The organism is Mesorhizobium australicum, assembly GCF_900177325.1.
Classification (GTDB): Bacteria; Pseudomonadota; Alphaproteobacteria; order Rhizobiales; family Rhizobiaceae; genus Mesorhizobium_A; species Mesorhizobium_A australicum_A.
On the sequence record NZ_FXBL01000004.1, the window covers coordinates 2,337,694 to 2,780,322 of the forward strand.

Below are 442,629 nucleotides of genomic sequence, written 5' to 3' on the forward strand. Positions count from 1 at the left end.
TAATGCCACCGAGCATGCGGGAACGGATCGCCTGCCGACGATGATGCGCGAGGTGCTGAGCCGTAGTCTCAACATTCGTGGCTTCATCCAGCGCGAATTCGTCGACCAGCGGAAGGATTTCTATCGCGACATGGCGGGCTGGATCGCGGACGGAGCTGTGCGCTACCGCGAAGACATCGTCGATGGGCTGGAAAACGCGCCGCAGGCCTTCATGGGACTGCTGGAGGGCAAGAACTTCGGCAAGCTGGTGGTGCGCGTCGCTGCTTAGGCGATGTCGCGTGACGCTCAGTTGCCGCGCGCAGCGGCGAGCGCGCCCGGCAGTTCCTTGGCGAAGATGGCGAGTTCGTCCTCCGGCCCGGTGCTGACCCGGATGCAGCGGTCGAGCCGAGGGGCCATCGGCTTGCGCACGAACACGTCGCGGTCGATCAGCGACTGCATGACCTTCAGGGCGAAGGCGCCGTCGCCGCCGCAGTCGATCGTGACGAAGTTGGTCGCGGAAGGCAGCGCGGCGAGGCCGTTGTCCGCGGCAATGCCCTCGATGCGCCGTCGGCCGTCGGCGATGCGCGCCAGCACGTCCGCGAGCCATGCCTGGTCTGCGATCGCAGCGGCAGCCGCGACCTGCGTCATGCGGCTCATGCCGAAATGGTTGCGCACCTTGTCGAAGGCGCGGATCGTCTCTGCCTCGCCGATCGCATAGCCGCAGCGCATGCCAGCGAGCCCATAGGCCTTGGAGAAGGTGCGCATGCGCAGCACGTTCGGCCGGGCGGGGTCGAGGGGAGGGCGCGAGGAGGCGGGCGCCATTTCTGTATAAGCCTCGTCGAGCACGAGCAGCGTTGTGTCCGGCAGCGCCTCGATGAAGCGCTGGATCTCGCCGCCCTCCCACCAGGTTCCCATCGGATTGTCGGGATTGGCGAGATAGACGAGCGGTGCGGCTTCGCGCTTCACGGCCTCGAGCAACGCCTCGATGTCCTCGCGATCATCGCGATAGGGCGCCGTAACGAGCCGGCCGCCGAAACCCGCGACGTGGTAGTTGAAGGTGGGATAAGCGCCGAGCGAGGTGACGACCGGCTGGCCCGGTTCGACGAAGAGGCGCACGACGAGGCTGAGCAGGCCGTCGATGCCTTCGCCGATCATGATGTTTTCAGGCGCGACGCCATGATGAGCTGCCACGAGCTGCCGCAACTCGAAATTCTCCGGGTCGGAGTATTTCCACATCTCGGGAGCAGACGCTGCGATCGCATCCGCAACGCGCGGCGACGCGCCGAAGCCGTTCTCGTTGGCGCCGATCCGGGCACGGAACGGCCGCCCGCGCTGCCGTTCCTGCGTTTCCGGTCCGACGAAGGGAACCGTGGCCGGCAGCGACTGGGCAAGGGCGGTGAGGCGGGGGCGGGTCATGGAGCGGCTCGACGTTGGGCAGGCTCTCCTTAGTGAATTCGGTGCAGCGCAACAATCGCCCAAAAAGAAACGCCCGGCGCGAGGCCGGGCGTTTCGAAACAGTCCGCAGCGATCAGAAGAAGCGGGTGAACCGCAGGTAGCCGGACACGGTGCCGTCGAGCGTCTCGATCTTGTCGTACTGGACCTCCGAGCGGACCTCGAAGTTGGTGACCGGCACCCACACCAGCGACAGTTCGGCCGACTGGCCGTTCAGGCCCGTCTTCACGTCCCTGCCGCCCTCGTAAAAATCGCTGAAATACTGGTAGCCAACCGAGGCGCCGAACGTCTCGGTGAACTGGTGCCCGTAGGACGCCAGGATCGACCATTCGGAATTGCCGTTGCCGCCGAACGCGTCTGCCGCCGGACCATGCAACGTGCCGTAGGTGTGGTCGCCGTCGGCGTAGTAGCCGATCAGGCGGAAGGACGAACCTTCCATGTTCGGCACGTTGACCTGAAGACCGAGCGAGGCGCCGAAACCGCCGCTATTCACCGTGTACACTCCAGGAGAAACTTGATAGAGAGAACCGTCGAAGCTTTCATCGTACCCGATACGGCCCCACACACCGCCCCAGCCGCCAGCATAGCCGAGCACGGCGACAACATCAGGCATGAAGCCCTCATTGTTGTCGAGCGCACCTGCCCCCGCATAGTTGTCGTCTTCCAGCGAGAGCACGCCGAAGAAGCCGTTGCGCTCGAAATTGTACTGCATGATCGCGCGGCGCTGGTCGCCGAAGGACATTGCATTGTCGGAATGCGATCCGAACGTTCCCACCTCTCCGACGACCGTGTCGGACCAGGCCGATTCGGAATAGCCGGCGCGGAAACCGCCGAGGCTCAGCCATGCCTGGTGAATTCCAACCGGGCCGTCATTCGCTCCGAGCCCAGAATACGATCCAGTGCCACTCCAATCGGCTTGCAGGCGGATATAGGACCGCAGCGTACCCCATTCAGTTTCGGAACGAGCATCGAAGTTCACGCGCGCACGAACGCCCTTGTTCCAGCCGTCCGGCTCAAAACCATTATAGTTAGGCGTTTCGCCGTCGCTCGCCGCGCCGATTTGGTACCAGACATAGCCAGAGATCTGCAGGCAGGTTTCGGTGCCGGGGATGTAGAAGAAGCCAGCGCCATAGGCATCGCAGACGCGGACATACTCGACCGGTTCGGGTTCCGGCGCCAGCACTGCGTCGGCCGCGAATACGGCGCCGGGCGAGACGGACAAGGCGCCGGCGATGGAGAGGAATTTCAAGGACTTCATGGTTTACCCCGGTTTGCAATTCATCAGGCCGGGCATCCTGTGTATGGCTGAAGCCCGGCTTACGCGCGACCATTCACCGAATCAATCCACGCGTAATGTAATAACGTTACAAGCACGCCCACCGACGCGAAAGCGCTTTTATGAGCCTGTTAGACGAATGGAACCTGGAATTGCATCGAAGCAACACCAGTCCCCCACGCTTCACGCACCATAGAATATATATGACAAAGATTATCAAGATAAATTGCTGCGAAACCGATCACGCTTGGTAGCTCGTTGCGATGGCAGGTTGAGCTACGGGCTGTGCGACGCCTCGCTCCGCAATCCGCTATTGTCGGCGAAGCCGCGCTGACGTCAGGCCTCGTCTGCTGAAGTGGAGCCTTGGACTATTCGTGACCGACACGTCCTTCGGTCAGAGGAAGGTCGGTCCGGTGAGCACGTAGCCGCCTGGCTATTGTCCATAAGCGCGGAGTCGGCTCCGTGCACCTAATATGCAACGGAAAGGGCCCGGCGGTTTCCCGCCGAGCCCTGGAATATCACGCCAATCCGTGGATCAGAAGAAGCGCGTGAAGCGGAGATAGCCGGACACCGTGCCGTCATCCACATCGTTGTCATCATAGTTGAGTTCGGTCCGAACCTCAAAGTTCGTAACCGGCACCCACACCAGGCCGAGGTCTGCCGACCAGCCGTCAACGCCCGTCGAGATGTCAGTTCCAGCGACATAAAAGTCGTTGAAATACTGCACACCGACCGATGCGCCGAAGGTCTCGGTGAACTGCTGATAGTAGGATGCCAGGACCGAGAACTCAGAGTTGCCCATCGTGGAAAACGCCGTCCAGCTGCTGCCCGCGCCATACTGATGGTCACCATCGGCATAGTAGCCGATAAGGCGGAACGAAGAACCCGGCATGTTCGGGATGTTGATCTGGGTGCCAATCGATGCGGCAAATCCGCCATCATTGAAACCACCGAAGCCGTCCGACGTGCCATCAAAGCTCTCGTCATAGGCTGCGCGAGCCCACACCGCACCCCAGCCGCCACCATAACCGACAAGGGCCACAACATCCGGCACGTAACCCTCACCATCAAGCGCGTCATCTTCGAGCGAAATGGTGCCGAAGAAGCCGTTCGACGAGAAGTTGTACTGGATCAGAGCACGTTCCTGGTAGCCGTAGTAGAGGCCACCCCAGGTATGCGAGCCGTAGCTCGAGATTCCGTTGACCGTCTCGGCCCAAGCCGACTCGGTGTAGCCCATGCGCAGGCCGCCCAGTTCGATATAGGCCTGATCGATGCCGACCGGTCCGTCGTTAGTGCCGAGGCCGGGGTAAGAGCCCGTGCCGTTCCAATCTGCCTGCAGGCGGATGTAGGAGCGCAGCGTGCCCCATTCGGTCTCAGAACGCGCGTCGATGTTCAGACGGGCACGAACCGACTTCATCCAACCGTCTTGCTGAGAGACGCCATAGTTGTAGGACGGGGTATCGAAAGCATTGTCATAGCTACCAGTCCCAACCTGGTACCACACATAGCCCGAGATCTGCAGGCAGGTCTCGGTGCCGGGGATGTAGAAGAAGCCCGAGCCGTAGGCGTCGCAGACGCGAACGTATTCCACCGGCTCCGGCTCGGGCGCCATGACGGCGTCCGCAGCATTCGCGCCGGTCACCGCCGCGAGGGCAGCCGCCGAGCCGAGAAGAAGGCCCTTGATGTTCATGTTATGCTCTCCGTTTTCGAAGTGTCCCGAAAGCGCCAGCGGTCGGCTGCTGTGCGTCCCTTGCCGAATTTGTGCGGGACTTCCTTTGCCAGTTCAACAGAAACGTCGCCGTTTGGCCGCATTTTCGGCCGGTTGCGGCGGCCCTGTTGCGGAAATGTGACGGCCGCCTGACTGCGAATTGTGCAGATGGCGCGGTTTCGGTCGATCTGCATCCGGCTTCGACCTTCAGCGCGCATTTCCAGGGCATCGGCCGTCCAGTCGAAGCGTCTCGAATCGCTAAAGAATCGGGGAGTTGGCGCCTCGCAGACTTCCCTGCGCCATCCGCTTCGCCGCATTGCCGCATGATTGACCGCGCCCGGGCGGCTTGTTACGAGATTTCTGCCGAAGGTTTCCGCGTCCTCGGGGCGCGGATGAAAAGGGAATACGGAACGGGATCCATCCCCAGGCCGTAGCTGCCCCCGCAACTGTGAACGGTGAGGTGCATTCACGAAGCCACTGGGCAATGCCCGGGAAGGCGAATGCGCCGACGAGCCGTGAGCCAGGAGACCTGCCTTCGACGTCACCTTCCGGATGCGGGGAGCTTCCGGGGCTGTCTTGAACAGCGGTGACGAGAAGTCATCGCTGGGCCGGGACCGCAACACCCCACCAGCGCCAACGCAATCTGATCCGGCACGGACCGGTGGGGGATGATATGAAGGTTTACGGGGCAAAGACACTCGCATTGGCGGCGCAGACGGCGCTTGCCGCAATTCTTCTTGCGGGTCTGGCGCCGGCCGGTGCGCAGGAAATCGACATCGGCGAGATTGTGGTGACGCCCAACCGCGCGCCGGGCGACAAGGCCAAGACCGGCTCCAAGGTGGAGAAGATCACGAAGAAGGAGATCGAGGAGAGGTCGCAACCGACGGTTATCGACTATCTCGACACTGTTCCCGGCGTCGCGATCAGCCAGCCGGGCAGCGTCGGCGGCGAGGGATCCCTTGCCGTGCGCGGCCAGCCGAAGCGCTATGTGAAGACCCTGTTCAACGGCATCGATATCGGCGACCCGACCGCGCCGCAGGTCCAGACATCCTACCAATACCTGCTCACCGGCGGGATCGAGGAGATCGAGGTTCTCAAGGGATCGCAGAGCACGCTCTATGGTTCGGAAGCGATCGCGGGCGTGATCAGCCTTTCGACGCTGACGGACTACAAGATCGGCGTGCAGCACCTTTTCCATATCGAAGGAGGCTCCAACGGCACGGCGCTTGGCCGCTACGGCCTGCGCGCCGCGACGGAGACGTCTCGCGCGGGGATAAACATCACCGGCTTCCGCACCGACGGCATTTCGTCGGCGGCGAACGGCACAGAACGTGACGGCTACGAAAACGTCACTGTCGACGCCGCGGCCGAGCATCGCTTCAACGAGAATTTTTCGGTGTTCGGTTCGCTCCTCTACATCAATGCCTCGGCCGAGTTCGATGATTCCTTCCCGATCGGCGACAATCTCACCGCGACCAACCACAGCCGCCAGTTGGCCGGGCGCATGGGCTTCAATCTCGATCTCATGGACGGCCGGGCGCGCAACACCGTCTCGGTGCAGGGTTTCGACATCGACCGGTCGATCACCGGCACGTTCTTCGACGGGGAATATCTCGGTGATCGCGTGAAGGCCGACTATCAGGGGGCCTTCGACGTGACGGAGCGGATCACGCTCCAATACGGCGCCGACTACGAGCGCCAGTCGATCGAGGTGCCCGGCGCATCCGCCGATTTCACCATCGGCGGCGTATGGGGACAGGTGGTTTTCCAGCCCGTCGACAGCCTGACGCTGACGGCCGGCGGCCGCTACGACGATCACAGCGCGTTTGGAGGATACGGAACCTATCGCGCTTCGGCGTCCTATGCCTTCCCGACCAATACCCGCCTCCACGCTTCGCTCGGCACGGGCTTTCGCGCGCCGAGCCTGAACGAACTCTACGGTCCGTTCGGCGCCAACCCGCTCCTGCAGCCGGAGACGAGCATCAGCTACGACATCGGCGTCGAGCAGAGGCTGGCGGACAATCTGATCGCCGACGTCACGTTCTTCCAGATCGATATCGATAACCTGATCGCCTATTCGGGCCCCGGCTACAATCAGGTTCCCGGCGTGACCACCTCGCGTGGCGTCGAGACGTCTGTCGCCTGGACGGCGAACGAGTGGCTCAGCCTCGCCGGCTCCTACACCTACACGGATTCGCACACGGCAACCGGCGCGCGCAACATTCGCATCCCGCGCCATGCGATCGGCCTGTCGACGGTCGTGCAACCGGCTGAAAAGTGGACCATTTCGGCAAGCGGTAAGGTCGCGCTCGACACGGTCGATTCCGGGGATTTCCAGCTGGACGACTATTTCCTGCTGAACGCGAAGCTTGCCTACAAGCCGACGGAGGCGACCGAGGTGTATGTCCGTGTCGAGAACGCCTTCGACGTCGACTACCAGACAGTGCGGGGCTACGCGACGCCGGGCTTCTCCGCCTTCACGGGCGTGAAGGCGACGTTCTGATGGATGAGCGTCCGGCGGCAAAGGGGAAAGGCAGCGTTCCTTCGCGCCCTCCTCTGTCCTGCCGGACATCTCCCCCACGCGGGGGGAGATTAGCTATCGAGATTGGTTTCGCCAGTCTCCGGCGGAGCAAGGTGGGCGAACGCGCCCACGCTGCCAATCTCCCCCCATGTGGGGGAGATGTCCGGCAGGGCAGAGGGGGGCGCCGTAGAGCGCCGCTCCTGTTGCTTGGTCTGATCCTGAACCTCGCGGGCGCCGCGGTCGCCGCGCCGCCGGCCCGCGTCATGTCGCTCAACGTCTGCACCGACCAGCTGGCCATGCTGCTTGCCGCGCCCGGCCAGCTCGTCTCGGTGTCGGAGCTTGCTTCGGACCCTGGCCTTTCCTTCCATTCCGCGCTGGCTGCCTCCTATCCGCACAATCGCGGCCTGGCGGAGGAGGTGCTGGTGGCGAAGCCGGACGTTGTAATCACCGGCGCCTATTCATTGCACAACACCACGCCACTGCTGCGTCGCCTGGGCTATCGCATTGAGGAATTTCAGTATTCTCAGACGCTGGACACGATCCCGGGCGAGATCCGGCGCATGGGGGCGATCCTCGGCGCGACAGCACGCGCGGAGGAGATGGCCACCTCATTCGAGACCGAGTTGTCGGGCATAGAGGCCGGGCGATGCGGGACGCCGCCGACCGCGATCGCCTATGACCAGAATGGCATCGCCATGGGTGCCGGCTCGCTGGTCGATTCGGCAATGCAGGCCGCCGGCCTGCGCAACATCGCGGCCGAGCTCGGCTATTCCGGTATGGCGCCGTTTCCGCTCGAACTGTTAGTCGAGAAGAAGCCCGACATCGTCGTGCTGCCCGAGCCGCTGGCCGACACGCCGGCGCTGGCCGACCTGATTGCCTCGCATCCGGCGATCCGGGCGCTGGGGCAAGGCACGCTGCGCATCCATCTGCCCCGCGGCTCCGCTTCGTGCGGCGGCCCGTTCGTCATCGAGGCAGTGAAGGCATTGGTCGAGGCGCGGCGGCGCGTCGTCTCCTGCCCGGCCGGCGGGGCCGCGCCATGAGCCGCGGCGTGCTCATCGGGTCACTCGCTGCCGCGACGGTCGTTTTCTTCCTGCTGTCGCTGCTGACCGGGCCCGCGAGCTACGGCCCGCTGGAGAGCATCCGGGCGCTGATCGCCGGCGGTGACGAGGCGGCCGCGATCATCCTGCGCGAGATCAGGCTGCCGCGCGCACTGCTCGGTCTCATGGTGGGCTTCGGCCTCGGCGCATCCGGCGCGGCACTCCAGGGCTTCCTGCGCAATCCGCTGGCCGAGCCCGGGATCATCGGCGTCTCGGCGTCGGCGTCGCTCGGCGCTGTGACGGTGTTCTACAGCGGCCTTGCAGGCGCCTCGATCCTGGCCTTGCCTGCCGGCGCGCTTGTCGGGGCCGCCGTGTCGGTTTTGCTCCTGCTGGGCATTGCTGCCCGCCATGGTTCGACGCTGACGCTCATTCTCTCCGGCGTCGCGCTGTCCAGCCTTGCCGGCGCGCTCACGTCGCTGGCGCTCAATCTCTCGCCGAACCCCTTCGCCAGCTACGAGATCATCTTCTGGCTGCTCGGTTCGCTGAAAGACCGCTCGATGGTTCATGTGCTGATCGCGCTGCCGCTGATGGTCGCGGGGGCCGCGCTGCTGTTCGCGTCGAGCCGGGCGCTCGATGCGCTGACGCTGGGCGAGGAGAGCGCCGCCAGCCTCGGCATCGACATGCGCCGGGCGCGTCTGTTCGTCGTGGGTGGCGTGGCGCTGATGGTGGGAGCGGCCACCGCCGTCGCGGGCGCGATCGGCTTTGTCGGCCTCGTCATGCCGCACCTGATCCGGCCGCTCACCGACCGCATGCCCGGCAGCCTGATCCTGCCGGCGGGACTGGGTGGTGCGGCGTTGCTTCTCGCCGCCGACGTTGCGGTGCGCGTCGCAATCCCCGCGCGGGAACTCAATGTCGGCGTGGTCACCGCGCTCATCGGCGCGCCGTTCTTTCTCTGGCTCGTCGCGCGTACAAAGCGGGAGACGTAGTGATGCGGCTGTCGGCACTTGAACTCTCGGTCAGCCTTTCCGGCCGCAAGGTGCTGGACGGCGTTTCGTTCGACCTCGAACCGGGTCAGGTGGTCGGATTGCTCGGGCCGAACGGCGCTGGCAAGTCGACCCTGATGCGCGCGCTTGCCGGCCTGATCGAGACGCCGCAGGTGCGGCTGGGCGACCGCGCGCTGTCGGCGATGGGCTCGACCGAACGCGCGCGAAAAATCGCCTTCCTGCCGCAACAACGCTCCATCGGCTGGGCGCTGGCGGTCGAGCAGGTGGTCATGCTCGGGCGCATCCCATGGCGCGGCTACGGGCAGATACCGTCCGAGGCAGACGAGGCGATCGCAGCGGATGCGATGCGACTGCTGCGCGTCGACGGGCTGGCCGCGCGGCCCGCGACCGAACTGTCCGGCGGAGAACAGGCGAGGGTGCTCGCTGCCCGTGCGGTCGCTCAGGACACGCCGTTCCTCATCGCCGACGAGCCGGCGTCCGGGCTCGACCCCGCACACCAGATCTCGATGATGCAGGCCTTCCGCGCGGTCGCGGCGAAGGGGCGTTGCGTGCTCGTCTCGCTGCACGACCTGACGCTCGCGGCGCGCTGGTGCGACCGGATCATCGTGCTGGATGGTGGCCGGGTCGCCGCGGATGGCGAGCCTGAAACAGTGCTCAACGCCGCATTGCTCCAGTCCGTTTATGGTGTCACCGCCCATGTCGCGCGCGACGGCGGCAAGCTGGTGCTTGCGCCGCTCGCCCTGTCGCAGGCGAGGCAGCCGTGATCCAGTGGCCGTCGATCCAGCCGGCGAAGACGAACGGGACGGAGCCCGAACCCGTCGCGCTCCCGGTCGAGGCAGCTTCCGACGTTGATGGATTTCGATTCGAATTTCCGCGGCTTGCGCGCGACGGCGAAAGTTCCGGGGAAACCTCGCCCGACATCGCTGCGCCGGGCGTGGAAGTGGCGACGCCGCTCGCCAGGACGCGTTGGAACGTCGCCGCGTTGGCCGTGTCGCTGGTCTTCCATGCGGTCGCCGTCGCCGGGCTCGGCATGCTGGTCTGGCATGAGGGTGTCGAAGCTGAAACGGACGCCATCTCGGTCGAGATCTTCGCGGATCCGGCACCCCACCCCTCGGATGTTGCCTCCATCGCCGGCGACGCCGAGGAGACGCAGGATGCGGCTGCGCCCGCCGACCGGCCGGAGCCGGACGCGCAAGATGCCGAGAGGCAGGCCGAGGTCGTCGAAGCGCCCGTCACGGAGCAGGCAGAGCCGCCTTCCGCCGATCCCGTCGCTCCGGCTCCGCTGCCGCAGTTCGAGCCCCTGCCGCCGCTGACGGAGATGGAGATTGCTCAGACTGCTCCGGCCGCGGCGACCACGCCCGAATCGGCAGCCGATACCGATCTCGCAGCCGCCACGCAGGATGTATCGCCGCCGTCTCAGCCGGCAGCCTCGTCCTCCGAGGGCGCCGCAATGCCTAGGGATGTCGTCAGAGAGCCGGCAGCGGAGGAGCCGCTCGAGGCCGAGAAAACCGACGAGGCGAAAGCGGAGGCTCCCGTTCTCGCCGCGCGCCCCTCGCTCGAATCGATGCTGCCGGCGATAGCCGTGCCCGGACCGCCGCTCTTTCCGCCGGAGCCAGCACCACCGGTTCCGGCAAAAAAGGCCGACGCACCGAAGACCACCAGTCCTGTCCCTGTCGAGATAGATCGCAAGGCACCGGCCAAGGCGGCGCATGTGGAGAGGAAAGCGGAGCCGACCAGATCGGCCAAAGCCCAGGAACAGTCCCGCAAGGCGGACACGAAGCTGTCCCGGCGGGCGGAAAAACCCGAACGGCGCGAGCGCAGTTCAACTGCGCCGACCGGCGGGGCCAAGGCCAAGGACAAGTCCCGGACGGCGAGCCAGGCAGGATCCGTCGCCTCCGCCGCGGCGACGTCGGGTGATCGCGACTCCTACGGCCGCAAGGTCAACGGCCATGTCCAGCGCTACAAGCGTTATCCGGACGCTGCCGCGCGCGGCGGCATGAAGGGTGCGGTGAAGGTGTCTATCAGCATCGGCGGGTCGGGCAATCTCGCCTCCGCGCGGGTCACGTCGAGCTCCGGCTATCCGGTGCTCGACAGCGAGGCGCTCGCCACCGTGCGCCGCGCAGCACCCTATCCGAAGCCGCCGGCGAGCTTCGGCGGCACGGCGCGCTTCTCGCTGACGCTGCGCTACAGCCGGTAGCTTCCGGCCGTTTCGCGATTTCGCGAATGCGTTGTTGATTGTGCCCGGGCTTTTCAGTATCGGGAAGCCACCGGAGAGGTGGCCGAGTGGTCGAAGGCGCTCCCCTGCTAAGGGAGTAGAGGTCAAAAGCTTCTCGTGGGTTCGAATCCCATCCTCTCCGCCAGAATTTCCTTTGCGCAGCTTCCGCCGTTTGCCGCGGCGATGGCGACCGGCCGGCGACCTTCGCCCGTCCGGGACGTCATGCTCAAGATTTGATTAAAAAGCCGCGTCGAGGGTTAGCGGGGAGCAAGCAACAGTTTTGTAGAACTGGCCGTTCGGAGGTGCGTCGTGTCGACGAATGTCTATGTCCTGCTGCTCAATCCGGCGATCGCCTGCATCCTGGCATCGGCGATGTTGATCATCTGGTATCATCGGCCGAGCGCGGGCGCCATGCGGACGGCTGCGATCGGCCTCTTTGCGTTCGCCGTGGCATTCGTCGTTCAGGACATCGTCCCCGCGATGCCGTACGGGCTTTCGAACCTGTTCACGAACCTGGCGTTCCTGGCCGCCGTGACGCTCATCTGTGTCGCGGTCATCGAGATGGCGGGCGGCAAGGTGCCATTGCTCGCCCTCGGCCTGACGGCTCTCGCGACAGTCTGCGCCATCCTGTGGTGGCTTTATGTCGACAACGACCTGACGGCCCGGATCCATGTGATGAACGTGTCGCATTCCGTCATGGCCCTGGTGACGCTGATCGCCACCTTCCGCTCAGGGTCGCCGGGGTGGGGCAGATCCCTCACGATCGCCGTATCGATCCTTGCGCTCATCAACTTTTCCTGGCGTCCTCTGCAGGTGATCTGGGAAGGCAATTTCTACGCGGACCGGAACGCGCTTCACGATTCCATCTACTGGAACACCACTCGCCTCGGCTCTCCGATTTTGGCCGTGTTCGCAGCCCTTTCGCTGCTCGTCGGCCTCGCCGTCGTCCTGATCAAGGAACTCAAGCTGGAGGCCCGCCTCGACAAGCTCTCGGGCTGCCTCAACCGCCGGGGCTTTGAGGAGCGGTCGCTGCATCTCCTCCAGGCGCCCGACCGCCCCATGCTGCGGCTGACGATGATCGTCGCCGACATCGACCGTTTCAAGCAGATCAACGACACGCTCGGCCACGCGACGGGCGACGCCGTGATCCGCACATTCGGCCGGACGCTGAGTGACGCCATGCCTTTCGACGCCGTCGTCGGCCGCATCGGTGGCGAGGAGTTCGCCGTGCTGCTCGCGGGCGAGGGGGCAGACCGGGCATACGACATCACCAGATCGTTCCAGAAAGATCTTTCCACAGCGCTCGAAAGCCAGGGCCTGCCGCCCGCCACGGCAAGTTTCGGCATTTACAATTGCGGCTATCAGGACGACCTCAGCACCATCCTGAGCCGGGCCGACCTGGCGCTGTACGAGGCCAAGAACGACGGCCGGGACGCCATCCGGATGCACCACCCGCGGCTGCGGACCGTTCGAACGAGAGCGAAGAAGGCCTCAGGCTCCTGAGCGCTCGCCGTGCTCGCTGGAGCCGGGCATGTTCCCTTTATCTCGCTTCCAGCTTGCAGCTCTTCGCAGGTCGGACTTCCTGTTGCTTTCGTTCCGATCTCCGTTGGATGCCTTTCGACAACCGATGGATGGCGACGGTGCGGCCACCCTCTTCCACGGCAGCGCGCGTGTGCCCATGGGGCGGGGCGACTGGGTCTTGCCTGCCACGCCGGGCTCGGCCACACCTGCCACGGCATCGTGGCCGCCATCGGGATGCCGCGTCGAACGAGGAGCAGGGGATGAATGAACGGGTCGGCATGATCGGCGTGGGCCTGATGGGCCACGGGATCGCGAAGAACATCGCACTGAAGGGCTGGGGCCTGCGCTACCTGCGCCATCCCGGCAACCAGCCGACGGACGATCTCGACCGCGCGGGCGCAAAAGGATGCGACACGGCGGCGGAGCTCGCCGGCGCGAGCGATATCCTCGTCCTGTGCGTGACCGGCACGCCGCAGGTCGAGGACGTGCTTTTGGGCAGCGGCCGGGTGCTGGAGGCGCTACGCCCCGGCATGGTGGTGGTCGACTGCTCGACGGCCAATCCGACCTCGACCGTGTCGCTCGCCGCGAAAGTGGTCGAGAAGGGCGCCCATTTCGTCGACGCTGCGATGACCCGCACGCCGAAGGAGGCGGAGGAGGGCAGGCTGAACCTTCTCGTCGGCGGCGAGCCGGAGGTCGTCGCACAGGTCAGGCCGCTGCTCTCGGCCTTTTCGGAGAACATCTTCGAGGCCGGCGGCGTCGGAACCGGCCACCAGCTCAAGCTCCTGCACAACTTCGTCTCGCTCGGCTCGGTGACGCTGATCGCCGAGGCCGTCGCTTGCGCCGGCAAGGGTGGCGTGTCGATGGACGCGCTGGTGGAATGCCTCGCCAAAGGCGGCGGCGGCGGGGTCGCGCTGGAGCGACTGCGCCCCTACATCGAGGTCGGCGAGACGGCGCAGCTGCGCTTCTCGATCGCCAATGCGGCCAAGGACCTGTCCTACTATCGCCGGCTCGCGGAAGACCTCGGTGCGGCGGATCTCGTCGCCGAGGGCGTGTCGCGGACGCTGGAAGGACTTGTCGGCCGCGGCGAGGGCCAGGCTTTCGTGCCGGAGGCGGTCAGGCTGCTGCAAGATTGACGCCCGACGATCGCGCACCGGCTCGCGCCGCCTATGCCGGCCGATACACCCGTTCGGCCGTGTTCCAGAAAATGTTCTCCCGATCCTGCGGCGGCAGTTTCGCCGCGGCCGCGACATGGGCGGCGACCAGCGAAGCGTAGTCGGTCCACAGCTTCTCGATCGGGAAGTTTGAGCCGAACATCAGCCGGCGGCTGCCGAGGATGGCGTTGGCACGGTCGACGATGAATGCGATCAGGTCAGGGTCGTTGCGGTGGACGAAGGTGCCCAGGCCGGACAGTTTTGCGGAGAAATTGTCGAAGCCTGCCATGGCGGCGAGGCCGGCTTCCCACGCGTCCGCCGTCTTCGCTTCCCGGTCGACCAGCATGCCCGTATGGGTGAGAATGAAGTCGATCTCCGGATTCTCCCCCACCAGCACCGCGCCGTCGCGCATCTGTCCCGGGAACAGCTGGAGATCGAAGGAAAACCCATAGTCCTTCAGCCGCGCCACGTTGCGCCGCACGGTCGCATCGATCACCTGGTCGGCCGAGGCGGCGAAGCGGAATTGCGGGGTCTCGTGCCAGTGCAACTGCATGCGCACGCCGCGCACGCGCGGATAGGCCTTCAGCCGGTCGAGCTGCGGACGCACGTCGTCCACCGTCATGTCGGCATAGGCGACGATGGCATGCGGCCATCCGGTCGCGTCGGCGGTCTCCTGCAGCCAGGCCGCCTCCTTCTCGAAATCCTCTTTCGCCCAGTTGGTCTGGACATAGACCGCCTTCTCGACGCCGGTGCCCGCGCGGTCCGCGAGATACTCGCTCATCGGATAGTCGCGGCGGATCGGCTCGTAAGGCCCGAAGATGCGCGGCACCATCGGGCCCACCAGCCAGGGCTGATCCGCCTGCCGCCAGATATGGAAATGGGAATCGATGATCTTCTGCGTCATGAGGCCCTCCAGAGTGTCGCCGCGGCGGGAGCGGGGCGGGCGAGCGACAGAAGGAAATCTGACAGCGCCTCGACCGACGATCCGTCCACGAGGTCGTCCAGCCAGGGCAGGATCGCTTTCAGCGCCGCGGTCTCCGGGCGAAAGCGCGGATCGCCTGCCAGTGGCGTCGCCAGCGCCAGCCGGTGCGCGCTCCCCGAAAGCCGCCGGAACGCGGTCTCCATCTCGCCATGGCCGCCGCGCTCCAGTCCGTCGGAGAGGACCACGACGGATGCGCCCCGTACCATGGCCGCATAGCGCGGCACCGAAAGGAAAGCGGCAAGCGACGGCCCTATCCGCGTGCCGCCGTCCCAGTCGTCGACGAGCGCTGCCGCCTTCGCCAGCGCCTGCGCGCGGTCGCGGATGCGCAGCGCCGGCGTGATGCGGGTGAGCCGCGTGCCGAAGGTGAAGACCTCGGCCCGGTCCGCCGCCTGGACGGCCGCGTGCGCCATGCCGAGATGGTCCGCCGTGTGCAATTTCATCGATCCGGAGACGTCGATCAGAAGCACCAGCGGACGCGAGACGCTCTTGCGTCGCCGCAACGGCGGGTCCGGCACGTCGCCGTCGGCGCGCACGATCAACCTGAGCGCACGGCGCAGGTCGGTCGCTCCGCCGGAGTTCACTCTTTCGGACCGGAACGAGCGGCGCTTCGGCAGCGCGGCGGCGAGCTGCCGACGCAGTTCCGCCAGCCTATCCCCGTCACGCCGGAAGCTGCGCGTCCCGGCCTGGTCGATCGCGGAAGCGAGCGCGCCGCCCGCTTCCATTCTGGGCGCCGCCGCTGCCTGTTCGAGGTGGCCGCGATCATCCTTCACCTCCGTCTCCTCGTCGTTGCCGTCGGCCACGAGGCCCTGCTCGCCGTGGAAATAGGCGCGGAACAGCACGTCGAACTCGCCGCGCCGGTCCGGATCGATGGCGAAGGTGGCAAGCGCCGCGAGGCGGATGTCGTCGATCGTGCGCGGCCCGAGCAGCGTGATCGAGCGCATGAAGGCTTCCGCCTGCTCCGGCGCGATCCGGAAACCGAAGCTGCGCAGCAGCCGGGCGAAGCCGGGAAAAGGGCGGGCGGCGCGGGGGAGCGCGTTCATGCCAGCGCCTCCTCCAGGATCGCGTCGAGTTCGGGTGCGAGGCAGGCGAGGTCCTCCTCGTCCTTGACCACCACGCCGATCGCCCGACGGAAGGCTTCCGGCCACGGGCTGCCGGATTTTTCCAGCACCGTCGCCGCATTCGCCCATTCGACCGCCTCGGCGATTCCGGGCGGCTTGGCGAGCGGCCGGCGGCGGATGTCGCGCACCGCGCTCGCCACGGCCCTGGCCGTCTCGCGTGCCACCTCGCCCGCGCGCAGCATGATGATCTCCGCCTCGCGCGCCGCGTCGGGATAGCCGATCCAGTGGTAGACGCAGCGGCGCCGCAGCGCCTCGGCAAGCTCGCGTGTGCGGTTGGAGGTGAGCACCACGACCGGCCGCGTCGCCGCAGCGATCGTGCCGCGCTCGGGGATGGTGATCTGGAAGTCGGACAGGAACTCCAGCAAAAGCGCCTCGAACTCGTGGTCGGACCGGTCGATCTCGTCGACCAGGAGCACGCGGCGCTCCGGCGCGCGCAGCACCTGCATCAGCGGCCGGTCGATCAGGAAACGGTCGTCATAGATGTCGACCTCGCGCTCGCCCGCCTGCCGGATCGCGAGAAGCTGCCGCTGGTAGTTCCATTCGTAGAGCGCATGCGCGGCGTCGATGCCCTCGTAGCACTGCAGCCGCACCACCTCGCGTCCGAGCCCCGAGGCGATCGCCTTCGCGGCCTCCGTCTTGCCGACCCCCGGCGCGCCCTCCAGCAGCAGCGGCTTGCCGAGCCGGATGGCAAGGAAGACGGCTGTGGCGAGCCCGTCATCGGCAACGTAGCGCGCCGTTCGGAGCAGGGAGGAGACGTCGTCCGGTGACGTCATTTCGGGGGCGGGGGGCGTCATGGCCGCTTCTGCCGGAGATGATGCGGCGCCCCCTCCACCGCCTTCGGCGGTCCCCCTCCCCCGTAAACGGGGGAGGATCCAGGTCGAGGCCGGCCGCAGCGCCGGATCCTCCCCTGCGAAGCGGGGGAGGGGGACCACGCGAAGCGTGGTGGAGGGGGCGGACCTATCCGCATCCTTAGGCCGCCGCGCGCTTCGCCTTCAGCGCGCGAAGAATCTTCTCCGGCGTAATCGGCAGCGAATCGATGCGCACGCCGACGGCGTCGAACACGGCGTTGGCCACCGCCGGGATCTGCGGATTGGCGCACATCTCGCCGACGCCTTTCGCCCCATACGGCCCGTCCGCCGCCGGTCGCTCCAGCACGATCGTCTCGGTCTCGGCGAGGTTTCCCGGGCCCGGCATCAGATATTCGTTGAAGTCGCGCCCGCCATGCTCCCGCGCCGGATAGTAGGGCTCCGTCGTCTCGTAGAGCGCGTGGCTGATGCCCATCCACGAGCCGCCGACGAGCTGCTGTTCGACCATGCGCGGATTGAGCGCGCGGCCGACCTCGAAGACGTTCTTGACCGACACGACGTCGACTTCGCCGGTCTCGTCGTCCACCTCGACATCCACCACCGTGCAGGCATGCGCGTAGCAGGTCGCGGGCTTCATCGCGCCGGTCTCGGTCTCGGGGAAGGAGCGCGGCACGAGGAACATGCCGCGCCCGGAGATCGAGCGGCCATACTTGAAATGCGCGGCCAACGCCGTGTCGAACACCGAGATCGCCTTCTGCGGCGCGCCTTTCACGTGGATCATGCCCTTGCCGTCGGTATCGAGGTCGCCGGCGTCCACTTCCAGCGCCTCGGCCGCCACTTCCAGCATCACCTGCCGCGCCTCGCGCGCCGCTTGAGCCACCGCGTTGCCGATGCGGTGCGTGCCGCGGGAGGCGAAGGTGCCCATGCAATGCGGCCCGGTGTCTGTGTCGGCGGTGTCGATGGTCACCTGCTCGGTCGGGATGCCGATCGTCTCGGCGCAGATCTGCGCCATCACCTGCCGCAGCCCCTGGCCGAGGTCGACCGAGGACAGCGTCACCATGAAGGCGCCGGTCGGCGTCGAATGCACCAGCGCCTGGCTGGGGTCGCCGCCGAGGTTCATGCCGGTCGGATAGTTGATCGCGGCGACGCCGCGCCCGCGTCTCAGCGCCATGTCACGCCTCCCTGCGTTTCGACGACATCTTCATGAAGCGCTCCGCCACCGGCCAGCCGGCGGCGATCGAGGCTTCCTGCATGCATTCGACAAGTGCTGCCCCCTCGGTCGGCTGGCGATGCGCCTTCATGTCGCCGTCGCGATAGGCGTTGATGAAGCGGAATTCGAGCGGGTCCATGCCGATCAGCCGCGCCAGCTTGTCCATCTGCACTTCGAGCGCGAAGTCGGCGATAGTGACGCCGAAGCCGCGCATCGCCGAGGACGGCGTGCGGTTGGTGTAGACGCAATAGGTGTCCACCCAGACGTTCGGGATCGTGTAGGGGCCGGGATAGTGCGCCGCGCCCTTCTGCGCGCCATAGGGCGAGTGGCGCGAATAGGCTCCCGCATCGGTGTAGCCGGTGACCTGGCGGGCAATGATCCGCCCGTCCTTCATCACACCGTCCTTGATGATGATCGTCTCGGCTGCGCGCGGCGAGGAGATCTGCATCTCCTCCTCGCGGCTATAAATGAACGACACCGGCCGGCCGGTCAGCCGCGCCGCCAGGATGGCGATCGGCTCGACAGTTACGTCCACCTTGCCGCCGAAGCCGCCGCCCACCGTGCCGCCCACCATGTGCAGCTTGTGGCCGGGCATCTGCAGGATGATCGAGGCGTTGTCGAGCGTGAAGAACATCGCCTGCGTGTTGGTGTAGCAGGTGAAGCGGTCGTTGCCCTCGGGTGCCACGATGCAGCCGGTCGTCTCCGTCGGCGCCTGCTCGATCGGCGAGGAATGGTAGGTCTCCTCCAGCACGAAATCGGCTTCCGCGAACCCTTTCTCGACATCGCCGAAGCGCACTTTCCGCGATGCGCCGCTATCGTAGCGATAATAGTTCTGGCTGTGATGCTCGTTGACCAGCGGCGCGCCTTCCTTCAGTGCCTCCTGCATGTCGAAGACGGCCGGCAGCACCTCGTAGTCGATCTTCACCTTTGCCGCCGCCTCGTTGGCCGCGCGCTCGCTGTCGGCCAATACCGCCACGACCGCCTCGCCCTTCCAGCGCACCTTGCCTTCGGCCAGCACGTGCTCGTCCGGCGGACCGACCTGGATCAGGATCAGGATCGTGTAGAGGTTCTGCGGCACGTCCTTGGCGGTGAGGATGCGCACCACGCCCGGATGCTTCTCCGCCTCCGACAGGTCCATTTCGCGGATGCGCGCATGATGGTGCGGGCTGCGCACCATCTTGAGGTGCAAGAGATTCGGAAAGGTCCGGTCGGCGAAGAACGCGGTCTTGCCGGTCACGTGATTGGGCACGTCGGACCGCTGCAGCGACTGGCCGATCTCGTTCAGGTCGTCCTTGCGCTCGTCGGCGAAATAGCTCTTGCGCAGTTCCATCAGGACCTCCTCAGGCCGCGTTCTGCGAGTTCGACCGCGCGGCCGACAGGATCGCCTGGATGATCGGCTCGTAGCCGGTGCAGCGGCAGATATTGCCCGAGATCGCCTCGATCACGTCCTCGCGGCTGGGGTTCGGCACGCGGGCGAGCAGCGCCTTGGCGGCCATGATCATGCCCGGCGTGCAGAAGCCGCATTGGGCTGCGAAGCCGTCGAGGAAGGCGCGCTGCAGCGGATGCAGGATGCCGTCGCCGGCCAGTCCCGCCGTCGTCTCGACATGCGCGCCATCGCAGGTCTCGGCGAGCGTCAGGCAGGAGAGTTTCAGCTCGCCGTCGACGATGACCGAGCAGGCGCCGCAGGTGCCCTGGTGGCAGCCGCCCTTGGGCGATGTGTCGCCGAACCGGTCGCGCAGCGCGTTGAGCAGCGTCAGCCCGCCGTCGATGAACTCCGCGCGCTCCGTGCCATTGAGCGTGAGCTGGACTGGTACCTTCGCCATGTTTCCTCCCTGCGTGGCTCTGGCTGCGTCGGGTGTTCGGGTCCGCGTTACTCCAGGAGAAGGCGTCCAAGATGCACGGGCAGCACTTCCGCCCGGTACCAGCCGCTGGCGATGGCGTCGGTGATCGGCGAAGCGCCGTCAGTGGCCAGTGCCAGTGCCGCGGCGATGCCCTCGGCGCTCCGCGCCTTGCCCGACAGCGCTGCCTCCGCCGCCCGCGCGCGCATCGGCCTGTCGGCCATGCAGCCGAGCGCGATCCTTACCGACCTGATCGCGGCGTCCTCCTCCTCGATGACCGCCGCGATTGACAGCACGGAAACGCCCTTGGGCTTCACGCGCGAAACCTTCTTGAAGCGGAACGCTGCGGCCGCCGGCAAGGTGAAACTCACCCCGGTCACGATGCGCCCGCGCGGCAGCGTATCTCGACCCGTAAGAAAGGCCTCGATCGGCTGGTCGCCATCGGAAAAATGCACGGTCGCGTCGAGCGCCAGCAGCGCCACTGCAAAGTCGCCATAGGGCGCGGCAGCGAAGAGATTGCCGCCCACCGTCGCCATGTTGCGGACGGCAGGCCCTCCGACCGCGCGTGCCGCCGGTGCGATTGCTGTAAGGCGAGGATCGCGGGCGATCCCCGACATGGTGACCGATGCACCGAGCCGGACCTGTTCTCCGTCGATCGTGATTGCCGTCAGCGCCGGATCGGTCACGCGCACCAGTTTCGAGAACGACACATCGCCCTCGTTGTTCGCCCGCACCGCGAGCGTGCCGCCGCCAAGATAGCGTGCGTCGACTGCGGCGAGTGCCGCGGCAGCGTCGGCGACGGAGGGGAAGCTCTGCAGGGTCAGTCCCATGGCGGCCTCCTATTCCCGGCTCAGCTTTGCCCTGAGAAATGCGCCTTCAGCGCGTTGAAACCGCCCTGGAAGACGTTGTCGCCCATCCCCTTGGCAATCTCGTCACCCTTGTCGGCCGGCGCGTCGAACGTGCTCGTCCAGATCGCGAAGGTGCGGTCCCCGTCCGTCACGCGTTCCAGCTTCAGCGTCGCCGTGTGGTTCGAGATCGGGGCCGGGTGCTCGATGATCGAATAGGTGGTCAGGTGGTCGGCGTCGGAGAAGGCGGTGAGTTTCTCGCGGATGGTCGCCCCCGACGCCACCTTGAATTTGCGGACGCAGCCGATCTCGGTCGCCTTCTTGCCGTCTTCGATCTCACTCTCGACCATGCGTGGATGCCAGGAGGGCAGCCCGTTGAAGTCGCGGATGCGCGCCCAGACCTTTTCGATGGGAGCGTCGATGACGCTGGAGATGGTGACCGATGCCATGTTCGCCTGCCTCGCGGGTTGGATGAGGTCAGGCTAGGGCGGCGCCCGCTACGGCGCTTATCAAGGAGTCTTGCGGACTTATCGATCCGTCTGAAAATCGTTCACAGCCCGGCGCGCGCCGCTTCTCGATAGAGCGTCGGGGGCACGCCGGCATGGTCGCGGAAGAAGCGTGAGAAGTTCCCGGCGGTGGTGAAGCCGAGCTGGCACGCCACCGAGATCAGCGGCTCCTGTGTCGAACGCAGCTGCCGCAGCGCCTCGTCCATCCTCAGCGTGTTCCAGTAGACGTTGGGCGTCAGCGAGGTCTGCTCCTTGAACAGCGCGAAGAAATGCGGCCGCGACAGGCCGACCTCGCGCGCCACATCGTCCAGGCTCATCCGCTCGCAGACATTGCCCTTCATCAGCTCGATCGCCTTGCGGATGCGGTGGTCAAGCATGGCGTTTGCCCCAAGGCCGCGCAGCCGGCGCGGATGCGCCTCGTCCGCGGCGTCGAACAGGCTGTCGATCAGCCGTTCGATCTCGTAGGGAGCCAGATCGTCCAGCCCGCAGTCGTCGCAGAGCTGGTCGAGCAGGGATGCCGCCGCGCGGTGCAGCCAGGGCTCCAGCGGAATGGTCGGCTCGACAAAAAGCGGCGCGCCGGAGGGTAGCCCGCGCCGCAGCCGCGCCCAGGCCGGGTCGATGTAGAAGGCGAGGAACAGGCCGGCGCGGCCTTCGCAGGCGAGGTCGTGGCTGTGCGGCTCGAGCGGGTTGATCGCCGCCGCCGTCGCGGCACCCAGATTTACCGCGCCGTCGCCGATGGTCATGCGACCGGCAGCACCCTCTATCCAGACAATGATATGCGCTTCCGGATGCGCGTGAGTGACGAAATCGCTTTCGACGTTCAGCACAGACACATGCCCGAACGCGCCCTTGAAGAGCCGGATCGAGGTGGCCATCGTTTCCTCCCGGGGCGCTTGTTCTGTCGTTTTGCCCCGTCTTCGGAAATCTTTGTCCTCAACTCGGCGCGCGTCAAGCCGCCGTCGAAGGCTTTTCCGGCGCCGCCGGCCTGTCCCACGACGACACGCTCTTCGGCCGGTCGAGCTGCTGCGTCGTCGCCGGCGGCTTGGCGTCGGGATGGACGAAGCCGAAGCCCAGCCAGTTGTTCGGCCGCGCGCGGATATATTGCGGCGGGTAGCGGATGTCCGCGCCGAGGGCCGCCGCCGCATGCAGGCCCCAGCGCGGATTGTCGAGCATCGGCCGCGCGAGCGCGACGAAGTCAGCCTCGTCGGAAGCGACGACCGCCTCGGCCTGTTCGGGCTTTGCGATCATTCCCACCGCCATCGCCGCCAGTCCGGTTCCCTTCTTGATCGCGGTCGCGAACGGAACCTGATGGCCCGGCGCCGCGGGCGGGATCGCAATGCCCGGCTTGATGTTGCCCGACGACATCACGACGTAGTCGAGACCTTCCGTCTCCAACGCCCTCGCAAGATCGACGGCGTCGTCCAGCGTCGAACCTTCCGGCGTCCAGTCCGTGCTGTTCATCCGGAAGCCCAGCGCCTTGCTGCGTGGCCATACAGCGCGAACGGCGCGCACGATCTCGATCGCGAACCGGTTGCGCCTGTCCGCCGATCCGCCCCAGCCGTCGGTGCGAAGGTTGGTGATCGGCGACAGGAACGAGTGGATCAGATAGCCGTGCGCGCCGTGGATCTCGACCAGGTCGAATCCAGCGCGATCGGCCCGCACGGCAGAGTCCGCGAAAGCCTGGATGATGTTCCGGATGCCGTCCTCGGTCAGTTCCTCCGGCACCTGCCAGCCAGCATCATAGGCGATGGGGGAGGGCGCCACGGGCTTCCACGCGCCTTCCTCCGGCGGCAGCGGCTCGCCGCGCCAGCGCTCGGGGATGGTGCGTGTCGCGGCCTTGCGTCCGGTGTGGGTCAACTGGATGCCGAGCCTGGCAGAAGAGAGTTTGTTCGCCTGCGCGACGAGAGATCCGAGCGCTTTCTCCTGCTCGTCGGTGTAAAGGCCCAGGCAGCCATGGGTGCCGAGGCCGGCTGCCTCGACGGAGGTGGCCTCCATGATCACGAGGCCGGCGCCCGACATCATCAGGTTGCCGATGTGGATCAGGTGCCAGGGCTGCGCCACGCCGCGCTCGCCGCTATACTGGCACATCGGCGAGACGACGATGCGGTTGTCGAGATCAAGGCCGCCCAGCCTGCCTTGGGAAAACAGCGCGCTCATTCCGGTCTCCTCCCGATGCCGCTCCAAACGCCCTTTTCCCCGAGCCTCCGCCTGCATGCAAACGGCCGTCGCATGCATGTCCGACTTTCAAGGATATGAAACTCTCTTACTCATCCGAGTTTGAATTGACTCCACAGCCTTCCGCCGGGATTTTCCGCCGCAAGATGCCGCGACCCTTCCGGGGACAGCGGTCGCCCAGGAGGAAACCCCATGTTTGGCCTGATGCAGGACCAGCCGCTGCTGATCTCGTCGCTCATCGAACATGCAGCGCGTTTCCACCCGCATTCCGAAATCGTCAGCCGCACCTGCGAAGGGCCGACGGTCCGCCTGACTTATTCCGAGCTGCGTGCCCGCGCCGCCAAGCTCGCCAACGCGCTGCTGCGCATGGGCGTCAAGCCGGGCGACCGCGTCGCCTCGCTCGCCTGGAACACGCACCGGCACATGGAGCTCTATTTCGCGGTCTCCGGCATTGGCGCCGTGCTCAACACGGTCAATCCGCGTCTCTTTCCCGAGCAGATCGACTATATCGTCAATCACGCCGAGAACCGCGTCCTCTTCTTCGATATCACCTTCGCGGGCCTGGTCTCGGATCTGAAGCCGAAGTTCTCGACCGTCGAGCGCTTCGTTGCTCTGACCGATGCCGACCATCTGCCGAAGGAGGTCGACGGCGCCGTCGCCTATGAGGACCTGCTGGACGCCGAGAGCGACGCCATCTCCTGGCCGGTCTTCGACGAGCGCCAGGCCTCGTCTCTCTGCTACACGTCGGGCACCACGGGCAATCCGAAGGGCGTGCTCTATTCCCATCGCTCGACCATCCTGCATTCCTTCATGGTCTGCACGACGGACGGCTTCAAGCTCGGCCGGGCCGACAGCGTGCTGCTCGTCGTGCCGCTGTTCCACGTCAACGCCTGGGGCATTCCCTACGCCTCCGCCATGTGCGGCGCGAAGCTTGTGCTGCCGGGGCCGAAGCTCGACGGCAAGAGCCTGTTCGAGCTCGCGGTAGAGGAAGAGTGCACCTTCTCGCTCGGCGTTCCCACCGTCTGGCTCGGCTTCTTCAAGCATATCGACGACACGCCGGGCCTCGACGTGTCGAAGCTCAAGCTCGAGCGCGTGGTGGTGGGCGGCTCGGCCGCGCCGCGCGCCATTATCGAGCGCTTCCGCCGCGACCACGGTGTCTTCGTCTTGCATGCCTGGGGCATGAGCGAGACGAGCCCGGTTGCCACGATCGGCAACCTGCTGCCGGCGCACGAAAGCCTGCCCGTGGACGGCCAGATCGACATCCAGGCCAAGCAGGGCAGGCCGGTCTACGGCATCGACATCAAGATCACCGGCGAGGACGGTTCCGACCTGCCGATGGACGGCTCGGTCTCCGGCGACCTCAAGGTGCGTGGCCCCTGGGTCACGAAGGGCTACTTCAAGGGCGAGGGCGGCGACGTCCTCGACGCCGACGGCTGGTTCGCCACCGGCGACGTCGCCAAGATCGACGCCGAGGGCTACGTCCAGCTCACAGACCGCTCCAAGGACGTGATCAAGTCCGGCGGCGAGTGGATTTCCTCGATCGACCTGGAAAATGCCGCGGTCGGCCATCCGGCCGTGCAGGAGGCGGCGGTGATCGGTCTGCCGCATCCTAAGTGGCAGGAGCGCCCGCTTCTCATCGTCGTCCGCAAGCCGGGCGCCGAGGCTTCCCGCGAAGAGTTGCTCGACTTCCTCTCCACCCGCGTCGCCAAATGGTGGCTGCCCGACGATGTCGCGTTCGTCGACGAGCTGCCGCACACCGCGACCGGCAAGCTCCTCAAGACGAAGCTGCGCGACCAGTTCAGGAATCACGCGCTGCCCGCCTGACTCGATTCACATCCGTGAAAGTATGCTGCACATCGATGCAGTGATTGTGCCACGCCGCCTGATCGCCTAGCCTTTGTGCGACAGGACGGCCCCATCCGGGAGGAATGATGCCGCAGACAGTTTTCGACGATCCCGATGGCACGCTTGCGATGCTGCGCGACAGCGTGGCGACGCTGGCGTCGCGTCAGCCGGGAGCAGCATCGCTGCGCGCCAAACGCGCCCGGTCGGCCGATGTCGACCGCGATCTCTGGAACTCCATGGCCGAAGCCGGCTGGACCGGCCTGCTGCTGCCCGAGGACCTCGGTGGCGCGGGTCTTGGCCTCGCCGAGCAGGCCGTTCTCTCTGAATCCCTGGGTCGGGCGCTGATTTCCGAGCCGATCGGCGCGGGCGCGGTCTTCGCCTCCACCCTTCTGCGCGATGCGCCGGCCTCCGCAGAGCGCGACCGTCTCGCGGCGGGCCTCGCTTCCGGCGAACTGTTTGTCACGCCTGCCTGGCAGGATCCGTCGGAACATGCGCACGGCGCGCCGCTCAAGGCTGCCGTGGACGCGGATGGCGTCGTGCTCACCGGAGATCGCCACTTCGTCGACGGCGCGAGCTCCGCGACCGATTTCCTGGTTGTGGTGGATGCCGGCAGCGAGGCGCTGGTCGTTTCCGTGCCTGCGAATGCGTCGGGTTTCTCTGTGTCGGAGAAGGCGGGCGTCGACGGCGCGGCCATCGGTCGTTTGCATTTCGAGCGCTGCCGTGTCGCGGCCAGCCGCGTGATCGCCCGAGGCCCGAGCGTCGCCGTGCTTGTGCAAGCCGCCGTGACCAATGCGCGGATCGCTATCGCGGCGGAGCTTGCGGGCATTGCCAGCAAGGCCATCGAGATGACGATCGCCTACACCAAGGACCGCGTCCAGTTCGGCAAGCCGATTGCGAGCTTCCAGGCGGTGCAGCACCGCATGGTCGAAATGTGGAGCGACGCGGAGTTCGCCTGCGCTTCCGTCGTCAACGCGGTCATGCGTCAGTCGGAAGGCGATGCGAAGGAAGCGGCCATGGCCGTGCTCGCGGCCAAGGCGCGCTGCGGCGATGCGGCGACCTCGATCTGCCGCCGCGCGGTGCATCTGCACGGCGCCATGGGCTTCACCGATGAGCACGACATCGGCCTCTACCTGAAGCGCGCCATCGCGCTCAGCGCGACCCTCGGCCAGCCCGAGGCGATGCGCCTGGAATTCGTCGAAGTGGAACGCGCGGCCTGACCGCGGGAGGAAATGCAATGCGTAACAATCTGATCAAGGTCGACATCGCCGACCACATCGCGCTCGTGAAGATGGACAGCCCCCCGGTCAACGCCTACTCGCGTGACTTCTCCGAGGAGATGATCGAGACGTTCGACGAGCTGAACGACACGCCCGAAGTGCGCTGCATCGTCATCACCGGCCGCGAGAAGATTTTCTCCGCCGGCGCCGACATCAAGAACCGCCAGGCCATCGGCGACATCAAGGGCGAGACCTACCGCCACATGCGCCGCGCACGCGAGGTTTCCAACTCGATCATGGAGCAGAACCGTCCGGTCATCGCCGCCGTCAACGGTCCCGCTCTCGGCGCCGGCATGGGCCCGGTGATCGCCGCCGACATCATCATTGCCTCCGAGAACGCCGTGTTCGGACTGCCGGAGATCGACATCGGCCTGATGGGCGGCGTCAGCCACATCACCACCATCTTCCCGAAGTCGCTCGCCCGCCGCATGGTCTTGACCGGCTACCGCGTGCCGGCTGCCGAGGCCTACCGCCGCGGCATTATCGAGGCCTGCGTGCCGCTCGAGGACCTGATGGAGGAGGCGATGAAGCTCGCCCGCAACATCGCCGCCAAGAGCCCGAAGGCGCTCTCGCTCGCCAAGCGCGCTATCAACACGGTCGGCTCCATGCCGCTGCGCGAAGGCTACCGCTTCGAGCAGAACCTGACCAACGAGATGACCCGCCACGAGGACTCCAAGGAGGCCATGCGCGCCTTCATCGAGAAGCGCCCGGCGGTGTTCAAGGACTCGATCTGATGGCGACCGACTGGAATGCGATGTCGGATGACGACTTCCGGGCCGCTTTCCGCGACCTGGTCGAGCGTCGTCTCCCTCCCGAGCTGCGCTTCATGCGCAAGCAGCGGCCCCTCTACGAGGAGATAAAGGTCTGGTACGACGGGCTCGCCGAGGAAGGCTGGCTGTCGCCGGTCTGGCCCGTCGAATACGGTGGCATGGGGCTCAACCCCCAGAAGCACATGATCTATGTCGAGGAATGGGGCCGTCTCGGCTGCCCGCGCATTCCCGACCATGGCCTCGGCCTCATCGGTCCGCTGCTGCTGGCCTTCGGCACTGAAGAGCAGAAGGCGCACTACCTGCCGAGAATCCTCTCGGGCAAGGATATCTGGTGCCAGGGCTATTCCGAGCCGAACTCCGGTTCGGACCTCGCCAGCCTGCGCACCGCCGCGGTGCGGGACGGTGATCATTTCGTCGTCAACGGGCAGAAGATCTGGACCACGCTGGCGCACAACGCCAACTGGATCTTCGCTCTTGTTCGCACGTCGCGTGACGAGAAGGTCCGCCAGAAGGGCATCACCGTCCTCCTGATCGACATGAAGTCGCCCGGCGTGAAGGTTCGGCCGATCGCCAACCTGCGCGGCGAGACCGACTTCTGCGAGGTCTTCTTCGACAATGTGCGCGTGCCTGTCGGCAACGTCGTCGGCGAGGTCGATCAGGGCTGGAACGTCGCCAAGGCCGTGCTCGGCCACGAGCGCATCTTCCTCGGCGCGCCGACGCGTCCCGAGATCGCGATGGAGCGGCTGGACAAGCTCGCCCGTGCCCGCGGCGCCTTCGAGGACCCGGCCTTCCGCTCCCGCTATGCGAAGCACCGTCTGGACCTGTATGATCTCGGCTCCGCCTTCGAGCGTTTCGCCAAGGTTTTGCGCGACGGCGGGGAACTTGGCGCGGACGTGTCCCTGCTCAAGATCTTCACGACCGAGCTCTATCAGCGGATCACGGAGGAGATGTTGTTGCTGGCCGGCGAGGATGCCCGTTACTTCGACGACATCGAAGCCGGAAACGACGAGGTCGATGCGATGAACCTGTTCCTGGATTCGCGTGCGCCGGCCATCTTCGGCGGCTCGAACGAGATCCAGAAGAACATCCTTGCCAAGGCGGTGCTCGGCCTGCCGAGCTAAGCCTCGACGTGTGGGCGGTCCGCGCGCCGGGACAGGCGCGGGACCGATAGGGAGGAAACATGGCGAATAGCTCTGCGGTCCTGTCGCGGACCGAGACTGCCCAGGACGCGGACAACGTGCTGGTAGCCGAAGGGCTGACCAAGGTCTTTGCCGGCTTCGCTGCCGTGAAGGACGTGAACCTCGCCGTTCGGCGGGGTTCGATTCATGCGCTGATCGGACCGAACGGCGCCGGCAAGACGACCTGCTTCAACCTCCTGACCAAGACGCTCGCCCCGACCAGCGGCAAGATCGTCTTCGACGGCGAGGACATCTCCTCGCTGCGCACCTCCCAGGTGGCGCGCCGCGGTCTCGTGCGCTCGTTCCAGATCTCGGCGACCTTCCCGAACCTCACCGCCCGCGAGAACGTTCGCGTGGCGCTGCAGTCGTCCTACGGCACCGCCTATCAGTTCTGGCGCTCGCTGCGGGCGGTTGCGCCGCTGAACAGCCGCGCCGACGAACTGCTGGAGCAGGTGGGGCTGGCCAACAGCCGCGACACGCCCGCCGCCGAGCTCTCTTACGGCAAGAAGCGCGCGCTGGAGATCGCCACCACGCTGGCGCTCGAGCCGCGCGTCATGTTGCTGGACGAGCCGACGGCCGGCATGGGTCACGAGGACATCGAACCCATCACCGACCTAATCAGGCGCGCCGCCGTCGGGCGCACCGTACTGCTGGTCGAGCACAATCTCTCGGTCGTCTCGACGCTGTGTGACAAGATCACCGTGCTGCAGCACGGCCAGGTGCTCGCCGAAGGCAACTATGCCGAGGTTTCGAACAATCCCGCGGTCGTCACCGCCTACATGGGAGGCGTCGATGAGTAGCGTTGCCGTCGAGAAGGCGTCGCCCGCGTTGAATGCGGCGCCGATGCTGAAGATCGACAATCTCAGCGCCTGGTATGCGGAATCGAAGGTCCTGCACGGCATGAGCTTCGACGTGCGCGAAGGCGAGCTCCTCACACTCATCGGACGCAACGGCGCGGGCAAGACCACGACGCTGCGCTCGATCATGGGCATCGTCCAGAAACGCACCGGCTCGATCAACTTCAACGGCACCGAGCTGGTCGGCAAGCGCACCTTCCAGATCGCGCGTCTCGGCATCGGCTACTGCCCCGAGGAGCGCGCGATCTTCTCGTCGCTTTCGGTGCAGGAAAACCTGTTCCTGCCACCGGTGCTGCGCGAAGGCGGCATGACCGACGAACAGCTCTACGCCACCTTTCCGAACCTCAAGGCGCGCGCGAACAGCCAGGGCACCAAGCTCTCCGGCGGCGAGCAGCAGATGCTGGCGATCGCCCGCATCCTGCGCACCGGTTCGCGCTTGCTCCTGCTCGACGAACCGAGCGAGGGGCTCGCGCCGGTCGTCGTCAAGGAGATCGGCGAAACCATCCAGCGCCTGAAGGCGCAAGGCTTCACCATCGTGCTTGTCGAGCAGAACCTGCGCTTCGCGCGCCTAGTCGCCGACCGCCACGTGGTGGTGGAGAACGGCAGGGTGGTGGACATCCTGACCAACGCAGAGCTCGAGGCCGACATGGGCCGCGTCAAATCCTATCTGGGGGTGTGAGCGATGTTCGAAGGCATCAGTACCCAACTGCTCTTCGGGCAGGTCCTGCTCGGCCTCATCAACGGCTCGTTCTACGCGATGCTGTCGATGGGCCTCGCCATCATCTTCGGCCTGATGAGCGTCGTGAACTTCACGCACGGCGCCCAGTATATGCTCGGCGCCTTCGTCGCCTGGCTGCTGCTGAGCTTCCTCGGGCTGAACTACTGGTGGGCGCTCATTCTCGCGCCGGTCATCGTCGCCCTCACCGGCATGGTCATGGAACGGCTGCTGCTGCGGCCGCTTCAGGGGCTGGACCATCTCTACGGCCTGCTGGCGACCTACGCCGTCGCGCTGATCGTCGAGGGGCTCGTGCGCTACAAATACGGCTCCACCGGTCTACCGTATGAGAACCCGATCCCCGGCGGCATGAATCTCGGCTTCATGTTCCTGCCCTACTACCGCCTGTGGGTGGTGGTCTTCTCGCTCGTGACCTGCCTGGGCACCTGGTATCTCATCGAATATACCAAGCTCGGCGCCTATCTGCGCGCGGCCAATGAGAAGCCGCAGATCGTCGAGGCGTTCGGCATCAACGTGCCGAAGATGATGACGCTCACCTACGGCTTCGGCGTCGGCCTGGCCGGCCTGTCGGGCGTGCTGGCCGCGCCGATCTACCAGGTCTCGCCGTCGATGGGGTCAAGCCTGATGATCGTCGTCTTCGCCGTGGTCGTCATCGGCGGCACGGGCTCGATCGCGGGCGCGGCCGTCACCGGATACATGCTCGGCGTCGTCGAGGGCCTCACCAAGGTCTTCTACCCCGAGGCCGCCAGCGTCGTGATCTTCCTGTTCATGATCGTCTCGCTCTATCTGCGCCCGGCCGGCTTGTTCGCCAGCAAGGAGTCCGTCTGATGCCTCGCCTGCTCATCCTTGCCGTCGTCGCGGTGCTGGCGATCCTGGCGCCCTTCTATTTCTACTCTGTCACGCTGATGACGGTGATGTGTTTCATCGTCTTCGCGTGTTCGTTCAACCTCCTGCTCGGCTACACCGGCTTGCTCTGCTTCGGCCACGCCATGTTCTTTGGCGGCGCGGCCTACATCACGGGGCAGATCCTCAAGACGACCCCGATCTCGACCGAGCTCGCCATCCTCGGCGGCGGCGTGGCGGCAGGCCTGCTCGGCCTCGTCATCGGCTACCTCACGATGCGCCGCCAGGGCATCCAGTTCGCGATGATCACGCTCGCCTTCTCGCAGTTCGTCTACTTCATCTTCCTCCAGGCGCCGTTCACCGGTGGCGAAGACGGCATGCAGGCGATCCCGCGCAACGCCTTGTTCGGCTTCGTCGACATCACGTCGAACTTCACCTTCTACTACGTCGTACTGGCCATCACAGCGCTCTGCGTCTTCATCTACTACCGCGTCGTCCACTCGCCCTACGGCGAGGTGCTGAAGGCGGTGCGGGACAACCAGCCCCGCGTCGAGTCGCTCGGCTTCGATCCCGAGAAGATCAAGCTGGTGGCGTTCGTCATCTCCGCCGCGATGGCCGGAGTGGCAGGCGGCCTGAAGGCGACCGTCTACCAGTTCGCCACGCTCACCGACGCCTCCTGGCCGGTGTCCGGCGAGGTCATCCTGATGACGCTGCTCGGCGGCCTCGGCACGCTGATCGGCCCGGTCTTCGGCGCTGCCGGCATCATCCTGCTCAACGACTACCTCGCCGGCTTCGGCGAATGGGCGCTCGTTTCGCAAGGCGTGATCCTGCTGGTGGTGATCGTCTTCTTCCGCCGCGGCATCGTTGGCGAACTGGCTGCGCTCGCGAAATATCTGCGCCGTCGCAATGCGACGCCCGAGACCAAGGCCAAGCAGGTCGAGGCCAAGCCCGCGCATTGAGCGCGGGCTTTCGAGCGGCTTCCGTTAGAATTCGATGTCGATCGGTTGCTCGAAGGGATCGTTCGGACGAACCGTCTTCACCGCCCGGCGCAGCGTCGCGAGGTAGCGATCGTGGTTGGCGCGGATGCGCTCCGCCGCGCCGCCGAGGCCGAGCACCACAGGCTGCCCCTGGATGGTGATCGGCAGGAGCACGCAGATCGTGCCGCCGCCGAGAAATGGCACGTTCTCCGCCGAGCAATAACCCTTCTCCCGGATCTCGTGGATCTTCGCCAGCATGTCCGGGATCTTCACCTTCTCGGCGGACTTATCGGTCGCGATATTTGCGCGGCGCACGATGTTGTCGATCTTGTCGTCCGGCAGTGTCGACATCAGCGTCCAGCCGACGGCCGACTGGGTGAGGGGGCGCAAAGTCCCCTCGTCGACGTGGAATCGCAGGGCGTGCACCGACTGGATGATCTGGACGTATTGCAGGTAGACGTCGTTCTTGGTGCCGATCGAAACCGTCTCGCCAGTGGCCGCATGGACGTCCTGCATCGCCTCCAGGACACGACTGTTTCCGAACAGCGCGCGCGGGATCCAGTCACCGAGCGAAGTCACTTTCGGCGTCGGAAAGTAGAGCCTCTCGCGGCGGTCGTAGTTGAGGTAGCCGAGCGTGACGAGCGTTTTGAGGAGCACGGTGCTGCTCGATTGGGGATAGCCGAGCGCTACCGCGATTTCCGACATCGACTTCGGCTGTCTAACCTTCTTGAAATATTCGAGAATTTCGATCGCACGCGTCGCCGACTTGACCTGTGACGTCAGCATTCTCCGCCCCTTCCGGCCAACGCCAATTTCACGATGGTGAAACTGCGCAGCACGTACGAATTGCATATGGCCTCGTCAGACTGCGCATGACATGGTGCCTGCCGTCAAGTCCGGCGCCTGTCGTGCGACGGCTCGACGCAAGAACAAGACGGACGACCGAAGTGGATCGCCCGCGTTCCGGAGGAAATCATGAAGCTCGGAGTGTTCTATGAACATCAGCTTCCGCAGCCCTGGGGAGCGGGCGCGGAGCAGAAGCTGTTCAACGACGCTCTCGACCAGATCGAGCTCGCCGACCGGCTCGGCTTCGATCACATGTGGGAAGTCGAGCATCATTTCCTGGAAGAGTATTCGCACTCCTCCGCGCCCGAGGTCTTCCTCGGCGCGGTCTCCCAGCGCACCAGGAACATCCGCATCGGCCACGGCATCTGCCTGTCCTCGCCGCGCTACAATCATCCGGCCCGCGTCGCCGAGCGCCTCGGCACGCTCGACCTCATCTCCAACGGCCGCGTTGAATGGGGCACCGGTGAATCCGGCTCGCTGATCGAGATGCACGGCTTCGGCATCGAGCCCGAGCAGAAGACCGCGATGTGGCGCGAGGGGGTCGAGCAGACCGCCAACATGATGACCATGCGGCCCTATCCGGGCTACGAGGGTCAGTTCTTCTCGATGCCGGTGCGCAACGTCGTGCCGAAGCCGGTGCAGAAGCCGCATCCGCCGATCTGGATGGCCTGCTCGCGCCGCGAAAGCATTCTGCGCGCCGCCCGCCACGGGGTCGGCGCCCTGGTGTTCGGCTTCGTCGAGGCGAGCCAGGCGAAGCTGTGGCGCGACGAATACTACGCCATCATCAAGTCCGAGGAATGCGTGCCGATCGGCCACGCGGTCAACGCCAACTTCGCCACGCTCAACGGCATGATGGTTCACGAGAACCACGACGAGGCGATCCGGCGCGGCCTCGATGGCTTCCGCTTCTTCGGCTATTCGATCGCCCACTACGCCGTCTATGGCGAGCACCAGCCGGGCGTCACCAATCTCTGGAAGCGCTTCCTCACCATCAAGGACGACATGCGCGAGACGCCGGGCTCCGGCTCGATCGGCACGCCGAAGAGCGTGCGCGAGCACCTGAAGGGCTATGCCGACGTCGGCATCGACCAGATGATCTTCATCCAGCAGTCCGGCATGAACCGCCACGAGCACATCTGCGAGGCGCTCGAACTGTTCGCCAGCGAGGTGATGCCCGAACTCAAGGAGCGCGAGGACGAGCGGGTGAAGAAGAAGGACGAGGAACTCGCCCCCTTCATCGAGAAGGCGCTCGCCCGCAAGCCGCGTATGGCGGAATTGGCCGAGAACGAGGTGCCGAATGTCGAATCCATCGGCATCGTGCTCGAACGCCGCTCCGGCAAGGACTACGCCACCGCGGGCGGCACCTATGCCGACCCGACGCGCGGCGGCGCGATCCCGATGGCATCGCGCGAGACCTTCGCCAAGGCCGCGAAGGCGGGTTGAACGAGAACTATGACGCATCAGGGAAGGGAAGTGCATGGCTGGTAGGCTCGAAGGGCGCGTCGCGCTCGTGACCGGCGGGGGGCGCGGCATAGGACGCGCCATCTCCGAGGCGTACGCCCGCGAGGGCGCCGCCGTCGGCGTGCTGGACCTCAAGCCGGAGATCGCGGGCGAAGCCGCCGATGCCATCAACGCGGCGGGCGGCAAGGCGCTGCCGCTGGTCGCCAATGTCGGCAAGCGCGACGAGGTCTTCGCGGCGGCGGCAAAGCTGAAGGAGGCTTTCGGCCCGACGACCATCCTGGTCAACAACGCGATGTTCAACCGCTACGGCTCGCTCTTGGAACAGGACGAGAAGACGATCGGCCTGATGATCGACGTCGGCTTCAAGGGCGTCATCTGGGGCTACCAGGCCGTGGTGCCGCAGATGCAGGAAGCGGGCGGCGGTGCCATCGTCAACATCGCCTCGCCGGCGGCGCTGATCGCGTTCAAGCACGGCATCATGTACAGCTCGGTCAAGGCCGCGGTGCAGGCCTCGACCCGCTCGGCCGCTGCCGAATTCGGCCCGATGAACATCCGCGTCAACGCCATCGCGCCGGGCTCGACCCGCACCGACGGCGCCAACCTCGTCGTCGACGAGGCGGGCTGGGAGCGCCGGCGCCAGAAGGTGCCGCTCGGCCGTCTCGGCGAGCCGGAAGACATCGCCAATGCGGCGGTGTTCCTCGCAAGCGAGGAGTCAAGCTGGGTCAGCGGCGACATGATGCTCGTCGATGGCGCGATGACGTTCGCATTCTCATGAGATCAGCCGGCGGAGGGCCGCCGGATGTGCAACCAGCTCAGGCGGGGCAATGAAAAACCCTGGGGAGCGCAAGTGGAGGAAATCGCATGTTGAAGACTAACAGGTTCGCGGTCGTTGCGGCGTTGCTCGCCGGATCGACCATTCTGTCGGCGGGCGCTGCGTTCGCGCAGGAGATCTCGGGCGACATCGTCAAGATCGGCATCATGGCCGACCAGTCCGGCCCCTATGCCGACAATGGCGGCCCGGGCGCGGTCGAGGCGGCCAAGATGGCCATCGAGGACTTCGGCGGCGAGGTCAACGGCAAGAAGGTCGAGCTGGTCATCGCCGACGACCAGAACAAGCCCGACATCGGCGCGGCCATCGCGCAGAAGTGGGTGGACCAGGAAGGCGTCGACGCCATCGTCGGCGGCTCCGCCTCCTCGATCGCGCTCGCCATCCAGAAGATCATGGCCGAGAAGAAGAAGCCCTACATGCTGGCCGGCACGGCATCGTCCTCGCTGACCAACGATGCCTGCTCGCCGATGGGTTCGCAGTGGGTGCTCGACACCTACTCGCTGGCCAAGGGCGTCATCAAGTCGATGCTCGCCGCCGGCAATGACAGCTTCTACTTCATCACCGTCGACTACACCTTCGGCAAGACCTGGCAGGCAGACGCCACCAAGTTCATCGAGGACGGCGGCGGCAAGGTCATGGGCTCGGTGCTGCACCCGCTCAACACCAACGACTTCTCGTCCTATCTGCTCCAGGCGCAGGCCAGCGGCGCAAAGGTCATTGTGCTGGCCAATTCCGGCGCCGACTTTGCCAATGCCGTGAAGCAGGCGCAGGAGTTCGGCATCCAGGCTGGCGGCCAGCAGGTCGTGGCGCTCGGCCTGCAGATCAACCAGGTGCACGGCATCGGCCTCGAGGCCGTCAAGGGCATGTCGATGGTGACCCCGGGCTACTGGGACCTGAACGACGAGACCCGCGCCTTCGCCGACAAGTTCAAGAAGCGGTTCCGCGATCGCATCCCCAACGAGACCATGTCGGGCACCTACAGCGCGATCACGCACTACCTGAAGTCGGTCAAGGAAGCTGGCACTGACGACGGCGAGAAGGTCGTCGCCAAGATGCACGAACTGCCGATCAACGACTTCCAGATGAAGGACGTCAAGATCCGCGCCGACGGCCAGGTCATGCGTCCGATGTATGCGGTGACGATCAAGTCGCCGGACGAGGTCAAGCAGCCTTACGACTACTACACCGTCACCGGCACGATCCCGGCGGAAGAAGTCTGGCGGCCGGCTTCCGAGAGCACCTGCCCGCTCCTCAAATAGGCCTCCCAAGCCTGCGGCGGGGAGATACGATCTCCCCGCCGTCTTTTTCAGCATATCGATGGAAAGGACCGGCGGATGTCGTTTCGGATGAGCCGTGTCTCCGACCAGGCGGATTTCCTGGGTGAGAGCCCGGTCTGGGATTCGCAGCGCCGGCATCTCTACTGGGTGGATGGATTCTCGCGGCTGATCCGGTCGCACGATCCGGCCACCGGAACCTTCCGGTCCTGGCAGACGCCTTCCATGGTCGGCTCGATCGCGCTCGGTGCGGGCGGCACGCTGATCGCCGGCCTCGCCGACGGCATGTACAGTCTCGACCTCGCGACCGGCGCGTTCTCGCCGCTGTTCCGCCCGGACCCGGTCGATCCGGCAATCCGCTTCAACGACGGCAAGAACGATCGCCAGGGCCGGTTCCTGTGCGGCACCATGGGGGTCCATGCGGACCCGCTCGGCAAGCTCTATCGCCTCGACGGCTCCGGCCGTGTCGAGGTGTTCGCCACCGGCATCCATATTTCCAATGCGCTCTGCTTCAGCCCCGACGGCGCGACGATGTATTTCGCCGACAGCCTGGAGCGGAAGATCCGCGCCTACGACTATTCGACCGACGACGCCCCGTCGAAGGGCTACCGCATCGCAATCGACACGGAGCCCTATGGTTCGGGCCCCGATGGCGCGACCGTCGACGCCGAGGGCGGCATCTGGGTCTGCCTGATCCAGATCGGCAAGATCGCGCGCTTCTTCCCCGACGGCTCGCTGGACAGGATGATCGACGCCCCCACCGACATGCCGTCCTGCGTGGCCTTCGGCGGGCCGGATCTCGCCACCCTTTTCGTCACGTCCATCAAGGATTCCGGCTCCGGCCGTGCGATCTCGAAGCACCCGGACGGCGGCATTCTCTTCGCGATCGACGGCCTCGGGGTCGGTGGGCTTCCCGAGGCCCGCTTCGGCCAGGGCGCCGTCGCGACAAACATGGAACAGACCTGATGCTCAACCGCTCCCAAAGTCTCTCCGCTCTGCTGGCGCCGAACTCCGTCGCGCTGGTCGGCGCATCGGACGACGTCACCCGCATCGGCGGCCGGCCGCTGCGCTATCTGCGCGAGGCGGGCTTCAAGGGCGCCGTCTATCCGGTCAATCCGAAGCGTGAGACCGTGCAGGGCCTCACCGCCTATGCGTCGGTCGGCGCTTTGCCCGAGGCACCCGACGTCGCGATCCTCGCCGTGCCGGCGGCGGCGACCGTCCAGGCGGTAAGGGAATGCGCCGGGCGCAACGTCAAGGCGGCGATCGTCTTCTCCGCCGGCTTCGCCGAGACGGACGAGGCCGGCCGCGCCCTGCAGAACGAGATGACGGGGATCGCGCGCGAATCCGGCATGCGGCTGCTCGGCCCCAATTGCCTCGGCGTGTTCAACTCCTCGATCGGCTTCTACGGCACCTTCTCTGCCATGCTGGACACCGGCCTCGTCAAGCCCGGCCCGATCGGCATCGTTTCGCAGAGCGGCGCCTACGGCTCGCACCTTATGTATCTCGCGCGCCTGCGCGGGCTCGGCATGAACCATCTCGTCACCACCGGCAACGAGTGCGACATCAACGTCGCGGAGGCGCTGCGCTGGATGGTCGAGCAGCCCGACATCAACGTCGTCATGGCCTATGCCGAAGGCATCAAGGACCGCGACACCTTCATCGAGGCGCTCGAAGTGGCCCGCGAACGGCGCAAGGCGATCGTCTTCATGAAGGTCGGCCGCTCCGAAGTCGGCGCGCATGCGGTCAGCTCCCACACCGCGGCGCTCGCAGGGTCTGACGCCGTGTTCGATTCGGTTTTCCGCCAGTACGGCGTGTGGCGGGCGCAGACCACGGCCGAGCAGATCGACATCGCCGCCGCCTGCTCGCGCGGCGTCTATCCCAAGAGCAATTCGCTCGGCATCTTCACCATGTCCGGCGGCTTTGGCATCCAGATGGCCGACGACGCCGAGACTGCCGGGCTCGACGTCAAGCCGATGCCGGAAAAGGCGCAGGAAGAGCTGAAGGCGATGCTGCCCTATGCGTCTCCGCGCAATCCGGTCGACGCCACGGCGCAGGCCGTCACTGACCTGCCGCTGATGACGAGCTTCATCTCGGCCATGCTCGAAAAGGGCGACTACGGCTTCTTCGCCGGCATCTTCGGCAGCGGCCCCGCGAGCCCCACCTTCTCCGGCAAGCTGCGTCAGGCGCTGGAGACCGCAGCCGCCGCCTCGCGCGACACGATCATGGCGTTGACGATGACCGCGCCCGACGAGATCGTCCGCGCCTACGAGGACAAGGGCTTCATCGTCGCCCAGGACGGTTCGGCGCTGATGAAGACGCTCGGCGCCATGGTTCACTTCCGCAACAGTTTCGAGCGCGCCGCGGGCGGCAAGCGTGAGCTCGCGCCTGGCGAGCACGTCGAGTTCTCAGGCGGAGCCTTGAGTGAGCGTGAGGCGAAGCCCATCCTCGCCCAGGCCGGCGTTACCTTCCCGAAAGAGGCACTCATCAAGGCCGGCGACGATGCCGGCGCGGTCGCCGCCTCGGTCGGCTTTCCGGTCGTGCTGAAAATCTCGTCGCCGGACATCGCACACAAGACCGAGATCGGCGGCGTCATCGTCGGTGTGAAGGACGAGGCCGCCGCGCGCGAGGCCGCCGCGACCATCTTCGCTCGCGCTGCCGAGAAGCGGCCCGATGCCCGTATCGAGGGCATCCTCGTCTCGCCGATGATCTCCGACGGCGTAGAGATCATCGCCGGCGTGGTGAGCGATCCGGCCTTCGGACCGGTGGTCATGTTCGGTCTCGGCGGCGTCTTCGTCGAGGTGCTGAAGGACGTGACCTTCCGCGCCGCGCCCTTCGACGTGGCGGAGGCCCATCGCATGATCCGCGAGATCCGCGGCTTCGCGATGCTCGAAGGCGTGCGCGGTGCTGCCCCCTCCGACGTCGACGCGCTGGCGGAGATGCTGTCGGCGCTGTCGCGCTTCGCCGCCGCCAATGCCGACACGATCGAGAGCATCGATCTCAATCCGGTGCGGGTGATGGAGAAGGGCAAGGGCCTCGTCGCGCTGGACGCGTTGATCGTTCCGGCGTCGGGAAGGTCGTGAGGAGGAGACCATGGACCAGGCGAAGCTTACCGAACTGATCGACCGCGAGGCGATCCGCGACTGTCTTTACCGCTATTGCCGTGGCATCGACCGGGGCGACGAAGCGGCGCTGCGCAGTTCCTATTGGCCAGATGCGACCGACCGGCACGGGGCCTATTCCGGCCCTGTGGAAGGTTTCATCCAGATGGCCCTCGGCGTCTTCAAGACCAATCCGCGCAACATCCATCAGGTCTCCAACATCCTGATCGAGTTTCGCAGCGCCACCGATGCGCGGGTAGAGACCTATTTCAATGCCTTGCAGCGTGGTCCTGGGCAGGACGGCGTGGTGCGCCAGTTTCTGCTCGCTGGCCGGTATTGCGATGCCTTCGAGAAGCGCGGCGAGGAATGGCGGGTCGCGCGGCGGACCGTCGCCTACGACTGGGTCGAGGAGCAGACGCCGCCCGAAGGATCGGATGCGGAGCGCTTCGGCGTCCGCCAGCCCGTCGGCGGGTTCTTCCCGCACGATCCTGTCTACGCACTTCTGAAAGACTGAATTTCTTCAAGAATATGAATGTCGCCTTCAAATGATTGAATTGCTTGAACAGGATAGGCGAGGGCGCACAATGGTTTCCATGCGGAAGGGAAAAGAATTTCCGTCCCCCGCAATGGAGATTCTCAGCAATGGCTACGGTCCAGGGTGCGCATCCGGCTCTTCGCTCTTCGGCGTCGCCCTGCGGACTGGGGCGAGGTGCTGAACGCATGCCGGAGATCGTCGAAATGCCTGCTTCCGACGCTGTAAGCGACGCCGACTTCAAGACGGCGATGCGGCAGGTGACATCGTCGGTCGCGGTGATCACCGCGCGGTCCGGCAAGGCGCGCAACGGCTTGACGGCCACCGCCGTGTGCTCCGTGTCCGCCGAGCCGCCGATGATGCTGGTCTGCATCAACCGCAGCGCCACCGCGGAACGCCTGATCGCCGAGAGCGGCTCCTTCGCCATCAACTTCCTGTCCGAGGAGCAGCACAGGATCGCGCGGCTGTTCTCGACGTCGAAGCTGAGCGCCGAGGAACGGTTCGGCGAAGGCCGTTGGATCTCGATGACGACCGGATCGCCCGTGCTGGAAGGGGCCGTCGCGGCCTTCGACTGCAAGGTCGCGGAGAGGGTGCTCTCGGGGACACATCACATCTATTTCGGACGGGTGGTCGGCGTGACGTCGCTTGACCAGGAGGCCCTGCTTTACCGCGACGGGTCGTTCCGCCGCCTGGCTGCGGTCGGCTGACGCCGCCGCGCATATTTTCGCTGACTTCGGGAGGAAATGCTGATGGACGGATCAGGGCGCATTGTCGTCATCACGGGCGCCGCCGGCGGGATCGGTCGCGAGGCCGTTGCCGCGTTCCTGCGCGACGGCGACACGATCGTGGCGGTCGACCAGGCCGGTTCCGGCGTCCTCGAACTCGCGGCCTCTCTCGGTCCGCAGCATTCGGGCGAGGAATGCGACATCGGCAGCGAAGCCGAGATCGTGGCGATGTTCGACCGCATCTCGGCACGCTACGGCCGTGTCGACGTTCTCATCAACAATGCCGCGCTCGGCCCGACGATGACGCCGACGGTCGACACCGGCATCGACCTGTTCCGCCGCACGCTGTCGGTCAACCTGATCGGGCCGTTCATCATGGCCCGCGAGGCCGCGAAGCGCATGTCGAACGGTGGCGCGATCGTGAACACCGCCTCGCTCGCCGGCGTATTGGGCAATCCCCGCCGCAACGCCTACTCGGCGTCGAAGGCCGGATTGATCTCCTTCACCAAGTCGCTCGCCTGCGAGTGGGCCTCAAAGGGCATTCGGGTCTGCGCCGTTGCGCCCGGCTACGTCCGCACGCCGATGGTCGCCGAGCTGGAGCGGACCGGAAAGGCCGATCTCGCCGCCGTGCGCCGCCGCGTGCCGATGGGCCGCATGGGCAGGCCCGACGAGATGGCCGCCGCGCTGCATTTCCTGGCGTCGAGCCGCGCCCGCTATATCACCGGCTCGGTTCTCGCGGTCGACGGCGGCTGGATGTCGTTCAACCAGCCTGGCGACGCGCATCCGCCGGTCGACGGCACGCCGGACCTCGAACTCAACTGTCCCGCCGCGTCGAAGGCCGCTCGCGTCGTGCTGGTGACGGGCGGGGCCAGGGGCATCGGCGAGGCGGTCGCGCGCAAGTTCGCCGCCAATGGCGACACGGTCATCGTCGCCGACCGGGACGGCGAGGAGGCGGCGTCCGTCGCGAAGTCGCTCGGCCCGGCGCATGTCGCGCTGACCGTCGACGTGTCGTCGGACGCGGATGTCGTCGCGCTCTTCGAGGCGATCCGGCAGCGCTTCGGCGGGCTCGACGTGCTCGTCAACAACGCCGCCATCTCCGACACCTTCCGTCCGGCGCTCGAGCAGACCACGGCCGATCTCGAAAGGGTGCTCGACATCAACCTCACCGGCGCTTTCCTCTGCGCGCGCGAGGCGGTCAGGTCGATGCGCGCGGGCGGCATGATCGTCAACACCGGCTCGATCAACACCTTCCTGCCCTTCGTGCCGCGCCACGCCTATGGCGCCTCGAAGGCCGGCATCGACATCCTGACCCGCTGCATGGCGGCGGAGCTAGGGCCGTCCGGCATTCGCATCGCCACCGTGGCGCCCGGCTATATCCGCACGCCCGGCGTCGCCGCGCTCGAGCAGTCGGGCCGCGTCGACACCGCGTCGATCCGCCGCCGCATCCCGATGGGCGACCTCGGGCGACCGGACGACATCGCCGACGCGGTGCTCTTCCTGGCCTCGGAGGAGGCTTCGTACATCAACGGCTCGATCCTCTACGTGGACGGCGGCTGGACCTCGTTCGGCAATGCCGGCTTCGCCAGCGATTTTTCGGACGAAACGGTATCGGAGGCCGCGGAATGATCGTCGATTACGCACCGTCCAAAGGGCTTTCGCTGCTCGAAGCCGAGGATTTCAAGGGCTTCAAGCTGCGTATCGCCGGATCCGAGACGCGGCCGGCGATCGACGGCGTCACCTTCGTCGATGACGGCAACGTGCTGATCGGCGTCGATAGGGTGCCGTCGCTGCCCGGCGCGCCGGCGACGGCCGAATGGCGGGCCGGATACCAGGCGATGGTCGACTACGCCGCGAAGAAAGGCTGGATCGACGCCGCCACCAATTCAATCCGCGCGCATGTCGAGCGCGTGCCCTGAATCGCCCCAAGCAAAGCATCTGAGGACATTTCAATGGAATTCGGAACATTCATCCTGGCCGCCCAGCGCGGCTATCACCAGTCGTCCGACCAGGTCATCCGCAACTCGATCGAGCAGGCGCAGGCCGCCGAGCGCGCCGGCTGGGACGTCGCCTGGTTCGCCGAACACCACTTCAACAACTACAGCCTCGTGCCGTCGCCGCTGATGATGGTGTCAGCGCTGTCGGGCGTGACCAAGACCATCCGCCTCGGCACCGCTGTCTGCGTGCTGCCGCTCTACCAGCCGCAGCGGCTCCTGTCGGAGATCGGCTTCGCTGACATCGTCTCCAACGGCCGCCTCGAGCTCGGCGTCGGTTCCGGCTACCAGCAGTTCGAGTTCTCGCGCTTCGGCGTCAATGTCGACGAGGCCCCGGCGGTCTTCTCCGAATATCTCGACATCATCATGAAGGGCCTCAATCAGAAGATCTTCGAGCACCAGGGCACGCATATCAGCATCCCGCCGACGGCGATCTCGGTGCGCACGGTGCAGAAGCCGACGCCGCCGATCTGGCTCGCCGCCGGTTCCGCCCGCTCGATGGGCCGCGCCTATCGCGAGGGTCACAATCTCTTCGTCACCGCCTTCCACGGCGGCCTCGACCAGGTGCAGAACCTGCGCGAGATGATCGAGAAGGCGGCCGAGACGGAAGGCAAGAAGGCGGGTGACGCAAAGATCTCGCTGTTGCGCTGCTGCTACGCCAGCGACGACCAGGCCGAGATCGATTCCTATCTCGACAATGCGCGCTTCCAGCGCCGCCTGTCGGAAGCCCTGCACCAGCGCCGCCAGCAGAGCGAGGATGGCTACATGCTGCAGGAGACGCCGACCCAGCAGGACCTTTCCTTCGAGACCATGCAGAAGAACCTGCCCGTCGGCAGCGTCAACCGCGTCATCGACCGGCTGCTGGAGGAGATCGAGATCCTCAAGTGCGACCAGATCGCCGTCCAGACGCAGCTCGGCGACTTCGACCAGAAGACCATGGTGAAGCAGATCGAGCTCTGGGGCGAGAAGATCATCCCGGCCGTGAACAAGGCGCTCGGCGGCTCCGCCACACTCAAGGTCGCGAACGGCTGATCCGTATCGGATAATGAGTGCGGGGCGTCGGGCATCAGCCCCGGCGCCCCTCTTCTTTTGGGAACGTGGTTCGTGACGATCATTTCTCCGGAGCCAGCCCGCGAATCATCCTGGTGATTCTCTGCGCCCACCCGACTCGGACGCATCCAGACCGGCGAACGGAAGCCGGATGATGAGCGACCGTTCCGCTCGCCTTGCCCGCGGGAAGGCGCGTTGCACCCTCGCAGGGCGTCACTGGTGCCGGTTGCCGGCCAGCCCGTCACATTGGGGTGGAATGGCGCAATTCTGCCGTTTTCCGGGCCGTTCGGCGATATCCTTCTGCTTCGTTAAGCGCCCTGGTTAAGGGTTCCTTTCGCTCCCTCGGCAAATCGTGTCATTTGTGCAACAGCAATTGGGCATAGCGGTGTGTGCAAGGCGGCAGGGGCAAGTTGACGGTTGAACTGGCGGGGCCGTTCGGTAATTGTCGGTCGGGAAGAGAAGCGACTTCGGAAGCGACTTTTCGCCTTTAGGGGATGGGGCAGGGAACGCTGTCCTTCAGCAAAAAATACCCAGACCCGTTTATTAACTTTGACTGGAGGTCAGAAAATGAACATCAAGAGCCTTCTCATCGGCTCCGCTGCGGCTCTCGTCGCAGTGACCGGCGCCCGCGCCGCCGACGCCGTCATGGCGCCGGAGCCCGAGCCGGTCGAATACGTCCGCGTCTGCGACGCGTACGGCAACGGCTTCTTCTACATCCCCGGCACCGAGACCTGCCTGCAGATCTCCGGCTATGTCTGGTACCAGGTTGGCACCAACAACTACGACCCGAACGATTTTCAGACGCTTCCGGGGATCGGTGGTACGGCCGGCGAGGGCTGGTACAAGTCGGTTCGTGCTCGTCTGAACGTCGACGCGCGCTCCGAGACCGAGTGGGGCACGCTGCGTTCCTATATCCGTCTGCAGGCTGATTGGAATGGTTCTGGCTCGTATGCCGGTCTCGGCGGTGGCGACGGCCCGGTCGGTATCGATCAGGCTTACATTCAGCTTGGCGGATTCATGGCCGGTTATTCTGAGTCGTTCTACGCCGACTCCAAGAATGGTGGCCCGTCGAACTACGGTTCGCACTCTTGGTCGGGCATGTACTATAACTATCATGAGGTCGCCCTCATTGGTTACCGCTTCGAATCAAACGGCTTCTTCGGCGCCATCTCGCTTGAAGACGACGCTATGTCGGGCGAAGGCTATATGCCCGACGTCGTTGTGAAGCTCGGCTACGGTGGTGGTTGGGGTGCTGTCTGGGCGAAGGTTGCCTACGACGAATCGTTTGACGGCACGTCTTACAGCGTGAATCCGAACCTCGGTGTGGCTGGCATCAGCGACGGTGGCTTTGCGGCTACGCTCGGTGCTCAGTTCAACATCCCGAACATGCCGGGCTCCAACCTGCGCGTGATCGGTTACTATGCCGACGGTGCGCATCGGTTTAACGTTGGCTCGCCGTCGATCTTCGGCCCGGCTGGCACTTCGCTCTATGGTGGTTCCGAGTGGTCGGTCCTGGTGTCGTATAACCACCAGTTCTCCGAGACCTTGGGCGCCTCGGTCGCGTTCCAGTACTTCAACGACCTCTACTATGCCGGCACGGATCTCTCGCGCGGCACCGATGCTTGGGCTGCGGAACTGTCCGTGGTCTGGTTCCCGGTCAGCCAGTTCGAAGTTCGCGGCGAGCTGCGCTACGACGACATTGCGGACAACCCGCAGTTCCCGCATGCGGATCCGGACGGCACCGTCTCCGGCTTCCTGCGCTTCACGCGTTACTTCTAATCGGCTCACGAGCTGATTTGACGAGACCCGGCGGGCAACCGCCGGGTCTTCGCATTTGATAAGTGCCGTCGTCGCAGCCAAGTCCACAAAGGACTTGCTAGCCGTGCCGAAGGACGCATTCCCTTTGGTCACAGGGTGGTCCACAGAAGGGAAGGCGTGTTGACGGACTCAGCGTATTCTATCCATGAGCAGGGCTGGACGACCCGTGAGGATCTCGGCGCGGCTGGACTCTTCTCCGATGGGGGCCACGCCCACAGCGTCGCCGAACTCTACGAACGTCATCATCACGTCCTGTGGGAGGAGAGCTTCCACAAATACTGCGTGGCCGGCTTCCTTCGGGAGTTGGATACAATTCTGCGGTCGGAGCGGTTCAGAGACTTCCCCCAAGAGAGGCTGGACTTTCTGATCGGAGAGCTGCGCCGGAGGGGAAACAGCAACGGCACCATCAACAGGAAGCTGTCCGCCCTTAGCAAGCTGCTCAAGAAGGCCCGCCAGATGGGAGAGGTCCACAGCCTCCCGGAGATTCGGCGCCTCAAGGAGAGGGCAGGGCGCATCCGATTCCTCGACTACGACGAGGAGGCCCGACTCTTCTCGTCCATCAGGGTACGCTCCGAGACCTATGCTAACCTCTCACTATTCTTGGTGGACACCGGCGCGCGACTTGGCGAGGCGATAGGTGCTCGGTGGAACGACATCGAGGAAGGCCGTGTCACTTTCTGGCTCACGAAGTCGGGTCGGAGCAGGACGGTCCCATTGACGCACCGAGCCCAGCGGGCGCTGCAAGCGCAACGAGGCCGAGCGATCGGCCCTTTCATTGACGTGAAACAGTATCAGTTCCGCATCGCATGGCACCAGGCGAAAGCCGAGGTAGGGCTCGGTCGCGACGCCGACGTTGTGCCCCACGTACTTCGGCATACCTGCGCTTCGCGGCTCGTTCGCGGCGGAGTGGACATCCGGCGCGTGCAGACGTGGCTAGGGCATCAAACGCTGCAGATGACGATGCGCTATGCGCACCTTGCAACACATGACCTCGATGCATGCTTGTCGGTGCTGGAGGAGCGGTAAGCTCTCGCCGCGTGACAGATTGAGCTTGCTTCATACTGTTTACCAAGCATTCGTAGGCTCCCTCCTCGGAGCGACGAAGGCGAGCAGACGATGGTCGACAGAACCTGTCAGCAATGTGGGCGATCGTTCGAGGTGAAGCGCCGCTCCGCGCGGTTCTGCTCGGAGCGTTGCCGCAAGGCGGCGCAAAGGGCAGGAGTTATCGGGACATCGCTGTTCGGGACGGGTCCCAGTGCCGTTCCGGATATGCCTGTCCCGATAAAGGTCCGTAACCCACGGGAAACGCTGGACAAGTTGTTGGCGAAACAGGGCCTTTTGGGCGACCGACCTCTTCGGCTCTCGACTGGCGGCAGGTTGACGCCGTAACCTGGGAGCTGCGCCACGGCCGCAAGGTCGTCGCGCATATCATTGATCGAGGCCACTTCGCGGACCAGACCTCCTGGACGGCCGTCTGCGGTGCTACCACCATCGGCCCCTCGCTGATCGAGGACAGCGGATTGTCGAACGGTCGCGCAGGGGTGGCCGACGCGAAGCGCGTGGCGGAGGCGATGGCGACCGGGGATGTGAGGGAATTGGTCCTGTTCGCCCAGCAGCTGGAGGACTGCACCGACGACATGCGGCTGAATCTGTCGGGCCTGTTGGAACTGGTCAGGGGTGCGCGCCGTGCTGCTTAACTGCGGTACCGCAACGGTAGGGTTGCCAGCGTATCATCGGACCCATGGACGCTCTCTCGAACTCTGCCGCTGCTGTCGACGCTCTGCTGGAGCAAGCAAGGCTACACGCCGCCAGGGGCGAGGAGTTTGAACGCCTGGCCAGGCAGAGCTACCTGGCCGCCCGTGACGCCATCATCGAGGCGAAGAAGATAGCCCTCCCGTCCAGGCTCTCGAACCGAACAGTCGCCGAGCGGATAGGCCGCAGCCCGAACTGGGTCGACAAGCTCATGGCCGATGGCTGGGGCGCCAACGGGTGATGAGTCGGGTGTGCGCCGGCAGGTAGTGAGGTCTGTATGGCTGCGCGGGCGCAACACACGTCGGTAACCATCGGTCCTAAGTGATTGCGATTCCAGTGGATTCGGGCCACCGAATAAGCGTTGTGGGGTCACGGCGAACAGCGCCGGAGGAGCCCAACGATGAACATCACCCTGATCGCCCGCACCACCTACAAGCGCACCAGCAAGGTCACCCTGCAGACCATCACCTACACGGCCGACGAATACGGCCAGGTCTTCAACGCCACCCAGCGCGCCGCCCTGGACGCGGGAAAGCCGGTCACCATCGAAGACTCCAGCCACATCAAGGACGAGGTCGTCAACGCCTCGGCCCTCGCCATCGCCGCGCTCGCCTAACCTCACCGCAACACGGAGACACCCCGATGACCAACACCTCGAACCTCTACCGCAAGGTCCGCGCCCTCGTCGCCAAGACTGTCACGAACGGCTGCGAGCCCGCCGAGGCAATCAGCGCCGCGAACCTCGCCTCCAAGCTCATCGCCGAACACCAGCTCGACGCCGCCAAGATCGACTGGCCTGCCGCGCCAGAAGGGTATCGGTGGGAAGGAACGCCGGGCGTGGGAGGCGAGCTGGTCGCAGAAGCGCCGGTCCCCGAAAAGCCGAAGCGGACGAGGACGCCCAAGGCCGAGCCGAAGCCGAAGCGCCCTACTCGGAAGGAGCGGGTCGCCGAGATGCTCCGCTCGCAGGATGGCACGACCATCGAGGCGATAATGTCGGAGTTCGGGGTGCTCGCGCACTCGGCCCGCGCGATGGTGAGTGTCTACGGACGCGAGATCGGTGGGGTCACTTACGACCGGGAGAACAAGGTCTACCGAGCGCGCGCCTGACAGCCCTCGAAGCCGAATGACGATGAGGCCGATAAGGCCTCATCTTCTTTCCGCTTCACCATCGGGCTCGCGGCAAGCTTCAATGCGCCGACCTCCACGGAGTCTCCGATGCTCGACCGTCTCATCGCCCAAGCCGCCGATCCGCTGCAGACCAGCCCCGAGCGCGCAGCCGCGTTGTCCTGCGCTGCTCGCCTCCACGGCCGTCGAGACCCTTCGTGGCCCGACCCTCCACCTGGCTGGACGTGGCTGGACGGGAAACTGGGGCGGTCCACATCATTGAGCTTCCCGCCACCCCGCTGGCGCAAGTCCGACCCGTGGACGGGGGAAGAGGTGCGAGCGCTGACTCCACCATCATCGGTCCCAACGGTAGCAGCGCCCGAGGAGCCGCCAAGGCAGATGAATGGTCTCCGTAGACCGCCCTCCAGGGACTCCGGCGCGGGAATCGTCATCGAGTTGGTGTTGCGGCCTGAAGGCGCGTCGCTATTCGAACTGGTCACCGCGTCGGGTCTCTCGGCCAATAGCGTTCGCGGGACTATCAGCATCTACGCCCGCGACATGGTTCGGTTTGATCGCGGATCCGGCCGATACGTGCGCGTGCAGGCCGAAGCGGCGTAATTCGACCGCCACGTTCGGCTCGTCATCGGCCTTCGGCGATCCCGCTGGCCTGCGACGCCAAGTCGATAGCGATAGCGGCCGTTGGCCGCCTGTGAGGCTTTGTGGGCTTTTAACCGGTTCGGCCTCCCGCCAACGTGTACAATTCGAACTATCGCGTTAGCCTGATGACAGCGCGGACCTGCTAGCCTCCCCGACCTCAAGGTGGAGGACCGGGATGATGCCACAAGCCGTCGAGAACGATAGCGCAGCCCAGGCGGAGGCGCTCCTGACCCGTGCGAAGCGTTACCTGGCCAAGGGTGATCAGGGCTACCGGGATGCCCGCTCCGCCATCCTCGAAGCTCTCAAGCGCGACCCGTCCTTGACCAATCGCAAAGTCGCCAAGACGCTCGGCCGAAGTCATCGCTGGGTCAACGCACTGGTGAAGTGGAGTGGAACGCTCGGTTCCACTCCCTTCGAGCGCGAGGTCGATATGACCGACACCAGCGAGCCCGACGATAGTCCCGATGAGCCGTTCCGTCTGAAGAACGGCGACGTCATCAAGATGGGAGACCACGTCGCATGCATCGGTGACTCGACGGATGACGGGTCGAAGCTAAGTGCCTTCTCGGCTGCGGGCTTGCCCTTCCTTAAAGAGTTCATCGACGCTTACGCGATTGAGGAGGACAGGGACTTCGTGGTCGTTTCTGACCCTCCTTATGGGGTCAACAAGGACGGCATCCTCAACGACCACAATGCAGACTGGCAGGAAGTCTATCGGCTCTTCAAGCCACGCGGGGGATTCGCCTTCGCGGCCTACCACCCGCCCGCCTTCGCGGCGGCCCAGAAGGGCATCGAAGATGCCGGATGGACCGTGCTGCACTATCTGGCAATGCATAATCTAGGCGGCCAGCCGTGGCGGCAGCGGGCACAGAATTCCATCGATACCATCTTCTACTTCGCCCGCGAAGGCGAGGAGCCCTGGCCAGCCGAAAGGATCTCGCCGTCGCTGCTGAGGCCCGACGCGAGCAAGGCTGCAAAGGCCGAGCGCAAGGAGATCGCCGCCGGGCACAAGACGTCGAAGCCGGTGAAGGTGCTGATCGAACTCATCAGGCTTATCAGCGAAGAGGGCCACTCGGTCCTGGACCCCTTCATGGGGACCGGCTCTACGCTGATTGCCTGCCATCGGACGGGCCGCAAGTTCGTCGGAATCGATGCGGTTCCCGAGAACGTTGAGAAGGCCGTTCGCACATGGCAGCGCGAAGCCCGTAAAACCGATCCCACTGCGAAGGCCATCGTGGATCGCGATTTCATCGGCGGGGAAATCCCCTATGATGACCTGCTGCCAGACCATCCCAGCGACATCTACCTCGGCGAGGATGGTGAATTGCACTACCGCTCCGAGGCGGCCGAGTAGTCCTCCCACTTGATACCCCGCCCGGCATAAGCCTTTGTCGGTCTCATGGACGACGAGACCGACCCGCACCCCGACGACGCCGAGACCGAGCGCCTGCTCGCCCTTATGGTGGCAGAGCTTCGTGCGCCGGAAGGCGAGAAGGACATGGATCGTTACCTCGACCTGCAAGAGCAACTCCGCGCGCTCTACCAGCCAGTCACAGGGATCGACTATGACCCGCCATCCACAGCCATCGGGGCTGACCCGCTCGTCACCCCCGGCGACCTTCTCGCTCCCCGTTCTCCCTGGATGCGGCAGAAGGTGTTCAACTTCTCCGGACCCAACGTCCCAGAGGGCTTTAGGCCGATTACGCCGGAGGGCTTCAAGCGGACCATCTATACGATGGTGCCCGACGCCGAGGCCGTCTGCGTCGATGCCCTGAAGGTGACGGACAGATCGTCCGACTCCAAGCTTCTCGCCGGCCGGCTGATCGCCCATCATGTTCTGCATGATCTGCAGCCGCCCGCCGAGGTGAAGCAGGCGCTGGCCACCGCACTGGGCCTGACGGGAAAGCGGGTGAACACCCCCGCTCGCCTTGCGGCCGAGGCGGCCTACGAGTCCATGTCGTTCCACGACATCATCGTCGCCCTCGGGCTCGCCAACGCCGATGGGGCGCTGCGCCAGCAGGTCATCGAGAAGCTTCGGCCCGGCCAGCGGTTCGGAGTGCGCGGGGATACACGGGCCGACTACCTGAGGGCCGTAGACGCCGAGACCGATGAGCGGATCAGGCGTGGCGACTGGAGCAAGCAGGCCATGTCACAACTCGCCATCGCGGCCCACCTGGGCTGGAAGAAGCGCGGCAAGTTCCACATCGGCATCATCCGCCACTGGACCGCATCGGAGCAATGGAAGAACGACTGCGCCAGTGTTGCGTTCTGGAAGGCAAAGCCGTTGCGCGCCGCCATCGACCTGGACGCCCAAGCAGTCGTCAACGATGTGGACCGCCTGACCGACGCAGCGCTGGCCGCCCTCGTCGGCGTCGAGCCGAAGATCGTCCGATGGTGGCGTAACCGTATTGACTGGCCGCAGAGGGTGCGGACGAGGTCCGAGATAATGCTCGCCGCCGCCGAGGCCGCGCGCTCGCACGACGAAGAGATTTACGCGCGCCAGGCCGCACAGGCGTTATCTCGTGAGTCCAACTAACCAGTCCAAGTCGCTGCGCCGGGAACGGTATGGCACCGTGTCTTCACGTCCACGGAGACCCGCAACGTGCCCGACCAAGCCCACCTCCTCCGCCTCCCCGTCGTCCTCGCCAGGACCGGCCTCTCGCGCAGCCAGCTCTACCGGCTCGTCGCGGCGGGCAGGTTCCCGCGCCCGGTCGGCCTGGGAGGCACGGCGGCGAAGGCCTGGTCGAGCGCGGCGGTCTCCGAATGGATTCGTGACCAACTCCAGAGCGCCGAGAGCGCCCGACTATAAGGATACTACCATGAACATGAATCTCGAAGACGACGGGTCACTCGGCCCCGACTACGATGACGTGATGCGCCTGCTTCACGAGCGGGTCGAGTCGTCCCCGGAGACCGAAGAGCTCCGCGAGCGCCTGGCACTGGTGGAGGAAGCGCCTCGCGTCCTCGGCGATGCCCGGCTCGGCGCGCAGACTGCGGCGGCCTCGGCGCGTGAGGACGTCGAGCGCTCCACCGTCCACGAGGCCAACATTCGACGCGCCCTCACGGACAACCGTCTGACCACGGAGCAGCGGGAAGCCCTCCAGGCCCAGCTGTCCGACGCACGAGCGCGCAAGGAGCGCGACCAGAAGCGTGCTGCAGCAGCGGACGCGGCCGACACGAAGGCCTTGTCCGCTGTCGGCGATGCGCGCGTCGTGCGCAAGGCCGTCTTCACCGACCTGCGGCGAAGGCTCACGGCGAATCCCGGCGATGGACTCGGGCAGCTGCAGTTCGTTCTTGACCCGGTCGCCTCGGGGGCTGCGGGTCTTCTCACCCATATCACGACGAGGCCCGTCCCGCGCGGAAAGCGGATGCTTGAACGGGTCCGCTTCGCCGAGCCCAAGAAGGAGTTCGCTGACCCCGACCAGGTCGAGCAAGATTGCCGAGTCGAGCTGAACCGACTCCGGTCGGAGCGCGAAGGCGTCGCGGCCGAACACGCGCCGGTCGAGGAGTTGAAGGCCAAGGCCCTCTTGCGGGCCAGAACGCTCGGCCGCACCTCGGGTATCCGAGTCGTGGTCGGAAAGGACGGCAACGTCACCCTGGCCTTCCCGCAACGCCCACTTGGCCTCACCGCGCCTTCCGGCGCGAAACTCGGGACCACCGATGCTGAGGGACTGATCTGCGCCTTGCTGCCCGACCTTGTCGAGGCGGCGATTGATCGCTCGCTCGCCGAGCAGTTCGATGTCGATGGGGGCATGACGGCGGGCGAAAAGCGAACCCGCCTGCAAGAAATCGACGCTCAGCTCCTCGCCGTCGAGCGTATCGAGGCTGCGGCTGGATGGCAGAAGGCCCACGACACCGGCGAGCCTGTCCGCTTCCGGCCCGATCTCAACCCGCGAGCGATTCTCGGCCTCGCGTAACGGTAGTCTCCGGGCGGGTTGGTCTTGGCCCGCACGGAGAGGTCGCGGAGGTTCTCCTGCCTCGTGGCGACCAGGGCCGGGCGGCTTTCTGGTTGCCCGTCCGGCCCTTCAATACGCGACGCTTCGGCGGCGCGAAGCTGCCCCGCCGATTGTTCACTCCTCCGATCGGCGGGGCGGCACCAACTCGATCAACCCGACGCGCCCGATGCGGCGCGCAACCAAGGAAATGCACATGTCCAACGTAACCTTCATCCTCGCCTACGCGATGTCTGACGGCGTCGCGGTCGCGCACTCCGAATCCGCGTGGGATGCCCTTCTGCGCGGCGAGCTTGATGCTGCCCTCGGGGCAGCGCCTCGATACCTCGACCCGACGACCGGAAAGGAACTCAGCCAGCGTCAAGTCGCCCGTATCTGGGCGACCGCCTCGGCACCGCGACGGCCCGCGCTGGCGGAACAGTTCGAGTCGATGGCTGATCGGATCTACGGCGGCGACGGGCCGTGGGCGCGGAGGCGGCCATGACCGGCAACGTCATCCCAGCCCAGCCCGGCACCCATGCGGTGTTCCACCTGCCTGGCGGTCAGGCAGTCCTGCGGACGGTCCTCGCCTGGGAGCTTCGAACCGGCTTCGAACCGTCCGCAACGCCTATCACCCTCGTAGGCAAGGACTCGCTGCCGGGCTCGGGGGAGCTCGGTCTCGCAGCCCCAAGGGCTGTCGTGTTCGAGGAGGGCCGCGTCGAGTCACTGGACGGGAGCCGGGCGTGGGCATCGGTCGAAGAATATTGCCGGGCGAAGGGTTTGACCCTCGTCAGGCAGTGAGTTGACTACCTGCGAGTGGTTAAGGGAAAATGCTCGCATAGATTGTATTGCCGCAAAGGCTGCGGTGGATGAATCGGAGCGGTTCGGCGCTCCTCCTGGGTCGGGTCGCCGAACGCCCGACAACAGCGGACGTGGAGTCTGCGTGGTCCTCTTCCGCAGCCTCCACGTCCGCACCCATCGAAGAGGATACGGCTATGCCTACGCTCACGATACCCGAGATTGCTCGCGTGCTCCGGCGGTTCGACCAAGCAGGCTACGAGTTGTTCCCCCTCGCCAAGGGCGCGAAGACGCCGCGCGATACGGGCTGGCAGACGAACGAGTATACCCTCCTCGGCGATGTGGCTCCCTGGGTGCAGCGCGGTGGCAACGTAGGTGTGAGGCTGCGCGATAACGACCTGGTTCTCGATCTGGACCCCCGCAACTTCCGCCCCGGCGACGACCCGTTCGACCGCCTCTGCGCCGACGTAGGCGAGAACCTGAGCGTCCACCCGACCGTCCTCACCGGCCGTGGTGACGGCGGGCGACACATCTATCTGTCCAAGCCCTCGGAGACCAGGACGGTTAGCAAGCTGGACGACTACCAGGGTATCGATTTCCGGTCGCGCGGATCCTTCGTTGTCGCGCCGGGGAGCTCTCACCCCGAGACCGGCAGGCCATACCTGCTGGACGACCTGACGCTGGCGATCTCGGATGTGCGCGCCGCACCCGATGCGCTGATGGCGCTGCTCGCCAGACCGGACACCCCCTTCCATGTCGATGCGGCGGGCAAGCTGTCCAACGAGCAGTTGGCCGAGTTCCTCGCCGTGCTCGACCCGCATGACTATGGCCCCGGCCAGCACGACCGGTGGTTCGCCCTCATGGCCGCATCGCACGACGCGACGGCCGGACACGGGTTGCCAGAGTGGCTGGCCTGGTGCGCCCGCGACGAGCGTTACGGGCACGTAGACGACGAGCTGACCGCTCGGCGCTGGGAAAGCCTGCAGGCGGGCAAGCGGGGCGGTGCGAACTTCCGCACCCTTTTCGCCGCCGTGGTCGAGGCGGGCCGACCGGATCTGGTCGCCGCGTTCGATGATGATGACCTGGTCGACCGATACGACTTCGAGGCTGAGCGCGACGCGATGCTCGCGATCCTGGACGAGGAGTCGAGCAATGCTTGAGGGCGACACCGAGACCGAAACCGAGGCCGGGGAAGCCTATGCGCCCCTATTCGCGATCAACGCGAAGCAGCGTGCACGGCTGTTCACCGAAGCGAACCTGAAGCTGATCACGCGGCTGCGGGTCAGCGATCTGGCCGGCTACATGCGTCTGATCGGCCGCCTCGAAGCCAATGGCGTGAAGAGGCTCCGCGACCTCGAAATCGAGATCGACCGGCGTGTGAAGAAGCTGGAGAAGGAAGCTCGTAGCCGCATGGCCGGAGAGGTCGAACAGGCTACCCCCCTGACGATCGCCAGGCGCTTCCGCGAAGAGGTCCACCCGACGTTGCTTTGGTATCAGGCGGATTGGCTGCTGCATCGCGGCTCGCATTATGACGTGGTCGAACCCGATGCGGTGAGGCGCGACGTCTATGCGTTCCTCGAAGACATCGGCGCGATGCCGAACTCGAGAACGGTCGGTGAAACCATCGATGCCCTCAAGGGCATTTCGCTGGTCGAGCGCGGCACCTATGCCCCGCCCTGCTGGTTGAACGGAGATGAGCGGGCAAGGGACTATCCGGCCTCGGAGATCCTGGCCTGTCGCAACGGGCTGCTCCACCTGCCAACGGGGACGCTGCTCGATCCGTCATCGGCGTTCTTCACGCGCTCCGGCTTGCCATATGACTACGATCCTGACGCGCCGCTACCAGCGGTCTGGCTGCAGTTCCTGGCCGATGTCTGGGGCGACGATCCCGACCAGATCGCTCTCCTGCAGGAAATCATGGGGCTTCTGCTGACGCCCGACACCTCCAAGCAGAAGTTCTTCCTTCTGCTTGGCCCGACCCGCTCCGGCAAGGGCACCATCGTCCGCACCATCTCCCGGCTGCTCGGGCCGACCAGTGTCTGCAGCCCGTCGCTCGTCAAGCTCGGCGACCGGTTCGGGCTGGAAGCCACGCTGGGCAAGACGCTCGCCACGGTGTCCGACATGCGCCTCGGCAAGCAGTCCGACCGACAGGAGATCGTGGGCAACATTCTGCGGATCGTCGGCGAGGACGATGTGGACGTCGAGCGCAAGCACGTCGGTGGGGCGATCACCACCAAGCTCAACATCCGCATCCTGATCGCGACCAATCTGCTGCCGCCGCTTCCCGACGTCAGCGGCGCGGTGGCGGCCCGCCTGGTGGCCTTGAAGATGACCAAGTCCTTCCTGGGCGTCGAGGACGAGACCCTCAGCCGCAAGCTCGAAGCCGAGCTGCCTGGCATCCTCAACTGGGCCATCGAGGGCTGGCGGCGCTTGCAGGCGCAGGGACGCTTCACCTCTACGGCCGCGAGCCGGGAGATCTCCGGGCGGATGGCCGAGCTAGCGTCGCCCCTCACGACCTTCGTGGCGGAGTGCTGCGAGTTGGACCCTGAGGCGAAGACCGCGAAGGATGCCGTCTGGCAGCGTTATATCGCCTTTACAATGGATCGCAGCCTGGCCTTCGCGTACTCGGACCCCACCATGTTCGCCCGCGACCTGGAGGTGGCGGCGCAGTATCGCGTCACGCAGGCACGCTCGAAGATCGACGGCAAGCAGGTGCGGTGCTGGATCGGTCTTCGGCTGAAGGAGCTGGAGACTGAGGGCGATGAGGCTGGTGGTCAGGCCCAACCATAGGACCGGTTGGGACGGCACGGGACTGAGTTGCCAGTGTTGCACCCCTATTTGGGTCTCTAAGGAGAATACACAACACGTGTGTGAAATATCCTTGTAGGACGGAAAAGCCCTGGCAACACTGGCAACCCCCCATCGATCATGGGAGGTGGCAGAGATGCTTCGATCTCGCGTGCGGAGTTCGATCTTGATGATGGCTGGGTCCTCCCGGCCGATGGAGATCCAATGCGGGGCGGCAGGCGCGATGAAGCTCCAGCTGCGGAGAATAAGTTCCCAATCCTTCCTGACATCGGGCGGCGGTCAGGCGTAGTGTCTCATAATAGCCACTAGTAGCCTCCCCGGCGAAACGGCCGCAGCCTCGGAATCGCAATCGGATAATCGGCGATCGAGGTTGGAATATGTACGGCCGCCCAGATCACGATCCCACCTGGCCCCCAAGGCCCGAAGCTCGCCGCCACGCAGCCCCAACGGCGGCCGTATCGCTATAAGGGCGGGGTAGGAGGCGAGCCGGAAAGCGATGCGGGTCTGTGGGCCGACCACGGCCGAAGCGACGAAGCGCCGGGTTGCCCCGACGCCTCTCGCGCTTCTCTAGTTGCTAAGCCACGCCTCTACGTCAGCGAGGCTATCGAAACCGGGCCATACCGCGAAGCCGGTGTCCGTATCGATCAGCCGGTAGGGAGGGACGTGGTCGGGATCGGTGGCGCGGGCGATGAGGCTCGAGAATAGGGATTCGGGCGTACGCAGACTGCTGAGCTGGAGGCACAAGAGTTCCTTACGGGGAGCCCAAGGCATGCTTGACGTTGGCGAAACTCGTAGTCGAGCTGGGCTAACTGGGCTGATAGTGCCCAAGTTCTAGCGAGACCTCGCGCCATTAAGGCTGGAGGTCAGAAAATGAACATCAAGAGCCTTCTCATCGGCTCCGCTGCGGCTCTCGTCGCAGTGACCGGCGCCCGCGCCGCCGACGCCGTCATGGCGCCGGAGCCCGAGCCGGTCGAATATGTCCGCGTCTGCGACGCGTACGGCAACGGCTTCTTCTACATCCCCGGCACCGAGACCTGCCTGCAGATTTCGGGTTATGTCTGGTACCAGATGGGCGCTGGCAGCTATGAGGCTGGCGACACCCCTTCTTATCACTACGGCACTGGTCTTCAGGACGGCTGGCGCAAGTCGGTTCGTGCTCGTCTGAACATCGATGCGCGCTCGGAAACCGAGTGGGGCACGCTGCGTTCCTACATCCGTCTTCAGGCTGATTGGAGCGGCACCGGTGCATATTCTGGCCTTGGCACCAACGATGGCCCGGTCGGCATTGACCAGGCTTACATCACGCTCGGCGGCTTCATGGTCGGTTACTCGGAATCCTTCTGGGTTGACTCGAAGAACGGCGGGGCTTCGAACTACGGTTCGCACTCGTGGTCGGGCATGTACTACGGCTATCAGGAGCGCGCCCTCATCGGTTATCGCTTTGACTCGAATGGCTTCTTCGGCGCGATCTCGCTCGAAGACGACAACATGACTGGCGACGGCTTTGTGCCGGACGTTGTTGCAAAGCTGGGTTACACCGGCGGCTGGGGCACCGTTTGGGCGAAGGCTGCGTTTGACGAGGACCGGGTGCCGCATGGCATCACCGGTGCTAGCCTCGGCGACAGCGGCTGGGCTGCGGGCATCGGCGCTCAGTTCAACATCCCGAACATGCCCGGCTCGTCGCTGCGCCTGGCCGGCTATTACAACGATAGCGACAACGACTACGGCGTGAGCAGCCCGCTTGGCGTGGATGCTGAATGGACGATCCTGGCATCGTACAACCAGCAGTTCTCCGAGACCCTGGGCGCATCGGTCGCGTTCGAGTACTTCAACGACCTGTACTCCGGCACCGGCTCGGACATCTCGACGGGTGTCGACGCCTACGCTGCTGAGCTGTCGGTTATCTGGTTCCCGGTCTCGCAGTTCGAGGTCCGCAGCGAACTGGGCTACACCAAGGCTGAGAACCTCGACGGTTCGGTCTCCGGCTGGCTCCGCTTCACGCGCTACTTCTAATCGGCTCACGAGCTGATTTGACGAGACCCGGCGGGCAACCGCCGGGTCTTTCGTTTGAAGAGAGGTCGTTAGCTCTGACTGGTCCGCGTGTTTGCAGTGCCTAGGCTCGGATCGGGGATTCAGATCAGGGATATATAGCCACTGCAGCGCCTGATTTGGCTGAATCAGGAGCGCGGAGGGAAGCAGACCCGACTTCGGAGCCATTCCCGATATCGTAATGTTCGATCTTATTTCGGCTCATGCCCCCGCAGGTCGCGCGAAACCTCAGCCCCGCTCCGCCTTCTCCAAAAACGCCGCGATCCTCTCCGGCAGATCCACTGTCTCCAACAGCGGCGCATGGCCTTGCCCCTCAACCGTGACCGTCTCCATCCCCGGATGCCGACGCGCCATTTCCTCGATCGTCTCTACCGAGAGCAGCTTCGAATTCTCGCCGCGGATCGCGAGCATCAGCACGCCGCGCAGTCCTTCAAACTGCGGCCACATCTGCGGCAGGGGCTTGTTGAGGTCGATCGACGTCATGGTATTAAGCAGTGCCGGATCGAAATCGGCGACGAGCGTTCCGTTCTCCTCGCGGTAGAAGGCGTGCGCCATGCGCTCCCAGTCTGCCTCCTTCAGCGCCGGAAAATTGTCCTTCTGCGCCGCGCGGCTGATCTCGATCGCCTCCGCGAAAGTACGTGGCTTCGGCGCGCGTTCGAGATAGGCGCGGATCTGCGCCAGTCCCGCTCCTTCGATGACCGGCCCGACGTCGTTCAGGACGATCGCTTTCAGCACGGCCGGACGCATGGCGCCCAATATATGGATGATCAGTCCGCCGCGCGAGGTGCCGATGAAGGCGCCATGCTCGATTCCCATGGCCGCGAGGCCGGCGAGGATGTCGCCGCTCTCGATGACGACATTGTAGTTCTTCCAGTCGCGGTCGTAGGTCGAGCGTCCGCGGCCCCGATAATCGAACGCGATCACCTGACGCGGTGTTTTCGGGTGGCGCGCCAGAAAGAGCGCAAGATCGTGGAAATCCGCGGCATTGCGGGTCAGGCCGGCCAGGCAGATCGCGGGAAGGGCGGATGGATTGCGCTCGCCATAGATCCGCGCATGCAGCTTCAACCCGTCCGTCGAATTGTAGTAGAAATCCTCGTACCCGGTCCCCGTCATCCGTTCCTCCCGATGCTTTGTTCAAAGCCATACAGGGGAACGCCCGGATGGCAAAGCCATCCGGGACAGCTCGGCTCAGCGCCCTTCGACCAGATCGGCGGCGATGTCGAATGTGCCGGTCAGTCGCATCTTGTAGACCTGATAGTTCTCCATCACGCGCTGCACATAGTGGCGGGTCTCGGTGAACGGGATCCGCTCGATCCAGTCGACGACCTCCTCGACCGGTTTGCCGCGCGGGTCGCCGTAGCGCTTCATCCAGTCCTGCGCGCGGCGCGGGCCGGCATTGTAGCCGGCGAATGTCAGCACATAGGAGCCGGAAAAGCGGCCGAGCTGCTCGGACAGGAATTCCGAGCCAAGCGTCGCATTGTAGGCCGGATCGGTGGTCAGCAGCACTTTCGAAAACGGCATGCCTGCCTTCTGCGCCATCTCCTTCGCCGTGTCGGGCAGCAGCTGCAGCAATCCTTGTGCGCCCGCCCCCGACACGGCGCCGACCTTGAATTCGCTTTCCTGCCGGGCAATCGCATAGGCTAGCGCCTTGCCGGCGCCCGAAATGTTTGCGGTCTCGGGGATCGCACCCGTCGGATGCGCCAGCGAGCCGATCGCCATGCCGCGCGCGGCGGCGATCTTGCCGACCCGAAGCGCGAGATAATGGTCGCCGCGCGCCTCGGCCATGCCGGCGAGCAAGGAGAGCTCGCCGGGGTTGTCGAGCTCGCCCGCCAGTTCCCGGTAGAGTGTGTCGGCGTCTGCCGTGTAGCCGGCTTCCTCGATCCTGCGGATCGCCGCAACGGCGTCGCGGTTCTCGAACTCCGTGCGCTCTGCGTCCGTCGCAGCAGGCATGTCGATGGGAATGGTCTTTCGGCCGAGCTTCTGCGCCGCGAGCTGGCCGTAGAAGGCGGTGCCGTATTCCGCCGCCTTCTCGTAGTTCGCCCTGGCGTCGCCCGGCGCTCCCGCGTCGATCGCCCGGCCGAGCCAGTAATGGGCGCGGGAGGACGAGATCGGCCCCGCCGCGATTCCGGCGATCTTCTCGAAATGCCCGACTGCCGTCTTCGCGTCCTTCAGCATCCTGAGCGCAATCCAGCCCGCATGGAACTCCGCATCCGCGGCCATTGCCGGAGATTCGGCCGCATGAGCGGCGGCGAGCTTATAGGCGGTGCGAAAATCGCCGAGGTCCATCAACTCCCGCACGAGCACACGCCGCTCCACCCACCAGGCGTCCGGGTCGGCGAGCGCCTCCTTTGCGGTCGGTGCCTTCAGCATCTCGCCGGCGGCGTCCTTATATTTCCCGGCGCGGCGCAATTGCTTGGCGCTGGCGAAGAAATAGCCCGCGCTTCGCTCTTCCTTCGGCACGTCGTCCAGCAGTTTGCGCGCGTTCCGGTCGCCTTTGATCACCGCCGTCCAGGCGGCGGCCAGCTTCTCGGCATCCGCAAGTCCGGCCACGCGCATGGCCGAGGTCGTCCGGTCGTTGTAGAGCATGAACTCCATGCGGGCGCGGTGATCCTCCCTGGACAGGACCTGGGAGAATTCCTTCAGCACGGCGGCTTCCGTCGCCGCTTCCAGCTTCTGCGTGCGCCAGAAGCCGGCGAGCGTCGTGCGGGCCGCCGCCGGGTCGCCCAGTGCGACCTGCGCCCGGGCAAGAATCCGCGCACCTTCCACCGTTTCGGGAGCGGCACCTGCGAATGCCGTGAGGACGGTTCGCGGATCTGCATTCTCCCGCAATAGGGCCCGTTCCGTGTTCCGCTTCAGGTCGTCGATCCCGGGCCAGCTTGAAAGCATGCGGATCGCCGTCTCGATCTCGCCGCTCGGGACCACCGGCTGGTTCGAAATCGCGATCGCCCAGGTCAGGATGTCGTGGTCGAGCGAGCCGAACCGAAGCTGGTTGCGCGCAGCGACCGCGCCGGTCACGTCGCCGGCATCGAGCGCGGCAAGCCCGAGCTTCAGCAGCGCGATGTCGCCTGCCGGCCGCACGGCCTTCGGCGGCTGCACCGACTTGGTGGCCGGCGGAGGGGTGGTCAGCGCAGGAAGCGTCGGCAGTGCCGGAACGATGGGGGTGACGGCGCCGGAGCGCTTGAGACGGCTGCCGTCCGGATCCGTGTTTGGTCTGTCCAGTTCAGCGGTCAGCGGCGGCCGCGCCACCGCCGTGGAGGTCAGGGCGTCCGGATAAAGCGTCCAGCCACCGGCCGCGAGCGCGACCAGCGCGCTGCCGACGGCAAGCCGATAGGGGAAGAGACTGGCGTTCATGCCGGCGATCCCTCTCCAGAACTCGGGACAAAACCTGCAGCGGGCATCGGCAAGGTTAATGTCGGAACGTGAAGACTTGGTGAATGAATGGTTATGGCGTCGGGCCGCGTCATCGAGTAGAGCACGGGACCTGCTTGCCGCATCCGCGTGGCAAGACTATGTTGCCGCGCTTTCGCGCATGTAACCGCGCATCAGGAGAAAAGCTGATCATGTTCCAGGGGTCGTTCACCGCGCTCGTCACGCCGTTCCGCGCCGATGGCGGGGTCGACGAGAAAGCGTTTGCCGACTTCGTGGACTGGCAGATCGCGGAGGGCACCAATGGCCTCGTCCCGGTCGGCACGACCGGCGAGTCGCCGACGCTTTCGCATGAGGAACATCATTCGGTTGTCCGCGCATGCATCAAGGCGGCGAAGGGCAGGGTTCCGGTCATGGCCGGCGCCGGTTCCAACAACACGGCCGAAGCCATCAGCCTTGCCACCGAGGCGGAAAAGTCCGGCGCTGATGCGGTGCTGGTCGTCACGCCCTATTACAACAGGCCGACCCAGCGCGGGCTCTACGAGCATTTCGCCGCTGTCGCGCGGGCGACGAAGCTGCCGATCTTCATCTACAACATCCCGCCGCGTTCCGTCATCGACATGACGCCGGAGACGATGGGCAGGTTGCGCAACGATTTCAAGAACATCGTCGGCGTCAAGGACGCGACCGGCAAGGTCGAGCGCGTCTCCGAGCAGCGCATGACCTGCGGCAAGGACTTCATCCAGCTCTCGGGCGAGGATGCGTCCGCTCTTGGCTTCAACGCCCATGGCGGCGTCGGCTGCATCTCGGTCACGTCCAACGTTGCGCCGCGGCTGTGCGCCGAATTCCAGGCCGCGACGCTCGCCAACGACAAGAAGCGCGCGCTGGAACTGCAGGACCAGTTGATGCCGCTGCACAAGACGATCTTCATCGAGGCCGGCGTGACGGGCTCCAAATACGCGCTGTCGAAGCTCGGCCGCGTTGCCAATGTCGTGCGCTCGCCGCTCGTCACCGTGGAACCTTCGACAGCGGAGAAGATCGACGCGGCGATGCGAAGCGTCGGTCTCCTGAATTAGCAGCATGGCCACAGGACGTGACGACCCCAACAACCGGACCGTGGCAGAGAACCGCAAGGCGCGGTTCTCCTACGAGGTGCTGGACACGCTCGAGACGGGGCTGGTTCTGTCCGGCACCGAGGTGAAATCTCTGCGCCAAGGTCAGGCGAACATCCAGGAATCCTACGCCTCCGTCGAGGGCGGGGAACTGTGGCTGATCAACTCCTACCTGCCGGAATACCTGCAGGCGAACCGCTTCAACCACGAGCCGCGCCGGCGCCGCAAGCTGCTCACCAGCAAGCGCGAACGCGCGCGCCTCGCCCAGGCGGTTGAGCGTGAGGGCATGACGCTTGTGCCGCTAAAGATCTATTTCAACGACCGCGGCCGCGCCAAGCTGCTGCTGGCGGTGGCGCGCGGCAAGAAGCTGCACGACAAGCGGCAGACGGAAAAAGAGCGCGACTGGAACCGCGAGAAGGGTCGCCTGCTCAAGGAGCGAGGGTAGAAGCGGAAGGCCGAGGCGTCTTCGTTATGCTGCGTCGCGATTCTTGTCCGCGCTGACGAAGGTAAGCCGCAATCCGAGCGCGTCGGCCACCTTCATGATCGTCGCAAATTCCGGATTTCCCTCGCCGCTCAGCGCCTTGTAGAGCGCCTGGCGTGACAGGCCCGTCTGCTCGGCCAGCTTCGTCATGTTGCGTGCGCGAGCGATCGTGCCGAGCGCAAGCGCGATCTCATTCGGGTTTCCATCCTCGCAGGTTGCCTTGAGATACTCCGCTGCGGTGAGATCGTCGTCTATATACTCTGCTGCATCAAAAGGCAGGGTTTCGAGCGCCATGTCAGCTTTCCTTCCATTCTCTTGCCAACTGCTTGGCACGTTCAATGTCTCGACGCTGGGTATCCTTGTCGCCCCCGCATAGGAGGACCAGAATCGTATCGCCGATCTGAACGAAGTAGATGCGATATCCTGGACCGTGATCGATCCGAAGCTCGCTTACTCCTTCGCCGACAGGACGCACATCGCCTGGATTTCCATCCCTAAGTCGCTCAATTCGCCGAGAGATTCTCGCCTTGGCCGACCGATCCCGCAATTGCGCCAACCAGTTCGCAAAAATGGTCGTACGGCGAATATTCATATAGAAAGGTGTAAACCATGGTTGACAAAAGTCAATCCGCCGGCTGCGGGATCTGATCTAGGAACTTTGCCACATTCGCGAAGACGTCGGCGAACATCTCTTCGGTCAGCACGCCGGTATTCGTGTTGTAGCGCGAGCAGTGGTAGCTGGAGAACACGCTGAGGCCGCCGATTTCGGTGGCCGCGCCGTGCTTGAACGGATGCGCGGCGACGCGGCCGCCGAGCGCCCGTATCGTCGACTGATGCGCGATCGCTCCCAAGGTCACAACAGCGCGGAGGTTCGGAAAACGCCCGACTGTCGCCGAAAGAAACCCTCGGCAGGTGTTGATCTCGCTGCTCTCCGGCTTGTTGGCCGGCGGCACGCAGCGCACTGCGTTGGTGATTGCCGTGCCGATCAGTTCCAGGCTGTCGTCGGGTCGCGCGAGAAACTCGCCGTGCGCGAAGCCGAAGGTTTTCAGCGTCCTGTAGAGCAGGTCGCCCGCGTAATCCCCGGTGAAAGGCCGCCCGGTGCGGTTTGCGCCGCGCAGACCGGGCGCCAGCCCGACGATGAGCAGCTTCACCGTGGCATCATCGGACGGGGGCAGGAAGGTCGGCACGGGACCGTTGAACCAGCCCGGCTCCTTCATCCGCCATTCGGCGACGAAATCGTGCAGGCGAGGGCACAACGGACAGTCGTAGGGAGGCTCCGCAGCCCCGCGGGGAATCGCATCGATCATCCGGCGATCATGCCCGGATCAGAGATCGTCGTCAGCCGGTTCCTGAGTCTCGAGGCGTCGCGGCGGTCGTTCGGAAAGCTCGCGTCCCACATCGGCGCGCAGCGTCATCAGGTCGACGAAATGGTCGGCCTGCCGGCGCAGGTCGTCGGCGATCATCGGCGGCTGCGAGGACATGGTCGAGACCACCGTCACCTTGCGGCCGCGGCGCTGCAAAGCCTCGACGAGTGAGCGGAAATCGCCGTCACCGGAGAAGATTACATAGTGGTCGACGAATTCCGTGAGCTCCAGCGCGTCGATCGCGAGCTCGATGTCCATGTTGCCCTTGATCTTACGCCGGCCGCTCGCATCGGTGAATTCCTTCGCCGGCTTCGTGACAACCTTGTATCCGTTGTAGTCGAGCCAGTCGATCAGCGGACGAATAGATGAATATTCCTGGTCTTCGATGATCGCCGTATAATAATTCGCCCGAAGAAGGTACCCCTTCTTCTGGAAGAAGACCAGAAGCTTACGGTAGTCTATATCAAATCCGAGGGATCTAGAGGTTGCATATAGATTAGCGCCGTCGATGAAGAGGGCAATCTTTTCCCGGGAATCGAACATCTCAAAACATCCCAAAAAACGAAGTGCAGACAATCAAAATCGGAAACAGTAAATAGTTCCCAATCCCACCTGCAACCCACTTAGCGCTATGATTGGGCTAATCAAGGGCAGGCTGCGGCTCGGCAACAAAATGTGACCGTATGTGATCTTCTGCCGCGGTCGACGTTCCGCTGGTATGCCGCCGGGTTCGCGATGCCTCAAGCTTGTAATTTGGGCTTGAAGGCGATATGCAGCGCGCCAATATTCCCGACATTCAAGCAGGAAAGGGGCATCGATGGCCCGCGTCACAGTTGAAGACTGCATCGACAAGGTCGAGAACCGTTTCGAACTCGTTCTGCTCGCAGGCCACCGGGCCCGCCAGATCAGCCAGGGCGCCCCGATCACGGTCGACCGCGACAACGACAAGAACCCGGTGGTCGCGCTGCGCGAAATCGCCGACGAGACGCTGTCTCCCGACGACCTGAAGGAAGACCTGATCCACTCGCTGCAAAAGCATGTGGAAGTTGACGAGCCGGAGGCGGACGCCGCAGAGCTGGTCGACCGTCAGGGCGCTGCCGGTGAAGTCGCCAGCGTCGAGGAAGACGGCGACGACCAGGTCGCCTTCGACCGGATGAGCGAGGAAGAACTGCTCGCCGGCATCGAGGGGCTGGTTGCGCCGGAGAAAAACGACGACTTCTGAGCCGCTTCCGGCCCGCGGCGCTTCCGTGCCGCCACAATCGCAGCTATTTAATCCATGCGCCGCGCGAACGCGCGGCGCATGTTTCATTTTTTAGGTTTGGTCATATCCGATGATGCGTCAATACGAGCTTGTCGAGCGCGTTCAGCGCTACAAGCCCGACGTGAACGAGGCGCTGCTCAACAAGGCCTATGTCTATGCGATGCAGAAGCATGGCCATCAGCGCCGGGCATCGGGAGATCCCTATTTCTCGCATCCGCTCGAAGTCGCCGCGATCCTGACCGACATGCATCTGGACGAGTCGACCATCGCCGTCGCTCTCCTGCATGACACGATCGAGGACACGACCGCCACGCGCGCGGAGATCGACGAACTGTTCGGACCCGACATCGGCAAGCTGGTTGAGGGCCTGACCAAGCTCAAGCGCCTCGACCTCGTCTCCAAGCGTGCCGAGCAGGCGGAAAACCTGCGCAAGCTCCTGATCGCCATCTCGGAGGACGTGCGCGTCCTGCTCGTCAAGCTGGCGGACCGGCTGCACAACATGCGCACCCTCCATCACGTGCCCGAGGCGAAGCGGCTGCGCATCGCCGAGGAGACGATGGAGATCTATGCTCCGCTCGCCGGCCGCATGGGCATGCAGGACATGCGCGAGGAGCTGGAGGAACTCGCCTTCCGCTATGTTAATCCGGAGGCCTACCGCACCGTGACGGCGCGGCTCGCCGCCTTCATGGACAAGAGCCGTGGCGTGATCCAGGGCATCGAGAAGGCCCTGTCGGACATGTTCGCCACGACCGGCCTCAAGGCCTCGGTCAAGAGCCGTCAGAAGAAGCCGTGGTCGGTCTTCCGCAAGATGGAGGCCAAGGCGCTCTCCTTTGAGCAGCTGTCCGACATCATCGGTTTCCGCGTCATCGTCGAGACGGTAGACGACTGCTACCGTGCGCTCGGCGCCATCCACACGACCTGGCAGATGGTGCCGGGCCGCTTCAAGGACTACATCTCGATCCCGAAGCAGAACGACTACCGCTCGCTGCATACGACGATCGTCGGCCCGTCGCGCCAGCGCGTCGAGCTGCAGATCCGGACACAGGAGATGGACCGCGTCGCCGAATATGGTGTCGCCGCGCACTCCATCTACAAGGACGGCCCGAAAAAGCCGAATGGCGCCACCTACAAGGTGTCGAGCGAGACCAACGCCTATGCGTGGCTGCGCCGCACCATCGAGTCGCTCGCCGACGGCGACAATCCCGAGGACTTCCTGGAGAATACCAAGCTCGAACTGTTCCAGGACCAGGTCTTCTGCTTCACGCCCAAGGGCATGCTGATCGCCCTGCCGCGTGGCGCGACGCCGATCGACTTCGCCTATGCGGTGCACACCGATGTCGGCGACACCTGCGTCGGCGCCAAGGTCAACGGCCGGGTCATGCCGCTGATGACCGAGCTTCAGAACGGCGATGAGGTCGAGATCATTCGCTCGAAGTCGCAAGTCCCGCCCGCCGCCTGGGAGGCCGTCGTCGTCACCGGCAAGGCGCGCTCGGCGATCCGCCGCGCCACCCGCACCGCCATCCGCAAACAGTATTCGGGCCTCGGCACCCGCATCCTCGAACGCGCCTTCGAGCGATCGGGCCGCACCTTCTCCAAGGCCGAGCTGAAGCAGGTTCTGCCGCGCCTTGCGCGCAAAGATGTCGAGGACGTTCTGGCCGCCGTCGGGCGAGGGGAGCTCTCTTCGATCGACGTGATGCGGGCGGTCAATCCCGACATCAAGGAGATCAAGTCGGCGCCGGTGCCGAAGGTGAAGGAAGAGGGCTGGTCCAAGCTGCGCAACGCGGCGGGCATGCTGTTCCAGGTTCCGGGGCTTTCCTCGCGCAAGACGGGCGCCAAGGGCGACAGCCGCGCGGCGCTGCCGATCCGCGGCGTGCGCGGCGACCTGCCGGTGCGCTTCGCGCCGGAAGGGGCGGTGCCCGGCGACCGCATCGTCGGCATCCTCCAGCCCGGCGCTGGGATCACCATCTATCCGATCCAGTCGCCCTCGCTCACCGCCTTCGACGACCAGCCGGAGCGCTGGATCGACGTCCGCTGGGACATTTCCGAGGACAAGAAAGAGCGCTTCCCGGCCCGCATCAGCGTGACGGCGCTGAACGCGCCCGGATCGCTCGCCGAGATCGCGCAGATCATTGCCGCGAACGACGCCAACATCCATACGCTGTCCATGGTGCGGCCGGCGCCCGATTTCACCGAGATGGTCGTCGACCTAGAGGTGTGGGACCTGAAGCACCTGAACCGGCTGCTCTCGCAACTCAAGGCGAACGAGGCGGTCAGGCTGGCCAAGCGCGTGAACGGATAGAGGGGCTCATGACGACGGACGAGGTCATCCAGATTTTCCGCGACACGGGAGCGGTGCTCGAAGGGCACTTCATCCTGACGTCGGGCCTGCGCAGCCCCGTATTCCTGCAGAAGGCGCGCGTCTTCATGCATGCCGACAAGACGGCGATCCTGTGCAAGGCGCTGGCGGAGAAGATCCGCCGGGAAGTGCCCGGCACGATCGACTATGTCGTCGGCCCTGCCGTCGGCGGCATCATCCCCGCCTACGAGACCTCGCGCCATCTCGGCGTGCCTGCGATCTGGGTGGAGCGCGAGGGCGGCGAATTCCGTCTCCGCCGTTTCGAGATCGAGAAGGGGGCCCGCGTCGTGATCGTGGAGGACATCGTCACCACTGGCCTGTCGATCCGCGAGACGATCACCTGCCTGCGCGACATCGGCGTCGAGGTGGCCGCCGCCGCCTGCATCGTCGACCGCTCCGCCGGCAAGACGAATGTCGGCGTCCCGCTGGTCTCGCTGGCGCAGTACGAAGTGCCGGCCTATCCGGCAGACCGCCTGCCGCCCGAGCTTGCCGCGATCCCGCCGGTCAAGCCCGGCAGCCGGAACATCTGACATGATCATCGGCCTCGGCAGCGACCTGATCGACATCCGCCGCGTGCAGAAATCGCTCGACCGCTTCGGCGAGCGCTTCACGCAACGCATCTTCACCGAGATCGAGCAGGCGAAGTCGGACCGCCGCAAGGAGCGCGCGGCCTCCTACGCCAAGCGCTTCGCTGCCAAGGAAGCCTGTTCGAAGGCGCTCGGCACCGGGCTTTCGCGTGGTGTCTTCTGGCGCGACATGGGCGTGGTCAACCTGCCCGGCGGCAAGCCCACCATGCACCTGACCAACGGCGCGGCGAAGCGGCTGGAGGCGATGACGCCGCCCGGACACCGCGCCGTGATCCACCTGACGATCACGGACGACTTCCCGCTCGCTCAGGCATTCGTGATCATCGAAGCCCTGCCGGCGGCCTGAGCGACCGGAGTTTCGCCGCATTTGCGTTGCCCCACGCGAGGCAAGTGGCTAAAGACGTGACCGGAAACCGAGGAAGCGATGAGCGTGGCAGAGAAGACAGGCAAGAAGTCCGGCGGGCTTGGCGAAACCGTCAGCGTCATCGTCCAGGCGCTGATCCTCGCGCTCGTCATCCGCACCTTCCTGTTCCAGCCGTTTTCGATTCCGTCCGGCTCGATGCGTCCGACGCTGCTCGAGGGCGACTACCTGTTCGTGACCAAGTGGGCCTACGGTTATTCGCGCCATTCGCTGCCGTTCTCGCCGAACCTCTTCTCTGGCCGCATCTTCGGCTCCGATCCGGAGCGCGGTGACGTGGCCGTGTTCAAATATCCGCCGAACCCGTCGCTCGACTACATCAAGCGCGTCATCGGCCTGCCTGGCGACCGCATCCAGATGATCGACGGCGTGCTCAACATCAACGGCACGCCGGTACAGCGCGTGAAGACCGGCGAGATCAACAATCCCGACATCACCGAGGAGAACCGCCCGGTCGACGTCTATCGCGAGACGCTGCCGAACGGCGTCTCCTACGACACGCTCGACCTGACGCCGAACGGCATCAGCGACAACACGCGCGAGTTCACGGTGCCGGCGGGCCATTATTTCATGATGGGCGACAACCGCGACAACTCGGCCGACAGCCGCGTCTTCGGTTTCGTGCCGGCGGAAAACCTCGTCGGCCGCGCCAACATCATCTTCTTCTCGATCTCCGACGGCTCGAGCCCGCTCGAGATCTGGAAGTGGCCGACGGACATGCGTCCGGGCCGGCTGTTCAACTTCGTCCACTGATGGCGCTGAAGCGGCCGACGGGAGAAGATCTGGCGCGGATCGTCTGCGAACGAACCGGCCACGCCTTTGGAAATCTCGGCTTGCTCCAGACCGCGCTCACCCATTCGAGCACGGGCGGGGCCACGAACAACGAGCGCCTCGAATTCCTCGGCGACCGCGTCCTCGCGCTCGTCGTCTCCGACATGCTGTTCTCCTCGTTCCCCGACGCCAAAGAGGGGGAACTGGCGGTCCGGCTCAACGCGCTCGTTCGCGCCGAGACCTGCGCCGACGTTGCACTCGAGATTGGGCTTGAGACGATCATCAGGGCCGATTCCGCGGTTCGCGCCGGCGTCGGCGCCAAGGCGAAGAACGTGCTGGCCGACGCCACCGAAGCCCTGATCGCGGCTATCTATCTTGACGGCGGCATCGATGCGGCCCGCGCCTTCGTCCTGCGCTACTGGGAGAAGCGCTCGCGCGCGATCGAGACGCCGCCGCGCGACGCCAAGACGGAGCTGCAGGAGTGGGCCGCCCAGCAGTCCGGCGCCCGCCCAGCCTATTCGGTCGAGAAACGCGAAGGGCCCGACCACGCGCCGGTGTTCACGGTCGTGGTCGAGCTGCCGGGCTATTCCGGAGCGAGGGCGACCGGCCGCTCCAAGCAGGCGGCGGAACGCGCCGCCGCCGAGGCGTTCCTGGCGCGCGAGGGCATCGGCGCGGCGAAGGAGACTGTGTCGTGAGCGACGTGAAGAACAACGCTGTCGAAGGCGCGCCCGCGACCCATTCGGGCTTTGTCGCGCTCATCGGCGCGCCGAATGCCGGCAAGTCGACGCTGGTCAACCAGCTCGTCGGCACCAAGGTGTCGATCGTCACCCACAAGGTGCAGACGACGCGCGCCATCGTGCGCGGCATCGCGGTCCATGGCGCCGCTCAGATCGTCTTCGTCGACACGCCGGGCATCTTCAAGCCTAAGCGCCGGCTGGACACCGCCATGGTCACGACCGCCTGGGGCGGGGCGAAGGACGCGGACATCGTGCTGGTCCTGATCGACGCCGAACGCGGCCTCAAGGGCGACGCGGCTGCGATCCTCGAACGGGTCGCCGATGTGAGGCAGCCGAAAGCGCTGATCCTCAACAAGGTGGACCGCGTCAAGCGCGAGACGCTGCTGGCGCTCACCGCCGAATGCAACGAGCGCGCCACATTCGAGCGCACCTTCATGGTCTCGGCGCTCACCGGCTCGGGCTGCAGCGATCTCCTCGCCTGGCTGGCCGAGGCGCTGCCGGAGGGGCCGTGGTACTATCCCGAGGACCAGATTTCCGACCTGCCGATGCGCCAGCTCGCCGCAGAGATCACGCGCGAGAAGCTCTATCTGCGCCTGCACCAGGAGCTGCCCTATTCCTCCACGGTCGAGACCGAGAAGTGGGAGGAGATGCCCAATGGATCGGTTCGTATCGAGCAGGTGATCTTCGTCGAGCGCGACAGCCAGAAGAAGATCGTGCTCGGCGAGAAGGGCCAGACCATCAAGGCGATCGGCCAGGCCGCACGCAAGGAGATCGCCGAGATCCTCGAACAGAAGGTGCACCTCTTCCTGTTCGTCAAGGTGCGCGAGAACTGGGGCGACGATCCAGAGCGTTATCGCGAGATGGGCCTGGAATTCCCGGGATAAAGCCCGCTCTGGCGGTCACACCGCCTTCGTGACTGGGGGCGCGCAACGCTCGATGAGGTCGCCGATCGGTTCCGGCCTGTGCAGCAGGAAGCCCTGGCCGTAGTCGACGCCCATCTCGGCCAGCATCTCCAGCGTCTCCTGCTTCTCGATCTTCTCGGCCACGACCGAATAGCCGAGGCTGCGCGCGATGCCGATGATCGCCGAGACGATCTCGCGGTCGTAGCGGCTCTCCGTCATGTGCTCCACGAAGGAGCCGTTGATCTTGATCGCATCGATCGGAAAGCGGCGAAGGTATTCGAACGAGCTCATACCGGCCCCGAAATCGTCGAGGCTGACTCGGCATTTGCGTTGCCGCGCGTTGAGGATGAATTGTTCCGCCGCGTCGAAATTGGTAACCGCGGCGGTTTCGGTGATCTCGAACATGATGCTGCACGGCGAGGTTCCGGTCTCGACCATGACGGTGTCGACGAACTCCCACAGCAGCGGATCGCTGAGCGTCTGCGCCGACAGGTTGAAGGCGAGCATGATGCCACCGCGGGCGGCCGCCGCGCCGTAGCGCTTCAGCGTCGTCTGGAAGATCCAGCGGTCGAGCTTCGCTGCGACGCCGAAGCGCTCCGCCGCGGGAATGAACTCGCCGGGCGGGATCAGCCGACCGTCCTTGGCGATGAGGCGGACCAGCACCTCGACATGGCCGCAGGCTTCCCAGGGGTGGCCGATCGGATGGATCTGCTGCCCGAACAGGGCGATGCGATCGCTCTCAAGCGCGTCCATCGTGTCCGATGCCATCCGCGCCGCGTTGAGGCCCACCGTCGCCGCGTTCCCCTGCGCGGAGAACAGCGCGTGGCGGTTCCGACCCGTCGCCTTGGCGGCATAGCAGGCGTCATCGGCTGAGGCGAGCGCGTCTGACACGGTGACCGTGGCGTCCGCCATGAAGGCGATGCCGATGCTGGCTGCCAGCCGCCGCGAGCCGGAGCTCGGGCCGAGGTCCGCGTCGCGGATCGCGGCCAGAATGTCGTCGGCGAGTCTTTCGGCAGGCGCCACATCGCAGGTCGGCACTACCAGCGCGAATTCGTCGCCGCCGAGGCGCGCCGCCTGCGCTCCGGGCGGCAGGACGGCGCGGATGTCGTCCGCTATCCGCCGCAGCGCCACGTCGCCGGCCGCGTGCCCCGCAAAGTCGTTAAGTGCCTTGAAGTAGTCGAGGTCGATGTAGAACACCGCCAGCGGGAAATTTCCGCCCTCGTCGCGGATCTGCGTCAGCGCGTCGTCGAAGGCCGTCCGGTTGAGCAGGCCGGTGAGGGGATCGTGCCTGGCTGCATAGGCCAGCTCCTGCTCGCGCTTCTGCTCGTCGGTCACGTCCCGGACGGTCCCCAGCACGTAGCCCGAGGAATTGGGCTCCGGAATGTATCGGATCAGCGATTCGACATAGCGCACCTCGCCGTCGCCGCGGATGATGCGATAGCGGCTGGTGACCACATGCGTCGAGCCGACGGGAACCTCGTGCGCCTCCGAGGCTGCCTCCTTGTCCTCTGGATGGAGGAAGCCGTACCAGAAGTCCCTCGGCACCTCTTCGCCGTCCAGCGACACGCCGAAAATCCCTTGCGTCCGCTCGTCCCAGTAGCTGCGCTTTCTGTCGATGTCATGGTGCCAGATGCCGGTGCCGCTCGCCTCCAGCGCGAGTCGGAAGCGCACGTTCACCTGCTCCAGCGCCTGTTCGGCCGCCTTCTGTCGGGTGATGTCGGTCTGCACGCCGACCACGCGCGTCGGCTTGCCGTTCTTGTCCCGCTCCACCACGCCGCCGCGGTCGAGCACCCAGATCCATTTGCCGGATTTATGCCGCAGCCTGAGTTCGGTCTCGATGATCTCGGTGAGCCCGGCGAGATGTTTCTCGCCGCTCGCGATCGCGCGCTCCTTGTCGTCGGGATGGGTCAGCCTCAGCCACAGATCGCTGACGGGCGGCAGTTCTCCCGGCTCGTAGCCGAGCATCCTCTCCCAGGTCGGCGAGTAGAAGCACTCGTCGGTCTTGAGGTTCCAGTCCCAGACGCCGAGCTTAGCCCGGTCGAGCGCGAGTTCCCAGAAAGCTTCGTCGCGGCGGTTGCTGGCCTTTTTCGCCATTCGTTCACCCGGTGACTGTCGGCGTCGAAAAGATCACAATCTCAAGAACAATCCCTTAACCGAAGACGTGCGACGCGGCATGCATGCAACGCCCGCGCGTTATCGCCAGCGTATGTCCGCGCCTTGCTTTCGCCCGCCCATCCGGCCAGACTCGGCCGATGGAGTGGCGCGACGAGGGAATCATAATCGGTGTGCGGCGTCATGGCGAGACGAGCGCCATCGTCGAGGCGATGACGCGCGCGCACGGCCGCCATCTCGGCCTCGTGCGCGGTGGCCGCTCGCGCAAGATGCAGCCGATGCTGCAGCCCGGCAACCGGGTCGATCTCACCTGGCGCGCGCGTCTCGACGAGCATCTCGGCACCTTCCAGGCCGAGCCGATCGAGCTCAACGCCGCGCGCCTGTTCGATGCCGCCACCGCCGTGTTCGGCCTGCAGATGCTAGCCGCGCATTTGCGCCTCCTGCCTGAGCGCGATCCGCATCCGGCGCTCTACGAGACGCTTGGGCTGATCCTTTCCCATCTCGACGATGCGGTCTCGGCCGGCGAGCTCGCCATCCGCTTCGAGCTTCTGGTCCTCGACGAACTCGGGTTCGGGCTCGACCTCTCCGAATGCGCCGCGACCGGGACGCGCGACGATCTCGTCTACGTCTCGCCGAAATCCGGCCGTGCGGTGTCGCGCGCGGCGGGTGAACCTTGGCGCGACGCGATGCTGCCTCTGCCGGCCTTCCTCGACCGCCGCTCCGGCATGCGGGCGGACGCCTCGGCCTTCGAGCAGGCCTTCCGCCTGACCGGCTATTTCTTCGAGCGACACGTCTACGAGCCGCGCGGCATCGGCCAGCCCGAGGCGCGGGCAAGTTTCATCGCCGCGGTGCGCCGCGCCTTCCCGAGCAATGCAGGAGCAGCAGCCGAATGACCGCAGTCGAGCTTTTCCCCGGCTATGTCGTGCAGAAGGGGATCGGAACGATCCCTCGCGAGGATGTCGGGCTCTATTCGGGGCTCGAATTGCTGCAGCGGCTCATCGACGGCCATTACCCCGCCCCGCCGATCGGCGAGCGGCTCAATTTCGGCCTGACTGAAGTCTCGGAAGGCAGGGCGGTCTTCCGCGGTCTTCCGGGCGAGCGCCATCTCAATCCGCTCGGTTCCGTCCATGGCGGCTGGACCGGTACGATCATGGATTCCGCGCTCGCCTGTGCCGTCCAGACGCTGCTGGCGAAGGGCGAGGCGTACACGACAGTCGAGTTCAAGGTGAACCTGACGCGCCCGATTACCAGCCGCACGGGCGAGGTCGTGTGCGAGGGCAGGGTGGTGAGCAAGGGACGCACCATCGCCGTCTCGGAGGCGACGCTGAAGGACAAGGACGGCAAGCTGCTCGCCTTCGGAACCGAGACCTGCACGATCTTTCCTGTCGCCAATCTTGCAGGCTGAGCCTCCGGGCAACACAGTCCTGATACTCCGCCTCTGTACTCCGCCGGCCAAACGGGAGGACCGCCCATGTTCGACGGCTTCATAGGCACGATCGCGATTGTCGCGCTGATCTATTTCGTCTTCCGGCTCTATTCGCGCGTCGGTGCGCTGGAAACGGAGGTCGGCAAGCTGCGCGCGGTTGCGCGCCAGCAGGGGCGCGACAGTGCGGCCGATCCGCTGCCGTCCGAGATCGCCGCCTATGCGCCGGAGCTCGCCGATCAGGCCGAGGACGAAGCCGTCGCCGCGCGCGTCGACGACCTGCCGTCCGACGAAGACGCCGAGGAGCCGGCCGGTCCCTGGGCGCGGGCTGCGCGCGAGGCTGCGGAGCCCGAGGCCGAGCCCGCAGCGACTTCGGAGGCGTCCAAGCCGGCCAAGCCCGACATCGAGACCGCGCTCGGCACCCGCTGGGCGGTCTGGGTCGGTGGCCTTGCGCTCGCCTTCGGCGCGGTCTTCCTCATCCGCTACTCGATCGAGGCAGGAATCTTCGGCCCGCGCGTGCGTCTTTCGCTCGCGGCCCTCCTCGGCATCCTGCTCGTCGGCGCCGGCGAATTCGTGCGCCGCACAGGCTTCCGCGTGCCGGTGCAGGGCGCTGCCGGCGCCTATGTCCCCGGCATCCTCACCGCCGCGGGCGCATTCGCCCTGTTCGGCACCGTCTATGCCGCGCATGGCATCTATGGTTTCATCGGCCCGGCAGCCTCCTTCATCCTTCTCGGCGTGATCGGCGTCGGCACGATCGCGGCCGCTCTCGTCCACGGCCAGGCGCTGGCCGGCGTCGGCCTGCTCGGCTCGCTGCTGACGCCCATGCTGGTCGCCTCGCAGGCGCCGAGCCCCTGGTCGCTGTTCGGCTATCTCGCCATAGTACTTGCCGCGAACACCGCCGTTGCGCGCATCCGCTCCTGGTCGCTGTTGGCTTCCGCCGGCATCCTGGGCGCGGGCGTCTGGTCGATGGTCTATCTGGCGGAGGCGTTTCCGGTTGATCCCGCGCCGGTGCTTTTCATCCAGCTCGTCGTGCTCGCAGCACTCGTACTTCTGTGGTTCCGCGGCCGGACAGCCGACGAGCCGACGAACTGGCGCGATACGCCGTCGATCGCGGCTGCGCTCACCACCGGTCTCTCCGCCTGCGCGCTGCTGGTGGTGGACGAACTGGTCTTTACCGGCTCCGCGCCCTGGGGTGCGGCCCTTGTCGCCGCGATGGTCGCGGCGGCATGGCTGCGCAGCCGTGCCGTGACGATCCTGCACGCCGCTGGCCTCGTCGCTGTTGTTGCGTTTGCCCGCGTCGCGCTCGCGGCTGACTTCTCCGTCTACGCCTTCGACGGCATCCTGATCTTCGACGGCGGTATGCCGTCCATGCCGCAGTCGACGGCGATGCTCGTCGGCATCCTGCTGTCCCTTCTGTTCCTCGCCCTCGGTCTCTGGACCGCGTTCCGCGCGGCCTCGGGCGACGCCCTGCGCTCCGCCTCGTGGTCGCTCTGGGCCGCGGCCGTTTCCGTCACCATCGTTGCGGCGCTGTGGTTCGCCTTCGGCTATGTCGATCGCGACTATCGCTACGCCTTCGCCATGCTGGCGCTTGCCGGCGTGCTTATGGCCGGCGCCGAGATGATTTCTCGCCGCGAGACGCCTGCGCTTGCCGGCGGCTGGGCGGTGTCCTTTGCGCTGGCCGGCGCGTTCGCCGCAGCGGTCGTCTTCGTCCACGCCGCCTTCGGCACTCTTCTCACCACCATCCTGTGCGGCCTGCTGGCGCTGGCGCCGGCCTTCGCGACCCGCCTGCGTTCATGGCCGGCGCTCGGCTGGCTTTGCGTCGCGGCCGTGGCGGTGACGATCGCGCGCATCCTGCCCGATCCCACCATCATCGGCGCGTCCCGGCTCGGCACGATGCCGGTCTTCAACGCGCTCCTGCCCGGCTACGGCCTGCCGGCGCTCGCCTTCATCGCCGCCGCATGGCAGCTCGGCCGCACCACCGGCGGCGCGCCGCGCATCGTGATGGAGGCTGCGGCGGCCCTCTTCGCGCTGCTGACGGTCGCCATGCTGGTCCGCCATGCCATGAACGCCGGCATCATCGACGGCGCGGAGCCGCGGCTTGCCGAACAGGCGATCTACACGCTGATCGCGCTCGGCGCCGGCGCCATCCTGATCGCGCTCGACCTGCGTTCGCCGAGCCCGGTCTTCCGCTACGGCTCGATGGCGGCCGGCGTGGTGTCGGTTCTCCTGATCGTCGCGCAGCATTTCGGCTTCCAGAACCCGCTCTTCACCAACGAGTCCGTCGGGCCCATTCCCTTCATCGACCTGATCCTGCTCGGCTACCTGCTGCCGGGTCTGGCGGCGGCTGCCGTCGCAGCTTTCGCGCGGAACCGCAGGCCAGCCTGGTATGTCGCGATGCTTGCGCTGCTCTCGGCGACGCTCATCTTCGCCTGGGCGACGTTGGCGCTGCGCCGCCTGTTCCACGGCGAATATCTCGGCCTCGTCAACGGCATGGGGCAGGTCGAGACCTATGCCTATTCGGCGCTCTGGCTCGCCATCGGCGTGCTGGTGCTGGTGGTGGGCGTGCGCCTGCGCTCGCAGGTGCTGCGCATTGCCTCGGCGGTGGTGATCGCGGTCGCCGTAGGCAAGGTGTTCCTGTTCGACATGTCCGAGCTGGAAGGCGTGCTGCGCGCGCTCTCCTTCATCGGCCTCGGCGCGGTGCTGATCGGCATCGGCCTGTTCTACCAGCGGCTCCTCGTCCGCTCGAGGACAACCGATGCCGCAAGCGCGGAGGTCACTCCGCCGGCGCCAGCACCGGGCGATCGACCGGCCGTTCCTTGATCGGCCAGTGCACCACGGCCGCGAACAGGCCGAGTGCCACGCCGAGCCACCAGACGATGTCGTAGCTGCCGTAGATGTCGTAGAGGTAGCCGCCGAGCCAGACGCCGAGGAACGAGCCCACCTGGTGCGACAGGAAGACGATGCCGCCCAGCAGGCCGAGATGACGCGTGCCGAACATGATTGCGACCAGGCTGTTGGTCGGCGGCACGGTCGACAGCCACAGGAGGCCCATCAGCACCGCGAACACGACCACCACAAACGGCGTCTGCGGCACCAGCAGGAACCAGGTGATCAGGATCGAGCGGCCGAGATAGATCAGCGACAGGAAGATCGGCTTTGAATAGCGCTGGCCGATGAAGCCGGAGGCGAGCGAGCCGATGATGTTGAAGAAGCCGATCAGCGCCAGCGAGATCACCGCATAGCGCGCCTCGATACCGATGTCGGAGATGTAGGCCGGGAAGTGGGCGGTGATGAAGGCGACCTGAAAACCGCAGACGAAGAAGCCGGAGACCAGCAGGAGATAGCTCTGGTGGCCGAACGCTTCCCTGAGCGCTGCTTTCATCGACTGGTCGATCTCGGCCTTGCTTGCAAGCCCGGTCTGCGCATTGCCGCGCAGCGGAATGGCAAGCACCGGGACGATCAGCATCATCGCGCTCATCGCCACCAGCGAGTTGAACCAGCCATAGGCGTCGATCAGTCCTTGTGACAGCGGCGCGAACACGAACATGCCGGCCGAGCCGGCGGCGGTGCCGATGCCGAAGGCAAGGCTGCGCTTCTCCGGCGCGACGTTGCGTGCGAAGGCGGCCAGCACGATACCGAACGAGCCGGACGCGATGCCGAGGCCGACCAGCACGCCGCCGCCGATGTGCAGCAGGGCCGGACTGTCGGCCACCGCCATCAGGATCAGGCCACTGGCGTAGAGGATGCCTGACAGCGCCAGCACCCGCCAGGTGCCGAACTTGTCGGCGATCGCGCCGAAGAACGGCGTGCCCAGCCCCCAGGCGAGGTTCTGGATCGCCATGGCGAGGCCGAACGTGGTTCGGTCCCACCCCTTGTCGGCCAGCATGGGAAGCTGGAAGAACCCCATTGCCGAGCGGGGGCCGAAGGTCAGCGCCGCGATCAGGCAGCCGCAGATGATGACCAGCCACGGCATCGAGGGAGCCGGGCGTGCTTGCGCGATGGAAACGGGCACGTAAATCTCCTGCGGAGGCATCTATTGTGTATATGCACGATAGGAGGAGTTGGCGGTCGCGTCCAATGAGTTGCGGAGACCGGTTGTTCAATTCCGTTGATAGATCGCGGCGTCGGGAATAGCGGCGCGCCCTGCGGCGTTCATGGGACAGGCTGCCCTTACGCGACGCTTGTGCGGCGGGCAGTCCGGCGTATCAATGGCGCCGGCGAGCCGGAATCGGCCGGTCGCCGCGTCGGGCAGGACATGGACGAGAAACGGGGTGCGATCCTTGCCGAGCTGCCGCGCCTGCGCCGCTATGCGCGCGCGCTGGTGCGCGACCGCGACCTCGCGGACGACCTTGTGCAGGACTGCATCGAGAAGGCGCTGGCCCGTATCGACGGCTGGCAGAGCGGCGAAAACCCGCGGCGATGGCTGTTCACGATCATGCACAACCTCTTCGTCGACCAGGTACGCAGACTGAGGCGGCGGGGCGAGACCGTAAACTACGAGGATGCGAGCGGACCGGCTCTGGTCACGGAGCCGGCGCAGCTCGACAACATCGCGGCGCGCGAGGTGCTGCAGGCCCTGCAGGCGATCGCGCCCGACCGCCGTTCGGCGCTGGTGCTCGTGGCCGTCGAGGGGTTGACCTATGCCGAGGCCGCCACCGTCCTCGGCATCCCCGCCGGCACGGTCATGTCGCGTATCGCAAGGGGAAGGGAAGAGCTGCGCAAGGAACTGGAGGACGCCTCGCGCCGACGGACGATGAAGGTAGTCGAACGATGACCTCGGAATTCACCGAACGCGACATCCACCTCGCGCTGGACGGCGAGCTGCCGGCCGAGCGCTTGCGCGACTTCGATGCCTGGCTGGGCGCTAATCCGGACATGAAGACCAAGGCGGCCCGCTTCGACGCCGACCGTCAGCGCCTCCAGACCGCGCTCGGCGCCGTCGCCTACGAGCCCGTGCCCGCCAAGCTGACGCAGGCGATCCTCGGCGACGGCTCGGACCTGTTCGGCATGCGGAACTGGTGGCGCGGTGCGGTCGCGGCTGGCCTCCTCGTCGCGGCCGCGGCCGGCGGATACGCGCTAGGCATCGCTGGCGGCCCGTCGCGGATTGCAGGCTTGCCCGACCCGGTCGCCGAGCGCGCGGTGACGGCGCATCGCATCTATTCGGCCGAGAAGCTGCACGTCGTCGAGGTCGGCGCCGACCAGAAGGACCATCTCGTCGGCTGGCTCTCCAAGCGCGTCGGAACCGCGCTCACCGCGCCGGATCTCGCGCCGGAGGGTTTCAGCCTCGTCGGCGGGCGGCTCCTGCCCTCCGGGGAGAAGGTCGCCGCGCAGTTTATGTACCAGGACTATTCCGGCAACCGCATCTCGCTCTACGTGACGCAGTCCGCCGGAACGAACGAAACCGGCTTCCGCCTGTTCGAGAATGCGGACGCCCGCGCGTTCTACTGGCTGGACGGCGGTTTCGGCTATGCGATCGCCGGCGCGGTTCCCGAAGCGACCATGGAGGCGGTGGCGCGCGCTGCCTACAGGCAGCTCCTTCCCAGCGCCGCGAAAGGCTAGCGGATGGCGACGGAAACTGTCACAATTCGGCCTGAATCGCGGCGCGAAAGCGCGAGCCGTCGACAGGCGTGGAAGCGCCTGATATCGGCGTAACACCTTCTCGCAGACGAGGTCATCCTCTCCGCATGCCCGCCGCGATACGCCCGGCCCGCGCTTCCGACATCGACGCGCTCGTGCGGATCGAGAACGCCGTTTTCCCGACCGATCGCATCTCCCGCCGCTCCTTCCGCCAGCTGATCGAACGCGAGACCGCCGAGACCTTGGTCGCCGAGGTCGAGGGCCAGATCGCCGGCTACTGCATGGTCCTGTTCCGTAGGGGCAGCGGCGTTGCGCGGCTCTATTCCATCGCGGTCGCGGCCGAGCAGGGCGGTTCGGGTGTCGGGCGCCTGCTGCTCGATGCTGCCGAGAAGATCGCCTTCGACCACGACCGGCTCGTTCTGCGCCTAGAAGTGCGCGACGACAATGCCCGTGCCATCCGCATCTACGAGAAGGCGGGATACCGGCGCATCGGCATGGAGCCGGACTACTACGAGGACCATGCGCCGGCGCTGCGCTACGAGAAGGTGCTGCGCGGCGACGCGAGCTTCGTCACCACGGTGCCGTTCTACGAGCAGACCGCCGATTTCACCTGCGGCCCATCCTGCCTGATGATGGCGATGGCGCATTTCCTGCCGGGGTTCACCCCGTCGCCCGTCATGGAGGTGCGCCTGTGGCGCGAGGCAACCACCGTCTTCATGATGTCCGGACCTGGCGGCTGCGAGCCGTTCGGCCTCGCCGTCGCCGCGCATGAGAACGGCCTGTCGGCCGAGATCATCGTCTCCTTCTATGGCGCGCTTTTCCTGCAATCTGTGCGCAGCGACGAGAAGAAGCGCGTCATGGAGCTTGCACAGGTCGATTTCAGGAACCGGGCCGAGGACTACGGCATTCCCGTCGCGACGCGCTCCTTTACGCTGGATGACATCCGCGAAGCGATCGCGCAGGGAAAGCTGGCCGTGGTGCTGATCAGCGGGTTCGTCATGTTCGGCAAGAAGGTGCCGCACTGGGTGCTGGCGATCGGCGACGACGGCGAGCACATCGTCATCCACGACCCATGGATCGAGGGCGCGCATGCCGAGACGACGGCGGACGCAGCCAACATCCCGATCCCCTACGACGTCTTCATGCGGATGGCGCAGTTCGGCAAGAGGCTGCGCGCCGCAGTCATTCTCGGAAAGCGATAGATGACCTGGGTTATCCTGACCGGCCGGCAGAGCGACATCGATCCCTACGCCTCGCCGCACAAGATCATCACCACCCGCGATTACCTCACCCATCCCTCGCTGTTCCGCGGCGTGCGGCCGAAGATCATCAACCTGTCCAACAATGTCGGCTACCAGAGCCGAGGCTACTACGCCTCGCTGCTCGCCGGCTCGCGGGGGCACAAGGTTATTCCGACGGTCGAGACCATGATCGACTTGTCCGAGAAGAAGCTCTACGAGCACGCGCTTCCCGAGCTCGAAGTGGCGCTGAACCGCTGCCGCAAGGACATCGGCGGCGAATTCCCCTCGCGCGTGGCCGTCTTCTTCGGGATCGGCCCCTCCAAGGCATGGAACGGGTTCGCGAGGCTCCTGTTCGACTGGTTCCGCGCCCCCGCGCTCGAAGTGTCGATCAAGGACGGCGGCGAATGGGCCTCGATCCGCAAGATCGGCTTCCTGCCGCTGGCGCGCATGAGCGACGAGGAGGAGAAGGCCTTCCTCGAAAGCCTCGAACGCTACACCAGCCGCGAATGGCGCGATTCGAAGGAGCGGACCCCGGCCCGCTACACCTTCGCGACGCTGATCAACCCGCAGGAAGAGCTGTCCCCGTCCTCGATCTCGTCGCTGAAATACTGGGCGCGCATCGCCGAGAAGATGGGCGTGGAGGTCGAGCCGATCACCCGGAAGGACCTGGCGAAGCTCGCCAACTACGACGCGCTGTTCATCCGCGAGACGACGTCGATCTCGAACCACACCTACCGCTTCGCACGCCGCGCCCAGCAGGAGGGCATGCCGGTCATCGACGACCCGCTGTCGATGATCCGCTGCACGAACAAGGTCTACCTGAACGAGCTGATGACCTTCAACAAGGTGCCGGTGCCGCCGACGGTGACCATCGCCGGCATCGCCGACCTGGAACCGGCGGCCCAGGCGCTCGGCTTTCCGCTGGTCCTGAAGATCCCCGACAGCGCCTTCTCGCGCGGGGTCAAGAAGGCCTCGAACCTGGAGGAGTTGAAGGCGCTGGCGACGGCATGGCTGGAGGATTCCGACCTGATCATCGCGCAGAAATACATCCCCACCCAGTTCGACTGGCGCGTCGGCGTGCTCGGCGGCGAGCCGCTCTTCGCCGTGCAGTATCTGATGGCCAAGAAACACTGGCAGATCGTCAACCACGACCGCGGCGGCAAGCCCGACCAGGGCGGCGTCAAGGCCTTCACGCTCAAGGAGACTCCCAAGATCGTCATCGACACGGCGGTCAAGGCCGCCCGCTGCATCGGCGACGGCCTCTACGGCGTCGACCTCAAGGAAACCGCCGATGGCGTCTATGTCATCGAGGTCAACGACAATCCGGACCTCGACCACGGCTACGAGGATTCGGGCGAGAAGGACGAGGTCTGGGTGAAGCTCACCCAATGGTTCCTCGACCGTCTGGAGCGGACGGGACGGTAGCCGCTACGGCCTGGCCAAGGCCTCGTGCCGCTTCAGGAACTCCCGCTCCACCGTCTTCGCGGGCTTCGGCGCGAGGTCGAGCTTTTCCGGCGAGATCCAGCGCGGCCGCCCGAAATATTGCGCCGCCTCGGAGGTCGTGAAGCCGGCCAGTTCGGTCGCCTCGAAATAGGCGGCCACCTGGTCGGCGCGCTTGATGTCCTTCTTCAGGGCCTCGGACAGCTTCGCCGGCAGGCCGAAGCGCAGGTGGATCGCCGCCTGTAGCCGCGCCTCGACCTCCTTGTAGCCGCCGCCGACCACCGCCTTGAACGGCGAGATCATGTCGCCGATCACATATTCCGGTGCGTCGTGCAGCAGGGCGGCGAGCCGCTGCGCGAGGCTCGCCTCCGGCCGCATCGCATGGAAGATCGCCTCGACGACCAGGGAATGCTGACCGACCGAAAAGGCGTGGTCGCCGCGCGTCTGGCCGTTCCAGCGCGCCACGCGCGCCAGACCGTGTGCGACGTCGCCGATCTCGACGTCGAGCGGCGAGGGGTCGAGCAGGTCGAGCCGGCGGCCCGACAGCATGCGCTGCCAGGCACGCGCGGGAGCGCCGGGACGGTCCGCCATCAGTCTGCTCCGGTGCTCGCATCCTGCGGGAAGGTGAAGCGCGCATGCGGCGGGATCGTCAGCGTCACCTCCGTCTCACCGGCCAGGATCGGCACACCTGCGTCAATGGCATCCTTCACCCGATCGATCCTGACGATCGCCAGTGCCCGCTCACCCGCGACGGTGCCCAGCGAGCCGATCGCCCGTCCGTTGGCGGTGATTTCGGTGCCGGGCGCCGGCAGTGGCTTATCGCCGTGGGTCACCAGCACGCGCCGCCGCGCCGTGCCACGATGCTGCATGCGCGAGACGACCTCCTGGCCGACATAGCAGCCCTTCCTGAAGCCGACGCCGCCGTTCTGGTCGAGCAGCACGTCGTGCGGGAAGGCGTCGGACAGTTGATAGTCGCTCCCGCTCTCCACGACGCCGTTTTCAATCCGCAACAGGTCCCAGTCCTCAGGCGTGTCCGCGCCCGCCGCGCCGCCATGGCGGCGCCAGACCGCCGGCTCCACGAAGCGCAGATCGCGGAAGGCTTGGGTTGAATCACTTTCTGAAGGACTTGAATCTGTTCCTGAGCGGCTTGAATCGCTGTCCCACTCGATCGTGACAGGTGTTTGATCCAGCTTCGAAATCTCCGCTTTCGCCCGCAGCCGGTAGAGCATCAGGCGGCGCGACAGGTCGTCCGCGACGTCCGCCCGGCAGTCGATCAGGAAAGTATCCGCCCCGTCACGGGCGATCAGGAAGTCGAACAGGATCTTGCCCTGCGGGGTCAGCAGCGCGCACGGTTTCGCCGCGCGTTCCGGCAGGTCCGACAGGTCCGCCGTTACGATGTTCTGCAGGAAATGTTCGGCGTCGGGTCCCGACACCCGGATCAGCGCACGGTCGGCGAGGGATACGCTCGGCATCGTGAATCCCGTCTTGCATTGGCAGGGGCCATTACGTAAGCCGCGTCGATCTCTCCGGCAAGGGCGCCGGCCAGGGGCAGCTGCCAGGGAAACGCCATGTCAACGACTTTCGACCTGATCCTCAAGGGCGGCACGGTCGTCAACCATGATGGCGAGGGCGTGCGCGATGTCGGCATCGTCGCCGGCCGCACCCATGCGCTGGGCGATCTTTCCCGCGCCAGCGCCGGCGAAACGATCGACTGCACAGGCCTGCATGTCCTGCCGGGCGTGGTCGACAGCCAGGTGCATTTCCGCGAGCCCGGCCTGGAGCACAAGGAAGACCTGGAGACCGGTTCGCGCGCGGCCGTGCTGGGCGGTGTCACCGCGGTCTTCGAAATGCCCAACACCAAGCCGCTGACGACCAGCGAGGCCGCACTCGCCGACAAGGTCGCCCGCGCCACCGGCCGCATGCACTGCGACTTCGCTTTCTGGGTCGGCGGCACGCGCGACAACGCCAAGGATGTGGCCGAGCTGGAGCGCCTGCCGGGTGCTGCCGGCATCAAGGTCTTCATGGGCTCGTCCACAGGCGATCTCCTGGTCGAGGACGACGATGGCGTCTATTCGATCCTCAAGAACACCCGCCGCCGCGCCGCCTTCCATTCGGAGGACGAGTTCCGCCTGCGCCAGCGCCTCGGCGAGCGCGTGCCCGGCGATCCGGCTTCCCACCCCGTCTGGCGCGACGAGATCGCCGCGCTCCAGTGCACTGAGCGCCTCGTCGCAGTCGCCCGCCGCGCCCGCGCCCGCATCCATGTCCTGCACATTTCGACCGCGGAAGAGATCGAGTTCCTCGAGCACCACAAGGATGTCGCCACCTGCGAGGCGACACCGCACCACCTGACGCTGACCGCCGACGACTACGCCCGCCTCGGCACGCTGCTGCAGATGAATCCGCCGGTGCGAGCCGGCCGCCATCGCGACGGCGTCTGGCGCGGCATCTCGGACGGCATCGTCGACGTGCTCGGCTCCGACCACGCGCCGCACACGCTGGAAGAGAAAGCAAAACCCTATCCGGATTCACCTTCCGGCATGACGGGCGTGCAGACGCTCGTTCCGGTGATGCTCGACCACGTCAATGCCGGCCGCCTGACCTTGCAGCGCTTCGTCGATCTCTCCAGCCACGGCCCGAACCGCATTTTCGGCATGGCCCGCAAAGGCCGCATCGCCGCCGGCTACGACGCCGACTTCACCATCGTCGATCTGAAGCGCCGCGAAACGATCACCAACGAACAGCAGGGCTCGAAAGCCGGCTGGACCCCGCATCACGGCCGCGAGGTTACCGGCTGGCCCGTCGGCACCATCGTGCGCGGCATGCGCGTCATGTGGGACGGCGAGATCGTGACGGCGGGACGGGGCAGGGCGGTGGAGTTTAGTGAGTAGGCAGTAGGCAGTAGGCAGTAGGGATTGCCTTCCTAGCTTGCTTCGATTTTGCGGATCAGGGCTCGCAACATCTTGCCTAGCTGATCGCATTCGAGCAGCCGACGATCTGCTTCGTCTTTCGAGCTGAAACCGAGACGAACCGCGAGAAGAAGATGCGTCTCGAACTCCTTTAGAGAGCCCTGCGCAATGCGCAGAAACTGTTGGTAAGAGCCCTTGCTATCGCGGCCATAGCCTTCCGCAATGTTTGCCGCAATTGAAGTCGCTGCGCGGCGGATTTGATTTGTCAGGCCGTATTGCTCGGATTTCGGCCAGTTTTGAGTAAGGCCATAGGTCTCGACTGACAGGTCCATGGCGCGTTGCCAGACGAGAAGGTCTCTGTACGAATCAATTTTCGCCGAGTCCACTTTCCTACTGCCTACTGCCTACTGCCTACTGCCTACTGCCTACTGCCTACTGCCTACTGCCTACTGCCTACTGCCTACTGCCTACTGCCTACTGCCTACTGCCTACTGCCTACTGCCTACTGCCTACTGCCTACTGCCTACTGCCCCTCAATCCCCCGCCACAAAGAACATCCACCGTCCCTCCGGCGTTATGCCGACGCGGTAGAAGATATAGGCGCCGTAGTTTTTCATGTCCTCGTAGTCGCCCGCCGTGACGATCCGGAACAGTTCAACGCGCTGAGGCGGCGTCAGCTTTTCGATCGGGACGGCGAAGAAATACGGCCAGACATAGAGCTCTTCCGGCTTGCCGGCGTCGACATGTACGAAGCCCGCCTCCAGCACTTCTTCCAGGATGGCCAGGATCTCGTGACCCTCGCCGTCGCCCGACTGCTGCTTGAGGAATTCGATCAGGTCGCCCTCGACGCCGCCGAAGGACAGAGTGGTTGCTCCGTCGCCCATGCCGAGCAGCGGCCGCAGTTTCTCGATGTCGCCGCTCTTGGTCGCCTCGAGGATCAGCTCGCGCATCCGCCGCGTCGGCCCCGGCAGCCGCGACAGGTCGTAGATGATCTCCGGCACGACGGCGTCGGGATCGACATGCGGCCGCGCCGGATCGGCCGTCTCGTCTTCCGACGGCTCGGTTTCCGCCGGCTCGCCGTCGGCGGGCGGCGCGCTCTCAGGCGGCGTGGCATTCTGCGGCGGGGTTGCCGGGTTCGGCATCGGCACCTCGCCGGACCTGTCAGGCGTCAGGTCGGGCAGCGGCGTGGGGTCGGTGACCTCAGGCGGCGCCGTCTCGTCCGGCTTGATCTCGCTCAGCGCGAAGGCCTGCACGGCGCAAAGAAGCGAAGAGGCGAAAAATACCGCCCGCAAAGCGATCGTGGTCGCGCGAAATATCCGCGAAGCGTGAACCATGTCGTCCTGCCTGCCTGCTCGGGTCGATGAAAGCGCCGGAGCGGCGCGACGTCAATGGCGGCAGATGCCCGCGGTGAATTCGCCGGCGATGATTCTCTCCCGCATGCGATCGACAAGCGCCACCGCGGCGTCTTCGCCGCAGGTTCGCAGCAATTCGGTGAAGGCGGTCGAAAGGGCCACTTCGGCGATCAGTTCCGGCTCGATCCCGGCGGACAGGCCATCCGCCCAGGCTTCCGTCTGGCTCTCCAGCGCCGTCAGACGCTTTTCCTCGCGCATCAGCGCGTCGAGCTCGCCTAAACCTTGACCCATCGACTCAATCCACTCGTTGTCGAGGCCAGTGTGCCTGATTCACCGGCCGGCAACCATCCTCAACGCACGATTAAAAGTTTTAGCACATTTGAATCGACACGCACCCCCGCCTTTGAGCGAAAAGTAAGCGCAAGGTTAATTGCCGAACCTGACCGCGATGTCGCGCGACAGTTCCTTGCCTTCCTTCATGTAGCGCGAGATCGCCGTGTAGGCGGATTCGGTGCAGGTGGAATAGCCGGCTGCGAAGGAGCGGTAGCCGTTGTTGAAGCTCGACACGTAGCGGGCGCGCAGCGCCGGCTCGGGGTTCTCCGTCCGCAGCAGGGTTTCCATCTCCTCGCGCCACTGGTTCGAGGTCTCGCCGCACAGGTTGCGCAGATAGTGCAGCGAGCCGAGGATCTCCGAGAGCCGCAGCAGTCGGCTCTCGAACGGCGCCTCGGCCGCGCGCGTCGATGCTGGTGCGGCCAGCATCGCCGACAGGATCGCAACCGAGAGAAGAGCCCCACGCACCATGCGCCACTTCTGGCCAAAGATTTGGGCCGCCGCAAGGCGTCGTATCATGGCGAAAGCAGCCTTCGTGCGACCGCAAGCACGGACGGGATGACCGGCAGGCCAGCCATGTCGGCCAGCGTGAACCAGCCGGCGGTCTCCGCGTCGTCGCCGGCAACCGGTTCGCCGCCCACATGGACGCCCCGGAACACGTTGAGCACGAACGCGGAGCCTTCGCCCTCGCGCTCGATCAACAGGGTCTCGACCGGCTCGACCGCGTCCGCCGAAAGCCCTGTCTCTTCGAACAGCTCGCGTCGCACCGCCGTCTCCAGGCTCTCGCCGTCCTCCACGCGCCCGCCCGGAAATGCATAAAGCCCCTTCGCCGGCGCCCGTCCGCGCCTCACCAGCAGAACGCGGTCGCGGTCGACCAGCGCGATCGAGACGGCGGGGAGGGGAGCGTGGGGCGCAATCATGGCGCGAACCTAGGCGCGTCGGGACGGATGGGCAATGCGCCCGGTCCTTGACGGAGCGCGCCGCCATCGTCACATCTCACCCCATGTGCGGACGTTTCACATTGACCGCGACGCCCGCGGAACTCGAGGCGCTGACGGCGCTCCTCGATCTCGAGGATTTCCCGTCCCGCTACAACATCGCGCCGACCCAGCCGATCCTGATGGTCATCGCCGGCCCGCGCAACGAGCCCGGCTCCAACCTGCCGGACCGCCGCGCGCTCCTGGTGCGCTGGGGCCTGATCCCGGGCTGGGCGAAAGATCCGAAGGACATGCCGCTCTTGATCAACGCCCGGTCCGAGACCGCGGCCGAGAAGGCCTCCTTCCGTGCCGCCATGCGCCATCGCCGCACGCTGGTGCCGGCCACAGGCTTCTATGAGTGGAAGCGCGACGGCTCGAAGAAGAGCCAGCCTTATTTCATCCGCCCGCGCGGCGGCGGCATCGTGATGTTCGGTGGCCTGATGGAGACATGGTCGGAACCCGGCGGTTCGGAGATCGACACCGGTGCGATCCTGACCACCTCGGCCAACGGGGCGATTGCCGCGATCCACGACCGCATGCCGGTCGTCATCCGTCCGGAGGATTTTGCGCGCTGGCTCGACTGCCGTTTCAGTGAGCCGCGCGACGTGGCCGACCTGATCAGGCCTGTCTCGCCCGACTATTTCGAGGCGATCCCGATCTCGGACAAGGTCAACAAGGTCGCCAATACAGGCCCGGACATCCAGGCGCCGGCGACGGTCGGCGCGGAGCCTACGCCCGTAACAAAAGCTCCGCCGAAGGACGACCGTCAGATCGAACTGTTCTGAGGCGCGTCAGCTGGCGCGCTTCAGAGCGAACTGGCTCTTCACGCTCTTCTTGCGGGAGCACAGCAGCGCGGCCATGATCGCAGCCGGACCGATGGCGCGGTAGTGGCTGACGAGCGCCGCATATTGCTGCCGGGCGCGTTCGGTTTCGCTGATCGTACGGGTCATCTTCTTCCCTCTGGTCCCGTTGTTTCGACGTGCAGGCAGCCGGATGACGTTCGAATGGGACCGAATTCTGTTCCGGAATGGGCATTTCCCGGATGGCCGCCTTTTACCGATTCATGGTTGATCGTTTGTCAACGCAGTGATGTCGAAACGACACACCTCATACAGGTGCAATCGCCTCGCCGGTCGCTCCTGTCTGGCTGCGCTCTGTATCGGGACCGTGTCGCGCGGGCTCGACATCGTCTCCTCTTGACGCAACGCCCGCCCGCGCCGCATAAAGCGCGCGATGAAAACGATCTTCGCCATTTGCGGGATTTGCATTATCGGCTAGCGCTTTCGCTGGTCCGGTCGTTTTCGCCTTCTCTCAAAAGACAGCAAACGCCCCGGCCAGCAGGCCCGCGCATTCGCGCGCATGATTGGGTGGACGGATGTCTGAAGGGTTCAAGGGCCTGCGGCTCTACAACACGCTGACGCGGACGAAGGAGGACTTCGTCCCGATCGATGCGGCGCGCGTACGCATGTATGTTTGCGGCCCCACCGTCTACGACTACGCCCATATCGGCAATGCGCGCCCGGCGATCGTCTTCGACGTGCTCTACCGGCTGCTGCGCCATCTCTACGGCGCGGACCACGTCACCTATGTCCGCAACATCACCGACGTGGACGACAAGATCAACGCGCGTGCGCTGCGCGACTACGGCGCCGAGATCGAGACCGGGCGGCTCACCCTGAACGAGACGATCCGCAAGGTCACCGAGCCGACCTATGAGCAGTACCAGAAGGACGTCACCGCGCTCGGCTGCCTGCCGCCGACCTTCCAGCCGCGCGCGACCGAGTTCGTGCTGCCCCGCGCGGACGGCAAGTCCGACATGGCGACGCTGATTCAGTCCCTCATCGATCGCGGCCATGCCTATGTTTCCAATGGCGAAGTCCTGTTCGATGTCGCTTCCATGGCCGATTACGGCCAGCTCTCCAAGCGCCCGCTGGACGAGCAGCAGGCCGGCGCGCGCATCGCCGTCGACGCGCACAAGAAGAACCCGGCCGATTTCGTGCTGTGGAAGGAGAGCTCCGCCGACGAGCCCGGCTGGGAGGCGTCGTTCCGCATCTCGGACGACAACCGCCGCGCCCTGGACCTGCCCTCGAACACCGTCGCCATCCGCGGCCGGCCGGGCTGGCACATCGAATGCTCGGCCATGTCGGCGGCTTATCTCGGCGAGGTGTTCGACATCCACGGCGGCGGCCTCGACCTGATCTTCCCCCACCACGAAAACGAGATCGCCCAGTCCCGCTGCGCCCACGGCACCGAGGTGATGGCCAACTATTGGCTCCACAACGGCTTCCTCCAGGTCGAGGGGAAGAAGATGTCGAAGAGCGATGGGAATTTCGTCACGATCCACGAGCTGCTGGAGACGGAGAAGTTCGGTGGGCGGACATGGCCGGGCGAAGTGCTGCGGTTGGCGATGCTGATGACGCATTATCGGGAGCCGATCGATTTTAGCGTGAGGCGGTTGGAGGAGGCGGAGCATCGCCTGACCGGTTGGCAGCGTGCTGCCGACGCAGGAGTGGACGCAGATTTGCCGGACGCGCTGGTAAACGAAATCTCAGATGACTTAAGTTTTGCCAAGGCTGCGATTGAGCTCGATAATTTGGCTCGTCGTGCAAATCGCGGAGACACCATTGCCGGCCACCAACTTGCGCATGCACTAGTGTGGCTTGGCTTCACACCATATGGTCTCTTGGCGCAGCGGGAAACTGATCTGACTGCTACGAGAGCTGCCGTAGATCGCCGCCTCGCCTTCATTCGCGACAAGAACTGGGCCGAGGCCGACCGCATCCGCGACGAACTCCTGGCGCAGGGCATCCAGCTCAAGGACGGCAAGGACCCCGCCACCGGCGAGCGCGTCACGACATGGGAGGTGAAGCGGTGAGGGCGAGCGAAAGCACCCCCCTCTGGCCTGCCGGCCATCTCCCCCTCAAGGAGAGAGATCGGCTGTCGCGCAGCGTTTCGCAAATCGCCAGCGTTGCAGGAGAAGCCTCGGCGCTGAAGCTGCCAATCTCCCCCCTTGAGGGGGAGATGGCCGGCAGGCCAGAGGGGGGTGTGTCGCGCAGTCGTGCGAGCGATCAGGGATCGCGTCGATGACACATATCCCCGTACCCCACCCCAACCGCCAATTCGCCAGGAAGATGCGCCGTGACATGACGCCGGCGGAACTGAAACTCTGGAATGAAATCCGCGCACATCGGCTGATGGGTTTGTCCTTCAAGCGCCCGATGCCTATTGCCGGCAAGATTGCCGATTTCGCATGTCCGGCGAAACGACTGATCATCGAAATCGACGGCGCCCAGCATGCCGAAGCTGGGCATGTTCAGGCTGACCGCAGAAGCGACACACGTCTTGGCTTGCTCGGCTGGACCGTCCTCCGCTTCTGGAACGACGACGTGCTGCGCGACATCGACGGTGTGTGCCAGCACATTGTCACCGCGGCCGGCCTCGCCGCGGAGGACGCCGCGCGCTACGCTCGCTCGTCCGCAGCCACCCCGGAGGAGCATCGCCCATGATCGACCACACCGGCATTCCCGTCTCCAATCCCGACAAGGCAAAAACCTTCTACGACGCGGCGATGGGCGCCATCGGCGCGAAGCTTTTGATGACCGTGCCGAAGGAGTTCACCGGCGGCAAATGGGTCGCCGGCTACGGCCGCGCGAAGCCTGATTTCTGGCTGACCGAGTCCGATGCGATCGGCCCCGGCCGCCACTACGCCTTCACGGCGTCCTCCCGCGCCGAGGTCGACGCCTTCTACGCGGCGGCGATGAGAGCCGGCGGCCGCGACAACGGCGCGCCGGGCATCCGCGCCCACTATCATCCCGACTATTACGGCGCCTTTGTTCTCGATCCCGACGGCAACAATGTCGAAGCCGTCTGCCACAGGCCGGAGTGAGCCATGAGCCTCGACAACCGTCCCGTCTACTCCGGCGGCTGCCAGTGCGGCGCGGTGCGCTTTCGCGTCGAGGGCGCGCTCGGCGATGCGTCCGTCTGCCATTGCCGCATGTGCCAGAAGGCGTCGGGCAATTTCTACCTGCCGCTGGTCTCGGTGCGGCATGCGAAGCTCGAATGGACTCGCGGCGAGCGCAAGCGCTTCCAGTCCTCAAACTATGCCTGGCGCGGCTTCTGCGGCGACTGCGGCACGCCGCTGACCTATGAGGCGCCGGACGGGGTGGCGCTTGCGATCGCCGCGTTCGACGACCCGTCGACCATTCGCCCCATCATCCAATGGGGCGTCGAGGCCAAGCTGCCCTATGTCGACGAGGTGCCTGATCTGCCCGAGGAGGAGACGATGGCGGACATCGCCGACGCGCCCTTTCTCGCCGATCTCGTCTCCTACCAGCATCCGGACTACGATACGGACCAATGGCCAGCGGAGGACAAGCCATGACGGAGACCATCAGGACGGGCGGCTGCCAGTGCGGCGCGGTCCGCTTCCGCATCCACGGCGCGCTCGGCCGCCCCTCGATCTGCCATTGCCGCATGTGCCAGAAGGCGTTCGGCTCCTTCTTCGGCCCGCTGGTGACGGTGCCGAACGACGGCGTCGAATGGACCCGCAACGAGCCGGCCTATTTCCAGTCGTCGGTCAACATCTCGCGCGGCTTCTGCCAGCGTTGCGGCACGCCGCTCACCTATCGCCACCCGGAAGGCCTGGAGATCGCCATCGGTGCCTTCGACGACCGCTCCGACCTGAAGCCGCTGATCCAGGTCCACACCGGCTCGGCCCTTCCCTGGGTGACGGAGATATTCGACGCGCCGAAGCGCTCGGCCGACGGCGACTCCGCCAACCGCGAGGAAGGAATGATCTCCTTCCAGCACCCCGACCACGACACCGACAACTGGCCGGTCGAAGGACTTCGCCTGTGATTGATCAGCCCTTCGACGCGGTGTTGGTGGGGCGCCGTAGAGCGCGGACCTCCCGGAGTTCCGCATTATGACCCGCGAACGCCTCTACCTCTTCGACACCACCCTTCGCGATGGCCAGCAGACGCCGGGCATCGACTTCTCCGTCGAGGACAAGGTCGCGATCGCTAGGATGCTGGACGAGTTCGGCATGGCCTATGTCGAGGGCGGCTATCCGGGGGCGAACCCGACCGACACTGCCTTCTTCGAGAAAAAGCGCACGCACCGCGCAACCTTCGTCGCCTTCGGCATGACCAAGCGCGCCGGCGTCTCGGCCTCCAACGATCCGGGGCTGGCGGCCCTCTTGCAGGCGAAGTCCGATGCGATCTGCTTCGTCGCCAAGAGCTGGGACTATCACGTCCGCGTCGCGCTCGGCTGCACCAACGAGGAGAATCTCGAATCGATCGCGGACTCGGTCAAGGCCGCGGTCTCCGCCGGTCGCGAGGCGATGGTCGACTGCGAGCATTTCTTCGACGGCTTCAAGGCGAACCCGGACTATGCGCTCGCCTGCGCGAAGACCGCCTTCGAGGCCGGCGCCCGCTGGGTGGTGCTGTGCGACACCAATGGCGGCACGCAGCCGTCGGAGGTGCGCGAGATCGTTAGCAAGGTCATCGCGGCCGGCATCCCGGGCCGCAACCTCGGCATCCACGCGCACGACGACACGGGCCAGGCAGTGGCGAATTCGCTGGCCGCCGTCGAGGCCGGCGCGCGTCAGATCCAGGGCACGCTGAACGGCATCGGCGAGCGCTGCGGCAACGCCAATCTCGTCACCCTGATCCCGACGCTGATGCTCAAGCCCGCTTATGCGCAGCGCTTCGACACCGGCATCCCGGCCGCGTCCCTTGCCGGCATCTCGCGCCTGTCGCGCAATTTCGACGAGTTGCTCAACCGCGCGCCCGAGCCGCAGGCCCCCTATGTCGGCTCCTCTGCCTTCGCCACCAAGGCCGGCATCCACGCCTCGGCGCTGGTGAAGGAGCCGGCGACCTACGAACACGTGCCGCCCGAATCCGTCGGCAACCGCCGCCGCGTCATGGTGTCGGACCAGGGCGGCAAGTCGAACTTCATCGCTGAGCTCAAGCGCCGCGGCATAGAGGTGGGCAAATCCGACCGCCGTCTCGACACGCTGATTTCGCTGGTCAAGGAGCGCGAGGCGATGGGCTATGCCTATGAGGGCGCCGATGCCTCGTTCGAGCTGCTCGCGCGCCGAACGCTCGGCTCCGTGCCGGAGTTCTTCCGCGTCGAGAGCTTCCGCTGCATGGTCGAGCGCCGCTACGACGCCAAGGGCAGCATCAAGACCGTCTCGGAAGCCATTGTGAAGATTCAGATCGACGGCGAGGAGCGTATGTCGGTGGCGGAGGGCCACGGCCCGGTCAACGCGCTCGACATCGCGCTGCGCAAGGATCTCGGCCGCTTCCAGAACGAGATCGCCGACATGACGCTGGTCGACTTCAAGGTGCGTATCCTCAATGGCGGCACCGAGGCCATCACCCGCGTCCTGATCGAAAGCCACGATTCCACCGGCGCCCGCTGGTGGACGGTCGGCGTCTCCGACAACATCATCGACGCTTCGTTCCAGGCGCTGATGGATTCGATCGTCTACAAGCTGATGAAGAACCGCGAGATGGCGGGGCTGGTGGCGGCGGAGTGAGAGAAAGCGGTTCGCCGCAGGCGAATTCGTCATGCCGGTGGCATGACGAAAGGTTTCGAGCGGGCGGGAGCTGCGAAGCAGCGGGACCCGCCCATGGAGCCGGGGTAGCCGGCAAACCGATCCAGTGGATCGATTCGAGCGACGGACGCCCGGAGCCATAGCGAACGGCGGGCTGGTTCGCCGCAGACGACGGATCGCTTCAACTATCGAACATGAGGAGGTCGGCAGGGAAAACGGGCGTTCGACCTCTTGCTTCCATACCATCACGGGTATATACCCGCGTTATGTCCATCGACCCCTGCCACTGCATGGTCCTGCGCAAGGCGGCGCGGCGTGTTTCGGCGCGCTACGATGAGGCGCTGGCGCCGCTGGGCGTCAACATCGCGCAGTTCAGCCTGTTGCGGCACATCCGGCGGATGGCGCCGGTGTCGCTGACGGATCTTGCGGCCCGGGTCGAGCTCGATCGCTCGACGGTCGGGCGCAACGCCAAGGTGCTCGAGCGGATGGGGCTTGTCGCGAGCTCGGCCGGCGAGGACCAGCGTGAAGCCGTGCTCTCGGTGACCGAGGCCGGCAGGACGGTGCTGCGCGACGGCGCGCCGTTGTGGGATGGCGTGCAGGACGACATCGAGGCGCGGTTGGGGGAGGGGAAGCTCGAACAGCTGCACCACCTGCTTGCCGCCCTCTGACCGAAGCGCCAGGTGCGCCCGACAGAGAGTTTTATAGGTATATACCCGCAAATCCGCCGATCCGGCGAACGGAAAGGAACCACTCGACATGTTCTCCGCAAGCCTGGCCCGCTGGATGGCCGCGCGCAACCTGCACTATGGCTGGGTTGTTGCCGCGACCACCTTTCTCACCATGCTGGCGACCGCCGGCGCAATGGGCTCGGCGGGCGTGATGATCCAGCCGCTGCACCAGGAATTCGGCTGGGACATTGCCGACATCTCCTCGGCGATGGCGGTGCGCCTGGTGCTGTTCGGCCTGTTCGGTCCCTTCGCGGCCGCCTTCATGAACCATTTCGGCGTCCGGCAGGTCGTCGCGACCGCGCTCGCGCTGATCGTCTTCGGCATCGTCGCCTCCTTCTTCATGACCGAGGTCTGGCAATTGCTCCTGCTCTGGGGCGTCGTGCTGGGCATCGGTACGGGCATGACCGCGCTGGTGCTCGGCGCCACGGTCGCCGCGCGCTGGTTCACGCAGCGCCGCGGCCTCGTCGTCGGCCTGATGACCGCCAGCAACGCCACCGGCCAGCTCGTCTTCCTGCCGCTGCTCGCAGCCCTGACCGAAGCCTATGGCTGGCGCACGGCGCTCAGCTTCACTGTGGCGGTCATTGCGCTCGCCATGGTGCTGGTCCTCGCCCTCATGCGCGACCACCCGGCCGATGTCGGCCTGCCGGCCTATGGCGATACCGTGGTGTCGGCTCCGCCGCGGCGGGACCACAGCCTGCTCGCCACGCTCGCCTCGCCGCTTCTGGTCCTGCGCGAGGCGACAGCAAGTCCGGTGTTCTGGGTCCTGTTCGGCACCTTCTTCGTCTGCGGCCTGTCGACCAACGGCCTGATCCAGACCCACTGGATCTCGATCTGCGGCGACTTCGGCATGGCGGCGGTCACGGCCGCCGGCACGCTGGCCGTCATCGGCATTTTCGACTTCGTCGGCACCATCTTCGCCGGCTGGCTCTCCGACCGCTACGACAACCGCTTCCTGCTGTTCTGGTTCTACGGCCTGCGCGGCCTGTCGCTCATCTACCTCTCCATGTCGGGCTTCGGCGCGCTCGAACTGTCGATCTTCGCCGTATTCTACGGGCTGGACTGGGTCGCGACCGTGCCGCCGACAGTCAAGCTGGCGGCGGAGAATTTCGGCCGCGAAAAGGCCGGACTCGTCTTCGGCTGGGTCTTCGCCGGCCACCAGCTCGGCGCCGCGACGGCGGCCTTCGGCGCCGGCTATCTCCGCAGCGACTTCGACACCTACATGCCCGCGCTCCAGATCGCCGGCCTCATGTGCCTGCTGGCCTCCGTCTCGGTCCTGCTGCTGAGACGTCCGGGAACCGCTGCGCCCGTCCCGCAGGCAGGATGAACCTCCGGCTTGCGTCTTGCCCCTTGGCCGCCGGCAAGGGGCTTGATCCATCAACGGCTTTCACCTGAGCCATCAGCGTTTTGAAATGGCGCGTTGCCTCGCAAATGTGCATAAGCCCGGCCCATGGCCACGGTCACCGATTCCGGCGCAGGAGCGCCCTCCGCCGAACCGGCTCCTTCCGGAGACACGCTGAAAGGCTTCTTCTACGCGCTGGCGGCCTATCTCTTCTGGGGCGTCCAGCCGCTGTACATGAAGCTCGTGGCGCATCTGCCGACCCTCGAGGTGCTGGCGCATCGCGCCATCTGGTCGGTTCCCGTTGCGCTGGTCCTGCTCGTCTGGCTCGGCCGCACCGCCGACATCCGCCGCGCCCTGCGCTCGCCGCGGACCATGCTGCAGGCCGCGGTCGCCGCCGCCTTCGTCTCGTGCAACTGGGGCATCTATGTCTGGGCGATCTCGGTCGACCGCGTGCTCGAGACCGCGCTCGGCTACTACATCAACCCGCTCCTGACGGTGCTGGTCGGCGCGCTGCTGCTTGGCGAGCGCATGAGCGCGGCGCAGATGGTGGCGATCGGCTTTGCCGTCGCAGCCGTCGCGGTGCTCACCTGGGATGCGGGAGGCGTGCCCTGGGTCTCGCTGGCGCTCGCAGGCACCTGGGCGGCCTACGCCTTCTTCAAGCGCACGCTGCCGGTCGGCCCGGCGCAGGGCTTCTTCCTCGAAGTTCTTATCCTGCTCGTCCCCGCGCTCGCCGTCGCAGCCTGGTTCCAGGCAAGCGGGCGGGGGCATTTCTTCGACAATGGCGGCTACGAGGCCGCGCTCTTCATCGGTTGCGGCCTCGTCACGGCCGTGCCGCTGATCGTCTATGCGACCGGCGCGAAGCTGCTGACGCTCTCCACCATCGGCATCATGCAGTACATTGCCCCGACGCTCATCTTCCTCATGGCGGTGTTCGTCTTCCACGAGCCTTTCAGCCAGGTGAAGCTCTTTGCCTTCGTGCTGATCTGGATCGGTCTGGCCATCTACACCTGGTCGTTCCTGAGCAGGCGCGGAGCGGCCCGCTGACCCTCAGCCGGGCCCGCCCAGGCGACGCACGCCCATGAACACCGCGCCGGCGACCGCCACCGCGATCGCCGTCACCAGCCAGAACCCCGCCGACCCGCTCGCAAGCGGAATGCCCTCGACATTCATGCCGAACAGGCCGGAGATGATCGTCATCGGCATCAGCACGGCGGTCAGCACCGACAGCAGATAGAGCAGCCGGTTCGATTGCGCGGTCAGCTTCGCCAGCAGTTCGTCCTGCAGCAACCGCGCGCGGGCCTGGATCTGTTCGCAATCGTGGTGGAGCGCGGTGGCCCTGGCCGCCAGCCGCGCCGCCATCGCCGCCGCGGGCGAGGGCAGGTCGGCCTCATGCGCGTGGTTAAGGTCGCGGAACAGCGTCGTCACCGTGGCGACCTGCCGGTGCAGCAGCACCGCGTCGCGCCGCGTGGCGGTGAGCGCCTCGCGCTCGCCGTGCCAGCTGTCGGTGACGATGCGGTCCTCGATCGTGTCCAGCGCCTCGGCGAGCTTGCGGATCTCGGCGTCGAGGTGGGACAGGGTCTGCGATACCACCGCCTCGACAAGCTCATAGGGCGAGCGGAACCGCTTGCCGCGCTCGACGGCCGTCCGCGCTGCCTCGACGGAGCGCAGCGGCTGGCGCCGCCCGCTCACCAGCGCCGTTTCGCAGACCGCGAAGCGCAGCCTCCCGACCTCGCGGCCGGCGCTGTAGTGCTCGTGGCGCAGGTCCGGCAATTCGCCGTGCAGCCAGCCGTCCTCGAAGTCGATGTGGCAGCTTGCCTGGCCGGCGAGCAGCGTGGCGCGGGCGGCGTCCGGCAGGCGCGGATCGGTTTCGATCGCGCGCCGGGCGCGGGCATCGGTCAGCGAATAGCTGCGCCAGCTCCATTCTGCCGGGGCATCTCCGCTCGACAGCGCTCCCTCGGCGTCGAAATCGAAGGCGAAGACGAGGCCGTCCTCATCGTTCGGGCTGAACGGGGCGCGACCTTGCGCGGCTGCGGAATCGGGCATTCCGCAGCTCAATCACAGATTTACAACCGTTCGATGACAGCCTCGTCGCCTGCCGTGCGCCCCGGCTCGGCAGCGTCCAGGATCGCCGGCACGATGCCGTCGGCCGTGTCGACGACCAGCGGCTGGACCAGATGGGCGGTGTGGACGAAGCCCTCGGCGCGCATGTGGTCGATCAGCGTCAGCATCGGGTTCCAGAAGCCGCCGATATTGCCGTAGACGATCGGCTTGCGATGCCGGCCGAGCTGCGCCCAGGTCATGATCTCGACGATCTCCTCGACCGTGCCGATGCCGCCCGGCAACGCCACGAACGCGTCGGATTCCTCGAACATCCTGTGCTTGCGCTGGTGCATGTCGTCGGTGATGACGAGCTCGTCGAGCCGTTCCAGCGCGCTCTCGGTGGCCTCCTTGTTCATCAGGAAGCGCGGGATGATGCCCATCACCTTGCCGCCGGCCTCACGCGTGCCGGAGGCGACCGCGCCCATGATGCCCTTGGTGCCGCCGCCATAGACGAGGCGCAGACCGTGCGAGGCGATGGAGCGGCCGAGCGCCCGGCCGGCTTCGAGATAGGTCTCGCCCCGGCCGGGCGAGGAACCGCAATAGACGCAGATGGATCGAATCGTGCTCATGACGCCGATAGCCGCCACGACAGGCCGCCAAGGTCAAGGCTCGGCGTTGTCGCTGGCCGCCTTCGGACGACCGGGAAATGCCGCGTTTTCCTTGTCGCAGGTGCGAAAACAGTCTAGACCCGGCGCAATTGGCTAAGGAAATCGCGGGAAGATGCTGTCGACACCGTTGAAGGCATTGCTGGGCGTTCTGGGATCCATCGTCGTGGTCGGCGGAGGCGCCTATCTGGGCGGTGCGTTCGACCGCTTCATCGCCGCCCCTCCGGCGCAGCTGGCGGCGCTGCCGCCGCAGGCCGCGACCGATGGCAAGCCCGGGCAGCCAGCGTCGGTCACGACGCCGACCGAGGCGAAGCCGCAGGCACAGGACAAGCCCGCCGCCGCCATGCCCGGCAGCCCTGATCCGGTGAAGGCCGGCATCGTGCCGCCGAGCTTCGACATCCTGCGCGTCGAGCCGAACGGCTCGATCGTCATCGCCGGCAAGGCGCCGGGCGGATCGAAGGTCGAGGTTCTTGCCGGCTCCAAGGTCATCGGCCAGGCCGTCGCCGGTCCGGAGGGCGATTTCGCCGTCGTGGTCGACAATCCGCTGGCTCCCGGCAGCTACCAGCTCGTGCTGCGCGCCACCGACGACGCCAACGGCACCGCCATGTCGACGGAGACCGCGGTCGTGTCGATCCCGCAAAAGCCCGACGGCCAGGTGCTCGCCCTTGTGGAGCAGCCCGGCCAGCCGAGCAAGCTGATCACCGTTCCGGAGCCGATGGTGGCGAAGCCCGCGGCACCGGCGGCTCCCGCACCGGCCAAGCCGGACCAGCCCGCTGCGGCGCCGCAGGCGAACCAGAGCGCCGCGCCGGCCCCGACCACGCAGCCAGCCGAAGCCAAGCCCGCACCCGCCGAAGTCGCGGTGGCCAAGCCGGAGCCGACGCAGCCCGCGCCGAACGGCCTGCATGTCGAGGTCAAGGCAATCGAGATCGAGGGCAACAAGGTGTTCGTCGCGGGTGTCGCGACGCCGAAGAAGCCGGTGCGCGCCTATGCCAACGAGCTGATGCTCGGCGAGACCCGCTCGTCTGAATCGGGCGAGTTCCTGATCGAGACGCTGCGCGACCTGCCGGTCGGCGACTACATCGTCCGTGCCGACCTCCTGGCGGACGACGGCCAGAAGGTGCTGATGCGCGCCCAGGTGCCGTTCCGCCGCGAAGCAGGCGAATCGGTCGCCGCGGTCGCGCCCGAGCCCAAGCCCGCCGCCGAATCGTCGCAGCCCGCGGCACCCGCCACCTCAACGGATGCCCCTTCCGCGCCTGCGGCGGATGCAAAGCCCACCGCCGAGCCGGCCGCGAAGCCGGAGCAGCAGGCCGCTGCACAGCCGCCTTCGGTGACGGCCGAGCCGCTGCGGTCGGTCGACGGCGCCGTCATCATCCGTCGCGGCGACACGCTGTGGCGCATTTCGCGCCGGGTCTATGGCCGCGGCGTGCGCTACTCCACGATCTACCTCGCCAACCAGAACCAGATCGCCGATCCGGACCGCATCTGGCCGGGCCAGGTCTTCGCCGTGCCTGTCAAGACGGACGAGGGCGAGACCGCCGACATGGAGGCGGTCGCCAACCAGAAGGCCAGCCCAGAGGACATCGGCAAGCCCAGCGCCATTCGCTGACATTGCGCAATTGCCCGTTCGGGCAGTTGCGTCCCGATCGTTCATCGTCTATCGCCGATGAACGATGAATCTGATCGAACTCCAGTCTTCCGAAGCGGCTGCCCTGCCGTGCGCTCTCGACGAGATGGCGTCCCGGCTGGCCGCCCTGTCACATCCCGCCCGGCTGCGGATCCTGCGCCACCTCTCGGGTCGCGGGGCATGCTGCTGCAAGGAAGTGGTCGAGCAGCTCGATCTGGCTCAGTCGACCGTCTCGCAGCACCTCAAGGTGCTGGTCGATGCCGGTCTCGTCCGCTTCTCCCCGGAGCGCCAGCGCTCCCGCTACACCGTGAACATCGAGGAAGTGGCGCGCCTGTCGCGGGCGCTGTCGGGCTACCTTGACGATTGCGGCGCCACCAGCTGCTGCGACTGAAGACAACAAGAAGACCAGGAAACGCACCGTGGCCACCAAGACCGTCTCCGCCGAGTCCGGCTCGCTCTGGAAAACGCTGCTCAACCTCTGGCCCTATATGTGGCCGGCGGGGCGCATGGACCTGAAGATGCGCGTGCTCTGGGCGACGCTGTTCCTGGTCGTCGCCAAGATCGTGCTGATCCTCGTGCCGTATTTCTTCAAGTGGTCGACCGACGCGCTTGCCAAGGACGGCGGACCGATGCCGGACCTGCCGGCTTTCCTGCTTGCGCCGGTGATGCTTGTCGTCGCCTACAACGTGGTGCGTATCGCCCAGTGGGGCTTCAACCAGCTGCGCGACGCGCTGTTCGCGCGCGTGGGCCAGCATGCCGTCCGGCAGCTCGCCTACAAGACCTTCGTCCACCTCCATCGCCTGTCCCTGCGCTTCCACCTTGAGCGCCGCACGGGCGGCCTGTCCCGCGTCATCGAGCGCGGTACCAAGGGCATCGAGACGATCGTGCGCTTCACGATCCTCAACACGCTGCCGACCATACTCGAATTCGCCATGACGGCGGTCATCTTCGCGGTCGCCTATGGCGTGATCTACGTCGTCATCGTCGCCGTCACGGTGGTCGCCTACACCTGGTTCACCGTCTGGGCGTCCGACTGGCGCATCGCCATCCGCCGCGAAATGAATGACAGCGACACCGACGCCAACACCAAGGCGATCGATTCGCTGCTCAACTTCGAGACGGTGAAGTATTTCAACAACGAGCAGATGGAGGCCTCCCGCTTCGACCGCTCGATGGCGCGTTACGAGGACGCGGCGACCAAGACCTGGACCTCGCTCGGCTGGCTGAACTTCGGCCAGGGCGTCATCTTCGGCATCGGCATGACCGCCTGCATGGTGCTCTCGGCGCTTGAAGTGCAGGCCGGCACGCAGACCATCGGCGATTTTGTCTTCATCAACGCCATGCTGATGCAGCTTTCGGTGCCGCTCAACTTCATCGGCTTCATCTACCGCGAGATCCGCCAGGGCCTGACCGACATCGAACAGATGTTCGACCTGCTCGACGTCAAGGAGGAGGTGACCGACCGGCCGGGCGCAAAGCCGCTGGCGGTGTCGGCCGGCGCCATCCGCTTCGAGGATGTGCATTTCGCCTACGACGCCAATCGCCCCATCCTCAAGGGCGTCTCCTTCGAGGTGCCGGCGGGCAAGACGGTCGCCATCGTTGGCCCGTCAGGTGCCGGCAAGTCGACCATCTCGCGGCTTCTCTTCCGCTTCTACGACATCCAGCAGGGGCGCGTCACGATCGACGGGCAGGACATCCGCGATGTCACGCAGGAGAGCCTGCGGGGGCAGATCGGCATGGTTCCGCAGGACACGGTGCTGTTCAACGACACGATCCTCTACAACATCCGCTACGGCCGCATGAGCGCCTCGGAGGAGGAGGTGAAGCGGGCCGCCGAACTGGCGCAGATCTCCAAATTCATCGAGATTTTGCCCGACGGCTACCGCTCGATGGTCGGCGAGCGCGGTCTCAAGCTCTCGGGCGGTGAGAAGCAGCGCGTGGCGATCGCCCGCACCATCCTCAAGGCGCCGCCGATCCTGATGCTGGACGAGGCGACCTCGGCGCTCGACACACAAACCGAACAGGAGATCCAGGACGCGCTCGACCTCGTCAGCCGCGGCCGCACCACGCTCGTCATCGCCCACCGGCTGTCGACGGTCATCTCCGCCGACGAGATCATCGTGCTGCGCGACGGCCAGATCGCCGAGCGCGGCACGCATCGCGATCTTCTCGCCAGGGGCGGCCTCTACGCGACGATGTGGGACCGCCAACGCGAAGCGACGGAGGCCGAGGAGCGGCTGCGCCGCGCGCGCGAGACCGACGACGAGGGCGTCATCGTGAGACGCAGGACATCAGAGGTGGCCGGCTAGACCGCGCCGCCGCCTTTGGTCTCGATCGGCCGCCCGACCACCAAAGCGTCGCGAACCGTCTCCGGAAGCGCTGCATAGGCTGCGTCCGGCAGCGCGCCCAGCGCGTCCAGGGTCTTCGAGAAGAAGCACCTGACAGAGGCCGCCGTCGTGACGTCGAAGATCTCGGCGTCGCTGAGGCCGAACGCGCGCAACCCGTCGACGTCCGACTGGTCAATGGAAGTCGCGTCACGCACGACCTTGCTTGCGAATTGCATGATGGCGCGTTCCGCTTCGTCCAGCGGCGACTCGTCGCTGCCCCCCACCACCAACGCCAGTTGCTCCGGAGAAAGCATGCCGCCAAGCATCACCTTGCCATGCGCCAGCATGCAGTAGGAACTCTTTAGCTCCTGAGCAGCGGCGAGCGTGACCAGTTCGTAGCGGCGCAGGTCCATGTTGGACTTGATCGCGGTGTTGAGCGCGACCCATGTCTCAAACACGCCCGGCCGGTGCGCGAAAAGCTTGACCATGTTCGGGAGATAGCCGTTTGCCGCCTTCGACTGGGCGAACATCTCGGCCGCACGACCCTGTGCGCCGTCTTCGCTGGGCGTATCGACAAAGCTCATCCCTGATATCTCCGCCTCACGAAACAGGATGCCACATTGGCCGCCTCCGCCCCTGTCCGCAACCCATCCGCTGCCGTCGCGTTGCGACGGGGGGTAGATTGGTCTAATCAACCCCGGTCAAACAGGAGCCGGCCGCCGCGATGAGCCTCGTCGACAGCATCAAGAGCGCCATGGTGCCCGTGCACCGGGAAGGCTATCCCTTTATCGCGGCGTTCGGCATCGCGACGCTGGTGCTCGGCCTGATCTGGCAGCCGTTGTTCTGGATCGGGCTGATCCTCACCGGCTGGTGCGCCTATTTCTTCCGCGACCCGCAACGCGTCACGCCGGTTGATGATTCGCTGGTCGTCAGCCCCGCCGATGGCATCGTGTCGGCGGTCGGTCCCGCCGTCCCCCCGCGCGAGCTGGGGCTCGGCGGCGACGAGATGCTGCGCATCTCTGTCTTCATGAACGTCTTCTCCTGCCACGTGAACCGCTCGCCGGTGCGCGGCCGCATCACGCGCATCGAGCACCGTCCCGGCCGCTTCCTCAATGCCGAGCTCGACAAGGCGAGCGAGGAGAACGAGCGCAACGGCCTCGTCATCGACGCGCCGCACGGAACCGTCGGCGTGGTGCAGATCGCCGGCCTGGTCGCCCGCCGCATCGTCTGCTGGGCCGACGAGGGCTCGCCGATCACGGTCGGCGAGCGCTTCGGCCTGATCCGCTTCGGCTCGCGCGTCGACGTCTATCTTCCGACCGGTGTCAGGCCGCGCGTCGCGGTCGGCCAGACCTCGGTCGCCGGCGAGACCGTGATCGCCGATTTCAGCGGCGAAGCGGGTTTCCCGCTGGTGCGGGTGTCGTGACGACATGATGGAGACGCCGTTCCCCCCGTTCGACCCGCATGGCGCGCCGACCCGTCATGGCGCGAAGATCCGCGACATCCCGCTCAGGATGATGCTGCCCAACCTGATCACCGTCCTGGCGATCTGCGCCGGCCTGTCCGGCATCAGGCTCGCCTTCGAGGGCCGCTTCGAGATCGCTGTTATCATGGTGCTGCTCGCCGCCTTCCTCGACGGCATCGACGGGCGCATTGCGCGGATGCTGAAGGCGACCTCCAAGTTCGGCGAGCAGATGGATTCGCTGGCCGACATCGTCAATTTCGGCGCGGCCCCCGCGCTCGTGCTGTACGCCTACCTTCTCGACCGTGCCGGGCCGATCGGCTGGACGGCGGCCCTTCTCTTTGCCATCGCCTGCGGGCTCAGACTTGCCCGCTTCAACGTCCAGATCGCCGATCCGGACCGGCCGGCCTGGATGGCGGACTACTTCACCGGCGTTCCGGCCCCGGCCGGCGCGGTGCTGGTCATGCTGCCGGTCTATCTCGGCTTCCTCGGCTTCGAGGCCAATCTTTTCGTCGCCTATCTCTCCTGCGCCTACACCGTGATCGTCGCGGTGCTGCTCGTCTCGACCTTGCCGGTTTTCTCGGGCAAGAGCTCGGGTTCCAAGGTCCGCGGCGACGTCGTCTTCCCGCTGATCCTGGTCGCCGTGTTCTACGTGCTGATGCTGTCGAGCTTCACCTGGGAGACGATGGCGGCGACGGCCGTCGCCTATCTCCTCTTCCTGCCCTTCAGCGTGAAGCTCTATGCCCGGCGGCTGCAGAAGGAGAGGCGCGCGGCGGACATCGCAAAGACCGGCAAGGCGCCGGCTGAGGAAGCCTAGGTAGTCTTGTCGATCCCGAGGCTCTCCATCGCGATCCGGCGCGCGGTCACGTAGTCGACCTTGCCGGAGCCGAGCAGCGGGATCGCGTCGACGGTGATGATCGTGTCCGGTACGATGAGTTCGGCGACGCCCGAAGCCTTGCCGAAGGCGCGCAATTCCGATTTCTCGGCTGCGGTATTGGTCGTCAGCACCACGACCTTCTCGCCGCGCTTGCGGTCGGGCACCGCGACGGCCGCATGCCGCTCCTCCGGCCACAGCCGCTGCACCAGCAGTTCCACGGCGCCGAGGGACACCATCTCGCCGGCGATCTTGGCGAAGCGCCGGGCGCGGCCGCGGATCGTGAGATAACCCTCGCGGTCGAAGGCGACGACGTCGCCGGTGTCGTGCCAGCCGTCCGGGGGAGGGGTGACGTTCTCCGCCCCGCGCGTCGAGATATAGCCGCGCATCACGTTCGGCCCCGAGATCCACAGCCGGCCGCCATCCTCGATGCCGTCGACCGGCTCGATCCGGCTGCGGATGCCGGGCAGCAGGCGCCCGACGCTGCCCTGGCGCGAGTGGGTGCGTGTGTTCAGCGCCACCACCGGCGAGGCTTCGGTCAGGCCATAGCCCTCGACGATGTCGGCCCCGAACCGCTCGCGCCAGATCCGTCGCGTCTCGGCCTGCAACGGCTCCGCGCCCGCCACCACCAGCCGCAGGCTGGCGAAGTCGCCGTCGTCCGCTGTCCGCGCATAGGCCGAGAGGAACGTGTCCGTCGCAAAGGTGATGGTGGGTTTGACCTTCGCCGCCGTCTCCGGGATCTGCTTGAAATGCAGCGGCGACGGATAGAGGTAGAGCCGCACGCCGTAGACGAGCGGCAGGATCGTCCCGCCGGTCAGCCCATAAGAGTGGAAGGCCGGCAGCACGTTCAGCAGCGTGTCGGCGGGCGTGAAGACGATGCGCGCCTCGATCTGCGCCGTGTTGGAAAGCAGGTTCTCGTGCGTGAGCACCACGCCCTTCGGGCGGCTGTCGGAGCCGGAGGTGAACAGGATGGCGCCGGGCGCCGAAGGCTTCACCGGCGTGACCGGCCAGCGCCACAGCAGGGCCGCCGATGCCTTCTCGAACGCCGTGACCGAAGGTCTTACGTCCTCCAGCCACAGGAAGCGCGCCCCGGCCCCCTCGATCGCGGCGACGATATCGGCAAGCTGCGCCTTGTCGACGAAGGCGCGCGAGGACACGACGATGCGGACCGCGCCTGAACGGATCGCTGCGGTCACATTCGCAGGCCCTGCCGTGTAGTTGATCATGGTCGCGACGCAGCCGGCCGACTGCAGGCCGACGAACGAGGTGACCAGGCCGACCGAGTTCGGCAGCATCAGGCCCACAGCCTCGCCGCCGCTGCTGACAGAGGCGAATCGGGCGCCGAGCACCCGCGCCGCGATCAGCATGTCGCGATAGCTCAGCGGCCCCGTGAGGCCGTCCTCGACGACGGTGCGCTCGGGACCGTATAGCCGTGCCGCGCCCGAAACCGCCGCGAACAGGCTGCGCGGCACGCTTGCTGCGACACGCGCCTCAGCGACCCTGTCGAACAGCGCGTTGGACGAGGTCGTCGGCGCCCGGCCGGGCCGGACGATGGAACTGTCGAGCGAGATCGGCTCGAGGGCAGCGATGGTGAGCTTCGGCAGCCAGCGGCGCGGCGCCTCCGCTTCCGGCGCGAGCGACATCGGCAGGTGCCTGCTTCCGCCGACATGGATCGCGACGATGTCGGCCCCCGCCGTCACGGCGATTCGCGCCACGGCGCGAAACAGCCGGAACGACTTGGGATCGGGCTCGACCGTCTGCGGGAAATAGACCGCCAGCCGTCCCTTGCCTTTGAGATGCCGCACCAGCCGCCGGCTGACGAACACGTGCGAGGCGTTGAACGAGATGGTGCGGGCGAGTGTGCGGAACGGCTCGAGCCACGATGAGGTGGCCGATTCCTCGTCCAGGATGTGCAGCGTATCGTCGGGCAGCAGCGCCAGCATCAGCGCCGGATCGAGCCGCGACTGATGGGAAATGGCGTAGATCACCGGCGCGTCGGCCTGGCGCGCAATGCGGATCCGGCCATCGGATATACGGAAGACGAGCTTCAGCGGCAGGTAAAGCACGGCCTGCTGGAAGGTCACGCCAAGTCGGTAGCCCTGCCAGAGCGCCGTGAGGACGTAGACAGCAACCAGTGCGGCGACGATCATTCCGGTCAGGATCATGCCGTTCTCCGAGCACCAAGCTGGCCGCGGCGAGCCGATGCCGCACGTGAGGGGATAGGGTAACGCGATGGGGCCGGGCGTCAATCCGCCTATCCGGGGAGCCGGCCGCGTCTACCTGGCGACGACGCCATCTGCCGCCAAAATGTCTGTGGTCCTCTTGCTGCATTGCAAAAAACGTTGATCATTCACCCGTAGCGGAAGCGTGCCGGATACGCTACGCCAACCGAGCTGCCGCAGATGGTCCAGAGCCGACACAGTGCAACTGTGTCTCGCGCGAGACGTTTTCGGCGATCCAAGGGACATCTGCATGGCTACGGACCAGATTATCGCGCTCGCCGTCGTCACACTGATGATGGCAGCCTTCGTCTGGGGCAGATTCCGGTATGATGTTGTCGCCGCGTGCGCGCTGCTTGCCGCGGTCGCCTGCGGCATCGTTCCCTATGAAAAGGCCTTTTCCGGCTTCAGCGACGATATCGTCATCATCGTCGGTTCCGCTTTGCTGGTCAGCGCGGCTGTCGCGCGCTCGGGGATCATGGAGGCGGTAATCCAGCGATTCGCACCTGATCTTGTCGGTGTGCGCAGCCAATTGATCTTGCTTGTCGCTGTGGTGACGGTGCTCTCCGCATTCGTGAAGAACATCGGCGCTCTGGCAATCATGATGCCGATCGCGTTCCAGTTCGCGAAGCGCTCATCGGTCTCGCCCTCCGTGTTCCTCATGCCGATGGCGTTCGGCTCGCTTCTCGGCGGCCTGATGACCCTCATCGGCACCTCCCCCAACATCATCGTCTCGCGCATGCGCGCCGAGATCGGTGGCGAGGGGTTCGGAATGTTCGATTTCACGCCGGTGGGTGCCGCGCTGTCGCTGGTCGGGCTGGCGTTTCTTGCCCTGTTCTATTGGCTGCTGCCGTCCCGTACGCGCGCGACCGCGTCGCTGCACGATGCGATCGACATCAAGAACTATATCTCGGAGGCCCGCGTGGCCGCCGATTCAGCGGTACTGGGCAAAACGGTCGCCGACCTCGTCAAGCTCTCCGGCGGCAATGCGATGGTGACGTCGATCATTCGCAGCCGTGGTCAGCGCACGACTCCGCTTCCCGACGCGATCCTTAAGGATGGCGATATCCTGCTGCTGGAGGGCGATCCGGAGGCGCTCGACCGGCTCACGGCGCGAGGCAGGCTGAAGCTCAGCGGCGATCGCCGCGAAATGCGTAACAAAGGCATGGCCGAGATCGGCGCGGTCGAGGCCGTCGTCACCGAGAGTTCGTTTCTCGTCGGCCTGTCCGCACAGCGGCTGGAACTTCACGACCGCTTCGGCGTCAACCTTCTGGCCCTGAGCCGCATGGGCGAGCGCATCACCGATCGGATCGGCGAAACGATGCTCCGCGTCGGTGATGTCGTCGTTCTGCAGGGAGACCGCGAACGTCTTCCCGAGATCTTGCGCGAACTCGGCTGCCTTCCGCTGGCCGAGCGCCCGATCAAGCTCGGCAGCGTGCGGAGAGGGCTGGTGCCGCTTCTCATCCTGCTCGCCGCCATGAGCGCGACCGCGCTTTCCATCGTGCCGGTGCCCGTCGCCTTCTTCGGCGCAGCCGTTGCGATGGTGCTTTTCAGGACCATCCCGGTGCGCGAAGTCTACAACGCGATCGATGGCCCGATCCTGGTCATGCTGGCCGCGCTCATCCCGGTGTCGGATACGCTCCGTTCCACTGGGGTCACGGACCTCGCAGCCGCCGGACTGGCCGATGTTGCGCAGACGCTTCCGGCTTGGGGCGCCCTCGGCCTCATCCTTGTCGCCGCCATGGCGGTGACGCCGTTCCTCAACAATGCGGCGACGGTGCTGGTCATGGCGCCCATCGCCGCGGGCTTCGCAAGCGGCCTCGGCTACCGGCCCGATGCGTTCCTCATGGCGGTCGCCATCGGCGCTGGATGCGACTTCCTCACCCCGATCGGCCACCAGTGCAACACGCTGGTCATGGGCCCGGGTGGCTACAAATTCTCCGATTATCCCCGGCTCGGCCTGCCGCTTTCCATCATTGTCGTTCTGGTCGCCGTTCCTCTGCTCATGATGGTCTGGCCTGTGAATTGAACTTCCCCTTGCGGTCATTTTCGGCTTGTCCGATAAGCGCACCGCAAGAAGCATGGAGATTGAAATGACCATTCGCCGTATCGAAGCCGGGCCGCGCATGAGCCAGGCCGTTGTCCATGGAAACACGGTCTATCTCGCAGGCCAGGTCGGCACTCCCGGCAAGAGCGTGGCCGAGCAGACGACCGAGGTTCTGGCGAGCATCGACCGGCTTTTGGCACTCGCCGGTACGGACAAGTCGAAGCTTCTGACCGCTCAGATCTGGCTCGACGACATGCGCGACTTCGCCGAGATGAACGGCGTATGGGACGCCTGGGTGGACAAGGCCAACACACCCGCGCGCGCAACCGGCGGCGCTCCGCTCGCCACCTCGGGTCATCGCGTCGAAATCATCGTCTCCGCGGCGATCTAGGAGAGGGAAGGGCGGCCTCGCGCCGCCCTTCGTTTCACGCCGCCATATATTGCGGCGCCGACTTCAGGTAGCGCGCATAGGCGTCGGCATTGGGCGGTGACAGGTTCTCCGCCAGCGGATTGAGCTTGCGCTCCTTCGCGCCGATGTCGTCCAGGATCTCGTCGAAGTGCTTGAAATGGTAGGGCGCGACGCAGAGCCCGCCATAGACGCCGGCCGCCGGCCGCTCCTTGCGCTTCCAGTTCAGCATCATCTCGATATTGTCGTTCATCTCGGCGGGCGTCGGCTGCTTGGCCAACTGCCCGTCGGCGTAACGCACCAGCCAGTTGGCGGCGAGCTCGGCGCAGAGCACGGTGCAGAATGACGAGTTGAAGCCGACGAACCCCATGTCGGGCAGGTCCGGATTGGCGATGATGCGGTAGAGGCGGTACTGGCCGTCCGGCTCCACCAGCTTCCTGCGATACTCCTCGGGCAGGAACGGCACGCCAAGCTTCCAGCCGATCGCGAGCACCGCGATGTCGGCCCCGACCCGCTCGCCGCCCGAGAGTACGACGGTTGTGCCGTCGTAGTGGTCGAACGTGCCCTGGATCGCCTTGATCCGCCCGTCCGCCACCATGTCGTAGAGGCCGGGCGTGACGATCGGCACTGAACAGTTGATGCCGGTCTCGATCGGCGTCTTGGGCTTCAGGCCGGTCTTCTTCAGCTTGAGCTGCATCGACAGCAGGCTTTCCAGCGCTCGCCAGTTCGCCCAGACAAAAGGTTTGGCGATCGCGTGGTTGATCCGCGCCATGGCCGTCTGGCCCCAGCCCGGGAACATTTTCTCCTGGGCACGGATGTAGAGGATGCGCTTGAAGTTGATCAGGCCGCCGATGAAGTAGGGGATGCGCCACACGGCTTCGCGATAGACGATCGTCACCTGCGACGCGCCCGACTTCACCGCGTTGACGGCGATGTCGGTCGCCGATTTCGAGAAGCCCAGCACGACGACGCGCTTGCCCTTCACCATCGACGGATCGGTGTAGTCGGACGAGTGCATCACCTGCCCCCCGGCGGCGGTGAAGCCGTCCTGGCCCGGATGGGAGAGCATGTTCTTGTCGCTGAACTGGCCGGTACACACCGCGACGAAGTCGTAGCTCTCCGTCGTCTCCGGCCCTTCCTTGGGCGCCAGCGTCAGGGTCCACCCCGGCTTGCCGTCGGCGCGACGCGCCATGCCGGTGACGGACGTGTCGAACCGGACAAGGCCGGTGACGCCGTTCTCCCTGGCGTAGTCAGCGAGATAGGCATGCACCTGCGGGCCTTTGGGCCATTCTGGATAGGCGTCCGGCATCGGCTTCGACGTGTAGCGGTAGAGCTCCTTCGGGCTCTGCGTCTGCACGTCGGGATATGAGCGCGACGGCTCCCAGACGCCGCCGAGATCGTGGCTGCGCTCGACCACCGTCACGTTATGACCGCGTTCCCGAAACGCCTTCGCGGCGGCGAGCCCGCTCACGCCCGCGCCGATGACGCAGACCGTCTTCTTCTGGACCATGTTCGTTGCTCCTTGGGCGGCAGGCATGGCTCCGCCGGGCGCAGCCGGATGCTGCGCTTCCGGGGCCGTCGCGCGGCCGCGATAGGTGTGGGGCTAGCTCAGGCGTTGGCCTCGGGCGGCAGGAAGTCGACCTCATGCGCGGCCGAGACCTTCACCACCTCGTCGGTGTCCGTCATATTGTCGAGCTTCTTGAACAGGTCCTCCAGCATGCCGGCGGGCGAGACCCAGAACAGCGCGCGCGTCGGCTTGTCGGACTTGTTGAAATAGCCATGCGGAATGCCGCGCGGCATGCGCACCAGGTCGCCGGCCTTCGCCTTGACCCACTGTCCGTCGAGCTTCAGGTCGAGTTCGCCTTCCTGCACGAGAATGAATTCGTCCTGCGTCGGGTGGATGTGCACCGGCACGAACTGGCCGGGGTCGCTGTTGGTCTCGAAGGCGAAGGTGCTGTCGCACACGGCCTTCGGGAAATAGACCTGGCCGAGGATGTTCCACGTCGTCCCGGCGATGCCGGAGCCGTTCGCGGTGATGCCTTTGTCGAGTTGCTTGGTCATATGCGGATCCCATTGCGTTTGACAGAAAGCGTTCTGGCGACGCCTTTCATGTTCCGGCGACAATGCCACGGCGGCCGGGCGTCCTCTATCCGCGATGCGCACCGACTATCCGGAAAACGAATCCGATTTGCCGCTGCGGCCGAAGGCCGCGAAAACCGTTTGGAAACCGGCAAAGCGATGCTAACGTAACGGAATGCACGCTGAAGCCGGTTCTCCGCCTGCGGTCCCGCTGTCCAGTCACGTCCTGTTCCAGTCGGATGATCTCGACTGCGCCAGGGAACGGGTCGCGCAGAAGTTCTGCCGCCATCGCCTCGACATCATCGGCGACAAGCGGTTCTTCCGCGCGGCGCATCATCATCTGCCGGGCGACATGATCTCGCTCAACTACATCAGCTACGGCGCCGACGTGTTGATCGATCCGGGCGAGCTCACCGATTTCTATCTGATCCAGATGCCGGTTGCCGGCTCGGCGACGATCCGCAACGGCCACAAGGAGTTCCTGACCGACCGCTCGACGGCGTCGATCCTCAACGCCGACCTCGCCACGCGCATGCGCTGGTGGCAGGGCTGCGCGCAGATCCTGATCCAGATCCGCAAGGCGCCGTTCCTCGATTTTGCCGAGCGCGTGCTCGACCGGGAACTGCCGGGCCCGGTGATCTTCGACCCGCTGGTCGATTTCTCGCGGCCTCAGATGCAGTCGTGGAGAGGCTTCGCCAACGGCCTGTTCTATTCGGCGGAAGCGCTGGCCAACGCGCCGCGCGGCGCGGAAATCCACATGGCCTTCAACGAGCAGCGGCTGATGGAGATTTTCCTGCGCGAACAGCCGAACAACATGTCGCTGTTCATGGACGGTGAGGCGAAGGGTCCGTCGCCCAGGCATTTGCGCCGCGCCGACGAATATATCCGCGAACATGCCGCCATGCCGATCTCGCTGCTCGACATCGCCGATGCGGCCGGCGTCAACGCGCGGACCCTCCAGCTTGCCTACAAGTCGACCTACGGCGTGTCGCCGATGCAGGCTCTGCAAAGGGAGCGGTTGAAACGCGTGCGCTTCGAACTGCTGGCGAGCGGCGGTCGGGCCAACGTCACCGAGACGGCGATGAAATGGGGTTTTGCTCACCTAGGCCGCTTCGCCGGCGATTACCGGCGCGCCTTCGGCGAACTGCCGCGCGAGACGGCGCGGCGCGCGGCGGACTAGGGTCTATTCCTCTGCCGGCGGCGCCGGCGCGTCGTCGCCATAGGGCTCGCCGCCCATGAAGGAGGAGGCGGTCGGGATGCACTGCAGCGACCAGCCCGTCTCCACAGGCGTCTTCTTGTATTCCTCGATCGCCGCCACGCATTCGTCCCGCGTCTCGAACGCGCTCGGCATCACCGCCATGCCGCCGCCCGGGCCGGCGACGACCAGATACCAGATATAGACGGCTGCGGCGGACATGCGGGGTCTCCGAATTTCGATGATTCCGCCGCAGGCTGCGATCGAAAAAAGGCGCAAGCCGGGCGGAGTAAATCCTATTCCGGTTGCCGGTAATCCGTCCATCCGCCCTTGCGGACGTTCCAGATGCGGCCGGTGTCGGTCAGCGACGGGGATGCCAGGCGCAGGATGCTCGCGGCGACGTCGGCCGGAGTGGGCAGGGTGTCCGGGTTCTCCCCCGGCATCGCCTGTGCCCGCATCGCGGTGCGGGTCGCGCCCGGATCGACAATGTTGACCCTGAGCGCCATGTTCTTCGTCTCGTCGGCCCAGGAGCGGGCCAGCGCCTCGACGGCGGCCTTGGAGGCGGCATAGGGCGCCCAGAAGGCGCGGGCGGAGTGCGCCGCGCCCGACGAGATCACGATCGCCCGGCCCGCATCCGAAAGCCGCAGCAGCGGGTCGACCGAGCGGATCAGCCGCCATGTGCCGGTGACGTTGACCGCCATCACCTTGTCGAACACCTTTGCCTCGACATGGCCGATCGGTGCGATCACGCCGAGCACGCCGGCGTTCGCCACCAGAATGTCGAGCTTGCCCCAGCGCTGGTGGATCGAGCCGCCGAGACGGTCGATGCCGGCCATGTCGGTCAGGTCGAGCGGCACCAGCGTCGCGGAGCCGCCCGCCGCCTTGATCTCGTCGTCGAGCTCTTCCAACCCGCCGACGGTGCGAGCAACCGCGATCACATGTGCACCCGCCGCCGCCAGTTGCTTTGCCAGATGGTAGCCGATGCCGCGCGACGCGCCGGTGACGAGCGCGACGCGCCCTGAGAGGTCGGGAATGCTGGTCATGTCGTCTTCCGTCAGGCTCGCGTGGCGAGAACCGAGAGCTGGCGGACATTGTCCGCGCCTTCGTGGTCCGTCAGGCGGGTCGGATATTGCGTCGTGAAGCAGGCGTCGCAGAACTGCGGCGTCTCGTTGTCGCGCGCGGCCTCGCCGACGGCGCGGTAGAGCCCGTCGATCGACAGGAAGCCGAGCGAATCCACGCGGATGAAGTCGGCCATCTCCTTGACCGACATGCGCGACGCCAGGAGCTTCGAGGTCTCGGGCGTGTCGACGCCGTAGAAGCAGGAAGCGCGGGTGGGCGGCGAGGCGATGCGCATATGCACCTCTCTGGCGCCCGCGTCACGCACCATCTGCACGATCTTCTGCGAGGTCGTGCCGCGCACGATCGAATCGTCGACGAGCACCACGCGCTTGCCCTCGATCATCGAGCGATTGGCGTTGTGCTTCAGCTTCACGCCCATATGGCGGATCGAATCGCCCGGCTGGATGAAGGTGCGGCCGACATAGTGGTTGCGGATGATGCCGAGCTCGAACGGCAGCTTCGCTTCCTGCGAGAAGCCGATGGCCGCCGGTGTGCCGGAATCCGGCACCGGCACGATGATGTCGGCGTCGACCGGGCTTTCCTTGGCCAGTTCCATACCGATGCGCTTGCGCACGTCATAGACGTTGCGGCCCTCGACCGACGAGTCCGGCCGCGAGAAGTAGACATATTCGAAAATGCAGAAGCGCGACTTCTGCGGCTCGAACGGGAACAGGCTCTCGATGCCCTTCGAGGTGATCACCACCATCTCGCCGGGCTTCAGGTCACGGACGAACCGCGCGCCGATGATGTCCAGCGCGCAGGTCTCGGAGGCGAGGATCCAGGCGCCGTCGAGGTCGCCCAGCACCAGCGGCCGGATGCCGAGCGGGTCGCGGCAGCCGATCATCTTCTTCGACGACAGCGCGACCAGCGAGAACGCGCCCTCGATCTGGCGCACCGCGTCGATGAAGCGCGCATTGAGGTCGCGCTCCTTGCTCATCGCCACGAGGTGCAGGATCGTCTCGGTGTCGGACGTGGACGAGAAGATCGCGCCCTGCTTCTGCAGCGTGCGCTGCAAGGTCATCGCATTGGTCAGGTTGCCGTTATGCGCCACGGCGAAGCCGCCGTCGGCGAGCTCGGCGAAAAAAGGCTGGATGTTGCGCACGCCCGCGCCGCCTGTGGTGGCATAGCGCGTATGGCCGATGGCGCGGCTGCCCTTCAGGCTATCGATCACCGCCTGCTTGGTGAAGGTGTCGCCGATCAGGCCGACATGGCGCTCGACATGGAACTGGCTGCCGTCGAAGGAGACGATGCCCGCGGCCTCCTGGCCGCGATGCTGCAGCGCGTGCAGGCCGAGCGTGACGATCGCGGCCGCGTCGTGGCGTCCGAAGATGCCGAAGACGCCGCACTCGTCGTGAAAGCCGTCGCCGTCCGACGAAAAAGGCGTGTCATGCACGTCAGCCATATGTCGTGCTCCCTAAAGGTAAGAACCGCGGCAGGCCGCGGTTCCATGATCAGTTGCTCGTTTCGCCCTCGGGCTCCGGTTCCGCCGGCGTCTCGGTCGCGGGGGCGGTGTCGTCTGCCGCGGGCGCGTCGTTCGACCCGATCGGCAGTTTGCCGAGGATCGATTTGTCCGGATCGTCCGGCAGCAGCGCCTGCAGCCGCTGGCCGATCGTCTCCAGCAGCGGCCGAGACTTCGCGTTGGCGATCCAGCCAGGCTGGTTCGTGCCGACGAGCCAGTTGAAGAACAGCAGACCGACGGCGACAACCAGAATGCCGCGCGCCGCGCCGTAGAGGAAGCCGAGCGTACGGTCGAGCGCCCCGACCCGGCTGTCGATGATGAAATCGGCGATCTTCATCGTGATCACCGTCACCACGATCAGCGCGATGAAGAAGACGATCGCTGCGGAGATGGCAAGCGCGAGCTGCTTCTGGTCCACATAGGGCGTCACATAAGGCAGCACCATGGGGTAGAAGAAGAATGCCGCAGCCGCAGCCGCGACCCAGGAGGCGATCGACAGGACCTCGCGCGACAGTCCGCGGACCATCGCCAGCATCGCCGAGACGAGCGTAAAGCCGACGAGAATTCCGTCCAGCAATGTGATCGGCATCGTGTCTCCCGTTTCGTGTCAGTCGTCGTCGCGGCGGCGCTTCGATCCGGCAATCCGGGCAACGAGGTCGGCAAGGTGCTCAGGCTGGGTCGAACCGATGGTCAGCGCGGTCGGAAGCTCGCCCGACGAAGCGGGCATCACCGCCTGCCGGAACCCGAGTTTTTCCGCTTCTTTGAGACGCTGCGCCGCGTGCGCCACTGGCCTGATGGCTCCCGATAGGCTGATTTCGCCGAAATAGACGCAATCGGCTGGAAGGGCAAGGCCGGTCAGGGACGAAACCAATGCAGCCGCGACAGCAAGATCGGCAGCCGGCTCCGAGATCCGGTAACCGCCCGCAACGTTGAGATAGACGTCATGCGTGGCAAAGCGCACGCCACAATGCGCCTCCAGCACCGCCAGCACCATGGACAGCCGCGCGCTGTCCCAGCCGACCAGCGAGCGGCGCGGCGTGCCGAGCGGGGAGGGGGCGACCAGCGCCTGGATCTCGACCAGGACGGGCCTGGTGCCTTCCATCCCGGCGAAAACGGCGGCGCCGGGCGCCTTTCCGCTGCGCTCGCCGAGGAACAGCTCGGACGGGTTCGCCACGTCGCGCAGGCCCTTGTCCGACATCTCGAACACGCCGATCTCGTCGGTCGGGCCGAAACGGTTCTTGATCGTGCGCAGGATGCGGTAGTGGTGGCCGCCTTCGCCCTCGAAATAGAGCACCGCGTCGACCATGTGCTCGACGACGCGGGGGCCCGCGATCTGGCCTTCCTTGGTGACATGGCCGACGAGCACGATGGCGGCACCCGTCGATTTGGCATAGCGGATCATCGCCTGCGCGGAAGCGCGCACCTGCGTCACCGTGCCCGGTGCCGATTCGGCGAGGTCCGTCCACAGCGTCTGGATCGAATCGAGGATGACCATGTCTGGCCGCTTGCCGTCGGCGAGCGTGGCAAGAATGTCTTCGACATTGGTCTCCGCGGCGAGCTCCACCGTCGAATCGGCCACCGTCAGGCGTTGGGCGCGCAGCCTGATCTGCGCCACCGCCTCCTCGCCCGAAACGTAGACGACGCGGTGCCCGCGCCGCGCCAGCGCGGCGGCCGCCTGCGTCAGCAGGGTGGACTTGCCGATGCCCGGATCGCCGCCGACCAGAAGTGCGGAACCGCGCACGAAGCCGCCGCCGGTCACGCGATCCAGCTCGCCGATCCCCGAAATGATGCGCGGCGCGTCCTCGATGTCGCCGGACAGGCTGGTCAGCGCCACCGCGCGCCCCTTGCGCGCACTCTTCAGCGTCTGCGGGCCAGAGCCGATGCCGCCGGCCGTGCCTTCCTCGACCAGCGTGTTCCACTCGCCGCAGGCGTCGCACTTGCCCGCCCAGCGCTGGTGCACAGCGCCGCAGTTCTGGCAGATGAATTGGGTCCGGGCGCGGGCCATGATGCAGCTACTCTGTCCTCGGGACCATCCGCTGCGGAGACCGGCGAATCGCGGCAAGAAAGGCCAGCCGCACCCGCTCGTAGAGCGCATTGGGCAGATAGCCGTAGGCGAAGTCGTCGAGGCCAGGTCTTCCGGTCCGGCGCAGGTCGGGGCCGGGCCAGCGGAATTCGTTGGCCTCTGTCAGGACGATCCAGGATCGCTGGTCGTCAAGGGAAAGACGTCTTTTGGTCACGGCCGGAATTTCGATCGCGTCTTGCGGATGGCTGGGTGGTGAGTGGGTTATCGGCAGAACGGTCACAAGCGGTCGGGAGTCATCGTCCGTGACGATAGCGAGCACGATTGCGCAAGGTCTGTCCTTCGATCCCTCTTCAAGGCCCGCGAGATGGTCTGCCCGCCACAAGTAGCTGTACCTGATGACCAGACCTTCGGTTGGGTGCGGGAGCGGCGCCAATTGCTAATCTTCGACCTCATGGTCGAATGCCTTGGTGTGCTCCGGCGCGCGCGCTCGCTCGATCGCCGCGATATCCTCGTCGGTAAAATCCTCAAGCCCCATGACCCGACGGTCCCGCCGCTTCAGGCGCTGATATTCCTCGATCGAGAGCATGACGGTCCGCTCGCGCCCGTTGCGGGTGACGGCGATGGGTTCCTTGAGCGCCATGTCCTGATAGCGGCCGATGTTGCGCTGGAATTCCGCTGAGCTGACTTTGATCATCACGAAGCCTCATGCATTTCATGCACCATCCATATTATGCATGAAATGCATATAAATGCCACTCTTGGACAGTTACCCGCCCACATATCGCCGGTGATAGCGCCGTCCGAGCGAGGTCAGCAGTTCGTAGGAGATCGTGCCGGCCGCCTCGGCCGCCTCGTCGATCGGCAGGTTCGGTCCGAACAGTTCGATGAAGTCGCCCTTCGCGACCATATCCGGGCCGAGATCGGTCACATCGAACATCGTCAGGTCCATCGTCACCCGCCCGAGGATCGGCACGCGCCGCCCTTGGATGAAGCCATGGCCGCCAGGCCCCCCGTTCTGGCGCAGCGGGATGCCCGCGGCCGAGGAGGAGCGCGGATAGCCGTCGGCGTAGCCGATCGCCGCGATCGCGATGGTCGTGTCGCGCGCCAGCGTCTGGCTCGCGCCGTAGCCGACCGTTTCGCCGGCCCGCGCGTGGCGCACCTGCACGATCCGTGCCTCCGCCGTCACCACGGGGCGCATCGGGCTGGCAGAGCCCGACACCAACGCACCGCCATAGACGGCGATGCCCGGTCGCGTCAGGGAGAAGTGGTACTCGGCGCCCAGAAGCACGCCGGGCGAGTTGGCCAGGCTTGATTCGATGCCTGGAAAAGCCGCCGCAACCGTCTGGTATGATTCGAGCTGTCGCCGGTTCAGTGGATGGGCGGGCTGGTCGGCGCAGGCGAGGTGGCTCATCACCAGAATGGGCTCCACCGCCCGTGTCAGGCTGTTCTCCTCGGCAAAGGACAGCGCTTCCGCCACGGTCAGGCCGAGCCTGTTCATGCCGGTGTCGACATGGACCGCGCAGGGCAGCCTTTCGCCGCTGACGCCCGAGATCACCTCCCACAGGCGCACGTCGACCGGCGAGTTCAACACCGGGATGAGGCGGTTCTCGACATAAAGGCTGCCGGACTCCTCCGAAAACAGTCCGTTGAGAACATAGACGGTCGCGTCGGGCGCCGCGGCGCGCACAGCGGCTCCTTCTTCCGGCAGGGCGACGAAGTAGCGCGTGCAGCCGGCCTCGGCCAGCGCGGGCACCACGCGGTCGATGCCGAGGCCGTACGCGTCGCCCTTGACGACGCCGGCGGTCAGCGCCGGCTCGCAGATCTTCGCCAGCGCGGCGTAGTTCGCCTTGAGCGCGTCGAGATCGATCGTCAGGCTCCCGCCGGCGAAGCGGATGTCGGAGCCGGCTGCGTGATGGCTTTCCGACACCGTGCCTACTCGAACCGCTCGGGCAGGTGATGCTCCTCGGCCAGGTCCGAAAAGCGGGTGAATTCGCCGTGGAAGGCAAGCGACACGGTCCCCGTCGGTCCGTGGCGCTGTTTGGCGATGATGACCTCGGCCTTGCCGCGCGCCTCGTTCATCTCGTTCTCCCACTTCACATATTCCTCGGTGCCGAACTTTGGCTCCTTGTTCTTCAGATAGTATTCCTCGCGATACACGAAAATGACCACGTCCGCGTCCTGCTCGATCGAGCCGGATTCGCGCAGGTCCGACAGCTGCGGGCGCTTGTCGTCGCGGCTTTCCACCTGGCGGGAGAGCTGCGAGAGCGCGATGATCGGAACGCCGAGTTCCTTCGCCAGCGCCTTGAGCCCGGTGGTGATCTCGGTGATCTCCTGCACGCGGTTCTGGGATGCCTTGGCGCTCGACCCCTGCATCAGCTGGATATAGTCGATCACGATGACGTCGAGGCCGCGCTGCCGCTTCAGCCGCCGGGCGCGCGCGGCGAGCTGTGCGATCGAAATGCCGCCGGTCTGGTCGATATAGAGCGGGATCTTCTGCAGGGTCTGCGTGCAGGCGACCAGCTTTTCGAAGTCCGCCTCAGTCAGGTCGCCACGGCGAATCTTGGAGGAGGGGACTTCCGCCTGCTCGGAGATGATGCGGGTGGCGAGCTGCTCGGACGACATTTCGAGCGAGAAGAAGCCGATAACGCCGCCGTTCGCTGCCTTGAACGAGCCGTCGGCCTGCTGCGCCGGCACATAGGCCTCGGCGATGTTGAAGGCGATGTTGGTCGCGAGCGACGTCTTGCCCATGCCGGGGCGGCCGGCGAGCACGATCAGGTCGGAGGCCTGCAGCCCGCCCATGCGGTTGTCGAGGTCGCGCAGGCCGGTCGCGATGCCGGACAGGTGCCCATCGCGCTGATAGGCCGCCGCGGCCATGTCGATCGCCGTGCGCACCGCGTCGCCGAAGCTCTCGAAGCCGCCGTCGTAGCGGCCGGTCTCGGCGAGTTCGAACAGGCGTCGCTCGGCATCCTCGATCTGTTCCGACGGCGACATGTCGACGGGCGCGTCATAGGCGATGTTGACCATGTCCTCGCCGACCGTGATCAGCGCGCGCCGCGTCGCCAGGTCGTAGATCGCCCGGCCATAGTCCGACGCGTTGATGACGGTCACCGCCTCCGCGGCGATGCGCGCGAGATAATGCGGCACGGTCAGGTCGCCGATCTTGCCGTCGGTGGGCAGGAAGGTCTTGATCGTCACCGGGCTGGCCATCTTGCCCATCCGGATCAGCTCGCCCGCCACCTCGAAGATCTTGCGGTGCAGCGGTTCGTAGAAATGCGACGGCTTCAGGAAGTCGGAGACGCGGTAGTAGGCGTCGTTGTTGACCAGGATCGCGCCCAGCAGGGCCTGCTCGGCCTCGATATTGTTCGGCGCCTCGCGATAGAGCGGCGTCTCCGCTGGGGCGTTCTTGCGCAGTGCTTCAGCCATGATGTCCCGTCACTTCCTCGGGATTGAGCTAACAGTACGACGCGCTCGGCGGGGCGACTTTCCTTCGGAACTGCCCACGATTCACAGGCGTCGCCAAAATGGCGGATTTCCTGTTGACGCGAATCAAGCGCGCAGAATAGCGCCTCAACTCTAGGAACAAAACAGGAATATGGGCTGCTGCGGCACGATTGCGTCCTAAAATCCGGCGCAATCTCCATGCCTTAACCGGATCGCAAGCCGGGTCGGACAGCTTGGCGGCATCAGTTGAAGGAGCCAGCCTTGAGCATCGAATTCGCCGACACCAGGGAATCGCTCTACCAGGCGCTGACGCGGGCGATCGATTCCATCGAGGGCTCGACCATCACGCTGCGCAAGCTGCTGGCGCTCGTCGGCGAGCACGGGCTGCTCTTCCTCTGCGCGCTGCTGACCATCCCTTTTCTGATTCCTGTCTCGATCCCCGGCGTCAGCACGGTCTTCGGCGCGGCGATCATCCTGGTCTCGGTCGGCATCACCACCAACCGGATGCCGTGGCTGCCGGACAGGATCATGGACAAGGAGATGGATGCCGTAAAACTCTCCGGCATCCTACGGCGCGGCGCCGAGGTCGTCGCCAAGGTCGAGACCTACATCCGTCCGCGCGCGCAGGCGATCACCGGCAGCGGCCTTGCGAGCCGCATCAACGGCCTCGCCCTGATCTTCGCCGGCGTGCTCCTGATGGCGCCGCTCGGCCTGGTGCCGTTCTCCAACACGCTGCCGGCCTTCGCGATCCTGCTGCTCGCGGTCGGCATGTCGCAGCGCGACGGGCTGGTCGTGCTCGCCGGCTACGCGATGATCGTTGCCACGCTCATCTATTTCGGCGTGCTCGCTTGGCTCGCCTTCGCAGCCGGGCAGGGCCTGGCCGGCTTCTTCGGCGGCTGATCAGCCGTCTTCGCGCTGCCGGTTGCGCCGCCTGGGCGACGGCTCGTCGCTGCTTTCGCCGCGCAGGTCGTCTTCCGCCTCGGCGATATAGTCGCGCGTGATCGGCAGTACCGCGTTCGACTTCGTCAGCTGGATCTGGAACACCACCAGGTCCTGCCACCGGAACGAGGCTTCGGATGCCGCGAGATAGAACTCCCACATCCGGCAGAAACGTTCGTCATAGAGCGCCTTGGCCTTGTCGCGGTTGGCGAGGAAGCGCTCGCGCCAGGCCTTGAGCGTCTCGGCATAGTGCAGCCGCAGCACCTCGACGTCCGTCACCGCCAGTCCCGACCGCTCGATTGCCGGCAGGATCTCGGACATCGAGGGGATGTATCCGCCAGGGAAAATGTATTTGCGGATGAACGCGTTCGTCGCCACCGGCCGGCCGCTGCGTCCGATCGTGTGCATCAGCATGACGCCATCCGGCTTGAGCAGCGAGGCCGCCTTGTCGAAATAGGTCTGGAAATGGTTCACGCCGACATGCTCGAACATGCCGACCGACACGATGCGGTCGAACCGCTCCTGCAGATCGCGATAGTCGCGCAGCTCGAAATGGACGTGATTTTCGAGATGTTCGGACTGGGCGCGCTGGGTCGAGACGGCATGCTGCTCGGTGGAGAGCGTCACGCCCAGCACGCTCGCGTCGAAATGGCGGGCGAGATAGAGGCCGAGCCCGCCCCAGCCCGAGCCTATGTCGAGCACGCTGAGCTGCGGGCTCATCCGCAGCTTGGCCGCGAGGTGCCGCTTCTTGGCCTCCTGCGCTTCTTCGAGCGTCATGTCGGGCCGCTCGAAATAGGCGCAGGAATACTGCATGTCCGTGTCGAGGAAGAGCCGGTAGAGCTCGCCCGACAGGTCGTAGTGGCTGTGGACGTTGGCGCGGGACCGCGCGGCGTTATTCAGCTGGTGCACCCGGCGCAGGCCGTAGCGGATGCCCTCGATCGCGCGCGCCCACACCGCCTCGACGCCGGCCGGTCCCATGTTCTGGAACGCGATCCGCACCAGTTCGAAGACGTCGCCCTCGACGATATCGATCTCGCCGTCCATGTAGGCTTCGGGCAGGGCCAGCGTCGGGTCCAGCGCGATCGCGATCTCGGCATGGCGCGTGTGGATCGCCACATGCACGTGCTGGCCGCTGCCGTCGCCGAAATGGACCGATTTTCCCTTGGGCCCCGTGACGGTGAGGTTCCCCGTCCGGACCAGCCCGTTGACCACACTCTGCAGGAGCCTGTTCATCATGCAATTCCCGATACTAAGGTAGCCTTAGTATAGCGGGGCTTGCGAATTCGGCAATTGTTCCAGTCGCTGGAACGATAAGGCCCAGGCGTTGCCGCCCGGGCCTTTCATGCTCGGCTGATCGTGTCGGATCAGGCTTCTTCGTCTTCTTCCGCGTTCGGATCGAAGAAGGCGTCCGGACGGGCGTTTTCGTTGATGTCGTCGCCGTAGATCGCCTCGGCGGTCGTCAGCGTCTCGCCCTTGGCCTGGCGCTCGGCCTCGTCGGCGGAGCGGGCGATGTTGAGCGTGATCGTGACCTCGACCTCCGGATGGAGCGCGATCGCGACGTTGCGCAGGCCGATCTCCTTGATCGGCTGGTTGAGCTCGACCTGGTTGCGCGAGACGGTGAAGCCCTCGGCGGTCAGGAGGTCGGCGATGTCGCGGGTCGACACCGAACCGTAGAGCTGGCCCGTCTCGCCGGCGGAACGCACGGCCACGAACGACTTGCCGTCGAGCTGGTCGGCGATCTTCTGGGCTTCGGACTTGCGCTCGAGATTGCGGGCTTCGAGCTGGGCGCGCTGGCCTTCGAACTTCTTCTTGTTCGCGTCGTTGGCGCGCAGCGCCTTGCCCTGCGGCAGCAGGAAGTTGCGGGCGAACCCGTCCTTGACCTTGACGGTCTCGCCCATCTGGCCGAGGCGGGAAATGCGTTCGAGGAGAATAACTTCCATGGTCTTGTCCTTTCAGAACCGCAAGCGGTTGAGTGAGAATCTGAAAGGCAGGGAGCAAGTGGGACGCGGGCCGCGTCCGTGTCGCTGTCCTGCCGGTTGGCAGTTAGGGCATGTGCCCAACCCGGGATTTGGATCGCACCCTGCCGTGCCCGTCACGGGAGGGGGAGGCGGGCGGAAGAACCGCCCGCTTCGTCAGTCAAAGACTGTTTCGAAATTCGCTCTGGCGAGTCAGCTGGTGGTGGTTTCGAGAACCGGAGCGGAGCGGACATTTTGGTCCGTGAGCACCGGAAGCGCAGAAACCGCCATCAGCTGACTCGCCAGAGTAGAATTTCCAAACAGTCTATCAGCGGACTACGTAGGGCAGAAGTGCCAGGAAGCGCGCGCGCTTGATCGCCTGGGCGAGTTCGCGCTGCTTCTTCTGGCTGACGGCCGTAATGCGGGACGGGACGATCTTGCCGCGCTCGGAAATGTAGCGCTGCAGGAGACGCACGTCCTTGTAGTCGATGCGCGGCGCATTGGCGCCCGAGAACGGGCAGGTCTTGCGACGGCGGTGGAAGGGGCGCCGCTGCGGGGCGGAAACGGTCTCGGCCATCATTCGGCTCCTTCAAAGTTCTCGCGCGGACGGCGCGGACCACGGTCACCACCGTCACGGTCGCCGCCGAAGCTGCGCGGCGGACGGTCGCCGCGTTCGCGGTCGCCGAAGCGGGACGGACGGTCGCCACGATCGCCGCGGTCGTCGCGGTCGCGCTTCTGCAGCATCGCGGATTGGCCTTCCTCGTGCTTGTCGACCTTGATGGTCATGAAGCGGAGGACGTCTTCCGACAGGCCCATCTGACGCTCCATCTCCTTGACGGCGGCTGCCGGCGCGGTGATGTCCATCAGCGTGTAATACGCCTTGCGGTTCTTGTTGACGCGGTAGGTGAGGGACTTCAGTCCCCAGTTCTCGACCCGGCCCACCGAACCACCACCAGCGGAGATGACGCCCTTGTACTGTTCGACAAGTGCATCGACCTGCTGCGGCGAGAGGTCCTGCCGGGCAAGGAACACGTGCTCGTAAAGTGCCATTCGTTCTTTGCCTTTCTTCGTTTCCCTGTCGGTCCCGGCGGCAAAAGCCTCTGCAACTTCTCTTTGACCCTCGGGGCAATCGCCTTTTGGGGAAGAAAGGAGCATGACGAGACGGTCGAGAGCGGAGACACGGGAGGCGGAAGGACTTTTCCTTCACGACGGAGGCTTCAAACCTCCGGCCCTCCGTTCAGCCCCCAGCTGGGACCGGCAGATTGCGCGCGCTTATACAGGGTTTCGGGCGAATGGCAAGCCGGAGGGGCCTGCGATCAGCGGCCCGACCGGCGAACGCTTCGGGAAGAAGCGCTTGGCGCCGAACCTGTCGCCGAACAGCACGTCGTATTGCAGCAGACGCATGTCCGAGATCAGCGGATCGACCTTCTCGTTGCGCGACCAGTCGCGCACGTCCTTGCCCTGCGGGTCGATCAGGATGTGCCGGTCGACCACGCTGTAGCGCTCGTGCAGTTCGCCGAGCACGCCGGTATAGTAGGGATGCTCAATGCCTGCCTGCCGCAGCACCAGGAGCGGCATGAAGGAGGGGCTCACCGTGCCGACATCCGTGGCCACGCCCTTGCGGTTCGACCAGACGACCAGCGGCGTCTCGCGCACGCGCTTCATCTCGTCCGCCGAACCGTTCCGCGGCGCGACATTGTCTTTCAGGAAGCCGGTGTTGACGTAGGCAGGCCCTAGCGGCGGCAGGTGGTCGCCGAAATAGGCGATCACCGTCGGGCGGTCGCGCTGCTCTGCCCACTCGACCAGCCGCCGGAACGACTTGTCCGCATCGTGCATGCCTTCGGAGAAGGTGGCGATGGAGCCGCGGGTCCAGTCGTCCTTGCCGCCCGAGACGCGAATGGACTCTTCCGGATAGCGTCCCGGCTCGTAGGGGCCGTGGCTCTGCAGCGTGACTGCGAACAGGAACAGCGGATCGGCCGCCTGATCGGCGCGCGCGATGATCTGATCGACGAGAGCTGCGTCGGAGACCAGCGTGCCGCGCTTCTCCATCGCGGGCAGGTTCTCGACCGAACGGAAATCCTCGAAGCCGAACGCCTTGTAGACCTGGGCGCGGTTCCAGAACCACCCTTCGAACGGATGCATCGCCTGCGTCTCGTAGCCCTCGCTGGCGAGGAACGAGGCGAGCGTCGGCGCGCTGTTGCGCACATATTGCTGGTACGGAATGCTGCCATAAGGCAGGAAGGCGTTCGAGAAGCCTGTCAGCGCCTCGAACTCCACATTGGCGGTCATGCCGCCGAACTCCGGCGAGAAGATATGGCCGGACTTGTGCTCGCGGGTGAAGGCGAGTGGATCGGGCGCGAGCGTCACGCCGGGCAGGCGCGTGGGGTCCCAGAACGATTCGCTCATCACCATGATGATGTCGGGCCGCTCGCGCGGCATCGAGATCGGCTGCAGTTCCGGCCTGCCGATCGCCTGGATGGCCTCTTCGGAATAGTCCTTGGGGGCTGCGACCTTCGCCATCGGCACGTTCAGTGCGAAGGCGAGCGTGAAGCCGTTGTGCTGGTAGTTGGCCTTCTGGTCCCACATCATCGGGCTGATGCGCAGGCGGTCGCGGGTCCAGGAGAAGCTGGAATAGTCGAGGATCGACGCATAGAGCGCCACTAGCGGCACGGCGACGGCGAGGCGCACGATCCGGTCCGACATCAGGATCGTCCGGCCGCGCCGGCGCCATCCGATCCAGGCGATCGGCACGAGAGCCGCGAGGGCGAGGAGGCCCAGCGCCATCAGGATCGCCGTTCCGATGCGCTCGCGCACGAGCAGCGGCAGCAGTTCGAGGATCTGCCGGCTGTAGAGGAAGTCGGTCGGATACAGCGGATCGCCGAGATAATATGACTTCTGCAGGCCGGTCGCCGCCAGGCCCAGCACCACCGGTGCCAGCACCAGCGCGCCCATGTGCAGACGTCCGAGCAGGGCGTCCAGCGCGAGCAGCAGCAGCGTGAACAGAGCGACAGTCGCCCAGGCCGGGCGGTAGGGCTCGAAGAAGAACAGGAACGCTTCCCCGATCGATCCGCGCGCCACTGATTCGACCGCCAGGGTCAGCAGCGTTGCGATCAGCACCGTTGTGGCGAGGTTGCGGGCGGTTCCGAGCCAATGCGCGGCGCGGCGCGAAAGATGGCCCCGGCGGCGGTGTTCGGACGCGGGAGCCGTCCGATCGGTAGATGCATACTCAGACAATTCGCTATCCTCGGCCCGACAGTGGCGCCAAACGATATCTTGCGGTTGTCATGCAACTGTCACAAAAGGAAGGCGTTCCACAGCCGGCGCAATAAAGAATTGTTGCAACGCGTCATTTTCGGGCTCGGGCGGGCGGGAGCGCCGGGCTTGACTCCGCGCACCGCGCTGCGCCACACGGGCGTCGAGACGAAACCGGAGAAATCCATGTCGATCGCGTTCACATTTCCGGGCCAGGGCAGCCAGGCCGTCGGAATGGGCAAGGATCTGGCCGACGCATTTCCCGAGGCGCGTGAGGTCTTCCGCGAGGTCGACGACGCTCTGGGCGAAAAACTCTCTTCTCTTATGTGGGAAGGGCCGGAGGAAACGCTGACACTGACGGCCAACGCGCAGCCTGCGCTGATGGCCGTCTCGATGGCCGCGATCCGCGTTCTCGAGGCCCGCGGCGTCACCGTGCTTGACCATGTCGCCTATGTCGCCGGCCATTCGCTCGGCGAATATTCCGCGCTCTGCGCCGCCGGCATGCTGTCGCTCTCCGACACGGCCAGGCTGCTGCGCATCCGCGGCAACGCCATGCAGGCGGCAGTTCCGGTGGGCGAGGGGGCGATGGCGGCGATCATCGGCCTGGAGCCCGTCGACGTCGAGGCGGCCTGTGCTGAAGCCGGCCAGGGCTCGGTCTGCCAGATCGCCAACGACAATGGCGGCGGCCAGCTCGTCATCTCCGGCGCCAAGGCCGCCGTGGAGCAGGCGGCGAAACTGTGCACCGAGAAGGGCGCCAAGCGGGCGCTGATGCTCTCGGTTTCCGCCCCCTTCCATTCCGCCCTGATGGCGCCAGCTGCCGACGCGATGCGCGAGGCGCTCGCCAAGGTCGCGAAGAACCCGCCGGTCGTGCCGGTCGTCTCCAACGTCGTCGTCCAGCCGCTGACCGACGCCGAAGAGATAGCGCGCCGCCTCGTGGAGCAGGTCACCGGCCGGGTGCGCTGGCGCGAGACGGTCGAGTGGTTCGCCGCCAACAACATCTCCACGCTGTACGAGATCGGCTCCGGCAAGGTGCTTTCGGGCCTTGCCCGCCGCATCAACCGCGACATCGCCACCGCCAATGTCGGCACGCCCGCCGACATCGAGGCGGCGGTCGCCCAGCTCGCTTAGGCATTCAGCCTCCGGCGTCTGCCGGATGGCCAACCGATGGGAGTTACCCCATGTTCGATCTGACCGGGCGCAAGGCGCTGGTGACCGGCGCAACCGGCGGCCTCGGCGAGGCGATCGCCCGCGCGCTGCACGCGCAGGGCGCGACCGTGGGCATCCACGGAACGCGCCAGGAAAAGCTGGAGGCGCTGGCAGCCGAGCTCGGCGATCGCGTCAAGCTCTTCCCCGCCGATCTCGGCAACCGCGAAGAGGTGAAGCAGCTCGGCCAGAAGGCCGAGGCTGAACTCGGCGGCGTCGACATCCTCGTCAACAATGCCGGCATCACCCGCGACGGCCTGTTCGTGCGCATGTCGGACGACGACTGGGACAAGGTGCTGGAGGTCAATCTCGGCTCGGTCTTCCGGCTGACGCGCGAACTCACGCATCCGATGATGCGCCGCCGCTACGGCCGCATCGTCAACATCACCTCGGTCGTCGGCGTCACCGGCAATCCCGGCCAGGCGAATTACTGCGCCTCCAAGGCCGGCATGATCGGCTTCACCAAATCGCTGGCGCAGGAGATCGCCAGCCGCAACATCACGGTGAATTGCGTCGCGCCCGGCTTCATCGAATCCGCGATGACCGAGAAGCTCAACGAGAAGCAGAAAGAGGCGATCCTCGGCTCCGTACCGATGAAACGTATGGGCGTGGGCGCCGACATCGCGGCCGCCGTGCTCTATCTTGCCTCTTCGGAAGCCGCCTACGTCACCGGCCAGACGCTGCACGTCAATGGCGGCATGGCGATGATCTGAGCACGTTGGAAATGCCGCTTTTCGCCTTGGACGCGGTGGTGTTTTCGTGTAATTCCGCGCTCGACCCCATCGGCGAAGCATGTTTCGACGCTGCAGGTACCGTCGTGGACGGTAAGTCTTTTCAGCTTGATTAGCGGCAATCCGGTCGCTAACGAGGTTCAAACAAACGTGAATACGAGGGATGCCCCAATGAGCGACACCGCAGAACGCGTGAAGAAGATCGTCGTCGAGCATCTCGGCGTCGATGCCGAGAAGGTCACCGAAGGCGCGAGCTTCATCGACGATCTGGGCGCTGACAGCCTGGATACGGTCGAACTGGTCATGGCGTTCGAGGAAGAGTTCGGCGTCGAGATCCCGGACGACGCGGCCGAGACCATCCTCACGGTCGGCGACGCTGTGAAGTATATCGAAAAGGCCTCGGCCTGAGTTCGGCTCGGGCGCGCTTCGGCGCGCCCTTTCGGGCCGCATCAGATTCCTTGAGACAAGAGAGACCTGAATGAGGCGCGTCGTCGTAACCGGCATGGGTCTGGTGTCGCCCTATGGGGTCGGCGTCGAACACGGCTGGCAGCAACTTCTCTCCGGCAGGAGCGCGGCCCGCACGATCGAAAAGTTCGACGTCTCGGACCTGCCCTGCAAGATCGCCTGCAGCATTCCCCGCGGCGACGGCAGCGACAATACCTTCAATCCCGATCAGTTCCTCGAGCCCAAGGAACAGCGCAAGATCGGCGATTTCATCATCTATGGCATCGCCGCCGCCGACGAGGCGCTGAAGGATGCCGGCTGGTCGCCGCAGACCACCGAGGATCAGAATTCCACCGGCGTGATGATCGGCTGCGGCATCGGCGGCATCGAGGGAATCTCCGAGCAGACCCTGGTTCTGGAACAGCGCGGCCCGCGCCGCGTCACCCCATTCTTCATTCCCGGCAACATCATCAACCTGGTCTCCGGCCAGGTCTCGATCCGCCACAAGCTCAAGGGGCCGAACCACGCCGTGGTCACCGCCTGCTCGACGGGGGCGCATGCGATCGGCGACGCCGCGCGCCTCGTCATGCTCGGCGACGCCGACGTCATGGTCGCAGGCGGTACCGAATCGCCGATCACCCGCCTCTCGATCGCCGGCTTCTCCGCCTGCCGCGCGCTGTCGACCGCATGGAACGACACGCCCGAGAAGGCCTCGCGCCCCTACGACCGCGACCGCGACGGTTTCGTCATGGGCGAGGGCGCCGGCATCGTCGTGCTCGAGGAACTCGAGCACGCCAAGGCGCGCGGCGCCAAGATCTACGCCGAATGGACCGGCTACGGCATGTCCGGCGACGCCTACCACATCACCGCCCCGGCGGAGGACGGCGACGGCGCGTTCCGCTCGATGAGCGCTGCGTTGAAGCGCGCCAAGATTTCCGCCGGCGACCTCGACTACATCAACGCGCACGGCACCTCCACGATGGCCGACACGATCGAGCTTGGCGCGGTCGAGCGCCTGCTCGGCAATGCCGCCTCCCGGGTGTCGATGTCGTCGACGAAGTCGTCGATCGGCCATCTTCTCGGCGCGGCCGGTTCGGCCGAGGCGATCTTCTCGATCCTGGCGATTCGCGACAACATCGCGCCTGCGACCATCAACCTGGAAAATCCGTCCGCCGAGACGCCGATCGACCTCGTTCCGAACACGCCGCGCAAGCGCGAGATCAACACCGTCCTGTCGAACTCCTTCGGCTTCGGCGGAACCAACGCATCGCTGATCTTCCAGCGTTATGCGGGTTGAGCCGGACTGCTCCCAAGGTCCGGCTGGCGACCCGTTTGTTGCGTCAATTTCGCCATATTCGACACTAGTGTCGAGGCCCTGTTGCACCTGACCAAGAGCGCGGAACGATGAGCACGAACCCATCGGACACCGGCAGCTTCGGCACTCGATCCGATGCTCCGAACCCCATCGTCCCAAAGTCTGCGAGCGAGGCGCTGCGCCCGACGCCCGGCACCCCGCCGCCACGGCGCTCGCGCCGGGCGCGCAGCCAGTTCGTCATCTTCATGAACTTCGTCATGTCGGCGATCGTGCTGGTCACGATCGGCGCCGGCGTCGCCGTCTGGTACGGCAAATACGTGTTCGAAGGGCCCGGCCCATCGACCCAGAACGACACCGTGCTCATCAAGCCGAACACGGGCGTCAACGACATCGCTCTTCTGCTGGAGCGCAACAGGCTGATCAGCGACGCCAACATCTTCCGCCTCGGCGTCCGCGCCTACGGCAATGATTCGGCGCTGAAGGCCGGCGAATACGAGGTGAAGGCCGGCGCCTCCATGCACGACATCATGGAACTCCTGAAGAGCGGCAAATCGCTGCTCTACTCGCTGACCTTGCCGGAAGGGCTGACCGTCGAGCAGGCCTTTTCGCGGATCGCCACCAACGAGGCGCTGACCGGCGAGATGCCGGCCGAGATGCCGCCGGAAGGAGGCCTGATCGCCGACACGCAGCGCGTCACCCGCGGCACCACGCGCAAGGAAGTCATCGCCAAGATGATCGAGGACCAGAAGGAACTGGTCGAGAGCATCTGGGCGCGCCGCGCTCCCGACCTGCCGCTGAAGGACATCAACGAGTTCGTCACGCTCGCCTCGATCGTCGAGAAGGAGACCGGCATCGCCGACGAGCGCTCGCGCGTGGCGGCGGTCTTCATCAACCGCCTCAACAAGGGCATGCGGCTGCAATCCGATCCGACCATCGTCTACGGCATCTACGGCGGCAAGGGTAAGCCGGCGGACAAGCCGATCACCCGCTCCGACATCGACAAGCCGACGCCCTACAACACCTACGCCATCAACGGCCTGCCGCCCGGTCCGATCGCCAATCCCGGCCGCGCGGCGTTGGAGGCCGTTGCCAATCCGTCGAAGACGAAGGATCTCTACTTCGTCGCCGACGGCACGGGCGGTCACGTCTTCGCCGAGACGCTGGAGGAGCACAACGAGAACGTCGCCCGCTGGCGGCAGTTCGAGAAGAAGCAGGCCGAGGAGGCAGCCAAGGCCGCCGCCGAGGCGGCCAAGGCCGGAACGACAGGCTCGACCGGCACGAGCCAGTGACGGCCGCCGCCGGCCGGCGGCCTGGAGGATGGTGGGGGACGACATGGCGCTTCAGAGCATGACCGGCTTCGCGCGGGCGGGCGGAAGCCTTGCCGGCGCGACCATCGCCTGGGAGGCGCGCTCGGTGAACGGCAAGGGGCTCGACGTGCGCCTGCGCCTGCCGCCGGGCTTCGACCGGCTGGAAATGCCGGCCCGCCAGGCGGCGCAGAAGCGGTTCTCGCGCGGCAATGTCCAGGCGACGCTCACCTTGACGCGCATTGGCCTGACGGCGCAGCCGGTGGTCAACGAGGAGTTCCTCAAGGACGTCGCCTCGCTCGCCAAGCGCCTGGAAAGCCAGTTCGGCTGCGCCCCCCCGACAGCCGACGGGCTGCTCGCTCTGCGCGGCGTGCTCGAAACGCCGGAGCCCGTCGTGTCCGAGGAGGAGACCGCGCAGATCGACGCGGAGATCCTCGCCGTGCTGGATCGTGCGCTGGACGGGCTTGTGGCCGCGCGCGAGCATGAGGGCACGGCACTCAGGCAGCTTCTCCTTGGCCACCTCGACACGATCGAACAGCTGACGCTGCGCGCCGAGGCCGACGGCTCGCGCGAGCCGGCCGCCATCCGTGAGCGCATCGCCCAGCAGGTCAGGCTGCTGATCGACGCCGCCCCCTCGCTCGACGAGCAGCGCCTGCACACCGAAGCGGCGTTCCTGGCGACGAAGGCCGACATCCGCGAGGAGATCGACCGTCTGAAGACGCATGTCGCTTCCGGCCGCGCGCTGCTTGGTTCCGGCACGGCGGCCGGCCGCAAGCTCGATTTCCTGGCGCAGGAATTCAATCGCGAATCGAACACGCTTTGCTCTAAATCGAACGCAGCCTCGGTGACGGCGATCGGCCTCGAACTGAAGGCGGTCGTCGACCAGTTCCGCGAGCAGGTCCAGAATCTGGAGTAGGACATGACGGGCGAGAGAGCCTCATCCGGCATCAGGCGCCGCGGCCTGATGCTCGTTCTGTCGTCCCCCTCGGGGGCCGGCAAGTCGACGATCGCGCGCAATCTCCTGGAGAACGATCCGGGGCTGGAACTGTCGGTCAGCGTCACCACGCGCCCGCGCCGCCCCAGCGAGATCGACGGCGTGCACTACCACTTCATCTCGCAGCGCGAGTTCGACCGGCTGCGCGACACCGACGCGCTGCTCGAATGGGCCGAGGTGCACGGCAATTGCTACGGCACGCCGCGCGAGCCGGCCGAGGCCGCCATGGCGGATGGCCGCGACATGCTGTTCGACATCGACTGGCAGGGCGCCGAACAGCTCGACGAGAAGATGCGCGCCGACATCGTCTCGATCTTCATCCTGCCGCCCTCGATGGGCGAGCTGAAGACGCGGCTGCGCCGGCGCGCCGAAGACACCGACGCGGTGATCGAGAAGCGCCTGGCCAATGCCCGCGTCGAGATCGAGCACTGGCGCGCCTACGACTACGTCGTCGTCAACGACGATCTCAACCGCGCCTATTCGGAGGTCAGGTCGATCGTCACCGCCGAGCGCCTGCGCCGCGACCGCCGTCCGGGCCTGTTCGACTTCGTGACGAAGCTGCTGGACGAGAAACTCGGCTGACCTGGCTATCCGAGCGCGTTCGCCAGCCTGACGAATTCCTCGACGCTCAGCGTCTCCGCCCGCCGCGTCCCGTCGATGCCGGCTTGCGTCAGCAGCGCCTCGCCGCCGACCGCCTTCAGGCTCTGCCGCAGCATCTTGCGGCGCTGGCCGAAGGCGGCCTGGGTGACACGCTCGAGCTTGCGCAGTTCCGCGGGCAGGGGGGCCGGTTTCGGCACGAGGTGGACCACCGAGGAGGTGACCTTGGGCGGCGGCCAGAAGGCCTGTGGCGAAATGTCGAAGGCGATCCGCGAATCGGCCCGCCAGCCGGCCAGCACGCCGAGCCGGCCGTAGGCCTCGTCGCCGGCCCGTGCCACCACGCGTTCCGCCACTTCCTTCTGGAACATCAGCGTCAGCGACCGGTAGAAGGGCGGCCAGGCGCCCACGGTCAGCCACTTCACCAAAAGCTCCGTGCCGATGTTGTAGGGCAGGTTGGCGACGATGCGCACGTCGTCCACGCCCGGCACGAGACCGGCATAGTCGATGGCGAGCGCATCGCCGGAAATGACCTCCAGCCGCCCGGGATAGGCCTCGGCGATCTCGGCCAGCGCCGGCAGGCAGCGCTCGTCGCGCTCGATGGCGATCACCTTTTCTGCCTTGTGCATGAGAAGCGCCCGGGTGAGGCCGCCGGGTCCGGGCCCGACCTCGATGACCGTCGCGCCTGAGAGGTCGCCCGCCGCCCGCGCGACCTTGCCGGTCAGGTTCAGGTCGAGCAGGAAGTTCTGGCCGAGCGACTTTTTCGCCGCCAGCCCATGCCGCTCGATCACCTCTCGCAGCGGCGGCAGCCCGTCGATCGCGCTCACGCGGCGCGCGCCTGGTTGTCCGCGAGCGTGCGCGCGAGCTTCAGCGCCGCGATCAGGCTGTCGGGCCGCGCCTTGCCTGTTCCGGCGATGTCGAACGCGGTTCCGTGGTCTGGAGAGGTGCGGATGAAGGGCAGGCCGAGCGTGACGTTCACCGCCTCGTCGAAGGCGAGCATCTTCGCCGGAATCAGCGCCTGGTCGTGATACATGCACAGCGCCGCGTCATAGCCGGCCCGCGCGCGCGGATGGAACATCGTGTCGGCGGGCGCGGGACCGAACGCGTCGATCCCTTCTTGCCGCAACTGTTCGACCGCCGGCAGGATGATCTCCTCGTCCTCGGTGCCGATTGTTCCGCCTTCGCCGGCATGCGGGTTGAGACCCAGCACCGCCAGCCGCGGCCTGGCGATGCCGAACCGGTCGCGCAGGTCGCGATGGACGATGCGCGCATTCTTCAGGATTCCTTGCGTGGTGAGCGCGGCGGGCACGTCGGCGATCGGGATATGGATGGTCACCGGAACAGTGCGCAGGTCCGGACCGGCCAGCATCATCACGGCCGTCTCTTCCCGGCCCGTCGCCTCGCCGGCGAGATGCGCCAGATACTCCGTGTGGCCGGGATGGCGGAAGCCCGCCTCGTAAAGCGTCTTCTTGGCGATCGGCAGCGTCACCACCGCGTCCGCCTCGCCGTCGAGCACATATCCGGCCGCTCGGTCGATCGCCTCGATGATGCTGGCGGCGTTGCCGACGGTCGACGCGCCTGGCGTGTCGACGAAGCGGCTTTCGAGTGGAAGGACGGGCAGGGCGCCGTCGAACAGCGAGCCTGCCGCGCCGATCGTCGTCTCGGCGATCCGCATCTGGATGCCGAGCCGTCTGGCGCGGGCTGCGAGGTGTTCGGCGTCCGCCAGCAGCGCGAAGGGCGGAATGTGCGCCTCGCGGCGCATCTGCCATGCGGCAATGATGATGTCCGGCCCGATCCCGGATGGATCGCCGATGCTCACTGCCAGCATGGAGGCGGACGTCCTATCGCTGAACGATTCGCGCGGTCTTGCGCAGCTCGTCGACGTATTTCTTGCTGAGCTCCTCGGCCTTCTCGTCGAGCTTGCCCTCGGTCTGCAGCATCATCTGCGCGGCGCGGTCGTCGTTCACCTCGCGCGACGAGCAGACGCCGATGAATTCGACGCCGGCCGGCGTCTCGCGCACCGCCGTGGCGGTCCCCGGCTTCGCGGCCTTGATCTGGGTCGCCCAGTCCGGCGGCAGTTCCGGCTCGAGGATGCGCGGGATGTCCTGGACGCTGACGTCGATCAGCCCCTTGGCGAACTGCCGCGTCGTCTCGCAGCCGTTGAAGCGCTGGCGCATGGCGTCGGCCTCGCGCTTGCGCTTGCCCAGGATCGCGCCGCGCTCCTTCTGCGGCACGACGAAGGTTATCTTCTGCAGCATATATTCCGTCGCCGACGGCTTCTTGCCGCCCAGCTCGAACACTTTGCGCACCATCTGCTGCTCGGTCATCATTTCGGTCGAGCGGTAGCGCGAGCCGAGCAACTGGCTCCAGCCCATCTGGATACGGATGAATTCCTTCATGTGCTCGCGGCCGATCCCGGCCTGACTAAGGATCTGGTCGAGCTGCGCCGGCTTCAGCTTGTTCGAGGTAGCGAAACGGTTGTAGCTGTCGTCCACCGCCTGCTTGGAAATGCGGATGTTCCTCCGCGCCATCTCCTCGGACTTCAGCGCCTGCTCGACCATGTCCTGCGCGGCTTTTTCTGTTCCGCCTTTCTGGCGGAACAGCTTGTTCAGGGCAACTCGGCGCTGGATGTCGTAGCTGGTCACCGCGGTGTTGTTGACGATGTATTTGATCTCGCTTGCAACGGCGGGCGGCGCCGAAAAGACGGCGGCTCCGCTCAATGCCGCAAGAACGACTGCAACAGTCGCGAATCTGGCGCGCTTCATAGCTGGATTCATCACTCCGTCCCGAACTTCGCGGTTTTCCTTTGGATACTCGCGCAAAATGCCGGATTACTGCGGCCAAACCGTGGCACGGCCGCCCTTACTGGTCGAGCGCGTTGCTGCTCGATCCGAAATCGCCGATCGTCCGGAAGGCGATATTGAAGCCGACCGAAAGGGATTCTTTCTGATCCGTCGGTCGAACCTGTGTGAACGTCATCGAATAGGTAAAGCACTCGTCGTCGTACTGGAACCCGATCGAGTTGCGCACGAGCCTGCTCTGCACGAAATCATGCGTCCCGGACGCGAAGGCCGCCCAGTTCTCGTTGAAGTCGAACTTGCCGGAAACGGTCAGTTCCTGCCGGTCTTCGGCGAAGCCATAGAGCGGCTGCTTCTGGATATAGGCAAATCGTGTCGACGTGGTCAGCTGGCCGATCGTGAAGCCCGTCTTGAGCTCTGCACGGCGTGTCTCGAAGGTCTGCTCATCGAAGCGTCCGCTGGCGGAGATCGAGAAGCCCGTCGGGCTGGTCACGCCAAACAGCGCAACGAAATCGGACGTGTCTGTCTCCAGGCCGGAATACGCGCCGACATTGACGAGATCGGGCGAAGCGAACGGGTTGTCGCCGGCGAGATGGTAGGACTGGCCGAAGATGCCGGTGGCACCCCAGCCGCTCCAGAACGAGCCGGTATAGCGGACACCGAGATTGGCTCGCGTTCCGCCCTCGACCCGATCGTAGCCGGAGAACTTGTCGCGTTCGAACAGGCTGGCGGCGTCGAACACGAAGCTCTGCGCATCCTCGTTCGGTATGTCGAGCGTGCTGCCGTAGGCCTCGTTCGGGCGCACGAAAATCTGTGCCATCGGTTCGAAGACGTGGCTGGAATTGGCGCCGGCGAACAGCCACGGCCAACGGAATTCAAGGCCGGCTGTCGCCATCGGGCGGAAATAGGAGGACCGGATGTCCACCTCGACGCCGGAATAGGCGAGCGCGGGATCGTGGCTATATTGCAGCCCGTTCAGGTCGCCCGCCATCGCATTGACGGCGGCCACGGAAGCCGCGCTCGGATTGGAGTAGATGCCGTCACCACGAACGCTCAGCAACGGCGTTACGATGAAGCCGTTCCCGGTGACGATCTCGCGCTTCCACTCGGCTTCCGCGGTGACGCGGCCGGTCTCACCTTCGATGCCGCTCATACGGTAAGAATCGCCGACGCGCGCACCCGGAGGCCGCAGAGCCGCGGGTAGGCTGCGCGGAACGGTAAGATCTTCACGATCGCGCGAAATGCCGGTCACGTTCATGTCGAAGCGTATCTGGCCGCCGGCGACGTTCTCGACCGTCTTCGTGTAGTCGAGCGAGGGCAGCACCCAGGGCTGTTTGGGGTCGCGGGCCAGGGAGTTCGGAACGCCATTGGCGGGATTGTCGTCGAGAGTATTTTCCTGCACGTTGAACTTCATCAGGCGCAGGTCGAAATAGTTCCGGTCGTTCAGTCCCGTCAGGTAGACCTCGTTGCGCCGCACGATCTTGTCGTAGCCTTCGATCTCGTAGGTGCGGCTGAAGTTCTTGTCCGACTGCACCATCACGTCCCAGCCGAACGTCCAGCGCGGATTGATCTTGAACTGGCCCTTCGTGCCGATCATGCCGCGGTTGGTTTCAGAACTGTCGACCGTGTTCTTGGTGAACGCGTCCGGATTCCGCTGGTGGATGCCGGCGATGCGGACTTCGTATTGGCCGTTGTTGAACTGCTGCCGCCACTGGACATCGCCCAGGAAGCCCTGGCGGCCGTAATAGGTGCCCTTGAACAGGGCGTCGTAGGTCGGCGACAGCGCGAGGTAGTAGGGCACGGTCAGGCTGGCGCCGAGCTCGCTCTCGTAGCCGATGCCGGGGATCAGGAAGCCGCTCTTGCGCTTCACCGTCGGGTCCGGGATCGTGAAATAGGGAACATAGGCGATCGGCAGGCCGAACAGCTCGAACTTGGCGCGCTCGAAGCGCACCGTCTTGGCTTCGCCGTTCCAGATGATCCGCTGCGCCTTCACCCGCCAGATCGGCGGCTTGCCCGGCTTTTCCTCGCACGGCTCGCAGGCGGTATAGACGCCGTTGTTGAAGGTGGTGAGGATGCCGTTGCGACGCTCCGCGCTTTCGGCGGCGAAATATGTCTTGTCCGCCGTCTCCACCCTGAGCGCATTGACGAAGCCGTCGCGGAAGTCCTCCGTGATGTCGACCTCGTCGGAATAAATCTTGGTGCCCTGCCGGTCCACCAGCTCGACATTGCCGCTGGCGATGACGCGGCCGGTCTTGCGGTCGTAGGTCACGCGCTGCGCCACGATCCGGTTGCCGCTGTATTCGATCTGCACCGAGCCGGCCGCCGTCACGCGCTGCTGGTCGTTGTCGTAGATCAGTGTGTCGGCTTCCAGGAGCATCTGCTCGTTGCCGCTCGGCTGCGGAACGAGGCTCTCGGCGGTCTGTGACAGCGCCAGATTCGCAGGAATGACGGCGAGCGAAAGCACGCAGGCTATCGCCGTCGCGCCGGAAAGGCGCGCCGCGCGGGCCAGAATGCTCCCGCTACCCCTCTTCACCCCCACTAGCCGTCCTCCTTATGCAGCAGGAACGTCACGCCGAAAAATCCCGCGACGACAACTGGAAACCACGCAGCGACCACAGGCAGAACGAATCCCGAACTGCCGAATGCCTTCACGAGAACCGACGCAACATAAAGCAGAAAGCCGGCCGCGACGCCACCCAGAATCATCGGTGCGGATTGGCCGAGCCGGGCGAAGCGCATCGACACTGTCGCGGCGATCAGCGTCATCGCCACCAGCAGGAACGGCATCGCCAGAAGTGAATGATATTGCATGGCAAACGGGTTCGCGCTGAGGCCGAACGACCGGGCCGAATCGATCTTCGCGCCGAGCTCGAAAAGCGGGATCGTTTCCGGCCTCGCGAACTGCTCTTCGACGAAATCCGGCTTCAGATCGGTCTTGATCGCCATGCGCGGCCGCTCGGTGCGCTGGCCGTCGGCATCGATGCGCTGTACGCCGGTCAGCATCCATGCACCGGTCGCCAGCGCGGCGCGCTTGGCGTCGATCCTGTCGACGATCGAGCCGTCCTTGTCGAAGCGGATGAACGTCGCCTGTCCGAGCAACCTTCCGCGCTGCGCCGACTTCTTCGCGCCGATGATCGTGACGCCCTCTTCGGTGCGCTGGCGCAGCCAGGGAAGGCCGAGCCCGCCGGGCGCGCTGCGCGCCTTGCCGCTGAACGAGGCCTCGATCTCTTCGGAATAGGAGAGGGCGGCGGCCGACAGGCTGTTGAGCGCGGTGATGGTGACTGCCCCGATGAGGAAGCTCGCGAAGCAGAGCGGCGCGAGGAACTGCCAGGCTGAAATGCCGGCCGAGCGCGCGATCACCAATTCGTATTTGCGGTTGAGAGACATCAGCGTCGCCATCGCCGCGAACAGGATGATGAACGGTATCGCCGTCTGGATGATCATCGGGATGCGCAGCGCCGAGACCATCATGCCGGCGCCCATCGAATATTCGGGCAGGGAGCTGGCGCGGCGCGAGAACTCGGTGAAGTCGACGAGGAAGGAGATGACGACGACGCCGACGAAGAACTGCGCCACGATCACGAGATAGCGGCGGAAGAAATAGGTGAAGAGCGTGCGGCCGATCATGCGCCGCCTCCCGCCCGCTGGCGGTAGCCCGCCAGCCTCAGCTGCAGCGCCAGCCTCTGCCGCTCGATCCAGGCCAGCAGCGCGCTGCCCCATCTGTCCAGCCAGGCCGGTATCCTGAGCTGGCGTCCCGAAGCGAGCAGGATCAGGAAGATCGCAATGGTCCCGAGCGGCAGCGCGTAGGTCAGCACCATCATGGTGTCGCTGCCGCCCGAGGCGTTCATGAAGAAGAAGCCGAGGCCGCGGATGCAGAGCGCGAGCGTCGCCGCGGCCGCCAGGCTCCACAGCCTCTCCTGGCGGTTGGAGCGCGCACCGCCGGCGAAATAGGTCGCGATCAGGCCGAACGCCACGGGAAAGAGCCATTCCGACAGGCGCCGGTGGAGTTCGGACCGAAGCTGCTGCGGTCGCTGCTTGGCGAAAAAGTCATTCGGGTCCGGATTGAGAAGGAACGAGATCGGCTGGTCCTTGGGGCGCAGTGTCGGCGTGCTGTCGGCCGAGCTGAACTGCGAGAAATCGATCGCATAGGAGGCGAACTGGATGATCGACACGTCCCCCGTCGCCACCGTGCGCCGCTGGATCTCGCCCTCGCTCATCACCAGCAGTTCGCGCTCGCCCTGCGGCAGGATCACGCCGCGCTTGGCGTAGTAGATCAGCTCCGTCTTCTCGTCGCGGGCATCCGCGATGAAGATGCCGCCGAAGGCGCCGCCGGGATGCTGTTCGGCGATCTGGATATAGAGCCCGTCGTCCAGCCGCTTGAACGAGCCGGACTGCACGGCGAGCCGGACGAGGTCGGCGCCCGCCTCGCTGACGATCGTACGGATCTGCCGGTTCGTCCACGGTTCGACGAACAGCGCGATGCCGAGTGTGGCGAGCGTCAAGATCATGCCGAGAATGAGGATCGGCTTCGCGGTGAGCTTCTGCGACCCGCCGGCGCCCTCGATCACCGCCAGCTCGGAATCGGCATTCATCGCCGACAATGTCTGCGACGCTCCGATCAGCACCGCGAACGGGGCGACGACCACTGCCATCGCCGGCACGAGCATCACCGCCAGGTGCAGGAAGGTGCTGATCGCCTGCCCGGAATCGGTCAGCACGTTCACATAGATCAGAACCTGCGTGATCATCACGACGACGGTCGTCGCCGCCAGCGTGATGAACGTCAGCCGGGCCGCGCGACGGAATATGTAGCGCTCGATCAGGTTCATCGTCTTGAGCGGGCCGTCCTTGCGCCTGGGGCGTGGTTGTTGACAGCGCGCGCGCTGATGTTGGGGAGCATACGCATCCGGTGCGGGGATGGAACGTCAGATTGGCTAAAAATAGGCGAAAGAACGCGGTTAACTTTGGGTAAATCGTTAACCTTCCTACGAAAAGCGCAACCGGATCAGTTCATTAGCCGCTCACCTGCTTTTTGCTGCGCGGTATGACGTAGCGCAAGCATGCGGATCCCGGTGGCCAGCAGCGTGAAGATCAGCAGCGAAAGCAGCGCGCCCAGGATGACGTCGGACAGATAGTGCCCGCCGAAGGCGACGCGCAGCAGCGAGGTTCCGGTCGCGACGGTGAAGGCGGCAGCCAGCGCCCAGGTGCGGTAGGCCCTCGGAGTGAGCGTCGCCAGCGCCACCAGCCAGAACGAACTCGCGGCCTCGCCGGACACGAAGGAGCAGTTGGTCGCGCAATACTCTGTAATATGGCCCGCCGGAACGAACGGGTAGGGGCCGCCGAAGAGGTCGGTCATATAGGGCCTCGGGCGGCCCCAGTGCTCCTTGAGTATCAGATTGACGATTGCGCCGGCGCTGATGACCATGGTGGCCACGGCTGCGAGGCCCGCGCGGTCGAACGGATGCGCCAGCGACCGCCGCGCCACGACGCGCCACGTGATCGCCAGCAGCAGAAGCACGGCAAGCGTGACCGGCGTCACCTGCAGAAGCTGGCGGATCGGTCCGAAGACCGGCGACGAGGACAGCGGAAACGTGCCGCAGATTTTGCCGGTCGCGATGCAGACGCGTTGCTTGAAGAACAGTTCGGAGACCGCGATGTCGATCCAGGGAAAGACGTTGAAGAACAGCAGCGTTCCGGCGATCAGCGCGACGAAGATCAGAATCGGTCGCCGGCCGGCGCAGGGCCAGAGATAGTCGTCCTCGATGAAGGGCGTCAAAGGTCCGTGCTCCGGGTTCGGGCACCGCGCATCGCGCCGCCCGAAGATTATCTACCAACAACGGTGGCGGGAAGGAAGCGCCAAAGATTTAAGAGATGTTGCGCCGCCTGCGCGCACGGACGCGCCGAACGTCGCGGGTGCAGAGACGATCCGCGGTTTTGCCGCTATCCTGCGCGCGACTCGCATCCCGGAGACATCATGACACTCGCTCTCGACATCGGCTTTTCCACCTCCTCGAAGGGAGCGGCCGACCTGCACGTCTTCCTCGCCGCGGCCGGGGAGGGCGGGTCGGTCGACGTGGCGGGCGATGCCGGGCCGCTCCTGGAGAAGGCGATCAAGGCCGGCGCGTTCACGGCCAAGATGCTCTCGACCCTCGACATCATCGTGCCGACGGGCATGGAGGTCGACCGCGTGCTCCTGGTCGGGGTTGGCGATCCGAGGGCAATCACCACGGACGGCTGGCTGAAGGTCGGCGGCGCGATCGCGTCCAACCTCAAGAAAGCGGCAAAGGTGTTCGTCCACGCCGACATGCCCGGCTTCGACACTGATGCATCCGCCATCGCCGACCTGGCGCTCGGCACGCTGCTGCGCACCTACCGCTTCGACCGCTACAAGACGAAGAAGGACGAGAGCGACGAGCAGCCGAAGCGTCCGAAGGTGACGATCGTCACACGCCGCGCCGCCGCGGCGAAGGCCGCCTTCGCCGGCTCCGAGGCGGTCGCCTCCGGCGTGGCGCTTGCCCGCGACCTCGTCAACGAGCCGGCGAACATGATGGGACCGGTCGAGATGGCCGCGCAATGCAGGGAGCTGGAGGCGCTCGGTGTCAAGGTCGAGATCCTCGCCGAGAAGGAGATGAAGAAGCTCGGCATGGGCGCTCTGCTCGGAGTGGCGCAGGGCAGCCCGCGCGGTGCGCGCCTGGTGGTGATGCAATGGAGCGGCGGCAAGGCCAAGGACCGGCCGGTCGCCTTCATCGGCAAGGGCGTGTCGTTCGACACCGGCGGCAATTCGATGAAGCCGGCCGCCGGCATGGAGGACATGAAGGGCGATATGGGCGGTGCCGCCGCCGTCATCGGCGCCATGCACGTGCTGGCCCGGCGCAAGGCGAAGGCCAACGTCGTCGGCATCGTCGGCCTGGTCGAGAACTCGGTCGACGGCAATGCCCAGCGCCCCGGCGACATCGTCACCTCGATGTCTGGCCAGACGATCGAGGTGCTGAACACCGATGCCGAAGGCCGGCTCGTGCTCTGCGACGCGCTCTGGTACTGCAACGGCCGCTTCGCGCCGAAGTTCATGGTCAACCTCGCCACGCTGACGGGCGCCATCATGGTGGCGCTCGGCCAGTATCACGCCGGCCTGTTCTCGAACGACGACGAGCTTGCGGGCCAGCTCACCGAGGCGGGTCTCGCCACCGCCGAGAAGCTCTGGCGGATGCCGATGGGGCCGGAATACGACAAGCTGCTGGACTCGAAGAATGCCGATATGAAGAACATCGGCGGCCGCTTCGGCGGCGCGATCACGGCGGCCCAGTTCCTCCGCCGCTTCGTCAAGGACACGCCCTGGGCACATCTCGACATTGCCGGCACGGCGATGAACGCGCCGCCCAGCGAATATTCGATCTCCTGGGGCTCTGGCTTCGGCGTCCGGCTGCTGGACCGGCTGGTGAAGGACAATTACGAAGGCTGATGGCCGACGTCCTGTTCTACCACCTGACCGAGTCGACGCTCGAGGAGGCGCTGCCGCCGCTGCTCGAAAAGAGCCTTGAGCGCGGCTGGCGGGTCGTGGTGCAGGCGGGAAGCGTCGAGCGCCGCGACGCGCTCGACGCGCATCTGTGGACCTTCCGCGACGACAGTTTTCTCGGCCACGGGCTGGACAGTGATCCCAGCGCCGCAGACCAGCCGATCCTGCTCACCGTGTCGACCGGCAACGGCAACGAAGCCTCGGTGCGCTTCGTCGTCGACGGCGCCGAGCCGCCGCCGCTCGAGGGCTACAAGCGCGGCGTCTTCATCTTCGACGGCCACGACCAGGCGCAGCTCGACCTTGCGCGCGACCAGTGGAAACGGATGAAGGCGGCGGGCCACGCCGTCACCTACTGGCAGCAGACCGACGGCCGGCGCTGGGAGCGCAAGGCCTGAGCCTAGGCGGGTCGGCGCTCGCCAGCGTCGCCCTGCAGCCTGCCCGCCTTGCGCGGCCGGCGCGGCGGCTGGGTCTGCGCCTCGCGTTTGGCTTTGGCTTCGGTCCGGCTCGTCCACCAGGCGGCGATCATATAGCCGGCGAGCGCCAGAAGTATCCGTCTCATTGTCGTCTCCTACATTGCGATGTTCCGACAATTCGCCAGCGCGCCAGGGGTTCCCGAGACTGATTCCGGCAGTAACGGCTGGCGTCTCGACAGCGCCGGCTTGCCATGCGACAGGAAGGCCGTCACGGTCGAACCCTCCCATGCGTATCCTCTTCCTTCTCCTGTTCCTCGCCGGTCTCGCCGTCGGCATCGGCTATCCGTTCGTCGTCTCCAACGTCTCGGGCCGCGAGATCGGGCGCTATCCCGCCTATGAGCGGCGCAGCGGCTACCGGGTCGTCGAGGCGGACCTGTCCGCCGCCGACGCGCCGGTGCGGGTGCTGGTCGACATGTCCTCGCTCGGCAGCCTCACGCTCGACGGCGCCACGACCGCCCTCACGCTGACCGCGACGGTCGGCGGCCGGACCGTTCTCGCCACCACGCTGAAGTTCGCCCACCAGCAGCCGCGCAGCGACAATCCGCAGGCCGGCGGCATGATCTACCGCGACGATGCCGGCCTGATCGACCCTGTGGAGACCGGCCGCTACCGCTTCGTCCTTGGTCCCGGCGATGCCGAACGGATCGAGATGCGCTCGGCCGAAATCATCCTCAGGGCAGGCGCCTCCGACATGGACCCCCGCGCCGTTCCCATCGGCTACACGCTGATGGCGATCGGCTTCGTCGGCTTCTTCGTGTCGCTCCAGCGGCGGAAGAAAACACCACCCGAGGCCCCTCCGCCGCCGAAATGGGGTCGGTAGGAGCAGGGCAGTCGCCCTCACCACCTTCGGGATCTCTTCGTTAGCTCGCGCCCCCTCCACCACTACGTGGTCCCCGTCCCCCGTAAACGGGGGAGGATCAGGTGCCTCACCGCCCTCCCGTGGCAGACTTCATCGAGGGTCAGAATAACGCGACGGCCGAGCGGGCGGATCCTCCCCCGTTTACGGGGGAGGGGGACCACGCGCAGCGTGGTGGAGGGGGCGCGCGAGACAGGGCCGAACGAAGCAAAAACGAGCCTTCCGGTGCATCGATTTTCGCCTGCCCTATCGTAACCCTTTGTCCCGCTTGGAGATTCTCACAGCCAACACTTTTTCCATCCCCACCCCTGCCAGCATGCCCGAAACTATGTCCGGTCAAACGGGAGCCGGTGATGGGCTGGAGGGCAAAGGCGGGGAGGGAACAGGCGGAGATGGCGAGGATCGTCATGCGCCTGTTCTCGATCGCCGACATGGCCGAACAGGCCGCCGGCCGCTCGTTCTGGGTCCGCTGGTGCGTGCTGTGGGCAGCGTGGCAGGCGAATGCGCTGCTGAGCGCCTATGTCGAAGGCACGCTCCGGAGCTTCGCGCGCAGACCCTGGACGCCGGTCCCGATGCCGGTCGGCTTCGGCAGCCATCCCTTCGATGCCGAGGACATCGCGGACTCTCTCAGGGCATTCGGCCTCTACATGCAAGCCATCGCGGCGCATCTGTGCCGCCTGTCCTTCCTGCATCGGGGGCAGGCGTCAGATGAGGCGGGCAATCAGGGTGGGCTACACTGCACCGGTCTCCGACGCTTGGCCGATGCTGCCGTCTCGCCGGTCGAGCTGCGTGACACCTCCTGAGAAAGACCTGTCCTGCACCCATGCAGGACAGGTGAACGCCCCAGACCGATCCTGCTTTCGTTCGCGAAAAAATGCGCTGCGGTCGACGATCTTGCGCGACCGTACGAACTGCGTCCTTCTCCCCGTTTACGGGGAGAAGATGGCGGCAGCCAGATGAGGGGCAGCGCCGACATTCGAAAGTTCGCGCCATGCCCCTCATCCGTCCTTCGGGCACCTTCTCCCCGTGAACGGGGAGAAGGAAGAGGCGCCCGCCAACGCACAGGCCCGCCTCAAATCTCCCCGAAATCCCCCGAGCGGCCCTTGCCGGAGGCGAAGCGGGCAGCCCCGGTGCTGCCTTCGGAGCGGAAGGTTGCAGCACTCTCCCACTCGCGCACCAGCGCATCGGCCGGATCGAGCGACCATTGCGCGATCGCGGAAGCGCGGTCGGCGCGCATGCAGGCCTGCGGGAATTTCGTCAGCTCGCGCGCGAGATCCAGCGCGGTGTCGAGTGCCGCCCCATCGGCGCAGACTCGGGTTGCGAGACCGATGGCGAGCGATTCGGCGGCGTCAACCTTGCGGCCGGTGAGGATCAGGTCCATCGCCCGTCCGTGGCCGACGATCCGCGGCAGTCGCACCGTGCCGCCGTCGATCAGCGGCACGCCCCACCGGCGGCAGTAGACGCCCATATAGGCGCTCTCCTCCATCACCCTGAGGTCGCACCAGAGCGCGAGCTCCATCCCGCCTGCCACGGCGGGACCGGAGATCGCCGCGATGACGGGCTTGGTGAGCGCCAGTCGGGTCGGACCCATCGGCCCCTTGCGCGGCCGGTCGTCGCGGCCGTCGAACTCGCCGTCGAGATCGTGCTCGGCGAACCACGTGTCGTCCATGCCGCCGGCGGCGCGCTTCAGGTCGAAGCCGGCGCAGAAGGCGCCGGGAATGCCGGTCAGCACCGCGACCTTCTGGCTGGCGTCGCGGTCGAAGGCGGTGAACGCCTGGAACAGCGCATCGGCCATCTCCGGATCGACGGCGTTGCGCGCCTCCGGACGGTTGATCCGCACGACCGTGACGTCCTCGTCAAGCGTGACCTCGATCGTCATTCGGCTATGCCCTCCTCATATTCGGCGGACAGCGCCAGCCAGCGCTCCTCCTGGGCGGCGAGCTGATGCGACAGGTCGGAGCGTTCCTTGCCGAGCTGCGTCGCGGCCTTCGGATCCTTCTCGTAAAGGGCCGGATTGGCAAGTTGTTCCTCGATCGCGTCGATACGCTTGCGCAGGCGCTCCATCAGCGCTTCCGTCGCCCTGATCTCCTTGGCCAGCGGCTCCAGTGCCGCGCGCCGCTGCGCCGCCTCGCGCCGCCGGTCGGCCTTCGACGCCTTGTCGGCCTCGCGCTTCTCGCGCCGGTCCACCGCGACCCCTGTGACGATCTGGCGATAGTCGTCCATGTCGCCGTCGAACGGCGCGACCGTGCCGTCCCTGACCAGCCACAGTCGGTCGGCGGTGGCCTCGATCAGGTGGCGATCGTGCGAGATGAGGATCACCGCGCCGTCAAACTCGTTGAGCGCATGGACGAGCTGCTCGCGCGAATCGATGTCGAGATGGTTGGTCGGTTCGTCGAGGATGAACAGGTTCGGCCCGTCGAACGAGGCGAGGCCCATCAGGAGCCGCGCCTTCTCGCCACCCGACAGGTCCTTGGCAGGGGTCTGCATCTTCTCGGTCGACAGGCCCATCTGGGCGACACGGGCGCGCACCTTCGCCTCCGGCGCCTCCGGCATCAGCCGGCGCACATGCTCGATCGCGTTCTCCTCCGGGCGCAGGTCGTCGAGCTGGTGCTGGGCGAACATCGACACCTTGAGCTGCGGCGCGATCGTGATGCCGCCGCTCTCCTTGTCGAGCCGGCCGGCGAGGAACTTCGCGAAGGTCGACTTGCCGTTGCCGTTGGCGCCCAGCAGCGCGATGCGGTCGTCGTGGTCGATGCGCAGCGTCAGGTTTTTCAGCACCGGCTTGCCGGGCTGGTAGCCGACCGTCGCCGACTGGATGGCGATGATCGGGGAGGCGGCCTCGCGCGCGGGGTTGGGGAACGAGAACGGCCGCACGCTGTCGTTCATCACCGCGGCGATCGGCTTCATCCGCTCCAGCGCCTTGATGCGCGACTGGGCCTGGCGAGCCTTCGACGCCTTGGCGCGGAAGCGCTCGACGAAGGCCTCCATGTGCTTGCGCGCCGCCTCCTGCTTCACGCGCGCCTTTTCCTGATGCTCCAGCGCCTCTTCGCGCTGCCGCTCGAACTGGTCGTAGCCGCCGCGCCAGTAGGTCAGCTTCTGCTGGTCGAGATGGACGATCGAGTTGACCGCACGGTTGAGCAGGTCGCGGTCGTGGCTGATCAGCAGGACCGTGTGCGGATACTTCCCGACATAGTTCTCCAGCCACAACGTGCCTTCGAGGTCGAGATAGTTGGTGGGCTCGTCGAGCAGCAGCAGGTCTGGCTCGGAGAACAGCACGGCCGCAAGTGCGACGCGCATGCGCCAACCGCCGGAGAAGGACGAGGCGGGCCGCTTCTGCGCATCCTCGTCGAAGCCCAGGCCGGCGAGGATGGTGGCCGCGCGCGACTCGGCCGTATGCGCGTCGATGTCGGCCAGCCGCATGTGGATCTCGCCGATGCGGTTCGGGTCGGTCGCGGTCTCCGCCTCTGCCAGCAGGGCGGCGCGTTCCTTGTCGGCGGCGAGCACGATCTCGATCAGGGGGTCCTCTGTGCCGGGCGCTTCCTGCGCGACCTGGCCGATGCGCAGGCCCTTCGGCAGCGAGATCGAGCCGGTCTCCATGGCGAGCTCGCCGGTGATCGCCTTGAACAGCGTGGTCTTGCCGGTGCCGTTGCGGCCGACCAGGCCCGCCTTCGCGCCCGCCGGCAGGCTGAGCGAAGCGTGGTCGAGGAGAAGCCGCCCGGCGATCCGGAGCGAAAGGTCGTTGATCGTAAGCATGGCCCGAGCGTTTTGCACGCTGCGCGCGGCTTCGCAAGGCGGCGGAACCGGGCTTCCGGCGCGCCGCGGAACGTGCGTTCCGTGGCTTCAGAGCTTCAAGCTTGCCGCCGTCGAAGGTTTTTTCCGCGGATGGGGTGCATTCTGGCTGAAAGCTGTTAACATGCGCGACGCAGAAATCGCCGGATCGTGATTTCATCCGACCGGTGCGCTCGCATCCCGAAATTCCAGACCGAGGTTAGGATATCCATTGCAGGTACTCGTTCGCGAAAACAATGTCGACCAGGCTCTCCGTGTCCTGAAGAAGAAGATGCAGCGCGAAGGCATCTTCCGCGAGATGAAGGCGCGTCAGGCATATGAGAAGCCGTCGGAGAAGCGCGCGCGAGAAAAGGCCGAGGCCGTCCGCCGGTCCCGCAAGGCCGCCCGCAAGCAGATGCAGCGCGAGGGCCTGCTGCCCGCGCCGAAGAAGAAGGTCATCGAGCGCAAGGGTCCGGACCGCGGGCCGCGTCCGACGACCTGAGCATTCCTGAAGATCCAGACGTGCGGGCGGCTATGCGAATTACCGCCCGTTTTCCGTTCGCTGGAACTGGATCAGATCGAGTTCCACCGACGGCCTGCCCAGACTGGTCAGGATCGCGTGCGCCTGGCCGCGATGATGGGTCTGGTGGTTGAAGAGATGCGCCAGCGCCGGCGCCAGCCGCTGCGAGACGGTGCGCATGTCGGTGACGGTCATGTAGGTGAAGCGTCCGGCGAACGCTTTTTCGGTCAGTCCCTCGATATAGTCGGCGATCCGCTTGTCCTCTGCCTCGCGCGTAGCGCGCAGCTTGCCGAAATCGATAAAGAGGATGGTGTCGAGCTTGCTCGGGGCCTGCCCCTCGCCGGTGAAGCGCTTCATCCAGATCCGGTCCGCCACCAGAAGATGGTTGAGCGTGCCGAGGAGCGAGCGGAAGAAGGCCCCCATGTCACGGTCGAGCTCGTCTGGCGTGAGGTCTGCGGCCGCGTCGTAAAGCTGCCCGTTCGCCCATCTGTTGTAGGCGGCGAACATGCGGAAATGCTGCTTCACATCTTTTCCTTTCCAGCGCGACCGTTCACACTGGCCTCATAGACCCCAGCCTAGCGGACGCCAATGACCATTCTCCTCTACGAACTCGTGGGCGCGGATCCTTCGCGCCCGTTCAGCCCACATGTGTGGAAGATCGCGCTTGCGCTGGCGCACAAGGGCCTTCCCTTCGAGACAGTACCGGTGCCGTTCACCGGTGTGCCGAAGATCGAGGGCGGCTTCTCCAAGACCGTGCCGGTGATCCGCGACGGCGGAACGTTGATGAAGGAGTCCTTCGACATTGCCGTCTATCTCGAGGAGACCTATCCGGACCGGCCGAGCCTGTTCAAGGGCGAGGGCGGCAAGGCGGCCGCGCGTTTCGTCGAGCGCTGGTCGCAGGCGGTGGTGCGACCCTATCTCGGCGGCGCTGCGCTGATGGACATCTACGGGCGCCTCGCTCCGGCGGACCAGGCCTATTTCCGCCCGTCGCGCCAGGCGCGGTTCGGAGACCGGTCGCTGGAGGAGGTGTCGGGCGAGCGGGAGGCTGGACTCCACGCCTGGCGGGCCGGACTGGAGCCGCTGCGCGACATGCTCTCGTACCAGCCGTTCATCGGTGGCGACGGACCGCTCTATGCCGACTACATCGTCGCCGGTTTCCTGCAATGGATGAGAGTGGTCTCGCCCTTCCGCTTCCTCGACCCGGCCGACCCTGTGGCCGCCTGGTTCGAGCGCTGCCTCGACCTGCACGGCGGGCTGATGCGCAAGGTGCCGGCGGCGGCGTGACGCGGCCGCGCCCCTTGGCAATCGCGGGGGCGGCGTGTATGGAGCGCCACCCACGCGAAACCACATCTGACAAGGACGAAAAATGGCCGTCGAACGCACCTTTTCCATGATCAAGCCGGACGCCACCAAGCGCAATCTGACGGGCGCGATCACCAAGATGCTCGAGGATGCCGGCCTGCGCGTCGTCGCCTCCAAGCGCGTGTGGATGAGCCGCCGCGAGGCCGAGGGCTTCTATGCCGTGCACAAGGAGCGCCCCTTCTTCGGCGAACTGGTCGAGTTCATGTCGTCCGGCCCGACGGTGGTGCAGGTGCTCGAAGGCGAGAACGCGATCGCCAAGAACCGTGAGGTGATGGGCGCGACCAACCCGGCCAACGCCGCCGAAGGCACCATCCGCAAGGTGCACGCTCTGTCGATCGGCGAGAACTCGGTGCACGGCTCGGACGCGCCGGAGACCGCGAAGGAAGAGATCGCCTACTGGTTCTCGGGCACCGAGATCGTCGGCTGACCCCAGCCGATATGGAACAGTTCCAAAGGCCGGGCCTCGCGCCCGGCCTTTTTCATGCGCGCAGCCGCAGCGCCTCGGCAGTCGGCGTGAGCGACGGCACCACTCTGGCGCGGGCGAGGAACTCGTCGGCCGCAAGCGGCGGCGCGTAGAGGTAGCCCTGGAACATGCGGCAGCCGAAGGCGCGCAACAGTGTCTCCTGCTGCGCCGTCTCGACATGCTCCGCCACCGCTGCCAGTCCCAGCGTGTCGGCCATGGCGAGGATGGTGCGCACCAGCGCCCGGTCGCTCTCCCTCGTCTCGATGTCGGCCACGAAGGAACCGTCGATCTTGAGCTCGTCGAACGGCATCTGCCGCAGGTCGGCGAGCGAGGAGTAGCCGGTGCCGAAATCGTCGAGCGAGAATCGGATGCCGAGCCGGCGCAGCGCATGCATCCGTTCGGCCGTGACCTTCTGGTTCTCGGCCATCATCTGCTCGGTGAATTCGAGCATCAGGCGCGAGGCGTCGACCGCGTGCTCCTCGATCAGCTGCCGGACATAGGCGACGAAGCCTGGATTGCTGAACGACTTCGGCGACACGTTGATCGAGAGGCGCAGATGCGCGGTGTCGGGATTGGCCTGCCAGCCGGCCAGCGTGCGCACGCCCTTGGAGAGGACCATGCGGCAGAGATCGTGAATCAGCCCGGACTTCTCGGCGAGCGGGATAAAGCGGTCGGGCCCGACGGGGCCGAGCTCCGGATGGGTCCAGCGCAGCAGCGCCTCGGCCGAGATGATGCGGCCGAACTGGTCGACCTGCGGCTGGAAATGCAGGCACAGGCGGTCCTCCGCGAGCGCGGTACGCAGGTCGGCGACGAGGCGGAACTGCTCGTTCTCGTCTGCGATGTCGGACGGATCGAACAGGGCCATCGCGTTGCGACCGGACGCCTTGGCCCGGTACATCGCGATGTCGGCGCGCTTCAGCACCTCGTCGACGCGCGGTTCGTTGCCGTCGAAGACGACGATGCCGACGCTGGCGGAGGCCTGGTGCTCGACGGCGCCGATCAGGTGCGGCTGCGCGAGCTCGCGCAACACGGCCTCGGCGGTATGGTTCGCGCGCGCGGAGGCGTCCGCGTCGGTCGCGCCCGCGTCCTCGATGCAGACGACGAATTCGTCGCCGCCTATGCGTGCCACGAGATCGCCCGGCTCGACGCAGGACAATAGCCGTCCGGCGACCTGCACGAGATAGGCGTCGCCGGTGTCGTGGCCCTCGCTGTCGTTGAGTGTCTTGAAGTTGTCGAGGTCGATGAAGAGCAGCGCGCCGCGTCGCGCGCCATGGCGCGTCCGCTCCAGCGTCTCGCGCAGCCGGTCGAGCAGCGCGCGGCGGTTCGGCAGGTGCGTGAGCGGGTCGAAGTAGGCGAGCTCCTTGATCTCGAGCTCTTGCCGCTTGCGGGGGGAGATGTCGCAGGCGTAGCCGTGCCAGACGATGGCGCCGCCAACCCTTTCGGGCGCCGCCGACGCGCGCAGCCATTTCTCGACGCCGTCGGGAGTGCGGATGCGAAACTCGTGGTCCCAATATTTGAACGCCCGGTGGCATTCCCTGAGCGACTGATAGTAGGCGTCAAGGTCCTCGGGGACGATGAGCTTGGTGAACGTCTCGGGGATCTGCGCCTGCGGGGCGTTGGGGATGCCGGTCAGACGGTGGAAGCCCTCGCTGTAGTAGAGGACTCGGAACGAGCCGTCGGCATTCCTGCGATACTGGAACAGGCCGCCGGGGATCTGCGTGATCAGCTTCTTGTAGTGTTCCTCAAGCTTGAGGCGCTTGATCGTCTCGGTGATCTCGCGGACCGATCCTTCATAGAACAGGGGCTTGCCCGTCCGGTTATGACGCACGATGCGGGCCGATTCCGAGATCCAGATGCGCTCGCGCGTCTTGTGCCGGTAGATCTCGGACACGAAGTCCTCGACATGGCCCTGCGAGTGAAGGACGCGGCGGAACTCGTCGCGACGGCCGGGCTCGACATACCATTCGCCGCCAATGTCGTGGACGCTCGCCAGCATCTCGGCCTCGCTCGAATAGCCGTTCAGCTTCACCAGAGCCTTATTGGCGGAGAGTTGCTGGCCATCAATCGAAGAGCGGTAGATGCCTTCTGACAGGTGCTCGATAAGGTCGCGGCTGTTCTGATGTTCGTAGCAGGCCTCGATCCAGCGGCGGCGGTAGGTGAGGGTGGTCGAGACGAGAACGCCGATGACCAGCGGGATGGACATGGCAAGCCAGCCTGTCCCCGCTCCCAGTCCGAAAAGGTTCGCCAGCGCGTCCAGCATTGCCCCTGAGGATAGCTCGAGTAGGCGGAGCTTACGTCAGGGCATTTCCCAAAGCTCTAACTGACGTGAAAAACAGCAGGCAGGGTTAATGCAGAATTTATATGCAGACAAACAATGGGAAATGCCGCCGGCTGAGGAGTTCAACGCTTTCCACCTAGGGACTCTCGCCGAAATAGCGTTGCCGGATCTCCGCGATCTGCCCCCTTTCATGCGCGCCGATGATTTCGACGCTGAGCTGCCGCGTGAGGGGGTGATGAAGGGGCAGCGCGAAGCCGTATTTGTCCGGTTCGAAGATCGCGCCGACGACCGAGACGGCCTGGTCGGGATGCGAAGTCGCATAATATTCGAGGACCGGAGCATCGCCGATGATCGCGTCGATGCGCTGGTCCGCGAGAGCCTCCGCCGCCTCATCGATGTTGGGGAAGGAGCGCAGGTTCAGACCATTGCTGCGTGCATACTCTTCCGAGACGCTGCCCGTGAACACGCCAATCGGCCGGCCGGGTAGGTCTGCCACGCTGTTGATCTGCCCCGTCAGCGAGAGCGTGGTCATGACGCTGGTCACCGACGAGGTGACGTAAGCCAGGACGGCAATGCCGCAGACCAGCCAGAGGCCCTGCCAGAGGCGGCCCACCCAGCCGAACAGGTTCTGGCGGGCGGGCGGCTTGCCTGAGGTGGCGATCGACATGACGGTATAGAAGCTCTCGGCGATGCCGTCGCGCCAGCGACGCGGGAAATCCTGGTCGAAGCGGCGGTCGAACAGGGTGAGCATGATGGTCGCCGCGACGATGACCAGCGCGATCCAGCCGTAGGCGCGCAGGTGGCCCGACTGCTGCAGGCCGTCCACAAGGCCCCAGAAGCCGGCTCCCTGAGCGTCGCGCGTCATGACGCGCAGGCCAGCGTCGAACCACGGATGGGTGAAATCGATCCTCTCGGCCCGGTCGCGCGTGATCGTGAGATTGGTAACGGCCGCGTCCACCTCGTTGCGGGACACGGCTTCGACCAGATCGCGCAGCGTGCCGTAAGGGATATACTCGACCTTGAAGTCCAGCGTCGTGGCGAGCTTGTTCCACAGATCGACGGCCATGCCGGTATAGCCGCCGTCTCTGGCCATGACGAAGGGCGGATGCTCGTATACGCCGACCTTCAGCGTCGCGGCGGGCGACGACGAAGGGGAGGGCGCGTCCTGCGCGGAGGCGACGGTTGCGAGAGCGAGGAGGGCGAGAAGGAGACACCACGGTCGGGCGCGTCGAAGTCGATCGATCATGTTCATTCGTTTCTTGCGCGGTCCCACGACCCGCCGCGGCCTCATGCGGTATGGCGTCCGGACGTCGATGCCTCGGAAGCCGTGTTACGGGGATGGCTTGAGCGATGCCCGGCATTGCTCTGGCGACATTTACTTTGACCGGCCGCGGCGCGGAAGATCAACCCTCGATGGAGGATCTGGAAGCAAAGGGCCGGCTCGGCTCGGATTTTATGCAGGAGATTCCCGACGCTGTGCGCGCGGGCGGCTAGGACCAGCGATCGAGCACTTCTTCGTCCGATTCCTTGGCGTCGACCCACCCGCCCTCTGTGCCGTCGGCGAGATGTTCCTTCTTCCAGAAGGGCGCGCGCGACTTGAGGAAATCCATCAGAAAGGATGCCGCGTCGAAGGCGGCCTGCCTGTGGGCGGAGGCCGCGACCACCAGCACGATGTTCCCGCCCGGCGCAATGCGCCCGACGCGATGGATCGCCGCGAGCGCGCTCACCGGCCAGCGTGCGGCCGCTTCCTCGGCGATCCGCCGGATCTCGGCCTCGGCCATGCCGGGATAGTGTTCGAGTTCGAGCGCGGCGAGCGCTCCGTCCTCGCTGCGGCACAGGCCGCTGAAGGTGACGACCGCGCCGGTGTCGGGCAGGCCGCCGACGAGCACCGAGACCTCGGCGGAGAGATCGAAATCCTCCGTCTGGATCCTGATCTCGATGCGGGCCGTCATGGCTAGCCGCCGGTCATCGGGGGGAAGAGCGCGATCTCGCGCGCGCCGGCGATCGGCTCGTCGTGGCGCGAATGCTCCTGGTTGATCGCGACGCGGATCGCTTCGGGATGACGCAGCGCTTCCTCGTATCCTTCGCCGCGCTCGCGCAGCCACAGGAGGAGGTCGCGTACCGTCCTCACCTCGGCGGGAAGCTCGACGTCTTCTTCCGGAAGGCCGATCCGTTCCCTGACCCAGGCGAAGTAGATGAGCTTCACGGCCGCCTCACTCGTCCACCACGTGCTTCAAGCCGGCGCGGAAATAGTCGTAGCCGGTGTAGAGCGTCACGATCGCCGACACCCAGAGAAGGGTGATGCCGACGTGCGTCGTGTAGGGGAAGATCTTGTCGCCGGCGGGGCCTGCCAGCAGGAAGGCTATGGCGACCATCTGGATGGTCGTCTTCCACTTGGCGAGCCGGGTGACCGGCAGGCTGACCTTCAGCTCGGCGAGATATTCGCGCAGGCCCGAGACGAGGATCTCGCGGCACAGGATTACGATGGCCGCCCACAGCGACCAACCGTGGATGGTCTCGACGGGATCGGCGGCGAGCAGCATGAGGCAGGTGGAGACCAGAAGCTTGTCGGCGATCGGGTCGAGCATCCGGCCGATGTTCGAGGTCTGCTTCCAGATGCGCGCGAGATAGCCGTCGAGATAGTCGGTGACGCTCGCCAGCACGAAGAGGAACAGGGCCAGCCAGCGGGCGAAGTCGCTCGATTCGAGCCGTCCCTCCAGATAGAAGCAGACGACGATCAGCGGCACCGCGAGAATGCGCCCGTAAGTCAGCAGATTCGGGATATTGTACGCCTTGCTAGCCATCCGCCGTCTTTTCGCTTCTCATCTCTGACTGTCAACAGATGCGGCCTCTTCCGGTCAACCGCAAGGGCCGGTTCCGCCGGCGCGCCGAACTATCGGTTGCGCCAGAGCCGATTCGCCCTCCCGGCTCACTAATGGGATGAATCAGCCATTGTCGTGGAAGTGGTCATAAATCTGTTTCGCAAGCGATTCTGAGACGCCCTCGACCGCCCTCAGATCGGCGAGTGCTGCGCGGCTGACGGCCTTGGCAGTGCCGAAGTGATGCAGCAGCGCTCGTTTGCGCGTCGGGCCGATGCCGGCGATCTCGTCGAGCGGGTTGCGCGTCATCTCCTTCTTCCGGCGCGCGCGGTGCGAGCCGATCGCAAAGCGGTGCGCCTCGTCGCGCAGCCGTTGGATGAAATAGAGCACCGGATCGCGCGGCGGCAGCATGAACGGATCGCGTCCCTTGGCGAAGAAGCGCTCGCGCCCGGCGTCGCGGTCGACGCCCTTGGCGACGCCCACCGCCGCCACTTTGTCGGAGATGCCGAGCTCGTCCAAGATCGAGCGCACCGCCGACATCTGGCCCTGGCCGCCGTCGATCAGGATCAGGTCCGGCCAGGCGGGCATGGCATCGTCGTGCTCGGCCTGTGGCGTCGGCTCCTCGCCATGCTCCTTCACCAGCCGCGAGAAGCGCCGCTCCATCACCTCGCGCATCATGCCGAAGTCGTCGCCGGGCGTGATCGTCTCGGAACGGATGTTGAACTTGCGGTACTGATTCTTGGCGAAGCCCTCCGGCCCGGCGACGATCATGGCGCCGACCGCGTTGGTGCCCATGATATGCGAGTTGTCGTAGACCTCGATGCGGCGCGGCGTAGTGGCGAGGCCGAAGGTCTTGGCGAGGCCTTCGAGCAGGACGGCCTGGGTGGAGGTCTCGGCCAGCCGGCGGCCGAGCGCCTCGCGGGCGTTCTGAACGGCGTGCGCCACCAAGTCCTTCTTCTCGCCGCGCGACGGCACGGAGATAGTCACCTTGCGCCCGGCGCGGGTGGCGAGCGCCTCGGCGAGAAGCTCCTGGTCCTCGACGGCGTGCGACAGGAGGAGCAGACGCGGGCAGGGCTTGTCGTCGTAGAACTGGGCGAGGAAGGCGCCCAGCACCTCGGCAGGCTCCAGCGCCGGGTCGGCCTTGGGGAAATAGGCGCGGTTGCCCCAGTTCTGGCCGGTGCGGAAGAAGAACACCTCGATGCAGCTCTGGCCGCCGTCCTGGTGGATGGCGAAGACGTCGGCTTCCTCGACCGATTGCGGATTGATGCCCTGGTGCGACTGGACATGGGAAAGGGCGGCGAGGCGGTCGCGGTAGATCGCGGCGCGCTCGAAGTCGAGCTGCTCGGATGCGTCCTGCATGGCAGCCGAGATTTCGCCCTTCACCTTCTGGCTGCGGCCGGAGAGGAAATCCTTCGCCTCGGAGACAAGCTCAGCGTAGCCCTCGGCGGAAATCTCGCCGGTGCATGGGCCGGAGCAGCGCTTGATCTGGTAGAGCAGGCAAGGGCGCGTGCGGCTCTCGAACATGGAATCGGTGCAACTGCGGAGCAGGAAGGCGCGCTGCAGCGCATTGATAGTACGCCCGACCGCACCGGCCGACGCAAAGGGGCCGAAATAGTCGCCTTTGCGCGAGCGCGCGCCCCGATGCTTGAAGATGCCGGGCGCCAGCCCGTCATTGGTGATCAGGATGTAGGGGAACGACTTGTCGTCCCGCATCAACACATTGAAGCGCGGCCGCAAGCGCTTGATCAGATTCGCTTCCAGCAGGAGCGCCTCGATCTCGGTGCGGGTGACGACGAACTCCATCGCCGCCGTCTCGCGCACCATCCGGCCAATGCGGTTGGTGTGGAAGCGACCCTGCGCGTAGTTGGTGACGCGCTTCTTCAGGCTGCGCGCCTTGCCGACATAGAGCACGTCGCCGGCCTCGTTCATCATCCGGTAGACGCCGGGCGAATTGGGCAGGCGCTTCACCAGCGCCTGGATCAGTTCAGCGCCGGCGAGGCCTTCCGTATCGCGGCCGCCGCGATCCCAAAGCGCCGCCATTTCAGGCGCAGCGGTATCTTCGACGATGTCGGCATCGTCGTCCTCCTGCTCATCGGCGGGGAGCAGGGCGGTCTCGTCGTCCGCGTCGGGCGCGGTCGGGTCGTCGATCTGGGCTTTACGGGGACTCATTCCCTCATGCCTGTCACATCCGGCGTTTCCCACGCAAGATGCTGACCGCCGTCGATGGCGATCATTTGGCCGGTTACTGACATCGTCTCGAACAGGTAGCGCACCGTCGCGCCGAATTCAGGTAGCTTCGGCCCACGCTTGAGCAGCAGGCCGGCGACCTGCCGCTCGAAATCGCCGGGCTGCTGGCGGATGTTGGGCAGCGTTGGGCCGGGGCCGATGGCATTGACGCGGATCCGCGGTGCGAGCGCCTGCGCCATGGTGCGCGTCGCGTCCCATAATGCCGACTTCGACAGCGCGTAGGAGAAGAACTGCGGATTGGGGCGCCAGACGCGCTCGTCGATGATGTTGACCACCAGGCCACCCATATCCTGTGGCAACGACTCGGCGAGCCTTCGCGCCAGAAGCACGGGAGCCTTTACGTGCACGGCGAAATGCGCGTCCCACAGATCCCAGTCGAAATTGCCGATCTCGTCGGGCTCGAAGATGGAGGCGCTGTTGACGAGGAGGCCCAGCGGCCCAACCTGCTCTGTAGCGCGCGCCACGACGTCGTCGGCCTGGTCGGTCTTCGTGAGGTCGGCGGTGACCACGGCCGCATTGCCGCCCTCGCGGACGATGTCGGCGGCGAGCGCCTCGGCTTCCGCGCGCGAGCGGTTGCAATGGATCGCCACGGCGAAGCCGTTCTTCGCCAGGTCGCGCACGATCGCGGCGCCGATCCTGCGCGCGCCTCCGGTGACCAGCGCTGCTCTTGGTTGATGAATCATGAAGGACGGTCCCCCGCGGCTACCTTTTCGAAATATATGGGGCGAAACGGAGGCCGCCAGTCTGCCCGGTCGGGGTTGCGGCCAATTCCTGACGTGGATGGAGGCTGTCGGATAGCATAACGTAAGCCGGCCGGAAAATCCGGAAAATTAACCTAAAAATTTCAATATCTTGGTGGCTTCCGATATCATTGTACCGGACGGCCTGCCTCAGGGCGGACAGCCCTCGTACGGGGGCGTGTTGCCATCGTGCAACGCCTTTTTCTCGCCGCACCGTCGCCCGCCAATGACCCGATTGGCGGTGCGGTCGCGCCGCATTTGGCTCCCATCTTCCGGCTCAGACCGAAGCGCGCTCCGTCTCCTCCCAGATGGAACGTCGACCCTCGGCCAGCGTTTCGAGTTCCTGAGGCTAAGGAGACACCCATGAAAGCCAATCTCAAATTCGCCCGCCCGCTCGCCGCGGCAGCGGCTCTCGCCATCCTCGCATCGGCTCCGGCGTTCGCCGCCGACGCGATCATGGAGCAGGCTCCCGAGCCGGCGCCCGTCGACATCGTGCCGTCGGCTTCGACCGGCTGGGCCGGGCCTTACGCCGGTGTGCAGGCTGGTTACACCTTTGGCCGTGCAGACCTTCCGGGCGTGGGCCGTCACGACCATGACGGCTTCAACGGCGGCGCGTTCGCCGGTATCCAGGGCCAGAACGGTAGCATCGTCTACGGCGTCGAGGGTGACGTCGGCTACAATGGCGCCAAGGGCTCGAACGCCGGCATCGAAACCAAGTCCGGCGTCGAGGGCTCGCTGCGCGCCCGTCTCGGCTATGCGGTCAACGACCGCGTGCTGCTCTACGGCACCGGCGGTGGCGCCGCTGAGAACCTGAAGGCCAGCGACGCGTTCGGTTCCGACCGCAAGACCATGCTCGGCTACACGGTCGGCGCGGGCGCCGATGTGAAGGTCACCGAGCAGGTGTTCGTCCGCGGCGAGTATCGCTTCACGGACTACGGCAAGGAGACGTTCAACCTCGGCGGCGTCGCCCAGGAGGTCGATACCCACTCCAACAAGGTTCAGCTCGGCCTCGGCGTGAAGTTCTGAGACCAGCGCGTAACCGCGTAACAGCAAAGGCCGGGGAGGCGACTCCCCGGCCTTTCTGTTTGGTGTCGAGCCGTCGCTAATTCGGAAGGCAGGTGGCGAGTTGGGGGAACTTCTCGTCGAACTTCTTCGCCCAGCGGACCAGCTTCGAGCGACCCTTTTCCCACTTGCCGGCGAAGCGCAGTGCGAGGTAGCCGATGAGGGCGCGCAGCGCGATATGGCCTGCCGTGATCTTGGCCGGGATTTTCGGCGTGTTCGCGACCAGATAATCGAGCGAGCGCTCGACCTTCGACCACTGTCGTTCGAGCCAGGGCTGGTGGATCTTGTCTTCCGGGCGGAAGCGGCGTTCGTAGACGTGAGCGAGCAGGCAGTCGGCGACGCCGTCGGCAAGGGCTTCGAGCCGCTCGGCCTCCAGCCGCTTCGCGGCGTTGCGCGGGAACATCGCGTTGCCGGAGATCCGGTTGAGGTATTGCGTGATGACACGGCTGTCGAAAACGGCTTCGCCATCGTCGGTGATGAGCACCGGGATCTTGCCGAGCGGATTTGCGTCGATGAGCACGGCCGGATCGACATTGGTGTCGACCGTCACCGCCTCGCAGGCGATGCCAGCATGAGCGGCCGCCATCCGGACCTTGGCGCTGTAGGGAGAGGCGGAGGAGTAGAGGATGCGCGGCATCGTTGTTCCCGGGTGAGGTTGAGGGCGGCGCGACACTATCCATCCTCGGGTTGTCACGGAAGCCCCGCAGCGCCTTGGTTCAGCCACCCCGGACGGGTGGCATCACGGCCTTGTCGAGCCGGCAGTCGCGGCGATCGATTTCGGGACAGGCACGGAATTCGAGGCCCTTGGTGAAGCAGATCCGGACCTCGCGCAGGTAGCGCCGGTCGCAGGTGACGGCGACGCCGTCCGGCTTCAGCTATCGTTGGCTGACAGAAACGATGCCTCGACCTCGTCGGGCCGCACCGTGCGATAGGCGGAGAGCCGCTCGAACTCCGTCGGGATCTCGATTCGCGCGCGGGCGGCACGCACCACATCGAAATAGTCGCGCTGCGACAGCCCGGCACAGGAGCCATGCTTGCGCCACTGGTGACGGATCAGTCCGGCGGACGGCATCAGCGGCAGCATACCGGAGACGATGCCGGGGTCTACGTCGCTCTCGCCCACCGGGCAGTCGGCAGGGTAGCCGCGCTCGAGCTGCGGCCACAGACCGTGAACGACGAACGCGTAGGGACGGCCCGACGCGCATTGCTGGCGATTGGCGTCCGCCCCCTCTGCCTCGCAATAGCTCGGCGACCACGACAGCGACAGGACATAGAAATCGAAGCCTTTTCCGGATTTTACCGGCGTCTGTGGATTCGATGCGGGAGCCGTTGGGGCGGGACCACCGATAGGCGTGTTCGGAGTGGCCGCCTGTTCTTCGCCGCAGGCAGCGAGAAACAGAGACAGGAGCAGGGTGGGAAGACCCGCCCGGCGAAGCGGAAGCAGGATGGTTACCTCAGCACCCGGCAGCGGCCGTTATAGACGTTCCAGCGATCGAAGCCCGAGACGCAGAACTCGACATTGTCGCCGATCGAGGCGAAGCCCATGCCTTCTTCGATGAGATACCAGATCGAGCGAGACTTGCCGTCGGACAGCTCGACGGTGGCGCCGCAGTAGCGACGGCCGATCGGCCAATCTTCCGAAGCCTGATTGTAGCGATGCTGGTGAATGTCGTGGAACGCGACGATGTCGACATCGGGCAGATTCGGCACATGTGTCACCTGATGCCGGAAGCGATGCGAGATCTTGCCGAGGAAACGCTGATCGGCGCAGACGCCGGGATCGGCATAGTCGCGCACCATGTCCGCAGCCTTGGCGGTTCCGGACAGCGAGGCGAGCGCCAAGACCGTCGAGAGAAGCAAACCGAATCGCACCATGGCACCCGAACTCCGCCGTTTCGTCAGGGTCGGACACTCCTGCAACTTGCCGTCGCCGTCAACCGGGTCCGGCCTCTCCGGCGAGCCAATCGACCGACCAGGCAGCGCCTTCGTCCTGTGCCAGCACGTCGGCAAGCACGGGCAGAAGTAGCCTGAGCTCGTCCTCGATCAGGTAAGGCGGATTGACGATGACCATGCCGGTGCCGTCGAGGCGCGGGTAATGGAGAGGCGCGCGGATGGTCAGCGTCGCGTCGAGGACACGCGGGATTCCAAGCGTGGCGAGCTCCCCCCGGAATCGCCCCACCTCCTCGCGGTCCTTCACCGGATACCAGAAGGCGTAGACCCCGCCCGGCCAGCGCCGGTGCGCCGTCCGCAGGCCGTCGAGGATACGGCCGAACTCGTCGTCGATCTCGAAGGGAGGGTCGACCAGCACCAGGCCGCGCTTCTCCTTCGGTGGCACGTGCGCGCCGAGCGCCAGCCAGCCATCGAGTTCGATGACGCGCGTGGCGAAATCGCCGGCGAAACGATTCTTCAGTTCGAAGGCCGCGTCGGGATGGAGCTCGATCGCCGTCAACCTGTCCCGGCCGCGCAGCAGGCGGCGCACGAGCACTGGCGAGCCCGGATAGACCGTGATTCCGCCGCCGGGATTGAGATCGGTGATGCAGTCGAGATAGGGCGCGAGGAGGCTGCGGACGGTAGCCGGCAGGTCGCCCCGCTGTTCGATCAGCCTGCCGATGCCCGTCCGCCACTCGCCGGTCTTCTGCGCCCGCTCGGCCGTGAGATCGTAGAGGCCGCTGCCGGCATGCGTGTCGATGACGCGGAACGGCTTGTCCTTGCGCTTCAGGTATTCGACGATGCGCACGACCAGGACATGCTTGACCACGTCCGCGAAATTGCCGGCATGATAGGCGTGGTCGTAGTTCATGGATGTGCGGTCCGGAGCATGGACGGCCTCTACACCCGCCTTCGAAAAACCGCTAGGGAAGGGGCATGAACACCCACGCCACGTTCGGCCGCACGGCCACATCGAAGACGGGCATCGCCCATTCGGTCTGCCCGCACGACTGTCCCTCAACCTGCGCGCTCGACGTCGAGATCGTCGGTCCGAACCGGATCGGTCGCGTGCACGGCGCGAAGGACAACACCTACACGGCCGGCGTCATCTGCGCGAAGGTCGCGCGCTATGCCGACCGGATCCACCATCCCGACCGGCTGATGAAGCCGCTGATCCGCGCCGGCGCCAAAGGCGAAGGCGTTTGGAAGGACGCCTCGTGGGAGGCTGCGCTCGACCTCGTGGCGGACGAATTCCTGAAGGCGGAGGCCAAGCACGGCAGCGAGACGGTCTGGCCTTATTTCTACGCCGGCACGATGGGTCATGTGCAGCGCGACGGCATCGACCGGTTGCGCAATGCCAAGAAATATTCGGGCTTCTTCGATTCGATCTGCACCAATCTCGCCTGGACCGGCTACACGATGGGCACCGGCCGGCTGGCGGGTGCCGATCCGCGCGAGATCGCCAAATCCGACTGTGTCGTGATCTGGGGCACCAACGCGGTCGTCACGCAGGTCAATGTGATGACGCATGCGGTCAAGGCCCGCAAGGAGCGCGGTGCCAAGATCGTCGCGATCGACATCTACGAGAACGCGACGGTGAAACAGGCCGATATGGGGCTGGTGCTGAAGCCGGGCACCGACGGCGCGTTGGCCTGCGCGGTGATGCATGTGCTGTTCCGCGACAACCTCGCCGACCGAGCTTATCTCGAAAAATATTCCGACGACCCGAAAGGCCTGGAAGAGCATCTGCGGACCCGGACACCGGAATGGGCGGCTGCGATCACAGGACTGTCGGCGGAGGAGATCGAGGCCTTCGCGAAGCTTGTCGGCACGACGAAGCGCACCTTCTTCCGCCTCGGCTACGGCTTCGCGCGCCAGCGCAACGGCGCGGCGAACATGCATGCCGCGCTGTCGGTCTCCGTCGTCGCCGGCCACTGGCAATACGAGGGCGGCGGTGCGTTCCACTCCAACTCGGGCATCTTCAAGTTCGACAAGACGGTGCTGGAGGGGCTGAAGTTCATCGACCCGAAGATCCGGCATCTCGACCACTCGCGCATCGGCCCGATCCTGGTCGGCGAGCCGGACGCGCTGTTCGGCGGTCCGCCGGTGACGGCCTTGCTGATCCAGAACACCAATCCGGTGAACGTGGCCCCGGAGCAGCGCAAGGTGGTGCGGGGCTTCTTGCGCGACGACCTGTTCACCTGTGTGCACGAGCAGTTCATGACCGACACGGCGAAGCTCGCCGACGTCGTGCTGCCGGCGACGATGTTCCTGGAGCACGACGACATCTATACCGGCGGCGGCAATCAGCACATCACGCTGGGTCCCAAGGCGATCGAGCCGCCGGAAACGGTGCGCACCAACCATTTCGTCATCGAGGAACTGGCCAAGCGCCTGGGCGTGTCGCACATGCCGGGCTTCGGGCTTACCGAACGCGAGCATATCGACATCATCCTGGGCAAACGCGGGCTGGGCGGCTTCGATGCGCTGAAGGAAGCACGCTGGGCCGACATGCAGCCGCCCTTCGAGCGTGCGCACTATCTCGACGGTTTCGGCCATCGCGACGGCAAGTTCCATTTCCGGCCGGACTGGACGACCTATGCCGCGCCGAACAAGCCGCCGAAATCGATGGGTGTGTTCGGCGACGTGGCGCGGCTGCCGGTGTTTCCAGATCATGTCGACCTGATTGAGGTCGCGGACGAGGCGCATCCGTTCCGGCTGGCGACCTCGCCGGCGCGCAACTTCCTCAACTCGACCTTCGCCGAAACGCCTGTATCGCGTCAGAAGGAGGGTCGCCCGGAACTGTTGCTCAACCCGGAAGACGCCGAGGCGCTCGGCATCGCGGACGGCGGACGTGTCGAAGTGGGCAACGCGCGCGGCGAAGTGGTGCTGCACGCAAAGCTGTTCGACGGCGTCAAGCGCGGCGTCGTCATTGCGGAAGGCATCTGGCCGAACTCGGCGCATGAGCGCGGCGAGGGGATCAACGTGCTGACCGGCGCCGACGCCGGCCCGCCCTATGGCGGAGCGGCTTTTCACGACAACAAGGTGTGGGTGAGGGCGCTATAGCAGGGCAGCCAGATCACGCGCGCCGTGGACGACGCGGACGATCAGCACGGTATCTGTTTCGACGCGATAGAGGATCAAATAGTTCCCTTCGACAAGCGCGGGCGGACCAATCGCAACTTCCGGCCGCTCGGGGCCAGGTTCGGGAAATTCGGAGAGCAGTCTGATCCGTGCGTCGATGCGCTGTACGATGCGTGTAGCCGCATCAGGGTTGTGAACGGCAATGCCAAGCCAAATGTCCTGAATGTCGCGCTTGGCGAGTTCGGTGCGGTTGATCGGAAACTTACGCACTCTTGCGCTGCATCTCCTCCAGCCGTCGTCTTGCGCCGGAGAGGATCTCCTCGAGGTCGTATTCCCTCGCCGCCCCGCTCGCCAACCCTTCTTCCCATGCCTTGCGCAAGCGTTCGATCTCGGCCTTGCGCAACGGTTCGCGCAACTGCCAGCCGCGCAGGGCGTCGCGGATCACCTCGCTGGTGGACGCATACTGCCCGCTGTCGACGGCTTCCTTGACGGACTGGAGCATCTCCTCTGGCAGGGCGATGCTGATCTTCTCGATGCGACCCATCTTGCGCTCCATTCGGTGGCAAATGTTGCCACCAATACGCAAGAAACGCTACGGCGTGAATCGCGCCAGGCTCTCGATGTCGGCCGTCTTCGGGCGTGGGGCGGGAGCGGAGACGAGGCGGCCGGCACCGGTTTCCTCGCTGAAATCGGCAAAGACCGTGCGTCCGCCCTCCATCCTGGCCTTGCCCTCGGCGACGAGCGCGAGACCGAGCGGATAGATGTGGTGCTCGGCGGCGAGCACGCGGGCGCCGAGCATCTCGGCATCGTCGGAAGCGAGCACGGGCACGGCCGCCTGTGCGATGATCGGTCCGTCATCCATCTCGGGGGTGACGAAATGCACCGTGCAGCCGTGGATGCGCATGCCGGCCGCGAGTGCCTGCTCGTGAGTATTGAGACCCTTGAACAGCGGCAGGAGTGCCGGGTGGATGTTGATCAGCCGGCCGCTCCATCTGGCGACGAAACCGTCGGTCAAGAGGCGAAGATAGCCGGCGAGGCAGACGATCTCGGCCTTCATGCCGGCGAGCGCTTTGTCGAGCGCTGCGTCATGATCCTCGCGCGAGACGCCTTTTGACGGGATGACCGAGGTCGACACGCCCTTGGCGGCGGCGATTGCCAGGCCCTTGGCGTCGGGGCGGTTCGAGATCACGCCGACGATCTCGCCCGGAAAGTCGGGCGAGGCGGCGGCGTCGATCAGCGCGGCCATGTTGGAGCCACGGCCGGAGATCAGGATGGCGACGCGCTTCTTCTTCATTACAGCGCAATCCTCCCGCGATAGATGACGGGCTCGTCGCGCCGCGGCACGATGCGGCCGATTGGCGTGACCGTCTCCCCCTCGCTCTGAAGCACGGCGGCGACCTGCGCGGCCTGGCCGGCGGCAACCACAATCACCATGCCGATGCCGCAATTGAAGGTGCGCATCATCTCGCTGGCCTCGACGCCGCCCGTCTTCGACAGCCAGTCAAACACCGGCTGCACGTCGATTGCGCCGAGGTCGAGTTCGGCCGCCCAGTCCTTCGGCAGCACGCGCGGGATGTTATCGGGATAGCCGCCGCCGGTGATGTGAGCCAGCGCCTTGATGCCGTGCGTGCCGCGGATTGCGGCCAGGACCGGCTTCACATAAATCCGTGTCGGCTCCAGCAGCGCCTCGCCAAGGCTGCGGGCGGGGTCGAAGGGCGCGGGGTCGGTCCATTTCAGGCCCGACAGCCCAACGATCCTGCGCACCAGGGAATAGCCGTTCGAGTGGACGCCGGATGAGGCGAGGCCAAGCAGCACGTCGCCTTCCATGATGTCGTCGGTCGGCAGCAGCGCGCCGCGCTCCGCGGCGCCCACCGCGAATCCGGCAAGGTCGTAGTCGTCGCCGTGATACATGCCGGGCATCTCGGCCGTCTCGCCGCCGATCAGCGCGCAGCCGGCCATGCGGCAGCCGGCTGCAATGCCGGAGACGATCGCTGCGCCCTGGTCGGGGTCGAGCTTGCCGGTGGCGAAATAGTCGAGGAAGAACAGGGGCTCTGCGCCCTGGACGACGAGATCGTTGACGCACATGGCGACAAGGTCGATGCCGATCGTGTCGTGCTTGCCCGCCTCGATCGCGATACGGAGCTTGGTGCCGACGCCGTCATTGGCGGCGACGAGGATCGGGTCGGTGAAGCCGGCGGCCTTGAGGTCGAACAGGCCGCCGAAGCCGCCGATCTCGCCGTCGGCGCCGACGCGCCTGGTCGTGCGCACGATCGGCTTGATCTTCTCGACCATTGCATTGCCGGCATCGATGTCCACGCCGGCCTGCGCATAGGTGAGGCTGTTGCTGCCCGCGGTCATGGGGTCTCCCGTCGACTTCCGAAGCGGCTCTTCGCATGAACCCCGCCGCGTCGCAAGCAGCGTGCCGGACCCGCCTTTGGGAAAGCGCGCCGCGACCTCGCGGCCGCGACGCCTTGCAGCGACCGCCGCGACAGGCCATCTATCGGGCGGGTGGGCGATGGAGGAGGCTCGACACATTGACGATCCCGAACATCATAACGATCCTGCGGCTCTTCCTGGTGCCGGCTGTCATCTGGGCGCTCATGGACCGGCAGGTCGGCTGGGCGCTCGGCCTGTTCGTGCTGGCCGGCGTCTCGGACGGGGTCGATGGCTTCATCGCGCGGCATTTCAACCAGCGTTCCAAGCTCGGCGCTTACCTAGACCCAGTCGCGGACAAGCTGCTCCTGGTCTCCGTGTTCGTGGTGCTCGGCTACATGGGCGAATTGCCGCTGTGGCTGGTGATCGCGGCCGTGTCGCGCGACGCGCTGATCATCTCGGCGGTGATGCTGTCGACGGTGATGGGGCATCCGGTGGAGGTGAAACCGCTCTACGTGTCGAAGGCGAACACGGCGGTGCAGATTCTACTGGCGGCGCTGGTGCTGGCCGATCTCGCCTTCAGCCTCGGGCTGGGCACGGTGCGCGACGGCTTCGTGATCCTGTCCGGGCTCTTGACCGTGGCTTCGGCGGCGGCCTATCTCGTCGCTTGGCTCACGCATATGGGTGGTTATGCCGAAACGGACAAAACAGGCTGAGCACCCGGCTGCGAACGCGCATTCGACGCCGCAGATGCCGGCCGCGGCGCAGCTCGCAGTGAACGAGGAGATCGCGGACGCGGTGCTGGCCGGCGCGTTCCGGCGCCAGATCGCCTTTTGGGCCGGCGCCTTCGCGCTGCTCGTCGCCTTCCTCTACATGTTCTCGTCGATCTTGCTGCCGTTTGCGGCCGGAATGGTGTTGGCCTATTTCCTCGATCCGGTCGCGGACCGGCTGGAGGCCTGGTTCGGCTCCCGGCTGGTGGCGGCCATCGTCATCCTGCTTGGCTTCATCGTCGCGCTCGTGCTGGCGCTGATGGTGATCGTGCCGATCTTGGCGACGCAGGGCGCGGACCTGATCGCCAAGATGCCGGAATATCTGGCGCGGCTCCAGACACTGATCACCAGCATCGACCCGGAATGGCTGAAGGAGCGCTTCGGGGTCGACGCGGGCAACCTGCGCAGTGCGCTGTCCTCGCTCGTTTCGCAAGGCGCGGGCTTCGTCACCACCATCTTCGAATCGATCCTGAGCTCGGGTCTGGCGCTGGTGAACGTGGCCGGGCTGGTGGTCATCACCCCCGTCGTTGCCTTCTATATGCTGGTCGACTGGGACCGCATGGTCGCAACGGTGGACGGCTGGGTGCCGCGCGACCATGTCGCGACCGTTCGTGCCATCGCCAACGACATCAACGCGTCGACCGCCGGCTTCGTGCGCGGGCAGGGCACGCTCTGCCTGGTTCTGGGCATCATGTATGCTGTGGGGCTGACCATCGCCGGATTGAACTTCGGCCTGCTGATCGGCCTGTTCGCCGGATTGATCTCGTTCATCCCCTATGTCGGCTCGCTCGTCGGGCTGGTGCTGGCGGTCGGCGTGGCGCTGGTGCAGTTCTGGCCGGACTGGATCATGGTTGCGGCGGTGGCCGGCATCTTCTTCCTCGGCCAGTTCATAGAAGGCAACATCCTGCAGCCAAAGCTCGTGGGCAACAGCGTCGGGCTGCATCCTGTATGGCTGATGTTCGCCCTGCTCGCCTTCGGCTCGCTGTTCGGCTTCGTCGGCCTGCTGATCGCCGTTCCGGCCGCCGCCGCCGTTGCTGTCCTCGTCCGCTTCGCGCTCGGCCGCTACCTCGAGTCTCCTCTCTACCGGGGACACGGGCCGGACGCACCGCTGGCCTGAGGCGACACCGATGCAGGACCAGCGGCCCCCCGCGCAGCTTCCGCTCGACCTGACGAGCGGCCCCGGCCTGTCGCGCGACGAACTCGTCGTCACCGGCGCGAACACCGCGGCGACGACGCTGGTCGACCGTTGGCCGGACTGGCCGACGCCCGTTGTGGTGCTGGCAGGTCCCGCGGGGGCCGGAAAGTCGCATCTCGCGTCAATCTGGTCGGAGGCTGCGGCCGCGCGTTCAACCGAACCCGGCCTGATCGATCCCGATGTCGTCTCCTTCGCTGCCTCCGGTGGCGCGGTGCTGATCGATGGCGTCGAGGGGGACGTCGACGAGACCGGCCTCTTCCATCTGATCAACGCGGCGCGGGAAGGGGGAGGGCACGTTCTCCTGACCTCGCGCCGGTTTCCCGCCGCCTGGGGCGTGCGCTTGGCCGACCTTGCATCGCGGCTGAAAGCGGCGACGATCGTCGAGATCGAGGAGCCGGACGACCTGCTGCTGACGGCAGTGGTGACCAAGCTTTTCGCCGACCGGCAGGTACAGGTCGAGCCGCATGTCGTGACCTATATCGTCAACCGCATCGAGCGGTCGCTGTCGACCGCGATGGTCGTGGTGGAGCGGCTCGATCAGGCCGCGCTGTCCCGCAAGACCCGGATCACGCGCGCCTTGGCGGCCGACATCATCGGTGCCGCCGAGAGCGGGCAGGAGAAGCTGGATTTATAATCCCGGAGTAAAAGCGAGCCTCCATCAGGACGTAATAGCGCGTCGGCTCGAGTGTTCCGGCGAAAGCATTTTCCAACAATGTACGAGGGGCGACGACCTACACCGTCGCCAGGCCTAGAGCTCGGGTTCCGGCGGTGGCCCCACGTCTTCGGGCGGAGGCATTTCTTGCGATGGTGGCGGCGCGGTCTGGGTAGGATCGATCACCTGTCCGCCGCCGAGCCCGGCTGCTCCGTGGCCGCCTTCGCCCGTCTCCATCCAGGTGGCGTCGCCGTTCGGCTGCATTGAGGTCATGCTCGGATCCACCGGTGCCGCTCCCTCCTGGCTGCGGTCGGAGAGCACAAGTTTCGTGGGACGGCCACCTTCATAGACGATGAGAAAGCCGTTCGCGGGCAGGATCGCCGCCAGAACGTCGCCGAGGTCGCCGCGGAAACGGCCGTTGATCGGCTGGTCGTCGCCGACCTGGCCGGCGACCTTGAAGCCGAAGCGCTGCGCCATCTCGGCCATGACCTCGCCCCGTTGCATCTCGGAGATCGTGACAGTCATGGCCTTGGCGTCGCCATTGATCGCCATCTCGGCCGAAGCATCCAGGCTGCCCGCAAGGAGCAGCGCGGCCGCGGCAGGCAGTGCCGCGCCCGTGTGCAGCCTGCGACCTTTCCACCCAGGTTCCGTGATCTGGCTCTTGCGCGCAAACATGTCTCGCTCCCGGCACGCGAAAGCTTTGGGCACAACCTTTGTCAGCATGATGGCATGCCGTCCGGCCGCTGGTCGGAGTGGCAGGATTCGAACCTGCGACCCCCTGATCCCAAATCAGGTGCGCTACCAGGCTGCGCTACACTCCGGACGGCCACTCCCCTAGTGGATCACGCCGGCAAGGGCAAGGGCATCTGCTCTTGACGGGACGGCGGCTGTGCGCGATGCAGCAGCGTTACGTGAAGACGAGGCGCCCATGTCCGCGAGAATCTATAGCCCCGCGAAAACCGCGATGCAGTCCGGCAAGGCCAAGACCGGCCATTGGGTACTGGACTTCGACCCCGAACAGCCGCGCAAGATCGACCCCTTGATGGGTTACACCACATCCGGCGACATGAAGAGCCAGATCCGGCTGACCTTCGAGACGAAGGAAGAGGCGATCGCCTATGCCGAGAAGCACGGCATCGACTACCGCGTACAGGAGCCGAAGGACGCCAAGCGCCGGCAGATTTCCTATTCCGACAATTTCCGCTATGACCGCAAGGTGCCGTGGACGCACTAGCTCTCGCACGCTACCCGGTCCCGTAGCTCAGCTGGATAGAGCACCGGCCTTCTAAGCCGATGGTCACAGGTTCGAATCCTGTCGGGATCGCCATTTTTCTCTAGCAGCCTGAAAACGGCCATTCGCCTGATGTGTGAAGCAGGCATGCCGCGAATTCTGCGGCTTAGACGAACCTCTCTATGCTTGTTCGTTTCTGGATCGCGACGATCCTAAGCTTTCCGAACAGGCCGGACGAGAGTGAATTATCTCTCCGGGCAAATTGACTTTGCGTAAGATCCAGCAGATCAATCAGTTAGTGGGGTGGGAATAAGGCTGGAGGGTTTGATGAGAAGCATCGTGGGCCGACTGTTCTTCGTCGGCGCAGTGTTTTGTGCGGGCGCGACCGCTGCGACGGCGCAGTCCAATCATTTTCGGGGGAATGCCTGCATCCAGACCGTTTCGGCTGGGTGTGCGGCAATCGGCGTGACGGTAGGCAACTGTTCGACGGCGCGCTACCGGCCGGCGAACTACAACGGGCAGGGCAACAGCAGCCGGCTTTCGCTGTTCAATCCCTATTATGCGCAGAATTTCACCCTGCCGACCGGCTCGCTCGTGGGGGCGACGCTCAAAAACGTGAACGTCACGCAGGTCGGCCAGAGCGCGACGCTCTACACGGCCAAGGCGCGTATCCCGGCCCAAGTTCCCGCCTCGCCGGTAGCGGCGACGATCTACCTCAACGCGACGATCGACATCAACGGCTTCGATTCGGACGCGCCGACCTGCAATGTGCGGATGCGCTTCCAGGGGCAGCGCTTCCCGCTCTAGCGATCAAATCGGAACGGACGCGGCATCGGCGGGAAGCGACCTTTCCGCCGATGTTGCGTCGCTCAGGCGGCCGCTGCCGCCGAGAGGCCGCGGGAAATGTCGGCCTTAAGATCCTTGACGTCTTCAAGGCCGATCTGCAGGCGCATGACCGGGCCTTCGTAGGGACCCTTGGCGATGACTCGATCGCCGAGGAAGACCGGCACGGCGAGGCTTTCGTAACCGCCCCAGGAATAGCCGAGGCCGAAGATCTGGAGCGCGTCGAGGAAGGCATGCGCCTGTTTCTCGCCGCCGCCCGCGAGCACGACCGAGAAGATACCGCTCGCGCCGGAGAAATCGCGCTTCCAGAGCGCATGGCCGGGGAAGCTCTCGAGTGCGGGGTGCAATACACGCGCGACGCCGTTCTGCCCTTCAAGCCAGCGGGCGATGTCGAGCGCGCTCTGCTGGTGATGCGCAAGCCTGACCCCCATCGTGCGCAAGCCGCGCAGCACCTGGTAGACGTCGTCGGGGCCGGCGCAGCAGCCGAGCGTGTTGAAGGCCTCGGAAAGCTTCGGCCAGCAGGCTGCGTTCGCCGACACTGTCCCGAGCAGCACGTCGGAATGGCCGGCGGGATATTTCGTGGCGGCGTGGATTGAGATGTCGACACCATGGTCTAGTGGGCGCAGGTAGAGCGGGGTCGCCCAGGTGTTGTCCATCATCACGACGGCACCGCCCGCATGCGCGGCCTTGGCGATGGCGGGGATGTCCTGGATCTCGAACGTATTCGAGCCGGGAGATTCGGTGAAGACAACCCTTGTGTTCGGCTTCATCAGGGCCGCGAGACCGGCTCCGACCAGCGGGTCGTAATATTCCACCTCGACGCCAAGGCGCTTGAGCATCGTATCGGCGAAATGCCGGGTCGGACGGTAGACGGAATCGGTGATGAGCACGTGGTCGCCCGCCGCGACGAAGCCCAGCAGCGGCACGGTGACCGCCGCGAGGCCCGAGGGCACGACGATCGTGCCGGCCGAGCCTTCGAGGTGGTCGATCGCCGTCGCGAGCGCGTCCGTTGTCGGAGTGCCGCGGGTGCCGTAGGTGTATTTCTGCCCGCGCGTCGCCATCGTGCGGGCGTCCGGAAACAGGACCGTGGAAGCGTGGACCACCGGCGGGTTGACGAAGCCGTGGAAGTCGCGCGGGTCGTTGCCGATATGCGCAAGCCTCGTGTTGACCCCGAATCCGTCCGTCTTGCCTGCCATGTCCATGCGGTTCCCGATGCGAAACCCGCTGCATATAAGCTGCGCAGCGCGAGCGCAATTACATGGCAATGTGGCGCACGGACGATCAGGCGGCAGCGCGTAGCTGCGAAAAAGGCATAAGTCTCAAGGTATCTTCGATGAAAAAGTCTTGCGGAACATGCGCTCTGTCATAGGAGACTTGACCTCGCTGGAATAATCGCCTTCGATAAACTCCGTGAACGGGAAGGTGCGGGAAACGGACAGAAAATGGCGTTTCCGAAAGCGTGGGGAACGCTGCGCATCCTATCCATGGGTAGGCGTACGGGGTGGAACAGCCCTGCAGCTATAACAAAAAGGGGTTCAGTACGATGACTAGCAAGATTCTCCTGGGACTCGCCGGCGCGGCCGTTTTCGCGCTGTCGGCAGCCGGTGCATCCGCCGCCACGCTCGATGACGTTAAGGCCCGCGGTGTGCTGAAATGCGGTGTCAACACCGGCCTCGCCGGCTTCGCCGCGCCGAACGACAAGGGCGAGTATTCCGGCTTCGACGTCGACTACTGCAAGGCGATCGCCGCGGCGATCTTCAACGATACCTCTAAGGTCGAATATACCGGGACGAGCGCAAAGGACCGTTTCGAAGTGCTGGCGAACGGCACCGTCGACGTCCTGGTACGCAACACCACCTGGACGCTGAGCCGCGACACCTCGCTGAAGTTCAACTTCGCGGGCGTCAACTACTATGACGGCCAGGGCTTCATGATCAACACGAAGAAGGTACCGGGCGTGAACTCGGCGCTGCAGCTCTCGGGCGCCGCGGTCTGCGTGCAGACCGGCACGACGACGGAGCTGAACCTCGCCGACTACTTCCGCGCCAACAAGATGGAATACAATCCGGTCGTCTTCGAGAAGCTCGAAGAGGTCAACGCGGCGTACGATTCCGGCCGCTGCGATGTCTACACCACCGACCAGTCCGGCCTCTATGCCATCCGCCTGCAGCTGAGCGCGCCTGGCGACCACATGGTGCTGCCCGAGATCATCTCGAAGGAGCCGCTCGGACCGCTGGTGCGTCAAGGCGACGACCAATGGTTCGACCTCGTGAAGTGGGTCTCGAACGCCCTGGTTATCACCGAGGAGCTCGGCATCACCCAGGCGAACGTCGAGGAGATGAAGGGCTCCGACAACCCCGAGATCAAGCGCGTGCTGGGCATGGAAGCCAACGCCAAGTTCGGCGCCGATCTCGGCCTCGGCGAGGACTGGGTCGTCAACATCGTCAAGGGCGTCGGCAATTACGGCGAGATCTTCGAGAAGAACATCGGCACCGAAAGCCCGCTCAAGATCCAGCGCGGCCTGAACGCTCTCTGGTCGAAGGGCGGCCTCCAGTACGCACCGCCCATTCGCTGACCTTCTGGCAGGCAGACCGGGGACGGCACCCGCCGCCCCCGGAACGTCGCAACAGGAGGCCGGTATGGCGAACGAACAGGTATTGCGCAGCGACGGTGCGCCACGGGTTCCTTTAATCTACAATCCCGTCGTCCGCGGGATCGCCTTCCAGATCTTCGCCTTCGTCGCGCTGTTCGCGCTGATCGTGTGGATCGTCAACAACACGCAGGAAAACCTGCGCCGCATCGGCCGCACCATCTCGTTCGATTTCCTGAACGAGCGCGCCGGTTTCGACATCGGCCAGTCGCTCATCGCCTACACGGCGGACTCCAGCTACTCGACCGCGCTTGTCGTCGGCTTCCTGAACACAATCCTCATCGCGCTCGTCGGCATCGTGACGGCGACGATCGTGGGGTTCGTCATCGGCATCGGCCGCCTGTCGCGCAACTGGCTGATCCGCAGCCTGTGCACGGTCTATGTCGAGGTGTTCCGCAACATACCGCCGCTGCTCGTCATCTTCTTCTGGTATCTCGGCGTGCTGGCGATCCTGCCGCAGCCGCGCGACGCGTTTAACCTTCCCTTCGGCGCGCTGCTCTCCAATCGCGGCCTTACCATCCCGACAGTCGTCTGGGGGCAGGGCGCATGGCTCGTCGGTGTTGCCTTCCTGGTCGCGATCGCCATGTGCTTCTTCGTCGCCAACCGCGCGAAGGCGCGGCAGATGGCGACCGGCCAGCGCTTCCCGGTGTTCTGGACCTCTGTCGGACTGCTGATCGGTCTGCCGCTCATCGCGCTCGCCGCGGCAGGCTTTCCGATCTCCTTCGACGTGCCCGTGCTGGGGGCCTTTCAGGCGCGTGGCGGCATGATGATCGGGCCGGAGTTTCTTGCGCTCTATCTGTCGCTGTCGCTCTATACCGCCTCGTTCATCGCCGAGATCGTGCGTGCGGGCATCAAGGGGGTCGGACGCGGCCAGACGGAGGCAGCGCATGCGCTCGGCCTGCGGTCCGGCACCACGACCCGCCTCGTCGTCATCCCACAGGCGCTGCGCATCATCGTTCCCCCGCTGACCAGCCAGTACCTCAACCTGACGAAGAACTCGTCGCTGGCGATCGCCGTTGGCTATCCGGACCTCGTCTCGGTCGGTGGAACGATCCTGAACAAGAGCGGCAACTCGATCCAGATCGTTGCGATCTGGATGGTGGTCTACCTCACCATAAGCCTTGCCATGTCGTTCTTCATGAACTGGTTCAACGCCCGCGTGCGGCTGGTCGAGCGCTGAGGAGGCCGTCATGCAGGAAAACCAGATCGCCTATGTGCGGCAGGACATGGAACTGCCCCAGGCTGCTCCCGCCGGCCAGAAGGGTATTGTACACTGGGCACGTACCAATCTGTTCGCCACGCCCAGCGACACCGTACTGACGCTGATCGCGCTCGCGGTCCTTGCCTGGTTTGTGCCGCCAGTGGTTCGCTGGCTGTTCATCGACGCGCAGTGGACGGGCGACAACCGGACCTTCTGTGCCACGGTCTCGCAGGGAGGCATCCAGCCCGATGGCTGGTCGGGCGCGTGCTGGAACTTCGTGATGAACAAGTTCGGGCAGTTCATGTTCAACACCTACCCGATCGACGAACGCTGGCGGCCGACACTGTGCGCCGTGCTCCTGGTGGCGCTGCTGGTGCCGTTCCTGACCCCGCGCGCGCCCTACAAGACGGCCAACGCCATCGGCCTGTTCGTCGTGCTGCCGATCATCGGATACATCCTCTTGCCCGGCGGCTGGTTCGGCCTGCGCTACGTGCCGACCCGCGAGTGGGGCGGATTCATGGTGACGATCATCCTGTCCTATGTCGGCATCGTGGTGTCGCTGCCGGTCGGCGTGCTGCTTGCGCTCGGCCGACGGTCCACCCTGCCGGTCATCAAGGCGTTGTGCGTCGTCTTCATCGAGGTGGTGCGCGGCGTGCCGCTGATCACGGTTCTGTTCATGGCGACGAAGATGCTGCCGCTCTTCATGCCGAACAACGCCAAGATCGACGACTTCCTGTGCGTGTTGATCGGCGTGGCGGTCTTCGCGTCTGCCTATATGGCGGAGGTGATCCGCGGCGGCCTGCAGGCGATCCCGAAGGGCCAGTTCGAGGGCGCGGATTCGCTCGGGCTGTCCTATCCGCAGAAGATGCGGCTGATCATCCTGCCTCAGGCACTGAAGCTGGTGATCCCGGGCATCGTCAACACCTTCATCGGCCTCTTCAAGGACACCAGCCTGGTCTACATCGTCAACATGTTCGACCTTCTGGGCGCGGTACGCCGTAACTTCTCGGACGCGAACTGGATCACGCCGCAGACGCCGCTCACGGGCCTCATCTTCGCGGGCTTCGTGTTCTGGATCTTCTGCTTCGGCATGTCGCGCTATTCGATCTACATGGAACGCCGGCTCGACACCGGCTACAGAAGATAGGGGAACCACCATGGCCAGCGAGAACGCCGTTTCGGCAGAAGAGCTCGAGGTCGACCGCTCCAAGATGCAGGTCTCCTCGACGGAGGTCGCCGTCGAGATCGTCGGCATGCACAAATGGTATGGCGACTTCCACGTGCTCAAGGACATCAACCTCAAGGTCATGCGTGGCGAGCGCATCGTCATCTGCGGTCCGTCCGGCTCGGGCAAGTCGACGCTGATCCGCTGCATCAACCGGCTGGAGGAGCACCAGAAAGGCAAGATCGTCGTCGACGGCAAGGAACTGACCAACGACCTGAAGAAGATCGACGAGGTGCGTCGCGAGGTCGGAATGGTGTTCCAGCACTTCAACCTTTTCCCGCACCTGACGATCCTGGAGAACTGCACGCTGGCGCCGATCTGGGTGCGGAAAATCCCGAAGAAGCAGGCCGAGGAGACGGCCATGCACTTCCTGCGCCGAGTGAAAATTCCCGAGCAGGCCAACAAGTATCCGGGACAGCTGTCGGGCGGCCAGCAGCAGCGCGTGGCGATCGCCCGCTCTCTCTGCATGAACCCGCGCATCATGCTGTTTGATGAGCCGACCTCGGCGCTCGATCCGGAAATGATCAAGGAAGTGCTGGAGACGATGGTGGGCTTGGCCGAGGAAGGCATGACGATGCTGTGCGTCACCCACGAGATGGGTTTCGCGCGAAAAGTCGCCAACCGGGTGATCTTCATGGACCAGGGCCAGATCGTCGAGCAGAATACGCCCGCCGAATTCTTCGACCATCCGCGCCATGAGCGGACGAAGCTGTTCTTGAGCCAGATTCTTCACTGACGGCTGGCAAATGCGTCGGCGCCTGGTCGTCGCGCTCGTGCTGGTGGTGTTGGCGCCATTCGCGGGAGCGATCGTGCCGCGACCGCTGCTCACTTCGGCAGCGGCGGGCCGCGAAGCTCCGAGGCGCATCCTCGTGCTCTCCAACCCGATCCACACCGACATCGCGCTTCCTGCCGATCCGGACGTCATCGAGAGACTGGGCTTTCTCTCCTCTTCCGGGCTTCCCCTGTCGGATCCGGCCGTCAAATGGCTCGTCGTAGGATGGGGCGGTCGTTCCTTCTATCTTGAGACCCCGACCTGGTCTGATCTGAAGCCCGGCCCTGTGCTGCGCGCACTCACGGCGGACAGCTCGGCGATGCATGTCGCGATCGCGGGCGAGATCGACCAGACGATAGAGGGCGTCATCCCGATCGATCTGAGCGAGGCGGCGTTCGCTGACATGGTAAGCGCGTCCCTGGATGGTTTTGCGCGCGACGCGGACGGCGAACCCATCCTGATCGAGGGCCGCTCCTACGGCCCTTATGATCGCTTCTACGAAGGCATAGGCACCTTTAACGCCGTCGTCGGCTGCAACACCTGGACCGGCGCGGTGCTCAGGCGGGCGGGGCTTCGAACCGGTTGGTGGAATCCGTTGCCGCAGAGCCTCGCTTGGTCGCTGCGGACGTTCAACGATCTCCCAGGAATGGCGGCTACGGCGCGAGACGGGCGGCGTTGACGAGCTCGGTAAATGCACCGGCCGGAACGCCGAGGTCCGAGCGGCACCCCCCAAGCCCGCCAGTCACGATACGGTAGGCGACGCCGTTGTGCCACAGGCAGGCCCTGCGTATCGGTGGGACGTAATTGCGACAAGGCGAGTGGATCGTCGTGACGGTGAATTGCGGCCCGTCGGACCCCGCGTGCAGAGGCGTCAGGATCGCCTGGGGGAGAGACAGACCAGCAGGATCTGGCTCGCAGCCGGCGGCCGGCTTCGCCGAGACGGTGACGAAACCCCCGTGTCCGTCGCAGGTGGGCGGCAGGCAGAACAGCAGCCTGTGGCTCTCTCTCGGAACGAATTCCGTCGCCCGCCAGATCTCCGTCGAATAGGGGATTTCGAGATCGCGAAGCCTGACGGTGGCGATACGGGCCGGCGGAGCGGTCGCGCGACTTACGAGATAGTGCAGGGCGCCGCCGGCCCAGGACATTCGGCCGACCGTTTCGGGTCGCGTGGCAAAGCGGTATTCGCGGTCTTGCCAGTCGAGGCAGGCATAGACATAGGTCGGCGACTGCAGATCCGGTCCGTAGCGGCTCTCCGCCTTGACGAGACCGAAGCGCCCGGCGGGTACGATGTTGACGGGATGGCGGTCGGCGGCTGGAAACAACAGTTCCGCTGTGCGTCGAACGGCTTCCTCGCCGCATTCGCCGGACGCGTCACGCACGGAGAAGTCGAACACCGCGCCCCGGCAGTCGACCTGCAGACAGGTCACTGTCAGCCCTGTGCCCGCCAGTTCGAAGCGCCAGTTGAAGGGATCGTAGTAGAAGGTGAGATCGCCGATTCTCGCTTTGGCCGGCGGCGGATCCGCGTGCGATGGGGCAGTGCCAATCGCGAGACCAAGAAGTAGCAGGATTAGCGCAACCGGGACGCGCCACGAGAAGTTGCGTATGCCCATGTCCGACAGGTCTCCCAAGCCGGGATCAAGCCTGAGACTGGATTGTGACGCTCACTTGACGCGAAAATGGCGGATTCCCGCCGTGGTGAGGGAAAGATCGCGGACCTGCAGGCTGTCGGCTGATCGCTTCGACCGAGTGCCCCCGAACTTTTCTCAGCGGAAAGCCGAACGGACCGCGGAGGGCGGAGTGGCGTCCAGTGCCTTGTCCGCATCCCAGCCATAGAGCCAGTCGAGGTCGGCAGCGAGCTTTGCGGACGGCAACAGGCCGAGCACGAGATCGCGACCGAGGCCGATCGGACCGCCGGCATGCCAAGTGAAGGCGTTGAACGCGCCGCGCCGGGCAACCGCGGCGACGCGCGGGCGGCGGATTTTCTCGTAGCGTCGGAGTGCGGCGCCGATGTCGTCGGGTTGGTCGGCGACCGTTGCCGCGAGCACATAGGCGTCCTCGATCGCGGCGGCCGCACCTTGGGCCGCGAACGGCGTCATCGCATGCGCCGCGTCGCCGATCAGCACCGCGCCGCCGGGATTCGCCCAGGGGGAGCCCGGATCGACCGTGTGGATCGGCCAGACCGTCCAGGAAGCGATCGCCTGGAGGAAAGCTGTGAGCGATCCGGAGGCCCCCTGCAGGGCCGCGACAAGGGGCCGGGCGTCGCGCGACCGAGACCAGGACATGTCTGGGCTCGCGCCTCGCGTGAAGGCGGCGAGATTGATCGCGCTGCCGCCGCGGACCGGATAAGCGATCAGATGCGCGCGCGGGTGGAGAAAAGCACTGACGCTGTCGCGCCGCAGATGCTCCGACAGCATGGCGACAGCGTCGCCATCGGCGCGGACCGTCGCGCGCCACGCGATCCTACCCGAAAAGGCGCTAACGCCGGCGCTGCCGACGAGACGACGCAGGCCGGACCAGACGCCATCCGCCGCGACCAGCAGAAGCGCGTCAACCTCACGCAGGCCGCGCGCTTGTTCGACGGCGACCGTCACGCCCCGCGCATGGATCGCGGCGTCGGTGACGGGCGCGCCCGTGGCGATCTCCACGTCCGGCATGTGCGAGGCGACGGCGAGGAGGGCGGCATGGAGATCGGCCCGGTGGAGCACGAGATAAGGGCTTTTCCAGCGCGCCGTCGCCCGTTCGCCGAGCGGGACACGCGCGATCTCGCGCAGATCCGCCGCGCGCCGCAAGATGACAGCTTCCGGCCGGATGGAGGCGCCGCGCAGCCGGTCCAGCACGCCGAAGCGGGAGAGGATGCGCGTCGCGTTCGGCGAAAGCTGCAGCCCGGCGCCAACCTCCTGCAGCTCGGCCGCGCGCTCGAAGAGCCGTACCGCAAATCCTTTGGACGCGAAGGCGATCGCCGCGGTCAGGCCGGCGATGCCGCCGCCTGCGATGACGACCTGCCGCGAGCGCGGCGTCGCGCCGTGGGCCATTGCCGTGGGATCAGGCCGCGCGCGGCACGTAGAGGCAGCCGGCCGGGCTCGTTTCGGTCTCTTTCAGCGTCGGATCGAGCCGGTAGAGTGTCGAGCAGTAGGGGCAGACCTTCTCGACGTCGTCCCCCATGTCGAGGAAGACATGCGGATGATCGAAGGGCGGATTGGCGCCGACGCACATGAACTCGGTGACGCCGATTGCGATCGTCGGGTATCCGGCGTCGTTCTGGAAATGAGGGATGCCGTGGCCAGCCATCGCGATCTCCGTTCGGTTCCGAAAGCCTTTGGCGCAACTCTTTGCGCTTTGCAAGGCGCGTGCAATCAAAGTGTCGCAAATGCCTGTCAGGAAAGAACAAAGCCGTCTACTGTGTGGACGGCGCTGGAGAGGCACGCGTCAAAGGCAGGATGATGAACGAGATCACCGCGGTTTCACACGAATTCACAATCGCGCCGGAGGTGGCTGCGGCGACGGACGCCGGAGATCCCGACCGCTACGTCAATCGCGAATTCTCCTGGCTCCAGTTCAATCGCCGCGTGCTGGAGGAATCGCAGAACACCAGCCATCCGCTGCTGGAGCGGGTGCGCTTCCTGTCGATCTCGGCTGCCAACCTTGACGAGTTCTTCATGGTGCGCGTGGCTGGTCTCGCGGGGCAGGTCCGCGAGGGGATCACGACCAAGAGCGCGGACGGACGCACGCCCGAGCAGCAGCTCGAGCAGCTCTTGCGAGAGGTGAGCCGCCTGCAGCATGACCAGCAGGTGAGCCTTTCGCTGCTTTTCGGCCTGCTCGAAAACGCCCGCATCGAGGTGGTGCGCGGCGAAAACCTCAACAAGGAAGAGCGCGTCTGGCTTGAGACCCATTTCCTGGAGACGATCTTCCCGGTTCTGACACCGCTGTCGATCGATCCGGCGCATCCGTTCCCGTTCATCCCGAATCTCGGCTTCTCCATCGCGCTGCAGCTCAAGCACAAGCGCGAACCTGAGACGATGATCGCGCTCCTGCGCCTGCCCACGGCACTGCGCCGCTTCATCCGTCTGCCGGACTATCGCGATTGCGTCCGCTTCGTGCGGCTGGAGGACGCGGTGTCGATGTTCATCGGCCAGCTTTTCCCGGGCTACGAGGTGCAGGGGTCGGGGACGTTCCGCCTCATTCGTGATTCCGACATCGAGATCGAGGAAGAGGCAGAGGATCTCGTCCGCTTCTTCGAAAGCGCGCTGAAGCGCCGCCGCCGCGGCTCTGTGATCCGCATCGAGTTCGACCACGAGATGCCGGAGACACTGCGCGACTTCGTCTCGACGGAGCTCGGCGTGCCGGCGAACCGCGTATCGATCATCGATGGGCTGCTGGCGGTCAATCAGATCTCGGAGATCGTGTCGGTCGCCCGAGACGACCTGAAGTTCAAGCCGTACAATCCTCGCTTCCCCGAACGCATCCGCGAGCACGGCGGCGACTGCTTCGCGGCGATCCGCGAGAAGGACATCGTCGTTCACCATCCGTACGAATCCTTCGACGTCGTGGTGCAGTTCCTGCGCCAGGCGGCGTTCGATCCGGAAGTCGTCGCGATCAAGCAGACGCTCTACCGCACCTCGAACGACAGCCCGATCGTGCGGGCGCTGATCGACGCGGCTGAGGCCGGCAAGTCGGTGACGGCGTTGGTAGAGCTGAAGGCCCGCTTCGACGAGGAGGCAAACATCCGCTGGGCGCGCGACTTGGAGCGCGCCGGCGTGCAGGTCGTGTTCGGCTTCATGGAGCTCAAGACCCACGCCAAGATGTCGCTGGTGGTTCGCCGCGAGGACAACAAGCTGCGCAGCTACGTCCATCTCGGCACGGGCAACTACCACCCGATCACGGCGCGCATTTACACCGATCTGTCCTATTTCACCGTCGATCCGGCGATCGCGCGCGACGTGGCGCAGCTTTTCAACTTCATCACCGGTTATGCCGAGCCGGCCGAGGAGATGACCATCGCGGTCTCGCCGTTCACGCTGCGCAAGCGTATCCTCAAGCACATCGCCGACGAGATCGCGCATGCCAGGGCCGGCCGTCCGGCGCAGATCTGGATGAAAATGAACTCGCTGGTCGATCCGCAGGTGATCGACGCGCTCTACGAGGCGAGCCAGGCCGGTGTCGACATCGACCTAATCGTGCGCGGCATCTGCTGCCTGCGCCCGCAGGTGCCGGGCCTGTCGGACAACATCCGCGCCAAATCGATCATCGGCCGCTTCCTGGAGCACAGCCGAATCTACTGCTTCGGCAACGGCAAGGGCCTGCCGTCGGACGAGGCGATCATCTACATCGGCTCGGCCGACATGATGCCGCGCAACCTCGACCGGCGCGTCGAGCTGATCGTGCCGCTGACCAACCAGACTGTGCATGAACAGGTGCTCGGCCAGATCATGCTCGGAAACATCATGGACAACCAGCAAAGTTTCGAAGTATTGGCTGACGGCACCTCCCGGCGGGCCCTGCTCGAGGAGGGCGAGGAACCCTTCAACGCGCAGGAATATTTCATGACGAATCCGAGCCTGTCCGGCCGAGGTGACGCCCTGAAATCGCACGCTCCGAAGCGGATCGCGCAGCACAAGCGTCGCTCGAAGACGAAAGCGTCCGCGCCCGCATGATAGGCGCTTCCCAGGGGCGGTTGCAGGACCGCCGCCCGGTGTCGATCATCGACATCGGTTCGAACTCCATCCGCCTCGTCATCTATGAGGGGATCGCGCGCTCGCCGACGGTCCTTTTCAACGAAAAGATGCTCGCCGGCCTTGGCCGGGGGATCGTGTCGACCGGACGTCTCGATCCGGACGCGATGCTGCGCGCGATGGAGGAGTTCCGCCGGTTCCGAGCGCTTTCCGAACAGGCCGGTGCGGAGCAGCTCTACGTCATAGCCACGGCGGCCGCGCGCGAGGCCGTCAACGGGCCCGAATTCATCGAGCGCGCGGAAGGCATTCTCGGCGTCGACATCCGGGTGCTGACCGGCAAGGAAGAAGCCTATTACTCCGCCCTCGGCGTGATATCCGGTTTCCACCCCGCCGACGGCATCGCCGGCGACCTTGGCGGCGGCAGCCTCGAAGTGGTCGACGTCAAGGGCGAGGAGATCGGCGGTGGCATCACCCTGCCGCTCGGCGGCCTGCGGCTCGACGACATGTCGAAGGGCTCTATCGAGGCGGCGACCAAGATCATTCGCAACGAGCTGAAGAGGGCGGAGGTGCTGAAGAGCGGGGAGGGACGCACCTTCTACTGCGTCGGCGGCACCTGGCGAAACCTGGCCCGCCTGCACATGGCGGCGACGAACTATCCGCTCGCCGTGATGCACCACTACGAGATGAGCGTCGAGGGTTCGGCCAACTTCCTAAAACAGGTCGCGCGCGGCGAGATCGAGAAGATGAAGGGCATCGAGCGGGTCTCCAAGAGCCGCCGTGCCCTGCTTGCCTACGGCGCGGTCGTGTTACAGGAGATCATCCGGGTGATGAAGCCCGGCCGGATTGTCGTCTCGGCACTCGGCGTGCGCGAGGGCTTCCTCTATTCGCTGCTGTCTCCGAACGATCAGCGGACCGACCCGCTGATTTCGGCATCGGAAGAGCTGGCGCTGTTGCGGGCGCGCTCGGTGACTCATGCGCACGAGCTTGCGGAATGGACCGGCCATTCCTTCGCCGCCTTCGGCATTGACGAGACCGAGGACGAGGCGCGCTACCGCCGCGCGGCTTGCTTGCTCGCCGACATCGGCTGGCGTGCGCATCCCGAATATCGCGGCGTGCAGTCGCTCAACATCATCGCGCACGCCTCCTTCATCGGCGTCGACCATCCGGGCCGCGTCTTCATCGCGCTGACCAATCTCTACCGCCACGAGGGGCTGATAGACGATGGGGCTGCGCCCGAGATCATCCAGCTCGCTCCGCCGCGCTATGTCGAGCGAGCGCGGTTCCTCGGTGCCATGCTGCGCGTGGTCTACCTGCTGTCGGCCTCAATGCCGGGTATCATTCCGCGGCTGCGCTGGGAGAAAGGCGAGGACGGCTCGCTGACGCTGGTGGTGCCGAAGTCGCACGCCGACCTGATCGGCGAACGGCCGATGGGCCGGCTGGCGCAACTCGCCCGCATCACGAACAAGAGCCTGCGGATGGTCGCGGACGGTTGAGCGTCAGTCGCCGATCTCGAAGACGTTGATGCGCCGGTTCTGGAAGCGGATGCCGAGCTCGCCGCGGATCAGCCGCAGCGCCTTCTCGCCGAAGACTTCGCGCCGCCAGCCGCTCAATGCCTCGACCTCGGCCTTCTCGCCCTCGGCGGCGATGCGGTCGATGTCGTCGCCGCTGGCGATGATCTTGGGCGCGACACCTTCCTTCTCGGCGATGATGCGCAGCAGAACCTTGAGGATCTCGGCCGCCGCATTGGCGCCCTCGCTTGGCTGCGCCTGACGGGGAACCTTGGGTAGCTCCTCCTTCGGGATCGCGAGCGCCGCGTTGACAGCCGCCAGAAGAGCGGCTGCGCTCGACGAACGCTCCCAGCCCTTGGGCGTGGTGCGCAGCCGTCCGAGCGCGGTGGCGTCGCGCGGCTGCTGCTGGGCGATCTCGTAAATCGCGTCGTCCTTGAGCACGCGCCCGCGCGGCACGTTGCGCTCGCGTGCCTCGCGTTCGCGCCAGGCGGCGACGTGCTGCAGCACGGCGAGCTCGATCGGCTTGCGCACGCGCATCTTCAGTCGTGTCCAGGCGTTTTCCGGATGCAGGTCATAGGTGTCGCGCGACGTCAGCACGTCCATCTCTTCCTTGACCCAGTTCGAACGCTGGCGAGAGTCGAGCCGGCTCTGCAGGTCAAGATAGACGTCGCGCAGCCAGGTAACGTCGGCCAGCGCATATTCGAGCTGCTTGTCGGACAGCGGCCTGTGGCGCCAATCGGTGAAGCGCGAGGACTTGTCGAGCTGCGTGCCGGTGATGCGCTGCACAAGCTGGTCGTAGGAGACGCTGTCGCCAAAGCCGCAGACCATGGCCGCGATCTGCGTGTCGAAGACCGGATGCGGGATCAGGTCGCCGAGGTGGAAGATGATTTCTATGTCCTGGCGCGCCGCATGGAAGACCTTCAGCACCTTCTCGTCCGACATCAGCTCGAAGAACGGCTTGAGGTCGATCCCGGGCGCCAGCGGGTCGATCAGCGCTGTGGTGTCTGGCGAGGCGATCTGGATGAGGCAGAGTTCAGGCCAGAAGGTCGTCTCGCGGATGAATTCGGTGTCGACGGTGACGAACTCGGACTTCGCCAGCTGCGCGATGGCGGTTTCGAGTTCGCTCTGCTTGGTGATGAGATGCATGGACAGGCTCTGGAAGGACGGTACCCGTCCTTTCAGCCCGAGGCCGTTTCGTCAAGCATGGCGGTCAGTCCTCGTCCCTTTTGCGCCGCTGCGGCCGGCCGGCAAGGCGCGCGAAGATGGTCGAGGTGCGCAGCAGCGCGATGAAGCGGCCGCGGCGCTCGGCCGGCACGCCAGACCTGGCCTGCATGCGGTAGAGCACGATGAAAATGAAGACCAGATAGACCGAGGCGTTGAACATGAAGAGCGCGTTCGGCCCGAAGCTCTCCATCGTCCAGGAGGCGGCGACCGGACCGCCGATGGCGCCGACGGAGTAGAACAGCATCAGCGCCGCGTTGAGCATCACATATTCCGACGGGCCGGCGCGGTCGTTGGCATGGGCGGCGCAGAGCGAGAACATCGGCATGGCGAACGAGCCGAAGACGAAGACGTAGACGAAGTTCGCCAATGGCGTCGTTCCGGCGAGGAATGCGAGCGCCAGCGCCGCGACCATTGCGCCCGCAGAGGTCGTCAGGATGACCGATCGGCGGTCCCAGCGGTCGGAAAGATAGCCGAGCGGATACTGGACCAGCGCGCCGCCGATGATGCCGGCGCTGACGAAAGTGACAACGTCTGCCACCGACATGCCGATCTGCTCGGCATAAACCGGGGACAGCGTTCGGAAGGAGCTGTTGGTAACGCCCACCGCAATGCAGCCAATCGCGGCGAGCGGCGAGATCGCCCATGACCGCCGGAGATCGAGCTTCACGTTCTCCGGCGGCTTGGGGTTGGAGCGGTCGCCAAGGCAGACGGGCACCAGCGACAAGGTTGTCATGATCGACATCAGCGCGAAGATCGCGAATCCCTCGATGCCGATCACCGGGATCAGGAACTGCGCGCCGGTGACCGAGCCGATGTCGACGACCCGATAGATCGCCAGCACGCGGGCCCGGTTCTCGTTCGACACGCCGGCATGCAGCCAGGCCTCCATCACCGTAAACAGGCCGGCGAAGGCGAAGCCGTTGACGAAGCGTACGCCCGCCCAGACGAACGGATTGATGAACAGGATGAGAACCAGGGCGCCAACCGATGCGATCGCGGCCAGCGTGGCGAAGGAGCGCACGTGGCCGATCTCCTTCATCATCGGCGTGATCGTGAAGCAGCCGATGAGGAAGCCTGCGAAATAGGTCGTGCCGATGAAGCCGATCGTGGCGGGCGAAAAACCCTCTTGCGCTCCGCGCAGCGCGATCAGCGTGCCTTGCAGCCCGTTGCCGCCGAGCAGAATGCCGGCGGCGAGCAGAAGCGGGATCAGGGGCCGGATGGAGGACAAGGCGACTCGCGGTGACGTAACGTCCCTCTATAGGTTGCGTAGCATCGGCAGGCCATGCTCAGCGGCGGCCGGGACATGGTCCAGAAGCGTCGTCGCAGCCGCTATTTCAGTTGGGTGCGAGAGAGCTGCTGCACCGCATCGAGCGCAAGGCCCGGTTCGGCGAACCAATTGCGCCCGGCGAGATAGTTGCGTGTGCGCTCGTTGAGGCCGCCCTTGGTTTCATGCTCGCCAGCCAGCTCGGCCAGCGTCTTCGGCGAACGCAGCGCCGTCTCCGAGAGGCCGGAGAAGATGGAGCGGGTATAGAGATTGGCAGCCTCCGGCGCGACGCCGCGGCCCTCGAGCCATCCCGCCAGCGCGGCCTGGAGGTCGAGGAACGAAGACATGAAGCCGCTGACGCCGCCCATGGCGACGAGATCCGCTTCCGTCGCCGGCACGACGACATCCCCCATCCCTTCGATCAGGTCGAGGATTTCAGGTACGCGCGGATAATGGATCACCGGTCCTTTGCGTATGGCGATGGCAGGCAGCGGCAGCACCCGGCAGACGGTCGCGGTGGGCGCGATCGCTTCGAGTTCCGGAACCGGCAGGCCGGTCACGAAGGAGCAGACGATCTGGCCGGGACGGAATTCGATCCCGCGCAGGGCTTCCTCGACCTGAGCCGGGCGGATCGCCAAAAAGACGATGTCGCTGTCGCGAGTTACCTCCGCATTCGAGGCCGCACGGCTGACCGTCTCGAAGCGCGCTGCAAGCGCTTCGGACAGGTGCTCGGACCTGGGCGAGACCAGGATCGGGTTGCGATGGCCGCCGGCAACCAACCCTTCGATAAACGCCGCGGTGATCGCGCCCGTCCCGATGAAACCGAGCGTCTTCATGCGCGTGCCTCCGCGCCGGTCAGGCTGGAGAGGGGGCGATGGTAACGTTCGATCTTCGGGAAGATATTATGAGGTTCAGTAAGAACGATGCCTTTGAAAACCTGGGCAAGCGCCATTCTACGCTCTCTCTCATCAATCGTATTGCCGTGATGAAGTCCCAGCGGGGCCTATCACATAGGGCAGGGCATGCCCAGTTTATCCCTTGCTCGTCGGTGTCGTTCCGAAGGCGCGAGACCCGGGTTCCGTGGTGAGAGGCCGGGGGCTCATACGCATGGCGGGAATAGTTGGTCATCGTCCGGTTCCAACTGTTGCTCGCTTGTCTCCTTCGCGGCGGGTGCAGTCCGCCCCGAAGCGGCTTCGGCTTGACAAAATGCGCCTTTGATGCGCTTTTCCCGCGACTTTTCGGGCCGCTTCGGCGGGTCCGAGCCTCATTTCCTGGACTGGATTTTCGCCATGCATCGCTACCGCAGCCACACCTGCGCCGCCCTCCGCAAGTCGGATGTCGGCGGCAATGTCCGCCTTTCGGGCTGGGTGCATCGCGTACGTGATCATGGTGGGCTGCTGTTCATCGACCTGCGCGACCATTACGGCATGACGCAGATCGTCGCCGATCCGGATTCGCCGGCCTTCAAGACGGCCGAGACCGTGCGCGGCGAATGGGTAATCCGCGTCGACGGCGAGGTGAAGGCCCGCGCCGACGAGGTGGTGAACAAGAATCTGCCAACCGGCGAGATCGAAGTGTTCGCACGTGAGATCGAGGTCCTTTCGGCCGCGAAGGAATTGCCGCTGCCGGTGTTCGGCGAGCCGGACTATCCGGAGGACATCCGTCTCAAGTATCGCTTCCTCGACCTGCGCCGCGACACGCTGCACCGGAACATCGTGCAGCGCACCAAGATCATCGCCGAGATGCGCAAGCGTATGGGTGAGGCGGGCTTCACCGAGTATTCGACGCCGATCCTTACTGCTTCGTCGCCGGAAGGCGCGCGCGACTTCCTCGTGCCGAGCCGCATCCATCCCGGCACCTTCTATGCGCTGCCGCAGGCGCCGCAGCAGTATAAGCAGCTGATCATGATGAGCGGCTTCGACCGCTACTTCCAGATCGCACCCTGCTTCCGCGATGAGGACCCGCGCGCCGACCGGCTGCCGGGCGAGTTCTACCAGCTCGACCTGGAGATGAGCTTCGTCACCCAAGACGACGTGTTCGAGACGATGGAGCCGGTCATGCGCGGGGTCTTCGAGACCTTCGCCGACGGCAAGCCGGTGACGCAGAAATTCCGCCGCATCGCCTATGACGAGGCAATGCGCAAATACGGCTCCGACAAGCCGGACCTGCGCAACCCGATCGAGATGCAGGACGTGTCAGAGCATTTTCGCGGCTCGGGCTTCAAGGTGTTCGCCGGCATACTTGCCAACGACCCGAGGGCGCAGGTCTGGGCGATCCCGGCCAAGACCGGCGGCAGCAGAGCCTTCTGCGATCGCATGAACTCCTGGGCGCAGCAGGAGGGTCAGCCGGGGCTCGGCTATATCTTCTGGCGCAAGGAAGGCGACAAGCTGGAAGGCGCCGGTCCGATCGCCAAGAACATCGGCGAGGAACGAACGGATGCCATTCGCACCCAGCTCGGGCTGGAAGATGGCGACGCGGCCTTCTTCGTCGCCGGCGATCCTTCGAAGTTCGTCAAGTTCGCTGGCGCCGCTCGCACCCGGGCCGGCGAGGAACTGAACCTTGTCGACCGCGACCGCTTCGAACTCTGCTGGATCGTAGATTTTCCGTTTTTCGAGTGGAACGAGGACGAGAAGAAGATCGACTTCGCCCACAACCCGTTCTCGATGCCGCAGGGTGGTATCGACGCGCTGAACGGCTCCGAGCCGCTCGGGATCAAGGCGTTCCAGTACGACATGGTCTGCAACGGCTACGAGATCGCGTCCGGCGGTATCCGCAACCACCTGCCGGAGACGATGGTCAAGGCATTCGAGATGGTCGGCCTGTCACGGGAGACCGTCGAGGAGCGCTTCGGCGGTCTGTACCGCGCCTTCCAGTATGGCGCGCCGCCGCATGGCGGCATGGCGGCCGGCGTCGACCGCGTCGTGATGCTGCTCGTGGGGGCGACGAACCTGCGCGAGATCACCATGTTCCCGATGAACCAGCAGGCCTACGACCTGTTGATGAACGCGCCGTCCGAGGTTTCGCCTGGCCAGCTCAACGAGCTCGGCCTGCGGGTGATGCCCAAGAAGAAGGACTGAGGCCAGGGCCTCTCTCCCGGATGTCGGGAGAGAGCTTGCTCAGGATGCATCGCGCCGGATCGGGTCGGTGAGCAGCCTGAGCCCGTTCAGCACCACGAGCACGGTGCCGCCCTCGTGGCCGATCACGGCGATCGGCAGCGGAAGCTCGAAGAACAGGGCGCCGGTGACGAGCACTGCCATAGCGCCCATGGCGAAGGTCAGGTTCTGGCGGATGATGCGCGCAGCGCGGCGGGCGAGCCGGTGGGCGTCGGCCAGCCGCTCCATGTCCTCGGCGAGCAATGCCACGTCGGCCGCCTGCAGTGCCACGTCCGAGCCGGCCGCGCCCATGGCGATACCGACATCGGCACGGGCAAGGGCGGCGGCGTCGTTGACGCCATCGCCGACGAAGGCGACCTTGCCGGAAGCCGAAAGCTGCGCGACCTCGCTTACCTTGTGCTCGGGCAGCATCTCGGCGTGGATTTCCTCCGGCCTAAAGCCGAGTTCGGCACCGATCCGCAGCGCAACCGGGCGCCTGTCGCCGGTCATCATCACGATCGTCCGCACGCCGTCACTGCGCAGCGCATCCACGGCCGCGCGCGAGCTGTCGCGCACCTCGTCGGCGATGGTGACAGCTCCCAACGTGGTCGCACCGCGCCCGACATAGATCACGGTCTGCGTGCCGTCGGCGAGCGCCTGCAGGGCGGGATAGCCGATGCTCGCTCCCATGCGCTCCACCATCCGAGGATTGCCGGCCCATACCTTTTGGTCGTCGTAGCAACCGACAATACCGGCGCTCGGATGCGTCGTGACGTCGGCGACAGGCACGGGGTCGAGCCCTCGTTCGGCGAGATCGCGGCGCAGGGCCGCGGCGATGTGATGTTCGGACTGCGCTTCCAGCCCGCCCAGCAGGCGCAGGAATTCCTCCTGAGAGCCGTCCAGCGCGACCACGCCGGTAACGGCGGCGCGACCCGTGGTCAGCGTGCCGGTCTTGTCGAAGGCGAAGGTGTCAACGGCCGCGAGTGTTTCCAGCGCGGCGCCGCCCTTGAACAGCACGCCGCCGCGCGCGGCGGCCGACAGCGCGGACAGGATCGCGGCGGGCACCGAGATGACGATCGCGCAGGGGCTTGCTGCAACCAGCAGCGTCGCGGCGCGGTAGAGCGCGTCGTAGCGGCCGTAACCCAGCCAGAGGAACGTCAGGAAGGCGAGGATGGAGCCGACGAGCACCGCTACCGTGTAGCGCTGTCCGAACCAGGCGCTAAAGCGCTCGGACGGCGCCTTGGCCGCCTGCGCCTCCGTCACAAGTGCGATCATGCGCGCGACCGTGCTGTCGGCGATGGTCTTCGCCACGGTGACATCGAGCACGCCGTCGAGATTGACCGTCGCCTCGAACACCTGCGCCCCAGCCTGCTTGGCCACCGGCATGGATTCGCCGGTGATGTTGGATTCGTCCAGCGTGCCGCGGCCCGCGAGGATGACGCCGTCCGCGGGGACCCGAGCGCCGGGACGCAGCACCACCACGTCGCCGACGGCGAGCGCCTCCGACGGAATCTCTTCTACCGTGCCGTCCGGGTGCTTGCGCAGCGCCGTCTCCGGACGCAGCGCCATCAGCGCCTCGATTGCGCGCCTCGCGCGCCCGAGCGCTCGTTCCTCAAGCGTCGAGGAAATGCTGAACAGCGTCAGGAGCACGGCGCCTTCAAGCGGTGCGCCGACGACCGCCGCGGCGACGGCCGCGACGACCATCAAAAGGTCGATATCGAGGACGCGCTCACGGACCAGCTCGACCAAGGCGCGCCATGCGGACGGAATGCCACCGGCTGCAAAGGCGAGGGCGCATCCTGCCATCAGAAGCACCTCGCCGGTTTCACCAGCGACAAGCCATTCTCCCGCCATCGCGACCAGAAGGCCAAGCACCGTCAGAGCTGTCAGCCAGGCCGAAAGATCCTTGAGAATCTGGCTTTGCACGTCGCCTGCCTCCTGGGTTGGCGTGTCGGGACCGCGACACTAGGCAGTCCGGCGCGCACAAGCCAGCCTGCGCGGGCGCGGCAGCCGGCCGCGCCAAGGTATGGCGCTGGCGCGAGCGCAGTGAAGGGCGTAATCGGGGCAGGGGAGGCCCGACCGTGCTTGCAATGTTCAGTGCCGATACGACGATCGCGAGGCTGGCGCTTGCGCTTGCCATCGGCCTGCTCGTCGGGCTGGAGCGCGGCTGGCGTGAGCGCGAGGAGCCCGCCGGTAGCCGCACGGCCGGTATTCGCACCTATGGGGCGAGTGGTCTGCTGGGTGGGGCCATGGCTGCGCTCGCCTCTGCACTCTCCGCACCATCGATCCTCGTTGCAGGATTCATCGGCTTCGGCGCGATCTTCGGCTGGTTCAAATACAAGGAAGGTCAGCACGATCACAATTTCAGCGTCACCGGCGTCGTCGCGGCACTTCTTGTCTTTGTGCTCGGTGCGCTCGCAGTCGTTGGCGACTATCGCGTTGCGGCGGCCGGCGGCGCGATTCTTGCCGGGTTGCTGGCGAGCCGCGAGACGCTGCATGGCGCGTTGAAGAAGCTCACCTGGCTGGAACTGCGCTCGGCGATCGTGCTCGCGGTGATGACCGCCGTCATCCTGCCTGTGCTGCCCGACCGCGCTGTCGATCCTTGGGGCGGGTTCAATCCGTGGGAAGTCTGGTTCTTCACGGTACTGACGGCGGCGATCTCCTTCATGGGCTACGTCGCCGTGCGCCTGCTCGGATCGGCGCGCGGCCTGTTGGTGAGCGGGCTCGCCGGCGCCGTAGTCTCCTCGACCGCCGTAACCGTCGCGATGGCCCGGACCGCGAGGAGCGCGGCAAGCGCCAGGCCCCTCGTCGGCGCGTCCTGCCTCGCGGCAATGATCTCGATCCTGCGGGTGGGCGGCATCGTGACCATCGTCGAGCCGCGCGTGCTGGCCGCGATGCTGCCGGAGGCCGTCGCCGCCGCTGCCTGCTTCGCAGCCTTCGGCTTGGTCTTCCTCTTCCGCGGCAATGGCGATGCGGCACCTGCCGAGACACCGAAGAACCCGTTCGACCTGACGGCGCTGCTGCTGTTCGCGCTCCTGTTCGCCGTGGTCTCGACCGCGAGCGCGGCCGTGGTCGGACAGTTCGGTTCCAGCAGCCTCGTTGCGACGTCGGCGCTGTCGGGAACGTTCGATGTTGACGTGTCGGTGCTAAGCGCGCTGCGGCTTCTCGACCAGGGGATCACGTCCGCGACGATCGGCCAGGCGGTGCTGGCCGCCCTCGCGGCCAATGCGATGGCCAGGCTGGGCCTCGCGGTCGCCGCCGGACCGGTCTCCTTCTGGCTTCCCTATCTGGTCGCGACGCTCGTTGCGGCGGCCGCCGGCTTCGCGGTCTATCTCGCGCCAATCGACGGCTTGTTGTCGTTTTCTTCCTGACAGGCAGCCGGATCAGGCGTCGCCAGCCGAAGCATCCAGCCTGTCGCGCAGGTTGAGCAGTTCGGCCCGCAGACGGTCCGCTGTCTCACGGGTGAGGCCGGTGCCCGTCGCGACGCTGAGCGGGATCGACATCGCTTTCTCGCGCAGCGCGCGGCCTTCGGGGGTCAGCAGGATGCGCACCTGCCGCTCGTCGTCCTCGTCGCGCCGGCGCTTCACCAGCCCGCGCGCCTCGAGCCGCTTGAGCAGCGGCGTGATCGTACCCGAGTCGAGGAAGAGGCGGCTGCCAAGCGTATTGACGGTGATGTCGTCGCCCTCCCACAGCACGATCAGCACGAGATATTGCGGATAGGTGAGGCTGAGCGCGTCGAGCCGGGGCTTATAGAAGCGCGTGAAGGCATGGCCGGTCGCGTAAATGGCGAAGCACAGCATGGAATCGAGCCGGATCGGTTCGGTGCTCATGGAAAACTCCCTCACGTCGTCGTGAAGCATATAGCGCAAAAATAGATTGTGCACAATTTAATTGTGCGATATTGATGTGACGTCACCAAGGAGAACGACAATGATCAAGCAAGCCCTCTACACTGCCCATGCCAGCACCACCGGCGGACGCACCGGAACCAGCGCGACCGATGACGGCCGCCTCTCCATCACGCTCGACACGCCAAAGGCACTGGGCGGCAATGATGGTCCGGGCACCAATCCCGAACAGCTTTTCGCGGCCGGATACTCCGCCTGCTTCCTCGGCGCCCTCAAGGCGGTCGGGCGTGGCGAGAAGGTGAAGATCCCGGACGATACCACCATCGACGCATCTGTGAGCATCGGCGAGCGGACCGAGGGTCCGGGCTACGGCATAGCGGTTGCCATGACGGTCACATTGCCGGGCTTCGAGCACGACAAGGCGGTCGAACTGGTCGCAAAGGCTCACCAGGTCTGCCCGTATTCCAACGCGACGCGCGGCAATGTCGACGTCGAGTTCACTGTGGCGTAACGGGCGAAGGCGGACGAGCAGTCGGCATAGGCCGCTGCTCGTCGCCCGCTCCGCCCGGCGCCCTTCCCCAAGGTGGGGAGGGGCCGCCGTTCGTCTTCTCTCCTCGGGGAGATGGTGGCCGCGAAGCGGCCGGATGAGGGTGCCTTCGCGGTTGCGCCGCGCAGGCGGACTGACGTCTATTCTTCCTCGGCGTCTTCGTTGGCCGTAACGGTGATGCCGAGCTCGTCGGGAATGTTCTGCGGCGCCGACATCGCGCTCATGCCGACCGACATGAACGGCACCGGCTGGGCGGGGTCGGCGCTGATCTCGATACTTTTCGGATCCTGGATGAACTTCGCCACCTCGCCTGCTATCTGCTTGGCGAACTCCGGCTTCACATACTGACCGATAGCAGCCGGAATCATCGCCTCCGCCATCTTGGCGAGATCTGTCCTTTTCATCTGCTGCATGCCGCCGGCGAGATCGAGCGCGCGACCTGCGAGCGTGTTGTCGTCGTAGCGGATCGAGGCGCCGCCGAAGGAGAGCTGCTGCATGAGGCCCATCGCCGCCATGCTGGCGGAGGCCTTCTGCTCCTCGGTTGCGTTGGCGAGGTTCTTCTGCATCTCGCGGGCGGCCTTGAGGAACTCCTCGGTGTAGCCGGAGACATCGATCGTGAAACCGATCGTGCCGGCGTTGTCGACCGTGAAGTCCATCTGTTCAAGCGACATGTTGCCGTCGTCGAGCGTCCAGGATCCCGCCATCTCGAACGTGCCCTTGGGCTGGGTGAGGCCGAGCGCTGTGAGCATGGCCAGCGTCTGCGGATCGCCAGTGCCGCTCAAATCGGCGCTGAACGCGTCGGCCGTACCCGTGAACTCGTAGGACCTGCCGTCGTCGGCGCGCTCCAGCGAATAATTGAGACCCGACATGGTGAAGAGCTGCTTGCCGTCCTTTTCGACCTTGACCGAGTCGACATCGAGCGAATCGAAAAAGCCCGACTGGCTGACGATGTCGGTCGAGGTGGGCGATGGCAGCACCGCGCCCGAGATCGACAGGCCGTCGAGCGTCACGGTGGCTCCTTCACTGACCGTCGAATAGGTCGGCATGGACAATGTTTCGACGACGTAGTCGCCATTGTCGGCCTCCTCGACGCCTTCGAAGGTGATATCGCCCAGATTGGCCGGCGGGATCTCGGCGTTGCCCTTCACAGTCGCACCCCGCATCACGATCGCACCGCCCGTCTCTTCGACGGACGACCACGACAGCGTCGCGCCCTGGCCGGCGACCAGTTCCTTGAACCGGTTGGCGACATCCTGCGGTTCAACCGCCTGCGCGGCCGAAAGTGCCGTAAGGGAAACCGAGGAAGCCAGAAGGAACGTGGCAAACGACCGGGCAAGCATGGAAAACCTCCGTGATGGCTCGCAGACAGGATGGTCGAGCCGGATAGGGACGCGGGACAGTCGCGGCGGAGCGGGTCGAAATTGTGGCGCGCCGCTCCCGCAGCAGGCCCTGACGAAGCGGAACTCATAATCGCACCGCCCCGTCTTTGTCGAGAGCGGGTCTTGAAGCGAATCAACGGCTCACTTAGTCCGAAACCATGGGAAAAAGCGTGAATCCGCCCGGATCAGACGGCGGCGACGACAATATCGAGAGCGTGGACCTGAAGAAGGCGCTGGAAGAGCGCTATCTCGCTTATGCGCTCTCCACGATCATGCATCGCGCCCTGCCGGACGTGCGTGACGGGCTGAAGCCGGTGCATCGCCGGATCATGCACGCAATGCGGCTCTTGCGGCTGGAGCCCGGCCAGCGCTTCTCGAAGTCCGCCGCGATCGTCGGCGACGTGATGGGCAAGTTCCATCCGCACGGCGACCAGTCGATCTACGACGCGCTGGTGCGCCTCGCACAGGATTTCGCTGTCCGTTACCCGCTGGTCGACGGGCAGGGCAACTTCGGCAATATCGACGGCGATAGCGCCGCTGCCATGCGTTACACCGAGGCGCGCATGACCGAGGCAGCGACCGAGCTGCTGGAAGGTATCACAGAGGACGCGGTCGACTTCCGCCCGACCTACAACGAGGAGAATGAGGAGCCGGTCGTCCTGCCGGGCGCGTTCCCGAACCTGCTTGCCAACGGCTCGTCCGGCATCGCTGTCGGCATGGCCACCTCGATCCCGCCGCACAACGCCTACGAACTCTGCAACGCGGCGCTCCTGCTGATCTCGCAGCCGAGCACCTCCGTCGCCGACCTGATGTCGAAGAGCCCGGAGGACGGGCTGATCCAGGGACCGGATTTCCCGACCGGCGGCGTCATCGTCGACAACCGCGCCTCGATCCTCGACGCATATGAGACCGGGCGCGGTGGATTCCGCGTCCGCGCGCGCTGGACGCAGGAGGATCAGGGCAGGGGAACCTGGGTGATCGTCGTCACCGAGATCCCCTATCAGGTGCAGAAGTCGAAGCTGATCGAGAAGATCGCCGACCTGCTGATCAACCGCAAGCTGCCGCTGCTGGACGACGTGCGCGACGAAAGCACGGAGGACGTCCGCGTCGTGCTGGTACCGAAGAGCCGGACAGTCGATCCGGCGCTTTTGATGGAATCGCTCTTCAAGCTCAGCGAGCTCGAGGTGCGCATCCCGCTCAACATGAACGTGCTGACGCGCGGCAAGGTGCCGAACGTACTGTCGCTCAAGAGCGCGCTGCAGGAATGGCTGGAGCACCGCAAGGAAGTGCTGGTGCGCCGCTCCAGATATCGCCTCGGCGAGATCGAGCGGCGGCTGGAGATTCTGGGCGGCTATCTCATCGCCTATCTGAACATCGACGAGGTGATCCGCATCATCCGCGAGGAGGATGAGCCGAAGGCCGTGATGATGGCGCGGTGGAGCCTCACCGACGCCCAGGCCGAGGCTATCCTCAACCTGCGCCTGCGTGCCCTGCGCAAGCTGGAAGAGTTCGAGATCCGCAAGGAGTTCGACGGGCTGACCGCAGAGAAGGAGCAGATCGAGCAACTGCTCGCCTCCGAGGCGAAGCAGTGGAAGGCGGTCCGCTGGCAGGTCGAGCAGACGCGCGACCGATATTCTCCCGAGAAGAACCCGGAGCTTGGGCCGCGCCGCACAACCTTTGCCGACGCGCCCGACCACGACGTTGCCGACATCCATCAGGCGATGATCGAGAAGGAGCCGGTGACGGTGGTCGTCTCGGAGAAGGGCTGGCTGCGCGCGATGAAGGGTCATCTCGCCGACTTTTCGACGCTCACCTTCAAGGAAGGCGACAAGCTCAAGCTCGCTTTCCATGCGCAGACGACCGACAAGGTCATCCTCTTCACCACGGGTGGCAAGTTCTACACCATCGGCGCCGACCGGCTGCCGGGCGGCCGTGGGCACGGTGAGCCTGTGCGCATCATCGTCGACATGGAGAACGACCAGGATATCGTTACCGCCTTCGTTCACGACCCGCAGCGCAGGCTCCTGGTGGCGAGCCATGAGGGCTACGGCTTCGTTGTGCCCGAGGCCGAGGTCATCGCCAACACCCGCAAGGGCAAGCAGGTGATGAACGTCAAGACGCCTGACGAGGCCGCGCGCCTTGTCTTCGTCGACGGCGACCACGTTGCGATCATCGGCGAGAATCGCAAGATGCTGGTCTTCCCGCTCGATCAGGTGCCGGAAATGGCACGCGGCAAGGGCGTGCGCCTGCAGCGCTACAAGGATGGCGGCGTGTCCGACGTGAAGACCTTCGCGCTCGCCGCGGGGCTTTCCTGGCAGGACTCTGCCGACCGCACGTTCAGCCGGACGAAGGACGAACTGACCGAGTGGATCGGCGACCGCGCGAGCGCGGGGCGCATGGTGCCGAAGGGATTTCCAAAGACGGGGAAGTTCGGCTAGCCCCCGGTTGGATCCACTGCCACCGCCCTCAACTCCACCAGCCCGCCGGGGACGATAAGTTCAGCCACCCCGACCGCTGTCCATGCCGGGTACGGCTCCTTCAGGTAGCGGGCCCAGACTTTCATGAAGGCTTCCATGTGGGCCGAGATGCCGACATGGTAGGAGGTGATCTCGACGATGTCGCCGAGGTCCGCACCGCCTTCGCGCAGAATGTCGCGCAGCGTCTCGAAAGCCACGGCAAATTGGGCCTGCGGGTCGCGCACGGCTTCCAATGCCGCGAGGCCCGCGTCGCCTGCCGCGGTGGTGGAGGAAGCTCCCGCAAAGGCCTGTGATGACTCGGTTCCCAGCCATGACGGGGTTTCGCCGCCGGGACTGACGCCGACGATGCCGCAGACATGAATGAAACCGTTGGCGGCCACGGCCGGCGCGTAGCGCCACTGTTCGTAGACGCCCTTCAGACCTTCGGGAATAATGGTGCGGCGCATGCGGACCTCCGGCAGCGTTTCATGCATCGTCGCTGGCGGGCTGCGGCGACGATTCTCAAGAGACATCTCTGCCCCATCCGTTTGCATTTCGGAACATCGCTATCGACTGCCGAAAACCGATTGGGAGCACGGCCGGCCCAACGCCAGCATCGTACTCGCGACGTTTCTGCATGTCTCTCCCACCGGCTCGCGCCTCAACGGTCCCGATCTCGGTCCGTGGTATGCCGACGGCTGATCGATGCGAGACGGCGGCGCGTCTGGGCCTGACAGCTTCTAGAGCGGAAGCTGCTCTGGCAGGCCTCTCCGCCGCCGCCCGTCAAGAAGTTGCCAGAGCGAGTGTAGCACCAGAGCGATGACAAGAATCGCGCCGCCGATAAGGCTGTTTGTCGTCGGCCGTTCCGAGAAGATCAGCCAGACCCAGACGGGCGCCAGCACGGTCTCCAGCAGGTAGAACATAGCGGCCTCACCGCCGGGAATGTAGCGCGGCGCGGTACCGAGGCAAAAGAAGGCGAGCGGCATCAGGATGGCGCCGTTGAGGATGATCCACCACGGCGCATCGATCCGGTAGCCCCCTTCGGCGACAAAAGCGAAAGCGATGATCGCCGGGAACAACACGCCAACCAGCGGCGTGAATCCCATCTCGCGTTCACTTGCCCGCGTGACGGTGATCGCCGAGGCGATGAAGAAGGCCGAGGACAGCGCCATGAAGTCGCCGAACAGATTGCCGGTGCCGATCGAATCCCAGACGATGATGACGACGCCGACGATCATCGCCGCCATGGCGAGCATGGTGGCGGGGCGCATCCGCTCCCCGAGGAACACCCAGGCGAGAAGCGCTGAGAACATCGGATTGAAGGCGAGTATGAAGACGACATTCGCGGTCGAGGTGGAATAGACGGAGGCGATGAAGGTGATCGAACCGAGGCCGTAGAGCGTGGCGACCGCCAGGCCGGACAGGCCCGGAACGAGCGAGGGTACCTTGGGCGTGAAGGCGCGCCACATGAGCCAGATCGTGATTGCTGAAAGAAACGTGACTGCGCTACGCACGCCCAAGACCGACCACGCCTCGCCTTCTGACAATCGGATGAGCGGGATGTCGGAGGTGAGGGCCAGCCCGCCGACGGCGGCGAGCGCGATGCCTTTTGCTTGCTCGGAATGGATGGTCACTGGAGGCTCCGGTCGGTGGCCGGAGAGGCCTCAGTCGGAAGGGGCGACGTAGCGTTCCCAGCCCTTGGGACCCAGATGCTCCTGCGGCGTGAAGCGGACCTTATAGTCCATCTTGCGCGAGCCGTTGACCCAGTAGCCGAGATAGACATGGGGCAGGCCCATGGCGCGGGTGCGGGCGATATGGTCGAGGATCATGAAGGTGCCGAGCGACCGGTCGACGAGCTCGGGATTGTAGTAGGAGTAGACCATCGAAACGCCGTCGGCCATCTTGTCGGTCAGCGCAACGGCGATCAGCTCGCCGTGGCCCTTTCCGGTAATGAAGGAATCCGGGCCACGCTTGCGGTATTCGATGATCTTGGTGTCGACATGCGTGTCCTCGACCATCATCGCATAGTCGAGCACGGTCATGTCGGACATGCCGCCGCGGCGGTGCCGTGAGTCCAGATAGGTGCGGAACAGGGAATACTGCTCGGTGGACGGCTCTGCGTCGTGCATGGCGCCGATCAGGTCGGAGTTGCGCTGAATCACCTTGCGCATGTTGCGGGTAAGCTTGAACTCGTTGGCGAGGATGCGCACCGACACGCAGGCGCGGCAGCTTTCACAGGCCGGCCGGTAGGCGATGTTCTGCGACCGGCGGAAGCCGCCCTGGGTGAGCAGGTCGTTCATCTCCGGAGCCCTGTCGCCGACGAGATGCGTGAATACCTTCCGCTCGTACTGTCCGTCGAGATAGGGGCAGGGCGACGGCGCGGTGAGGAAGAACTGCGGCGACTGTGTCTGATGCTGCGTCATGGCGATCGGAAGCAAAGCATTTGCACACAGAGTTGTGCGACAAACGCCCCGAACGCAACAGAAAAACGCGCCGCCCAGCTATCAGGGCAGCGCGCATCTCATTCGTTCGATCGCCTCAGCCTCTTAGCACCAGCGTCACGCCGCCCACGGTCTCGCCAAGCGCCGAGGTGAGCGACAGGTGCGCCGCCGTCATCATGCCCGGCTTCAGGCCGAATTCGGCGGTCTTGAAGACCAGCGTGTCGCGGGTGGCGAAGGCGCCCATCCGGCGCCGTTCCCGGAACAGCTCGCGGAACTGGCGGCGATGTGCCTTGCCGGCGGCGATCAGGTTCAGCGCGTCGGCAAGCCGGCCGGTCATTTCCTTCTGCTGGCCGAGGTCGGGACCCTTGCCCGAACCGAACAGCGACACGCTCCCGTCGCCAGGCTTGAGGACGAGGTCGCTCTCCCCGCCTATGCGCTCGAACTCCGCCGTCCTGCCGAGCGTCGCGGCAAACTTCTCGCCGTCGATGAACTCGTTCTCGGCGAGCAGCGGCAGTCCGGCCGTGGTGATCTCGCGCAGCGTCGCGGCGCGGAAGCTCAGCCGTCCCTCGAAATTGGGCTGCCGCACGATGTTGAAGGAGAAGGGGGCTGCCTGAGCGACGATGTTGATGTTGAGCTGCGCGACATGCCGGTCGACAACGGGACTGAGATTGGTGTCGTCGACGGGAATGTCATAAGGCAGAAAGGAGAAGGCCCGCACGATCAGGCATTTGTGTCCGGCCTGACTGGAGGAAGGCAGGAAGGGAATCCGCGTGCGCGCCACGCCCAGCCCCGAGACCCAGGTGGACGAGATGCCGAGCGGCGTGGCGTAGCGGGTGTCGAAGCCGATCGTCGGATCGGTGAGGAAATATTCGACGTTCGCCGACGGGACTGGCAGGTCGCCGCGATTGTGGATTTCGCATTCGATCTCGTAAGGGCTGCCGGCGCTGATCGTGTTCGGGTCCCCGCCGCCGACGGGACGCACCTTGATCGCCGGCGAGATCCAGAACGGGATGTTCGCAGGCATCGGCCTTGCGCCGATGTCGCCGCCATAGGACTTGATGAGCAGGAAGGAACTCGGCTCGAAGTCCGGAGGCGGCTTTCCTTCCTCCTTGCCTCCCTTGAAGGCCTCTTCATACACCTTGCGGGTCTGCTCGCGCAGTTCCCTGCCACGCGCGTCGATCTCGCGTATCGCCTTCTCGGCGTCGATGATCTGGCTGTTCATGTCGTTCCGCCTTTCCCGACGATCTGAAGTCTCACGATTTGGTCGTGCGCGTTGGCGACGTCCCCGTCGTCCTTGGGCTGCACGACGATGCGATCCGGCGTGTTGTCCTCGTCCCAGGGCTGCTTCCAGGCGAGGTAGCCGTAGCCGCGGTCCGAATCGAGGTTGAAGTCCGGTATCCGGCCGCCGCGCAGCCAGCGGGAATAGAGGTCCTCGGTCAGCGTGAGCGCGTTGCCGAGCGGCGCGTCGTTCTTCTCGTGCACACCGCCCGAGATCAGCTTCTGCATGATCTCCTCATGCTGCGCGGGATCGTTCTGGTAGGCCTCCAGCAGGTTGTCGACAACGTTCGAGTCCGTCTGCAGTGGCCCCCAGGCGTACCAGTCGCTGTGCTTGCCGAGGTAACTGTCGGGCGCGACGGGCGCAGGGTTGCGCTCGCCATGCTTGGCAGCGCCGTCGGCCGACTGCAGCTTGAGCGGGTAGGTGAGGTGGATCTCAGGCGTCGCAAAGGTGGCGCTCTCGTGCCAGCGCAGCAGCGGCATATCGGCCTTGAGCGTCGCGGCGCTGCGGAAGGTCGAATCCTGAATCGACGGATCCTTGAACTGGTTGAACACCGGCTCGTTGATGCTCTCGGTCAGCGGCAGGGCCAGACCGTTCAGCGCCACGCCGAGGCGGAAATACTGGTAGGCGGCGTAGACCTGCTCGTAGACGAGGCTGATCAGGTATTTGATGCCCGCCCCGGTGATGACGGTGAGCATGCCCAGAACGAAGTCGATCAGAGTGAGAGCCGCGGCCACGGCTGCGATCAGCAATGCAGCGAGGAAGGCAAGGATGCCCAGGATCCCGCCCGAGCCGGCCGCGTCCGCCGCATCGGACAGGTAGTCGGCGATGCCCTCGGCGTTCTCCATCGCCTGCTCGTAGACATCGGCGACTTCGCCGGAGAACGAGTAAGGTTTCGGCGCGGGGATGGTGCCGCTTTCTGTCGTCATTCTCCAGAACTTGTACCAGAGGCGGAACGAGACCTTCACGTCGTCGGCGGTGAGCGCGCCGCCGAAATCCGGCCCGCCGGGCGCGCTTTCGTCGACCGCATGGGTCGAGTTGATCGTGTTGGCGATGAATTCGGCGAGCTCATCCGGGATCACGCCGTCGGGCGGCGGCAGCGGGTTCTCGTCGCCGACCGGCGTGATGATCCCGGCATACTTGAAGTTGTAGAGCGCGTGGATCTGGGAACGGCCGAGATCCTTCAGAGCCGAGTTGGTGTAGAGGTGGTAGTTGAAGACGTCCTGGAAATTCTCCGCGACGCGGTGGCGCTGGCCGTGCGAGCGGTAGGGGCCGCCGCTGTTCAGATTGACATAGGCATGACCAACCGTGTCGGCGGCGACATGGGTGAGGTGTCCGATCGCATAGAGATGCAGCGGCGAATCGAGCGCGCTCGAATTGAGCAAGGCCTGCGCATATTGCCCTGTCTTGCGGTAGTGCAGCGCGTCGAAATACCACCATTCCTCCCCGTCGAAGTCGCCCCACTCGCCGGTGAGAATGTTCTTTGTCCGGACGCCGTCTCGGTAGGGGTGGCTCAACTGGTTGAATGGGTTGATGAGGTCGGTGATGTAGGTCTTCGCCGCTTCCTGCAGCGAGGCCTTCAGCCCTTCCAGGATCTGCTTCATCTCGCCGATCGTGCCCTCGAGCCAGGAGAGGGTGGCGGACGACTGGATCACCTGGTCCTTTGCGTCACCGAGCGCGTCGATCACCTCGATGATCGGGTCGGGCACGAGGCCGAGCAGGTCTTCCTTCACGCCGTCGATGAAGTCGGAAAGGGCCAGGACCTTGTTGACGATGAAATCCAGCGTCGGCGGCCAGTCGCGCGTGTTGAAGAAGAAGAAATCCGGCCCCTGCGCGCCCAGGAAAAGGTAAGCCTGGTTGAGCGGGTTGGCGAGCAGCGTCTGGAGCTTCTCGTAGTCTTCGTCGGAGAGTTCCCCGAGACCGCGCTTTTGATCGACGAGAGCCTTGAGGCGCTCGGCGATCATGTGGTGCATCGCCGTTCCCGGCATGACTGACCTCCTCGGGCGCCGCATCCGGCGCCGGTATCACCGCCCCAAGGGAAGGTAACGTGGAAGGCCTGTTAGGAACGTGACGCAGTTAACACTGCGGCGGGTCAGGCGTCGTCGCGAACCACAACGGTCCCGAGCAGCAGGTCGTGCACCGTGCGCTTGCGGTCGAGGAAGAGCGTCGCCAGCAGGATCAGCGGCGAAAGGATCGCGTTGCCAGCCCAGAACAGAACAGTGTGGACGATGGCAAGCAGGCCGTCGATCGGGCGGCCGTCCAGTCGTTCGAGATGGACGCCCATCATCCGCATGCCCACGGTCGCCTGGTTACGCCCGCCGAGCGTCATTGCCACGTAGCCGAGCGCAACCAGCGGCCCGAGGATGCCGAAGAGCATCCAGCCGAGGCCGAGGGTAAGGACGCCGAAGAGGGCGACCACGAGCGCCACCGGAATCATCAGAAGTCCGATCAGGACATAGTCGATGACGAAGGCCAGCACGCGCTTGGTGCGCACGCCGTCATAGGCGCGGACATCGTCCAGCCTGCTGCCGATAATCTCGCCGTCGAGAATGCGGGTGCTCATCGTGGTCCTTCTCTCGCGCGGCATGGTCGCCACGTGAGTGTCAGGTGGGAAATGTCACGCAGGATTCAAGGTTTGCATGCGAAGCTGCTTGAGTCGGTTCGGCGAACCTGTCTAACTTGTGCGCTGCAGCAATCGACTCTCGCTCCGGGGATGGCGATGGATCAATTCGACATGCTGGTCATCGGCAGCGGCCCGTCGGGGCGCCGCGCGGCCGTACAGGCGGCCAAGCTCGGCAAGTCCGTACTTGTGGTGGACAAGGGAAGGCGGCTCGGCGGCGTGTCGGTGCACACCGGCACGATTCCCTCCAAGACCATCCGCGAGACGGTGATGAACCTTTCCGGCTTCCGGGAGCGCGGCTTCTACGGCCGTGGCTACCGCGTGAAGCAGGACATCTCGGTGCACGATATCGTCGACCGGCTGCACAAGACGCTGGACCACGAGGTCGAGGTGCTGCAGCACCAGTTCATGCGCAACATGGTGCGCAGCCTGGCCGCCACCGCTCGCTTTCTCGACCCGCGCCGCATCGAACTGACGACCGACAAGGAAGAGCGCAGCGAAGTGGGCTTCGACTATGCGCTGATCGCCGTAGGGACAAAGCCGTATCGGCCCGAGAGCGTGCCCTTCGACCGCAAGCGGATATTCGACTCAGACGAAATCCTTGAGCTCGAACGCCTGCCGCGCAGCCTGACCGTGATCGGGGGAGGGGTGATCGGCGTCGAATATGCGACCATCTTCTCCGCGCTCGACGTGCCGGTGACGCTGGTCGAGCCGCGCAATTCGATCCTCGACTTCGTCGACCGCGAGATCGTCGACGACTTCATCCACCAGATGCGCGACCGCGGCATGACGGTGCGGCTGGGGAGCGCGGTGAAGGATATCGTGTCCAAGCCCGACTGTGCCGAGGTGACGCTCGCGGACGGGCGCATGGTGCGGTCCGAGATACTGCTCTATGCCGCCGGACGAACCGGCAACGTCGCGAGCCTCGGCCTGGAGACGATCGGTATCGAACCGGACAATCGCGGCCGGCTGAAGGTCGACGCACATACGCTGCAGACCGCGATACCGCACATTTACGCCGCCGGCGACGTGATCGGCTTTCCAAGCCTGGCCTCCACCTCGATGGAGCAGGGGCGCGTCGCGGCCTGCCATGCCTTCGGCCTGCCGCTGCCGCCCGCGCCCGAGGCGTTTCCCTACGGCATCTACGCTGTCCCCGAAATCTCGACGGTCGGCCTGTCGGAGGAGGAGGTGCGCGCCTCGGGCATTGCCTACGAATGCGGCGTCGCGCGCTTCCGCGAGACCTCGCGTGGCCATATCATGGGCGTCAATTCAGGCTTCCTGAAGCTGATCTTCTCGATCGAGAACCGCCGCCTGCTCGGTGCCCACATCGTCGGCGAGGGCGCGACGGAACTGATCCACATCGGTCAGGCGGTGATCAACCTCAAGGGCACGGTCGACTTCTTCGTCGAGAACACCTTCAACTACCCGACGCTGGCCGAGGCCTACAAGATCGCCGGCCTCGACGCCTGGAACCGGATGGGACGGGGCTGAAGTCCGGTCGGCGGCCGTGGAGTGAACCGCAGCTGACTATCCGCGTTGTCCCCGATGAACAATTCATCGGAGGATACGGTTATGCTGAAGGACAAATCATCCAGCGCGATCGTCGCAGTGCACGACATCGACCGCGCGAAGAAGTTCTACCGCGATGTGCTGGGGCTCGAGGTCGATCAGGAGGATATGGACGGCGTCGTCGTCTTCCGGACGGGCGGAACGTCTCTGGTCGTCTACGCCTCGGAGATGGCCGGGTCGAACCGCGCCAACGCAGTCGTGTGGGACGTCGGCGACGAGATCGACGACATCACTTCCGACTTGCGGCGCGAAGGTGTCGCGTTCGAGCACTATGAGGATATGCCGGGCGTGGTTCTGGATGGCGACGTGCATGTCGCAGGCGACATGCGAATGGTTTGGTTCAAGGATCCGGACGGCAACATCCTTCACCTGAACAACATGTAGCTCTCAGCGGTCAGCACCGGTGCGGAAAATGCCTGCGAGCGCGACGGCCAGCCAGCCGGCAATCATCAGCGTGCCACCGGTGGGTGCGGCCATCGGGAACAGGCGATCGCCGAGATAGTCCCGGGCCAGAAGGTCGCCGGTAAAGACGAGCAGTCCGATCAGCACAATGAGCGCGGCAACGCGCAGCATCTTGCCGGCAGTGAGCCCGGGCAGACCGACTGCCACCAGCAACGGTGCGTGGAAGAGCAGAAAGTTCGCGGCGGTCCCGACATTGCCGCCACCGGCATGCGCCGCCGCGGCCGAGAGCGCGACGCCGGCGGCGCCAACCAGGCCGCCGACGAGAAGAAAGGGATTCAAAAGCTACTCCATCGCCAGGATCATGTTGCGCACGACCGGGTATATCTCCCGCTCCCAGCGCTTGCCGGAGAAGACGCCGTAATGGCCGACATTGGCCTGCAGGTGATGGCGCTTCAAGTGCGGCCGCAGCGACCGGCAGAGATCGTGCGCCGCCGTCGTCTGGCCGAGCGCGCAGATGTCGTCGCGCCCGCCTTCGACGGTCAGCAGCGCTGTGTTGCGGATGGCAGCCGGATCCACCTTGCGCCCGCGCCAGGTGAACTCGCCCGTGGCGAGCTCGGCCTTGTGGAACACGCGGTCGATCGTTTCGATGTAGAACTCCTCCGTCAGGTCGAGCACGGCGAAATACTCGTCGTAGAAGGTCTTGATCTTCTCGGCCTCGGCGATCTCGCCGGCGGCGAGGTGGTCGTAAAGTTTGCGGTGTGCCGCACGGTGGCGGTCCATATTCATCGCCATGAAGGCGGTGAGTTGGAGGAAGCCTGGGTAAACCCGTCGCCCGCCGCCCTTGTGCCGCCACGGCACAGTGGAAATCACAGAATGCTGAAACCAGGCGAGTGACTTCGCCACCGCGAACTCGTTGACCTCAGTCGGGCTCTCGCGCGGATCGATCGGCCCGGCCATCAGCGTCATGGACCGCGGGGTCGCCGGATGCTTGTCCTCCGACATGATCGAGACGGCGGCGAGCGTCTGGACGCAGGGCTGGCAGACGGCGAGCACATGGCCGCCGGGTCCGATCGCATCGAGGAAACGGATCAGGTAGTCGATGTAGTCATCGACACCGAACTTGCCGTCCGAGAGCGGCACGTCACGGGCATTGGCCCAGTCGGTGATATAGACGTCGTGGTCGCGCAACAGCGTCTCGACCGTATTGCGTAGAAGGGTGGGGAAGTGGCCTGAGAGCGGCGCGACGACCAGCACGCGCGGCTGCGCCGTGTCGATGTCCTTGGCGAAGTGAAGGAGCTTGCCAAAGGGAAGATCGAGCGCGACTTCTTCCGTGACCGGCACGTCGCGATTGCCGACGCGCACCGTGGCGATGCCAAAATCCGGCCGCGAATGCGACAGCTCGAAGCGAGACACCATCTCCAGGCCGGCGAGGAAGCGCGACTTGAAGCTTTCGCCTGCCGCCCAGAAGCTCGGCAGCGCCGACCGGCGCATCATCCGCGCCCACGTCCGGAAAGGCGCGATCAGGTCATCTTGGAACTGGTAGGCATGATAGAGCAAGGCCTTGTTTCTCCCGCCGATACCGCAGCGCAAAAAAGCTAGTGCAATTTGTGCTGCGTTGCGAGAGGATTGTTGCGGGATGGACGGATGCGGAAGACGGGTGGCATGACGCGGGCGACACTGACGATTTCCTCGAAGAACTATTCGTCCTGGTCGCTGCGCGGCTGGCTGCTGTGCAAGATGTCCGGGATCGATTTCGAGGAGAAGCTGGTCGAGATCAACGACGACCAGCGCCAGGAACTGCTGCTGCTGAGCCCCTCTGTGCTGGTACCGCGACTGACCGACGGCGAGGTGACCGTCTGGGACACGCTGGCGATCGCGGAATACCTGAACGAGACGAAGCCGAAGGCCGGGCTCCTTCCCAAGGACAAGGTAGCGCGCGCGCATTGTCGCTCGGTGTCGGGCGAGATGCACTCGGGCTTCTACAACCTGCGCTCGGCCTTGCCGATGAACCTCAAGGCGCGGCACGAGAAATTCAAGATTTTTTCCGGCGCCAGGCCGGACGTCGAGCGGATCCGCGCGATCTGGACGGAATGCCTCGACACTTATGGCGGACCGTTCCTGTTCGGCGAAAAGCCCACCGTGGCGGACGCGATGTATGCACCGGTCTGCACACGCTTCCGCACCTATGCGGTCGAACTGGAGCCGGCGCTGCAGAATTATTGCGAAACGGTGTTCGCCTGGGCGCTGATGAAGGAATGGACCGAGGGTGCGCTCGCCGAGCCCGACGAGATCATCGAGCTCGAGGTCGAGTTCTGAGCTTCAGCCCCTGAGCAGCGCCGCCACCTGCGGTGCGAAATAGGTGAGGATGCCGTCGCAGCCGGCGCGCTTGAAGGCCAGAAGCGATTCCAGCATCGCCCGCTCCCCGTCGATCCAGCCATTGGCGGCCGCGGCCCGGATCATCGCGTATTCGCCGGACACCTGGTAGGCGAAGGTCGGCACACGGAACTCGTCCTTCAGCCGGCGGATAATATCGAGATAGGGCAGGCCGGGTTTGACCATCAGCATGTCCGCGCCTTCGGCGAGGTCCTGCTCGGCCTCGCGGACGGCCTCGTCCGAATTGGCGTGGTCGATATAGTAGGTTTTCTTGTCGCCCTTGAGCAGGCCGGCTGTGCCGACAGCCTCGCGATAGGGACCGTAGAAGGCGGACGCGAATTTGGTCGCGTAGGACATGATCGCGACATCCTGGAAGCCGTTGGCGTCCAGTGCCTGGCGGATCGCGCCGATGCGGCCGTCCATCATGTCGGAAGGTGCGATGATGTCGGCGCCAGCAGCGGCCTGGCCGACGGCGGCCGCCGCGACCTGCGCCACCGTCTCGTCGTTCACGATGATGCCGTCGCGCAGGATGCCGTCATGGCCGTGGCTGGTGAATGGGTCGAGTGCCGCGTCGGTGATGATGCCGATTTCCGGCACCGCCGCCTTGATGGCACGGGACGCCTTGTTGATGATGTTGTCGGGGTCGAGGATATGCGAACCGGTCTGATCGCGCAGCGACATTTCGACATTGGGGAACGTGGCAATGGCCGGGATGCCGAGCCTCGCAGCGCCCTCTGCTTCCTTCACCGCGAGGTCGAGGGACATGCGGTAGACGCCGGGCATCGCCGCGATCTCCTCGCGGCGGTTGGTGCCTTCGATGACGAAGATCGGCCAGATCAGGTCGTCGACCGTCAGGCGATTCTCCTGCACCAGCCGGCGCGACCAGTCGGCCTTGCGCATCCGCCGCATGCGGCGCGAGCCGGTGATCTCGTCCACGCTGCGGTGACCGGGGGAGAGTGTCCTGGTGTGCGTGTTCATCGCGCGCCCCTTTCTGGTGTCGCGTCTCTAGCATGCGCCGTGCGTCGGCATCAAACCGGCATCATGGCGCACCGTGGCCGGACAGTATCTGCGCCGCACCCCGCAGCGCTACGCGGAACGCCTCATCGAAACTCACCCCGGTGGCGGACCAGTCTTGCACGCCCTTTTCGTTGAGCATCCGGAAATTGGCGATCCAGCCCAGCGACTCGTCGCTCCATCGCAGCGTGATCGCCAGCGGCACGTCCCCGGCGGCAGCCTCCCGCAGCGCCTCCAGCTGCTCGGGTGAGGGTAGCTCGCCGCCGATTTCGGGCCGGGCCGTTGCGCGGGGCAGTGAGACATCGAGCGCCAGGGGGCTCGCCGCCAGTTCGAGCGACTCGCGCATATAGGGTGTTTCAGGACCGTCGGACGACAGGACGAAGGCGTCGTCGCCGCGTGCCACATGCACGAAGGCGGCGATGCGCGGCCGCGGCAGCGGCCAGGGATTGGAACCGAGCTGAGCCAGAAGATCGTCGACATGCACCGGATCGAAGAGACACGTCAGGTCATGCGGACGGGCGTAGCTGCCCTGTTCGTCGTGGATCGGCACGCCTTCTAGTCGGTCCCGGTAGCGGAAGGACGACACGTGGCTCCGAGCCTGTTCGATGACCGCGTCCATTGCCGCATTGTGCAGCAGCCGCTGGTCGCCGGACACGCGCACCAGCATTTTCGGCACGCACTCGCGCAAGCCGATGAGCCGGTTCTCCTCGCTCGTGCCGGTGACGACGACCGTGGAACTGTAAAGGTTGAGCTCCTCGGCCGCGGCCGCACCCGATGCGGCGCCGGCGAGGATCGATGCGAGAAGCAGTCTGCGGATCACTGGAACGCCTTCTGCAAAGCCGATGCTCTTCGCGCGCCATTGACGCGCTTTGGCTGACGATCCTAGACCGAGATGCGCACGCATTGAAGCTGCCTGTAATGGTGACCCGCGCGTTGGACTAGAGCGGGGGCGGGCCGGCGGCATTGCAAGGGAGAGAGCAGGATGGACGCAGCTTCCGAGGATGAAATCCGCTTCGAGCGGCGCGGCCGCGCCGCGATCGTCACGCTCAACCGGCCCAAGGCGCTGAACGCGGTCACGCATGGCATGGTGCTCGCGCTGGCTGCCAAGCTGCCGGAATGGGATGCCGATCCGAGCGTCGACGCGGTGGTCGTCAAGGCGGAGGGCAGGGCCTTCTCGGCTGGCGGCGACATCATGGACATCTATCAGGCCGGCAAGGCCGGCAAGCCTGCGGTGCAGTTCTTCGCCGATGAATACCGGCTCAACGCGGCGATCCACAATTTCCGCAAGCCCTATGTCGCGCTGATCGACGGCATCGTCATGGGCGGCGGTGTCGGCGTGTCCTTCCACGGCTCGCATCGCGTGCTGGGGGAGAAGGCGCAGTTCGCCATGCCCGAGGTCGGCATCGGCTTCTTTCCGGATGTCGGCGGGAGTTATCTCCTGTCGCGCATCAAAGGCGGCTACGGCCTCTATCTCGGACTGACCGGTGCGCGCATCGGCGCGGGCGATGCGCTCCATGCCGGCCTCGCCACCCACGCCGTCGCCTCGGCGGATATCACCGCAGTCGAGGCAGGGATCGTCGAGACCGGCGATCCCAACCGCGTCCTGAGGGACCTGTGCATCAAGCCCGAGCGCAAGCTGGACGAGGGCGACGCAGTTTCCGTCGGGCTTCATTTCTCCCTTGGCACGCTGAACGACGTGATCGAGAGCCTCACCCAGGCTGCCAGCCGGGACGAGTTCGCGGCAGCGACGCTGGACACCCTCTCCAAGCGCTCGCCGACGAGCCTCCATGTCGCCTTCCGCCAGATCACCGATGGCGCGGCGCTGAGCATGGAAGAATGCATGAAGATGGAGTACCGCATCCTGAACCGCATGCTCGTCGGTCACGACTTCTACGAGGGCATTCGCGCCGCGATCATCGACAAGGGCGACACGCCGAATTGGAAGCCGGCGACGCTGGCGGAGATAGACCTCGAGGCGATCGACGCCTACTTTGCCCCTCTTCCCGGAGGCGAGCTGGTTATCTAGAACGTCTCCGGGAACGGAGTCGTCCGCGATGCACTCTCTCTTTGTTTCGACGCAATTCCGGCCTCAGGATCGCTGTGCACGTTTGCCGGGATTGTTCTGATGGCCTATCGCGAAAGTCCCGCAGTGCTGCGGCCGACCGCGGTTCAGCAGGCGTTCTGGTGGTTCCATCGCATCATCGCCGCATACTGCATCATGTTCGGTACGCTCTACTGGGTGCGGTTGATCGGCTTCTATGACGGGGCTCTGTGGCGGTTCGATCTCATGCCGGTGCATTGGCAGATCGCTGCAACCGCGCTCGCGGCGCTTTATCCCTTCGCCGGCATCGGCCTGTGGATGATCACATCGTGGGGGCCCGTCATCTGGGTTCTGTGCGCCGGGACCGAGATCGTGATGTATGCCGGCTTTCCCGAACTCTTCGGCGCCAAATACTCCGTCGTCGCGTCCCATCTCTTGGTCGCGTGCATCTATCTCGGGTTTCGGGTGATCCTGCATTTCCGGCAGCGCCGGCCCGCGACCTGAGACTGCCTGCCGCAACGATTAAATTTTTCATAATCGGGCATCTTAACCAATTCATTTACCACAAATTAGGCTTCGTTCGGATTCGCGGCTGGTAAGCAGCGGTTAAGGCTGGCGTTTAAGTCGAATTTTATGGGTCAATGCTACGGTTGGGCCAAGGTGAGAAAACAAAAAGTCACCGGGCGACAAACGAGAGGCAAGACCATGATCAACGCGCGACCCACGCAGAAGGCCGCCCCGGTTCAGGACGACCGGAAGGACGCCATCCGCACCCTCTACATGGAATCCCTCCAGCTCGTTGAGCGGCTGCACCGCCGTCTTCTCGACGTGATCAAGGATGAATTCGACCGCAACGGCCGTTCCGACATCAACGCGATCCAGGCGCTGCTGCTGTTCAACATCGGCAATGCCGAGCTGACCGCTGGCGAGCTGCGCTCGCGCGGCTATTATCTCGGCTCGAACGTGTCGTACAACCTGAAGAAGCTGGTTGATCTCGGCTTCATCAACCATCAGCGTTCGCGCATCGACCGCCGCTCGGTCCGCGTCAGCTTGACCCCGAAGGGGACGGCCGTGGCCGACGTCGTCGGCAAGCTCTACGAGCGCCACGTCGGATCGATCGAGCAGGTCGGCGGCATCAACTCGGAAGAGTTCAAGCAGATGAACCGTGCCCTCCAGCGCCTCGACCGCTTCTGGAACGACACGATCGCCTATCGGATGTGATCGGACACAACGCGGAAATCGGCCTTCGATAGTCTTCTCTCGAAGGCAGCCGCGCACCGGACACAGGCCGCCGCGCTGCCTCTTGCTTACCCACGGTGCCGCTCGTTTGATTGCGAGCGCACCGACGGCGTGAGCTTCAGACATTAACGAGACATATCGCCCGCCCTGGCTCTGAGGGCGCATCCGGCTGGCATCTTCGGCTACCGTTCTGCGGCTGACGCTCGGGTATCCCGCCGCGTCTCCGGCCATTGCCAAAAAGTTCACAGCTGTGAAAGTTTCTATCGCATCCGCGAAATCGTTGACTTGATCCCGTGGCGGTCGGATGCTTCCCGAAAGATTGGCTCAAGCCAGTCCTTGGGAGGATGCGTCACGCATCGGCATCGCTGAAGGCCCGTTCACTGAACGTGCCGAGAACCTGTGTGCGGCCTATGTCGCGCGTTGGTTCTTGAGGCTCCGTCATCTCTCCCGACGACCGGCTGTTCGTTTAGGGAAGGTAATGACATGACTGACCGGAACCGGAGTGGGAACGGCGTTTCGCCCGCGAAGCGCGTCGACGTCATCGTCGTGGGGGCAGGCTTTGGCGGCATGTACGCCACCTACAAGTTCCGCGAGATGGGCAAGAATGTCGTCTCGATCGAGGCCGGCGGCGACGTGGGCGGCGTTTGGTACTGGAACCGCTATCCGGGCGCGCGCTGCGATCTGATGAGTGTCGACTACAGCTACGGTTTCTCTCCCGAGGTCGAGCAGGAGTGGACCTGGAGCGAGCAATTCGCCGGTCAACCCGAGATCCTCGCCTATGCCAACTTCGTCGCCGACAAGCTCGACCTGCGCAAGCACTACCTGTTCAACACCCGCGTCGTGAGCGCGGTCTGGAACGAAGCGGCGAAGGTCTGGCGGGCCACCACCGACAAGGGCGAAGTTCTGGAAGCGCCGTATTGCATCATGACGACAGGGCCGCTGTCGATCCCGAAGGATCCCGATATCCCGGGCATCGACAAGTTCAAGGGCCTGCTCCTGCGTGCGCAAAAGTGGCCGCACGAGCCGGTCAGCTTCGAAGGCAAACGCGTCGGGTTGATCGGCACCGGCTCGACCGGCATCCAGGTGGTGCAGGAGGTCGGGCGCAAGGCCGGTGAACTGTTCGTCTTCCAGCGCACGCCGAGCTTTACGCTCCCGATGCGCAACCATGTCATCGATGCGGATTATGCAGCCGAGATGAAGCGTAACTATCGCGCCATGCGCGAGGCGATGCGCAACAATCCGACCGGCGGCACGCGTCCGGCGACGACGCGGCCTTATTTCAGCCTGCCGCCGCAGCAGAGGCAGCAGGTTATGGAGCAGGCCTGGATCAACGGCGGCCACACCTTCCTCGGCTCGTTCTCGGATCTGATGACCAACGAGGAGGCAAACGGCCAGGTCGCCGACTTCGTCCGCGACAAGATCGGCCAGATCGTCAAGGATCCGAAGACGGCGGAAGCGCTGAAGCCGCGCGGCTACCCGATCTTCGCCCGGCGTCCATGCCTCGATACCGACTATTACGAGACCTACAATCTGCCGAACGTGCATCTGGTCAACGTCAAAGAAGACCCGATCGTCGAGATCACCGAAAAGGGAATCCGCACCGAGAGCGGCGAGACCGAGCTCGACATCCTGATCTTCGCCACCGGCTATGACGCGCTTACCGGAGCGCTTCTTGCCTTCGACGTTGTCGGCCGCGACGGCCGCAACCTGAAGGACAAGTGGAAGAGCGGTCCGCGTTCCTATCTCGGGTTCATGCTGGAAGGCTTCCCGAACATGTTCGCGCCGAGCGGACCCAACGGTCCCGCCGCGCTCGCCAACCTGATCACCATCGCCGAGCACGACGTCGACTGGATCGCCGAGATGATCTCCTGGATGGAGGCGAACGGCGTGAGGACCGTTGAGCCGACGGCAGAGGCAGAAGACGGCTGGATGAAGATGGTGCTGACGATGGCGGAGAAATCGCTCATTCGCAAGGCGAACACCTGGTGGGTCGGCGCCAACGTCAAGGGCAAGCCGCAAGGCCTAACCATGTTCATCGGCGGTTTTGCCAAGTATCGCGAGCTGTGCGAAGCCGCTGCGCAGAACCGCAAGGCGAACTTCGTCTTCGACCGACCGGCGGTGACGGCCGCAGCCTGACGCCGAAATCAGCGACAGACGAACTTCCTAGGCCGGCGCCCGCGCCGGCCTTCGCGCATTCGGTGGCACCGGCGAATAACGCCATCGTGAGTTGGCGGGGCCACCGTAACGCCATATTTGCGTGAAATCGCAGAAGGTGAAGAGGGTTTCCGTATGCATCGCCCGTGACAGGTTCTCCGGGCAGACGCTTGATCGGTCGTCGTCATGGTTGGCGATATGTTAACCGCGCCGACCTAGCCTCAGGCCGATTGCCGCACGGACAGACGGGATAGCTGGAATGAAGATGAAGACGAGCCGCCGCACGTTTCTCCTGAGCGCAGGCGCACTGGCCGCTACCGCCTATGGTGCGCAGGCGCAGGACGTGATCCAGGACATCCTCAACGCCAACCGCCGCGGTTCCTGGGACGACCAGTTCGACGCACGCGCGAGTTCCAAGGCGGCCAAGGTCTCCTCGCATCTGCCGATCTTCAGCCCCGAGACGATCGCCTATGTGGAGCAGGCCATCGGCCAGTATTCCAACATCGTGGCGCAGGGTGGCTGGCCCGACGTGCCGGCGACCAAGAAGCTCAAGCTCGGCGTGGTCGATCCGGATGTCGAGGTGCTGCGTCGCCGGCTGATGATCAGTGGCGATCTCGCTTCGTCCGCTGGCATGTCGCGCTCGTTCGATTCCTATGTCGATTCCGCGCTCAAGCGCTTCCAGGCCCGCCATGGCCTGCCGGCCGACGGCGTGACAGGAAAATACACCTATGCAGCGCTGAACGTGACCGCGCAGGTGCGCCTTGGCCAGCTCGAGACCAATCTGGTGCGCCTGCGCTCCATGTCGGGCTTCCTGGGCGACCGCTATGTGATGGTGAACATCCCGGCCGCGCAGATCGAGGCCGTCGAAGGCAACCGCGTGGTGCAGCGCCACACGGCCATCGTCGGCAAGATCGACCGCCAGACGCCGATCCTCAATTCCAAGATCAACGAGGTGATCGTCAATCCGTACTGGAACGCGCCGGAATCGATCGTCATCAAGGACATCATTCCGCATATGCGGAAGAACCCGACCTATCTCACCGACAACTCGATCCGCTTGATCGCGCCGGACGGGACCGAGGTCGATCCGGCTTCGGTCGACTGGAACACCAACGACGCGGTAAAATATCGCTTCCGTCAGGATCCGGGCAAGATCAACGCGATGGCCTCGGTGAAGATCAATTTCCCGAATCCGCATGCGGTCTACATGCACGACACGCCGCAGCAGAGCCTGTTCTCCAAGCTGATGCGCTTTGATTCGTCGGGCTGCGTGCGCGTCCAGAACGTGCGTGACCTCGTGACCTGGCTGCTGCGCGACACGCCCGGCTGGAACCGTCAGCGCTTCGAGGAGACGATCCGTTCCGGCGAGAACACCCCAGTGGCGCTGACCAACCCGGTGCCGGTTTACTTTACCTACGTCACCGCTTGGTCGACTGGCGACGGCGTCGTCCACTTCCGCGACGACATCTATGCGCGCGACGGCGTGGACGAGCTGCAGCTCTCTACCGCACTCTGAGACGTTCGAACGTGCCTTTTGGCAGGGCGGGTCCGTCGGGCCCGCCTTTTTGCATGGGGTTCTGGCCGATGCCGACTTAGTGGCGCCATAATTGTGAACGGCAATCGGCGGTGATCGGGATGGGCCGGGTGCGCGCCGATGCGGTTCTGGAATAGGAATGACGCAGCAGCCGACGCCACCCGTCGCCTGATGCCTTGTCTGGCGGTCGTCGCTGCCGCCCTGATCGCGCCCCTGCCGGCGTGGCCGGCTGGGGGCGAGGAGCCTCCGCATCCCCCACCGCGTGTGGACGCCGGTCAAACCGCCTCGTCGCAGCCGTCGCGCGACGCCAGCGCCTTCGCGCGGGCGAACGACCGGATCCTCCTGATGATAAACCGGGGGGAATTCGAGGTGGCCGAGCGACGCGCAAGTCAAATGCTCGCAAGGGCCGAGACGGCCTTCGGCGCGGACGATCCGGCCATCATTCCGGGCCTGAACACTCTCGCCATGATCTACCAGCAGACCGGACGTCTTGCGGATGCCGAGCGGACCCTGAACAGGGCGCTCGGCCTCGCCCGCCGTCCCGATGCCGGTGCCGAAACTCTCGCCGATGTCCTCAATCGAATGGCCAACGTCCTTTCCGACGACGGCCGCTTGGACCAGGCCGAAAAGGCAACACGGGAAGCCATCGAGATCGGGGAGCGGATCGAGGAGTCGTCGACGCTGGCGATCTCGCTCAACAATCTGGGTCATATTCTGACCGCCCTGCGACGGTTCGATGAGGCCGACGCCGTCTATCGCCGGGCGGAGGGCCTGACTGTCGCCAATACTGCCCTCGCGGCCGCGATGCCTGCCAACCTTGCCGTCCAGATGATGGGACAAGGACGTTTCGCGGAGGCGGAGCAGCTGCTGCTGCGGTCGGTTGCGTCGTGGGAGAAGATGGCGGAACCTGTCGTCATTGCCTGGGCGACGGCGCTGCTCAATCTCGGCCGCCTCCATTATGAGACGGGACGCCCGGACGCAGCCTCAGCCACGTTTGGCAGGATGCTGGACGCGCTCCAGCAGAACGTTCCGGACAACCACCCCCTGCGCGCCTATGCGCTGCAGAACCTGTCGCAGATCTCTTTCGACCGGAGAGACTTTGCCGAAGCGGAGAGACTGGCGCGCGAAGCCCTCACCATTGCCGGCCAGTCGCTTCCCGCGACGAAGTTCGAGGTCGCCGACTGGTACGAGGCACTCGCCCAAGCCACGCTCCTGCAGGGCGAATGGAACGACGCCGTGGCTGCTGCCCGACAGGCGGCCGCCATCCTTTCGGCCGACATCAACAGCGGCAAGAGCGACAAGAACGACTGGGAAGTGCTCACGATCGTCGAGATCGTCGCTTCGGAAGCGATGGTGACGGCAGATCCGGCGGGTCTGATCGCCGATGCGGTCGCAGCGCGGCGCAGCGCCTTTCTCAATCTCCAGCGGCATGCCGCTACGGATACCGGCGCCGTGGCCGTGGCTGCTGCCGCGCGCGCTGCGGTCGGCGGCACGGATCTGTCGAACCTCGTGCGCGAGAAGGATCATGCGCTGGCCCGACTTCGCGAGGTTGACGCAGCCTTCGTGCGCGCCGCCGGCGCGACGTCGGACCCTGATGCGCGCCGGGTCGCGCTCGGCGACCTGCGGTCCCGGCTTGAGGCTCTACAGTCCCGCCTTTCCGCGATAGACGCGCGGCTCCTCACCAATTTTCCGCAATATTTAGAGCTCGCAGGCGGTCCGCCCGTTCCGGCCGACCGGGTCATCGGCATGCTGGCCGACGATGAAGTCCTGGTTCTGCCGGTGATCATGCAGAACAGCCTCGTCACATTCGCTTATGGCAAGGACGGCGGGGTGTATTCCTGGGGCCGCAACCCGGACGAGGCGGCGGAGCTTCCGCGCATCGCGGCGACACTGCTGTGCCAGGCGTCCCGCCGCCTCAATCCCTCCTGCGCCCGCACGACGGAAACGACGTCGAGCCAGGTATCCGATGCCGCGAGGGGTGTGGTCGCGTTCGGCCGAACCCAGGATACGGACGAGTTCGATCTCGGAGCGGCATACAGGGCTTATTCGCTCCTCTTCCCAGGTGATCTTCCGGAGATGATGGCGGGTAAGAAGCTGATCATCGCCCCGTCGCCTGAACTTCTCGGCTTTCCCTGGCACCTGCTGGTCACCCAACCGCCACCCGAGGGATGGGACGCCCCCGGCAAGGAGCGGGCGGAAGCCTATCGCGAGGCTGCCTGGCTGTTCCAGTCGCACCCTTCGATCACCGTCGTGCCGGGCGTCGCCGCGCTCGATGCCGCGCGGCGCTCCCGTAAGGAGGCGGGCCGCACACAGCCGCGCTATCTCGGCGTCGCCGATCCGGTGATCGGGGCGACCGCGGCCGAGCGCGATGCCGCGCCGCTCGACTGCGCTTCGCCGGAGACAGTTGCCCTCACGCGCGGAAAGCCCGTCGCTGTCGGAGCCCGGGCGGGCGCAGAGGCGGGGACGCTGGCCGATGTGGACGCCCTGCGTCGGCAGCCTCGGCTGGCTGATAGCCGTTGCGAGGTGGAGGCGACGTCGAAATCGCTCAGCGGACTGTCGGACCTCCTGCTGGGCGGGGAGGCGACGGAGGCCCGCATCAAGGCAATTTCCGCGACGGGCGGTCTCAAGGCCTACGATATCCTGCATTTCGCTACGCATGGCCTGGTCGGAGGCGAATTGGGCCAGGCGGAACCGGGCCTGCTGCTGACCCCGCCCGCCGCCGCCAGCGAAGACGACGACGGCGTGCTGACGGCGCAAGAGATCGCAGCGCTCGACATCGGTGCCGACTGGGTAATCCTGTCGGCCTGCAATACCGCGGCTGGTTCCCGGTCGGACGCCGAGGCGCTGGCCGGGCTGGCGCGCTCCTTCTTCTATGCCGGCGCCCGCAGCCTGCTGGTCTCGTCCTGGCCGGTCTATTCGCAAGCTGCGACTCGTTTCACCACGACCATGTTCGCCCTGCTGTCGGACCAGCCGTCCCTGACGAGGGGCGAGGCTGTGACCCTGACGATGCGGAAAATGCTGGCCCAATCCTATTCGCCCGAGACGGCACATCCTGCCTATTGGGCGCCTTTCCTGCTGGTCGGCGATGCCGGCCGCTAGCCATGTCGCAAACGATGCGTCGGTATGCCGCCGCGAGGTGGCAGCGCGGCACGAAACGTGTTAACGCCGCGGCCTGTCTCACCAAGGCACCAGGGGATTTTCTACATGGCGACTGTCACGACCGCTTTCTTTTCCGAGCCGCTGGAAGAGCGCGATCCGGAGATCTTCGGCGCGATTCGCAATGAGCTCGGTCGCCAGCGTCACGAGATCGAGCTGATCGCTTCGGAAAACATCGTCAGCCGCGCCGTTCTCGAGGCGCAGGGCTCGGTGATGACGAACAAGTATGCGGAAGGCTACCCGGGCAAGCGCTACTACGGCGGCTGCCAGTTCGTCGACGTCGCCGAGGAGCTCGCCATCGAGCGCGCGAAAAAGCTGTTCGGTGCGAAGTTCGCCAACGTCCAGCCGAATTCCGGCAGCCAGATGAACCAGGCGGTGTTCCTGGGCCTGCTCCAGCCCGGCGACACATTCATGGGCCTCGACCTCAATTCGGGTGGCCATCTGACGCACGGCTCGCCGGTGAATATGTCGGGCAAGTGGTTCAACGTCGTCTCCTACGGCGTGCGCCGCGACGATCATCTGATCGACCTCGACGAGGTGGCGGAGATCGCCCGCAAGGCGAAGCCGAAGCTGATTATCGGCGGCGGCACGGCTTATTCGCGCATCTGGGACTGGAAGCGCTTCCGCGACATCGCCGACGAGGTGGGCGCCTACCTGATGGTCGACATGGCGCACATCGCTGGCCTCGTTGCCGGCGGCGTCCATCCGTCGCCGATCCCGCATGCCCATGTCGTGACGACGACCACGCACAAGTCGCTGCGCGGCCCGCGTGGCGGCATGATCCTCACCAATGACGAGGACATCGCCAAGAAGATGAACTCGGCCGTCTTCCCTGGCCTGCAGGGCGGCCCGTTGATGCACGTCATCGCCGCCAAGGCTGTGGCGCTTGGCGAGGCGCTGCAGCCCGAGTTCAAGACCTACGCGGCAAACGTCGTGGCCAACGCCAGGGCGCTCGCGGAGAGCCTGAAGGAGAGCGGCCTCGATATCGTCTCGGGTGGCACGGACAACCACCTGATGCTGGTGGATCTCCGGCCGAAGAACGCCACCGGCAAGCGCGCGGAGGCGGCCCTCGGCCGCGCCAACATCACCTGCAACAAGAACGGCATCCCCTTCGATCCGGAAAAGCCCTTCGTCACCTCCGGCGTGCGCCTCGGTACGCCGGCGGGCACGACGCGCGGTTTCGGCGAGGCCGAATTCCGGGAGATTGGCGCACTGATCACGGAAGTGCTCGATGGGCTGAAGAGGGCCAATTCCGACGAGGGCAACGCCGAGGTCGAGGCAGCGGTGAAACAGAAGGTCGTCGCGCTCACGGATCGCTTCCCGATGTATCCCTATATGGGGTGACGCAAAAATCGGCTAAGGGTCGCGCACGAGTCGCCGGTTTTCCGAGGTTCTGAATGCGCTGCCCTTACTGCCAATCGATGGACACGCAGGTGAAGGACTCCCGTCCTGCGGAGGAGGGAGCAGCCATCCGCCGCCGCCGCGTCTGCCCGGACTGCGGCGGCCGCTTCACCACCTTCGAGCGGGTGCAGTTGCGCGACCTTGTGGTGGTCAAGAAGACCGGGCGCAAGGTTCCCTTCGACCGCGACAAGCTGCAGCGGTCGATCGACATCGCGCTGCGCAAGCGCAATGTCGATCCCGACCGCATCGACCGCGCGGTGAGCGGCATCGTGCGCCAGCTCGAAAGCTCCGGCGAGACTGAGATCCCGTCAGAGGAGATCGGCAGGCTGGTCATGGAGGCGCTGAAGTCGCTCGACGACGTCGCCTATGTCCGCTTCGCCTCGGTCTACCGCAATTTCCGCGAAGCCAAGGACTTCCACGAACTTCTCGGCGAACTGAAGGGCGACGAGAACGGATGACGCAGCGGCCCGATCCCGATGAGACGCCGAAGCCAGAAGAGCTGGCCGAGGCGCAGAGCGACCAGGTATCGGCGGTCGCCGACGAAGCTGACGTTGAGATGGACAAGCCGGCTTCCGGCACCTCGGCTGAAGACGCCGTTGAGGCTCCAGGAGCATCCGAAGATCCGCTTCCGGCGGAAGAGGCGGAGGGCACCGTCGATTCCGGGGAAGGCGACGGTTCTGGGGTTTCCGAAATCGACCGCCGTTTCATGGCCGCTGCGATCCGGATGTCGCGCCGGCATCTGGGCCTTACCTCGACAAATCCATCGGTCGGAACCCTGATCGTCAAGGACGGCATGATCGTTGGCCGCGGCGTCACGGCACTTGGCGGCCGCCCTCATGCGGAGCCGCAGGCGCTCGCAGAGGCTGGCGAGGCCGCGCGTGGCGCGACCGCCTATGTAACGCTGGAGCCATGCGCACATCACGGCCGCACACCGCCCTGCGCGGAGGCGCTGGTCACGGCTGGCGTGGCGCGCGTCGTCGGCGCTGCCGCCGATCCGGATGACCGCGTGTCCGGCCGTGGCTATGCCATCCTGCGGGCGGCCGGCATTGAGGTGGTCGAAGGCGTGCTGGCGGACGAGGCTGGCGACGAACTCGCCGGCTACCTCACGCGATCCTCGAAAAAACGCCCTGAAGTGACTCTCAAACTTGCCATTTCATCGGACGGCATGATCGGCAGGCGCGATGCCGGCCAAGTGCAGATCACCGGCGGCATTTCGCGTGCGCAGGTCCACCTGATGCGCGCCGAATCGGACGTGATCCTGGTCGGCATCGGCACGGTGCTGGCTGACGATCCGGAACTGAACAGCCGCCTCCCGGGGCTCGAGGAGCGTTCGCCGGTGCGGGTGGTGCTCGACCCGCAGGTAAAGCTGCCGATGATGTCGAAGCTTGCTTTGTCGGCGCGTTCGTTGCCGCTCTATCTGGCGATAGGGCCAGAGGCGAGTGCGGTAAGGCGCTCGTCGCTGGAGATGTTGGGCGTGCGCTTCCTCGCGACCGAGACGCATGACGGCCGTATCGCGCTGCCCGAGCTGCTGGAGGACCTGTCCGGACAAGGCTTCTCCACCGTGTTCGTCGAAGGCGGGGCTGCGACGGCGCGAACCTTCCTGGAAGACGGCATGGTCGATCGCATCGCGCTCTTCCGCGGTCCGAATCCGATCGGCGAGGACGGCATCCGCTCGCCGCTGACGCCGGAGACGATACCGGACGGCTTCAGGCTCGTCCGCGAGGCGCGCTACGGCCTCGACCAGTATTCCGAATGGGTGAGGGACTGATGTTCACGGGTATCGTCACGGATGTCGGCCGCGTGGCCAAGATCGAGCCGCTGCCGAAGGGCAAGCGCTTCCGTATCGAGACGAACTACGATCCGGCCTCGATCGAGATCGGCGCCTCCATCGCCTGCTCCGGCCCCTGCCTGACGGTCGTCGCGCTGCCGGACGCCGGTTCGAACGCCCGCTGGTTCGAGGTGGAGGCCTGGGAGGAGGCGCTGAGGCTGACCACGGCCGACGCTTGGCAGGAGGGGACGCGGCTCAACCTCGAACGGGCGCTGAAGATCGGCGACGAGCTCGGCGGGCATATCGTCTCGGGCCATGTCGACGGGATGGCTGAGATCATCGCGCGCGAGGACGAGGGCGAGGCGGTGCGCTTCCGCCTGCGCGCACCGGCGCATCTGGCGCGTTTCATCGCGCCGAAAGGATCGGTCTGCCTCGACGGCACATCTCTCACCATCAACCAGGTCAGCCGCGACGAGTTCGACGTGCTCCTGATTCACCATTCGCTGACGGTGACGACCTGGGGCGAACGGGTGGTTGGCGACCGGGTGAACCTCGAGATCGACACGATGGCTAGATATGCGGCGCGGCTGACGGAGGCTTCGGTGGAAGGGTTTTAGACCCTTGAGCTAGCCGAGATCGCCTGCAATCTTGTCGTTCTCCGTAACGACCTTCTCGACGATATCGGCCGACACATGCATGATCGTTATGTCGAAGGCCCTGTACATCATGTCCGGTGTCACGCCCTGGGCTCGCTCACGGTCAGTTACCTCGTCGGCGAACGTCCGGTTCCGTACATTGCGAAGAATTGGGCCAAGGCCATCGTGATGGCCAAAGCTGGGAGGGACGTAGTTCCCCTCCTCGTCCCAACCTGAAAAATGCATTGCTACATGCACGTCGCGTAGTTCGCCCGGATCGGTGTCACAGATAATTCTCAGCTGCCGGATTAGTTCTTCAATGGCTGGCCTTGTCATGTAGGCGGTGATGCCGAGCGCGTCGGCACGGAGTGCCAGGCTGCGCGGCCCCGGATTGCCTGGCTTGCCGCTGTCCATCTTTCGCTCGTCGATCACGTTTCACTTGCCCAGGAGTGCGGTTCAGCCTAAGTCAGCCGCCAATCCGGAGATAGACATGGCAGGCATATCCGAGCACGGCAAGGCGTTCGCCAAACCCGAACGCGCTCACGTTCTCATTGTCGAGGCGCGGTTCCACGACGATTTGGCAGACGCCCTGCTCGACGGCGCGACATCGGCGCTGGAAGAGGCGGGCGCCACCTGGGACGTGATCACTGTTCCGGGCGCGCTCGAAATCCCCGCCGTCATTTCCATGGCGCTGGACGCGGCCGACGACGATGGAACCGACTATGACGGCTTCGTCGCGCTGGGTACCGTCATCCGTGGCGACACCTATCACTTCGACATCGTCGCCAACGAATCGAGCCGGGCGCTGATGGACCTGTCGGTCGAGGAATCGCTTGCCATCGGCAATGGCATCCTCACCACCGAGAACGAGGAGCAGGCCTGGACGCGCGCGAAGAAGAGCGAGGGCGACAAGGGCGGTTTCGCGGCGCGGGCAGCACTCACCATGATCGCCATTCGCGAGCGGCTCGGAGCCTGACGATGAGCAGCGACGCCCGATCCCAGCCCAGCGCGCCGCGCGCCGCCAACAAGCGCGGCGCGGCGCGGCTTGCCGCCGTCCAGGCGCTCTACCAGATGGACGTTGCCGGCACCGGCCTGCTCGAGATCGCGTCGGAATACGAGGCTTTTCGCCTCGGCAAGGAGATCGACGGCCAGGTCTACCGCGAGGCGGACGCGCAATGGTTCCGCGCGATCCTCGCCGGCGTCGTGGAAAACCAGAAAGTCGTCGATCCGGTCATCCGCCAGTCGCTCACGGAAGATTGGCCCCTGTCGCGTCTCGATTCGACCCTGCGCGCGATCCTGCGCGCGGGCGTGTACGAGCTGATGCAGCGCGAGGATGTGCCGGTGGCCGTCATCGTCTCCGAATATGTCGACATCGCAAAGGCGTTCTATTCGGAGGACGAACCGAAGCTGGTCAACGCCGTTCTCGACCGCGTGTCACGGCGCGTGCGCGGAGAGGGCAGGGGGAAGGACGCCTGAGATGTTGGCATCCGAGGGGGAAGCCCGGCGTACTGCGCTGATCTACGCGACTGCGATGGCGATTGTCGGATCGGTCGCGCCGATCGCGATCTCCATGGGCGCGCTCACCGGATACTACCTGCTCGAGGCGGACAAGTCGCTCGCCAGCGCCCCGGTCACCAGTTTCAATCTCGGTGTGGCGCTGGGCGCACTGCCCGCGGCAGCGGTGCTGCGCAAGGTTGGCACGCGCAACGGCTTCATGTTCGGAACCGTCGTCACGGCGCTCGGCGGTGCGATTGCAACGGCCGCCATCTTCGCCGGCAATTTCTGGCTGTTCGCGCTCGGCCTGCTCGTGGTGGGCGGTGGCGGCGCTTTCGTCCAGCAGCTTCGTTTTGCGGCCGCCGACAATGCGCCGGCCGCCTTCAAGGCGCGTGCGATCTCCTTCGTGATGGCCGGCGGCGTGGTAACGGCGATCCTCGGTCCGCAGATCGTGATCTTCACCCGCGAGCTCTTTGCTCCGGTGATGTTTGCGGGCTCCTTCGCCGCGATCATCGCGCTCGCAGCGGTAGGGGCGATCATCCTTTCCTTCCTGCGGCCGGGCACGCATTCCGGCCACGCGGCCAGCGCCTCGGCGGAGCCGGCGAGGCCCTTGGCCGAGATCGTGCGGCAACCGCAATTCGCTGTGGCGTTGCTCTGCGCGGTCTCGACCTATGCGCTGATGACCTTTGTCATGACCGGCGCTCCGCTCGCGATGGTCGGCTGCGGTTTTTCGCCGGACGAGGCGACGCTCGGCATTTCCTGGCACGTCATGGCCATGTTCGCCCCAAGCTTCTTCACCGGCCGCCTGATCACGCGCTACGGCGCTGAGAAGATTGTTGCGACCGGTCTCGTACTGCTGATCGCCTGTGGGGTGGTCGCGCTGTCGGGTATCGCGCTTTGGCAGTTCTGGACCGCGCTCATCTTGCTTGGGCTCGGCTGGAATTTCGGGTTCATCGGCGCGACCGCGATGGTGACGAACGCCTACCGACCATCGGAGAAGGGGCGTGCCCAAGGGTTCCACGACTTCGTGCTGTTCTCGTCCGTTGCCGTGGGCTCTCTGATGTCCGGCGTCACCTACAACACCTATGGCTGGGACATGCTGAACTGGGTAATTTTCCCGGTAGCGGTGCTGTGTCTGATGGCGTTAGGGATGCTGATGCTGCGTAGGACCCGCGTCGCGGGGTGACAGGTAAAACTGCACAGCCGTTGCGTGTGGCTTTGCAGCGAAACTCGGGCAAAACCGTAACAAATCCTTGACGCTAGCGTTTCGCTACCCGCATATGCCGCAGCGGAGGACCGATTTCCGTGTAGCGGCGAAACGGTCTGGTCAAACGGCCCGGGGAGGGGTTCGCCGGGCCAAACCAAGGGAAATCGGCATGACAATGCTTTACGTCGTCATTGCCTGCGGTCTGCTTTCCGTCGTCTACGCCATCTGGGCAACGCAGTCGGTCCTCGCGGCCGACCAGGGAAATGCACGCATGCAGGAAATCGCCGGCGCCATCCGTGAGGGTGCGCAGGCTTATCTCGCACGTCAGTACACCACCATCGCCATCGTCGGCGTGGTCGTCTTCCTCCTCGCACTCTGGCTCCTGTCCTGGCAGGCCGCGATCGGCTTCCTGATCGGCGCGGTGCTGTCGGGTGCCGCTGGCTTCATCGGCATGCACGTTTCCGTTCGCGCCAACGTGCGTACGGCGCAGGCCGCTTCGAACAGCCTGGCCGCCGGTCTCGACATCGCCTTCAAGTCGGGCGCCATCACCGGCATGCTGGTGGCCGGGCTCGCGCTGCTCGGCGTCTCCGTCTACTACTGGATCCTGATCGGTCCGATGGGCTACGCGCCCGCCGATCGCACGGTGATCGATTCTCTCGTGGCGCTGGGCTTCGGCGCTTCGCTGATCTCCATCTTCGCCCGTCTCGGCGGCGGCATCTTCACCAAGGGTGCGGATGTCGGCGGCGATCTCGTCGGCAAGGTCGAGGCCGGCATTCCGGAGGATGATCCGCGCAACCCTGCGACCATTGCGGACAATGTAGGCGACAATGTCGGCGACTGCGCCGGCATGGCCGCGGACCTGTTCGAGACCTACGCGGTGACGGTCGTGGCCACCATGGTCCTCGCCGCGATCTTCTTCGCCGGCAGCGCGCTGCTGTCCAGCGTCATGCTCTATCCGCTGGCCATCTGCGGCGCCTGCATCCTCACCTCGATCGTCGGTACCTTCTTCGTCAAGCTCGGTGCCAACGGTTCGATCATGGGCGCCCTCTACAAGGGCCTCATCGTCACCGGTGTGCTCTCGGTCGTCGGCCTCGGCGCAGCGACCTCGCTTACCATCGGCTGGGGCGAAGTGGGCACGGCCAACGGCATGCCGATCACCGGCACCAACCTGTTCATCTGCGGCCTGATCGGCCTCCTGGTGACAGGGCTGATCGTCGTGATCACCGAATACTACACCGGCACCAACAAGCGCCCGGTGAACTCGATCGCCCAGGCGTCGGTCACTGGTCACGGCACCAACGTCATCCAGGGCCTCGCCGTCTCGCTCGAATCGACGGCTCTGCCGGCGATCGTCATCGTTGGCGGCATCATCGCGACCTACCAGCTTGCCGGCCTGTTCGGCACGGGCATCGCGGTGACGACCATGCTCGGCCTCGCCGGCATGATCGTGGCGCTCGACGCCTTTGGCCCGGTCACCGACAATGCCGGCGGTATCGCCGAGATGTCGGGCCTGCCGAAGGAAGTGCGCCACTCCACCGACGCGCTCGACGCGGTCGGCAACACGACCAAGGCGGTCACCAAGGGCTATGCGATCGGCTCTGCCGGTCTCGGCGCGCTGGTGCTGTTCGCGGCCTACAGCTACGACCTGCAGTATTTCGCCGCGAACGCGACCCAGTATCCGTATTTTGCGGATATCGGAACGGTGTCGTTCGATCTGTCGAACCCGTATGTCGTCGCCGGCCTGATCTTTGGCGGCCTGATCCCCTATCTCTTCGGCGGCATCGCTATGACGGCCGTCGGGCGCGCGGCGGGTTCGATCGTCGAGGAGGTGCGCAAGCAGTTCCGCGAGAACCCGGGCATCATGCAGGGCACGACCAAGCCGAACTATGCACGCGCGGTCGACATCCTGACCCGGGCTGCGATCAAGGAAATGATCATCCCGTCGCTGCTGCCGGTCCTGGCTCCGCTCGTCGTCTATTTCGGTGTGCTGCTGATCTCGGGCTCCAAGGCTTCGGCCTTCGCCGCGCTCGGGGCTTCGCTGCTCGGCGTTATCGTCAACGGCCTCTTCGTCGCCATCTCGATGACCTCGGGCGGCGGTGCGTGGGACAACGCCAAGAAATCCTTCGAGGACGGTTTCGTCGACAAGGACGGCGTCAAGCATTTGAAGGGCTCCGAGGCGCACAAGGCCTCGGTCACGGGCGACACGGTCGGCGATCCCTACAAGGATACCGCCGGCCCGGCCGTGAACCCTGCGATCAAGATCACCAACATCGTGGCGCTTCTGCTGCTCGCCGTGCTCGCGCACTGAGCGCGAAGACAGTCCCAAGAAGGAACCCCGCGGGAGCAATTCCGCGGGGTTCTTGATTCTGTGATTGAGATGACGGCCGTGCGATCGCGTCTGCGAACGGGATCAGCCGCCGGGATTGCCGAACAGGTTCGGTGCCTGCCCCTTCTTGCCGCCGAAGCCGGACAGGATCTGGCCGAGGAAGTTCTGGTCCTTGCCGCCCGTCGGGGTGGTGCGGGAGATGAAGTCGAACACCTTGCCGTCCTGCATGCCGTAATTGGCGATGTTCACGACGCGGTCGTCGGGGCCAAAATAGACAGCGAGCACGCGCTGGTCCACGATATGGGGATTCTGCCATGCCATCGAGCGATGGCGCTTCTGCGAGATATAGTAGAAGACCTCGTTGTCGAAGGTCGCGCGCGTCGAGGGCGAACCGAGCGCGAGCAGCACCTGTTCGCGGCTCGATCCGGGCGGTACGAGGTCGATCGCCTGCGGATCGATCACATAGCCCTGGGTCAGGGTCTCGCTGCTCGACAGAGCCGAACCGGCATTGCAGCCTGACAGCGCGGCCACCGCGGCCACGGCCAGCATCGCGGAGCCCAACCGGGCAGTTCCCGCCTTGATTTTCAATGCACGCAACGACATCTCCATGTCACTCAGGCTCCCGCGGCGGCTTGCGCGAAGCGGGAGACTCGGTAAACCAGCTTTCGGGCCGATGCAACCGAAGCTGCGCAATCGGCTGGAGCCCTCCGGTATGTTCAAGCAATTCTTCAACCCGGCGCGACGGCGAAACCGCGCCATAGCAGATGCCGTCTACGCCCGAATCGTGGCGGCGGCGCGGCAGCCGGCCGCTTATTCGGATTGGGCCGTCCCCGACACGCCGCTCGGCCGCTTCGAAATGGTGGGATTGCACATCTATCTGTTCCTGCGCCGGATACGGGGCGAGGGCGCGGCAGCCGATGCCCTGGGGCAGGAACTCGCCGACACCTTTTTCCTTGACGTCGACCAGTCGCTGCGCGAGCTCGGCATCGGCGACATGGGCATTCCGAAACGGATGAAGACGCTGGCGAGGATGTTCTACGGCCGCACGAAGAGCTATGACGAGGCGCTCGACGCGGGCGACCTGGGGGCGCTGACGGCAGCGCTTCGACGCAATGTGCGACCGGACGCGGCAGACTGGCCGCAGGCGGCGCAACTCGCGGCCTATGTCGTGCAAGCGTCGGATGAACTCGCGGGCCAGCAGCTCGACGTTTTGCTTTCGGGCGAGGTGCAGTTCCCGCAAGCGGGAGAAGGGAAGGGGCAGTGATGGACAAGAGCCCGATTTCATATCCGATCGACGTGCGGCGTCTGCCGCAGAAGGGCTTTCCGGTTATTGTCGAGCCGAACGCAAAGGAGCTGGGCGAGCTTGCCCGCGCGCAAAACCTGGTTTCGGTGGGCTCGTTCCATGCCGAGCTTCTCCTGAAGGACTGGAAGCGTGGCGGCGTAAGCGTCACCGGCCGTGTTCGCGCCTCGATCGTCCAGGAATGCGTGGTCACACTCGAGCCGGTCGAGGCGGAGATCGACGAGCAGGTCGACATCGTCTTCGTGCCGGAGGGTTCGCCGCTGGCGCGCGACACGATCGACGAGGGAGAGCTCGTGCTCTCGGCCGACGCGTCCGACCCGCCCGAAACCTTCGACGGGGTGACGATCGACGCCGGCGCGGTGGCCGAGGAGTTCTTCGCGCTCGGCATTGATCCCTACCCGCGCAAGCCCGGGGCCGAGCTGCCTGGGGCCGTCTCGGCGGGCGACAAGGATTCGCCGTTCGCGGCCCTTCGCGACCCGAATTCGCAAAGTTCGAAAAGGCGGTAGCGGGCTCCAAATGGAGGTTGTGCGGCGACGCAAAACCGCTATTTTCGCCGCTGGCTTGGCCTGTCCCGCATCCTGCGGATAGAAACGTCAAAAAAGAGACTAGGCGCGCGTGATCAGGATTTCGATTGATGCGATGGGGGGCGACCACGGGCCCGAAATCGTCATGCCCGGCCTGCTGCGGGTCGCGGAACGCCGCCCCGACGTGCGTTTCCTCATTTACGGCCGTGAGGATGTGGTCTCACCGCACTTCATAAAGCATCCGCGCCTGCGCGCGATCAGCCAGTTCGTCCATTGCGAAGTGGCGGTGCGAATGGAGGACAAGCCGAGCCAGGCCCTACGCCATGGCCGCTGGAAATCTTCGATGTGGAAGGCGATCGAGGCCGTGAAAGCCGGCGACGCCGATGTCTGCGTCTCCGCCGGCAACACCGGCGCGCTGATGGCCATGTCGAAGTTCTGCCTGCGCACGATGGCGCAGATCGACCGTCCCGCGATCGCCGCGATCTGGCCGACGACGCGCGGCGAAAGCGTGGTGCTGGATGTCGGCGCCACGATCGGCGCAGACGCGCATCAGCTGATCGATTTCGCCATCCTGGGGTCGGCGATGGCGCGTGCCGTCTTCGGCATCGCGAAGCCGTCGGTCGGCCTGCTCAATGTCGGCGTCGAGGAGATCAAGGGCCAAGAGGACGTTCGCGAAGCGGGCTCGCTGCTGCGCGCTGCCGAACTCACCTCGATGGACTACCGTGGCTTTGTGGAAGGCGACGACCTGGGCAAGGGCACGACCGACGTCGTCGTGACCGAGGGATTCTCCGGCAACATCGCGCTCAAGACCGCGGAAGGCACGGCCAAGCAGATCTCCGGCTACCTGCGCGCGGCGATGAGCCGGACGCTGATGGCCAGGATAGGCTATCTCTTCGCCAAGGGCGCGTTCGACAGGCTGCGTGAGAAGATGGACGTGCGCAAGATCAACGGCGGCGTCTTTCTTGGCCTCAACGGCATCGTGGTGAAGAGCCATGGCGGCACCGACGACGAGGGATTCGCGGCTGCTGTCGAGCTCGGCTACGACATGGCGCGCAACGGGCTGATCGAGAAAATCCGCGCCGACCTCGACCAGTTCCATGCCCGCGCGCCGGAACTGTCGCGCCGCAAGGCCGCCGAACCCACCGAGGAAGGGCAAGACTGATGATCCGCTCGCAAGTAAGGGGGGTGGGGTCCGCCCTGCCTCGGCGCGTACTCACCAACGCCGAACTGTCGCAGATGGTCGACACGTCCGACGAGTGGATCGTGCAGCGCACCGGCATCCGCCAGCGCCATATCGCTTCGGACGACGAGACGACGGCCTCGCTCGGCGAGGCGGCTGCGCGCGCCGCTCTCGCCAATGCAGGTCTCACACCGGCCGACATCGACCTGATCGTGCTTGCCACCTCCACGCCGAACAATACCTTTCCTGCAACGGCGGTGGAGATCCAGAACCGGCTCGGCATGCACCACGGCTTCGCCTTCGATCTCCAGGCGGTGTGCAGCGGCTTCGTCTACGCCGTCTCGGTCGCTGATCTGCATATCCGCGGCGGCATGGCGAAGCGGGTCCTGGTCATTGGCGCGGAAACCTTCTCGCGCATCCTCGACTGGTCTGACCGGACGACCTGCGTCCTGTTCGGCGACGGCGCCGGCGCGATCGTGCTGGAAGCGGTGGAGATGCACGGAACGGGCGCCGACACGGGCATCCTCTCCTCCGCGCTGCGCTCCGATGGCGCCCATAAGGACAAGCTCTATGTCGATGGCGGGCCCTCGACCACGGGCACGGTCGGCCATCTGCGTATGGAAGGGAAGGAAGTCTTCAAGCACGCCGTCGGCATGATCACCGACGTGGTGACGTCGGCGCTCGCCGCGGGTGGCGCGACGGCGGACGACCTTGACTGGTTTGTCCCTCACCAGGCCAATCTGCGCATCATCGATGCGTCGGCGAAGAAGATGGGTATTGCCCCGTCCAAGGTCGTGGCGACCGTGAGCGATCACGGCAACACGTCGGCCGCCTCCGTTCCCCTCGCGCTTTCTGTCGCCGTCGCCGACGGCCGAATCAAGAAGGGTGATCTCGTCCTGCTCGAGGCGATGGGTGGAGGCTTTACGTGGGGAGCCGTTCTGCTACGGTGGTAAGGTCGGGTTTCAAACAGAGCTTGCGGCGCTGGGGGGCGTATGCCGTAGGTTCTTGACCAGGGCCGGTCGATTTTTTACGTTGCTTTATCGCTGTTTAGTCGGATTTGTTGGTTTGCAGGAAGGTCGCATGGGGGGAAACACACTTACGCGCGCCGACCTCGCCGAGGCAGTCTACCGCAAGGTGGGATTGTCTCGAACCGAATCCGCACAGCTCGTCGAGATGGTGCTGGACGAGATCTGCGACGCGATCGTGCGTGGCGAGACCGTCAAGCTGTCCTCTTTCGCGACCTTCCAGGTGCGCTCGAAGAATGAGAGAATCGGGCGCAACCCGAAGACCGGCGAGGAAGTGCCGATCCTTCCGCGCAAGGTCATGACCTTCAAAGCGTCGAACGTGCTGAAGAGCAAGATCCTCCGGAATCACCAGCAGGCGAAGCCGAAAGGCGGAAAATAGCTGGGGGCGGTTCGCCCGCGTCTCCACATCGCCTTGAATATCGCCACGCAAACCGCTGGAATGTGTGACGAATCACGATTGGGGGAGGCATAGCCGCATGGACAAGAGCCCCGACGCATTCCGCACCATCAGCGAGGTCGCAGAAGACCTCGACCTTCCCCAGCACGTCTTGCGCTTCTGGGAGACGCGATTCACCCAGATCAAGCCGATGAAGCGAGGCGGGGGCCGCCGCTATTACCGGCCTCAGGACGTGGACCTGATCAAGGGCATCCGCCACCTGCTCTACGACCAGGGCTACACGATCAAGGGCGTCCAGAAGCTGCTGCGGGAGAACGGCAACCAGTTCATCGCCGCCGTCGGCACGGGCGATATGGCTGCGGTCGCGGCGATCGCGGCGCGCAAGCAGGAGGCCGCGCAAGCGGCTGCGGCGAGCACGGCCCCGCGCGGCGGCGTGGACGACGAGATGCTGGTAGGCGAGCCAAAGGTGAAGCCCAGCCGGCGTTTCTTCGGCCTGGGCAAGGCCGACGACGACGGCCCGGTGGCCCCTGGTCAATCGCGCCTGTCAAAGGACAATCGCGCGCTCTTGCAGGAAGCGCTGTTCGACCTGCTCGAATGCAAGCGCCTGCTCGACCAGGTACGCTGACGGATTTACTGAAAAGAACGGGCGGAGAAGCCTTCGGCGGCGCTTATGCGCCGCCGATCAGCGCCGTGAACGAATATTCCGGCCAGATGCCGATCGCACCGTCGTACATCATCTTCAGCGCGACGTAGAGGATGATGACCAGGCCGACATAGGCGATCCAGCGGTGGCGATGCAGAAGCTGCGCAATGAAGGACGCCGCGAAGCCCATCAACGCGATGGACATAGCGAGGCCGATGATAAGGACGGTCGGATGTTCGCGCGCCGCGCCTGCGACCGCCAGGACGTTGTCGAGCGACATCGACACGTCGGCGATGACGATCTGCCACGCGGCCTGCGCAAAGGTCTTGCGCGGCGCGCCTTTGGCAATTGTCCCGTCCTCGTTGGTGTCCTGATTGAGAAGCGCTTCCTCGGCGGCCTGCTCTTCCTCGTGGCTGACCGTCATCTCGCGGTACATCTTCCAGCAGACCCAGAGCAGCAGCAGTCCGCCAGCCACCAGCAAGCCCGGTCCGAGCGCGAGCAACTGGGTGGTGATGAGCGCGAAGCAGATGCGCAGCACGGTCGCCGCGAGGATACCGATAAGGATCGCTTTGCCGCGCTGATCCTTCGGCAGGCCGGCCGCGGCGAGGCCGATGACGATGGCATTGTCGCCCGCCAGGACCAGGTCGATCGCAAGGACTTGCAGAAGCGCGGTGAACCCTTCGGCGGTGAAGATTTCCATGGACGACCTTGCCGATATCGAGAGACGCCCGCGCAGGGCAAAGAAGACGCACCCGAAATGGGACACGCATGCCGGTATTTCAATGGTCGGAGCGGCGGGATTCGAACCCACGACCCCTTGACCCCCAGTCAAGTGCGCTACCGGGCTGCGCTACGCTCCGAACCGCGGCAAGCCCTATAGAACACGGGGTTAAGAGGCAAGGGGGTAAATCGGGGCGGGGAACGAAAGCCCTGCGTCGTCCGGCCATTGTCCGCGCCTTGTTGATAGCGCGGCACGCCGGGACTATCCTTAGGTCAGCAATCAGAGGTTTGGGCGGCGTGGACGCACGCGGGCGGTCGAGATTCTGGGCGAGTGCGCTGGCGGGGCTAGGCGGCCTCTGCGCCTTCATGTTTTCGGCACCGGGACAGGCGGGACTCGCGCTCGACGGGGAGGTGAGGGCGGACCTCGCCCGCCGCGCCGACGACATCGCCGCTGTGGTCGATGACCTTCGGGCGATGCCCTCGCTGCGCGAGGCTGTCTCGAGGGGACAGCGGCGGCTCGCGCTGGTGATCGGCAACAACGACTATGACGAGCTGAACGACCTTAACAAGGCCGAGGGAGACGCCGTTTCCCTGAAGTCGACCCTGGAGGAACTCGGCTTTTCCGTCACGCTGAAGCTGAACGTGTCCGCCAGGGATTTCGACGATGCGGTGGACGCGTTCGTCGACAGCCTGAAGCGGGGAGATGTCGCCTTCTTCTTCTTTGCCGGCCACGGCGTGAGCTACGAGCAACGCAACTTCCTGCTGCCGGCCGACATGCCCGCGCTCGATGCCATCCGCGAATCGCGGCTCGAGCGCTATTCGGTCGATGCGCAGGATCTGGTCGACCGGATCTACGAGCGCGGCGTCGAGATCGCCTTCGTCGTGCTCGACGCCTGTCGCGACAATCCTTTCCCGCCCGACGCCGATACGCGAGCAGTGCGCGCCTATGGCGGCCTGGCACGGATGACGCCTCAGAAGGGCGCCTTCGTCCTTTATTCCGCCGGCATCGGCCAGAAGGCGCTGGACCGGCTCGGGCCCGACGACACCGATCCGAATTCGGTCTTCACGCGCACGTTCAAGCCGATCCTCTCGACGCCGGGAATGCCGGCGGTCGAGATCGCCAAGCGCACGCAGGTCGAGGTGCATGCGCTCGCCGCGACCGTGCCGCACGACCAGGATCCGGCTTATTACGACCAGGTGGTCGGGCAGTTCTATCTCAAGGCGCCGCGTCCCAAGCTCTACGGCCTGGTGATCGGCATCGACGACTATGGCGGCCGGCACAACCTGCGCGGCGCGGTCAATGATGCAAGGCATATGTCGGACGCTCTCGCCGCCGTCGGAGCGGAGAAGGTCGTCACACTCCTCGACCACGACGCCCGCCTCAAGTTCATCGACTACGTCTGGAACGATTTGCTCGAAGATGCAGATCCCGGCGATACGATCGTCTTCACTTATTCGGGGCAGGGGACGCAGGAGCCGGCGCCCGACAAGCTGAACGAGAAGGATGGACTGCGTGACTTCCTCATTCTTCCGGGACCCCAGCCGCTCGACAAATATTCCGACCTCGCCGACTTCAGCGCCGACAGGAAGCTGACCGACGATATCTTTACGGAGTGGATGGCCGCCGCTGCGCGCAAGAACGTCAACGTCATCGTGCTGATCGACGGCTGCCATGCCGGCGGCATACTCGACCGCGAATTCGCCAACGTGACCTTCTTCGGTGCTTCGCAGGAAGACGAGTTCGCGATGGAACAGGACTTCGAAGGAGAACAGCAGGGGCTGGCCAGCTATGTTTTCGCGCGCGGAATGACCGGCAGTGCCGACCTGAACGGCGACGGTTATATCACACAGCGTGAACTCTTCGCCTATGGCGACCAGAACGTGTTTCACATGTCGGCCGGGCGGCAGAACCCGCAGTTCTACCCTGCGATCGAGGCAAGCAGCCCGGGCCTCGCACTGCTCCGTTCCGCCAAGGCAGACGCGACGGGCGATCTGACGGCGCATTGGCTGCCGCTGCCGAAGGCGGTCCAGGACGACGGCGGCACGCGATAGGCCGCGCTCAGGCAGGAGCGTTCGCGCTTGCGCCGTAACGCTGTTCCAGCGCGATCGCGCCCCAGACCATGCCGATCAGGATGTAGAAGTGACGCCAGTGGTCGGTGTCGATCACCGAGCCCAGCGCGACGTGGCCGATAAGCGTCACCCAGGCGCACAGCAGAAAAGGCTGCCACGGCCGCTCGCGAAACAGGATGCGGAAGCCGGCCGCGAGCGTCCAGACGATCATGGTCAGCCAGGAGGCGAAGCCGAGCCAGCCATAGTCCATCAGCGCCTTCAGCCAGATGTTGTGGGTGTCTTCGCCATAGAGCTGGCCGAAGACGAGTGGGCCGATGCCAAACGGATGTTCCGTCGCGAGCTGGAAGCCGATCACATATCGGGCAAAGCGGCCGAGACGCGCGCCATCGTAGTCCTGCACGAGTTGGGCGCGGGTGGTGAAGAGTTCGGCAACCGACGGAATCTGCAGCGCCACCAGGATCGCCACCACGAGAAGCGCGAAGGCGGCGACCGTCATCATCGCCAGCCGCAACCTGAACAGGCCACTCTGGCTGCGCAGGAAAAGGATGCCCGTCACGAGGACCGCGCTGACGCCGAACAGCCCCCATGCGCCGCGCGAGAAGGACAGGAAGATCGCGATGATGATGACGAGCAGCGGCGGCACGCAGCGCAGCCATTCCGACGGCCCGCCTGTCAGGATGCGGTAGAGCAGCCAGATGCCCGGCAGCGCCAGGAACGGTCCGAACACGTTCGGATCCTGGAACACGCCGGCCGCGCGCTCGTATTTGGTGAACATCTCGAAGCCGGGCACGGCATGGAAATAGCCGAGGATGCCCGCCAGCCCGGTGATGACGGCCGAGGCCACCCAGGCGCGAAACATCAGGGCATACAGATCCGGGCGCGATTCGATGACGGCCGCGAAGAACACCGCTGTGAAGGCGAGAAAGAGCGATACGGCGATGTAGAGCGGCGTGTCCTGCAGGTCCGCCATCTGTGTCATGGAGATCATGCCGCCGATGTTGAATGCGATCAGAAGCACGAGGAGCGGCGTGATGGCCTTCGAGATGCGCAGGCCGAACAGCGCCCAGACCGCAATGAGCCCTGCCATATAGAGTTCATAGGGAGCGGGCTCGCGGATGACGAAGCCGGCGAGGAAGACGCCGAGCGAGACCGCGCAGGACACGATGATCGCGATCGCCTTGTCGTTGACCGCCGCGCGCGGAAGCTGACCGGCCACCGTGTCCATCAGTAGGCGTTTTCCGTGTTGAGCAGCCGGACCGGCGTCAGGAACAGGATCTTGAGATCGAACCAGAGCGACCAGTTCTCGATGTAGTAGAGGTCGTATTCGGTGCGCATCTTGATTTTCTCGTCGGTGTCCATCTCACCGCGCCAGCCATTGATCTGCGCCCAGCCGGTGACGCCGGGTTTGACGCGGTGGCGTGCGAAGTAGCCGTCGACGACCTCGTTGTAGAGTAGGTTGTGGGTCTGCGCCGCGACCGCGTGCGGACGCGGGCCGACCAGCGATAGCGAGCCGAACAGCGCGTTGAAGAACTGCGGCAACTCGTCGATCGAAGTCTTGCGGATGACGCGGCCGACGCGCGTGACGCGCGGATCTCCCTTGGTGACGGCCTGCTTCGCGCTCGGGTCGGACCGGTCCGCATACATCGAGCGGAACTTGTAGACCTCGATCACCTCGTTATTGAAGCCGTGTCGCTTCTGCTTGAAAAGCACCGGCCCCTTGGAGTCGAGCTTGATGGCGATTGCGGTTGCCAGCATGATCGGAGACAGGACGATGATGCCCAGCAGGCTGAAGACAATATCGAACGCGCGCTTGGCGACCGAATCCCAGTCGTTGATCGGCCTGTCGAAAATGTCGAGCATCGGCACGGCGCCGATGTAGGAGTAGGAGCGGGGGCGGAAGCGGAGCTGGTTCGAATGTGCCGACAGGCGGATGTCGACCGGCAGCACCCACAGCTTCTTGAGCAGCGACAGGACGCGCGTCTCGGCGGTGATCGGCAGCGAGACGATCAGCATGTCGATGCGCGCGATGCGGGCGAATTCGATCAGCTCCGCGACATTGCCGAGCTTCGGATATCCGGCCACGACAGGCGGCGAGCGCGAATCGTCACGATCATCGAAGATGCCGCAGATGCGGATGTCGTTATAGGGCTGCGCCTCGATCGAGCGGATGAGGGCTTCTGCGTTCTTGCCGCCGCCGACAATCACCGCGCGCCGCTCCATGCGTCCGTTGCGGGCCCAGCGGCGAATCTGCATCGCCATGATGAAGCGCAGGCCGAACATCAGCGTCAGGCCCGTGGCGTACCATGCGCCGAACCAGAGGCGCGAAAAGTCAGAGGAGACTTTGAACAGGAAGCCGGCGATAGCGAGCACAGCGAACGTGCCCGACCAGACGAGCAGGATCTTGCCGGCATTCGAGAGCGGACTACGCAGCGATGTGATCTGGTAGCAGTCGGTGAACTCGAGCAGGATCACCGTCAGGAGAGAGGCCGCAACCGCGATTGCCGGATAGTACCAGACCAGATGGGTGTTGTAGCCGATAAGCCAGCCGTGCAGCACCAGCCCGCTGAGCACCAGAAGCGCAAACTCGACGAGACGCAGCGTGCCGGTGACCATCACCGGCGACATCGTATCGCGCCGGTACTGGCTGGCGACCTGTTCGGCGAGTGAATTGAGGGGCTTCGACGGCGAGGCCGCGCCTTCGCCCTCATGGCTGCGCACCGCGTTCAGCGAGAAACGGTTTGTCGGATCGATCTCGTTCATGACGCCATGCCGCGGAAAACAATGCCGGTATATACCACCTCTCTGCTAAGAAAGGTTTATATCGTGCATTCGTGTTTGAGCGGCGCGGCAAGCGAGCCGCGGGCTAAGCCCTCGTCCGTCGTCAGCTTTCCAGCACGCGGAAATATTCGCGCTCAATGGCGCGGGCCATGACGTCGACGCCGAACTTGCCCTTGAGCGCATCCGTGGTCGGCATCAGGGCCTGCCAGGCGGGCGGATCGGCGACGAGGTTCTCCATCCGCGCGGCGATCTCGCTGGCATCCGGGCGGGCAAGGGCAGGGGAGCCGGCCGGAAAGATCTCCGGAATGCCGCCGACCGAGGTCGCGATCATCGGCAGCCCCGCCGCCAGCGCCTCCAGCACGATGTAGGGCATCGCTTCGGCCCGCGACGGCACGACGATGGCCCGGGCGAGCGCGAAGGCCTGCCGGGCGGGCATCGGTGGACGGAACGTCACGCGCCCACCAAGTCCGAGCCGCGTCACCTGCTCCCGGTATGCCGGCAGATCGTCGCCGTCCCCCACCATCACCGCGGTGAGTTCACGTCCGGTCGACTTTTCCGATCGTGCCAGCGCATCGATGAAGATGTCCGGACCTTTGAGGTCGCGCATCATGCCGATGTAGAGAAAGTGGGCAGCGCCGGACTCTGGCGTGACCGGAATGAACTCGGCCTCGCCGAGCCCGTTGTAGACGAGGCTCGACGGCGCGCGGGGCGGGCCGATCTTCTCGCGGAAGACGCGCTCTTCGTAGCCGGAGACGAAGAACAGATGATCGGTGAAGCGGTCCATCACGCGCTCGGCGGCGAAGATCAGTTTCCCCGTCATCGTATTGGCGTCGTAATGGAGGCTGCCGCCATGCGGCGAATAGAGGCGGGCTACGCGAGACCTGGATACCCGCAGAAGCGAGCCGAACAGGCGGGAATAGACGCCACCCTTGGCGCCGTGCCCGTGCAGGATGTCCGGCTGCAATTGCTTGATGAGACTGTAGGTTCTGTAGGCGGCGGTCACATCGCCCGGTCCGACATGGCGCTGCATCGGCGTTCGGTGCGCGCCCAGTGCCAGCGTGTCGGCGATCTGCTCGAACAGTCGGTCCTCGTAGTCGCCGCCGGTCGAGGAATCGCAGATGATACCGACGAGATGGCCTTCAGCCGACTGTGCCTGCGCGAGGTCGCGCACGTGGCGGAAGATACCGCCGACGGGCGATCGGAAGCAGTGCACGATGCGCAGATTTCTCCCCACCTCGACCACGGCCGCCGTCAGAACAGGCGTTCGCGGACGTAGATCGTGTCGCCCGGAAGCAGCGGGTCCGATGTATGCACTCGACCGGTCATGACCTTGCCGTTGACGGTACGGGTGATGTCGACAGTCGATTGGTTGCCGCGCGGCGAGAAGCCGCCGGCCACCGCGATCGCCTTCTGCACCGTCATGCCGGGCACGTAGGAATACTGGCCGGAAGCCCCGACCTCACCCATGACGAAGATCGGACGGTAGCGGTCGATCTCGACTGACACGTCGGGATCGCGCAGGTAGCCGTTGCGCAGCTTTGCTGCGATCAAGCCCTCGAGCTGCGCCGCCGACTGGCCGCGCGCGGGGACTGCGCCGACGAGCGGAAAAGCGATATAGCCGGCCTGGTCGACGCTGTAGGTGTTGGTGAGGCCTTCTTGTTCGAAGACCGTGACGCGGATCCTGTCCCCCGAGTCGAGCACATAGGGCGCCTGGAGTGATTTGCTGAACGCGGCGGGCGCGGGCCTGTAGCTGCTGCAGCCGGCGGCGAGCGCCACGGCGAGCAAGGCAAGAAGAGGCGGAGCGGGGCGTTTCATCTGCGGACACGAACCCTTTGCATGGACGGACCGGCGAACCGGCGCGATACCGGGACGTTATCCTCCCGTTAGGGTTAATGGCCGGTAAAGGGGAGGTATTGCCGCGGCGACCCCGCTTCGTTCCCGCCGCACGATTTCTTAACCCGACGGAAACCATAGACGTTTACTTTTCGCTATGTTTGGTTCGGAGTGACGCCATGTCGGGCAGTGCAGTCAGGGGCAGCGATGTCGATGTCGACCTCGGCACCCTCTTTGCCAGCATAGTCAGGGACTGGAAGCTGATCCTGGCGGTGACGATCGCGGTCACCGGCCTGGCCTTCCTCCTCGCCTGGCTGTCCACGCCGCACTATCGGGCTGAGACGCGTATCCTGATCGAGACGACCGAATCCGTCTTCACGCGCCCGACGCCAGCCGGCGAGAGCGACCGGCCCATCCTCGACGAGGAGGGCGTCACCAGCCAGGTCGAGGTGATCGCCTCCTCGGATCTGCTGAAGCAGGTCGCTGCCAAGCTGGAGCTCGGCAAGCTGAAGGAATTCGACGAGCAGGCGAATATGGGCCTGGTCGGCCGCCTGATGGTACTGGTCGGCCTCAAGAGCGATCCGGGCGGCATCGCGGCCGAGGATCGCGTGCTGAAGACAATGCGCGAAAAGCTGCGTGTCTACCGCGTCGAGCGCTCGCGCGTCATCGTGGTGGATTTCTCCTCCGAGGACCCGAAGCTCGCCGCTGCCGTGCCCAATGCGATCGCCGACGCCTATCTCGCCATGCAGCAGGAGGCGAAGCTCAAGTCGAACGCGTCTGCGACCGACTGGCTCGAACCCGAGATCGCGGACTTGCGCGAAAGGGTGAAGCAGGCCGAAACCAAGGTCGCGGAATTTCGCGCTCAATCCGACCTCTTGGTCGGGCAGAACAATTCGGCGCTCGCCACGCAGCAGTTGTCGGAGATGTCGACCGAACTCTCCCGTATCCGCGCCGCGCGCGCCACCGCGGAAGCGAATGCGCAGAGTCTGCGCGATGCGATCAACAGCGGCCGCTCGCTCGACACGATGCCGGACGTGATTTCCTCGCCGCTGATCCAGCGGTTGCGCGAGCGCCAGGTGCAGCTCAACACCGACATCGCAGACCTGTCGACGACGCTTCTCGGCAACCATCCGCGCATCAAGTCCCTGCGTTCGCAGCTTGCCGATCTCGACGGTCAGATCAAGAATGAGGCGCGCAACATCCTGCGGGGCCTGGAAACAGAGGCCGAGACCGCCAAGCTGCGCGAGGCTAAGCTGGTCGCGAACCTGAACAATGTGAAGGCCGAGTCCGCCCGGGTCGGCGACAAGGAGGTCGAGCTGCGCGCGCTCGAACGCGAGGCGGCGGCCCAGCGGGAACTGCTCGAATCCTATCTCACGCGTTACCGCGAGGCAGCGTCGCGCGGCGATCGCTCCTACCTGCCGGCGGATGCGCGTATCTTCTCGCGCGCGACCGTGCCGTTCGACCCTTATTTCCCGAAGATCGTGCCGATCGTCGGTGCGGCGTTCGTGGGCTCATTGCTTGTGATGGCCATCATCACCCTGCTGCGGGAACTCTTTTCCGGTCGCGCCATGCGTCCAGCCGCTGAAGGCAGGATAGAGCCGGTCGAGCATGTGTCCATGCCTGCAGCCACTGCGATCGAGCCCGAGGCGGCCGTGGTGCCCGAGCCGGCCGTCCAGCCCGCATCTCCGCCGGAGCCTCCGCCTGTGATTCCCGCGCCTGTGGTTGCCGAGAAGCCGGTTCCGGCGCGGGTGCGTATAGCGCCGAACGACAATCGCCTCAGCGTGTCGGCTGCGGCCGAGCGGCTGATCTCCAGCGGAGCCGTGCGTGCGATCTTCGTCTCGCCGGAGGGTGACGAAGGGGCGGCCAGTGCCGTGCTGGTGGCGCGCGAAGTGTCGGACTCCGGGCTGCGTGTCGCGCTGGTCGACCTCACGTCGTCCGGGGCCGCATCGATGCCGATGCTTGAAACGACGGCGGTGCCGGGCATCACGAACCTTCTCACCGCCGAATCGCAGTTCTCGCATGTCATCCACGCGGACATCTATTCCGACTGCCACGTCATCCCGGTCGGGACGGCCAATCCGGCGCGCGCGATGCGCGCCGCCGAGAGGCTGCCGATCATCCTCAATTCGCTGGGCTCCGCCTATGACCTCGTCGTGGTCGAATGCGGTCCCGCCGACGCCGCCGGCATCCGCAGGCTGGTGGGCGAGGGGACGCAGGTTTTCGTCAGCGCGCTCGAGCTGGGCGACAGCGCCGTCGATGCGACGGCGGCCGACCTCAGGTCCGGCGGCTATGGCGACATAGAGCTCGTAAAGCCCGAGGCGTTCGAGAACCCGACGCCCAACGTGCCGAACCGGTCGGCGGCCTGACGGATTTCACTCGTCTTCGGCGGGCTCTGCCTGTGCGGCCGTTTGCCGGCGCAGCCGCTTCACCAGCGTCCATGCCGTCCGGTTCTGCTTGATGGTGCGCTTCAACTTGGTGACACCCGCCAAGCCGGCGGCGAGGATATGGCCCTTCGCGGTCACGGGAACGGCAATGTCGATGTGGCGCGTTTCGATGTTGCACCAGAGCCTTTTGTAGGGCTCGTCCCCGACTGAGAAGTCGTAGATGTCGAAGCCCTGTTCGCAGGCTTCGCGGATGTTCTGGTAGAACAGGAATTCTCCCGGACTGACGACGGCCAACTCGTCCTCGGCAATTCCCCCGAATTCGCAGACAAGTCGATCGCCCGAACGGCTCGACCCGGTTATAGCCCGTAACGTCCCGCCGACCTCAAGCCCGTGCAGCACGAAGGGCGGCGGCGACATGGACAGTGCGTCTGCGAACAGCTTGCGGAAAAAGGCCTGCACGCCCGGTGGCGCGAAAACGTCGGCGATTCCCATCTTGCGGAAGCGTTTGGCCTTCATCTCGAAGAAGCGTTCCAGGAGCGTGTCGATCTCCTCGGGCGTGCTTGCTTCGATGCGGCGGAAGCCGCCCGCCGCTTCGAACTTGCGTGTCTGGGAGCGATGCTTCTTGCGCTTGCGTTTGCCGCTCGCGCGGTCGAGCAGCGCCTCGAACCCGCCATCGAGACAGACGGCGAGCGCGACATTGGGGCTTTCGCTGCTGGGCAGCGCGACAAGCGGAGACGTCAGGCCGCCGAGCTCTTTCAACGTCCGTTCGAGATAAAGGAGGTCCACATCGGGACGAATTGCCTTCACCGCTGCGGCCAGATGCGCACGGGTCAGGGTGCCCGCCCCTTCGTGGAAAGCGGGGAAATTGCCGGCGGCGTGGCTGCCTCCCATGAAGCGGGCGATCCGGAACGGACCTTTCTGCACCACTTCCAGCGGCAGCGTCACGATCGGACCTGTGTCGGGACCGGCCGAGACGATAAACGTGTCCTCGCCCGAGACCTCCGTCCACGCCGTGACCCAGTTTGTGGTCTGCGCCGGGGCTACAACCCGGCCGTCGACCAGCGCGGAATAGTCCGCGGGCGCGACAGTCGTCTTCCTGTCAGAGGTGTCCAGATCTTCGCTTTTTTTGCGTCCGGCTAATTTCATTTGCATGCGCGAGAATTGCGTCGACGCGTCAACCATACTTCAATCCTTGCCCGGTACGGTGCCTCGTCGCGTCTTCCGGCGCGATGAAACTACGCGGAAAAGGTGAATCAATGATCGACAGGGGGGAGTTGCTGCGAAAGCTCGCCCTCAACATGGCGAGATTCAGCGGTCTCGGCGCATTGGCTGCGCGGTTCACCGCGGGTTCCGGCGCGATCTTGATGTTGCACCGCGTCACGCGCGATCCAGCTTTGCCGTCGGGCATCAACCGGCATCTGGCGATCACGCCCGAATTCCTTGACGCGGTACTTTGCGAGATGAAGACGCTCGGCTTCCGCTTCGTGTCGATGGACGAGGTGCCGGACCTTCTGACCGCACCGGCCGGCTCGGAGCGCTTCATCGCCATCACCGCCGACGACGGCTACCGCGACAACGTGACCTGCGCTCTGCCTGTGCTCGAAAAGCACGGCGCGCCGATGACGATCTATGTCGCACCGGCCTTGATCGAAGGAACGATCGACCTCTGGTGGGACGTGCTGGAGGAGATCGTCTACCGTAGCGACAGGCTCTATATCGACACCGCCAAGGGGCGCATGGCCGTCGATGCGTCGACCCCTGTCGAAAAGGTCCGTGCCAATGTCGCGATCCACGACTACCTGACGACGGAGCTGCCGGAAGAGGAGCAGCGCCGCGTCATCCGCGCGCTCGCGGCCGCGAGCGGAGTAGACCATGCTCGACCTTCACGCGAGACGCTGATGACGTGGGACGAGGTGAGGCGCGCCTCCCGGCACCCGCTTCTGACCATTGGCGCCCACACCCTCCATCACTTCAATCTCAAGCGCCTGTCGGAAGAGCAGGTTCGCCGCGAGATGAGCGACGGCGTGAAATATCTCGAGATCGAGCTTGGCCAGACGCCGCGCCATCTCGCTTATCCCTATGGCTACGAGACCGCGGTGGGGGCGCGCGAAGCACGGATTGCGGCCGAACTCGGCTTCGCGACCGCCGTCACCACCCGGCACGGCGTGCTCTATCCCGCCCATGCCGGCCATCTCCACGCCCTGCCGCGCATTTCCATCAACGGTCGCTACCAGCAGGTCGGCCATATCAAGACCATGGTCAACGGCGTAACCACCCCCCTCGCCAACCGGGGCAGGACGTTCGTGACAGTGTGACGATCAGGCCTTCGGCTGTTTCACCATCCACTTGATGATGCCCATCGCCGGCAGGATCCACAAAAGCCCCGTCAGCAGGAAGTAGGTCAGGTGCACCAGCGGCCCGGACTCGCCGAGCCGAGCGACGGCGACCGTCGTGGCGATCCAGGCATACAAGATGACGAGCACGATCAGGAGCACGGTTCCGATCAGCTTGCGGATGCGGACGGGCATGGGGTTTCCTTTCGCGCTCCCTATAGTCCCGTCAGCCGGCCGCCGTAAAGCGAGGCCGCGCGACCGCTTGTCACGCGACAGGGCCGGCCAAAGAGGGTATCGGCTGCGGCATGGGTGCCGTCGGGACGACAGGAATGGCAACGTCTGCTGCGATCGATACATATGACGCGCGCCGCCGTGAGGCGGCCTCGCGCCGCGCCGTGCGCATATGGCTCTATGTCGTGCTGGTCGTACTTTTCGCGCTGTTCATCGTCGGCGGCGCAACGCGCCTGACCGATTCCGGCCTGTCGATCACCGAATGGAAGCCGATCCACGGCGTCATCCCACCGCTCAGCGAGGCGGAATGGCAGGAAGAGTTCGATCTCTATCGCCAAATCCCTCAATACCAGCAGATCAACAAGGGCATGAGCCTCGACGAGTTCAAGTCGATCTTCTGGTGGGAGTGGGCGCACCGGCTCATTGCGCGCCTGGTCGGTGTGGTGATGGCTCTGCCACTTGTTTTCTTCTGGTTCACCGGGCGACTCGAGAGCCAGTTGAAGCCGCGGCTGCTCGGCCTTTTCGCGCTGGGCGGCTTCCAGGGCTTCATCGGCTGGTGGATGGTCGCCTCGGGGCTCAGCGAGCGCGTCAGCGTCTCGCAGTACCGGCTGGCCGTACACCTCACCCTCGCTTGCATCATCTTCGCCGCCGTGATGTGGGTCGCGCGTGGGCTCGCGCCGCATTCCGAAGGACCGGCGTCGTCCGGCACCCGCCGGTTGGCCGGCGCGATGGCGCTGCTCGTCCTCTTCCAGATCTACCTTGGCGCGCTGGTTGCTGGTCTTGATGCCGGCATGGCCTACAATACCTGGCCGCTGATGGACGGAAGCCTTGTGCCGGGCGACCTGTTCGTTCAGCAGCCGTGGTGGATCAACTTGTTCGAGAACCCGAAGACCGTGCAGTTCGCACACAGGCTCGGCGCCTATCTCGTGCTGGCGGTTGCTGTTCTCCATGCGGTCGCGGCGTGGCGCGCCGATCCCGGCACGACGCATGCGCGCCGCGCGGTTCTGCTGCTCCTGATGATTGTGGCGCAGGCCGCGCTCGGCATCACGGCGCTGCTGCTGGTAGTGCCCTTCGGCTGGGCGCTGCTTCACCACGCCTTCGCGATCATGGTCCTCGGCTTCGCAGTGGCGCACTGGCGCGGCACGGTAGGAGAATACCCCCGTCCCATGCCGCGTGGAGCTTAGGCGTCCAGCATCAGGTCCATGTTCTGCACCGCCGCGCCTGAGGCGCCCTTGCCGAGATTGTCCAGCGAGGCGACCAGGTTCGCCTGGCCCTTGCCCTCGCTGCCGAGGACGAAGAGCTTCATACGGTCGGTGCCGGCAAGCTCGGTCGGGTCGAGGCGCGCAAGCTTCGCGCTCTCCTCCAGCGGGACGACCTCGACGATTGACTGGCCCGCATAGTGCGAAGCCAGTGCGTCGTGCAGCTTGGCGAGCGTCGGCGCACCGTTCAATTCTTCGAGGAACAGCGGTACCTGCACCAGCATGCCCTGCGCGAAGCGGCCGACGCTGGGCGAGAAGAGGGGCCGACGCTCGACCAGCCCGTGCTGCTTCATCTCCGCGACGTGCTTGTGCTGCAGCGGCAAGCCGTAGAGGAAATGCGGCGCGGCGATGTAGTCGGGATTCGACGGATCCTCCATCTGTGCGATCATCTGCTTGCCGCCGCCGGTGTAGCCGGACACGGCGTTGACCGTGACCGGATAGTCCGCCGGCAGGAGTCCGGCCGCAACGAGCGGGCGGATCAGCCCGATCGCACCGGTTGGGTAGCAGCCTGGATTGGCGACGAGCCGCGCGGACGCGATTCGCTCGGCCTGCGCCTTGTCCATTTCCGCGAAGCCGTAGGCCCAATCGGGATGGACCCGATGTGCAGTCGACGTGTCGATGATGCGGGTCGAGTTCTGCCCCTCAAGGATAGCGACGGATTCCTTCGCGGCGTCATCCGGCAAGCAAAGGATCGCGATGTCGGCGCTCTTGAGGAAATCCTCCCGCGCGGCGCGGTTGCGACGTTCGGCTTCCGGGATCGACAGCACGTCGAGATCGTGACGCGCGGCAAGGCGCTGCCTGATCTGCAGGCCGGTGGTGCCGTGTTCGCCATCGATGAAGATTTTCGGTTTCATGCCCGTGGTCCGGAAAGTGAGGTCGTTCAGATGGTTACGCCAGCCGCCGGAATCAATCCGCCAAACTGTTGAATCGATGCGTTAGCCGCGGGCCTTTCGCGCCGAAAGCAGGCCGAGGTAGTACATTGCGATGTTGGACGCCGCGATCGAGGTGATGTCGGCATGATCGTAGGCTGGCGCGACCTCCACCACGTCCGCACCTACCATATCCAGTCGGTCGAGCAGGCGCAGCACCGACAGCATCTTGGCAGAGGACGGGCCTCCTGCAACCGGCGTGCCGGTTCCGGGTGCGAAGGCCGGGTCCAGGCAATCGATGTCAAAGCTGACATAGGTCTTGCGGCCACGGGTGCGGTCGAGGATCGCGTTCGCGATTTCAGCGGCGCGCATCTCCTCGACATCGTAGCCATAGAGAATTTTTATCCCGCAGTCGGTCGGCGCGTGGGTACGGATGCCGATCTGGATCGAGGTCGCCGGATCGATGACGCCCTCGCGCACCGCGCGCAGGACAAAGGAACCATGGTCGATGCGCCTGCCGTCGTCGTCCCAAGTGTCCTGATGGGCGTCGAACTGCACGAGCGACAGCGGGCCGTATTTCGCCGCATGCGCTTTGAGGATCGGCCAAGTGACGAAATGGTCGCCGCCGAGCGAGAGCAGGAACGCGCCGTTGCGGATCAGCTTCGTCGCCTCACGCTCGATGATGCCTGGTGTCTTCTGGTGGTTGCCCGAATCGAGCAGGCAATCGCCGTAGTCGACCACGGCGAGCCGGTCGATGAACTCGTCGTTGAAGGGATACTGCGCGTCATTGTCCATGATCGCCGAGGCGCGCCGGATGCCTTGCGGTCCGAAGCGCGCACCCGGGCGGTTCGTCACCGCGGCGTCGAACGGGATACCCCAGACGATCGCGTCGGCGCCCTTCACGTTCTTCGAATACTTGCGCCGCATGAACGACAGCGCGCCGGCATAGGTCGGCTCGTAGGACGCGCCGGCAAAACCGCGCGCGACGAAGGCATTGTCGATCGAGTTCGCGGCCATGGACGTCCTTCCTCTGTCGCGGCGGAACCTATCCCGCGTCCACGACGGTATCGCAACAGGAAAAAGCGTCATCTTCGTTTCACGCGCCTGTCACCCGATGCCGGTACGAGCCGCTCCAGAATAGCGGTGGAACGATTCGAACGCATGCGAGCCATAATCGGCGGCATCCTCCTGTCAGTCCTGTTGGGATGTGGGCTCGCTCTCGCGGACGCTGGGCGCGTCGGTGAGATCCGTGAGCGCCTGTCCAGCGCCAATCAATGGCGCGACCATGTGATGGTCGTGGCACACCGCGCCGGCGGTCTCCAGGCGCGCAAGTCGCGCTTCCCGGAGAATTCGCGCGCCGCACTGGCCGATGCGATCTCGATAGGCGCCGAGATGGTCGAGATCGACGTACAGAAATCCTCGGACGGGACGTATGTCGTAGTGCACGACACTTGGCTCGATCGTACCACCAACTGTCGCGGCGAGGTTGCGGACCGCACGCTGGCCGAACTGAGAACCTGCCAACTGGTGGTCGAGGGGACCAGCATTCCTACGGACGAAGCCGTCCCGACCCTCGCCGAATATCTTGAGGCCGCGCGAGGCCGCATCATGGTGAACATCGACAACAAGCTCGCGCCCGACGACCTCGTCGGCATGACGCAACTCGCCGAACGTCTCGGTCTCGCCGACCATCTCGTGGTGAAGCTCAACCTCTGGAACGAGGAACGCATCGCCGAGGCGCATCGGCTGATCGGCCTGATGCCGCGCGGCGTGATATTCATGCCCATCGTGGCGGATGATGCGGTGCGCGATCCGGGTCTGCTGGAACGCGTGACGAGCACGGTGTCAGCCGATGCGGTGGAACTGATCGCCTGGCATAAAGACGGCCAGCCGATGACGCCCGACGGTGGCCCGCTTTTCGGAACGAGGGCGCGGGCGGTGGCCGTGCGCGGCGGCTGGCATCTCTGGGTTAACACCTATGGCATCGTCAACAAGAGCGCCGGGATGCTTGCCGGCGGCCGAGGCGATCAGCTTGCCGTAGAGGCCGATCTGCCCGGCGAGGCTTTCGGATTCTGGGTCGACCGCGGCGCAACCATCATCCAGACCGACGAGCCCGGCGAAGCTATCCGCTGGCTCGATGCGAACGGCTACCGGCGCCCCTATGCCGCCGGTACGCAGCAAGCCGCCGCAAGGTAGCGCCATCCCCAGCCTCGCCTCTGTGTCTGGCCCGCATTTTGCGACGGGCGGAGGACGGAAGTGACGATACGTCCACCTGTCCCCCTATGCGACAGGCGTGAACGAAAGCGGGGGGATACGGTGGCTAAGGACCTCATTACGGCACAACAGGCAGCCGCCGTCCGGGCCGATGGCCCGGTCCGATTCGAGGCACTGGACAGTTGGCGCGGCCTGGCGGCGGTTTTCATCATTCTGTTCCATGCCCAGGTCGCGAGCCATGTGCGCGACGCCTCGCTGGTGCGGGCCGGCGAGATGTTCGTCGATTTCTTCTTCGTGCTGTCCGGCTTCGTGATCGCTCATGCTTATTCCGGGCGACTGTCGACCGGGGCGGATTTCGGCCGCTTCATGGTGTTGCGCGTCGGGCGCGTGTTCCCGTTGCACCTCGTCATGCTGATCCTGTTCATCCTGATGGAGACGGGCAAATCGCTCGCTCCCAGCCTGGGGGCGGCCGGAGACGCGGCGTTTACCGGCACGAACGACATCTTGGCCATTCCCACCAACGTTATCCTCTTGCATGTCGGCACGCATGACCAACTCACCTGGAACACACCGGCCTGGAGCATCGCGGCCGAGATGGTCGCCTATGTCGCCTTCGGGCTGGCAGCCCTGTTGCTGGGGCGCTTCCTGTGGATGGCGGCAGTTGCCGGCGCCGTCCTGTCCGGATGGTCGCTCTGGGCGTTCGCGCCGCACGGCATGGAGTCCACCTACGATTTCGGCGACCTGCGCGCGATCTACGGGCTTTCGGTGGGAGTGCTTGCCTACCGGCTGGCGGTCGGCGGCGCGGCCCGTTCGTATTCGCGGGCCGCGGTCGGGCAGGGGGGCGTGAATCCGACGCTGTTGGAAATCGCGGCAATCTTTCTGGCCCTCGGCTTCGTGAGCTATGCCTATCGCACTCCGGCGGCCTTCGCCGCGCCTTTCGTCTTCGCGCTCGTGGTGCTTGTCTTCGCCGCGGAGAGGGGGGGCGTCAGCGCGATCCTGCGCACGCGCCCGTTTGTCGCCGTCGGCCTCGTCTCCTTCTCGATCTACATGGTCCATATGTTCCTCGTCATGCGCGTGACCAATGTCGCGCGTCTGGCGGACAAGCTGACCGGCACGAACATGGTCGTGCCGATGGGACATGGAGGGGAGGGGGTCGATCTCGGCAATCCGTTTGCCGGGGATCTGCTCGTGCTGGCGATCGTCGGCTTGACGATCGCCGTCAGCCTCGTCACCTACCGGGCGATCGAACAGCCGGGTCGTGACTGGTTCCGCCGGCAGGCGGATAGGCTCTTCAGCAGGAAGAGCGAGTCGGTCGAAAGAGTTGCACCGTCACGCACCGCCTGACAGCAGCCCAAAAGAAAAGGCCGCCCGGAGGCGGCCTTCCATCTGCGATATCGAAGGGGTTTAGCGCTTCGAGAACTGGAACGAACGACGGGCCTTCGCCTTGCCGTACTTCTTGCGTTCCACCGTGCGCGAGTCGCGGGTGAGGAACCCGCCCTTCTTGAGCACCGAGCGCAGGGCCGGCTCGTAATAGGTCAGCGCCTTCGAGATGCCGTGGCGCACCGCGCCTGCCTGGCCGGAAAGGCCGCCGCCCTGGACCGTGGCGACGATGTCGTACTGGCCGTTGCGGTTGGAGGCGACGATCGGCTGCTGCAGGATCATCTGGAGCACCGGCCGCGCGAAGTAGGCCTTGAACTCTTTGTCGTTGATGATGATCTTGCCCGAGCCGGGCTTGACCCACACGCGGGCGATCGCGTCCTTGCGCTTGCCGGTCGCGTAGGCGCGGCCCTGCTTGTCGAGCTTCTGCACATGGACGGGAGCTGCCGGCTGGACCGAAGCCGCGACCGTGCCGAGCTGGGAGAGAGAGCTGAGATCAGCCATCGTTAGGCCCTCTTGTTCTTGCGGTTCATCGCCGCGACGTCGAGGACGACCGGCTGCTGGGCCTCATGCGGGTGCTCGGCACCGGCATAGACCTTGAGATTCTTCATCTGGCGACGGCCGAGCGGGCCGCGCGGGATCATGCGTTCAACGGCCTTCTCGACCACGCGCTCGGGGAAACGACCCTCAAGCAGGTCGCGCGCGGTGCGCTCCTTGATGCCGCCCGGATGGCCGGTGTGCCAGTAGTACATCTTGTCGGTGTACTTCTTGCCGGTAAGCGCCACCTTGGCAGCGTTGACGATGATGACGTTGTCGCCGTCATCGACGTGGGGGGTGAAGGTTGGCTTGTTCTTGCCGCGCAGGATGTTGGCGACGATTGAAGCGAGGCGGCCGACGACGAGACCTTCGGCGTCGATGAGCACCCACTTCTTCGTCACATCCGCAGGCTTCTGCGAAAATGTGGACATGGACATTGCCTTAGTTGGAACCCTGCCGGCGAGCCGGGTAGGGCGTTTCTTGTTGCTTGCGTTGGCGCGCGAGGCACCAACAATGAAACGGCGGCCCGGAGGCCGCTGCGTCAGGAAAGGCGTATAGGGCATCTCAAGGTGCGCGTCAATCAAGTGTATGTCCTGCCGTGCGCAGGAAATGTAACCATAACAATGGGTTGGGGGTGGGGTATTATTTTACCCCTATGCAATCTGCTTCCTCGGCGGGATTGCGTAGGTTCCCGTGGCATGCGCCACGGTGGCGCCGTCGGCGACGATGTCGATGTCGAACACCATCAGCGTCTTGCCGAGCTTGAGGATGCGGCAGTGCCCGTCAACAGGCCCTGCCGTCGCTTTGCGCATGAAGTTGATGTTGAGGTTCGTCGTCACCGCCAGCGCCTCGCGGCCTATGTGGCTGAGCACGCATGCATAGCCGCCGATGTCGGCGAGGGTGAACAGGCAGGGTCCCGACACCGTGTCTCCGGGGCGCAAGTGCCGCTCGTTGGCATTGAGCCTGACGGTACATTCGCCCGGCTTCACGTCGATGGCGACATAGTCGGAATACTGGTCATTGAGCTGCGGATAGACGACGTTCAGATAGTCGTTGATCTCGTCGGCGGTCATCACCGGGGTGAGCGCGGTCTGCTTCGGCATGAATGGTCCAGCTATTTCGTGTGGTTGATCGGGCGGTTGGCGGTCCAGTCGAAGGTGCCGAGGTCGCGCTCGCGCACCGCCTGTTTCCAGCCGACCTCTTCCGCCCGGTGCTTGAAATTGATGCCCTCGGGCGAGTGCCGCGTGATGCCGTCGAAGAGGGTGGCGAACATCTGCGTTTGCTTCAGCCCCATCGCCTCGATCGCCTGATTGACGACCAGCTTCTGCATCATCAGTTGGTTGACCGGGACTGTCGCCATCCGTTCGGCGAGCCGCTCGACCTCGGCGTCGAGTTCCTCTGCTGGCACGGATTTCAGCACCAGCCCGATCCGCTCCGCCTCCGGACCTTTGATCCGGTCACCGGTGAACAGCATCCGCTTGGCACGCTCCGGTCCGAGCCGATAGACCCACATCGCCGTCGTCGGGCAGCCCCAGACGCGCACAGGCATGTAGCCGATCTCCGCCTCGTCCTCCATCACGATCATGTCGCAGCAGAGCGCGATGTCCGAGCCTCCGGCCACCGCGAAACCGTGCACCTTGGCGATCACCGGCCGGTAGGAGCGCCAGAGCGACATGAACAGCTCCGTGTTGCGCATCATGAAGGCGTAGTCTTTCATCGGATCCCACGGCATGTCCTGCGTCGCCGCGTGGCCCGCGCCACCGGTCGCCTGCGCGTAGTAGGCGAGGTCGTAGCCGGCGCTAAAGGCGCGTCCCGCACCCGAGAGGATGATGACATGGACACCCGGATCGGCATTCGCCCGCGCGACGCAATCGGCGAGTTCGACCGGCAACAGATCGTCGATCGCATTCATCGCCTCGGGGCGGTTGAGCGTGATCCGGCCGATCCGGCCATCTTTTTCGTAGAGAACCCTGGACACGCGCTCCTCCCGTTCCGGCTTCCGTTTTCGTAAACGTAAGAGAATTCAGCGGTGGCCATCAAGTCGGGCCGTGCTATTTCTCCTTCCCTGGTTTGAAGGAGGTGGTGATGGCCGAAGTCGTGGCGATCAGGCGGGACGAGCCGGAAGGGCTGGTGTGGAAGTCGCGCGAGGGCAAGGTGCTGCGCGTCACGCTTGCCAATAGGCCCGCCAACGCGCTGTCGCTAGAGATGATGGCGACGCTGCAGCAGGCGCTGGATGAGGCGCGCGATGACAAGGGCGTGCGCGTTGTTGTGATCGCCGCGGTGCCCGGCAAGGTGTTCTGCGCCGGCCACGACTTGAAGCAGATGACCGCCGGCCGCAATGCGCCGGACAAGGGCGAAGCCTTCTTCGAAGAGACCTTCGCGGCCTGCTCGGTGCTGATGCAATCGATCGTGCGACATCCCAAGCCCATTATCGCAGAAGTTGACGGCATCGCGACGGCGGCCGGCTGTCAGCTCGTCGCTTCCTGCGACCTGGCGATCGCGTCCCAACGTTCCACCTTCGGCGTCAACGGCATCGATGTCGGCCTGTTCTGCACCACGCCGGGCGTGGCGCTGGCCCGCGGCATGAAACGCAAGCACGCGATGGAGATGCTGCTTACCGGCGAGATGGTCGATGCCGCCACCGCGCGCGAGTTCGGCATCGTCAATCGCGTCGTGCCGGAGGAATATCTGACTCAGGTCGTGAACAAATACGCGCAAGTCATTGCCGCCAAATCTCCTCAGGCCGTCGCCTTCGGCAAGAAGGCCTTCTACGACCAGGTGGAGATGGGGCTGGAGGACGCCTACGCCTATGCAGGGCGCGTGATGGTCGACAACCTGCTCGCCCGCGACGCGGAGGAGGGGATTTCCGCCTTCATCTCCAAGCGCAAGCCGATCTGGACGGAGGAATGAGATGGCCCGTATCGATGTGCTTGAACGGGCAGAGTTGCAGCGAATGCAACTGCATGATCCGGTTGAGGCAAAATTTTATGTGAGTGAGGTTGACGGCAGGAAGCTGCTTCAAATCTCAACATTTGGGCGACCAACTCGCGATATGCCTGGGAAGGTCAGTCAGACGATCCAGCTAGACGAGGCAGGCGGGCGCGAGCTTTTCGCGATCCTGAAGTCGACGTTCGGATTCAAGTGATGGAGCCGCGCCTCTCCATCGTCACGATCGCGGTGGACGATCTCGACAGCTGCGCTGCCTTCTACGGGGCGATGGGGCTGGAGCGCCACAAGGGCATCACCGACGGCGTCGCATTCTTCCAGATGGGTGGGGCAATCCTTGGGCTGTTCTCCCGCCCCGCCGCCGAGGAAGACAGCGGCGTAACCTTTGGCGGCGGCGTTTCGCGTGTCTATCTCGCCTACAACACCCGTTCGCGCGAAGAGGTCGCGGAGGTGCTGGACAAGGCGGAGACGGCAGGCGGGCGCATCGTCAAGCCGGCGCAGAAAGCCTTCTGGGGCGGCTGGTACGGCTATTTCGCCGATCCGGAGAATAATCTCTGGGAGGTCGCCCACAATCCTGATTTTCCAATCGCAGCCGACGGAACGATATCGCTTCCGCCCGAGGCTTAGCTTGTCCATAGAGCGGCGCGAGACGCGCCGGCCAGCCTGAAGAACCAGCATGAACCACGACGCCTACGAAAATTCCTACATTTCCGGCATCCTGAATTCGGTAAAGACGATCGCCATCGTCGGCGCCTCGGCCAATGATGTGCGGCCGAGCTTCTTCGTCACGAAATATCTCATCGACAAGGGTTACGACGTCTACCCGATCAATCCGGGCCATGCCGGCAAGGAGATCCTCGGCCGCATGACCTATGCGCGGCTCGCCGATGTGCCGGTGCCGATCGACATGGTCGACATCTTCCGCGCCTCGAACGCGGTGCCGCCGATCGTCGACGAGGCGCTGGCGCTCTCTCCGCTGCCCAAGGTCATCTGGATGCAGCTGACCGTCCGCCATGACGAGGCGGCCGCGAAGGCCGAGGCACATGGAATCAAGGTGGTCATGAACCGCTGTCCGAAGATCGAATATGGCCGCCTTTCGGGCGAGATCGCCTGGAACGGCGTCAATTCCGGTACGATCAGTTCCAAGAAGCCGATCATGCGTCAGGGCTTTCAGAGTTTCGGCATCCGCCAGAAATAGCACCTGCGTTTCGCCTCACCGTCCGGAAGGGGCCTTTTCCGGCCGTCGGACGGCCAAAAGCGGAAAAAACGACTTTGCTTTCGTGCCCGGCCTTTGCGAAGACTGGCGCGGATTTCAGACACGCATCCGAGGGAGGATCCCCATGCCAGGTTTCGACACGCTCGCCATCCACTCCGGCGCCAAGCCGGACCCCGCCACTGGCGCGCGCGCCACGCCGATCTACCAGACGACCTCCTTTGTCTTCGACGACGTCGATCACGCCGCCTCGCTGTTCGGGCTGAAGGCCTTCGGCAACATCTACACCCGAATCATGAACCCGACCCAGGCTGTGCTGGAAGAGCGTATCGCCGCGCTCGAGGGCGGTACCGCCGCGCTTGCCACGTCTTCCGGCCATGGCGCGCAACTGCTCGTCTTCCACACCATCATGCGACCGGGCGAGAACTTCATCGCCGGCAAGCGCCTTTATGGCGGCTCGATCAATCAGTTCGGCCATGCCTTCAAGAATTTCGGCTGGGAGGCACGCTTCGCCGACACGGACGATCTCGCCGGCCTCGAAGCGTTGATTGACGACAAAACCCGCGCGATCTTCGTCGAGAGCCTCGCCAATCCGGGCGGCACCTTCGTCGACATCGAAGCGATCGCGAAGATCGCCCACAAGCACGGCCTGCCGTTCATCGTCGACAACACCATGGCCTCGCCCTATCTCGTTCGGCCGATCGAACATGGCGCCGACATCGTCGTCCATTCGCTGACCAAGTTCATCGGCGGCCACGGCAGTTCGATGGGCGGCGTGATCGTCGACGCCGGCACCTTCGACTGGTCGAAGAGCGGCAACTATCCGATGCTTTCAGAACCGCGTCCGGAATATGCCGGCCTCGTCCTGCACGAGACCTTCGGCAATTTTGCCTTCGCAATTGCCTGCCGCGTGCTCGGCCTGCGCGATTTCGGCCCGACCATATCCCCTTTCAACGCCTTCCTCATCCTACAGGGCGTCGAGACGCTGTCTCTGCGTATGGAGCGTCATTGCGAGAACGCGCTGAAGGTCGCCGAGTGGCTGTCGAGGCAGCCGCAGGTCGCCTGGGTCTCCTATCCGGGGCTTCCGTCCGACCCGAACAACGAGTTGAAGCAGAAGTATTCGCCCAAGGGTGCGGGCGCGGTGTTCACCTTCGGCCTGAAGGGCGGCTTCGACGCGGGCGTGAAGGTGGTCGAAGGTGTCGAACTGTTCTCGCACCTCGCCAACATCGGCGACGTGCGCTCGCTCATCATCCATCCGGCCTCGACCACGCATCGCCAGCTTTCGGACGAGCAAAAGATCGCCGCCGGCGCTGGTCCAGACGTCATCCGCCTGTCCGTCGGCCTGGAAAACGTTGACGACATCATTGCCGACCTCAAGCAGGCGCTGGCCAAGGCCGGCTGACGATGCCGGCTCTCTTCCTGAAGGTCGACACGAGCGGTGCGCCTGAAGAGGGCGCGCCGCCGGCCGACCGGATCATTTCGGGCAATCCGCGCACCCGCACCTGGAATGTCGAGGAGGCTGAGGGTGGCCTCTATGCCGGCATCTGGGAGGCCACGCTGGGCAAGTGGCGGATCTCCTACGACGAGTGGGAGTTCTGCCACATCCTGTCGGGCATCTCGGTCGTCTCGGAAGACGGTGGCGCGGCGGTGACCGTGAAGGCCGGCGACAGCTTTGTCCTCAGGCCCGGCTTCAAGGGAACATGGGAGGTCCTTGAAACGACTCGCAAGGAATATGTGATCAGGCTGTAGGGAGAGCGAACCCCGGTCTGGCCTGGGAGCCTCGAGCGGACTGGATGGTCAATCCGATGCCGCTTCCTCCTCGCTGCGGTTGAGTGGTTGATACCGCGGCACCCACCATTCGACCTTCAGGCGCTCGAGGCCGTGGAAATGGTAGCTGTCGCGATAGGCTGGCTCATAGGCCAGCCGCAGTGTCGGCAGGCGGTCGAACAGCACCTTGAGCGCCACCTGCAACTCGAGCCGGGCGAGCGGCGCGCCGATGCAGAAATGGATGCCCGCACCGAACGAGACGTTCTTCTGGTCCGGCCGGCTGGGCAGGAAGCGACGTGGTGCGTCGAACGCGGCCGGATCGTTGTTGGCCGCGCCGAGCAGGAGGCCGATCTGTTGCCCCGGCTCGATGATCGCTTCCGGCGTCAGTTCGACGCGTTCGTACGCGTAGCGCGTGAACATGTGCAGCGGCGGGTCGATGCGCAGGCATTCCTCGACCGTCGCCACCGTCGCCTCCGGCGTCTCGAAGAAGCGCCTGGGATCGCCGCCTTCGGTGAGGATCGTCCGCACCGCATTGCCGATCTGGTGCACCGTCGCCTCGTGCCCCGCGTTGAGCAGCAGCACCGCCGACGAGACGAGTTCGGCGTCCGAAAGGCGGTCGCCGCCGTCGCGCGCGGCGACCAGAAGGCCGAGCAGGTCGTCGACCATGCCGTTGCGCCGCCGTTCCACCTCGCCGCGGATGAAGGACGCGAAATCGCGCGCGGCGGCATTGGCTGCAAGTTCCGTCGCCCGGGTGGGCGCGTGCATGTACATCGCCACCATCCGGTTAGACCATTCCACCAGTTGCCCTGCCATGTCGGTGGATACGCCGAGCATTTCCGCGATAACAATGCTGGGTAAGGGCGTCGCGAAGGCAGGCAGTAGGTCGATCTCCGCCTCGTCCTCGAACCTGTCTATCAACTGGTTGGCGAGCTGTTCGATGCGCGGCCTCAGCCGCTCGACCTGGCGCGAGACGAAAGCGCGATTGACCAGCGTCCTTAGCCGCGTATGGACCGGCGGCTCCAACTCAAGCATCGAGCCGGCTTCGAGCGCGTCGAAGTCGGCAAGGTGAGTGCGGTCCGCATCGGCAGTCACCGACGCCATGTAGCCGCCGGGACGCTCACGTCCGAACCGCTTGTCGCGCAGAGCGCGATTCACCTCGTCATACCCGGCCAGGCACCAGAACCCGTATTCCTCCCAGAAGAACACCGGGGCGGTGCCCTGCAGGAAGGCATAGGCGGCATAGGGATCCTGCATGAACCGGCTGTCGTGCGGATCGATGTGCACTCGCCGGGACGCGGGAATGGGGTGGAGATAGGGCGGGCAGCTCATAGGGATGTTGTAACCCGCCTTGTAAAGGGCGGGCCAGCCCGTATTGTCCTGCGGTTAGAGCGAGTGCGAAGGGGGGAAGCGGATGGAGGTCGTTGTCGTCGGCGCCGGCATCGCTGGCCTCTCCACTGCATGGTCGCTCGCTAAGCGCGGGCATCGGGTCACGCTCTTGGAGCAGGGACCGATCCCCAATCCGCTTGCCGCTTCCGGGGACCATCATCGCATCATCCGGCGGGCTTATCCGCCCGGCAGCGGCTACGGCCGTGCGATCACGGAAGCCTACGCGGCCTGGGACGAGATGTGGGCGGATCTCGGCCAGCGCCACTACGATCCGCGCGGTTTTGTCTGCGTCTCGCGCGAGCCGGGCGACGAAGCGGAGGACTATCTCGAGGGATTGAAGGATGGCGGCTTTCCATTCGAATTGATGACGGCGCAGGAGGCCTCCACGCGATGGCCGTTCTTCGATCCGGAGACGATCCGCTATGCCTACTTTTCCGAGGAGGGCGGCGCGCTGCATTGTCGGCGCATCGCGCTCGGCCTCGTCGAATGGCTGCGCGCCAATGATGTGGACGTGCGCGAAAACGCGAAAGTGGCCTCGGTCGACGTCGAGGCCGGCCGCGTGATCCTCACCGGCGGCGAGGCGGTTACAGCCGATCAGATCGTGGTCACGGCCGGCGCCTGGGTGACGAAGCTGTTTCCTGATCTCGCTTGGACGCTTTCGACGCACCGCACCGCGCTTGCCTATCTGGAGCCACCGTCAGACCTGAAAGAGGCTTGGGAGAAGGCGCCAGTGATCCTCGATGTCGGCGGAAAGGTCGACGGTTACATCATCCCGCCCTCGGGCGGCGGCGGACTCAAGTTCGGCACCGGTTTGCACAAGCGGGCCAGCCCGGACGCCGATTCTGACCGCGTCCCTCGCCCGGAGGAGGGAGCCGAGATCCTGTCGCATTTCTCGCCGCCCATCGCACGGCTGGACGAATACAGGGTGCTTGAGGTCGTCACCTGCGCCTACACCTTCACCGCCGACGAACGCTTCTTCGCAACCCGCAAGGGCAGGGCGCTGGTCGTCTCGGCCTGCTCTGGTCATGGCTACAAGTTCGGCGCAGCGGTCGGCCGCCGCGTCGCCGATGCGGTCGAGGACGGGGACATCGACAGGCTCGTGCGCTGGCTGCGGGCGGAAACGGCGTAAACCATGCCTGCGCTTTCGGGCAGGATGGGGCCGCGCACCCTTGCGCTGGATCAGGCGCCGGACATATCTAGGGCAAACCACCCGCCGCGATTCCGCCGCAACGGCGCCGAATTCGCTCTCGCAAAGGGACAGTCGATGAGAGATCCGGTCGAAACCTACATGAACCTCGTTCCGATGGTCGTCGAGCAGACCAATCGTGGCGAGCGGGCTTACGACATCTTCTCGCGGCTGTTGAAGGAACGCATCATCTTCATCACCGGTCCGGTCGAGGACGGCATGGCGACGCTGGTCTGCGCGCAGCTCCTCTTCCTCGAGGCCGAGAACCCGAAGAAGGAAATCAACCTCTACATCAACTCGCCGGGCGGTGTGGTGACCTCGGGCATGGCGATCTACGACACCATGCAGTTCATCAAGCCTGCCGTGTCGACGCTGTGCATCGGCCAGGCGGCCTCGATGGGCTCGCTGCTGCTGTGCGCCGGCCACAAGGACATGCGCTTCGCGACGCCGAATGCGCGCATTATGGTGCATCAGCCCTCCGGCGGCTTCTCCGGCCAGGCTTCGGACATCGAGCGGCACGCGCAGGACATCATCAAGCTGAAGCGCCGCCTGAACGAAGTCTACGTCAAGCACACCGGCAAGGACTACGACATGATCGAGCGGACGCTCGACCGCGACCACTTCATGACGGCTGACGAGGCGAAAGATTTCGGCTTGATCGACCGCGTTATCTCCTCTCGCGAGGCGGTGGATGCGGCCCCCTCCGCATGATGTGATTGGATGTGCGGCAGGCAGAAGACGGATTTTCACGAAGCTGCGTCAATTCTGTCACATTTTGCTGTTCCCACCTTCGACGCGAAGCCCTACGTTAATGTTCTGTAGAGTTTCGACGCCTTAGCCTTGGCATGGGGAGCTGCGAATCGTTGCCGCATTTTCTGATTTGTGTTTCGTTCGGAAATGTCGTGAATCGCGCCGACCCGCTGTGGAGAACGGCGATGCCAGACGCGATGGCAAGCCGTTTCAGATCGGCGATCGCGGATACGCGGCAGTGAAAGGACTTGGACGATGAGCAAGGTCAGCAACAGCGGCGATTCGAAGAACACGCTCTACTGCTCCTTCTGCGGGAAGAGCCAGCATGAGGTCCGCAAACTGATCGCCGGACCGACCGTCTTCATCTGCGATGAATGCGTCGAACTGTGCATGGACATCATCCGCGAGGAGAACAAGACCTCGACGCTGAAGTCGCGCGAGGGTGTGCCGACCCCACAGGAGATCCTCAAGGTCCTCGACGATTATGTCATCGGCCAGCCTTACGCCAAGCGCGTGCTGTCGGTGGCGGTTCACAACCACTATAAGCGCCTGGCGCACGCTTCGAAGTCGAACGACGTCGAGCTGGCCAAGTCGAATATCCTGCTGATCGGCCCGACCGGCTGCGGCAAGACGCTGCTCGCCCAAACGCTTGCCCGTATCATCGACGTGCCGTTCACGATGGCCGATGCCACGACGCTCACCGAGGCCGGCTATGTCGGTGAGGACGTCGAGAACATCATCCTCAAGCTGCTCCAGGCCGCCGACTACAATGTCGAGCGCGCCCAGCGCGGCATCGTCTACATCGACGAGATCGATAAGATCAGCCGCAAGTCTGACAACCCATCGATCACCCGCGACGTGTCGGGCGAGGGCGTGCAGCAGGCGCTGCTCAAGATCATGGAGGGCACGGTCGCCTCCGTGCCGCCGCAGGGCGGCCGCAAGCACCCGCAGCAGGAGTTCCTGCAGGTCGACACGGCCAATATCCTGTTCATCTGCGGCGGCGCCTTCGCGGGGCTCGACCGCATCATCTCGGATCGTGGCCGCAAGACCTCGATTGGCTTCGGCGCGCTCGTCGCCTCGCCGGAGGATCGCCGCACCGGCGAGCTCTTCCGCATGGTCGAGCCCGAGGATCTGCTGAAGTTCGGTCTCATCCCCGAATTCGTCGGTCGTCTGCCGGTGTTGGCTACGCTCGAGGACCTCGATGAGCCGGCGCTGATCCAGATTCTGACCGAGCCGAAGAACGCGCTGGTGAAGCAGTATCAGCGCCTGTTCGAGATGGAAAACGTCGATCTCACTTTCCATGAGAGCGCGCTGACTGCCATCGCCAAGCGCGCCATCGAGCGCAAGACCGGTGCGCGCGGCCTGCGTTCTATCATGGAGGCGATTCTGCTCGATACGATGTTCGAGCTGCCGGCGCTCGACGGTGTCCAGGAGGTCGTGATCTCCGACGAGGTCGTAAACGGCAATGCGAGGCCGCTCTACATCTACTCCGAGAAGGAGCAGAAGAGCGCTAGCGCGTGATCGCCCCGTTCCTCGAACTCTCGCTGACGGCGCCTGCGGGCGCCGTTTCCGTTTGCCGGGGTGGGGCGACCTGCCCGGATGGCTGGTTGGGCTCCGGGACGGGCCGGCCACTTGATATTGCACTGCGATGCATCCACTTAAGCCGGGTAAGGACGCTCGTCCGGTTCCGTGCTGAAAATCCCTTGTGAGATACAAAGGTAGGCGGATCGGTCAGCGGCCGCTAATATGAGATTCGTGGTTGGCTGAAGGCGGCCGCGAAAGAAAGGCAAGAACCATGGCAAGGCAATCCAGCTCTTCGGGAAGCGGCGTGTTCGCGGTCCTTCCGCTGCGCGACATCGTGGTCTTCCCACACATGATCGTGCCCCTCTTCGTGGGCCGCGAGAAGTCGATCCGCGCGCTGGAAGAGGTCATGGGCTCCGACAAGCAGATCCTGCTTGCCACGCAGATGAATGCTGCCGACGACGATCCGGAACCCGACGCGATCTATGATGTCGGCACGCTCGCCAACGTGCTCCAGCTCCTCAAGCTGCCCGATGGCACCGTCAAGGTGCTGGTCGAAGGCGTCTCGCGCGCCAAGGTGATCGCATTCACCGATCGCGAAGACTACCACGAGGCCCGCGCCGAGGTTTTGAACGAACCGGCCGAGGAAGAGGTCGAGATCGAGGCGCTGGCGCGTTCCGTCGTCTCCGACTTCGAGAACTATGTGAAGCTGAATAAGAAGATCTCGCCCGAGGTCATCGCCGCGGTCGGCCAGATCGAGGACTACTCCAAGCTCGCCGATACGATCGCTTCGCATCTTGCGATCAAGATTCCCGAGAAGCAGGAGATGCTTTCGACGCTGTCCGTGAAGGAGCGGCTCGAAAAGGCCATGGGCCATATGGAGTCCGAAATCTCCGTCCTGCAGGTGGAGAAGCGCATCCGTTCGCGCGTCAAGCGCCAGATGGAGAAGACCCAGCGCGAATACTACCTCAACGAGCAGATGAAGGCGATCCAGAAGGAGCTCGGCGAGGGCGAGGACGGCCGCGACGAGGCGACCGAGATCGAGGAGCGCATCAAGAAGACCAAGCTCTCGAAGGAGGCCCGCGAGAAGGCGGAGGCCGAGCTGAAGAAGCTCAGGTCCATGTCGCCGATGTCGGCGGAGGCCACCGTCGTGCGCAACTATCTCGACTGGCTGCTGTCGATCCCGTGGGGCAAGCGGACGAAGGTCAAGTACGACCTCGACCTGGCCCAGAACGTGCTCGACACCGATCACTTTGGCCTCGACAAGGTCAAGGACCGCATCGTCGAATATCTTGCGGTGCAGAGCCGCCAGAACAAGATGAAGGGCCCGATCCTGTGCCTCGTCGGACCTCCCGGCGTCGGCAAGACCTCGCTCGCCAAGTCGATCGCCAAGGCGACCGGCCGTGAGTATGTCCGCATGGCGCTCGGCGGCGTGCGCGACGAGGCTGAGATCCGCGGTCACCGCCGCACCTACATCGGTTCGATGCCCGGCAAGGTCATCCAGTCGATGAAGAAGGCAAAGAAGTCCAACCCGCTCTTCCTGCTCGACGAGATCGACAAGATGGGCATGGACTTCCGTGGCGACCCTTCATCGGCCTTGCTGGAGGTTCTCGATCCGGAGCAGAACTCGACGTTCATGGACCACTATCTCGAGGTCGAATACGACCTGTCGAGCGTGATGTTCGTGACGACGGCGAATACGCTGAACATCCCGCCGGCCCTGATGGACCGTATGGAGATCATCCGCATCGCCGGCTACACCGAGGACGAGAAGGTCGAGATCGCCAAGCGGCACCTGCTGCCGAAGGCGATCCGGGATCACGCGCTGCAGCCGAACGAGTTCTCGGTCTCCGAGGACGCGATCCGGGCGATCATCCAGACCTACACCCGCGAGGCCGGCGTGCGCTCGCTCGAGCGGGAGCTGATGAAGCTCGGCCGCAAGGCGGTGACGGAGATCTTGCGCAAGAAGACCGAAAAGGTCGAGGTCACGGCCGCGAACATCGCCGATTATCTCGGCGTGCCGCGCTTCCGGTACGGCCAGGCCGAGGCCGACGATCAGGTCGGCGTGGTGACGGGTCTTGCCTGGACCGAGGTTGGCGGTGAACTGCTCACGATCGAAGGCGTCATGATGCCCGGCAAGGGCCGCATGACGGTGACCGGCAACCTGAAGGACGTGATGAAGGAATCGATCTCGGCGGCGGCGTCCTACGTCCGCTCGCGGGCGCTCGATTTCGGCTTGGAGCCGCCGCTGTTCGACAAGCGCGACATCCACGTGCACGTTCCCGAGGGCGCGACACCGAAGGACGGGCCGTCCGCCGGCATCGCAATGGTGACCGCGATCGTCTCGGTGCTGACCGGCATTCCGGTCAAGGCCGATGTGGCGATGACTGGCGAGGTCACGCTGCGCGGGCGCGTCCTGCCGATCGGCGGTCTCAAGGAGAAGCTGCTTGCTGCCCTAAGGGGCGGCATTAAGAAGGTGCTGATCCCCGAGGAGAACGCCAAGGACTTGGCCGACATCCCGGACAACGTGAAGAGCGGGATGGAGATCATCCCGGTCAGCCGGGTGGGTGAGGTTCTGCGCCATGCGCTCGTGCGCATGCCCGAGCCGATCGAATGGACCGAGCCGGTGGAGACCACCGTCAAGGCGCCAATCGCCGAGGACGTGGGCGGCATCGGCGTGGCCCACTAGGCTCTCTGTCGGCAGTCTCATGCAGTATGAATGGGCCGGAACCAGTTTCCGGCCCATTTCGTTATGGGGAAGTCGAAAAAACGCTGGAAAACCGGCGCAGTTCTCGGTTTCGCCTCACTTTCCTTGTTGGTCGAGACCGTTCAAAAAACTAATGTGCCGCTTCGCCGGATGAGTCGTTAGTTCCGGTCTTCACGAGGAAGGGATACTTCATGAACAAGAATGAGTTGGTCGCCGCCGTCGCCGAACAGGCGAAGGTTTCGAAGGCGGACGCCGCCACCGCCGTCGATGCGGTGTTCGACGTGATCACCCGCGAGCTCAAGTCGGGCGGCGATGTGCGTCTCGTCGGTTTCGGCAATTTCGCCGTGACCAAGCGCGAGGCGTCCACGGGCCGTAACATCCGCACGGGCGAACCGGTGCAGATCGCGGCGCGCAACGTACCGAAGTTCACGGCCGGCAAGGGCCTCAAGGACGCCGTCAACTGAGACGGCCGGTTCTCTGAAGGATCGATCAAAGCCGGGCTTGCCCGGCTTTTTTCTTGTTTCCCGTTCCTTCGGAGCCACGTTGTCGCATTGACCGGTCGAGAATGTTCCCTATTTGTTCTTGTCATGGCACGGCTGATCGACACACTTGGTAGAGCGGCCCGGCACAACATGATCGTCCGGGTAGAGTGCGTTTGCGGCAACATCCGCTACTACCGAGCAATGGATCTCGCGACGGTTGCCGGCGCCGGTTGCGACCCGCGCGATTTGCCCTTTCGCTGCACCCGCTGCCGACCACGCCCGCCGACGGTAACCGTTCTCGAGCTCGATCGCGACCGCATGCCGCGGATCGACGTCTGGGAGCCGCATAAGACCGACGGCAAGATCAGGTGGATGCCGACCCGGCTGAGATAGGTAAGGACGGAGAAATGGTGGGCGATGTAGGGATTGAACCTACGACCCCACCCGTGTGAAGGGTGTGCTCTCCCGCTGAGCTAATCGCCCGCCGCGGGACGAGGTCCCGGACTGGCGGCGATATAGTTCGGCTGCAGGCCGTTCGTCAACACCGGAATGCAACGCTGGCTCCGTGGATCATCCGCCTGTGGACGAGATCAGCCGCTTGGCGAGGTCGACGGTCAGCTCGTCGAAATGCGAAATCACCACGCTCGGCTCGAATTCGCGCACGTGACGATCCGTGTAGCCGAAGTCGACAGCCACGACCGGTATACCCGCCGCTTTGGCGGTGTCGATGTCGGTGCGGGAATCGCCGACCATGAGGGCACGATCCCGGTCCGCGCCCGCGAGCCGGATCGTCTCGATGAGGTGACGTGGGTCGGGCTTGCGGAAGGCGAACGTATCCTGACCGCAGATCGCCCCGAAATAGCCGGCCACGCCGGTGCCCGCCAGCAAACGTCGTGAAAGTGCTTCGGTCTTGTTGGTGCACACTGCCAGCAGGAACCCGGCAGCAACGAAGCGGTCCAGCGCCTCGACCGCTCCCGGATAGGGTTTCGACCGGCCGGGCATGCTGGCGCCGTAGTGCTCAAGGAACAGCGCGAACAGGCGGTCGTGCTCGTCGATCGGCAGTGTGCGCCGGTGCGCCTGGTAGGCTCGCTCGATCATCACGCGCGCCCCGAGGCCTGCATTGTTACGGTGGACGGCCGGATCGACGACCGGAACGCCGGCCGAGGTCAGCGCGTGGTTGAGGCTGTCGACGAGGTCCGGCGCGGTGTCGACGAGGGTGCCGTCGAGATCGAAAACGATGATGGGCTGGCTCATGCGGCGGGGATAGACGTAGCCGCGACCATGCGCAATATGCGGCAAAGCTTGCGCCTGCCGCGAGACGTGCTAGAGCGGCCGCGGATGGCCGTCGGAGGGCAGATGGACGCGAAAGCGATGAAGATCGAGGCGGCGAGAGCTGCGCTCGAACATGTGACGTCCGGCATGAGGCTTGGCATAGGCACGGGCTCGACCGCGGAGGAGTTTGTCCGCCTGCTCGCCGTCAAGGTCGCGGAAGGCATGAAGATCATCGGCGTTCCCACCTCGGAGCGCACGGCAGCCTTGTGCGTGCAGTTGGGCGTGCCGCTCTCTACGCTCGAGGAGACGCCGGAACTCGACCTTACGATCGATGGCGCCGATGAGGTCGACGCAGATTTGTCGCTTATCAAGGGAGGCGGCGGAGCATTGTTGCGCGAGAAGATCGTCGCTTCCGCCTCGGCGAAGATGATCGTCATCGCCGACGAATCGAAGATCGTCGACACGCTCGGCCGCTTTCCTCTGCCGATCGAGGTGAATCGTTTCGGTCTGAAGGCGACCGAGACCGCCGTGCGGAAGGCTGCTGCATCGCTGGGCCTGTCCGGCCCGCTGACATTGCGGATGACGGGCGGCGAACCATTTGTTACAGATGGCGGCCATTTGATCCTCGATGCATCTTTTGGCCGCATTCCGGACGCAAGAGCGCTGTCCGATGCATTGCACGCCATCCCCGGCGTGGTCGAGCATGGTCTATTTCTGGGTCTAGCGGACCTGGCCGTCATAGCGGGTTCCACCGGAATCCGGACGCTTGTTCCCGCCCGCTGAACAGGGAGTCTGAGGTAATCATGGTGCCATTCAATCGTTCCCGCCGCGTCGTTGCCGCGCTGGCCACCGTGGCGCTTCTGGCAGGAGCCTCCTTCGCATCCGCGCAGGAGATCTCGGAGGCTCACCTCAAGGCCGCACGCGCCGCGGTCACTTCGATCAAGGCGACGGATTCGATGGATTCGATCCTGCCGCAGGCCAATCAGATGCTGAAGATCGAGCTGATCCAGAAGAATCCGAATCTGGAAGAGGACATCGTCCGCATCGTCGATGAGGAGACGCTGGCAATCGCACCGCGTCGCGGCGATCTGGAAAAGGAAGTGGCGACTGCCTTCGCCAAGGCCTTTACCGAACAGGAACTCACGGAGATTGCGGCGTTCCACAATTCGCCGACCGGCAAGAAATTCCTGTCCGACAGCCCGATCGTCGGCCGTGAAGTGAGCAAGGCTGTCGACATCTGGCAGCTCGGCATCGCACGCGACCTGTCGCAGGCCGTCGCCAAGAAGCTGGCAGAGGTTGCCCCGGCCGCGCAGCCGCCGGCGCCGGTCGAGGCTCCGCCGGCCAACGGCCAGGCACCCGCGTCGCCGACCCTGACGCCGCCGGCCCAGTAAGAGCCGCATCATCCGCTTTCGTGAAAGGCCCGGGCATCGCCCGGGCTTTTCTTTTGGCGCCGCAGGGACTACCTGCGACGGGGCACAGAAGGCGGAATGAGGCGTTCCATGGCAGCTTACGACTACGATCTCTTCGTCATCGGCGGAGGCTCGGGCGGCGTCCGCGCCGCGCGTGTGACGGCAGGCCTAGGCAAGCGCGTCGGCGTCGCGGAGGAATATAGGTTCGGCGGCACCTGCGTGATCAGGGGTTGCGTGCCGAAGAAGCTGTTTGTCTATGCCTCGCAGTATCCCGAACATTTCGAGGATGCGGTCGGCTATGGCTGGAGCGTCGGCGAGACGTCGTTCAACTGGCCGACGCTGATCGCGAACAAGGACCGCGAGATCGCGCGGCTGGAGGCCATCTACAAGGGCGGTATCGATCGCGCCGGCGGCGACACGTTCCAGAGCCGGGCCACGCTGGTCGACGCGCATACGGTGCGTATCGAAGCGGAGAACCGCACGGTGACGGCCGAGCATATCCTGATCGCCACTGGCGGGCGGCCCAATCCGCATGCCGCTCTGCCGGGGCACGAGCATTGCATCCTGTCAGATGATGCGTTCCATCTTGCCGAGCTGCCCAAGTCGATCGTCATCGCGGGTGGCGGCTACATCGCCGTCGAATTCGCCAACATCTTTCACGGGCTCGGCGTCGAGACGACGCTGGTCTATCGCGGCAAGGAGATCCTTGGCCGCTTCGATCACGATCTGCGCCACATGCTGCACGAGACGATGGAAGGGAAGGGCATTCGCATTCTCTGCCAGACGGTGTTCGAGAAGATCGAGAAGCGGGACGACGGCAAGCTCGTGGCCCATCTCAACGAAGGCGAGCCGATCGTCGCCGACCAGGTGATGCTGGCGCTGGGCCGCATGCCGAACACCGAAAACCTAGGTCTCGAATCGGCGGGCGTCGAGCTCGGCAAGATGGGTGAGATCGTCGTCGACGACTATTCGCGCACGACCGTCCCCAACATCTATGCCGTGGGCGACGTCACCAACCGCGTCCAACTCACGCCGGTCGCGATCCATGAGGCGATGTGCTTCGTGGATACGGTGTTCAAGGGCAAGCCGACCCGGCCGGACCTTGAATCAGTTGCGACAGCGGTCTTCTCGCAGCCAGAGATAGGCACGGTGGGCCTGTCGGAAGAGGACGCGGCGAAGGAATATGACGAGATCGAGATTTATCGCGCCGTCTTCCGGCCGATGCGCAACATCCTGCCGGGCCGGCAGGAGAAGATGCTGACCAAGCTCGTGGTAGACGCAAAGAGCCGCGTCGTGCTGGGTGCACATATCCTCGGTCCGGATGCTGGCGAGATGGCGCAACTGCTCGGTATCGTCATCAAGGGCAGGCTCACCAAGGACGTGGTCGACGCGACCATGGCGGTGCACCCGACCGCCGCCGAGGAACTGGTGACGATGTACCAGCCGACCTACCGCCTGAAGGGTGGCGAGCGCGTCGGCTGACAATCCCTAGGCCGGCTTGCCGATCCGGGCGGGCCGGCCTTCCAGCAGCCATCCGATCAGGTCTGGCCAAAGCGTCCCGGCGAAACGCGAGCGGAAATAGCCGAGATGCCCGATCGGCTGGCCGGCTTCTTCCGGCGAAATCCAGCGCTGCTCGATCGAGGCGCTCGCATAGTGGCGCATCAGCGCCGCCACGGCCCGCCGCGTTCCCCAGACATCATCTTCCATGCCGAGCGCTAGGATCGGTGTGCGCACGTTCCCGAAGCGCGCAGCCTCGACCAAGGTAGGATCGTCGAAGAAATAGTTTGGCTTCGAGCACCAGCGCGCCCAGTCGCGAAACACGGTTCCCGGGATCGGCTCGCCGATGCCGAGCCATTTTGGCGTATGGCCGAAGGCCAGCGACACCGGCACACCGACGCCAAGCATGCGCCATTTGGCGGTGCGATCATCGAGCCCGCCGAAATAACCTGACATAGTCGCGACCATCCCATAGCGCTGGAAGCGTCCCGAGATGCCGCACAGGCCCAGCGCCTGGCCGCCATAGGATTGGCCGACGCCGACCATCGCATGGCCGGGGGCCAGCCTGTCCAGCGCCGCTGCGGCGGCAGGCAGGTCGAGCAAGGCCCAGTCCTTCATGCCGATCCGCTTCTTCCATCCGGGTGGAGCGTTGGAGCCACCCGTGCCGCGATAGTCGTAGGTCAACGCGGCACGAGCGCCTGCCGATACGGCGGCCGAGGCGAAGCCGGCATAGAGGCCGCGCGGCACGGCGGTCGCCGAGGAGATCAGCACGAAAGGTCCGTTGCCGGTGCCCTCGAAAAGGGTTCCGGCCAGCGAGAAGCCGTCAGCTGCACCGAAGCGGATGTCCAACTTCGAGACCGAGTGAGGCTCGGCAGGAGGCGGGCTGTGAGCGGTCATGGTCTCCTCCTCGAAAACAGGACGAGCCTACCATTGACGTTAACGTCAAAGTCAAGAAGATTGCTTCGCCTTGAACAAACTGCCTATTCAGCAGGGATGCTGATTGCATCGAGGCGTCGGCGGCGCCGACGCTTCTCGGGGAAGGGGATCGTAACTTCCGCCAGGAGAGAACCGAACGGGCGCTTGGAGGCGACGCCGCCCGCCACCGTCAGGATCGAATCGTAGAAGCTCTCGCCCGAGAGCGCACGCGGCGGCACCGCCTCGTGCATCACACTTATGACGGTCACCTCCGGGCAATGGTCCTTGATTGCCTGGTGGAAGGCGATCTTGGCCGGACCGTCGAGTGCCGCGGTCGCCTCGTCGAGGAAGAGCAGGCCGGGCTTGTGCAGCAGGATACGCGCCACGAACAGCTTCTGCCGCTGGCCGCCCGACAGGACCGTGTCCCACGGCTGGCCGTCGCGCGCCTCCTCCTCGATATGGGCGATGAGATGCCCGAGCCCCGCATCGTGCAGGGCGGCGGCGACCTGCAGGTCGTGGAACGCGTCGGGCGCATCTGGCAGGCAGACGAGGCGCTTCAGCGTGATCGGCGGCAACCTGATGTCCTGCGAGGCATAGAACGTGCGCACCCCGGCCGGCAGCGCGATGCTGCCCGCCCCGTACGGCCACAGTCCGTTGATCGCCTTGATCAGCGAGGTCTTGCCGCAGCCCGACTCCCCGGACACGAAGGTCCATTCGCCGCGACGGAAATTGAGGAAGGGCGCCGACAGGAACGCCTTGGCGTCGGCGCCCTGATGCATCAGTTCCAGATTGGCGATGGTCAGTCCGAACTCGCTGTCCTGCGTGGTGCGCACGAATTCGCTGCGGCCGGTGCGGCGATAGTAGTCGACGGGAGCCTGCACGTTCTCGATCGCTTCAACCAGTTCGGTGAGACGCCGCGAATTGGCCTTCAGCGTCGCAATGGCCGGCATCACCTGGATGAACCATGAGCACTGCTGGATCATCGAATTGATAAGTTCAGCGCCCGTCACGTAGTTCTTCAGGCTCACCTGCTGGTTCATGTAGGGCAGCAGTCCCGGACCGTAGGCGACGATGCGCGCGGCAATGAAGTTGTAGATCAGCTCGAACGACATGTAGCCGGCATGCACGCGGTTGAGGCTGCCCCAGGTGCCGTCGATGTCCTTGTAGATACGCTTGTGAATGTCATTCTGGACGCCTTCCCCGCCCGCTGCGGCGACGTGGAAGCTTCGGCGCAGCAATGTGTTGAGCGCGCCGCGATAGCTGCCTTCGGCCTGGCTCATGCGGATCGTAAGGCGCTCGAGCAGCCCGCCGAGCTTGAGCGCGATCCATGTATTGACCGGTACGTAGACGAGCACAGCGGCGAAGGCGAGGGCGGCGCTGCCATATTCGCCGAGGAATTCGAGGCCCGTCACAGACGTGGAGGTCTCCAGCAGCTTCTGTCCGACGAAGAAGACCGACATGATGACGCCGACGATGCCCATCGCCAGGCCGATCGCGCCGCCGGTCATGCCCTTGATCGCCTCCTGCACGCGCTGGTCGACATTGTCCAGCGCCGCACCCGCGTCGCCGTTCTGGAGGTGATAATGGGTATGGTTGGCGTCGAGCAGAGCGTCGTTGAAGCGCCGATCGAGCCAGGCACGCCACTTGCGGTGAAGTGTGGTGGAGAACAGGTGCCTGATACCGGTGAAGCCGGCATCCTTCAGGATCACGATCAGCACGAGCGTGCCTGCCGCGACCAGCAGCGAGCGCAGCGGCGTGAGATTGTCCTCACTGTGGAAGAAGGCGATGGAATTGATAAGTTCGCCGGAGGCTTCGGCCATCCAGACGCTGGCCTTGCTGGCCAAAGCCGTGAGGGCCGCGATGACCATCGTCAGCGCCCAGGCTTCTTTCCACGATTCCGAGAACCAGTAGGCGCGCATGAGGCCCCAGAAGCCGCTCATGCCTGAAACGGGTGTCTTGGTCGCGGTTGCCTCACGCCTAGTGAGGAGCGACCGCAGCGAATCTGGCACCCATCGTGGCCCGAAGACCCGATTCACAACATCCCCACCCTTGTCCGCCCCAGAGGTGATTTGCTTTTTCTTTTGAGGCTAACACGCTTCGCCGATTGTCATAGTGAAATGTTCCCGCAAGGTTTACGCAGGCGGGAGAAGGTGGCGGATCGGCCACACTGACCTTGCGACAGGATGGCGGGGCGAATCGCTCTGGAAGTAAACCCTTGCTTACTGTATAGGACCGCCTTTCCCGGAAAGGCGGGAGTCTTGGCGCGGGTAGTGATCCCGCAGCGTGATTGGGTGCTAACATGGCGAAATGGTCTCCGAATTCCTGGCGCGGCAAGCCGATCCAGCAGGTTCCGGCCTATCCGGACCTCGCGGCTCTCGAAGCGGTGGAAAAGAACCTCGCCAGCTATCCGCCGCTCGTTTTTGCAGGTGAGGCGCGCAAGCTGAAGAAGCAGCTCGGCCAGGTCGCGGAAGGCCAGGCCTTCCTGCTTCAGGGCGGCGATTGCGCCGAGAGCTTCGCCGAGCACGGTGCCGACAACATCCGCGACTTCTTCCGCGTCTTCCTGCAGATGTCGGTGGTGCTCACCTTCGCCGGCTCGCAGCCGGTGGTGAAGGTCGGCCGTATCGCCGGCCAGTTCGCCAAGCCGCGTTCGTCCGATGTCGAGAAAAAGGGCGACGTGGTGCTGCCGAGCTATCGCGGCGACATCATCAACGGCATCGAGTTCGACGAGAAATCCCGCATTCCGGATCCTGCGCGCCAGGAGATGGCCTACCGCCAGTCCGCCGCGACGCTGAACCTGTTGCGCGCCTTCGCGCAGGGCGGCTACGCCTCGCTCGAGAACGTGCACCGCTGGATGTTGGGCTTCGTCTCCGACAGCCCGCAGTCGGAAAAGTATGAGGCGCTCGCCAACCGCATCACCGAGACGATGGACTTCATGCGCGCGGTGGGAATCACTTCCGAGACCAACTACGCGCTGCGCGAGACCGACTTCTACACCAGCCACGAGGCGCTGCTGCTCGGCTATGAGGAGGCGCTGACCCGCGTCGATTCGACCTCGGGCGACTGGTACGCGACCTCCGGCCACATGATCTGGATCGGCGATCGCACGCGCCAGCCTGACCATGCCCACATCGAATACTGCCGCGGCATCAAGAATCCGCTCGGCCTGAAGTGCGGCCCTTCGCTCACGCCCGACGGGCTGATCCAGCTCATCGACCTGCTCAACCCTGAGAACGAGCCGGGCCGCCTGACGTTGATCGCCCGTTTCGGCTACGACAAGGTAGGCGAGCACCTGCCGAAGCTCATCCGTGCCGTGGAGAAGGAAGGCCGCAAGGTTATCTGGTCCTGCGACCCGATGCACGGCAACACGATCACGGCCGCAGGCTACAAGACCCGGCCGTTCGACCGCATCTTGAAAGAAGTGCAGACCTTCTTCGACGTGCACCACGCCGAAGGCACGCACCCGGGCGGCATCCATGTCGAGATGACCGGCAAGAACGTTACCGAATGCACCGGCGGAGCGCGCGCTGTCCGCGACGAGGATCTCCAGGACCGCTACCACACCCATTGCGACCCGCGCCTCAACGCGGATCAGGCTGTGGAACTCGCTTTCCTGGTCAGTGAACTGCTCAAGAAGGGCAAGCAGGCGCCGGCCAAGAAGGCTGTGAACGGCTGATCCGTTCGGTTTCGACACGTCGACGGGCGCCTTCGGGCGCCCGTTGTCGTTTCAGATCCCGTCGCGTGGCGCGAAGACTGCGATCGCCTTTGGCAGGACCTTGAAATGCGCCGGCGTCGAGGTGACGATCTCGCCGTCGGCGTTCACCGCCATCTCCTCGTCCGTCTCGATGTCGAATTCGATGCAGCGGGCGGTGCGCACCTCGCTCCAGGCGCCATGGGTGCCGGCCCGGAACGAGCGCAGCATCAAGGCCAGTTTCCAGACGTTCTTCATTTCGAGGCTGTAGAGGTCCAAGTGCCCATCGTCGATCGAGGCCGAGGCCTCGACGATGTTGCCGCCGCCGTAGTGGCGACCGTTGCCTATGGCGATCTGGTAGGTGGAAGCGTCGATCTGCAATCCCTTCTCGGTGATCCGTGCCTTGAATCTGTTTGCCTTCGACAGCACCTTCGCCGCCGCCAACGCGTAGCCGAAGCGGCCGAACCGCCGCTTGAGGCCCGGATCGAGGCTGCGGGCAAGTTCGGTGGAAAGTCCGATGCTGGCAACGTTGAAGAAGGCGTGGCCGTTCACCGTCCCGACGTCGATGCTGCGCGTTTTGCCGGCCACAATCACATCCGCAGCCCTGCCGAGGTCGGCCGAAATGCCCAGCGTGCGGGCGAGGTCGTTGGCGGTGCCCATCGGGATGATGCCGAGCGGCAGCCCGCTCTCGATCGCCGCCATGGCGGCCGAAGACACCGATCCATCGCCGCCGCATACGATCACCAGATCCGCCGTATCGCGCAGCCGCACGATGTCGCGGGAAATCTCGGGTAGGGCGCCGAAGGGCTCGATAGTCACCGCGACGCCGCCGACCTCCAGGCGCTCGACCAGCGGCGTCATCGCCTCGCCACCGCGTCGCGCCTTTGGGTTCACGAGCAGCAGTCCGCGTCGTTTTTCTGGAGACATGATGGATCCGGATTGTCTTCGCCACGCAGATAGGACGCTGGACAGGCGATTGCGACGCGCGCCGCACCCTCGATCCGTTAAATCTTGGTAATGTGTCCTCTAGAGATACCACTCGTATTCGCGGCGCGAGATTGCGCCCATGAAAGCGGCAAGCTCCGCCTCCTTCACGCTCGCATAGATCGCCGGATAGTTCGCGCCCAGCCAGTGCGGCAGGATGGTTGCGGCGCGCAACGCCCTGAGCGAGTCCCACGGCGTCAGTGGTAGGTCTGGATCGATCTCGGCACCCGCATTGCCCGTATGCATCGGACCCGGGTCCAGCCGGTTCTCAATGCCGTGGTGCATACCGGCGAGCACTGCGGCGATCACCAGATAGGGATTGGCCTCCGCACCCGATGCGCGGTGCTCGATGCGTCGTGAAGCGCCCGATGAGACGGGCACGCGGAAGGCGACAGAGCGATTGTTCTCGCCCCAGTCCTTCGTCACCGGCGTGAAGTTGTTGGCGGCGAAGCGGCGGAAAACGTTCAGGTTCGGCGCAAAGATGGCCATCGCCTCGGCCATCGTCGCCTGGAGGCCAGCCACGGCATGGCTGAGCATGGCCTGGCCGTCGGGCCGGCGGTCGTCAAACAGGTTCCGCCCGTCGGCACCGAGCATGCTCGCGTGGACGTGCAGTCCGCTGCCCGCCATGTCGGGAAAAGGCTTCGACATGAAGGTGGCCTCCATGCCGAACTGTCGCGCGACCGACTGGATGACGCGGCGCAACAGGCAGGCGTCGTCGGCCGCCTTCACCGGATCGTCGCGATGCTCCAGGTTCACCTCGAACTGGCCGGCGCCGTATTCGCTGATGATCGTGGAGGAGGGGATGCCCTGCGCCGCGCAGGCGGCCTCCACCGCCGAGATGAAGGGCTGATATTCGTCGAGCTTGGCCAACGACAGAACCTTGCCGGCCGCCTCCGCAATGCCGGTCTCAGGCGATTTCACCGGCAGGGGCGCGCCGTTGTCGCAGCGCCGCTGGTCGATCAGGTAGAACTCAAGCTCCGCCGCGACCACCGGGCGCAGTCCGGCCTCATGGAGGATCGAGACGGTGCGCGACAGCACGATGCGTGGATCGTACCAGAACGGCTCGCCGCTTGATGCGCTGGCCGGCGTGCACAGCACTTGCGCGATGCCGATGTTCCACGGCACCGGTGCCAGCGTTCCGGTGACGGGCATCACCGTCGCGTCCGGATCTCCGTCCGAAAAGCCGTAGCCCATCGGATCGGCGGTGTTGCCCTGCACGTCGACCAGCGACATCGCCGCGCAGATCGGCGAACCGACGGCAAAGAACTTCGCCATATGCGCGCGCGGCATGCGCTTGCCGTAGGCATTGCCGCACAGGTCGAACAGAACGGCGTCGAGATGCGTGGTTTGCGGATGCGCCTCGAGGAAGCGGGCGAGTTCGTCCGGCACGTGTCGTCCCCCGTGTTTCGGACGAAGCTAACCGTCCGCGTCCCGTCCGTCATCGTCCAATGGCGAGATTTTCTCGGCGCAGGCGAACGTCGTCATCGCTCGCTGGACAGTTCGGAAGCGCTCGTTCGCAATTCATGAACGCTCAGTCGAAGCGCCACGATCTGTGCGCGGCCCGAGGTCAGGCGTATTTGTTGGCCAAGGAGATCGTTCCATGACCACAATGCCTTCGCTTTTCATTTCCCACGGCGGCCCTAACATCGTCACCTCCGATTCCGAGGCCCGCCACTTCCTCGAGACGCTGTCGGAGTATATGCCCCGTCCGAAGGCGATCGTGCTCGTATCGGCGCACTTCGAAACCGACGGTGTTGTCGTCGTCACCGATCCAGCGCCCGAGATGATCTATGATTTCAGGGGATTCGCGCCGGAGCTTTACAAGATCGTCTACCCGGCGCCCGGCGAGCCCGCTCTGGCCGCAAGGGTTGTCTCCTTGCTCGAAAAGGCCGGCCTTTCACCCTGCACCATCGGCAAGCGCGGCTATGACCATGGCGCGTGGACGCCGATGATGCTGGCCTTTCCGGATGCCGGCATCCCGATCGTGCAGGTCTCGATCGATCCCAACCGCGACGCGGCATGGCATTATAGACTCGGCCAGGCGCTGGCACCGCTGCGCGAAGAGGGTGTGCTGCTGGTCGGCTCCGGCCACATCACCCACAACCTGCGCGCCTTCTTCCCGGTGATGCGCGAGGGCAGGACGCCCGATCCGGAGCTGGTGCACAAAGTGGATGCCTTCACCACCTGGTTCGCAGACGAGATCGCGGCAGGCGACACGCAGGCACTGCTCGACTGGAAGAACCGCGCGCCGTTCACCGCCGAGAACCATCCGACGGACGAGCACCTTATGCCGATCTTCTTCGCGCTTGGTGCCGCGGGCAAGGAGATTCATGGCGAGCGTATCCATTCGTCCAAGGAATATGGCTTCTTCGCCTACGATTCCTACCTGTTCCATTGAGCCGGAAATCGGCTAAACGGTCTCCGCCCGGCCCGTCGGGCGGAGATCTCCGATGAAACGCCTCCTCAACGCCTTCCGGAACTCGCTGCGCGCCTTCGGGCGTCTCATCCGCACGGAGAAGGCCTTCCAGCAGGAGGTCGTCCTCCTTCTCGCCGCCCTGCCTGTCGCGTGGTTCCTGTCGCAGAGTTGGTGGAGCTTCGCGCTGCTCATCGGCGCGATCCTGCTGCTGATCATCGTGGAAGTGCTGAACACTGGCATCGAGGCGGCCTGCGACGCGTTCAGCCGCGAATTCAACACCGACATCCAGCTTGCCAAGGACTGCGGCTCGCTCGCCGTGCTGATCTCGATCGTCATCGCCGGCGGCGTCTGGCTGCTTGCAGTGGCCGAGAAGATTGCAGGCGTGGCGCTTTAGCGGTTCAGTGGCGCGTCCGCAGGTAGCGGTGCCCGAGCCAGAGCCCGATCGCCATGACAGCGACCGCTAGCCCGACACCGATCAGAAGCCGCTGATGCTTTACCAGCGCATCGCCGATCAGGTGCTCCGCGCCGGCGCCGAAGAAGTAGCCCAGGCTGACGAAGATGCAGGCCCAGACGAGCGCGGACGCCGCGTTGAGCGCAAGGAAGCGAGCAACGGGCACGGACGACAGCCCAGCCGCCACGCCGCCGACCATGCGCAGGCCGTAGATGAACCGGTTGGTCAGAATGAAGATATTGGGGTGCCGCTCGACCAGCCCATGCGCATGGCTGAACCCTGGCCGTGCACGCAGCGCCAACACCCGCGGATGGTCCGCGAAGCGCCGCCCGGCGAGGAACAGCGCCGTGTCGCCGAGGAAGGCGCCGGCGAAGGCGACGGCGACCGTATGCCAGACCGCGAACACCTGCTGGTGCGCGAAGAAGCCGCCGAAGATGGCAGCGCTTTCGCCCTCCGCCAGGCAGCCGGCGAAGACGGCCACGAGCCCGAACCGCTCGACCAGATAATGCAGGAGATCGATCACGATGCCGGGCCACCCAGCCGCGCGTCGATGCGCTTCAGATGCGCTGCCAGTTCCGCGATCTCCGACTGCATATTGAGGATCTCGCGCTGCCGTAGCGCGTCGAGTTTATCGTGCAGCGCCATGATCTCGATCTCGGCCTTCAGGTTCACCTCATAGTCGTGTGTCGCGTCGAGTCGGTCGCGAGCGGCCTGACGGTTCTGCGACATCATGATGATCGGCGCCTGCACCGCCGCCAGCATCGACAGGATCAGATTGAGGAAGATGAACGGGTAGGGGTCGAATGCATCCCGGGTCAAGAGGAAGGCGTTGCCGGCCGTCCAGACCGCCAGAAACAGCAGGAAACTGACGATAAAGGTCCACGAGCCGCCCACGCGCGCCATCGCATCGGCGATCCGGTCGCCCAGGCTGGCCTCTCCCGCCAGGTTCTCGCGAATATCGCGCGCGATCGGCCGGCGGTCGATCGCGCTCTGCAGCACGCGCAGCTCTTCTTCGCTCAAGCTGTCGAGGTTACGTTTGAGCCAGCGGGTGGAAAGGTCGTCGATCGTCTTCTGCATCCGGGCCTCCTCGCGCGGCCGACTTGGCAAGTGCCGCATCATTGGCGAAAATGCGGTCAGCGCCGCCACAAAGCGCCGATCGGGAGAGAAATCAATGGACAGTTTTGCCGCGATCCGCGCCCGCGCGGCCTTGCGCAAGGGTGGCGAAGAGATACTTTCGCGCCTGCTCGGCACGCTGCCGAGCAATGCGCAGCTTGCTGCGCTCGGCGACGACCGCATCCTTTCGCAGATGTCGGCGCGCATCTTCTCGGCCGGCTTCGTCTGGAGCGTGATTGAGGCCAAGTGGCCGAGCTTCGAGGAGGCGTTCCTGGATTTCCAGCCGAAGGCGCTCCTTTTTCAACCCGATGAGTTCTGGCACGACCTAGCCGCAGACAAGCGCATCGTGCGCAATCCGCAGAAGATCAGATCAGTGCGCGACAACGCCGCCTTCGTCGACAAGGTGTCGCAGGAGTATGGCGGCTTCGGCCGCTTCCTCGCCAATTGGCCGGCGGACGACCAGATCGGCCTCACTGCCTACTTGGCCAAGCACGGCTCGCGGTTGGGCGGCAATTCGGGCCAGTATTTCCTGCGCTTCATCGGCTGGGACGCCTTCATTATCTCACGCGACATGGCAGCTGCGCTCCGCGACGCCGGGCTCGACATCGCCGAACAGCCGACGTCGAAGGGCGATCTCGCGAAGATCCAGAAGCAAGTCAACGAATGGGCCGATGAGACCGGCCTCAGCCGCACCCACATCTCCCGCGTGCTTGCCATGTCCACGGGCATCAACCATGCTCCTGAAGAGCTGGCAGCCTATATGGGGGAGTAGGCGAGCGAAGATTGTCAGCCGTCGCGCGTCACGCTAAGCCTCTTGCATGACCCAGTCCGCGCCTTCCGTCCTCCGCATCGCCGTTGCCCAGCTCAACCCGACCGTGGGCGATATTGCCGGTAACCTCGCAAAGGCGCGCGAGGCGAGGGCGGAGGCGGCACGCCACGGCGCGGACCTTGTGCTGTTCACGGAGCTCTTTCTCGCCGGTTATCCGCCGGAGGATCTGGTGCTCAAGCCCGCGTTTCTCTCGGCCTGTGAGAAGGCGGCCACCGAAATTGCGGCGGATACGGCCGACGGCGGTCCGGGCCTTGTCATCGGCGTGCCGCTGAAGCGCAAAAGCGGCGTCCACAACGCCATCATCGTGGCCGACGGCGGCAAGATCATCGCCGAGCGCCTCAAGGTCGACCTGCCCAACTACGGCGAGTTCGACGAGAAACGCGTCTTCAGGGCGGGCCCGGACATGCCGGGGCCGGTGTCCTTCCGCGGTGTCCGCCTCGGCATCCCGATCTGCGAGGACATCTGGGGCGATCTCGGCGTATGCGAGACGCTGGCCGAGAGCGGCGCCGAGATTCTGCTCGTGCCGAACGGCTCGCCCTATTATCGCGGCAAGGTCGACGTGCGGCAGCAGGTCGTCATCAGGCAGGTCATCGAGACCGGCCTGCCGATGCTCTACGCCAACCAGATGGGCGGACAGGACGAGCTGATCTTCGACGGTGCGTCCTTCGCCATCAACACCGACAAGTCGCTGGCCTTCCAGATGAGCCAGTTCGAGGAGACGGTCGTCGTCACCACCTGGAAGCGGCAGGGCGAGGGCTGGCGCTGCACGGACGGACCGATGTCGCGCATTCCAGAGGCCGAGGAGGCGGACTACCGCGCCTGCATGCTGGGCCTGCGCGACTACGTCAACAAGAACGGCTTCAAGGACGTCGTGCTCGGCCTTTCGGGCGGCATCGACTCGGCGATCTGCGCCGCACTTGCGGTCGACGCGCTCGGTGAAGAGCGGCTGCGCGCCGTCATGATGCCCTATCGCTACACGTCAAAGGATTCGTTGGCCGACGCGGAAGCCTGCGCGAGGGCGCTCGGATGCCGTTATGACATCGTTCCGATCTTTGAACCGGTCGAGGGCTTCAGCCACGCGCTCACGCAGATCTTCGAAGGCACCAAGGAAGGCATCACAGAGGAGAACCTGCAGAGCCGCGCGCGCGGCACGATCCTGATGGCGATCTCGAACAAGTTCGGCTCGATGGTGGTGACCACGGGCAACAAAAGCGAGATGTCGGTAGGCTACGCCACACTCTATGGCGACATGAACGGCGGCTTCAACCCGATCAAGGACCTCTACAAGATGCAGGTCTACGCGCTGTCCCGCTGGCGCAACGGTACCGTTCCTCCCGGCGCGCTCGGCCCGTCGGGCGAGGTGATCCCGAAGAACATCATAGACAAGGCGCCGTCGGCCGAGCTGCGGCCGAACCAGACCGATCAGGATTCGCTGCCGCCCTATCCCGTGCTTGACGACATCCTCGAATGCCTCGTCGAGAACGAGATGGGCGTCGACGACATCGTCGCGCGCGGGCACGACCGCGACACGGTGCATCGTGTCGAGCACCTGCTCTACATCGCCGAATACAAGCGCCGGCAGGCCGCGCCCGGCGTGAAGATCACGAAGAAGAACTTCGGCCGCGACCGCCGCTACCCCATCACCAACCGGTTCAGGGATCGGGGATAGCGACAGGTGGAGATCGTATTCGACCTGTCCAGGATCGATTTCGCGTCCACGTCGAGATTACTGGAAACCGCGTACTGGACCGCCGGACGCACCGATGAGATCAACCTGCGCGCGTTCGCGAACTCGGTCTGCGCGGTCGCCCTGATCGACGGGCAACAGGTCGGCTTCGCGCGCGCCTCGGGCGACCGCACGCTGTTTGCCCGCATTTCCGACGTGATCGTGCAGCCGGAACATCGCGGCAAGGGCGTCGGCAAGGCGCTGGTCCGGGCGCTTCTGGACCATCCGGAGCTGCGAACGGTCGCGATCTGGACGCTGAACACCTCCGATGCGCACGGGCTCTACGAGACGTTCGGATTCCGCAGATGCACTGATGGAAACGAGATGCGGCTCGATCGGTCAGCGGCGGGGTGAGCGCCTTCCTGATATTTCTGCGCGGCAATGCACGCTGGGTCGCGGCCGCCTTTGTCCTGACCTTCTTTTCCACGATCGGCCAGACGTCCTTCATCGGAGGCTCGGCGGGACATATCCGCTCGGAATACGGTCTCAGCAACGGTCAGTGGGGCATGGTCTACATGATCGGCACGCTCGCGAGCGCGCTGACATTGCCATATCTTGGCGCGATCGTGGATCGGCTGACGGTACGCACGGTTGCGCTGATCATAGCTCCGATGCTGGCCGCTGCGACCGCGCTGATGGCGTTGTCCGCGCATGTGGTGGGCTTGATCCTCACCATCTACCTGCTGCGTCTTTTCGGGCAGGGCATGTTCCCACATACGGCCTACACGGCCACGGCGCGCTGGTTCACCGCCCAGCGCGGCAAGGCGCTGTCGCTCGTCATACTCGGGCACAACGCTGGCGAAGCGGTGCTGATCGCCGGCTTCGTCGCGCTGTCGGCTGCGATCGGCTGGCGCCTGGGTTGGCTGGTTCTCGGCGTCGCGGTGCTGGTTGTCGCACTGCCCTTGGTCATGTGGCTGGCGGCTGTCGAACGGGTTCCGGCGTCGACCGAGATCAATCCTCGGGTGGTCGACGCGCGCGACTGGACGCGGGGCGAAGTGCTAAGCGATCCGATCTTCTATCTGTCCATGCTCGGGTTCATGGCGCCGGGCTTCATCGTCACGGTCATCTTCTTCCACCAGGTCTACCTGGTGGAACTGCGCGGCTGGTCGCTCGGCGTCTTCGCCTCGGCATTCGTCGTTTGGGCGGGCGTCAACAGCCTGTCGACGTTGATGACCGGCTATCTGATTGATCGCTTCTCCGGCCTGTCGGTCATTCCTTTCGTGCTTTTGCCGCTCGGCGTCGCAAGCATTCTGCTTGGAACGATGACGGCCGGCTGGACGCCGTTCCTCGTCATGGCGCTTCTCGGAGCGTCCAGCGGAGCGGCGACCACGACGCTTGGCTCCGTGCTGCCTGAGGTTTACGGCCTCAGACATCTGGGTGCGATCAGGGCGTTGATCGTCGCGACGACCGTGTTCGCGACCGCGGCAGGCCCGGGCATCACCGGCTATCTGATCGACGTCGGCGTCGGCTATCCGGCGCAGCTCGTCACCATGGGCGTCTATTGTTTCCCCGTCTCGCTGCTGATGGCGTTTGTCGCGCGGCGCGTCAGAGCGCGCACCTTGCCAAGCAAAGCTGTGTCCGATAGGCCGCCCGGATGACCGTCATCGTCCGTTTTGCGCCGTCGCCCACCGGCAACATTCATATCGGCAATGCCCGCACGGCGCTGTTCAACTGGCTGTTCGCCCGGCAGCGTGGCGGCCGCTTCGTGCAGCGCTTCGACGACACGGATGTCGAGCGGTCCAGGCAGGAATATGCCGACAACATCCTCACTGACATCGCCTGGCTCGGCATCGAGCCGTCCGTGGTCGAATACCAGTCGAAGCGCTTCGCGGTCTACGAGGCGGCGATCGCGAAACTCAAGGCGGCTGGCCTGCTCTATCCCTGCTATGAGACCGCGGAAGAACTCGACCTCAAACGCAAGGTCCGCCTCACGCGCCGCCTGCCGCCCGTCTACGGTCGCGAGGCGCTGAAGCCGACGGCGGTCGAGCGGGCAAGGCTGGAGGCGGAAGGCCGGCGACCGCACTGGCGGTTCCTTCTGCCGAATTTCGATACCGACCCGTTTTCGACCCGGCGCACGGAAGTCACCTGGACCGACCTCGTGCGCGGTGAGGAGACGGTTGATCTCGCCTCGCTATCCGACCCTGTCCTGGTGCGCGAGGATGGCACCTATCTCTACACGCTGCCCTCGGTCGCCGACGACATCGACTTCGGTATCACCCATGTCATCCGTGGTGACGACCATGTCACCAATACCGGCGTGCAGATCGCGCTCTTCAAGGCCCTGGGTGCGGAACCACCCGCCTTCGGCCACCACAACCTGCTGACCGCCGTGACCGGGGAGGGGCTCTCCAAGCGCAGCGGTGCGCTGTCGATCGCCAGTTTGCGCGCCGACGGCATCGAGCCGATGGCGGTCGCGTCGCTCGCGGTGTTGACCGGCACGTCCGAGAACGTTGTCGCCGCGCGCGACATGGCCGAACTCGCCGGCCGCTTCGATCTCGCCTCGACCTCGCGGTCGGCCTCGAAGTTCGATCCGGCCGATCTCCTCGTCTTAAACCGCACGCTGCTGCATGGCATGGACTTCGCAGCGGTGGCGGAGCGCCTCGCCGCTCTCGGCATCGCCGGCGCCCGGGCCGAGCCGTTCTGGCTCGCCGTGCGCGGAAATCTCGATCGGCTGGCCGATGCGGCAGGCTGGTGGCGGATCGTGACACAGGGACCGACGCAAGCGCCGGACCTGTCGGACGAGGACCGCGCCTTCCTGCGCGCGGCTTTCGATCTGCTGCCCGCCGCGCCATGGGACGGCACGACCTTCAAGGCGTGGATGGATCAGGTGAAGGCGGTGTCTGGCCGCAAGGGCAAGGCGCTGTTTATGCCCGTCCGCCTTGCGCTTACTGGATTGCCGTCCGGGCCGGAGCTCGCAGATCTATTGCCCCTTCTGGGTCCGGAAGGTACGCAGGCCCGACGACCCTGACCTTGCGCCCGGCATCGATGGCAAATTCGCCCGCCGCGGCTTCGGACAGGCGTTTCATGTCGTCGGTATTGAACGATCCTTCCCGGTTCGCCAGCGTCTCGGGATCCGCCGCAGGGTCGGGGCGCGACGAGGGCAGGGCGATGGACGAGGTCTCGGCAGGCGCGCTGGTCGCTCCTTCGCCGGCGACGATGGAAAAACCCTTCTTCACCGCCGTACAGGAGCAACCCTGCGGTCGGGTGAAGTTGACGTCCCGGTATTTGAAGGCCGTCTTGAGGTCCGTGTAGGGGCTACCGTAGGAATCGACCATGTTCTCCGATTCCTCGTCCGGAACCCGGTGCGAATAGAGCTTGACCTCGGTGCCGGGGCACATGGTCTGGCAGTTCTGCTCGTCGCGCTGGAAGTCGGAACTGGAAGAGGAATAGGAGATCGGCCAGTAATAGCCGTCGCAGGTGCGCACGCACAGCGTGCGGTAGTTTCCGCCGCCACGCATCACCTCGAAACTGTTGCCGTTGCCGATGGTGGTGCGCACGCGCGCCGAGCCGTCATAGGCTTGGAATTCCTCATCCTCGCGCGGATCGACCCGCTTGATCCCGCCGCCGAAGAGCCGCTCGAAGAGGTTGCCGCCGCGCGGCTGTTCCCTTGCCGCCATTTCGGGCGCGCGATCCCGCCGCACGCCGCGGCAGTCGTTGGCGGCGATCGCACCGAGTAGTCTGTTGCGCTCGCGACGCGTGTCTCCGCCGCCTCCGCCCATGCGGGAGCGCGTGCGTTCGAGCTGGGCGAGGTTGCGCTCCATGCGGTCAAGGCCGCGGCCGATGGCGTCGCAGGCCGATCCGCCATTGTCGCGCGAGAAGAAGCCGCCGCCGCATCCCGCGCGGCGATACTGCTGTTCTCCCCTGCGGATCTGGGTGCGTTGCTGCTGGATCGCCTGATCGTAGCGACGTGCCTGGGCCGAACTGCCGGAGCCGCCCGACGAAAGGCTTGCGAGCTGCGCCTCAAGCTGCCGGCAGGTCCGCGACTGGGCGTATGCATCGTTGGCGGAGACGGCGAGGCCCGCAGCGAGGACGAGCGCAAACGCCCGCACGGCGGCGAGCCACTTCACCGTCTGGAGCTTCCCATGCATCGCCTGCCATCCCTTGATGGACGTTGGCGCGATCATGCGCGCCGAACATGAATGCCGTCTGAACGTGGACCGACGCTCCCACGAACGGAAGGCACAAGGTTAACCGCGCCTTACCGTCCTCAGCCGCCAGCGATCAGTGTCGGCGCATCCTGAGAGGCCTCGACGACGGCGAGCGCGGTCATGTTGACGATACCCCGCGAGGTTACCGACGGGGTCAGGATGTGCGCGGGCAGGCGGGTGCCGAGCAGGATCGGCCCGACATGCAGCGCATCCGTCATGGTCTTGACCGTTGTTAGCGCGATGTTGGCCGCATCGAGATTGGGAAATACGAGCAGGTTTGCCTGGTCCTTCAGCACCGAATGCGGATAGACCCGTCGACGAAGTTCCTCCGACAGCGCGGAATCGCCGTGCATCTCGCCGTCGCTTTCGAGCTCCGGCGCGATCCGCTTCAGGATCGCCGCGGCCTCGCGCATCTTCAGTGCACTGGCGCTGTCGCGCGAGCCGAAGTTGGAATGGGACAGCAGCGCCGCCTTCGGCACGATGCCGAATCGGCTGATCGCCTCCGCGGCCAGCAGCGTCATCTCCGCGATCTCGTCGGCGCTTGGGTCGAGCGTGACATAGGTGTCGGTCAGGAAGGTCACGCCGCGCTGCGAGATCAGCATGGAGAGCGCTGACAGGTCGCGGTAGCGCACGTCGGCTCGCGCGCCGATGATCAGATTGACATTGCGCAAGTGCCGCTCGAACCGGCCTTCCAGGCCGCAAATCATCGCATCGGCATCGCCCCTGTGGAGCGCAAGCGCGGCAATGACGGTGGCATCGGTGCGCACCATGGTGCGCGCGGCCTCTTGCGTCACACCGCGCCGGCCGGCGAGGCGGATCAGGAGGTCGACATAGTCGCGGTAGCGCGGATCGTCCTCTGGATTGACGATAGCGAAATCCGTGCCCGGACGAATCCTGAGGCCGTAGCGCCTGAGCCGAACGTCGATCACGTGGGGGCGACCGATCAGAGTCGGTTCGGCGGTGCCTTCCTCCAGCACCACCTGTGCGGCGCGCAGCACGCGTTCGTCCTCGCCATCGGCATAGATCACCCGCTTTCTCGTCGCCGTGCGGGCGGCGGCAAAGACCGGCTTCATCACCAGGCCGGAGCGGAACACGAAGCGGTTCAGCCGGTCGACGTAGGCCTCCATGTCTACGATCGGCCGTGTCGCCACACCGCTGTCCATCGCCGCCTGTGCAACAGCGGGCGCGATTCGCAGGATCAGCCGCGGGTCGAAGGGCGAAGGGATCAGGTAGTTCGGCCCAAATGTGGGTGTCTCGCCCGAATAGGCGCGCGCGGCCACGTCCGACGGCTCTTCGCGGGCAAGGGCCGCGATGGCGCGCACCGCCGCCATCTTCATCTCCTCGTTGATCGCGGTCGCGCCTGCATCAAGCGCCCCGCGGAAGATGTAGGGGAAGCACAGCACGTTGTTGACTTGGTTCGGGAAGTCCGACCGGCCGGTGCATATCATCGCGTCGGGCCGTGCGGCCCGCGCGAGCTCCGGCATGATCTCCGGCGTCGGATTGGCGAGCGCCATGATGAGGGGCCGGTCCGCCATCTCCTTGAGCAGTTCGGGCTTCAGGACCCCCGCAGCCGACAGACCCAGGAACACATCCGCGCCGCCGATCACATCTGCGAGCGCACGGGCATTGGTGTCCTTGACGTAAGGGTCTTTCCAGCGGTCCATCTCGTCGACGCGGCCCTTGTAGGCGACGCCAAACCGGTCGGTGACCCAGATGTTCTCGCGGCTGGCGCCAAGAGAAACGAGGAGATTGAGGCAGGCGAGGGCGGCGGCACCCGCGCCCGACGTGACGATCTTGACGTCCGGCAGCGACTTTCCGGCGACCTCCAGGCCGTTCAGAACGGCCGCCGCGACGATGATCGCCGTCCCATGCTGGTCGTCGTGAAAGACTGGAATCCCCATCCGCGCCTTGAGCTGCTCCTCGACCTCGAAGCACTCCGGCGCCTTGATGTCCTCGAGGTTGATGCCGCCGAAGGTCGGCTCCAACGCCGAGATCGCCTCGACCATGCGCTCGATTCCCGGCGCATCGATCTCGATGTCGAATACGTCGATGCCGGCGAACTTCTTGAAGAGCACGGCCTTGCCCTCCATGACCGGCTTCGACGCCAAGGGGCCGATATTGCCGAGGCCGAGCACGGCGGTGCCGTTCGAGACGACGCCGACGAGGTTGGCTCGGCCGGTGTAGAGCGCGGCCGCGCCCGGATCGTCCTTGATCGCGAGGCAGGGCGCGGCCACGCCAGGCGAATAGGCGAGCGCGAGGTCGCGCTGATTGCCGAGCGGCTTGGTCGCCTGGATCTCCAGCTTTCCCGCCACCGGATAGCGGTGGAAGAACAGCGCCGCCTCGTCGAGGTCGGACGATCGCGCCTTGTCGGCTTCGCTGGTCATGGCGATTCCCCCTGCTTCATGCGAAACGATTAGCATGGGCGGCGGAGAAGCGAACGCGCGAAAAAGCGAAAGCTGTTTCGCGCCGGCCGTTACCTGGCGACGACCTTCTGCCGCTGCTCGCCGAGGCCTGCGATGCCAAGCCGCATCTCGTCGCCGTCCTTGAGGAAGACCGGCGGCTTCATGCCGAGACCCACGCCGGGTGGGGTGCCGGTCGTGATCACGTCGCCAGGCTCGAGAATCATGAACTGCGACAGGTAGGAGACAATCTGCCTGACGGTGAAGATCATGGTCGACGTATTGCCGGTCTGCATGCGCTTGCCGTTGACATCGAGGAACATGTCGAGGCTCTGCGGGTCGGCGATCTCGTCCGGCGTCACGATCCAGGGACCGAGCGGCCCGAAAGTGGGCGCGCTCTTGCCCTTGATCCACTGGCCGCCGCGTTCTGCCTGGTATTCGCGCTCCGACACGTCGTTGCAGACCGCGTAACCGAAGACATGCTTCAGAGCGTCCTTCTCCTCGACATAATCGCATTCCTTGCCGATCACGATCGCGAGTTCGACCTCCCAGTCGGACTTCACCGAGCCTTTCGGCAGCATCACGTCGTCGTTCGGGCCGGACAGGCAGCTCGGTGCCTTTGAGAACACGATGGGTTCCTTCGGGATCGGCGCCCCGGTTTCCGCCGCATGGTCGGCATAGTTGAGACCGATCGCGATGAAATGGCCGATCCGCGACACCGGAGAACCGATCCGCACGCCCTTGGGTGCGGCGGGCAGGGTGGTCGGATCGATGTTCGCAAGGATCGACAGCAGGTCGAGCGAAACCGTCGCTGGCGAATAGTCCGCGACGACTGAAGATGCGTCCCTGATGACGCCGTCCTTGTCGAGAATGCCGGGCTTCTCCAGGCCCAAATCGCCGAAACGCAGCAACTTCATGTGTTTCCCCTCCCGAATTCAGATGTCAGGCGAACGAGTGCGACAATGCCGGTTCAAAATGCGCTGGGGTAGAGACCGCCGTCAATGCGCAGGTTTTGCCCGGTTATGTAGCCAGCATGCGCCGAGCAGAGGAAGGCGCAGGCCTTGCCGAACTCCTCGGGCGTGCCGAGACGGCCGGCCGGGATCTGCTTGTCCTGCTGCGCTGCATAGTCCTCAAGCGACATACCGGCCTTTTCCGCGCCAAACTTCGTCGTCACGCGGATGCGATCGGTGTCGAGCTTGCCGGGCAGCATGTTGTTGATCGTGACGTTGCGGTTGGCGACGGTCTTGGCGATGCCGGACATGAAAGAGGTGAGGCCGGCACGCGCGCCGGACGAGAGGTCGAGCCCGGGGATTGACGTGTAGACCGAAAGCGAGGTGATGTTGATGATGCGCCCGAAGCCGCGTTCCATCATGCCGTCGATCACGCCCTGCATCAGCTCGATCGGCGTCACCATGTTCTGCGTCACGCCGTCGAGAATCGCCTTCCGGTCGAGTTGGCGGAAATTGCGAGGCGGTGGACCGCCATTGTTGTTCACCAGGATGTCCGGGTCGGGGCAGGCGGCGAGCAGCGTCTTCTGCACCTCCGGCAGCGACACGTCGCCCTCGATCTCAGTCACGCGGACGCCGTAGGTGTCGCGGATATCCTGCGCCGCCGCGGCCAGAACCGCAGGGTCGCGGCCGTTCAGCACGAGCTCGACGCCCGCCTCCGCGAGCGCATCGGCGCAACCGCGCCCGAGCCCTCGGCTCGACGCGCAGATGATTGCCTTTCGGCCCTTGATCCCCAAATCCATGTCGCGACCTCCTTCAAATCGGCGACAGAGGTATCCGCAGCCGCGCCAAACCACAACCGTCACACGTCTGTGATATGAATCGTGTCAGGGCATTGCGCGAAGGAAAGTCTGGTAATCGCAATGTCCGACGTCGAAACCCGAAGCTTTCGCACCCTGTTCATCTCCGACATCCATCTCGGGTCGAAGCCGGCCAAGGCGGAGTTTCTCATCGACTTCCTGCGCCAGCATCATGCCGAGACGATCTATCTGGTCGGCGACATTGTCGACGGCTGGCGTCTGCGGCGGTCTTGGCACTGGCCACAATCCCACAACGACGTCGTGCAGAAGCTGCTGCGTCAGGCGCGGAAGGGCGTGAAGGTGATCTATATCGCCGGCAATCACGACGAGTTCCTGCGCTCCTTCCAGGGCGAACACTTCGGCGGTGTGGTCGTCGCTGATCGCGCAATCCACGAGGGCTGCGACGGCCGGCGCTATCTGGTCATCCACGGCGACCAGTTCGACGGCATCGTCCACAACATTCGCTGGCTCGCCTATCTCGGCGACAAGGCCTACGACACAGCGATCGTGGTCAATCGCGTCGTCGCCTTCATCCGCCACAGGTTCGGGCTGTCCTACTGGTCGTTCTCGTCCTGGGCGAAGGTCAAGGTAAAGCGCGCGGTAAACTTCATCAGCGCCTTCCAGGACATCGTCGCTGAAGAGGCGCGGCGTCATGAGGTCGACGGCATCATCTGCGGCCACATCCATCACGCCGCGATCGAGACCATCAACGGCGTGCGCTACATCAACACCGGCGATTGGGTGGAAAGCTGCACAGCGGTGGCCGAGCATTTCGACGGACGCTTCGAAATCCTCACCTGGGCCAAGGTCACGCCTGAGCGCCAGGAGGATGACGGCAAGATCGCGGTGCTGAGGCCGGCCGCCGCTGCCTGACCGGCGGCTGGAGCAAAGCTCGTCCACTGCTGGCGCGCCCTCACGTGTAGGCGCGGCGGGGAGGACATGTTACGGCGCATGGGACAGTCACTCGGACTCCTTCCCGAATGCTCCCGCCTCTTTCCAAAGAACAGCAGATCAAGCCGCATCGTTTCGAGCTGCGGATGTCCCTTCTTTACGCCTGCCTCTTCCTGCCGAATGGCATCCATCTGCCGTATTTTCCACTCTGGCTCGAGTATCACCGGTTCACGCCGTCCGAAATCGCCTCGATCATCGCCATTCCGTATTTCGTCCGCATCTTTGCCGGGCCGGTGGTTTCAGCCTGGGCCGACCGCGCGCGTGATCGCGTACCCGTCCTGCTTGCCTGCGCGATCCTCTCCCTGGCCGCTTGCGCCGGTTATCTGCTGCCGGCCACCTATCTGGTCGTGCTGGCCGTTTCGATCGTTCTGGCCATTGCCTGGGCTCCCCAGACGCCTTTGTCGGATTCCATCGCCCTGTCGGGAGTTCGCCGCTATGGCGTCAACTATGCGTCCATGCGGGTCTGGGGGTCGATCTCTTTCCTGATCATCAACATTGTCGGCGGCTACATCCTCGCAGCTGCGGGGGCTGGCGTCGTCCCGTTGCTGATGCTGGCTGGGTTCGTCACGATAGTGGCCGCCACCTTCATTGTCCCGCGTCTCGGCAAGCCGCGTCTCGCTGCCCCGACCCCGGCGCAGACAATCCCGCAAGCCTCCTTCGCGCTGCGCCAACCGTATTTCGTCCTGATCATCGCCGCTTGGGCCTTGGCGCAGTCGAGCCATGCCTTCGCATATGCCTTTTCATCGATCTATTGGAAGACGCTCGGCATCGACGACGGCACGATCGGGCTCTTCTGGGCATTTTCGGTTCTGGCCGAGGTGATCATGTTCTTCCTGTGCGACCGGCTCTTTCCGCGTGCGCGTCCAGGTGTGCTGCTCGCAGTCGGAACTGGGCTCGGCGTTCTGCGCTGGATACTCTTTCCTCTGATCTGGCCGGCGGGCCTGGGCGTGGCTGGCTTCTACGCGGTGCAGGGCATGCACGCCTTCTCGTTCTCGCTCGCCTTCCTCGGTGGACAGAAGATGTTTTCCGAGACGGTTCCGGAGGAGCGGATGGGGGCAGCACAAGGCGTTGCATTTTTCCTGATCATGGGCACGCTGGCGCTGTTCACTCTGGCGAGCGGTCCGCTCTACGAGGCGTTCGGCGTCGACGGCTTCTATGCGATGGCGCTGGTCTCGGGCATTGGCGCGATCCTCGCCTTACGGGCGCTTGCCTATCCCCAGAGCGCCCGTTCCGGCGGGTAGACCAGCGAGCCATCGTAGCGGAGGCCGGGCGCGCGGTCGCGGGCAAGAAGCAGCGGGCCGTCGAGGTCGACGAACTGCGCGCCTTGCGCAAGGAGCACCGCCGGCGCCATGGCCAGCGACGTGCCGACCATGCAGCCGACCATGATCTGGAAGCCGAGCTTCTGCGCCTCAGCCTTGAGCAGGATTGCTTCCGACAGGCCGCCGGTCTTGTCGAGCTTGATGTTGATCGCGTCGTAGCGGCTACGCAGCCGCGTGAGGTCCTCGCGGGTATGCAGGCTCTCGTCGGCGCATACGGGCACGGGCCGCGCGATGTCCGCCAGCATCCCGTCATTGCCGGCGGGCAATGGTTGCTCGATCAGCGAGACGCCGCATTCCGCCGCGATCGACATATGGCGGGCGAGGTTATCTTCGCTCCAGCCCTCGTTCGCATCGAGGATGATACGGCTGTCGGGCGCCCCGGCTCGGACGGCGCGGATGCGTGCCTCGTCGTCGGCGCTGCCGACCTTGACCTTCAGCACCGGCCGCGCCGCCTGCGCCTTTGCCTGCGCGCCCATCTCGTCGGCGTCGCCGAGCGAGAGCGTGTAGGCGGTGGTGAGCGGGGAGGGCGCAATATCGCCCAGGGCCGTCCAGATGGGCACCTGGGTCGCCTTCGCCTCAAGATCCCAGAGAGCGCAGTCGACTGCGTTACGAGCCGCGCCCGCCTGCAACAACTTCGCGAGTTCGTCCTTGGATGCGCCGACCTCGATCGCCTCGCGGGCCGATTCGATTTGCGCGATCACGCTGTCGATCGTCTCGCCATAGCGTCCGTACGGCACGCATTCACCGCGCCCGACATGATCCCCCTCATTGATCGCGCAAGTGACCACGAGCGCCTCGGTCTTCGACCCGCGCGAAATCGTGAAGCTGCCGGCGATGGGGAAAGATTCGGCTGTGATCGAAAGGACACGTGACATCGATGCTCCGTCGCAACAGGCGGCGGTCCAAGTGACAGGCCGGCTCAGCCGGGCTAAGACGGCACTCATGTTGACCAAAGCTTTCCCGGACGCAAGCGGGGCGCGTTCGAACGCTCCCCGCGTCGAGGCGCAGGTCGAAGGCGTGCATCTGGCCTGCCGCCTGTCCGGTGCGTGGAACACCCAGACCGTCGCCGGGGTGGACGACGAGATGCGTGCGCTCGAGCAGAAGCAGGGCGTGCGTGAAGCCGTGATCGATCTGTCGGCCGTCTCGGCGATGGACACCGCCGGAGCCTGGTTGGTGAAGCGGCTGTCGACCGGGCTGGAGGCGCAGGGTGCCCATGTCGAGGTGCAGGGCGCCTCTTCTTCGTCCGGCCAACTCCTCGTCGCGGTGGATGACGCCGCGCATCAGGAGATTCCCAAGCCTGTGGCCGGCCGCCCGACCGGTGTCATCGGCCTACTCGATTCGCTCGGCCGGAACGTCTTCACCTTCCGTGACGATTTCCTGATGAGCATGCACATTCTCGGCGCGACGATCCGCGGCGCGCAGATGAAGCTCGGGCGTGGCCACGCGGTGAATCCGGCTGCGATCGTCAGCCAGATGGACAAGATGGGCATCGGCGCGATTCCCGTCGTGCTCTTGATGTCCTCCATCATCGGCGCGATCATCGCCCAGCAGGGCGCCTTCCAGCTGCGCTATTTCGGCGCCGAGATCTTTGTGGTCGACCTGGTCGGCATCCTGGTCCTGCGCGAGATCGGCGTGCTGCTCACGGCGATCATGATCGCTGGCCGCTCCGGCAGCGCAATCACCGCCGAGATCGGCTCGATGAAGATGCGCGAAGAGATCGACGCGCTGACAGTCATCGGCCTCAATCCGGTCGGCGTGCTTGTCTTTCCGCGGCTGGTGGCGCTGGTCGTGGTCCTGCCCTGCCTCACGATCGCAGCGAATTTCGCGGCCATCATCGGCGCGATCGTCGTCAGCCAGGTCTATTCCGGTATCTCGCCCACCACCTTCATCGACCGCATGCGCGACGCGATCGACCTGTCGACGGTCTTCGCCGGCCTGATCAAGGCACCGTTCATGGCCCTGATCATCGGCATCATCGCCTCGGTCGAGGGGCTGAAGGTCGGCGGCAGCGCCGAATCGCTCGGCACCCACGTCACCTCGTCGGTGGTGAAGTCGATCTTTGTCGTCATCGTCGTCGACGGCCTGTTTGCGATGTTCTACGCGGCGATCGACTTCTGATGGAGACCAACGGAGCGACACATCCGAATGGGGCGGAACTGGGCGGCGAGCCGGAGGTCGTCATCTCGGCCGAAGACGTTACCGTCGCCTTCGGCGACAAGGTGGTGCTGGACAAGCTCTCCCTCGACGTGCGGCGCGGCGAGATTCTCGGCTTCGTCGGCGCCTCGGGCGCCGGCAAGTCGGTCCTGCTGCGCACGATCCTCGGCCTGACGCGCAAGCGCTCCGGCAAGATACGGATCTTCGGCATCGACCTCGACACGGTGAGCGAACGCGACCGGGTCGCTATCGACATGCGGCTGGGCGTTTTGTTCCAGCACGGCGCGCTCTTCTCGTCGCTGACGGTGATGGAGAACGTCCAGGTGCCGATGCGGGAATATCTCGATCTGCCGCGAAAGCTGATGGACGAGCTTGCGCGTCTCAAGATCGAGCTTGTCGGCCTGCCGCCGGACGCGGCGGCGAAATTCCCGTCCGAGCTCTCCGGCGGCATGATCAAGCGTGCGGCCCTTGCGCGCGCCTTGGCGCTCGATCCGGACATCGTCTTCCTCGACGAGCCGACGTCAGGCCTCGACCCGATCGGTGCCGCCGCCTTTGACGAGCTGGTCCAGAAGCTGCGCGACACGATGGGGCTCACCGTCTACATGGTCACCCACGACCTCGACAGCCTGTTCTCCGTCTGCGACCGCATCGCCGTCCTCGGCGAGAAGAAGGTGATGGTGCAGGGCACGGTCGAGGATATGCTGGCCAGCGAGAACGCCTGGGTAAAGTCATATTTTCGCGGCAAACGCGCACGACAGCTCGATCTGACGACGCGACAGGAACACGGAGCCTGACGGGATGGAGACCAAGGCCAATTACGTCGCGGTCGGCATATTCACTCTGGTGATGCTGCTGGCTGCTTTCGGCTTCGTCTACTGGACGGCCGGGACGGGCGGCGGCGACTTCGCCACACTCCGCATCAAGATTCCGGGCTCCGCCTCGGGTCTGGGCCGTGGCAGCGCCGTGCTGTTCAACGGCGTCAAGGTTGGCGACGTCACCCGCATCTTCATCGACGTCAACGATCCGACGGTCGCGCTGGCCGACACCAAGATCGACCGTCTGACCCCGATCACCAAGTCGACGATCGCCGATGTCGGCCTCGCCGGACTGACCGGTCAGGCCTCGATCGAGCTCAAGGGTGGCGTGGTCGGCGAAGAGAACCTGCTGGCGCTCGCCGAGGCGAACGGGACGGTGGCGGAGATCACCGCCAACCCTTCGGCACTCGGCAACATCCTGCAGCTGACGCAGAACTTCCTCACCCGCGCCGACGGTGTGCTGAGCAGCGTCGAGGACTTCGTCAACGACGTGAAGACGCCCTTGGTCGCCACGGTCGAGAATGCGCAGAAATTCTCCGAGGCGCTCGGGCGCAACTCCGACAACATCGACCAGTTCCTGGCAAGTGTCGGCGATCTCTCGAAGACGCTGAGCGCCGTATCCGGCCGTCTCGACAGCACGCTGGCCGCAGCCGAAGATTTGCTTAAGACAGTCGACAAGGAGAAGGTCTCGACGATCGTCAGCAATGTCGAGACCTTCACCAGCGATCTCAAGGGCGCCTCGGACAATCTCGAAGCGATGATGTCGGGCGTCGACAAGGCAGTAGCTTCGATCACGACCCTGTCGCAGAACGCGACTGGAACGCTCTCCAAGGTCGACGAGATTGTCGCAAGCGTCGATCCGGCGACTGTCCGCTCCGCCATCGACGGCATCAAGCAGACCACCGAGACCGCGCGAAAGGCGGCGGATGACATCTCGAAGGTGACCACGAAGTTCGGCAACCGCTCCGAGGAGATCGACAAGATGATCAGCGATGCGAGCCAGCTTGCCGAACGGCTCAACGCCGCCTCGGTGCGTGTCGACGGGATTCTTGTGAAGGTCGACAATCTGCTCGGCTCGGACAATGCCGACGGCCTGATGGTGCAGGCGCGCGAGACGCTGCTGTCGTTCCGCCAGGTTGCCGACACGCTCAACGCCCGCATGGGAACGATCACCGACGGGCTTGCCCGCTTCAGCGGCCAGGGTTTGCGAGACGTCGAGGCTCTCGTGCGCGACAGCCGCCGCTCGGTGAACCGGATCGAGGAGGTGATCAGCGATCTCGGTCGCAATCCGCAGCGCATTATCGCCGGGGGAGAAGGCGAGGTGCGCCAATACGACGGCCGCGTGCGGCGTTGACATTGGTCGTTCCGCCCCCCACACAGGTTGCGCTATTCAAGCATCCGACGCTTCCCGGGCAGGGGGCGTCCGTCGGAGAGGTGGGTTTGAAGTCTGGACGGTTGCTCATCGCTGGGGCGCTCATCAGCTCTGCCTTGTCGGGCTGCGCCGTGCTCGGCGGCGGCACGCCGGCGCTCGACACCTATGAGCTGTCGGCCGCGCAGACTTCCGAATCCGGCCCGCGCCGCTCCCGCGCCCAGATCCTGATCGCCGAGCCGTCGGCGTTGAAGTCGCTTGACGGCCAGAACATCGTCATCAAGCCGAGCCCCGGCGAAATCCAGTATCTGAAGGGCGCGCAGTGGGCGGACCGTCTGCCGAAGGTCGTGCAGGCGAAGCTCGCCGAGGCGTTCCAGTCGACCGGCCGCGTTGGCGGCGTCGGGAAGCCCGGCGAGGGGCTCGCGATCGACTACCAGGTCATCACCGAGATCCGTGCGTTCGAAATCAGGCTCGGCGGCGGCGACCGGGCTTATGTCGAGCTGTTCGTGCGCATCCTCAACGATCGCAACGGCACTGTGCGCGCCTCCCGCAGCTTCACCGCGCAGGCATCCGTCAGCGGTGCGGGCAATCCGGCTTACGCGGCCGCGTTGGACAGGGCCTTCCAGGGTGCCACCGACGAGATCGTCGACTGGTCGCTGGGAAGGATCTAGCGTGCTCCGCATCCACCGCGTCAAGGTCGACTCGATCTACATTCCCACCGAACGCCGCAAGACCCTGCATCCCGAGACGGCCCGCGCCCTGGCGGAAGACATTCTCGAAAACGGGATGAAGATGCCGATTCAGGTCCGGTTCGACGGCAAGCGCCATATCCTGATCGAGGGGCTGCACCGCTTGGAAGCTGCCAAGTTTCTCGGGGAGACCGAGATCGACGCCTACCTGGTACAGGCGCGAAAGCACTAACGGACTGGAACGCGGGCTTCGTCAGCCCTTGCGACGGCGGCAGCGCCAGTTCCAGTCGCGCTCCGGACCAACATCCACATGTACGGAATTGGTATGGCAGTAGGTGCCGACGCCGCCGCGTCCCGGCATCGTCCGGACGTAAGTGGCGAGATCCCATTTGCTGACGCCTTCGAGCTGGATATCGGCGGCGGCGCAATACATGTGCATGGAGCGGCGGGCGCCGCGCACGCGTTTGTTGTATTCCGGGCTGCGATAGCCTGAGGTTACCACGACGCGCTTGCCGAACCGCTGCTCGATCTGCTTCAGCATCCGCACCAGCGACGGCTTCAGGCAGGCCACGTCGACGCTTTCGCGTTGCTTCAGCAGGCCGTTGGGCGCGAGACGTGCCATGCCCGCGGCGGACGCATACTGAACCGGAGTCTCCTCGTCCTCATGGACGTCGACGTCGCTGTCGTCGTCCAGACTGTCGCGACGCTTGATCTCGAACAGCGACGACTGGCGCACGCCAGGTAGTGAATTCATCCGCTCGACGCCGAGGGAGGCCTTCGAGGCGGAGTTCTCCTCCGGATCGATCGCGGCGAGTTGGATGACGGGCTTGGGCTTCTGCGCCGTCGGCGCCGACATCACCGGCGCTTCCTGCGGTGTCTGCGAGAAGAAGCCTGCAAGGAAGCCCTTCTTCTTCGGCTCCTGCTGCGGCGCGAAGCTGTTTGCGGCTGCTGCGGGGGCCGGTTCCGCCTGTGTCGTTTGGGCTGGGGCAGGGCTTGCCGCCGCGGCTTCCTGGGCAGTGGCGCTCGGCTGTGCCTGGCTTGCGTCGGCGGCCGGCTTCTCGGCGGATTTGCTTGCGAGGTCGATCAGTGGCTTGGCCGGCTCATCCGCCGTCTTCGCAGGCTGCTCGGCCGTCGCTTCCTGGTTGGTGGCGGCCGCGGCCGCGTCGGCCGGTTTCGACGTCGGCACGAAATTGGCCGCATCGATGTCTGCGGCTTGCTCGACTGTCAGCGGGGTGATGCCCGGCTCGGCACCTGTGTCTGCGCTTTCGGCCGTCGTCGGCGAAGCATAGGCAGGATTGGTGACTTCGAGACTTTCCAAGCCGCCGGCGGTGCAGCCGGCGAGTGAAAGAGCCAGAACGGCCGCGCCCGCGGCAAGCATCCGTCTCATCGCTGGGCGCGATACGTCAGCTGTCAAAACAGTCCCCTTGTCCGGTCGCATCCCTTGCGGGTTCAACCTCGATCCGTCGCGCAAATCACTCGCTCGGCGTGGCCGAAAAGACGCGATGGCGCACTAAAATGCAAGCCCACCTTGTTTCGGGGCTAGGGTGCAATTGGGGCGACAACGTGATCGCGGCCGCTCGGTGCCATCGTCCATATCCGTCAGGCTTTCGCCCTTACATATTCGCCGGGCGCGTCGCCGAGCGGCTCGAGCTTCGTCGCAGCTCCCCGCGCGCCGACGCGCTGGTTGTCCAGCCGCTCGACCCATCGCTGCCAGTGTGGCCACCAGGACCCTGGATTCTCCTTGGCCTTGGCGACCCAGGTATCGAAGTCTCCGACGGGCTTACCGTCCGTCCAATGTTGGTACTTCTTCGCCGCCGGCGGATTCACGACGCCCGCGATATGGCCTGACCCGGCCATGACATATTCGACCTCGCCGCCGAAATAGGCGCAGCCGGTGAAGACCGAGCGCGCCGGCGCGATGTGATCCTCCTTGGCAGCGAGGTTGTAGACCGGGATTTTTATGTCGGAGAGTGACAATTTGTGACCGCCGAGATTCATGCGGCCCGTCGCCAGCGCGTTCTCCAGATAGCAGTTGCGCAGGTAGTAGGAGTGGTTGGCGGCACTCATCCGGGTCGAATCCGCGTTCCAGTAGAGCAGATCGAACGGCATCGGCTCCTTGCCGCGCATGTAGTTGTTGACCACGTAGGGCCAGATCAGGTCGCCCGAGCGCAGCATGTTGAAAGCGGTCGCCATGCGATTGCCTTCGAGATAGCCCTTCTCGCCCATGGCTTTCTCGAGGAGGGATATCTGCTCCTCGTCGACGAAGACCTTGAGGTCGCCGGCATAGGTGAAGTCGACCTGCGTGGTGAACAGCGTCGCGGATCGGATACGGGTGTCGCCCTTCTTCGCCATCAGCGCCAGCGCGGCTGCGAGCAGTGTGCCGCCGACGCAGTAGCCGATCGCGTTGACGGAGGTCTCGCCAGTCTCCTTCGCCACCGTGTCGAGGCCGAACTCCAGCCCGTCGCGAATATAGTCCTCCCAGGACATGCGCGCATGCCGCTCGTCTGGATTGACCCAGGAGATGACGAACACCGTGTGGCCTTGCGACACCGCCCAGCGGATGAAGGATTTCTCCGGATTGAGATCGAGGATGTAGAACTTGTTGATCCAGGGAGGGCAGATCAGCAGCGGCCGCTTCAGCACTGTGTCGGTCGCGGGCTCGTACTGGACGATCTCGGCGACGGCGCTGCGCGCCACCACCTTTCCCGGCGTCGTGGCGATGTTGCGCCCGACCTCGAATGCTGAATAGTCGGCCTGCCTCAGCTTCAGATCGCCACCGCCGGCCGCGATGTCCTCGGCCAGCATCTTCATGCCGCGCACCAGGTTCTCGCCGTTCGAGGCGACGGTCTCGCGGAAGAGTTCGGGATTGGTGAGGATGAAGTTGGAGGGCGAGATCGCGTTGGTGATCTGCTTGACGTAGAACGTCGCCTTGTGGCGCGTGTGCGGGTCGAGTCCCTCGGCGTGGGTGACGAGATCCGATGCCCAGCGCGAGGTGACGATGTAGACCTGCTTCAGGAAGTCGAAGAAAGCGTTCTTGGCCCATTCGGGATCCTGGAAGCGCTTGTCGCCGCGGTCCGGCTGGACGGCATCCTCCACCGGCTCCTCGCTCGACAGCTTGCGGATCGAATTCGCCCAGATGTTCATGTAGCCGGAGAACAGCCGCGTCTGGGCCTCGAGCGCGCGCGACGGCTCCGACAGCCAGTATTCAGTGACCTTGGAGAAAGTCTTGACCAGATCGGCCATCGGCTCGCCGACCGTGTCCTTGACCTCGCCTCGTTCTCGCGGCGCCGTCCACGCGGCCGCCGCCTGACCCGCCGCCTCCACCATACGGGCAAGGTTGAGGGCGAATTTGTCCGGATCCTTCACGAGATACTGAGCGACATCGGGCTTATCCTGGTTGGATTCGCCGCCGTGCTGTTTATCGGCCATATCTCGCTGCCTCCCGAGGCCTTTTATTGACACATTATCATGGCACGCGCATCAGCGTCCAACAGCGGACGCGATTGCGACGACTTGTCATGCGTCTAGCGTGATGGCAGGTGGGGATTATGACGAGATCATTCGCCGCGAGAATTTTCTTTCTGTCGACCGCCATGAGCGCCGCTCTGGCTGCGTCGGCATGCCAGACAGCGCGCCTGGAGGATCTTGCGCCGCTGCCCGGTGTGCGCAACACCGGCACGACACCCAATCTCAACGTGGCTCCGAAAGCTGAGACGACCCAGTTCAGCGAGGCGGACAAGAACGCCAAGACTGCAGAGCTCAAGGCCGCACTGAGCAATCAGGGCGTCAAGGGGCAGGGCGGAGGCGCCAATGCGTCCGCCGCACAGATTCGCAAGGCGGCGCAGGCGCAGACCCAGACGCTGAAGGAAATCGAGGGCGAATAGTCGCCCGCCGCTCTATTCCCCGCCCCGGCGAATGCGTGTATATCGCCGCGCAACCTTCTCCATATCGTCGGACACCGTCATGGAAGACTTCCACAAGACCCGCAGGCTCCCCCCTTACGTCTTCGAGCAGGTCAACCGGTTGAAGGCCTCCGCCCGGTCGCGCGGCGCCGACATCATCGACCTCGGCATGGGCAATCCGGATTTGCCGACGCCGAAGGCCATCGTCGACAAGCTGGTCGAGGTCGTGCGCGATCCGCGCACCCACCGCTACTCGTCCTCGCGCGGCATTCCGGGCCTGCGTCGCGCACAAGCCGCCTACTATGCCCGCCGCTTCGGCGTGAAGCTCAATCCCGAAACCCAGATCGTCGCCACGCTCGGCTCCAAGGAAGGCTTCGCCAACATGGCGCAGGCCATCACCGCCCCAGGCGACGTGGTGATCTGCCCGAACCCGACCTATCCGATTCATGCCTTCGGCTTCATCATGTCCGGCGGCGTCATCCGCTCGATTCAGGCTGAGCCCGACGATGGCTTCCTGCCAGCACTGGAGCGCGCCATCAGGCATTCGATCCCCAAGCCGCTGGCCCTGATCCTCAATTATCCGTCGAACCCGACGGCCCATGTGGCTTCGCTCGATTTCTACAAGGACGTCGTCGCCTTCGCCCGCAAGCACGAGCTCATCATTCTGTCGGATCTCGCCTATTCCGAGATCTATTTCGACGGCAATCCGCCGCCGTCGGTGCTGCAGGTCCCGGGCGCGATGGACGTGACTGTCGAGTTCACCTCGATGTCGAAGACCTTCTCCATGCCTGGCTGGCGCATGGGCTTCGCGGTCGGCAACGAGCGCCTCATCTCGGCGCTGACGCGGGTGAAGTCCTATCTCGACTATGGTGCATTCACCCCGATCCAGGTCGCCGCCACCGCCGCGCTCAACGGCGAGGGCAGCGACATCGCCGAGGTGCGCGAAATCTATCATCGTCGCCGCGACGTCATGGTCGACGCCTTCGGCAAGGCCGGGTGGAAAATCCCGGCGCCGGCCGCAACCATGTTCGCCTGGGCGCCGATCCCGGAGCCGTTCCGGCATATGGGCTCGCTCGAATTCTCCAAGCTTCTCATTGAGAAGGCGGAAGTGGCCGTCGCCCCCGGCGTCGGCTTCGGCGAGCACGGCGACGACTATGTCCGCCTTGCCCTTGTCGAAAACGAGCACCGCATCCGCCAGGCCGCGCGCTCGATCAAGCGCTTCCTGGCGACCAGCGGCGCGCCGGCCGACAACGTGATACCGCTCAGCGCCCGTCGCTGAGCCGATTTCCATCCAGATGACCTGAAGGGCGCGGAGACGATGGCCGAAGCTTTGCGTATTGGAATTGCCGGTCTCGGCACGGTCGGCGCGTCCGTCGCGCGCGTCATGCAGGCGAAGGCGGCCGAGCTGACGCGTCAGTGCGGCCGCGATCTCGTCGTCACCGCTGTCTCCGCCCGTGACCGTTCGCGCGACCGCGGCGTCGATCTGTCGGGCGCTGCCTGGTTCGAGGATCCGGTTGCGCTGGCCAAGTCGGCTGACATCGACGTCTTCGTCGAGTTGATCGGCGGCGAAGAGGGGCCGGCGCGCACGGCGGTCAAGACCGCGCTCGAGGCGGGCCGTCACGTCGTTACCGCAAACAAGGCGCTTCTTTCCAAGCACGGTCTGCCGCTCGCCGAGATCGCCGAGAAGAAAGGCGTGCTCCTCAACTACGAGGCCGCCGTCGCCGGCGGCATCCCGGTGATCAAAACGCTGCGCGAGTCGCTCGCCGGCAACTCGGTCAGCCGTGTCTTCGGCATCCTCAACGGCACCTGCAACTACATCCTGACGCGCATGGAGGCCGAGGGCATCTCCTTCGAGGCCTGCCTTAAGGATGCGCAGCGGCTGGGGTATGCCGAGGCCGATCCGACCTTCGACATCGAGGGCAACGACACCGCTCATAAGCTGTCGATCCTGACCAGCCTCGCCTTCGGCACCCGCATCGCGTCGAACGACATCTATCTCGAGGGCATCTCCAACATCACCCAGGCCGACATCCGGGCCGCGGCTGAGCTCGGCTATCGCATCAAGCTACTCGGCGTTGCCCAGAAGACTGAAAGCGGCATCGAGCAGCGCGTGCATCCGACCATGGTGCCGACCGCCTCCGTCATCGCTCAGGTCCACGGCGTCACCAATGCGGTGGCGATCGAGACAGACATCCTCGGCGAGCTGCTGCTGTCCGGCCCCGGGGCCGGCGGCAATGCCACCGCCTCCGCCGTGATCGGCGACATAGCCGACATTGCAAAGAGCCGGCCGGGCTTCCAGCACGGCCCGGTCTTCGGCCGTCCGGTGAAGGAGCTCAAGCCCTACAAGAAGGCGCAGATGCGCAGCCATGCGGGCGGCTATTTCATTCGGCTCACCGTGCACGACCGCACCGGGGTGTTCGCCGGGGTTGCGCGTCGCATGGCCGACAGCGACATCTCGCTCGAATCGATCGTCCAGCAGTCTGCCGGCAGCGAAAAGCCCAGCGAAAAGACCGTGGTCCTCGTCACGCATGAGACGACCGAGGCTGCCGTGCGTAAGGCTGTCGATGGGATCACGCGCGATGGCCTGCTGACCGACAAGCCGCAAGTCATCCGCATAGAACGTGCCGGCTGACAAAAGCCGCGCGAATTCAATCGATTCTTCTCTGGAATGCCGCGACTTTCGGCATCCCCGGGTCTTGCCGTTGTCATGTGCGTTTGACAAAAGGAGCCGCCGGAAACGGCAGACAACAATAATTCTCCAGCAGAATGCCCGAGGGAACATTGCTCATGTCCACAACCACGTCCGGCCTTGACCGCATCCTGACGCTCGAGCTCGTGCGTGTGTCCGAGCGCGCCGCCGTCGCCGCGGCAAGGCTGCGCGGCCGCGGCGATGAGAAAGCCGCCGACCAGGTCGCGGTGGACGCGATGCGGTCCGAACTCAACCGGCTGGACATCAAGGGCACCGTCGTCATCGGCGAAGGAGAGCGCGACGAGGCGCCGATGCTCTATATCGGCGAGGAGGTTGGAACCGGCGAAGGGCCGGTGGTCGACATTGCACTCGATCCGCTGGAAGGTACCACGATCTGCGCCAAGAACCTGCCGAATTCGCTGGCTGTCATCGCCATTGCCGAGAAGGGCACGCTTCTCAACGCCCCCGATGTCTACATGGACAAGATCGCGATCGGCCCCGGCTATCCGGACGGCACGATCAATATCGACCTGTCGCCGGCCGAGAACATTGCCCGTGTCGCCAAGGCCAAGGGCGTGCCGGTGAACGAGGTCACGGCCTGCATCCTCGATCGCCCGCGTCACCAGAAGCTGATCGACGAGGTGCGCGCCACGGGAGCGGCGATCCGCCTGATCGGCGACGGCGATGTGGCAGCGGTGATCCACACCACCGACCCGGAGGAGACCGGCATCGACATCTACATGGGCACCGGCGGCGCGCCCGAGGGCGTGCTGGCTGCGGCGGCTCTTCGCTGCACCGGCGGCCAGATGCAGGGCCGCCTGATCCTCGACACGCCTGAGAAAGTCGCCCGCGCAGCCAAGATGGGCGTCAGCGACCCCAAGCGCATCTACAGTATCTACGATATGGCGAGCGGCGATGTGCTGTTTGCCGCGACCGGCGTCACGGACGGCAACATGCTCGCCGGCGTGAAGTTCACCAAGAACTACATCGAGACGCAGACGATCGTCATGCGCTCCTCGTCGCGCACGGTCCGCGAGATCATTGCCCGGCATCAGGACCTCGACAAGTTCTGAGCTTTGCAGGGCGGGGAGGAAGCATAATGTTTACGCATATCATGGTCGGATCGAACGATCTGGAGCGTTCGCGTCGGTTCTACGATGCCGTTTTCACGGCCGCGGGTGGCGAGGCGGGGACGATCGATGCAAAAGGGCGGGTGGTCTATCCGAAGGACGGCTACCGCTTCATGGTCACGAAGCCGATCAACGGACAGTCTGCGACATTCGCCAATGGCGGCACGATCGGCCTGCTGATGGCCGACCCGTCGATGGTCGACGCCTGGCATGCTGCAGGGATCGCGAACGGAGGATCGACCGCGGAGGACCCGCCGGGCATTCGCCAGACCGGAGCCCGCAAGGCCTACATCGCCTATCTGCGCGATCCGGATGGCAACAAGCTCTGCGCCAGCTGCCGGGTACCCGACTAAACAGCGGTTCGTGAACAGGTCTGGGCTGTCCCGCGCCAATACTTGGCGCTTTCTCCCCGGTGCTCCCTTTCCGGTGCGCTTGACAGGGCGGCTCGGATACAGACGTTAGCGTGGTGCCACAGTCCCCCCGCCTCTTCCTCGGTGTCCGCAGCTCGGCCACGGGCATCGCCTGGGAGCATCGCCTGTCCGAAAGGCAGGAGAACATCGCGCTCGCCATCGCGCAGGGTCACGGCATCTCCGACATCGTCGCGCGCGTGCTGGCCGGGCGCAATGTCGGGCCCGACACGGCCGAGCGTTTCATGGATCCGACAATCCGCGATCTGATGCCGGATCCGCTGACCGTCACCGACATGGACAGGGCGGGCGAGCGCATCGCGCAAGCTATACGACGCCGCGAGCGGGTCGCGATCTTCGGCGACTATGACGTCGACGGCGCGTGCTCCGCGGCGCTGATGAAGCGTTATCTCGATCATTTCGGCATCCAGTCCGAGATCTACATTCCCGACCGCATCTTCGAGGGCTATGGGCCGAACCCGGAGGCGATGCGCGAGCTCGCCGCGCGCGGCGCGTCGCTCATCGTCACCGTCGACTGCGGCACCAACAGCGCCCCGTCGATCGAGGCCGCCACTGCGGCCGGCGCCGATGTGGTGGTGCTGGACCATCACCAGGTCGGCGGCCCCCTGCCGCCCGCGCGCGCGGTCGTCAATCCTAACCGCGAGGACGATCTATCTGGACTCGGCTATCTTTGTGCGGCGGGCGTCGTATTCATGACGCTGGTGCAAGTATCGCGCGTCCTGCGGCAGGCGGGCGGTCCGCAGCCTCCAGATCTTCTCGCCATGCTCGACCTCGTCGCGCTCGCGACGGTCTGCGACGTGGTGCCGCTCGTCGGCCTCAACCGCGCCTTCGTGGTAAAGGGGCTGCTGGCCGCGCGGCGCATGACCAATCCCGGCGTCGCCACGCTCGCGCGCGCCTCGCGCATCGGCGAGCCGCTCAATCCCTATCATTTCGGCTTCATGATCGGCCCGCGCATCAACGCCGGTGGCCGCATCGGCGACGCCGCTCTCGGCAGCCGGCTGCTAACCTTGGACGACCCGGTCGAGGCGGCCAAGATCGCCGAGACGCTGGATCGTCTGAACTCCGAGCGCCAGGCGATGGAGCAGGTGATGCTGGCCGAGGCGAAAGCCGAGGCCGACGCCGAGCTGCTGGGCGGGCAGGGGCCTGCTGTGCTCGTCACCGCGAATGACGGCTGGCATCCCGGCATAGTCGGCCTGCTCGCCTCGCGACTGAAGGACCATACGCGACGCCCGGCCTTCGCCATCTCATTCAACTCCACCGGCATCGGCTCCGGTTCCGGCCGCTCGATCGTCGGTTTTGATCTCGGCCGCATGGTGCGCGAGGCGGTCGACCGCGGCCTGCTGATCAAGGGCGGCGGGCATGCGATGGCGGCGGGCATCACGGTCGAACGCTCGCGGCTCGGGGAGTTGCGTGCCTTCTTCGAGGAGCATGCTGGCGAAACCGTGTTCGAGCTGCGCAACGCCGAAAGCCTCAAGATCGATGCCGCTGTCTCGGCCGACGGTGCGACGCTTTCGCTGGCGGAGGAACTGGAACGGGCCGGCCCGTTCGGCCCGGGCCATCCGCAGCCGATGCTGGCCCTGCCGCGCCATCGCATCGTGAATGTGCGGGAGGTCGGTAATGGCGGCCATTTGCGCGTCGAACTGCGATCGGAAGCGGGCGGGCGCATCCCGGCCATGGCTTTCCGTGCTGCCGAAAGCGATCTGGGGGCTTTCCTGATGTCCAGCCGCGACATACCGGTGCACATCGCCGGCACGTTGTCGATCAATTATTGGAATGGCAGCTCGGGCGCGCAGTTACGCATCGTGGATGCGGCGCTGGCCGAATAGACGTCAGGCCAATACGCCCTGCAGACGTTCCAACTCACCGAGCTGCGCACGGGTGGCCTCGTAGCCGAGCCGGATCAGCTCGTCCGCGCGATGGAACTCGGTCAGCCCGACATGGCCGAGCTTCGGCTGCAGGGACAGGTCCGGCGGGTCGCCGGCAAGACGCGCGCGAGAGATGCGGTCCTGGATGATATTGAAGGCCTCGACCATCACGCCGGTGATGCCGAGGCGTGACTCGCGCCCGCCTGCGCCCGGAACGGCGGGCAGCACCGGCTCGTCGATGGCGCTGTGCTTCACCACGGCCGCCCGGCCGAACAGGTCGTAATGCAGGTTGACGGCCACCACGAGCGGCTGCTCGTAGGCGCGGCACACGGATACGGGCACCGGATTGACCAGTGCGCCGTCGACCAGCAGCCGCTTGTTGCAGGAGACCGGCTCGAAGACACCCGGCAGCGCGTAGGATGCGCGCATGGCGGTGATGAGCGATCCGCTCGACAGCCAGATCTCGTGGCCAGTCCTGATCTCGGTGGCGACGCAGACAAAGGGTCGGTCGAGATCCTCGAAGGAGACGCCGCGCATATGCTCCTGCATCCGTGCCGTCAGCTTCATGCCGCCCAGAAGGCCGCTTCCGCCGATATGGAAATCAAGAAGGCCGAAGACGCGCCGCTTGGTCAGCCCGCGCGCGAACTCCTCCAACTCGTCGAGTTTTCCGGCGAGATAGCACCCGCCAACCAGCGCGCCGATCGAGGTGCCCGCGATCATGTTGATGCGGATGCCGGCCTCGTCGAGCGCCCTCAGGACGCCGATATGCGCCCAGCCGCGAGCAGCACCTCCGCCGAGCGCAAGGGCGATGCCCTGCTTCTTCAGCGGCCTGGTGAGTTCGTCCGGCAAGGGGGGATACGGGTCCTGGCCCGTGGTCCTGCCTCGAAGGGATGCCCAGTCGAGCATCGACATTTCACACTCCCTCTCCCTTCGCGTCTTATACGCGAGGGGATGTTTCGGAAGCGTGAATCGCTTCGCACAAGGCGCAGAAGCAGCTGCGCGCCCTGTGGCACGGGTCACTTCTTGTGCTTGTAGGTGTGCTCCACGTCGAACAACGCTTCGCTTCCGTCATGACTTAAATGGGCGGAAGAACCATTGGTTTCAACCGTGCGATAGAAGCAGGAGCGCCTGCCCGTATGGCATGTCGCGTCGTGGCCGGAGACCGCCACCTTGAGCCAGATCGCGTCCTGGTCGCAGTCGGTCCGAACCTCCTTCACATGCTGGAAATTGCCCGACGTCTCGCCCTTCTTCCACAGCGAGCCCCGCGAGCGCGACCAGTAATGCGCAATGCCGGTCTCGAGCGTCAGCGCCAGCGCCTCGGCGTTCATATGCGCCACCATCAGCAGCGCGCCGTCGCCGACGTCGGTGACCACGACGGTTACCAGGCCGTTCGTATCGAAACGGGGTGTGAAGGATGAACCTTCCTCGAGTTCGACCTTGTCGGCGGGAGGAGGGGCGAAGGTGAGGGCGGACGTCGTCATGGCCGGTCCTATCGCACGGGACCGGCCGGATTGTCAGCCCCTCGGTTTCATCTCGCGCCGGCTGTGCCGCGCACCATGGTAACGAAGCGCACCTGTTCTTCCGGACTGTCCTTGAACGATCCGGTGAAGGTGGAGGTCATCGTCGTCGAGCCCTGCTTGCGTATGCCGCGCATCGCCATGCACATGTGCTCTGCCTCGATGATGACAGCCACGCCGCGCGGGTTGAGCACGTCCTGGATGACGCCTGCGACCTGCGCCGTCATCGCCTCCTGAGTCTGCAGCCGGTGGGCGAAGATGTCGACCACCCGCGCGATCTTCGACAGGCCGACCACCTTGCCGTCCGGCAAGTAGCCGACATGGGCGCGGCCGACGATCGGCACCATGTGGTGCTCGCAATGGGAATGGAACTGGATGTCGCGGACGATGACGAGGTCGTCGTAGCCGGCAACCTCCTCGAAGGTGCGGCCGAGTTCTTCCGCCGGCGAGAGGTCGTAGCCATTGAACATCTCGCGATAGGCCTTCATCACCCGGCGCGGCGTGTCGACGAGGCCCTCGCGGTCGGGGTTGTCGCCGGTCCACCGCAGCAGCACGCGCACGGCGGCCTCCACCTCCGCCTCGGTCGGTCGATCCGAGGGGCGGCTGTCATTGCCGGCGTCGGGCAGGAATTTCTTGATCGCGGCGTCCATCGGAGGCGTCTCCCGTAGTTTCCCTCTGATACGGGGAAACGAGTTGAACGGGTCACTGTCTTTTTCCGGCCTCCGGAGCGATCCCGGCCGAAATCGGCGTTTCCCTACGTCCGGCGACGGCATGCCCAAAGGGTGAGCTTGCCGTCGCCGAACCACACCCACTATATATGGTCAGCCGTCGGAAGGAAAAGACGGTGAGGTGAGACGCTCCGTTTCGAAATTGCGTCCGGACCGGAAAACCATGATCGACGACGTCTACAACGCGAAAATTCTCGGTTTTGCCGGCAATATCAGCCGGCTGGGTCGGCTGAGCGATGCTGACGCCACTGCCAAGGCTCATTCCAAGCTCTGCGGCTCGACCGTCGTCGTCGATCTCAAGATGCAGGACGGCGTGGTGACGGACTTCGCGCACGACGTGAAAGCCTGCGCGCTGGGCCAGGCGTCCTCGGCGATCATGGCCGAGCATGTGGTCGGCGCGACCGCGCAGGAACTGCGCGAGGTGCGAGAGGCGATGCAGAAGATGCTGAAAGAGAACGGTCCGCCGCCCGAGGGCCGATTCACGGATCTGAAATATCTGGAGCCGGTGCGCGACTACAAGGCGCGCCACGCCTCGACCATGCTGACCTTCGACGCGGTGGTGGACGCGATCGGCCAGATCGAGGCCAAACGAGCCGCGGAAGCCGCCTGACTAGAGGGTTCCCAGATCGAGCGTTGCCAGCAGCCATTCCGCGAACCAGCGGGCTGCAGGGCTGAGCCGTTCGAAATCGGGCGCAACCAGGAAATAGGCGCCGCAGTCGACGTTGAGGTCAAAGGGACGCACCAGCGTGCCGTCGCGCAGGTCGGCGGCGTCCAGCACCATGTCTCCCAGCGCGACGCCGTGCCCGAGGCGGGCCGCCTGCATAACCACGGCCCCGTCCGGAAACAGCGGTCCGCGCTGATGCGCCAGTTCCGGCAGGCCGGCTGCCGTGAACCATCTCGCCCACGCATCTCTGCTGGTCTCGTGCAGCAGCGTGAATCGGCCAAGATCGGCCGGAGAATGCAGCGGCGCGGATGCGGCGAGGGCAGGGATCATCACCGGGCTCATCGTCACATCGAAGAGATGGTGTGACTGGGTCCTCGGCCAGGAGGTTGTCACTGTGCTGTGGCGGATGGCGATCTCAGCCTCGCCGGTGCCGAACTCCGCAAGACCCGTGCTGGCGTCGATGACAACGTCGATGTCCGGGTACTGGGCCCTGAACGCGTTCAGGCGCGGCACGAGAAGGGCTGCGGCGAAAGTCGGCTCGACGCTGATACGCAACAGCGTCTCGGACGGGCTACCGATCACCTCGGCCATCCGGCGCTCGATGTCGTCGAAGCTCGCTGTGAGTTGCCCGAGCAGCATGCGGCCCGCCTCAGTCAGTTCGACGCGCCGATGCAGCCGTTCGAACAGCGGGCGCCCGACCGATTGCTCCAGCTCACGCACCTGCCGGCTGATGGCGGCCTGCGAGACGAAGAGCTCCTCCGCGGCCCGGCTGAAGCTGAGCAGGCGCCCGGCTGCCTCAAAGCTCCGCAACGCCGTCAGCGGAAGTCGCCCGCGCCCCATCGCATAACCTCAGATTATCCGAAGGCGAAAATATACTCGTTTGAGTGGTCTGACGAGAGGGAGTCTACTTGCGGGCAAGGAAGAGCTGCCGAGGAGGCGACGCCATGTGGGAGTTCATGACCATTCTGGGCGATGCCCTGCGCATCGCGACATTCCAGCCGCGCGAGGCTGCCCGAGCCGGCCCGCAATGGCGGCCGGCCGAGCCGGACAGGTCGCTGCACGCGTGGGATACGCGTCCCACGCTGCCGCAGTGTGGCCGCTGACAGTCAGGCCAGCAGGTCCTTCACCATTGGGATGACCTTGGTGCCGTAAAGCTCGATCGAGCGCATCATATGCTCGTGCGGCAGTGTTCCCGACGAGTATTTCATGTCGAAGCGGCTGGCGCCGAGTGCCTTGACAGTGCTGGCGATCTTCTTCGCCACCGTCTCCGGCGAGCCGACATAGAGCGAGCCCATGTCTGCCTCGGCATTGAAGCGAGCGATCGAGGTCGGCCCCCAGCCGCGCTCGGTGCCGATCCGGTCGTGGATCGCCTTGTAGCCCGGCCAGAGCTGCGCCCGCGCTTCCTCGTCCGTATCGGCGACGTGGCCCGGCGAATGCACGCCGATCGGCAGCGCGGGCTTCTGAAGCTGTTCCGAGGCGCGGTGGTAGAGATCGACGAACTGGCGGAAGCGGCGCGGCTCGCCGCCTATGATAGCGAGCATCAGCGGCAGTTCATATTGCACCGCGCGCACGACCGATTCGGGGCTTCCTCCGACGCCGATCCACGTCTTGAGCTTACCGTTCTCGACCGGCGGATAGATGAGTTGGTCGCGCAGTTCGGGTCTGACCGAGCCTTTCCAGCTCACCGGCTTCTGCTTGAGGATTTCGGCGAACAGGTCGAGCTTTTCCGAGAATAGCCGTTCGTAGTCGCTGAGCGCGAAGCCGAACAGCGGGAAGGATTCGGTGAACGATCCGCGCCCCAGGATCACCTCGGCGCGCCCGTTCGAGATCGCATCGATGGTCGAGAAGCGCTGGAAAACGCGGATCGGGTCGTCGGAGCTCAGCACCGTCACTGCCGAGCCGAGATGGATGCGGCTGGTGCGCGCGGCGATCGCCGACAGCACCACTTCGGGTGCCGAGACGGCGAAATCGTCACGGTGATGCTCACCCACGCCGATGAAGTCGATACCGACCTGGTCGGCCAGAACGCCTTCCTCGACCACGTCGCGCAACACCTGCGCCTGTGATTTCAGCTTGCCCTCGAGGTCGACGGTGACGTCACCGAATGTGTCGAGGCCGAGTTCGATCTGTTCAGACATGGCTTTTTCCGAAATTCGATTGGAGGAAATGTCGACGGACACATAAGTAGAGGTTCGGGACGAAGCACGCGGGCGCTAGTGAACAGACTGTCCGCGAAACGAAAAGAGGGCACGCCGAGGTGACCGGCCACGATCATGTCCATGCGCCGCGCGGGCGCAACTATGCCGGCCCTTGGCGCAGGACGCCGGGTCGGCTCTTCGGCACGTCGCTGGTGCGGCTTTATCAGCTCACCTTGTCCGGCTTCGTCGGCAACACCTGCCGTCACCTGCCGACCTGTTCTGAATACGCCTACGAGGCGATCGCGCGGCACGGCCTGTGGTCAGGCGGCTGGATGGGGCTATTTCGCGTCATGCGCTGCGGCCCGGGCGGCACGCATGGAATTGACAATGTTCCCGAGGCTCTGGACCGACGCTACGCCTGGTACCTGCCCTGGCGCTACTGGCAGATTGGCCGGAAGGTGGGCACGCGCTGAGATCTAATGTTCTCCCGCCTGAGGCCTTGTGTCGCCTTCCTCCGACTGGCAGCGTGCGACTCGCAATAGTGCTGATAGGGGAAACCATCATGGCCCATAAGTTCGAAATCTACCGCGACAAGGCGGGAGAATATCGCGTTCGTTTCAAATACAACAGCGAAGTGATGTTCTCGACCGAGGGCTATACCTCGAAGGCAAGCGCGCAGAACGCGATCGATTCCATCAAGAAGAACGGGCCGGAAGCTCCGGTCGAAGACAACAGCTGATCTGCCGTCCGCGCCGAAGATCGACAGCATGCTGTCTCCGTCGGCGCGGACACGTCTTGCCCGCATGTTTTCGGGCCGTTAAGAGATCGTTTAGGTTAATTGCTCGTCTCCGGTTTGAGACAAAATAGAGACAATGCGGACTGTTAGGCAGCGCAGCCTAAACGCAGGAACACCGCAACATGTCTCGCAACTTTGCCTACTTCGTCTCCACGCTGCTGCTCTGTATGGCGGCAATCCAGCCTTCCGCCCGTGCGGCCGATGACGTCCAGTGCACGATCATCGTCGATGCCGAAAGCGGCGACACGGTCCATCGGGATGGCGTGTGCGACAGGCGCTACAGCCCGGCGTCGACGTTCAAGGTTCCGCTCGCCGTCATGGGATACGACGCCGGAATCCTGGACGATCAAGACACGCCCTCATGGGACTATAAGGCCGAATATGATGCGCCGGAGCGCGACCGGAAAACCGTCGATCCGACCATCTGGGAGAGGGATTCGGTCCTGTGGTTCTCCCGGGAGATCACCCGCCGGCTCGGGTCGGAGAAGTTCGCCGCCTATGTCGCCGGTTTCGACTACGGCAATGCCGACGTGTCCGGCGATCGGGGCAAGAAGAACGGGTTGACCCGGTCCTGGGTCGACTCCTCACTGAAGATCACGCCGGTCGAGCAGGTCGAGTTCCTGCGCCGCCTGCTCGATCGCAAATTGCCCGTGTCTGCCAAGGCGCACGACATGACGGTTGCGATCCTCCCTGCCTTCGAGTCTGGCGGATGGGTGGTGAAGGGTAAGACCGGCACCACAAGGGTCCGCGCAGAGGGAGAGGGCCGCGCGCTCGGATGGTTCGTCGGCTGGGCAGAAAGGGACGGCCGCCGTGTCGTCTTTGCGCGGCTTGCCGTCAACGGCAGGAAGGAAGGTCCCAAGGGCCCAGCCACCCGCGCCGCCTTCCTTGCCGATTTCCCGGCGCTGGTGAAATAGCACTGGCGAAAGCGACGCCTTTACCTGGGCGGAAACTGCTCATAAAAGACGGCCCGCCGCCGGAATTGCCCGGCATCAAACCCACCCGCGCTCGTTGGCGGGACTGGATAAGGAAGAAGACATGTCTCGATCCGTTTCCCTCACATTCCCCGATGGCTCCGTCCGCGAATATCCCGCGGCGCTGACCGGTCTCGAACTTGCCGAGTCGATCTCGAAGTCGCTGGCCAAGAAGGCGGTCGCCTATGCGATCGACGGCACTCCGCGCGACCTGTCCGATCCGCTGGAGACTTCCGGCGAAGTCGAGATCCTGACGCGCGAGCATCCGCTGGCGCTCGAGATGATCCGCCACGACACCGCGCATGTGCTCGCCGAAGCGGTTCAGGAACTGTGGCCCGAAACGCAGGTGACCATCGGCCCTGTGATCGAGAATGGATTCTACTACGACTTCGCGCGCGAGACGCCGTTCACGCCCGAAGACTTTCCTGCCATCGAGAAGAAGATGCGGGAGATCATCGGCCGCAACAAGCCGTTCTCCAAGGAGGTCTGGCCGCGCGAGAAGGCGCGCCAGGTGTTCGGCGAGAAGGGCGAAACCTACAAGGTACAGCTGGTCGACGCGATCCCGGAAGGCCAGGATCTCAAGATCTACTACCAGGGTGACTGGTTCGACCTTTGCCGCGGCCCGCATATGGCGTCCACGGGCCAGATCGGCACCGCCTTCAAGCTGATGAAGGTCGCGGGGGCTTACTGGCGCGGCGATTCGAACAATCCGATGCTGACGCGCATCTACGGCACGGCCTGGGCGAACCAGGAGCAGCTCGACGCCTACGTCAACATGTTGGCGGAGGCCGAGAAGCGAGATCATCGGCGTCTCGGCCGCGAGATGGACCTGTTCCACTTCCAGGAGGAGGGACCAGGCGTCGTGTTCTGGCACTCCAAGGGCTGGCGGATGTTCCAGAACCTCGTCTCCTATATGCGCCGCCGGCTCGCCACCGAGGGCTATCAGGAGGTCAACGCCCCGCAGGTGCTCGACAAGTCGCTGTGGGAGACCTCGGGTCACTGGGGCTGGTATCGCGACAACATGTTCAAGGTCACCGTTGCGGGCGACGAGACCGAGGACGAACGCGTCTTCGCGCTGAAGCCGATGAACTGCCCTGGCCACGTGCAGATCTTCAAGCACGGCCTGAAGTCCTACCGCGATCTGCCGATCAAGCTTGCCGAATTCGGCAACGTGCATCGCTATGAACCGTCGGGCGCGCTGCATGGGCTGATGCGCGTTCGCGGCTTCACGCAGGACGACGCGCACATCTTCTGCACCGAGGAGCAGCTACGCGCCGAGTGCCTCAGGATCAACAATCTTATCCTGACCACCTACGCCGACTTCGGCTTCGAGGAGGTCTCCGTGAAGCTGTCGACGCGCCCCGAAAAGCGCGTAGGGTCAGACGAGGCGTGGGATCTCGCCGAGAAGATCATGTCCGACGTGCTGGAGGAGATCACCCTCCAGTCGAACGGCCGGATCAAAACCTCGATCAATCCGGGCGAGGGCGCCTTCTACGGGCCGAAGTTCGAATATGTACTCAAGGACGCCATCGGCCGCGAATGGCAGTGCGGCACCACGCAGGTCGACTTCAACCTGCCGGAACGCTTCGGTGCCTTCTACATCGGCTCGGATTCGGAGAAGAAGCAGCCGGTGATGGTGCATCGCGCCATCTGCGGCTCGATGGAGCGCTTCCTCGGCATCCTGATCGAGAACTATGCCGGCCACCTGCCGCTGTGGTTCGCGCCGGTGCAGGTCGTCGTCGCGACGATCACCTCCGAGGCGGACGGCTATGCCGCGTCGGTGCTGCAGCGCCTGCGCGACGACGGCATCCATGCGGAGCTCGACCTGCGCAACGAGAAGATCAACTACAAGGTCCGTGAGCACAGCCTGGCGAAGGTGCCGGTCATGCTGGTCTGCGGCAAGCGCGAATCGGAGGAGGGCACGGTCAATATCCGCCGCCTCGGTTCGCGCGATCAGGTGTCGATGAGCCTGGACGAGGCGGTCGCGGCGATCGTCGACGAGGCGATGCCGCCCGACCTGAAGCGCCGTAAGCTGCAGCGGCAGGCCGCCGCCTGATCGACGAGGCCGGGGATTTCCCCGGCCTTTTTCATGCGCCTGTCATCGACCGCGACTATGGGGCAAGCGATCGGAGTCCGACTCATGCCGGTGCACAGCTTTCCGGAACTGTCCTACGCGAATCCCTCGCAGCCGCGGCTGAAGCGCTGGTTCATCCGTTCCGTCGAGGGCCTGTCGGGACGCGATCGCTACGCCCGGCTCTACGAGACCTGGCGCTCCGCGATCGTTCCCACGGGCGAGAGCATCTTCGGCCGCATGCTGGAGCTGATCGAAGTCGGGCTGGTGTGCGACAGTCCTTGGCCGCCGGCCGATCTGCCGGAAGGGCCACTGGTCATCATCGCCAACCATCCCTTCGGCATCGGCGACGGTATTGCAGCGCTTTCGCTGGCCGAGCGGATCGGGCGGCCGTTCAAGGTGATGATCAATGCGGAGCTGCTCAAGGTTCCCGAGATCGAGCCCTATTCGCTTCCGGTCGATTTCAGCGAGACCAAGGAGGCGCTGCGCAACAACATGGTCATGCGCCACGAGGCGCTCCGTCTGCTCAAGGAAGGCGTCACCATCGTCGTCTTCCCCGGCGGCGGAGTCGCGACGGCGCCCAACGGCTTCGGCCGCGCCAGGGACCTGCCCTGGAAGATGTTCCCTGCTAAGCTGATCCAGGATGCCCGCGCCAATGTGGTCCCGGTCTACTTCTCCGGCCAGAACGGCCGCCTGTTCCACCTCGTCAGCCGCCCGATGCTGATGACGGATCAGGACACGCGGCTGAGGCGCGCTCTTTACGAGATGTCCCTGACCTTGCGGACATCGCTCCTGATCCGCGAGTTCGCACGGCTCTACGGCAAGACGATCGAGGCTCGGATCGGCCGGCCGATTCCCTGGCACGAGATGCAGTCGATCCGCGACCGCCGGCAACTGCTCGATTTTCTCTATGGAAGGGTCTTCGCGCTCGGCAGCGAAACGGAAAACAGGAGCCGGCTGTTCCGGCGAAGGCCGGCCGAGCGGATCGCGGCCTGACGGGTCCTCAGTCGATCGGCTCGCCGTCGCCCGAGGAGTCTTCCGGCGCCAGCGGTATCTCGTCCGTATAGGGTTCCTCACCGGTCAGCGCCGGCTTCGCCGCTGCGATGTCGTTTTCGGTCAGCACCTCGACATCCTCGTTGTGTCCGGCTTCAACCTGGAACTCGCGCTGGTAGATGCGGTCGCGGTTCTTGGCGACGATCGAATACTTGCCCTCGGCCAGGACCATCGAGGCGAAGGCGCCGACGGTTTCCTTCACGATGTCGCCCGAATCGGTCAGCACCGACCACGCCGTATCGGCGATCGCCTCGCCGTTCTTCTCGCGCACCAGCTTCATCGTCACCTGCGCGGCCTTGTGCTCGACCAGCGCCTCGGTGAGTTTGCCTGCCTCGACGCGGATGTCGGAACGGATGACCGCGTTGACATTCCCGTATTGCGAGACGACATGGTAGGTGCCGGCATTGAGCCGCACCACCGTGTTCGGCTTGACATCCGGAACGACCAGCGCTCGATCGCCTTCGTCGTTCTCGTTCGCCTCGTAGATAGAGAATTTCAGTTTGCCCGGCGGGATTCGGATCCCGTTTCCGAGCATCGCGTCCAGTTTGAGGCCTCCGGCGTCGAGGACGAGGGTTTCGCGCTTGTTGTCGGACCCGACCGTGATGCGCTTCGTTGCGCCCGCGCGCCCGAAGGCGGCATGGATCAGATAGCTGCCCGGCTCCAGGTCGAACGTTGCCGTGCCGCCCTGCGCGGTGCCTTTCAGCGGCAGCTTGCCGTCCTGGCCCGGTGTCGGGCTGAAGATCCGCCAGGTCAGCCCGCGCGTGATCTCCGGGCCATCCGCGGTCAGTTGGGCGGCGAGCGTGAGCGTGCCAGAGGAAATGCCCGGCATGTTGCTCAAGCTGGGGGCCGGCGCGTAGGTGCTCAGCCCGTCGAGGGAAATACCGGGTGTAGGATTACCGAATTCCTGACCATGGACGACCGCGGGCGCAATCGCGAACAGGATCGCCGCGATGGCGGTCGTGAACAGTCTGGCGACGATCTTCATGCTTGCCATCAAACGCATGCCGGTGGCATTTTCAAGACGCAAACGGCACGGCATCTCCCCACCCGCCGCTTCGCCTGTCTTCCCCTCCGTGAAAGGATTGCCGTTGAACGCCGCCGTGATCGATTTCCTGTCGAGCCGCACCTCCGCGCCGATCGACCTCATGACTGGGCCGGGACCGTCCGATGCGGAGATCGAGACGATGATCCGGATCGCCTCGCGCGTGCCCGACCACGGCCGCCTCGCACCCTGGCGCTTCATCCTCTATCGTGGCGACGTCCGGCATGAGATCGGCGAAAAGCTGGCAGCACTCGCTGACAGGATCGAGGGCCCGCTGCCCGAGACGCGGCTGGCGAAGGAGCGCACGCGATTCTCCCGCGCCCCGCTGGTGATCGGAGTCGTCTCGGTCGCGCGGCCCAATGCGAAAATACCTCAGTGGGAGATGCTCCTCTCGGGTGGCGCCGCTGCGATGAACCTCGTGCTCGCGGCGAACGCGCTGGGCTACGGCGCCAACTGGATCACCAACTGGTATTCGGACGTGCCGGAGGGCAGGGCGATCCTCGGCCTGAAGCAGGACGAGCGCGTTATCGGCTTCGTCCACGTCGGCACGTTCGCTGGCGAGGCGCCGGAACGCCCGCGCCCGGATGTCTCCGGCCTCGTTTCCGACTATTCGGGCCCTGTCGAAGGCTGACCATGTTCTACGAAACCGCCACGGGCCACGGGCTGCCGCACGATCCGTCGAAGGCGATCGTCTCGCCGCGCCCCGTCGGCTGGATCTCGACGGTAAGCGCATCCGGCGCGCTCAATCTCGCGCCCTATTCCTTCTTCAACATGTTCGAATCGGACCCGTTCCTGGTCTGGTTCTCTTCGTCGGGCGAGAAGGACAGCGCGACCTTCGCCCGCGAGACGGGCGAGTTCGTGGTCAACATCGCCGGCCGAGACCTCGTCTCGAAGATGGTCGCGAGCTCGGTCGACGCGCCGCGCGGCGTGAGCGAGTTCGGCTATGCCGACCTGACGCCGGAACCTTCACGACTGGTCAAGCCGCCGCGTGTCAGGGAGGCGCTCGCCGCGCTCGAGTGCAAGGTCACCGACATCATGACGCCGAAGACGTGGAGCGGCGCCGAATGCGACGCGGTGGTGGTCAGTGGCGAGGTGATCGGCGTCTTCATCGATGATTCCGTCCTCACCGACGGCATGTTCGACGTCGTGAAGGCGGGCAACGTCGCGCGGCTCGGCTATTTCGACTATCTGACGGTCGACAAGGTGTTCCAGATGCGCCGCCCCCGCTGGAAGGCGGACTGAACCGTCGTCCGCCAGGAAACCGCGGGTTTCGAGCCGGTTAACGGATATGGTGAACCGTTCGTAAACCATTTCTCCCTAGCGTCGCAGCGGGGCATAGGGGAAGCGGCCGAATTCATGATCGTCCAGCACTTTCTGAAGTGGATCGACACGGCGAAGGTCGCCGAACGCGCGGCTGCGGCAAGCGCGCTCGCCCGGGCCTATGTCTTCTCCGACCTTACCTTCGAGGACCGCTGTGCCGCCGAAGCGGCGCTGACGCTTCTCCTTGACGATCCATCGCCGAAGGTGCGGCTGGCGATGGCGGAATCGCTCTCGCTCTGCCACCACGCGCCCGCGCAGATCATCGCAGCGCTCGCCTCCGACCAGCCCGAGATCGCCGCGCTCATCCTGCTGCGCTCGCCGCTGCTGGCCGATGGCGACCTCGTCGACCGCGTCGCGGGCGGCAGCGCGGCCGCGCAGCGGTTGATCGCGATGCGGCCGCGGGTGTCGCATGCCGTATCCGCCGCGCTCGCCGAGACCGGCGACCGGGATGCCTGCTTCGCATTGCTGCGCAACGACGGCGCCGATATCGCCGCGATCAGCCTGCGCCGGATCGCCGAGCGCCACGGCGCTGACCCGGCGCTGCGCGAGGCGATGCTGTCGGACCGCCGTTTGCCGGCGGACGTGCATCACATGCTGATGGTCATGCTGGGGGAGGCTCTGCGCTGTGCGCCGCTGGTGCAGGCGCTGATCGGTCCCGCGCGCGCCGAGCGCATCACGCGAGACGCCTGCCTCTCGGCTTCGGTCAGGCTGATCGAAACGACGCCCGCCGAGGAGTGCGCCGCCCTGGTCGAGCATCTGCGGCTGCGCGGCGAGATGACCTCGTCCTTCCTGGTCCGCATCGTCGCCTATGGAAAGATCGACTTCTTCGGCGCAGCACTCGTGGCGCTGTCGGGCCAGAAGGAGAGCCGCATCCGCTCGCTCCTGGCCGACGGCCGCGACGTGGCGCTGGAGGCGCTGTTCCGCACCGCCGGTCTCGCCGAGGCGACGCACCGCGTCATCCTGCGCGCGATCAAGGCCTGGCGCGAGGTCGCCCGCGGCCAGCGCATCGCCGGGCCGCAGGAAGTGAGCTGGCTGATGCTCAAGGAACTGGAGACAGACAGGACCGGCAAGGACGGCCGGCTCGCCTCGCTGCTTTCCTCGATCCACCTCAACGCCCTGCGCGAAAACGCGCGCGACCACGCGGTCGCGATCCAGGCGGCGTGACTTAGTCGGATTTCGTTTCCGCAACTGGAGGATGTTGCTCAGGATGAGGACGCGTAAGCGCTGCCCTCCCAACCGCCTCAGATATCCAGTTCCTCGACGAACTCGGCGTTCTCCTGGATGAACTTGAAGCGCAGTTCTGGCTTCGTGCCCATCAGCGAATCCACAGCCGATTTCGTCGCTTCGACCCCGTCGATCACCTCGACGCGCAGCAGTGTGCGCTTGCGGCGGTCCATGGTGGTTTCCTTCAACTGCGCCGCCATCATCTCGCCCAGGCCCTTGAAGCGGCCGATCTCGACCTTGCCGCGGCCGGTGAACTCGGTCTTCAGCAGTTCGTCCTTGTGCACGTCGTCGCGGGCATACATCACCTTGCCGCCCTGTCGGATCGAATAAAGCGGCGGCACGGCGAGGAAGAGATGACCGCCGCGGATCAGGTCGGGCATCTCCTGGTAGAAGAAGGTGATCAACAGCGAGGCGATATGCGCGCCGTCCACGTCGGCGTCGGTCATGATGATCACGCGCTCGTAGCGTAGGTCGTCCTCGCGGTATTTCGACCGGGTGCCGCAGCCGAGCGCCTGGATCAGGTCCGCGATCAGCTGGTTGGCGGTCAGCTTGTCATGGCCGGCCGATGCCACGTTGAGGATCTTGCCGCGCAGCGGCAGGATCGCCTGCGTCGCGCGGTCGCGCGCCTGCTTGGCCGAGCCGCCAGCCGAGTCGCCCTCGACGATGAAGAGTTCCGCGCCCGCCGCGCCGCTCTGCGTGCAGTCGGCGAGCTTGCCGGGCAGCCTCAGCTTGCGCACCGCGCTCTTGCGCGAGACTTCCTTCTCCTGCCTGCGGCGTATGCGCTCGTCCGCGCGCGCAATCACCCAGTCGAGTAGCTTGGTCGCTTCCTGCGGGTTGTCGGCGAGCCAGTGGTCGAACGAATCGCGCAGCGCGTTCTCGACGATCCTCATCGCCTCGACGGTCGCCAGCCGGTCCTTGGTCTGGCCGACGAATTCCGGCTCGCGTATGAAGACCGACAGCATGCCGGCCGCCGAGATCATCACGTCCTCGGAGGTGACCACCGCGGCGCGCTTGTTGCCAGTCAGCTCCGCATAGGCGCGCAGGCCCCGCGTCAGCACATTGCGGAAACCGGCCTCGTGCGTGCCGCCCTCGGCGGTCGGGATCGTGTTGCAGTAGGAACTGACGAAGCCGTCGCCGCCGAACCAGGTCACGGCCCACTCTATAGAGCCGTGGCCACCCTGCCGCTCGCTCTTGCCCGAAAACACCTCGCGCGTGACCTGCATCTCGCCGTCGAGCGAGGCGAGCAGATAGTCCTTCAGACCGCCGGGGAAATGGAACACTGCCTTGGCCGGCGTCTGGTCCTTGCCCTCGATCAGCGCGGGATCGCACGACCAGCGGATTTCCACTCCGCCGAACAGATAAGCCTTGGAGCGCGCCATCTTGTAGAGGCGCGCCGGCTCGAACTTCGCGCCCTTGCCGAAGATGTCCGCGTCCGGATGGAAGCGCGTGCGCGTGCCACGCCGGTTGTGCACCTCGCCGAGGCTTTCCAGCGGCCCTTGCGGGATGCCGCGCGAAAACCGCTGGCGGTAGAGCTGGCGCCCGCGCGCGACCTCGACCTCGAGGTCGTCGGACAGCGCGTTGACCACCGACACGCCAACGCCGTGCAGGCCGCCGGAAGTCTCATAGACCTTGGAATCGAACTTTCCGCCGGCATGAAGCGTCGTCATGATCACTTCAAGCGCCGACTTGTTCTTGAACTTGGGATGCGGATCGACCGGGATGCCGCGGCCGTTGTCGGTGACGGTGATATAGCCGGCGGCGTCCAGCTCCACCTCGATGAAGGTCGCGTGGCCCGCGACCGCCTCGTCCATCGAATTGTCGATCACCTCGGCGAACAGATGGTGCAGTGCCTTCTCGTCGGTGCCGCCGATATACATGCCCGGGCGGCGCCGCACCGGCTCCAGCCCCTCCAACACCTCGATCGCGCTCGCGTCATAGGCGTCGGAAGCGTCCTTCGGCGCGACGGCACGCTTTTGCGCCGCCTGCAGGATCGGGTCGAGCGGGCGCGCAGGCTTCTCAGTCGGCTTCAGCGGCTGCGAGGCCATCGAGAACAGGTCGTCTTTGGGGCGTTCGTTCATGAGGTCCTGGAGACGGTGCGAATCAGTGGGAGAATGCCACAAAACGCGGTCGCAGCGCGACAACGTTCGCGATCCGTTCATAGCGTGTACGCACACTACCTTCACACGGGTTGCGAAACCGTTTCATAACCAAAAATGGCGGATTGTCGATGTTTGAAGACCTGGGCTGCACGCGAAGGAGCAAGCCGTTGGCGGCAGTTGTGCTTAGCCGAATTGGCTGAGTGGCGATCGGCTTTGTGTTCTGCCGTTGACAACATTCTAACCATGCTGCTCGGCCGGGCAGGCCAGGTGATATGCCGGGCAGGGGTGATGGGGTATCGGATAAGGCATGCCTCGGATTTGTAGCAGCTCGTACGGTAAACGCGCATGTTTGACATGACCTCCTTGCTGTTGGGCGCAGCGATTTCCGGCATCGGCCTCTGCCTGACGATGCTCACGCTCGTGCGCGGCGATGAAGCGTCGCGCTATAAGATCACCTGGGCGATCGGAGCCGGACTTTTCGTTTGCCACGTCTTTGCCTACTACGCGTTCGCGCATGGCGCATCGCTGCCCGTGGGTGCGCTCGCATGTGCGGTGCAGTCGGTCGCGGCCCTTTGCCTGTACGTCTCTGTCCGGCAATTTACCGACAAGAGCTTCAGGCCGCTCACGACGTTTCTGTCGATCGCCGTTCCTTATGTCCTGATCGTGCCGACGATATTTGCGGCCGGCTACGACGGGATTGCCCTCGTAATGCAGAATGCCGTTACCGGCACGCTGTTGTTGATGGGGGCGGTGGTCTATCTGCGCATCTTGCACGAGACTCCGACAGTCATTGCGGTGATCTCGGTGCTCTATGCCCTCACGGGCGTGAGCTTCCTCATGTGCGGGCTGGTGATCTTCCTCGATGGCCAGTGGAGCATAGGCTACCCACCGGACAACTGGGCCGAGAAGCTTAACGTTGTCATTTCGGTTCTGGCGATCAGCGGGGCAGGGGCATTGACCCTGTCTCTGGATCAGGCGCGGGTCGCGCGAAAAAACCAGTTGACTGCGATGAGCGACCCGCTGACCGGGCTGCTGAACCGTCGCGGTCTCGCATTCGGCCAGAGCGATGTGTTCTTCACGGACACGGCGATCGTGCTCTTCGACCTGGATCATTTCAAGCAGATCAACGACCGGCATGGCCACGCGGTGGGTGATCTCGTGATCCGCTCTTTCGCCGACATCTTGCGCCTGGCGGGGCGGTCGGCGGACCGGAAGGCCCGGCTGGGTGGCGAGGAGTTCGCAATGATCATGCAGGGCGTCTCGCCGCCGGAAGCACGAGGGCTTGCGGAACATGTGTCCGCCACCTTTGCAATGCTCGATATCCGCAACGAGCAGGGCGAGACGTTCCGCTGCACTGTCAGCGCCGGCATCGCGTTCGGCGAAGCCGGTGGGGCGGAGATGGAAGAGATTCTCGCCCGCGCCGACCAGGCGCTCTATGCGGCCAAGCGGGATGGCCGCAACCGTGTCGTCATCGGCAAGCTGCGCGTCGCCAGCTAGCTATTCCGCCGCGTCGACATACGCCGTCAGCGGCGGGCAGGAGCAGACGAGGTTGCGGTCGCCGGCAACATTGTCGACGCGCGAGACCGGCGGCCAGTATTTCGAAGCGGGGTCCGCGCGTCCGTCCGGGAAGGCCGCGATCGAGCGCGGATAGGCGTGCGCCCAGTCGTCGGCAAGTGCATCCGCTGCCGGATGAGGCGCGTTGACGAGCGGATTGTCGTCCTTCGGCCACTCGCCCGCCGCGACCCTTGCGGCCTCTTTCGCGATCGAGATCATCGCGTCGCAGAAGCGGTCGATCTCGCTCTTCGGTTCGGATTCGGTCGGCTCGACCATCAACGTGCCGGCCACCGGCCACGACATGGTCGGCGCATGGAAGCCATAGTCGATCAGCCGCTTGGCCACGTCCTCGACGCCGATGCCCGCGGTGTCCTTGAGCACGCGCGTGTCGAGGATGCACTCATGCGCGACCCGGCCGCTGCGGCCGCGATAAAGCACCGGATAGTGCTCCTTCAGCCGTTCGGCGATGTAGTTGGCGTTGAGGATGGCGCTCTCCGTCGCCTTCTTCAGCCCGTCCGGCCCCATCATGCGGATATACATCCAGACGATCGGCAGGATCGCCGCCGAGCCGAATGGCGCGGCTGCCACCGCATGGCCCGAGCCAGAGGCGACATGGCCCGGCACGAAGGCGGCCAGGTGCGACTTGACGCCGATCGGCCCGACGCCCGGACCGCCACCGCCATGCGGGATGCAGAACGTCTTGTGCAGGTTCATGTGGCACACATCCGCGCCGATGTCGCCCGGCCGGGCAAGGCCGACCAGCGCGTTGAGGTTGGCGCCATCGAGATAGACCTGCCCACCTCGGCTGTGGATCGTCGCGCAGATGTCCTTCACACCCTCCTCGAACACGCCGTGCGTGGAAGGGTATGTGATCATCAGCGCGGCAAGCTCGCCGGCATGCTGCTCGGCCTTCGCCGCCAGGTCGGCGAGGTCGATATCGCCGTCGTCGGTGCATTTCACCACCACGACCTTCATGCCCGCCATCGCCGCGCTCGCCGGATTGGTGCCATGCGCGGAGGAGGGGATCAGACAGACAGTGCGGTGGCTGTCGCCGCGGCTCTCGTGATAGCGCCGGATCGCCAGCAGTCCGGCATATTCGCCCTGGCTGCCGGCATTGGGCTGCAGGGACACGGCGTCGAAGCCGGTGATCTCGCCGAGCCAATTCTCCAGGTCCGCGATCATCTTGAGATAGCCGGCCGCCTGCGCGCGCGGCGCGAACGGATGCAGCGCTGCCACCGTCGGCCAGCTCACCGGCGCCATCTCGGCCGCCGCGTTCAGCTTCATCGTGCACGAGCCGAGCGGGATCATCGCCCGGTCGAGCGCAAGGTCCTTGTCGGACAGCCGGCGCAGCAGGCGCATCATCTCGGTCTCGGAGCGATGGTCGTGGAACACCGGCTGGGTCATGAAACCGTCCGTGGTGCGGCGCGCAGGCAAGGTGCCGTCTGCCGCAGCCGGAACGCTGCCGCCGAGGATCGCGGCGAGAGCGGCAAGATCCGCCTCCGTGGAAGTTTCGTCGAAGACGACGCTGATGCGGTCGTTATCGAGCGCGCGCACGAGCCTGCCACCGTCTTCTGCCGCCGCTGCGAAAGCCTTCGCACGCGCTGGCGTTTCGAGCGTGACCGCGTCGAAGATCCGGTCGCCGACAGTTGCAAAGCCCGCCGACGCCGCAGCCGCCGCGAACCGCGCGGCGAGCGAGTGCACCCGCTCGGCGATGGCACGCAGGCCGTCCGGCCCGTGCCAGATCGCATAGGCCGCCGCCATGTTGGCGAGCAGAGCTTGCGCGGTGCAGATGTTGGACGTCGCCTTGTCTCGGCGGATGTGCTGCTCGCGCGTCTGCAAGGCGAGCCGGTAGCCAGGACGTCCCTTGCTGTCGACCGACTGGCCGACGATGCGGCCCGGCATCAGCCGCGTCAGCGGCTCGGCCACGGCGCAATAGGCGGCATGCGGCCCGCCATAGCCCATCGGCACGCCGAAGCGCTGCATCGAGCCGACGGCGATGTCCGCACCCCAGGACGCCGGCGCTTCGAGCAGCACCAGCGCCAGCGGGTCGGCCACCGCGATCACCAGCGCCCCGGCCGCCTTGGCGGCGGCGATTGCCTGAGCAAAATCGCCATAGACGCCAAGCGTATCCGGCCATGGCACGACAAGGGCCGCGGTCTCTGCGTCGACAGGCGCGTGGCCGATCTCAATGCCGAGCGGCTGCGCGCGCGTCTGCACCACGTCAAGCGTCTGCGGATGCAGCGCGCCTGCGATCGAGATCTTGTGGCGCTTGTCCTTATGATGCCGCACCGCAATGCCGATCGCCTCTGCGACCGCCGTCGCTTCGTCCAGCAGCGAGGCAGATGCCACCGGCAGGCCGGTCAGTTCGGCCACCAGCGTCTGGAAGTTGAACAGCATTTCCAGCCGGCCCTGGCTGATCTCTGCCTGATACGGCGTGTACGCCGTGTACCAGGCCGGGTTCTCGAACATGTTCCGCTGGATGACGGGCGGCGTGAACGTGCCGTGGTAGCCTTGGCCGAGGAAGCTCTTCAGCACCTTGTTGCCCGCCATGATGGCTGACAGTTCGCCCAGAGCCTCCGCCTCGCTTGCCGCCGGCGGCAGGTTCAGCGGCCGGTCGAGCCGGATCGAACGTGGCACGGCCTGGCTGATCAGCGTCTCGACGGACGGCACGCCGAGGACTTTCAGCATCTCTCGTTCGTCCCGCGTGCGCGGGCCGATGTGGCGGGAAACGAAGGCTGCGGTCATCGGAAAATCCTCAGGCAATCATCGCGGCATAGGCGTTGGCGTCCATCAGTCCGTCGAGCTGGGACGGATCGGCAAGCTTCATCTTCCACAGCCAGCCGTCGCTCTCTGCGCCGGAATTGACGAGTTCGGGGGTGCCCGCCACGGCGTCGTTGACTTGCGTGATCTCGCCGTCGACGGGGGCGTAGACGTCGGAGGCCGCCTTGACGGACTCGACCACCACCGCCGCGTCGCCCTTGGCGACGGTCCGCCCGACCTCTGGCAGTTCCACGAAGACGAGGTCGCCGAGTTGCTCCTGCGCGTGGTTGGTGATGCCGACGGTCGCGATATCTCCGTCAACGCGGATCCATTCGTGATCTTGGGTAAACCAGGTTTTCATGTGAGATCAGCCCTTGAAATAGCGGTGGGGAACGAAGGGGAGGGAATGGACGGAAACCGGCAGGCGGTTGCCGCGGACTTCTGCGAAGAGGGCGGTGCCCGGCGCTGCCAGCGCCACCGGAACATAGCCCATCGCGACGGGCGCCTCGGCCGAGGGACCGAAGCCGCCTGAGGTGACGTGCCCAGCTGGGTTGCCGGTGGCATCGAAGAGTGCTGCGCCAGCGCGGACCGGCTGGCGACCTTCGGGCCTGAGGCCGACGCGTTTCCGGCGCGGTCCCTGCGCGATCAGAGCGGCCAGCGCCTCGGCGCCGATAAAGCCGCCGGCCTCGCGCACGGGCTTCGCGATCGCCCACATCAGGCCGGCGTCGACCGGGTTCGTCTCGGGCGTGATGTCCTGCCCATGCAGGCACAGTCCCGCTTCGAGGCGCAGGCTGTCACGCGCGGCAAGCCCGATCCACATCGCCTCGCCGCTCGCCAGCAGCGCGTTGGCGAGTGCTGCGCCGTCCTGCGGCGGCACGCCGATCTCGAACCCGTCCTCGCCGGTATAGCCCGAGCGCGACATGAACCAGCCGGGCTTCGGTTCGATGCCGTGCATGAAGGTGAGGCCGGAGATGTCGAGGCCGGCTTTCGCCGCGATCGACGCCGCCGCGGGGCCCTGGAGGGCCAGGAACACCCGGTCGAGCGGCGTGACGGTCGCCTGGAACTTGACTGCCAGTGCCTTCAGATGCGCTTCGTCGGTCGCAGCATTGCCGGCATTGGCCACGACCATGAACCGTTCCGGCCCGAGCCGCGTGACGATCAGATCGTCGATGATGCCGGCGTCCTCGGTAAGGAAGAAGCTCAATTTCGACTGGCTGATCTCGAGCGCTTCCGGATCCAGCGGGCAGGCGCGGGCGAGCAGCGCCGCGGCACCCGGCCCTTCGACCAGGAACAGCTTCATGTGGGAGATGTCGAAGAGCCCTGCCGCGGCGCGCGTATGAAGGTGCTCCTTCATCACGCCTGCCGGATAGGTGAGCGGCATCGACCAGCCGCCAAAGCCGCCAAAGCGTGCGCCGGCTGCGACATGCAGCTCTTCGAGGGGAAGGCGTTTGAGATCGCCCGTATCGGTCATAGGCACTCCAGAGTCGCGCGTTATCCGCCGCTTTCGCGGCATTCTCGCGCCCCTCTGTCTGATGCCTGAGAGACTCGCGCAGCCGGAACCCTGTCAGCGGCGCTTACACCTTCGGCGCGGGGGCATACCCCGACTTTCCAGAGCGTCTTGACCGGTAGGCGGTTCTTTTGCCTGAGAGATTTCGGGCGATTTCCCCTTCGGCGGCAGCTCTCGCTGCTCTCTCCCGCGAACCGGTGGAGCCTTGCGACTCCCGACGGCCGGAAGCTAGCCGATCACGATCGGCTTGTCACGCGGCGACAAGGAATATTCCAAAGGCGGCTTTGCGCCTATTCCCGCTCTTCCGCCAGCCGGCGCAGTTCGCGCTGCAGGCGCAGGATGATCTGGCCAGTGTCGGCATGCATGCGCTGCAGCTTCTCGAGCTGGGCGGCGATGGCCAGAAGCGGATCTGGACCGATATCGTCCGATGGCGCCTCGCCGACGCCGTGCAGGAGCCAGACCAGGTTCACGTCCAGCACGCCCTCGATCAGCTTGAGGTGCTCGACGCTCGGCTCAGAACGGTCGCTCTCCCATTCCTGGATCGTCTTCGGCTTCACGCCGACGCGGCGCGCAACATGCGCGGTCGACAGGCCCTTCGATTCGCGCGTGCGCGACAGGCGTCCGCCGAGCGTATCGGCGTCCGGCGGCTCGTTCCGCAGGGTCCTGATGATGGCCATGGCGCACTCCCTACGATCATTCTACCGCTGACTACACCCATTTTGCCCGGCAAAGGATGGCCATCGAGCGACGGTCATTGCGCCAGACGCGCCGCATGCCAGCGAAGATGGTCGTCCATGAAGGTCGAGATGAAGAAATAGGAGTGGTCGTAGCCCGGCTGCATCCTGAGCGTCAGCGGAATGCCGGCATCCTTGCAGGCCGCTTCGAGGAGCCACGGCCTGAGCCCGTCCTGCAGGAAGCCGTCCGCCTCGCCCTGGTCGACCAGCAGTTCGGGAAACCGTGCTCCGTCCTCGATGAGGGCGCATGTGTCGTAGGTCCGCCAGGCCCGCTGGTCCGCACCAAGATACCTGGCGAAGGCCTTCTTCGACCAGTCGGCGGTCGAGGGCTGTACAATCGGGGCGAAGGCCGAGCAGCTGCGGAAACGGCCCGGGTTCTTGAGCGCAATGGTCAGCGCACCCTGCCCGCCCATCGAATGACCGAAGATCGACTGCCGCGCCATGTCGGCCGGGAAATTGGCCGCGACCAGCGCCGGCAGTTCCCGCGTGACATAGGAATACATCCGGTAGTTGGCGGCGTACGGGGCCTCGGTCGCATCGACATAGAAGCCTGCGCCGGAGCCGAACTGCCAGTCGTCCTTCTCGTCCGGCACGTGCTCGCCGCGCGGGCTGGTGTCGGGGCACACGACGATCAGGCCGAGCTCGGCGGCCATGCGCCGGTATTCGCCCTTGTCCATGACGTTCTGGTGCGTGCAGGTCAATCCCGACAGATACCAGAGCACAGGGCAGGGGCCGTCCGCGGCCTGCGGCGGCACGAACACCGCGAAGGTCATGTCGCAGCCACAGGTCTCGGAGGCGTGGGAATAGACCCCCTGCACGCCGCCGTGGGATTTCGAGGTCGATATTGTCTTCATGCCATTTCCCATCAGCTGAGACTGACCACCAGATTGACCGCGGCCGCCACCAGTACGGTGTTGAAGAAGAAGGAGACGATGCCGTGGACGATGTTGGTCGCCCGCATTCTCTGCGTCGTCACCGCCACGTCGGAGGTCTGCGCCGTCATGCCCGTGACGAAGGCGAAATACACGAAATCGATGCCGGCGGGATTTTCCGTGCCGGGAAATTCGAGACCACGGCGATGCCTGTGCTTCTCTGCCGGCCCGTCCGGCTGCCAGTAGACATGGGCGTAGTGCATCGCGGCCATCATGTGGATGGTGAACCAACCGAGCGGCACCGCAGAGAGCGCCAGCGCAAGGTTGAGCGCATGCGGCTCGCCGTCCTGGTTGATGAGGACGAACAGCGCCGCGATGGCCGCAACCGCGGCACCGAGCGTGACCAGGAAGATGATCCACACCGGCTCGTCGTCGGCCGAGGCCTGCGTCCTGAGATGGTCCGCCGTCAGACGTGTGAGGCCCGCGAATGTCAGAACCAGATAGACGGCGAAAAAGGCATTCGCCGCGATGACCGTCGCTTTCGTAATGGGTAGCCAGAACGCCAGAAGCGCGCCGGCGACACCGGCGGCGAGCGCGCAGTAGAACGGGACGTGACGCCGTGTCGGAAGCCTCATGACGGGTGCCGGAGCGAGTGCGTGATCATGCCGGCTCGATGAGCTCAGTCTCGATAGAAAGCTGGCGGGCAAGCGCGGCCAGCCGCCGATCGGCCGTCGCCAGCGGCTCGCGGCGCTGGAGCGCCAGCGCCAGATAGAGGCAGTCGTAGACCTTGTGGTTGTGCGTGGCTGACAGGCGAACGGCGTTCGGAGTGAGAGACGAGTCGTCTATGAGAGTCGTAATGACCTTTGGAATACGGCCTACCGCCGTGAAAACATCATCGGCGGAAATCTGTCCTGCTCGCATGTATTTCAGCAATGCGTTGGCCGCCTCGGGCAGCACGATTTGCGGGGCTGCAAGGTCGCTCCGCGCCATATATGTCGAGGCAGCGGCGCTGAATGGTGACGGAACGTACCAGTAGGTCGTCAGGTTCGCGTCAACGATCATCGTCGAGATCCGGCAGGTAGGGTCGCGCATCCCGTTCGTCGCGAGCTTCCTGCATGATCCGTAGCGTCGTTTCGAGGTCGACCGGCTTGGAACGCGCGCGGATCTTTTCCGCTTCGCGGATCAATTCGGTGCGCGACACCGCGCCCTTCTCCGCAATCGCCTCGCGCGCCAACTGCTCGGCGGATTTGCCGGCCGCGCGGGCGCGCTCCTTGAAGCGCTCCATCACGTCGTCGGGGATGTTCCTGATTACCATGCTGGCCATGACGCCACCTCGTCTGATATCGCAATGATATCACACCTCCGGCCAATCATAAACCGCTTGCCGCCTTCTTCGCCCGTCGCACCGCCTGGTCGAGCGCGCCGAGGAAGGCGGAGCGGTCGCGCGGGGTGAAGGCGGCATTGTAGCCCTTGCTCTCGCCGGTCTCGCGCAGGTGTTGGCCGAGGTTGCGCATCGCCACGGCCATGCCGATCGTGTCGGGCGTGAAGGGGCGGCCGGTCGGACCGAGCACATGCACGCCGGCCGGTACCAGCCGGGCCGCCAACGGCACGTCGGCGGTCACCGCCACGTCGTTCGGCTTGGCGTTCTCCACGATCCAGTCGTCGGCGGCGTCGAACTTGCCCGAGACGACGACGTTGCGGATCATCGGGTCGCGCGAGGGTCGCAGCCCCCCGTTGGCGACGAACACGACCGGCAGGCCGTGCCGCTCCGCCACGCGCACCACCTCGTCCTTCACCGGACAGGCGTCGGCGTCGACATAGACGGTCGGGCCGTCGCTCATCCCGGCAGGTGGCAGCGCACGAGGTTCACGCCCGCTCCCTCCGATCCCGAGATCGTCAGGCTGTCGGGAGAGGGGAGGGAAAACAGGAGCGTCTGCATCCCCACATCGCCCTCGGCCACGCACTCGGCGTCCACCGTCGCGCCGTCCTTCGTCAGCGGCGTCTCGGGCATGTTGCACATGCTCTCGTAGCGCCGGATCGTCGTCGGGGTGATCACCGCGAAGATCTCCAGCGCCTCCTGGTCCACTTTGGCGCAGTCGCTCGCCTGGACCGCCCAGACGCCGACATAGGCCGGGCCGACGCCCGCCGCGGCAGCCTTCGCCGCCGCCCGCGTGTCGGTGCGCAGCTTTTCGGGCGGCGAAAGCGCCGCGGCCGGATCGCCGCTCACGACGGGGCGGCCGCCCTGAAGCTCGTTCAGGCGCTTCTCCAGGTTCTCCGTCGCCTGCTTGAAATCGTCCTGCGCATTCTTGACGATCTCGCCGACGGAAGCTCCCAGCTGCTCGGCCGCCTTGCGTGCCTCGTCGATGGCGGGCTGCGCGTCCTTCAGCGCCTGGTTCGCGGCGTCGCGCGCCTTGTCGAGGGTTGGCTGCAGGTCCTTCGCGGCCTTTTCGGCTGCCTCGCGCAGCTTGTCCAACCCTTCCTTCGCGGTCTCGGCGGCCGGCTTTTCGGGCGGCGCCGGCTGGGCCGGGGCCTCGGGAGCCGGCGGAGGAGCCGAGGGGGCCTGCGCCGTCTTTTCGTCCTCGCAGGCGCCAAGCGCGAATGCTGGCACGAGCGCACCGGCGATGAGAAGGCTTCGGATCTTGTTCATGCGTCAGCTCCCGATATCAGGACGAGCGAAACCCGGTTCGGGATGTTTGGTTCCTAATAGACCACCACGCTGCGGATCGACTCGCCGGCATGCATCAGGTCGAATCCCTTGTTGATGTCGTCAAGCTTCAGCGTGTGGGTGATCATCGGATCGATCTGGATCTTGCCCTCCATATACCAGTCGACGATCTTCGGCACGTCGGTGCGGCCGCGCGCGCCGCCGAAGGCGGTGCCCTTCCAGACGCGGCCGGTGACGAGCTGGAACGGACGGGTGGAGATCTCCTGGCCCGCGCCCGCCACGCCGATGACGATCGATTCGCCCCAGCCGCGATGGGCGCATTCGAGCGCCTGGCGCATCACCTTGACGTTGCCGGTGCAGTCGAAGGTGTAGTCCGCGCCGCCGATCTGGTCGGCGCCGCGCTTGGTCAGGTTGACGATGTAGGGGACGATGTCGCCGTCGATCTCGGTCGGATTGACGAAATGCGTCATGCCGAACTTCTCGCCCCATGCCTTCTTGTCGTTGTTCAGGTCGACGCCGATGATCATGTCGGCGCCGGCGAGCTTCAGGCCCTGGATCACGTTCAGGCCGATGCCGCCCAGGCCGAACACCGCAGCCGTCGCGCCGATCTCGACCTTGGCCGTGTTGATGACCGCGCCGATGCCGGTGGTGACGCCGCAGCCGATGTAGCAGATCTTGTCGAACGGTGCGTCCGGATTGACCTTCGCAACGGCGATCTCCGGCAGGACGGTGAAGTTCGAGAAGGTCGAGCAGCCCATGTAGTGGAAGATCTTGTCCTTGCCGATCGAGAAGCGCGAGGAGCCGTCGGGCATCAGGCCCTGGCCCTGCGTGGCGCGGATCGCCGTGCAGAGATTCGTCTTGCGCGACAGGCAGGACGGGCACTGGCGGCATTCGGGCGTGTAGAGCGGGATGACATGGTCGCCCTTCTTCAGGCTGGTGACGCCCTTGCCGACGTCGACCACCACGCCCGCGCCCTCGTGGCCGAGAATGGCGGGGAAGATGCCTTCCGGATCGGCGCCCGACAGAGTGAACTCGTCTGTGTGGCAGATGCCCGTCGCCTTGATCTCGATCAGCACCTCGCCCTCGCGCGGGCCTTCGAGGTCCACTTCCATGATCTCGAGCGGCTTTCCGGCGGCGACGGCCACGGCGGCGCGGGTCTTCATCAGGCATTCTCCCTAGGCATTGCGCGGGCAAACTTTCAGGTTTCGCCTAGCCGATCAACCCCGCCCAAGGGAAGCGGAAGTGCTCGTCCTCGCGAGATCAATCGATTCGCACAGCCGGCTTGACCATTGATCCGCTTGACCGCGGCCGCGCAGTCCATAAAAGGAAGCCGCATCGTGGGGGAAGAAGCGCCGACATGTTCAAGAAGATCCTGATCGCCAACCGCGGTGAAATCGCCTGCCGGGTCATCAAGACGGCGCGGCGGATGGGCATCGCCACGGTGGCGGTCTATTCCGACGCCGACCGCGACGCGCTGCATGTCGAGATGGCCGACGAGGCGGTCCATATCGGTCCAGCACCTGCCGCCCAGAGCTACCTCATCGCCGACAGGATCATCGAGGCCTGCAAGCAGACCGGCGCGGAAGCGGTCCATCCCGGCTACGGCTTCCTCTCCGAGCGCGCCTCCTTCTGCGCGGCGCTGGAGAAGGAGGGCATCATCTTCATCGGCCCGAAGCCCAAGGCGATCGAGGCGATGGGCGACAAGATCGAATCGAAGAAGTTCGCCAACGCGGCGAAGGTCTCGACCGTGCCGGGCTATCTCGGCGTCATTGACGATGCCGACCATGCGGTGAAGATCGCCAACGACATCGGCTATCCGGTGATGCTGAAGGCCTCGGCCGGCGGCGGCGGCAAGGGCATGCGCATCGCCTGGAACGACGCCGAATGCCGCGAGGGCTTCCAGTCGTCGAAGAACGAGGCGAAGTCGTCCTTCGGCGACGACCGGGTGTTCGTGGAAAAGTTCGTGGTCGACCCGCGCCATATCGAAATCCAGGTGCTGGGCGACGGCCACGGCAACGTGATCTATCTGGGCGAGCGCGAATGCTCGATCCAGCGCCGCAACCAGAAGGTCGTGGAGGAGGCACCGTCGCCCTTCCTCGACGAGGCGACCCGCAAGGCGATGGGCGAGCAGTCCGTCGCGCTCGCCAAGGCGGTCGACTACCAGAGCGCCGGCACGGTCGAGTTCATCGTCGACAAGGACAAGAACTTCTACTTCCTCGAGATGAACACCCGCCTGCAGGTCGAGCATCCTGTGACCGAACTGGTGACCGGGATCGACCTGGTCGAGCAGATGATCCGCGTCGCGGCGGGCGAGAAGCTGGCGATCAAGCAGTCGGACGTGCGCCTCAATGGCTGGGCGGTGGAAAGCCGCCTCTATGCCGAGGACCCGTATCGCAACTTCCTGCCGTCGATCGGCCGGCTGACCCGCTACCGTCCGCCGGCGGAGGGCAAGACGGGGGAGATCATTGTCCGCAACGACACCGGTGTGGTCGAGGGCGCCGAGATCTCGATGTATTACGACCCGATGATCGCGAAGCTCTGCACATGGGCGCCCGACCGGCTGGAGGCGATCGACGCGATGTCGGAAGCGCTCGACCAGTTCGTGGTCGACGGCATCGAGCACAACATCCCGTTCCTCGCAGCGCTGATGCAGCATCCGCGCTGGCGCGAGGGGCGGCTGTCGACGGGCTTTATCGCCGAGGAATTCCCGGACGGCTTTGCCCCGATCGAGCCGAGCGAGAACGACCGGCGCACGCTCGCCGCGGTGGCGCTGGCGGCCGAGCTGCTGCGCCGCGACCGGCTGGACAGGCTGGGCGGACGGCTGGCGCCGCATTCCGGCGCGATCAAGCCGGATTGGGAGGTTCGGGTCGGCGACGACTATGTGAAGGCCTCCATCATCGAGGGCATGGCCACGGTGCCGATGGAACTCGACCTGACGCTCGACGGCGGCAAGCCGGTGACCGTCGTGTCGAGCTGGCGGCCGGGCGAGGCGGTGTGGAACGGCACGATCGGCGGCCGCAAGGTCTCCGCGCAGGTGCGGCCGGTGCCGAACGGATACAGGCTCGCCTGGAAGGGCATGTCGGTGACGGCGCGCGCCATGCTGCCGCGCACCGCCGAGCTCGAAAAGCTGATGCCGGTCAAGCTGCCGCCGGACACGTCGAAGCTGCTGCTCTGCCCGATGCCGGGCATGCTGGTCTCTCTCGCGGTGGCCGAAGGGCAGGAGGTCAAGGCCGGCGAGACGCTGGCCGTGGTCGAGGCGATGAAGATGGAGAACGTGCTGCGCGCCGAGCGCGACCTCACCGTCTCCAGGATCAACGCCAAGGCCGGCGACAGCCTGGCGGTCGACGCGGTGATCATGGAGTTTGCTTGAGCGAACGCGAGGAGCTTGGACCGGCACCCAGCCTCGAATCCCTGGTCGGGCTTCGACTGTCGATCATCCGTCGTGTTGTCGACATGCTCATCCTGCACTTCGGGGCGATCCGGGAGACGCGCACCCGAAAGGGCAAGCTCGCTTACGTTGGAGAACTCTCGGTGCACATCTCCGGATCCTGGCGGATCGACGGACCAGAGAAGACGATCGTCGGGCAGGAAGACCTCCATGCGTTCGCAGGTGCCGAAAAGCCGGACAACTGGACCTACAAGAAGGGGAACACGCGTCTGGATGCCAAACTGGACGCGACCTTCCCCTTCGACGCGCAAGGGTGGCGCCCCTCCGACGCTGGCTTCACGGTAGCCTCGGTCGACATGTCTCGCTACGGCGACCTCAGTATCGGTTTCGTCAATAATTTCGCGATCAGGGCGTTCCCCTCTTATACCGAATACGAATGCTGGCGTTTGTTCGAGCCGGGTGGCAAGAGCGATCACCTGGTGGTTCCCGACTACAACTGAAGTCAGCGGCAGGGCTCTATGTATTCCGCCTACATCATCTGCGCCACGCCGCGCACCGGCAGCACGCTGCTGTGCCGCCTGCTGAAATCCACCGGCAGGGCAGGCGATCCCGATTCCTTCATCAGCCGCTTCATTCCCGAATGGGCGGAGGCCTGGGGCGTGCCTCCAGCCGAGAGCCTCTCGCAGGAGGAGTTCGCCCGCGTCTATCTCGACGCGGCGATCAAGGCGGGGAGGGGTGGAACGGACATCTTCGGCCTCAGGCTGATGCGCGAGAATGTCGCCGATCTCGATCGTTTCATCGACCTCGTTCATCCGGGCCTTACCCCAGGCAGCGCCCGTTTCGAGCGCGCTTTCGGGCCGCTGCTCTACATCCACCTGTCGCGGCGCGACAAGGTCGGGCAGGCGATCTCGCTGGTGAAGGCGGAGCAGTCAGGCCTCTGGCACGTCGCGCCGGACGGCAGCGAGATCGAACGTCTCGCGCCGCCGGCCGAGCCGTATTACGACTTCGCCCGGCTGCACCGTGAGGTCCTGGAACTCGAGGGTTTCGATGCCGAGTGGAACACATGGTTCGCGGAGCAGGGGATCGAACCGCATCGCATCGTCTACGAGGATCTGTCGGCCGATCCCGCCGGGGAGCTTGCGCGGCTGTGCGTGGCGCTCGGAATTGAAGCTCCCGATGCCGTCGATGTGAAGCCCGCCGTGGCGAAGCTCGCCGATGCGACGAGCCGGGAGTGGGCGCAGCGGTATCGGCGCGAGGCCGCTTCGGCGGGGTGAGCGCCGGATACAGGTCTGGTGTCACGCGATGATGCGATAGGGCCGCGCGGAGGCGACGACGCCGGGCGGGCGAAGGCTTCGGTTCGGCAGATGCCATCACCTCGTCGCATCACGACGTATCCCACAGCTCCTGCGCCTCGTAGGCGAAATAGTGCAGATCGCGCAAAACGTCGTCGACCGCGTGAAGGCGGCGCGGCGAGCCGGGGCGGTGCAGGCCGTAGGCGCGGCCGGGGCGCAGCGTGGTGAGCCGGTGGATCCGCCCGGCCTTGCGGAAGGCGTCGCGACGCGCGCGCCAGCGGGCGAGGCGCCTGGCCTGTCCCGGAAGGTCTTCGAGCGCGCGGCTGAGCGCTGCGACGCGCCGACGCAGATATCCGGCCTCGAGCGGATCGTTGCGCGACGGCTCCTGCCTGGGCGCGACGGGAAAGGGCGTCGTCCAGCCGGGAATGAAGACGCGCGGCACGCCCGAGGTGCGGAAGCGGACCGGCGGCGCGGTCAGGTCCGGCAAGGGATCGAGGAGCGGGAAGGAGAGCCGGCCGGGTGCCGGCGCGGCGGCGGGCGCGTCGGCCGCGGCGGGCGCGAGCGCCAGGCCGAGGCTGACGGGAATGCGCGCGACCAGCGGCCCGCCCTTGCGCGCGATGGCCGGCAGCACCGGCATCGGCGCGACCAGATCGCGGGCGGCGACGATCACCAGCCGCCGCACGGCGGCCTCGGCCGGCCGCAGCAGGCGGAACACGGCCCGATGGGCCCAGCGCGGCAGGGTCGGACGGGGCAGACAGGTTTGGCCGGGTCCGGCCGACGTGCCGCCGCGCCCGGCCGAGCCATGCTCTGCCGCAAGCGACAGGTCGAGCCCGGCCATAGCGGCGAGCGTGGCGACGATCTCCCGCAAGAGCCTGACATTCCGTTCGATCACCCCGTCCCAATCGATCACCGCCGCCTCCTTCGCGGGAACAGTGTCGCCGCGATGCGCGGGGTGGTGGATGGAAAATTGAATGGCGGATGGCGAATGCCGAGCGGGGCAACGGGTTGGTGGGAGAGCGGGCGGAAATCGATGCACAGGGTGCGCGCATCTCCCCCTTGCGAGGGAGATAGGGAACGCGATCGCCGCGGCTGCGGAACGGCGCGCCCGAGCGCCTAGGGCGTGGATGGCGGTAGTGGGGTGGGAAGCGGAATGACAGGTTTGGAAGGTTAAACCTGGAAAGCCGCCGCTCTCCTAATCCACGAGCTTCGACTGCTACGCGGTCTGGTAGCTTTTCAGATCAATGTTGATGACAACGCGAAGCAGGTCTACCCAAGTGGAGGCATCGGGTACGGGTCTGAATACTGTTGGCGAAACGTTCAGGGGATAAGGCTGCGTATATGCCTAGCAATCGCAGCAACCTTCGCGTTGATTTGCTGAGCTGTCGGATTTAGCTGCCACTTGGAAGGGATGGTAACCAGCTGAGCTCGCTCAAGCGCTGCGAATGCTCGGAGGATCGGCGTGCCCGCTTGTGGCGCGCTGCAGGCGGTTATGACGTAATCGAGGTGGTGGGGATAAAGTGCGTCTATATTTTCCTTGATGATCTGTGCGCTGTCGCCGGCGCTCGCGATCCCGATGCCGTATTTTTTCGTGCCAAACTTGAGATACGTGACCATGAAAATGTCAGCGGGGCTATTGGCTGTGAGGCCGCAGCCTAGAAGATTCGCAGCTTCGTGAATGGCGGAAGTCTTACCCGAGCCCTTCTTACCTTCCACGATGATAAGCTTCTGCACCCTTCTGCCTCATTTTTAACAGGTATGTTAGTGCCGCGCGTACCAAGAGGGGCGCAATCTGTTCTAAAGGAAGAGCGCCCGGTAGCGAATGTCAATATTCGCGGTCGCGGCTATCGCGGCTCAAGGGATGAGCGCATGCTTCTCAGCGTCGAGCGCGGCAAGGGAGGACATTATCACAACGCAATGCACTCGGAGGACCTACTTAATCTGCTGCGCGAGTGGCGGAACGCGGGGGGGGGCAGCAAGGCGTGACTGCACCGCAACCCTTTGCTGTTCCTCTGACACCTGAAAGCTCTGCACAGAGGCTACTACCCGTTCGACGTGGTGGCTGCTACGCCTAGCGCTTTTACTTTATTGACCAATTTATGTATTAGAGCCGCTTGTCAGCCGTCTGCACAATTTGTATCGCTTGAAAATGAAAAATAGACAAGCAGATGAGGGCCTTGAGCTAACGCGATTCATTCTAGTCTGGTCGAGCCTTAGCCCGGTATTCGTGCTATGGGCCGTTCGCGGCGTTGATGCGATCGAGGATAAGTATTGGATACCCATCTGTTTGGGCTTCTTTCTGCTGCCGAACTTGATGCTGTGGTGGATATTACGGCAGGCGCGTAAAGCAGAAAACACGAAGACGATTCATATTTCATCGGCTAAAGATCAGCGTGAACACCTTTTGACATATCTATTTGCAATGCTGATTCCTCTATTCGATGCGAATACAGATGGCATGCGCGATATAATAGCAGTATCCATAGCGTTCATCTTCGTCATGTTTCTCTTCTGGCACATGCGGCTGCATTACATGAATCTGTTCTTCGCAGTGTGGGGGTATCGCATATTCACAGTCGAGGCGAAGATCGGGACCACCGAAATGGACCGCAAACGCAACCGCTTTGTCACATATGCGGTCATCTCACGAAGGCACTTCATTCCAGACGACGACGCTCTAACCGGCTACCGCGTGGGCGGACGGGTCCTATTCGATAAGGCCGAAGATGATTGAAAACGACATTGATATCGGAAACATAGCATCCGTTAACTTCGGCATAGCGCTACGCAGCAATGGCAACCTGTATTTCGTGCCAACGGACGGCGGCTTAAAAGATGCCCTGAAAGAAATGATCGCGACCACGGTTGCTTTGCTCAATGCCGCACAAGGCGATTGGCAGGCATACGATATCTCGGAAGATTATGGACAGCGGCGGCGTATCTACTGCGATCGTGACAACGAGTATATGGCCGTCTTCTCGACCCTATTTGATGCCGGCGCACTCGAAGATCTGACGAACCTGCCGGACCACGTGAATGATATCGATTACTATTTCGCTGAAATCACGGACGTTCAAAGCCGCAGGATGGTTGGCGTAAGAAAGGCCACACAGTTCAAAGGGACGGTGAAGGCCAAGAATCGTCTGGTTCGCATGACGAATGACACGCTGTCTATCATTGAAGACACCGTGTTTAAGCTCGACAATGAATTCGATCTGCTAATCACAGACGCCCACGTCTATATTCTGAACGACTCGAAAATGCAGCAGCTAGCTGATATCATATCCTTGGTTGCCGCAACGGCGAAGGACAAGGTTCAGACTATCGAAGATACGATTACCTTCCTGGATTTATCGCGGATCAAAGAAAAGATCGAAAAACACCCCAGGGTCGCACGATATGCGGCCTCAATTGCGCAAAACCCTCTGATTGCGAATTTTCAACGAGCTAAAGTAGAATCGCTCGCCCAACAGCACGGTATCGTTTTTAAGGAGCTCGAAACAGGAAAGCTTCAGTGCCGGGTCCAAGACGAAGCGAAGCTCATGGAGTTACTGGATGCACGGCGCTACCACCTAGACCTCGCCGATAACGGCGGCGATCCCTATCGAGCGACGGGAAGGCAGAAGGTCTAGCGTCCGCTTCAGAAGCGAACCAACTGTTGGCTTAAAATTGGATCAAACGCGAAACCATCAAGCAGCGTCGCTTGTTTCATCGAAAAGCGGCCGCCTGACATGACAACCTCAATGAACCAGAGCTACGTTAGCTCACGCCGTAGATTGTCTCAACAATTTTGACTACGGACGGCGCGAGATACGCGTTCGAGCATCGGCAGAGGGAACGACCAACCCACTGCCGGTGCCGAAGCTCTTTACGGAATCTGAACGGCGGGTTTTTGACGTCCGTTTCTCATAACCTGATCGTCCGGGGAAAGCCTCCGCTTAAGCCGAAAAGCAGATGCTAAATGAACGGCAGGTTTCGGGTGCTTCGCAGTTCAACTTGGACGACCGAAATGGGGTCGTAAGCAGACACGCTGCCGTTCAGGCGACGGTCCGCCGCCGCTGCCGGGCTGGCCTGGTGGAGGGGGCGATTCCGCGAAAGCGAGTGGGGCAGTCTACACCAGCTCCACCTCCACCACTCCGCTCACCGCGCGCATGGCGGCGGCGATGCGGGGGTCGATGCGGTAGCGGCCGGGGAGTTCGATCTCGATCTCGCCCTGGCCCTCGCCCTTCAGCACCACGAAGGAGACCTGGCTTTCGCCGCGGTACTGGAGCTGGCTGGACAGGGTGGTGAGGGGCGCGGGGTCGCGCAGGAAGATGCGCAGCGCCTTCTGGTGCTTGGCGGCTTCGTTGTCGAGCGACTGGACCGAGTTGACGCGGAGATTGACGCCCTCCGGCCGGTCTTCCGCCGCGACGGTGATGACCACCGACTTTCCCTCTTCCAAAAGGTCGCGGTACTGCGTCAGCGTCTCGGAGAACAGCACCGCCTCGTATTGCCCGCTCATGTCGGAGAGCTGGACGACGCACATCTTGTTGCCGGTCTTGGTCTTGCGCTCCTTGGCCGAGGTGATGGTGCCGGCCAGCCGCCCCGCCGAGGCGCCGCGCTTCACGGCGGCCTGGAAGTCGGACCAGCCCTGCACGCGCATGCGCTCCAGCACGGTGCGGTATTCGTCGAGCGGGTGCGCTGAGAGGTAGAAGCCGACGGCGGCGAATTCGCGCTGCAGGCGCTCTGCCGTCAGCCACGGCTCGGCCGCGGGCAGGTGCAGCTTCTGCTGCCGGGCCGCCGAGCTCGACCCGAACATGTCGGACATGCCCAGCGCTGCGTCCTCCGAGGCGCGGGAGGCGAGCCCCATCATGCGTTCGATGCCCGCCATCATCGCCGCGCGGTCGTGGCCGAAGCAGTCGAAGGCTCCGGCCTGGATCAGGCTCTCGAAGACGCGCTTGCCGACGATCTTCGGGTCGACCCGCTCGCAGAAATCCTCCAGGTCGGAAAACTGCTTCTCCTTGCGCTTCTCGACGATGTGGCGCACGGCCGCGTCGCCGACGCCCTTGATGGCGGCGAGCGAATAGAAGATGCGGTTGCCCTCGACCTCGAAGTCGCGGTCCGATGTCCTGACCGACGGCGGCACCACCTCGATGCCGAGTCGCATCGCATCCTGGCGGAAGTCCGACAGCTTGTCGGTGTTGCCCATGTCGAGCGTCATCGAGGCGGCGAGGAACTCGACCGGATAGTGCGCCTTGAGGAAGGCGGTCTGGTAGGAGACGATCGCGTAGGCGGCGGCGTGCGACTTGTTGAAGCCGTAGTCGGCGAACTTGGCGAGCAGGTCGAAGATGAAGTCGGCCTGCGGCTTGGCGACGCCGCGTTCCACCGCGCCGGTGACGAAGCGCTCGCGCTGCTTGTCCATCTCGGCGCGGATCTTCTTGCCCATGGCGCGGCGCAGAAGGTCGGCTTCGCCGAGCGAATAGCCGGCGAGCTCCTGCGCGATCTGCATCACCTGTTCCTGGTAGACGATGACCCCTTGAGTCTCCTTCACCAGATGGTCGATCTTGGGATGGATCGACGCGATCTCCTCCTCGCCGTGCTTGCGGGCGTTGTAGGTGGGGATGTTCTCCATCGGGCCGGGACGGTAGAGCGCCACCAGCGCGATGATGTCCTCGATGCAGTCCGGCTTCATGCCGATCAGCGCCTTGCGCATGCCGGCCGATTCCACCTGGAAGATGCCGACCGTCTCGCCGCGCGACAGCATCTCGTAGGTCGGCTTGTCGTCCAGCGGCAGGGTCGCGAGATCGACCTCGATGCCGCGCCGGCGGATGAGCTTCACCGCCGTCTCGAGCACGGTGAGCGTCTTCAGGCCGAGGAAGTCGAACTTGACGAGGCCGGCGTCCTCGACCTTCTTCATGTTGAACTGCGTCACCGGCATGTCGGAGCGCGGGTCGCGATACATCGGCACCAGCTCGGAGAGCGGCCGGTCGCCGATGACGATGCCGGCGGCATGGGTCGAGGCGTGGCGGTAGAGGCCTTCGAGCTTCTGGGCGATGTCGAGCAGGGTCTGGACGACCGGCTCCTTCTCGACCTCCTCGGCGAAGCGCGGCTCGGCCTCGATCGCCTCGGCGAGCTTGACCGGATTGGCCGGGTTCTGCGGCACCATCTTGCAGAGCCGGTCGACCTGGCCGTAGGGCATCTGCAGCACGCGGCCGACGTCGCGCAGCACGGCGCGGGCCTGCAGCGTTCCGAAGGTGATGATCTGCCCGACCTGGTCGCGGCCGTATTTCTGCTGGACGTAGCGGATCACCTCCTCGCGGCGGTCCTGGCAGAAGTCGATGTCGAAGTCGGGCATCGAGACGCGGTCGGGGTTGAGGAAGCGCTCGAACAGCAGCGAGAAGCGCAGCGGGTCGACATCGGTGATGGTGAGCGCATAGGCGACCAGCGAGCCGGCGCCCGAACCGCGGCCGGGGCCGACGGGGATGTCGTGCGCCTTGGCCCATTTGATGAAGTCCGACACGATGAGGAAGTAGCCCGGAAACTTCATCTTCTGGATGACGCCGATCTCGTATTCGAGGCGTTCGGCATATTGCTCCCGGGTGTAGCCCGCGGTCAGCCCGCGCGTCGCGATGCGCATGGCAAGGCCCTCGCGGGCCTGGCGGGCGAGCTCCTCGGCCTCGGCGCGCTCGGCGGCCTCGGCGTCGTCCACGTCCGCGCCGGCGAAGCGCGGCAGGATCGGCTTGCGGTTCTTCGGATAGTAGGAGCAGCGCATGGCGATCTCGATCGTGTTGTCGAGCGCCTCGGGCAGGTCGAAGAAGAGTTCGGACATCTCCCTCTGGCTGCGCAGGTGATGATCGGGCGTCAGCCGGCGGCGGTCGTCGACGGCGACGACGGACCCCTCGGCGATCGCCATCAGCGCGTCGTGGGCATCGAAGTCTTCCCGCGCGAGGAAGAAGGCCTCGTTGGTGGCCACCAGCGGCAGCCGCCTGTCATAGGCAAGCGCGATCGTCGCCGCCTCGACGGCGCGGTCGTGGCCCTGGGGGCGCTGCAGCTCGACATAGAGCCGGTCGCCGAAAATGCGCGACAGCATGTCCAGCCGTTCGGCCGCGACTGCCTGGTGGTCGTGCTTCAGCGCGGCGCCGATCGGCCCGGCTTCGCCGCCGGTGAGGCAGATGACGCCCTCGGCGAGTTCCTCCAGCCAGCCGGTGTTCGCCTGCACGCCGAGTTCGGCCGGGTTGTCGAGATAGGCGCGGCTGACCAGCCGCACGAGATTGGCGTAGCCGGTCTCGGTGGCGGCGATGAGGACCAGCGGAAAGACGCTGCGCGGCTTGCGGTGCCCTGTATTCGCCTCAGGGGCCGGGTCCGCGAAGGCCACGTCGAGCTGGCAGCCGATGATCGGCTGGACGCCGTCCTTCGAGGCGTATTGCGCGAATTCGAGTGCGCCGAACAGGTTGTTGGTGTCGGTGACGGCGATGGCCGGCTGCTCGTCCTTGATCGCGTGGGACACGATCTTCTTCAGCGGCAGGGCGCCTTCGAGCAGCGAATAGGACGAGTGGACGCGCAGGTGGACGAAGGGGCGCGCCGCGACCGGCGGGAGGGCCGCGGGCTGGCCACCGGGGCCGGACAGGCCCGCGAGTTCCCGCTTCAGGGGATCCCTGATCCGTCGTTCTTCCGTCATTTCAATCCGCCCGTCGTTGCCGCGTCGACTCGGGGTCTATTGTCCGCATGCAGCCGTCCGCGTCCAGCATAGATCGGGGCTTGCGCACATGTCCGGCAATACCCGGCGTCAACGAAGCCGGGAACCGCCGGGCTTCCGCGCAGTTGTTGGACCAGCGAAATGAACTGGATGGCAGGATCATGACCGGATTGACGAAGCTGATGCTGATTGCCGCTGTCGTTGCACCCATGGGCGGATTTGCCGCCCACGCCAACGATGGCGATTTCCTCACCAGCCTGGAAGGCAGCTGGGCCGGCAAAGGCACGGTGAAGGTGCGCACGAACGCCTCGCCGGTGAACGTCAACTGCACGTTCAAGACCGACGCGACGGATACGTCGCTGTCTCTCGAGGGGAAGTGCCGCGGCCTCGTGATCGTGTCGCGCGCAATCTCGGCCGATCTCACCGCCAACGGCACCAGCTACAAGGGCACCTACACCGGCGCGGGCACCGGTGTAGCCGGCCTGAACGGCCAGAGGTCGGGCGACGCGATCAATCTCGGCATTCGCTGGGCGAAGGAGGTCAATGGCGACCGCAGCGCGCGCATGACCGTCGAGAAGGTCGGAAGCAATGGGTTGCGGCTGACCACGGTCGACGAGGACCCGGAGACCGGCGAACGCGTCGTGACCAGCCAGATCGACCTGGCGCGCCTGTAACGGCACTCAATCATCCACCGCTTCCGGCGGGTGGGCGTTGCGGCCCTTGCCGAAGGTGTAGCCGGTCTCGACCGCGGCGCGGCCGAATTTGCCGCGCAGGATGTCGATCGCGCCTTCCGCCTTGGCGCGCTTGTCGGCCTGACGGTCGACGAGGTCGGGCGGGTCGGCGCGGGCGTCGTCGGTGAGGTCGGACACGCCTATGCCGATGAGACGATAGAGCGTGCCGTCGGTCTCGCGCGACAGGAGCTCGCGGCCGGTGGCGAAGATGCGGTCAGCGAGCCGGGTCGGGTCGGCGAGCTGGCGGTTGCGGGTGCGGAGCTTGAAGTCCTTTGTCTTGAGCTTCAGCACCACGGTGCGGCCGGCAATGCCGGACTTCTTCAGCCGCGACGACACCTTTTCGGACAAGGCGCGCAGGATGGGCACGAGGTCGGCGGCGGAGGACAGGTCCTCGTTGAAGGTGGTCTCGGCCGACACGCTCTTGGCCTCGCGGTCGACATCGACGGCGCGGTCGTCCTCGCCGCGGGCGAGGTGGTAGAGCCGGTCGCCCATCGTGCCGTAGCGGCGCATCAGTTCGGCGCGCTCCATGCGCTGGAGCTGGCCGATGCTGCGCACCCCGTCGCGCTCCAGCACCGCGGCGAAGGCCTTGCCGACCCCCCAGATCATCGTCACCGGCTTGTCGGCGAGGAAGGACAGCGCCTCCGCCTCGCCGATGACGGAAAAGCCGCGCGGCTTGTTGAGGTCCGACGCCACCTTGGCGAGGAACTTGCAGTAGGACAGGCCGACGGAGACGGTGATGCCGATCTCCTTCTCGACCTGCCGGGCGAAGCGCGCCAGCACCAGGGCGGGCGGCATGCCGTGCAGCCGTTCTGTGCCCGCGAGGTCGAGGAAGGCCTCGTCGATCGAGATCGGCTGCACCAGCGGCGTCAGCGCCTGCATCATCTGGCGCACCTCGCGGCCGACGCGGGCATATTTCTCCATGTCGGGCTTGATCACCACAGCGTGCGGACAGGCTTCCAGCGCCTTGAACATCGGCATGGCCGAGCGTACGCCGTTGATGCGGGCGATGTAGCAGGCGGTGGAGACGACGCCGCGCTTGCCGCCGCCGATGATGACGGGCTTGTCGGCCAGCTCCGGATTGTCGCGCTTCTCGACCGCCGCGTAGAAGGCGTCGCAGTCGATATGGGCGAGGCTGAGCGCGTAGAGCTCCGGATGCGCGGCCAGACGCGGGCTGCCGCAGCGCTCGCAGCGCCGCGCGGCCTTCGACTGCCGGGTCAGGCAATCGCGGCAGAAACCATGCGCAGGGTCATTGACAGACAGCATCGCGCCTGAGAACATAGAGTGAACAGACGCGATGATAGAAGAGCCCGGACGAGCCTGCAAGGGGAGCCGGAGGCGTGGCCATGACTGCTGACGATATCTTGCCGCTCACGCCGGAGCGCTGGCCCGATTTCGAGGATCTCTTCGGCAAGCAGGGCGCCTGCTATGGCTGCTGGTGCACCTATTTCCGCCTGCCACCGGCCGCGCGGCGACAGAACGACGGGCAGCGCAACAAGGACCATATCCACGACAGGATCATGGCCGGTCCGCCGCCGGGCCTGCTCGCCTATGCGGAGGGCCGCGCGGTGGGCTGGATGCAGATCGGCCCGCGCGCGGACGTGCCCGAATGGAACAATGCGCGACGCGTCTCGGCGCCGCTCGAGCCGTCCGACATGGCCGATCCGGCCGTGTGGGCGATCTCCTGCTTCTTCCTGCGCGCGTCGGCGCGGGGCAGGGGGCTGAGCCACCGCCTGGTGGAGGCCGGCCTGCGCCATGCCGCAGCGCACGGCGCGCGGGTTGTGGAGGCCTGTCCGATCGACCACTCGAAGGATTCGCGGTCGGTCGGGCTGTTCGTCGGCTCGACGCGGGTGTTCGAGAAGGCGGGCTTCGCCTGCGTGGCCACCCGCAAGGCGGGGCGGCCGCTGATGCGATTCGACCTTTAACGCATCAAAGCCCGAGGACCGAGGCGATCTTGGGCGCGGCCTCGCGCCAGTCGTCGACGACGTGCACGCCGGCGGGCGGCGGCGGGATCAGGGCGCGGAGCGAATTGTCCGCCATCAGGTGAAACAGATGCGCGTCGGGCACCCGCTCCATCGCCGAAGCCAGGTTGCGCGGCTGGTCGTCGACGAAGGCGACGGGGCGCATCGACGGTCCGCGCAGCCGCTCGATGGCGGGTCCCTTCGCCATCTCGGTCGTGAGCAGCGGATAGTGGAAACCGAGCGCCGTGAGGTGCGCGATTCGCGAGGCGCGATGGCGATGCGGCATGGCGGTGAGCAGGATGATCTCGGCGCGGTCGCCGATGAATTCGAGCGCCTCGGCCGCCCCCTCCGTCAGCGTCTGCCAGTCCGACTGGGCGACGAAGAAGGCGTCGATGAGTTCGGCGACCTGCGCCGTGTCGGCCGCGACGCCGGAGGCGAGTTCGACGATGTTGCCGTTGAGGCGGAAGTTGTCGAGGTTCAGCCGGTAGCCGCGGCCTTCCAGATAGCGGGGAAACGGCCGGATGAAGTCGAGCAGCACGTCGTCGACGTCGAGCACGAGCAGCGGCCTGTCGTCGTGCGACAGTTCCTCGATCTGGCGCAGTGTCTCTGGATCGTCGCTCAACTGGACCTCTCATGCATGTCGTCGCCGAAGGGCAGCGCCCGGCAGGCGCGGGCGACCTCGGCCGCGTCGATGCCGGCGGCCTCGGCGAACTGCAGCAGCGTCGGCTCGTGCGTGAGCAGGAACTGCAGCACGCCGGCCAGGAAGCCGGGCTGGGTGGCCGCGGCGCGGATGTCCTTCGCCTCGATGCCGGTGATCGCGAGGAAGCGCGGCAGGAGCACGGCGTCGGCCGCGATGAAGGCGAGCGCGCGGATCGCAAGCGCCTCGGCGGCCTCGCGGTCGTGTCCCGTCTTCGACATCTGCACTGGTTCGGCCTTCCGCATCGTGGCAGACGAATATGGCGAGCCGGCCGCGACTGCAAGCGCCGCCGGCCCGATTACCGTTTCGTCAATCAAATCACCATATAGTGCGCTCCGGAAAGTCGCGTCGCTGGCGGGGCGCGCAGACCGGGGTGCAGGATCACGGCCACGGTCGAGAGGGACGATAGCGCGATGCCCAAGAAGGTGATGATCGTCGAGGACAACGAGCTCAACATGAAGCTCTTCCGAGACCTGATCGAGGCGACAGGCTACGAGACCGTTCGCACGCGCAACGGGCTTGAGGCGCTGGACCTCGCCCGCGCGCACCGTCCGGACCTAATCCTGATGGACATCCAGTTGCCCGAGGTCTCCGGCCTCGAGGTGACGAAATGGCTCAAGCAGGACGACGAGCTGCATTCCATCCCGGTCATCGCGGTGACGGCGTTCGCCATGAAGGGCGATGAGGAGCGCATCCGCCAGGGCGGTTGCGAGGCCTACATCTCCAAGCCGATCTCGGTCCCGAAATTCATCGAGACCATCAAGTCCTATCTCGGGGACGCCTGATGGTGGTCCGTTCTCCTGGAGCTTCCGGCCGATGACCGCACGTATCCTCGTCGTCGACGACGTGCCGGCCAATGTGAAGCTGCTCGAGGCGCGGCTGCTCGCCGAGTATTTCGAGGTCCTGTCCGCCTATAGCGGCGCGGAGGCGATCGAAATCTGCGAGAACGGCAAGGTCGACGTCGTGCTGCTCGACGTGATGATGCCCGAGATTGACGGGTTCGAGGTCTGCCGCCGCCTGAAGTCGGACCGCAGCACCTCGCATATCCCGATCGTCATGGTGACCGCTCTCGACCACCCGTCGGACCGCATCCTCGGGCTCGAAGTCGGCGCCGACGATTTCCTCACCAAGCCAGTCAACGACCTGCAGCTTCTGACGCGGGTGCGCAGTCTCGTGCGCCTGAAAATGCTGAGCGACGAATTGAGGCTGCGCGCCTCCACGACCCGCAACATCGGCATCGAGGAACTGCTGGGCCGGAAGGACCCGATGGGAGACGCACGGGCGCGCATCCTCCTGATCGACCAGCGGGCCTCCTCGCAGCAGCGGATGATCGACATGCTGCGGCCGTTCGCCGATGTCGACGTGGTTCCCGATCCCCAGAAGGCGCTCTTCCAGGCAGCCGAAGGTCGCTACGAGGCCGTGCTGATCACGACGGGTCTCGCGGGGTTCGACCCGCTGCGCCTGTGCTCGCAGCTTCGCTCGATCGACCGCACCCGCTTCCTGCCGATCGTACTCGTCGCCGAGCCCGGCGAGGACAATCTGGTGATGCGCGGCCTCGATCTGGGCGTGAACGACTATGTGACGCGCCCGGTCGACGAGCTCGAACTGACGGCGCGGCTTCGCACCCAGATCCGGCGCAAGCGCTACAACGAGGAACTGCGCTCCAGCGTCGCCCAGACGATCGAGATGGCGGTGACGGACGCTCTTACCGGCCTGCACAACCGGCGCTATCTCGACAGCCACCTGGCGACGCTGTTCGAGCGCGCCGGCTCGCGCGGCAGGCCGCTGTCGCTGCTGATCAGCGACATCGACCGCTTCAAGCCGATCAACGACACGCATGGCCACGCGGCCGGCGACGAGGTGCTGCGCGACTTCGCGCGCCGGCTGCGCAAGAACGTCAGGGGCATCGACCTCGCCTGCCGCTTCGGCGGCGAGGAGTTCGTCGTCGTCATGCCGGATACGGATCAGGAGGTGGCGGAGAACGTGGCCGAGCGTATCCGCCACGAGATCGAAAGCCAGCCCTTCACGATCGGCGGCGGAACGCAGGCGGTGCAGGTGACCGTCAGCATCGGCGTCGCGTCGATGATTCCGGGTAAGGACAGCGTCAAGACGCTGATCGGCCGCGCGGACGCGGCCCTCTACGAGGCCAAGAACACCGGCCGCAACCGCGTGGTCGCCAAGGCGGCCTGATCGCGAGGGCATGTTCCGGCTGTCGCGGGCAAGGCGTTCGCGGGCGGCATTTACCCTGTTTCGGGTGATTCGCTCTCAAACCTTAAGAAAGTATTGATTTTCAAGCGGTCTTGCGCGATTGTAGCCGCGGGTGGGACGGCACAACGACGAGGGACATTCGGCGTCCGTCCAGATACACCCCATGATGCTCAGGTCCGCCGCATCTCCTGGGTTACGTGGGGTTGGCCGGTCGACGCTGGCACATAGTGGCCTCCTCGTACCGCTGTCAGACAGTCGGCCGGCCCCCTTTTATTTTTTCCATTGGATTCAAATGCGCCCGCAAGGCGTTGTCCGCGCAAAAGAAAACGCCGCCCGGAGGCGGCGTCGTTTCTGCAAGCCAGGCGTTGCCGGCTTACTTGATCTTGGTTTCCTTGAACTCGACGTGCTTCTTCGCCACCGGATCGTACTTCCGGAACGAGAGCTTGTCGGTCTTGGTGCGGCTGTTCTTGCTCGTCACGTAGAAGAAGCCGGTGTCGGCGGTCGAGAGGAGCTTGATCTTGATGTTGGCGGCTTTTGCCATGGGTCTTGTCCGTAGATCTCGTGTGGTTCACTTCGCGCGCAAGCGCCAAGCGTCGAGCCCGGCCGCGGAAAACTGAGCGGGACACATACGGATCGGCGACGGAAAGTCAAGAGCGGGCAGGGCCGCGCATGATCCGAACGGCGATCAGCAGCAGGTAGGCGGCGAAGAAGGCGGCGATCGTCCAGCCGAATCCGGGCGGGCCGAAGGCATCGAGGCCGAGGCCGATCATCTGCGGGCCGGCGAGCATGCCGACGCCGTAGCAGAAGACGAAGGCGGCGTTGGCGGAGGCGAGGTCACGCCCGTGCAGCTGCGACCCGAGATGGGCGAGACCGACCGTGTAGAGGGCCGCGACCGCGCCGCCCCATATCAGGAGAAGAGCCGCCATCAGCGTCCAGTTCTGCGCGACGAAGGGCATCAGCACCATGCCCGCCAGCCCCGCCACCGCGCAGGCGACGAGGACGCGGCGGCGGTCGCCGATCCGGTCGCTGAGCATGCCGAGCGGGACCTGGAACAGGACGTTGCCGAGACCGATCATCGACAGAAGCAGCGCGGCGTCGGCTTCCGGGTAGCCGATCTTCGACGCGTAGAGCGGGAAGAGAGCGAAGCCGCCGGTCTCGACCGCGCCGAAGACGAACACCGCCGCGGTCGCGGTCGGCACCAGCCAGATGTAGCGCAGGAAGCGGTTGCCATCGCCGCTGCCGCCGCGCGGGATCCGCGGGCTCTGCCGCCATGCAAGCAGCACAGGCAGCATGCCGGCCATTACGAGGCCGAAGGCGACCGCGAAGGGACGCACCCCCTGGCTGCCGATCTGGGCGAAGATCCATGGGCCGAGCGCGAAGCCCAGCGACAGCATGGTCGCATAGATGCCGAGGACCATGCCGCGCCGGCGCGGCGGGGCCGACACGTTGATCCAGTATTCCGACAGGATGAACACGACCGTCAGCGCGATGTGCAACACCGCGCGCAGCGGGAACCACATCCAGAACTCGGTCGCGTAGTGGAAGCCCATGAACGACAGTGCGCCGACGAACATGCTGACCGCGAGCGTCGGCACGACGCCGAAGCGGGCGCCGAGCGGCGTCGCGATCGGCGCCGCCGCGATGGAGGCGAGGCCCGCCGCGGCCGTGTTGAGCCCGATCATCGTCGCGGAGTGGCCGCGCTGCTCGAGCACGACGCTGAGCAGGGGCACGCCAAGCCCGATCGCGATGCCGACGACGCTGATCGAGCCGATCGCGGCCGCGAGCGACAGCAGCCGAAGCGGCGGGTGTTCCTCCCCATCGGGATTGGACGGCGCATGCATTGTGTTGGTTGGACCGTTGGCGGATCAGATCAGGTCGCGCAGGAACCGCTGGTGCCGCATGTAGTAGAAGGGAACCGGATGGTCCGCGTCGAGGGACGGATCCTCGGCGAGCCTGTTCGCCAGATCGCCCAGGACCGTCCGCGTGATCATCGGTATTTCCTCCGACACGGCATTGCCGATGGGCAGCCAGACGAGTTCCTCGAGCTCCTCCGTCGGGCCGCCGCCGGGCAGCTCCACCGCGACGTCGTCGCGCCACGCGGCGATGAAGCGCGTGTCGAAGCGGCGGACGCGGCCGGGCGGGGTGATGGCGCGGGCGATCATGCGCAGGTTGGAGAGCGTCGGCTGGACGCCGTTCTCGGCGAAGCCGTGCCAGCCCTCGCGCTTCGTCTGGTAGTCGCCGCTGCGGCCGATCAGCAGGCCGGCCTCCTCATAGGTCTCGCGCAGCGCCGAAAGCGCGATCGCACGCGCCCGCGCCGACGAGATCGAGCGCTTGCCCTTGACGACCAGCTTGGCCTCGACGGCGGGATGCAGCGTGTCGGCGACTGCGACGCGGCTGTCGGAAGGATCGGTGCGCCCGCCGGGGAAGACCAGGCGGCCGGGCATGAAGGCGTGCTTGCGCGAGCGGCGGCCCATCAGGACGCGGAACTCGCCACCGCTGCGGTCGATGAGCATCAGCGTGGCCGCGTCGCGCGGCCGCATCGGCTTGCCGCCCAGCGCGAAATCCTTGGCCTCGGCGTTGTCGACCTGCGCCCGCGTCATGCCTTCCATGGTGCCTCCTCCCGACATTGTCCCGCTCATGCTTCCGGGTGCGTCTCGATCTCGTCTTCGGCGCCGCCGAAGCCGTGCATATAGAGCGCCCATTGCAGTCCCACGACGGCGCCCTTGACCGGCTGCAGCAGCGCGATCGAGCCCAGCACGGTGACCGGCGCCCAGATGGCGAGATGGGTCCAGGTCGAAAGCTCGACCGCGGCCTCGACGCCCATGAAGGCGCCGACGACGATGTGGCCGACAATGAAGATCACCAGATAGGCGGGCAGGTCGTCGGCGCGGTGGTGGCCGATATGCTCGCCGCACACCGCGCAGTCGTCGACGGTCTTGGCGTAGCTCTGGAACAGCCTGCCTTCGCCGCAATGCGGGCAGCGGCCCATGAAGCCGCGCACCATCGCCTGCTTCAGGTCGCGGGCGGGCCGGCCGCTATGTGCCTCGCCGCCGAATTGGACCGTTTCCATCATCTTCTCCTCGACCGGCCGCCCAGCCGGTTGCCGCCCGCGCGCGCCGTGCGGCGTCCGCGCGCCTTGTGGAACGACTGCCGCATGCCCTGCAATGCGACCGGATCGCTCAGCATCTCGAAGCGCATCGAGCCTGCCAGCGGCGCCACCTCGACCAGTTTGACCTCGACGGCGTCGCCGAGGCGGTAGCCGCGACCGCTGCGGTCGCCGAACAGGGTGTGGGCGGTTTCGTCATAGATATAGTAATCGTCACGCAGCGACGACACCGGCACGAAGCCATCCGCGCCGTAGGTGGGCAACTGGACAAAAAGTCCGGACTTGGTCACACCCGTTATGCGTCCTTCGAAGGTCTCGCCCTTGCGGCCCGACAGATGCGCGGCGATCAGCCGGTCGACCGTGTCGCGCTCCGCGGCCATCGCGCGCCGTTCCGAGGCCGAGATGAGCGCCGAGATTTCCTCCAGCCGCGCCTCCTCGTCGCGCGTCAGGCCGCCGGGGCCGAGGCCCAGCGAACCGATCAGCGCCCGGTGCACGATCAGGTCCGCATAGCGGCGGATCGGCGAGGTGAAGTGCGCGTAGCGGCGCAGGTTGAGGCCGAAATGGCCGATATTGTCGGGCGAGTAGACCGCCTGGCTCTGCGAGCGCAGCACCACCTCGTTGACGAGGCTCTCGTGCTCGGTGTCGCGCACCTGGGCCAGGATGCCGTTGAACTGCGAGGGGCGAAGCTCGGCGCCGCGCGCCAGGCTGATCGACAGGGTGCGCAGGAACTCGCGCAGCGATTCCTGCTTGGCCAGAGAGGGCGCGTCGTGGATGCGGTAGATCAGCGCCTGGCGCTTGTTCTCCAGGCTCTCCGCGGCCGCGACATTGGCCTGGATCATGAACTCCTCGATCAGCTTGTGCGCGTCGAGGCGTTCGGGGACCGTCACGCGGTCGACCGTGCCGTCCGGCTTGAGCAGGATTTTGCGCTCCGGCAGGTCGAGTTCGAGCGGGCGGCGCGCCTCGCGGCCGCGCTTGAGCACCGCATAGGCGTCCCATAGCGGCTTGAGGACCGTGTCGAGCAGCGGGCCGGTCTTGTCGTCGGGCCTGCCGTCGATCGCCGCCTGCGCCTGCGGATAGGCGAGCTTGGCGGCGGACTTCATCATCACGCGATGGAAGGAGTGGCGGATCTTGCGGCCGTCGGCCGAGAAGGTCATGCGCACGGCGAGTGCCGGGCGGTCCTCGCCCTCGCGCAGCGAGCAGAGGTCGTTGGAGATGCGCTCGGGCAGCATCGGCACGACGCGGTCGGGGAAATAGACCGAGTTGCCGCGTTTGAGCGCCTCGCGGTCGAGGGCAGAGCCGCCGCGGATATAGGCCGCGACGTCGGCGATGGCGACGGTGGCGATGACGCCGCCGGTGTTCGCCGGGTCCGGGTCGGGCTCGGCATAGACGGCGTCGTCATGATCCTTGGCATCGGCCGGATCGATGGTGACCAGCGGCAGGCGGCGCCAGTCCTCGCGGTGCTCCATGCCGGCCGGCTTCATCGCGTCGGCCTCGGCCAGCACTTGCGGCGGGAAGACGTGCGGGATGTCGTGCGCGTGGATGGCGATCATCGAGACCGCCTTCTCGCTGTCGAGCGAGCCGAGCACGGCGACGACCTTGCCGCGCGGCAGGCCGTAGCGGCCGGAGGAGACCTGCTCGGCCTCGACCAGGTCGCCCGGCTTCGCGTCGCCCAGCGCGTCGGCGTCGATCATCAGTTCGGGCTGGCGGCGCTCGACCGGTTCGAGGCGGAAGGATCCGTCGGCGAGCTTGCGCAGGACGCCGAGCGCGAGGTCCTTGCGGTGGTCGATCAGCCGGATGACCCGGCCCGTATAGGCGGGACCCGGCCGCTCCTTCGCGGGAAACACCTTGGCGAGCACGCGGTCGCCGACGCCGGCCGTCGGCGTCTTCGCGCCGCGCGGACTGCGGATCGAGACGAGGACGGGATCGGCATCTTCCGGCTGCTCGACCGGGCGGGCGAGCAGACCTCCCTCGCGGTCGCGGCCGAAGATTTCGAGCGCCACGACCGGGGGCAGGGCGCCGGGCTTGGAATAGGATTTACGATCGACCTCGAGCAGGCCTTCGCTCGCCAGCTCGGCCAGCGTCTGCTTTAGCCAGACGCGGCCTTCACCCTTCAGCCCGAAGGCCTTTGCGATGTCGCGCTTCGATGCCAGGTCGGGATGGGACTGGATGTAGTCGAGGAGCGCCTGGCGGGTCGGGAAACCGTCCTCGCCGACCTCCGCCGAGGCCGAATCCTGCCCGCCGCGGCGCTTGCCGGCCTTTCCAGATCCGGGCAGGCGCCGGGCCAACTATTTCGCCGCCTTCTTCTTGGCCGGCTTCGCGGCGGCCTTCTTCGGGGCCGCAGACTTCGCGGCCGCCTTGGCCGGGGATTTGCGGGCGGTCGATTTCGACTTGCCGCCGCCGGCCGCCTCGCGCGCCGCGATCAGCGCCAGCGCTTCTTCCATGGTAACCGAGGCGGGGTCCTTGCCCTTCGGGATGGTGGCGTTGACCTTGCCGAAATTGACATAGGCGCCGTATTTGCCGTCGCGCACCGTGACGTTGCCGCCGCCGTCGGGATGTTCGCCGAGGTCCTTCAGCGCCGCCGGCGTGCCGCCGCGACGGCCCGGACCCTTCGCCGCCTTCTCGGCAAGCACCGCGACCGCGCGGTTGATGCCGACGGAGAACACGTCCTCGATCGATTCGAGATTGGCGTAGACGCCGTCGTGCAGCAGGAACGGCCCGTAGCGGCCGAGGCCGGCGGAGATCATCTTGCCGGTCTCGGGATGCTGGCCGACGTCGCGCGGCAGCGACAGCAGCGCCAGCGCCTTCTCGTGGTCCATCGCTTCGATCGTCCAGCCCTTGGGCAGGCTGGAGCGCTTGGCCTCCTTGCCTTCGCCGCGCTGGACATAGGGGCCGAAGCGGCCGTTCTTCAGGACGATTTCCTCATCCGTGTAGGGATCGCGGCCCAGGACCTTGTCGCCGCTCTCGCCCGAGGCCGGCTCGCCATTGCCGTTCACCGCCTCGCCGAGCTGACGGGTGTAGCCGCATTCGGGATAGTTCGAGCAGCCGACGAAGGCGCCGTATTTGCCGAGCTTCAGCGACAGGTTACCGGTGCCGCAGCGCGGGCAGATGCGCGGATCGGAGCCGTCCTCGCGGGCGGGGAAGACCAGCGGCGCGAGCTGCTCGTTGAGCGCGTCGAGCACGTCGGTGACGCGCAGCTCCTTTATGCCGTCGACGGCGGCCGAGAAGTCGGCCCAGAAATCGCGCAGCACGTCCTTCCAGGCGAGCTTGCCGTCGGAAATCTCGTCGAGCTTCTCCTCCAGACCAGCGGTGAAGTCGTATTCGACATATTTCTCGAAGAAGCTTTCGAGGAAGGCGGTGACGATGCGGCCCTTCGAGTGCGGCGTCAGCCGGCGCTTGTCGATGACGACGTATTCGCGGTCTTCCAGCGTCTTCAGCGTCGCGGCGTAGGTCGAGGGACGGCCGATGCCGAGCTCTTCGAGCTTCTTGATGAGGGACGCCTCCGAATAGCGCGGCGGCGGCTCGGTCGTGTGCTGGTCGGCGGTGATCTTCTCGCGGGCGAGAGCTTCGCCGGCGCGGATCTCAGGCAGGCGCTTGCTTTCCTCGTCCTCGGCGTCCTCGTCCTTCGGGTCGACATAGGCGGCGAGGAAGCCGTCGAAGCGGGTGACGGAGCCGACGGCCCGCAACTGCGCGGTCTGCGCGCCGTTCTTCGCCTCGATCTCGACCGTCGTGCGCTCGATCTCGGCCGGCTGCATCTGCGAGGCGATCGCGCGCTTCCAGATCATCTCGTAGAGACGGAACTGATCGGAATCAAGATGGGCGCGGACGGAGGCCGGGGTGCGGAAGAAGTCGGTCGGGCGGATGGCCTCGTGCGCTTCCTGCGCGTTCTTCGCCTTGGCGGAATAAAAGCGCGGCTTTTCCGGCAGGTAACTGTCGCCGAACTCCTTGCCGATCGCGGCGCGGGCGGCCGTGATCGCCTCCGGCGCCATCTGCACGCCGTCGGTTCGCATATAGGTGATGAGGCCGACCGTCTCGCCGCCGACGTCGAGGCCTTCGTAGAGCCTCTGGGCGATCTGCATCGTGCGCGAGGCCGAGAAGCCGTAGCGCGACGACGCCGCCTGCTGCAGCGTGGAGGTGGTGAAGGGCGGGCCGGGATTGCGCTTGGCCGGCTTCGCCTCGACGGAGACGGCATTGAAGGTCGCGCCTTCGAGCATTGTCTTGATGCCGTTGGCCTGTTCCGCGGTCTTGATGTCGAGTTTCTGGAGGCGCTTGCCCTCGTAGCCGGTCAGGCGGGCCTCGAACGTGTCCTTGCGTGGCGTGGCGAGAAGCGCGGCGATGTTCCAGTATTCCTCGCGGACGAAGCGCTCGATCTCCAGCTCGCGGTCGCAGACGAGCCTGAGCGCGACCGACTGGACGCGGCCGGCCGAGCGGGCGCCCGGCAGCTTGCGCCAGAGCACGGGCGACAATGTAAAGCCGACGAGATAGTCCAGCGCCCGGCGGGCGAGATAGGCCTCGACCAGCGGCGCGTCGATGTCGCGCGGCTTGGCCATGGCGTCGAGCACCGACTGCTTGGTGATGGCGTTGAAGACGACGCGGCTGATGTGCTTGTCCTTGAGCACGCGCTTGTTGCGCAGCACCTCCAGCACGTGCCAGGAAATCGCCTCCCCCTCGCGATCCGGGTCGGTGGCGAGGATCAGCCCGTCGGCGCCCTTGAGAGCGGTGGCGATGTCGGAAAGCCGCTTGGACGAGGCCGAATCGACCGACCAGGACATGGCGAAATCTTCCTCGGGACGGACCGAGCCATCCTTGGGAGGCAAGTCGCGGACGTGCCCGAACGAGGCCAGAACCTTGTAGTTCTTGCCCAGATACTTGTTGATTGTCTTCGCCTTTGCAGGCGATTCGACGACGACGACGTCCATCCGATGTCCGGCACTTTCCGATCGCGGGGAAGAGGAATTCCGCGCCGCGATCCTTGACGATTGCGTCCGTCAAATGGCCGTGCTTTCGGTCGCGGTCAAGTGGCGGGCTGATTTTGGCGATATGTCCGACGCCCCGGGATGGATCCTCGGACGCGTCGACACGTGCAATTTTAAGTGTTATGTGGAGGAACTATTTTATCCTAGGTTGCATCGGTGAACGCGAATGACAGCCAATCCCCCAGACCTGCCGCCAGACACCCGGACACGACCCACTCCGTCCGCGCATGACATCGCGACCCCGGAGGCGGCGCGCGACACGCTCGACTACATGCGCTCGATGCTGACGGAGCTTTCCGGCATCGCGCGGCGCCAGCGGCTCGACATGCTCGCCTACCTGATCGAGATGGCCTCGGTGGAGGCGTCGGACGCGCTGGCGCGCGACAGCACGCGGCGAAAGGGCGGTCGCAGACGGGCCGGCGCGTCAGACCAGTGAGACCTGCCCGCCGGGATGGCGTTCGAGCCGGCCGGCGAGATCGAGTTCGAGCAGGATCATGAACACCTGCGCCGGATGAAGGCCGGTGTGGCGGATGATCTCGTCCACGCCGGTCGGCACCGGCCCGAGCGCTTCGATCACGCGCTCCCTGTCCAGATCGCCGGGCGGTGGCGTCGCCGTGAAGTCGGGCGGTTCCTCGAAGGTCTCCGCCTCGCCGGGCGGGCGGCCGATGAGCGGCGAGATCGCCTCGATGACGTCGCGGGCCTCGGTGACCAGCGTCGCGCCCTCCTTGAGCAGGCCGTTGGTGCCGGCGGCGCGCGGGTCGAGCGGCGAGCCGGGTACCGCGAAGACGAGCCGGCCGAGCTCGCCCGCCATGCGGGCGCTGATCAGGGAGCCGGACCTGAACGCGGCCTCGACCACGACCAGCCCGAGCGACAGCCCGGCGATGATGCGGTTGCGGCGGGGGAAGTCGCGCGCCCTCGGTTCCCAGCCGAACGGCATTTCGGACACCGCCGCGCCATTGGCCGCCAGCGCCTGCATCAGATCCGCGTTCTCGAGGGGATAAGGCCGATCGAGGCCGCCGGCGAGCACGGCGATGCCGCCCGTCGCCAGGCTGCCCTCATGCGCGGCGGTGTCGATGCCGCGGGCGAGCCCCGAGACGATGGCGAACCCCTCGCGGCCGAGATCGGCGGCGAGCATGCGCGCCATGCGGATGCCGGCGAGCGACGCGTTGCGGGCGCCGACGATCGCGACCGGCGGCAGCACGAACACGTTGGCGTTGCCCCTGACGGCGATCAGGGGAGGCGGGTTCTCGACCCGCCGCAGCATCGGCGGATAGTCGGCCTCGCCGATGGCGACGAAGCGCGCGCCGGCCTTCGCGGCAAGAGCCATTTCGGCTTCCGCCTCGGCGGCCGAGGGAACGCGCAGCAGCCGGCTGCCGCCGCCGAGGCGCGTGAGTTCCGGCAGCATCTCGATCGCCGTCTCGGCCGAGCCGAAACGGTTGATCAGGTCGCGGAAGGTGGCAGGGCCGATATTGTCGGTGCGGATGAGGCGGAGCCAGGCGAGACGCTGGCGGTCGCTGAGGGAAGGGCCGGCGCGGCCTGTCGTCACCCGCTCGCCCCGATGCGCGTCTCATTGCCGTCCAGCAGGCGGCGGATGTTGGCGTGGTGCTTGAAGAAGACGATCACGCTCATGACCGTGAACAGCCACGCCACACTGGCCGGGCCGAACCAGAAGAAGAGAGAGAGCGGAACGGCGACGGCCGCGAGAAGTGCTGCGAGCGACGAGTAGCGGGTGAGATAGGCGATGGCGATCCAGACGATGGCGAAGACGAGCGCCGCCTTCCAGGCGAGCGCGATCAGCACGCCGAGATAGGTCGCCACGCCCTTGCCGCCCCGAAAGCCGAGCCAGACCGGGAAGAGATGGCCCAGGAACGCGGCGAAGCCGGCGACGATGCCGAAGGCCGGCCCCCATGTGGCGGCGACGAGCACTGCGACCGTGCCCTTGAGCGCGTCGAGAAGGAGGGTGAGGGCCGCGAGCTTCTTGTTGCCGGTGCGCAGCACGTTGGTCGCGCCGATATTGCCGGAGCCGATGCGCCGCACGTCGCCGAGCCCGGCGATGCGGGTGATGAGCAGGCCGAAGGGGATGGAGCCGAGGAGATAGCCCAAGATGATGGCCGCCGCATAGAGCGGCAGGTTCCCGGCCCAGTCGATCTGGTCAGACATCAGGCTCCCTCCATCGCCCGGTGCACTGTGCGTCCCGCCACCATCGTTTGCAAGACCTTGCCTTGCAGCCGCGCACCTTCGAAGCAGGAGTTCTTGGAGCGCGACAGGATGTCGGCCTCGCGCACGATCCACGGCGCGTCGAGATCGGCCACGATCAGGTCGGCCGGCATACCGGGCGCAAGGCCGCCGCCCGACAGCCCGAACACTTTCGCAGGATTGCGTGACAGTATTTCTGCGATGCGCAGCAGCGGAAGGTCCCCGTTATGATAGAGGCGCAGCGTGACGGCGAGCAGCGTCTCCAGCCCGATCGCGCCGGCGGCCGCGTCCGCGAAGGGCAGCCGCTTGGTGTCGACATCCTGCGGGTCGTGCGAGGAGGAGACGAGGTCGATCGTCCCGTCGCGCAGCGCCTCGATCATCGCCAGGCGATCGTCTTCGGCCCGCAGCGGCGGGGCGAGCCGGAAGAAGGTGCGATATTCACCGACATCGTTCTCGTTGAGCGACAGGTTGTGGATCGCCACGCCCGCCGTGACGTTCGCGCCGTCGTTTTTTGCGCGCGCGATCGCCGCCGCGGACATGGCGGTCGAAATCTTGGCGGCGTGGTAGGCGCCGCCGGTGAGCCGCGCGAGCAAGAGGTCGCGCTCCAGCGGGATCGCCTCGGCCTCGCGCGGAATGCCCGACAGGCCGAGCCAGCTCGCATAGAGGCCCTCGTTCATGACCCCACCGCCGAGATGGCGGTCCTGCGTCTCGTGCGCGATCGTCACACCGAAGTCGCGCGCATAGCTCAGCGCCCGGCGCATGATGAGCGCGTTGGAGATCGTGTGGCGGCCTTCTGTGAAGCCGACGGCGCCGGCCTCGCGCAGCAGGCCGAACTCGGTCATCTCGGCGCCGTGGAAGCCCTTGGTGATCGAGGCGGCGGGATAGACGCGCACCCTGGCCGTGTCGCGCGCGGTGCGCTGGACGAACTCGACCAGCGCGACGTTGTCGATGACCGGATCGGTGTCCGGCATCATCACCATCGAGGTGACGCCACCGGCGGCCGCCGCAATGCTCGCCGAGGCGATGGTCTCGCGGTGTTCGCCACCGGGCTCGCCAATGAACACGCGGCTGTCGACGAGACCGGGCAGGATCGCAGCGCCCTTGCAGTCGATGACGGCAGCACCGCCCGGCGCGCCCTGGTTCCTCACGGAGGCGCCGGCGGCGACGATCCTGCCCTCTGCCACGAGCACGGACCCCTGCTCGTCGAGGCCTCGTGCAGGGTCGACTACCCTCGCATTGATGAAGAGCGTCGGGCTCATGCGTGGCGCCCCTCGTTGCGGCGCGGGTCGAGGAGGGCTTCCATCACCGCCATGCGCACGGCGACGCCCATCTCGACCTGTTCCTGGATCACGCTCTGCGGCCCGTCGGCGATCTCCGAGGCGATCTCGACGCCGCGGTTCATCGGGCCGGGATGCATGACCAGCGCGTCGTCCTTCGCGGCCTTCAGCTTCTCGGCGTCGAGGCCGAAATAGCGGAAATATTCGCGCACCGACGGCACGAAGGCGCCTTCCATGCGCTCGCGCTGCAGGCGCAGCATCATCACCACGTCGGCGTCCTTCAGGCCCTCCGCCATGGTGCGGAACACCTCGACGCCCATGTTGGCGATGCCCGAGGGCAAGAGCGTCGACGGCGCGACGGCGCGGACGCGGGCGCCCAGCGCGTTCAGCAGCAGGATGTTGGATCGGGCGACGCGCGAATGCAGGATGTCGCCGCAGATCGCCACGGTCAGCTTGTGCAGCGGGCCCTTCGCGCGGCGGATGGTGAGCGCATCGAGCAGCGCCTGGGTCGGGTGCTCGTGCGCGCCGTCGCCGGCGTTGACCACGGAGCAGGCGACCTTCTGGGCAAGCAGGGCCGCGGCTCCCGCCGAGGAGTGGCGGATGATGAGGATATCGGGCCGCATCGCGTTCAGCGTCATCGCCGTGTCGATGAGCGTCTCGCCCTTCTTCACCGAGGAACTGGCGACCGACATGTTCATCACGTCGGCGCCGAGCCGCTTGCCGGCGAGCTCGAACGACGACTGCGTGCGGGTCGAGGCTTCGTAGAAGAGGTTGATCTGGGTGCGCCCGCGCAGGCGGCTGGATTTCTTCTCCGGCTGCCGCGACAGCGCCACCGCCGCATCGGCCCGGTCGAGGAGAAGTTCGATATCGGGAGGAGAAAGCCCCTGGATGCCGAGAAGGTGTCGGTGCGGGTAGAGCGGGAGGGCTTGAGCGTCTGTCATCTCAAGGCTGGTGCTATAGAAGGGGGGAAGGGCAGCCGCAAGCGGCGCGTCGTTTTCCCACGGCATTTTCGACGTGCAGCCCTTGCGGACTCGGCTATATGTCGGACAGGTGGGCCGCCGCGGTCGTGGACGCACGCCCCGGATGGCCATGTGGAGTACGATGTGAACCACGACGTGACCAACCAGACGCCGCCGCTGACCGGATCGAACGCCTGGCGCGGCGATCCGCTGCTGATGCAGCTGGCGCAGGACTTTTCCGAGCCGGTGCGCAAGGATCTCGACGCGCTCGGCCGCTTCGTGCTGTCGCCCGAGGCGCAGGACCTGGCGCGGCTGGCCAACACCGAACTGCCGAAGCTGAGGACCCACGACCGGCAGGGCAGGCGGCTCGACATCGTCGAGTTCCACCCCGCCTACCATGCGCTGATGCGCCGCTCGATCACCAACGGCCTGCATTCCTCGATCTGGGAGAACGGCGAGGCGGAGACCGGCAAGCGCCACCAGATCCGCGCCGCCCGCTTCTTCCTGACCTCGGAGCTCGAATGCGGGCATCTGTGCCCGATCACCATGACGAGCGCCTCGCTCGCCGCGCTGATGGCGAGCCCGAAGGCGTTCCGCGAATGGGCGCCGCGCATCACCTCGCGCAAATACGACCAGTCGAACAAGGCGCCGGTCGACAAGGCGGGCCTGACGCTCGGCATGGGCATGACCGAGAAGCAGGGCGGCACCGACGTGCGCGCCAACACGACCAGGGCGGAGAAGGCCGGCAACGGCTTCTACCGCATCACCGGCCACAAATGGTTCATGTCCGCGCCGATGTCGGACGCGTTCCTTGTGCTGGCCCAGGCAGCCGAGGGCCTGTCCTGCTTCCTCGTGCCGCGCCTTCTCGGCGACGGCGCCGGCAACGGGCTCGCCTTCCAGCGGCTCAAGGACAAGCTCGGCAACCGGTCGAACGCCTCCTCCGAGGTCGAGTTCAACAATTCGCTCGGGGAGATGATCGGCGAGCCGGGCGCGGGCGTGAAGACCATCATGGACATGGTGACGCTGACGCGGCTCGACTGCGCGCTTGCCTCGTCCGGCATCATGCGCGCCGGCCTGCAGGAGGCGGTGCACCATGCCCGCCACAGAAAAGTGTTCGGCGAGACGCTGATCGAGCAGCCGCTGATGCAGCGCGTGCTGGCCGACATGGCGCTCGACGTCGCAGCCGCGACTGCGCTGTCCTTCCGCCTGGCGCGCGCCTTCGACGAGGCGGCAGTCGACCGGTCCGAGGCGTCCTTCGCCCGCGCCATGACGCCCGTGGTCAAATACTGGGTGTGCAAGACGGCGCCGCCGCTGCTCTACGAGGCGATGGAGTGCCTGGGCGGCAACGGCTATGTCGAGGAATCGCCGCTCGCCCGCTACTATCGCGAGGCCCCGGTCAACGCGATCTGGGAAGGCTCCGGCAATGTGATGGCGCTCGACGTGCTGCGCGTGCTGCAGCGCGGGCCGGCGCTGTTCGAGGAGGTCATCGCGGGCATCGACAAGGACCTCGGCGCGAGCGGGCGGGGCACGTCCGACGTGCTGCGGGCCGCGATGCAGATCGCGGCCTCGGACGACGGTTCGGCGCGCATCCTCACCGAGCAGCTCGCGCTGTCGGCGGCGGCCGCCGAGCTCAAGCGGGTGGGGGCGGGACGCATCGCCGACGCCTTCATCGAGACGCGGCTGGCGGGCCAGTGGCGCAACACCTACGGCATGCTCGACGGCCGCCACGACCCCCGCGCGATCCTGGAGACGCTTTATCCGGAGATCGGCTGATCTTTCGTGGCCCGGGCCGTTAACCTTAACAAATGGTTTCCATTGCGAAGGGTCGTGAGGAGGGTAGTTTACCGGCCGTTAACCGAGAATCCCATGCGGCCGCTCCTTACCTATCTCGTGCCGGTCTACTGGATGGCCGCCTTCGCGCTGATGGCAGCGCAGGCCGTTTCGCACCCGGTCGGGCTCGACCTGTTTCCCGGCGGCGGCGTCGCGCCGACCGTGCTGGAGGCGGGGAAGGCGATCAATCACGGCGTTTCCACCGCCTTCTCGATCGCCTTCGGGCTCGTCGCCACGCTCTTCCTCTGGACGCTGCTCACCGCCGTTCTGGCCTCGGAGGACTATCCCGGCGGGTATGACGAGGTGGCGAGCATCGCCTTCGGCGGCGCCGTGCTGATGGTCACCGTCGCCCTGGTCGTCACGGCGCTGCGCGGCGAGGGGGGCGTGCAGGGGGCGGGCGCATTCCAGCTCGCCGCGCTGATGGCCTCCTATGTCGCCGTGATCGCGGAGCGCCGCGCCTTTGCCGCGCCGAAGGCCTCGGAGGCGGATACGCTGCGGGCCACGGCGCGCCGCATGGCGCTGGGGGCGGCGCATTCGAGCATGCTGACCCGGCTAGTCGGGCGCAACGCACCACAGGGCGGAGCGGATTGAGATGAAGTATGTGTTCTTCGCCTGGGCGGCACCGCTGGGCCTGTTCTGGGGCTGGTTCTTCCTCTCGGCCAACGACATCAATTTCGGCTCGATCTATCTGAGCCGGGCGCTGCATGAGCTCGTCTTCGAGCTCTACGGCGAGATGCTCGGCGTCGCGCCCGAGACGATCCCGTGGCTGATCGCCAAGGCCTGCCTCTTCGACACCCTGCTGATCCTCGCGATCTGGGCGTTCCGCCGTCGCCGCCAGATCGCCGCGCAGTGGGCTGCGCTGCGCGAGCGCCTCATGCCGGCCGGCGCAGCGCCCGAAGGCGATCCAGCACGCCTTGAAGGATGAAGGCGGCCGCGGCCGAATCGATCTTGGTCTCGCGCCGCTTGCGGGAAAAATCCATCTCGATCAGGGTGCGTTCGGCGGCGACCGTCGACAACCGCTCGTCCCAGAACAGGAACGGTATCTCCGTCAGCTTCGACAGGTTGCGCGCAAACGCGCGGCTTGCCTGCGCGCGAGGTCCCTCGCTGCCGTCCATGTTGACGGGCAGGCCGATCGCCAGCGCGTAAACCTCGTCGCGGGCCAGCGCCGACAGCAGGGCGGCGGCGTCGAGCGAGAATTTCTTCCTCATGATCACCGCCCGCGGATGGGCGAAGGACAGGTTGCGGTCGGACACGGCAAGGCCGATCGTCGTCGTGCCCGGATCTATACCGGCGACCGTCTTGCCGGCGGGCAGGGTGCGTGCGAGCTCTTCTACATCGATGATCGCCACGAGGCTTTCCGGTCCTTTCGCGGTTTGACGGGACACGCGGGCGTTCTATCTTCGGTTCGACTCATTGGCGAGGACCATCTGCGATGAAACTGACCTGGCACGGGCATTCCGCCTTCACCATCGAAACCGCCGGCAAGAAGATCGTCATCGATCCGTTCATCACCGGCAATCCCGGCGCGAAACAGAGCTGGCAGGACGTTGCGCAGGGCGCGACGCATGTGCTTCTGACCCACGGGCATAACGACCATGTCGGCGACGCGGTCGAGATCTGCAAACAGTCCGGCGCCATGCTGGTGGCGAACTTCGAGGTCTGTATGTTCCTGGTCGGCAAGGGCGTCGACGGCTCGAAGATCAATCCGGGCAATCATGGCGGCACGCTCGACTGCGGCGGCTTCACGACGACCTTCGTCCAGGCGCTGCATTCCTCGTCCTTCGGCGGCGAGGGCGGCACCAACACCTATCTCGGCAACCCGGCCGGCCTTGTGCTGCACTTCCCGGATGCGCCGACGCTCTATCACTTCGGCGATACCGACATCTTCGGCGACATGGCGCTGATCAACGAGCTGCACGAGCCGTCGATCGGCATCGTGCCGATCGGCGACCGCTTCACCATGGGCGGGGCGGTCGCAGCGCTCGCCTGCCGACGCTTCTTCAAGCTCGACGTGGCGATCCCGTGCCACTACGCCTCCTTCCCGATCATCGACCAGAACGCCGACAAGTTCGTCGCCGCCATGGAGGGATCGTCGACGAAGGTGATCGTGCCGGAGGTCGGCAAGGCGTTTTCGGTCTGACGCGGTTCGCGATGGATGAATGACGGCCGGGCGGCCGGGATCAAGGGGGATGGCAATGAGAAGACATGTGTTGCGCGCGGCGGGCGCGCTGATGCTGGTGGCGACGCTTCCGGCCGCCGCGGCCGACGCTTTCGTGTCCGGCGTCTACCTGCGGTCGCAGGAGCTTTGCGACCAGGCGAAGAAGGACGGAATCGAGTCTGTGCTTGAGGAGGGGAACGTGCTGCTCACCGAACGCGGATTCGAGAGCTACGAATACAATTGCGAGTTCCTGACCGTGACGCCGGCGACGCGGGCGCCGGGTTGGGTGGTCACGGCGCTGTGCCAGGAGCCCGGCTACGCATTTCCCGACGTGCTCTCCGTGATCAAGATGAACGACACCCAGCTCGACTTCGCCTCGGTGCGGACGACCACGGAGGAAGATCCCGGCAACAGCGGCAGCTATTTTCTCTGCGAAGGCGTGGAGATGCCCTGAGGCTGGCGGCGGCGGTAACGCCGGACGAGTTTGCTACGCCGTTGGCTGCCATGGATCGACGACGACAACACCGGTTCCGTGGAAATCACGCACGTTGCGCGTCACCACGGACAGGCCGTTGACGAGTGCGGTGGCGGCGATCAGCGCGTCGACTTCGTTTCGCGGGTTCGGGACATGCAGATGCGCGCACCGTGTGGCGACCGCGTCGTCGACGGCAAGGATGCGTCCGGCGAATTCGGGACGGACGTGGTTGTCGAGCCAGGCTCGCAACCGGGCGCCCTGGGCATGATCGCGCCGCTGGACGCTAAGCACGCCGCGCTCCAGCTCGAGAATGGTGATCGCCGAAATGAAGAAGCGATCCGCATCTTCTGCTTCTACCCACGACACCACGTTGGCGTCGGCCTTGCCGTCGCCGATCTTGCGCAACTCTGAAACCACGTTGGTGTCGAGCAGGTAGCTCACGACAGGTCGATCTGCCGCGGTTCGATCCCGATCCTCGTCGTATCGAGATCGATCTCCGACAGACCGGGCATGGCGAGGCTTTCCGCGAGACTGCGGCGCCTGCCGGTCAGCCGCTGAAAATCGTCATATGTCATCAGGACATGCGAAGGCTTGCCGCGATCGGTGATGACCACGGGGCCCTTCTGCGCCGCTTTCTTGGCGCTGCTCACGTCATGGTTCAATTCGCGGCTGGACAGGGTGCTGATGGTCATGGCTGCCTCCATGTAGGTAAGTGCCTACATATCGTGAAGGCGTATAGAAGGCAATTCACCTCAAAGCCGACGGTCGCGCCTTGCCGTCAAGTGTTGCGCCGCCGAAGGGCGGGCGGTATAGCCCGGTTTCCGCCTGCCCGCCCTTCCGGAGCGCATCCATGTCCGTCGATATCGCCACCGTCAAACGCGTCGCCCGTCTTGCCCGCATCGCGGTGAACGAGGAGGATGCCGAGCGCATGACCGGCGAACTCAACGCGATCCTGGGCTTCGTGGAGCAGTTGGGCGAGGTCGATGTCTCCGGCGTCGAGCCGATGACGTCGGTGACGCCGATGGTGATGAAGAAGCGGCAGGACGTCGTCAATGACGGCGGCATCGCCGACAAGATCGTCTCGAACGCGCCCGCGACGGCCGAGAACTTCTTCCTCGTGCCGAAGGTCGTCGAGTAAGCAACCGCCCGCCACCGCCCCGCACAAGCCCGTAGCAACGGACCACAGATGACCGACCTGACCAGACTGACGATCGCGGAAGCGCGGACCCGCCTCAAGGCGAAGGAGTTTTCCGCGCGCGAGATCACCGACGCCTACCTGTCCGCCATCGACGCGGCAAACGAGCGTTTCAATGCCTATGTCGCGGTGACCCACGACCAGGCGCGCGAGATGGCGGCGGCGTCGGACGCGAAGCTGGCGAAGGGCGAGGGCGGCGCGCTGGAAGGCATCCCGCTCGGCATCAAGGACCTGTTTGCGACCAAGGGCGTGCACACACAGGCGGCGAGCCACATCCTCGACGGCTTCAAGCCGGAATACGAATCGACCGTGACGGCCAACCTTTGGGCCGACGGCGCGGTGATGCTGGGCAAGCTCAACATGGACGAGTTCGCCATGGGCTCGTCCAACGAGACGTCGTACTACGGCCCGGTCGTGAACCCCTGGCGTCGTGGCGCCAACGGCGTCGGCCAGGCCGACAACAAGCTGCTGGTGCCCGGCGGCTCGTCGGGCGGCTCGGCGGCGGCCGTCGCCGCCTGGCTCTGCGCGGGCGCCACCGCCACCGACACCGGCGGCTCGATCCGCCAGCCGGCCGCCTTCACCGGAACGGTCGGCATCAAGCCGACCTACGGCCGCGTGTCGCGCTGGGGCACGGTGGCCTTCGCCTCGTCGCTCGACCAGGCCGGGCCGATCGCCCGCGACGTGCGCGACGCCGCGATCCTCCTGAAGTCGATGGCCTCGGTGGATGCCAAAGACACGACCTCGGTCGATCGTCCGGTGCCGGACTACGAGGCATCGCTTGGCCAGTCGATGAAGGGCATGAAGATCGGCATTCCGCGCGAATACCGCGTCGACGGCATGCCCGACGAGATCGAGAAGCTGTGGAAGCAGGGCATCGAGTATCTGCGGGCCGCGGGCGCCGAGATCGTCGACATCTCGCTGCCGCATACGAAATACGCTCTGCCGGCCTATTACATCGTGGCTCCCGCCGAGGCCTCGTCCAACCTCGCGCGCTATGACGGCGTCCGCTACGGCCTGCGCGTGCCGGGCAAGGACATCATCGACATGTACGAGAAGACCCGTGCCGAAGGGTTCGGCCGCGAGGTCAAGCGCCGCATCATGATCGGCACCTATGTGCTCTCGGCCGGCTATTACGACGCCTATTACGTCCAGGCGCAGAAGGTGCGCACGCTGATCAAGCGGGACTTCGAGAACGCCTATCGCGACGGCATCGACGCGATCCTGACGCCGGCGACGCCGTCGGCCGCCTTCGGCATCGCCGACGAGGATATGGCGTCCGATCCAGTGAAGATGTACCTGAACGACATCTTCACCGTGACGGTGAACATGGCCGGGCTGCCGGGCATTGCAGTGCCTGCCGGCGTCGATGCGAACGGCCTGCCGCTCGGCCTGCAGCTCATCGGCCGCCCGTTCGACGAGGAGACCCTGTTCCGCGCTGCGCACGTGATCGAGCAGGCGGCGGGCCGGTTCGAACCGCAGAAGTGGTGGTGAGCCGGGGAGGGCGCTGAACCGTGTTCTTCGTCCTCTCGAAACTGTTCTGGTTCCTGATCCAGCCGGTCAATCTGGCGATCATCCTGCTGCTCGCCGGACTGCTGCTGGCGATGCTGCGCTGGCGCCGCACCGCTTATGGCCTGTTCAGCGCCGCGGCGCTTGGCCTCGTCCTGTGCGTCTGGACGTCGTTCGGAGCGCTTCTCGTCACCTCGCTGGAGGACCGGTTTCCGCGGCCACCGCTGCCTGAGAAGGTCGCGGGTATCGTCGTCCTCGGCGGCGGGTTCGAGGGCGGCATCAATCTGGTGCGCGGCGGATACGAGCTGAATTCGGGCGGCGACCGCTATGTCGAAGCGGCCGCGCTCGCCCGGCGCTATCCCGAGGCGAGGATCGTCATTTCCGGCGGCACGGGTGCGCTGCTGCTGGAGGGCGAGGACGATGCCTCGACGGCCGTGCGGCTGTTCGAGGCGCTGGGCATTCCGCGCGACCGGCTCGTCCTGGAGGGGAAATCCCGCAACACCTACGAGAATGCGGTGTTCACGAAAGAACTGGTGACGCCAGCGCCGGGCGAGACCTGGCTGCTGGTGACGTCGGCCTTCCACATGCCGCGCTCGATGGCGCTGTTCCGCAAGGCGGATTTTCCGGTGACGGCGTGGCCGGTCGACTACCGCACGACCGGCCACGAGGGCATCGGCTTCTTCGTCGACAATCCGGTCGATTCGCTCCAGACCGCCACACTCGGCATCCGCGAATGGATCGGACTGATCGCCTACTGGCTGACGGGCCGGATCGACCAGCCCTTTCCCTCGCCCTGAGCCTCAGTCGAGGAACAGCCAGAGCAGGATGATGATTGGGATCGGAATCCCGAGAAGCCAGAGCGCGATGCCACGGAGCATGTGAACCTCCTTGCCGGTTGGAAACGATGACGTTCCAACAACGGCGCGACGGCGCGTCCGGTTCCGTTCAGTCCGTCACGGCGGCGCGGGCGGCCGAGAAGAACTGCCGGCGCAGGAGCACGATGAAGACGAAGATCGTGGTGGCAACGAACACGGCCGGCCCGATGAACCAGCCGAGATAGCCGAGCGAGAAGAAGATGCCGCGCAGGCCGGAATTGAAATGCCCGCCGGCCAGCACGTTCATCCGCGCCGCCCGCGCGATCGCCTTGGCCGTGTCATGCCCGTCGCGGTTCTCGTCCTTCAGGACCGGAACCGCGCCGACGAGGATCGAACAGTAGTTGAACAGCCGGTAGGCCCAGCCGAACTTGAAGAAGGAGTAGGAGAGGATCACCAGCAGGCCGAGCACCTTGATCTCGAATTCCTGGCGCGACGTGTCAGCGCCGAACGGCAGATCTCCTAGCACGACGAGGACCTGGTCGGACGCGCCGAGCAGCGCCACGCAGCCGCCGATGGCGAAGATCGAGGTGGAGGCGAAGAAGGCGGTGCCCTGCTGCAGGCCGGCCATGATGCCAGTGTCGATCATGCGCAGCTCGCGCCGCGCCATGGTGCGCATCCACTCCTCGCGCTGCCGGTTCATCGCCTGGGTGAGGGTGGTGCGCCGCGAGAGCCGGCCCGAGGCGGCGAAGGCGAACAAGACCCAGACCGCGACGAAAAAGACGAGCGCGGCGGCGTCGGCGAACTTCAGGTGAAACGATTCGAGCGCCATGGCCGATCAGAACATGTCCGGACGCAGAGGGAAACCGCAAGAATCTGTCGTGCGGCACCGGGCAAGCCGCAATTTCGACATCGGCGTTCACACGATGTTAACCGGCGTCTTTCGGACAACCCCATGATAATGAAAGAGAAATGGAAAAGACGCGATATGCCGTCACGGAAGCCGGCCGCGATTTAGCCTCATTTTGCAATTGCGAAATGAGCGTCGGCGAAGTAAAAGCCACCCGGAAAGCGGCGGGGTCGCCCGCGCCTGGTGGGCGCGGCGGACGATCCGCCAGCGGTAAGGACATCATGGACGATAGCGTTCAAAAATCCTGCTGGGGCGTTGCCGCCAAAGCAGTCGTGGGTTTCGCATTCATCATTCTCCTGGCCTGGCTGATCGGTGGCGTCGAGAGCGCGGCCGTCGTCGCAGCGGGATGAGCCGTCCGGCGACGCCGATGTCGCCGCCGGGCTTGCCGAAGTCGGCTTGCGGTTAGATTTCCCCGCGTGAAGGACGCAGAAGTGCTATCTCCGTCATCGGGATTGCGCTGATGTTCCTTTCGGTTTTCGACCTGTTCAAGATCGGCATCGGGCCGTCGAGCTCCCACACGATGGGGCCGATGACGGCGGCGTCGCGCTTTCTCGACGAAATCCTGCACGGCGACTGGCCGCGTCCGCACGATGTCGACATTGTCCGGCTCGCCGCGAGCCTGCACGGATCGCTCGCCTATACCGGCATCGGCCACGGCACCGACCGCGCGGTCGTGCTCGGTCTCACCGGCCTCACGCCGATGACCGTCGATCCCGACAGGGTAGACGAGATCATCGCCGGGGTCGCGGCGGCGAAGACGGTCAGCCCGCCCGGCCACCCGGCCTACCGCTTCGACCCGGCCGTCGACCTGGTGATGGACCGCAAGACGCCGCTTTCCGGCCATGCCAACGGCATGACCTTTTCCGCGCTCGACGCGGACGGCCGCGTGCTGCTGAGGCGCATCTACTATTCGATCGGCGGCGGTTTCATCGTGTCCGACGAGGAACTGCAGCGGCTGAAGGCGAGGGGGCCGGAAGCAGCCGCCAACGACGTGCCCTATCCCTTCTCGCACGCCGCCGAGATGCTCGACATGGCGGCGAAGAGCGGACTGTCCATCGCCGAGATGAAGCGCGCCAATGAGGAGACGCGCCTGTCGCGGGAGGAGCTGGATCAAGGCCTCGACAACGTCTGGGCGGCGATGCGCGGGGCGATCGAGCGCGGCCTGACCCAGGAGGGCATCATGCCCGGCGGGCTGAAGGTGAAGCGCCGCGCCCGCCAGCTGCACGACAAGTTGCAGGAGGAATGGCGGCAGAACCGCCCGAACCCGCTGCTCGCCAACGACTGGCTGTCGGTCTATGCCATGGCCGTCAACGAGGAGAACGCGGCGGGCGGGCGCATCGTCACCGCGCCGACCAATGGCGCTGCCGGCGTGATCCCGGCGGTGATGCGCTACTGGCTGCATTTCCACCCCGAGGCCGACCAGGCCGGTATCCGCGACTTCCTGCTCACCGCAGCCGCGGTGGGCGGCATCATCAAGCACAACGCCTCGATCTCCGGCGCGGAGGTCGGCTGCCAGGGGGAGGTGGGATCGGCCTCGGCCATGGCCGCGGCAGGGCTCGCCGCCGTCATGGGCGGCACGCCGATGCAGGTCGAGAACGCGGCCGAGATCGCGCTGGAGCACCATCTGGGCATGACCTGCGATCCGGTCGGGGGCCTGGTGCAGGTGCCGTGCATCGAGCGCAACGCGCTGGGCGCGGTGAAGGCCGTGACGGCCGCCTCGCTGGCGCTGAAGGGCGACGGCACGCATTTCGTGCCGCTGGACGCCGCCATCGAGACGATGCGCCAGACCGGCCTCGACATGAACGAGAAATACAAGGAGACCAGTCTCGGCGGGTTGGCGGTGAATGTGGTCGAGTGTTGATCGGGCTTCCGCACGGTACTAAATTATGATACCAATTCTGGATGAAGCGGCGTCACCGCGCGACACTTGAAGCGATCTTCGCCAGGCCGACGAGCGGAACGATCCGCTGGTCGGACATTGAGGCGCTTTTCATATCGCTGGGTGCCGAGGTTTCGGAGCGCGAAGGATCCAGGATCGGCGTCTTCCTGTTCGGCGAGGTGAGAGTGTTTCATCGACCGCACCCGTCGCCGGAGACGGACAAGGGCGCGGTGACGTCCATCCGGAAATGGCTTGAGGCCAACGAGATAGTACCATGAAGAACGTGATCGATATCGAGGGCCACAAGGCGGTCGTGGCATTCGACCCGGACATCCGCCTGTTCCGGGGGGAGTTCCTTGGGCTCGCCGGAGGCGCGGATTTCTATGCCGACACGGTGGATACCCTCTATGATGAAGGCCGCACGTCCTTGCGTGTCTTTCTGGACATGTGCCGCGAGAAGGGCATCGAGCCGCGCCGCTCCTATTCGGGCCGCTTCAACGTCCGTCTCGCCCCCGAGACGCACGCGGCGGCCGCGATCGCCGCCGCCGCCAACGACCTCAGCCTGAACGAGTGGGTTGCAGAAGCGATCGAGACGGCGGCCAAGCAGGGATGACCTGCATCCCTGTGGACAAGTCGGCTCTCCGTTGACCGGCCGTTGGCAAGCGCCTACCTCATCATCATGCCGCTCAACATGATCAAGCTCTGCGTCGGCGCCGAGAGCGTCGAGGATCTCGAGGAATGGATAGCCGAGCGCCTCGACGAGGCCCGCGCGCTCGGACGACCGGTCGAGCAGATGCACACCACGCGCATGGTGCCGAGCCGCGCGCCGGAGCTGGTCGACGGCGGCTCGCTCTACTGGGTGATCAAGGGCTCCGTGCAGTGCAGGCAGCGGCTTCTGGAGGTGCGGCCGTTCACCGATGCCGACGGCATCTCGCGCTGCCATCTCGTGCTCGACCCGAAGGTGGTGCGCACCGAATGGCAGCCGCGCCGCGCGTTCCAGGGCTGGCGCTATCTCGTCGCGGCCGACGCGCCGGCGGACCTTTCCGACAATGCGTCCGGCTGGCAGGCCCTTCCGCCGGATCTGCGCTCGGAGCTGGCAAGTCTCGGGCTGCTGTGAGCCTCGGCGCTTAACCTTAAGCCGAGAAAGGCCGTTTCGAGGCCGTTTACCGGATTGAAACCATAAGCGTCCGGACGCAAGGTAAAGCCGGGCGTGGGGTTGTGTCATGTTGTTGTCGAGTTTGGCGGGTTCGTCCGTCGGGAGCGCGAGGCGTCCCGCGCACGTGATCGTCGTCGGCAACGAGAAGGGCGGCTCCGGCAAGTCCACGACCGCGATGCATGTCGCGGTGGCGCTGCTCAAATCCGGCTACACGGTCGCCACCGTCGACCTCGACGGACGCCAGCTTTCCCTCACGCGCTATGTCGAGAACCGCGCCCGCTGGTCGCGCAATTCGGGCGTGGCGCTGCAGGTTCCGGCGCATTTCCACGTGCCGCCGGCGCGGCGCGAGAGCGTGACCGAGGCGGAGGGCGAGGAGTTCCGCAAGCTGACCGACGGTCTGGCCGAGGTCGAGAGCCGTCACGACTTCGTGGTTATCGACACGCCGGGCTCCGACACTTTCCTCAGCCGGCTGGCGCACCGCATCGCCGACACGCTCGTCACGCCGATGAACGACAGCTTCATCGATTTCGACGTGCTGGGGCGGATCGATCCGGTCAGCTACGAAATCCTCGACGTCTCCCAATATGCCACCTCGGTGCGCGACGCCCGCCGCGAGCGGCGCCAGGCCGACAATGCGATCCTCGACTGGGTGGTGGTGCGCAACCGCATGGCCAGCATCACCTCGCGCAACGAGCAGCGCGTGGCCTCATGCCTGCGCAACCTGTCGATGAAGCTCGGCTTCCGCATCGCCGACGGCATCTCGGAGCGCGTGATCTTCCGCGAATTCTTCCCCGTCGGCCTTACCGCTCTCGACGAGCTGGACGAAAGGACGCTCGGCGGCCGGCCGACGCTCTCGCATCTGGCGGCGCGCCAGGAGATCCGCCAGCTCGTCGCCGCGCTGCGCCTGCCGACGGACGAGATGGGGCGCAGGCGCGTCGAGGCGCGGCAGCGCTATGCGCAGACAATCGGCCAGCCGATCGCGCTGCCGGACATATTCGTCAGCTGAAGGCGACTTGAAACGGCGCCGCCGCCCCCGCATCTTCTGTGGATGTGTGAGGTGACGATGAAGCCTGCTACGGCCAATGGACATCCGCCCGGAACGGCGCGGCGGCGGGCCGTGTCATGATCTGGCTCTCTGCCGCAGCGGTCGCCCTGCTTGCCGTGCTGTGCGCGCGCGTCTTCCTGACCTGGGATCCGGCGCGGCTCGCGACCGTGCTCAGGATCGCCGGCCCGTCGCTGCTGGCTATCGCCGGCATGGTGCTGACGGCGCTCGGGCGGCCGGTGTTCGGTTTTCCGCTCGTTGGTCTTGCGACCGTGTGGGCGCTGCTGGTCTTCGCCCGACCGCGCCGGACGGCGTTCCGGAAGCGGCGGTCGACGGTTCGCACGGCAGCGCTGGAGATGGTGCTCGATCATTCCACCGGCGCGCTGGAAGGGCTGGTGCTGGCCGGCACATTCGAGGGCAGGGGGCTCGACGAGCTCGACCTGCCGTCATTGCTGAAGCTCCGCGGAGAACTGTCGTCCGACGCGGAGAGCCTGCGCCTACTTGAGGCGTATCTTCAGAGCCGATTCCCCGCCGGGCGCATAGACGCAGATCCGCACGTCGGTGCGCGGCAGGCTGGCGCGCCAGTTGCGCGCGCCATGACTGAGAAGGAAGCCTACCAGATCCTTGGTCTTGAACCGGGAGCCAGCGCGGCGGACATCCGCCAGGCGCATCGCCGCCTTGTGAAGCGACTGGGCGCCGATCTCGGCGACGCGGCGTTCCTTGCGGCGCGGATCGACGAAGCCCGGGATTTCCTGCTCTCGCTGCACGGCTAGTTCTCCTTCGACTCGGACTGACCGGAGATGCTTGGGGCGGCCTACTGCTGGACGGCGTAGCAGGAGATCGACCGCTTCTTGAGCGCGGCGCAGGTCTTGGTGGCCGTCGCCTGGTTGCTGAAGCCGCCGAAGCGGGCGCGGATATAGGTGGTGCCGCCCTTTTCGAACCGCTCCGTGAACGGCTCGGCCGAGGCCAGCAGCTGCGCCGCCTTGTCGCTGGTCTTGTCGAGCAGCGCGCGGGCCTCGGCCTCCGAACCGACAGAGCCGACCTGGATCACCCAGCCGGACTTCGGCGCGGCGGACGGCGTCACCGAGGCCGTCTTCACCTGGTCCACCTCGACTTTCGGGGTAGGAGCGTCGGCCTTGGCCACCGCGTCGGCGATCGGATCGGCGGGGCGCGCGAGCGGTCGCGCATAGGCGGTCTCGATGACCTGTTCCGGACGCGCTTCGGGCGCCGGGACGTTCTTGGCGTGCAGCGGGCTTGCGACAGAGGCCACGATCGGCGCCTGCGGCTCGATGGTGCGGGCGGCGATCAGCGGGTTGGAGCCGCGGCTCGACGCCTTGGGCATGTAGGCGGCGATCAGGCGCTCCATCTCGGCGTCGCGGCTGCGTCCGCTCGCGCCGCCCATCACGACGGCGACGATCTTGCGGTCGCCGACCTTGACCGACGACACGAGGTTGAAGCCGGACGCGCGCGTGTAGCCCGTCTTGATGCCGTCGACGCCCTGCACGCGGCCGAGCAGCTTGTTGTGGTTGGGCATGCGCGACTTGCCGAAGGCGAAGGAGCGGGTCGAGAAATAGGAATAGTGTTTCGGATAGTGCTCGCGCAGCGACATGCCGAGGATCGCCATGTCGCGCGCCGTCGTCTTCTGGCCGGGATCGGGCAGGCCCGACGCGTTGCGGAAGGTGGTCGAGCTCATGCCGAGCTTGCGCGCCTTCGCGGTCATCATCTTCGCGAAATTGGATTCGGAGCCGCCGAGAAGCTCTCCGAGCGCGGTCGCGGCGTCGTTCGCCGATTTGGTGACGAGGCCGAGGATCGCCTGCTCGACGGTGATCGAGCCGCCCGGCCGGACGCCGAGCTTGGTCGGCGGGCGCGAGGACGCATATTTGGAGAACACCACCCGGGTGTCCTTGGAGATGCGGCCCGCCGACATCGCCTCGAAGGTCAGGTAGAGCGTCATCATTTTCGTCAGCGACGCCGGATAGCGCGGCGAATCGGCGCTGGACGAATAGAGCGTCTTTCCCGTGCTCGCATCGATCACGATGGCCGCCTTCTTCGACTGCGCCTGGGCGGCGGCGGTCGAACCGGCGATCGCGACCGTTGTCGCGACGAGGAAGCCGAGGATGGGGCGGAGGGACTTGCGGACGGACGAGAACAGGCCGGCGGACGCGAAACTCACTGCTACACCCTTTGTTTTTTCGTTGGGGCCCCGCGCGGCAAAGGTCACCGCGCTGCATGTCGCGCGAAGCTACGGCGACAGCGTTACCATTCCGTTTATGGTAACCGGATTGTTGAGCCCCTCCGGCATTTTTGAATCGAATGGTATCGATCGTCGGCGCTGCCCGGTCCGGCATGGCCCGGATCGGCGCCGGGGCAGGGATGCGGGGCTGCTACCGCCCATCCGGGCAGGGCGCCCGGCGTCGAAAGGGCTTGTGTTTTGGCATCATTGCCGCTAATCGCGCGGCTCCGAAACTTCGAAACAGTCGCCGAGGAAGAACACGATGGCCAAAAGCAAGTTTGAGCGGAATAAGCCGCATGTGAATGTCGGGACGATTGGTCACGTCGACCATGGCAAGACGTCTCTGACGGCTGCGATCACGAAGTATTTCGGCGAGTTCAAGGCGTATGACCAGATCGACGCGGCTCCGGAAGAGAAGGCGCGCGGCATCACGATCTCGACGGCCCACGTCGAATACGAGACGGCGAACCGCCACTATGCCCACGTCGACTGCCCCGGCCACGCCGACTATGTGAAGAACATGATCACGGGTGCGGCGCAGATGGACGGCGCGATCCTGGTTGTGTCGGCGGCCGACGGCCCGATGCCGCAGACGCGCGAACACATTCTTCTGGCCCGCCAGGTCGGCGTTCCGGCGATCGTGGTGTTCCTGAACAAGGTCGACCAGGTCGACGACGCCGAGCTTCTCGAGCTGGTCGAGCTCGAGGTGCGCGAGCTTCTGTCGAAGTACGAGTTCCCGGGCGACGACATTCCGATCGTCAAGGGCTCGGCGCTGGCCGCACTTGAGGATTCCGACAAGAAGATCGGCGAGGACGCGATCCGCGAGCTGATGGCTGCGGTCGACGCCTACATCCCGACGCCGGAGCGTCCGATCGACAAGCCGTTCCTGATGCCGATCGAGGACGTGTTCTCGATCTCGGGCCGCGGCACGGTGGTGACGGGTCGCGTCGAGCGCGGCATCGTCAAGGTCGGCGAGGAGCTGGAGATCGTCGGCATCCGTCCGACGGCGAAGACGACCTGCACGGGCGTCGAGATGTTCCGCAAGCTGCTCGACCAGGGCCAGGCGGGCGACAACATCGGCGCGCTGCTGCGCGGCGTGGACCGTGACGGCGTGGAGCGCGGCCAGGTTCTGGCCAAGCCCGGCTCGGTGAAGCCGCACAAGAAGTTCGTGGCCGAGGCCTACATCCTGACGAAGGAGGAGGGTGGCCGTCATACGCCGTTCTTCACCAACTACCGCCCGCAGTTCTACTTCCGCACGACGGACGTGACGGGCATCGTGACGCTGCCGGCGGGCACCGAGATGGTGATGCCCGGCGACAACATCACGGTCGACGTCGAGCTGATCGTGCCGGTGGCGATGGAAGAGAAGCTCCGCTTCGCCATCCGCGAAGGCGGCCGCACCGTCGGTGCGGGCGTCGTGGCCTCGATCAAGGAATAAGCGCTCCGGCGCTTGAATGGCGGCGTCCGCGCCGCCATTTTCGTCCGGACCCGCTTGCAGCTTCGGCGACAAGCGATTAGGAACGGGCGCGATACGGGCATAGCTCAGTTGGTAGAGCGACGGTCTCCAAAACCGTAGGTCGTAGGTTCGAGCCCTGCTGCCCGTGCCATCCTCCCCAGAAGGGGAGGTCGAGTTTTCCCCGAAAGGGGCGTATATGGAATGCCATAGCCGGGCCTGGGACGAATGGATGGTTCCTCGACGGCGCGAGAACATGAAGCGGGTACCGGGCCTTGCGCTTGCGGCGAATCCTCTTTATGTAGACGGAACAGACACGCGGTGCGTGGAGCTGGGGAGCCGGCTTTACGCACCTAATGGCATGGAAGAAAGGCACTGATTCGCCGTCCTTCCATGAGCTTCCCCGGGAGGCATGTTCCAGCGTCGGGAACTTCAGAAAGGCGGTCCGGTCAACGGGCCCGGATACAGAGCGGCAGATGGCTTCGAAGACCACCAATCCATTCGTGTTCCTTCAGCAGGTCCGGTCGGAGACCTCGAAGGTCACCTGGCCCTCGCGCCGGGAAACCATGATCTCGACCATCATGGTGCTCATTTTCGCATTCATCGCGGCGATCTTCTTCTTCGCCGCGGATCAGCTTATGGCACTGGGGGTCGAACTGATCCTCGGCCTCGGGCGCTAGTTTCGCCGGCGACCACGGAGACAGTTCAAGACATGACCGCGCGCTGGTACATCGTCCACGCCTATTCGAACTTCGAGAAGAAGGTCGCGGAGGATATCGAGCAGAAGGCCAAGCAGAAGGGCCTCTGGGATTCCTTCGAGAAGATCCTCGTGCCGACCGAGAAGGTGGTCGAGGTGCGGCGCGGCCGCAAGGTGGACGCCGAGCGCAAGTTCTTCCCCGGCTATGTGCTGGTGCGGGCGAACCTGACCGACGCGGTGTTCTCGTTGATCAAGAACACCCCGCGCGTGACCGGCTTCCTCGGCGATTCTAAGCCGGTGCCGATCACCGATGCGGAAGCCGAGCGCATCCTGCACCAGGTGCAGGAGGGCGTGGAGCGTCCGAAGCCGTCGATCACCTTCGAGATCGGTGAGCAGGTGCGCGTCTCCGACGGCCCGTTCGCCTCGTTCAACGGCTTCGTTCAGGAAGTCGACGAGGAGCGCGCGCGGCTCAAGGTGGAGGTTTCGATCTTCGGGCGCGCCGTGCCGGTGGATCTGGAATTCGGTCAGGTCGAAAAGGCCTGACCGGAAGGCGCCCGGCATGTCCGGGTGTCCAACGGGTGGGAGGCGCCGCGGCTTTAGCCGGCCGTGAGCTCCGCACCACCGAACTGCAACCGCCGGCTCTTTCGGGCTGGCAAGACACAAGGGCAGATGAGAAATGGCTAAGAAAGTTGCGGGCCAGCTCAAGCTCCAGGTCAAGGCAGGATCGGCCACGCCGTCCCCGCCGATCGGCCCGGCGCTTGGTCAGCGCGGCATCAACATCATGGAGTTCTGCAAGGCGTTCAACGCGCAGACCCAGGACATGGAGAAGGGATCGCCGGTTCCGGTGGTCATCACCTATTACGCCGACAAGTCCTTCACCTTCGTGATGAAGACGGCTCCGGTGAGCTACTTCCTCAAGAAGGCGGCGGGCCTCGATTCCGGTTCGAAGGAGCCGGGCAAGAAGGTCGCCGGCCAGGTGAGCCGCGCCAAGGTGCGCGAGATCGCCGAAGCCAAGATGAAGGACCTGAACGCGAACGACGTGGAAGCGGCGATGCGCATGGTCGAAGGTTCCGCCCGTTCGATGGGCCTGGAAGTGGTGGGCTGACGTCATGGCGAAGCTTTCGAAGCGAGTTGCGAAGTCCCGCGAGGGCATCGATCCGAACAAGAGCTACGCTCTGGCCGACGCCGTGAAGCTGCTCAAGGAGCGCGCGAGCGTGAAGTTCGACGAGACGATCGAGGTTGCGATGAACCTCGGCGTCGATCCGCGTCACGCCGACCAGATGGTCCGCGGCGTGGTCAACCTGCCGAACGGCACGGGCCGCACGGTCCGCGTCGCGGTGTTCGCGCGCGGCGCGAAGGCCGAGGAGGCGACTGCCGCCGGCGCCGACATCGTCGGCGCGGAGGATCTGGTCGAGATCGTGCAGAAGGGCGAGATCAATTTCGACCGCTGCATCGCGACCCCGGACATGATGCCGCTGGTCGGCCGTCTCGGTAAGGTGCTCGGCCCCCGCGGCATGATGCCGAACCCGAAGGTCGGCACCGTGACCGTCGACGTCGCCGGCGCCGTGAAGGCGTCCAAGGGCGGCGCGGTCGAGTTCCGCGTCGAGAAGGCCGGCATCGTGCATGGCGGCGTGGGCAAGGTGTCCTTCGACGTCAACGCGATCGAGGAGAACATCCGCGCCTTCGCCGATGCCGTGATCAAGGCGAAGCCGACGGGCGCCAAGGGCAACTACGTCAAGAAGGTGTCGATCACCTCGACGATGGGCCCGGGCCTGAAGATCGACGTGGCGACGCTGACCGTCGCCTGATCGCACGAGGATCGGCGCGTAGCGCGCTGATCCGATTCAAGAATTCCGGTCCCGGAGACGGGGCCGGATCCGAGGGGAGACCCTCGGCGGCCGGAGGGAACCTCCGGTCTCCTGTCCGAGATTGCAGGTGGAGAGTTCCTCTCCTTAAGCCGTTTGGGCCTGCATGAGACGGGGATCGACCGAATTCGACGCCTCGGCGTCACGTTTGGTTCGAACCGCGTGTGCCTTTTGTCAGCGTGGCGGGAAACCGTCACGACGAAAAGGGGACAGGATCCTCGAGCGTCGTTCGGGAGGTCCTTAACTGGATGTCCCGCGCGACAGAAGGCAACCGGCAGCCGATCCTTCGGGGGAGGCTGCCAACTGGAGAGTGGCAGTGGAAAGAGCGGAAAAGCGCGAATTCGTCACGGGCCTGAATGAGGTGTTCAAGAGCACCGGTTCAGTCGTCGTGGCCCACTATGCCGGTCTGACCGTGGCGCAAATGAACGACCTGAGGTCGAAAATGCGCGCCGCCGGCGGAACCGTCAAGGTAGCGAAGAACCGTCTCGCCATCATCGCCCTTCAGGGTACGGACTCCGAAAGCATGAAGGGCCTGTTCAAGGGACAGACCCTGATCGCCTATTCGGAGGATCCGGTTGCAGCGCCGAAGGTCGCTTCCGATTTCGCCAAGGGGAATGAGAAACTCATCATTCTCGGCGGCGCCATGGGATCGACCGCTCTCGACGCCGATGGAGTGAAGGCCCTGGCCACGCTTCCGTCGCTGGACGAGCTGCGCGCCAAGCTGGTTGGCATGATCGCCACCCCGGCAACCCGGATCGCCCAGGTCGTCAACGCACCGGCTGCGCAGCTGGCACGCGTTTTCGGCGCCTATGCCCGGAAGGACGAGGCGGCATGAGGCCGTTTCTCGCTGTCATCTACAACACGCAATCGAACCAACTGAAGGAAGTGAAAAATGGCTGATCTGTCGAAGATCGTTGAAGACCTGTCGAGCCTGACCGTCCTCGAGGCGGCTGAGCTCTCGAAGCTCCTCGAAGAGAAGTGGGGCGTTTCGGCCGCCGCTCCGGTCGCCGTTGCCGCCGCTGGCGGTGGCGCTGCCGCCGCTGCTGCTCCGGCCGAGGAGAAGACCGAGTTCGACGTCGTCCTGACCGACGCCGGCGCTCAGAAGATCAACGTCATCAAGGAAGTCCGCGCGATCACGGGCCTGGGCCTCAAGGAAGCCAAGGACCTGGTCGAGGGCGCTCCGAAGCCGGTCAAGGAAGGCGTCAACAAGGCTGACGCCGACAAGATCAAGGCCCAGCTGGAAGCAGCCGGCGCCAAGGTCGACCTGAAGTAACACGCGTGTCGGCGGGCGGCTTTCGCCGTCCGCCGCCTCCCTGGGGGAGGGCCCGCGTATTGGGCGAATTTAGGGAAACCCCTTTTCCGAGGGCCGGGAACGGCTCTCCGAAAACGGGTTTTCAACCGTTTTGAAATGCCGCAGCGCGTCTCGCGCGCGGTCGCAAGGATAGCCAGTAAGGCAGCAAGGAGCGACGATGGCCCAGACCCACACGTTCAACGGTCGCAGGCGGGTTCGCAGCTTTTTCGGAAAGATCCCGGAAGTTGCGGAGATGCCGAACCTGATCGAGGTTCAGAAGGCTTCCTACGACCAGTTTCTCATGGTCGACGAGCCGGAAGGCGGACGTCCGGACGAGGGATTGCAGGCGGTTTTCAAGTCGGTGTTCCCGATCTCCGACTTTTCCGGCGCCTCGATGCTCGAATTCGTCAAGTATGAATTCGAAGCCCCGAAGTTCGACGTCGACGAGTGCCGCCAGCGCGACCTGACCTACGCAGCACCCCTGAAGGTGACGCTGCGCCTCATCGTGTTCGATGTGGACGAGGACACCGGCGCGAAGTCGATCAAGGACATCAAGGAGCAGGACGTCTACATGGGCGACATGCCGCTCATGACGTCGAACGGCACCTTCATCGTCAATGGCACCGAGCGCGTGATCGTCTCGCAGATGCACCGTTCGCCGGGCGTCTTCTTCGACCACGACAAGGGCAAGTCGCACTCTTCGGGCAAGCTGCTGTTCGCGGCCCGCGTCATCCCCTATCGCGGCTCCTGGCTCGACATCGAGTTCGATTCCAAGGACATCGTGCATGCCCGCATCGACCGCCGCCGCAAGATCCCGGCGACGTCGCTCTTGATGGCGCTCGGCATGGACGGCGAGGAGATCCTGTCGACCTTCTACAACACGCTGACCTACGAGCGTGACGGCGACGACTGGCGCGTGCCGTTCTCGCCGGACCGTTTCCGCGGCCGCAAGGCCGTGACCGACATGATCGACGCCGACACCGGCGAGGTCGTGGTCGAGGCCGGCAAGAAGATCACGGTCCGCCAGGCCCGCCAGCTCGCCGAGAAGGGCCTGAAGGCCATCAAGGCGACGCTCGACGACCTGATCGGCTCCTACATCGCCGAGGACATCGTCAACCCCGAGACGGGCGAGATCTATCTCGAGGCCGGCGAGGAACTCGACCTCGTCGTCGACGCCAAGGGCCAGCGCAAGGGCAACCTGCTCGACCTGATCAATTCGGGTGTCGACGAGATCAACGTGCTCGACATCGACCACGTCAACGTCGGCGCCTACATCCGCAACACGCTGGCGATCGACAAGAACGAGAGCCGCCAGGACGCGCTGTTCGACATCTACCGCGTGATGCGCCCGGGCGAGCCGCCGACGCTGGACACCGCCGAAGCCATGTTCAAGTCGCTGTTCTTCGACGCAGAGCGTTACGACCTGTCGGCGGTCGGCCGCGTCAAGATGAACATGCGCCTTGAACTCGACTGCCCGGATACCGTGCGCGTGCTGCGCAAGGACGACATCCTGGCGGTGGTCAAGACGCTGGTGGAGCTGCGCGACGGCAAGGGCGAGATCGACGACATCGACAATCTCGGCAACCGCCGCGTCCGTTCCGTCGGCGAGCTGATGGAGAACCAGTATCGCGTCGGCCTGCTGCGCATGGAGCGCGCGATCAAGGAGCGCATGTCCTCGATCGAGATCGACACGGTCATGCCGCAGGACCTGATCAACGCCAAGCCCGCGGCCGCCGCCGTGCGCGAGTTCTTCGGCTCCTCGCAGCTGTCGCAGTTCATGGACCAGACCAACCCGCTGTCGGAGATCACCCACAAGCGTCGTCTCTCGGCGCTTGGCCCGGGCGGTCTGACCCGCGAGCGCGCCGGCTTCGAGGTGCGCGACGTGCACCCGACGCATTACGGCCGCATCTGCCCGATCGAGACGCCGGAAGGCCCGAACATCGGTCTGATCAACTCGCTCGCGACCTTCGCCCGCGTCAACAAATACGGCTTCATCGAGAGCCCGTACCGCAAGATCGTCGACGGCAAGATCACCAACGACGTCGTCTATCTGTCGGCGATGGAGGAGGCCAAGCACTACGTCGCGCAGGCCAACGCCGAGCTCGACAAGGACGGCGGTTTCGTCGACGAATTCGTCATCTGCCGTAACGCCGGCGAGGTGATGATGACCCCGCGCGAAAACGTCGACCTGATGGACGTGTCGCCGAAGCAGATGGTGTCGGTCGCGGCCGCGCTGATCCCGTTCCTGGAGAACGACGACGCCAACCGCGCGCTGATGGGCTCGAACATGCAGCGTCAGGCCGTGCCGCTGGTGCGCGCCGAGGCCCCGTTCGTAGGCACCGGCATGGAGCCGATCGTGGCGCGCGACTCGGGCGCTGCCATCGGCGCCCGCCGCGGCGGCATCGTCGACCAGGTCGACGCGACCCGTATCGTCATCCGCGCGACGGAGGATCTCGAATCCGGCAAGTCCGGCGTCGACATCTACCGGCTGATGAAGTTCCAGCGTTCGAACCAGAACACCTGCATCAACCAGCGTCCGCTGGTGAAGATGGGCGATCTGGTGAACAAGGGCGACATCATCGCGGACGGCCCGTCGACGGACCTCGGCGACCTGGCGCTCGGCCGCAACGTGCTCGTCGCGTTCATGCCGTGGAACGGCTACAACTACGAGGACTCGATCCTGCTCTCCGAGCGTATCGTGGCTGACGACGTCTTCACCTCGATCCATATCGAGGAGTTCGAGGTCATGGCCCGCGACACCAAGCTCGGTCCGGAGGAGATCACGCGCGACATTCCGAACGTGTCGGAAGAAGCGCTGAAGAACCTCGACGAGGCGGGCATCGTCTACATCGGCGCGGAAGTGCAGCCGGGCGACATCCTGGTCGGCAAGATCACGCCGAAGGGTGAAAGCCCGATGACGCCGGAAGAGAAGCTTCTGCGCGCCATCTTCGGCGAGAAGGCGTCCGACGTGCGCGACACGTCGATGCGCATGCCTCCGGGAACCTTCGGCACCGTCGTCGAGGTGCGCGTCTTCAACCGCCACGGCGTGGAGAAGGACGAGCGCGCCATGGCGATCGAGCGCGAGGAGATCGAGCGTCTCGCCAAGGACCGCGACGACGAGCAGGCGATCCTCGACCGCAACGTCTACGGCCGCCTGGCCGAGATGCTGGCGGGCAAGGATGCCATCGCCGGGCCGAAGAGCTTCAAGAAGGGCTCCAAGATCTCCAAGGAGACTCTTGACGAGTATCCGCGTTCGCAGTGGTGGCAGTTCGCCGTCGAGGACGAGAAGGCTCAGGCCGAGATCGAGGCGCTGCGCGGCCAGTACGACGACTCCAAGAAGGCGCTCGAGCAGCGTTTCATGGACAAGGTCGAGAAGGTGCAGCGCGGCGACGAGATGCCTCCGGGCGTCATGAAGATGGTCAAGGTCTTCGTCGCGGTGAAGCGCAAGATCCAGCCCGGCGACAAGATGGCCGGCCGCCACGGCAACAAGGGTGTCGTGTCGCGCATCGTGCCGATCGAGGACATGCCGTTCCTGGAGGACGGCACCCATGTCGACGTCGTGCTCAACCCGCTCGGCGTGCCGAGCCGCATGAATGTCGGCCAGATCCTCGAGACGCATCTCGGCTGGGCCTGCGCCGGCATGGGCAGGAAGATCGGCGAGATGATCGAGGCCTACAAGCAGGCCGGCGACATCCAGCCGCTGCGCTCGACGATCGAGAAGATCGTGCCCGCGGACAACCGCAACGAGCCGGTGCGTCAGTACGACGACGAGTCGGTGCTGCTGCTGGCCGACCAGATGAAGCGTGGCGTGTCGATCGCGACCCCGGTCTTCGACGGGGCCAACGAGGCCGACATCAACCGCTTCCTCAAGGAGGCGGGCCTGCAGGAGAGCGGTCAGTCGACGCTTTATGACGGCCGCACGGGCGAGGCGTTCGATCGCAAGGTGACGGTGGGCTACATCTATATCCTGAAGCTCCACCACCTCGTGGACGACAAGATCCACGCGCGTTCGATCGGTCCGTACTCGCTCGTCACCCAGCAGCCGCTGGGCGGTAAGGCGCAGTTCGGCGGCCAGCGCTTCGGCGAAATGGAGGTCTGGGCGCTAGAAGCCTACGGTGCCGCCTACACGCTGCAGGAGATGCTGACGGTGAAGTCGGACGACGTGGCCGGCCGCACCAAGGTCTACGAGGCGATCGTGCGCGGCGACGACACGTTCGAGGCGGGCATTCCGGAGAGCTTCAACGTTCTCGTCAAGGAAATGCGCTCGCTGGGCCTCAACGTGGAGCTCGAGGATTCGCGTGTCGACGAGGTTCCGGTCCAGCTGCCGGACGCCGCCGAGTAAGGAAAAGCCGCGCCGCGGGAAACGCCCGCGGCGCGCCACAGGTTTCGATGCGGCGGTTCGTTCCGCCAGACCAGGGGTCCCCCACCCCGACGCATTCAGAGGGACTTCGGTCCCCAACAGGAGAACGGCATGAACCAAGAGGTCATGAATCTCTTCAATACCCAGGCCCCGGCCCAGGTGTTCGATTCCATCCGGATTTCGCTCGCCAGCCCGGAAAAGATCCTTTCCTGGTCGTTCGGCGAGATCAAGAAGCCGGAGACGATCAACTACCGCACGTTCAAGCCCGAGCGTGACGGCCTGTTCTGCGCGCGCATCTTCGGCCCGATCAAGGACTACGAGTGCCTGTGCGGCAAGTACAAGCGCATGAAGTACAAGGGCATCATCTGCGAGAAGTGCGGCGTCGAGGTCACGCTGTCGCGCGTGCGCCGCGAGCGCATGGGCCACATCGAGCTGGCCGCGCCCGTCGCCCACATCTGGTTCCTGAAGTCGCTGCCGTCGCGCATCGGCACGCTGCTCGACATGACGCTGAAGGACATCGAGCGCGTCCTCTACTTCGAGAACTACATCGTCACCGAGCCCGGCCTGACCGACCTCAAGCAGCACCAGCTGCTGTCCGAGGAAGAGTATATGACGGCCGTCGACAACTTCGGCGAGGACCAGTTCACGGCCATGATCGGCGCCGAGGCGATCCACGAGCTTCTGTCCTCGATGGAGCTGGAGAAGATCGCCGTCGAGCTGCGGGACGAGCTCGCGACGACGACGTCCGACCTGAAGCAGAAGAAGTACCTGAAGCGCCTCAAGGTGGTCGAGAACTTCATGGAGTCGGGCAACCGGCCGGAGTGGATGATCATGAAGATCATCCCGGTCATCCCGCCGGACCTGCGCCCGCTGGTCCCGCTGGACGGCGGCCGCTTCGCGACCTCCGACCTGAACGACCTCTATCGCCGCGTCATCAACCGCAACAACCGCCTGAAGCGGCTGATCGAGCTGCGCGCGCCTGGCATCATCATCCGCAACGAGAAGCGCATGCTTCAGGAGGCGGTGGATGCGCTGTTCGACAACGGCCGCCGCGGCCGCGTCATCACCGGCGCCAACAAGCGTCCGCTGAAGTCGCTGTCCGACATGCTGAAGGGCAAGCAGGGCCGCTTCCGCCAGAACCTGCTCGGCAAGCGCGTCGACTATTCCGGCCGCTCGGTCATCGTGACCGGTCCGGAGCTGAAGCTGCACCAGTGCGGCCTGCCGAAGAAGATGGCGCTCGAACTGTTCAAGCCGTTCATCTACGCCCGCCTCGACGCGAAGGGATATTCCTCGACCGTCAAGCAGGCGAAGAAGCTGGTCGAGAAGGAGAAGCCGGAGGTCTGGGATATCCTCGACGAGGTCATCCGCGAGCATCCGGTGCTCTTGAACCGCGCGCCGACGCTGCACCGTCTCGGCATCCAGGCGTTCGAGCCGACCCTGATCGAAGGCAAGGCGATCCAGCTTCACCCGCTGGTCTGCACCGCCTTCAACGCGGACTTCGACGGCGACCAGATGGCCGTGCACGTCCCGCTGAGCCTTGAGGCCCAGCTGGAAGCGCGCGTGCTGATGATGTCGACCAACAACATCCTGCATCCGGCTTCGGGCGCGCCGATCATCGTGCCGTCGCAGGACATGGTTCTGGGCCTCTACTACCTCTCGATCGTCAACCAGAACGAGCCGGGCGAGGGGATGGTGTTCGCCGATATGGGCGAACTGCACCATGCGCTGGAGACCCGTTCAGTCACGCTGCACACCAAGATCAAGGGCCGTTTCAAGACGGTCGACAAGGACGGCAACCTCGTGTCGAAGATCTATGACACGACGCCCGGCCGCATGATCATCGGCGAGCTGCTGCCGAAGAACGTCAACGTGCCGTTCGAGACCTGCAACCAGGAAATGACCAAGAAGAACATCTCCAAGATGATCGACACGGTCTACCGTCACTGCGGCCAGAAGGAGACTGTGATCTTCTGCGACCGCATCATGTCGCTCGGCTTCGCGCATGCCTGCCGCGCCGGCATCTCGTTCGGCAAGGACGACATGCTGATCCCCGAAACCAAGCACAAGCTGGTCTCGGACACGGAGGCGCTCGCGAAGGAATACGAGCAGCAGTACAATGACGGCCTGATCACGCAGGGCGAGAAGTACAACAAGGTGGTCGACGCCTGGGCGAAGTGCTCGGAGAAGGTCGCCGAGGAGATGATGGCCCGCATCAAGCGGGTCGAGTTCGACGACAACGGCCGCCAGAAGCCGATGAACTCGATCTACATGATGTCGCACTCCGGCGCGCGCGGTTCGCCCACGCAGATGCGTCAGCTCGCCGGCATGCGCGGCCTGATGGCCAAGCCGTCGGGCGAGATCATCGAGACGCCGATCATCTCGAACTTCAAGGAAGGCCTGACGGTTCTGGAGTATTTCAACTCCACCCACGGCGCCCGCAAGGGCCTGGCCGACACGGCGCTCAAGACGGCGAACTCGGGTTACCTGACCCGCCGTCTGGTCGACGTGGCGCAGGACTGCATCGTCAACATGATCGACTGCGGCACCGACAAGGGCCTGACCATGCAGCCGATCGTCGATGCGGGCCAGGTCGTGGCTTCGCTCGGCCAGCGCATCCTCGGCCGCACGGCGCTCGAGGACATCACGCATCCGGTCTCCGGCGAGGTCATCGTCAAGGCCGGCACGCTGATGGACGAGCGCGACATCGAGCAGATCGAGAAGGCGTCGATCCAGACGGTGCGTATCCGTTCGGCTCTCACCTGCGAGGTGAAGGTCGGCGTCTGCGCAGTCTGCTACGGTCGCGACCTGGCGCGGGGCACGCCCGTCAACCAGGGCGAGGCCGTCGGCGTCATCGCGGCGCAGTCGATCGGCGAGCCGGGCACCCAGCTCACCATGCGTACCTTCCACATGGGCGGCGCGGCACAGGTTGCCGACCAGTCCTTCCTGGAAGCCTCGTATGAGGGCACGGTGCAGACCCGCAACCGCGCGGTCGTCCGCAACTCGGACGGCAACCTGGTGGTGATGGGCCGCAACATGGCGATCGTCATCCTCGACGAGGCCGGCAAGGAGCGCGCAACGCACCGCGTCACCTACGGCTCGCGCCTCTATGTCGACGATGGCGACAAGGTGAAGCGCGGCCAGCGCATCTCCGAATGGGATCCGTACACCCGCCCGATCCTCACCGAAGTCGAGGGTCGCGTCGCGTTCGAGGATCTGGTCGACGGCATCTCCGTGCAGGAGACGGCCGACGAATCGACCGGCATCACCAAGCGCGAGGTCATTGACTGGCGTTCGACCCCGCGCGGGTCGGACCTCAAGCCGGCGATTGTGGTGCAGGACTCGAAGGGCAAGATCGCCAAGCTGTCCAAGGGCGGCGACGCGCGCTTCCAGCTCTCCGTCGAGGCGATCCTCTCGGTCGAGCCGGGCGCGATGGTGCGTCCGGGCGACGTGCTGGCGCGTATCCCGATGGAAAGCGCGAAGACGAAGGACATCACGGGCGGTCTGCCGCGCGTGGCCGAACTCTTCGAAGCGCGCCGTCCGAAGGACCACGCCATCATCGCCGAGGTCGACGGCACGATCCGCCTGGGGCGCGACTACAAGAACAAGCGCCGCATCATCATCGAGCCGCACGACGGTTCGCTCGAGCCGGTCGAGTATCTCATCCCGAAGGGCAAGCCGTTCCATCTTCAGGACGGCGACGTCATCGAGAAGGGCGACTACATCCTCGACGGCAACCCGGCGCCGCACGACATCCTGGCGATCAAGGGCGTGGAGGCTCTGGCTTCCTACCTCGTCAACGAGATCCAGGAGGTCTACCGGCTGCAGGGCGTGGTGATCAACGACAAGCACATCGAGGTGATCGTTCGCCAGATGCTGCAGAAGATCGAGATCACCGACCAGGGCGATTCGGTCTACATCCCGGGCGACCATGTCGACGTGATCGAGTTCGACGAGGTCAACGAGAAGCTGGTCGACGCCGGCAAGCGCCCCGCACAGGGCCAGCCGGTGCTGCTCGGCATCACCAAGGCCTCGCTGCAGACGCCGTCCTTCATCTCGGCAGCGTCCTTCCAGGAGACCACCCGCGTCCTCACGGAAGCGGCGGTCGCCGGCAAGACGGACACGCTGCAGGGCCTGAAGGAGAACGTCATCGTCGGCCGCCTCATCCCGGCGGGCACCGGCGGTCAGATGAGCCAGATCCGGCGCATCGCGACCTCGCGCGACGAGCTGATTCTCGACGAGCGCCGCAAGGCGTCGGGCGCCGCCATGGCCGATCCGATGCTCGCGGACATGACCGCCGCCGAATAGGCACGGTCGAAACGAAACGGAAAAGGCCGCCGGTTCGCCCGGCGGCCTTTTTCATATGCGGATGGCCGGGAATACCGACGGTTGTTGTTCTACGATCGTAGGGTTCCGTCGTTGAATGTGAACAAGTTCACAGACAGTCGCACGGCCCGCAAGCCATGGGTGGGGCGCGGTTATTGATCGGGTTTCATCTCCCATTACCGCTTTTTTGGCCGTCCGGAATATGCCCCTCCGGACGGCCATTTTTATGGTCGCTGGACGTGGCGGATGCTCAGAAATCGTCGAACGTGACGATCGCGACCTCTCCCTCCAGCGCGCCCTGATAGGCGGAAGCGTGCGGTTCTTCCTCCGGCATGCCGTCGATGTCGCCGATCTGGTCGAGCTCGGCCTCCGCATAACCTTCGGTCGCGAGCGCCTGCAAAGCCATCTTCACGGCGCTGTCGTCGTCCGGCGCAACGAGGAAGACATGGATTCCTTCCGCCTTGCCACCCTTCTTGCGAAAGACCCGGCCGGTGATGATCGTGACGTGCGGTTCTTCGTTGTCGTTCATCTGCGTCGTCCTGTGGTGATTCCCCCGACAAGGGGCCGGGGGAAGGCTCGTCCGTCGGGATCGCATGTCCCCGCGCGTATGGATAGGGCAGGATCGCGCCATTTTGTTGTGCGCGCCGCCCGGCTTGCGGTAACTTCGTGTCCGGCATGGCCCTCATGCGCTCGAAGTCGAGTTATATGCGGGGTTCGGGGTTGACGCGGCGCGACTCTGCTAGTATCAGCGCGGCAACCGAACCGATGTGAGGCTATCTCTTTCGGGGCGACACGCCCTGGATATGGTCTCAAACAAGGCTCAAGTTACGCGAAATACACATTTCCGGCGTGCACGAAGCGGCTCCCGCTTCCTCTGCTTTTGATCGGGCAAGACCGCGTTAAGCGGTTTCTGCCCGAAATTCGTATGGAAATTGGTCTACAGGCGGCGTGCCGCCTGAAAACGGACGAACGACACGAGGTTTTGATGCCTACAGTAAACCAGTTGATCCGCAAGCCTCGGCAGGCGCCGGCGACGCGCAACAAGGTTCCGGCGATGCAGGCCAACCCGCAGAAGCGCGGCGTCTGCACTCGCGTCTACACGACGACCCCGAAGAAGCCGAACTCGGCGCTGCGCAAGGTTGCGAAGATCCGTCTGGTCAATGGCTTCGAGGTCATCGGCTACATTCCGGGTGAGGGGCACAACCTCCAGGAACACTCGGTGGTCATGATCCGTGGCGGCCGCGTCAAGGACCTGCCGGGCGTTCGTTACCACATCATCCGCGGCGTGCTCGACACGCAGGGCGTGAAGAACCGCAAGCAGCGCCGTTCGAAATACGGCGCGAAGCGTCCGAAGTAAGTCCACGGCCTAGCCGCTGTCGCAGTTGAGAGACGAGAAACATGTCCCGACGCCATTCTGCTGAGAAACGCGAGATCAACCCGGACCCGAAGTTCGGCGATCTCGTCGTCACGAAATTCATGAACGCCGTCATGATGCACGGCAAGAAGTCGGTCGCCGAGACGATCGTCTACGGTGCGCTGGACCAGGTCCAGGCCAAGACGAAGCAGGAGCCGGTCGCGGTCTTCCATCAGGCGCTCGACAATGTCGCGCCGCATGTCGAAGTCCGTTCGCGTCGCGTCGGCGGCGCCACCTACCAGGTTCCGGTCGACGTTCGCGTCGAGCGCCGCCAGGCTCTCGCCATCCGCTGGCTGATCACCGCTGCGCGCAACCGCAACGAGACCACGATGGTCGATCGCCTCTCCGGTGAACTTCTCGACGCCGCCAACAACCGCGGCACTGCGGTGAAGAAGCGCGAAGACACCCACAAGATGGCCGAAGCCAACCGCGCGTTCGCGCACTACCGCTGGTAACCGCGGTCAAGGACGAGAGGCACCATCATGGCCCGCGAGTATAAAATCGAAGACTACCGAAATTTCGGTATCATGGCGCATATCGACGCCGGCAAGACGACGACCACCGAGCGCGTGCTCTATTACACCGGCAAGTCGCACAAGATCGGCGAAGTCCATGACGGCGCCGCCACCATGGACTGGATGGAGCAGGAGCAGGAGCGCGGCATCACCATCACGTCGGCCGCGACCACGACCTTCTGGAAGGCGCGTGACGGCAGGCTCCGCCGCTTCAACATCATCGACACCCCCGGCCACGTCGACTTCACCATCGAGGTGGAGCGCTCGCTGCGCGTGCTCGACGGCGCCATTGCGCTGCTCGACGCCAATGCCGGCGTGGAGCCGCAGACCGAGACCGTGTGGCGCCAGGCGGACAAGTACCGCGTGCCGCGTATGATCTTCTGCAACAAGATGGACAAGATCGGCGCGGACTTCTACCGCTCCTACGAGATGATCGCGACCCGTCTGGGCGCGCAGGCCGTTGCCATGCAGCTGCCGATCGGCGCCGAGACCGAGTTCAAGGGCGTCGTCGACCTTATCGAGATGAACGCGCTCGTATGGCGCGACGAGTCGCTGGGCGCTGCCTGGGACGTCGTCGAGATCCCGGCCGATCTCAAGGAGAAGGCCGAGCAGTTCCGCGAGAAGATGATCGAAGCCGCCGTCGAAATGGACGACGAGGCGATGAACAACTATCTCGAAGGCAAGATGCCGTCGAACGACGAGATCCGCGCGCTGATCCGCAAGGGCACGATCGCGGTGAAGTTCTTCCCGATGTTCTGCGGCTCGGCCTTCAAGAACAAGGGCGTGCAGCCGCTGCTCGACGCCGTCGTCGACTTCCTGCCGTCGCCGATCGACGTGCCGGCCATCCAGGGCATCGACCCGAAGACCGAGGCCGAGATCGAGCGCCACGCCGACGACAACGAGCCGCTGTCGATGCTTGCGTTCAAGATCATGAACGACCCGTTCGTCGGTTCGCTCACCTTCTGCCGCATCTATTCCGGCAAGCTGACCAAGGGCGTCTCCCTCGACAACACCGTCAAGGGCAAGAAGGAGCGCATCGGCCGCATGCTGCAGATGCATGCGAATTCGCGTGAGGACATCGAAGAGGCGTTCGCCGGCGACATCGTCGCTCTGGCCGGCCTCAAGGAAACCACCACGGGCGACACGCTCTGCGATCCGCTGAAGCCGGTCATCCTGGAGCGCATGGAATTCCCCGAGCCGGTCATCCAGATCGCGATCGAGCCGAAGACCAAGGGCGACCAGGAAAAGATGGGCCAGGCCCTCTATCGCCTGGCGGCCGAGGATCCGTCCTTCCGCGTCAAGACCGACGAGGAATCGGGCCAGACCATCATCGCCGGCATGGGCGAGCTCCACCTCGACATCATCGTCGACCGCATGCGTCGCGAGTTCAAGGTCGAGGCGACCGTGGGCGCTCCGCAGGTTGCGTATCGCGAGACCATCACGCGCCGCACCGAGGAAGACTACACCCACAAGAAGCAGACCGGCGGCACGGGCCAGTTCGCCCGCGTCAAGCTGATCTTCGAGCCGAATCCGGATGGCGACGATTTCATCTTCGAATCGAAGATCGTCGGCGGCGCGGTGCCGAAGGAATACATCCCCGGCGTCGAAAAGGGCATCCAGAGCGTCCTGTCCTCGGGTCCGGTCGCGGGCTTCCCGATGCTGGGCGTCAAGGCGACCCTCATCGACGGCGCCTTCCACGACGTCGACTCGTCGGTCCTGGCGTTCGAAATCGCCTCCCGCGCCTGCTTCAAGGAAGCGGCGAAGAAGGCCGGCGCCCAGCTGCTCGAGCCGATCATGAAGGTCGAGGTCGTGACGCCCGAGGATTACGTCGGCAACGTCATCGGCGACCTGAATGCCCGTCGCGGCCAGATCCAGGGTCAGGAGACCCGCGGTGTGGCGGTGGTGGTCAACGCCATGGTCCCGCTCGCGAACATGTTCAAATACGTCGACAACCTGCGCTCGATGTCCCAGGGCCGCGCCCAGTACACGATGCAGTTCGACCACTACGAGCCTGTGCCGACCGCGGTCGCGCAGGAAATTCAGAAGAAATACGCGTAATTCCAGCCGGTTGGCAGCGGATCTTTAGACAACGCCCTAACCGGCGAGAGAGAATGGAGGCCTCAGATGGCTAAGAGCAAGTTTGAGCGGAATAAGCCGCATGTGAATGTCGGGACGATTGGTCACGTCGACCATGGCAAGACGTCTCTGACGGCTGCGATCACGAAGTATTTCGGCGAGTTCAAGGCGTATGACCAGATCGACGCGGCTCCGGAAGAGAAGGCGCGCGGCATCACGATCTCGACGGCCCACGTCGAATACGAGACGGCGAACCGCCACTATGCCCACGTCGACTGCCCCGGCCACGCCGACTATGTGAAGAACATGATCACGGGTGCGGCGCAGATGGACGGCGCGATCCTGGTTGTGTCGGCGGCCGACGGCCCGATGCCGCAGACGCGCGAACACATTCTTCTGGCCCGCCAGGTCGGCGTTCCGGCGATCGTGGTGTTCCTGAACAAGGTCGACCAGGTCGACGACGCCGAGCTTCTCGAGCTGGTCGAGCTCGAGGTGCGCGAGCTTCTGTCGAAGTACGAGTTCCCGGGCGACGACATTCCGATCGTCAAGGGCTCGGCGCTGGCCGCACTTGAGGATTCCGACAAGAAGATCGGCGAGGACGCGATCCGCGAGCTGATGGCTGCGGTCGACGCCTACATCCCGACGCCGGAGCGTCCGATCGACAAGCCGTTCCTGATGCCGATCGAGGACGTGTTCTCGATCTCGGGCCGCGGCACGGTGGTGACGGGTCGCGTCGAGCGCGGCATCGTCAAGGTCGGCGAGGAGCTGGAGATCGTCGGCATCCGTCCGACGGCGAAGACGACCTGCACGGGCGTCGAGATGTTCCGCAAGCTGCTCGACCAGGGCCAGGCGGGCGACAACATCGGCGCGCTGCTGCGCGGCGTGGACCGTGACGGCGTGGAGCGCGGCCAGGTTCTGGCCAAGCCCGGTTCGGTGAAGCCGCACAAGAAGTTCGTGGCCGAGGCCTACATCCTGACGAAGGAGGAGGGTGGCCGTCACACGCCGTTCTTCACCAACTACCGCCCGCAGTTCTACTTCCGCACGACGGACGTGACGGGCATCGTGACGCTGCCGGCGGGCACCGAGATGGTGATGCCCGGCGACAACATCACGGTCGACGTCGAGCTGATCGTGCCGGTGGCGATGGAAGAGAAGCTCCGCTTCGCCATCCGCGAAGGCGGCCGCACCGTCGGTGCGGGCGTCGTGGCGAGCATTAAAGAGTAAGTCGGTATCAACGGGATCTGGGGGCGCGGAATACGCCGCGCCCGCCCGGACAAGGAAGTGACGCATGAACGGACAGAATATCCGCATCCGCCTCAAGGCGTTTGACCACCGAGTACTCGACGCGTCGACGCGCGAGATCGTCTCGACCGCCAAGCGCACCGGCGCCAACGTCCGGGGTCCGATTCCGCTCCCGACGCGGATCGAGAAGTTCACGGTCAACCGCTCGCCGCACGTCGACAAGAAGAGCCGCGAGCAGTTCGAGATGCGCACCCACAAGCGCCTTCTCGACATCGTCGACCCGACCCCGCAGACCGTCGACGCTCTGATGAAGCTCGACCTGGCGGCCGGCGTGGACGTCGAGATCAAGCTCTGAGGTAACGAACATGAGCCCGGCGGGCATATGCCCCGAAGGCTCCTCTGAAGACAGAGCCGGATGGGGTCATCCCCGGACGGGAACTCTAAGGGAAATGAACCGATGCGTTCAGGTGTGATTGCACAGAAGGTGGGTATGACCCGCATCTACAATGATGCGGGCGAGCATGTGCCGGTGACGGTCCTCCGCATGGAGAACTGCCAGGTCGTGGCGCAGCGTACCCAGGAGAAGAACGGCTACACCGCGGTGCAGCTCGGCGTCGGCCTTGCGAAGGTCAAGAACACGTCGAAGGCCGAGCGCGGCCAGTTCGCCGCCGCTTCCGTCGAGCCGAAGGCCAAGGTCGCCGAGTTCCGCGTGAGCCCCGAGAACCTTCTCGATGTCGGCTCCGAGATCACCGTCGACCACTTCGTCGCCGGCCAGAAGGTCGACGTGACGGGCACGTCGATCGGCAAGGGCTTCCAGGGCGTCATCAAGCGCCACAATTTCGGTGGCGGTCGCGCCACCCACGGTAACTCCGTCTCGCACCGCACGCACGGTTCGACCGGCCAGCGCCAGGACCCCGGCAAGGTGTTCAAGGGCAAGAAGATGGCCGGCCACATGGGCAATACCCGCGTCACGACGCAGAACGTCGAGGTTGTCTCGACCGACGTCGACCGCGGCCTGATCCTGATCCGCGGCGCGGTTCCGGGTTCGAAGGGCGCATGGATCATGGTGCGCGACGCCGTCAAGTCGGCTCTGCCCGACAATGCACCGAAGCCGGCAGCCGTCCGCAAGAACGGCGCCGCTGAGAAGGGGGCCGAGTAATGGATCTCAAGGTAACCACACTCGCCGGCAAGGACGCCGGCAAGCTGTCGCTCTCGGACGAGATCTTCGGGCTCGATCCGCGCGACGACATCCTGGCCCGCGTGGTGCGCTGGCAGCTGGCCGCGCGCCAGCAGGGCACGCACCAGGCCAAGGGCCGTGCGGACGTCGCCCGCACCGGCGCCAAGATGTACAAGCAGAAGGGCACCGGTCGCGCCCGTCACCATTCGGCCCGCGCTCCGCAGTTCCGCGGCGGCGGCAAGGCCCACGGCCCGGTGGTGCGCAGCCATGCGCATGACCTGCCCAAGAAGGTGCGTGCGCTCGGCCTCAAGCATGCGCTGTCGGCCAAGGCCAAGTCGGAGAGCCTGATCGTCATCGACGACCTGGTGCTCGGCGAGGCCAAGACCAAGGCGCTGATCGAGAATTTCGCCGCGCTGGGCCTGACCAACGCGCTGATGATCGGCGGCTCGGAGCTCGACCAGAACTTCCAGCGCGCGGCTGCGAACATTCCGAACATCGACGTGCTGCCGATCCAGGGCATCAACGTTTACGACATTCTGCGCCGCGGCACGCTGGTCCTCTCCAAGGCCGCCGTCCAGGCCCTCGAGGAGCGTTTCAAATGACCGACCTCCGTCATTACGACGTGCTCGTCTCTCCGGCGATCACCGAAAAGTCGACCATGGCTTCGGAGCAGAACCAGGTCGTCTTCAATGTCGCCAAGAAGGCGACGAAGCCCGAGATCAAGGCTGCGGTCGAGGCGCTGTTCGGCGTGAAGGTCGTCGGCGTCAACACGCTGGTGCGCAAGGGTAAGGTCAAGCGCTTCCGCGGCACGGTGGGCAAGCTGAGCGACGTCAAGAGGGCGATCGTGACGCTCAAGGACGGCGACTCGATCGACGTCACCACCGGCCTGTAAGCGCTGAGAGGTTAGGAACATGGCACTGAAGAGTTACAAGCCGACGACGCCGAGCCAGCGCCAGCTGGTCATCGTCGATCGCTCCGGCCTCTACAAGGGCAAGCCGGTCAAGGGCCTGACCGAAGGCCTGAAGTCCGCGGGCGGCCGCAACAACACCGGTCGCGTCACCGCGCGCTTCCAGGGTGGCGGTCACAAGCGCACCTATCGCATGATCGACTTCAAGCGCCGCAAGCTTGACGTCGCGGCGACGGTCGAGCGTCTCGAATATGATCCGAACCGCACCGCCTTCATCGCGCTGGTGAAGTACGAGGACGGCGAGCTGAGCTACATCCTGGCGCCGCAGCGCCTGGCGGTCGGCGACCAGATCATCGCCTCGGCCTCGGCCGACGTGAAGCCGGGCAATGCGATGCCGCTGCAGGCGATGCCGGTCGGCACGATCATTCACAATGTCGAGCTGAAGCCGGGGAAGGGCGGTCAGATCGCCCGTTCGGCTGGCGCCTACGCCCAGCTCGTCGGCCGCGACCAGGGCATGGCGATCCTGCGCCTCAACTCGGGCGAGCAGCGCCTGGTGTCGGGTTCGTGCTTCGCCACGGTGGGTGCCGTGTCGAACCCCGACCACGGCAACATCAACCTCGGCAAGGCCGGCCGTTCGCGCTGGCTCGGCAAGCGCCCGCACAACCGCGGCGTCACCATGAACCCGGTCGACCATCCGCACGGCGGTGGTGAAGGCCGCACCTCGGGCGGACGCCATCCGGTGACCCCGTGGGGCAAGCCGACCAAGGGCAAGAAGACCCGGTCCAACAAGTCGACCGACAAGTTCATCATGCGCTCGCGCCATGCGCGCAAGAGCTAAGAAGAGGTACGCGAAGTGACCCGTTCAGTCTGGAAAGGTCCGTTCGTCGACGGCTATCTGCTGAAGAAGGCCGACAAGGCCCGCGAAGGCGGCCGTGCGGAAGTGATCAAGATGTGGTCCCGCCGGTCCACCATCCTGCCGCAGTTCGTCGGCCTCACCTTCGGCGTCTACAACGGCCAGAAGCATGTCCCGGTCTCGGTGAACGAGGACATGGTCGGTCAGAAATTCGGTGAGTTCGCCCCGACCCGTACCTATTACGGCCACGGCGCGGACAAGAAGGCGAAGAGGAAGTAACCATGGGCAAGGCCAAGGCTCCGCGCAGGCTTGCGGACAACGAGGCGCGCGCCGTGCTTCGCACGATCCGCATCAGCCCTCAGAAGCTGAACCTGGTTGCCGCGCTGATCCGCGGCAAGAAGGTGGCGGCTGCGCTCAACGATCTGGAGTTCTCGCGCAAGCGCATCGCCGAGACCGTCAAGAAGACGCTCGAAAGCGCGATCGCGAACGCCGAGAACAACCACGACCTCGACGTGGACGCCCTCGTCGTGGCCGAGGCCTATGTCGGCAAGTCGATCGTGATGAAGCGCTTCCATGCCCGCGGCCGCGGCCGCGCCTCGCGCATCGAGAAGCCGTTCTCGCACCTCACCATCGTCGTGCGCGAAGTTGAAGAGAAAGTGGAGGCCGCCTGATGGGCCAGAAAGTCAATCCGATCGGACTGCGCCTCGGCATCAACCGGACCTGGGATTCGCGCTGGTATGCGAACACCGGGGAATACGGCAAGCTGCTGCACGAGGACATCAAGATCCGCAAGTATCTGGAGAAGGAGCTCAAGCAGGCTGCCGTCTCCAAGATCGTCATCGAGCGTCCGCACAAGAAGTGCCGCGTCACGATCCACGCCGCCCGTCCCGGTCTCATCATCGGCAAGAAGGGCGCGGACATCGAGAAGCTGCGCAAGAAGCTGATGGAGATGACCAAGTCGGACACGAGCCTGAACATCGTCGAGGTCCGCAAGCCGGAGATCGACGCCAAGCTCGTCGCCCAGTCGATCGCGCAGCAGCTGGAGCGCCGCATCGCGTTCCGCCGCGCCATGAAGCGCGCCGTTCAGTCGGCGATGCGTCTGGGCGCGGAAGGCATCCGCATCAACTGCTCCGGCCGTCTCGGCGGCGCCGAGATCGCGCGTATGGAGTGGTATCGCGAAGGCCGCGTGCCGCTGCACACGCTGCGTGCGGACGTCGACTACGGCACCGCCGAGGCCCAGACCGCCTATGGCATCTGCGGCGTCAAGGTGTGGATCTTCAAGGGTGAGATCCTCGAGCACGATCCGATGGCTTCCGAGCGTCGGGCGTCCGAGGCTGAGGCCCCGACCACCGGCGGCGCTCGTCGTCGCGAGAACGCGTAAACAAGCGCGGCATACGTAAGAAGGATAGAGAACGATGCTGCAGCCCAAGCGCACAAAGTTCCGCAAGCAGTTCAAGGGCCGTATCCACGGCGTCGCCAAGGGCGGCACCAACCTGGATTTCGGCGGCTTCGGCCTGAAGGCGCTGGAGCCCAACCGCGTCACGGCACGTGAGATCGAGGCGGCCCGCCGCGCGATCACCCGCGCCATGAAGCGCCAGGGCCGCGTCTGGATCCGAGTGTTCCCGGACGTTCCGGTGACCTCGAAGCCGACCGAAGTCCGCATGGGTAAGGGCAAGGGCGCCGTCGATTACTGGGCGGCGCGCGTCAAGCCCGGCCGGGTGATGTTCGAGCTGGACGGCGTCTCGGAAGAGACCGCGCGCGAAGCGCTGCGTCTCGGCGCCGCCAAGCTGTCCGTGAAGACGCGCTTCATCCAGCGCATCGCAGAGTAGGAAGATCGAGAGCCATGAAAGCCGCCGACGCACGGGGCATGAGCCCCGATCAGCTCAATGACGAACTGGCCAAGCTGAAGAAGGAGCAGTTCAACCTGCGCTTCCAGAAGGCGACCGGCCAGATGGAGAAGACCGCGCGGGTCAAGCAGGTCCGCCGCGACATCGCCCGCATCAAGACGATCGCTGCCGAAAAGGCCGCGGGCAAGAAGGGTTGAGGAAGAGATCATGCCCAAGCGCATCCTTCAGGGTACGGTCGTGAGCGACAAGAACGACAAGACGGTCGTCGTCCGCGTCGAGCGTCGCTTCACGCACCCCGTTATGAAGAAGACCGTTCGCCTGTCGAAGAAGTACAAGGCGCACGACGAGACCAATGCCTGCAAGGTGGGCGATCAGGTGTTCATCCAGGAGTCGCGTCCGATTTCGAAGGACAAGACCTGGGTCGTCGTCACCGAAGCGGCTGCGAAATAGAGAACAAGAGACAGGCCGGAGGGCGGTGCCCCGTTTTCCGGAGATGAAGATAAAGGCGGTCAGTCATGATTCAGATGCAAACTAACCTGGACGTTGCCGATAATTCCGGCGCGCGCCGCGTCATGTGCATCAAGGTGCTGGGCGGCTCGAAGCGCAAGTATGCCTCGGTCGGCGACATCATCGTCGTCTCGATCAAGGAAGCTATTCCGCGCGGCCGCGTCAAGAAGGGCGATGTCATGAAGGCGGTCGTGGTTCGCACGGCCAAGGACATTCGCCGTCCCGACGGTTCGGTCATCCGGTTCGACAAGAACGCGGCCGTTCTGGTGGACAACAAGAAAGAGCCGATCGGCACCCGTATCTTCGGGCCGGTTCCGCGCGAGCTGCGTGCGAAGAACCACATGAAGATCATCTCGCTCGCGCCTGAAGTGCTGTAAGGAGCCGAACGATGCAGAAGATTCGCAAGGGCGACAAGGTCGTCGTGCTCGCCGGCAAGGACAAGGGCCGCACGGGGGAAGTGCTCCGCATGATGCCGAAGGACGACAAGGCTGTCGTGCGCGGCATCAACATGGTGCGCCGCCATCAGCGCCAGTCGCAGTCCCAGGAAGGCGGCATCATTTCCAAGGAAGCGCCGATCCACGTCTCGAACATCGCCGTGGCCGATCCCAAGGACGGCAAGCCGACCCGCATCGGCTTCGAGGTGAAGGATGGCAAGAAGGTGCGCGTAGCGAAGCGCTCGGGAGCAACGATCGATGGCTAAGTCTTATCAGCCGCGTCTGCGCAAGGTCTACGACGAGCAGATCCGCAAGGCGCTTCAGGAACAGTTCAACTACGACAACGAGATGCAGATCCCGCGTCTCGACAAGATCGTGCTGAACATGGGCGTGGGCGAGGCGACTGCCGATTCCAAGAAGCCGACCGTGGCGGCCGAGGATCTCGGCCTGATCGCCGGCCAGAAGGCCGTCGTCACCCGCGCGCGCAACTCGATCGCCGGCTTCAAGGTTCGCGAGAACATGCCGATCGGCGCCAAGGTGACGCTCCGCAAGGAGCGCATGTACGAGTTCCTCGATCGCCTGATCAACATCGCGCTGCCGCGCGTCCGCGACTTCCGCGGCCTCAACCCGAAGAGCTTCGACGGGCGCGGCAACTATGCGATGGGCATCAAGGAGCACATCGTGTTCCCCGAGATCAACTACGACAAGGTCGACCAGATCTGGGGCATGGACATCATCGTCTGCACGACCGCCAAGACGGATGACGAAGCGCGGGCCCTTCTCAAGGCCTTCAACTTCCCGTTCCGGCAGTAACGGCAAGCGGTAGGAAAGGTATTTGAAATGGCCAAGACCAGTTCAGTCGAAAAGAACAACAAGCGCCGCAAGATGGTCGCCAACGCCGCTGCCAAGCGCAAGGCGCTGAAGGCGATCGTCATGGATCAGTCGCTGCCGCTCGAGGAGCGCTTCCGCGCCCAGCTCAAGCTGTCGGCGATGCCCCGCAACGGCGCCCGCACCCGCATCCGCAACCGGTGCGAAGTGACCGGCCGTCCGCGCGCGTTCTACCGCAAGCTCGGCATGTCGCGTATCGCGCTGCGTGAGCTCGGTTCGCTCGGGATGATCCCGGGCCTCGTGAAGTCCAGCTGGTAAGAGAGGGCACGACGATGTCTTTGAGTGATCCCCTCGGCGATATGCTGACCCGCATCCGCAACGCTTATGGCCGCAAGAAGTCGAAGGTTTCGACGCCGGCCTCGACGCTGCGCGCCCGTGTTCTCGAAGTGATGAAGTCGGAAGGCTACATCCGCGACTACGCCCAGACCGATTTCGGCAACGGCAAGTCCGAGATCGAGATCGAACTGAAGTATGCCGAAGGCCAGCCGGTCATCCGCGAGATCGCTCGCGTGTCCAAGCCCGGCCGTCGCGTCTACGTTTCGGTCAAGTCGATCCCGCAGGTCGCCAACGGCCTCGGCATCTCGATCCTTTCGACCCCGAAGGGCGTGATGGCCGACCACCAGGCGCGCGAGCAGAACGTCGGCGGCGAAATCCTCTGCCAGATCTTCTGATCAGGCAGACCGAACAAACAGGAACGAGGACAAGACAATGTCTCGTATTGGCAAGAAGCCCGTCGCTCTCCCGCAGGGCGTGACCGCCTCGGTCAACGGCCAGACGGTGAGCGCGAAGGGACCGAAGGGCGAACTCAAGTTCGTCGTCAACGACGAGGTCCTGGTCAAGCTGCAGGACGGCGAGATCGCCGTCGAGCCGCGCGACCAGTCGAAGCTCGCACGGTCGAAGTGGGGCATGTCCCGCACGATGATCGTCAACATCCTCAACGGCGTGAAGGACGGTTTCGAGAAGCGTCTCGAGATCAACGGCGTTGGCTATCGCGCGGCCATGCAGGGCAAGAACCTGCAGCTGTCGCTCGGCTTCAGCCACGAAGTCGTCTACCAGACGCCGGAGGGCATCACGATCGCGACGCCGAAGCCGACCGAGATCGTCGTCAGCGGCATCGACAAGCAGCAGGTCGGCCAGGTAGCCGCCGAGATCCGCGAATATCGCGGCCCCGAGCCCTACAAAGGCAAGGGCGTAAAGTATGCGGGCGAGAAGATCGTCCGTAAGGAAGGCAAGAAGAAGTAAGGCAGTAGGGAGTAGGCAGTAGTGAGTAGTGATCTACTGCCGGCTGCCTACTCACTACTCACTTAGTCGCCACGGAAGGCGGTTGCGGGCTGAGTTAGACCGCACAGAGCCGCCGCCGTTTCACAAGGCAAGGGAAGAAGGCCATGGCCGCGAAGCAGTCCACCCAGAAGCGCGCGCAGCGCATCCGCCGTCAGCTCAAGAAGGTTGCCGGCGAGCGTCCGCGCCTGTCCGTGCATCGCTCGTCGAAGCACATCTACGTCCAACTCATCGACGACGCGCAGGGCCGCACGCTCGCCGCAGCGTCGACCCTCGACAAGGAGTTGAAGGGCTCGCTGAAGACCGGCGCCGACACGGCAGCGGCGGCAGCGGTCGGCAAGCTCGTCGCCGAGCGGGCCAAGAAGGCCGGCGTGACCGAGGTCGTGTTCGACCGCGGCCCGTATATCTATCACGGCCGCGTCAAGGCGCTCGCCGATGCCGCCCGCGAGGGCGGACTGAGCTTCTAGCGCATTCGCCCCGGTTTCGGGGCGTCCCGCTGGTTGAAACCGGGCCGGCACTCGTGTAGAGGCCGGCCTTCACATTGAAACCCGGTGCCTCCGGAAAAGAACAAGGAACAGGATATGGCACAAGAACGTCGGGAAGGCGGCCGCGATCGCGGTCGTGACCGCGAGGAAAAGGACAGCGAGTTCGTCGACAAGCTGGTCCACATCAACCGTGTCGCCAAGGTGGTGAAGGGTGGCCGTCGCTTCGGCTTCGCAGCCCTCGTCGTCGTCGGCGACCAGAAGGGCCGCGTCGGCTTCGGCCACGGCAAGGCGCGCGAAGTGCCGGAGGCGATCCGCAAGGCGACCGAGGCCGCCAAGCGCGAGCTGATCTTCGTCCCGCTGCGCTCCGGCCGCACGCTGCATCACGACGTGTCGGGCCGTCACGGCGCCGGCAAGGTCCTGCTGCGCGCAGCCAAGCCCGGCACGGGCATCATCGCAGGCGGCCCGATGCGCGCCGTCTTCGAGACGCTCGGCATGCATGACGTCGTCGCCAAGTCGATGGGTTCGTCGAATCCGTACAACATGGTGCGCGCCACCTTCGACGCCCTGAAGAACCAGGTCCACCCGAAGGACATCGCTGCCCAGCGCGGCATCAAGTATTCCGCGCTCCAGGCGCGCCGCGGCGCTGCCGCCGGCGAAGAATAAGGAGACGGGTCATGGCGAAGAAAGCCACCAAGACCATCACCGTCGAGCAGATCGGCAGCCCGATCCGTCGTCCGAAGGAACAGCGCGCGACGCTCGTGGGCCTCGGCCTGAACAAGATGCATCGCCGCCGCACGCTCGAGGATACCCCCTCGGTCCGCGGCATGATCGCCTCCGTCGGCCATCTCGTCCGCATCGTCGACGAGGCGTGAGCCGGAGCGCAGGAGAAGAGACATGAAACTCAACGAATTGCGCGACAACGAAGGCGCAACCAAGGACCGCAAGCGGCTCGGCCGCGGCATCGGCTCCGGCAAGGGCAAGACCGGCGGACGCGGCGTGAAGGGCCAGAAGGCCCGCTCCGGCGTGGCCATCAACGGCTTCGAGGGCGGCCAGATGCCGCTCTACCGTCGCCTGCCCAAGCGCGGCTTCACGCCTATCTCGTCGAAGTCCTTTGCGACCGTTTCGCTCGGCCGCATCCAGGCTGCGATCGACGCCAAGAAGCTCGACGCCAAGGAGACGGTGGATGCCGCCGCTCTCGTCAAGGCCGGCGTGATCCGTCGCGTCAAGGACGGCGTGCGCGTTCTCTCGGACGGCGAGCTCAAGGCGAAGGTCTCGTTCGACGTGGCCGGCGCCTCCAAGGCGGCTCTCGAGAAGATCGAAAAGGCGGGCGGCTCGATCAAGCTGCCGGAAGCCAAGTCCGAGTGACATAGAGCAGCGGTGCGACGGCGCCGCTGCTTGCATCTTTGCGGGCCGGAGCCTATTTCGAGGCTTCGGCTCAAAGCATGACTCGCCTCCCGCGAGCCAATTCGCCTGCCGAAGCGGAGATTTCCCCATGGCATCAGCAGCCGAGCAGCTTGCCTCGAACCTCAATTTCGCGGCCTTCGCCAAGGCGGAGGACCTCAAGAAACGCATCTGGTTCACGCTCGGCGCTCTGCTTGTCTATCGCCTCGGCACCTATATCCCGATCCCCGGCATCAACCCGGATGCCTTCGCGCAGGCCTTCGCGGGCCAGTCGCGCGGCGTGCTCGGCATCTTCAACATGTTCGCGGGCGGCGCGGTCGAGCGTATGGCGATCTTCGCGCTCGGCATCATGCCCTACATCTCGGCCTCCATCATCATGCAGCTCATGACGTCGGTGGTCCCGACGCTGGAGCAGCTGAAGAAGGAAGGCGAACAGGGCCGCAAGGTCATCAACCAGTACACCCGCTACGGCACCGTGCTGCTTGCCACCGTGCAGGCCTACGGCATCGCGGTCGGCCTGGAAGGCGGCGCGGGCATCGTCACCGACCCGGGCTGGTTCTTCAAGCTGTCCGCCGTCATCACGCTCGTCGGCGGCACGATGTTCCTGATGTGGCTCGGCGAGCAGATAACCGCCCGCGGCATCGGCAACGGCATCTCGCTCATCATCTTCGCCGGCATCGTGGCCGGCCTGCCGTCGGCGCTGTCCGGCACGCTGGAACTCGGCCGCACCGGCGCGCTGTCGACCGGCCTGATCCTGGCGATCATCGTGCTCGCGGTCGTGGTGATCGCGCTGATCGTGTTCTTCGAGCGCGCCCAGCGCAGGCTGCTGATCCAGTATCCGAAGCGCCAGGTGGGCAACCGCATGTTCCAGGGCGACACCTCGCACCTGCCGCTGAAGCTGAACACCGCCGGCGTCATCCCGCCGATCTTCGCGTCCTCGCTGCTGCTCCTGCCCGCGACCGTGGCCGGCTTCTCCGACACGACTGCGATGCCTGGCTGGGCGAGCTCCATCCTGGCCGCGCTCGGTCACGGCCAGCCGCTTTACATGGCGCTCTATGCGGCGATGATCGTCTTCTTCGCCTTCTTCTACACGGCGATCGTCTTCAATCCGAAGGACACGGCCGACCAGCTGAAGAAGCATTCCGGCTTCATCCCCGGCTACCGCCCGGGCGAGCGGACGGCCGAATACATCGATTACGTGCTGACCCGCATCACGGTCGTCGGGGCAATCTATCTCGTCGTGATCTGCCTGTTACCCGAATTTCTCATTTCGGCGACCGGCGTTCCGTTCTATCTCGGTGGCACGTCGCTGCTGATCGTCGTGAGCGTCACGCTCGACACGGTGGCGCAGATCCAGGGTCATCTGATCGCCCATCAGTACGAAGGGCTGATCAAGAAGTCGAAGTTGCGGGGGGGCAAGAGATAGAATGAAGCTGATACTGCTGGGCCCGCCGGGGGCGGGCAAGGGGACGCAGGCGCAGCGGCTGGTCGAGAAGCACGGAATCCCGCAGCTTTCCACGGGCGACATGCTGCGCGCGGCGGTGAAGGCCGGCACCGAGGTCGGCCGACGCGCCAAGGCGGTGATGGATGCCGGCGAGCTGGTGTCGGACGAGATCGTCAACGCGATCGTCGCCGAGCGCATCGACCAGCCCGATTGCAAGAAGGGCTTCATTCTCGACGGCTATCCGCGCACGCTGGTCCAGGCCGATTCGGTCGAGAAGATGCTGGCCGAGCGCGGCCTGAAGCTCGACATGGTCATCGAGCTCGTCGTCGACGACAAGGCGCTGGTCGGCCGCATCGTCAAGCGCGCCGAAGAGGCGGCCGCCGCCGGGCAGCCGGTCCGCAAGGACGACAATCCGGAGGTGTTCGAGGAGCGCCTGCGCGAATACTACAAGAAGACGGCGCCGCTGATCGGCTACTACTACGCCAAGGGCCTGCTCAAGGGCGTGGACGGCATGGCGTCGATCGACGACGTGACGACGCAGATCGAGGCGCTTCTCGCCGCGAACAAGTGACATTCAGCGGTTGACGGGGAGGGCGTGTTGCACTATAGCGGCGCGTCTCCCATCAGATCGCATGATTGGATGGTCCGCAAGGACTTGCCCGTGCTTTGATCGGAACACCCGCAAGGGCCGGCCTCCACCGGACGCGGGGCACAACAACAATGCCAGCCTGACTGGCTCACATGGAGATGAAGATGGCTCGTATAGCCGGCGTCAACATTCCGACCAACAAGCGCGTGATCATCGCGCTGCAGTACATCCATGGCATCGGCCCGAAGTTCGCGGCCGAGATCGTGGAGAAGGTCGGCATCCCCGCGGAGCGCCGCGTCAACCAGCTCACCGATGCTGAGGTGCTGCAGATCCGCGAAGCGATCGACCGCGACTACAAGGTCGAGGGTGACCTGCGCCGCGAAGTGTCGATGAACATCAAGCGCCTGATGGACCTCGGCTGCTACCGCGGCCTGCGCCATCGCCGCTCGCTGCCGGTTCGCGGCCAGCGCACGCACACGAACGCTCGCACCCGCAAGGGTCCGGCGAAGCCCATCGCGGGCAAGAAGAAGTAATTTGAGGCAGTAGGCAGTAGGCAATAGGCAGTAGGATTTCACTACTGCCTACTCACTACTGCCCACCGCCTCGGGTGTAGCCGCTGGCATTACGGCGGCGTAGAGATCGAAAGGCAAGACATGGCCAAGGAAGCCACACGCGTCCGCCGTCGCGAACGCAAGAACATCTCGACGGGCGTCGCGCACGTCAATTCGACGTTCAACAACACGATGATCACCATCACCGACGCGCAGGGCAATGCGATTGCCTGGTCGTCGGCGGGCGCCCAGGGCTTCAAGGGTTCGCGCAAGTCGACCCCGTTTGCTGCGCAGATGGCTGCCGAGGACTGTGCCAAGAAGGCGCAGGAGCACGGCATGCGCATGCTGGAGGTCGAGGTCTGCGGTCCGGGTTCGGGCCGTGAGTCCGCGCTTCGCGCGCTGCAGGCGGCGGGCTTCACCATCACGTCGATCCGCGACGTGACGCCGATCCCGCACAATGGCTGCCGCCCGCGCAAGAAGCGCCGCGTCTGACATTTCCCATTCCAACCTGCGGCGCCCATCGGGGCGCCGAAGGCATTTTCCAGATGCCCGTCACGATTGGATGGTGGCGGCGTAACGGAAGGACAAACTGATGATCCAGAAAAACTGGCAGGACCTGATCAAGCCGAACAAGGTCGAGTTCTCCTCGAAGGGCAAGACCATGACGTCGCTGGTCGCCGAACCGCTCGAGCGCGGCTTCGGCTTGACCCTCGGCAACGCGCTGCGTCGCGTTCTTCTCTCGTCGCTGCGCGGCGCGGCCGTGACCGCGGTGCAGATCGACGGCGTGCTGCATGAGTTCTCCTCGATCGCCGGCGTGCGCGAGGACGTGACCGACATCGTGCTGAACATCAAGGAAATCGCCATCAAGATGGAAGGCGATGGACCCAAGCGCATGGTCGTGCGCAAGCAGGGCCCGGGCTACGTCACCGCCGGCGACATCCAGACCGTGGGCGACGTCGAGATCCTGAACCCCGACCACGTGATCTGCACCCTCGACGAGGGCGCCGAGATCCGCATGGAGTTCACGGTCGACACCGGCAAGGGCTACGTGCCTGCCGAGCGCAACCGCGCCGACGACGCGCCGATCGGCCTCATCCCGGTCGACTCGCTCTATTCGCCGGTCAAGAAGGTCTCCTACAAGGTCGAGAACACCCGCGAGGGCCAGGTTCTCGACTACGACAAGCTGACGCTGTCGATCGAGACCGACGGCTCGATCACGGGCGAGGACGCCGTGGCGTTCGCCGCGCGCATCCTGCAGGACCAGCTGTCGCTGTTCGTCAACTTCGACGAGCCGCAGAAGGAGCAGGCGACGGAAGCCGTCACCGAGCTCGCCTTCAACCCGGCGCTGCTGAAGAAGGTCGACGAGCTCGAACTGTCGGTCCGCTCGGCGAACTGCCTGAAGAACGACAACATCGTCTACATCGGCGACCTGATCCAGAAGACCGAGGCGGAGATGCTGCGCACCCCGAACTTCGGCCGCAAGTCGCTCAACGAGATCAAGGAAGTGCTCGCGGCGATGGGCCTGCATCTCGGCATGGAAGTGCCGGACTGGCCGCCGGAGAACATCGAAGACCTCGCCAAGCGCTACGAAGACCAGTACTGAATTGGGTGAATGGTGAATGGTAAAATGGTGAATGGAACTCAGCCTCTGGATCGACCATTCACCATTGACCATTCACCATCCACCTCCTGAAACCACCGGGCACCCGCCCAGAACCTAGGAGATAAGCCAATGCGCCATGGACGTTCCGGCCGCCGGCTGAACCGCACCGTCAGCCACCGCAAGGCCCTGTTCTCGAACATGGCCGCATCCCTCATCGAGCACGAGCAGATCCTCACCACGCTGCCCAAGGCCAAGGAGCTTCGCCCGATCGTGGAGAAGCTCGTGACGCTGGGCAAGCGCGGCGACCTGCACGCCCGCCGCCAGGTGATCTCGGCCATCGGCTCCGACACGCTGGCCAAGCGCCTGTTCGAGACGATCGCGCCCCGTTACGCCTCGCGTAACGGCGGCTACTTGCGCATCATGAAGGCGGGCTTCCGTCACGGCGACAACGCCGCGATGGCGGTGATCGAGTTCGTCGACCGCGACGTCTCGGCCAAGGGTGCGGCCGACCGCGCCCGCACCGAGGCCGAGGCCGCCGCCGAGAGCGAAGCCGCCTGATCGGCTTCGCATCGATGGAAATGACGAAGGGCCCGCGAGGGCCCTTTTTCGTTGGGTGGAGACCGCTCGCGTTACACCGCACATTCGCCGTCGCGCTCCGTTATCCTGGATGGCTTGCCGGCCTCCGGAATGACGATCCGCAATGCATAAGCTGCAGGGCGGGCATGGAACGGCCCTTTATCCTGTGCCGCTATGCGGACGCGCCGGCTTTCCCCGGTCTGCTCCGGCCTGCCAGCAACACGATCAGATAAATCAACGAAATCTGCGTGGTCAGGCTGACCAGGAACATCGCAAACGTTGCCCACCGGGGCATTGAGAGAATCCCCTCCACATTTGTCGGGTATGTCGCATAGCCGATCATCGTCAACACGACGGGCAGGAGTGCCCAGAGCGGCGATTTTGCCCGGTCTCTCAGCCGCCGAACGACCGAAGCTGAAAGCAGCACCATCGCGACTGCGCTAAACAACAGCGTCCATCGCATCATGCCCGACATATCGATCGAGAACACATCCTCGGGTCTTGTCATCCCGGAGACCGTTCTTTCCATCTCGGGCACCATGGCCGACATCATCGCGGCATAGATGAGAATAGCGACCGTTATCGTATACGGCCAGAAAAGGCCGCGCCCGTCATTGCCCGAAAAGCGCCAGAGGCTCGCCAAGTTGTGTGCGATGGAGGTGAAATACGTCTTCACAAGTGCTCCGAGTAGGGGCCGTGACGCCCAAGACGTTTCGATTGTAGCAAAGGTTGCTGCGTCGTAAACGTGGCTCACTCGAAGGGGCGAGAAAAATCTGCGCGTCTTATCCACGCCCCTCACGCCCATGAAACAATCCTCTCGCTCTTGAAGAAAGGAGGGGCGGGATGGGACGGGCGGAGTGGGACAATCAGATGGTGATGCGGGTCGCTTCGATCCTGCTTCTGCTCGCGGTCGACGCCATGAGCGCCAGTTGTGCGTCCGCTCCTGTCCGAGGCCGCGTATTTCCGATTCTCAGTCAGGCCAAAGCGACGCGCGCTTCTGCGCGCTCGGCGTGGGGATGTCCGCGCTCGTCCCGGTGCGCATCGACATCGGCACCCGTGAGTCGGACGATCTGCTGAACCTCGCCTGTCGCTGTGCGTGGTGGCACCGATGCTGCGGATTCTGGCGAGGCATAAAGCTTCGGCTGCCTCTCCGCCGATCACACACGTATCGGATCGTTTGCCGACAAGAGGAGAAGCGTCTTCAATCTTCTCGTCGGACATGCGCCCCGATCACCGGACACGTCCTGAGGGCTGGATCAGGCCGCCCGCACCAGCACGTGCTTCTTCTTCCCGAGCGACAGCTTGATCGCGCCGTTGTCGGCGAGGTCGGCGGCGGTGAGCTGCAGCCTTTCGTCCGACACGGGCCTGTCGTTCACCTTGACTGCGCCGCCCTGGATGTGGCGCCGCGCCTCGCCGTTGGAGGTGGCGAGCCCGGCCGTTACGAAGAGCGACAGGATGCCGACCCCGGCCTCCAGCGTCGATTGCGGCACGGTGACCGTCGGCAGGTCGTCCGACACGCTGCCTTCCTCGAAGGTCTTGCGGGCCGTCTCCGCCGCCTGTTCGGCCGCGGCACGTCCGTGCAGCACGGCGGTGATCTCGGTGGCGAGAACCTTCTTCGCCTCGTTGATCTCGGAGCCGCCAAGCGCCGCCAGCTTCGCGATCTCCGGCAGCGGCAGCGTCGTGTAGAGCTTCAGGAAGCGCTCCACGTCGGCATCCTCGGTGTTGCGCCAGTACTGCCAGAAGTCGTAGGCCGACAGCATGTCCGGGTTGAGCCACACCGCGCCGGACAGCGACTTGCCCATCTTGGCGCCCGACGCCGTGGTGAGCAGCGGCGAGGTCAGCGCAAAGAGCTGCGGCGTGCCCATCTTGTGGCCGAGGTCGATGCCGTTGACGATGTTGCCCCACTGGTCCGAGCCGCCCATCTGCAGGCGGCAGCCGTAGCGCTTGTTGAGCTCCACGAAATCGTAGGCCTGCAGCACCATGTAGTTGAACTCGAGGAACGACAGCGACTGCTGCCGGTCGAGCCTCAGCTTGACGCTGTCGAAGGAGAGCATGCGGTTGACGGAGAAATGGGCGCCGACGTCGCGCAGGAAGTCGAGATAGTTGAGCTGGCGCAGCCATTCGCCGTTGTCGACCATCAGCGCATCCTTCGGGCCATCGCCGAAGGTCAGGTAGTTGCTGAACACCTGCTTGATCGAATTGATGTTCGAGGCGATCGTGTCGAGCGTCATCAGCTTGCGCGCCTCGTCCTTGAAGGACGGGTCGCCGACCATGCCGGTGCCGCCGCCCATCAGCGCGATCGGCCGGTGGCCAGTCTTCTGCATCCAGTGCAGCATCATGATCTGGATCAGCCCGCCCGCATGCAGGCTTGGCGCCGTCGGGTCGAAGCCGATATAGGCCGTCACCGTCTCCTTCGCGAAGAGATCGTCCAGGCCAGTCTCGTCGGAAATCTGGTGGATGTATCCACGCTCCGAGAGCGTGCGCAGGAATTCGGATTTGAAGGCGGACATGACAGACTTTCCGGACAGTGTTGGCGCGCGAAGGTTGGCTCCGGCGCGCCCGCGCGTTTAGCATCAGTGGGCCCGGAATCACAAGGATTGAGGGATATGACGGCAATCTGTGCGATCGGGCTGATGAGCGGCACGTCGATGGACGGCATCGACCTCGCCGTCGTGGCGAGCGACGGCGCGGATCTTGTCGAGCGGGGCCCGGCACATTTCGTTCCCTACGAGGCCGCCTTCCGGCGGCGCATCGAGGCCTCGCTGGACGATGCGAAGTCGATCGGGGAGAGAACCGAGCGGCCCGGCGACCTTGCCGCGCTGGAACGCGAGATCACGCTCCGCCACGCCGCTGCCGTGGAGACGTTCCGGTCCGGCCTTACCGGGCGATGGGCCGACGTGGCGCTGATCGGCTTCCATGGCCAGACGGTGCTGCACAGGCCCGAGCGCGGACTGACGGTGCAATTGGGTGACGGGGCGCTGCTTGCCGATCGCACCGGCCTGCCGGTCGTCCACGACATGCGCGCCAACGACATGCTGCATGGCGGGCAGGGCGCACCGCTGGTTCCTGCCTATCACGCCGCGCTTGCCCGCTCGCTGCCGCCGGATCTGCGCGCGACGCTGCCCGTGGCCTTCGTCAACATCGGCGGCATCTCGAACGTCACCTTTGTGCCGGGGGAGGGCGATCCGGTCGCCTTCGATTCCGGGCCGGGCAATGCGCTGATCGACCAGTGGGTCTCGCGTGAGGGCGGGCTGCCCTTCGACGAGAACGGGATGATCGCGAGCGAAGGAGGCGTCGTGCAGACGGTGCTCGACGCCTATCTCGCGAGCCCGTTCTTTTCGCGCCCGGCGCCGAAGTCGCTGGACCGCAACGACTTCACGCTCGACAAGGTGCCGGGTCTGGAACTCGCCGACGGCGCGCGCACGCTCGCGGCGGTGTCGGCCGAAGCCATCCTGCGCGCGGCGGGACACATGCCCGCGGTCCCGAAACTGTGGATCGTCTGTGGCGGAGGCCGGAAGAACCCGCACATCGTCGGCGACCTGCGCCGAGGGGCTGAGCGCCAGGGCGGTCTGGTCATCCTTGCCGAGGATGCGGGATTGGACGGCGACGCGATGGAGGCCGAGGCGTGGGCCTATCTTGCCGTGCGCGCGAGGCGCGGCCTGCCACTGACATTCCCGACGACCACGGGCTGCCGCTTGCCCGTGACCGGCGGTGCGCTGAGCCTGCCGTCCGAAACGTCAGGCCCTGTCGAGCGCTAGTTACTTCTTGGCGGGGGCCTTCGCCTTCGCCGGGGCCTTTGCCTTGGCCGGAGCCTTCGCCTTCACGGCGGCGGGATTGGCAGCAGCAGCCTTCGCGGCGGGCTTGGCCGCGGCTTTCGGCGCAGCGGCGGCCTTTGCCGGCTTGGCGGCAGCCTTTGGAGCTGCCTTGGCCGCGGGCTTCGCGGCGGCCTTCTTCGCGGTCGCTTCCACCGTCTCGACGGGAGCATCGGGAACGTTCTTCTTGATCGATTCGATGGTCTTCATCGCCGAGGCCTTGGCCTTGTAGCTTTCGGACGTGAAGACGATCTCGCCATTGGCCGCACGAAACCGGAAACGCGTCTCACCTTTTTTGTCTTTGTAGACTTCGAACTTGCTCACTTTGGGGTCCCCCTCGTTTGGAGCGGTGATTCGTTCACCGGCAAAAAGTGACATTTAGTCACTCCCCTGTCGAGCAATGCCGTTGTTGCGGCGCACACAGAAGAACAGGCTGGAAGGACTTTCTCCTTCCAGCCTGTTCTTGGCGATGCTGTTGTGAGCTGCTTAGCGTAGCCGTTTCGGCCGCGGGTCGGCGAGTTCGCCCGCGAGCCGGCGGTCGAGATAGTCCGAGCATTCTTCGATCAGCACGTCGGCGTCGTTCGAGAAGAAATGGTTCGCGCCGGGGATCGTCTTCTGCGTGATGGTGATGCCCTTCTGCGTGTGCAGCTTGTCGACCAGGCCCTGCACATCCTTGGGCGGCGCAACCTTGTCGGCGTCGCCGTGGATGATCAGGCCCGACGACGGGCAGGGGGCCAGGAACGAGAAGTCGTAGATGTTCGGCTGCGGCGCGACCGAGATGAAGCCTTCGACCTCGGGCCGGCGCATCAGGAGCTGCATGCCGATCCAGGCGCCGAAGGAATAGCCGGCGACCCAGCAGCTTTTCGAATCCGGATGCAGCGACTGCACCCAGTCGAGCGCGGCTGCCGCGTCCGACAGCTCGCCGGAACCATGATCGAATTCGCCCTGGCTGCGACCGATGCCGCGGAAGTTGAAGCGGAGCGTGGTGAAGCTGCGCTTCTGGAACATGTAGAACAGGTCGTAGACGATCTTGTTGTTCATCGTGCCGCCGAACTGCGGATGCGGATGCAGCACGATGGCGATCGGGGCGTTCTTTTCCGTCGAGGGCTGGTAACGTCCTTCGAGGCGGCCGGCGGGGCCGTTGAAAATTACTTCAGGCATATATACTCCAACTGTCGCTCCGACTGTACGGCTCGACCTTCACGGGTTCCGGCTTGACGCCGGGGCGGGCAGTACCTAATAACCAGTTTAGAATTGTTCAAAACTAGGCTAGGATGTCCGCTCGTTCGACGGGCTAGATAGGACGTCCGCCCTTTGAAATTCAAGGAAATTGCGCGGCGGTCGGTCGATTGCCGCTGAAGGAGCGAACCGGCGCACCATGGCGGCCAGACGCAGCTATCTCGACCACAATGCCAGCGCGCCGCTCAGCGACGTCGCGCGCGCGGCGATGGTTGGAGCGCTGGCGATCGACGCCAATCCGTCCTCGGTCCATTCGCAGGGCAGGGAGGCGCGTCGTGTGGTCGAGGCTGCCCGCCGCGACGTGGCGGCGCTAGTCGGCGCGGATCCCGCCAATGTCGTCTTCACGTCGGGTGCGACGGAGGGCGCATCGTGGCTGCTGATGCCGAACTGGCGCATGGGCCGCGCGCCATTGCATGTCTCCAGGCTGATCGTTTGTGCCGCCGACCATCCGGCGACGTTAAATGGCGGCCATTTCGCGCCGGAGGCGCTCACGCGGATCGGCGTCGATGCCGACGGCATCCTTCGCATGGACGAGCTTGCGTCCGAACTGGAGCGCCACGACCGCGCCGCCGGCCAAATCATGGTCGCGATCCATCTTGCCAACAACGAAACGGGTGTGGTGCAGCCGGTGGCGCAGATCGCAGCCTTCGTGCGCGCCGCGGGCGGCATCCTGGTGCTGGACGCCGTGCAGGCCGCGGGCCGCATTCCGCTCGACATCTCCGACGGTTGCGCGGATTTCCTGATTCTCTCGTCGCACAAGATCGGCGGCCCGAAGGGCGCAGGCGCGGTCGTCTCGGCCGGAGGCGTGCTGATGCCGGAACCGCTGATCAGGGGCGGCGGGCAGGAGCACGGCCACCGCGCCGGCACCGAGAACGTGGCGGCTATCGCCGGCTTCGGCGCGGCCGCGCGGGAAGCGATGGCGCTGCTTCCCGAGATGGAACAGGTTGCGGCGCTGCGCGACCGCTTCGAGGCCGAGATCCTGGCGCATGTGCCCGATGCGGTGATCTTCGGCCGCGCGGCGCGCCGGTTGCCGAACACGACCTTCTTCGCCATACCCGGCCTCAAGGCCGAGACCGCGCAGATCGCCTTCGATCTCGACGGCGTCGCCCTTTCCGCCGGCTCGGCCTGCTCGTCGGGCAAGGTCGGCCCGAGCCACGTGCTTGCGGCGATGGGCCAGGGCGCGTATGGCGGCGCACTTCGGGTGTCGATCGGCCGCGCGACGACGGAGGAAGATCTGGTCCTGTTTGCGCAGGCGCTGCGCAAGCTGGTCGCGAGGAGGGCCGTGAAGGCCGCGTAATGCGCCGCGGGCATACCGGCCTTGTCGAGATGGGCCTGTATTTTCCGCGCAAAGACACTAAATGAGGCGTGCGCCGAGAGGTGTCGCCAGGTTTGAAAACGGTCGGGCCTTGAACCCGACATGGATGGAGAACGCTGATGCCTGCCGTGCAGGAGACCATCGAGCAGGTCCGCAACATCGATGTGGACCAGTACAAATACGGTTTCGAGTCCTTCATCGAGATGGACAAGGCGCCCAAGGGCCTGTCCGAGGACACGATCCGGTTCATTTCCGCCAAGAAGGGCGAGCCCGAGTGGATGCTGGAATGGCGCCTCGGCGCCTATCGCCGCTGGCTGACGCTCGAGGAACCGACCTGGGCGCGCGTCCACTATCCGAAGATCGACTTCCAGGACATCTATTACTACGCCGCGCCGAAGAACCAGTCCGGCCCGCGTTCGCTGGACGAAGTCGATCCCGAGATTCTGAAAGTCTACGAGAAGCTCGGCATCCCGCTCAAGGAGCAGGAGATCCTCGCCGGCGTGCAGAAATCGCCTGAAGACGCAGAGGACGGCGAGGCGAGCGACAACGTCTACAAGTCCGGCCGCGTTGCGGTGGATGCGGTGTTCGATTCCGTCTCGGTGGTGACCACCTTCAAGGAAGAGCTCGCCAAGGCCGGCGTGCTGTTCATGTCGATCTCCGAGGCGATCCGCGAGCATCCGGAGCTGGTGAAGAAGTATCTCGGCTCGGTCGTGCCGACGACGGACAACTACTATGCGACGCTGAACTCGGCGGTGTTCACCGACGGGTCGTTCGTGTTCGTGCCCAAGGGGGTGCGCTGCCCGATGGAGCTGTCGACCTATTTCCGCATCAACGAGAAGAACACCGGCCAGTTCGAACGCACGCTGATCATCGCCGAGGAGGGGGCCTACGTGTCCTACCTCGAAGGCTGCACGGCGCCGCAGCGCGACGAGAATCAGCTTCATGCGGCGGTGGTCGAGCTGGTGGCGCTGGACGATGCCGAGATCAAGTATTCGACCGTGCAGAACTGGTTCCCCGGCGACAAGGACGGCAAGGGCGGCATCTACAACTTCGTCACCAAGCGCGGCGACTGCCGTGGCGCACGCTCGAAGATCTCGTGGACGCAGGTCGAGACCGGTTCGGCGATCACCTGGAAATATCCGTCCTGCATCCTGCGCGGCGACGATTCGCGCGGCGAGTTCTATTCGATCGCCGTCTCGAACGGTCACCAGCAGATCGACTCGGGCACCAAGATGATCCATCTCGGCAAGAACACGTCGAGCCGCATCATCTCGAAGGGCATTTCGGCCGGCAAGTCGAACAACACCTATCGCGGCCAGGTGTCGGTGAACCGCCGCGCCACCAATGCGCGCAACTTCACCAACTGCGACTCGCTCTTGATCGGGAACGACTGCGGAGCGCACACCGTGCCCTATATCGAGGTGAAGAACGCCAGCGCCCAGGTGGAGCACGAGGCGACGACGTCGAAGATCTCCGAGGACCAGAAGTTCTACGTCATGCAGCGCGGCATCCCCGAGGAAGAGGCGATCGCGCTGATCGTCAACGGCTTCGTAAAGGACGTCATCCAGGAACTGCCGATGGAATTCGCCGTCGAGGCGCAGAAGCTCATCGGCATCAGCCTGGAGGGGAGTGTGGGGTGAGTATTTTCGCCCGTCATTCCGGGTTCTGCTGCGCGGCCCCGGAATGACCGCGATGTGAAGAGTCGGGACTGAAAGGGAAAACGAGATGTCAGGATGGGTTTACATCATGGCATCCAAACGGAACGGAACGATTTACGTCGGCGTGACAAGCGATCTGCAGGGACGCGCACATGAGCATCGAACGCCGGCACAGCCCGGTTTCACGAGCAGATATGGTTGCGACCGGCTGGTTTGGTACGAGCGGCACGACAACATCATCGAGGCGATAGCGCGCGAGAAGGAACTGAAGAAGTGGCGTCGCTCCTGGAAGCTCTATCTGATTGAGGGGTTTAACGCAGAGTGGGATGACCTGTTCGAGACATGCTACGAGCGGGACAATCCATCGGAGGCGATCAGAGCGAGAGCGAATTGATTTGAGGGTAGCCGTCATTCCGGGGCCGCGTAGCGGAACCCGGAATCCAGAGGGCCGCCGCTGAGGATGAGATGATATGCGTGAAGGCCGAGGTCACTGGCAACTGGACTTCTACCCGCGCACTGGATTCCGGGTTCCGCTGCGCGGCCCCGGAATGACGAAAGTGAGAGATGAAAGACATGCTTGAAATCAGGAACCTCCACGCGCGCATCGCCGACAGCGGCATCGAGATCATCCGCGGCCTGAACCTGACGGTTAAGGCGGGCGAGGTGGCGGCCATCATGGGGCCCAACGGGTCGGGCAAGTCGACGCTCAGCTACATCATCGCCGGCCGCGAGGATTACGAGGTCACCGAGGGCGACATCCTCTACAACGGCGAGTCGATCCTGGAGATGGACCCGGCCGAGCGGGCCGCCAAGGGCGTGTTCCTCGCCTTCCAGTATCCGATGGAGATACCGGGCGTCGCGACGATGGAGTTCCTCAAGGTCGCGATGAACTCCCAGCGCAAGGCGCGCGGCGAGCCGGAGCTGAAGATCCCGGAATTCCTCAAGCGCGTGAAGGAAGAGTCGGCCGCGCTCGGCATCGACTTCGCCATGCTCAAGCGCCCGCTCAACGTCGGCTTCTCCGGCGGCGAGAAGAAGCGCGCCGAGATCCTGCAGATGAAGCTCCTGGAGCCGAAGCTTTGCGTGCTCGACGAGACCGATTCCGGCCTGGACATCGACGCGCTGAAGATCGTCGCCGACGGCGTCAACGCGCTGCGTTCGCCCGATCGCGCCGTGGTCGTGATCACCCACTACCAGCGCCTGCTCGACCTGATCGTGCCGGACACCGTGCACGTGCTCTACAAGGGCCAGGTCATCAAGTCCGGCGAGAAGGAACTGGCGCTTGAGCTCGAGAAGAACGGCTATGCCGGTCTGATCGGCGAGGCGGCGTGAGGTCGAGATGAACATCCACTCCACCCCGAAGCTGACGGCGGCCGAGACGGCGCTGGTCGACGCCTTCGGCGAGCGCCTGTCGTATCTTCCGGGCGACGCCACGGTTACCGTGAAGCGCGACGATGCGGTCGAGGTGTTGAAGGCCGGTCTTCCGACCCGCCGCGTCGAGGCCTGGCACTACACCGATCTGCGCCGCCTGCTGACGGCCGTTCCGGGCTACGATCCGACGCTCGCCGCGCGCGCCAAGCCTGCGCTGCTCGCGGGCTCGACCGTGCTGCCGGTGCTCAACGGCGTCGCCGGCGCGACCGCGAAGATCGACGGCGTCTCCGTGTCGAAGCTCATCGACAAGCTGCTCGACGGCTCGTTCGCTCCGGCGCTCGGCGCGCAGGAGGACGCGGACGCGGTCGGCGCGCTGAACACCGCCTTCGTCGCCGATGGCTGGTTCATCGACATCGCGGCGCGCGCGGAGGTCTCCGGTCCGATCGAGATCCAGAACGTCCAGGCCGGTGGCCAGACGCACAGCCGTTTCCCGGTGCGCGTCGGCGAGGGCGCGAAGGCGACGATCGTCGAGCGCCAGACGGGCGAGGGCGACGCGCTGGTGAGCTCCATCAGCCATCTGACGCTGGCCAAGGATGCGGAACTCACCTGGATCATCGTCCAGGACCATCCGGAGGGCGCGACCCATTTCGGCCAGTTCAACGCCGAGCTGGCGGAAGGCGCGAAGCTGACGCTGTTCATCATGAACGCCGGCTCGAAACTCGTCCGCCAGGAAGTGCGCGTGCGCATGCCGGGCGAGGGCAGCGACTTCCAGCTGCGCGGCATCAACCTGTTGACCGGCGACACGCATTGCGACGTGACGATGATGCTCGACCATCTGGCCGAGAACACGACCTCGACCGAGATCGTGCGCAACGTCGCCAACGGCACCGCGAAGGGCGTCTTCCAGGGCCAGATCCGCGTGGCGAAGGAAGCGCAGAAGACCGACGCGCGCATGGCCTGCAACACGCTGCTCCTGTCGGACGAGGCCGAGTTCTCGACCAAGCCGGAGCTGGAGATCTTCGCCGACGACGTGGCCTGCGGCCACGGCGCGACGGTGACCGAGATCGACCGCAACCATCTGTTCTACCTGATGGCGCGTGGCATCGACGAGAAGACGGCGCGGGGGTTGCTGGTGAAGGCTTTCGTTGCCGAGATCATCGAGGAACTGGAGGACGAGCCGACCGTCGAGGTGCTGGAAGGCCTGCTCGACGAGTGGTTCGCCGCGCATGTTTGAACGAAGTGAGTAGGGAGTAGGGAGTAGCGAGTAGTGTCTGGTGCGGCTGTGGCAATCTATCGACCGTTCCCTAATCACTACTCACTACTCGCTGAAAGCTGATGGATCAGATCATCAAGAACATCACCCCCTACGACGTCGAGGCGATCCGCCGCGACTTCCCGATCCTGTCGCGCGAAGTCTACGGCAAGCCGCTTGTCTATCTCGACAACGGCGCCTCGGCGCAGAAGCCGCAGGTGGTGCTCGACGCCATCCAGCGCGCCTATTCGCAGGAGTATGCCAACGTCCACCGCGGCCTGCATTTCCTGTCGAATGCGGCGACCGACGCCTACGAAAAGGCGCGCGAGACGGTTCGGCGCTTCCTGAATGCGCCGTCGACGGACAATATCGTCTTCACCAAGAACACGACCGAGGCGATCAACACCGTCGCCTATGGCTGGGGCATGCCGAACATCGGCGAAGGCGACGAGATCGTCGTCTCGATCATGGAGCATCACTCCAACATCGTGCCGTGGCATTTCATCCGCGAACGGCAGGGCGCCAAGCTGGTCTGGGCGCCGGTGGACGACGAGGGCGCGTTCCACATCGAGGAGTTCGAGAAGTGCCTGACGGCGCGGACGAAGCTCGTCGCGATCACCCAGATGTCGAATGCGCTGGGTACCGTCACGCCGATCAAGGAGATCGTCCGGATCGCGCATGAACGCGGCATCCCGGTGCTGGTCGACGGCAGCCAGTCGGCGGTGCATATGGCCGTAGACGTGCAGGACCTCGGCTGCGACTGGTTCGTCATGACCGGGCACAAGCTCTACGGCCCCTCCGGCATCGGCGTGCTCTACGGCAAGAAGGAGCGGTTGGAATCGATGCGGCCCTTCCAGGGCGGCGGCGAGATGATCTTCGACGTCACCGAGGACATGGTCACCTACAACGATCCGCCGCACCGCTTCGAAGCCGGCACGCCGCCGATCGTGCAGGCGATCGGGCTGGGCGTCGCGCTCGACTACATGCAGGGCGTGGGCCGCGACCGCATCGCCGCGCATGAAGCGGACCTGAAGACCTATGCGCACGAACGCCTGTCGCGCATCAATTCGCTGCGCATCTTCGGCAATGCGCCTGGGAAGGGCGCGATCGTGTCGTTTGAGCTGCAGGGCATCCACGCGCATGACGTGTCGATGGTGATCGACCGGTCCGGCGTGGCAGTGCGCGCCGGCACACATTGTGCGCAGCCGCTCTTGAAACGCTTCGGCGTCACCTCCACGTGCAGAGCGTCGTTCGGCATGTATAATACACGCGCCGAGGTCGACGCCTTGGCCGAAGCGCTGGAGAAGGCGCGGAAATTCTTCGGGTGAAGCCATGAACGAGACAGTGGCAGCAGACGAAATCACGGCCGCCTCGGCCATACCGGCGGAGGAACTGGCGCGGCTCACGGACGACATCGTCTCGGCGCTGAAGACAGTCTACGATCCGGAGATCCCTGCCGATATCTACGAGCTCGGCCTCGTCTACAAGATCGACATCGAGGACGATCGCTCGGTGAAGATCGACATGACGCTGACAGCCCCCGGCTGCCCGGTCGCCGGCGAGATGCCCGGTTGGGTCGAGAACGCCGTCGGGGCCGTCGAGGGCGTGTCGGGCGTCGACGTCAAGATGGTGTTCGACCCGCCGTGGACGCCGGACCGCATGTCCGAAGAGGCGCAGGTCGCCGTGGGCTGGTACTGAGACGGCGTCCGGCCGGGACCCTGCCGTGCCTATGCCGATGAGGTCTGCCCGACCCGATCCCGAGCAGTTCATTCGCGCGAATCTGCCCCTGACCGCAGTGCCTTCGCGGCCCGACATTCGGCTTCACCTTGCGACCCCGGCGAGCGGTTTGTCGCGGTTGCTTGGCGAGGCGTCCTCGTCTCCCTATTGGGCGTTCTGCTGGGGCGGCGGCCTGGCGATCGCGCGCCATCTTCTGGATCATCCCGACCTTGTCCGCGGTAAACGCGTGCTGGATTTCGGTTCCGGCTCCGGGCTTGTGGCGATCGCAGCGGCGAAGGCGGGCGCACGCCAGGTGATTGCAGCTGAAATCGACCCGCTCGGCACGGCGGCCATATCGCTCAACGCGGATGCGAATGGCGTGACCCTGGATATTGTCCAGAACGATCTTGTCGATGCGGCACTTCCCGAGGTCGACGTCGTGCTGGCTGGCGACACGTTCTACGACTCGGCGCTGGCCGCGCGCGCGACGGGCTTCCTCGACCGCTGCCTCGATGCGGGGGCGCGCGTCCTGGTCGGCGATCCGGGGCGGGTCCATCTGCCGCTGCGGCGCCTGCGTGAACTCGCCCGCTATCCGGTCGGCGATTTCGGCGATGGCGCATCATCGGTCGCGCCGGGCGTGGTCTATGCCTTCGAGCGCCTCGACACGGGCGAGGGCGTTTCGCGCGACCGATAGCGGCACACGCCACAATTCGGCCGTTGTCGATGTCCGATCTGGCGGGATGAAGCAGGACGGTCGATCACGTCTCAATTGCCCGTCGGCTCGCGCGCACCGTTCGTCGGTACCGTGCAGTGCGTGTCGGCGCGACATGCAGATCCGTTCTTGACCTATGCAGGCGGCGGTCCTGCGGGAGAACCAGGGCGACTGGCGCAGCCCCCTTGCATCCCTGGCGCTGCACCTGGCGGCCATCGCCCTGCTGTTCTTCGTCACGCCCCGGCCGCAGGCTCCTCCGGACACTGAAACATCCGTCTCGGTCGAGATCGTCGCTCCGCCGCCGCGGACACTGCCAGAGGAGGCGCCGGCGTCCTCCTTGGCGCCGGACGGAGCGGATGCCGCGACTCGGCCCGGCCCGAGCGGCCCGACCCTCGAAGCGGCAGTTCCCCGCGCCCCGCTGGAGGCGCCTCTCGCGAGGGTCCAGCCGCCGATGGTACGGGCCGAAAGAATGCTGTCGCAGAGTGTTCTGGCGAACCCTCGCAGCCGCGCCGCAAGACGCGAATTGGGATCGATGGCAGCGGATGAGCGCGCCGTGCAGCTTTGCGGCATCGAGGCGATGGAACAGGTGCACGCCTGGAAGGACGAACTCCTCCCTGAAACGGTGATCGCCTATGCCACGAAAAGCCTCAGGATCCGTGGCGGTTCGATCGTCGCCGACGGAGGCGCATTCCTCAGCGCGGGCAGCTGGTACCGGCTCCGTTTCGAGTGCGATGTTCGGAACGACACGGTCGTCTCCTTCGCCTATTCGGTGGGGGCCCCGATTCCACGCTCGGAATGGGAGGCATATGGTCTCCCCGAGAAAGCCGATGACGATGACTAGGCCGCGTGCCGCTTGCCGGTGAGTTCGAAACCGATCGCCTTCAGGACGGCCAGCGTGGTTTCGAGCGTCGGATTGCCGGTCTCGCTCAGCGACTTGTAGAGCTGCTCGCGGGCCAGCCCGGTCTTGCGGGCGATTTCGGTCATTCCCTTCGCTCGCGCAACCACGCCGAGGGCGGCGGCGATATGGGACGCGTTTCCGGTTTCGAAGGCATCCGCCAGAAAGACCTCCACCGCTTCGTCCGAGGTCAGGAGATCGGCCAGATCGAGGTCGTAGATTTTCTCACTCATCGCTTTCCGTCCATTCCGAAGCCAGGCGCCGAGCCAGCCTGATATCTGCGTCCTGCGTGCTCTTGTCGCCGCCGCAAAGCAGCACGACGATCTCCGAACCCCGCCGCTGGAAATACAGCCTGTAGCCTGGGCCGTGGTGAATTCTCAGCTCGCTGACCCCGCCGCCTACCGGAGAGACGTCGCCTTCGAGCCCATTGACCAGACGCAAAAGTCTCGCCGCGATCAGAGCCTTGGCGCGTCCGTCTTTCAGGCGACGTTCCCACTTCCTGAACGTTTCCGTCTGTTTCAGCACGGGCATGCCAATCTGTGATTTAAATATTACAGATTGTCAATTCCACGCCTTTACCAGCCCCTTGCGAACTAGGTGTTTCGCCATCATTTATGTTACATGATGTCATTCCCCCGGGCCTTGAACCCGCGGCAATGGAGAAAGACCGATGGGCCGTTTTGCTATCATGACCATGACCGACGCCGCGGCGGAGCGCGTCAAGGAGATCGTTTCGTCGCGCGACAACGCCAGGGGCGTGCGCGTCGGGGTCAAGAAGGGCGGCTGCGCGGGCATGGAATATACGGTCGACCTCGTGACCGAGCCCAATGCCAAGGACGACCATATCGAGCGCGCCGGCGCCGATGTCTGGGTCGCGCCGGAGGCCGCACTCTATCTGCTCGGCACGGAGATGGACTTCGAGGTGACGACCCTGCGCACCGGCTTCACCTTCCGCAATCCGAACCAGAGCTCGGCCTGCGGCTGCGGCGAATCGGTGGAACTCAAGCCGGCCGACCTCAAGGCGCTCGCCGAAGCCCGCGCCAACGCGGCCTGATTGTATTTCCGGCCGCGTGCATCCAATCGCGCGCGGGGACGTTGCTGTCGACAATGAAGGAGACGGCCATGGCAGACATCAGCAGCATCAGGGAACATGCCGAGGTCATCGGCGCAGACGGGGTACATGTCGGCACGGTCGACCATGTCGAGGGAAACCGCATCAAGCTGACGAAAGCCGACAGCGGCATGGGCTCTCACAAGGGCCATCATCACTATGTCCCGCTGGCGCTCGTCGCCGACATCGAGGATGGCAAGGTGCGGCTGTCGGCCAATGCCGACGTCGCGGTCACCTTCGAAGAGGAGGCAGGCGGCGGCTCTGCCACCTGACGCCCTCACCAGAATGCGGGGCCAACCAGCCCTCCGGCCTCAATCGATCCATTCTCCGTTCCGCCGGTGCCAGTCGGCGATCGATTCCTCCGGATAGAGTTCGAAGCTCACGTCGCCCTTGCGGATGTCCGGCTCGACCCAGCTGGCTTTGTATTTGAGCATCAGGTGCACGCTCGATGTCGGCGCCGGCAGTTCGCTGTCGATGGCCGAGGCAAAGGGGTGCACCAGGTCCGGCCAGGTCGGGTCGTAAAGCCAGAGCGCGGAACCGCAAGAGCGGCAGAACCGACGCTCTCCCGTCGAGACCTCGCAATGCGGATGCTCGTCGTCCTCGATCTCGGCCCTGTAGAGGCCGAGACGGCGTGTGCCCCTTATCTTCAGCGTCTTCGACAGCGCGCCGAGATTGATCGCATAGCCTCCGCCGCCCTGCTGCTTGCGACAGATCGAGCAATAGCAGCGCTGGTAGGGAACCGGCGTGTGGCTGTCGACCTCGAACGAGACGGCCCCGCATCTGCACGAGCCTTTCAATGTCATCGGCATCGCCGCGCTCCTTTCAGCCTGACTCTCCTCGACAGAGGTAGCGGCTGTCCGTGACATGGCAAGCGGACTCGGCCATCATGAGCGGATGGACCACGACCATCTGCGGGATCTCTTCGAAGGCGTCGAGCCGATCACGTTCCGGCGCATGTTCGGCGGGCTGGGCATCTATCGCGACGGCATCATCTTCGCGGTCGTGCTGCGCGACCAACTGATGCTCAAGGGCGACGAGGAGGTGGCGGACGATTACGAGGCGGCGGGAATGCAGCGCTGGCAATATGTCGGCACGCGCCACGGCAAGACGGTGGCGATGCCCTACTGGACCGCCCCGGACAGCGCCATGGACGATCCCGACGAGATGACGCTGTGGGCGCGCAAGGCGATCGAGGCGGCGCGCCGCGCCGCGGCGAGGGCCTAAAGCGCGTCGCGATCTTTCAGATTCGCTCCTTGCGCTTTAGGTTCTTGATTCCACGCATGTCTTTGTCCCGAAACCGGTTCCCACTTTCGGGAGACATGCTTTAGACCTTCGCCGACACCTTCATGAAGGCAGGCATGTCGTCGCCGAAGCCGATCGTGCCGTCGTCCAGATCGTCGTCGCGGCGACGCGGGCGATCCTCCCTGCGGGGGCGGTGTTCCTCGTCCCGGCGAGGGCGGTTGTCGTTGCGGGCCGGTTGCGGCTTGTGCTCCTCGCGCGGCCTGGGAGCCGGTTCGGATCTTTCAGCGCGGGCTGCACCCGGCATCGCCGCGCCCGGCATCTCGGCGACGGGGGCCGTCTCCATCGCTTCGTCCGGAACGTATTTCTCCATCCGCGCCGGCTCGCTCGGCAGCTTGCCGCTGCGGCCGCGTTCGCGCTTCTCGCCCGTGCGCGAACGGCTCGCGCGCTCCGGCTTGCCGCCGCGCGAGCGACGGGGCGAATCGTCTTCGGCCGACGCCACGACGGTCGACAAGTCGCCGTCATGCCATTCGAGCTTCTGGCCGGTCAGCTTCTCGATCGCGTCGAGATATTTCTGGTCGGCCTTGGTGACGATGGTGAACGCCTTTCCCGAGCGACCGGCGCGGCCTGTGCGGCCGATACGATGGACATAGTCTTCCGAATGGATCGGGATGTCGTAGTTGAAGACGTGGCTGACGTCGGGGATGTCGAGCCCGCGCGCGGCGACGTCGGAGGCGACGAGCAGCTTCAGCTTGCCTTCGCGGAAGGCCGCGAGCATCGCCATCCGGGCCCGCTGGTCCATGTCGCCATGCAGCGCGCCGGCGTCGAACTCATGGCGCGTCAGCGAACGGTAGAGTTCGGCGACGTCGACCTTGCGATTGCAGAAGATGATCGCGTTCTTGATCTCCGGCTCTTCCTCGCGGATGATCCGCCGCAGCGTCTCCCGTTTGTCCCAGGCCTTGCTGCCGGACTTGACCAGGCGCTGGGTCACGGTCGCGGCGGTCGTGGCGGCCTTCGCGACCTCGACGCGCACCGGCGCCTGCAGGAATTTTTCCGTCAGCTTGGTGATTTCCGGCGGCATCGTGGCCGAGAAGAACAGCGTCTGGCGGGTGAAGGGGATCATCTCGCAGATGCGCTCGATGTCCGGGATGAAGCCCATGTCGAGCATGCGGTCGGCCTCGTCGATGACGAGGATTTCCACGCCGGTCAGAAGCAGCTTGCCACGCTCGCGATGGTCGAGCAGCCGTCCGGGCGTCGCGATCAACACGTCGGCACCACGCTCCAGCTTCTTCTCCTGCTCGTCGAACGAGACGCCGCCAATGAGAAGCGCGATGTTGAGCTTGTGGTTCTTGCCGTATTTGACGAAGTTCTCTTCCACCTGCGCGGCGAGTTCGCGCGTCGGCTCGAGGATCAGCGTGCGCGGCATGCGGGCGCGGGCGCGGCCCTTTTCAAGCCGGGTAATCATCGGCAGCACGAAGGCGGCGGTCTTGCCGGTGCCCGTCTGGGCAATGCCGAGGATGTCCTTGCCCTGGAGGGCGTGGGGAATGGCGCCGGCCTGGATCGGCGTCGGCTTGGTGTATCCGGCGTCTGTGACGGCGGAAAGGACCTTTGGCGAAAGACCGAGGTCTGCAAAGGTAAGCGCTTCTTGCGCGGTCTGGTTGTCTGATGACACGGTGTCGGTTGTCTTCGGCTTCGGGTGGCGAGGGCCTGTTGGCTGCTCGCGGGCCGGACTTGCGGGATGCCCGCCGTCCTTGGATCAGCAATGCGGTTACGTTGCGACGCAGCAAATGTCAACAGAATCGGGCGGCTTCAGCGTTCCAATTCAAGCATATGGCTGAATTTTCGGCGATTTACCCTAACGGCGGCGCTTCTCAGTAGCGGAACTGCTCGGCGAGGATGCGGTCGTCCCATGAATGGCTGGCGTCGAACAGGATCGTCGCCGTCGTGTCGGGCGCCTCGCGCACGGTGACGCTCGCGACCGACTTCACCTCGACATTGTCCGCCACCGCGTTGACCGGGCGCTTGTCGATCTCGAGAACCTCGAAGCGGACCACCGACCTGTTGGGCAGCAGTGCGCCGCGCCAGCGCCGCGGCCTAAACGGGCTGACGGGGGTGAGCGCGAGCAGGGGGGCGTCGAGCGGCAGGATGGGGCCGTGCGCCGACAGGTTGTAGGCGGTGGAACCGGCGGGCGTCGCCACCATCACGCCGTCGCAGATCAGATCCTCCAGCTGCTCGCGTCCGTCGACGAGGATGCGCAGCTTCGCCGCCTGGTAGGACTGGCGGAAGAGCGAGACCTCGTTGATCGCCAGCGCGGTGCGAATCTCTCCGTTTTCCTCCACCGCCTGCATCTCCAGCGGACGGATCGTTTCGGCGATCGCGGCGGCGACGCGTTCGCGCAGATTGTCCTCGGCATATTCGTTCATCAGGAAGCCCACCGTGCCGCGGTTCATGCCGTAGACGCGCTTGCCCGAGCTCATCGTGTCGCGCAGCGTCTGCAGCATGAAGCCGTCGCCGCCGAGCGCCACGACGACCGTCGCCTCGGCGAGGTCCGCCTGCCCGTAAAGTGCCGCCAGCCGCGCGGCCGATTCCTTTGCGCCGGGCGTGTCGGCGGCAACGAAGGCGAAGCTGTCGAGTTGGGATGTGGACATGCGGCGGCAGGCTCCTCGATTTTTCGCGTAGCATGCCAGATCATCCATGCAAAGCGAGGCAGGCCGGATCGCGCCGAAGGAGGACGGGATGAAGATCGACGGTTCATGCCATTGCGGCGCGATCGCCTATGAGGCCGAGATCGACCCGGCGCAGGTGCGGATCTGCCATTGCACCGACTGCCAGGTGCTCTCCGGCACGGCCTTCCGGATCACGGCGCCGGCCCGCGAGCAGGATTTCCGCCTGCTGCGCGGCGAGCCGGCGCAATATCTCAAGACGGCCGAAAGCGGGCGCGTTCGAATCCAGGCCTTCTGCCGCGACTGCGGCTCGCCGCTCTACGCGACCTCGGCGGGCGAGGGGCCACGCATCTTCGGCATCAGGGCGGGCACGATCCGCCAGCGGCGGGAACTGACGCCGCGATGCCAGTTCTGGCACCGCTCGGCGCTGCCCTGGCTGCCCGACATCGCCTGCGCAGAGGCATTCGACACGCAGTGACTTCGTTGTTTTCTCCCGCGAGGAAATTTGCTAACGCAGCCGCGTGCCCTTGTAGCTCAGCGGTAGAGCAGCGGTTTTGTAAACCGAAGGTCGCGGGTTCAATCCCTGCCGGGGGCACCAGATCATCTCAGTCCGGCGGACAGAACGCCGCGTGCAGCGCTTCCACCACGGTCAGCACTTCCGCGCGGGTGATCCTGTAGAACACCGTCGTGCCGACGCGGCGCGCCTCGACCAGGCCGTCGGCGCGCAGGCGCATCAATTGCTGCGACATCGGCACCTGCTCGATCGCGAGCTGTTCGCGCAGCTCGGCGACGGTGCGTTCGTCCCGCCCGAGAGCGCATAGAATCAGCAGCCGCTGCGGGTGAGACAGGCTCCTCAGCAGGTCCGCCGCCTGCCCGGAAGCCGGGATCATTCTCTCTACATTCATAATATTGAATTTATGATGTTTGAATGTTAGACGCAATCCAGGCCGGTTGTCCAAGGGCGAGACTCGAAGCCGGAATTGCGCAGGATCAAGGAACACGCCGCGGAAATCGTCAACAAGAACACAAGCGGCATGATTGGAGGAAATCGATGTCACATATCGTCGTTTTCGGCGCCGGGCTGGGCGGAACCATAATGGCTTATGAGATGCGGGAGAAGCTGCGTCCCGGCGACAGCCTCTCGGTGATCAATCTCGGCGCGACCTATTCGTTTGTTCCGTCAAATCCCTGGGTCGCGGTCGGATGGCGCGACCGGGAGGACATTTCGGTCGATCTTACGAAGGTGTTTGCCCGACGCGGCATCGCGCTTCGCCCCGAAGGCGCCCGCAAGGTCCATCCGAAAGAGAATCGCGTCGAGCTGAATGACGGATCGTTCGTCGACTACGATTACCTGATCATCGCCACCGGGCCGGAGCTCGCCTTCGACGAAGTGCCGGGCCTCGGTCCGGCCGGATACACCCAGTCGGTCTGCCATATAGATCATGCGCTGGCCGCGAAGCCGAAATTCGACCAGCTGCTGAAGAAGCCCGGGCCCATCGTCGTCGGTGCGGTCCAGGGCGCGTCCTGCTACGGCCCGGCCTACGAATTCGCCTTTATCCTCGACACCGCCCTGCGCCGGGCGAAGATGCGCGACCAGGTGCCGATGACCTTCGTCACGCCCGAGCCCTATGTCGGCCATCTCGGGCTGGACGGGGTCGGCGACACCAAGTCGCTGCTCGAAAGCGCCATGCGCGAGCGGCACATCAAGTGGATCACCAACGCCAAGGTGGCATCTGTCGACGAAGGGCTGATGCATGTCGAGGAGGTGAACGAGGACGGCTCCCTGAAGGCCAGGCACGATCTGCCCTTCGCCTATTCGATGATGCTGCCCGCCTTCCGCGGCGTCTCCGCGGTCGCGGGCATCGAGGGGCTCGTCAATCCGCGCGGCTTCGTCACGATCGACAAGCACCAGCGCAATACGGCTTATCCGAATGTCTTCTCGATCGGCGTCTGTGTCGCCATCCCGCCGGTCGGAAAAACGCCGCTGCCGGTGGGCGTGCCGAAGACCGGTTTCATGATCGAATCGATGGTCACGGCGACGGCCGAGAACATCGCCTCGCTGCTGCGCGGCGAGGAGCCGAAGGCGGTCGCGACCTGGAATGCGGTGTGCCTGGCTGATTTCGGCGACGAGGGCATCGCCTTTGTCGCGCAGCCGCAGATCCCGCCACGGAACGTCAACTGGTCTTCGCAAGGCAAGTGGGTCCACGCGGCCAAGGTTGGGTTCGAGAAGTATTTCCTGCACAAGGTGAGGCAGGGCAAGAGCGAGACGTTCTACGAGGGCCTTGCGCTCGACATGCTCGGCATCAAGAAGCTCAAGGCGATCCATATCGAGCCGGCGGAGTAAGCCGGCTCGGCCCCGCAAGTGCGGGCGCTTGGCGGCGCGGCGGTTCGGCCGCGCCGTGATTGCGCTGGTTTCCATTTCCGTCGTTTGCACTATTTGACAGTTGCGACGAGTCGGCGCCGGGTCGACACTGCGGCAAACCGGTGGTCCGGGCCGCCGGGTGCCAGGGGATGACGACGATGGAAACCCGTCCGACATTCGCGACCGACACGACGGCGCGCTTCCTGATCATCGACGACCATCCCTTGTTCCGCGAGGCGCTGCACAGCGCGGTCAGCATGGCCTATCCCAAGGTGGAGACGATCGAGGCGACGACGGTGGCCGAGGCGCTCGATACGCTGAAGGGCGGCGCGCCGTTCGACCTGGCGCTGCTCGACCTCAACATACCGGGCGTGCAGGGGTTCGACGGGCTGCTGCAGATCAGGACCAGCCATCCGCGCCTGCCGGTCGTCATCGTCTCCGGCCACGAGGACAGCCGCATCATCTCGCAGGCGCTGTCCTACGGCGCGGCGGGCTTCATCCCCAAATCCAGCCGCAAGGCGGACCTCGCCTCGGCGATCCGCGACGTGATGGAGGGCGCGGTCTATGTGCCGCAGTCCTACCAGCCGCAGCCGGGCGCGGCGCGCGACGAGGACCGGTCTGACCTGATCCGCAGGTTGGCGACGCTGACGCCGCAGCAGATGCGGGTGCTCAACATGCTGCGGCAGGGCCTGCTCAACAAGCAGATCGCCTATGAGCTGCAGGTCGGCGAGACGACGGTCAAGGCGCATGTCTCGGAGATCCTGCGCAAGCTGCACGTCTACAGCCGCACGCAGGCGGTGATCGAAGTGTCGCGCCTCGACCAGGCTGAGCTGTTCCGCGACGCGGACACCGGGACCTGAGACCTACGCCAGAAGGTGCGCCATCAGCGCGCGCAGCTCCGCCGGCTTCACCGGCTTGTGCATCAGCTCGATGCCGGAACGGCGGGCTTCCGAGGCCAGCATGCCCGACGGGTCGGCGGTGACGAGTAGCGCGGGGATCGAGCGCGCTGCCTTGATCCGCAGGTGACGGATGGTCTGCGAGCCGAGGTCGCCATGGTCGAGATGCTGGTCGGCGATGATGAGGTCGGGCCGCCACCCGTCGTCGAGGCAGCCGAGCGCGCCGTTGCGGTTCGACGCCACCTTCACCTGGCAGCTCCAGCGCGACAGCAGCGCGGCCATCGCCTCGCGCACCGACTGGTCGTTCTCGACCACCAGGACCCTTGTGCCATAGAGCCCGTAGCCGCGGGGAGGGGCGGGCGGGGCGTCCGCGCGGCCGTTGTGGTACGGCATCGTTGAGGCCGTCGCGAGGACGCGGAAGACGGTTCCCCTGCCGAGCCGCGAGGTGAACGAGATCTCGTGCGAAAGCGCGTTCACCAGCCGGCGCACGATCGACAGGCCGAGGCCCAGGCCGGCGCCCATGCCGGCGCGGTCGCCCTCGAGCGCGTTCGCCCCGCGGTGGAACTCCTCGTAGACGGCCTCGTACTGGTCGGGCGGAATGCCGGTGCCGGTGTCGACCACGTTGACCAGCACCCGGTTGCCGCGCCGACGCGCACCGACGAGCACGCCGCCTTGCTCGGTGTAGCGCAGCGCGTTGGAGATGACGTTCTGGAGGATGCGCCGGAACATCGACCGGTCGGTACGGATGACGGCGTCGGTCGGGAGGAAGCGCAGGTCGAGCCCGCGCTGGGCCGCGACGGGACTGAAGTCCGATTCGAGCGACTGGAACAGCGGCTGCAAGGCCACGTCGCCGATCTCGGCCCGTACCACGCCCGCGTCGAGCTTCGATATGTCGAGCAGGGTGCGCAGCAGGTCGTCCATCGTCTCCAGCGCCCGCTCGACCTGCGCCACCAGCTGCTTGCCCTCAATGGTGGTCTGCAGCTCCGACAGCGCGGAGACCGACAGGTGGGCGGCGTTGAGTGGCTGGAGCACGTCGTGGCTAGCGGCGGCGAGGAAGCGCGTCTTGGAGAAGTTGGCGCGCTCGGCGTTCTCCTTGGCCGCGACGAGGTCGATGTTGGACTGCTCCAGCCGCCGCAGCGCGCCGCGCAGTTCCTCCGTGTGCTGGCGCACGCGGCCTTCGAGGTTGATCGCGGTCTGGAACAGCGAGAACGCGTTGCCCTGCTGGTCCATCGAGCGCTCGACGCGGCTGATCAGCGCCTGGTTGATGCGCCTGAGCCGTTCGACATCGTCAATTCCGGAAATGCTCATCACTCGGCCGCCAGCCTGTGTCCGAAGGCGATGCCGGTGAAGGTCTGGTTCAGATGCATCGAGCGGTACTGCTCGCCATAGGTGCCGAAGCCGATGACGTTGTTGGCGCGGTAGAGCTCCGACATCTCGCGGAAGACCTGCCGGTTGCGGGCGTCGAGGCGGCGCAGCACGCAGTCGAAGCCGAGCACCATGTCGATGCCGCCCAGCCGCTCGCCGACGTGCCGCAGCGCCTCGCGCGTCGATTCGACCATGCCGGTGGGCTGGGCGATGGTCAGCACGATGCCGTCGTCGATCGCGCAGAAGAAGGTGAGGGATCCGTCGGCATTCACCTTCTGGATCGAGCGGCAGTAATATTCGCCGCCGACGCGCACCACGACCGGGTGCGAGGCGAAGCTCATCGGCGACAGCGAGCCGGCGTCGATGCCGATCGCCGCAGCGAACTCGTCGGCCGCGCCCGCTGCGTTGAACTCCTTGACGATCCGCCTGTCGGGGTCGGACGCGGTCACCACCAGCTTTTCGCCGGTCGGCACGAAGTTCTCCGACTTGAAGACGTGGAAGGGGAGGTCCGTCGCGACCAGCGCGACGATCGCGCAGTCATGCGCGACAACACCGTTCAGGATCAGCGTCGTGGTTTCGAACTTCATGTCGTCGCCGGCCGAGCCGCCGATCAGCGGGATGTTGTCCAGGCCCCAGTGCAACGCCGAGGTGACCGCCTCCTCGGCGAACGACATGCCGTCGATGAAGCAGAGCGCGAAGGCGTCGAGGCGCCGGGCGAACTCGTCGCGCTCGCGCCGCACCCGCTTCAGCATCTCGACCTGGACGGTGATGTCGCTCATGCCGGCGGTCGCGAGATCGCGGATCATGATCGCGTCGACGCTGAAGGAGGCGGCCGGCAGCAGGATCGCCACCGCCTGGCCTTCCTCCAGACCTTCCGGCGTGATCTCGCCCGCGGTCGAACAGGCCGCATAGGACAGCCACGGCGCGTGGCGCCTCAGCGCGGCGGCGAGCTGGTCCGGATCGATCAGGGCCTGGGAGAAGAAGATCAGCGCGAAGGCGGCGCCCATGGCCTGCGCCTCGCCGCCGATGTCGTGCGCGAACAGATCGGCCTCCGGGGAGTCGGTCGACAGCGCGACGACTCCGCAGCCGTAATGTGTTCTCGACAGAGCCAGCGGCGTTCCTCCCGAAGAAGCCTTGTTCGCTCGAATGTCGTGTCCGTTGCCGGAGCGGCGGCCGCCATATTCGACACAATCGGCGGGCTTGGCAATGGCGCGATTGCCGGGCGCTGACCGAAAGTACAATATACGCACACCGGGTCGAATAGCATTCTCGACTTGTGTGATTTGGAAGGCGCAGAACGGGCTTCGACCGTCGCTTTCCGATCCGGCCGACACGGGGAGGTTTCGTGGCGGCTCGTCCAAAGGGAGGTTTCATGTCTGACGTTTCGCTGGTCGTGAACGGCCGAAAAGTGTCTGGCAGCGTCGAGGATCGCACGCTGCTCGTTCATTTCCTGCGCGAGCATCTGGGGCTCACGGGCACCCATGTCGGCTGCGACACGTCGCAGTGCGGCGCCTGCGTCGTCCATGTCGACGGCAAGGCGGTGAAGTCGTGCACGATGCTTGCGGCGCAGGCGTCCGGGTCCGAGGTGGTCACGATCGAGGGGCTCGCCAACGGCGCCGAACTGCATCCGGTGCAGGCGGCGTTCAAGGAGCATCACGGCCTGCAATGCGGCTTCTGCACGCCAGGCATGATCATGTCGGCGACCGACATGATCCGCCGCCATCCGGAGGGCCTCGACGAGGCCACGGTGCGCGCCGAGCTCGAGGGCAATATCTGCCGCTGCACGGGCTATCACAACATCGTCAAGGCGGTGCTCGCAGCATCGAAGACGATGTCGAAGGGCAAGGGCAAGGCGAAGGCCGCTTAGGTCGATGGTGAATAGCGAATGGTGAATGGTCGACTGCCGTGAGGCCTCGACCGCGCCATTCACGATTTTCCATTCACCATTCACCGACTGAGGGAGGATTCTGATGGGTATCGAAGGCATCGGCGCACGCGTTGCGCGCAAGGAAGACCGCCGGTTCATCACTGGCGCGGGCCGCTATGTCGACGACATGGTGGTGCCCGGCATGAAGCACGCCGCATTCGTGCGCAGCCCCCACGCGCATGCCGAGATCAAGAAGATCGACGTCAAGAAGGCCAAGGCCATGCCGGGCGTGATCGACGTGCTGGTCGGGAGGGAACTGAAGTCCGACGGCATCGGCAACCTGATCTGCGGCTGGATGG

447 protein-coding genes, 7 tRNA genes, 3 pseudogenes and 2 riboswitches (2 of these 459 cut by a window edge) are annotated in these 442,629 nt (G+C 65.3%); of the genes and pseudogenes, 274 read left to right on the forward strand and 183 right to left on the reverse strand.

Annotated features, from left to right (window positions below; all coding sequences use genetic code 11):
• A protein-coding gene (locus tag B9Z03_RS13935; RefSeq protein WP_085464757.1) for an NADP-dependent oxidoreductase crosses the window boundary here: on the forward strand, window positions 1-268 show its final stretch. It extends 746 nt beyond the left edge of the window; only the last 268 of its 1,014 coding nucleotides appear in the window; its start codon lies beyond the left edge, outside the window; the stop codon is at window positions 266-268.
• Window positions 269-285: 17 nt separating this feature from the next.
• Here the strand turns inward: B9Z03_RS13935 and B9Z03_RS13940 are convergent, their stop codons facing one another.
• From B9Z03_RS13940 to B9Z03_RS30030, 4 genes are all read right to left on the reverse strand, one after another.
• The gene (locus B9Z03_RS13940; RefSeq protein WP_085464758.1) at window positions 286-1,395 is read right to left on the reverse strand and encodes a pyridoxal phosphate-dependent aminotransferase; all 1,110 of its coding nucleotides are present in this window, start codon (window positions 1,393-1,395) and stop codon (window positions 286-288) included.
• A gap of 112 nt (window positions 1,396-1,507) precedes the next feature.
• The gene (locus B9Z03_RS13945; protein WP_085464759.1) at window positions 1,508-2,689 is read right to left on the reverse strand and encodes a porin; all 1,182 of its coding nucleotides are present in this window, start codon (window positions 2,687-2,689) and stop codon (window positions 1,508-1,510) included.
• 553 nt (window positions 2,690-3,242) lie between these two features.
• Window positions 3,243-4,397, reverse strand: coding sequence for a porin (locus B9Z03_RS13950; protein ID WP_085464760.1), 1,155 nt, complete (start codon window positions 4,395-4,397; stop codon window positions 3,243-3,245).
• A complete protein-coding gene (locus tag B9Z03_RS30030; RefSeq protein WP_210191371.1) occupies window positions 4,394-4,609 on the reverse strand; it encodes a hypothetical protein in 216 nt (71 codons plus the stop codon). The genes B9Z03_RS13950 and B9Z03_RS30030 overlap by 4 nt, the downstream gene beginning before the upstream one ends.
• 156 nt (window positions 4,610-4,765) lie before the next feature.
• Window positions 4,766-4,966, forward strand: a riboswitch (cobalamin riboswitch).
• A gap of 122 nt (window positions 4,967-5,088) precedes the next feature.
• On the opposite strand from B9Z03_RS30030, the gene B9Z03_RS13955 reads away from it, so the two are divergent.
• The 8 genes from B9Z03_RS13955 to B9Z03_RS13990 all read left to right on the forward strand — a co-directional run bounded on the left by B9Z03_RS13955 (window position 5,089) and on the right by B9Z03_RS13990 (window position 13,846).
• Complete coding sequence (locus B9Z03_RS13955; RefSeq protein ID WP_085464761.1) at window positions 5,089-6,918, forward strand: TonB-dependent receptor plug domain-containing protein; 1,830 nt, start codon at window positions 5,089-5,091, stop codon at window positions 6,916-6,918.
• 221 nt (window positions 6,919-7,139) lie between these two features.
• A complete protein-coding gene (locus B9Z03_RS13960) occupies window positions 7,140-7,976 on the forward strand; it encodes an ABC transporter substrate-binding protein (RefSeq protein ID WP_244561745.1) in 837 nt (278 codons plus the stop codon).
• The gene (locus B9Z03_RS13965; protein ID WP_085464762.1) at window positions 7,973-8,959 is read left to right on the forward strand and encodes a FecCD family ABC transporter permease; all 987 of its coding nucleotides are present in this window, start codon (window positions 7,973-7,975) and stop codon (window positions 8,957-8,959) included. The genes B9Z03_RS13960 and B9Z03_RS13965 overlap by 4 nt, the downstream gene beginning before the upstream one ends.
• A 2-nt stretch (window positions 8,960-8,961) precedes the next feature.
• Window positions 8,962-9,741, forward strand: a complete 780-nt coding sequence (locus B9Z03_RS13970) for an ABC transporter ATP-binding protein (RefSeq protein ID WP_085464763.1) — start codon at window positions 8,962-8,964, stop codon at window positions 9,739-9,741.
• Window positions 9,738-11,174: a TonB family protein gene (locus tag B9Z03_RS13975; RefSeq protein WP_085464764.1), complete on the forward strand. Its 1,437-nt coding sequence runs from the start codon at window positions 9,738-9,740 to the stop codon at window positions 11,172-11,174. The genes B9Z03_RS13970 and B9Z03_RS13975 overlap by 4 nt, the downstream gene beginning before the upstream one ends.
• Window positions 11,175-11,246: 72 nt before the next feature.
• Window positions 11,247-11,337, forward strand: a tRNA-Ser gene (locus B9Z03_RS13980).
• 164 nt (window positions 11,338-11,501) lie between these two features.
• Complete coding sequence (locus B9Z03_RS13985; RefSeq protein WP_085464765.1) at window positions 11,502-12,695, forward strand: GGDEF domain-containing protein; 1,194 nt, start codon at window positions 11,502-11,504, stop codon at window positions 12,693-12,695.
• Between the two features lie 128 nt (window positions 12,696-12,823).
• On the forward strand, window positions 12,824-13,846 hold the full coding sequence (locus B9Z03_RS13990; RefSeq protein ID WP_085464766.1) for an NAD(P)-dependent oxidoreductase: 1,023 nt from the start codon (window positions 12,824-12,826) through the stop codon (window positions 13,844-13,846).
• A 31-nt stretch (window positions 13,847-13,877) separates the two neighbouring features.
• On the opposite strand, the gene B9Z03_RS13995 is transcribed toward B9Z03_RS13990, so the two are convergent.
• The 10 genes from B9Z03_RS13995 to B9Z03_RS14040 all read right to left on the reverse strand — a co-directional run bounded on the left by B9Z03_RS13995 (window position 13,878) and on the right by B9Z03_RS14040 (window position 23,326).
• On the reverse strand, window positions 13,878-14,768 hold the full coding sequence (locus tag B9Z03_RS13995; protein ID WP_085464767.1) for an amidohydrolase family protein: 891 nt from the start codon (window positions 14,766-14,768) through the stop codon (window positions 13,878-13,880).
• Window positions 14,765-15,886, reverse strand: coding sequence for a vWA domain-containing protein (locus B9Z03_RS14000; protein WP_085464768.1), 1,122 nt, complete (start codon window positions 15,884-15,886; stop codon window positions 14,765-14,767). The genes B9Z03_RS13995 and B9Z03_RS14000 overlap by 4 nt, the downstream gene beginning before the upstream one ends.
• A complete protein-coding gene (locus B9Z03_RS14005; protein WP_085464769.1) occupies window positions 15,883-16,758 on the reverse strand; it encodes an AAA family ATPase in 876 nt (291 codons plus the stop codon). The genes B9Z03_RS14000 and B9Z03_RS14005 overlap by 4 nt, the downstream gene beginning before the upstream one ends.
• A 175-nt stretch (window positions 16,759-16,933) precedes the next feature.
• On the reverse strand, window positions 16,934-17,941 hold the full coding sequence (locus B9Z03_RS30425) for a xanthine dehydrogenase family protein molybdopterin-binding subunit (protein WP_085464770.1): 1,008 nt from the start codon (window positions 17,939-17,941) through the stop codon (window positions 16,934-16,936).
• A gap of 1 nt (window position 17,942) precedes the next feature.
• The gene (locus B9Z03_RS30430; RefSeq protein ID WP_085464771.1) at window positions 17,943-19,310 is read right to left on the reverse strand and encodes a xanthine dehydrogenase family protein molybdopterin-binding subunit; all 1,368 of its coding nucleotides are present in this window, start codon (window positions 19,308-19,310) and stop codon (window positions 17,943-17,945) included.
• A gap of 10 nt (window positions 19,311-19,320) precedes the next feature.
• Complete coding sequence (locus tag B9Z03_RS14020; RefSeq protein ID WP_085464772.1) at window positions 19,321-19,803, reverse strand: (2Fe-2S)-binding protein; 483 nt, start codon at window positions 19,801-19,803, stop codon at window positions 19,321-19,323.
• 47 nt (window positions 19,804-19,850) lie between these two features.
• Window positions 19,851-20,648: an FAD binding domain-containing protein gene (locus B9Z03_RS14025; protein WP_085464773.1), complete on the reverse strand. Its 798-nt coding sequence runs from the start codon at window positions 20,646-20,648 to the stop codon at window positions 19,851-19,853.
• A gap of 20 nt (window positions 20,649-20,668) precedes the next feature.
• Window positions 20,669-21,112 carry an SRPBCC family protein gene (locus tag B9Z03_RS14030; RefSeq protein WP_085464774.1) on the reverse strand — a complete coding sequence of 148 codons (444 nt, stop codon included), beginning with the start codon at window positions 21,110-21,112 and terminating at the stop codon, window positions 20,669-20,671.
• Window positions 21,113-21,213: 101 nt separating this feature from the next.
• Window positions 21,214-22,044, reverse strand: a complete 831-nt coding sequence (locus B9Z03_RS14035; protein WP_085464775.1) for a helix-turn-helix domain-containing protein — start codon at window positions 22,042-22,044, stop codon at window positions 21,214-21,216.
• Between the two features lie 73 nt (window positions 22,045-22,117).
• Complete coding sequence (locus tag B9Z03_RS14040; protein ID WP_085464776.1) at window positions 22,118-23,326, reverse strand: NADH:flavin oxidoreductase/NADH oxidase; 1,209 nt, start codon at window positions 23,324-23,326, stop codon at window positions 22,118-22,120.
• A gap of 210 nt (window positions 23,327-23,536) precedes the next feature.
• Between B9Z03_RS14040 and B9Z03_RS14045 the strand changes: the two genes are divergently transcribed.
• The 8 genes from B9Z03_RS14045 (at window position 23,537) to B9Z03_RS14080 (ending at window position 31,809) form a co-directional block, all read left to right on the forward strand.
• Window positions 23,537-25,168 (forward strand): long-chain-fatty-acid--CoA ligase, encoded by a 1,632-nt coding sequence (locus tag B9Z03_RS14045; protein ID WP_085464777.1) that lies wholly within the window; start codon window positions 23,537-23,539, stop codon window positions 25,166-25,168.
• 107 nt (window positions 25,169-25,275) lie between these two features.
• Window positions 25,276-26,406 carry an acyl-CoA dehydrogenase family protein gene (locus tag B9Z03_RS14050; RefSeq protein ID WP_085467657.1) on the forward strand — a complete coding sequence of 377 codons (1,131 nt, stop codon included), beginning with the start codon at window positions 25,276-25,278 and terminating at the stop codon, window positions 26,404-26,406.
• Window positions 26,407-26,423: 17 nt separating this feature from the next.
• Window positions 26,424-27,200, forward strand: a complete 777-nt coding sequence (locus B9Z03_RS14055; protein WP_085464778.1) for an enoyl-CoA hydratase/isomerase family protein — start codon at window positions 26,424-26,426, stop codon at window positions 27,198-27,200.
• Complete coding sequence (locus tag B9Z03_RS14060; protein WP_085464779.1) at window positions 27,200-28,357, forward strand: acyl-CoA dehydrogenase family protein; 1,158 nt, start codon at window positions 27,200-27,202, stop codon at window positions 28,355-28,357. The genes B9Z03_RS14055 and B9Z03_RS14060 overlap by 1 nt, the downstream gene beginning before the upstream one ends.
• Before the next feature lie 59 nt (window positions 28,358-28,416).
• A complete protein-coding gene (locus B9Z03_RS14065) occupies window positions 28,417-29,214 on the forward strand; it encodes an ABC transporter ATP-binding protein (RefSeq protein ID WP_085464780.1) in 798 nt (265 codons plus the stop codon).
• Window positions 29,207-29,950 (forward strand): ABC transporter ATP-binding protein, encoded by a 744-nt coding sequence (locus tag B9Z03_RS14070; RefSeq protein ID WP_085464781.1) that lies wholly within the window; start codon window positions 29,207-29,209, stop codon window positions 29,948-29,950. The genes B9Z03_RS14065 and B9Z03_RS14070 overlap by 8 nt, the downstream gene beginning before the upstream one ends.
• Before the next feature lie 3 nt (window positions 29,951-29,953).
• Window positions 29,954-30,835 carry a branched-chain amino acid ABC transporter permease gene (locus tag B9Z03_RS14075; RefSeq protein WP_085464782.1) on the forward strand — a complete coding sequence of 294 codons (882 nt, stop codon included), beginning with the start codon at window positions 29,954-29,956 and terminating at the stop codon, window positions 30,833-30,835.
• Complete coding sequence (locus B9Z03_RS14080; protein ID WP_085464783.1) at window positions 30,835-31,809, forward strand: branched-chain amino acid ABC transporter permease; 975 nt, start codon at window positions 30,835-30,837, stop codon at window positions 31,807-31,809. The genes B9Z03_RS14075 and B9Z03_RS14080 overlap by 1 nt, the downstream gene beginning before the upstream one ends.
• A gap of 24 nt (window positions 31,810-31,833) precedes the next feature.
• On the opposite strand, the gene B9Z03_RS14085 is transcribed toward B9Z03_RS14080, so the two are convergent.
• Complete coding sequence (locus B9Z03_RS14085) at window positions 31,834-32,613, reverse strand: IclR family transcriptional regulator (protein ID WP_085464784.1); 780 nt, start codon at window positions 32,611-32,613, stop codon at window positions 31,834-31,836.
• Between the two features lie 189 nt (window positions 32,614-32,802).
• Here B9Z03_RS14085 and B9Z03_RS14090 point away from each other — a divergent pair, with 189 nt between their 5' ends.
• From B9Z03_RS14090 to B9Z03_RS14210, 25 genes are all read left to right on the forward strand, one after another.
• Window positions 32,803-34,116 (forward strand): LLM class flavin-dependent oxidoreductase, encoded by a 1,314-nt coding sequence (locus B9Z03_RS14090; RefSeq protein WP_085464785.1) that lies wholly within the window; start codon window positions 32,803-32,805, stop codon window positions 34,114-34,116.
• A gap of 34 nt (window positions 34,117-34,150) precedes the next feature.
• The gene (locus B9Z03_RS14095) at window positions 34,151-34,909 is read left to right on the forward strand and encodes an SDR family NAD(P)-dependent oxidoreductase (protein ID WP_085464786.1); all 759 of its coding nucleotides are present in this window, start codon (window positions 34,151-34,153) and stop codon (window positions 34,907-34,909) included.
• A gap of 86 nt (window positions 34,910-34,995) precedes the next feature.
• On the forward strand, window positions 34,996-36,222 hold the full coding sequence (locus B9Z03_RS14100; protein WP_085464787.1) for an ABC transporter substrate-binding protein: 1,227 nt from the start codon (window positions 34,996-34,998) through the stop codon (window positions 36,220-36,222).
• A gap of 87 nt (window positions 36,223-36,309) precedes the next feature.
• Window positions 36,310-37,203 (forward strand): SMP-30/gluconolactonase/LRE family protein, encoded by an 894-nt coding sequence (locus tag B9Z03_RS14105; RefSeq protein WP_244561747.1) that lies wholly within the window; start codon window positions 36,310-36,312, stop codon window positions 37,201-37,203.
• The gene (locus B9Z03_RS14110; protein ID WP_085464789.1) at window positions 37,203-39,317 is read left to right on the forward strand and encodes an acetate--CoA ligase family protein; all 2,115 of its coding nucleotides are present in this window, start codon (window positions 37,203-37,205) and stop codon (window positions 39,315-39,317) included. Before B9Z03_RS14105 ends, B9Z03_RS14110 begins: the two co-directional genes overlap by 1 nt.
• Window positions 39,318-39,327: 10 nt before the next feature.
• The gene (locus B9Z03_RS14115; RefSeq protein ID WP_085464790.1) at window positions 39,328-39,849 is read left to right on the forward strand and encodes a nuclear transport factor 2 family protein; all 522 of its coding nucleotides are present in this window, start codon (window positions 39,328-39,330) and stop codon (window positions 39,847-39,849) included.
• 206 nt (window positions 39,850-40,055) lie between these two features.
• Complete coding sequence (locus B9Z03_RS14120; protein WP_085464791.1) at window positions 40,056-40,574, forward strand: flavin reductase family protein; 519 nt, start codon at window positions 40,056-40,058, stop codon at window positions 40,572-40,574.
• A 42-nt stretch (window positions 40,575-40,616) separates the two neighbouring features.
• Window positions 40,617-42,218, forward strand: coding sequence for an SDR family oxidoreductase (locus tag B9Z03_RS14125; RefSeq protein ID WP_085467658.1), 1,602 nt, complete (start codon window positions 40,617-40,619; stop codon window positions 42,216-42,218).
• Window positions 42,215-42,508: a hypothetical protein gene (locus B9Z03_RS14130; RefSeq protein WP_085464792.1), complete on the forward strand. Its 294-nt coding sequence runs from the start codon at window positions 42,215-42,217 to the stop codon at window positions 42,506-42,508. The genes B9Z03_RS14125 and B9Z03_RS14130 overlap by 4 nt, the downstream gene beginning before the upstream one ends.
• Before the next feature lie 33 nt (window positions 42,509-42,541).
• Window positions 42,542-43,615: an LLM class flavin-dependent oxidoreductase gene (locus B9Z03_RS14135; RefSeq protein WP_085464793.1), complete on the forward strand. Its 1,074-nt coding sequence runs from the start codon at window positions 42,542-42,544 to the stop codon at window positions 43,613-43,615.
• Between the two features lie 585 nt (window positions 43,616-44,200).
• The gene (locus tag B9Z03_RS14140; protein ID WP_085464794.1) at window positions 44,201-45,412 is read left to right on the forward strand and encodes a porin; all 1,212 of its coding nucleotides are present in this window, start codon (window positions 44,201-44,203) and stop codon (window positions 45,410-45,412) included.
• 159 nt (window positions 45,413-45,571) lie between these two features.
• Window positions 45,572-46,477 carry a tyrosine-type recombinase/integrase gene (locus B9Z03_RS14145; protein WP_244561748.1) on the forward strand — a complete coding sequence of 302 codons (906 nt, stop codon included), beginning with the start codon at window positions 45,572-45,574 and terminating at the stop codon, window positions 46,475-46,477.
• Window positions 46,478-46,971: 494 nt separating this feature from the next.
• A complete protein-coding gene (locus B9Z03_RS29860) occupies window positions 46,972-47,148 on the forward strand; it encodes a hypothetical protein (RefSeq protein WP_176247522.1) in 177 nt (58 codons plus the stop codon).
• A gap of 44 nt (window positions 47,149-47,192) precedes the next feature.
• Window positions 47,193-47,444 (forward strand): hypothetical protein, encoded by a 252-nt coding sequence (locus B9Z03_RS14150; protein ID WP_085464796.1) that lies wholly within the window; start codon window positions 47,193-47,195, stop codon window positions 47,442-47,444.
• Between the two features lie 159 nt (window positions 47,445-47,603).
• Window positions 47,604-47,819, forward strand: coding sequence for a hypothetical protein (locus B9Z03_RS14155; protein WP_085464797.1), 216 nt, complete (start codon window positions 47,604-47,606; stop codon window positions 47,817-47,819).
• 26 nt (window positions 47,820-47,845) lie between these two features.
• A complete protein-coding gene (locus B9Z03_RS14160; protein ID WP_085464798.1) occupies window positions 47,846-48,310 on the forward strand; it encodes a DUF3489 domain-containing protein in 465 nt (154 codons plus the stop codon).
• 832 nt (window positions 48,311-49,142) lie between these two features.
• The gene (locus B9Z03_RS14170) at window positions 49,143-50,318 is read left to right on the forward strand and encodes a site-specific DNA-methyltransferase (protein ID WP_210191372.1); all 1,176 of its coding nucleotides are present in this window, start codon (window positions 49,143-49,145) and stop codon (window positions 50,316-50,318) included.
• Window positions 50,319-50,363: 45 nt separating this feature from the next.
• Window positions 50,364-51,500 carry a hypothetical protein gene (locus B9Z03_RS14175; protein ID WP_085464801.1) on the forward strand — a complete coding sequence of 379 codons (1,137 nt, stop codon included), beginning with the start codon at window positions 50,364-50,366 and terminating at the stop codon, window positions 51,498-51,500.
• 66 nt (window positions 51,501-51,566) lie between these two features.
• A complete protein-coding gene (locus B9Z03_RS14180; protein WP_085464802.1) occupies window positions 51,567-51,773 on the forward strand; it encodes a helix-turn-helix transcriptional regulator in 207 nt (68 codons plus the stop codon).
• 10 nt (window positions 51,774-51,783) lie between these two features.
• Window positions 51,784-52,881 carry a hypothetical protein gene (locus tag B9Z03_RS14185; protein ID WP_085464803.1) on the forward strand — a complete coding sequence of 366 codons (1,098 nt, stop codon included), beginning with the start codon at window positions 51,784-51,786 and terminating at the stop codon, window positions 52,879-52,881.
• 232 nt (window positions 52,882-53,113) lie between these two features.
• A complete protein-coding gene (locus B9Z03_RS14190) occupies window positions 53,114-53,401 on the forward strand; it encodes a hypothetical protein (RefSeq protein WP_085464804.1) in 288 nt (95 codons plus the stop codon).
• Window positions 53,398-53,697, forward strand: coding sequence for a hypothetical protein (locus B9Z03_RS14195; protein ID WP_085464805.1), 300 nt, complete (start codon window positions 53,398-53,400; stop codon window positions 53,695-53,697). The genes B9Z03_RS14190 and B9Z03_RS14195 overlap by 4 nt, the downstream gene beginning before the upstream one ends.
• 194 nt (window positions 53,698-53,891) lie before the next feature.
• Complete coding sequence (locus tag B9Z03_RS14200; protein WP_176247523.1) at window positions 53,892-54,854, forward strand: bifunctional DNA primase/polymerase; 963 nt, start codon at window positions 53,892-53,894, stop codon at window positions 54,852-54,854.
• Window positions 54,847-56,484, forward strand: coding sequence for a DNA primase family protein (locus tag B9Z03_RS14205; RefSeq protein WP_176247524.1), 1,638 nt, complete (start codon window positions 54,847-54,849; stop codon window positions 56,482-56,484). The genes B9Z03_RS14200 and B9Z03_RS14205 overlap by 8 nt, the downstream gene beginning before the upstream one ends.
• Before the next feature lie 888 nt (window positions 56,485-57,372).
• Complete coding sequence (locus tag B9Z03_RS14210; protein WP_085464808.1) at window positions 57,373-58,515, forward strand: porin; 1,143 nt, start codon at window positions 57,373-57,375, stop codon at window positions 58,513-58,515.
• A gap of 264 nt (window positions 58,516-58,779) precedes the next feature.
• Here the strand turns inward: B9Z03_RS14210 and B9Z03_RS14215 are convergent, their stop codons facing one another.
• Together B9Z03_RS14215 and B9Z03_RS14220 are read right to left on the reverse strand one after the other, a co-directional pair.
• Complete coding sequence (locus B9Z03_RS14215; protein WP_085464809.1) at window positions 58,780-59,664, reverse strand: alpha/beta fold hydrolase; 885 nt, start codon at window positions 59,662-59,664, stop codon at window positions 58,780-58,782.
• A 75-nt stretch (window positions 59,665-59,739) separates the two neighbouring features.
• The gene (locus B9Z03_RS14220) at window positions 59,740-61,902 is read right to left on the reverse strand and encodes a lytic transglycosylase domain-containing protein (protein WP_085464810.1); all 2,163 of its coding nucleotides are present in this window, start codon (window positions 61,900-61,902) and stop codon (window positions 59,740-59,742) included.
• 209 nt (window positions 61,903-62,111) lie between these two features.
• On the opposite strand from B9Z03_RS14220, the gene dapA reads away from it, so the two are divergent.
• A complete protein-coding gene (dapA, locus tag B9Z03_RS14225; protein ID WP_085464811.1) occupies window positions 62,112-62,993 on the forward strand; it encodes a 4-hydroxy-tetrahydrodipicolinate synthase in 882 nt (293 codons plus the stop codon).
• 4 nt (window positions 62,994-62,997) lie between these two features.
• Complete coding sequence (gene smpB, locus B9Z03_RS14230; protein ID WP_085464812.1) at window positions 62,998-63,474, forward strand: SsrA-binding protein SmpB; 477 nt, start codon at window positions 62,998-63,000, stop codon at window positions 63,472-63,474.
• 24 nt (window positions 63,475-63,498) lie between these two features.
• Here the strand turns inward: smpB and B9Z03_RS14235 are convergent, their stop codons facing one another.
• The 4 genes from B9Z03_RS14235 to B9Z03_RS14250 are packed head-to-tail and all read right to left on the reverse strand — an operon-like array spanning window position 63,499 to window position 65,417.
• Window positions 63,499-63,804: an addiction module antidote protein gene (locus B9Z03_RS14235; protein WP_085464813.1), complete on the reverse strand. Its 306-nt coding sequence runs from the start codon at window positions 63,802-63,804 to the stop codon at window positions 63,499-63,501.
• 1 nt (window position 63,805) lies between these two features.
• A complete protein-coding gene (locus B9Z03_RS14240; RefSeq protein ID WP_085464814.1) occupies window positions 63,806-64,102 on the reverse strand; it encodes a type II toxin-antitoxin system RelE/ParE family toxin in 297 nt (98 codons plus the stop codon).
• A gap of 31 nt (window positions 64,103-64,133) precedes the next feature.
• Window positions 64,134-64,817 carry a uracil-DNA glycosylase gene (locus tag B9Z03_RS14245; RefSeq protein ID WP_085464815.1) on the reverse strand — a complete coding sequence of 228 codons (684 nt, stop codon included), beginning with the start codon at window positions 64,815-64,817 and terminating at the stop codon, window positions 64,134-64,136.
• A gap of 18 nt (window positions 64,818-64,835) precedes the next feature.
• Window positions 64,836-65,417, reverse strand: a complete 582-nt coding sequence (locus B9Z03_RS14250) for a LabA-like NYN domain-containing protein (protein ID WP_085464816.1) — start codon at window positions 65,415-65,417, stop codon at window positions 64,836-64,838.
• Window positions 65,418-65,691: 274 nt separating this feature from the next.
• On the opposite strand from B9Z03_RS14250, the gene rpoZ reads away from it, so the two are divergent.
• The 7 genes from rpoZ to era all read left to right on the forward strand — a co-directional run bounded on the left by rpoZ (window position 65,692) and on the right by era (window position 71,888).
• Window positions 65,692-66,096, forward strand: coding sequence for a DNA-directed RNA polymerase subunit omega (gene rpoZ / locus B9Z03_RS14255; RefSeq protein ID WP_085464817.1), 405 nt, complete (start codon window positions 65,692-65,694; stop codon window positions 66,094-66,096).
• Between the two features lie 109 nt (window positions 66,097-66,205).
• Entirely contained in the window at window positions 66,206-68,434 is a 2,229-nt protein-coding gene (locus tag B9Z03_RS14260; protein ID WP_085464818.1) for a RelA/SpoT family protein, read from the forward strand.
• Window positions 68,435-68,442: 8 nt separating this feature from the next.
• Complete coding sequence (gene pyrE, locus B9Z03_RS14265) at window positions 68,443-69,021, forward strand: orotate phosphoribosyltransferase (RefSeq protein ID WP_085464819.1); 579 nt, start codon at window positions 68,443-68,445, stop codon at window positions 69,019-69,021.
• 1 nt (window position 69,022) lies between these two features.
• Window positions 69,023-69,424 carry a holo-ACP synthase gene (gene acpS / locus B9Z03_RS14270; RefSeq protein WP_085464820.1) on the forward strand — a complete coding sequence of 134 codons (402 nt, stop codon included), beginning with the start codon at window positions 69,023-69,025 and terminating at the stop codon, window positions 69,422-69,424.
• 78 nt (window positions 69,425-69,502) lie between these two features.
• The gene (gene lepB, locus B9Z03_RS14275; protein WP_085464821.1) at window positions 69,503-70,249 is read left to right on the forward strand and encodes a signal peptidase I; all 747 of its coding nucleotides are present in this window, start codon (window positions 69,503-69,505) and stop codon (window positions 70,247-70,249) included.
• Window positions 70,249-70,962: a ribonuclease III gene (rnc, locus tag B9Z03_RS14280; protein WP_085464822.1), complete on the forward strand. Its 714-nt coding sequence runs from the start codon at window positions 70,249-70,251 to the stop codon at window positions 70,960-70,962. The genes lepB and rnc overlap by 1 nt, the downstream gene beginning before the upstream one ends.
• Entirely contained in the window at window positions 70,959-71,888 is a 930-nt protein-coding gene (gene era, locus B9Z03_RS14285; RefSeq protein WP_085464823.1) for a GTPase Era, read from the forward strand. The genes rnc and era overlap by 4 nt, the downstream gene beginning before the upstream one ends.
• Window positions 71,889-71,903: 15 nt before the next feature.
• On the opposite strand, the gene B9Z03_RS14290 is transcribed toward era, so the two are convergent.
• Window positions 71,904-74,000, reverse strand: a complete 2,097-nt coding sequence (locus B9Z03_RS14290; RefSeq protein WP_085464824.1) for an EAL domain-containing protein — start codon at window positions 73,998-74,000, stop codon at window positions 71,904-71,906.
• Between the two features lie 158 nt (window positions 74,001-74,158).
• Here B9Z03_RS14290 and recO point away from each other — a divergent pair, with 158 nt between their 5' ends.
• The 3 genes from recO to B9Z03_RS14305 all read left to right on the forward strand — a co-directional run bounded on the left by recO (window position 74,159) and on the right by B9Z03_RS14305 (window position 78,261).
• Window positions 74,159-74,911 (forward strand): DNA repair protein RecO, encoded by a 753-nt coding sequence (recO, locus tag B9Z03_RS14295; RefSeq protein WP_085464825.1) that lies wholly within the window; start codon window positions 74,159-74,161, stop codon window positions 74,909-74,911.
• Window positions 74,908-75,423 (forward strand): PaaI family thioesterase, encoded by a 516-nt coding sequence (locus tag B9Z03_RS14300; RefSeq protein ID WP_085464826.1) that lies wholly within the window; start codon window positions 74,908-74,910, stop codon window positions 75,421-75,423. Before recO ends, B9Z03_RS14300 begins: the two co-directional genes overlap by 4 nt.
• Window positions 75,424-75,489: 66 nt before the next feature.
• Complete coding sequence (locus B9Z03_RS14305; RefSeq protein ID WP_085464827.1) at window positions 75,490-78,261, forward strand: DUF2339 domain-containing protein; 2,772 nt, start codon at window positions 75,490-75,492, stop codon at window positions 78,259-78,261.
• Here B9Z03_RS14305 and B9Z03_RS14310 read toward each other — a convergent pair.
• The gene (locus tag B9Z03_RS14310; RefSeq protein ID WP_139832472.1) at window positions 78,215-79,414 is read right to left on the reverse strand and encodes an MFS transporter; all 1,200 of its coding nucleotides are present in this window, start codon (window positions 79,412-79,414) and stop codon (window positions 78,215-78,217) included. The two genes, B9Z03_RS14305 and B9Z03_RS14310, sit on opposite strands and share 47 nt — an antisense overlap.
• A 282-nt stretch (window positions 79,415-79,696) precedes the next feature.
• Here B9Z03_RS14310 and B9Z03_RS14315 point away from each other — a divergent pair, with 282 nt between their 5' ends.
• From B9Z03_RS14315 to B9Z03_RS14330, 4 genes are all read left to right on the forward strand, one after another.
• Window positions 79,697-80,215: an RNA polymerase sigma factor gene (locus B9Z03_RS14315; protein WP_085467659.1), complete on the forward strand. Its 519-nt coding sequence runs from the start codon at window positions 79,697-79,699 to the stop codon at window positions 80,213-80,215.
• Window positions 80,212-81,000 carry an anti-sigma factor family protein gene (locus B9Z03_RS14320; RefSeq protein WP_085464829.1) on the forward strand — a complete coding sequence of 263 codons (789 nt, stop codon included), beginning with the start codon at window positions 80,212-80,214 and terminating at the stop codon, window positions 80,998-81,000. Before B9Z03_RS14315 ends, B9Z03_RS14320 begins: the two co-directional genes overlap by 4 nt.
• A 125-nt stretch (window positions 81,001-81,125) precedes the next feature.
• On the forward strand, window positions 81,126-82,220 hold the full coding sequence (locus B9Z03_RS14325) for a GNAT family N-acetyltransferase/peptidase C39 family protein (protein ID WP_085464830.1): 1,095 nt from the start codon (window positions 81,126-81,128) through the stop codon (window positions 82,218-82,220).
• The gene (locus B9Z03_RS14330) at window positions 82,221-83,684 is read left to right on the forward strand and encodes a RimK family protein (RefSeq protein WP_085464831.1); all 1,464 of its coding nucleotides are present in this window, start codon (window positions 82,221-82,223) and stop codon (window positions 83,682-83,684) included.
• A 3-nt stretch (window positions 83,685-83,687) separates the two neighbouring features.
• On the opposite strand, the gene B9Z03_RS14335 is transcribed toward B9Z03_RS14330, so the two are convergent.
• Together B9Z03_RS14335 and B9Z03_RS14340 are read right to left on the reverse strand one after the other, a co-directional pair.
• Window positions 83,688-84,290 (reverse strand): YfbR-like 5'-deoxynucleotidase, encoded by a 603-nt coding sequence (locus tag B9Z03_RS14335; RefSeq protein ID WP_085464832.1) that lies wholly within the window; start codon window positions 84,288-84,290, stop codon window positions 83,688-83,690.
• Window positions 84,290-85,171 (reverse strand): CAF17-like 4Fe-4S cluster assembly/insertion protein YgfZ, encoded by an 882-nt coding sequence (locus tag B9Z03_RS14340; protein WP_085464833.1) that lies wholly within the window; start codon window positions 85,169-85,171, stop codon window positions 84,290-84,292. Before B9Z03_RS14340 ends, B9Z03_RS14335 begins: the two co-directional genes overlap by 1 nt.
• Window positions 85,172-85,267: 96 nt before the next feature.
• Here B9Z03_RS14340 and B9Z03_RS14345 point away from each other — a divergent pair, with 96 nt between their 5' ends.
• A complete protein-coding gene (locus B9Z03_RS14345; protein ID WP_085464834.1) occupies window positions 85,268-86,587 on the forward strand; it encodes a dihydroorotase in 1,320 nt (439 codons plus the stop codon).
• Between the two features lie 32 nt (window positions 86,588-86,619).
• Here the strand turns inward: B9Z03_RS14345 and B9Z03_RS14350 are convergent, their stop codons facing one another.
• The 5 genes from B9Z03_RS14350 to B9Z03_RS14375 all read right to left on the reverse strand — a co-directional run bounded on the left by B9Z03_RS14350 (window position 86,620) and on the right by B9Z03_RS14375 (window position 89,207).
• Window positions 86,620-86,976: a four helix bundle protein gene (locus tag B9Z03_RS14350; protein WP_280174855.1), complete on the reverse strand. Its 357-nt coding sequence runs from the start codon at window positions 86,974-86,976 to the stop codon at window positions 86,620-86,622.
• A 162-nt stretch (window positions 86,977-87,138) separates the two neighbouring features.
• Window positions 87,139-87,939 carry a hypothetical protein gene (locus B9Z03_RS14360; RefSeq protein WP_085464837.1) on the reverse strand — a complete coding sequence of 267 codons (801 nt, stop codon included), beginning with the start codon at window positions 87,937-87,939 and terminating at the stop codon, window positions 87,139-87,141.
• A 51-nt stretch (window positions 87,940-87,990) separates the two neighbouring features.
• Window positions 87,991-88,248 (reverse strand): hypothetical protein, encoded by a 258-nt coding sequence (locus tag B9Z03_RS14365; RefSeq protein WP_085464838.1) that lies wholly within the window; start codon window positions 88,246-88,248, stop codon window positions 87,991-87,993.
• Between the two features lie 135 nt (window positions 88,249-88,383).
• Window positions 88,384-88,758: a TIGR02301 family protein gene (locus tag B9Z03_RS14370; RefSeq protein WP_085467660.1), complete on the reverse strand. Its 375-nt coding sequence runs from the start codon at window positions 88,756-88,758 to the stop codon at window positions 88,384-88,386.
• A 44-nt stretch (window positions 88,759-88,802) separates the two neighbouring features.
• Window positions 88,803-89,207: an NUDIX hydrolase gene (locus B9Z03_RS14375; RefSeq protein ID WP_085464839.1), complete on the reverse strand. Its 405-nt coding sequence runs from the start codon at window positions 89,205-89,207 to the stop codon at window positions 88,803-88,805.
• Window positions 89,208-89,290: 83 nt separating this feature from the next.
• Here B9Z03_RS14375 and B9Z03_RS14380 point away from each other — a divergent pair, with 83 nt between their 5' ends.
• Complete coding sequence (locus B9Z03_RS14380) at window positions 89,291-90,049, forward strand: SOS response-associated peptidase (protein WP_085464840.1); 759 nt, start codon at window positions 89,291-89,293, stop codon at window positions 90,047-90,049.
• A gap of 6 nt (window positions 90,050-90,055) precedes the next feature.
• Here the strand turns inward: B9Z03_RS14380 and B9Z03_RS29435 are convergent, their stop codons facing one another.
• On the reverse strand, window positions 90,056-90,214 hold the full coding sequence (locus tag B9Z03_RS29435) for a transcriptional regulator (protein WP_139832276.1): 159 nt from the start codon (window positions 90,212-90,214) through the stop codon (window positions 90,056-90,058).
• Window positions 90,215-90,639: 425 nt separating this feature from the next.
• On the opposite strand from B9Z03_RS29435, the gene B9Z03_RS14390 reads away from it, so the two are divergent.
• The 9 genes from B9Z03_RS14390 to rarD all read left to right on the forward strand — a co-directional run bounded on the left by B9Z03_RS14390 (window position 90,640) and on the right by rarD (window position 98,934).
• Complete coding sequence (locus B9Z03_RS14390) at window positions 90,640-92,139, forward strand: cysteine--tRNA ligase (protein ID WP_085464842.1); 1,500 nt, start codon at window positions 90,640-90,642, stop codon at window positions 92,137-92,139.
• Window positions 92,140-92,347: 208 nt separating this feature from the next.
• Window positions 92,348-92,770, forward strand: coding sequence for an endonuclease domain-containing protein (locus B9Z03_RS14400; protein WP_085464843.1), 423 nt, complete (start codon window positions 92,348-92,350; stop codon window positions 92,768-92,770).
• Window positions 92,767-93,150, forward strand: a complete 384-nt coding sequence (locus B9Z03_RS14405; RefSeq protein ID WP_085464844.1) for a VOC family protein — start codon at window positions 92,767-92,769, stop codon at window positions 93,148-93,150. Before B9Z03_RS14400 ends, B9Z03_RS14405 begins: the two co-directional genes overlap by 4 nt.
• 3 nt (window positions 93,151-93,153) lie before the next feature.
• Window positions 93,154-93,645 (forward strand): GFA family protein, encoded by a 492-nt coding sequence (locus B9Z03_RS14410; protein ID WP_085464845.1) that lies wholly within the window; start codon window positions 93,154-93,156, stop codon window positions 93,643-93,645.
• The gene (locus B9Z03_RS14415; RefSeq protein ID WP_085464846.1) at window positions 93,642-94,121 is read left to right on the forward strand and encodes a GFA family protein; all 480 of its coding nucleotides are present in this window, start codon (window positions 93,642-93,644) and stop codon (window positions 94,119-94,121) included. Before B9Z03_RS14410 ends, B9Z03_RS14415 begins: the two co-directional genes overlap by 4 nt.
• Before the next feature lie 67 nt (window positions 94,122-94,188).
• Window positions 94,189-95,805: a citramalate synthase gene (cimA, locus tag B9Z03_RS14420; RefSeq protein WP_085464847.1), complete on the forward strand. Its 1,617-nt coding sequence runs from the start codon at window positions 94,189-94,191 to the stop codon at window positions 95,803-95,805.
• A 284-nt stretch (window positions 95,806-96,089) separates the two neighbouring features.
• A complete protein-coding gene (locus tag B9Z03_RS14425) occupies window positions 96,090-96,491 on the forward strand; it encodes a MarR family winged helix-turn-helix transcriptional regulator (protein WP_085464848.1) in 402 nt (133 codons plus the stop codon).
• An 88-nt stretch (window positions 96,492-96,579) separates the two neighbouring features.
• Entirely contained in the window at window positions 96,580-97,875 is a 1,296-nt protein-coding gene (locus B9Z03_RS14430) for an MFS transporter (protein ID WP_085464849.1), read from the forward strand.
• Window positions 97,876-97,998: 123 nt separating this feature from the next.
• Window positions 97,999-98,934, forward strand: a complete 936-nt coding sequence (gene rarD, locus B9Z03_RS14435; protein ID WP_085464850.1) for an EamA family transporter RarD — start codon at window positions 97,999-98,001, stop codon at window positions 98,932-98,934.
• Between the two features lie 3 nt (window positions 98,935-98,937).
• On the opposite strand, the gene B9Z03_RS14440 is transcribed toward rarD, so the two are convergent.
• Complete coding sequence (locus tag B9Z03_RS14440) at window positions 98,938-99,933, reverse strand: CorA family divalent cation transporter (protein WP_085464851.1); 996 nt, start codon at window positions 99,931-99,933, stop codon at window positions 98,938-98,940.
• 20 nt (window positions 99,934-99,953) lie between these two features.
• A complete protein-coding gene (locus B9Z03_RS14445; protein ID WP_085467661.1) occupies window positions 99,954-100,559 on the reverse strand; it encodes an LOG family protein in 606 nt (201 codons plus the stop codon).
• A gap of 151 nt (window positions 100,560-100,710) precedes the next feature.
• Here B9Z03_RS14445 and B9Z03_RS14450 point away from each other — a divergent pair, with 151 nt between their 5' ends.
• From B9Z03_RS14450 to B9Z03_RS14460, 3 genes are all read left to right on the forward strand, one after another.
• Window positions 100,711-102,201 (forward strand): LysM peptidoglycan-binding domain-containing protein, encoded by a 1,491-nt coding sequence (locus B9Z03_RS14450; RefSeq protein ID WP_085464852.1) that lies wholly within the window; start codon window positions 100,711-100,713, stop codon window positions 102,199-102,201.
• Window positions 102,202-102,265: 64 nt separating this feature from the next.
• Window positions 102,266-102,610, forward strand: a complete 345-nt coding sequence (locus B9Z03_RS14455; RefSeq protein WP_085464853.1) for an ArsR/SmtB family transcription factor — start codon at window positions 102,266-102,268, stop codon at window positions 102,608-102,610.
• Between the two features lie 28 nt (window positions 102,611-102,638).
• Window positions 102,639-104,528, forward strand: a complete 1,890-nt coding sequence (locus B9Z03_RS14460) for an ABCB family ABC transporter ATP-binding protein/permease (RefSeq protein WP_085464854.1) — start codon at window positions 102,639-102,641, stop codon at window positions 104,526-104,528.
• Here the strand turns inward: B9Z03_RS14460 and B9Z03_RS14465 are convergent.
• Window positions 104,525-105,130 (reverse strand): carboxymuconolactone decarboxylase family protein, encoded by a 606-nt coding sequence (locus tag B9Z03_RS14465; RefSeq protein WP_085464855.1) that lies wholly within the window; start codon window positions 105,128-105,130, stop codon window positions 104,525-104,527. The genes B9Z03_RS14460 and B9Z03_RS14465 overlap by 4 nt on opposite strands.
• A gap of 134 nt (window positions 105,131-105,264) precedes the next feature.
• On the opposite strand from B9Z03_RS14465, the pseudogene B9Z03_RS14470 reads away from it, so the two are divergent.
• Window positions 105,265-105,969: pseudogene (locus tag B9Z03_RS14470) on the forward strand (phosphatidylserine decarboxylase); the annotation flags it as partial.
• A 7-nt stretch (window positions 105,970-105,976) separates the two neighbouring features.
• The gene (locus B9Z03_RS14475; protein WP_085467662.1) at window positions 105,977-106,822 is read left to right on the forward strand and encodes a CDP-alcohol phosphatidyltransferase family protein; all 846 of its coding nucleotides are present in this window, start codon (window positions 105,977-105,979) and stop codon (window positions 106,820-106,822) included.
• On the opposite strand, the gene B9Z03_RS14480 is transcribed toward B9Z03_RS14475, so the two are convergent.
• Complete coding sequence (locus tag B9Z03_RS14480) at window positions 106,819-109,044, reverse strand: AMP-binding protein (protein WP_085464857.1); 2,226 nt, start codon at window positions 109,042-109,044, stop codon at window positions 106,819-106,821. The genes B9Z03_RS14475 and B9Z03_RS14480 overlap by 4 nt on opposite strands.
• A gap of 307 nt (window positions 109,045-109,351) precedes the next feature.
• On the opposite strand from B9Z03_RS14480, the gene B9Z03_RS14485 reads away from it, so the two are divergent.
• Entirely contained in the window at window positions 109,352-111,127 is a 1,776-nt protein-coding gene (locus B9Z03_RS14485; protein WP_085464858.1) for an SLC13 family permease, read from the forward strand.
• A gap of 64 nt (window positions 111,128-111,191) precedes the next feature.
• Window positions 111,192-111,536 (forward strand): RidA family protein, encoded by a 345-nt coding sequence (locus B9Z03_RS14490; protein WP_085464859.1) that lies wholly within the window; start codon window positions 111,192-111,194, stop codon window positions 111,534-111,536.
• Window positions 111,537-111,570: 34 nt separating this feature from the next.
• Here B9Z03_RS14490 and B9Z03_RS14495 read toward each other — a convergent pair whose 3' ends face one another.
• Together B9Z03_RS14495 and B9Z03_RS14500 are read right to left on the reverse strand one after the other, a co-directional pair.
• On the reverse strand, window positions 111,571-113,061 hold the full coding sequence (locus B9Z03_RS14495) for a flavin-containing monooxygenase (protein ID WP_085464860.1): 1,491 nt from the start codon (window positions 113,059-113,061) through the stop codon (window positions 111,571-111,573).
• 98 nt (window positions 113,062-113,159) lie between these two features.
• Window positions 113,160-113,612 (reverse strand): cupin domain-containing protein, encoded by a 453-nt coding sequence (locus B9Z03_RS14500; RefSeq protein ID WP_085464861.1) that lies wholly within the window; start codon window positions 113,610-113,612, stop codon window positions 113,160-113,162.
• Window positions 113,613-113,805: 193 nt separating this feature from the next.
• Here B9Z03_RS14500 and B9Z03_RS14505 point away from each other — a divergent pair, with 193 nt between their 5' ends.
• Window positions 113,806-114,810 (forward strand): AraC family transcriptional regulator, encoded by a 1,005-nt coding sequence (locus B9Z03_RS14505; RefSeq protein WP_085464862.1) that lies wholly within the window; start codon window positions 113,806-113,808, stop codon window positions 114,808-114,810.
• A gap of 3 nt (window positions 114,811-114,813) precedes the next feature.
• Here the strand turns inward: B9Z03_RS14505 and B9Z03_RS14510 are convergent, their stop codons facing one another.
• From B9Z03_RS14510 to B9Z03_RS14550, 9 genes are all read right to left on the reverse strand, one after another.
• On the reverse strand, window positions 114,814-115,047 hold the full coding sequence (locus tag B9Z03_RS14510) for a hypothetical protein (RefSeq protein WP_085464863.1): 234 nt from the start codon (window positions 115,045-115,047) through the stop codon (window positions 114,814-114,816).
• 74 nt (window positions 115,048-115,121) lie between these two features.
• A complete protein-coding gene (locus B9Z03_RS14515; protein WP_085464864.1) occupies window positions 115,122-115,868 on the reverse strand; it encodes an SDR family NAD(P)-dependent oxidoreductase in 747 nt (248 codons plus the stop codon).
• 11 nt (window positions 115,869-115,879) lie between these two features.
• Window positions 115,880-117,346 (reverse strand): amidophosphoribosyltransferase, encoded by a 1,467-nt coding sequence (gene purF, locus B9Z03_RS14520; protein WP_085464865.1) that lies wholly within the window; start codon window positions 117,344-117,346, stop codon window positions 115,880-115,882.
• A gap of 49 nt (window positions 117,347-117,395) precedes the next feature.
• Window positions 117,396-117,992 carry a CvpA family protein gene (locus tag B9Z03_RS14525; RefSeq protein WP_085464866.1) on the reverse strand — a complete coding sequence of 199 codons (597 nt, stop codon included), beginning with the start codon at window positions 117,990-117,992 and terminating at the stop codon, window positions 117,396-117,398.
• An 18-nt stretch (window positions 117,993-118,010) separates the two neighbouring features.
• The gene (radA, locus tag B9Z03_RS14530; RefSeq protein ID WP_085464867.1) at window positions 118,011-119,408 is read right to left on the reverse strand and encodes a DNA repair protein RadA; all 1,398 of its coding nucleotides are present in this window, start codon (window positions 119,406-119,408) and stop codon (window positions 118,011-118,013) included.
• A gap of 7 nt (window positions 119,409-119,415) precedes the next feature.
• The gene (locus B9Z03_RS14535; RefSeq protein WP_432417001.1) at window positions 119,416-119,745 is read right to left on the reverse strand and encodes a hypothetical protein; all 330 of its coding nucleotides are present in this window, start codon (window positions 119,743-119,745) and stop codon (window positions 119,416-119,418) included.
• Between the two features lie 117 nt (window positions 119,746-119,862).
• A complete protein-coding gene (locus tag B9Z03_RS14540; protein WP_085464869.1) occupies window positions 119,863-120,120 on the reverse strand; it encodes a type II toxin-antitoxin system Phd/YefM family antitoxin in 258 nt (85 codons plus the stop codon).
• A gap of 72 nt (window positions 120,121-120,192) precedes the next feature.
• On the reverse strand, window positions 120,193-121,353 hold the full coding sequence (gene alr, locus B9Z03_RS14545; RefSeq protein WP_085464870.1) for an alanine racemase: 1,161 nt from the start codon (window positions 121,351-121,353) through the stop codon (window positions 120,193-120,195).
• A gap of 5 nt (window positions 121,354-121,358) precedes the next feature.
• The gene (locus B9Z03_RS14550; protein WP_085464871.1) at window positions 121,359-122,849 is read right to left on the reverse strand and encodes a replicative DNA helicase; all 1,491 of its coding nucleotides are present in this window, start codon (window positions 122,847-122,849) and stop codon (window positions 121,359-121,361) included.
• Between the two features lie 279 nt (window positions 122,850-123,128).
• Here B9Z03_RS14550 and B9Z03_RS14555 point away from each other — a divergent pair, with 279 nt between their 5' ends.
• Window positions 123,129-123,767 carry an exopolysaccharide biosynthesis protein gene (locus B9Z03_RS14555; protein ID WP_085464872.1) on the forward strand — a complete coding sequence of 213 codons (639 nt, stop codon included), beginning with the start codon at window positions 123,129-123,131 and terminating at the stop codon, window positions 123,765-123,767.
• Here the strand turns inward: B9Z03_RS14555 and B9Z03_RS14560 are convergent, their stop codons facing one another.
• The 5 genes from B9Z03_RS14560 to B9Z03_RS14580 form a co-directional block, all read right to left on the reverse strand.
• Complete coding sequence (locus B9Z03_RS14560; RefSeq protein ID WP_139832279.1) at window positions 123,768-125,039, reverse strand: SAM-dependent methyltransferase; 1,272 nt, start codon at window positions 125,037-125,039, stop codon at window positions 123,768-123,770. It lies immediately after the preceding gene.
• A gap of 131 nt (window positions 125,040-125,170) precedes the next feature.
• On the reverse strand, window positions 125,171-125,746 hold the full coding sequence (gene rplI / locus B9Z03_RS14565; protein ID WP_085464873.1) for a 50S ribosomal protein L9: 576 nt from the start codon (window positions 125,744-125,746) through the stop codon (window positions 125,171-125,173).
• Window positions 125,747-126,089: 343 nt separating this feature from the next.
• On the reverse strand, window positions 126,090-126,338 hold the full coding sequence (rpsR, locus tag B9Z03_RS14570; RefSeq protein WP_085467663.1) for a 30S ribosomal protein S18: 249 nt from the start codon (window positions 126,336-126,338) through the stop codon (window positions 126,090-126,092).
• Window positions 126,338-126,811, reverse strand: coding sequence for a 30S ribosomal protein S6 (gene rpsF, locus B9Z03_RS14575; protein WP_085464874.1), 474 nt, complete (start codon window positions 126,809-126,811; stop codon window positions 126,338-126,340). The genes rpsR and rpsF overlap by 1 nt, the downstream gene beginning before the upstream one ends.
• Window positions 126,812-127,033: 222 nt before the next feature.
• Entirely contained in the window at window positions 127,034-128,995 is a 1,962-nt protein-coding gene (locus B9Z03_RS14580; RefSeq protein ID WP_085464875.1) for an LTA synthase family protein, read from the reverse strand.
• A 204-nt stretch (window positions 128,996-129,199) separates the two neighbouring features.
• Between B9Z03_RS14580 and fabD the strand changes: the two genes are divergently transcribed.
• The 7 genes from fabD (at window position 129,200) to gmk (ending at window position 135,586) form a co-directional block, all read left to right on the forward strand.
• Window positions 129,200-130,141, forward strand: a complete 942-nt coding sequence (gene fabD / locus B9Z03_RS14585) for an ACP S-malonyltransferase (protein WP_085467664.1) — start codon at window positions 129,200-129,202, stop codon at window positions 130,139-130,141.
• A 50-nt stretch (window positions 130,142-130,191) separates the two neighbouring features.
• Window positions 130,192-130,929, forward strand: coding sequence for a 3-oxoacyl-[acyl-carrier-protein] reductase (gene fabG, locus B9Z03_RS14590; RefSeq protein WP_085464876.1), 738 nt, complete (start codon window positions 130,192-130,194; stop codon window positions 130,927-130,929).
• A gap of 189 nt (window positions 130,930-131,118) precedes the next feature.
• Window positions 131,119-131,355 carry an acyl carrier protein gene (locus tag B9Z03_RS14595; RefSeq protein WP_085464877.1) on the forward strand — a complete coding sequence of 79 codons (237 nt, stop codon included), beginning with the start codon at window positions 131,119-131,121 and terminating at the stop codon, window positions 131,353-131,355.
• Between the two features lie 70 nt (window positions 131,356-131,425).
• Complete coding sequence (fabF, locus tag B9Z03_RS14600) at window positions 131,426-132,688, forward strand: beta-ketoacyl-ACP synthase II (protein ID WP_085464878.1); 1,263 nt, start codon at window positions 131,426-131,428, stop codon at window positions 132,686-132,688.
• Between the two features lie 107 nt (window positions 132,689-132,795).
• Complete coding sequence (gene mltG / locus B9Z03_RS14605) at window positions 132,796-133,995, forward strand: endolytic transglycosylase MltG (protein ID WP_085464879.1); 1,200 nt, start codon at window positions 132,796-132,798, stop codon at window positions 133,993-133,995.
• Window positions 133,996-134,038: 43 nt separating this feature from the next.
• Complete coding sequence (locus tag B9Z03_RS14610) at window positions 134,039-134,926, forward strand: YicC/YloC family endoribonuclease (protein WP_085464880.1); 888 nt, start codon at window positions 134,039-134,041, stop codon at window positions 134,924-134,926.
• A gap of 3 nt (window positions 134,927-134,929) precedes the next feature.
• Window positions 134,930-135,586: a guanylate kinase gene (gene gmk / locus B9Z03_RS14615; protein ID WP_139832280.1), complete on the forward strand. Its 657-nt coding sequence runs from the start codon at window positions 134,930-134,932 to the stop codon at window positions 135,584-135,586.
• Between the two features lie 5 nt (window positions 135,587-135,591).
• On the opposite strand, the gene rsmA is transcribed toward gmk, so the two are convergent.
• The 7 genes from rsmA to B9Z03_RS14650 form a co-directional block, all read right to left on the reverse strand.
• Entirely contained in the window at window positions 135,592-136,425 is an 834-nt protein-coding gene (gene rsmA / locus B9Z03_RS14620) for a 16S rRNA (adenine(1518)-N(6)/adenine(1519)-N(6))-dimethyltransferase RsmA (RefSeq protein WP_085464881.1), read from the reverse strand.
• Complete coding sequence (gene pdxA / locus B9Z03_RS14625; RefSeq protein WP_085464882.1) at window positions 136,422-137,426, reverse strand: 4-hydroxythreonine-4-phosphate dehydrogenase PdxA; 1,005 nt, start codon at window positions 137,424-137,426, stop codon at window positions 136,422-136,424. The genes rsmA and pdxA overlap by 4 nt, the downstream gene beginning before the upstream one ends.
• Before the next feature lie 13 nt (window positions 137,427-137,439).
• Window positions 137,440-138,375 carry a SurA N-terminal domain-containing protein gene (locus B9Z03_RS14630; protein ID WP_244561749.1) on the reverse strand — a complete coding sequence of 312 codons (936 nt, stop codon included), beginning with the start codon at window positions 138,373-138,375 and terminating at the stop codon, window positions 137,440-137,442.
• 85 nt (window positions 138,376-138,460) lie between these two features.
• A complete protein-coding gene (locus B9Z03_RS14635; protein ID WP_085464884.1) occupies window positions 138,461-140,935 on the reverse strand; it encodes an LPS-assembly protein LptD in 2,475 nt (824 codons plus the stop codon).
• Complete coding sequence (lptG, locus tag B9Z03_RS14640) at window positions 140,935-142,023, reverse strand: LPS export ABC transporter permease LptG (RefSeq protein ID WP_085464885.1); 1,089 nt, start codon at window positions 142,021-142,023, stop codon at window positions 140,935-140,937. The genes B9Z03_RS14635 and lptG overlap by 1 nt, the downstream gene beginning before the upstream one ends.
• Entirely contained in the window at window positions 142,020-143,225 is a 1,206-nt protein-coding gene (lptF, locus tag B9Z03_RS14645) for an LPS export ABC transporter permease LptF (RefSeq protein ID WP_085464886.1), read from the reverse strand. The genes lptG and lptF overlap by 4 nt, the downstream gene beginning before the upstream one ends.
• A 176-nt stretch (window positions 143,226-143,401) precedes the next feature.
• Window positions 143,402-144,172 carry a phosphatase PAP2 family protein gene (locus B9Z03_RS14650; protein WP_085464887.1) on the reverse strand — a complete coding sequence of 257 codons (771 nt, stop codon included), beginning with the start codon at window positions 144,170-144,172 and terminating at the stop codon, window positions 143,402-143,404.
• A gap of 198 nt (window positions 144,173-144,370) precedes the next feature.
• On the opposite strand from B9Z03_RS14650, the gene B9Z03_RS14655 reads away from it, so the two are divergent.
• Window positions 144,371-145,855 (forward strand): leucyl aminopeptidase, encoded by a 1,485-nt coding sequence (locus B9Z03_RS14655; RefSeq protein WP_085464888.1) that lies wholly within the window; start codon window positions 144,371-144,373, stop codon window positions 145,853-145,855.
• Window positions 145,855-146,304 carry a DNA polymerase III subunit chi gene (locus B9Z03_RS14660; RefSeq protein ID WP_085464889.1) on the forward strand — a complete coding sequence of 150 codons (450 nt, stop codon included), beginning with the start codon at window positions 145,855-145,857 and terminating at the stop codon, window positions 146,302-146,304. Before B9Z03_RS14655 ends, B9Z03_RS14660 begins: the two co-directional genes overlap by 1 nt.
• A 2-nt stretch (window positions 146,305-146,306) precedes the next feature.
• On the opposite strand, the gene B9Z03_RS29865 is transcribed toward B9Z03_RS14660, so the two are convergent.
• A complete protein-coding gene (locus tag B9Z03_RS29865) occupies window positions 146,307-146,468 on the reverse strand; it encodes a hypothetical protein (protein WP_176247525.1) in 162 nt (53 codons plus the stop codon).
• Window positions 146,469-146,608: 140 nt separating this feature from the next.
• Here B9Z03_RS29865 and B9Z03_RS14665 point away from each other — a divergent pair, with 140 nt between their 5' ends.
• The gene (locus B9Z03_RS14665; protein WP_085464890.1) at window positions 146,609-147,202 is read left to right on the forward strand and encodes a hypothetical protein; all 594 of its coding nucleotides are present in this window, start codon (window positions 146,609-146,611) and stop codon (window positions 147,200-147,202) included.
• A gap of 389 nt (window positions 147,203-147,591) precedes the next feature.
• A complete protein-coding gene (locus B9Z03_RS14670; protein ID WP_139832281.1) occupies window positions 147,592-148,041 on the forward strand; it encodes a hypothetical protein in 450 nt (149 codons plus the stop codon).
• A 269-nt stretch (window positions 148,042-148,310) separates the two neighbouring features.
• Here B9Z03_RS14670 and B9Z03_RS14675 read toward each other — a convergent pair whose 3' ends face one another.
• Together B9Z03_RS14675 and B9Z03_RS14680 are read right to left on the reverse strand one after the other, a co-directional pair.
• Window positions 148,311-149,117: a crotonase/enoyl-CoA hydratase family protein gene (locus tag B9Z03_RS14675; RefSeq protein WP_085464892.1), complete on the reverse strand. Its 807-nt coding sequence runs from the start codon at window positions 149,115-149,117 to the stop codon at window positions 148,311-148,313.
• Window positions 149,114-150,991 (reverse strand): ABC-F family ATP-binding cassette domain-containing protein, encoded by a 1,878-nt coding sequence (locus tag B9Z03_RS14680; RefSeq protein WP_085464893.1) that lies wholly within the window; start codon window positions 150,989-150,991, stop codon window positions 149,114-149,116. The genes B9Z03_RS14675 and B9Z03_RS14680 overlap by 4 nt, the downstream gene beginning before the upstream one ends.
• A 247-nt stretch (window positions 150,992-151,238) precedes the next feature.
• Between B9Z03_RS14680 and rpsU the strand changes: the two genes are divergently transcribed.
• On the forward strand, window positions 151,239-151,508 hold the full coding sequence (gene rpsU / locus B9Z03_RS14685; protein ID WP_085464894.1) for a 30S ribosomal protein S21: 270 nt from the start codon (window positions 151,239-151,241) through the stop codon (window positions 151,506-151,508).
• Window positions 151,509-151,547: 39 nt separating this feature from the next.
• Here rpsU and B9Z03_RS14690 read toward each other — a convergent pair whose 3' ends face one another.
• Window positions 151,548-152,051: a DinB family protein gene (locus B9Z03_RS14690; RefSeq protein ID WP_085464895.1), complete on the reverse strand. Its 504-nt coding sequence runs from the start codon at window positions 152,049-152,051 to the stop codon at window positions 151,548-151,550.
• Between the two features lie 63 nt (window positions 152,052-152,114).
• Between B9Z03_RS14690 and B9Z03_RS14695 the strand changes: the two genes are divergently transcribed.
• Both B9Z03_RS14695 and ndk read left to right on the forward strand, forming a co-directional pair.
• On the forward strand, window positions 152,115-152,810 hold the full coding sequence (locus tag B9Z03_RS14695) for a glutathione S-transferase family protein (protein WP_085464896.1): 696 nt from the start codon (window positions 152,115-152,117) through the stop codon (window positions 152,808-152,810).
• An 82-nt stretch (window positions 152,811-152,892) separates the two neighbouring features.
• Window positions 152,893-153,315 carry a nucleoside-diphosphate kinase gene (gene ndk / locus B9Z03_RS14700; protein ID WP_085464897.1) on the forward strand — a complete coding sequence of 141 codons (423 nt, stop codon included), beginning with the start codon at window positions 152,893-152,895 and terminating at the stop codon, window positions 153,313-153,315.
• Between the two features lie 52 nt (window positions 153,316-153,367).
• Here the strand turns inward: ndk and B9Z03_RS14705 are convergent, their stop codons facing one another.
• A complete protein-coding gene (locus tag B9Z03_RS14705; RefSeq protein WP_176247526.1) occupies window positions 153,368-155,554 on the reverse strand; it encodes a putative bifunctional diguanylate cyclase/phosphodiesterase in 2,187 nt (728 codons plus the stop codon).
• Window positions 155,555-155,765: 211 nt separating this feature from the next.
• Complete coding sequence (locus tag B9Z03_RS14710) at window positions 155,766-156,875, reverse strand: transporter substrate-binding domain-containing protein (RefSeq protein WP_085467666.1); 1,110 nt, start codon at window positions 156,873-156,875, stop codon at window positions 155,766-155,768.
• Between the two features lie 104 nt (window positions 156,876-156,979).
• Here B9Z03_RS14710 and B9Z03_RS29870 point away from each other — a divergent pair, with 104 nt between their 5' ends.
• Complete coding sequence (locus B9Z03_RS29870; RefSeq protein WP_176247527.1) at window positions 156,980-157,123, forward strand: hypothetical protein; 144 nt, start codon at window positions 156,980-156,982, stop codon at window positions 157,121-157,123.
• Here B9Z03_RS29870 and B9Z03_RS14715 read toward each other — a convergent pair.
• The 5 genes and pseudogenes from B9Z03_RS14715 to B9Z03_RS14735 all read right to left on the reverse strand — a co-directional run bounded on the left by B9Z03_RS14715 (window position 157,120) and on the right by B9Z03_RS14735 (window position 161,378).
• On the reverse strand, window positions 157,120-157,581 hold the full coding sequence (locus tag B9Z03_RS14715) for a molybdenum cofactor biosynthesis protein MoaE (protein ID WP_085464899.1): 462 nt from the start codon (window positions 157,579-157,581) through the stop codon (window positions 157,120-157,122). The genes B9Z03_RS29870 and B9Z03_RS14715 overlap by 4 nt on opposite strands.
• Window positions 157,582-157,583: 2 nt before the next feature.
• On the reverse strand, window positions 157,584-157,835 hold the full coding sequence (gene moaD / locus B9Z03_RS14720) for a molybdopterin converting factor subunit 1 (protein WP_085464900.1): 252 nt from the start codon (window positions 157,833-157,835) through the stop codon (window positions 157,584-157,586).
• 7 nt (window positions 157,836-157,842) lie between these two features.
• Window positions 157,843-158,433 (reverse strand): CDP-diacylglycerol--glycerol-3-phosphate 3-phosphatidyltransferase, encoded by a 591-nt coding sequence (gene pgsA, locus B9Z03_RS14725; RefSeq protein ID WP_085464901.1) that lies wholly within the window; start codon window positions 158,431-158,433, stop codon window positions 157,843-157,845.
• Between the two features lie 141 nt (window positions 158,434-158,574).
• Window positions 158,575-160,458, reverse strand: a pseudogene (gene uvrC, locus B9Z03_RS14730) (excinuclease ABC subunit UvrC); the annotation flags it as partial.
• A gap of 155 nt (window positions 160,459-160,613) precedes the next feature.
• Window positions 160,614-161,378 (reverse strand): SDR family oxidoreductase, encoded by a 765-nt coding sequence (locus B9Z03_RS14735; protein WP_085464903.1) that lies wholly within the window; start codon window positions 161,376-161,378, stop codon window positions 160,614-160,616.
• A gap of 420 nt (window positions 161,379-161,798) precedes the next feature.
• Here B9Z03_RS14735 and B9Z03_RS14740 point away from each other — a divergent pair, with 420 nt between their 5' ends.
• The gene (locus B9Z03_RS14740) at window positions 161,799-162,461 is read left to right on the forward strand and encodes an outer membrane protein (protein ID WP_085464904.1); all 663 of its coding nucleotides are present in this window, start codon (window positions 161,799-161,801) and stop codon (window positions 162,459-162,461) included.
• 76 nt (window positions 162,462-162,537) lie between these two features.
• Here the strand turns inward: B9Z03_RS14740 and B9Z03_RS14745 are convergent, their stop codons facing one another.
• The 4 genes from B9Z03_RS14745 to B9Z03_RS14760 all read right to left on the reverse strand — a co-directional run bounded on the left by B9Z03_RS14745 (window position 162,538) and on the right by B9Z03_RS14760 (window position 165,297).
• The gene (locus B9Z03_RS14745) at window positions 162,538-163,134 is read right to left on the reverse strand and encodes a glutathione S-transferase (protein WP_085464905.1); all 597 of its coding nucleotides are present in this window, start codon (window positions 163,132-163,134) and stop codon (window positions 162,538-162,540) included.
• Between the two features lie 234 nt (window positions 163,135-163,368).
• Window positions 163,369-163,965 (reverse strand): ribonuclease T2 family protein, encoded by a 597-nt coding sequence (locus B9Z03_RS14750; protein ID WP_348529079.1) that lies wholly within the window; start codon window positions 163,963-163,965, stop codon window positions 163,369-163,371.
• Window positions 163,947-164,372 (reverse strand): hypothetical protein, encoded by a 426-nt coding sequence (locus B9Z03_RS14755; protein WP_085464906.1) that lies wholly within the window; start codon window positions 164,370-164,372, stop codon window positions 163,947-163,949. The genes B9Z03_RS14750 and B9Z03_RS14755 overlap by 19 nt, the downstream gene beginning before the upstream one ends.
• A gap of 58 nt (window positions 164,373-164,430) precedes the next feature.
• Window positions 164,431-165,297, reverse strand: a complete 867-nt coding sequence (locus tag B9Z03_RS14760; RefSeq protein WP_085464907.1) for a 23S rRNA (adenine(2030)-N(6))-methyltransferase RlmJ — start codon at window positions 165,295-165,297, stop codon at window positions 164,431-164,433.
• 65 nt (window positions 165,298-165,362) lie between these two features.
• On the opposite strand from B9Z03_RS14760, the gene B9Z03_RS14765 reads away from it, so the two are divergent.
• Entirely contained in the window at window positions 165,363-167,492 is a 2,130-nt protein-coding gene (locus B9Z03_RS14765; protein ID WP_085464908.1) for a molybdopterin-containing oxidoreductase family protein, read from the forward strand.
• On the opposite strand, the gene B9Z03_RS14770 is transcribed toward B9Z03_RS14765, so the two are convergent.
• From B9Z03_RS14770 to purM, 4 genes are read right to left on the reverse strand one after another with little or no spacing between them, the layout of a single operon-like run.
• Window positions 167,487-167,780, reverse strand: coding sequence for a type II toxin-antitoxin system RelE/ParE family toxin (locus tag B9Z03_RS14770; protein WP_085464909.1), 294 nt, complete (start codon window positions 167,778-167,780; stop codon window positions 167,487-167,489). The two genes, B9Z03_RS14765 and B9Z03_RS14770, sit on opposite strands and share 6 nt — an antisense overlap.
• The gene (locus B9Z03_RS14775) at window positions 167,773-168,054 is read right to left on the reverse strand and encodes a type II toxin-antitoxin system ParD family antitoxin (protein ID WP_085467667.1); all 282 of its coding nucleotides are present in this window, start codon (window positions 168,052-168,054) and stop codon (window positions 167,773-167,775) included. The genes B9Z03_RS14770 and B9Z03_RS14775 overlap by 8 nt, the downstream gene beginning before the upstream one ends.
• 48 nt (window positions 168,055-168,102) lie before the next feature.
• A complete protein-coding gene (purN, locus tag B9Z03_RS14780; RefSeq protein ID WP_085464910.1) occupies window positions 168,103-168,804 on the reverse strand; it encodes a phosphoribosylglycinamide formyltransferase in 702 nt (233 codons plus the stop codon).
• A complete protein-coding gene (gene purM / locus B9Z03_RS14785) occupies window positions 168,804-169,868 on the reverse strand; it encodes a phosphoribosylformylglycinamidine cyclo-ligase (RefSeq protein ID WP_085464911.1) in 1,065 nt (354 codons plus the stop codon). Before purM ends, purN begins: the two co-directional genes overlap by 1 nt.
• A gap of 176 nt (window positions 169,869-170,044) precedes the next feature.
• Here purM and B9Z03_RS14790 point away from each other — a divergent pair, with 176 nt between their 5' ends.
• Genes B9Z03_RS14790 through hdaA form a run of 3 tightly spaced genes read left to right on the forward strand, consistent with a single transcriptional unit; the run spans window position 170,045 to window position 172,482 of the window.
• A complete protein-coding gene (locus tag B9Z03_RS14790) occupies window positions 170,045-170,599 on the forward strand; it encodes a CDP-alcohol phosphatidyltransferase family protein (RefSeq protein WP_085464912.1) in 555 nt (184 codons plus the stop codon).
• Window positions 170,600-170,633: 34 nt separating this feature from the next.
• Window positions 170,634-171,770: an AI-2E family transporter gene (locus B9Z03_RS14795; RefSeq protein WP_085464913.1), complete on the forward strand. Its 1,137-nt coding sequence runs from the start codon at window positions 170,634-170,636 to the stop codon at window positions 171,768-171,770.
• 10 nt (window positions 171,771-171,780) lie between these two features.
• Window positions 171,781-172,482, forward strand: a complete 702-nt coding sequence (hdaA, locus tag B9Z03_RS14800; RefSeq protein WP_085464914.1) for a DnaA regulatory inactivator HdaA — start codon at window positions 171,781-171,783, stop codon at window positions 172,480-172,482.
• 114 nt (window positions 172,483-172,596) lie between these two features.
• Here the strand turns inward: hdaA and B9Z03_RS14805 are convergent, their stop codons facing one another.
• Together B9Z03_RS14805 and B9Z03_RS14810 are read right to left on the reverse strand one after the other, a co-directional pair.
• Window positions 172,597-173,175, reverse strand: a complete 579-nt coding sequence (locus tag B9Z03_RS14805) for a hypothetical protein (RefSeq protein ID WP_085464915.1) — start codon at window positions 173,173-173,175, stop codon at window positions 172,597-172,599.
• 69 nt (window positions 173,176-173,244) lie between these two features.
• Window positions 173,245-173,321, reverse strand: a tRNA-Pro gene (locus tag B9Z03_RS14810).
• A gap of 107 nt (window positions 173,322-173,428) precedes the next feature.
• Here B9Z03_RS14810 and B9Z03_RS14815 point away from each other — a divergent pair.
• From B9Z03_RS14815 to B9Z03_RS14825, 3 genes are all read left to right on the forward strand, one after another.
• A complete protein-coding gene (locus B9Z03_RS14815) occupies window positions 173,429-173,734 on the forward strand; it encodes an ETC complex I subunit (protein ID WP_085464916.1) in 306 nt (101 codons plus the stop codon).
• Between the two features lie 16 nt (window positions 173,735-173,750).
• Window positions 173,751-173,827, forward strand: a tRNA-Arg gene (locus tag B9Z03_RS14820).
• 231 nt (window positions 173,828-174,058) lie between these two features.
• Complete coding sequence (locus B9Z03_RS14825) at window positions 174,059-174,538, forward strand: hypothetical protein (protein WP_085464917.1); 480 nt, start codon at window positions 174,059-174,061, stop codon at window positions 174,536-174,538.
• A gap of 62 nt (window positions 174,539-174,600) precedes the next feature.
• Here the strand turns inward: B9Z03_RS14825 and B9Z03_RS14830 are convergent, their stop codons facing one another.
• Window positions 174,601-175,770 carry a cystathionine beta-lyase gene (locus tag B9Z03_RS14830; protein WP_085467668.1) on the reverse strand — a complete coding sequence of 390 codons (1,170 nt, stop codon included), beginning with the start codon at window positions 175,768-175,770 and terminating at the stop codon, window positions 174,601-174,603.
• Between the two features lie 347 nt (window positions 175,771-176,117).
• Here B9Z03_RS14830 and B9Z03_RS14835 point away from each other — a divergent pair, with 347 nt between their 5' ends.
• The 5 genes from B9Z03_RS14835 to B9Z03_RS14855 all read left to right on the forward strand — a co-directional run bounded on the left by B9Z03_RS14835 (window position 176,118) and on the right by B9Z03_RS14855 (window position 181,101).
• On the forward strand, window positions 176,118-177,149 hold the full coding sequence (locus B9Z03_RS14835) for an amino acid ABC transporter substrate-binding protein (RefSeq protein ID WP_085464918.1): 1,032 nt from the start codon (window positions 176,118-176,120) through the stop codon (window positions 177,147-177,149).
• A 64-nt stretch (window positions 177,150-177,213) separates the two neighbouring features.
• Window positions 177,214-178,404 (forward strand): amino acid ABC transporter permease, encoded by a 1,191-nt coding sequence (locus B9Z03_RS14840; protein WP_085464919.1) that lies wholly within the window; start codon window positions 177,214-177,216, stop codon window positions 178,402-178,404.
• A 10-nt stretch (window positions 178,405-178,414) separates the two neighbouring features.
• On the forward strand, window positions 178,415-179,572 hold the full coding sequence (locus B9Z03_RS14845; protein WP_085464920.1) for an amino acid ABC transporter permease: 1,158 nt from the start codon (window positions 178,415-178,417) through the stop codon (window positions 179,570-179,572).
• Window positions 179,573-179,582: 10 nt separating this feature from the next.
• The gene (locus tag B9Z03_RS14850) at window positions 179,583-180,386 is read left to right on the forward strand and encodes an amino acid ABC transporter ATP-binding protein (protein WP_085464921.1); all 804 of its coding nucleotides are present in this window, start codon (window positions 179,583-179,585) and stop codon (window positions 180,384-180,386) included.
• 10 nt (window positions 180,387-180,396) lie between these two features.
• Window positions 180,397-181,101, forward strand: coding sequence for a TIGR02117 family protein (locus B9Z03_RS14855; RefSeq protein WP_085464922.1), 705 nt, complete (start codon window positions 180,397-180,399; stop codon window positions 181,099-181,101).
• Here B9Z03_RS14855 and B9Z03_RS14860 read toward each other — a convergent pair.
• The 3 genes from B9Z03_RS14860 to B9Z03_RS14870 form a co-directional block, all read right to left on the reverse strand.
• Window positions 181,076-182,032, reverse strand: coding sequence for a hypothetical protein (locus B9Z03_RS14860; protein ID WP_085464923.1), 957 nt, complete (start codon window positions 182,030-182,032; stop codon window positions 181,076-181,078). The two genes, B9Z03_RS14855 and B9Z03_RS14860, sit on opposite strands and share 26 nt — an antisense overlap.
• 153 nt (window positions 182,033-182,185) lie before the next feature.
• Window positions 182,186-183,454: an FAD-dependent monooxygenase gene (locus B9Z03_RS14865; protein ID WP_085464924.1), complete on the reverse strand. Its 1,269-nt coding sequence runs from the start codon at window positions 183,452-183,454 to the stop codon at window positions 182,186-182,188.
• Between the two features lie 10 nt (window positions 183,455-183,464).
• On the reverse strand, window positions 183,465-183,710 hold the full coding sequence (locus tag B9Z03_RS14870; protein ID WP_085464925.1) for a zinc-finger domain-containing protein: 246 nt from the start codon (window positions 183,708-183,710) through the stop codon (window positions 183,465-183,467).
• A gap of 152 nt (window positions 183,711-183,862) precedes the next feature.
• Here B9Z03_RS14870 and B9Z03_RS14875 point away from each other — a divergent pair, with 152 nt between their 5' ends.
• Both B9Z03_RS14875 and ppx read left to right on the forward strand, forming a co-directional pair.
• Window positions 183,863-186,073, forward strand: a complete 2,211-nt coding sequence (locus tag B9Z03_RS14875; RefSeq protein ID WP_085467669.1) for an RNA degradosome polyphosphate kinase — start codon at window positions 183,863-183,865, stop codon at window positions 186,071-186,073.
• Window positions 186,070-187,584, forward strand: coding sequence for an exopolyphosphatase (gene ppx / locus B9Z03_RS14880; protein WP_085464926.1), 1,515 nt, complete (start codon window positions 186,070-186,072; stop codon window positions 187,582-187,584). Before B9Z03_RS14875 ends, ppx begins: the two co-directional genes overlap by 4 nt.
• 3 nt (window positions 187,585-187,587) lie before the next feature.
• Here the strand turns inward: ppx and rnd are convergent, their stop codons facing one another.
• The 3 genes from rnd to B9Z03_RS14895 all read right to left on the reverse strand — a co-directional run bounded on the left by rnd (window position 187,588) and on the right by B9Z03_RS14895 (window position 190,923).
• Window positions 187,588-188,745, reverse strand: a complete 1,158-nt coding sequence (gene rnd, locus B9Z03_RS14885) for a ribonuclease D (protein WP_085464927.1) — start codon at window positions 188,743-188,745, stop codon at window positions 187,588-187,590.
• Between the two features lie 64 nt (window positions 188,746-188,809).
• Window positions 188,810-190,051 carry an MFS transporter gene (locus tag B9Z03_RS14890; protein WP_085464928.1) on the reverse strand — a complete coding sequence of 414 codons (1,242 nt, stop codon included), beginning with the start codon at window positions 190,049-190,051 and terminating at the stop codon, window positions 188,810-188,812.
• Window positions 190,052-190,152: 101 nt separating this feature from the next.
• Window positions 190,153-190,923, reverse strand: a complete 771-nt coding sequence (locus B9Z03_RS14895; protein WP_085464929.1) for an NAD(P)-binding domain-containing protein — start codon at window positions 190,921-190,923, stop codon at window positions 190,153-190,155.
• A gap of 453 nt (window positions 190,924-191,376) precedes the next feature.
• Between B9Z03_RS14895 and aspS the strand changes: the two genes are divergently transcribed.
• Complete coding sequence (gene aspS / locus B9Z03_RS14905; RefSeq protein ID WP_085467670.1) at window positions 191,377-193,164, forward strand: aspartate--tRNA ligase; 1,788 nt, start codon at window positions 191,377-191,379, stop codon at window positions 193,162-193,164.
• A 39-nt stretch (window positions 193,165-193,203) separates the two neighbouring features.
• Here aspS and B9Z03_RS14910 read toward each other — a convergent pair whose 3' ends face one another.
• Window positions 193,204-195,033 carry a heavy metal translocating P-type ATPase gene (locus B9Z03_RS14910; protein WP_085467671.1) on the reverse strand — a complete coding sequence of 610 codons (1,830 nt, stop codon included), beginning with the start codon at window positions 195,031-195,033 and terminating at the stop codon, window positions 193,204-193,206.
• A 236-nt stretch (window positions 195,034-195,269) separates the two neighbouring features.
• Here B9Z03_RS14910 and B9Z03_RS14915 point away from each other — a divergent pair, with 236 nt between their 5' ends.
• The gene (locus B9Z03_RS14915) at window positions 195,270-196,550 is read left to right on the forward strand and encodes an MgtC/SapB family protein (RefSeq protein WP_085464931.1); all 1,281 of its coding nucleotides are present in this window, start codon (window positions 195,270-195,272) and stop codon (window positions 196,548-196,550) included.
• Between the two features lie 12 nt (window positions 196,551-196,562).
• Here the strand turns inward: B9Z03_RS14915 and B9Z03_RS14920 are convergent, their stop codons facing one another.
• Complete coding sequence (locus B9Z03_RS14920; protein ID WP_210191373.1) at window positions 196,563-197,009, reverse strand: MarR family winged helix-turn-helix transcriptional regulator; 447 nt, start codon at window positions 197,007-197,009, stop codon at window positions 196,563-196,565.
• 100 nt (window positions 197,010-197,109) lie between these two features.
• Between B9Z03_RS14920 and B9Z03_RS14925 the strand changes: the two genes are divergently transcribed.
• Complete coding sequence (locus tag B9Z03_RS14925) at window positions 197,110-197,538, forward strand: organic hydroperoxide resistance protein (protein WP_085464932.1); 429 nt, start codon at window positions 197,110-197,112, stop codon at window positions 197,536-197,538.
• A gap of 176 nt (window positions 197,539-197,714) precedes the next feature.
• Here the strand turns inward: B9Z03_RS14925 and B9Z03_RS14930 are convergent, their stop codons facing one another.
• Window positions 197,715-198,914 carry an AsmA family protein gene (locus B9Z03_RS14930; protein WP_085464933.1) on the reverse strand — a complete coding sequence of 400 codons (1,200 nt, stop codon included), beginning with the start codon at window positions 198,912-198,914 and terminating at the stop codon, window positions 197,715-197,717.
• 197 nt (window positions 198,915-199,111) lie between these two features.
• Between B9Z03_RS14930 and parC the strand changes: the two genes are divergently transcribed.
• Entirely contained in the window at window positions 199,112-201,391 is a 2,280-nt protein-coding gene (gene parC, locus B9Z03_RS14935; protein ID WP_085464934.1) for a DNA topoisomerase IV subunit A, read from the forward strand.
• Here the strand turns inward: parC and B9Z03_RS14940 are convergent.
• Window positions 201,388-201,876 (reverse strand): Rid family hydrolase, encoded by a 489-nt coding sequence (locus B9Z03_RS14940; protein WP_176247528.1) that lies wholly within the window; start codon window positions 201,874-201,876, stop codon window positions 201,388-201,390. The two genes, parC and B9Z03_RS14940, sit on opposite strands and share 4 nt — an antisense overlap.
• 85 nt (window positions 201,877-201,961) lie before the next feature.
• Here B9Z03_RS14940 and B9Z03_RS30645 point away from each other — a divergent pair.
• A pseudogene (locus tag B9Z03_RS30645) lies at window positions 201,962-202,102 on the forward strand (RES domain-containing protein); the annotation flags it as partial.
• A gap of 47 nt (window positions 202,103-202,149) precedes the next feature.
• On the opposite strand, the gene B9Z03_RS14945 reads toward B9Z03_RS30645, so the two are convergent.
• From B9Z03_RS14945 to B9Z03_RS14965, 5 genes are all read right to left on the reverse strand, one after another.
• The gene (locus B9Z03_RS14945) at window positions 202,150-203,043 is read right to left on the reverse strand and encodes a DMT family transporter (RefSeq protein WP_085464936.1); all 894 of its coding nucleotides are present in this window, start codon (window positions 203,041-203,043) and stop codon (window positions 202,150-202,152) included.
• Window positions 203,044-203,073: 30 nt separating this feature from the next.
• A complete protein-coding gene (locus B9Z03_RS14950; protein ID WP_085467673.1) occupies window positions 203,074-203,832 on the reverse strand; it encodes an arginyltransferase in 759 nt (252 codons plus the stop codon).
• Between the two features lie 115 nt (window positions 203,833-203,947).
• A complete protein-coding gene (locus B9Z03_RS14955) occupies window positions 203,948-205,072 on the reverse strand; it encodes a hypothetical protein (RefSeq protein WP_085464937.1) in 1,125 nt (374 codons plus the stop codon).
• Complete coding sequence (locus tag B9Z03_RS14960; RefSeq protein ID WP_085464938.1) at window positions 205,069-207,114, reverse strand: zinc dependent phospholipase C family protein; 2,046 nt, start codon at window positions 207,112-207,114, stop codon at window positions 205,069-205,071. Before B9Z03_RS14960 ends, B9Z03_RS14955 begins: the two co-directional genes overlap by 4 nt.
• A 104-nt stretch (window positions 207,115-207,218) precedes the next feature.
• Window positions 207,219-207,689 (reverse strand): RDD family protein, encoded by a 471-nt coding sequence (locus B9Z03_RS14965; RefSeq protein ID WP_085464939.1) that lies wholly within the window; start codon window positions 207,687-207,689, stop codon window positions 207,219-207,221.
• A 156-nt stretch (window positions 207,690-207,845) separates the two neighbouring features.
• On the opposite strand from B9Z03_RS14965, the gene sthA reads away from it, so the two are divergent.
• Window positions 207,846-209,237 (forward strand): Si-specific NAD(P)(+) transhydrogenase, encoded by a 1,392-nt coding sequence (gene sthA / locus B9Z03_RS14970; protein WP_085467674.1) that lies wholly within the window; start codon window positions 207,846-207,848, stop codon window positions 209,235-209,237.
• An 81-nt stretch (window positions 209,238-209,318) separates the two neighbouring features.
• Window positions 209,319-209,699, forward strand: a complete 381-nt coding sequence (locus B9Z03_RS14975; RefSeq protein ID WP_085464940.1) for a VOC family protein — start codon at window positions 209,319-209,321, stop codon at window positions 209,697-209,699.
• Window positions 209,700-209,702: 3 nt separating this feature from the next.
• Here B9Z03_RS14975 and B9Z03_RS14980 read toward each other — a convergent pair whose 3' ends face one another.
• A complete protein-coding gene (locus B9Z03_RS14980) occupies window positions 209,703-210,056 on the reverse strand; it encodes a DUF423 domain-containing protein (RefSeq protein ID WP_085464941.1) in 354 nt (117 codons plus the stop codon).
• Window positions 210,057-210,059: 3 nt separating this feature from the next.
• Window positions 210,060-211,274, reverse strand: a complete 1,215-nt coding sequence (locus B9Z03_RS14985; RefSeq protein ID WP_085464942.1) for a polyhydroxyalkanoate depolymerase — start codon at window positions 211,272-211,274, stop codon at window positions 210,060-210,062.
• Window positions 211,275-211,379: 105 nt separating this feature from the next.
• On the opposite strand from B9Z03_RS14985, the gene B9Z03_RS14990 reads away from it, so the two are divergent.
• Window positions 211,380-212,033 carry a glutathione S-transferase gene (locus tag B9Z03_RS14990; RefSeq protein WP_085464943.1) on the forward strand — a complete coding sequence of 218 codons (654 nt, stop codon included), beginning with the start codon at window positions 211,380-211,382 and terminating at the stop codon, window positions 212,031-212,033.
• A 3-nt stretch (window positions 212,034-212,036) separates the two neighbouring features.
• Here the strand turns inward: B9Z03_RS14990 and hemB are convergent, their stop codons facing one another.
• The gene (gene hemB / locus B9Z03_RS14995) at window positions 212,037-213,068 is read right to left on the reverse strand and encodes a porphobilinogen synthase (RefSeq protein WP_085464944.1); all 1,032 of its coding nucleotides are present in this window, start codon (window positions 213,066-213,068) and stop codon (window positions 212,037-212,039) included.
• A 61-nt stretch (window positions 213,069-213,129) separates the two neighbouring features.
• Window positions 213,130-214,008: a DUF2066 domain-containing protein gene (locus B9Z03_RS15000; protein WP_176247529.1), complete on the reverse strand. Its 879-nt coding sequence runs from the start codon at window positions 214,006-214,008 to the stop codon at window positions 213,130-213,132.
• Between the two features lie 78 nt (window positions 214,009-214,086).
• On the opposite strand from B9Z03_RS15000, the gene B9Z03_RS15005 reads away from it, so the two are divergent.
• The 10 genes from B9Z03_RS15005 (at window position 214,087) to B9Z03_RS15050 (ending at window position 227,014) form a co-directional block, all read left to right on the forward strand.
• Window positions 214,087-215,130, forward strand: coding sequence for an enoyl-CoA hydratase/isomerase family protein (locus tag B9Z03_RS15005; RefSeq protein WP_085464945.1), 1,044 nt, complete (start codon window positions 214,087-214,089; stop codon window positions 215,128-215,130).
• Between the two features lie 99 nt (window positions 215,131-215,229).
• On the forward strand, window positions 215,230-215,649 hold the full coding sequence (locus B9Z03_RS15010) for a DUF6163 family protein (RefSeq protein ID WP_085464946.1): 420 nt from the start codon (window positions 215,230-215,232) through the stop codon (window positions 215,647-215,649).
• A 201-nt stretch (window positions 215,650-215,850) separates the two neighbouring features.
• Window positions 215,851-216,366 carry a transcriptional regulator LdtR gene (gene ldtR, locus B9Z03_RS15015; RefSeq protein WP_085464947.1) on the forward strand — a complete coding sequence of 172 codons (516 nt, stop codon included), beginning with the start codon at window positions 215,851-215,853 and terminating at the stop codon, window positions 216,364-216,366.
• Between the two features lie 501 nt (window positions 216,367-216,867).
• Entirely contained in the window at window positions 216,868-218,520 is a 1,653-nt protein-coding gene (locus tag B9Z03_RS15020; protein WP_085464948.1) for a flavin-containing monooxygenase, read from the forward strand.
• Between the two features lie 283 nt (window positions 218,521-218,803).
• A complete protein-coding gene (locus tag B9Z03_RS15025; protein ID WP_085467676.1) occupies window positions 218,804-220,054 on the forward strand; it encodes a L,D-transpeptidase family protein in 1,251 nt (416 codons plus the stop codon).
• A gap of 138 nt (window positions 220,055-220,192) precedes the next feature.
• The gene (locus B9Z03_RS15030; RefSeq protein WP_085464949.1) at window positions 220,193-223,171 is read left to right on the forward strand and encodes a CHAT domain-containing tetratricopeptide repeat protein; all 2,979 of its coding nucleotides are present in this window, start codon (window positions 220,193-220,195) and stop codon (window positions 223,169-223,171) included.
• A gap of 105 nt (window positions 223,172-223,276) precedes the next feature.
• Window positions 223,277-224,572, forward strand: coding sequence for a serine hydroxymethyltransferase (gene glyA / locus B9Z03_RS15035; RefSeq protein ID WP_085464950.1), 1,296 nt, complete (start codon window positions 223,277-223,279; stop codon window positions 224,570-224,572).
• Between the two features lie 53 nt (window positions 224,573-224,625).
• Window positions 224,626-225,087 (forward strand): transcriptional regulator NrdR, encoded by a 462-nt coding sequence (gene nrdR / locus B9Z03_RS15040; protein WP_085464951.1) that lies wholly within the window; start codon window positions 224,626-224,628, stop codon window positions 225,085-225,087.
• Window positions 225,084-226,397: a bifunctional diaminohydroxyphosphoribosylaminopyrimidine deaminase/5-amino-6-(5-phosphoribosylamino)uracil reductase RibD gene (gene ribD, locus B9Z03_RS15045; protein WP_280174845.1), complete on the forward strand. Its 1,314-nt coding sequence runs from the start codon at window positions 225,084-225,086 to the stop codon at window positions 226,395-226,397. Before nrdR ends, ribD begins: the two co-directional genes overlap by 4 nt.
• Window positions 226,397-227,014, forward strand: coding sequence for a riboflavin synthase (locus tag B9Z03_RS15050; protein ID WP_085464952.1), 618 nt, complete (start codon window positions 226,397-226,399; stop codon window positions 227,012-227,014). Before ribD ends, B9Z03_RS15050 begins: the two co-directional genes overlap by 1 nt.
• Window positions 227,015-227,023: 9 nt before the next feature.
• On the opposite strand, the gene B9Z03_RS15055 is transcribed toward B9Z03_RS15050, so the two are convergent.
• Window positions 227,024-227,446, reverse strand: a complete 423-nt coding sequence (locus B9Z03_RS15055) for a hypothetical protein (protein WP_139832283.1) — start codon at window positions 227,444-227,446, stop codon at window positions 227,024-227,026.
• Between the two features lie 76 nt (window positions 227,447-227,522).
• Here B9Z03_RS15055 and ribH point away from each other — a divergent pair, with 76 nt between their 5' ends.
• The 4 genes from ribH to B9Z03_RS15075 all read left to right on the forward strand — a co-directional run bounded on the left by ribH (window position 227,523) and on the right by B9Z03_RS15075 (window position 232,041).
• Window positions 227,523-228,008: a 6,7-dimethyl-8-ribityllumazine synthase gene (ribH, locus tag B9Z03_RS15060; RefSeq protein WP_085464954.1), complete on the forward strand. Its 486-nt coding sequence runs from the start codon at window positions 227,523-227,525 to the stop codon at window positions 228,006-228,008.
• A 2-nt stretch (window positions 228,009-228,010) separates the two neighbouring features.
• Complete coding sequence (gene nusB / locus B9Z03_RS15065) at window positions 228,011-228,508, forward strand: transcription antitermination factor NusB (protein WP_085464955.1); 498 nt, start codon at window positions 228,011-228,013, stop codon at window positions 228,506-228,508.
• A gap of 1 nt (window position 228,509) precedes the next feature.
• Complete coding sequence (locus tag B9Z03_RS15070; RefSeq protein ID WP_085464956.1) at window positions 228,510-229,712, forward strand: MFS transporter; 1,203 nt, start codon at window positions 228,510-228,512, stop codon at window positions 229,710-229,712.
• Window positions 229,713-229,902: 190 nt separating this feature from the next.
• Window positions 229,903-232,041 carry a sodium-translocating pyrophosphatase gene (locus B9Z03_RS15075; protein ID WP_085464957.1) on the forward strand — a complete coding sequence of 713 codons (2,139 nt, stop codon included), beginning with the start codon at window positions 229,903-229,905 and terminating at the stop codon, window positions 232,039-232,041.
• Between the two features lie 102 nt (window positions 232,042-232,143).
• On the opposite strand, the gene B9Z03_RS15080 is transcribed toward B9Z03_RS15075, so the two are convergent.
• Window positions 232,144-232,668 carry an outer membrane protein assembly factor BamE gene (locus B9Z03_RS15080; RefSeq protein WP_085464958.1) on the reverse strand — a complete coding sequence of 175 codons (525 nt, stop codon included), beginning with the start codon at window positions 232,666-232,668 and terminating at the stop codon, window positions 232,144-232,146.
• Window positions 232,669-232,771: 103 nt separating this feature from the next.
• Between B9Z03_RS15080 and B9Z03_RS15085 the strand changes: the two genes are divergently transcribed.
• The 6 genes from B9Z03_RS15085 to B9Z03_RS15110 all read left to right on the forward strand — a co-directional run bounded on the left by B9Z03_RS15085 (window position 232,772) and on the right by B9Z03_RS15110 (window position 237,110).
• Entirely contained in the window at window positions 232,772-233,323 is a 552-nt protein-coding gene (locus tag B9Z03_RS15085) for a ubiquinol-cytochrome C chaperone family protein (RefSeq protein WP_085467678.1), read from the forward strand.
• Window positions 233,323-233,865 carry a YceD family protein gene (locus B9Z03_RS15090; protein WP_085464959.1) on the forward strand — a complete coding sequence of 181 codons (543 nt, stop codon included), beginning with the start codon at window positions 233,323-233,325 and terminating at the stop codon, window positions 233,863-233,865. Before B9Z03_RS15085 ends, B9Z03_RS15090 begins: the two co-directional genes overlap by 1 nt.
• Window positions 233,866-233,974: 109 nt before the next feature.
• Entirely contained in the window at window positions 233,975-235,045 is a 1,071-nt protein-coding gene (gene plsX / locus B9Z03_RS15095) for a phosphate acyltransferase PlsX (protein WP_085464960.1), read from the forward strand.
• Window positions 235,045-236,016: a beta-ketoacyl-ACP synthase III gene (locus B9Z03_RS15100; RefSeq protein ID WP_085464961.1), complete on the forward strand. Its 972-nt coding sequence runs from the start codon at window positions 235,045-235,047 to the stop codon at window positions 236,014-236,016. Before plsX ends, B9Z03_RS15100 begins: the two co-directional genes overlap by 1 nt.
• Window positions 236,017-236,143: 127 nt before the next feature.
• Window positions 236,144-236,467 carry an integration host factor subunit alpha gene (locus B9Z03_RS15105; protein WP_085464962.1) on the forward strand — a complete coding sequence of 108 codons (324 nt, stop codon included), beginning with the start codon at window positions 236,144-236,146 and terminating at the stop codon, window positions 236,465-236,467.
• Window positions 236,468-236,564: 97 nt separating this feature from the next.
• Window positions 236,565-237,110 carry a MerR family transcriptional regulator gene (locus B9Z03_RS15110; RefSeq protein ID WP_085464963.1) on the forward strand — a complete coding sequence of 182 codons (546 nt, stop codon included), beginning with the start codon at window positions 236,565-236,567 and terminating at the stop codon, window positions 237,108-237,110.
• Between the two features lie 43 nt (window positions 237,111-237,153).
• Here the strand turns inward: B9Z03_RS15110 and B9Z03_RS15115 are convergent, their stop codons facing one another.
• Window positions 237,154-237,828, reverse strand: a complete 675-nt coding sequence (locus B9Z03_RS15115) for a TerC family protein (RefSeq protein ID WP_085464964.1) — start codon at window positions 237,826-237,828, stop codon at window positions 237,154-237,156.
• An 83-nt stretch (window positions 237,829-237,911) separates the two neighbouring features.
• Window positions 237,912-237,988, reverse strand: a tRNA-Pro gene (locus B9Z03_RS15120).
• A 157-nt stretch (window positions 237,989-238,145) separates the two neighbouring features.
• Here B9Z03_RS15120 and B9Z03_RS15125 point away from each other — a divergent pair.
• Window positions 238,146-239,900, forward strand: a complete 1,755-nt coding sequence (locus B9Z03_RS15125) for a caspase family protein (RefSeq protein ID WP_176247530.1) — start codon at window positions 238,146-238,148, stop codon at window positions 239,898-239,900.
• 7 nt (window positions 239,901-239,907) lie between these two features.
• Here B9Z03_RS15125 and B9Z03_RS15130 read toward each other — a convergent pair whose 3' ends face one another.
• From B9Z03_RS15130 to B9Z03_RS15145, 4 genes are all read right to left on the reverse strand, one after another.
• Complete coding sequence (locus B9Z03_RS15130; RefSeq protein WP_085464966.1) at window positions 239,908-241,143, reverse strand: O-antigen ligase family protein; 1,236 nt, start codon at window positions 241,141-241,143, stop codon at window positions 239,908-239,910.
• Window positions 241,143-242,678, reverse strand: coding sequence for an undecaprenyl-phosphate glucose phosphotransferase (locus tag B9Z03_RS15135; RefSeq protein WP_085464967.1), 1,536 nt, complete (start codon window positions 242,676-242,678; stop codon window positions 241,143-241,145). The genes B9Z03_RS15130 and B9Z03_RS15135 overlap by 1 nt, the downstream gene beginning before the upstream one ends.
• Window positions 242,679-242,799: 121 nt before the next feature.
• On the reverse strand, window positions 242,800-243,930 hold the full coding sequence (locus B9Z03_RS15140) for a glycosyltransferase family 4 protein (protein ID WP_085467679.1): 1,131 nt from the start codon (window positions 243,928-243,930) through the stop codon (window positions 242,800-242,802).
• A gap of 17 nt (window positions 243,931-243,947) precedes the next feature.
• Window positions 243,948-244,511 (reverse strand): polysaccharide biosynthesis/export family protein, encoded by a 564-nt coding sequence (locus B9Z03_RS15145; RefSeq protein ID WP_085464968.1) that lies wholly within the window; start codon window positions 244,509-244,511, stop codon window positions 243,948-243,950.
• Between the two features lie 197 nt (window positions 244,512-244,708).
• Between B9Z03_RS15145 and B9Z03_RS15150 the strand changes: the two genes are divergently transcribed.
• The gene (locus B9Z03_RS15150) at window positions 244,709-246,895 is read left to right on the forward strand and encodes a GumC family protein (RefSeq protein ID WP_085464969.1); all 2,187 of its coding nucleotides are present in this window, start codon (window positions 244,709-244,711) and stop codon (window positions 246,893-246,895) included.
• A gap of 6 nt (window positions 246,896-246,901) precedes the next feature.
• Here the strand turns inward: B9Z03_RS15150 and B9Z03_RS15155 are convergent, their stop codons facing one another.
• Window positions 246,902-248,059: a GNAT family N-acetyltransferase gene (locus B9Z03_RS15155; RefSeq protein ID WP_244561750.1), complete on the reverse strand. Its 1,158-nt coding sequence runs from the start codon at window positions 248,057-248,059 to the stop codon at window positions 246,902-246,904.
• Between the two features lie 110 nt (window positions 248,060-248,169).
• Between B9Z03_RS15155 and B9Z03_RS15160 the strand changes: the two genes are divergently transcribed.
• Window positions 248,170-249,228: a polysaccharide deacetylase family protein gene (locus B9Z03_RS15160; protein ID WP_085464971.1), complete on the forward strand. Its 1,059-nt coding sequence runs from the start codon at window positions 248,170-248,172 to the stop codon at window positions 249,226-249,228.
• Window positions 249,229-249,231: 3 nt separating this feature from the next.
• Here B9Z03_RS15160 and B9Z03_RS15165 read toward each other — a convergent pair whose 3' ends face one another.
• Window positions 249,232-249,441 carry a DUF2842 domain-containing protein gene (locus B9Z03_RS15165; RefSeq protein ID WP_085464972.1) on the reverse strand — a complete coding sequence of 70 codons (210 nt, stop codon included), beginning with the start codon at window positions 249,439-249,441 and terminating at the stop codon, window positions 249,232-249,234.
• 134 nt (window positions 249,442-249,575) lie between these two features.
• On the opposite strand from B9Z03_RS15165, the gene B9Z03_RS15170 reads away from it, so the two are divergent.
• Window positions 249,576-250,661 carry a COX15/CtaA family protein gene (locus B9Z03_RS15170; protein WP_139832285.1) on the forward strand — a complete coding sequence of 362 codons (1,086 nt, stop codon included), beginning with the start codon at window positions 249,576-249,578 and terminating at the stop codon, window positions 250,659-250,661.
• On the opposite strand, the gene argC is transcribed toward B9Z03_RS15170, so the two are convergent.
• Window positions 250,658-251,590, reverse strand: coding sequence for an N-acetyl-gamma-glutamyl-phosphate reductase (argC, locus tag B9Z03_RS15175; protein ID WP_085464974.1), 933 nt, complete (start codon window positions 251,588-251,590; stop codon window positions 250,658-250,660). The genes B9Z03_RS15170 and argC overlap by 4 nt on opposite strands.
• A gap of 81 nt (window positions 251,591-251,671) precedes the next feature.
• Window positions 251,672-252,622, reverse strand: a complete 951-nt coding sequence (gene speB / locus B9Z03_RS15180) for an agmatinase (protein ID WP_085464975.1) — start codon at window positions 252,620-252,622, stop codon at window positions 251,672-251,674.
• Window positions 252,623-252,766: 144 nt separating this feature from the next.
• Here speB and B9Z03_RS15185 point away from each other — a divergent pair, with 144 nt between their 5' ends.
• Both B9Z03_RS15185 and B9Z03_RS15190 read left to right on the forward strand, forming a co-directional pair.
• Window positions 252,767-253,801, forward strand: coding sequence for a glycerophosphodiester phosphodiesterase family protein (locus tag B9Z03_RS15185; protein ID WP_085464976.1), 1,035 nt, complete (start codon window positions 252,767-252,769; stop codon window positions 253,799-253,801).
• A 120-nt stretch (window positions 253,802-253,921) separates the two neighbouring features.
• Window positions 253,922-255,163: an acyltransferase family protein gene (locus tag B9Z03_RS15190; RefSeq protein ID WP_176247531.1), complete on the forward strand. Its 1,242-nt coding sequence runs from the start codon at window positions 253,922-253,924 to the stop codon at window positions 255,161-255,163.
• A gap of 60 nt (window positions 255,164-255,223) precedes the next feature.
• Here the strand turns inward: B9Z03_RS15190 and rpsI are convergent, their stop codons facing one another.
• From rpsI to B9Z03_RS15210, 4 genes are all read right to left on the reverse strand, one after another.
• Window positions 255,224-255,700, reverse strand: a complete 477-nt coding sequence (gene rpsI / locus B9Z03_RS15195; RefSeq protein WP_085464978.1) for a 30S ribosomal protein S9 — start codon at window positions 255,698-255,700, stop codon at window positions 255,224-255,226.
• Between the two features lie 2 nt (window positions 255,701-255,702).
• Window positions 255,703-256,164, reverse strand: a complete 462-nt coding sequence (gene rplM, locus B9Z03_RS15200) for a 50S ribosomal protein L13 (RefSeq protein ID WP_085464979.1) — start codon at window positions 256,162-256,164, stop codon at window positions 255,703-255,705.
• 222 nt (window positions 256,165-256,386) lie between these two features.
• Window positions 256,387-256,836: a PaaI family thioesterase gene (locus tag B9Z03_RS15205; RefSeq protein ID WP_085464980.1), complete on the reverse strand. Its 450-nt coding sequence runs from the start codon at window positions 256,834-256,836 to the stop codon at window positions 256,387-256,389.
• A gap of 11 nt (window positions 256,837-256,847) precedes the next feature.
• Window positions 256,848-257,756: a crotonase/enoyl-CoA hydratase family protein gene (locus tag B9Z03_RS15210; RefSeq protein ID WP_085464981.1), complete on the reverse strand. Its 909-nt coding sequence runs from the start codon at window positions 257,754-257,756 to the stop codon at window positions 256,848-256,850.
• Window positions 257,757-257,818: 62 nt separating this feature from the next.
• On the opposite strand from B9Z03_RS15210, the gene B9Z03_RS15215 reads away from it, so the two are divergent.
• From B9Z03_RS15215 to B9Z03_RS15240, 6 genes are all read left to right on the forward strand, one after another.
• Window positions 257,819-258,643 (forward strand): enoyl-CoA hydratase, encoded by an 825-nt coding sequence (locus tag B9Z03_RS15215; RefSeq protein ID WP_085464982.1) that lies wholly within the window; start codon window positions 257,819-257,821, stop codon window positions 258,641-258,643.
• 1 nt (window position 258,644) lies between these two features.
• Window positions 258,645-258,878, forward strand: coding sequence for a hypothetical protein (locus B9Z03_RS15220; RefSeq protein ID WP_085464983.1), 234 nt, complete (start codon window positions 258,645-258,647; stop codon window positions 258,876-258,878).
• Window positions 258,878-259,306, forward strand: coding sequence for a VOC family protein (locus tag B9Z03_RS15225; protein WP_085464984.1), 429 nt, complete (start codon window positions 258,878-258,880; stop codon window positions 259,304-259,306). The genes B9Z03_RS15220 and B9Z03_RS15225 overlap by 1 nt, the downstream gene beginning before the upstream one ends.
• 49 nt (window positions 259,307-259,355) lie before the next feature.
• Entirely contained in the window at window positions 259,356-259,877 is a 522-nt protein-coding gene (locus B9Z03_RS15230) for a CoA-binding protein (RefSeq protein ID WP_085464985.1), read from the forward strand.
• 142 nt (window positions 259,878-260,019) lie between these two features.
• On the forward strand, window positions 260,020-261,294 hold the full coding sequence (locus tag B9Z03_RS15235) for an O-acetylhomoserine aminocarboxypropyltransferase (RefSeq protein WP_085464986.1): 1,275 nt from the start codon (window positions 260,020-260,022) through the stop codon (window positions 261,292-261,294).
• Between the two features lie 2 nt (window positions 261,295-261,296).
• Complete coding sequence (locus B9Z03_RS15240; protein WP_085464987.1) at window positions 261,297-261,641, forward strand: cupin domain-containing protein; 345 nt, start codon at window positions 261,297-261,299, stop codon at window positions 261,639-261,641.
• A 48-nt stretch (window positions 261,642-261,689) separates the two neighbouring features.
• On the opposite strand, the gene B9Z03_RS15245 is transcribed toward B9Z03_RS15240, so the two are convergent.
• Window positions 261,690-262,988 carry a cytochrome P450 gene (locus tag B9Z03_RS15245; protein ID WP_085464988.1) on the reverse strand — a complete coding sequence of 433 codons (1,299 nt, stop codon included), beginning with the start codon at window positions 262,986-262,988 and terminating at the stop codon, window positions 261,690-261,692.
• Window positions 262,989-263,070: 82 nt separating this feature from the next.
• Between B9Z03_RS15245 and B9Z03_RS15250 the strand changes: the two genes are divergently transcribed.
• The 6 genes from B9Z03_RS15250 (at window position 263,071) to B9Z03_RS15275 (ending at window position 270,084) form a co-directional block, all read left to right on the forward strand.
• On the forward strand, window positions 263,071-264,174 hold the full coding sequence (locus tag B9Z03_RS15250; protein WP_085464989.1) for an NAD(P)/FAD-dependent oxidoreductase: 1,104 nt from the start codon (window positions 263,071-263,073) through the stop codon (window positions 264,172-264,174).
• A 135-nt stretch (window positions 264,175-264,309) separates the two neighbouring features.
• A complete protein-coding gene (locus B9Z03_RS15255; protein WP_085467680.1) occupies window positions 264,310-264,942 on the forward strand; it encodes an ATP-dependent Clp protease proteolytic subunit in 633 nt (210 codons plus the stop codon).
• A 294-nt stretch (window positions 264,943-265,236) separates the two neighbouring features.
• Complete coding sequence (gene clpX / locus B9Z03_RS15260) at window positions 265,237-266,502, forward strand: ATP-dependent Clp protease ATP-binding subunit ClpX (protein ID WP_085464990.1); 1,266 nt, start codon at window positions 265,237-265,239, stop codon at window positions 266,500-266,502.
• Between the two features lie 274 nt (window positions 266,503-266,776).
• On the forward strand, window positions 266,777-269,191 hold the full coding sequence (gene lon, locus B9Z03_RS15265) for an endopeptidase La (protein WP_085464991.1): 2,415 nt from the start codon (window positions 266,777-266,779) through the stop codon (window positions 269,189-269,191).
• 209 nt (window positions 269,192-269,400) lie between these two features.
• Window positions 269,401-269,673, forward strand: coding sequence for an HU family DNA-binding protein (locus tag B9Z03_RS15270; RefSeq protein ID WP_085464992.1), 273 nt, complete (start codon window positions 269,401-269,403; stop codon window positions 269,671-269,673).
• A 123-nt stretch (window positions 269,674-269,796) separates the two neighbouring features.
• Window positions 269,797-270,084 (forward strand): hypothetical protein, encoded by a 288-nt coding sequence (locus B9Z03_RS15275; RefSeq protein ID WP_085464993.1) that lies wholly within the window; start codon window positions 269,797-269,799, stop codon window positions 270,082-270,084.
• A 15-nt stretch (window positions 270,085-270,099) separates the two neighbouring features.
• On the opposite strand, the gene B9Z03_RS15280 is transcribed toward B9Z03_RS15275, so the two are convergent.
• Window positions 270,100-270,174 (reverse strand) — tRNA-Val (locus B9Z03_RS15280).
• Between the two features lie 87 nt (window positions 270,175-270,261).
• Entirely contained in the window at window positions 270,262-270,945 is a 684-nt protein-coding gene (locus B9Z03_RS15285; protein ID WP_085467681.1) for an HAD family hydrolase, read from the reverse strand.
• 102 nt (window positions 270,946-271,047) lie between these two features.
• On the opposite strand from B9Z03_RS15285, the gene rpiA reads away from it, so the two are divergent.
• From rpiA to gor, 3 genes are all read left to right on the forward strand, one after another.
• Window positions 271,048-271,746 (forward strand): ribose-5-phosphate isomerase RpiA, encoded by a 699-nt coding sequence (gene rpiA, locus B9Z03_RS15290; protein WP_085464994.1) that lies wholly within the window; start codon window positions 271,048-271,050, stop codon window positions 271,744-271,746.
• Window positions 271,747-271,766: 20 nt separating this feature from the next.
• Window positions 271,767-272,354 (forward strand): DUF2059 domain-containing protein, encoded by a 588-nt coding sequence (locus tag B9Z03_RS15295; RefSeq protein WP_085464995.1) that lies wholly within the window; start codon window positions 271,767-271,769, stop codon window positions 272,352-272,354.
• A 108-nt stretch (window positions 272,355-272,462) separates the two neighbouring features.
• Window positions 272,463-273,854 carry a glutathione-disulfide reductase gene (gor, locus tag B9Z03_RS15300; protein WP_085464996.1) on the forward strand — a complete coding sequence of 464 codons (1,392 nt, stop codon included), beginning with the start codon at window positions 272,463-272,465 and terminating at the stop codon, window positions 273,852-273,854.
• Between the two features lie 6 nt (window positions 273,855-273,860).
• On the opposite strand, the gene B9Z03_RS15305 is transcribed toward gor, so the two are convergent.
• A complete protein-coding gene (locus tag B9Z03_RS15305) occupies window positions 273,861-274,766 on the reverse strand; it encodes an alpha/beta hydrolase family protein (RefSeq protein WP_085464997.1) in 906 nt (301 codons plus the stop codon).
• 83 nt (window positions 274,767-274,849) lie between these two features.
• Window positions 274,850-276,724, reverse strand: coding sequence for an ABC transporter ATP-binding protein/permease (locus B9Z03_RS15310; protein ID WP_085464998.1), 1,875 nt, complete (start codon window positions 276,722-276,724; stop codon window positions 274,850-274,852).
• A gap of 359 nt (window positions 276,725-277,083) precedes the next feature.
• On the opposite strand from B9Z03_RS15310, the gene B9Z03_RS15315 reads away from it, so the two are divergent.
• Window positions 277,084-278,457, forward strand: coding sequence for a class II 3-deoxy-7-phosphoheptulonate synthase (locus tag B9Z03_RS15315; protein WP_085464999.1), 1,374 nt, complete (start codon window positions 277,084-277,086; stop codon window positions 278,455-278,457).
• 51 nt (window positions 278,458-278,508) lie between these two features.
• On the opposite strand, the gene B9Z03_RS15320 is transcribed toward B9Z03_RS15315, so the two are convergent.
• On the reverse strand, window positions 278,509-279,399 hold the full coding sequence (locus B9Z03_RS15320) for a lipid kinase (protein ID WP_085465000.1): 891 nt from the start codon (window positions 279,397-279,399) through the stop codon (window positions 278,509-278,511).
• 99 nt (window positions 279,400-279,498) lie between these two features.
• Window positions 279,499-280,845 carry a glutamine synthetase family protein gene (locus B9Z03_RS15325; RefSeq protein WP_085465001.1) on the reverse strand — a complete coding sequence of 449 codons (1,347 nt, stop codon included), beginning with the start codon at window positions 280,843-280,845 and terminating at the stop codon, window positions 279,499-279,501.
• Between the two features lie 211 nt (window positions 280,846-281,056).
• On the opposite strand from B9Z03_RS15325, the gene B9Z03_RS15330 reads away from it, so the two are divergent.
• Window positions 281,057-281,854 (forward strand): DODA-type extradiol aromatic ring-opening family dioxygenase, encoded by a 798-nt coding sequence (locus tag B9Z03_RS15330; RefSeq protein WP_085465002.1) that lies wholly within the window; start codon window positions 281,057-281,059, stop codon window positions 281,852-281,854.
• Window positions 281,855-281,906: 52 nt separating this feature from the next.
• Window positions 281,907-282,266 carry a diacylglycerol kinase gene (locus tag B9Z03_RS15335; RefSeq protein ID WP_085465003.1) on the forward strand — a complete coding sequence of 120 codons (360 nt, stop codon included), beginning with the start codon at window positions 281,907-281,909 and terminating at the stop codon, window positions 282,264-282,266.
• Window positions 282,267-282,270: 4 nt separating this feature from the next.
• Here B9Z03_RS15335 and B9Z03_RS15340 read toward each other — a convergent pair whose 3' ends face one another.
• Together B9Z03_RS15340 and B9Z03_RS15345 are read right to left on the reverse strand one after the other, a co-directional pair.
• Window positions 282,271-282,846 carry a DedA family protein gene (locus tag B9Z03_RS15340; protein ID WP_085465004.1) on the reverse strand — a complete coding sequence of 192 codons (576 nt, stop codon included), beginning with the start codon at window positions 282,844-282,846 and terminating at the stop codon, window positions 282,271-282,273.
• Window positions 282,843-283,400 carry a DUF1003 domain-containing protein gene (locus B9Z03_RS15345; RefSeq protein ID WP_085465005.1) on the reverse strand — a complete coding sequence of 186 codons (558 nt, stop codon included), beginning with the start codon at window positions 283,398-283,400 and terminating at the stop codon, window positions 282,843-282,845. The genes B9Z03_RS15340 and B9Z03_RS15345 overlap by 4 nt, the downstream gene beginning before the upstream one ends.
• A 94-nt stretch (window positions 283,401-283,494) precedes the next feature.
• Between B9Z03_RS15345 and B9Z03_RS15350 the strand changes: the two genes are divergently transcribed.
• Genes B9Z03_RS15350 through gltX form a run of 5 tightly spaced genes read left to right on the forward strand, consistent with a single transcriptional unit; the run spans window position 283,495 to window position 288,959 of the window.
• A complete protein-coding gene (locus B9Z03_RS15350) occupies window positions 283,495-284,208 on the forward strand; it encodes a DNA-3-methyladenine glycosylase I (RefSeq protein WP_085465006.1) in 714 nt (237 codons plus the stop codon).
• Window positions 284,209-284,254: 46 nt separating this feature from the next.
• A complete protein-coding gene (locus tag B9Z03_RS15355; protein WP_085465007.1) occupies window positions 284,255-285,934 on the forward strand; it encodes an NAD+ synthase in 1,680 nt (559 codons plus the stop codon).
• A 6-nt stretch (window positions 285,935-285,940) separates the two neighbouring features.
• Window positions 285,941-286,345: a GNAT family N-acetyltransferase gene (locus B9Z03_RS15360; protein WP_085465008.1), complete on the forward strand. Its 405-nt coding sequence runs from the start codon at window positions 285,941-285,943 to the stop codon at window positions 286,343-286,345.
• Window positions 286,342-287,589, forward strand: a complete 1,248-nt coding sequence (locus B9Z03_RS15365) for an MFS transporter (RefSeq protein WP_085465009.1) — start codon at window positions 286,342-286,344, stop codon at window positions 287,587-287,589. Before B9Z03_RS15360 ends, B9Z03_RS15365 begins: the two co-directional genes overlap by 4 nt.
• Window positions 287,586-288,959: a glutamate--tRNA ligase gene (gene gltX, locus B9Z03_RS15370; protein WP_085465010.1), complete on the forward strand. Its 1,374-nt coding sequence runs from the start codon at window positions 287,586-287,588 to the stop codon at window positions 288,957-288,959. The genes B9Z03_RS15365 and gltX overlap by 4 nt, the downstream gene beginning before the upstream one ends.
• On the opposite strand, the gene B9Z03_RS15375 is transcribed toward gltX, so the two are convergent.
• The 4 genes from B9Z03_RS15375 to B9Z03_RS15390 form a co-directional block, all read right to left on the reverse strand.
• Window positions 288,877-290,079, reverse strand: coding sequence for a DUF2865 domain-containing protein (locus tag B9Z03_RS15375; RefSeq protein ID WP_176247532.1), 1,203 nt, complete (start codon window positions 290,077-290,079; stop codon window positions 288,877-288,879). The genes gltX and B9Z03_RS15375 overlap by 83 nt on opposite strands.
• A 119-nt stretch (window positions 290,080-290,198) precedes the next feature.
• Window positions 290,199-292,523, reverse strand: coding sequence for an NADP-dependent malic enzyme (locus B9Z03_RS15380; RefSeq protein ID WP_085465012.1), 2,325 nt, complete (start codon window positions 292,521-292,523; stop codon window positions 290,199-290,201).
• An 89-nt stretch (window positions 292,524-292,612) separates the two neighbouring features.
• Window positions 292,613-293,455 carry a fumarylacetoacetate hydrolase family protein gene (locus B9Z03_RS15385; protein WP_085465013.1) on the reverse strand — a complete coding sequence of 281 codons (843 nt, stop codon included), beginning with the start codon at window positions 293,453-293,455 and terminating at the stop codon, window positions 292,613-292,615.
• A 53-nt stretch (window positions 293,456-293,508) separates the two neighbouring features.
• Window positions 293,509-294,288, reverse strand: a complete 780-nt coding sequence (locus B9Z03_RS15390; RefSeq protein WP_085465014.1) for an SDR family oxidoreductase — start codon at window positions 294,286-294,288, stop codon at window positions 293,509-293,511.
• Window positions 294,289-294,408: 120 nt separating this feature from the next.
• Between B9Z03_RS15390 and B9Z03_RS15395 the strand changes: the two genes are divergently transcribed.
• Window positions 294,409-295,218 carry a UDP-2,3-diacylglucosamine diphosphatase gene (locus B9Z03_RS15395; RefSeq protein WP_139832286.1) on the forward strand — a complete coding sequence of 270 codons (810 nt, stop codon included), beginning with the start codon at window positions 294,409-294,411 and terminating at the stop codon, window positions 295,216-295,218.
• A gap of 164 nt (window positions 295,219-295,382) precedes the next feature.
• Window positions 295,383-296,537: an MFS transporter gene (locus tag B9Z03_RS15400; RefSeq protein WP_244561752.1), complete on the forward strand. Its 1,155-nt coding sequence runs from the start codon at window positions 295,383-295,385 to the stop codon at window positions 296,535-296,537.
• On the opposite strand, the gene dgcA is transcribed toward B9Z03_RS15400, so the two are convergent.
• Entirely contained in the window at window positions 296,507-297,490 is a 984-nt protein-coding gene (dgcA, locus tag B9Z03_RS15405) for an N-acetyl-D-Glu racemase DgcA (RefSeq protein ID WP_085465016.1), read from the reverse strand. The two genes, B9Z03_RS15400 and dgcA, sit on opposite strands and share 31 nt — an antisense overlap.
• Before the next feature lie 67 nt (window positions 297,491-297,557).
• On the opposite strand from dgcA, the gene B9Z03_RS15410 reads away from it, so the two are divergent.
• From B9Z03_RS15410 to B9Z03_RS15430, 5 genes are all read left to right on the forward strand, one after another.
• Window positions 297,558-298,733, forward strand: a complete 1,176-nt coding sequence (locus tag B9Z03_RS15410) for an ABC transporter permease (RefSeq protein ID WP_085465017.1) — start codon at window positions 297,558-297,560, stop codon at window positions 298,731-298,733.
• Window positions 298,733-299,563, forward strand: a complete 831-nt coding sequence (locus B9Z03_RS15415; RefSeq protein WP_085465018.1) for an ABC transporter ATP-binding protein — start codon at window positions 298,733-298,735, stop codon at window positions 299,561-299,563. The genes B9Z03_RS15410 and B9Z03_RS15415 overlap by 1 nt, the downstream gene beginning before the upstream one ends.
• A 4-nt stretch (window positions 299,564-299,567) precedes the next feature.
• The gene (locus B9Z03_RS15420) at window positions 299,568-300,938 is read left to right on the forward strand and encodes an MlaD family protein (RefSeq protein ID WP_085465019.1); all 1,371 of its coding nucleotides are present in this window, start codon (window positions 299,568-299,570) and stop codon (window positions 300,936-300,938) included.
• 86 nt (window positions 300,939-301,024) lie between these two features.
• The gene (locus tag B9Z03_RS15425; RefSeq protein ID WP_085465020.1) at window positions 301,025-301,624 is read left to right on the forward strand and encodes an ABC-type transport auxiliary lipoprotein family protein; all 600 of its coding nucleotides are present in this window, start codon (window positions 301,025-301,027) and stop codon (window positions 301,622-301,624) included.
• Between the two features lies 1 nt (window position 301,625).
• A complete protein-coding gene (locus B9Z03_RS15430) occupies window positions 301,626-301,874 on the forward strand; it encodes a ParB N-terminal domain-containing protein (RefSeq protein ID WP_085465021.1) in 249 nt (82 codons plus the stop codon).
• A gap of 21 nt (window positions 301,875-301,895) precedes the next feature.
• On the opposite strand, the gene B9Z03_RS15435 is transcribed toward B9Z03_RS15430, so the two are convergent.
• Both B9Z03_RS15435 and phaC read right to left on the reverse strand, forming a co-directional pair.
• The gene (locus B9Z03_RS15435; protein WP_085465022.1) at window positions 301,896-303,029 is read right to left on the reverse strand and encodes a YcbK family protein; all 1,134 of its coding nucleotides are present in this window, start codon (window positions 303,027-303,029) and stop codon (window positions 301,896-301,898) included.
• Between the two features lie 212 nt (window positions 303,030-303,241).
• Window positions 303,242-305,071, reverse strand: coding sequence for a class I poly(R)-hydroxyalkanoic acid synthase (gene phaC / locus B9Z03_RS15440; RefSeq protein ID WP_085465023.1), 1,830 nt, complete (start codon window positions 305,069-305,071; stop codon window positions 303,242-303,244).
• Window positions 305,072-305,190: 119 nt separating this feature from the next.
• Between phaC and B9Z03_RS15445 the strand changes: the two genes are divergently transcribed.
• The 6 genes from B9Z03_RS15445 to recJ all read left to right on the forward strand — a co-directional run bounded on the left by B9Z03_RS15445 (window position 305,191) and on the right by recJ (window position 311,617).
• On the forward strand, window positions 305,191-305,526 hold the full coding sequence (locus B9Z03_RS15445; protein WP_176247533.1) for a hypothetical protein: 336 nt from the start codon (window positions 305,191-305,193) through the stop codon (window positions 305,524-305,526).
• A 79-nt stretch (window positions 305,527-305,605) separates the two neighbouring features.
• Window positions 305,606-306,823 carry an LL-diaminopimelate aminotransferase gene (locus tag B9Z03_RS15450; protein ID WP_085467683.1) on the forward strand — a complete coding sequence of 406 codons (1,218 nt, stop codon included), beginning with the start codon at window positions 305,606-305,608 and terminating at the stop codon, window positions 306,821-306,823.
• 39 nt (window positions 306,824-306,862) lie between these two features.
• Entirely contained in the window at window positions 306,863-308,176 is a 1,314-nt protein-coding gene (locus B9Z03_RS15455; RefSeq protein WP_085465025.1) for a homoserine dehydrogenase, read from the forward strand.
• Window positions 308,177-308,331: 155 nt separating this feature from the next.
• On the forward strand, window positions 308,332-309,306 hold the full coding sequence (gene glpX / locus B9Z03_RS15460) for a class II fructose-bisphosphatase (protein WP_139832287.1): 975 nt from the start codon (window positions 308,332-308,334) through the stop codon (window positions 309,304-309,306).
• Window positions 309,307-309,332: 26 nt separating this feature from the next.
• Entirely contained in the window at window positions 309,333-309,716 is a 384-nt protein-coding gene (locus B9Z03_RS15465; RefSeq protein WP_085465027.1) for a VOC family protein, read from the forward strand.
• A 113-nt stretch (window positions 309,717-309,829) separates the two neighbouring features.
• Window positions 309,830-311,617, forward strand: coding sequence for a single-stranded-DNA-specific exonuclease RecJ (recJ, locus tag B9Z03_RS15470; RefSeq protein ID WP_085467684.1), 1,788 nt, complete (start codon window positions 309,830-309,832; stop codon window positions 311,615-311,617).
• 3 nt (window positions 311,618-311,620) lie between these two features.
• Here the strand turns inward: recJ and B9Z03_RS15475 are convergent, their stop codons facing one another.
• The 3 genes from B9Z03_RS15475 to folE all read right to left on the reverse strand — a co-directional run bounded on the left by B9Z03_RS15475 (window position 311,621) and on the right by folE (window position 313,823).
• Window positions 311,621-312,562, reverse strand: a complete 942-nt coding sequence (locus B9Z03_RS15475) for a patatin family protein (RefSeq protein ID WP_085467685.1) — start codon at window positions 312,560-312,562, stop codon at window positions 311,621-311,623.
• A 110-nt stretch (window positions 312,563-312,672) separates the two neighbouring features.
• Window positions 312,673-313,137: a phosphoribosyl-AMP cyclohydrolase gene (gene hisI / locus B9Z03_RS15480; RefSeq protein WP_085465028.1), complete on the reverse strand. Its 465-nt coding sequence runs from the start codon at window positions 313,135-313,137 to the stop codon at window positions 312,673-312,675.
• 47 nt (window positions 313,138-313,184) lie between these two features.
• On the reverse strand, window positions 313,185-313,823 hold the full coding sequence (gene folE / locus B9Z03_RS15485) for a GTP cyclohydrolase I FolE (protein ID WP_085465029.1): 639 nt from the start codon (window positions 313,821-313,823) through the stop codon (window positions 313,185-313,187).
• 241 nt (window positions 313,824-314,064) lie between these two features.
• Between folE and B9Z03_RS15490 the strand changes: the two genes are divergently transcribed.
• Window positions 314,065-314,511, forward strand: coding sequence for an iron-sulfur cluster assembly scaffold protein (locus tag B9Z03_RS15490; protein ID WP_085465030.1), 447 nt, complete (start codon window positions 314,065-314,067; stop codon window positions 314,509-314,511).
• Here the strand turns inward: B9Z03_RS15490 and B9Z03_RS15495 are convergent, their stop codons facing one another.
• Window positions 314,512-315,405 (reverse strand): LysR substrate-binding domain-containing protein, encoded by an 894-nt coding sequence (locus B9Z03_RS15495; RefSeq protein WP_085465031.1) that lies wholly within the window; start codon window positions 315,403-315,405, stop codon window positions 314,512-314,514. It abuts the gene before it with no gap.
• Window positions 315,406-315,509: 104 nt separating this feature from the next.
• Here B9Z03_RS15495 and B9Z03_RS29875 point away from each other — a divergent pair, with 104 nt between their 5' ends.
• Window positions 315,510-315,668, forward strand: a complete 159-nt coding sequence (locus B9Z03_RS29875; RefSeq protein ID WP_176247534.1) for a hypothetical protein — start codon at window positions 315,510-315,512, stop codon at window positions 315,666-315,668.
• 3 nt (window positions 315,669-315,671) lie between these two features.
• On the opposite strand, the gene B9Z03_RS15500 is transcribed toward B9Z03_RS29875, so the two are convergent.
• Window positions 315,672-316,703, reverse strand: coding sequence for an LLM class flavin-dependent oxidoreductase (locus B9Z03_RS15500; RefSeq protein WP_085465032.1), 1,032 nt, complete (start codon window positions 316,701-316,703; stop codon window positions 315,672-315,674).
• A 119-nt stretch (window positions 316,704-316,822) separates the two neighbouring features.
• Here B9Z03_RS15500 and yidD point away from each other — a divergent pair, with 119 nt between their 5' ends.
• The 5 genes from yidD to B9Z03_RS15525 all read left to right on the forward strand — a co-directional run bounded on the left by yidD (window position 316,823) and on the right by B9Z03_RS15525 (window position 321,537).
• Entirely contained in the window at window positions 316,823-317,176 is a 354-nt protein-coding gene (gene yidD / locus B9Z03_RS15505) for a membrane protein insertion efficiency factor YidD (RefSeq protein ID WP_085465033.1), read from the forward strand.
• 89 nt (window positions 317,177-317,265) lie between these two features.
• Window positions 317,266-317,442, forward strand: a complete 177-nt coding sequence (locus B9Z03_RS15510) for a YegP family protein (RefSeq protein ID WP_085465034.1) — start codon at window positions 317,266-317,268, stop codon at window positions 317,440-317,442.
• A 224-nt stretch (window positions 317,443-317,666) separates the two neighbouring features.
• Entirely contained in the window at window positions 317,667-318,413 is a 747-nt protein-coding gene (gene blaOXA, locus B9Z03_RS15515) for a class D beta-lactamase (RefSeq protein WP_244561911.1), read from the forward strand.
• Window positions 318,414-318,534: 121 nt separating this feature from the next.
• Entirely contained in the window at window positions 318,535-320,526 is a 1,992-nt protein-coding gene (gene thrS, locus B9Z03_RS15520; protein WP_085465036.1) for a threonine--tRNA ligase, read from the forward strand.
• An 84-nt stretch (window positions 320,527-320,610) separates the two neighbouring features.
• Window positions 320,611-321,537 carry a lysophospholipid acyltransferase family protein gene (locus B9Z03_RS15525; RefSeq protein WP_139832288.1) on the forward strand — a complete coding sequence of 309 codons (927 nt, stop codon included), beginning with the start codon at window positions 320,611-320,613 and terminating at the stop codon, window positions 321,535-321,537.
• A gap of 7 nt (window positions 321,538-321,544) precedes the next feature.
• Here the strand turns inward: B9Z03_RS15525 and B9Z03_RS15530 are convergent, their stop codons facing one another.
• On the reverse strand, window positions 321,545-322,588 hold the full coding sequence (locus B9Z03_RS15530; protein WP_244561753.1) for a hypothetical protein: 1,044 nt from the start codon (window positions 322,586-322,588) through the stop codon (window positions 321,545-321,547).
• A gap of 151 nt (window positions 322,589-322,739) precedes the next feature.
• Between B9Z03_RS15530 and B9Z03_RS15535 the strand changes: the two genes are divergently transcribed.
• The 3 genes from B9Z03_RS15535 to B9Z03_RS15545 all read left to right on the forward strand — a co-directional run bounded on the left by B9Z03_RS15535 (window position 322,740) and on the right by B9Z03_RS15545 (window position 325,120).
• The gene (locus tag B9Z03_RS15535; RefSeq protein ID WP_432417035.1) at window positions 322,740-323,267 is read left to right on the forward strand and encodes a nitroreductase family protein; all 528 of its coding nucleotides are present in this window, start codon (window positions 322,740-322,742) and stop codon (window positions 323,265-323,267) included.
• Between the two features lie 2 nt (window positions 323,268-323,269).
• Window positions 323,270-323,878 carry a flavin reductase family protein gene (locus tag B9Z03_RS15540; protein WP_085465038.1) on the forward strand — a complete coding sequence of 203 codons (609 nt, stop codon included), beginning with the start codon at window positions 323,270-323,272 and terminating at the stop codon, window positions 323,876-323,878.
• A 114-nt stretch (window positions 323,879-323,992) separates the two neighbouring features.
• Window positions 323,993-325,120: a DUF2336 domain-containing protein gene (locus B9Z03_RS15545; RefSeq protein ID WP_085465039.1), complete on the forward strand. Its 1,128-nt coding sequence runs from the start codon at window positions 323,993-323,995 to the stop codon at window positions 325,118-325,120.
• A 77-nt stretch (window positions 325,121-325,197) separates the two neighbouring features.
• Here the strand turns inward: B9Z03_RS15545 and parE are convergent, their stop codons facing one another.
• Complete coding sequence (gene parE, locus B9Z03_RS15550; RefSeq protein WP_432417036.1) at window positions 325,198-327,225, reverse strand: DNA topoisomerase IV subunit B; 2,028 nt, start codon at window positions 327,223-327,225, stop codon at window positions 325,198-325,200.
• 399 nt (window positions 327,226-327,624) lie between these two features.
• Here parE and B9Z03_RS15555 point away from each other — a divergent pair, with 399 nt between their 5' ends.
• Complete coding sequence (locus tag B9Z03_RS15555) at window positions 327,625-328,776, forward strand: GGDEF domain-containing protein (protein WP_085465041.1); 1,152 nt, start codon at window positions 327,625-327,627, stop codon at window positions 328,774-328,776.
• On the opposite strand, the gene gcvP is transcribed toward B9Z03_RS15555, so the two are convergent.
• The 11 genes from gcvP to B9Z03_RS15610 all read right to left on the reverse strand — a co-directional run bounded on the left by gcvP (window position 328,777) and on the right by B9Z03_RS15610 (window position 338,534).
• Window positions 328,777-331,578, reverse strand: coding sequence for an aminomethyl-transferring glycine dehydrogenase (gene gcvP, locus B9Z03_RS15560; RefSeq protein WP_085465042.1), 2,802 nt, complete (start codon window positions 331,576-331,578; stop codon window positions 328,777-328,779).
• 10 nt (window positions 331,579-331,588) lie between these two features.
• Window positions 331,589-331,954 carry a glycine cleavage system protein GcvH gene (gene gcvH / locus B9Z03_RS15565; RefSeq protein ID WP_085465043.1) on the reverse strand — a complete coding sequence of 122 codons (366 nt, stop codon included), beginning with the start codon at window positions 331,952-331,954 and terminating at the stop codon, window positions 331,589-331,591.
• 6 nt (window positions 331,955-331,960) lie between these two features.
• Complete coding sequence (gene gcvT, locus B9Z03_RS15570) at window positions 331,961-333,064, reverse strand: glycine cleavage system aminomethyltransferase GcvT (protein WP_085465044.1); 1,104 nt, start codon at window positions 333,062-333,064, stop codon at window positions 331,961-331,963.
• A 149-nt stretch (window positions 333,065-333,213) separates the two neighbouring features.
• Window positions 333,214-333,300, reverse strand: a riboswitch (glycine riboswitch).
• A 90-nt stretch (window positions 333,301-333,390) separates the two neighbouring features.
• A complete protein-coding gene (locus B9Z03_RS15575) occupies window positions 333,391-333,777 on the reverse strand; it encodes a helix-turn-helix domain-containing protein (protein ID WP_085465045.1) in 387 nt (128 codons plus the stop codon).
• Window positions 333,778-333,851: 74 nt separating this feature from the next.
• Window positions 333,852-334,688, reverse strand: a complete 837-nt coding sequence (fghA, locus tag B9Z03_RS15580; RefSeq protein ID WP_176247535.1) for an S-formylglutathione hydrolase — start codon at window positions 334,686-334,688, stop codon at window positions 333,852-333,854.
• 11 nt (window positions 334,689-334,699) lie between these two features.
• Window positions 334,700-335,341, reverse strand: a complete 642-nt coding sequence (locus tag B9Z03_RS15585) for a DUF1345 domain-containing protein (protein ID WP_085465047.1) — start codon at window positions 335,339-335,341, stop codon at window positions 334,700-334,702.
• Between the two features lie 25 nt (window positions 335,342-335,366).
• On the reverse strand, window positions 335,367-335,768 hold the full coding sequence (locus B9Z03_RS15590; RefSeq protein WP_176247536.1) for a type II toxin-antitoxin system VapC family toxin: 402 nt from the start codon (window positions 335,766-335,768) through the stop codon (window positions 335,367-335,369).
• Complete coding sequence (locus B9Z03_RS15595; protein ID WP_085465049.1) at window positions 335,758-336,030, reverse strand: FitA-like ribbon-helix-helix domain-containing protein; 273 nt, start codon at window positions 336,028-336,030, stop codon at window positions 335,758-335,760. The genes B9Z03_RS15590 and B9Z03_RS15595 overlap by 11 nt, the downstream gene beginning before the upstream one ends.
• A 46-nt stretch (window positions 336,031-336,076) precedes the next feature.
• Entirely contained in the window at window positions 336,077-336,547 is a 471-nt protein-coding gene (locus tag B9Z03_RS15600; protein ID WP_085465050.1) for a YaiI/YqxD family protein, read from the reverse strand.
• Complete coding sequence (locus B9Z03_RS15605; RefSeq protein WP_085465051.1) at window positions 336,544-337,353, reverse strand: hypothetical protein; 810 nt, start codon at window positions 337,351-337,353, stop codon at window positions 336,544-336,546. The genes B9Z03_RS15600 and B9Z03_RS15605 overlap by 4 nt, the downstream gene beginning before the upstream one ends.
• A gap of 53 nt (window positions 337,354-337,406) precedes the next feature.
• Entirely contained in the window at window positions 337,407-338,534 is a 1,128-nt protein-coding gene (locus B9Z03_RS15610; RefSeq protein WP_085465052.1) for an S-(hydroxymethyl)glutathione dehydrogenase/class III alcohol dehydrogenase, read from the reverse strand.
• Window positions 338,535-338,728: 194 nt separating this feature from the next.
• Between B9Z03_RS15610 and B9Z03_RS15615 the strand changes: the two genes are divergently transcribed.
• From B9Z03_RS15615 to B9Z03_RS15625, 3 genes are read left to right on the forward strand one after another with little or no spacing between them, the layout of a single operon-like run.
• Entirely contained in the window at window positions 338,729-340,741 is a 2,013-nt protein-coding gene (locus tag B9Z03_RS15615) for an acetyl-CoA carboxylase biotin carboxylase subunit (RefSeq protein ID WP_085465053.1), read from the forward strand.
• A complete protein-coding gene (locus B9Z03_RS15620; RefSeq protein ID WP_085465054.1) occupies window positions 340,738-341,259 on the forward strand; it encodes a hypothetical protein in 522 nt (173 codons plus the stop codon). Before B9Z03_RS15615 ends, B9Z03_RS15620 begins: the two co-directional genes overlap by 4 nt.
• An 18-nt stretch (window positions 341,260-341,277) precedes the next feature.
• Entirely contained in the window at window positions 341,278-342,033 is a 756-nt protein-coding gene (locus B9Z03_RS15625) for a Stf0 family sulfotransferase (RefSeq protein ID WP_085465055.1), read from the forward strand.
• A gap of 109 nt (window positions 342,034-342,142) precedes the next feature.
• Here the strand turns inward: B9Z03_RS15625 and B9Z03_RS15630 are convergent, their stop codons facing one another.
• Together B9Z03_RS15630 and B9Z03_RS15635 are read right to left on the reverse strand one after the other, a co-directional pair.
• Window positions 342,143-342,961 carry a hypothetical protein gene (locus B9Z03_RS15630; RefSeq protein WP_244561754.1) on the reverse strand — a complete coding sequence of 273 codons (819 nt, stop codon included), beginning with the start codon at window positions 342,959-342,961 and terminating at the stop codon, window positions 342,143-342,145.
• 407 nt (window positions 342,962-343,368) lie between these two features.
• A complete protein-coding gene (locus tag B9Z03_RS15635; protein ID WP_085465056.1) occupies window positions 343,369-343,782 on the reverse strand; it encodes a P-loop NTPase family protein in 414 nt (137 codons plus the stop codon).
• Window positions 343,783-344,335: 553 nt separating this feature from the next.
• On the opposite strand from B9Z03_RS15635, the gene B9Z03_RS15645 reads away from it, so the two are divergent.
• A complete protein-coding gene (locus tag B9Z03_RS15645) occupies window positions 344,336-344,782 on the forward strand; it encodes a hypothetical protein (protein WP_176247537.1) in 447 nt (148 codons plus the stop codon).
• Window positions 344,775-345,680: a Kiwa anti-phage protein KwaB-like domain-containing protein gene (locus B9Z03_RS15650; RefSeq protein ID WP_085465059.1), complete on the forward strand. Its 906-nt coding sequence runs from the start codon at window positions 344,775-344,777 to the stop codon at window positions 345,678-345,680. The genes B9Z03_RS15645 and B9Z03_RS15650 overlap by 8 nt, the downstream gene beginning before the upstream one ends.
• 479 nt (window positions 345,681-346,159) lie before the next feature.
• Here B9Z03_RS15650 and dnaE read toward each other — a convergent pair whose 3' ends face one another.
• Window positions 346,160-349,705 carry a DNA polymerase III subunit alpha gene (gene dnaE, locus B9Z03_RS15655; protein ID WP_085465060.1) on the reverse strand — a complete coding sequence of 1,182 codons (3,546 nt, stop codon included), beginning with the start codon at window positions 349,703-349,705 and terminating at the stop codon, window positions 346,160-346,162.
• A 179-nt stretch (window positions 349,706-349,884) separates the two neighbouring features.
• Here dnaE and B9Z03_RS15660 point away from each other — a divergent pair, with 179 nt between their 5' ends.
• A complete protein-coding gene (locus B9Z03_RS15660) occupies window positions 349,885-350,397 on the forward strand; it encodes a hypothetical protein (RefSeq protein ID WP_085465061.1) in 513 nt (170 codons plus the stop codon).
• Window positions 350,398-350,403: 6 nt separating this feature from the next.
• Here B9Z03_RS15660 and B9Z03_RS15665 read toward each other — a convergent pair whose 3' ends face one another.
• Window positions 350,404-351,717 carry a DNA polymerase IV gene (locus B9Z03_RS15665; protein WP_432417002.1) on the reverse strand — a complete coding sequence of 438 codons (1,314 nt, stop codon included), beginning with the start codon at window positions 351,715-351,717 and terminating at the stop codon, window positions 350,404-350,406.
• An 80-nt stretch (window positions 351,718-351,797) separates the two neighbouring features.
• Here B9Z03_RS15665 and B9Z03_RS15670 point away from each other — a divergent pair, with 80 nt between their 5' ends.
• On the forward strand, window positions 351,798-352,376 hold the full coding sequence (locus B9Z03_RS15670) for a GNAT family N-acetyltransferase (RefSeq protein ID WP_085465063.1): 579 nt from the start codon (window positions 351,798-351,800) through the stop codon (window positions 352,374-352,376).
• A 4-nt stretch (window positions 352,377-352,380) separates the two neighbouring features.
• On the opposite strand, the gene B9Z03_RS15675 is transcribed toward B9Z03_RS15670, so the two are convergent.
• Together B9Z03_RS15675 and B9Z03_RS15680 are read right to left on the reverse strand one after the other, a co-directional pair.
• The gene (locus B9Z03_RS15675; protein ID WP_085465064.1) at window positions 352,381-353,034 is read right to left on the reverse strand and encodes a hypothetical protein; all 654 of its coding nucleotides are present in this window, start codon (window positions 353,032-353,034) and stop codon (window positions 352,381-352,383) included.
• Window positions 353,031-353,330: a DUF3572 domain-containing protein gene (locus B9Z03_RS15680; RefSeq protein ID WP_085467688.1), complete on the reverse strand. Its 300-nt coding sequence runs from the start codon at window positions 353,328-353,330 to the stop codon at window positions 353,031-353,033. Before B9Z03_RS15680 ends, B9Z03_RS15675 begins: the two co-directional genes overlap by 4 nt.
• Before the next feature lie 192 nt (window positions 353,331-353,522).
• Between B9Z03_RS15680 and B9Z03_RS15685 the strand changes: the two genes are divergently transcribed.
• Together B9Z03_RS15685 and B9Z03_RS15690 are read left to right on the forward strand one after the other, a co-directional pair.
• Window positions 353,523-353,894 (forward strand): response regulator, encoded by a 372-nt coding sequence (locus B9Z03_RS15685; protein ID WP_085465065.1) that lies wholly within the window; start codon window positions 353,523-353,525, stop codon window positions 353,892-353,894.
• 31 nt (window positions 353,895-353,925) lie between these two features.
• Window positions 353,926-355,299, forward strand: coding sequence for a PleD family two-component system response regulator (locus B9Z03_RS15690; RefSeq protein WP_085465066.1), 1,374 nt, complete (start codon window positions 353,926-353,928; stop codon window positions 355,297-355,299).
• A gap of 391 nt (window positions 355,300-355,690) precedes the next feature.
• Here B9Z03_RS15690 and rpmG read toward each other — a convergent pair whose 3' ends face one another.
• The 6 genes from rpmG to topA all read right to left on the reverse strand — a co-directional run bounded on the left by rpmG (window position 355,691) and on the right by topA (window position 363,339).
• Window positions 355,691-355,858, reverse strand: coding sequence for a 50S ribosomal protein L33 (rpmG, locus tag B9Z03_RS15695; RefSeq protein WP_006201775.1), 168 nt, complete (start codon window positions 355,856-355,858; stop codon window positions 355,691-355,693).
• 106 nt (window positions 355,859-355,964) lie between these two features.
• Window positions 355,965-357,158, reverse strand: a complete 1,194-nt coding sequence (locus B9Z03_RS15700) for an MFS transporter (protein WP_085465067.1) — start codon at window positions 357,156-357,158, stop codon at window positions 355,965-355,967.
• A 24-nt stretch (window positions 357,159-357,182) separates the two neighbouring features.
• Complete coding sequence (locus B9Z03_RS15705; protein ID WP_085465068.1) at window positions 357,183-357,926, reverse strand: NUDIX hydrolase; 744 nt, start codon at window positions 357,924-357,926, stop codon at window positions 357,183-357,185.
• A gap of 26 nt (window positions 357,927-357,952) precedes the next feature.
• On the reverse strand, window positions 357,953-358,387 hold the full coding sequence (locus B9Z03_RS15710; RefSeq protein WP_085465069.1) for a DUF983 domain-containing protein: 435 nt from the start codon (window positions 358,385-358,387) through the stop codon (window positions 357,953-357,955).
• Window positions 358,387-360,708: a ribonuclease R gene (gene rnr / locus B9Z03_RS15715; protein ID WP_085465070.1), complete on the reverse strand. Its 2,322-nt coding sequence runs from the start codon at window positions 360,706-360,708 to the stop codon at window positions 358,387-358,389. The genes B9Z03_RS15710 and rnr overlap by 1 nt, the downstream gene beginning before the upstream one ends.
• A complete protein-coding gene (gene topA / locus B9Z03_RS15720) occupies window positions 360,709-363,339 on the reverse strand; it encodes a type I DNA topoisomerase (protein WP_085465071.1) in 2,631 nt (876 codons plus the stop codon).
• Window positions 363,340-363,562: 223 nt separating this feature from the next.
• On the opposite strand from topA, the gene B9Z03_RS15725 reads away from it, so the two are divergent.
• Window positions 363,563-363,832, forward strand: a complete 270-nt coding sequence (locus tag B9Z03_RS15725) for a hypothetical protein (RefSeq protein ID WP_085465072.1) — start codon at window positions 363,563-363,565, stop codon at window positions 363,830-363,832.
• Here the strand turns inward: B9Z03_RS15725 and dprA are convergent.
• Genes dprA through B9Z03_RS15745 form a run of 4 tightly spaced genes read right to left on the reverse strand, consistent with a single transcriptional unit; the run spans window position 363,821 to window position 367,810 of the window.
• Window positions 363,821-364,942, reverse strand: a complete 1,122-nt coding sequence (gene dprA / locus B9Z03_RS15730; RefSeq protein ID WP_085465073.1) for a DNA-processing protein DprA — start codon at window positions 364,940-364,942, stop codon at window positions 363,821-363,823. The genes B9Z03_RS15725 and dprA overlap by 12 nt on opposite strands.
• The gene (plsY, locus tag B9Z03_RS15735) at window positions 364,939-365,556 is read right to left on the reverse strand and encodes a glycerol-3-phosphate 1-O-acyltransferase PlsY (protein WP_085465074.1); all 618 of its coding nucleotides are present in this window, start codon (window positions 365,554-365,556) and stop codon (window positions 364,939-364,941) included. Before plsY ends, dprA begins: the two co-directional genes overlap by 4 nt.
• Window positions 365,556-366,851, reverse strand: coding sequence for a dihydroorotase (locus tag B9Z03_RS15740; protein WP_085465075.1), 1,296 nt, complete (start codon window positions 366,849-366,851; stop codon window positions 365,556-365,558). The genes plsY and B9Z03_RS15740 overlap by 1 nt, the downstream gene beginning before the upstream one ends.
• Window positions 366,848-367,810: an aspartate carbamoyltransferase catalytic subunit gene (locus tag B9Z03_RS15745; protein WP_085467689.1), complete on the reverse strand. Its 963-nt coding sequence runs from the start codon at window positions 367,808-367,810 to the stop codon at window positions 366,848-366,850. The genes B9Z03_RS15740 and B9Z03_RS15745 overlap by 4 nt, the downstream gene beginning before the upstream one ends.
• 162 nt (window positions 367,811-367,972) lie before the next feature.
• Here B9Z03_RS15745 and B9Z03_RS15750 point away from each other — a divergent pair, with 162 nt between their 5' ends.
• From B9Z03_RS15750 to B9Z03_RS15760, 3 genes are all read left to right on the forward strand, one after another.
• Window positions 367,973-369,601, forward strand: a complete 1,629-nt coding sequence (locus B9Z03_RS15750; protein WP_085465076.1) for an acyl-CoA dehydrogenase family protein — start codon at window positions 367,973-367,975, stop codon at window positions 369,599-369,601.
• Between the two features lie 93 nt (window positions 369,602-369,694).
• A complete protein-coding gene (locus B9Z03_RS15755; protein ID WP_085465077.1) occupies window positions 369,695-370,249 on the forward strand; it encodes a hypothetical protein in 555 nt (184 codons plus the stop codon).
• A gap of 1 nt (window position 370,250) precedes the next feature.
• Window positions 370,251-370,583, forward strand: coding sequence for a DUF6105 family protein (locus B9Z03_RS15760; protein WP_085465078.1), 333 nt, complete (start codon window positions 370,251-370,253; stop codon window positions 370,581-370,583).
• Here the strand turns inward: B9Z03_RS15760 and ruvX are convergent.
• Entirely contained in the window at window positions 370,531-371,007 is a 477-nt protein-coding gene (ruvX, locus tag B9Z03_RS15765) for a Holliday junction resolvase RuvX (protein ID WP_085465079.1), read from the reverse strand. The genes B9Z03_RS15760 and ruvX overlap by 53 nt on opposite strands.
• Window positions 371,008-371,090: 83 nt before the next feature.
• Here ruvX and B9Z03_RS15770 point away from each other — a divergent pair, with 83 nt between their 5' ends.
• Together B9Z03_RS15770 and B9Z03_RS15775 are read left to right on the forward strand one after the other, a co-directional pair.
• Window positions 371,091-371,798: a metal-dependent hydrolase gene (locus B9Z03_RS15770; RefSeq protein ID WP_085465080.1), complete on the forward strand. Its 708-nt coding sequence runs from the start codon at window positions 371,091-371,093 to the stop codon at window positions 371,796-371,798.
• A gap of 55 nt (window positions 371,799-371,853) precedes the next feature.
• Window positions 371,854-372,270: a hypothetical protein gene (locus B9Z03_RS15775; protein WP_244561755.1), complete on the forward strand. Its 417-nt coding sequence runs from the start codon at window positions 371,854-371,856 to the stop codon at window positions 372,268-372,270.
• Between the two features lie 33 nt (window positions 372,271-372,303).
• Here the strand turns inward: B9Z03_RS15775 and B9Z03_RS15780 are convergent, their stop codons facing one another.
• Together B9Z03_RS15780 and B9Z03_RS15785 are read right to left on the reverse strand one after the other, a co-directional pair.
• Window positions 372,304-372,732, reverse strand: coding sequence for a type II toxin-antitoxin system VapC family toxin (locus tag B9Z03_RS15780; protein WP_085465081.1), 429 nt, complete (start codon window positions 372,730-372,732; stop codon window positions 372,304-372,306).
• The gene (locus B9Z03_RS15785) at window positions 372,729-372,983 is read right to left on the reverse strand and encodes a type II toxin-antitoxin system Phd/YefM family antitoxin (protein ID WP_085465082.1); all 255 of its coding nucleotides are present in this window, start codon (window positions 372,981-372,983) and stop codon (window positions 372,729-372,731) included. Before B9Z03_RS15785 ends, B9Z03_RS15780 begins: the two co-directional genes overlap by 4 nt.
• A 158-nt stretch (window positions 372,984-373,141) precedes the next feature.
• Between B9Z03_RS15785 and gatC the strand changes: the two genes are divergently transcribed.
• Genes gatC through B9Z03_RS15800 form a run of 3 tightly spaced genes read left to right on the forward strand, consistent with a single transcriptional unit; the run spans window position 373,142 to window position 375,789 of the window.
• Window positions 373,142-373,429 (forward strand): Asp-tRNA(Asn)/Glu-tRNA(Gln) amidotransferase subunit GatC, encoded by a 288-nt coding sequence (gatC, locus tag B9Z03_RS15790; protein ID WP_085465083.1) that lies wholly within the window; start codon window positions 373,142-373,144, stop codon window positions 373,427-373,429.
• A gap of 48 nt (window positions 373,430-373,477) precedes the next feature.
• Complete coding sequence (gatA, locus tag B9Z03_RS15795) at window positions 373,478-374,977, forward strand: Asp-tRNA(Asn)/Glu-tRNA(Gln) amidotransferase subunit GatA (protein ID WP_085465084.1); 1,500 nt, start codon at window positions 373,478-373,480, stop codon at window positions 374,975-374,977.
• A gap of 20 nt (window positions 374,978-374,997) precedes the next feature.
• Entirely contained in the window at window positions 374,998-375,789 is a 792-nt protein-coding gene (locus B9Z03_RS15800) for a YdcF family protein (protein WP_085465085.1), read from the forward strand.
• A 148-nt stretch (window positions 375,790-375,937) separates the two neighbouring features.
• On the opposite strand, the gene B9Z03_RS15805 is transcribed toward B9Z03_RS15800, so the two are convergent.
• Window positions 375,938-376,636: a DUF599 domain-containing protein gene (locus B9Z03_RS15805; protein WP_085465086.1), complete on the reverse strand. Its 699-nt coding sequence runs from the start codon at window positions 376,634-376,636 to the stop codon at window positions 375,938-375,940.
• Between the two features lie 140 nt (window positions 376,637-376,776).
• On the opposite strand from B9Z03_RS15805, the gene B9Z03_RS15810 reads away from it, so the two are divergent.
• The 7 genes from B9Z03_RS15810 (at window position 376,777) to B9Z03_RS15840 (ending at window position 381,564) form a co-directional block, all read left to right on the forward strand.
• Window positions 376,777-377,064, forward strand: a complete 288-nt coding sequence (locus B9Z03_RS15810) for a hypothetical protein (RefSeq protein ID WP_085465087.1) — start codon at window positions 376,777-376,779, stop codon at window positions 377,062-377,064.
• A gap of 110 nt (window positions 377,065-377,174) precedes the next feature.
• The gene (locus B9Z03_RS15815) at window positions 377,175-378,575 is read left to right on the forward strand and encodes an L-serine ammonia-lyase (protein ID WP_085465088.1); all 1,401 of its coding nucleotides are present in this window, start codon (window positions 377,175-377,177) and stop codon (window positions 378,573-378,575) included.
• A gap of 41 nt (window positions 378,576-378,616) precedes the next feature.
• Window positions 378,617-378,871, forward strand: a complete 255-nt coding sequence (locus B9Z03_RS15820; RefSeq protein ID WP_085465089.1) for a type II toxin-antitoxin system HicA family toxin — start codon at window positions 378,617-378,619, stop codon at window positions 378,869-378,871.
• The gene (locus B9Z03_RS30295; protein WP_085465090.1) at window positions 378,868-379,206 is read left to right on the forward strand and encodes a type II toxin-antitoxin system HicB family antitoxin; all 339 of its coding nucleotides are present in this window, start codon (window positions 378,868-378,870) and stop codon (window positions 379,204-379,206) included. Before B9Z03_RS15820 ends, B9Z03_RS30295 begins: the two co-directional genes overlap by 4 nt.
• A 66-nt stretch (window positions 379,207-379,272) precedes the next feature.
• Window positions 379,273-379,710: a DUF1489 family protein gene (locus B9Z03_RS15830; protein ID WP_085467691.1), complete on the forward strand. Its 438-nt coding sequence runs from the start codon at window positions 379,273-379,275 to the stop codon at window positions 379,708-379,710.
• A gap of 106 nt (window positions 379,711-379,816) precedes the next feature.
• Window positions 379,817-380,755: a division plane positioning ATPase MipZ gene (locus tag B9Z03_RS15835; RefSeq protein WP_085465091.1), complete on the forward strand. Its 939-nt coding sequence runs from the start codon at window positions 379,817-379,819 to the stop codon at window positions 380,753-380,755.
• A gap of 116 nt (window positions 380,756-380,871) precedes the next feature.
• On the forward strand, window positions 380,872-381,564 hold the full coding sequence (locus B9Z03_RS15840) for a J domain-containing protein (RefSeq protein ID WP_085465092.1): 693 nt from the start codon (window positions 380,872-380,874) through the stop codon (window positions 381,562-381,564).
• A gap of 41 nt (window positions 381,565-381,605) precedes the next feature.
• Here the strand turns inward: B9Z03_RS15840 and B9Z03_RS15845 are convergent, their stop codons facing one another.
• Window positions 381,606-382,964, reverse strand: coding sequence for a D-alanyl-D-alanine carboxypeptidase family protein (locus tag B9Z03_RS15845; protein ID WP_348529029.1), 1,359 nt, complete (start codon window positions 382,962-382,964; stop codon window positions 381,606-381,608).
• Between the two features lie 322 nt (window positions 382,965-383,286).
• On the opposite strand from B9Z03_RS15845, the gene tuf (B9Z03_RS15850) reads away from it, so the two are divergent.
• From tuf (B9Z03_RS15850) to rpoC, 10 genes are all read left to right on the forward strand, one after another.
• Window positions 383,287-384,462 (forward strand): elongation factor Tu, encoded by a 1,176-nt coding sequence (tuf, locus tag B9Z03_RS15850; RefSeq protein WP_085465093.1) that lies wholly within the window; start codon window positions 383,287-383,289, stop codon window positions 384,460-384,462.
• 93 nt (window positions 384,463-384,555) lie between these two features.
• Window positions 384,556-384,631 (forward strand) — tRNA-Trp (locus tag B9Z03_RS15855).
• A gap of 322 nt (window positions 384,632-384,953) precedes the next feature.
• Window positions 384,954-385,157 (forward strand): preprotein translocase subunit SecE, encoded by a 204-nt coding sequence (secE, locus tag B9Z03_RS15860; RefSeq protein WP_085465094.1) that lies wholly within the window; start codon window positions 384,954-384,956, stop codon window positions 385,155-385,157.
• Between the two features lie 32 nt (window positions 385,158-385,189).
• Window positions 385,190-385,717: a transcription termination/antitermination protein NusG gene (nusG, locus tag B9Z03_RS15865; protein ID WP_085465095.1), complete on the forward strand. Its 528-nt coding sequence runs from the start codon at window positions 385,190-385,192 to the stop codon at window positions 385,715-385,717.
• Window positions 385,718-385,850: 133 nt separating this feature from the next.
• Window positions 385,851-386,279 carry a 50S ribosomal protein L11 gene (gene rplK / locus B9Z03_RS15870; RefSeq protein WP_085465096.1) on the forward strand — a complete coding sequence of 143 codons (429 nt, stop codon included), beginning with the start codon at window positions 385,851-385,853 and terminating at the stop codon, window positions 386,277-386,279.
• Between the two features lie 4 nt (window positions 386,280-386,283).
• Window positions 386,284-386,982, forward strand: a complete 699-nt coding sequence (rplA, locus tag B9Z03_RS15875) for a 50S ribosomal protein L1 (RefSeq protein WP_085465097.1) — start codon at window positions 386,284-386,286, stop codon at window positions 386,980-386,982.
• Between the two features lie 373 nt (window positions 386,983-387,355).
• Complete coding sequence (rplJ, locus tag B9Z03_RS15880; RefSeq protein WP_085465098.1) at window positions 387,356-387,874, forward strand: 50S ribosomal protein L10; 519 nt, start codon at window positions 387,356-387,358, stop codon at window positions 387,872-387,874.
• A 57-nt stretch (window positions 387,875-387,931) separates the two neighbouring features.
• The gene (gene rplL / locus B9Z03_RS15885) at window positions 387,932-388,312 is read left to right on the forward strand and encodes a 50S ribosomal protein L7/L12 (protein ID WP_085465099.1); all 381 of its coding nucleotides are present in this window, start codon (window positions 387,932-387,934) and stop codon (window positions 388,310-388,312) included.
• Window positions 388,313-388,508: 196 nt separating this feature from the next.
• Window positions 388,509-392,672 (forward strand): DNA-directed RNA polymerase subunit beta, encoded by a 4,164-nt coding sequence (rpoB, locus tag B9Z03_RS15890; protein ID WP_085465100.1) that lies wholly within the window; start codon window positions 388,509-388,511, stop codon window positions 392,670-392,672.
• A 129-nt stretch (window positions 392,673-392,801) separates the two neighbouring features.
• Window positions 392,802-396,995: a DNA-directed RNA polymerase subunit beta' gene (rpoC, locus tag B9Z03_RS15895; protein ID WP_085465101.1), complete on the forward strand. Its 4,194-nt coding sequence runs from the start codon at window positions 392,802-392,804 to the stop codon at window positions 396,993-396,995.
• Between the two features lie 268 nt (window positions 396,996-397,263).
• Here rpoC and B9Z03_RS15900 read toward each other — a convergent pair whose 3' ends face one another.
• Window positions 397,264-397,542 (reverse strand): transcriptional regulator, encoded by a 279-nt coding sequence (locus tag B9Z03_RS15900; protein WP_085465102.1) that lies wholly within the window; start codon window positions 397,540-397,542, stop codon window positions 397,264-397,266.
• A 456-nt stretch (window positions 397,543-397,998) separates the two neighbouring features.
• On the opposite strand from B9Z03_RS15900, the gene rpsL reads away from it, so the two are divergent.
• The 31 genes from rpsL (at window position 397,999) to rplQ (ending at window position 416,782) form a co-directional block, all read left to right on the forward strand.
• On the forward strand, window positions 397,999-398,370 hold the full coding sequence (gene rpsL / locus B9Z03_RS15905) for a 30S ribosomal protein S12 (RefSeq protein ID WP_085465103.1): 372 nt from the start codon (window positions 397,999-398,001) through the stop codon (window positions 398,368-398,370).
• Window positions 398,371-398,411: 41 nt separating this feature from the next.
• Window positions 398,412-398,882, forward strand: a complete 471-nt coding sequence (gene rpsG, locus B9Z03_RS15910; protein WP_085465104.1) for a 30S ribosomal protein S7 — start codon at window positions 398,412-398,414, stop codon at window positions 398,880-398,882.
• 27 nt (window positions 398,883-398,909) lie between these two features.
• The gene (gene fusA, locus B9Z03_RS15915; RefSeq protein WP_085465105.1) at window positions 398,910-401,000 is read left to right on the forward strand and encodes an elongation factor G; all 2,091 of its coding nucleotides are present in this window, start codon (window positions 398,910-398,912) and stop codon (window positions 400,998-401,000) included.
• Between the two features lie 66 nt (window positions 401,001-401,066).
• Window positions 401,067-402,242, forward strand: coding sequence for an elongation factor Tu (tuf, locus tag B9Z03_RS15920; protein ID WP_085465093.1), 1,176 nt, complete (start codon window positions 401,067-401,069; stop codon window positions 402,240-402,242).
• Window positions 402,243-402,306: 64 nt separating this feature from the next.
• A complete protein-coding gene (gene rpsJ / locus B9Z03_RS15925) occupies window positions 402,307-402,615 on the forward strand; it encodes a 30S ribosomal protein S10 (RefSeq protein ID WP_006205468.1) in 309 nt (102 codons plus the stop codon).
• A 102-nt stretch (window positions 402,616-402,717) separates the two neighbouring features.
• The gene (gene rplC, locus B9Z03_RS15930) at window positions 402,718-403,419 is read left to right on the forward strand and encodes a 50S ribosomal protein L3 (protein WP_085465106.1); all 702 of its coding nucleotides are present in this window, start codon (window positions 402,718-402,720) and stop codon (window positions 403,417-403,419) included.
• Window positions 403,419-404,039 carry a 50S ribosomal protein L4 gene (rplD, locus tag B9Z03_RS15935; protein WP_085465107.1) on the forward strand — a complete coding sequence of 207 codons (621 nt, stop codon included), beginning with the start codon at window positions 403,419-403,421 and terminating at the stop codon, window positions 404,037-404,039. Before rplC ends, rplD begins: the two co-directional genes overlap by 1 nt.
• Window positions 404,036-404,329: a 50S ribosomal protein L23 gene (locus B9Z03_RS15940; protein WP_085465108.1), complete on the forward strand. Its 294-nt coding sequence runs from the start codon at window positions 404,036-404,038 to the stop codon at window positions 404,327-404,329. Before rplD ends, B9Z03_RS15940 begins: the two co-directional genes overlap by 4 nt.
• 19 nt (window positions 404,330-404,348) lie before the next feature.
• The gene (gene rplB, locus B9Z03_RS15945; protein WP_085465109.1) at window positions 404,349-405,182 is read left to right on the forward strand and encodes a 50S ribosomal protein L2; all 834 of its coding nucleotides are present in this window, start codon (window positions 404,349-404,351) and stop codon (window positions 405,180-405,182) included.
• A gap of 15 nt (window positions 405,183-405,197) precedes the next feature.
• On the forward strand, window positions 405,198-405,476 hold the full coding sequence (rpsS, locus tag B9Z03_RS15950) for a 30S ribosomal protein S19 (protein WP_085465110.1): 279 nt from the start codon (window positions 405,198-405,200) through the stop codon (window positions 405,474-405,476).
• Window positions 405,477-405,478: 2 nt separating this feature from the next.
• Window positions 405,479-405,868: a 50S ribosomal protein L22 gene (gene rplV, locus B9Z03_RS15955; protein WP_085465111.1), complete on the forward strand. Its 390-nt coding sequence runs from the start codon at window positions 405,479-405,481 to the stop codon at window positions 405,866-405,868.
• The gene (rpsC, locus tag B9Z03_RS15960) at window positions 405,868-406,578 is read left to right on the forward strand and encodes a 30S ribosomal protein S3 (protein ID WP_085465112.1); all 711 of its coding nucleotides are present in this window, start codon (window positions 405,868-405,870) and stop codon (window positions 406,576-406,578) included. The genes rplV and rpsC overlap by 1 nt, the downstream gene beginning before the upstream one ends.
• A 34-nt stretch (window positions 406,579-406,612) precedes the next feature.
• A complete protein-coding gene (gene rplP / locus B9Z03_RS15965) occupies window positions 406,613-407,026 on the forward strand; it encodes a 50S ribosomal protein L16 (protein WP_085465113.1) in 414 nt (137 codons plus the stop codon).
• Window positions 407,027-407,040: 14 nt separating this feature from the next.
• Window positions 407,041-407,241 (forward strand): 50S ribosomal protein L29, encoded by a 201-nt coding sequence (gene rpmC / locus B9Z03_RS15970; RefSeq protein ID WP_085465114.1) that lies wholly within the window; start codon window positions 407,041-407,043, stop codon window positions 407,239-407,241.
• 10 nt (window positions 407,242-407,251) lie between these two features.
• Window positions 407,252-407,494 carry a 30S ribosomal protein S17 gene (rpsQ, locus tag B9Z03_RS15975; RefSeq protein WP_085465115.1) on the forward strand — a complete coding sequence of 81 codons (243 nt, stop codon included), beginning with the start codon at window positions 407,252-407,254 and terminating at the stop codon, window positions 407,492-407,494.
• 65 nt (window positions 407,495-407,559) lie between these two features.
• Window positions 407,560-407,928, forward strand: a complete 369-nt coding sequence (gene rplN, locus B9Z03_RS15980; protein WP_006205457.1) for a 50S ribosomal protein L14 — start codon at window positions 407,560-407,562, stop codon at window positions 407,926-407,928.
• Between the two features lie 11 nt (window positions 407,929-407,939).
• Window positions 407,940-408,251, forward strand: a complete 312-nt coding sequence (gene rplX / locus B9Z03_RS15985) for a 50S ribosomal protein L24 (protein WP_085465116.1) — start codon at window positions 407,940-407,942, stop codon at window positions 408,249-408,251.
• Window positions 408,244-408,798 (forward strand): 50S ribosomal protein L5, encoded by a 555-nt coding sequence (gene rplE / locus B9Z03_RS15990; RefSeq protein WP_085465117.1) that lies wholly within the window; start codon window positions 408,244-408,246, stop codon window positions 408,796-408,798. Before rplX ends, rplE begins: the two co-directional genes overlap by 8 nt.
• A 27-nt stretch (window positions 408,799-408,825) precedes the next feature.
• Complete coding sequence (gene rpsN / locus B9Z03_RS15995; protein WP_085465118.1) at window positions 408,826-409,131, forward strand: 30S ribosomal protein S14; 306 nt, start codon at window positions 408,826-408,828, stop codon at window positions 409,129-409,131.
• A gap of 14 nt (window positions 409,132-409,145) precedes the next feature.
• Window positions 409,146-409,544 (forward strand): 30S ribosomal protein S8, encoded by a 399-nt coding sequence (rpsH, locus tag B9Z03_RS16000; RefSeq protein WP_085465119.1) that lies wholly within the window; start codon window positions 409,146-409,148, stop codon window positions 409,542-409,544.
• 37 nt (window positions 409,545-409,581) lie between these two features.
• Window positions 409,582-410,115, forward strand: coding sequence for a 50S ribosomal protein L6 (gene rplF / locus B9Z03_RS16005; RefSeq protein WP_085465120.1), 534 nt, complete (start codon window positions 409,582-409,584; stop codon window positions 410,113-410,115).
• Window positions 410,116-410,258: 143 nt separating this feature from the next.
• The gene (gene rplR, locus B9Z03_RS16010; RefSeq protein ID WP_085465121.1) at window positions 410,259-410,618 is read left to right on the forward strand and encodes a 50S ribosomal protein L18; all 360 of its coding nucleotides are present in this window, start codon (window positions 410,259-410,261) and stop codon (window positions 410,616-410,618) included.
• Window positions 410,619-410,732: 114 nt separating this feature from the next.
• Window positions 410,733-411,299 (forward strand): 30S ribosomal protein S5, encoded by a 567-nt coding sequence (gene rpsE / locus B9Z03_RS16015; RefSeq protein WP_085465122.1) that lies wholly within the window; start codon window positions 410,733-410,735, stop codon window positions 411,297-411,299.
• Between the two features lie 11 nt (window positions 411,300-411,310).
• Window positions 411,311-411,508: a 50S ribosomal protein L30 gene (rpmD, locus tag B9Z03_RS16020; protein ID WP_085465123.1), complete on the forward strand. Its 198-nt coding sequence runs from the start codon at window positions 411,311-411,313 to the stop codon at window positions 411,506-411,508.
• A 22-nt stretch (window positions 411,509-411,530) separates the two neighbouring features.
• Window positions 411,531-412,001, forward strand: a complete 471-nt coding sequence (rplO, locus tag B9Z03_RS16025; protein ID WP_085465124.1) for a 50S ribosomal protein L15 — start codon at window positions 411,531-411,533, stop codon at window positions 411,999-412,001.
• 127 nt (window positions 412,002-412,128) lie between these two features.
• Window positions 412,129-413,463: a preprotein translocase subunit SecY gene (gene secY / locus B9Z03_RS16030; RefSeq protein WP_085465125.1), complete on the forward strand. Its 1,335-nt coding sequence runs from the start codon at window positions 412,129-412,131 to the stop codon at window positions 413,461-413,463.
• 1 nt (window position 413,464) lies between these two features.
• Window positions 413,465-414,052: an adenylate kinase gene (locus B9Z03_RS16035; RefSeq protein ID WP_085465126.1), complete on the forward strand. Its 588-nt coding sequence runs from the start codon at window positions 413,465-413,467 to the stop codon at window positions 414,050-414,052.
• Between the two features lie 182 nt (window positions 414,053-414,234).
• The gene (rpsM, locus tag B9Z03_RS16040) at window positions 414,235-414,603 is read left to right on the forward strand and encodes a 30S ribosomal protein S13 (protein WP_085467693.1); all 369 of its coding nucleotides are present in this window, start codon (window positions 414,235-414,237) and stop codon (window positions 414,601-414,603) included.
• A 120-nt stretch (window positions 414,604-414,723) separates the two neighbouring features.
• Window positions 414,724-415,113, forward strand: a complete 390-nt coding sequence (gene rpsK / locus B9Z03_RS16045; protein ID WP_085465127.1) for a 30S ribosomal protein S11 — start codon at window positions 414,724-414,726, stop codon at window positions 415,111-415,113.
• A gap of 100 nt (window positions 415,114-415,213) precedes the next feature.
• Window positions 415,214-416,224 (forward strand): DNA-directed RNA polymerase subunit alpha, encoded by a 1,011-nt coding sequence (locus B9Z03_RS16050; protein ID WP_085465128.1) that lies wholly within the window; start codon window positions 415,214-415,216, stop codon window positions 416,222-416,224.
• 129 nt (window positions 416,225-416,353) lie between these two features.
• Window positions 416,354-416,782 (forward strand): 50S ribosomal protein L17, encoded by a 429-nt coding sequence (gene rplQ / locus B9Z03_RS16055; protein WP_085465129.1) that lies wholly within the window; start codon window positions 416,354-416,356, stop codon window positions 416,780-416,782.
• A gap of 190 nt (window positions 416,783-416,972) precedes the next feature.
• On the opposite strand, the gene B9Z03_RS16060 is transcribed toward rplQ, so the two are convergent.
• Together B9Z03_RS16060 and tyrS are read right to left on the reverse strand one after the other, a co-directional pair.
• Window positions 416,973-417,476 (reverse strand): DUF805 domain-containing protein, encoded by a 504-nt coding sequence (locus tag B9Z03_RS16060; RefSeq protein WP_176247538.1) that lies wholly within the window; start codon window positions 417,474-417,476, stop codon window positions 416,973-416,975.
• A gap of 580 nt (window positions 417,477-418,056) precedes the next feature.
• The gene (tyrS, locus tag B9Z03_RS16065; protein WP_085465131.1) at window positions 418,057-419,310 is read right to left on the reverse strand and encodes a tyrosine--tRNA ligase; all 1,254 of its coding nucleotides are present in this window, start codon (window positions 419,308-419,310) and stop codon (window positions 418,057-418,059) included.
• A 96-nt stretch (window positions 419,311-419,406) separates the two neighbouring features.
• On the opposite strand from tyrS, the gene B9Z03_RS16070 reads away from it, so the two are divergent.
• Entirely contained in the window at window positions 419,407-420,558 is a 1,152-nt protein-coding gene (locus B9Z03_RS16070; RefSeq protein WP_085465132.1) for an anhydro-N-acetylmuramic acid kinase, read from the forward strand.
• On the opposite strand, the gene B9Z03_RS30650 is transcribed toward B9Z03_RS16070, so the two are convergent.
• Entirely contained in the window at window positions 420,559-420,936 is a 378-nt protein-coding gene (locus tag B9Z03_RS30650) for a YegP family protein (RefSeq protein WP_176247539.1), read from the reverse strand.
• A 162-nt stretch (window positions 420,937-421,098) separates the two neighbouring features.
• Window positions 421,099-421,773 carry an alpha/beta hydrolase gene (locus B9Z03_RS16080; RefSeq protein ID WP_085465134.1) on the reverse strand — a complete coding sequence of 225 codons (675 nt, stop codon included), beginning with the start codon at window positions 421,771-421,773 and terminating at the stop codon, window positions 421,099-421,101.
• 217 nt (window positions 421,774-421,990) lie between these two features.
• Between B9Z03_RS16080 and B9Z03_RS16085 the strand changes: the two genes are divergently transcribed.
• The 9 genes from B9Z03_RS16085 (at window position 421,991) to B9Z03_RS30300 (ending at window position 430,713) form a co-directional block, all read left to right on the forward strand.
• Window positions 421,991-423,148 (forward strand): cysteine desulfurase family protein, encoded by a 1,158-nt coding sequence (locus B9Z03_RS16085; protein ID WP_085465135.1) that lies wholly within the window; start codon window positions 421,991-421,993, stop codon window positions 423,146-423,148.
• A gap of 137 nt (window positions 423,149-423,285) precedes the next feature.
• Complete coding sequence (gene sufB, locus B9Z03_RS16090; protein WP_085465136.1) at window positions 423,286-424,806, forward strand: Fe-S cluster assembly protein SufB; 1,521 nt, start codon at window positions 423,286-423,288, stop codon at window positions 424,804-424,806.
• An 85-nt stretch (window positions 424,807-424,891) separates the two neighbouring features.
• Window positions 424,892-425,218 carry a GIY-YIG nuclease family protein gene (locus tag B9Z03_RS16095; RefSeq protein WP_085465137.1) on the forward strand — a complete coding sequence of 109 codons (327 nt, stop codon included), beginning with the start codon at window positions 424,892-424,894 and terminating at the stop codon, window positions 425,216-425,218.
• Window positions 425,219-425,397: 179 nt separating this feature from the next.
• Window positions 425,398-426,153, forward strand: a complete 756-nt coding sequence (sufC, locus tag B9Z03_RS16100; RefSeq protein WP_085467694.1) for a Fe-S cluster assembly ATPase SufC — start codon at window positions 425,398-425,400, stop codon at window positions 426,151-426,153.
• Window positions 426,154-426,160: 7 nt separating this feature from the next.
• Window positions 426,161-427,426 carry a Fe-S cluster assembly protein SufD gene (sufD, locus tag B9Z03_RS16105; protein WP_085465138.1) on the forward strand — a complete coding sequence of 422 codons (1,266 nt, stop codon included), beginning with the start codon at window positions 426,161-426,163 and terminating at the stop codon, window positions 427,424-427,426.
• A 101-nt stretch (window positions 427,427-427,527) separates the two neighbouring features.
• The gene (locus B9Z03_RS16110) at window positions 427,528-428,772 is read left to right on the forward strand and encodes a cysteine desulfurase (protein ID WP_085465139.1); all 1,245 of its coding nucleotides are present in this window, start codon (window positions 427,528-427,530) and stop codon (window positions 428,770-428,772) included.
• A 4-nt stretch (window positions 428,773-428,776) separates the two neighbouring features.
• Window positions 428,777-429,142 (forward strand): SUF system Fe-S cluster assembly protein, encoded by a 366-nt coding sequence (locus tag B9Z03_RS16115; RefSeq protein ID WP_085465140.1) that lies wholly within the window; start codon window positions 428,777-428,779, stop codon window positions 429,140-429,142.
• A gap of 148 nt (window positions 429,143-429,290) precedes the next feature.
• On the forward strand, window positions 429,291-429,854 hold the full coding sequence (locus B9Z03_RS16120) for a class I SAM-dependent methyltransferase (protein ID WP_244561756.1): 564 nt from the start codon (window positions 429,291-429,293) through the stop codon (window positions 429,852-429,854).
• A gap of 154 nt (window positions 429,855-430,008) precedes the next feature.
• Window positions 430,009-430,713 carry a DUF930 domain-containing protein gene (locus B9Z03_RS30300; RefSeq protein WP_244561757.1) on the forward strand — a complete coding sequence of 235 codons (705 nt, stop codon included), beginning with the start codon at window positions 430,009-430,011 and terminating at the stop codon, window positions 430,711-430,713.
• On the opposite strand, the gene B9Z03_RS16130 is transcribed toward B9Z03_RS30300, so the two are convergent.
• Both B9Z03_RS16130 and B9Z03_RS16135 read right to left on the reverse strand, forming a co-directional pair.
• Window positions 430,710-431,000 (reverse strand): addiction module antidote protein, encoded by a 291-nt coding sequence (locus tag B9Z03_RS16130; protein ID WP_085465142.1) that lies wholly within the window; start codon window positions 430,998-431,000, stop codon window positions 430,710-430,712. The genes B9Z03_RS30300 and B9Z03_RS16130 overlap by 4 nt on opposite strands.
• On the reverse strand, window positions 430,993-431,298 hold the full coding sequence (locus B9Z03_RS16135; RefSeq protein WP_085465143.1) for a type II toxin-antitoxin system RelE/ParE family toxin: 306 nt from the start codon (window positions 431,296-431,298) through the stop codon (window positions 430,993-430,995). The genes B9Z03_RS16130 and B9Z03_RS16135 overlap by 8 nt, the downstream gene beginning before the upstream one ends.
• 139 nt (window positions 431,299-431,437) lie before the next feature.
• Between B9Z03_RS16135 and sufA the strand changes: the two genes are divergently transcribed.
• Window positions 431,438-431,821, forward strand: coding sequence for a Fe-S cluster assembly scaffold SufA (gene sufA / locus B9Z03_RS16140; RefSeq protein WP_085465144.1), 384 nt, complete (start codon window positions 431,438-431,440; stop codon window positions 431,819-431,821).
• Window positions 431,822-431,889: 68 nt separating this feature from the next.
• Window positions 431,890-432,150 (forward strand): DUF2171 domain-containing protein, encoded by a 261-nt coding sequence (locus tag B9Z03_RS16145; protein WP_085465145.1) that lies wholly within the window; start codon window positions 431,890-431,892, stop codon window positions 432,148-432,150.
• Between the two features lie 39 nt (window positions 432,151-432,189).
• On the opposite strand, the gene B9Z03_RS16150 is transcribed toward B9Z03_RS16145, so the two are convergent.
• Window positions 432,190-432,687, reverse strand: coding sequence for a GFA family protein (locus tag B9Z03_RS16150; protein WP_085465146.1), 498 nt, complete (start codon window positions 432,685-432,687; stop codon window positions 432,190-432,192).
• A gap of 55 nt (window positions 432,688-432,742) precedes the next feature.
• Here B9Z03_RS16150 and B9Z03_RS16155 point away from each other — a divergent pair, with 55 nt between their 5' ends.
• Window positions 432,743-433,102 carry a TfoX/Sxy family protein gene (locus tag B9Z03_RS16155; protein WP_432417003.1) on the forward strand — a complete coding sequence of 120 codons (360 nt, stop codon included), beginning with the start codon at window positions 432,743-432,745 and terminating at the stop codon, window positions 433,100-433,102.
• Between the two features lie 100 nt (window positions 433,103-433,202).
• Here B9Z03_RS16155 and B9Z03_RS16160 read toward each other — a convergent pair whose 3' ends face one another.
• Both B9Z03_RS16160 and B9Z03_RS16165 read right to left on the reverse strand, forming a co-directional pair.
• A complete protein-coding gene (locus tag B9Z03_RS16160) occupies window positions 433,203-434,789 on the reverse strand; it encodes a DEAD/DEAH box helicase (protein ID WP_085465148.1) in 1,587 nt (528 codons plus the stop codon).
• Window positions 434,790-434,988: 199 nt separating this feature from the next.
• Window positions 434,989-435,765 (reverse strand): NAD kinase, encoded by a 777-nt coding sequence (locus B9Z03_RS16165; RefSeq protein ID WP_085465149.1) that lies wholly within the window; start codon window positions 435,763-435,765, stop codon window positions 434,989-434,991.
• An 88-nt stretch (window positions 435,766-435,853) separates the two neighbouring features.
• On the opposite strand from B9Z03_RS16165, the gene B9Z03_RS16170 reads away from it, so the two are divergent.
• Window positions 435,854-436,258, forward strand: coding sequence for a GFA family protein (locus B9Z03_RS16170; protein WP_085465150.1), 405 nt, complete (start codon window positions 435,854-435,856; stop codon window positions 436,256-436,258).
• A gap of 45 nt (window positions 436,259-436,303) precedes the next feature.
• Window positions 436,304-436,378: transfer RNA gene (locus B9Z03_RS16175), tRNA-Thr, on the forward strand.
• 7 nt (window positions 436,379-436,385) lie between these two features.
• Here the strand turns inward: B9Z03_RS16175 and B9Z03_RS16180 are convergent.
• On the reverse strand, window positions 436,386-436,670 hold the full coding sequence (locus B9Z03_RS16180) for an ArsR/SmtB family transcription factor (RefSeq protein ID WP_244561758.1): 285 nt from the start codon (window positions 436,668-436,670) through the stop codon (window positions 436,386-436,388).
• 161 nt (window positions 436,671-436,831) lie between these two features.
• On the opposite strand from B9Z03_RS16180, the gene B9Z03_RS16185 reads away from it, so the two are divergent.
• A complete protein-coding gene (locus B9Z03_RS16185) occupies window positions 436,832-438,124 on the forward strand; it encodes an NAD(P)/FAD-dependent oxidoreductase (protein WP_085465152.1) in 1,293 nt (430 codons plus the stop codon).
• 176 nt (window positions 438,125-438,300) lie between these two features.
• A complete protein-coding gene (locus B9Z03_RS16190; protein ID WP_085467696.1) occupies window positions 438,301-439,002 on the forward strand; it encodes a response regulator in 702 nt (233 codons plus the stop codon).
• Window positions 439,003-439,005: 3 nt separating this feature from the next.
• On the opposite strand, the gene B9Z03_RS16195 is transcribed toward B9Z03_RS16190, so the two are convergent.
• Both B9Z03_RS16195 and B9Z03_RS16200 read right to left on the reverse strand, forming a co-directional pair.
• On the reverse strand, window positions 439,006-440,346 hold the full coding sequence (locus tag B9Z03_RS16195) for an ATP-binding response regulator (protein ID WP_085465153.1): 1,341 nt from the start codon (window positions 440,344-440,346) through the stop codon (window positions 439,006-439,008).
• The gene (locus B9Z03_RS16200) at window positions 440,346-441,515 is read right to left on the reverse strand and encodes an FIST N-terminal domain-containing protein (protein WP_432417037.1); all 1,170 of its coding nucleotides are present in this window, start codon (window positions 441,513-441,515) and stop codon (window positions 440,346-440,348) included. Before B9Z03_RS16200 ends, B9Z03_RS16195 begins: the two co-directional genes overlap by 1 nt.
• A gap of 260 nt (window positions 441,516-441,775) precedes the next feature.
• Between B9Z03_RS16200 and B9Z03_RS16205 the strand changes: the two genes are divergently transcribed.
• The gene (locus B9Z03_RS16205; RefSeq protein ID WP_085465154.1) at window positions 441,776-442,270 is read left to right on the forward strand and encodes a (2Fe-2S)-binding protein; all 495 of its coding nucleotides are present in this window, start codon (window positions 441,776-441,778) and stop codon (window positions 442,268-442,270) included.
• A 103-nt stretch (window positions 442,271-442,373) separates the two neighbouring features.
• Window positions 442,374-442,629 carry the start of a xanthine dehydrogenase family protein molybdopterin-binding subunit gene (locus B9Z03_RS16210; RefSeq protein ID WP_085465155.1) on the forward strand. The gene runs 2,099 nt beyond the window's last position, so 256 of the gene's 2,355 nt are visible here — the first part of the coding sequence; the start codon lies at window positions 442,374-442,376; its stop codon lies beyond the right edge, outside the window.

Excerpts from the sequence above, each read along its gene's own strand:
- B9Z03_RS14345 (WP_085464834.1), top strand. The coding sequence starts at position 85,268 with ATGTCAACGACTTTCGACCTGATCCTCAAGGGCGGCACGGTCGTCAAC.
- parE (WP_432417036.1), bottom strand. The coding sequence starts at position 327,225 with ATGGCCTCGCAGCCGCTGAAGCCGACTGAGAAGCCTGCGCGCCCGCTC.
- B9Z03_RS15660 (WP_085465061.1), top strand. The coding sequence starts at position 349,885 with ATGACCGGATTGACGAAGCTGATGCTGATTGCCGCTGTCGTTGCACCC.
- fabF (WP_085464878.1), top strand. The coding sequence starts at position 131,426 with ATGAGGCGCGTCGTCGTAACCGGCATGGGTCTGGTGTCGCCCTATGGG.
- rplE (WP_085465117.1), top strand. The coding sequence starts at position 408,244 with ATGGCTAAGTCTTATCAGCCGCGTCTGCGCAAGGTCTACGACGAGCAG.
- B9Z03_RS15900 (WP_085465102.1), bottom strand. The coding sequence starts at position 397,542 with ATGAACGACAACGAAGAACCGCACGTCACGATCATCACCGGCCGGGTC.
- secY (WP_085465125.1), top strand. The coding sequence starts at position 412,129 with ATGGCATCAGCAGCCGAGCAGCTTGCCTCGAACCTCAATTTCGCGGCC.
- B9Z03_RS14260 (WP_085464818.1), top strand. The coding sequence starts at position 66,206 with ATGATGCGTCAATACGAGCTTGTCGAGCGCGTTCAGCGCTACAAGCCC.
- B9Z03_RS14315 (WP_085467659.1), top strand. The coding sequence starts at position 79,697 with ATGGACGAGAAACGGGGTGCGATCCTTGCCGAGCTGCCGCGCCTGCGC.
- rpiA (WP_085464994.1), top strand. The coding sequence starts at position 271,048 with ATGGACGCGAAAGCGATGAAGATCGAGGCGGCGAGAGCTGCGCTCGAA.
- B9Z03_RS14105 (WP_244561747.1), top strand. The coding sequence starts at position 36,310 with ATGAGCCGTGTCTCCGACCAGGCGGATTTCCTGGGTGAGAGCCCGGTC.
- B9Z03_RS14090 (WP_085464785.1), top strand. The coding sequence starts at position 32,803 with ATGAAGCTCGGAGTGTTCTATGAACATCAGCTTCCGCAGCCCTGGGGA.
- B9Z03_RS15775 (WP_244561755.1), top strand. The coding sequence starts at position 371,854 with ATGAGAAGACATGTGTTGCGCGCGGCGGGCGCGCTGATGCTGGTGGCG.
- B9Z03_RS14910 (WP_085467671.1), bottom strand. The coding sequence starts at position 195,033 with ATGGCGGGAGAATGGCTTGTCGCTGGTGAAACCGGCGAGGTGCTTCTG.
- B9Z03_RS15155 (WP_244561750.1), bottom strand. The coding sequence starts at position 248,059 with ATGAAATTAGCCGGACGCAAAAAAAGCGAAGATCTGGACACCTCTGAC.
- rpsL (WP_085465103.1), top strand. The coding sequence starts at position 397,999 with ATGCCTACAGTAAACCAGTTGATCCGCAAGCCTCGGCAGGCGCCGGCG.
- rpsK (WP_085465127.1), top strand. The coding sequence starts at position 414,724 with ATGGCCAAGGAAGCCACACGCGTCCGCCGTCGCGAACGCAAGAACATC.
- B9Z03_RS15025 (WP_085467676.1), top strand. The coding sequence starts at position 218,804 with ATGAAGACGAGCCGCCGCACGTTTCTCCTGAGCGCAGGCGCACTGGCC.
- B9Z03_RS16195 (WP_085465153.1), bottom strand. The coding sequence starts at position 440,346 with ATGAGCATTTCCGGAATTGACGATGTCGAACGGCTCAGGCGCATCAAC.
- B9Z03_RS14175 (WP_085464801.1), top strand. The coding sequence starts at position 50,364 with ATGGACGACGAGACCGACCCGCACCCCGACGACGCCGAGACCGAGCGC.
- rplA (WP_085465097.1), top strand. The coding sequence starts at position 386,284 with ATGGCGAAGCTTTCGAAGCGAGTTGCGAAGTCCCGCGAGGGCATCGAT.
- B9Z03_RS14925 (WP_085464932.1), top strand. The coding sequence starts at position 197,110 with ATGATCAAGCAAGCCCTCTACACTGCCCATGCCAGCACCACCGGCGGA.
- B9Z03_RS15820 (WP_085465089.1), top strand. The coding sequence starts at position 378,617 with ATGAAGCGGCGTCACCGCGCGACACTTGAAGCGATCTTCGCCAGGCCG.
- B9Z03_RS15310 (WP_085464998.1), bottom strand. The coding sequence starts at position 276,724 with ATGAGCGGCTTCTGGGGCCTCATGCGCGCCTACTGGTTCTCGGAATCG.
- rpsC (WP_085465112.1), top strand. The coding sequence starts at position 405,868 with ATGGGCCAGAAAGTCAATCCGATCGGACTGCGCCTCGGCATCAACCGG.
- B9Z03_RS15595 (WP_085465049.1), bottom strand. The coding sequence starts at position 336,030 with ATGGCCAGCATGGTAATCAGGAACATCCCCGACGACGTGATGGAGCGC.
- B9Z03_RS14400 (WP_085464843.1), top strand. The coding sequence starts at position 92,348 with ATGACACATATCCCCGTACCCCACCCCAACCGCCAATTCGCCAGGAAG.
- rpmG (WP_006201775.1), bottom strand. The coding sequence starts at position 355,858 with ATGGCAAAAGCCGCCAACATCAAGATCAAGCTCCTCTCGACCGCCGAC.
- B9Z03_RS14500 (WP_085464861.1), bottom strand. The coding sequence starts at position 113,612 with ATGACCAAGCAACTCGACAAAGGCATCACCGCGAACGGCTCCGGCATC.
- B9Z03_RS16180 (WP_244561758.1), bottom strand. The coding sequence starts at position 436,670 with ATGATCCCGGCTTCCGGGCAGGCGGCGGACCTGCTGAGGAGCCTGTCT.
- B9Z03_RS30300 (WP_244561757.1), top strand. The coding sequence starts at position 430,009 with ATGCAGGCGGCGGTCCTGCGGGAGAACCAGGGCGACTGGCGCAGCCCC.
- fabG (WP_085464876.1), top strand. The coding sequence starts at position 130,192 with ATGTTCGATCTGACCGGGCGCAAGGCGCTGGTGACCGGCGCAACCGGC.
- B9Z03_RS15585 (WP_085465047.1), bottom strand. The coding sequence starts at position 335,341 with ATGAGGCTTCCGACACGGCGTCACGTCCCGTTCTACTGCGCGCTCGCC.
- B9Z03_RS15395 (WP_139832286.1), top strand. The coding sequence starts at position 294,409 with ATGTCCGACGTCGAAACCCGAAGCTTTCGCACCCTGTTCATCTCCGAC.
- B9Z03_RS14025 (WP_085464773.1), bottom strand. The coding sequence starts at position 20,648 with ATGGGACTGACCCTGCAGAGCTTCCCCTCCGTCGCCGACGCTGCCGCG.
- B9Z03_RS14195 (WP_085464805.1), top strand. The coding sequence starts at position 53,398 with ATGACCGGCAACGTCATCCCAGCCCAGCCCGGCACCCATGCGGTGTTC.
- B9Z03_RS14895 (WP_085464929.1), bottom strand. The coding sequence starts at position 190,923 with ATGAAGACGCTCGGTTTCATCGGGACGGGCGCGATCACCGCGGCGTTT.
- rplN (WP_006205457.1), top strand. The coding sequence starts at position 407,560 with ATGATTCAGATGCAAACTAACCTGGACGTTGCCGATAATTCCGGCGCG.
- rpsJ (WP_006205468.1), top strand. The coding sequence starts at position 402,307 with ATGAACGGACAGAATATCCGCATCCGCCTCAAGGCGTTTGACCACCGA.
- rarD (WP_085464850.1), top strand. The coding sequence starts at position 97,999 with ATGGCCACGGTCACCGATTCCGGCGCAGGAGCGCCCTCCGCCGAACCG.
- lon (WP_085464991.1), top strand. The coding sequence starts at position 266,777 with ATGGCAAGGCAATCCAGCTCTTCGGGAAGCGGCGTGTTCGCGGTCCTT.
- purN (WP_085464910.1), bottom strand. The coding sequence starts at position 168,804 with ATGAAGAAGAAGCGCGTCGCCATCCTGATCTCCGGCCGTGGCTCCAAC.
- B9Z03_RS15255 (WP_085467680.1), top strand. The coding sequence starts at position 264,310 with ATGAGAGATCCGGTCGAAACCTACATGAACCTCGTTCCGATGGTCGTC.
- B9Z03_RS15605 (WP_085465051.1), bottom strand. The coding sequence starts at position 337,353 with ATGAACAAGATCCGAAGCCTTCTCATCGCCGGTGCGCTCGTGCCAGCA.
- B9Z03_RS15050 (WP_085464952.1), top strand. The coding sequence starts at position 226,397 with ATGTTCACGGGTATCGTCACGGATGTCGGCCGCGTGGCCAAGATCGAG.
- B9Z03_RS15105 (WP_085464962.1), top strand. The coding sequence starts at position 236,144 with ATGGGGGGAAACACACTTACGCGCGCCGACCTCGCCGAGGCAGTCTAC.
- B9Z03_RS14710 (WP_085467666.1), bottom strand. The coding sequence starts at position 156,875 with ATGATCGATCGACTTCGACGCGCCCGACCGTGGTGTCTCCTTCTCGCC.
- B9Z03_RS15445 (WP_176247533.1), top strand. The coding sequence starts at position 305,191 with ATGACGAGATCATTCGCCGCGAGAATTTTCTTTCTGTCGACCGCCATG.
- B9Z03_RS14055 (WP_085464778.1), top strand. The coding sequence starts at position 26,424 with ATGCGTAACAATCTGATCAAGGTCGACATCGCCGACCACATCGCGCTC.
- B9Z03_RS14475 (WP_085467662.1), top strand. The coding sequence starts at position 105,977 with ATGGAGACGCCGTTCCCCCCGTTCGACCCGCATGGCGCGCCGACCCGT.
- B9Z03_RS14940 (WP_176247528.1), bottom strand. The coding sequence starts at position 201,876 with ATGCGCCGCACCATTATTCCCGAAGGTCTGAAGGGCGTCTACGAACAG.
- B9Z03_RS13990 (WP_085464766.1), top strand. The coding sequence starts at position 12,824 with ATGGCGACGGTGCGGCCACCCTCTTCCACGGCAGCGCGCGTGTGCCCA.
- B9Z03_RS16110 (WP_085465139.1), top strand. The coding sequence starts at position 427,528 with ATGGATCAGATCATCAAGAACATCACCCCCTACGACGTCGAGGCGATC.
- B9Z03_RS14250 (WP_085464816.1), bottom strand. The coding sequence starts at position 65,417 with ATGTTCGATTCCCGGGAAAAGATTGCCCTCTTCATCGACGGCGCTAAT.
- rpoZ (WP_085464817.1), top strand. The coding sequence starts at position 65,692 with ATGGCCCGCGTCACAGTTGAAGACTGCATCGACAAGGTCGAGAACCGT.
- B9Z03_RS15160 (WP_085464971.1), top strand. The coding sequence starts at position 248,170 with ATGATCGACAGGGGGGAGTTGCTGCGAAAGCTCGCCCTCAACATGGCG.
- hemB (WP_085464944.1), bottom strand. The coding sequence starts at position 213,068 with ATGAACACGCACACCAGGACACTCTCCCCCGGTCACCGCAGCGTGGAC.
- B9Z03_RS14525 (WP_085464866.1), bottom strand. The coding sequence starts at position 117,992 with ATGCCGATCACATTGCTGGACGGAATTCTCGTCGGCTTTACGCTCGTC.
- B9Z03_RS15745 (WP_085467689.1), bottom strand. The coding sequence starts at position 367,810 with ATGACAGACGCTCAAGCCCTCCCGCTCTACCCGCACCGACACCTTCTC.
- hdaA (WP_085464914.1), top strand. The coding sequence starts at position 171,781 with ATGCAGGACCAGCGGCCCCCCGCGCAGCTTCCGCTCGACCTGACGAGC.
- B9Z03_RS14465 (WP_085464855.1), bottom strand. The coding sequence starts at position 105,130 with ATGAGCTTTGTCGATACGCCCAGCGAAGACGGCGCACAGGGTCGTGCG.
- phaC (WP_085465023.1), bottom strand. The coding sequence starts at position 305,071 with ATGGCCGATAAACAGCACGGCGGCGAATCCAACCAGGATAAGCCCGAT.
- B9Z03_RS14320 (WP_085464829.1), top strand. The coding sequence starts at position 80,212 with ATGACCTCGGAATTCACCGAACGCGACATCCACCTCGCGCTGGACGGC.
- rplL (WP_085465099.1), top strand. The coding sequence starts at position 387,932 with ATGGCTGATCTGTCGAAGATCGTTGAAGACCTGTCGAGCCTGACCGTC.
- B9Z03_RS14560 (WP_139832279.1), bottom strand. The coding sequence starts at position 125,039 with ATGAACAGGCTCCTGCAGAGTGTGGTCAACGGGCTGGTCCGGACGGGG.
- B9Z03_RS16155 (WP_432417003.1), top strand. The coding sequence starts at position 432,743 with ATGGCAAGCGGACTCGGCCATCATGAGCGGATGGACCACGACCATCTG.
- B9Z03_RS15810 (WP_085465087.1), top strand. The coding sequence starts at position 376,777 with ATGGAAAAGACGCGATATGCCGTCACGGAAGCCGGCCGCGATTTAGCC.
- B9Z03_RS14840 (WP_085464919.1), top strand. The coding sequence starts at position 177,214 with ATGGCGAACGAACAGGTATTGCGCAGCGACGGTGCGCCACGGGTTCCT.
- B9Z03_RS14425 (WP_085464848.1), top strand. The coding sequence starts at position 96,090 with ATGTCCATCGACCCCTGCCACTGCATGGTCCTGCGCAAGGCGGCGCGG.
- B9Z03_RS14975 (WP_085464940.1), top strand. The coding sequence starts at position 209,319 with ATGCTGAAGGACAAATCATCCAGCGCGATCGTCGCAGTGCACGACATC.
- B9Z03_RS14870 (WP_085464925.1), bottom strand. The coding sequence starts at position 183,710 with ATGGCTGGCCACGGCATCCCTCATTTCCAGAACGACGCCGGATACCCG.
- secE (WP_085465094.1), top strand. The coding sequence starts at position 384,954 with ATGGCTTCGAAGACCACCAATCCATTCGTGTTCCTTCAGCAGGTCCGG.
- B9Z03_RS14065 (WP_085464780.1), top strand. The coding sequence starts at position 28,417 with ATGGCGAATAGCTCTGCGGTCCTGTCGCGGACCGAGACTGCCCAGGAC.
- ndk (WP_085464897.1), top strand. The coding sequence starts at position 152,893 with ATGGCCGTCGAACGCACCTTTTCCATGATCAAGCCGGACGCCACCAAG.
- B9Z03_RS14205 (WP_176247524.1), top strand. The coding sequence starts at position 54,847 with ATGCTTGAGGGCGACACCGAGACCGAAACCGAGGCCGGGGAAGCCTAT.
- B9Z03_RS14595 (WP_085464877.1), top strand. The coding sequence starts at position 131,119 with ATGAGCGACACCGCAGAACGCGTGAAGAAGATCGTCGTCGAGCATCTC.
- pdxA (WP_085464882.1), bottom strand. The coding sequence starts at position 137,426 with ATGCTGGCAGTGAGCATCGGCGATCCATCCGGGATCGGGCCGGACATC.
- B9Z03_RS15450 (WP_085467683.1), top strand. The coding sequence starts at position 305,606 with ATGGAAGACTTCCACAAGACCCGCAGGCTCCCCCCTTACGTCTTCGAG.
- B9Z03_RS15815 (WP_085465088.1), top strand. The coding sequence starts at position 377,175 with ATGTTCCTTTCGGTTTTCGACCTGTTCAAGATCGGCATCGGGCCGTCG.
- B9Z03_RS14070 (WP_085464781.1), top strand. The coding sequence starts at position 29,207 with ATGAGTAGCGTTGCCGTCGAGAAGGCGTCGCCCGCGTTGAATGCGGCG.
- B9Z03_RS16050 (WP_085465128.1), top strand. The coding sequence starts at position 415,214 with ATGATCCAGAAAAACTGGCAGGACCTGATCAAGCCGAACAAGGTCGAG.
- B9Z03_RS14775 (WP_085467667.1), bottom strand. The coding sequence starts at position 168,054 with ATGGGTCGCATCGAGAAGATCAGCATCGCCCTGCCAGAGGAGATGCTC.
- B9Z03_RS15230 (WP_085464985.1), top strand. The coding sequence starts at position 259,356 with ATGAACCACGACGCCTACGAAAATTCCTACATTTCCGGCATCCTGAAT.
- B9Z03_RS15710 (WP_085465069.1), bottom strand. The coding sequence starts at position 358,387 with ATGGAAACGGTCCAATTCGGCGGCGAGGCACATAGCGGCCGGCCCGCC.
- B9Z03_RS15055 (WP_139832283.1), bottom strand. The coding sequence starts at position 227,446 with ATGGACAGCGGCAAGCCAGGCAATCCGGGGCCGCGCAGCCTGGCACTC.
- B9Z03_RS15700 (WP_085465067.1), bottom strand. The coding sequence starts at position 357,158 with ATGCATGCGCCGTCCAATCCCGATGGGGAGGAACACCCGCCGCTTCGG.
- rplB (WP_085465109.1), top strand. The coding sequence starts at position 404,349 with ATGGCACTGAAGAGTTACAAGCCGACGACGCCGAGCCAGCGCCAGCTG.
- B9Z03_RS14410 (WP_085464845.1), top strand. The coding sequence starts at position 93,154 with ATGAGCCTCGACAACCGTCCCGTCTACTCCGGCGGCTGCCAGTGCGGC.
- B9Z03_RS14745 (WP_085464905.1), bottom strand. The coding sequence starts at position 163,134 with ATGCCGCGCATCCTCTACTCCTCCGCCTCTCCCTACAGCGCCAAGGTC.
- B9Z03_RS15610 (WP_085465052.1), bottom strand. The coding sequence starts at position 338,534 with ATGAAGACCCGCGCCGCCGTGGCCGTCGCCGCCGGAAAGCCGCTCGAG.
- B9Z03_RS15030 (WP_085464949.1), top strand. The coding sequence starts at position 220,193 with ATGCGGTTCTGGAATAGGAATGACGCAGCAGCCGACGCCACCCGTCGC.
- B9Z03_RS14030 (WP_085464774.1), bottom strand. The coding sequence starts at position 21,112 with ATGGCATCGGTCACCATCTCCAGCGTCATCGACGCTCCCATCGAAAAG.
- B9Z03_RS14100 (WP_085464787.1), top strand. The coding sequence starts at position 34,996 with ATGTTGAAGACTAACAGGTTCGCGGTCGTTGCGGCGTTGCTCGCCGGA.
- B9Z03_RS16135 (WP_085465143.1), bottom strand. The coding sequence starts at position 431,298 with ATGCCCGTGCTGAAACAGACGGAAACGTTCAGGAAGTGGGAACGTCGC.
- B9Z03_RS13955 (WP_085464761.1), top strand. The coding sequence starts at position 5,089 with ATGAAGGTTTACGGGGCAAAGACACTCGCATTGGCGGCGCAGACGGCG.
- B9Z03_RS15725 (WP_085465072.1), top strand. The coding sequence starts at position 363,563 with ATGACAGCCAATCCCCCAGACCTGCCGCCAGACACCCGGACACGACCC.
- B9Z03_RS14305 (WP_085464827.1), top strand. The coding sequence starts at position 75,490 with ATGTTCGACGGCTTCATAGGCACGATCGCGATTGTCGCGCTGATCTAT.
- B9Z03_RS14765 (WP_085464908.1), top strand. The coding sequence starts at position 165,363 with ATGAACACCCACGCCACGTTCGGCCGCACGGCCACATCGAAGACGGGC.
- B9Z03_RS14455 (WP_085464853.1), top strand. The coding sequence starts at position 102,266 with ATGAATCTGATCGAACTCCAGTCTTCCGAAGCGGCTGCCCTGCCGTGC.
- B9Z03_RS14240 (WP_085464814.1), bottom strand. The coding sequence starts at position 64,102 with ATGAATATTCGCCGTACGACCATTTTTGCGAACTGGTTGGCGCAATTG.
- gcvH (WP_085465043.1), bottom strand. The coding sequence starts at position 331,954 with ATGAAAACCTGGTTTACCCAAGATCACGAATGGATCCGCGTTGACGGA.
- B9Z03_RS14955 (WP_085464937.1), bottom strand. The coding sequence starts at position 205,072 with ATGAACAGCCAGATCATCGACGCCGAGAAGGCGATACGCGAGATCGAC.
- B9Z03_RS15490 (WP_085465030.1), top strand. The coding sequence starts at position 314,065 with ATGATCGACGACGTCTACAACGCGAAAATTCTCGGTTTTGCCGGCAAT.
- B9Z03_RS14430 (WP_085464849.1), top strand. The coding sequence starts at position 96,580 with ATGTTCTCCGCAAGCCTGGCCCGCTGGATGGCCGCGCGCAACCTGCAC.
- B9Z03_RS14005 (WP_085464769.1), bottom strand. The coding sequence starts at position 16,758 with ATGACGCCCCCCGCCCCCGAAATGACGTCACCGGACGACGTCTCCTCC.
- B9Z03_RS15270 (WP_085464992.1), top strand. The coding sequence starts at position 269,401 with ATGAACAAGAATGAGTTGGTCGCCGCCGTCGCCGAACAGGCGAAGGTT.
- rplK (WP_085465096.1), top strand. The coding sequence starts at position 385,851 with ATGGCTAAGAAAGTTGCGGGCCAGCTCAAGCTCCAGGTCAAGGCAGGA.
- B9Z03_RS14415 (WP_085464846.1), top strand. The coding sequence starts at position 93,642 with ATGACGGAGACCATCAGGACGGGCGGCTGCCAGTGCGGCGCGGTCCGC.
- B9Z03_RS14705 (WP_176247526.1), bottom strand. The coding sequence starts at position 155,554 with ATGTCCATCCCGCTGGTCATCGGCGTTCTCGTCTCGACCACCCTCACC.
- fusA (WP_085465105.1), top strand. The coding sequence starts at position 398,910 with ATGGCCCGCGAGTATAAAATCGAAGACTACCGAAATTTCGGTATCATG.
- B9Z03_RS15465 (WP_085465027.1), top strand. The coding sequence starts at position 309,333 with ATGTTTACGCATATCATGGTCGGATCGAACGATCTGGAGCGTTCGCGT.
- sufA (WP_085465144.1), top strand. The coding sequence starts at position 431,438 with ATGGGCCGTTTTGCTATCATGACCATGACCGACGCCGCGGCGGAGCGC.
- B9Z03_RS14965 (WP_085464939.1), bottom strand. The coding sequence starts at position 207,689 with ATGAGCACCCGCATTCTCGACGGCGAGATTATCGGCAGCAGGCTGGAC.
- B9Z03_RS14040 (WP_085464776.1), bottom strand. The coding sequence starts at position 23,326 with ATGAGCGCGCTGTTTTCCCAAGGCAGGCTGGGCGGCCTTGATCTCGAC.
- gltX (WP_085465010.1), top strand. The coding sequence starts at position 287,586 with ATGACCGTCATCGTCCGTTTTGCGCCGTCGCCCACCGGCAACATTCAT.
- B9Z03_RS14865 (WP_085464924.1), bottom strand. The coding sequence starts at position 183,454 with ATGGCCCACGGCGCGACGCCGCGCTCGCGGCAGGTCGTCATCGCAGGC.
- B9Z03_RS15670 (WP_085465063.1), top strand. The coding sequence starts at position 351,798 with ATGACTGCTGACGATATCTTGCCGCTCACGCCGGAGCGCTGGCCCGAT.
- rplM (WP_085464979.1), bottom strand. The coding sequence starts at position 256,164 with ATGTCCACATTTTCGCAGAAGCCTGCGGATGTGACGAAGAAGTGGGTG.
- B9Z03_RS14550 (WP_085464871.1), bottom strand. The coding sequence starts at position 122,849 with ATGGCTGAAGCACTGCGCAAGAACGCCCCAGCGGAGACGCCGCTCTAT.
- ldtR (WP_085464947.1), top strand. The coding sequence starts at position 215,851 with ATGATCAACGCGCGACCCACGCAGAAGGCCGCCCCGGTTCAGGACGAC.
- pgsA (WP_085464901.1), bottom strand. The coding sequence starts at position 158,433 with ATGGCTAGCAAGGCGTACAATATCCCGAATCTGCTGACTTACGGGCGC.
- B9Z03_RS14290 (WP_085464824.1), bottom strand. The coding sequence starts at position 74,000 with ATGGCGAAAAAGGCCAGCAACCGCCGCGACGAAGCTTTCTGGGAACTC.
- B9Z03_RS15335 (WP_085465003.1), top strand. The coding sequence starts at position 281,907 with ATGAAACGCCTCCTCAACGCCTTCCGGAACTCGCTGCGCGCCTTCGGG.
- thrS (WP_085465036.1), top strand. The coding sequence starts at position 318,535 with ATGTCTCGATCCGTTTCCCTCACATTCCCCGATGGCTCCGTCCGCGAA.
- B9Z03_RS15410 (WP_085465017.1), top strand. The coding sequence starts at position 297,558 with ATGTTGACCAAAGCTTTCCCGGACGCAAGCGGGGCGCGTTCGAACGCT.
- B9Z03_RS14185 (WP_085464803.1), top strand. The coding sequence starts at position 51,784 with ATGAACATGAATCTCGAAGACGACGGGTCACTCGGCCCCGACTACGAT.
- B9Z03_RS16150 (WP_085465146.1), bottom strand. The coding sequence starts at position 432,687 with ATGCCGATGACATTGAAAGGCTCGTGCAGATGCGGGGCCGTCTCGTTC.
- B9Z03_RS14160 (WP_085464798.1), top strand. The coding sequence starts at position 47,846 with ATGACCAACACCTCGAACCTCTACCGCAAGGTCCGCGCCCTCGTCGCC.
- B9Z03_RS14300 (WP_085464826.1), top strand. The coding sequence starts at position 74,908 with ATGACCGCAGTCGAGCTTTTCCCCGGCTATGTCGTGCAGAAGGGGATC.
- B9Z03_RS14655 (WP_085464888.1), top strand. The coding sequence starts at position 144,371 with ATGACACTCGCTCTCGACATCGGCTTTTCCACCTCCTCGAAGGGAGCG.
- B9Z03_RS15295 (WP_085464995.1), top strand. The coding sequence starts at position 271,767 with ATGGTGCCATTCAATCGTTCCCGCCGCGTCGTTGCCGCGCTGGCCACC.
- B9Z03_RS15085 (WP_085467678.1), top strand. The coding sequence starts at position 232,772 with ATGTTCAAGCAATTCTTCAACCCGGCGCGACGGCGAAACCGCGCCATA.
- B9Z03_RS16205 (WP_085465154.1), top strand. The coding sequence starts at position 441,776 with ATGTCTGACGTTTCGCTGGTCGTGAACGGCCGAAAAGTGTCTGGCAGC.
- nusB (WP_085464955.1), top strand. The coding sequence starts at position 228,011 with ATGAGCAGCGACGCCCGATCCCAGCCCAGCGCGCCGCGCGCCGCCAAC.
- B9Z03_RS15220 (WP_085464983.1), top strand. The coding sequence starts at position 258,645 with ATGGCCCGTATCGATGTGCTTGAACGGGCAGAGTTGCAGCGAATGCAA.
- B9Z03_RS14540 (WP_085464869.1), bottom strand. The coding sequence starts at position 120,120 with ATGATCAAAGTCAGCTCAGCGGAATTCCAGCGCAACATCGGCCGCTAT.
- B9Z03_RS14210 (WP_085464808.1), top strand. The coding sequence starts at position 57,373 with ATGAACATCAAGAGCCTTCTCATCGGCTCCGCTGCGGCTCTCGTCGCA.
- B9Z03_RS13995 (WP_085464767.1), bottom strand. The coding sequence starts at position 14,768 with ATGACGCAGAAGATCATCGATTCCCATTTCCATATCTGGCGGCAGGCG.
- B9Z03_RS16130 (WP_085465142.1), bottom strand. The coding sequence starts at position 431,000 with ATGAGTGAGAAAATCTACGACCTCGATCTGGCCGATCTCCTGACCTCG.
- B9Z03_RS14850 (WP_085464921.1), top strand. The coding sequence starts at position 179,583 with ATGGCCAGCGAGAACGCCGTTTCGGCAGAAGAGCTCGAGGTCGACCGC.
- B9Z03_RS13970 (WP_085464763.1), top strand. The coding sequence starts at position 8,962 with ATGCGGCTGTCGGCACTTGAACTCTCGGTCAGCCTTTCCGGCCGCAAG.
- B9Z03_RS15525 (WP_139832288.1), top strand. The coding sequence starts at position 320,611 with ATGCCGGTGCACAGCTTTCCGGAACTGTCCTACGCGAATCCCTCGCAG.
- B9Z03_RS14115 (WP_085464790.1), top strand. The coding sequence starts at position 39,328 with ATGGACCAGGCGAAGCTTACCGAACTGATCGACCGCGAGGCGATCCGC.
- B9Z03_RS15685 (WP_085465065.1), top strand. The coding sequence starts at position 353,523 with ATGCCCAAGAAGGTGATGATCGTCGAGGACAACGAGCTCAACATGAAG.
- B9Z03_RS14085 (WP_085464784.1), bottom strand. The coding sequence starts at position 32,613 with ATGCTGACGTCACAGGTCAAGTCGGCGACGCGTGCGATCGAAATTCTC.
- rplQ (WP_085465129.1), top strand. The coding sequence starts at position 416,354 with ATGCGCCATGGACGTTCCGGCCGCCGGCTGAACCGCACCGTCAGCCAC.
- radA (WP_085464867.1), bottom strand. The coding sequence starts at position 119,408 with ATGGCCCGCGCCCGGACCCAATTCATCTGCCAGAACTGCGGCGCTGTG.
- B9Z03_RS15285 (WP_085467681.1), bottom strand. The coding sequence starts at position 270,945 with ATGAGCCAGCCCATCATCGTTTTCGATCTCGACGGCACCCTCGTCGAC.
- B9Z03_RS14155 (WP_085464797.1), top strand. The coding sequence starts at position 47,604 with ATGAACATCACCCTGATCGCCCGCACCACCTACAAGCGCACCAGCAAG.
- rpoC (WP_085465101.1), top strand. The coding sequence starts at position 392,802 with ATGAACCAAGAGGTCATGAATCTCTTCAATACCCAGGCCCCGGCCCAG.
- rpsM (WP_085467693.1), top strand. The coding sequence starts at position 414,235 with ATGGCTCGTATAGCCGGCGTCAACATTCCGACCAACAAGCGCGTGATC.
- B9Z03_RS14515 (WP_085464864.1), bottom strand. The coding sequence starts at position 115,868 with ATGACCAGCATTCCCGACCTCTCAGGGCGCGTCGCGCTCGTCACCGGC.
- B9Z03_RS14805 (WP_085464915.1), bottom strand. The coding sequence starts at position 173,175 with ATGTTTGCGCGCAAGAGCCAGATCACGGAACCTGGGTGGAAAGGTCGC.
- B9Z03_RS15205 (WP_085464980.1), bottom strand. The coding sequence starts at position 256,836 with ATGCCGAAGCAGACCGCGCTCACCCCGGTGATGACCGCCGACGAGATC.
- parC (WP_085464934.1), top strand. The coding sequence starts at position 199,112 with ATGGGAAAAAGCGTGAATCCGCCCGGATCAGACGGCGGCGACGACAAT.
- B9Z03_RS15100 (WP_085464961.1), top strand. The coding sequence starts at position 235,045 with ATGATCCGCTCGCAAGTAAGGGGGGTGGGGTCCGCCCTGCCTCGGCGC.
- B9Z03_RS15110 (WP_085464963.1), top strand. The coding sequence starts at position 236,565 with ATGGACAAGAGCCCCGACGCATTCCGCACCATCAGCGAGGTCGCAGAA.
- B9Z03_RS14915 (WP_085464931.1), top strand. The coding sequence starts at position 195,270 with ATGTTCAGTGCCGATACGACGATCGCGAGGCTGGCGCTTGCGCTTGCC.
- B9Z03_RS14755 (WP_085464906.1), bottom strand. The coding sequence starts at position 164,372 with ATGGTGCGATTCGGTTTGCTTCTCTCGACGGTCTTGGCGCTCGCCTCG.
- B9Z03_RS15590 (WP_176247536.1), bottom strand. The coding sequence starts at position 335,768 with ATGATCGTTGACGCGAACCTGACGACCTACTGGTACGTTCCGTCACCA.
- B9Z03_RS15235 (WP_085464986.1), top strand. The coding sequence starts at position 260,020 with ATGCCAGGTTTCGACACGCTCGCCATCCACTCCGGCGCCAAGCCGGAC.
- rpmD (WP_085465123.1), top strand. The coding sequence starts at position 411,311 with ATGGCGAAGAAAGCCACCAAGACCATCACCGTCGAGCAGATCGGCAGC.
- B9Z03_RS15785 (WP_085465082.1), bottom strand. The coding sequence starts at position 372,983 with ATGACCATCAGCACCCTGTCCAGCCGCGAATTGAACCATGACGTGAGC.
- B9Z03_RS14360 (WP_085464837.1), bottom strand. The coding sequence starts at position 87,939 with ATGGTTCACGCTTCGCGGATATTTCGCGCGACCACGATCGCTTTGCGG.
- B9Z03_RS14390 (WP_085464842.1), top strand. The coding sequence starts at position 90,640 with ATGTCTGAAGGGTTCAAGGGCCTGCGGCTCTACAACACGCTGACGCGG.
- purF (WP_085464865.1), bottom strand. The coding sequence starts at position 117,346 with ATGGCTGACGTGCATGACACGCCTTTTTCGTCGGACGGCGACGGCTTT.
- tyrS (WP_085465131.1), bottom strand. The coding sequence starts at position 419,310 with ATGTCCGCCTTCAAATCCGAATTCCTGCGCACGCTCTCGGAGCGTGGA.
- B9Z03_RS14170 (WP_210191372.1), top strand. The coding sequence starts at position 49,143 with ATGCCACAAGCCGTCGAGAACGATAGCGCAGCCCAGGCGGAGGCGCTC.
- topA (WP_085465071.1), bottom strand. The coding sequence starts at position 363,339 with ATGGACGTCGTCGTCGTCGAATCGCCTGCAAAGGCGAAGACAATCAAC.
- rnc (WP_085464822.1), top strand. The coding sequence starts at position 70,249 with ATGGCGCTGAAGCGGCCGACGGGAGAAGATCTGGCGCGGATCGTCTGC.
- B9Z03_RS14510 (WP_085464863.1), bottom strand. The coding sequence starts at position 115,047 with ATGTCCGCCGCAGCCGTCTATATCTGGTATCTGGTCGTCGCCGGCCCG.
- sufD (WP_085465138.1), top strand. The coding sequence starts at position 426,161 with ATGAACATCCACTCCACCCCGAAGCTGACGGCGGCCGAGACGGCGCTG.
- B9Z03_RS15170 (WP_139832285.1), top strand. The coding sequence starts at position 249,576 with ATGGCAACGTCTGCTGCGATCGATACATATGACGCGCGCCGCCGTGAG.
- B9Z03_RS15770 (WP_085465080.1), top strand. The coding sequence starts at position 371,091 with ATGAAACTGACCTGGCACGGGCATTCCGCCTTCACCATCGAAACCGCC.
- B9Z03_RS15215 (WP_085464982.1), top strand. The coding sequence starts at position 257,819 with ATGGCCGAAGTCGTGGCGATCAGGCGGGACGAGCCGGAAGGGCTGGTG.
- B9Z03_RS15805 (WP_085465086.1), bottom strand. The coding sequence starts at position 376,636 with ATGGCGCTCGAATCGTTTCACCTGAAGTTCGCCGACGCCGCCGCGCTC.
- dapA (WP_085464811.1), top strand. The coding sequence starts at position 62,112 with ATGTTCCAGGGGTCGTTCACCGCGCTCGTCACGCCGTTCCGCGCCGAT.
- B9Z03_RS14495 (WP_085464860.1), bottom strand. The coding sequence starts at position 113,061 with ATGGTCCAGAAGAAGACGGTCTGCGTCATCGGCGCGGGCGTGAGCGGG.
- tuf (WP_085465093.1), top strand. The coding sequence starts at position 383,287 with ATGGCCAAAAGCAAGTTTGAGCGGAATAAGCCGCATGTGAATGTCGGG.
- B9Z03_RS30295 (WP_085465090.1), top strand. The coding sequence starts at position 378,868 with ATGAAGAACGTGATCGATATCGAGGGCCACAAGGCGGTCGTGGCATTC.
- plsY (WP_085465074.1), bottom strand. The coding sequence starts at position 365,556 with ATGTCTGACCAGATCGACTGGGCCGGGAACCTGCCGCTCTATGCGGCG.
- ribH (WP_085464954.1), top strand. The coding sequence starts at position 227,523 with ATGGCAGGCATATCCGAGCACGGCAAGGCGTTCGCCAAACCCGAACGC.
- B9Z03_RS14140 (WP_085464794.1), top strand. The coding sequence starts at position 44,201 with ATGAACATCAAGAGCCTTCTCATCGGCTCCGCTGCGGCTCTCGTCGCA.
- B9Z03_RS14335 (WP_085464832.1), bottom strand. The coding sequence starts at position 84,290 with ATGGCGGACCGTCCCGGCGCTCCCGCGCGTGCCTGGCAGCGCATGCTG.
- B9Z03_RS15940 (WP_085465108.1), top strand. The coding sequence starts at position 404,036 with ATGACCGACCTCCGTCATTACGACGTGCTCGTCTCTCCGGCGATCACC.
- nusG (WP_085465095.1), top strand. The coding sequence starts at position 385,190 with ATGACCGCGCGCTGGTACATCGTCCACGCCTATTCGAACTTCGAGAAG.
- B9Z03_RS14715 (WP_085464899.1), bottom strand. The coding sequence starts at position 157,581 with ATGACGGCCCGCATCGAGATCAGGATCCAGACGGAGGATTTCGATCTC.
- lptG (WP_085464885.1), bottom strand. The coding sequence starts at position 142,023 with ATGATCGGCCGCACGCTCTTCACCTATTTCTTCCGCCGCTATCTCGTG.
- sthA (WP_085467674.1), top strand. The coding sequence starts at position 207,846 with ATGGATCAATTCGACATGCTGGTCATCGGCAGCGGCCCGTCGGGGCGC.
- rpsI (WP_085464978.1), bottom strand. The coding sequence starts at position 255,700 with ATGGCTGATCTCAGCTCTCTCTCCCAGCTCGGCACGGTCGCGGCTTCG.
- B9Z03_RS15150 (WP_085464969.1), top strand. The coding sequence starts at position 244,709 with ATGTCGGGCAGTGCAGTCAGGGGCAGCGATGTCGATGTCGACCTCGGC.
- B9Z03_RS14120 (WP_085464791.1), top strand. The coding sequence starts at position 40,056 with ATGCCGGAGATCGTCGAAATGCCTGCTTCCGACGCTGTAAGCGACGCC.
- B9Z03_RS16085 (WP_085465135.1), top strand. The coding sequence starts at position 421,991 with ATGGCGGCCAGACGCAGCTATCTCGACCACAATGCCAGCGCGCCGCTC.
- B9Z03_RS14190 (WP_085464804.1), top strand. The coding sequence starts at position 53,114 with ATGTCCAACGTAACCTTCATCCTCGCCTACGCGATGTCTGACGGCGTC.
- B9Z03_RS14875 (WP_085467669.1), top strand. The coding sequence starts at position 183,863 with ATGAACGAGATCACCGCGGTTTCACACGAATTCACAATCGCGCCGGAG.
- B9Z03_RS13940 (WP_085464758.1), bottom strand. The coding sequence starts at position 1,395 with ATGACCCGCCCCCGCCTCACCGCCCTTGCCCAGTCGCTGCCGGCCACG.
- rpsR (WP_085467663.1), bottom strand. The coding sequence starts at position 126,338 with ATGGCCGAGACCGTTTCCGCCCCGCAGCGGCGCCCCTTCCACCGCCGT.
- B9Z03_RS15320 (WP_085465000.1), bottom strand. The coding sequence starts at position 279,399 with ATGTCTCCAGAAAAACGACGCGGACTGCTGCTCGTGAACCCAAAGGCG.
- B9Z03_RS14845 (WP_085464920.1), top strand. The coding sequence starts at position 178,415 with ATGCAGGAAAACCAGATCGCCTATGTGCGGCAGGACATGGAACTGCCC.
- rplD (WP_085465107.1), top strand. The coding sequence starts at position 403,419 with ATGGATCTCAAGGTAACCACACTCGCCGGCAAGGACGCCGGCAAGCTG.
- B9Z03_RS29865 (WP_176247525.1), bottom strand. The coding sequence starts at position 146,468 with ATGAGACGGATACTTCTGGCGCTCGCCGGCTATATGATCGCCGCCTGG.
- rpsQ (WP_085465115.1), top strand. The coding sequence starts at position 407,252 with ATGCCCAAGCGCATCCTTCAGGGTACGGTCGTGAGCGACAAGAACGAC.
- smpB (WP_085464812.1), top strand. The coding sequence starts at position 62,998 with ATGGCCACAGGACGTGACGACCCCAACAACCGGACCGTGGCAGAGAAC.
- B9Z03_RS15245 (WP_085464988.1), bottom strand. The coding sequence starts at position 262,988 with ATGAGCTGCCCGCCCTATCTCCACCCCATTCCCGCGTCCCGGCGAGTG.
- B9Z03_RS14735 (WP_085464903.1), bottom strand. The coding sequence starts at position 161,378 with ATGATTCATCAACCAAGAGCAGCGCTGGTCACCGGAGGCGCGCGCAGG.
- B9Z03_RS14110 (WP_085464789.1), top strand. The coding sequence starts at position 37,203 with ATGCTCAACCGCTCCCAAAGTCTCTCCGCTCTGCTGGCGCCGAACTCC.
- fghA (WP_176247535.1), bottom strand. The coding sequence starts at position 334,688 with ATGAAGACAATATCGACCTCGAAATCCCACGGCGGCGTGCAGGGGGTC.
- B9Z03_RS14375 (WP_085464839.1), bottom strand. The coding sequence starts at position 89,207 with ATGATTGCGCCCCACGCTCCCCTCCCCGCCGTCTCGATCGCGCTGGTC.
- B9Z03_RS15600 (WP_085465050.1), bottom strand. The coding sequence starts at position 336,547 with ATGAGCGACGGCCCGACCGTCTATGTCGACGCCGACGCCTGTCCGGTG.
- rplC (WP_085465106.1), top strand. The coding sequence starts at position 402,718 with ATGCGTTCAGGTGTGATTGCACAGAAGGTGGGTATGACCCGCATCTAC.
- B9Z03_RS30430 (WP_085464771.1), bottom strand. The coding sequence starts at position 19,310 with ATGGAACTGCGCAAGAGCTATTTCGCCGACGAGCGCAAGGACGACCTG.
- B9Z03_RS14815 (WP_085464916.1), top strand. The coding sequence starts at position 173,429 with ATGTCCGCGAGAATCTATAGCCCCGCGAAAACCGCGATGCAGTCCGGC.
- B9Z03_RS29875 (WP_176247534.1), top strand. The coding sequence starts at position 315,510 with ATGTGGGAGTTCATGACCATTCTGGGCGATGCCCTGCGCATCGCGACA.
- B9Z03_RS15225 (WP_085464984.1), top strand. The coding sequence starts at position 258,878 with ATGGAGCCGCGCCTCTCCATCGTCACGATCGCGGTGGACGATCTCGAC.
- nrdR (WP_085464951.1), top strand. The coding sequence starts at position 224,626 with ATGCGCTGCCCTTACTGCCAATCGATGGACACGCAGGTGAAGGACTCC.
- B9Z03_RS15070 (WP_085464956.1), top strand. The coding sequence starts at position 228,510 with ATGTTGGCATCCGAGGGGGAAGCCCGGCGTACTGCGCTGATCTACGCG.
- B9Z03_RS16190 (WP_085467696.1), top strand. The coding sequence starts at position 438,301 with ATGGAAACCCGTCCGACATTCGCGACCGACACGACGGCGCGCTTCCTG.
- hisI (WP_085465028.1), bottom strand. The coding sequence starts at position 313,137 with ATGACGACGTCCGCCCTCACCTTCGCCCCTCCTCCCGCCGACAAGGTC.
- B9Z03_RS14220 (WP_085464810.1), bottom strand. The coding sequence starts at position 61,902 with ATGAACGCCAGTCTCTTCCCCTATCGGCTTGCCGTCGGCAGCGCGCTG.
- B9Z03_RS14795 (WP_085464913.1), top strand. The coding sequence starts at position 170,634 with ATGCCGGCCGCGGCGCAGCTCGCAGTGAACGAGGAGATCGCGGACGCG.
- clpX (WP_085464990.1), top strand. The coding sequence starts at position 265,237 with ATGAGCAAGGTCAGCAACAGCGGCGATTCGAAGAACACGCTCTACTGC.
- B9Z03_RS15740 (WP_085465075.1), bottom strand. The coding sequence starts at position 366,851 with ATGAGCCCGACGCTCTTCATCAATGCGAGGGTAGTCGACCCTGCACGA.
- B9Z03_RS14825 (WP_085464917.1), top strand. The coding sequence starts at position 174,059 with ATGAGAAGCATCGTGGGCCGACTGTTCTTCGTCGGCGCAGTGTTTTGT.
- B9Z03_RS14960 (WP_085464938.1), bottom strand. The coding sequence starts at position 207,114 with ATGCCGGGAACGGCGATGCACCACATGATCGCCGAGCGCCTCAAGGCT.
- rpoB (WP_085465100.1), top strand. The coding sequence starts at position 388,509 with ATGGCCCAGACCCACACGTTCAACGGTCGCAGGCGGGTTCGCAGCTTT.
- B9Z03_RS14760 (WP_085464907.1), bottom strand. The coding sequence starts at position 165,297 with ATGAACTACGACCACGCCTATCATGCCGGCAATTTCGCGGACGTGGTC.
- rplI (WP_085464873.1), bottom strand. The coding sequence starts at position 125,746 with ATGGAAGTTATTCTCCTCGAACGCATTTCCCGCCTCGGCCAGATGGGC.
- B9Z03_RS16170 (WP_085465150.1), top strand. The coding sequence starts at position 435,854 with ATGAAGATCGACGGTTCATGCCATTGCGGCGCGATCGCCTATGAGGCC.
- B9Z03_RS14440 (WP_085464851.1), bottom strand. The coding sequence starts at position 99,933 with ATGCCCGATTCCGCAGCCGCGCAAGGTCGCGCCCCGTTCAGCCCGAAC.
- glpX (WP_139832287.1), top strand. The coding sequence starts at position 308,332 with ATGTCCACAACCACGTCCGGCCTTGACCGCATCCTGACGCTCGAGCTC.
- B9Z03_RS15540 (WP_085465038.1), top strand. The coding sequence starts at position 323,270 with ATGTTCTACGAAACCGCCACGGGCCACGGGCTGCCGCACGATCCGTCG.
- B9Z03_RS14480 (WP_085464857.1), bottom strand. The coding sequence starts at position 109,044 with ATGATCCTGACCGGAATGATCGTCGCCGCACTGGTTGCTGTCTACGTC.
- B9Z03_RS14990 (WP_085464943.1), top strand. The coding sequence starts at position 211,380 with ATGACGCGGGCGACACTGACGATTTCCTCGAAGAACTATTCGTCCTGG.
- B9Z03_RS14920 (WP_210191373.1), bottom strand. The coding sequence starts at position 197,009 with ATGAGCACCGAACCGATCCGGCTCGATTCCATGCTGTGCTTCGCCATT.
- B9Z03_RS16185 (WP_085465152.1), top strand. The coding sequence starts at position 436,832 with ATGTCACATATCGTCGTTTTCGGCGCCGGGCTGGGCGGAACCATAATG.
- B9Z03_RS15305 (WP_085464997.1), bottom strand. The coding sequence starts at position 274,766 with ATGACCGCTCACAGCCCGCCTCCTGCCGAGCCTCACTCGGTCTCGAAG.
- fabD (WP_085467664.1), top strand. The coding sequence starts at position 129,200 with ATGTCGATCGCGTTCACATTTCCGGGCCAGGGCAGCCAGGCCGTCGGA.
- B9Z03_RS14135 (WP_085464793.1), top strand. The coding sequence starts at position 42,542 with ATGGAATTCGGAACATTCATCCTGGCCGCCCAGCGCGGCTATCACCAG.
- B9Z03_RS15760 (WP_085465078.1), top strand. The coding sequence starts at position 370,251 with ATGAAGTATGTGTTCTTCGCCTGGGCGGCACCGCTGGGCCTGTTCTGG.
- dgcA (WP_085465016.1), bottom strand. The coding sequence starts at position 297,490 with ATGTCACGTGTCCTTTCGATCACAGCCGAATCTTTCCCCATCGCCGGC.
- rplX (WP_085465116.1), top strand. The coding sequence starts at position 407,940 with ATGCAGAAGATTCGCAAGGGCGACAAGGTCGTCGTGCTCGCCGGCAAG.
- rplO (WP_085465124.1), top strand. The coding sequence starts at position 411,531 with ATGAAACTCAACGAATTGCGCGACAACGAAGGCGCAACCAAGGACCGC.
- ppx (WP_085464926.1), top strand. The coding sequence starts at position 186,070 with ATGATAGGCGCTTCCCAGGGGCGGTTGCAGGACCGCCGCCCGGTGTCG.
- B9Z03_RS14930 (WP_085464933.1), bottom strand. The coding sequence starts at position 198,914 with ATGCTTGCCCGGTCGTTTGCCACGTTCCTTCTGGCTTCCTCGGTTTCC.
- B9Z03_RS14080 (WP_085464783.1), top strand. The coding sequence starts at position 30,835 with ATGCCTCGCCTGCTCATCCTTGCCGTCGTCGCGGTGCTGGCGATCCTG.
- B9Z03_RS14670 (WP_139832281.1), top strand. The coding sequence starts at position 147,592 with ATGGGCTGGAGGGCAAAGGCGGGGAGGGAACAGGCGGAGATGGCGAGG.
- B9Z03_RS15275 (WP_085464993.1), top strand. The coding sequence starts at position 269,797 with ATGGCACGGCTGATCGACACACTTGGTAGAGCGGCCCGGCACAACATG.
- B9Z03_RS15680 (WP_085467688.1), bottom strand. The coding sequence starts at position 353,330 with ATGTCGAAGACGGGACACGACCGCGAGGCCGCCGAGGCGCTTGCGATC.
- B9Z03_RS14675 (WP_085464892.1), bottom strand. The coding sequence starts at position 149,117 with ATGACGATCGAGGTCACGCTTGACGAGGACGTCACGGTCGTGCGGATC.
- B9Z03_RS15090 (WP_085464959.1), top strand. The coding sequence starts at position 233,323 with ATGGACAAGAGCCCGATTTCATATCCGATCGACGTGCGGCGTCTGCCG.
- B9Z03_RS15010 (WP_085464946.1), top strand. The coding sequence starts at position 215,230 with ATGGCCTATCGCGAAAGTCCCGCAGTGCTGCGGCCGACCGCGGTTCAG.
- B9Z03_RS15005 (WP_085464945.1), top strand. The coding sequence starts at position 214,087 with ATGGACGCAGCTTCCGAGGATGAAATCCGCTTCGAGCGGCGCGGCCGC.
- sufB (WP_085465136.1), top strand. The coding sequence starts at position 423,286 with ATGCCTGCCGTGCAGGAGACCATCGAGCAGGTCCGCAACATCGATGTG.
- B9Z03_RS13965 (WP_085464762.1), top strand. The coding sequence starts at position 7,973 with ATGAGCCGCGGCGTGCTCATCGGGTCACTCGCTGCCGCGACGGTCGTT.
- gatA (WP_085465084.1), top strand. The coding sequence starts at position 373,478 with ATGACCGACCTGACCAGACTGACGATCGCGGAAGCGCGGACCCGCCTC.
- B9Z03_RS15455 (WP_085465025.1), top strand. The coding sequence starts at position 306,863 with ATGGCCGAAGCTTTGCGTATTGGAATTGCCGGTCTCGGCACGGTCGGC.
- B9Z03_RS14020 (WP_085464772.1), bottom strand. The coding sequence starts at position 19,803 with ATGGCGAAGGTACCAGTCCAGCTCACGCTCAATGGCACGGAGCGCGCG.
- B9Z03_RS15510 (WP_085465034.1), top strand. The coding sequence starts at position 317,266 with ATGGCCCATAAGTTCGAAATCTACCGCGACAAGGCGGGAGAATATCGC.
- B9Z03_RS14325 (WP_085464830.1), top strand. The coding sequence starts at position 81,126 with ATGCCCGCCGCGATACGCCCGGCCCGCGCTTCCGACATCGACGCGCTC.
- rpsH (WP_085465119.1), top strand. The coding sequence starts at position 409,146 with ATGTCTTTGAGTGATCCCCTCGGCGATATGCTGACCCGCATCCGCAAC.
- B9Z03_RS13945 (WP_085464759.1), bottom strand. The coding sequence starts at position 2,689 with ATGAAGTCCTTGAAATTCCTCTCCATCGCCGGCGCCTTGTCCGTCTCG.
- B9Z03_RS15575 (WP_085465045.1), bottom strand. The coding sequence starts at position 333,777 with ATGGCCATCATCAGGACCCTGCGGAACGAGCCGCCGGACGCCGATACG.
- rplF (WP_085465120.1), top strand. The coding sequence starts at position 409,582 with ATGTCTCGTATTGGCAAGAAGCCCGTCGCTCTCCCGCAGGGCGTGACC.
- rplR (WP_085465121.1), top strand. The coding sequence starts at position 410,259 with ATGGCCGCGAAGCAGTCCACCCAGAAGCGCGCGCAGCGCATCCGCCGT.
- B9Z03_RS14235 (WP_085464813.1), bottom strand. The coding sequence starts at position 63,804 with ATGGCGCTCGAAACCCTGCCTTTTGATGCAGCAGAGTATATAGACGAC.
- B9Z03_RS14665 (WP_085464890.1), top strand. The coding sequence starts at position 146,609 with ATGCGTATCCTCTTCCTTCTCCTGTTCCTCGCCGGTCTCGCCGTCGGC.
- B9Z03_RS15020 (WP_085464948.1), top strand. The coding sequence starts at position 216,868 with ATGACTGACCGGAACCGGAGTGGGAACGGCGTTTCGCCCGCGAAGCGC.
- B9Z03_RS14380 (WP_085464840.1), top strand. The coding sequence starts at position 89,291 with ATGTGCGGACGTTTCACATTGACCGCGACGCCCGCGGAACTCGAGGCG.
- B9Z03_RS15530 (WP_244561753.1), bottom strand. The coding sequence starts at position 322,588 with ATGGCAAGCATGAAGATCGTCGCCAGACTGTTCACGACCGCCATCGCG.
- B9Z03_RS14630 (WP_244561749.1), bottom strand. The coding sequence starts at position 138,375 with ATGAATCCAGCTATGAAGCGCGCCAGATTCGCGACTGTTGCAGTCGTT.
- B9Z03_RS15545 (WP_085465039.1), top strand. The coding sequence starts at position 323,993 with ATGATCGTCCAGCACTTTCTGAAGTGGATCGACACGGCGAAGGTCGCC.
- B9Z03_RS14505 (WP_085464862.1), top strand. The coding sequence starts at position 113,806 with ATGCACGCTGAAGCCGGTTCTCCGCCTGCGGTCCCGCTGTCCAGTCAC.
- B9Z03_RS15665 (WP_432417002.1), bottom strand. The coding sequence starts at position 351,717 with ATGCTGTCTGTCAATGACCCTGCGCATGGTTTCTGCCGCGATTGCCTG.
- B9Z03_RS15500 (WP_085465032.1), bottom strand. The coding sequence starts at position 316,703 with ATGTCTGAACAGATCGAACTCGGCCTCGACACATTCGGTGACGTCACC.
- B9Z03_RS14450 (WP_085464852.1), top strand. The coding sequence starts at position 100,711 with ATGCTGTCGACACCGTTGAAGGCATTGCTGGGCGTTCTGGGATCCATC.
- blaOXA (WP_244561911.1), top strand. The coding sequence starts at position 317,667 with ATGGCGGCAATCCAGCCTTCCGCCCGTGCGGCCGATGACGTCCAGTGC.
- B9Z03_RS15625 (WP_085465055.1), top strand. The coding sequence starts at position 341,278 with ATGTATTCCGCCTACATCATCTGCGCCACGCCGCGCACCGGCAGCACG.
- B9Z03_RS15350 (WP_085465006.1), top strand. The coding sequence starts at position 283,495 with ATGGACAGTTTTGCCGCGATCCGCGCCCGCGCGGCCTTGCGCAAGGGT.
- purM (WP_085464911.1), bottom strand. The coding sequence starts at position 169,868 with ATGACCGCGGGCAGCAACAGCCTCACCTATGCGCAGGCCGGCGTGGAC.
- B9Z03_RS15355 (WP_085465007.1), top strand. The coding sequence starts at position 284,255 with ATGACCCAGTCCGCGCCTTCCGTCCTCCGCATCGCCGTTGCCCAGCTC.
- B9Z03_RS14340 (WP_085464833.1), bottom strand. The coding sequence starts at position 85,171 with ATGCCGAGCGTATCCCTCGCCGACCGTGCGCTGATCCGGGTGTCGGGA.
- B9Z03_RS15755 (WP_085465077.1), top strand. The coding sequence starts at position 369,695 with ATGCGGCCGCTCCTTACCTATCTCGTGCCGGTCTACTGGATGGCCGCC.
- B9Z03_RS14695 (WP_085464896.1), top strand. The coding sequence starts at position 152,115 with ATGACCATTCTCCTCTACGAACTCGTGGGCGCGGATCCTTCGCGCCCG.
- B9Z03_RS14445 (WP_085467661.1), bottom strand. The coding sequence starts at position 100,559 with ATGAGCACGATTCGATCCATCTGCGTCTATTGCGGTTCCTCGCCCGGC.
- argC (WP_085464974.1), bottom strand. The coding sequence starts at position 251,590 with ATGAAACCGAAAATCTTCATCGATGGCGAACACGGCACCACCGGCCTG.
- B9Z03_RS14125 (WP_085467658.1), top strand. The coding sequence starts at position 40,617 with ATGGACGGATCAGGGCGCATTGTCGTCATCACGGGCGCCGCCGGCGGG.
- B9Z03_RS14330 (WP_085464831.1), top strand. The coding sequence starts at position 82,221 with ATGACCTGGGTTATCCTGACCGGCCGGCAGAGCGACATCGATCCCTAC.
- gmk (WP_139832280.1), top strand. The coding sequence starts at position 134,930 with ATGACGGGCGAGAGAGCCTCATCCGGCATCAGGCGCCGCGGCCTGATG.
- B9Z03_RS15250 (WP_085464989.1), top strand. The coding sequence starts at position 263,071 with ATGGAGGTCGTTGTCGTCGGCGCCGGCATCGCTGGCCTCTCCACTGCA.
- B9Z03_RS15475 (WP_085467685.1), bottom strand. The coding sequence starts at position 312,562 with ATGCTCGACTGGGCATCCCTTCGAGGCAGGACCACGGGCCAGGACCCG.
- recO (WP_085464825.1), top strand. The coding sequence starts at position 74,159 with ATGGAGTGGCGCGACGAGGGAATCATAATCGGTGTGCGGCGTCATGGC.
- B9Z03_RS15315 (WP_085464999.1), top strand. The coding sequence starts at position 277,084 with ATGGCGAAATGGTCTCCGAATTCCTGGCGCGGCAAGCCGATCCAGCAG.
- B9Z03_RS15185 (WP_085464976.1), top strand. The coding sequence starts at position 252,767 with ATGCGAGCCATAATCGGCGGCATCCTCCTGTCAGTCCTGTTGGGATGT.
- rpsG (WP_085465104.1), top strand. The coding sequence starts at position 398,412 with ATGTCCCGACGCCATTCTGCTGAGAAACGCGAGATCAACCCGGACCCG.
- B9Z03_RS29870 (WP_176247527.1), top strand. The coding sequence starts at position 156,980 with ATGCCCGGCATTGCTCTGGCGACATTTACTTTGACCGGCCGCGGCGCG.
- B9Z03_RS15345 (WP_085465005.1), bottom strand. The coding sequence starts at position 283,400 with ATGCAGAAGACGATCGACGACCTTTCCACCCGCTGGCTCAAACGTAAC.
- B9Z03_RS15330 (WP_085465002.1), top strand. The coding sequence starts at position 281,057 with ATGACCACAATGCCTTCGCTTTTCATTTCCCACGGCGGCCCTAACATC.
- B9Z03_RS15130 (WP_085464966.1), bottom strand. The coding sequence starts at position 241,143 with ATGGACACGGTGGCCGGTCAGCTTCCGCGCGCGGCGGTCAACGACAAG.
- cimA (WP_085464847.1), top strand. The coding sequence starts at position 94,189 with ATGACCCGCGAACGCCTCTACCTCTTCGACACCACCCTTCGCGATGGC.
- B9Z03_RS15830 (WP_085467691.1), top strand. The coding sequence starts at position 379,273 with ATGCCGCTCAACATGATCAAGCTCTGCGTCGGCGCCGAGAGCGTCGAG.
- B9Z03_RS15420 (WP_085465019.1), top strand. The coding sequence starts at position 299,568 with ATGGAGACCAAGGCCAATTACGTCGCGGTCGGCATATTCACTCTGGTG.
- B9Z03_RS14215 (WP_085464809.1), bottom strand. The coding sequence starts at position 59,664 with ATGACGGGGACCGGGTACGAGGATTTCTACTACAATTCGACGGACGGG.
- B9Z03_RS15080 (WP_085464958.1), bottom strand. The coding sequence starts at position 232,668 with ATGGAGATGTCGTTGCGTGCATTGAAAATCAAGGCGGGAACTGCCCGG.
- B9Z03_RS16095 (WP_085465137.1), top strand. The coding sequence starts at position 424,892 with ATGTCAGGATGGGTTTACATCATGGCATCCAAACGGAACGGAACGATT.
- B9Z03_RS14950 (WP_085467673.1), bottom strand. The coding sequence starts at position 203,832 with ATGACGCAGCATCAGACACAGTCGCCGCAGTTCTTCCTCACCGCGCCG.
- B9Z03_RS30030 (WP_210191371.1), bottom strand. The coding sequence starts at position 4,609 with ATGCAGATCGACCGAAACCGCGCCATCTGCACAATTCGCAGTCAGGCG.
- gcvP (WP_085465042.1), bottom strand. The coding sequence starts at position 331,578 with ATGACCGCAGCCTTCGTTTCCCGCCACATCGGCCCGCGCACGCGGGAC.
- B9Z03_RS14860 (WP_085464923.1), bottom strand. The coding sequence starts at position 182,032 with ATGGGCATACGCAACTTCTCGTGGCGCGTCCCGGTTGCGCTAATCCTG.
- glyA (WP_085464950.1), top strand. The coding sequence starts at position 223,277 with ATGGCGACTGTCACGACCGCTTTCTTTTCCGAGCCGCTGGAAGAGCGC.
- folE (WP_085465029.1), bottom strand. The coding sequence starts at position 313,823 with ATGGACGCCGCGATCAAGAAATTCCTGCCCGACGCCGGCAATGACAGC.
- gatC (WP_085465083.1), top strand. The coding sequence starts at position 373,142 with ATGTCCGTCGATATCGCCACCGTCAAACGCGTCGCCCGTCTTGCCCGC.
- gcvT (WP_085465044.1), bottom strand. The coding sequence starts at position 333,064 with ATGACCGATACGGGCGATCTCAAACGCCTTCCCCTCGAAGAGCTGCAT.
- B9Z03_RS15390 (WP_085465014.1), bottom strand. The coding sequence starts at position 294,288 with ATGGATTTGGGGATCAAGGGCCGAAAGGCAATCATCTGCGCGTCGAGC.
- pyrE (WP_085464819.1), top strand. The coding sequence starts at position 68,443 with ATGACGACGGACGAGGTCATCCAGATTTTCCGCGACACGGGAGCGGTG.
- B9Z03_RS16035 (WP_085465126.1), top strand. The coding sequence starts at position 413,465 with ATGAAGCTGATACTGCTGGGCCCGCCGGGGGCGGGCAAGGGGACGCAG.
- B9Z03_RS29435 (WP_139832276.1), bottom strand. The coding sequence starts at position 90,214 with ATGACCCGTACGATCAGCGAAACCGAACGCGCCCGGCAGCAATATGCG.
- B9Z03_RS15705 (WP_085465068.1), bottom strand. The coding sequence starts at position 357,926 with ATGGAAGGCATGACGCGGGCGCAGGTCGACAACGCCGAGGCCAAGGAT.
- B9Z03_RS14310 (WP_139832472.1), bottom strand. The coding sequence starts at position 79,414 with ATGCCGTGGCTGGTCATCATCTGCGGCTGCCTGATCGCGGCGCTGACC.
- B9Z03_RS16115 (WP_085465140.1), top strand. The coding sequence starts at position 428,777 with ATGAACGAGACAGTGGCAGCAGACGAAATCACGGCCGCCTCGGCCATA.
- B9Z03_RS15145 (WP_085464968.1), bottom strand. The coding sequence starts at position 244,511 with ATGAAACGCCCCGCTCCGCCTCTTCTTGCCTTGCTCGCCGTGGCGCTC.
- rnd (WP_085464927.1), bottom strand. The coding sequence starts at position 188,745 with ATGCATCTCATCACCAAGCAGAGCGAACTCGAAACCGCCATCGCGCAG.
- B9Z03_RS16165 (WP_085465149.1), bottom strand. The coding sequence starts at position 435,765 with ATGTCCACATCCCAACTCGACAGCTTCGCCTTCGTTGCCGCCGACACG.
- rpsE (WP_085465122.1), top strand. The coding sequence starts at position 410,733 with ATGGCACAAGAACGTCGGGAAGGCGGCCGCGATCGCGGTCGTGACCGC.
- B9Z03_RS14150 (WP_085464796.1), top strand. The coding sequence starts at position 47,193 with ATGGACGCTCTCTCGAACTCTGCCGCTGCTGTCGACGCTCTGCTGGAG.
- B9Z03_RS16080 (WP_085465134.1), bottom strand. The coding sequence starts at position 421,773 with ATGCCTGAAGTAATTTTCAACGGCCCCGCCGGCCGCCTCGAAGGACGT.
- B9Z03_RS14035 (WP_085464775.1), bottom strand. The coding sequence starts at position 22,044 with ATGGCCACCTCGATCCGGCTCTTCAAGGGCGCGTTCGGGCATGTGTCT.
- B9Z03_RS15835 (WP_085465091.1), top strand. The coding sequence starts at position 379,817 with ATGTTGTTGTCGAGTTTGGCGGGTTCGTCCGTCGGGAGCGCGAGGCGT.
- B9Z03_RS14095 (WP_085464786.1), top strand. The coding sequence starts at position 34,151 with ATGGCTGGTAGGCTCGAAGGGCGCGTCGCGCTCGTGACCGGCGGGGGG.
- B9Z03_RS14365 (WP_085464838.1), bottom strand. The coding sequence starts at position 88,248 with ATGGGTCAAGGTTTAGGCGAGCTCGACGCGCTGATGCGCGAGGAAAAG.
- B9Z03_RS15535 (WP_432417035.1), top strand. The coding sequence starts at position 322,740 with ATGACTGGGCCGGGACCGTCCGATGCGGAGATCGAGACGATGATCCGG.
- B9Z03_RS15555 (WP_085465041.1), top strand. The coding sequence starts at position 327,625 with ATGTTTGACATGACCTCCTTGCTGTTGGGCGCAGCGATTTCCGGCATC.
- B9Z03_RS14000 (WP_085464768.1), bottom strand. The coding sequence starts at position 15,886 with ATGAACGCGCTCCCCCGCGCCGCCCGCCCTTTTCCCGGCTTCGCCCGG.
- tuf (WP_085465093.1), top strand. The coding sequence starts at position 401,067 with ATGGCTAAGAGCAAGTTTGAGCGGAATAAGCCGCATGTGAATGTCGGG.
- B9Z03_RS14855 (WP_085464922.1), top strand. The coding sequence starts at position 180,397 with ATGCGTCGGCGCCTGGTCGTCGCGCTCGTGCTGGTGGTGTTGGCGCCA.
- B9Z03_RS15115 (WP_085464964.1), bottom strand. The coding sequence starts at position 237,828 with ATGGAAATCTTCACCGCCGAAGGGTTCACCGCGCTTCTGCAAGTCCTT.
- B9Z03_RS14050 (WP_085467657.1), top strand. The coding sequence starts at position 25,276 with ATGCCGCAGACAGTTTTCGACGATCCCGATGGCACGCTTGCGATGCTG.
- lptF (WP_085464886.1), bottom strand. The coding sequence starts at position 143,225 with ATGAACCTGATCGAGCGCTACATATTCCGTCGCGCGGCCCGGCTGACG.
- speB (WP_085464975.1), bottom strand. The coding sequence starts at position 252,622 with ATGGCCGCGAACTCGATCGACAATGCCTTCGTCGCGCGCGGTTTTGCC.
- B9Z03_RS14060 (WP_085464779.1), top strand. The coding sequence starts at position 27,200 with ATGGCGACCGACTGGAATGCGATGTCGGATGACGACTTCCGGGCCGCT.
- B9Z03_RS15375 (WP_176247532.1), bottom strand. The coding sequence starts at position 290,079 with ATGCATGGGAAGCTCCAGACGGTGAAGTGGCTCGCCGCCGTGCGGGCG.
- B9Z03_RS15385 (WP_085465013.1), bottom strand. The coding sequence starts at position 293,455 with ATGAAGTTGCTGCGTTTCGGCGATTTGGGCCTGGAGAAGCCCGGCATT.
- acpS (WP_085464820.1), top strand. The coding sequence starts at position 69,023 with ATGATCATCGGCCTCGGCAGCGACCTGATCGACATCCGCCGCGTGCAG.
- B9Z03_RS15135 (WP_085464967.1), bottom strand. The coding sequence starts at position 242,678 with ATGAACGAGATCGATCCGACAAACCGTTTCTCGCTGAACGCGGTGCGC.
- B9Z03_RS30425 (WP_085464770.1), bottom strand. The coding sequence starts at position 17,941 with ATGGCGCTGAGACGCGGGCGCGGCGTCGCCGCGATCAACTATCCGACC.
- B9Z03_RS14660 (WP_085464889.1), top strand. The coding sequence starts at position 145,855 with ATGGCCGACGTCCTGTTCTACCACCTGACCGAGTCGACGCTCGAGGAG.
- B9Z03_RS15000 (WP_176247529.1), bottom strand. The coding sequence starts at position 214,008 with ATGCGTGCGCATCTCGGTCTAGGATCGTCAGCCAAAGCGCGTCAATGG.
- B9Z03_RS14485 (WP_085464858.1), top strand. The coding sequence starts at position 109,352 with ATGGCTACGGACCAGATTATCGCGCTCGCCGTCGTCACACTGATGATG.
- B9Z03_RS14245 (WP_085464815.1), bottom strand. The coding sequence starts at position 64,817 with ATGATCGATGCGATTCCCCGCGGGGCTGCGGAGCCTCCCTACGACTGT.
- B9Z03_RS16070 (WP_085465132.1), top strand. The coding sequence starts at position 419,407 with ATGACGGCAATCTGTGCGATCGGGCTGATGAGCGGCACGTCGATGGAC.
- B9Z03_RS14405 (WP_085464844.1), top strand. The coding sequence starts at position 92,767 with ATGATCGACCACACCGGCATTCCCGTCTCCAATCCCGACAAGGCAAAA.
- gor (WP_085464996.1), top strand. The coding sequence starts at position 272,463 with ATGGCAGCTTACGACTACGATCTCTTCGTCATCGGCGGAGGCTCGGGC.
- B9Z03_RS13950 (WP_085464760.1), bottom strand. The coding sequence starts at position 4,397 with ATGAACATCAAGGGCCTTCTTCTCGGCTCGGCGGCTGCCCTCGCGGCG.
- B9Z03_RS15165 (WP_085464972.1), bottom strand. The coding sequence starts at position 249,441 with ATGCCCGTCCGCATCCGCAAGCTGATCGGAACCGTGCTCCTGATCGTG.
- B9Z03_RS14830 (WP_085467668.1), bottom strand. The coding sequence starts at position 175,770 with ATGGCAGGCAAGACGGACGGATTCGGGGTCAACACGAGGCTTGCGCAT.
- B9Z03_RS14200 (WP_176247523.1), top strand. The coding sequence starts at position 53,892 with ATGCCTACGCTCACGATACCCGAGATTGCTCGCGTGCTCCGGCGGTTC.
- mltG (WP_085464879.1), top strand. The coding sequence starts at position 132,796 with ATGAGCACGAACCCATCGGACACCGGCAGCTTCGGCACTCGATCCGAT.
- rpsF (WP_085464874.1), bottom strand. The coding sequence starts at position 126,811 with ATGGCACTTTACGAGCACGTGTTCCTTGCCCGGCAGGACCTCTCGCCG.
- B9Z03_RS15615 (WP_085465053.1), top strand. The coding sequence starts at position 338,729 with ATGTTCAAGAAGATCCTGATCGCCAACCGCGGTGAAATCGCCTGCCGG.
- B9Z03_RS15840 (WP_085465092.1), top strand. The coding sequence starts at position 380,872 with ATGATCTGGCTCTCTGCCGCAGCGGTCGCCCTGCTTGCCGTGCTGTGC.
- dnaE (WP_085465060.1), bottom strand. The coding sequence starts at position 349,705 with ATGACGGAAGAACGACGGATCAGGGATCCCCTGAAGCGGGAACTCGCG.
- B9Z03_RS14835 (WP_085464918.1), top strand. The coding sequence starts at position 176,118 with ATGACTAGCAAGATTCTCCTGGGACTCGCCGGCGCGGCCGTTTTCGCG.
- B9Z03_RS14610 (WP_085464880.1), top strand. The coding sequence starts at position 134,039 with ATGGCGCTTCAGAGCATGACCGGCTTCGCGCGGGCGGGCGGAAGCCTT.
- B9Z03_RS15075 (WP_085464957.1), top strand. The coding sequence starts at position 229,903 with ATGACAATGCTTTACGTCGTCATTGCCTGCGGTCTGCTTTCCGTCGTC.
- B9Z03_RS14740 (WP_085464904.1), top strand. The coding sequence starts at position 161,799 with ATGAAAGCCAATCTCAAATTCGCCCGCCCGCTCGCCGCGGCAGCGGCT.
- B9Z03_RS15240 (WP_085464987.1), top strand. The coding sequence starts at position 261,297 with ATGCCGGCTCTCTTCCTGAAGGTCGACACGAGCGGTGCGCCTGAAGAG.
- sufC (WP_085467694.1), top strand. The coding sequence starts at position 425,398 with ATGCTTGAAATCAGGAACCTCCACGCGCGCATCGCCGACAGCGGCATC.
- B9Z03_RS15690 (WP_085465066.1), top strand. The coding sequence starts at position 353,926 with ATGACCGCACGTATCCTCGTCGTCGACGACGTGCCGGCCAATGTGAAG.
- aspS (WP_085467670.1), top strand. The coding sequence starts at position 191,377 with ATGCATCGCTACCGCAGCCACACCTGCGCCGCCCTCCGCAAGTCGGAT.
- lepB (WP_085464821.1), top strand. The coding sequence starts at position 69,503 with ATGAGCGTGGCAGAGAAGACAGGCAAGAAGTCCGGCGGGCTTGGCGAA.
- B9Z03_RS15495 (WP_085465031.1), bottom strand. The coding sequence starts at position 315,405 with ATGGGGCGCGGGCGACTTCCGCTGACGGCGTTGCGGAGCTTTGAGGCA.
- ribD (WP_280174845.1), top strand. The coding sequence starts at position 225,084 with ATGACGCAGCGGCCCGATCCCGATGAGACGCCGAAGCCAGAAGAGCTG.
- B9Z03_RS15650 (WP_085465059.1), top strand. The coding sequence starts at position 344,775 with ATGATTGAAAACGACATTGATATCGGAAACATAGCATCCGTTAACTTC.
- B9Z03_RS15435 (WP_085465022.1), bottom strand. The coding sequence starts at position 303,029 with ATGAGACGGATGCTTGCCGCGGGCGCGGCCGTTCTGGCTCTTTCACTC.
- B9Z03_RS14045 (WP_085464777.1), top strand. The coding sequence starts at position 23,537 with ATGTTTGGCCTGATGCAGGACCAGCCGCTGCTGATCTCGTCGCTCATC.
- B9Z03_RS14075 (WP_085464782.1), top strand. The coding sequence starts at position 29,954 with ATGTTCGAAGGCATCAGTACCCAACTGCTCTTCGGGCAGGTCCTGCTC.
- B9Z03_RS15415 (WP_085465018.1), top strand. The coding sequence starts at position 298,733 with ATGGAGACCAACGGAGCGACACATCCGAATGGGGCGGAACTGGGCGGC.
- B9Z03_RS15380 (WP_085465012.1), bottom strand. The coding sequence starts at position 292,523 with ATGACCAGCGAAGCCGACAAGGCGCGATCGTCCGACCTCGACGAGGCG.
- B9Z03_RS14370 (WP_085467660.1), bottom strand. The coding sequence starts at position 88,758 with ATGGTGCGTGGGGCTCTTCTCTCGGTTGCGATCCTGTCGGCGATGCTG.
- rpmC (WP_085465114.1), top strand. The coding sequence starts at position 407,041 with ATGAAAGCCGCCGACGCACGGGGCATGAGCCCCGATCAGCTCAATGAC.
- rpsN (WP_085465118.1), top strand. The coding sequence starts at position 408,826 with ATGGCCAAGACCAGTTCAGTCGAAAAGAACAACAAGCGCCGCAAGATG.
- B9Z03_RS14130 (WP_085464792.1), top strand. The coding sequence starts at position 42,215 with ATGATCGTCGATTACGCACCGTCCAAAGGGCTTTCGCTGCTCGAAGCC.
- B9Z03_RS14680 (WP_085464893.1), bottom strand. The coding sequence starts at position 150,991 with ATGCTTACGATCAACGACCTTTCGCTCCGGATCGCCGGGCGGCTTCTC.
- B9Z03_RS14490 (WP_085464859.1), top strand. The coding sequence starts at position 111,192 with ATGACCATTCGCCGTATCGAAGCCGGGCCGCGCATGAGCCAGGCCGTT.
- rplP (WP_085465113.1), top strand. The coding sequence starts at position 406,613 with ATGCTGCAGCCCAAGCGCACAAAGTTCCGCAAGCAGTTCAAGGGCCGT.
- rplV (WP_085465111.1), top strand. The coding sequence starts at position 405,479 with ATGGGCAAGGCCAAGGCTCCGCGCAGGCTTGCGGACAACGAGGCGCGC.
- B9Z03_RS16145 (WP_085465145.1), top strand. The coding sequence starts at position 431,890 with ATGGCAGACATCAGCAGCATCAGGGAACATGCCGAGGTCATCGGCGCA.
- B9Z03_RS15400 (WP_244561752.1), top strand. The coding sequence starts at position 295,383 with ATGTCCCTTCTTTACGCCTGCCTCTTCCTGCCGAATGGCATCCATCTG.